Origin of the sequence: Enterobacter sp. R-25 (genome assembly GCF_049913205.1) — a bacterium.
Taxonomy (GTDB): domain Bacteria; phylum Pseudomonadota; class Gammaproteobacteria; order Enterobacterales; family Enterobacteriaceae; genus Enterobacter; species Enterobacter ludwigii.
Genome location: NZ_CP183982.1, coordinates 4299845 through 4755956, shown reverse-complemented (window position 1 = coordinate 4755956; position 456112 = coordinate 4299845). Strand labels below are relative to the sequence as shown.

The window sequence follows — 456112 nt, the reverse complement described above, 5'->3', positions numbered from 1 at the left end:
CTCGCGGGAGAGAGCAGGGTGCAGGTCGTTACTTTTTCTTCACCGGGCGTTTCCAGCCCTGCTTGTGAACCTGCGGCACGCGGCTCAGCACCAGCTCATTGTCGGCGACATCGCGCGTCACGGTCGTCCCGGCGGCAATGGTTACCCCGTTCCCGACCGTCACTGGTGCCACCAGCTGGGTATCAGAACCGACAAAAACATCATCACCGATGATGGTTTTAAACTTGTTGGCACCGTCATAGTTGCAGGTGATTGTTCCTGCACCAATGTTCACGTTATCGCCAATTTCTGCATCACCCAGGTAGGTTAAATGGCCGGCTTTGGAACCTTTGCCCAGACGCGCTTTTTTCATCTCAACGAAGTTGCCAACATGGGCGCCTTCGAGCAATTCAGCGCCAGGGCGCAGGCGTGCGAACGGCCCAATGGTGCATGCCGCGTCCAGATGTGCATCTTCAACCACGCTGTACGGGCTAATGTCGCAGTCGTCACCGATGACGCTGTTTTTGATAACACAACCGGCACCAATTTTGACGCGGTGGCCAAGCGTGACGTTGCCTTCAAAGATAACGTTAGTATCGATTTCAACGTCGCGCCCGTGAGATAAGGTCCCGCGCAGATCGAAACGCGCCGGGTCGCGCAGCATAACGCCTGCCAGGAGCAGTTTTTCAGCCTGTTCGGACTGATAAACGCGTTCCAGGCGGGAAAGCTGAAGGCGGTTATTCACCCCTTCGGTTTCGCTAATCCGTGCCGGATGAACCGCCGCAATCTCACGCCCTTCCTGATAGGCCATCGCGATGATGTCGGTGATGTAGTACTCACCCTGCGCATTATTGTTGTTGAGCTTCGACAGCCAGCGCTTCAGGTCCGCGCCATTGGCAATCAGGATACCGGTGTTGATCTCCTGAATCTGACGCTGTGCGTCGCTGGCATCTTTATGCTCAACGATACCCGTTACGTTACCGTTTTCGCGGGTAATGCGGCCATAGCCGGTCGGATCGTCAAGCACGACGGTTAACAACCCGATGCCACCCTGCGGTTTAGCTTCACGCAGGCGGGCAAGGGTGTCGACAGAGATCAGCGGGACGTCGCCGTAAAGCATCAGAATATCTTCGTCATCCGCAAAGAACGGGGCGGCCTGCTGCATGGCGTGTCCGGTCCCCAACTGTTCTGCCTGAAGCACCCAGTTGAGTTTGTCATCGTTCAGCGTCTTTTTAAGCAGATCGCCGCCGTGACCATAGACCAGATGGACCTGACGGGCACCCAGTTCATTAGCGGCATCAATGACATGCTGCACCATCGGCTTTCCTGCCAGCGTGTGCAGTACCTTTGGAAGATCGGAATACATGCGGGTACCTTTACCGGCGGCAAGGATGACCACGCTCATTGTATTGTTCAACATACGCGTCCTGACTGTAATTTGAGTAAGAAGTTAAACCCGTTGACGTTGAAAATTCTACATATTTTGCGTCATAAAATGGAATGGCGTTAAAACGTTCAACATCAGCCAATAATGGCTATTTGAGGCGATTTTTAGGGGCAGAGTAAACCCCTTTTTCTCTGGAAAATAGCCTTCTCGCGATAAGTCGCTAGCACACACAATAGCTTAGCTATTCTTTTGGATCATGAATAAAGATCGGTGTGATACGAAACCATAAAAAAAGCCAGCCTGGAAACCAGACTGGCTTTGTGCTTTTCAAGCCGGTGTTACATCGCTTTTTTGGTCAACTCGATAACGCGCAGTTTCGCGATCGCTTTGGCCAGCTCCGCAGACGCCTGAGCGTAATCCACGTCACCATGAGAGCTGCTAATGTGCTCTTCAGCCTTACGCTTCGATTCCAGGGCTCGTGCTTCGTCGAGATCCTGGCCACGAATAGCGGTATCGGCCAGAACGGTCACGCTGCCAGGCTGCACTTCAAGAATGCCGCCGGACAGATAGATAAACTCTTCATGACCGAACTGTTTAACGATGCGGATCATACCAGGCTTAATGGCGGTGAGCAGCGGTGCGTGACCCGGGAAAATACCCAGTTCACCTTCACTACCCGTTACCTGGATTTTCTCGACCAGACCAGAGAACATTTGTTGCTCTGCGCTGACGACGTCCAGGTGGTAAGTCATTGCCATATCACCCTCCGATTAAGGCGTTAAAGTTTTTTGGCTTTTTCCACGGCTTCGTCGATGGAACCAACCATGTAGAACGCCTGCTCCGGCAGGTGATCGTATTCGCCTTCCATGATGCCTTTAAAGCCACGGATGGTGTCTTTCAGGGAAACGTATTTACCCGGAGAACCGGTGAATACTTCCGCAACGAAGAACGGCTGGGACAGGAAGCGCTGGATCTTACGCGCACGTGCTACCACCAGTTTGTCTTCTTCAGACAGCTCATCCATACCCAGGATGGCGATGATGTCTTTCAGTTCCTGGTAACGCTGCAGCAGGGACTGTACGCCACGCGCGGTGTCGTAGTGTTCCTGACCCACAACCAGTGGATCCAGCTGACGGCTGGTGGAGTCCAGCGGGTCAACGGCCGGGTAAATACCCAGAGACGCGATCTGACGGCTCAGTACCACGGTTGCGTCAAGGTGCGCAAAGGTGGTGGCTGGGGATGGGTCAGTCAAGTCATCCGCAGGTACGTATACCGCCTGTACGGAGGTGATAGAACCGGTTTTGGTAGAGGTGATACGTTCCTGAAGAACACCCATCTCTTCCGCCAGCGTCGGCTGATAACCTACCGCTGAAGGCATACGACCCAGCAGTGCAGATACTTCAGTACCGGCCAGGGTGTAACGATAGATGTTATCAACGAACAGCAGAACGTCACGGCCTTCGTCACGGAACTTCTCAGCCATAGTCAGGCCAGTCAGCGCAACGCGCAGACGGTTTCCTGGTGGCTCGTTCATCTGGCCGTAAACCAGGGATACTTTGTCCAGAACGTTGGAGTCGGTCATTTCGTGGTAGAAGTCGTTACCCTCACGAGTACGTTCACCTACGCCCGCAAATACGGAGTAACCGGAGTGCTCGATCGCGATGTTACGGATCAGCTCCATCATGTTTACGGTTTTACCTACACCCGCACCACCGAACAGACCAACTTTACCGCCCTTCGCAAACGGACACATCAGGTCGATAACTTTGATGCCGGTTTCCAGCAGTTCCTGAGAGCTGGACAGCTCTTCGTAGGAAGGTGCTGCGCGGTGGATAGCCCAACGCTCTTCTTCACCGATGTCGCCTTTCATGTCGATTGGTTGACCCAATACGTTCATGATACGACCCAGTGTTGCTTTACCTACCGGGACTTCGATCGGGTGCTCAAGGTCTTTAACTTCCAGACCACGACGCAGACCGTCGGAAGAACCCATCGCGATGGTACGCACGATACCGCCGCCGAGCTGCTGCTGAACTTCCAGCACCAGGCTCTCATTACCATTCTGTACCTCAAGCGCGTCGTACACGCGTGGTACGGCGTCCTGAGGGAACTCGACGTCCACCACGGCGCCGATTACCTGGACAATCTTTCCAGTAGCCATCTTGAATCCTCTACGTAATTCGTAAACCTGGTTAAACCGCGGCGGCCCCCGAGACGATCTCGGTGAGTTCCTGAGTAATGCTGGCCTGACGAGCTTTGTTGTAAACCAACTGCAGCTCTTTAATCAGGCTGCCGCCATTATCGGTCGCGGCTTTCATCGCCACCATTCGTGCGGCCTGCTCGCTGGCCAGGTTTTCTACAACGCCCTGATAAACCTGAGATTCAACGTAACGACGCAGCAGGGTATCCAACAGCGGTTTCGGATCGGGTTCATACAGGTAATCCCAGGATTTTTGCTTCAGCTCGTCATCTTCTGATGCCGGTAAAGGCAGCATCTGAGTGAGCGTTGGAACCTGAGACATGGTGTTAATAAATTTGTTGCTGACAACGTACAGTCTGTCCAGACGGCCTTCATCGTAAGCCTGCAACATCACTTTAACCGGGCCGATCAGCTCGGACAGGGAAGGGTTATCACCCATACCCGTCACCTGAGCGACAATGTTGCCACCAACGGAGTTAAAGAAAGAGACGCCTTTAGAGCCGATCATTGCGATATCGCACTGAACGCCTTTTTCAGACCATGCTTTCATATCCGCCAGCAGTTTTTTGAACAGGTTAATGTTCAAGCCGCCACACAGACCACGGTCGGTCGACACCACCAGGTAGCCCACGCGCTTAACGTCGCGTTCTTCCAGGTAAGGGTGCTTATATTCCAGATTACCGTTTGCAAGGTGACCAATCACTTTGCGCATGGTTTCTGCATAAGGACGGCTGGCCGCCATGCGATCCTGCGATTTACGCATTTTGGAAGCGGCGACCATCTCCATCGCTTTAGTGATCTTTTGCGTGTTCTGGACGCTTGCGATCTTACTACGTATCTCTTTTGCGCCGGCCATGAGCTTCTCCTCAATGCCAGGCGGCTTGTCCTGAGACAAGCCGCCGGACGATTACCAGGATTGGGTTGCTTTGAAGGAATCGAGGATAGCTTTCAGCTTGCCTTCGATTTCGTCGTTATAGCCACCGGTCTGGTTGATCTCTTGCATCAGCGGAGCGTGATCACGGTCGACGTAAGCCAGCAGAGCGGCTTCGAAGCTACCGATTTTCGCCAGTTCCACATCTTCGAGGTAACCGCGTTCAGCCGCGAACAGAACCAGGCCCTGCTGAGCAACAGACATTGGTGCGTACTGTTTCTGCTTCAGCAGCTCGGTCACTTTCTGACCGTGGCTCAGCTGTTTACGGGTTGCTTCGTCCAGATCGGATGCGAACTGAGAGAACGCAGCCAGTTCACGATACTGTGCCAGCGCGGTACGAATACCACCGGACAGTTTCTTGATGATCTTGGTCTGAGCAGCACCACCCACACGGGATACGGAGATACCCGGGTTAACTGCCGGACGAATACCGGAGTTAAACAGGTTGGTTTCCAGGAAGATCTGACCATCGGTAATGGAGATTACGTTGGTCGGAACGAACGCAGAAACGTCACCCGCCTGGGTTTCAATGATTGGCAGCGCGGTCAGAGAGCCGGTTTTACCCTTCACTTCACCTTTGGTGAAGTTCTCGACGTATTCCGCGTTAACGCGGGAAGCACGCTCCAGCAGACGAGAGTGGAGGTAGAATACGTCGCCAGGGAACGCTTCACGTCCTGGTGGACGACGGAGCAGCAGGGAAACCTGACGATATGCAACGGCCTGTTTAGACAGGTCATCGTATACGATCAGCGCATCTTCACCGCGGTCACGGAAGTATTCGCCCATTGCGCAACCGGCGTATGGTGCCAGGTATTGCAGTGCAGCAGATTCAGAAGCGGTCGCCACAACAACGATGGTGTTAGACAGCGCGCCGTGCTCTTCCAGTTTACGAACCACGTTAGAAATGGTGGACGCTTTCTGGCCGATAGCCACGTACACACATTTGATGCCGGAGTCACGCTGGTTGATGATGGCGTCGATAGCCATCGCGGTTTTACCGGTCTGACGGTCACCGATGATCAGTTCACGCTGGCCACGACCGATTGGAATCATGGCATCAACGGACTTATAACCAGTCTGCACTGGCTGATCAACGGACTGACGGTCGATAACGCCTGGTGCGATAACTTCGATTGGGGAGAAGCCATCGTGCTCAACCGGACCTTTACCGTCGATTGGTGCACCCAGGGTGTTAACAACGCGACCCAGCAGGCCACGGCCAACCGGCACTTCCAGAATACGGCCAGTACACTTAACCTTCATGCCTTCGGCGAGGTCAGCGTATGGACCCATCACAACTGCACCTACGGAGTCGCGCTCCAGGTTCAGTGCGATAGCGTAACGGTTACCCGGCAGGGAAATCATCTCACCCTGCATACAATCGGCCAGGCCGTGGATGCGGATAACACCGTCACTTACAGAAACAATAGTACCTTCGTTGTGAGCTTCGCTCACAACACTGAACTGAGCAATGCGCTGCTTGATCAGTTCGCTGATTTCGGTGGAATTCAGTTGCATGCTCCAGTCCCCTTAAGACTGCAAGACGTCTGCAAGGCGTTCAAGACGGCCGCGTACGCTGCCATCAATGACCATATCACCCGAACGGATGATTACGCCTGCCATTACAGACTTATCGATTTTGCAATTCAGCTTAACTTTGCGTGACAGACGTTTTTCCATCGCGGCGGTAATTTTCGCAAGCTGTTCATCACTCAGTTCAGTCGCAGAAGTCACTTCGACTTCAGCGGTAGCTTCACTAAGGGCACGTAAGTGCTCAAACTGCTCGAGAACATCCGGGAGCACACGGAGACGACCATTTTCTGCCATTACCTTAATCAGGTTCTGACCATTGGCATCCAGTTGCTCTCCGCACACGGCGATAAACGACGCGGCGAGAGTTTCAGGCGCTAACGCACCAGAAAGCAACTCGGCCATTTGTTCGTTTTTCGTCACCTCAGCGGCAAACGCCAGCATATCCTGCCAGCGATCGACATTTTGGTGTTCGACAGCAAAGTCAAAAGCTGCTTTGGCGTAGGGGCGAGCTACCGTAACAAATTCAGACATCAGCCCCTCCCTCCTTACAGTTCAGCGACAAGTTTGTCCACGATGTCGCTGTTAGCAGCTTCATCCACGGAACGTTCGATGATCTTCTCGGCGCCAGCAACAGCCAGAATCGCAACCTGCTTACGCAGTTCTTCGCGAGCACGTTTACGCTCAGCTTCAATTTCAGCCTGAGCTTGTGTCACGATCTTAGTACGTTCCTGTTCTGCTTCAGCTTTGGCTTCGTCCAGGATCTGCGAACGGCGTTTGTTAGCCTGTTCGATGATAACCTGAGCTTCCGCTTTCGCTTTTTTCAGCTGGTCTGTCGCGTTGGCCTGTGCAAGGTCCAAATCTTTCTTAGCGCGTTCTGCAGAAGCCAGACCGTCAGCAATTTCTTTCTGACGTTTTTCGATGGCAGCCATTAAAGGCGGCCATACATACTTCATGCAGAACCAGACAAAGAGAATAAACGCGATGGCCTGGCCGAGGATTGTTGCGTTCATGTTCACAGCACAATACCTCTTTAATATCTGTGGCTTAGGGTTTTAAAACTACTACTACGCGACAGCAAACATCACGTACAGACCCAGACCTACAGCGATCATTGGGATAGCATCCACCAGACCCATAACGATAAAGAACTGAGTACGCAGCAGAGGAATCAGATCAGGTTGACGCGCTGCGCCTTCCAGGAATTTGCCCCCGAGGATGCCGATACCGATCGCAGCACCGATAGCCGCCAGACCCATCATCACAGCGGCAGCCATGTACAGCAGATCCATATTCAGGTTTTCCATGACAGTCTCCAGTTTGTTTCAATTAAAACGTAGTAGTGTTGGTAAAAAATCAGTGCTCTTCAGACGCCATCGACAGATAGACGATCGTCAGAACCATGAAGATAAAGGCTTGCAGCGTAATGATCAGGATGTGGAAAATGGCCCAAGGCACATTCAGAATCCACTGTGACCACCACGGCAGAAGACCCGCGATCAGAATGAAAATCAGCTCACCCGCATACATGTTGCCGAACAGTCGCAGACCCAGTGAAACAGGTTTGGACAGCAGGCTAACGCCTTCCAGGATCAGGTTGACCGGAATAAACGCCCAGTGGTTGAACGGCTGCAAGGTAAGCTCTTTCACGAAGCCGCTTACGCCTTTCATTTTGATGCTGTAGAAAAGAATCAGGATAAACACGCCCAGCGCCATCGACAGGGTGATGTTCACGTCAGCGGACGGCACCACGCGCAGTGCTGGCAGACCGAGGACATGTTCGCCAATCCACGGCAGGAAATCGATTGGCAGCAGGTCCATCAGGTTCATCAGGAACACCCAAACGAACACGGTCAGGGCCAGCGGAGCAATCAGCTTGCTCTTACCATGGTACATGTCTTTGACGCTGCCATGGACGAAGCCGATGATCATTTCGATGAACGTCTGGAATTTCCCTGGAACACCGCTGGTCGCTCTTTTCGCAACACCGCGGAACATGGCCAGGAACAGAAGACCCAAAACGACCGAGAAGAACATGGAGTCGATGTTGATCGTCCAGAAGGTGGCCGGGGGGTTATGCGGATCCACCAGCGAGAATGTACGCAGGTCCAGCTGAAGGTTATTCAGATGGTGACCTATGTAATCCTGCGGCGTCATATTTTCTGAAGCCATGATGCCTTTTACCCTTTGTTGTTGATTACAGCTGGAGCCAGAACTTGTACCACCAGCACCAAAACCCACGTTGCTATCAGCGGCATGAATACCACTTTCAAAACCGCCAGCGCCATCACCAGTAGAGCAAAGGTCAGCAACACCTTACACACTTCACCGAGAGCGAAGGACCAGGCCACACGGCCTTTGGCGGGTGTATGCGCCTGATGACGCCAGGCAAAAATCATAAACAATACGTTTGGCAGAACAACCGCCAAACCCCCGCACACGGCGGAGATGCCCCAGAAGGGGTCTTTGAGGCTAAACAGCAATCCACTTGCTATCACAGCCAGAAACTGAATGAACAGAAGCTTACGAGCAACGTTTCTACTCAAGAGCGACACAGACATCACGTTTTTACTCCTGCTCCCTTCGAGGTATGCCGCGTGTCGTATAAAACGTCCTTTAAGGCTCAGAGTCAAGCATCAAAAAGCGGTCAAATTATACGGTGCGCACCCGTGATTTCAAACATTAAGTAGCGAAAAGGTGAATAAATGTTTAAATATTTTTCCCCGCCGCTATTTTTTAACTTTTCCTGAAAGCCACGACCTTCGACCAAAACTGCAAACAGCGCGAAAACGTTGGCTACAAAGCGTGCACGAGATCACAAAATACACATTTGCGATAAGGGTGTATTTATCAAAGACGCAAATCGGTTTATTTCATCTTTATGAAATTAAAGACAAATTATCGTAACTATTTTCAAAACAGCCCGGTATACAATAAAAACCTTTTATTGACATTCTTAATAAATATTTAACATTCGATTCTGGTTGCCGTATTCCACTTTTAGCAGGCTGATATTTTCGATGTTGACTATCTTCATGCTGAACAATGGCTGTTACGTTAACCGTTAGAAAAACCTTAGTAACACAGAGGTTAAACTCTCTTCGGTAAAACCCGAGAATTTGTGCTGTTATTTAACATGGTCAGAACAGCACGAATTCCACAATTTTTATTAAATATTTAAAAATTGTTTGGCTTAATTATCACCAGATGGCGTTCACCCTCAAGCTGAGGAATGTTTAATTTCTCAACGGATTCGACAGCAAAACCTTCCGGAAGCTGTTCAATTTCATCGCCCGGCAACTGCCCTTTCAGGGCATAAAAGCGGCCATCTTGTGCAGGCAAGTGCTTACACCAGCTCACCATATCATTGAGCGACGCAAACGCGCGGCTGATAACACCGTCAAACGGCGGCTCCGCGGGGAACGCCTCTACCCTGCTCTGTACAGGGGCGATGTTCTCCAGTTTCAGCTCATGCTGGACCTGACGTAAAAAACGGACGCGTTTGCCAAGGCTGTCTAGCAGCGTGAAATGGCTCTCAGGGCGGACAATCGACAGCGGGATCCCCGGCAGGCCAGGACCTGTGCCCACATCGATAAAGCGCTCCCCTTTAAGATACGGCGCAACCACGATGCTATCGAGGATATGACGAACCAGCATCTCGTTGGGGTCGCGAACAGACGTCAGGTTGTACGCTTTATTCCATTTGTTCAGCATATCGACATAGGCCACCAGCTGAGTTTTCTGGTGATCGGTGAGCGAAATACCTGCCTGTTCCAGCAGACGAGAGAGTTTATTGAGCACAGTGGGTACCTGTTTAGACATAAATTGCCCGGTGGCGCTTACCGGGCCTACGAATTAGCAGGGCGGGTAGCGAAGCGCCACCCGCCAAAAGCACTGGATATTATGCGCTACGGCGCAGCATACCTTGCTTTTTCAGCCACACCAGCAGAATCGAAATCGCGGCAGGTGTGACACCGGAGATACGGGATGCCTGACCGATCGACACAGGCTTGTGATCGTTCAGCTTGGCGATCACTTCATTGGAAAGCCCCGTCACCTGACGGTAGTCCAGCATTTCCGGCAGCAGCGTATTTTCGTTGCGCTGCTGTTTTTCAATCTCATCCTGCTGACGCGCGATGTAACCTTCGTATTTGACCTGGATCTCAACCTGTTCAGCCGCTTCAGCGTCTTCAAGGCCAGGCGCGAACGCGGTCAGTTTCACCAGGTTCTCGTAGGTCACTTCAGGGCGACGCAGCAAGTCTTCGCCGCTGGCTTCGCGCGAAAGCGGCGCAGTTAAGTGAGCATTCACTTCTGCAGCGGTTTCCGCCTGTGGATTCACCCAGGTGGTTTTCAGACGCTGACGTTCCTGCTCAATGCGTTCCAGTTTTTCGTTATAGCGCGCCCAACGTTCGTCATCCACCAGACCCAGTTCACGACCCACTTCGGTCAGACGCAGGTCGGCGTTATCTTCGCGCAGCATCAGGCGATATTCCGCTCGAGAGGTAAACATACGGTACGGTTCTTTGGTACCCAGGGTGCAAAGATCGTCGACCAGCACGCCCAGATAAGCCTGAGAACGCGCAGGTGCCCAGCCCTCTTTCTCCGCAGAGAAGCGTGCTGCGTTCAGACCGGCAAGCAGACCCTGAGCGGCAGCTTCTTCGTAACCGGTCGTGCCGTTAATCTGGCCGGCGAAGAACAGACCGTGGATGAATTTGCTCTCCAGGGTTGGCTTCAGGTCACGCGGATCGAAGAAATCGTACTCAATAGCGTAGCCAGGACGAACGATTTTCGCGTTCTCCATACCCTGCATTGAGCGAACAATTTGCATCTGCACATCGAACGGCAGGCTGGTGGAGATGCCGTTCGGGTAAATTTCATTTGACGTCAGTCCTTCCGGCTCCAGGAAGATCTGGTGCTGGTTACGATCGGCAAAGCGCATCACTTTGTCTTCGATCGACGGACAGTAACGCGGGCCGATCCCTTCGATCACGCCAGCGTACATTGGGCTGCGGTCAAGGTTATTGCGGATCACATCATGGGTTTTTTCGTTGGTATGCGTGATGTAGCACGGTACCTGCTGCGGATGTTGAGCCGCATTGCCCATGAACGAGAACACCGGCATGGGGTTATCGCCGTGCTGTTGTGCCAGCACGCTGAAATCAATGGTGCGCGCATCAATACGCGGTGGCGTGCCTGTTTTCAGGCGACTGACGCGCAGCGGAAGTTCACGCAGACGACGAGACAGCGGAATGGACGGCGGATCGCCAGCACGGCCACCGCTGTAGTTATCCAGACCGATATGGATTTTGCCATCCAGGAAGGTCCCGACAGTCAGTACGACGGCTTTCGCGCGGAACTTGAGGCCCATCTGGGTTACGGCACCCACAACGCGATCGTTTTCAACGATAAGATCTTCTACCGCCTGCTGGAAGATCATCAGGTTTGGCTGATTCTCCAGGGCAGTACGTACCGCCTGACGGTAAAGCACGCGGTCTGCCTGAGCACGGGTGGCGCGCACAGCGGGACCTTTGCTCGCGTTTAGTATCCTAAACTGGATGCCGGCATGATCGATCGCTTTCGCCATCAGGCCGCCAAGTGCATCCACTTCTTTTACCAGGTGTCCTTTCCCAATGCCGCCAATCGCCGGATTACAGGACATTTGTCCCAGCGTGTCGATATTGTGTGTCAAAAGCAGGGTCTGCTGACCCATTCGCGCTGCGGCCATTGCGGCCTCAGTGCCTGCATGACCCCCGCCAATGATGATGACGTCAAAAGGATCCTGATAAAACATGGTGGTCTGCCTCGCGTAAAGCGGTATGAAAATGGATTGAAGCCCGGGCCGTGGATTCTACTCAACTTTAGTCTTTCGAGAAAGCATTGGGATCCTGGGCTATTAAAAAGAAGATCTTTTTATTTAGAGATCTGTTCTATTGTGATCTCTTATTAGGATCGAGTACCTCTGTGGATAAGCCCGATCTCACGATGAAGATCATGCAGTTAGAAAGGATCGTTTGCTGTGAATGATCGGTGATCCTGGCCAGTATAAGCTGGGATCAGATCGCGACTTTATACACAGGGCCAAAACGGCCTCAGAGTTATAACTTGGATAACTACCGCTTAATACGAGCTTTTAACCAGAGTTATCCACATCTGTTCGCGCGATCTTTAATCGTTTTTGAGTAAATTTTTCCATTCACCCAGCCAGATCTCCGCTGGATCTTCCGGAATGTCATGATCGAGGATGTTGATCTTCAGTGTTTCACCCAGCTGTTTTGCCCCACAGGCCGTCACAGCGGCTTCGACTTTCTCTATTGCACCGCAAAAGGTGTCATATTCACGACTGCCGATACCCACCGCGCCAAAACGGACGTTTGACAGGTCAGGCTGCTGTTCCAGCAGTTCGTCATATAAAGGTTGCAGATTATCCGGCAGATCGCCTGCGCCGTGCGTCGAGGTGATCAGTAGCCAGACCCCATCAGTCGGGAGATCGTCAAGCAACGGGCCGTGCAGTGTTTCGGTGGAAAAGCCCGCGTCTTCCAGCTTCTCAGCCAGATGTTCCGCAACGTATTCCGCGCCGCCCAGGGTGCTGCCACTGATAAGGGTAATGTCTGCCATTGATCGCTCGCTCAAATAAAGAGGGGCTCATTGTACGCTGTGAACGAGCTGGGATCTACCTGTGGAAAATGTGGGAATGAATTTGCCCGATCAGGGGCGGATGGTACGCATGATCGGGTTCTGCAGGGAGATCAATGTTTCAGTGGACTGAATTTCATCAATTGTTTGGATCTTGTTGATAAGTACCTGCTGGAGGGCATCAATGGAGCGGCACATCACCTTTATAAAGATACTGTAGTGCCCGGTGGTGTAGTAGGCCTCCGTGACTTCTTCAAGCGCGTTGAGCTTCGCCAGGGCTGACGGATAGTCTTTGGCGCTTTTGAGAATAATGCCAATAAAGCAGCAGACGTCATAACCCAGCTGCTTAGGGCTGACGTCGATACGTGCGCCGGTAATGATCCCCGCCTGTTTCATCTTTTCCACGCGAACGTGGATTGTGCCCGGACTGACGCCAAACTGTTTCGCCAGTTCCGCGTAGGCAGTACGTGCATTGGCCATTAAGGCCTCCAGGACGCCGCGGTCCAGATTATCGATCTGATAATTTTCCATAGCTTTTTCTTATGAACATTAATGAATCTCTCTATTCTAGCGCCTTATTTTAATGAATCAAAAGTGAAGAGGGCTTTTTGTTGATGGGTTATTGAATAACAGGCCATTTCTGTTGCTTAATCTCTATCAACAGGACGCAGGAGTATAAATAATGAAAACCGCTTACATCGCAAAACAACGCCAGATCAGCTTCGTTAAATCCCATTTTTCACGTCAGCTGGAAGACAAGCTTGGTCTGATCGAAGTCCAGGCGCCCATTCTCAGCCGCGTGGGTGACGGGACGCAGGACAACCTTTCTGGATGCGAAAAAGCGGTACAGGTGAAAGTGAAAACACTGCCAGACGCCCAGTTCGAAGTGGTGCATTCCCTTGCGAAGTGGAAACGTCAAACCCTGGGACAACACGACTTCAGCGCGGGCGAAGGGCTTTACACGCACATGAAAGCCCTTCGCCCCGATGAAGACCGTCTTACGCCAATGCACTCCGTCTACGTCGATCAATGGGACTGGGAGCGTGTCATGGGCGATGGCGAGCGTCACGTCGGTACGCTGAAATCCACCGTAGAGGCGATCTACGCCGGGATCAAAGCGACCGAAGCGGCAGTGAGCAAAGAGTTTGGTCTGGCACCGTTCCTGCCGGAATCGATCCACTTTGTCCACAGTCAGGAACTGCTGAGCCGTTATCCCGATCTGGATGCCAAAGGCCGTGAGCGTGCGATCGCCAAAGAATTGGGTGCTGTGTTCCTGATCGGGATTGGCGGCAAATTGTCTGACGGTAAACGCCATGATGTGCGTGCGCCGGATTATGATGACTGGAGCACGACGGGTGAAGGCGAACGCGCCGGTCTGAACGGCGATATTCTGGTCTGGAACCCGGTGCTGGAAGATGCGTTCGAGCTCTCTTCAATGGGGATCCGCGTGGATGCTGACGCCCTGAAACGTCAGCTGGCACTGACCGGGGATGAAGATCGTCTTACGCTGGAGTGGCACCAGGCGCTGCTGCGCGGAGAGATGCCGCAGACCATTGGCGGCGGTATTGGCCAGTCCCGTCTGACCATGCTGCTGTTGCAGCTGCCTCATATTGGTCAGGTGCAGTGCGGTGTCTGGCCACAACAGGTACGCGATCGCGTTGAATCTCTTCTGTAATTAGCGCTGCCAGCGTCTTAGCAGGCGGCTACGTAACCCGGTATCAAAGCGCCAGATATGATCGAAGATGCGCATGATGCCGGGCTTTCCATGGGCAGACATCGCCACAGCATGGAAACGGTGCTGGTGCACTCGCTGTAGCTCCTTCACTTTATTCACCACGTCATCCGGTAGCCGCTGGGCAATAAAATCGGAGATGACCACGGCGTCAGCGTCATACCAGTCTCCGCCCTGCATCCGCTCAACGATGCTTCGAAAACAGCTGGCCAGATCGGTACCGCCACGAAAGCGCTGGCTTAAAAAGCGGATCGCCTGCTCAATACCCTGCTGATGGGTCAGTTCATACCCCACAACTTCGCTGGAAAAGAGCATGATGAAGCAGCGACGTCGATCGGCGAGCGCCACGCGCATCAGAGCCAGGCAGAACGCTTTCGCGCACTGTTCGTTAAACCCTCCCATCGAGCCGGACGTATCCACGCACACAATAAAGGGCCCGCGCGGTTGCTCGTCAAAATCCTGATGGATGACCGGGCGCTGGCTGAGCTTTTCACGCCAGGCTTCGCCATGCAACCGGTAGGTCAGAAGCTGTTTTTCCACCAGCCGGCGATAAAACTCGTACTCAAGCTCGGTCATCCCCAGCGTACTCAACTCCGTGGGCAGCAGGCGCAAAATATCGTCGCTTTGCTGGAGCCCATCCACCTGCTCAGGCACGGTGGCCGGTTCACGGACCAGGGTGCGGAAGGTCTCCATTGGGGCATCTTTCTTTGGGACCGATTTGGCCTCCCGTGAGCGACCCAGCTGTTCGGCAAGCTTCATCAGCTCTGGCTGCTGTGCCAGAAAATCGCCGTACTTGACGATGAGCTGGTAATCTCCGCGCCGCAGCTGACCGGCGCTCATATCCCAAAGACGCCCGGCGGCGTTTTCATTTTCCACCAGCACCTGCTCCAACTGACCGCTTAAGGTCATGCGTTCCTGCACTTCGCTAAGCAGCTGTTCACGCTCCTCATCCAGCAACTGCTGGTTCAACGTTGTGGCCTGCACCACCAGGCTGAGGCGCCAGCGTTGTAAAAAGAGGGTGTGTAGTGAGGGGGTAAACGTGGCGTTATCCGTGACCAGCGCCCGCGCCTGGCTGGCAAACGGAGAGTGTACCGTGTCGAGTAACGTCAGGGTTTGCGGGAGCTGGGCGATAAACTGTGACGTAGAGAGCCGCTGGCACTGCTGATAGCAGGCCACCTCGTCAGTTAATTCAGGGGGGACTTCGGTCTCTTTGAACCGCTGACGCAGGTTTTCGCGCCAGCGCGGGAGATCGTCGGTCATCGCCTTTTTGAGCCGCGGGAATTTTTCAAAAAAAGCCGCCAGCTGCGGGGAGGCCAGAAGGGTGATGACCACCTCTTCGATCAACCCCTCTTCGCTGACGGCCAGCATGACGTTAAGCGTATCCAGCGTTAGCATTGACGAGCCTGTTTGATCTGCGCGCTGACATCCTGCAGGCTGGCTTCGATGCGACCTAACCAGTCGCTATGAATAAAGAGGCATTTTTGCTGCTCGCTGAAGCGCGTATGTTGCTGGTGCCATTCCGTATCCAGCGCTTCAAGCTGGCGTTTAATCTCTTCCGGCACGCTGTCAGAGGCGGTTCCCGGAAGCGCAAGACGCGATCCCTGCAGGCTGACGTCGCGGATCACCAGATGCTGGCTGCTGTCCACTTCCAGCGTCAGCGGCTGAGCAAAACCGATGCCGTTGAGTTTGCCGCGGATCTCCCCGCCCTTATCAAGCCACTGAGCCAATGGCTCTCGCTCCACGGTAATATGGACCACCTGCATGTCATGAAGCTTAAGGGGCTGCTGAAGCAGGAGCGTCAGCGTTGTACTGGTCAGTTCGGACGGCAGCTCATAATGCGCTTTGCGGGCGAACATGCCGCCAAGGCGGTTTACTTTCAGCGCTGTTTTGTCGCTTTGTTGTTGCTGCAGCTGAATACGCCGTTGGGCAATTGCCCCGAGCTGGTTGAGCATCGACTGCTGGCCCCAGGCGTGTCCGGTCATCAATACGTCAAGCTGCTGCTGCATCAGGTTCATGCCTTCCGCATCGTGCCAGAGGCAATCTTTTAAAAGGATCAGATCGATTGGCGCAACGGCATCGCGGCCGCTGAACAGGGCGCTGGCCTGCAGCAGGCGGATCGCTTTTTTCCAGCGACGGTCGGAGACATACGGCGCAGAAGGCAGTAAATCGAGCTGCTGGCGCAGCAGATAGATCAGCTCAAACACCGAATCCGGCAGTGTGATTTTGCCGATATCCTCCTGCCACTGGTAATACTCCTCATCCGTGACCTGCAGCGAAGCGGGGACCGGGTTTTCATTCTCATCCTGCTGGCTGACCAGCATCGAGCGGAAGTTGGATTTATCCTGCACTTTGTCGAGCCACAGGCGGATCAGCATGCGGTCATACAGCGCTTCAAGGCTGCTGTCGGCTTCCGGGAGTTCGTTAGAGGCCGCCACCAGCAGGCGCATCGGGATTTTCTCTTCGCTGGCACCGTTGCGGAATCGGCGTTCGTTTATCGCCGTGAGCAGGGTGTTCAGAATTGCCGGCCCTGCTTTCCAGATCTCATCAAGAAAAACAATTTCCGCTTCCGGAAGATACCCCTCAGTCAGGCGCTGATAGCGCCCCTCATCTTTCAGCGCCTGAATGGAAAGCGGGCCGAAAACTTCTTCTGGGGTGGAAAAGCGGGTCATCAGGTATTCGAAAGCGCGGGCGTTCTGAAAGGCAAATTTCAGCCGGCGGGCAATCAGGCTTTTGGCGATGCCCGGAGGACCAAGCAGAAAGACGCTTTCACCGCTCAACGCCGCCAGTAAACAGAGGCGAATGGCGTGGCTACGCTCGAAAAGGCCTTTTTCCAGCGCGCCGCTGAGGCGGGAAATTCTTTCTGCTATTAAATGTGAGTGAGCCATAATAGTTTTGCATCCTTTCGCCGTCGTGGCGGCCAATTGAAGCGAGTATAGACGTTTCAGTCAGGGCTGGTAATAGACTGAAGTGCGGCGCTATTTTCTTTGCGCTACATTAATGCGGTTGCATTTAGGGGTACGATTTTGCATTGAATCGTGCATACTGTGCGCTTTTTGTGGGCCAAGGGACTAAGCACACATTTGTTATTTAAACGAAAAGACTAGTCTATGAGCACTGATAATAAGCAATCATTACCCGCAATAACGCTTGCGGCGATCGGGGTTGTCTACGGTGATATCGGCACCAGCCCGCTTTATACGCTTCGTGAATGTCTGTCCGGTCAGTTTGGTTTTGGTGTTGAGCGCGATGCCGTCTTTGGCTTCCTGTCCCTCATCTTCTGGCTGCTGATCCTGGTGGTTTCAGTGAAATACCTCTCCTTCGTTATGCGTGCAGATAACGCCGGTGAAGGGGGGATCCTGACTCTGATGTCCCTTGCCGGGCGGAATACCTCCGCCAGAATGACGTCGGTGCTGGTTATTATCGGCCTGATTGGCGGCAGCTTCTTCTATGGGGAAGTCGTCATTACGCCCGCGATTTCGGTTCTCTCGGCGATAGAGGGGCTGGAGATTATCGCGCCACAGCTTGATTCGTGGGTTGTTCCGCTGGCGATCCTTGTCCTGACGCTGCTGTTCATCATCCAGAAGCACGGCACCGGGCTGGTGGGCAAGCTGTTCGCTCCGATTATGCTGGCCTGGTTCCTGGTCCTGGCGGCACTCGGTTTACGCAGCATTATTGCTAACCCGGATGTGCTGCATGCGCTGAACCCTTACTGGGCCGTGCATTTCTTCCTGGAATACAAAGTGGTTTCCTTCGTCGCGCTCGGTGCCGTCGTGCTCTCCATCACCGGTGTTGAGGCGCTGTATGCCGATATGGGGCACTTCGGGAAACTGCCTATCCGCGTGGCGTGGTTTTTAGTGGTCCTGCCGTCGCTAGTGCTGAACTATTTCGGTCAGGGTGCGCTGCTGCTGCAAAACCCGGAGGCGATTAAGAACCCATTCTTCCTGCTGGCTCCGGACTGGGCGCTGGTGCCCATGCTGATTCTGGCGACGCTGGCGACCGTTATTGCCTCGCAGGCGGTAATTTCAGGCGTGTTCTCTCTGACGCGTCAGGCCGTGCGTCTGGGGTATCTCTCGCCTATGCGCATTATCCATACCTCCGAGATGGAGTCGGGCCAGATTTACATTCCGTTCATCAACTGGCTGCTCTATTTCGCCGTGGTGATTGTCATCGTCAGCTTCGAGCACTCCAGCAACCTGGCGGCGGCGTACGGTATTGCGGTAACCGGTACGATGGTACTGACCTCGCTGCTCTCCACCACGGTAGCGTACCGAAACTGGCACTGGAACAAATTCCTCGTGATGATGATTCTGGTCGGCTTCCTGTGCATTGACGTGCCGCTGTTCTCCGCCAACCTCGACAAGATTGTCTCCGGTGGCTGGCTGCCGCTGACGCTCGGTCTGGTGATGTTCATTGTCATGACCACGTGGAAAAGCGAACGTTTCCGCCTTCTGCGCCGTATGCATGAGCACGGTAACTCCCTGGAGGCTATGATTGCCTCGCTGGAGAAATCGCCGCCGGTCCGCGTGCCGGGCACCGCGGTGTATATGTCGCGTGCGCTGAACGTTATCCCGTTTGCGCTGATGCATAACCTCAAGCATAACAAAGTGCTGCACGAGCGCGTGATCCTGCTGACCCTGCGCACCGAAGATGCCCCGTACGTCCACAATGTCCGCCGCGTGCAAATCGAGCAACTGTCGCCGACCTTCTGGCGCGTAGTGGCAAGCTACGGCTGGCGTGAGACACCAAACGTCGAAGAGGTGTTCCATCGCTGCGGTCTGGAAGGTCTGAGCTGTCGCATGATGGAGACCTCGTTCTTTATGTCCCACGAGTCGCTGATTATCGGCAAGCGCCCCTGGTATTTGCGTCTGCGCGGCAAGTTGTACCTTATCCTGCAGCGTAACGCCCTTCGCGCGCCTGACCAGTTTGAGATCCCGCCTAACCGTGTGATTGAGCTGGGAACGCAGGTCGAAATCTAGGTCCTCGAGTGGCCTGAAGCCCTCTCCTGGATGGAGAGGGTGCAACCCTAAAAAAGCGGTAACCAAAGGGTTACCGTTTTTGCATTTATCGCCTTCTCATTTCACCTAGCGAAACGTTTCGACGCCGATCACAAATCTGTTATGTCATGGTGGTTTTCTGAACACCGTTAAGACTAAACTGATTTCAGCGAAACGTTTCGCTAGTGGAGCAAGAAAATGAAGAAAGGCACCGTTCTTAACGCAGAAATCTCATCGGTTATTTCCCGTCTTGGGCATACCGATACGCTGGTGGTTTGCGATGCAGGCTTACCGGTTCCGCGCAGCACAACCCGTATTGATATGGCGTTAACGCAGGGCGTGCCCTCGTTTATGCAGGTACTGGACGTGGTGACGGCGGAGATGCAGGTTGAGGCGGCCATTCTTGCGACGGAAATTAAACACCATAATCCGCAACTCCACGAAACGTTGCTCAGACACATTGAGCAACTGCAACAACACCAGGGAAACACCATAGAAATTCGTTACACAACGCACGAGCAATTCAAACAACAAACCGCAGACAGTCAGGCGGTGATTCGCAGCGGGGAGTGTTCCCCGTATGCGAATATCATTCTCTGTGCTGGCGTCACCTTCTGAGGCCATCATGGACGCATTACTGCAACTGAAAGGGATCGATAAAGCGTTCCCGGGCGTAAAAGCCCTCTCTGGCGCGGCACTGAACGTTTATCCCGGACGCGTAATGGCGCTGGTGGGCGAAAACGGGGCCGGCAAATCCACCATGATGAAAGTGCTGACCGGTATCTATCAACGCGATGCCGGCTCGCTGCTGTGGCTGGGTAAAGAGACCACGTTCAACGGCCCGAAATCTTCCCAGGATGCGGGGATCGGTATTATCCACCAGGAGCTGAACCTGATCCCGCAGCTCAGCATTGCGGAAAACATCTTCCTCGGACGTGAGTTCGTTAACCGGTTTGGCAAAATCGACTGGAAAACGATGTATGCCGAAGCGGATAAACTGCTGGCGAAGCTAAACCTGCGCTTCAAGAGCGACCGTCTGGTGGGCGACCTCTCCATTGGCGATCAGCAAATGGTTGAAATCGCGAAGGTGCTGAGCTTTGAGTCGAAGGTTATCATTATGGATGAGCCGACGGACGCGCTGACCGACACCGAAACCGAATCTTTATTCCGCGTTATCCGCGAGCTGAAATCGCAGGGACGCGGGATTGTCTATATCTCTCACCGTATGAAAGAGATTTTCGAGATCTGCGACGACGTAACGGTCTTCCGCGACGGGCAATTCATTGCCGAGCGCGAAGTCGCCACGCTAACCGAAGATACCCTTATCGAAATGATGGTGGGACGTAAGCTCGAAGACCAGTATCCGCATCTGGACAAAGCACCGGGTGAAATCCGCCTTAAGGTGGATAACCTCTGTGGCCCGGGCGTGAACGATGTCACCTTTACCCTGCGCCAGGGGGAGATCCTTGGCGTGGCGGGGTTAATGGGGGCAGGCCGTACCGAGCTGATGAAAGTGCTCTATGGCGCACTGCCGCGTACCAGCGGTTATGTCACGCTCGACGGTCATGAGGTGGTGACTCGCTCTCCACAGGATGGCCTGGCAAACGGCATCGTCTATATCTCTGAAGACCGCAAGCGTGACGGCTTAGTGCTGGGGATGTCGGTAAAAGAGAACATGTCGCTTACTGCCCTGCGCTATTTCAGCCGCAGCGGTGGCAGCCTGAAGCACAAAGATGAACAGCAGGCGGTCAGCGATTTTATCCGTCTCTTCAACGTTAAAACGCCGTCGATGGAGCAGGCGATTGGCCTGTTGTCCGGTGGTAATCAGCAAAAAGTGGCCATTGCGCGCGGTCTGATGACGCGCCCGAAAGTGCTGATCCTTGATGAGCCAACCCGCGGCGTGGACGTTGGGGCCAAGAAAGAGATCTATCAGCTGATTAACCAGTTCAAGGCCGACGGCCTGAGCATCATTCTGGTCTCTTCCGAGATGCCAGAAGTATTAGGCATGAGCGATCGCATTATCGTCATGCATGAAGGGCATCTCGGTGGTGAATTCACTCGCGAGCAGGCCACCCAGGAAGTTCTGATGGCTGCCGCTGTGGGCAAGCTTAATCGCGTGAATCAGGAGTAAGAAGATGACTACCCAGGCTGTTTCTGGTCGCCGTTATTTCACAAAGGCATGGCTGCTGGAGCAAAAATCGCTGATTGCCCTGCTGGTGTTGATCGCGATTGTTTCGACCATGAGCCCAAACTTTTTTACCGTTAATAACCTGTTCAATATTCTTCAGCAGACGTCGGTTAACGCCATTATGGCGGTAGGGATGACGCTGGTGATTTTGACATCGGGTATCGATCTGTCCGTCGGTTCCCTGCTGGCGCTCACCGGTGCGGTTGCGGCTTCAATTGTAGGGATTGAGGTCAACGCGCTGGTGGCCGTTGCAGCTGCGCTGGCACTTGGGGCGGCAATTGGTGCCGTGACCGGTGTGATTGTGGCGAAAGGTCGCGTTCAGGCGTTCATTGCGACGCTGGTCATGATGCTCCTGCTGCGCGGTGTCACCATGGTTTATACCAACGGCAGTCCGGTAAATACCGGCTTTACGGATAACGCCGATCTGTTTGGCTGGTTCGGTATTGGTCGTCCGCTGGGTATCCCGACGCCGGTCTGGATCATGGCTATCGTTTTCCTCGCGGCGTGGTACATGCTGCATCACACCCGTCTGGGTCGTTATATCTATGCGCTGGGCGGTAACGAAGCGGCAACGCGTCTGTCCGGGATCAGCGTCAATAAAGTCAAAATCATCGTCTATTCGCTGTGTGGTCTGCTGGCCTCTCTGGCAGGCATCATCGAAGTGGCGCGCCTCTCTTCAGCGCAGCCAACGGCGGGGACGGGGTATGAGCTGGATGCCATTGCGGCAGTCGTTCTGGGCGGTACGAGTCTTGCGGGCGGTAAAGGTCGCATTGTTGGGACATTGATCGGCGCACTGATCCTTGGTTTCCTGAATAATGGTTTGAATTTATTAGGTGTTTCCTCCTATTACCAGATGATCGTTAAAGCAGTGGTGATTTTGCTGGCGGTTCTGGTAGACAACAAAAAACAGTAACTGACGACACTACAGGACATCTTAGATATGAACATGAAAAAACTGGCTACCCTGGTTTCTGCTGTCGCGCTGAGCGCAACCGTAAGTGCTAACGCAATGGCGAAAGACACCATCGCGCTGGTTATCTCCACGCTGAACAACCCGTTCTTCGTCTCCCTGAAGGACGGTGCACAGAAAGAAGCTGACAAACTGGGCTACAACCTGGTGGTGCTGGACTCTCAGAACAACCCGGCGAAAGAGCTGGCAAACGTTCAGGACTTAACCGTTCGTGGCACCAAAATCCTGCTGATCAACCCAACGGATTCTGACGCCGTGGGTAACGCCGTGAAGATGGCAAATCAGGCGAAGATCCCGGTCATCACCCTTGACCGTCAGGCGACGAAAGGCGACGTAGTCAGCCACATCGCTTCTGATAACGTACTGGGTGGCAAAATCGCGGGTGACTACATCGCGAAGAAAGCGGGTGAAGGCGCGAAAGTTATCGAACTGCAGGGTATTGCCGGTACGTCAGCGGCGCGTGAGCGTGGTGAAGGCTTCCAGCAGGCTGTTGCAGCGCACAAATTTAACGTACTGGCCAGCCAGCCTGCTGACTTCGACCGCACGAAAGGTCTGAACGTGATGCAGAACCTGCTGACCGCGCACCCTGACGTGCAGGCTGTGTTTGCACAGAACGACGAAATGGCGCTGGGCGCGCTGCGTGCTCTGCAGACCGCAGGTAAATCTGATGTGATGGTTGTCGGATTTGACGGCACACCGGATGGTGAAAAAGCAGTAAAAGATGGCAAACTGGCGGCGACTATCGCTCAGCTGCCTGAGCAGATCGGCGCAACGGGCGTGCAGACTGCTGATAAAGTGCTGAAGGGCGAAAAAGTTCAGGCCAAATATCCTGTTGATCTGAAACTGGTCATCAAGCAGTAAAAGGCGAATCAGGCAGTCGCTGGCTGCCTGAGGGACACCCTATAAAGAAAAGTGTGGCATACGCCACCGGGTCACACCGGTGGCGCTCTCAGATGGACACCTCAACCATGAAAACCGCAGGCAATCTTGTCGTCCTTGGCAGTATCAATGCCGATCACATTCTTAACCTTGAATCGTTCCCGACACCAGGCGAAACCGTCACCGGTAATCAGTATCAGGTGGCATTCGGCGGTAAGGGCGCCAACCAGGCCGTCGCCGCAGGACGCAGTGGGGCGAAGATCGCCTTTATTGCCTGCACGGGTGATGACGATACCGGTGAGCGCGTACGCAAACAGCTGGCCAGCGATAACATTGATATTGCGCCTGTCAGCGTTGTCGAAGGGGAATCAACCGGCGTGGCGCTGATTTTCGTCAACGCGGAAGGTGAGAATGTCATCGGTATTCATGCGGGGGCTAACGCCGCGCTGACCACTGAGCGGGTGAACGCGCAGCGCGAGATCATCGCGAATGCCGAAGCGCTTCTGATGCAGCTGGAATCACCTGTTGAAAGCGTCCTGGCGGCCGCAGCGATAGCGCATCAAAATCATACCACTGTCGTACTCAATCCTGCGCCTGCGCGGGTATTATCAGACGAGCTGCTGGCGCTGGTGGATATCATTACCCCGAACGAAACTGAAGCGGAGAAACTGACAGGCGTTCGCGTTGAAAATGATGACGACGCCGCGCGGGCGGCGAAAGTGCTGCACGATAAAGGCATCGGCACCGTTATTATTACCCTTGGCAGCCGTGGAGTGTGGGCCAGCGTAAACGGGGAAGGCCGTCGCGTGCCGGGCTTTAAGGTTAAGGCGATTGATACCATCGCGGCGGGAGATACCTTTAACGGTGCATTGGTGACTGCGCTGCTGGAAGGCAAGAGAATGGATGATGCTATCCGCTTTGCCCATGCCGCCGCGGCGATTGCCGTAACGCGCAAAGGTGCCCAGCCTTCCGTTCCGTGGCGTAAAGAGATTGATGAATTCTTAAGTCAGCAGGGGTAACGCTTGGCCACAATGAAAGATGTCGCCCGCCAGGCGGGCGTTTCTACGTCGACAGTCTCCCACGTCATTAATAACGATCGCTTCGTTAGCGAGGCGATTCGGGAAAAAGTCGAAGCCGCGGTTAAAGATCTCAACTATGCGCCGTCCGCGCTGGCGCGCAGCCTCAAGCTCAACCAGACGCGCACCATTGGCATGCTGATCACCGCCAGTACCAACCCCTTTTATTCTGAACTTGTTCGCGGTGTCGAACGCAGCTGCTTCGAGCGTGGTTACAGCCTGGTGCTGTGCAATACCGAAGGGGATGAGCAGCGAATGAACCGCAACCTGGAGACGCTGATGCAAAAACGCGTCGACGGGTTACTGCTGCTGTGTACCGAAACACATCAACCCTCGAAAGAGATTATTCAGCGCTACCCTTCTATTCCCACGGTGATGATGGACTGGGCGCCGTTCGACGGCACCAGCGATCTCATTCAGGATAACTCGCTGCTGGGAGGTGACATGGCCACCCAGTATCTGATCGATAAAGGCTATACCCGCATCGCCTGCATTACCGGCCCCCTGGATAAAACCCCGGCGCGTTTGCGTCTTGAGGGGTATCTTTCTGCGATGGCGCGGGCGGGGCTTACTGTTCCGGATGGCTACCGTATTACCGGTGATTTCGAATTTAACGGCGGCTTTGAAGCTATGCAGAAATTGCTGTCGCAAGCGCAGCGTCCGCAGGCTGTGTTTATCGGCAACGATGCGATGGCGTTTGGCGCGTATCAGGCGTTATATCAGGCGGGGCTGCGTGTTCCACACGATATGGCGGTGATTGGTTACGATGACATTGAACTGGCCCGCTACATGACGCCGCCGCTTACCACGATTCATCAGCCAAAAGATGAACTGGGCGAGCTGGCCATCGATGTGCTTATCCACCGAATGGCCGAGCCCGGCCTGCAGCAACAACGTCTGCAGCTTACTCCTGTTCTGATGGAACGGGGTTCGGTTTAGCCTTTGCTTTGTGGCGCTCTTTGATCAGGTTGCGGCCATCTTTGGGTTTTAACAGCATAAAGACCAGCGCCGACACGACGGTGAGTGCGCCCATGGTAATAAAGGTATAGTGGAACTGTTCGACGGTGTTCGCGCTGTCAAAACCTTCATAAAACCGCAGCACCGCCGCACTGATGGCTACCCCCAGACTGATCGACAACTGCTGAGTTACTGCCAGCACGCTGTTGCCGCTACTGGCGTTATCGTCGGTCAGGTCGGCGAGGGTGATGGTGTTCATCGACGTGAACTGTGTCGACATTGCCATTCCCAGCACAAACAGGGGCAGGATCAGCATCCAGACCGGTAAAGAGGCGGATTGCAGGGAGAACTGCGCGATCATCAGCCCGATAAAGACCGTTACACCTACCAGCGTCTTACGATAACCAAACCAACGCAACACCTGCGTGACGGTTGATTTGGCCAGAATAGAGCCCATCGCCGTGGGTGCCATCATGCAACCGGCAATCAGAGCCGGGTAGCCGAAACCCACCTGCAGCATCAGTGGCATCAGGAACGGCACGCAGCCCGTCCCCAGGCGTGAGGCAATGTTGCCCGCAATCCCCACGGAAAACGTTCGGGTGTTAAACAGCGACAGAGAAATTAACGGCGTCGGGTGACGGCGTGCATGACGTATATAAAGAAGGAACAGCAAAATACCGCCGAGGATGACGGAGAGTGCAATCCATGTCGCCACGATCTTCTCACCAAACAGCTCCATCCCACTGGAGAAGAGCACCAGGCTCAGGCCAAACAGGAAAAAACCACGCATATCGAAACGGCGTCTTGGGGTGGTGAAGTTCGGCATATATTTGCGGGCATAAAGCAGCCCCGCGACGCCAATGGGAATATTAATCAGGAAGATCCAGTGCCAGCTTGCCCAGGTGACGAATACCCCGCCGAGAACCGGACCCAGTATGGGGCCGACCAGGCCGGGCATTGTGACAAAGTTGAGCACAGGAAGCAGTTCACTGCGCGGATAGGCGCGCAGTAACGCCAGACGCGCCACGGGCATCATCATCGCCCCGCCAACGCCCTGAAGAACACGGAAGATGACCAGCTCTGTAAGAGACGTTGACAGCGCACAGGCCAAAGAGCCGAGCGTAAAGAGCGTCACAGCCAGCATGAATATTTTGCGGGTGCCGAAGCGGTCAGCCAGCCAGCCGCTCACCGGAATGAGCATCGCGACAGTCAGGGTATAACTGATGATGGCGGACTGCATCGCCAGCGGGGATCGGTTAAGGCTTTGTGCAATCGCGGGTAGCGCTGTGTTGAGGATGGTGGCATCCAGTGCCTGCATAAAGAACGCCATGGCTGCAATCCACGGCAATCCGGCCATGCTGCGCGCTTTTTTCTCTCTCATTTATGTACCTGCTGGTGGGTTGGCGCGGCCAGCAATGCCTGGCATGCATCCTGGGCTCGCTGCCCGTCGCTCTCCTGAATGGCATCAACAATCGCCTGGTGCAAATCCAGCTTTACCACTTCGTCTTGCGTAATAGAGGTAAAGTAGGTGTGGTATACCGAATGGAATAAAGAGGCAAAGGATGTCAGGAACGGATTGGCGCTCATCATATAGATGTGTTCATGCCAGGCCATATCGACCTCAATCCAGCGTTCGCGGTTGAAGTGTTTTTTCAGGAACACCATCTCTTCCATCAGGGCATTGAGCTGCGCTTTCTGTTCTGCCGTCCCGAGCGTGGCGGCAAGGAGGCAGGCCTGAGGTTCAAGACTGCTGCGCATCACCAGGAAGTGATCGACAACCTGATGAAAGTTATCTTCCGTCATCCACCATGAGAGCAGTTCCTGATCGAGGAAGTTCCAGTTGCTCTGTGGCATCACACGCGTACCAATGCGAGGACGCGGAAGCACCATGCCTTTTGCCGTTAAGGTTTTCACCGCTTCGCGAACGGCGGTACGGCTCACCCCAAACTGCTCACCCAACTCCATTTCACCCGGCAGGATGCTCCCCGGGGCATATTTACCCGCTAAAATCAGCTGAGCCAGTTTTTCTGCCAGCACATACGACAGGTTTTTTTGGGCAGCCAGTTGTTGTGCGCTTAATGGCATCGCGTTTATTCCTTAAAGATTCATGCTGATAATTATGCCACCTCGGGTGTTATTGTGGTTGCAGATACATCAAATAGAACAATTTGTAGCTTGATTTCACCCCTGTTGGTGAAAAAAAACACGGACAGAAACTTTTTTTGAATTTCCTCTTGTCACTTCAGAATAACTCCCTATAATGCGCCTCCACTGACACGGAACAACGGCACACACGCCGCCGGGTCAGCAGAGATAAGCGAAAATAAATGCTTGACTCTGAAGCGGGAAAGCGTAATATGCACACCCCGCGCCGCAGCGAAAACGAAGCGGCACTGCTCTTTAACAATTTATCAGACAATCTGTGTGGGCACTCAAAGTGACATGGATTCTTAATGTCTTCGGACACTAAATGAATACCAAAGTCTCTGAGTGAACATACGTAATTCATTACGAAGTTTAATTCACGAGCATCAAACTTAAATTGAAGAGTTTGATCATGGCTCAGATTGAACGCTGGCGGCAGGCCTAACACATGCAAGTCGAACGGTAGCACAGAGAGCTTGCTCTCGGGTGACGAGTGGCGGACGGGTGAGTAATGTCTGGGAAACTGCCTGATGGAGGGGGATAACTACTGGAAACGGTAGCTAATACCGCATAACGTCGCAAGACCAAAGAGGGGGACCTTCGGGCCTCTTGCCATCAGATGTGCCCAGATGGGATTAGCTAGTAGGTGGGGTAACGGCTCACCTAGGCGACGATCCCTAGCTGGTCTGAGAGGATGACCAGCCACACTGGAACTGAGACACGGTCCAGACTCCTACGGGAGGCAGCAGTGGGGAATATTGCACAATGGGCGCAAGCCTGATGCAGCCATGCCGCGTGTATGAAGAAGGCCTTCGGGTTGTAAAGTACTTTCAGCGGGGAGGAAGGTGTTGTGGTTAATAACCGCAGCAATTGACGTTACCCGCAGAAGAAGCACCGGCTAACTCCGTGCCAGCAGCCGCGGTAATACGGAGGGTGCAAGCGTTAATCGGAATTACTGGGCGTAAAGCGCACGCAGGCGGTCTGTCAAGTCGGATGTGAAATCCCCGGGCTCAACCTGGGAACTGCATTCGAAACTGGCAGGCTAGAGTCTTGTAGAGGGGGGTAGAATTCCAGGTGTAGCGGTGAAATGCGTAGAGATCTGGAGGAATACCGGTGGCGAAGGCGGCCCCCTGGACAAAGACTGACGCTCAGGTGCGAAAGCGTGGGGAGCAAACAGGATTAGATACCCTGGTAGTCCACGCCGTAAACGATGTCGACTTGGAGGTTGTGCCCTTGAGGCGTGGCTTCCGGAGCTAACGCGTTAAGTCGACCGCCTGGGGAGTACGGCCGCAAGGTTAAAACTCAAATGAATTGACGGGGGCCCGCACAAGCGGTGGAGCATGTGGTTTAATTCGATGCAACGCGAAGAACCTTACCTACTCTTGACATCCAGAGAACTTAGCAGAGATGCTTTGGTGCCTTCGGGAACTCTGAGACAGGTGCTGCATGGCTGTCGTCAGCTCGTGTTGTGAAATGTTGGGTTAAGTCCCGCAACGAGCGCAACCCTTATCCTTTGTTGCCAGCGGTCCGGCCGGGAACTCAAAGGAGACTGCCAGTGATAAACTGGAGGAAGGTGGGGATGACGTCAAGTCATCATGGCCCTTACGAGTAGGGCTACACACGTGCTACAATGGCGCATACAAAGAGAAGCGAACTCGCGAGAGCAAGCGGACCTCATAAAGTGCGTCGTAGTCCGGATTGGAGTCTGCAACTCGACTCCATGAAGTCGGAATCGCTAGTAATCGTAGATCAGAATGCTACGGTGAATACGTTCCCGGGCCTTGTACACACCGCCCGTCACACCATGGGAGTGGGTTGCAAAAGAAGTAGGTAGCTTAACCTTCGGGAGGGCGCTTACCACTTTGTGATTCATGACTGGGGTGAAGTCGTAACAAGGTAACCGTAGGGGAACCTGCGGTTGGATCACCTCCTTACCTTAAAGAACCTGCCTTTGTAGTGCTCACACAGATTGTCTGATGAAAAGTAAATAGCAAGGCGTCTTGCGATTGAGACTTCAGTGTCCCCTTCGTCTAGAGGCCCAGGACACCGCCCTTTCACGGCGGTAACAGGGGTTCGAATCCCCTAGGGGACGCCACTTGCTGGTTCGTGAGTGAAAGTCACCTGCCGACATATCTCAAAACTCATCTTCGGGTGACGTTTGAGATATTTGCTCTTTAAAAATCTGGATCAAGCTGAAAATTGAAACGACACACATGTTATGTGTGTTCGAGTCTCTCAAATTTTCGCAAACCGGTGATGAATCGAAAGAAACATCTTCGGGTTGTGAGGTTAAGCGACTAAGCGTACACGGTGGATGCCCTGGCAGTCAGAGGCGATGAAGGACGTGCTAATCTGCGAAAAGCGCCGGCGAGGTGATATGAACCTTTGACCCGGCGATGTCCGAATGGGGAAACCCAGTGTGTTCCGACACACTATCGTTAACTGAATACATAGGTTAACGAGGCGAACCGGGGGAACTGAAACATCTAAGTACCCCGAGGAAAAGAAATCAACCGAGATTCCCCCAGTAGCGGCGAGCGAACGGGGAGCAGCCCAGAGTCTGAATCAGCTTGTGTGTTAGTGGAAGCGTCTGGAAAGTCGCACGGTACAGGGTGACAGTCCCGTACACGAAAGCACACAGGCTGTGAACTCGAAGAGTAGGGCGGGACACGTGGTATCCTGTCTGAATATGGGGGGACCATCCTCCAAGGCTAAATACTCCTGACTGACCGATAGTGAACCAGTACCGTGAGGGAAAGGCGAAAAGAACCCCGGCGAGGGGAGTGAAAAAGAACCTGAAACCGTGTACGTACAAGCAGTGGGAGCCTCTTTATGGGGTGACTGCGTACCTTTTGTATAATGGGTCAGCGACTTATATTCTGTAGCAAGGTTAACCGTATAGGGGAGCCGAAGGGAAACCGAGTCTTAACTGGGCGTTAAGTTGCAGGGTATAGACCCGAAACCCGGTGATCTAGCCATGGGCAGGTTGAAGGTTGGGTAACACTAACTGGAGGACCGAACCGACTAATGTTGAAAAATTAGCGGATGACTTGTGGCTGGGGGTGAAAGGCCAATCAAACCGGGAGATAGCTGGTTCTCCCCGAAAGCTATTTAGGTAGCGCCTCGTGAACTCATCTTCGGGGGTAGAGCACTGTTTCGGCTAGGGGGCCATCCCGGCTTACCAACCCGATGCAAACTACGAATACCGAAGAATGTTATCACGGGAGACACACGGCGGGTGCTAACGTCCGTCGTGAAGAGGGAAACAACCCAGACCGCCAGCTAAGGTCCCAAAGTCATGGTTAAGTGGGAAACGATGTGGGAAGGCACAGACAGCCAGGATGTTGGCTTAGAAGCAGCCATCATTTAAAGAAAGCGTAATAGCTCACTGGTCGAGTCGGCCTGCGCGGAAGATGTAACGGGGCTAAACCATGCACCGAAGCTGCGGCAGCGACACTATGTGTTGTTGGGTAGGGGAGCGTTCTGTAAGCCGTTGAAGGTGTCCTGTGAGGGGTGCTGGAGGTATCAGAAGTGCGAATGCTGACATAAGTAACGATAAAGCGGGTGAAAAGCCCGCTCGCCGGAAGACCAAGGGTTCCTGTCCAACGTTAATCGGGGCAGGGTGAGTCGACCCCTAAGGCGAGGCCGAAAGGCGTAGTCGATGGGAAACAGGTTAATATTCCTGTACTTGGTGTTACTGCGAAGGGGGGACGGAGAAGGCTATGTTAGCCGGGCGACGGTTGTCCCGGTTTAAGCATGTAGGCGGAGGTTCCAGGTAAATCCGGTACCTTATTAACGCTGAGGTGTGATGACGAGGCACTACGGTGCTGAAGTAACAAATGCCCTGCTTCCAGGAAAAGCCTCTAAGCATCAGGTAACATCAAATCGTACCCCAAACCGACACAGGTGGTCAGGTAGAGAATACCAAGGCGCTTGAGAGAACTCGGGTGAAGGAACTAGGCAAAATGGTGCCGTAACTTCGGGAGAAGGCACGCTGATATGTAGGTGAAGCCCCTGCGGGTGGAGCTGAAATCAGTCGAAGATACCAGCTGGCTGCAACTGTTTATTAAAAACACAGCACTGTGCAAACACGAAAGTGGACGTATACGGTGTGACGCCTGCCCGGTGCCGGAAGGTTAATTGATGGGGTTAGCGGTAACGCGAAGCTCTTGATCGAAGCCCCGGTAAACGGCGGCCGTAACTATAACGGTCCTAAGGTAGCGAAATTCCTTGTCGGGTAAGTTCCGACCTGCACGAATGGCGTAATGATGGCCAGGCTGTCTCCACCCGAGACTCAGTGAAATTGAACTCGCTGTGAAGATGCAGTGTACCCGCGGCAAGACGGAAAGACCCCGTGAACCTTTACTATAGCTTGACACTGAACACTGGTCCTTGATGTGTAGGATAGGTGGGAGGCTTTGAAGCGTGGACGCCAGTCTGCGTGGAGCCAACCTTGAAATACCACCCTTTAATGGCTGGTGTTCTAACGTAGACCCGTAATCCGGGTTGCGGACAGTGTCTGGTGGGTAGTTTGACTGGGGCGGTCTCCTCCCAAAGAGTAACGGAGGAGCACGAAGGTTAGCTAATCCTGGTCGGACATCAGGAGGTTAGTGCAATGGCATAAGCTAGCTTGACTGCGAGAGTGACGGCTCGAGCAGGTGCGAAAGCAGGTCATAGTGATCCGGTGGTTCTGAATGGAAGGGCCATCGCTCAACGGATAAAAGGTACTCCGGGGATAACAGGCTGATACCGCCCAAGAGTTCATATCGACGGCGGTGTTTGGCACCTCGATGTCGGCTCATCACATCCTGGGGCTGAAGTAGGTCCCAAGGGTATGGCTGTTCGCCATTTAAAGTGGTACGCGAGCTGGGTTTAGAACGTCGTGAGACAGTTCGGTCCCTATCTGCCGTGGGCGCTGGAGAATTGAGGGGGGCTGCTCCTAGTACGAGAGGACCGGAGTGGACGCATCACTGGTGTTCGGGTTGTCATGCCAATGGCACTGCCCGGTAGCTAAATGCGGAAGAGATAAGTGCTGAAAGCATCTAAGCACGAAACTTGCCCCGAGATGAGTTCTCCCTGAGACTTTAAGTCTCCTGAAGGAACGTTGAAGACTACGACGTTGATAGGTCGGGTGTGTAAGCGCAGCGATGCGTTGAGCTAACCGATACTAATGAACCGTGAGGCTTAACCTTACAACGCCGAAGGTGTTTTGGCGATGAGAGACGATTTTCAGCTGATACAGATTACAGAATTTGCCTGGCGGCTTTAGCGCGGTGGTCCCACCTGACCCCATGCCGAACTCAGAAGTGAAACGCCGTAGCGCCGATGGTAGTGTGGGGTCTCCCCATGTGAGAGTAGGGAACTGCCAGGCATCAATTAAAAGAACCCCGTACCGTATGGTGCGGGGTTTTTTGCTTTGGGTTTTTCCCGCTGCCGGAGAGAGCATCAGACAGCACACCAATTCAAAATAAACGCGGCGATCTCCTCAACGTTATTCAAATCCAGTACCGGTATCTCCAGATCCAGGGCTACGTCACTGGCGACTGCAATTACATGCTCATCGAGCGTCAGCTCGTGAACATCATGCCCGGCATGGCTTCTGAACAGCAGGATCTTTGCCACCGCGTCATGCTTAAACCCCTCAACCAGCACCAGATCCAGAGTAGAGTGATCCATCCGACTAACCAGATACATGAGATCCAGCGGCGCTTCATCCGGTGTTTCAGTCATCAATGCCCAGCGCTGATCACTCGCCACCATCGTTTGGGCAGCACCTGCTTTACGCAGCTCATAGCTGTCTTTTCCCGGCTTATCGACATCCATATTGTGATGCGTATGCTTAATTAATCCGGGGCGAACACCTTTAGCGCAAAGCGCAGGGATCAGTTTTTTCAGCAGCGTCGTTTTCCCGGTACCACTCCAGGCTGAAATGGCCAAAACAGGTATCATTTTTTCTCCTGCATCATCTGCAAATCTTCTGTGGTATTGACGTTCATAAACGCCGACTTCAAATCGCTAAAATCGACGGGATGGCCGCCTGACCGGCGCATAAAAGCCATCACCCTGCGCTCTCCTGCCGTCAGGTACTCCTGTAACGCCGGAACTAACGAACGGTGGATCAATGCAACAGCAGGGTGGTCACGCTCACCGTCATGGGCCCAGACAACGGGTGCGCTACCACGAAGCCGTACCATGCGTTCGACAAGACAAGACGGAATAAACGGGGTATCACACGGACAGAAGATAAACCACTCTCCGTGCGACTGCTGCATAACCGAAAGCATACCGGCCAGCGGCCCGGGGTAATTCTCCTGGGTATCCTCGTAAACGGGATACCCGCTACGCTGATAAACATCTCTATGCCTGTTAGCGCTGATGGCCATTGTCATGACCTGGCCCGCAAGCGTATCAGCGACATGCTGCCAGAGTGGCTTACCGTTAAGGAGCTGAAGACCTTTATCTTTCCCCCCCATTCGGGTTGCCTTGCCACCCGCCAGAACAACGCCGATTATTTGCTGGCCATGATTCATGAATATCGCCTCTTTTATTGTGGGATTGACCCTGCTAACGTGTCACTCTCAATGAAAGGAGCACCACCATGAAATGTAAACGTCTGAATGAAGTCATTGAACTCCTCCAGCCGGCCTGGCAAAAAGAGCCAGAGCTTAATCTGATGCAATTTTTACAGAAACTGGCAAAAGAGTCAGGTTTTGACGGCGAACTGACAGACCTTTCTGACGATATCCTGATCTACCATCTCAAAATGCGCGACTCTGCCAAAGACGCTGTTATTCCTGGTATTCAGAAAGATTATGAGGAAGATTTTAAAACCGCGTTGCTGCGCGCACGTGGCGTAATTAAAGAGTAAAAGCTTGTAAGCGGCGGCACCGAAATCGCCACAAGATGATATCCTGAATCATTCGTATAATTTCCGGATGATCGGATGAACGACCAGGCTTTTACTTTCCAGACATTACACCCGGATACCATTATGGATGCGCTGTTTGAACAGGGTATTCGGGTGGATTCCGGGCTAACCCCCTTAAATAGCTACGAAAACCGCGTCTATCAGTTTCAGGACGAGGATCGTCAGCGCTTCGTCGTAAAGTTCTATCGCCCTCAACGTTGGTCCGCAGAACAAATTCAGGAAGAGCACCAGTTTGCTCACGATCTGCTGGATGATGATGTTCCCGTTGCCGCGCCGCTTAAATTTAATAACCAAACGCTGCTCACCCACGAAGGGTTTTACTACGCCGTCTTCCCAAGCCTGGGGGGCCGCCAGTTTGAAGCGGATAATATCGATCAGATGGAGTGGGTTGCCCGATATCTGGGACGCATTCACCAGACGGGACGCAAAGAAGACTTTATTGCCCGTCCGACAATCGGTATTCAGGAATACCTGCTTGAACCTCGTCAGGTATTTGAAACCTCGGCGCTAATCCCCAAAGCGCTTAAGGATAATTTCCTCAACGCGACCGATAAACTTATTGATGCGGTGAAAACCTGCTGGCGCGATGATATTTCCGTTCTGCGTCTGCACGGCGATTGTCACGCTGGTAATATTCTCTGGCGTGATGGCCCGCTGTTCGTCGATCTCGATGATGCACGTATGGGGCCTGCGGTTCAGGACCTGTGGATGCTGCTCAATGGCGATAAAGCTGAGCAACGGATGCAGCTTGAAACGATTATTGAGGCCTATGAAGAGTTTAGCCCTTTTAATTCAGACGAAATTGTCCTGATTGAACCTTTACGCGCGATGCGTTTTGTTTATTATCTCGCATGGTTAATCAGGCGTTGGGACGATCCTGCATTTCCCCGTAATTTCCCGTGGCTTACCGGAGAGGATTACTGGCGCAGCCAGATATCCACATTTACTGAGCAGGTTAAGGTTCTTAAGGAGCCCCCTCTGCAATTAACGCCGATGTATTAATTGGACACACCCAGGAGAGAGTTAATCATGAAAAAAATTTGGCTGGCGCTGGCAGGTATGATTCTGGCATTTAGCGCTTCTGCTGCGCAGTTTACCGACGGCAAACAGTATACGACGCTGGAAAAACCAGTCGCTGGCGAGCCACAGGTTCTGGAGTTCTTCTCGTTCTATTGCCCACATTGCTATCAGTTCGAGCAGGTGCTGCATGTTTCCGATAACGTGAAGAAAAAGCTGCCAGAAGGCACCAAAATGACCAAGTATCACGTTGAGTTCCTGGGCCCATTGGGTAAAGACCTGACTCAGGCATGGGCGGTAGCTATCGCGCTGGGCGTGGAAGATAAGATCACTGCACCAATGTTTGAAGCAGTCCAGAAAACCCAGACAGTTCAGACGACTGCAGATATCCGTAAAGTCTTCGTGGATGCCGGTGTGAAAGGTGAAGAATACGACGCGGCATGGAACAGCTTTGTGGTGAAATCTCTGGTAGCCCAGCAGGAAAAAGCCGCCGCAGACCTTCAGCTGCAGGGCGTTCCGGCGATGTATGTTAACGGCAAATATCAGCTGAACACGCAGGGCATGGACACCAGCAGCATGGATATCTTCGTACAGCAGTACGCGGATACCGTGAAATATCTGGTCGAGAAGAAGTAAGATCAATAAAGAAAAAAACGCCGGTCACTGACCGGCGTTTTTGTATGAAGATTTAATCTTTTCTATCTGTTCATCTTTCTCATTCCAGAGCGTATTCAGCCAACGCTGGAAAAGACGTTTGAATTTCTTATCGTTAACGTAATCCCCGTGCAACCCGTCATCAACCGGCACCAGCTCGATACGTACAACGATCCGCGTCAGCTTGCCGCTGAGCATATCGAAGAACGGTGTCCTGTCGTTTTCCGGATAGCAGAGCGTGACGTTGAGTAATTTATCGAACTGCGCGCCCAACACGTTAAGCGCCATCGCAATGCCCGCAGCCTTGGGCGGCAGCAGGTGCTGATAAGGAGAGCGAGTTTGTTGACGCTTCTCTTCCGTAAAGCGCGAGCCTTCCACGAAGTTCACAATGGTTGTCGGATGCGCGCGAAATTTTTCGCAGGAACGGCGCGTGGTTTCCACATCTTTACCACGACGCTCCGGATGACGAAGCAAATAGCTGCGCGAATAGCGTTTCATAAACGGCATATCGAGCGCCCAGCAGGCCAGACCGATAAAAGGTACCCAGGCGAGCTGCTGTTTCAGGAAGTATTTGTTCATCGGGATATGTTTGCGGAAAAGCACGCATAACACCACGATGTCAGCCCAGCTGTGGTGGTTGCAGATAAGCAGGTACCAGTTCTTTTTGTTGAGGCCTTCAAGCCCTTCCACATCCCACTTCAGGTGTGGGTTCAGGTACAACAGGAACGCCAGTCCTTCACACCAGCAGTACATCATGAAATTACAAAATGCGGATACGGCTCGCCATACCACGGGCACGGGCAGCAGCAACTTAATGATGCCGGCAACAATGATCGGCACAGAACAGGCGACAGTCACCAGAATAGTTAAAATGATGCTTAAAGGTAATGTTATTGCTGCGAGCAATCTCGACATGATGAGCTTTTTCAGATGGTTAGCTGTAAGTGAGCGGCCGGCTATCCGGTGCAGGGCGCTGATTTTATCAGAAATCAGACAAAATAAGGGTGCTTTCATGCCAGGCGTTGCGGGATAACGCCCGGGAGCAGAAGATTTCGCTATAACGGCATGCGGCCCTGGGCTTATATCCACATAGACTAAATTGTCATCAATTGGCCATAAAGATCAAATGAAACATAATAACGCTATGATATATAGCATCTATTTATTATGAGGTATGTACTTTTAGCGTCTGTTATTCCTGTGACGTAAAAGTATGCACAAACTTATCCACAGATTTATTTTTGCGAGCGATCCTCACGATCGCAAAATCTTTTCCTGTATCTGGCGCTAATAACTGATGTTTTCATCCTTCTGTGGCATCCTTTACGCATAAATTGATTAAAGGCACGGACATTATGGTTCAGATCCCAGAAAACCCTCTTATTCTCGTCGACGGCTCTTCTTACCTGTATCGGGCGTACCATGCGTTTCCTCCTCTGACCAATAGCGCAGGGGAACCTACCGGCGCAATGTACGGCGTGCTAAACATGCTGCGCAGCCTGATCCTTCAGTACCAGCCAACCCATGCGGCAGTGGTGTTTGATGCGAAAGGTAAAACCTTCCGCGACGAGCTTTTTGAGCATTACAAATCTCACCGTCCGCCAATGCCTGACGATCTGCGTGCGCAGATTGAACCGCTGCACGCGATGGTAAAAGCGATGGGCTTGCCGCTGCTGGCCGTCTCTGGGGTCGAAGCCGATGACGTAATAGGCACGCTGGCACGTGAAGCAGAAAAAATGGGTCGTCCGGTACTGATCAGTACTGGGGATAAAGATATGGCGCAGCTGGTAACGCCTGGTATCACCCTGATTAACACCATGACCAACACCATCCTGGGGCCTGAAGAGGTGGTTACAAAATATGGCGTGCCGCCAGAGCTGATTATCGACTTCCTCGCGCTGATGGGCGACTCCTCGGATAACATCCCGGGTGTACCTGGCGTGGGTGAAAAGACCGCCCAGGCGCTGCTTCAGGGATTGGGCGGGCTGGATACGCTGTACGCGGAGCCGGACAAAATCGCCGGGCTCTCCTTCCGTGGTGCAAAAACCATGGCCGGAAAGCTGGAAGAGAACAAAGAGGTGGCTTATCTCTCCTATAAGCTGGCAACCATTAAAACCGATGTTGAACTGGAACTGGGTTGTGAGCAGCTGGAAGTGCAGCAGCCTTCCGCAGACGAACTGCTAAGCCTGTTTAAGAAATACGAATTCAAGCGCTGGACCACGGACGTGGAAGCCGGTAAATGGCTGCAGGCAAAAGGGGCCAAACCGGCTGCTAAGCCAAAGGAGACGATTGTCGTTGATGCCGAAGAGCTGGCAGAAGAAGAGGCCATCGCGCTCTCTTTCGACAATTACGAAACCCTCCTTGAAGAGTCACAGCTGGTGGCGTGGATTGAGAAACTCAAAAAAGCGCCGTTCTTTGCCTTCGATACGGAAACCGACAGCCTCGATAACATCTCCGCCAATATGGTCGGCCTGTCATTTGCGACGGAGCCGGGAATGGCGGCCTATGTGCCCGTTGCACATGATTACCTCGATGCACCTGATCAGATCCCGCGTGAGCGTGTGCTGGAGCTGCTGAAGCCGATTCTGGAAGATGACAAGGCGCTTAAGGTTGGGCAAAACCTCAAATATGATCGCGGTATTCTGCAAAACTATGGTATTGAGCTGCGCGGCATTGCGTTCGATACCATGCTGGAATCTTACATTCTCGACAGCGTGGCGGGTCGTCATGATATGGACTCCTTATCCGACCGTTGGCTCAAGCATAAGACCATTACCTTTGAAGAGATTGCCGGAAAAGGTAAAAACCAGCTCACCTTCAATCAGATTGCCCTGGAAGAAGCGGGTCGCTACGCGGCCGAAGACGCCGATGTCACGCTGCAACTGCACCTGAAGATGTGGCCAAAACTGCAGAAGCACGAAGGTCCGCTGAACGTGTTCCAGCACATTGAGATGCCGCTGGTACCTGTGCTCTCGCGCATTGAGCGCAACGGCGTAAAAATTGATCCGACGGTGCTGCATAACCACTCCGGAGAACTGGCGCAGCGGTTGACCGAGCTTGAGCAGAAGGCGCATGAGCTTGCCGGCGAACCGTTTAACCTTTCGTCTCCGAAACAGCTTCAGACCATCCTGTTTGAAAAACAGGGAATTAAGCCGCTGAAGAAAACCCCTGGCGGCGCGCCATCAACGTCTGAAGAAGTGCTTGAGGAACTGGCGCTGGATTACCCGCTGCCAAAAGTGATTCTCCAGTACCGTGGTCTGGCGAAGCTGAAGTCTACCTATACCGATAAACTTCCGCTGATGATCAACCCTAAAACGGGCCGCGTGCATACCTCGTATCATCAGGCTGTGGCGGCGACCGGTCGTCTCTCCTCGACCGATCCAAATCTGCAGAACATTCCGGTACGTAATGAAGAAGGCCGTCGTATCCGTCAGGCGTTTATCGCGCCAGACGACTACCTGATCGTCTCGGCCGACTACTCGCAAATTGAGCTGCGTATTATGGCGCACCTGTCACGCGACAAGGGGCTGCTGACGGCCTTTGCGGAAGGAAAGGATATCCACCGTGCAACGGCGGCTGAAGTCTTTGGGCTGCCGCTGGACAGCGTGACTCACGAGCAACGTCGCAGTGCGAAGGCGATCAACTTCGGTCTGATCTACGGCATGAGCGCCTTTGGCCTTTCGCGCCAGCTCAACATTCCGCGTAAAGAGTCGCAGAAGTATATGGATCTCTACTTCGAGCGTTATCCGGGCGTGCTGGAATATATGGAGCGCACCCGTGCGCAGGCGAAGGAGAAAGGCTACGTCGAAACCCTGGATGGTCGTCGCCTTTATCTGCCGGACATCAAATCAAGCAACGCCGCGCGTCGTGCCGGTGCAGAACGTGCTGCCATCAACGCCCCGATGCAGGGGACGGCGGCAGACATTATTAAGCGCGCGATGATTGCGGTTGATGCCTGGCTGGAAAAAGAGAAGCCACGCGTGAAGATGATCATGCAGGTACACGATGAACTGGTATTCGAAGTCCACAAAGATGATCTGGACACCGTGTCGAAGAAGATCCACGAACTGATGGAAAGCAGCATGACGCTTGACGTGCCGTTGCTGGTGGAAGTGGGCAGCGGTGAAAACTGGGATCAAGCTCACTAAAGGTTCTGCCAATAACGCGCTTTTTATGTAAGTTAGCAACATAACAAAGTGCGTTTTGTGACGATCATTAGAATTCCCTATGTAAAGAATGAAAAAAAACTACAAAAAGTGCTTTTTCTACAGCAAAAAAAGGGGTAGAGTTATTCGCGTAGGGTACAGAGGTAAGATGTTCTATCTTTCAGACCTTTTACTTCACGTAATCGGATTTGGCTGAATATTTTAGCCGCCCCAGTCAGTAATGACTGGGGCGTTTTTTATTGCGGCAAAGAAAAATCCAGGCAAAAAAAAGCGCGGACATCGCCGCGCTCGGTATTACTCTTCTTCCGCTTCCGTCGCGGGTTCCAGCTCGTTGAACCAGCTATCGAGCTTCTGACGCAGCTTGTCGACACCCTGCTTTTTCAGCGAGGAGAACGGCTCTACCTGTACGTCGCCGTTAAAAGCCAGCACCGCTTCGCGAACCATATTCACCTGCGCTTTACGCGCGCCGCTCGCCAGCTTATCCGCTTTAGTCAGCAGTACCAGCACGGCTATCTCACTTGAGACAGCCCAGTCGATCATCTGCTGATCGAGATCTTTCAGGGGATGGCGGATATCCATCAGCACCACCAGACCTTTCAGGCACTGGCGTTTTTCCAGGTATTCACCCAGCGCACGCTGCCATTTGATCTTCATCTCTTCCGGTACTTGCGCGTAACCATATCCCGGTAAGTCGACCAGGCGTTTGCCTTCTGCCACTTCAAACAGGTTAATCAGCTGAGTACGGCCAGGTGTTTTTGAGGTACGCGCCAGGCTCTTCTGATTGGTCAGCGTATTCAGGGCGCTGGATTTCCCCGCGTTAGAGCGGCCAGCAAAAGCCACTTCAATGCCAGTATCAGAAGGAAGGTGGCGGATATCGGGCGCACTGGTGACAAAATGCGTCTGTTGGTAGTTCCAGGTAGTCACGTGGTCGTCTCCAAAATCGTAATCTGAGGGGGATTATACCTGAATGCCGGCAAAAGACTTTTTTGATTGCACAGTGCCTGTAGGTTAAAACCCTGGCGGTTGTGAGAGATCGGCTATGAATACTATGGGAGATTTCAGAGAATTCGCAGGCGTTAAAAAAGCCAAATTGTTTTAAATCATAAGTTTATTCTCGGGTAATTATCTGAAAATCCGTTTTTGTGCCGTTTCGTTGCTTGTCAGTTTAACTGAACAGGGTAAAGTGTGCGTCAGGGCGAGGAAGCCAACAGGAAACAGACTTAAGGATTAGGGTCAGGAGCGCCAGGAGGCGAAGACGCAGGATTGTCAGGATGACCAACGCCTGGAGGCGTTTTAACAGGAAACGGAACCGTATCACGGATGGTATTAGCCAAGGGATAAACAGGGTTTGTTGTTGGCAAACACGGAATGTCTGACCCGTTAAGGGTTGTGAGTCAGGAAAAAAGGCGACAGATTGCTCTGTCGCCTTTTTTCTTTGCTTGCTTTCTGCTAGATTTCGCCGCAATTCTATACTGAAGAAAACGACTTAAAGATAAAACATCATGAAAAAACCGACCTCCGCTGCGGGCGCTAAACGCCCTGCAAAAGCACACCGCAAAACGCGCGAAGAACTGAACCAGGAATCGCGCGATCGCAAACGCGATAAAAAACATCGCGGTCATGCTGCGGGTAGCCGTGCAAACGGTGGTGATGCTTCTGGCGCTTCTGCGAAAAACAAGCAGCAGAAAGACCCACGTATTGGCAGTAAAACACCTGTTCCACTGGGCGTGACAGACACCCCGGTCACTAAGCAGCACAAACCAAAGAGCGAGAAACCTATGCTTTCACCGCAGGCTGAGCTGGATTTGCTGGAGAACGATGAGCGCCTGGACGCGCTGCTGGAACGTCTTGAAGAGGGTGAAACCCTGACCGCCGAAGAGCAGTCATGGGTTGATGCCAAACTGGACCGCATTGATGAGCTGATGCAGAAGCTGGGTCTGTCCTACGACGATGACGAAGACGAAGAAGAAGACGAAAAGCAGGAAGATATGATGCGTCTTCTGAAGGGTGGAAACTAGCATTTGCATCCGGCAGGGACGATAGTCCTGCTAATAACCCTTCCGGTTATATGTTATCTGGTGTGGTTATTCGTTAAACTACGGCGGTTGTCGCGGCGACAGAAGTGGCTGCGCACCCGAGTGATGGCCCGCGATGGGGCCAGAACGGGCCGCCGTATGCGAACGCGACACCAACGGAAGGAGTGAGCATGTCTGTACCAACTATCGACTGGGATTTGGCCCTAATCCAGAAATATAACTATTCCGGGCCGCGTTATACGTCATACCCCACCGCGCTGGAGTTCTCCGATAGTTTCGGCGAAGCGGCGTTTCAGCAGGCTGTCGCGCGCTACCCCGAGCGTCCGCTGTCGCTCTATGTCCATATTCCGTTCTGCCACAAGCTCTGCTACTTCTGCGGCTGCAATAAAATCGTTACCCGTCAGCAACATAAAGCCGATCAGTATCTGGATGCGCTGGAGCAGGAGATTCTGCACCGTGCCCCGCTGTTTGCCGGCCGTCACGTCAGCCAGCTTCACTGGGGTGGGGGGACGCCAACGTATCTGAATAAAGCGCAGATCAGCCGTTTAATGACGCTCCTGCGCAACCACTTCCGTTTTAACGACGATGCTGAAATCTCGATCGAGGTCGATCCGCGCGAAATTGAGCTGGATGTACTGGATCACTTACGCGCTGAAGGTTTCAATCGCCTGAGCATGGGCGTGCAGGACTTCAACAAAGAGGTGCAGCGGCTGGTGAACCGTGAGCAGGATGAAGAGTTTATCTTTGCCTTACTCAACCACGCCCGCGATATCGGCTTTACGTCGACCAATATCGACCTGATTTACGGCCTGCCTAAGCAAACGCCGGAGAGCTTCGCCTTCACGCTGAAACGCGTGGCCGAACTCAACCCGGACCGCCTGAGCGTCTTTAACTATGCGCATCTGCCGACGCTGTTTGCCGCTCAGCGCAAAATCAAAGATGCCGACCTGCCTTCTGCCCAACAGAAGCTGGATATTCTGCAGGAAACCATCGCCTCGCTGACCGAAGCCGGTTATCAGTTCATCGGGATGGATCACTTTGCTCGTCCGGATGACGAGCTGGCTATTGCCCAGCGCGAAGGCGTACTGCACCGAAATTTCCAGGGCTACACCACCCAGGGCGACACCGATTTGCTGGGGATGGGCGTCTCCGCCATCAGCATGATCGGGGACTGCTACGCGCAGAACCAGAAAGAGCTGAAGCTTTACTATCAGCAGGTAGATGACGCGGGCAACGCTCTGTGGCGCGGTATCGCATTAACGCGCGATGACTGCATCCGTCGTGATGTGATTAAGGCGCTCATCTGTAACTTCCGTCTTGATTTCAGCGAGGTGGAAACGCAGTGGGAACTGCATTTCAGCGATTACTTTGCTGATGACCTGAAGCTGTTAGCGCCTCTGGCAAAAGATGGGCTGGTGGATGTTTCAGAACGTGCAATTGACGTGACACCCAAAGGGCGCCTGTTGATTCGTAATATCTGCATGTGCTTCGACGCCTATCTGCGTCAGAAAGCGCGTCTGCAGCAGTTCTCACGCGTCATTTAAGACGTGCCAACATATTTGGCCGGGTAAGGCGAAGCCGCTACCCGGCTTTTTTGTTAGCGACTCTCTAGCTAAACAGCCCAACCAGCGCCGCGCACAGCACAGCAGCAACGGCTGTTTGTGGCGTGTGGCTTTCAGCTGCTCCACTTGAGAGCATATTCACTAATGTTTCCAGCATGATGATCACCCTCACTTTCCGGGCACGATCATACAAAAATCATTGATACAGTAAAGCGCAAAATAGCAGCAATTTGCGCTCAATTAATAACCTTTACACAAGGGTAAAGATCACTCCATGCCAAGCTCTTTCAGCTTACGCGTCAGGGTATTACGTCCCCATCCCAGCAGGCGTGCCGCTTCCTGCTTATGGCCCTGTGTATGGCGGAGTGCGGTGGTCAACAGCGTGCGCTCCATCTCGGGCTGGGCTTCAGACAGCAAGTTTTGATGACCGGAACGCAGCGCGCGATCGGCCCACTGTGCCAGTAGCGTCGCCCAGCTGTCCGGCAATGCATGTCCGGTGCTGCTTTCTGGCGCAGTCGCTTCAAACAGTTCAGCCGGTAAATCCTGAATCAGGACTTCCTGTCCGGCGGCCATTACGGTCAACCAGCGACAGGTGTTTTCCAGCTGACGCACGTTGCCCGGCCACGCCAGGCGGGTGAGGGCGGCATCGGTTTCCGGGTGCAACTGCTTGGCTTCCACGCCCAGCTCACGGGCAGCGACCTGCAGAAAATGACGCGCCAGGCGGGGAATATCTTCACGGCGTTCACGTAGCGGTGGCAAATGAACGCGGATCACGTTCAGGCGATGGAATAAATCCTCACGGAATTTACCTTCCTGGACGCGCTGCTCCAGATTCTGGTGCGTCGCGGCAATAATGCGTACATCGACCTTCACCGGCGCATAGCCACCTACGCGATAAAACTGTCCGTCGGCCAACACGCGCAGCAGACGGGTCTGGACATCCAGCGGCATATCGCCGATTTCATCCAGAAAGAGTGTTCCACCGTCAGCCTGCTCGAAGCGACCCTGGCGAATGGTATTCGCGCCGGTAAAAGCCCCTTTCTCATGGCCAAACAGTTCGGATTCAATTAAATCCTTTGGGATGGCGGCCATATTCAGGGCGATAAACGGTGCTTTTGCCCGCGGGCTGTGGCGATGTAAGGCATGCGCTACCAGCTCTTTACCGGTTCCCGATTCACCGTTAATCAGTACGCTGATGGACGAGCGTGACAGACGGCCAATGATACGAAACACATCCTGCATGGCCGGCGCTTCGCCAATGATGTCCGTCGTGGGCCCGAAGTCAGGCGTGTGACGAGGCTGCTGCTGCTCCTGATAGTGGCTGATCGCGCGCTCAACCAGGGCGACCGCTTCGTCAATATCAAACGGTTTGGGCAGGTAATCGAACGCCCCTTGCTGATAGGCGCTCACCGCGGCGTCCAGGTCGGAATGCGCCGTCATTATGATGACCGGAAGCATAGGATGGCGTTGTTTGATCTGCTTTAAAAGCGCCAGCCCGTCCATTCCCGGCATGCGAATATCCGAAAGCAGCACATCCGGCGTTTTGGTGGTGAGTGCGTCGAGCACTTCGCTGCCGCTCTCAAACGTCGTGCAGCTTAATCCTGCCCCTGTGAGCGCGCGTTCAAGCACCCAACGGATGGAGCTATCGTCATCGACTACCCAGACTATCCCTCGTTGCATAAACGTCACCTTTATTTTTTAATCGGCAGGAAAACCGAAAACTCGGTATGTCCCGGCCAACTGGTAAATTCAATTTTTCCAGAGTGTTGATCGATCAAACTACGGGCAATGGATAACCCCAGGCCGGTACCGCCTTCGCGACCGCTGACCATCGGGTAGAACAGGGTGTCCTGAAGATGCGACGGAATACCCGGCCCGTTGTCCTCAACGTCGATGCGAGCAGCCAGACGATAGCGCACGCCGTGCAGTGTGAGCTGGAACGCGGTGCGGGTGCGCAAAATAATTTCGCCCCCTTCCGGCCCCAGCGCCTGCAGGGCATTACGCACAATATTCAGCAAGACCTGCTCAATCTGATCCGGGTCGTGCGCCAGTTCCGGCAGGCTTGGGTCGTAATCACGGACCAGCGTGACGTTCTCCGGCAGCTCCATTGAGACGAGTTTCACAACCCGCTCAGCCACTTTATGAATACTTTCTGAGACATGCATGCCGGGCTGTTGCGGCCCGAGCAGACGGTCAACCAGGTTACGCAGGCGGTCTGCCTGCTCAATGATGACGTTGGTGTACTCCGCCAGCGCAGGGTCGGGCAGCGCTTTGGTCAGGAGTTGTGCCGCACCGCGTAAGCCACCCAGCGGGTTCTTGATTTCATGCGCCAGGCCTCGCACCAGGTCACGGGCGGCAATTTGCTGGGCATGCTGAAGTTGCTCCTGGCTCAGGCGGCGCTGATTATCCATCGGTGCCATTTCAAGCAGGATCAGCCCTTCAGGAAGCCGTTGTGCGGTAAGCGATAAAATATGTGAGCGCCCGTCGATCACCAGCGTGACTTCGTTATCGGTAAAGCCCTGACCGGCCTGCAGACTTTCCTGCATCAGGCCAATATTCAGCGAGAAATAGCTCAATAATTCCGGAAGCGGGGTGCCAAACAGTTTGCGTGAGCTCTGGGCGAGCAGCTGCTGCGCCGCCGGGTTGGCGTAATGTACGGCCAGCTCGTCGTCGACCAGCAAAATACTGTTAATCAAAGAATTGAGGATCTGCCCAGCATCGGGCAGCGTGCCAGTTGCCATTCAGCAGTCTCCTGGAGTTGGTTGCACTAATTTAGTGCAGTATAGCTTTTTCGTCGTAAAAAGCGCGTGAGATCAGTTTGTTGGTGGAGAAAAAAGCCCATCCGGAGATGGGCTGAAAGTTTCCACGGCAACAAATAAAAGCTTGTGAGATCGCGCGTAAAAGGGCGCGCGAAACTCATTGAAACTTAAACGCTGTAGTACAGTTCGAACTCAACCGGGTGTGGCGTCATACGCACACGGTCGTTCTCTTCAGTACGCAGGGCGATGTAAGCATCGATAGCGTCGTCAGTGAACACGCCACCCGCAGTCAGGAACTCGCGGTCTGCGTCCAGCGCCTGCAGGGCTTCTTCCAGAGAGCCTGCAACCTGTGGGATCTCTTTCGCTTCTTCTGGCGGCAGGTCGTACAGGTTTTTGTCCATAGCTTCGCCTGGGTGGATCTTGTTCTTGATACCGTCCAGACCCGCCATCAGCAGTGCTGCGAAGCACAGGTATGGGTTAGCAGCAGGATCCGGGAAGCGAACTTCGATACGACGCGCTTTAGGAGACGCTACCACAGGGATACGGATAGAAGCAGAACGGTTACGCGCAGAGTACGCCAGCATGACCGGTGCTTCGTAGCCTGGGACCAGACGCTTGTAGGAGTTAGTGGTTGGGTTCGCCAGGGCGTTGATCGCTTTAGCGTGTTTGATTACGCCGCCAATGTAATACAGAGCCTGCTCAGACAGACCGGCATATTTGTCGCCAGAGAACAGGTTGGTTCCGTTCTTGGACAGAGACATGTGGCAGTGCATACCGGAACCGTTATCGCCAAACATTGGTTTTGGCATGAAGGTCGCGGTTTTACCGAAACGGTGCGCAACGTTGTGCACAACGTATTTGTAGATCTGAATTTCGTCTGCTTTTTTGGTCATGGTGTTGAAGCGGGTTGCCACTTCGTTCTGACCCGCAGTCGCCACTTCGTGGTGGTGAGCTTCAACCACCAGGCCCATCTCTTCCATCACCAGACACATGGTGGAACGGATGTCCTGAGCGGAGTCGACCGGAGGAACCGGGAAGTAACCGCCTTTAACGCCAGGACGGTGACCTTTGTTACCACCTTCGTATTTGGTGGAGGAGTTCCATGCACCTTCGATATCGTCGATGGCAACGTGGGAGCCAGAAATAGAGGCACCGAAACGGATGTCATCAAACAGGAAGAATTCTGGCTCTGGCCCGAACAGTACGGTGTCTGCGATACCGGTTGAACGCAGGTACTCTTCAGCGCGTTTCGCGATGGAGCGTGGGTCGCGGTCGTAGCCCTGCAGTGTGCCTGGCTCGAGGATGTCGCAACGGATGATCAGGGTTGGTTCTTCGAAGAACGGATCAATGACCGCAGTGGAAGCGTCAGGCATCAGAACCATGTCAGATTCGTTGATACCTTTCCAGCCGCCAATGGAGGAGCCGTCAAACATTTTGCCTTCTTCAAAGAATTCGGCGTTTACCTGATGAGCAGGAATAGTGACGTGCTGTTCTTTACCTTTGGTATCGGTGAAGCGCAGATCAACAAACTTCACTTCATGTTCGTTCAGCATCGTCAAAACGTGTTCAGCGGACATACTTAACTCTCCAGATTGGTCATTGTCGTCGTGGTAACGAGGTCTTCAATTTCTGTCTTGGGCTGGCTGTGTGCCATTTTTTTGCCGTATTTTTATAAAGCGAAATCTGTGCCAACTTTTAAAACACCCCAAAAAGGCGTTATCATGCGCACCATAGTGCAAAAGTGCTGCACCACAATGGTTATGTTGCACCAGTATAGTGCTTCAGTGTGAACACTGAGCACCATATTGGTGCAATTTTCGTTAAAGTGCCCTTTTTACGCTCCGTGAAAGCGATCACAAAGCATCTCTGCAATACTTGTTTGCGGGGGATGTTTGTGATCCTGTTTTGTAGTGCGATTAATCCGTGTACAATAACGCGCTATTTCTAATGCCTGAGGCAAAGTTGTGATCGAAAATTTGCGTAACATCGCCATCATCGCGCACGTCGACCATGGTAAAACCACCCTGGTTGATAAGCTGCTGCAGCAGTCCGGTACGTTTGATGCTCGTGCCGAAACTCAAGAGCGTGTGATGGACTCCAACGATTTGGAGAAAGAGCGTGGGATTACTATCCTCGCGAAAAACACCGCTATCAAATGGAATGACTACCGTATCAACATCGTTGATACCCCAGGGCACGCCGACTTCGGTGGTGAAGTTGAGCGCGTGATGTCCATGGTGGATTCCGTGCTGCTGGTGGTTGACGCATTTGACGGCCCAATGCCGCAAACGCGCTTCGTGACCAAAAAAGCATTTGCCCATGGCCTGAAACCTATTGTTGTTATCAACAAGGTTGACCGTCCGGGCGCGCGTCCTGACTGGGTTGTTGATCAGGTATTCGACCTGTTCGTTAACCTCGACGCGACCGACGAGCAGCTGGACTTCCCTATCATTTACGCTTCGGCGCTGAATGGTATCGCGGGTCTGGATCACGAAAATATGGCGGAAGACATGACTCCGCTGTATCAGGCGATTGTCGATCACGTACCGGCTCCGGATGTTGATCTTGATGGTCCGCTGCAGATGCAGATCTCCCAGCTGGACTACAACAACTACGTTGGCGTTATCGGTATCGGCCGCATCAAACGCGGTAAAGTGAAGCCGAACCAGCAGGTTACTATCATCGATAGCGAAGGCAAAACCCGTAACGGTAAAGTGGGCAAAGTGCTGACTCACCTGGGTCTGGAGCGTATCGACAGCGAACTGGCTGAAGCGGGCGACATCATCGCGATTACCGGTCTGGGCGAGCTGAACATCTCTGACACCATCTGCGATCCGCAGAATGTGGAAGCGCTGCCAGCCCTGTCTGTTGATGAACCAACGGTAACCATGTTCTTCAACGTCAACACCTCTCCGTTCTGTGGCAAAGAAGGTAAATTCGTTACCTCTCGTCAGATCCTTGACCGCCTGAACAAAGAGCTGGTGCACAACGTTGCGCTGCGCGTTGAAGAAACTCAGGATGCTGACGCATTCCGCGTTTCTGGTCGTGGTGAGCTGCACCTGTCTGTTCTGATCGAAAACATGCGTCGTGAAGGTTTCGAAATGGCGGTTTCCCGTCCGAAAGTTATCTTCCGCGAAATCGACGGCCGTAAACAAGAGCCGTTCGAGAACGTAACGCTGGACGTTGAAGAGCAGCATCAGGGTTCTGTTATGCAGGCTCTGGGTGAGCGTAAAGGCGACCTGAAAAACATGAATCCAGATGGCAAAGGCCGCGTACGTCTCGACTACGTGATCCCAAGCCGTGGTCTGATCGGTTTCCGTTCAGAGTTCATGACCATGACGTCCGGTACCGGTCTGCTGTACTCCACCTTCAGCCACTACGACGACGTGCGTCCGGGTGAAGTTGGTCAGCGTAACAACGGCGTTCTGATCTCCAACGGTCAGGGTAAAGCGGTTGCGTTTGCGCTGTTCGGTCTGCAGGATCGCGGTAAGCTGTTCCTGGGTCACGGTGCTGAAGTTTATGAAGGCCAGATCATCGGTATTCACAGTCGTTCTAACGACCTGACTGTAAACTGCCTGACCGGTAAGAAACTGACCAACATGCGTGCGTCCGGTACTGACGAAGCAACGGTTCTGGTTCCACCGATCAAGATGACCCTGGAGCAAGCTCTGGAGTTCATCGATGACGACGAACTGGTAGAAGTGACCCCACTGTCTATCCGTATCCGTAAACGTCACCTGACCGAGAACGATCGTAAACGTGCAATGCGCGGTGCGAAAGAAGAGTAATACGGTCAATCCGTAGGCCGGGTAAGCGCATGCGCCACCCGGCACGTAAAAAGCCGCTGAGCGATCAGCGGCTTTTTTTATTATCAGAACGAATACCTTAACCCCAGGCGGATACGGTACTGCTCGCGGTTGTAATCATTCCATCTGTCCAGCCACTGAAGCTCAAGATAGGGCAGCCAGTTTTTATCGATTTTATAGCTAAATTTGTGGGTGATTTCCCAGTGATGGTCTTTGCCATTTTTGCTGTGGTAATCGTTCACGCGCTGGAAAAAATGCGGTTCAAAGGTATAGAAAAACGCATCCGTTACCTTGAAATTCAAATAGTTAGCGAATTCGTGGGTGTCGTTTTTATCCATCTGGCCGTTGTAGTCCGGCGTATCGTAATTGTTGTGGTTATAGCGATAGCGGAAGGTCAGGTTAAACCAGTCGAGAAATTTATAATTGGTATCCAGATAGATAGCGCCTCCGGACCCGGCGCTGCTGTCATTCAGTAAACCGCCAGGCTGAAAGGTGAGTTTATCGGTCGGTTTAAAAAGCGGATACCACCCTTCAATTTCGTTATAGCTGTGCTTAAGCTCGTCCCATTTGCCCACGTTATAGGCGTTAGTGAACATCAGCCCCGCGCCCTTATCGAAGTTATAGCCGGCACGCAGGATCACTTCGTGCAGTTCAGAGGCCGTATTATAGGCTTCGCGCGTTTCGACATAGGCGCCGGCAACTGTCGAGCAGGACACAGACGACACAACCAGTGCAGTAACGATTCTTTTCATAATCAGTCCATGTATGAGGTACAGAAAGGCCCCCCTCCTGTTACACAGGAAGGGAATCAGGGCCGGATTTATTGTTATAAAGTGACTGCTGACGCTTTATTGTTGGTGGTTAACTCAGGGGGTTTTGCGGGTTGTTTTTTCCGTTTTCCAATCTCCTCAATAATAAAGGCGAAGCGTGCTTCGTTGAGTTTATAAAAGAGTCCCATGGTTATCGCGGCAACGATCGCCAGGCCGCACGGCCAGAGAAAAATTAGCTGACGGAGCCCCAGTAGCGTGCCCGCACTCTGCACGGCGTGTGGAATGTAGCCAATCTGCGTCAACATAATGCCCGGCAGGAAACCGGCGAGGGCGGCGGAGATTTTGCGTGAGAAGGTATAACCGGTATAAACCGACCCTTCGGCGCGAATGCCTGTTTTCCACTCGCCATAATCCACGGTATCGGGCACCAGCGCCCAGTTGAGGCTGTTTACGAATGCCGTACCGAAAAAGGCCATGCAGGAAAAGAGCACAAAGAGCAGGGAGCTGGTTCCCCAGAGGAAGTTCATTACGTCGCCCACGGCCCACAGCGTCAGCCCGCCAAGGTAGACCGGCTTCTTGCCGAAGCGCTTAACCGCGCCAGGCACCAGAAACACGCCAACCAGAATGCAGCCCATACTGAAAAAACCCATCCACGACAGCAGATGCAGATCGTTTAGCACGTACTGGGTGTAGTAGACCTGAATCGCCAGTTTGATATTAAACGCGGCGAGGGTGCAAAGGTTGGCGATACACAACACCAGCAACGGCGGGTTGCGGAAAATGGCACAGAAGGATTTCAGGATGCCAGGCTTATGATGATCGGGCGTGACCTCCACATAGCGCTCTTTCACACCGCTGTAGCACCACCACATGCAGAACAGACCGCCGGTGACGAACACCAGTGCGGCCACCAGATAGCCGAGAGAGGGCTGGCTGACAAACAGCGCCTGGATTGGCATAAACCCCACGGTGCAGAGCAATAACCCAACCGTTGCGCCACCCTGACGCCAGGCCGCAAGCTGCGCCCGCTCGTTCGGATTTTTAGTGATGGCGGGAACCATCGCGCCATAAGAGCAGTTCATCAGGCTATAACAGAGGCCAAACATCATGAAGAGCAGGGTGGCGATAGCGGTTTTCACCGTCAGGCTAAAATCGGTGGCCACAAACTGCGCCGTGGCCACCAGGGCAACCGGCACCGAGGCATAAAGAATAAACGGCCTGAATTTGCCTCTGGCACCGATGTTACGCCGCGAATCCAGCAACACCCCGGTCAGCATGTCGGTGAATGCGGTAAAGAACTTCGCTACCAGGAAAATAATGCCGCCATAAAAAGCGGGCATGCCCAGTTCATCAGTATAAAACTTCAGCAGATACAGCGTGCCAATACAGAGCATCAGGTTAGAGCCAAAATCGCCCATCCCGTAGGCGCACTTTTCGCGCAGGCTCAGCTTCAGGGTTAACGGATCACTCTTGTGTGTCATGGTCGATCCTCACAGCGCCCCGCAGGGCGCTCTCTCAAGTCAGTTATGCTGTACGTTTGCGCAGTTCAATTTCTTCCACGATGCGCACATACATCTTCTCGTTGAGGTTGTAGAAACAGCCCATCGCCACGATGGTGATGACGGCCAGCAGACTGGGGTAGATAAATATCAGCTGCCGCAGCCCTTCAACCGTTCCGGCGGATTGCACCACGTTTGGCACATAGCCGATTTGCGTGAGCATGATGCCGGGGAAGAAGCCGGCCAGCGCCTGTGAGACCTTCCGGAAGAAGGTAAAGCCGGTATAGACCGTCCCTTCGGATCGCACGCCGGTACGCCACTCGCCGTACTCCACGGTATCGGACACCAGCGCCCAGTTGAGACTGTTCACGAAGGCTGAGCCGAAGAAGGCCAGACAGGAGAACGCCACAAAGCTCACCGAACCACCACCAAAGAAGTAGTTGAGCAGGTCGCCTGCCACCCAAATCAGCAGCCCGCTGATATAGACCTTTTTCTTGCCGAAGCGACGTACCGCGCCGGGCATCATAAAGACGCCGATAAAAATGCAGCCCATGCTGAAAAAGCCCATGTAGGACAACAGAATAGGGTCGTTCAGCACGTACTGCGTGTAATAAACCTGAATGGCGAGCTTAACGTTAAAGGCCCCCAGCGTGCACAGGTTGGCGATGCAGAGAATAAACAGCGGTCGGTTACCGGCGATGGCGCGAAACGACTGCAGCAGGCCGGGCTTCTGGGCTGGATTGGCGGGCTGCATTTCAACGTAACGCTCGGTCACGCCCTTATAGCACCACCACATAAAGAACAGCCCGAACAGCGAGAAGAGGGTCGCGGCAAAGATATACCCAAGCGGGTCATTGCCTTCAATCAGGTTCATTACCGGCACAAACCCGACGGTACAGAGCAGCAGGCCAAGCGTGGCGCCGCCCTGACGCCAGGCGGCCAGCGAAGCGCGCTCGTCCGGGTTTTTGGTAATGGCCGGCACCATCGCACCGTAGGAGCAGTTCATCATGCTGAAGAACAGGCCGTAAAGCATGAACAGCACGGTCGCCATCACTGTTTTGCCGGTGATTTCAAACGGCGTGCCGACAAAGTTTGCGATGGCCAGTAACGTCACCGGGAACGCCGCATACAGCACGAACGGGCGGAATTTGCCCTTAGGGCCGATCTTGCGTCGGGAATCGAGCATGATACCCGTGCCCATATCGGTGAAGGCGGTGAAGAACTTGGCAATCAGGAAGATGATCCCGCCGTAGGTACCAGGCAGGCCAAGAACGTCGGTGTAGAACTTCAGCAGATACAACGTGCCGATATCCAGAAGGATGTTAGAGCCGAGATCGCCCATCCCGTAGGCGAGTTTCTCTTTAAACGGCAGGCGTAGCGTTGCCGGATCGGAAGCGTGTTGACGCATTATTGTTCTCCATCTGCCCGCAGGTTTCCCTGCGGGCGAGCCTTATCAGATATGACGTAAGGTGCTAAACAGGTCTGCCCATTCGCTTTGCTGGCGATAAAACACCGGCGGTTTGCCGAGCGGAGCGTCAACGGTGATGTCACCGCCCTCATGCGTTTCACCCGTCCAGGCATTCACCCAGGTGTCCTCAGGCAAATAGAGCGTCCAGTCACGACGGCCTTCTTCATGGACCGGTGCCACCAGCAGATCGCGGCCAAACAGATACTGGTATTTCAGCGTGTAGCTGCGCGCATCGTTTTCGTAATGCAGGAACAGCGGGCGCATCACCGGCAGGCCGCTTTTCGCATTCTGCGCAACGGCGGCTTTGATGTAGGGCTTCAGGGTAGTGAAGACGGTCGTCATACGCGCAAAGTGGGCGATGGTTTCGCCGTCGCCATCAAACTGCCAGTTATCGCCAGGGCGGTTGCCCTCGTGGGTACGCATCATCGGTGTGAAGGCGCTGAAGTCGCACCAGCGCAGCAGCAGCTCTTTGCTGCGTTTCATCTCAAACAGCGTGGTATAACCGCCGATGTCGCTGTGATGCAGCCCGTGCCCGGTCATTGCCAGTGAGAGTGCCGCAGGAACCACTGATGCCAGACCGTCGTCCAGGCTCCAGTCGACGTTCTGATCGCCGGCCCACATCATCACCGAGTGTTTCTGGCTGCCGGTATAACCCGCGCGCATAAAGAACAGGATCTCGCCGAGCTTGCCGGTCTCTTCCAGCGCCTCGTAGTTACATTTCGCCCATAGCGCAGGCCAGGCGTTGTGCATGATTTCCGCGCTCACGCCGTTGTGCAGGAAGGTATCAGTCGGCAAATATTCACCAAAATCAGCCATCCAGCCGCCACAGCCCAGCGCTATCAGGTTCTTTTTGATGACCTCTTTGTACCAGTCGTAGGCTTCCGGATTCGTCAGGTCGATAACGCCCGCGTAGAACTCGCCGAACTCGACGTGATAGTCCTGCCCGTCGGCGTTTTTGGTCAGATAGCCGCGTTTCGCCGCCTCTTCACAGAGGTCTCTGTCGCTGGCCACGTAAGGGTTGATATAGGAGAGGAACTGCACGCCCTCCTGCTTCCACTGCGGGATACGTGTATCCAGCTGCGGATACAGATCGCTGTTCCACTTCCAGTTCCACATCACGCGTTTGCCAAAGGAGGTCATCCGGATGCCGGACCAGTCCTGCGCCCAGATACCGTTCACCTTCACACCGCCGTTGCGCATGGTGTCGAGCTTTTGCTGGCACACGTCGGTGCCGCCCTGAACGCCCAGCGTTACCCCGTCGTAAACCCAGTCCGGCAGTTCGGGCTGACGGCCCAGTAACCCGGTCAGTTTTTCCAGCAGATCGACATACGTTTGCGCACATTCGAAGCGCAGCGTGGCGTTATCCTCCCAGAAGGCCAGCTCGTGGAACGCCGGCGCGCTGAAGTCGAAATTCATATAACAGCTGTTATCCACGTGGCAGTAGTACTTCTGGGTACTCACAAAGGTGGGTTGCGGGAAGAAGGTCCAGTAGTAATCGCCGCCCGCGTTCTCTTTGCAGTCTGCCTGCCAGGTGACGTAGGTCTGCTTATTACGGCCCACGCCCTGCTCGCTGGTCCACAACGGGAACGGCTTGCCGCGCAGGTCGAAGTAGGAGAACTGCTCTCCGCAACCATAGATATGATCCTCGGGCTGGGCTGCCAGCCGCAGCCAGATGCGGTTATGGCAGGTGGCATCATTTTTGAGTTTCAGCTCCAGGCGTCCTTCGGCATCCACACCCACCAGTAGCGTGGCGCTGACGGCGTCACCCCGGGTAAAGCGAATCGCCCAGCCCGCATTTTGCGGCGCGACGGTGGCCTCGGTCAGGGCAATTTTTTCGTTGAGTTTGTCTTTGATGCTGAAGTTGCCGCGAAACATCTCGATATCGGCTTCACCTGCGCCGATCCACAGGCAAGGGGTGTCGGCGGTGTGGGACAGAATCAGACGATCCTGCCAGCTCAGGGTGAAACCATGTTCACTGCTTTTAAGAATAATATTGTGTAGGGTACGCATAAGATCTCCGTTTTTATTATTTGGCCTGGCTATCCAGTAATCCGGCGGCAACGGCCGGGGCTAACCCTGGCGCCAGCGGTAAGCGAGGGATCACCAGGCAATGCAGCAGATGATAAATATCCTGCTTGCCGTCCCAGACTTTGGTGGTCACTTCGTTATGGATATCCAGCTCCTGCCACCATGAACCGTTCTCGTAGTCGATCAGGTATTTGATGCAGTAATCCCACCATTTCTGATACCAGGCTTCGTACTGCGCCTCGCCGGTGACGGTATAGAGCGCATAGGCCGTTCCCATCGCTTCGACAATCGGCCAGCGCACGCGCTCGCGAACGATGGGCTTACCGTCCCAGCCAACGGAATAGACAAAACCGTCGGCACCATCGGGTGCCCAGGCGTCGCGGATTGTGGCGTGGAACAAGCCTTTTGCATCTTCCAGCAGCCATGCGGGGGGTGTTTCAAAACGCGCTTCCAGCGCAGCGCGCAGGTGCAGCATCAGGCGGCCCCACTCGATCCAGTGGCCTGGCGTACCGCCGTAGGCGCGAAAACGGTGAGCGGGGTTATCAATGTTGTAATCGCGGATGGGGTTCCATTGCGTATCGAAATGCTCATTAACCCGGTACTCGCCCTTGCGTGCCACGTCGTGAATGATCACCGAAGCAATGCGCAGTGCGCGGTCGAGCCATTTACGGTCATGCGTCACGTCATACACAATCAGGAAGGCTTCGACAGCGTGCATATTGGCGTTGCCGCCACGGTACTCTTCGGTTTTGCTGAAGGCCTCATCCCAGGATTCCAGGCACATCTGTTCCTGTTCGCTCCAGAAATAACGCTCAATCACCTCGATGGCATCGTCCAGTAACTTGCGAGCCTGTGGATGGCCGGTGGTGACGGCGCTGGCCGCGCCCAGCAAAACAAAGAAGTGCTGATAGCCCTGCTTGGAGGCATCCATAACACCTTCATCGTTAATACAGGCGTACCAGCCGCCATATTGCGGGTCACGCAGCGGACCATTCAGGGCGTTGATGCCATGCTCCACCAGGGCATATGCGCCGGGACGCCCCATGTTTGCCGCCACGGCATAAACGTGCAGCATACGGGCTGTGATCCACAGATGCGTGCCCATATCGCTGCGCACCTGACCGTTATTGCCCAGCCAGCCAAAACCGGTCGGCACGGCGGCGTTTTTACCGAAATCGAGAATGCGGTCAGTCTCTTCTTCAAGCCAGCGGTTATGGCTCAGGGTGTTAAACCATTTCATGTTCGGGTCCTTTCTTAACGGCGAGCCATCATTTCGTCGACGATCTCACCCAAACGCTGCAGTTTCGGCACAGAAATATCACGGAGCATCAGTTCCGTGTCCGGCAGGCCAATCACTGATGACCAGACGGCGCGGCCGGCTAAAAAGCCGGATGCGCCCGCCTGCATGGCAACGCTCACCGCCCTTGGGAACAACTTATCGTCCACGCCGGATGAGAGGATCACCCACGGCATGGCGATGTTCTCGTTCAGTTTTTGCGAGGCAGTCAGCAATTCCTGCTGAGAGCCTTTGCCGAACAGGGGCATCTCCACTTTGTAGAGATCAGCTCCGCTGTCTCCCAGCTCTTTTGCCGCGTCGATAATGGCCTGTTCACGATTAAACGTCGCGCCGCGACGCGGCGGGCGGACTACCGGCTCAATAATGCTAAGCAGTCCATTGTCATGGCACAGCTGATTGAACGCCTTCACCATCTCCAGACGCTGCTGCGGATCTTCGTCGCTACGCCATAGCACCAGTAGCTTCAGCGCTTTGCCGCCATCGCGCCTGACCGCCTGAGCATCAACGTTTTTATCGATGACGACGCTGTCAACGGGGATCCCGTTCCCCGGAATAAATTCGTCTGCTGCCACAATCATCGCGCAGCTTTTGGCAACGGCCTGTTGCTCAACGATCTGCTGGTAGCAAAACTGCTGATCGACAAGAATGGCGGAGGCATACGGCGACAGAATTTTGGCCGCGTTGACCTTAAAGTCGGTGAGATGCCGATCGGTGACCGGCACCGGAGCGCCCGCCGCAGCAAACATCAGGCGCATCGCTTCGCGCTGGTCAACGGCCAGCATTGCAAAACCGCCGGAAGGTCGGGTGATATCTTTCAGGGTGTACATCGTCATTCCTCAGTCCTTTCGTATCAGTGTGTTTTTTTCAGCCCGGCGGATGCGCGAACCTGTTCAAGAATGGCTGTCCAGTCTTCGCGCCCGCGTCCGGCGGCCCGCGCCTGGTTGTAGACTTCACGGGAGGCGGCGCCCAGCGGCATCGGGACGTGGAGCTGGTTTGCCACGTCCAGCGCGATCCCCAGATCTTTATGCGCGAGGTCGATCATAAAGGCCGGTGTAAGATCGCCTTTGAGCACCTTGTTAGGCCATGAGGTGGTGAAGTGGCCTTTGCCTGCTGGCGTACCGCTCATGACGCTGAGCGCCACATCGAAAGAGAGGCCGAGGGCTTCACACAGCACGGCGGCTTCAGCGGACAGCGCGTTCAGGGCAATGCTCATGTAGTTGTTAATAAGCTTCACGCGGATACCCATGCCTGGCCCACCTGCGTTTATCAGTTCATTGCCCATCGCCATCAACACCGGCGTGGCTCGTTCAACCTGCTGCGCGGTGCCGCCAGCCAGAAGGAGTAATGTTCCGGCGACGGCATGGTCCGATGTGCGTCCGACAGGCACATCCATCATGCTGAAACCACGTTCAGCCATGTCGCGGATCAGGGCATCGGTCTGTAGCGGGTGAATGGTGGACATATCAATGACCAGCGCTTCGCGGGATAACCCTTCGCAGACGCCCTGCTCACCAAACAATACTGTGCGAACCAGGTCTCCGTTTGGCAGCATGGTGATGACAAATTCGGCCTCCTTTACTGCCTGTGCAGGCGTGGCTGCAGCCCGGGCTCCACGCGCCACCAGAGCCTGTATCGCCTGCGGGTTTACATCAAAAACGTGAAGCTGGTGGCCCTGTTTAAGCAGATTCGTTGCCATGGGCGCACCCATCTGTCCTAACCCGATAAAGGCAATTGCTGACATGCTTCTCTCCTGTCACATCGTGTCAATTATTGAGCGTTTGTGTTGTCTGTTTTTGATCGTATTTGTAATTTATAGTCAAAAAATTGACAGGGGTCACTTTTTAAACATTTCGTGAAATTAAAATGAGAGCATCAGAAAACGCAGAAGGAATCACCATGACTCGCATCGTTTGTGTCGGCATTACCGTGCTGGATCGCATCTGGTATCTCGATGATTTACCGAAAGAAGGTGGCAAATATGTCGCAAAAGACTATACGGAGGTGGGCGGCGGTCCTGCGGCGACTGCGGCGGTGGCGGCAGCGAAACTGGGGGCTGAGGTGGATTTTATTGGCCGGGTGGGTGATGACGATACCGGCAGAAGACTGCTCGCGGAGCTGGAGTCCCTGGGGGTAAACACGCGCTATACGCGGATGGTGAAAGGAGCCCGTTCATCGCAATCGGCCGTGCTGGTGGATGGTCACGGGGAGCGTGTCATTGCTAACTACCCCAGCCCCGATCTCCCGGCTACGGCGGCATGGCTGAAGGATATCGATTTTTCGCAATGGGATATCGTATTAGCCGACGTGCGCTGGCACGAAGGGGCTAAACAGGCGTTCACCCTTGCCCGCCAGCAGGGCGTCAGCACGCTGCTTGATGCTGACGTCACCCCGCAGGATATTGCTGAGCTGGTTGCCTTAAGCGATCACGCGGCCTTCTCCGCGCCGGGTTTGCGGCGTTTAAGCCAGCTGGACGACACGGAAAACGCGCTGAGAAAAGCACAAACGCTCACAAATGGACATGTCTACGTCACGCAAGGGCGTGAAGGGTGTTACTGGCTGGAGCAGGGCGCGCTGTGTCATCAGCCGGGATTTGCGGTCGACGTGGTGGATACCACAGGTGCAGGGGATGTCTTTCACGGCGCGCTGGCGGTGAGTCTGGCGCAGCAGGGGGCGTCACCAGACGCGGTACGTTTCGCGAGTGCGGTTGCGGCACTGAAATGTACCCGTCCCGGCGGACGGGCGGGTATACCTGACTGTGATCAAACCCGCTCTTTTTTGTCACTTTTTGTATAAAATGCGGGGCGTGATGGTTTTCAGAGGACAGCCCATGAGCCTTACCGAACTGACCGGCAACCCGCGGCACGATCAACTGCTTACGTTGATTGCTGACCGCGGCTATATGAACATTGATGAACTGGCGCAACTGCTGGACGTCTCAACGCAAACCGTGCGCCGGGATATCCGCAAGCTGAGTGAGCAGGGGCTGATCACGCGCCATCATGGCGGCGCGGGCAGGGCATCCAGCGTGGTGAACACCGCGTTTGAGCAACGTGAAGTCTCCTTGACCGAAGAGAAGCGGGCCATTGCCGAAGCGATTGCCGACTACATTCCCGATGGTTCAACCATCTTCATTACTATCGGGACGACGGTGGAGCACGTTGCCCGGGCGCTGCTCAACCATAATCATCTGCGCATCATCACCAACAGCCTGCGGGTGGCGCATATTCTGTATAAGAACCCGCGCTTTGAAGTGATGGTGCCTGGCGGTACGCTGCGTCCGCATAACGGAGGCATTATCGGGCCTGCGGCGACGGCGTTCGTGTCAGGCTTCCGTGCCGATTACCTGGTGACCAGCGTCGGAGCAATTGAACACGACGGTGCGATGATGGAGTTTGATGTTAATGAAGCCAGCGTGGTGAAAACCATGATGGCCCACGCGCGACATATTTTACTGGCGGCCGATCATACGAAATACCACGCCTCTGCTGCCGTTGAAATTGGTAACGTGTCGCAGGCAACCGCGCTCTTCACCGATGAGCTACCGGGATCTGCGCTGCAAAATCATCTCAAATCCAGCAAGGTAGAAGTCGTTGAGGTGAATTCAGGCGACGAACAGCAGGCAGGCTAACCCTTCTTAATGGCCCGATATTCAGGCTCGGGCCTTTCCTTTCTGTAAGCTGAATCTGGCGCATAGCCAAACCTTATCTTTCCCGCTACAGTTACTTTTCCACGGCGAGCAGGAGATAAAAAATGCTTTATATCTTTGACTTAGGAAATGTAATCGTCGATATCGATTTTAATCGGGTGCTGGGCGCATGGAGCGACTTTAGCCGTGTCCCGCTGGCGACGTTAAAGCAGAGTTTCGCCATGGGCGAGACTTTCCATCAGCACGAGCGCGGCGAAATTAGCGATGAAGAATTTGCTGAACGTCTGTGTCATGAAATGGATGTGCCGTTAAGTTACGAGCAGTTTTCCCATGGCTGGCAGGCAGTGTTCGTCGCGATCCGCCCGGACGTGATCGCCATTATGCATAAACTCCGCGAGCAGGGGCATCGGGTTGTGGTGCTGTCGAATACTAACCGTCTGCATACCACGTTCTGGCCTGACGAGTATCCTGAGGTGCAGGCGGCGGCCGATAAAATCTACCTCTCCCAGGAGATGGGTATGCGTAAACCCGAAGCGCGTATCTATCAGGCGGTTCTGCAGGCGGAAGGATTCACCGCGGCCGATGCGGTCTTTTTCGACGACAATGCCGATAATATAGAGGGAGCTAACCAGTTGGGTATCACGTCAATTCTGGTGACCGGAAAGGAGACGATACCAAACTATTTTGCGAAGCAGTTATGCTAAAAACCGTTCATCAAAAAGCCACGCATCATACTCGTCCGCTCAGGGCGTGGCTGAAACTGCTCTGGCATCGCATTGATGAGGACAACATGACCACGCTGGCGGGTAACCTCGCCTACGTGTCATTGCTCTCGCTTGTGCCGCTGGTGGCCGTCATTTTTGCGCTATTTTCCGCTTTTCCGATGTTTGCAGATGTCAGCCTGCAGCTTCGCCACTTTGTCTTTGCGAATTTTATTCCCGCCACCGGGGATGTCATACAGAACTACATTGAACAGTTTGTCGCTAACTCCAGCAAAATGACGGCGGTCGGGGCGTGTGGCCTGATCGTCACGGCGCTGTTATTGATGTATGCCATAGATAACGCGCTGAATGCCATCTGGCGGAGTAAAAAGGCGCGGCCCAAGGTTTATTCCTTTGCGGTGTACTGGATGATCTTAACGCTGGGGCCCTTGCTGGCCGGTGCGAGTCTGGCTATCAGTTCGTATCTGCTTTCGCTGCGCTGGGCCAGCGATCTCAACGGCGTTATCGATAACCTGTTGCGTATCTTCCCGCTGATTTTATCGTGGCTCTCTTTCTGGCTGCTTTACAGCGTGGTACCGACCACGCGCGTGCCTAACCGCGATGCGGTCGTGGGCGCGCTGGTCGCGGCATTGCTCTTTGAACTGGGCAAAAAAGGGTTTGCCCTTTACATCACCATGTTCCCGTCTTATCAGCTGATTTACGGCGTGCTGGCGGTGATCCCCATTTTATTTGTCTGGGTCTACTGGACCTGGTGTATCGTCTTGCTTGGTGCCGAAATAACTGTCACTCTCGGCGTATACCGCGAACTTAAAAAAGCAGCAGAAGCTGAAAAACAACAAGAAGCAGACCAACCATGATTGCATTGATACAGCGCGTAACCCGTGCCAGCGTCACCGTGGAGGGAGAGGTGACGGGTGAAATTGGCCCAGGACTTTTAGTGTTGTTAGGTGTCGAAAAGGATGATGACGAACAGAAAGCCAACCGCTTGTGCGAGCGCGTGCTGGGCTACCGCATTTTCAGCGATGCGGAAGGTAAGATGAACCTGAACGTTCAGCAGGCGGGTGGCAGCGTGCTGGTGGTCTCCCAGTTTACGCTGGCGGCCGATACCGAGCGCGGCATGCGCCCGGGTTTCTCTAAAGGTGCCGCACCGGATCGTGCAGAAGCCCTTTACGAGTACTTTGTGGCGCGTTGTCGTCAACAGGACATGAATACGCAAACCGGACGATTCGCTGCAGATATGCAGGTATCGCTGGTGAACGATGGCCCCGTCACATTCTGGCTTCAGGTATGAGCCAACTGGCGGCGTGGCCGCGGGTAACAAGAGAGAGTACAGCTATGTATCACCTTCGAGTACCGCAAACGGAAGAAGAGTTAGAAGCCTATTACCAGTTCCGCTGGGAAATGTTACGCAAGCCATTACATCAGCCAAAAGGGTCTGAGCGCGACGCCTGGGATGCGATGGCTCATCACCAGATGGTGATGGACGAAGAGGGTAACCTCGTCGCCGTCGGGCGTTTGTACATCAATGCCGATAACGAAGCTTCAATCCGCTTTATGGCGGTTCATCCTTCCGTGCAGGATAAAGGCCTCGGCACCTTGATGGCGATGACCCTTGAGTCCGTCGCCCGTCAGGAAGGGGTTAAGCGCGTCACCTGTAGCGCCCGCGAAGACGCCGTCGAATTCTTCGCCAAACTCGGTTTTGTTAACCAGGGGGAAATCACCGCCCCGCAAACCACGCCGATTCGTCACTTTTTGATGATCAAACCCATTGCTACGCTGGATGATATTCTCCATCGCGCCGACTGGTGTGGGCAGCTCCAGCAGGCCTGGTATCAGCACATTCCCCTGAGTGAAAAAATGGGCGTGCGTATTCAGCAGTACACCGGGCAAAAATTCATTACCACCATGCCGGAAATCGGCAATCAGAACCCCCATCACACCCTGTTTGCCGGCAGCCTGTTTTCACTCGCCACGCTGACCGGCTGGGGGCTTATCTGGCTGATGCTCCGCGAACGCCATCTTGGCGGCACCATTATTCTGGCCGATGCCCATATTCGTTACAGCGCGCCGATCAGTGGTAAGCCGAGCGCCGTTGCCGATCTTGGCGCACTTGGGGGCGATCTCGACCGCCTGGCGCGCGGGCGTAAAGCGCGCGTACAGATGCGCGTTGAGCTGTTCGGCGATGAAACGCCGGGTGCTGTCTTTGAAGGTACCTACATCGTTCTTCCTGCGAAGCCGTTTGGCGCGTTTGAAGAGGGTGGAAACGAAGAAGAGTAGGTTCCGTCGTCCCGGCATGATTGCCGGGCTAATTCCCCGCGCCGATCCGTCTGGCAATATCCCTCAGAAGATCGCGCGCAGACGGGCTGACCCCGCCAAGCTGGAAAAATCCATGGATAACCCCCAGCCACCGCTGAGCCGTACACGTGACGCCTTGCTCAGTCAGGCGCTGATATAGCGCCTCACCTTCGTCGCAAAGCGGATCAAACTCGGCAGTAATGATGTGCACGGGAGGCAGGCCGCTAAAATCCTTTCGCCAGAGCGGGCTCGCTTCAGGATGCTGGCGTTCCGTGTTGGCCAGATAGAGCTCATATCCGCTCAGCAGCGTATCGCGGGTGATGACGTAATCCGCGCCGTTACGGGTATAACTTTCAAAATAGGCCGTGGCATCCAGCATCGGGTAGATAAGAATGAGCTGCGCAGGCTGCCAGAGTCCGGAAGACGTGAGCCGCAGGGCCGTCACCAGTGCCAGATGGCCTCCTGCGCTGTCCCCGCACAGGGTGATACGGTTTTTATCCACGCCAAACATATCCGCGTATTGCCAGACCAGATGTGCGCCTCTTTCTGCATCATCATGGGCGGCAGGGTAGGTATGTTCAGGAGCAAGTCTGTACTGGATCGCAATGACGCGGCAGTTGCCATAAAACGCTAACTGGCGCAGTTGATTATCGTGAGTATCGAAGCCGCCGCTGATAAAGCATCCCCCGTGGTAGTAGATAACGGTCGGCAGCTTTTCAGCAGCATCTGGCGGAGAGAAGACGCGATATGTGATGCCTTCGAGGTTCAGCATTTCTACGTCAACGCGCGTTTCTGTCTCACCGGCAAGCGCCGTGCTGGCAATATAGCCTGCTCTCCGGTCATCAATACTTTGGCTACGCGCAGAAGGGCGTCCTGCTGCGATGAACGCCTTAACCAGCGTATCAATCCCTTTTTCGAGTGCCATGTGGGTCCCTTTAATCTGTATGAATATACAGTGTTATAACTCAGTTTGTTGTCGAGTGAAACAGGGAAAATGAGGCTGAAAACGATTCTGGAAAGCGGCTCGCAAAAGTAAACATGAATGTTAAATTTGGCTTTAGTCCTGAATAACGCACGTGTAGTTTGCCTGCACAGTGATGCTGGAAGATATGCGAGAGGAAGGCGAGGATGTTTCAGTCAACCAGATACAGGCCGGGCAAACCAACGTTGCCCGGCACTGTGAGTGGGGATTACTCCCCTTCACCCGGGAACAGGAACGGGTTAATAGAGCTGCGGGCAAAGCCCTCTTGCTCCATTTTGGCGTCCAGAATCAGCGAGGCGAGATCGTCGGCGACGGCTTCGACTTTCGGGTCTTTTTCCTGATAAAGGATCTTCAGGTAGGTACCGCAGTCGCCGCAGCTTTCAGCTTTGACCGCCGCGTCTTCATTTTCCAGCGACCAGTAGTTGAGATCGCGCGTCTGCTCGCAGTTGCTGCATTTAATGCGCACCACGTGCCACTCGGTTTCACACAGGTTGCAGTGCAGATAACGCAGCCCCTGAGTGGTACCGATCTGCACCATGCTGGACACCGGCATTGAGCCGCATACCGGGCAGAATTGACGCGCTTCACCGTATTCGGCGCGGGCTTTACCCGGGATCAGGCTGGCCATTTGCGCCCAGTAAAGCGACAACGCCGCCCAGATGAACGGCGCTTTGTCGCTGCTGACCAGGGAGAAATCGGACGCAAACAGCGCGCTCGCCATCTCTTCCAGCTCCTGATCGGAGGCTTTTTCCAGATTCTCAATGACCGCCAGCGCGGTACCGCTCATCTCGGGTTTCAGCTCGGCAATCAGGGAGTGCAGCAGCGTATGCCAGTGCTTATCGCGCGGCAGAACGTGGATATCCAGCGGAGGCTTACCCTGCTCGCTGGCCTCTTTGATGCGCGCGGTCAGGTCAATTTGCAGCGGGTGGTCGTAGAGCACCACTTCCTGCGCATGGGCAACCAGCGCGGCAAAACGCAGAAAATCGCCCAGTGGGTTGTTCTCTGCCAGCTCGCGCAGACGCTCTGCGCGGCGGTTATAGAGGTTCTTGAGTCTGGGGAATAACAACGGCGGAATATAATCCGCCGTGCGTTTCTCGCTCGAACCCAGCTCATCTTGCGGGATTATGCGAATACTCATTCAGATGACTTTTCCTGTTTCTGGCGGACCTCTCGGTACCAGCGCGGGTGATGTTTCTTCGCCCACGTACTGGTTACCCAGCCTTCCACCATCGCGGTAATGGTGCCTTTCACCCAGAGGGCGGCGTAAATATGCACCATGATAACCACAATTAACGCCACTGCGGCAAATGAATGCAGCATCAGCGCGAATCGGATCACCGGGATTGAGAAAGCAGGCGCAAAATACGGACGCCAGATGATCACGCCGCTCACCAGCAACAGGACCAGGAAGATAATCGCCGCCCAGAATACGCACTTCTGGCCGAAGTTATAACGCCCGGTATCACCCACTTCCTCGTTGACGACGATCTTACGAATATTCTTCGCCCAAAAGATATCATCCCGATTGATTAGGTTATGGTGCCAGTATCGGAAAAACATGATGATGAACGACGCGAACATGATGACGCCAACAAACGGGTGCAGTATACGCGCCAGCTGTGGTGTCCCCATGATCTGCATCAGCCAGTTGAAGGAGGGGAAGAAGAACCCCAGCCCGCTTATCGCCGCCAGCATGAAGCAGAAGGCGGTGACCCAGTGGTTGATGCGTTCCGGCGCGGTATAGCGCACGATGGTGTCACGTTTTTTCATTTGCGCACCTCGTCTTTCTCTTCATGCAGGTTGTCGTCTTCCTCTTCCGCGCGGTTCGGACCGACACCGACATAGTGGAAGATGCTCGCTGCGAAGGTGGCAGCAAAACCCACTGCTGCCAGCGGTTTCCAGATGCCTTTCCAGAACTTCACGGTCGCGCTGATTTCCGGGTTCTCCGGCAGGCCGTGATACAGATTCGGCTTGTCTGCGTGGTGCAGCACATACATCACGTGCGTGCCGCCCACGCCGGCCGGATCGTACAGGCCTGCGTTGTCGTAGCCACGGGTTTTCAGTTCGCCCACGCGTTCAGCCGCCAGCGTTTTCATATCCTCTTTGGAACCAAAGTGGATAGCGCCCGTCGGACAGGTTTTCACGCACGCAGGCTCCTGGCCGACGTTTACGCGGTCTACGCACAGCGTGCATTTGTAGACGCGGTTGTCTTCCGGGTTCATGCGAGGGACATCGAACGGGCAGCCCGCTATGCAGTAGCCGCAGCCAATGCACTGCTCGGACTGGAAGTCGACGATACCGTTAGCATACTGAATGATAGCCCCTTCTGACGGACATGCCTTCAGGCAGCCCGGATCCGCACAGTGCATACAGCCGTCTTTGCGGATAAGCCATTCCAGTTTGTCGTTCTGTTCCACTTCCGAGAAACGCATCACCGTCCAGGACTTGGCGGTCAGGTCAGCCGGGTTGTCGTACACCCCGACGTTGTGACCCACTTCATCACGGAGGTCGTTCCACTCAGAACAGGCCACCTGACAGGCTTTACAGCCGATACAGGTGGTCACGTCGATAAGCTTCGCCACTTCCTGCTGGTGGTCCCGCGCCTGAGGCGCGGGCGTGAAACCGTTAGTCGCGGAACGACGGATAATGTCTTGAGATTGATAAGCCATAAGTCGTCTCCGTTACACCTTTTCCACGTTCACGAGGAAGGCCTTAAACTCCGGCGTCTGCGTGTTCGCATCACCGACGAACGGCGTCAGGGTGTTCGCAATGAACCCTTTCTTCGCCACGCCCTCATAACCCCAGTGAATCGGAATACCGATGGTATCCACCTGCTGACCGTGAACATTCAGCGTGCGAATACGCTTGGTCACCACCGCCTTGGCCTTGATGTAGCCGCGGTTAGAAGAGACCTTCACGGTATCGCCATGGGCAATGCCGAGCTTGTTCGCCAGCTTCTCGCCGATCTCCACAAACTGTTCCGGCTGCGCGATAGCGTTAAGCAGCGCGTGCTTGGTCCAGTAGTGGAAGTGTTCGGTCAGACGGTAAGTGGTGCCCACATACGGGAACTTGTCTTTTTTACCCAGCGCGTCGAAATCGCCCTTAAAGATGCGGGCTGCCGGGTTAGAGACCACGTTCGGGTGCAGCGGGTTGGTGCCCAGCGGCGTCTCAAACGGCTCGTAGTGTTCCGGGAATGGCCCTTCCGCCATCTTATCGATAGCAAACAGGCGTCCCATCCCTTCAGGCTGCATGATAAACGGCCCGACATCGCTGCCTGGAGGGGCAGTACTGTAGTCCGGAATATCCACACCGCCCCATTTCGCGCCGTCCCATTTCAGCAACTGACGCTTCGGATCCCACGGATTACCCTGCGGGTCAGCGGAAGCACGGTTGTAGAGAATGCGGCGGTTCAGCGGCCATGCCCAGGCCCAGCCCAGCGTATTGCCGAGACCTGACGGGTCAGCGTTATCGCGGTTGGCCATCTGGTTACCTTTCGGCGTCCAGCTACCGGCAAAGATCCAGCAGCCACTGGCAGTCGTGCCGTCATCACGCAGGTGCGCGAAGGTACTGAGCTGATCGCCTTTCTTCGCCAGCACCGTTCCGGTGGCCGGGTCGATAACATCTGCCAGCGCTTTACCGTTGCTCTCCATCGCCACTTCTTCCGGCGCTGGATTTTCCGGCGTCGAGTAGTTCCAGGTCATGTTCAGCACCGGTTCCGGGTTCGCACCGCCTTCTGCCGCATACATCTTACGCAGGCGTAAGAAAATACCGGCCAGGATCTCGCCGTCGTTCATGGCGATACCCGGGGCGTCCGCACCTTTCCAGTGCCACTGCAGCCAGCGGCCAGAGTTCACGATGGAACCGTTCTCTTCCGCGAAGCAGGTAGAAGGCAGACGGAACACTTCAGTCTGAATCTTCGATGGGTCAACGTCATTCGACTCACCGTGGTTCTGCCAGAAGGTCGACGTCTCGGTGTTGAGTGGGTCAATCGTCACCAGGAATTTCAGTTTCGACAGCGATTCAACCACCTTGTTCTTGTTCGGGAATGAGGCGACCGGGTTAAAGCCCTGGCACAGATAGCCATTCACCTTGCCCTGATGCATCATCTCGAAGTACTGCAGAACGTCGTAACCTTTGTCCCACTTCGGCAGCCAGTCAAAGCCCCAGCTGTTTTCCGCTGTCGCTTTGTCACCGAAGAAGGCTTTCATCATCGAGACGAAGAACTTCGGATAGTTGCCCCAGTAGTTCACCTGACCTTCGAGCAGCGGTTTAGGCGTACTGGCTGTGAGGTAGGTTTGCAGGTCGGTCTGTTTTTCGCTTGGCAGGTTCATGTAACCTGGCAGGCTTTGAGACAGCAGACCAAGGTCGGTCAGACCCTGAATGTTGGAGTGACCACGCAGGGCGTTCACGCCGCCGCCTGCCATCCCCATGTTGCCGAGCAGCAGCTGAACCATCGCCATGGTACGGATGTTCTGCGCGCCGACAGAGTGTTGGGTCCAGCCGAGCGCGTAGAGGAACGACGCCGTTTTGTCTTTCGCGCTGGTTTCGGCGATAAGCTCGCACACCTTCAGGAAGTCTTCCTTCGGCGTACCACAGATGTTTTCGACAACGTCCGGCGTGTAGCGGGAAACGTGCTCTTTCAGCAGGTTCCACACGCAGCGCGGATGCTGCAGCGTCGTATCACGCTTCGCAAAGCCTTTCTCGTCCAGCTCATAGTTCCAGCTGGTCTTGTCGTATTTGCGTTTTTCGGCGTCATAACCGCTGAACAGTCCATCTTCGAAGTGGTAATCCTCACGCACGATCAGGCTGGCGTTGGTATAGGCTTCGGTGTATTCGCGGTTATATTTTTCGTTGGTCATCAGGTACAGCAATACGCCTGACAGGAAAGTGATGTCAGTACCTGAACGAATAGGGGTGTAGAAATCCGCCACTGACGCAGTACGCGTAAAGCGGGGATCGATCACAATCAGTTTCGCACCGTTGTGGATTTTGGCTTCCATCGCCCAGCGGAACCCGACAGGGTGCGCTTCAGCGGCGTTACCGCCCATCACCACAATAAGGTTGGCGTTCTTGATGTCGACCCAGTGGTTGGTCATCGCACCGCGACCAAATGTTGGAGCAAGACTTGCTACCGTTGGTCCGTGTCAGACACGCGCCTGGTTGTCGACCGCGAGCATACCGAGTGCACGCGTAAATTTCTGGGTTAAATAGCCGGTTTCGTTACTGGAAGCAGACGCACACAGCATCCCGGTGGAAAGCCAGCGGTTGACGGTGACGCCTTCAGCGTTCTTCGCAATAAAGTTGGCATCGCGGTCTTCTTTAATCAGTTTAGCGATGCGGTCAAATGCGTCTTCCCAGCTGATTTGCTGCCATTTATCGGAACCTGGCGCACGATATTCAGGGAATTTCAGGCGGCTTTCGGAGTGGATAAAGTCAACCAGGCCGGCACCTTTCGGGCACAGCGCACCGCGGTTGACCGGATGGTCCGGGTCACCTTCGATATGGAAGATAGACGCTTTGGCGTTTTTAGCACCGTCGCCGAGGCTATACATCAACAGCCCGCAACCGACAGAGCAGTACGTACAGGTATTACGGGTTTCACGGGTGCGCAGCAGTTTATATTGCCGCGTCTCCGCCAGCGCTACACCGGGTGCAAAACCCAGTGCCGCCGCCGTGGTGCCTGCCATACCGCCAGCGCAGATCTTAAAGAACTGCCTTCTGCTGACCTGCATGGGTCACTCCTTGTTTCGACATTGCTTACATATGTAGTTTTGACTTCGCGGTTGAACGGTGACCGCAAAGGAGAAAAATTTGCGTTAATCCCTCAGTTCTACGAGGGATATCATCAGAATACCACAATGTCGGTACGCCTGTTCCAATGGCGTTAATACAAAGTGAACGTATTATCACTGTGTTGATTATAAAGTGTGACACTGGTCACATTATTGCCCCGGCATGTTAAAGGGCTGTATCACCGCCTCGGTTGCGCCTCTCCCAAATGAGTAGGTAAACTTGATGAGGATGGGTGCTGAAAAGTTGATCCATACTATGCGTATGGCCTGCGGTTTGTGATGCAATAGCAGGCTCACCTCCGTGGTTGTTCAGGAATACCGCTGTGTCTAAACAAAACCGTGTTACCCACCCGTCGCCACTGCCTGCCGGTATCGTGGAACTCTCGGTACACAGACCGCCCCACATTACCCACACCACGCCTGATTTTCTGGCGGAGGAAGTGCCCGTTGCTCTGGTTTACAACGGTATTTCCCATGTGGTGATGATGGCCTCGCCGAAAGATCTGGCGCTGTTCGCGATTGGCTTTTCCCTCTCGGAAGGCATCATTGAGCACCCGCAAGAGATTTACGGCATGGATGTGGTGAAGGTCTGCAACGGCCTTGAAGTGCAAATCGAACTCTCAAGCCGCCGGTTTATGGGGCTCAAAGAGCGGCGACGCGCGCTGGCCGGGCGTACCGGATGCGGGGTTTGCGGGGTAGAGCAGCTCAATGATATCGGTAAGCCTGTCGCACCTCTGCCGTTTACCCAGACCTTCAATCTGGCCCATCTCGACCATGCCCTTGAACATCTGAATGACGTGCAACCTGCCGGCCAGCTGAGCGGATGCACGCATGCGGCGGCATGGGTTCTGCCATCGGGCGATATTGCCGGGGGGCATGAGGATGTCGGCCGCCATGTGGCGCTGGATAAACTGATGGGCCGCCGGGCGCGTGAAAGCGAACTCTGGCAGCAGGGGGCGGCACTGGTCTCCAGCCGCGCCAGCTACGAGATGGTGCAAAAATCGGCGATGTGCGGCGTTGAAATCCTTTTTGCCGTATCGGCCGCGACCACGCTGGCGGTGGAAGTGGCGGAGCGCTGTAATCTGACGCTGGTGGGGTTCTGTAAGCCGGGAAGGGCGACAATTTATACCCATCCGCAGCGATTAATAGTTAATCAGTAAATTTGAAAAAGAATAGCAAATCCTTCCGCTTTTAGTTGTTCATGATGAGGTCTACTATTTATCTCATCAAGGCACGGTGCCTTAAACAAACAACTAATTGAAAGGGTTTATATCATGAAAAGCATCAAAACTTTTGTCGCAGTAATCGCTCTGGCTACGTCTTTCGGTTCTTTCGCTGCACAGACTGTGACCGCAACCGCCTCTACCATTGATGGCGCAGAAGCGAAAATTGCTGCACAGGCTCAGGAAGCGGGCGCGTCATCTTACAAAATTACGCAGGCGTTTACCGGTAACCGCGTACACATGACCGCTGAACTGAACAAATAAGCTGCCACACCGTCGAAAGAGCGCCCCCGGGGCGCTTTTTTTTATTGGATACCCGCCAGACGCAGCAATGCAGTCACGACCGCTGCCGCCACGATCACCACAATTAACGGCATTTTTCGCCATGCCAGAAACACTGCAAACGCCACGCCCAGTACGCGCGCCATACCGGCAAAATGCTCACCTTCATAGAAGGTGGTCGCCAGCGCGACGGAAAACAGCAAAACCGTTGCCGCATCTGAAAGCAGAGCCTGAGAGCGGTCTGACAGCGCCAGTCGGTTGCCGAGTTTTGCCCCGCCGAGACGCATTAAATAGGTTCCCACAGAAAGAAGGGCGATACCGAGAATAAAGACCGTCATATTCCCCATTATTTTTTCCTCGCAGCAAGACCCAGTAAAGAGAGCAGAACCGGTAAACCCACCGGAGCAAACGGCACGGCGGCCAGTGACAATGCAGCACCGCTGCAGGCGCGGATCAGGGTGGTGCGATTTTTAAAAGCCGGCACCACTAACGCCAGTAAAATCGCCGGGAATACCGCATCCAGCCCGATGGTTTCAAGGTCCGGCAACAGTTTGCCAACCATGGTGCCCAGCAATGTACCCAGCGGCCAGACGATCGCCACGCCTAATCCGCATAACCAGTATGCCGCCTTACGCTGTTCGGGCGTTTTTTGCGACAACCCGAACACCACGCTTTCGTCGTTCATGATGTGGCAACCCAGAAAACTCAGGCCACGTTTACCCACCAGTTCACGCACCGTCACCCCAAACGGTACATGGCGTGCATTAACCAGTAATCCGGCAGCCGCCGCTGCCAGAGGGTTACCGCCGCTTGCCACAATGCCGATGAACATAAATTCAGAGGCACCTGCCAGCACGGTAATAGAGAGTAAAAACGGGACCCAGACCGGGAAACCGTAGGCCATTGCCAGCGAGCCATAGGACATCCCGACGACGCCTACCGCGAGACACACCAGGATGATTGCTTTTATCGTGTCGCCTTTCAGGGTTGAGAGATGATGCTTCATACAATTTTAGCCATATCGAACGTATTTCCATTATAATGAACGCATCAGAACCGTTTTTCAAGGCGAACGATTCGTTCGATTTATAGAACAAAGGGGCCGTTTTTATGACGCAGCCAATCAGCGTGATCGCTAAAAGTCTGGTGCGAGAACGCCTGCGAACCGGACTTTCACTGGCGGAAATCGCGCGCCGTGCCGGGATCGCTAAATCCACGCTGTCGCAGCTGGAGTCCGGCAACGGGAATCCCAGCCTGGAGACGCTCTGGTCACTCTGTGTGGCGCTGGACATTCCTTTTGCCCGTTTGCTTGAACCGCAGCAGCCGACCACTCAGGTGATCCGCCGTGGAGAAGGAACGAAGGTGGTTGCCGGACAGGCTAACTATGAAGCCATTTTGCTGGCGGCGTGCCCGCCGGGCGCGCGTCGTGACATCTACCTGTTACTCACCCAGCCGGGTGCCGACCGCATTTCTCAGCCACATCCGGCAGGCTCAGTGGAGCATATTATTGTGACGCAGGGTAGAGCGCTGGTTGGTCTGATCGACGCGGCGGAAGAGCTTGGCCCGGGGGATTACATTTGCTATCCCGCTGACCAGCCGCATATCTTTAAGGCCCTCGAGCCGGATACGCACGCGCTTCTGGTGGCTGAACAAAATTAACGCAGATACGGAAAATCATGTCGCTTAAAGCCATTGCCAAAGAACTGGGGCTGTCTGTTACCACCGTCAGCCGCGCCCTTAACGGGTATGACGATGTCTCCCGCGAGACGCGCGCCCGCGTCGAAGCGGAGGCTCAGCGCCGTGGCTACCGGCCAAACACCTTCGCGCGTCGCCTGAAGATGGGCAAAATCGACGCCGTGGGTCTGGTTTTTCCGGTGCATCCTGTTCCGCTCAATAACAGCGTCTTTATGGACATGGTCGGCGAAATTAGCCACGAACTGGCGCGACATGAAATCGATCTCCTGCTGATTGCCGATGACGATCTGGCGGATAAGCACAGCTATATGCGTATGGTGCAAAGTCGTCGCGTGGATGCGCTGATTGTGGCGCACACGCTGGATCATGACCCGCGGCTGGAACAGCTTCAGGCCGCCGGTTTTCCCTTTCTCGCGCTCGGGCGCAGCCAGCTACCGCAGCCCTATGCGTGGTTTGATTTTGACAACTATGCCGGCACGTATAATGCCACCCGCTGGCTGATTGAAAAGGGACATCGCCGCATCGCCTTGCTGGGTGAAAGCAACAATCAGGCCTTCATCACCCAGCGCCGCCAGGGTTATCTGGATGCGCTACGCGAAGCCGGGTTATCCAGCGAATGGCTGCGCGCCATGCCGCCTTCGCGCCGCGTGGGTTACGCCACGACGAATGAACTTCTCTCCTTGCCGCAGCCCCCCACGGCCATCATTACCGACTGCAACACTCACGGCGACGGTGCGGCCATGGCGCTGGCGCAGCGGGGTCTTCTCTGCGGTGAAAACGCCGTTTCGCTGGTGGTTTACGACGGCTTACCGCAGGACAGCATTGTCGATGTTGATGTGGCGGCGGTTATTCAGTCCACCCGCCAGGGCGTCGGGAAACAGATCGCTGACATGGTGCGTCAGTTGATTAACGGCGACGATATCGCTCAGCTACAGGTGCTCTGGCAGCCAGAGTTCTTCCCGGGTCAGACGGCCTAAACACAGCAAAATTCCAAAGCCGATCACAGATCCGAAACGTTTTGGTTTGTATCCGAAACGTTTCGGATTAACACTCAGATCATCCCGATGACAGGAGAGGTCTGATGCACGATTCCATTTTTCGACTCGAAAGTAAGGCGGTTGACCTGGTGATCACCACGCACCCGTTCGCCGAAATTCTCTACTGGGGGCCGCACCTTCACCACTTTTCACCGCAAGATGTGGTAAGTCTGGCTCGTCCGGTGGCGAACGGCAGGCTCGACGTTGACGCCCCGGTGACGCTGATGGCGGAGCTGGGACACGGTCTGTTTGGTTCGCCCGGTATCGAAGGGCACCGCCAGGGGCTGGACGGGTCGCCTGTCTTTAAAACCACCCATGTGCAGCACCAGGGGCAAACCCTGACGTTAACGGCGGAAGATGAACATGCCGGGTTGCGTCTGACCAGCGAGCTGGCACTGGATGCAAGCGGGGTTCTGGTGGTGCGTCACGGTTTAACTAACCTGCGGGCGCAGGCGTGGCAGGTTGATCGTTTCGCCGTGACGCTACCGGTCGCCGAACGCGCGCAGGACGTGATGGCGTTCCACGGACGCTGGATCCGTGAGTTCCAGCCGCATCGCGTGAAGCTTGAACACGACAGCGTTGTGATTGAAAACCGCCGCGGCAGGACCTCTCACGAACACTTCCCGGCGCTGATCGCCGGTACGTCCTCATTTAACGAAATGCACGGCGACGTCTGGGGCGTGCATCTGGGCTGGAGCGGCAACCACCGCCTGCGTGCGGAAGTCAAAACCGACGGACGCCGCTATCTGCAGGCCGAAGCCCTCTACCTGCCGGGAGAAATGGCGATTGAAGAGGGGGAAACGCTCTGGACACCACGCCTGTATGCGAGCTACTCCGCACGGGGTCTGAACGGCATGAGCCAGTCGTTCCACCGGTATCTGCGCGAGAACGTTATCCGCTTCCCTGAAAACAAACCGCGCCCGTTACATCTCAATACCTGGGAGGGGATCTACTTCAGCCATGACCCGGCGTACATCATGCGCATGGCCGATGAGGCTGCGGCGCTGGGCGTGGAGCGTTTTATCATCGACGACGGCTGGTTCAAAGGCCGTAACGATGACCACGCGGCGCTGGGTGACTGGTACCTGGACGAGAAAAAATACCCGGACGGGCTGACGCCGGTGATTAACCATGTGAAAAAGCGCGGCATGGAATTTGGTATCTGGATTGAGCCGGAGATGATTAACCCGGACTCGGATCTGTATCGTGCCCATCCCGACTGGGTGCTGGCGCTGCCGGGCTACACCCAGGCAACGGGCCGTCATCAACTGGTGCTCAACCTGAATATTCCGCAGGCTTTTGATTATCTGGTCGAGCGCATGAGCTGGCTGCTGGGCGAACATGCCATCGACTACGTTAAGTGGGATATGAACCGCGAACTGGTACAGCCCGGGCACCACGGCAAAGCCGCCGCGGATGCGCAGACGCGGCAGTTTTATCGTCTGTTAGACGTGCTGGGTGAGCGTTTCCCGCACATCGAATTTGAGTCCTGCTCCTCGGGTGGCGGGCGAATCGATTATGAAGTCCTGACCCGCAGTCACCGCTTCTGGGCCTCTGACAACAACGACGCGCTGGAGCGCAATACCATCCAGCGTGGCATGAGCTACTTCTTCCCGCCGGAAGTGATGGGCGCGCATATCGGTCATCATAAATGTCACGCCACCTTCCGCCAGCACAGCATTGCTTTCCGCGGCCTGACGGCACTGTTTGGCCACATGGGACTGGAGCTTGATCCGCTCACCGTCGATGCTCAGGAGCGTGAAGGCTATCGCCATTACGCCGCGCTGCACAAGCAGTGGCGGGAAGTCATCCATCACGGTACCCAGTGGCGCGTGGATATGCCGGATGCCAGCACGCTGGCGCAGGGTATAGTGAGCGAAGACAAAACGCAGGGGTTGTTTATGGTCAGCCAACTGGCCATGCCGGATTACACGCTCATGATGCCGCTGCGCATGCCGGGGCTCGACGCGCAGGCGCAGTACCGCATCACGCTGCTCGACCACCCCAACATTCGGCTCACCGGTGAGGGCGGGCACACCATGCGCAAGCTACCGGCGTGGATGGAAACGTCCCAGACGGCCAGCGGTGAGTGGCTGATGCAGGCGGGGATCGCACTGCCGATTCTGGACCCGGAAACCGCCATTCTGATTGGCGTTGAACGCGTGTAAGGGTGATGGGCCGGGAGACTGGCCCTCCGTTGAGGATAAAAATAATGAACACAACAACCTGTACCCACAAAGACAACCCTAACTTCTGGATCTTCGGGCTGTTCTTCTTTCTCTACTTCTTCATTATGGCCACCTGCTTTCCGTTTCTGCCGATCTGGCTGTCGGATGTCATTGGCCTGAACAAAACCCATACCGGGATCGTATTCTCCTGTATCTCGCTTTCGGCCATCGCCTTCCAGCCCGTGCTTGGGGTCATTTCGGATAAGCTGGGGCTGAAAAAACACCTGCTGTGGATTATCACGGTGCTGCTGTTTCTGTTCGCGCCGTTCTTCCTGTATGTCTTTGCGCCACTGCTGAAAACCAGTATCTGGCTGGGGGCGCTGAGCGGCGGTCTGTACATCGGTTTTGTCTTCTCCGCAGGTTCAGGCGCGATTGAGGCCTACATCGAACGCGTGAGCCGTAACAGCGTGTTTGAATACGGCAAGGCGCGCATGTTCGGCTGTCTCGGCTGGGGGCTGTGCGCTTCAACGGGCGGTATTCTGTTTGGCATCGACCCGTCGTATGTCTTCTGGATGGGGTCAGCGGCTGCGCTGCTGCTGATGTTGTTGCTGGTGGTTGCGAAACCGAAGCCAAACCAGACTGCGCAGGTGATGAATGCGCTGGGGGCCAACCAGCCGCAGATCACCGCCAGGACGGTCTTTAACCTGTTCCGTCAGCGCAGAATGTGGATGTTCATTCTGTACGTCATCGGTGTGGCCTGCGTGTATGACGTTTTTGACCAGCAGTTTGCCACCTTCTTTAAAACCTTCTTCGCAACGCCGCAGGAGGGAACGCGAGCCTTTGGTTTTGCCACCACGGCGGGGGAAATTTGCAACGCGATCATCATGTTCTGCTCGCCGTGGATCATCAACCGTATCGGCGCGAAGAATACGCTGCTGATTGCCGGGCTGATTATGGCGACGCGCATTATCGGCTCGTCGTTCGCCACCACCGCGGTGGAGGTCATTGCCCTGAAGATGCTGCACGCGCTGGAGGTTCCGTTCCTGCTGGTGGGGGCGTTCAAATACATCACTGGCGTGTTCGATACCCGTCTGTCGGCCACTATCTATCTGATTGGCTTCCAGTTTGCCAAACAGTCGGCGGCGATTTTCCTCTCTGCTTTCGCCGGGAATATGTATGACCGGATCGGTTTCCAGGAGACCTACCTGATGCTGGGGTGTTTTGTACTGGCGATTACGGTGGTCTCGGCCTTTACGCTAAGCAGTAAGCAGGAGATTGCGGCGCGCCGCGCTGCGGTGGAGGCAAACTAACGCAGGACGCTGCCGCGGATGCGGCAGCGTTAACGCTTTAGGGCAGGTAAAACACCGCTTTCAGTTCGGCACTCACCGGGCTGTTGTCGGGGTTCGAGGGCATTACCTCACCCATGTATTTCCACCAGCGCTGACAAACGTCGGTCTTTGCCACCGCGTTCCAGCGCGCTTCCGATTCAATCTCAACGCTCGCAAACAGCAGGTTACGCGTCTCATCGAGATAGATAGCGTAATGGTGCGCACCATGGTCTTTTAATACCGCCTCCAGCTCTGGCCAGATGGGGTTATGGCGACGCGCGTACTCGTCGTGCGCGTCAGGGTTCACCTGCATCACAAATGCTTTGCGGATCATCATGCCTCCAGCCGCTTTCGCGGGCCGCTATGGGTACAAATCCAGTGCCGACTGCATCGGCGTGACGCCAAAGCGTTTACCGAGTGCAATCAGCTCTTCCCGGGTGATGGTCTGCTTCATGCCGCCCATCGACAGGACCTTCACCAGCACCTCGGCGGACTTCTCGGCGGTATCAATCAGACCAAACGTTTCGTCGAGCGTCGGCCCGCTGCCGAATACCCCGTGGAACGGCCACAGCACCAGGGAGTGGGACTGCATTTCGATGGCGGTGGCCTGGCCGATTTCGTCGGTACCCGGCACCATCCACGGCAGAATGCCGACCCCGTCGGGGAAAACCACCAGACATTCGGTGCTGCCTTCCCACAGCTTCCGCGTGAGGTAGTCGCTACTGTTTTCCAGCACGTAGGTCAGGGCGATCAGGTTAGTGGCGTGACAGTGCATGATCACCCTGTCTTTGCCGTGGGTTGCCTTGATACGCTCACAGTGAGAGAGGAAGTGCGCCGGGAGTTCAGACGTGGGTACTGCATCGTCCGTCAGCCCCCAGAGGATGTGATAGCCTGCGCCGTCGCTGTCCACTCTCACCACCCCGAGGTTGGCCTGCGGGTCGAGCTGCACGTTACGGAAGAATTTACCGGAACCGGTGACGATAAACGGCGTACTGGCGAGCTGCGGCATTGGCTGGCTCAGGGCGATATAGCGCGGCTTCTGATGGAACTCGGCGGCGAACGGTTCAATGTCGGCATCATCCAGGCGCAGCGTCAGGTTACCGCCGTTACGCTCGTCCCAGCCTTTCAGCCAGGCGTCGGAGGTGGCTTTAATCATGCCCTGGACGAACCAGGCGTTAGTGATGGTCTGCATAGTGTTTCATTTCCCGTGATCGCGGTGAGCGTTTCCCTCACCCCGGCCCTCTCCCACAGGGAGAGGGGGTAAAAGTGGCCTCTTCCACAGGAAGAGGGTGAGGGCATATTTATCCGCGCTGACTCAGCACGTCTTTCTCATACATCCGCACGTTATCCAGCCACTGACTGCCCGCTGGGGTGTCGTTACGCTGGCAGTACATCTCCCACACCGCCTGCCATGGCAGGGTTTTCTGCTCTTCCAGCAGCACCAGGCGCGCGGTGTAATCGCCGTTCTCTTCCAGCTGTTTCAGGGCGCTGGTGGGCTCCAGCAGCGCACGCAGCAGGGCTTTTTTCATGTTGCGGGTGCCAATCACCCAGGCCGCGATGCGGTTGATGGAGGCATCAAAGAAGTCGAGGCCAATGTGCACGCGGTCAAACAGATCGTGGCGAATGATTTCGCTGGCGATGGCCTGGGTTTCGTCATCCAGCAGCACCACGTGATCGCTGTCCCAGCGTACGGGACGGCTCACGTGCAGCAGCAGGCGGGGTACGTAGAGCATGGCGGCGGAGATTTTGTCGGAGATCACCTCCGTCGGGTGGAAGTGGCCGGCATCCAGGCACAGTGCGGTCTGGCGGCTGGTGGCGTACCCCATGTAAAACTCGTTCGAGCCAACGGTGTAGCTTTCCGCACCAATACCGAACAGCTTGCTCTCTACGGCGTCGATGTGGTGCGCCGGGTTCAGTTTTTCGCTGATGGCTTCATCCAACGCCGCCAGCAGGCGCTGACGCGGGGCCAGACGGTCAACGGTGATGTCTTTCATGCCGTCCGGGATCCAGATGTTCATCACCGACGGCGTGCCGAGCTGCTCGCCAAAGTACGCGGAGACGCGGCGGCTGGCTTTTACGTGGTCAATCCAGAACTGGCGGATGTCGTCGTTCGCGTGGGCAAGGGTAAAACCGTCGGCGCTCAGCGGGTGTGAGAAGCAGGATGGGTTGAAATCCAGGCCCAGCTGGTTGGCTTTCGCCCACGCCACCCAGTTTTTAAAGTGCGTAGGTTTGATCTCGTTACGCGCGACCGGCGTGTCAGATTCCAGATAGATAGCATGCAGGTTCAGCCGCTTAGGCCCCGGGATCAGGCTCAGCGCCAGCTCCAGGTCGGCGCGCAGCTCGGTGGCGTTACGCGCTTTGCCCGGATAGTTGCCGGTGGCCTGAATGCCCCCCGTCAGCGAGCCGCCCGGGTTCTCGAAACCGGCAACGTCGTCGCCCTGCCAGCAGTGCATGGAGACCGGCAGACGATCGAGCTGGCGCAGCGCCTCATCGACATCCACGCCGACGGCGGCGTAACGCTGTTTAGCCAGGTCCCAGGCTTGTTCAAGTTGAGTGGTCATGCGCAAAGCTCCTTAGTCAGTCGGTTTTGCTGAAACTGCGCCCGATAGCGGGCAATTTCATGGCAGGGATTGGGGATGAACGTGGTCAGCGTGGCGTTCGCCGACACCACCGTGCGGAAATCGTCCACGCTGGCGAGTTCGTCCAGGGTCATGAGCTGAATGCCAATATTGCCGAGCGTCGACGCTTCAATCGGGCCCGCCACCACGGTGATCCCGCAGGCATCGGCGCAGAGCTGGTTCAGAAGCTGGTTCTGGCAGCCGCCGCCGACAATATGCAGCTGAGTGAACGGCCGGCCACGAAGGTCGGCCAGCTCGCTCAGGATCTCGGCATACAGCAGGGCGAGGCTGTCGAAAATACAGCGTGCCAGTTCTGCCGGTTTCGATGGCACGGGCTGCCCGGCGTCGACGCAGGCGGCCTGGATTTCGGCGCTCATGTCCGCCGGGTTGATAAAGCGGTCATCATTGGGATTGATCAGGAAACTGCAGGCTTTCAGTCGTTCGGTGTCGGCAATAAGCGCGGGCAGGTCGGTAATGTTCTGCTCTTTTAGTACTCGCTGGAGCAGCCACAGACCCATGATGTTCTTCAGCACGCGGTAGCGCCCTTCGGCACCGCCTTCGTTGGTGATGTTCGCGGCCAGCGCGGCATCGCTGGTGTAGGGAGTTTTGCTCTCAAAGCCCATCAGCGACCAGGTCCCGGAAGAGAGGTAGGCCGCGTCGTTACCGGCAAGCGGTGACGCAATGACGGCGCTGGCGGTATCGTGACTCGCAACCGCCACCACCGGGATCGCATTACCCTGCGGGCACATCCATTGACCGATCACATTGCCAGGATGCGTCGGCGTACCGAACCAGGAGGGGGAAGCCCCGGTCCAGGCCAGCAGGTGTTCATCCCAGTTATCGGAGTTGATGTTCACCAGTTGCGTGGTGGTGGCGTTGGTGTATTCCCAGTTCATGTTGCCGGTCAGGCGGTAGCTGAAGTAGTCCGGGATCAGCAGTGCATGCGCCACGCGGGGAACCAGCGCCGGCTGCTGTTCGACCAGCGCGCGCAGTTGATAGAGCGTATTGAATGGCAGGAACTGAATGCCGCTGCGGCCATAAATATTCTCTTTGCCAAGCCCGGCAATCGCACGCGCCATCAGGCCGTCGGTGCGGCTGTCGCGATAGGCTATCGGCAAACCAACGCGTTCGCCGTTGCTGTCCAGCAGTACGTAATCGACGCCCCAGGTATCGATGCCGATACTGTCGATACGGATCCCCGCATCGCAGACCTTCTGCAGTCCGGTGCGGATCGCTGCCTCAAGGCTGTCGATATCCCACACCTCACAGCCGTCCTGCTTTTGCAGGCAGTTAACAAAGCGGTGCATCTCGCGAAGCGAAAGCGTCTGCCGCTTGCCGTCATAAGTGGCCAGCATTACACGGCCGCTGGATGCGCCTAGATCGACAGCCACGCAATGGCGAAAAGTCATGGTTGTGTCCTTCTTAAAGTCATTAGCAGTGAGTGTAAAAAAAGGAACCCATCACCACCTTCTCGCCAGTGACAGCGGTTTTCCGGGGCTGGCAAGAAAGCAAAGATGAACGTGAGGGAGTTCACAGTTTCCAGGCGTGACGGGGTTTGCAGGCAGTGTGACGCTTACCGCATTTCCTGATCTTTCAGCCTGTTTCTTGAAAAACGGACAGTTTTTGCGAGGTTTACGGTCAAAAATTTAAGGTGAGGGGGCGGGGCCTTAATTACTATTTTGAGAACATTTCTCATTGGTGGGGGCCGTTATGACCGTACTGCACAGCGTGGATTTTTTTCCTTCGGGTGGGTCGTCTGTCGCGATTGAACCGCGACTCCCTCAGGTGGCGTTTCCTGAGCATCATCATGATTTTCACGAAATTGTGATTGTTGAACACGGAACGGGGATCCATGTGTTTAACGGCCAGCCGTATACCATCAGTGGTGGGACGGTCTGCTTTGTGCGCGATCATGACCGGCACTTATATGAACATACCGACAACCTGTGCCTGACTAACGTGCTCTACCGTTCGCCCGATGCGTTCCAGTTCCTGTCCGGGCTGAACCATCTCCTGCCGCAGGAGAAGGACGGCATCTATCCTTCGCACTGGCGGGTGAATCAGTCCACGCTGCAGCAGGTGCGTCAGCTGGTGAGCCAGATGGAACAGCGCGACGAGGGACAGGAGACCCACGTCATCGCCACGCGTGAGCTGTTGTTTATGCAGCTGCTGGTGCTGCTGCGCCGCAGTAGCATGGTGGCCGGGCTGGAGAATAACGATGCGCGTTTGACTCAACTGATGGCCTGGCTGGAGGACCATTTCGCCGAGGATGTCTGCTGGGAAACGCTGGCGGATGATTTTTCGCTGTCGCTTCGGACCTTGCATCGTCAGCTGAAGCAGCAAACCGGGCTGACGCCCCAGCGCTATCTGAACCGTCTGCGCCTGATTAAAGCGCGCCATCTGCTGCGTCATACCGATGAGAGCGTCACGGATATCGCCTATCGTTGCGGTTTCGGCGACAGTAACCACTTTTCGACCCTGTTTCGCCGGGAATTCAGCTGGTCACCGCGCGATATTCGCCAGGGAAAGGACGCGTCACTGCAGTAACGCGAGGGTTGTCACCGTTTCCCGTGGGCAAAAACGCTAATAATGTCAGGTTATTTGCTGTCGAGGTGGTGTCGTGGTTGCTCAGCTAATGCTTCGCAAAGTGGATTTTTTTGCCTCCGCCGGCCAGGCCGTCGCGGTGGCGGATCGCTATCCGCAAAACGTCTTTGCCGAGCACACCCATGAGTTCTGCGAGCTGGTGCTGGTGTGGCGGGGCAATGGCTTGCATATCCTCAACGACCGGCCCTACCGCATTACGCGTGGGGATCTGTTTTACATCCGTGCTGAAGACAAACACGCCTACGCTTCGGTCAACGACCTGGTCCTGCAGAACGTGATTTACTGCCCCGACAGGCTGAAACTCAACGTCGACTGGGCGGCTTACATTCCGGGTTTTAATGATACGAAGTGCGCGGCGCACTGGCGACTGAGCAGTAACGGCATGACGCAGGTGCGACAGGTGATTTCTCAGCTGGAGCAGGAGAGCCAGAAAAGCGATCCTGAGGCTCACCAGATGGCAGAACTGCTTTTCGCCCAGCTGGTCATGACGTTGACGCGCCATCGCTACGCCATTGATAACCCGTCGGCTACCGCGCAGGAAGCCCTGCTCGATAAGCTCATCACCACCCTGGCGGGCAGCCTTAACAAAAGCTTTGTGCTGGAGAAATTCTGCGAGCAGGCGCAGTGCAGCGAGCGCGCGTTGCGCCAGCAATTCCGCACCCAGACCGGGATGACGGTGAACCATTATCTGCGCCAGCTGCGCATCTGCCATGCCCAGTACCTGCTTCAGCATACGGAACTGATGGTCAGCGATGTGGCGATGCGTTGCGGCTTTGAGGACAGTAACTATTTTTCGGTGGTCTTTAACCGCGAGGTGGGGATGACGCCGGTTCAGTGGCGTCATCGCAGTCGTAACGCGGCGTAATCAGTTCGCCATGCCGAGGCCCACAATGTTGGCCGCAATAATGATCACCACGCACCCCAGACTCAGCACGCCCACCGGGCGACGCCCGGCATTGTTCCACTCTTTCAGAAGCAGACCCACCAGCCCACCGCACAGCACGTAGAAGCTCATGTGCAGCATCCAGCTCATATAGTCATACTGCGCCGGAATACTGGCGTGACCCCACGCGTAGAAGAAGAACTGGAGATACCACATCAGCCCGCCGAGCGCCGAGAGCAGCACGTTCCCGATAATCATCTGTTTAGCCAGCGAGAAGTCGGCTTTCAGTGACAAGGTCTTCACGTTTGCCAGACGGAAAAAACAGAAACCGAGGTTAACCACCGCTCCGCCACCCATGATCACCACGTAGCTTGGCAGTGCCACGTACAGCGGGTCGACGCCCAGTGCGGCAGCAGCTTCATGCATCGGTTTGGCGGCGTTCATCGCGAATGACATGCCTGCGGAGAAGATCCCGCACATCACCGCCAGCAGCAGGCCTTTCTTCAGGTTGAACTCTTCGGCTCTGATGCCCATTTTGCGCTCTTTCAGCTGCCCTGCGCGGGTGACAATGCCCACGCCAATGACGGCCACCAGCACGCCCAGCAGCGTCATCTGGCCGCCTTTGGTGTTGATCAGCACGTCGACGTTACCGTTGAGGATCGGCGTCATCAGAGTGCCAACAATCAGCGTAATACCAATCGCGATGCCAATGCCCATCGACATGCCGAGGTAGCGCATGGTGAGGCCATAGTTAATGTTACCGACGCCCCACATGGCGCCAAAGAGAAAGACCGGCAGCAGGGTGGAGGCGTTAAAGGAGGAGAAGTAGCCCCAGAAATCCGGGAGCAGCATGGCGCTGATGGTCCAGGGAAGAATTATCCACGAGACCACACCGCCGACGGACCACATGGTTTCCCATGACCACTGTTTGACCTGTTTAAACGGGGCATAGAAACAGGCTGCACTGGCCGCGCCTATCAGATGCCAGAAAATACCCATCGTAATCGCATGATTCATGTTTACATCCTCATCGTTTTTATATGCCGGTGGCTTCCCACCGACTCGATGAGTGTAAAAATTAAGCAGTCGGGTAACCTTCGGAAGGTTGCCGCACTTTGGTTTTGAATGGCAATCAACGCGTTAACCGGGTGAGCAGACTCACAATTTCAGCAATAACCGAAAACCGAATAACCTTATAAAAACTACGGCATTGATAATCATTTTCAATATCATTTAATTAACTATAATGAACCAACTGCTTACGCGGCATTAACAGCTGTGCCGCCCGACAATAATGGAGAGGATTATGAGTTATACACTGCCATCCCTGCCGTATGCCTACGACGCACTGGAACCGCATTTCGACAAGCAGACGATGGAAATCCATCACACTAAACACCACCAGACCTATGTGAACAACGCGAACGCCGCGCTGGAAAGCCTGCCAGAGTTCGCTAGCCTGCCTGTTGAAGAGCTGATCACCAAACTGGACCAGCTGCCAGCTGACAAGAAAACCGTTCTGCGTAACAACGCAGGTGGTCACGCTAACCACAGCCTGTTCTGGAAAGGCCTGAAAACCGGTACCACCCTGCAGGGCGACCTGAAAGCGGCTATCGAGCGCGATTTCGGTTCTGTAGACAACTTCAAAGCGGAATTCGAAAAAGCCGCTGCGACCCGTTTCGGCTCTGGCTGGGCGTGGCTGGTTCTGAAAGGTGACAAACTGGCGGTTGTTTCAACAGCTAACCAGGACTCCCCGCTGATGGGTGAAGCAATCTCTGGCGCATCCGGTTTCCCTATCCTGGGTCTGGACGTGTGGGAACACGCTTACTACCTGAAATTCCAGAACCGTCGCCCGGACTACATCAAAGCCTTCTGGGACGTGGTGAACTGGGACGAAGCAGCAGCGCGTTTCGCCGCGAAAAAATAAGGTTGCATTGACGCCTGTGAGAAGCGAGTCTGATGACTCGCTTTTTTTGTATCTGCAGAAAGGAGCAGCGATGCATTTTCCGGTGAATGTCTTTACAGGCAAGGTAAGGGAGTACGACGGCAGCCGCCCGAGCGCCATCGCCAAAATTCAGGTCGACGGCGAGTTGACGTTAACCGACCTCGGGCTGGTGGGCGATGAGCAGGCCGAAAAGAAAATCCATGGCGGGCCTGACCGCGCGCTGTGCCACTATCCGCGGGAACACTATCAGCACTGGATAACCGAGTTTCCCGAACAGGCGGATATGTTTGTCGCGCCCGCGTTTGGTGAGAATCTCTCAACGGAAGGGCTGACCGAGAAAAACGTCTTTATCGGCGATATCTACCGCTGGGGCGATGCCCTGATTCAGGTGACGCAGCCGCGCTCGCCGTGCTTCAAACTAAACTATCATTTCGGCATCAGCGACATGTCTGCCCGGCTGCAGAGCGCGGGTAAAACGGGCTGGTTATATCGGGTGGTGTTGGCAGGTCAGGTATCGGCAGATGCGCCGCTGGTGCTGGCATCGCGCCTGAGTGATGTCTCGGTATATGACGCCTGCGCGATTGCCTGGCATATGCCGTTTGATGACGACCAGTACCATCGGCTTTTGTCCGCTGCGGGGCTGTCCACGAGCTGGACCCGAACGATGCAGAAACGCCGTTTAAGTAGCAAGATCGAAGATAATTCGCGGAGATTGTGGGGGAAATAGTTTCCCCGCAGGAGAGGCAAGCCGGGTCAGCGATACCGCCGCCCGGCTAAACGGCTACGAACGTTTATACAACGGCAGCCACAGCGTTAACCGCAACCCACCCAGCGGGCTGTCGTCGGCCTTCACCCAGCCGCGATGCTGCTGCATGGCGGTTTCCACAATCGCCAGACCCAGCCCCGTGCCGCCAGATTCACGGTCACGCGCCTCGTCGGTACGGTAGAACGGACGGAAAATCTGTTCGCGGTCTTCCGGGCTTACCCCAGGACCATCGTCATCAACGATGATGGTGATCCCGTCTTTATCCACCGAGAAGGCTACTTCAATCTTCGTGTGCGAATAGCGCAGGGCGTTACGCACGATGTTCTCCAGCGCGCTTTCCAGCGTGTTGGGGTTACCGTACAGCGGCCATGGCCCCGGCGGGAAGTTGACGGTAAAAGATTTTCCCATCTGCTCCGCTTCGAACGCCGCGTTATCCAGCACTTCATGCCACAGGTGGTTGGCTTTCACCGTTTCGCTCACCAGCGCGTTTTTCTGCTGATTGCGCGACATGACCAGCAGGTCGTTAATCATGCTGTCCAGACGATGCGCTTCCGTTTCAATACGTTCCAGCTCTTTGCTCTCACCGCTGCGGCGACGCAGCAGCGCGGTACCGAGCTGTAAGCGCGTGAGCGGCGTGCGCAGCTCGTGCGAGATATCCGACAGCAGGCGTTGCTGTGCCGTCATCATGCGGTCGAGGGCGCTCACCATCTGGTTAAAACTGGTCCCGGCGGCAAGGAACTCCTGTGGACCGGCTTCCAGTTCAGGGTGTTGTCGCAGGTTACCCTGCGCCACTTCGTCCGCCGCGTTTTTCAGCTTACGCGCCGGTTTCGCCAGACTCCACGCCAGCCACAGCAGCAGCGGTGAGCTAACCAGCATGGTGACAATCAGCAGCAGCAGCGGACGGTCAAACAGCAGGTTGATGAAATCGGACTGGGAGTTGCTCGCCGGGCGGATCAGGTAAAGCTGGTAATTATCCTCGCCATCTCTGACGGAGAAGGGGCCCACCATCTCAACCCGACCGTATTTTTTCTTCTGAGGATGGTCGGCGTTATCCGCCTGACCAATGAAGTTACGGATGATCTGCATTTCATTGCGATCGGCGCCAATCACGCGCCCTTCGCTGGTCACCAGCAACAGGCGCTGGCCTGGCGGTGCCCATTTGTCGATAGCGCGAAACAGCCTGCGCCACCACATTAAATCGTTCGGCGGGTCGTTTGCCAGCTCGGCTTCCACGTGCTGCTCGATCATCACGCCCTGACGTTGCTCGCTGTCGAGAAGCTCCGTCATCTGGCGTGAGTCGAGTTTTGGCAACATCAAAACGAGCATTAAAACCAGTGCCAGCGTCAGCCAGAAAATGGCGAAGATGCGGGCTGTTAAGCTTCCTATCATGAAGCGGAAACCATCAGATAACCGCGACCACGCAGGGTTTTAAACCACGGGTGCCCGTCCTTGCGTTCCGGCAGCTTGCGGCGCAGGTTCGAGATATGCATATCGATGGCGCGATCAAACGGGGTGAGGCGTTTGCCGAGCACTTCCTGGCTCAAATGTTCACGCGATACCACCTGGCCGAGGTGCTGGGCCAGCAGATACAGCAGGGTGAACTCGGTGCCAGTCAGTTCCAGCGTTTCACCGTCAAAACTCGCTTCCTGACGGCCCGGATTCAGGCTCAGGGAGTCGACTTCCAGCGTCGGTGAACTGTTGTCGCTGTTCTGCTGCTGTTCGCTCCAGTGAGAACGACGCAGGATAGCGCGAATACGGGCAACCAGTTCACGGTCGTTAAACGGCTTTGGTAAATAGTCATCCGCGCCCAGCTCAAGGCCAAGTACACGGTCAAGTTCGCTGCCGCGAGCGGTCAGCATAATTACGGGCGTCTGGTGTGTCTGGCGAAGCTCTTTCAACGTATCAATGCCGTTTTTCTTCGGCATCATAACGTCGAGCAAAAGTAAATCGATGCTGTCGTCAAGGAGACTCAGCGCCTGCTCGCCATCATGGGCAACCAAAACGTTGAAACCTTCCATGTCGAGCAACTCCTTTAAAAGGGATGTGAGCTCTCGGTCATCATCAACTAACAGGATTTTATTCATTGTTTAAATACCTCCGAGGCAGAAATTACGACATCAAGGCTATCTAATCCATGACTTTACGTTGTTTTACACCCCCTGACGCATGTTTGCAGCCTGAATCGTAGACTGTCTCTCGTTGAATCGCGACACGAAAGATTTTGGGAGCAAGTGATGCGCAAAGTTACCGCTGCCGTCATGGCCTCAACGCTGGCGTTCAGTACATTAAGCCAGGCCGCTGTAGCTATCCCCGGCGATAACGGGCCCTCAACGGAGGGGGCAACGCAGCACAGCAGCCAAAGCCATATGTTTGATGGCATAAGTTTAACCGAACATCAGCGTCAACAGATGCGAGATCTGATGCAGAGGGCACGACACGACCAGCCCCCTGTTAATGTTAGCGAAATGGAGACAATGCACCGCCTTGTCACCGCAGAAAAATTTGACGAAAGCGCTGTACGCGCTCAGGCCGAAAAAATGGCACAGGAGCAGGTTGCCCGCCAGGTAGAGATGGCGAAGGTCCGCAACCAGATGTTCCACCTGCTAACGCCCGAGCAGCAAGCGGTTTTGAACACAAGACATCAGCAGCGAATGGACCAGTTGCGTGAGGTTGCACGGATGCAGCGAAGCTCAGAAACAACGTTTTTCAGTAGCAATAGCAGTACCCGTAGTAACCAGTAAACCCTGTTTTCCTTGCCATAGACACCATCCCTGTCTTCCCCCACATGATGTGGGGGTTTTTTTTGCCCTTCATTCTGCTTTGTTAACCGTTTATTCATCCTTTGACTCCCCATGCTTCCGTTATACTAGCGGCATGACATGACAGGAGCGTTTATGAATCAATCCTATGGAAGACTGGTAAGTCGGGCAGCGATTGCAGCGACCATCGTGGCTTCAAGCCTGTTAGTGATTAAAATTTTTGCGTGGTGGTATACCGGCTCAGTCAGTATTCTCGCGGCGCTGGTGGACTCGTTGATGGATATTGCCGCCTCGCTGACGAACCTGCTGGTTGTGCGCTACTCGCTGCAACCGGCAGATGAAGAACACACGTTTGGGCACGGGAAAGCCGAATCGCTGGCCGCGCTGGCGCAAAGCATGTTTATTTCCGGCTCCGCGCTGTTTCTGTTTTTAACCGGTATTCAGCATCTCGTCTCGCCGTCACCGATGAACGATCCCGGCGTGGGCGTGGTCGTGACGATTGTGGCACTTATATGCACACTTGTTCTGGTAACGTTCCAGCGCTGGGTTGTTCGCAAAACGCAAAGCCAGGCTGTACGGGCGGATATGCTTCATTATCAATCTGATGTTATGATGAATGGCGCTATTCTTATTGCGCTCGGTCTGGCCTGGTATGGCTGGCATCGGGCCGATGCGTTGTTTGCGTTAGGGATTGGCATCTATATTTTATATAGCGCCTTACGGATGGGGTATGAAGCGGTGCAATCGCTTCTGGACCGCGCCCTCCCGGACTCAGAACGTAATGAAATTTTTTCTATCGTGACCTCCTGGCCTGGTGTCAGAGGTGCACACGATCTTCGAACGCGGCAGTCAGGGCCGACCCGCTTTATTCAGATTCATATTGAAATGGAAGACAACCTGCCACTGGTTCAGGCTCACGTTATTGCTGAGCAGGTCGAGCAGGCGATTTTGCAGCGTTTTCCTGGTTCAGACGTCATTATTCACCAGGATCCCTGCTCGGTTGTACCCGGACATGTTGAGCTTTCGTAATTGGTTGTAAAAAAGTGAGCCAGGCCAGCATTTTGTGTATAAATTACCGCCATTTGGTCTGACCTGAATCAATTCAGCTGGAAGTGATTGATATACTATTTGCAGTATTCGTTGGTCGATAAATTCTTCCGGCAACAGATTTCAATTTTGCATTCCTAAGTTCAGAGGTAGTCATGATTAAGAAAATCGGTGTGTTGACAAGCGGCGGTGATGCGCCGGGCATGAACGCGGCAATTCGTGGGGTTGTCCGTTCAGCGCTGACGGAAGGCCTGGAAGTTTTTGGTATCTATGATGGTTATCTGGGCCTGTATGAAGATCGCATGGTTCAGCTCGACCGTTACAGCGTGTCCGACATGATCAACCGTGGCGGTACCTTCCTCGGTTCTGCGCGCTTCCCGGAATTCCGTGATGAACACGTCCGTGAAGTGGCTATTGAGAACATGAAAAAACGTGGCCTCGACGCACTGGTTGTTATTGGTGGTGACGGCTCGTACATGGGTGCAAAACGTCTGACAGAAATGGGCTTCCCGTGCATCGGGCTGCCGGGTACGATCGACAACGACATCAAAGGCACTGACTACACCATCGGTTATTTCACCGCACTGGGCACCGTTGTTGAAGCGATTGACCGCCTGCGCGACACCTCTTCTTCCCACCAGCGTATCTCCATCGTGGAAGTGATGGGCCGTTACTGTGGTGACCTGACGCTGGCTGCGGCCATCGCCGGCGGTTGTGAGTTCGTAGTGGTTCCGGAAGTGGAATTCAGCCGTGAAGATCTGGTGGCTGAAATCAAAGCGGGTATCGCAAAAGGCAAGAAACACGCCATCGTAGCCATCACCGAGCATATCTGTGACGTTGACGAGCTGGCGAAGTACATCGAAACCGAAACCAAACGTGAAACGCGCGCTACCGTTCTGGGCCACATCCAGCGTGGGGGTTCCCCGGGTCCATACGACCGCATCCTGGCATCACGTATGGGTGCATACGCCATTGAACTGCTGCTGCAGGGTCATGGCGGTCGTTGCGTGGGTATTCAGAACGAAAAACTGGTTCACCATGACATCATCGACGCCATTGAAAACATGAAGCGTCCGTTCAAGGGTGACTGGCTGGACTGCGCAAAAAAACTGTACTGAGCGGTGACTTTCCCCCGGTCGCGCTGAGTTAACCGGGTCCGAAGTCCACGCTCATAAAGACCGGGTAAGGCGATATCGCCGCCCGGTTTTTTTATGCCTGCTCGTTTTTATTCCTCTACGTTATAGCCAATCTTTTTTTATTCTTTAATCATTGGTTAGCTTTCTGGCACGCTGCAAGCATCAAAACACTACACAAGAGATCCGGGCGATGAATAAATGGGGCGTAGGGTTAACATTATTGCTGGCATCGACCAGCGTTCTGGCTAAGGACATCCAGTTACTGAACGTGTCATACGACCCGACGCGTGAGCTGTATGAGCAGTACAACAAAGCCTTCGCGGCACACTGGAAACAGGAAACCGGCGACAACGTGGTGGTGCGTCAGTCTCATGGTGGCTCCGGTAAGCAGGCGACTTCAGTCATCAACGGGATTGAAGCCGACGTGGTTACCCTGGCGCTGGCCTATGACGTCGACGCCATCGCCGAGCGTGGGCGTATCGATAAAAACTGGATCAAACGCCTGCCGGACAACTCAGCGCCTTACACCTCGACCATTGTTTTCCTGGTGCGTAAGGGCAACCCAAAACAAATTCATGACTGGAACGATCTGGTTAAGCCAGGCGTTTCCATTATCACCCCGAACCCGAAAAGCTCGGGTGGCGCACGCTGGAACTACCTGGCGGCCTGGGGCTACGCGCTGCATCACAACAACGGTGACCAGGCGAAAGCCCAGGCGTTCGTGAAAGCGCTGTATAAAAACGTTGAAGTGCTGGACTCGGGCGCACGTGGTGCCACGAACACCTTCGTTGAGCGTGGGATTGGCGACGTGCTGATCGCATGGGAAAACGAAGCCCTGCTCGCCACCCACGAACTGGGTAAAGACAAGTTCGAGATCGTTACGCCAGGCGAATCTATCCTCGCCGAACCTACCGTTTCTGTGGTTGATAAAGTGGTTGAGAAGAAAGAGACCAAAGCGGTGGCGGAAGCGTACCTGAAGTATCTCTACTCGCCAGAAGGCCAGGAAATTGCGGCGAAAAACTACTATCGTCCACGCGATCCGGCGGTGGCGAAGAAATATGAAAGCGTCTTCCCGAAACTGAAGCTTTTCACCATTGATGAAGAGTTCGGCGGCTGGGCGAAAGCGCAGAAAGAGCACTTCTCTAACGGCGGAACTTTCGACCAGATCAGCAAGCGCTAAACGTTAGCAGGACAGACACGGTGACCCGGCGCGAGAAATCCGCCGGGTTTTTTATTTGGTCATCATTTTGCGTTACTCTTTCGCCATTATCGAAAACAGGGAACGCATTGTGAAAAAAATACTATTACTGATTCTGGTTGTCATCATTCTTGCCGCGGGTGGCTGGTACTGGATGAAAGCGGGTAATCCGAATGCGTTGCGTCATATCGTTCTCGACCAGTGTCTGCCGAATCAACTCCAGCACCGTAACCCGGCCCCGTGCGCGCAGGTGAAGCCTGATGCGGGTTATGTGGTGTTTAAAGACCGCAACGGGCCGCTGCAGTATCTCCTGATGCCGACTTACCGTATCAAAGGAACCGAAAGCCCGCTGTTGACCGAACCGAATACGCCCAACTTCTTCTGGCTGGCCTGGCAGTCACGCAACTTTATGAGCATGAAGCGCGGGGCCGAGGTGCCGGACAGCGCAATTTCGCTCGCCATTAACTCCCCGACAGGCCGTACGCAGAACCATTTTCATATCCATATCTCCTGCCTGCGCCCGGACGTGCGCGAGAAGCTTAATGCCGCACAGGGGCAAATCAGTACCCAGTGGTTACCGTTCCCGGGCGGGCTGGAAGGGCATGAGTACCTCGCCCGTCGCGTGACGGAAAATGAGCTGGTACAGCGCAGTCCGTTTATGATGCTTGCTGAAGAGCTGCCGGAAGCGCGTGACCATATGGGGCGCTTCGCGCTGGCCATGGCGCAGCAGTCGGATGGATCGTTTGTCTTACTGGCGACCGAACGTAACTTGCTGACCCTGAATCGCGCGTCGGCTGAGGAATTGCAGGATCATCAATGCGATATCCTGAAGTGACCTCACCATAAATAGCGTTTACTCGTCTTGCCTGTCGCCGTAGACTTGCTGAAAAAAACGACAGGAGACAGGAATGTCGCTCTGGTTAACGCATCCTCTGTTTGTGCCCTCATTGATAGTCGGCGTCACCATCGTGCTGTGGGCGATGTCGCTATTGCCGGAATTTATCACCGCGCTGCTGTTTTTCACGGCGGCGATGGCCGCCAGAATCGCCCCGGCGGAGGTGATTTTTGGTGGTTTTGCCTCGTCTGCATTCTGGTTAGTGTTTAGCGGCTTCGTGCTGGGGGTGGCAATCCGTAAAACCGGTCTGGCGGACAGGGCCGCACGGGCGTTGTCGGCAAAACTCACTGATTCGTGGGTATTGATGGTGGCAAGCGTGGTGGGGCTGAGCTACGCGCTGGCGTTTGTGATGCCGTCGAATATGGGCCGTATCGCGCTGCTGATGCCGATTGTCGCCGCTATGGCCAAAAGGGCCGCCATCCCCGACGGTTCCCGCGCGTGGTATGGCCTGGCGCTGGCCGTCGGGTTCGGAACCTTCCAGCTCTCGGCGACCATCCTGCCTGCCAACGTGCCGAATCTGGTGATGAGCGGCACCGCGGAGGGCTCGTACGGGATCCATCTGAACTATGTCCCGTATCTGCTGCTGCATACACCCGTCCTCGGGATCCTGAAAGGGGGCATTCTGATCGGCCTGATCTGCTGGTTGTTCCCCGGCAGCCCGAAACCGGCCACCGATCTTACGCCGTCTGAACCGATGGGGCGGGATGAAAAACGTCTCGCCTGGCTGCTGGCGGTGGTGCTGGGGATGTGGGTGACAGAGAGCTGGCATGGCATTGGACCGGCGTGGACGGGCCTTGCGGCGTCGGTCATCGTCATGCTGCCACGCGTCGGGTTTATCACCGGTGAAGAGTTTTCTGCGGGAGTGAACATGCGCACCTGCATTTACGTGGCGGGGATTCTCGGGCTGGCGATTGTGGTGACCCAAACGGGTATCGGTTCCGCGGTGGGGGAGGCGTTATTGCGGATTATGCCGCTTGATGCCAGCAGACCGTTCACCAGCTTCCTGGCGCTTACCGGTATTACCACGGCGCTCAACTTCATTATGACCGCGAACGGTGTACCGGCGTTGTACACCACGCTGGCACAGAGTTTTTCGGACGCCACCGGTTTCCCGCTGTTGTCGGTGATCATGATTCAGGTACTGGGGTATTCCACGCCGCTGCTGCCGTATCAGGCGTCGCCGATTGTGGTGGCAATGGGTTTAGGGAAGGTGCCTGCAAAGGCGGGGATGTTGCTCTGTCTGGCGCTGGCGATTGCAACGTATCTGGTGCTGCTGCCGCTGGATTATCTGTGGTTTAGCGTGCTGGGGAAAGTGTAATTTCCCTCCCCGGTGGGGGGAGGGAAGTCGGTTTTTACGCCTGTTTAGCCGCTTCTGCTGCTTTAACGATCACCGCGAAAGCGTCAGCTTTCAGGGATGCACCGCCAACCAGCGCGCCATCGATGTCTGGCTGGGTGAACAGCTCAGCAGCGTTGGATGCGTTAACGGAACCGCCGTACTGAATAATTACCTGCTCAGCCACTTTCGCGTCCGCTTTAGCAATGTGGTCACGGATAAATTTGTGAACCGCCTGTGCCTGCGCAGGGGTCGCTGATTTGCCGGTACCGATCGCCCAGACGGGTTCGTACGCGATAACCGCGCCTTCGAATGCTTCAGCACCCTGCGTTTTCAGCACGGCGTCGATCTGACGAGCACACACTTCTTCCGTTTTGCCTGCTTCGTTTTCGGCTTCGGTTTCACCGATGCACAGAACCGGGATCAGACCCTGCTCTTTCAGCACCGCGAATTTCTTCGCGATAAATTCGTCGGATTCTTTGTGGTAAGTGCGACGCTCAGAGTGGCCGATGATGATGTATTTCGCGCCGATATCTTTCAGCATTTCAGCAGAGGTTTCACCGGTGAATGCGCCTGACAGGTTAACGTCAACGTTCTGTGCGCCCAGAATGATGTGGCTGCCGTCAGCGGCATGTTTAGCCAGATCCAGGTACATATCCGGCGGAGCGATAGCTACCGCGCAGCCCGTCACGCCCGCCAGCTCTTTACGCAGGTTCGCAACCAGTTCGTTTACCATGTGGCGGCTGCCGTTCAGTTTCCAGTTACCCATCACTAAAGGATGTCGCATTTCAATTCTCCACGCTAAATTAGCGAATTAAGGAATATGGCCGCCCTGTCGGGCAGCATGGTCTGTGAATCAGTATAGAGATTTTCCCTCGAAAGGCTTTGCTTTTTGTCATTAATTCGCCCCGCCGAGTGTGTCTGATAGTGCCAGCTTAATCGGTTCAACAGCGAAGGTCAGTCCTTTTTCGCCGTTATCTGCCACCACATAGCGTATGGCCCCTTCGGTATCGGCGTAGTAACGCTTATTTTTACCGGCGGTGAGGAGTTTTTGCAGCTTTTGCTGGCTTTGCTTTTTGGTCAGCGCGGGCGTAAAAGCCTGCAGTATCGCGCTCATGTACTCGAGCGCTTTTGCCTTAGCGGCTTTCTGCTCTGGCCCCTGAATCGGCAGCCAGGTTATTTGCATGCTTTTGATTTTTAGCGTGCCGCGCTCCAGCGCAGTGGAGGCATATAAATTCTCGTTGATCTTGCTCGCAGCCCGGGTCAGGGTTGGCGTATCCCGGGAGCTGTCAATGGCGCGGAATTCATCCAGCGGTAGCGTGGGGTTGGTTTTATTGAAGGTTTCACGAAACTGGCTGATTGACTGATCGAACGAGGGCGCACCTGCCAGCAGATAGGGAGCTGTCGTCGGGGCAGTGGTTTCGGCGGCGTGCAGGGGGACACCCGCGATGAGCATCGCTAAACACAGGAAAAGAGAACGTGCCGAACTTTTCATCAACATTGCCCCTGGCCGTAAGTGTTCATGATTAAATCGATATCTGGTCGGCTTGTCAAAAGGTCACAACTCCAGGGTAAAATGCGCGCTATATGATAATAAGGAACCTTACATGACCATACAGCAGTGGTTGTTTTCATTCAAAGGGCGTATTGGACGCCGTGACTTCTGGATCTGGATGGCGACGTGGATCGTTGCCATGCTGCTTCTGTTTTTCGTGGCCTTCAACGCATGGCTCAGCACACAAACGGCGGCGTTTGCGCTGGTCTGTTTACTGTGGCCAACCGCGGCCGTGGTGGTGAAACGTCTGCACGATCGCGGCCGTTCCGGCGCGTGGGCTTTTCTGATTATTCTGGCGTGGATGCTGGTGGCCGGGAACTGGTCGATACTTCCGTCCATCCTTCCCTGGGTGGTGGGCAGACTGCTACCAACCATTATTTTTGTCATGATGGTGGTCGATCTGGGCGCGTTTATCGGCACCCAGAGCGAAAACAAATACGGCAAAGACACCCTTGAGGTGAAATACCGCTGATCACCAGTAGTGTTCGGCAGTCATATGGCCCGGCCGGCGGCGAAGATGTTTCGTCATCTGCCGGGTATCCTTCAGAAGCTGCTGCGTGTCGCGAACCATCTGCGGGTTGCCACACAGCATGACATGGCTGGTTTCAGCGCTCATCGGCAAGCCAATTGCGTCTTCCAGTGCACCACTCTCAATCAATGCCGGTACGCGGCCCGTCAGTGAGCCTGCTGCGGTTTCGCGGCTGACCACGGTCTGAATTTTCAGTTTCCCGCCGTACTGCTTTTCCAGCGCCTGCATCTGCGGAAGATAGCTCAAGTCTGCGGCATAGCGCGCGGCGTGAACCAGCACGATGTTTTTAAAGCGCTCAAGGTCTTTGCCGTACTGCAAAATAGAGAGATAGGGGCCAATGGCCGTGCCGGTTGCCAGCATCCAGAGGGTGTCGCAGTCCGGGATTTCGTCCAGCACGAAGAAACCGGCCGCTTCACTCACAATTTGCACATCGTCACCGGGCTTAAGCGCGGCAAGGCGTGGGCTGAGTTTGCCGTCCGGGACGGTGACCAGATAGAACTCGAGATCCGGGTTATCGGGGGCATTAACGTAGGAATAGGCGCGCTGCACGCGCTCGCCGTCAACATCCAGCCCCAGCTTCGCAAATTGCCCGGCCGTAAACGGGTGGACGGGAGCATGCAGGGTGAGACTAAATAGCGCATCGGTCCAGAACTGTATCTTTGTGACTTTACCTGTTACCCAGTCCGCCATGATCTTCTCCTGTGCTTTTTCTCTGTTCTATCTTCCGGACTTGTGGTGAAGATTTCCAGCCCATTTGGGCCGGAAAGCTCTATCGATCAAACGGTTTTACAGAATGTGCGCCTGCACGTCAGGGTCTTTACGATCCAGATAGTGAACAGACTGAATGCGGCGAATGGTGCGCGATTTACCGCGGATCAGCAGGGTTTCGGTGGTGGCCATATTGCCCTTACGGGTGATGCCATCCAGCAGGTCACCTTTGGTGATGCCGGTTGCGGAGAAGACAACGTTGTCGCTGCGCGCCATGTCATCCAGCGCAAGCACCTTGTTGGCTTCAATACCCATCGCTTCGCAGCGTGCCAGCTCTTCTTCCCCAATACGGCGATTCTCTTCGCTGTCGCCTTTGACTTCGTGACGGGGCAACAGACGGGCCTGCATGTCGCCATCCAGAGCGCGGATCACCGCGGCGGAGACCACACCTTCCGGCGCGCCGCCGATGCCGTAAAGGACATCCACTTCGCTGTCTGGCATGCAGGTCAGGATAGACGCTGCTACGTCGCCATCCGGGATGGCAAAGACGCGAACGCCGAGCTGTTGCAACTGGGCAATGGTGGCATCGTGGCGCGGTTTCGCCAGAATGGTCACGGTGAGCGCGCTAAGCGGTTTTTCCAGCGCCCTGGCAACGTTACGCAGATTCTCTTCCAGCGGCAGGCTCAGGTCGATAGCCCCTTTGGCACCGGGGCCGACAATCAGCTTTTCCATGTACATATCCGGTGCGTTGAGGAAACAGCCTTTGTCCCCTACCGCCAGCACGGCCAGCGCGTTGGCCTGGCCCATTGCCGTCATGCGGGTACCCTCAATCGGGTCGACGGCGATATCCACGGCATCACCTTTGCCGGTGCCCACTTTCTCACCGATATAGAGCATTGGCGCTTCGTCGATCTCGCCTTCGCCAATGACGATGGTGCCATCGATATTGACCTGGTTAAGCACAATGCGCATGGCATGGACAGCCGCACCGTCTGCGGTATTTTTGTCGCCACGGCCAAGCCATTTATAGCCCGCCAGTGCGGCAGCTTCGGTGACGCGGGAAAACTCGATAGCCAGTTCACGTTTCATGAGGTACTCGTGCAATCAAAAGGAATTGCACGAAGTTTATCACAGAGTGGGGGTGGGTGCGGTCGGTCCCCTCTCCCCGGCGGGGTGAGGGGACGGGTGAGGGGAGAAATTACTGCTCGTGCTCTTCCCACGCCAGGGCGCGTTTCACCGCTTTCTTCCAGCCGCTGTAGCGGTAGTTACGCTCAGTGGTTTCGATGCCAGGGCGGAATTCGCGTTCGATAACCGCTTTTTCCTGCAGTTCATCCAGATTCTGCCAGAAGCCGACAGCCAGACCTGCGAGGTACGCCGCACCCAGCGCGGTGACTTCACGTACTTCCGGGCGCTCTACGCGGGTGCCCAGAATGTCGGACTGGAACTGCATCAGGAAGTTGTTGGCAACGGCGCCGCCGTCCACGCGCAGGGCGTGCAGACGAATGCCGGAGTCAGCCTGCATTGCTTCCAGTACGTCGCGCGTCTGATAAGCGATGGATTCCAGCGTCGCGCGGATAATGTGGTTCGAGTTTACCCCACGGGTCAGGCCGAAAATCGCGCCGCGTGCATACGGGTCCCAGTAGGGGGCACCCAGACCGGTAAAGGCCGGAACCACATACACACCGTTGGTGTCCTTCACTTTGGTTGCGAAATACTCGGAGTCAAACGCATCGCTGATGAGTTTCATCTCGTCACGCAGCCACTGAATAGACGCACCTGCCATGAACACCGCACCTTCCAGCGCATAGTTCACTTCACCGCGTGGGCCGCAGGCGATGGTGGTCAGCAAGCCGTTTTCTGATTTCACCGCTTTCTCACCGGTGTTCATCAGCATAAAGCAGCCGGTACCGTAGGTGTTTTTCGCCATCCCTTCCTTAACGCACAGCTGGCCAAACAGCGCCGCCTGCTGGTCACCGGCAATACCGGCAATTGGAATACGCGTGCCGCCTTTGCCGCCGATATTGGTCTGACCGTAAACTTCAGAAGACTTGCGGACTTCTGGCAACATCGCACGCGGGATATCCAGCGCGTCCAGCATCTTGTCATCCCACTCCAGGGTATTGATGTTGAACAGCATGGTGCGCGAGGCGTTGGTGTAATCAGTGACGTGGACACGCCCCTGGGTCATCTTCCAGATAAGCCAGGTGTCGACGGTACCGAACAGCAGCTCACCGCGTTTTGCACGTTCACGTGAACCCTCAACGTGGTCGAGGATCCATTTCACTTTGGTACCGGAGAAATACGGGTCAACGACCAGACCGGTTGCGCTACGTACATAGTCTTCCATACCGTCGCGCTTCAGCTGTTCGCAGATTTCTGATGTACGGCGGCACTGCCAGACGATGGCATTGTAAATAGGCTTACCGGTTTCGCGCTCCCAGACGATAGTGGTTTCACGCTGGTTGGTAATACCGATAGCGGCAATCTCGTCGGAACTGATATCGGCTTTCGCCAGCACTTCAACCAGCGTGGAGCTTTGTGAAGCCCAGATCTCCATAGGGTCGTGTTCGACCCAGCCTGGACGAGGATAGATTTGCTCAAATTCGCGCTGTGACACGCTGACGATATTCGCGTCATGATCCATTACGACAGCGCGGGAGCTGGTAGTGCCCTGGTCGAGCGCAACGATATATTTTTTTTCGGTCATGGTATGTGTCCCGTAGTCAGATTACAGCGAAGCTTTTTGTTGTGCGGTAGAAGTCGTTTCCTTCTCCTCTTCCACACAGGTGTCGCACGGTAAATGGCGACCAATTAATTTGCGGTAGCTAAATGCACCCAGCGCAGCCCCGACAACCGGTGCAAACAGCGGTACCAGGAAGTAAGGGATATCTTTACCGCCGGTGAAGGCCACGTCGCCCCATCCTGCGATAAAGGCAAAAGCTTTAGGTCCGATATCACGCGCCGGGTTCATCGCAAACCCGGTCAGCGGGCCCATGGATGCACCGATCACCGCAATCAGCAAGCCAATCAGCAGCGGTGCCAGCGGGCCGCGCGGAATGCCGTTTCCGTCGTCGGTCAGCGCCAGGATAACGCCCATCAGAATAGCGGTAATCACCATTTCAACTGCGAACGCCTGCACAAAATTGATATGCGGGTTGGGATAGGTTGAGAAAATGCCTGCCAGATCCAGACTTTCGACACTGCCACGCACCATATGATGTGTCTGTTCGAAGTCGATGAAAAGATTGTAATAAAGCCCGTAAACTAACGCCGCTGCGCAAAACGCGCCGGCAAACTGAGAAAGGATGAAGGGAACAACTTTGCGTCCGTCGAAGCACGCGAACAGCCACAGCGCGATGGTCACCGCCGGGTTAAGATGTGCGCCGGAAACCCCTGCGGTCAGGTAGATGGCCATCGCCACGCCCAGACCCCAGATAATACTGATTTCCCACTGACCGAAACTGGCACCCGCCACTTTCAGTGCAGCAACACAGCCCACTCCGAAGAATATCAACAACCCGGTACCAAGGAACTCGGCAATGCACTGGCCTTTTAAGGTTGATGTCTGACTCATAATCGGAATCCTGAAGAAATTGATGTTTATTGTTAGCATGACCGCCCGTGACAGCCACGATGCCCTGTAGACATAGTGTTAATTTATCGTTAACGAGCAAAAACGAGAAATATCGAAATCAAAATGTGTGGTCTGCGTCAATAAAATGAGCGTTTTCGCGCCATAAAGCGCATTTTTACACCAATAGCAAAATGTGAGCTGAATCATTTCATTAACGAATGAGTTAACAATTTAGGGGTATATGCCGCGAACGCACCAGGACGAGGCCGAAAAGTGTTGCAAACCACGATCTGCGCGGTCTGCCGCTGGACAGGGGCGACGGGGCTTCATACAATCGGCATATCTGTTGTGCGCGTTTACGTTAAAGCGTCGCCTTGCAATTCAGGAGAGGTAGGATCATGTCTTTAGAAGTGTTTGAGAAACTGGAATCGAAAGTACAGCAGGCGATTGACACCATCACGCTGCTGCAGATGGAAATTGAAGAGCTGAAAGAGAAGAACAACAGCCTGGCGCAGGAAGTTCAGAACGCCCAGCACAGCCGTGAAGAACTGGAGCGCGAAAACAACCAGCTGCGTGAACAGCAGAATGGCTGGCAGGATCGTCTGCAGGCGCTGCTGGGGCGTATGGAAGAAGTGTAATTTCTTTCGGGAAATGCAGAACAGGCCGGGTAAGGCGTCGCCGCCACCCGGCTTTTTTTATTACTCGATATCCAGCGGATCTTCGGAAAGGATAATCCCGGTGTTATCGGCATAGAGATGGTCACCGGAGAAGAAGGTCACGCCGCCGAAATTGACGCGCACGTCGCTTTCGCCGATACCTTCACCCGCAGCACCCACCGGAATGGCCGCGATAGCCTGAATGCCAATGTCCAGGTCTTCGAGATCGTCCACCTGGCGCACTGAGCCATACACCACAATGCCTTCCCACTCGTTCTGTACGGCAAGACGGGCGAGCTCAGCATCAATGAGGGCACGACGTACGGAGCCCCCGCCATCAACCAGCAGAACGCGGCCACGGCCGTTCTGTTCGAGCAGATCATAGAGCAACCCGTTATCCTCGAAACATTTCACCGTGACGATTTGTCCGCCAAACGACGACCGCCCACCAAAGTTGGAGAACAGCGGTTCAACGACGTTGACATCTTCCTGGTAGATGTCACAAAGCTCGGAGGTATCGTATTTCATAGGTTTAACGCTCAGTTGCTGCGAATGTGTTCAGTATATCGTGCTAAATGCGTTGTTGGCAAAATCATCAATTGTTAATTGATATTTGTCAGTTAACCCAGCGTCTGACTTAAGACAATCCCGATGACGAACAACAGGTTAGTCAGCAGCGCCCCTTTTACCGTACGCTCCAGCATTGGCGGCATGGCCGCAGGGCTGAGTTCACGCATGACGAATCGCGCCTGCTTAATCAGCAGCGGTGCGGCGAGTACAAACAGCCAGCCCCATATGCTGTGCAGCGAGATAACGTTAAACAGCGCCAGGCACAGCAGAGCGCCCAGCAGCAGACACGCATGATAACGGCGTGCATTAACGGGCCCCAGACGCACGGCCAGCGTGTTTTTGCCGTTCTCACGGTCGCTGTCGATATCGCGCAGGTTGTTGATGTTAAGCACCGCCGTCGCCAGCATGCCGCAGGCGGTTGCCGGCAGGAACAGGGCCGGGATCAGGGTATGTGCCTGTAAGTATCCGCTCCCCATCACGCTCAGCCAGCCGAAGAACACCAGCACGGAGATATCACCCAACCCAATATACCCGTAAGGGCGGGTACCGACGGTATAGGTAATGGCGGCAATAATGGCGAGCAGACCCAGTACCAGGAAACCAATGAAATCGCTGGGGGTTTTAGACGCGACCGTTACCAGCGCCAGGCCGGAAAGACAAATCAGCGCCACGGTGATGATCAGCGCGCGCTTCATCTGCGCCTGGGTAATGACCCCTTTCTGCATACCGCGCAGTGGCCCGATACGGTCGGGTTTGTCGCTGCCTTTAACCGCATCGCCATAGTCGTTGGCGAGATTGGAGAGAATTTGCAGCAGACCGGCGGTAATCAGTGCCAGCCCGGCAACCAGCGGATCGAAATAGCCTTGCCACCAGGCAAGCGCCGTACCGACGATAATGGCGGCAAAGGCCAGAGGAAGAGTTTTAGGGCGCAGACTTTCGAGCCACGCCTGAGTACGGCTGATGTCAGTCATAGTAATTTAGCCAATAAAAATGGGGGCATTAGCCCCCATTAAACGTGATGAGAATGCAGTAACCGCGATTATAGGATAAAACGGCTCAGATCTTCATCTGCCACTAACGCATCCAGGTGTTTACCCACATATTCTGCGTCAATGGTAATGCTTTGACCGTTCAGGTCGCTCGCATCATAAGAGATATCTTCCATCAGGCGCTCCAGCACGGTGTGCAGACGACGGGCACCGATGTTCTCGGTGGTTTCGTTGACCTGCCAGGCGGCCTGGGCGATGCGTTTGATACCGTCTTCTGTGAACTCGATGTTCACACCTTCGGTTGCCATCAGCGCTTTGTACTGTACGGTCACAGAGGCATTTGGCTCGGTCAGGATGCGTTCGAAATCTTCAGTGGTCAGCGCCTGCAGCTCCACGCGAATCGGCAGACGACCCTGCAACTCCGGGATCAGGTCAGACGGTTTCGCCACCTGGAATGCGCCAGAGGCAATAAACAGGATGTGGTCTGTTTTGACCATACCGTGTTTGGTGGAGACGGTGCAGCCTTCAACCAGCGGCAGCAGGTCGCGCTGAACGCCTTCACGGGAGACATCCGGGCCTGAGGATTCGCCACGCTTACAGATTTTGTCGATTTCGTCGATAAACACGATACCGTGCTGCTCAACCGCGTCGATAGCATCCTGCTTCAGCTCTTCCGGGTTCACCAGTTTCGCCGCTTCTTCTTCGATCAGCAGCTTCATGGCGTCTTTGATTTTCAGCTTACGCGCTTTCTGCTTCTGGCCGCCCAGGTTCTGGAACATGGACTGCAGCTGGCTGGTCATCTCTTCCATGCCAGGCGGTGCCATGATTTCCACACCCATAGGGGCAGCAGCAAGATCGATCTCAATCTCTTTGTCGTCCAGCTCGCCTTCACGCAGTTTTTTGCGGAACGCCTGACGCGCCGCTGACGGCTCAGCCTGCTGTTCAGCCTGGCCCCAGTTGTTCTTCGCCGGTGGGATCAGGACGTCAAGAATGCGCTCTTCCGCCATCTCTTCGGCGCGGTAGCGGTTTTTCTCAATCGCCTGGACGCGCACCATTTTGATCGCCGAGTCGGTCAGATCGCGAATGATGGAGTCCACTTCTTTACCCACATAGCCCACTTCGGTGAACTTGGTGGCTTCGACTTTGATGAACGGGGCGTTAGCCAGTTTCGCCAGACGACGGGCGATTTCGGTTTTACCGACACCGGTCGGGCCGATCATCAGAATGTTTTTTGGCGTCACTTCATGGCGCAGCTCTTCTTCGAGCTGCATGCGGCGCCAGCGGTTACGCAGGGCAATAGCCACGGAACGCTTGGCGTTGTCCTGGCCGATAATATGTTTGTCCAGTTCGCTGACAATTTCGCGTGGGGTCATTTCAGACATGGGAGATCCTTACGCTTTAGACGGTAATTCTTCGATGGTGTGGTTGTGGTTGGTATAGATGCAGATATCACCTGCAATATCCAACGCCTTCACCGCGATATCGCGCGCGTTCATGTCGGTATTTTCCAACAGCGCACGGGCTGCAGCCTGGGCGTACGGGCCACCAGAGCCAATAGCAATCAGGTCGTTTTCAGGCTGAATGACGTCACCGTTACCGGTGATGATAAGCGAAGCGGTTTCATCGGCCACCGCCAGCAGCGCTTCAAGTTTGCGCAGCATGCGATCGGTACGCCAGTCTTTCGCCAGCTCAACGGCGGCTTTCACCAGGTGACCCTGGTGCATTTCCAGTTTGCGTTCAAACAGTTCGAACAGCGTGAAGGCGTCAGCCGTGCCGCCTGCAAAACCGGCGATCACTTTGTCGTTGTATAAACGACGAACTTTCTTCACGTTGCCTTTCATTACGGTATTACCCAGCGTGGCCTGGCCATCACCGGCGATTACCACGTGGCCGTTACGGCGTACACTTACTATTGTTGTCACGAGCAGACCCCCTGGTTACAGAATCGGGAAACAGAAGCCCTGAGCCTGTGCTCAGGGCTGAATAGAATGATAGATGGGGGGGAATTTGGGGGTTTCAACCCCCGGTAGCGAGTCGAATGCAGTTTGTGTGTCCCGCCACTTTCAAACGGGAAATGGTTCCGTCGGCATTTTCTTTGCCTTTGACCGGGCCAATCACCACGCGATTCCAGCCGTTATTGGTGGTAATGCGTGAATCAAACCCTTCGAAAGCCAGCTGTGCGCGCACCGTTTCCGCCTGCTCAGCACCTTTGAATGAACCACATTGAACCATCCAGCGGCGTTCGTCTTTTTTCTCAGCAGTCTGTTTCGGCGCATCGGTCTCTTTGGTTACCGGTGCAGCCTGCTGCGTTTTCGGCTGCTGCGCAGTGGTATGCGCCGGCGTCTGCAGCAGATCCTGATACGGCTGAGCCGCCTGTTTCTGCGGCTGGGCCTTCGGCGGTTGCTGCACTGGCTGGGACTGCGCCGTTCGCGTTTGCTGCTGATACGGCTGTTCCGTCACCCGCGGCTGCGTTTTAGGCTGCTGCACTGGCTGGGTTTGCGCCCACTGCTGTTGTTGCTGCTGTTGCTGTTGGAGCTGCTGCTGCGCCTGACGACGCTGCAGCGTTTGCTGACGCTGTTCCGGCGTCTGCTCATTCCACGGCACTTCGTTCAGCTGCGTAGGCTGCTGGCGCATATCGGCCTGCATTTGTGCCAGCAACTGACGCTGTTCATCCGTCAACTGGCTGGCATTTTGCACTTCGCCACCCGCTGAAGGTTCGGTTGGCGCACGTACGCCAGGCTGACGGCTTTCCAGCTCTTTGATATAGCGCCAGCGCTCTTCAGGCTTCGGCGGAAGGCCGTTTCCGGCAACCTTGCTGGCCTGAAGCGCCTCGGACTCTTCTTTTTTATGGTGCGTGATGAAGTACAGACCACCAATAAAGGCCACGACTACAGCCGCAGCAATAGCGACCATCGCTGGCGAGACAGCAGGCAGGTTACGTTGCTTTTTCCTTGAGCTACTCTTTTTGCGTCGCGAAGGTGCCGGCTGGCCGCGACGTACATAATCTCGTTGTGCCACTATCGTTTCGCTGTATTTATTCGTTCGTCAGCCCGCCATGTTACTTAAGCGGCGGGGCTTTGACCAGATAAGGGTGTCTGAAAGACATTTACTTTAAGTCAATGCCTGGGTAGAACCGCGCACAATCAATTCACAGTCCAGCAACCGCGAGCCGCTGTTAACTGTTTGACCATGCAGCTGATCCAGCAGAAGAAGCATCGCTTCACGCCCAATATCATAGCGCGGCTGCGCCACGGTCGAGAGTGGAGGATCGCAAAATTCTGACAGCGAAATATTATCGAATCCGATGATCGACAAATCTTTCGGTATGCGCAGGCCGCGGCGCTTCGCATACGATAATGCCCCCAGTGCCATCACATCGCTGTGACAGAACACCGCAGTCGGCGGCTCGGGCAGATCCAGCAGCTTCTCCAGTGCCTGTCCACCGGCTTCAAAGGTGAAATCCCCGCGAGCAATGTAGTGCGGGTCGACGGTGACGCCGGTACGGCGCAGCGCCTGAACGTAGCCCTGCAGGCGGTAGTGGCACAATGGCATCTCTTCCGGCCCGGCAATGCAGCCAATACGCTTGTGCCCCAGCTCCTGAAGATAGTTGACGGCGTTGAACGCGGCGGTCAGGTTATCAATATGTACCGTCGGCAGCTCCAGCTCGGGTGCAAACTCGTTGGCCATCACCATCGGCGGTAAATTGCGCTGCTCTTCAATGCTGGCATCAAACGGCAGGCGAGACCCAAGCAGCAACATGCCGTCGATCTGCTTGGTGATAATGAGATCGATAAAGGTTTTTTCCTGCTGGTTCTGGTGAGCACAGTCGCCAATCAGCACCAGATAACCTTGCTCTGCCGCCGTCACTTCGATACCGCGAATAATCTCGCTGAAGAAGGGATCGCAGATGTCCGGCACAATCACCAGGATGGTGCGCGACTCATTGCGTTTAACGTTTCGTCCCATCGCCTGCGGGAAATAGCCCACTTCCAGCGCAGCCTGCTCTACCCGGTTACGGGTCGCCTGGGAGACTTTATCCGGGTTCATTAATGCGCGGGACACGGTTGCCGTAGAGACTTGTGCTTTCTGGGCAACGTCTTTCATGGTCGCCGTGGCAACCTCTTTCCTGGACTTCAACGTCTTCTCCTCGCCTGAACACCGAACTTCTGACGCCACCATTTTTACAGATAGTTAATGGAATCGGTTACAGAATTTTCATAAAAAGTGTGAGGAGCGTTAAATTTTTCGATCCGTCTTCAGCCTTCGATAGGATCAACGTCCAGTACCCACTTCACTTTGCGCGCTTCCGGTAGGGTATTGATCAGCACCAGCGCGCCGCTGACGATATGTTGCAGGCGGATGCGCGAAGGGTGCTGGAGCAAAATCTGCCAGCGGAAACGTCCACCACGCTTTGGTGCCAGCGCCGGCACCGGCCCCAGTATCCACAGCGGGTTATCCACCAGCGGACTGGCCTGCAGGAGGTTTCTCAGCTGCTGCAGGAAAAGCGGTGCCTGCTGGTTGTTGTGATCTTCTGCGCGAATGATGACGTGGCTGGTCCACGGCGGAAGCTGCATCGTCTGGCGTTCTGCCAGCGCCTGCTCCGCAAACGCGTCATAGCCTTTATGCAGCAGGGTTTGCAGTAACGGATGTTCAGGATGGTGGGTCTGTAAAACCACCTCACCCTGTTTGCCTGCGCGACCGGCACGTCCGGCAACCTGGGTATAAAGCTGGGCAAAACGTTCTGCAGAGCGGAAATCGGCCGAAAACAGCGCGCCGTCTACGTCCAGCAGGGCGACCAGCGTTACGTCCGGGAAGTGGTGCCCTTTGGCCAGCATCTGCGTGCCAATCAGAATGCGTGCGCCACCGCGATGCACTTCCGCCAGCTGCTGTTCCAGCGCCCCTTTGCGGCTGGTGGTGTCACGGTCGATGCGGGAAAGAGGAACGTCAGGGAAGAAAGGCTTAAGGGCCTCTTCCAGTTGCTCCGTCCCCAGGCCGACCGGCACGATATGCGTTGAGCCACATGACGGACACTGGCGTGGTACCGGCCGCTGGCTGTCGCAGTGGTGGCAGCGCAAATGGCGCTGAGCCTGATGGAACGTGTAGTAGTGGTCGCAGCGCGGGCATTCGGCAATCCAGCCGCAGTCGTGACACAGCAGCGCCGGGGCAAACCCGCGGCGGTTAAGGAACAAAATGACTTGATTACCGGCCTGCAAATGCTGGCGCATCCGGGTGATAAGCGCAGGCGCTAACCCCGCCTGCACCTGCTGGCCTTTTAGATCCAGCACATGCTGAATAGCAGGGCGCGCGTTCCCTGCGCGCCGCGTCAGGCGCAGCATGTGGTATTTACGCTGGCGAACGTTATGCAGCGTTTCGAGGGCGGGCGTCGCGGAGCCAAGAATAATCGGGATTTGCTCGCTATGGGCGCGATAAACGGCCAGATCGCGGGCGTGATAGCGCCAGCCTTCCTGTTGCTTATAGGAGCTGTCATGCTCTTCATCGATGACGATAACGCCGAGGTTTTTAAACGGCGTAAACAGCGAGGAACGGGTGCCAATCACAATCGCCGCTTCGCCGTTTTTGGCTTTCAGCCAGGCGCTGAGGCGCTCGCTGTCGTTCAGGCCCGAATGTAACACTTCAACCGGCGCATTAAACCGCTCGCGAAAACGGGCGATGGTTTGTGGCGTAAGGCCGATTTCCGGAACCATCACCAGTGCCTGTTTACCCTGCGCAAGCACGTTTTCCAGTACGCTGAGATACACTTCTGTTTTGCCGGAGCCGGTGACCCCTGCCAGTAGCCAGGCGGAGAAATGATCGGAGGCGCTGTGAATGGCTCCTACGGCGGTGGCCTGCTCGGTGTTGAGTCGCAGACGATCCCCTGAAACGGAGAAACTGTCCCGCCAGTCATAAAGGGCAGGCGCCTCGCTTGCCAGTTCGCTCAGCCCTTTTTTGCGCAGGGCCTGTAGCGCCGTTTCGCTCACCTCAAGCTCGTCAACCTGATGCCGCCAGATTTTCCCCTGACGCAGGGCCGCCAGCGCCTGCTGCTGTTTCTGCGAGCGTTTCAGGCTATTGATATCGACCGCCTGACCCTCTTCAGTGGCAAACCAGTACCAGAGGGGAGCGTGGCTGGCACTTTTACCCTGACGAAGCATAACAGGCAGGGCGTGGAACAGGACATCGCCGATAGGGTGATGGTAGTAATCTGCCGCCCACAGCAGGAGTCGCCAGGTGCTGGTGGAGAAAACGGGCTCGCTGTCCAGTACCTCTGCGACGGCTTTCAGCTCATTGAGCGGCAATTCGCTCTTATCGCTCACCGACACCACAATCCCAATACGCTGCTGTTTGCCAAATGGCACGGTCACGCGACAGCCCGCTTTGGCGCTCATGCTGTCAGGCAGCAGATAGTCAAAGGTGCGGGGAAGCGGAACGGGCAGGGCAACGTGAGCGACGGGCATCGAATCTTCCTGACTTGAAAAGTGGCGCGTTAGTATACACATTAGTGAAAGCGGCGTGCGGATCAGTTTGCATACGTTGGTCAAATTCTGTATGATTCGCCGCCTTTGGTGTACTTTACGCCAAAGAACTTACATTCAACATCGCGTGGTGTCTGGCGTTAGGGCTGGAAGAGCGACGCGGCCTTAACTGAGGTTCTCCCATGAAAAAAGATATTCACCCGAAATACGAAATGATTACTGCAAACTGTTCTTGCGGTAACTCTATCCAGATCCGCTCTACCGTGGGTCACGATCTGAACCTGGACGTGTGCGGCAAATGCCACCCGTTCTACACTGGTAAGCAGCGTGATGTTGCAACCGGTGGCCGTGTTGACCGCTTCAACAAGCGTTTCAGCATCCCGGGCGCTAAGTAAGTTTCCCGAAAAAAAGGCACCGCAAGGTGCCTTTTTTGTATCCGCTTCTCAGTATTCCCACGTATCCGGGTCGATACCCAGTTCACGCATGATCACCTTCGCCTCTTCCGGAATTTCATCACTACGCTCTTTGCGCAGATCTTCATCGTTTGGCAACGGTTGACCGGTAAACGCATGCAGAAACGCTTCGCACAGCAGTTCGCTGTTGGTCGCGTGGCGCAGGTTGTTCACCTGACGACGCGTACGTTCATCGGTGAGGATCTTCAACACCTTCAGAGGAATGGAAACCGTAATTTTCTTTACTTGCTCACTCTTCTTACCGTGCTCAGCGTATGGGCTGATATATTCGCCGCTCCATTCAGCCATGAGATACCTTTAATCCTCTCAGTCATTAATCTAAAGGTGCAAAACCCGTCATCGCCAGTTTTGACCGTAATCCAGCGTAGTTTACCGTAGAGACGATACCGTGGCACGGATATTGCCGCTGCAGCGTGCACTAAAGCATATAATTTTAACGGCTATTTGCGCATTGCTCAATCTATACGCAAAGAAGTTTAGATGTCCAGATGTATTGACGTCCATACTTTCAGTGTTTACTCTGGTGCCTGACTTTTCACCTCTTTTAGCCAGGAAGCCTTCACCATGACGCGTAAACAGGCCACCATCGCAGTGCGTAGCGGATTAAATGATGACGAGCAGTACGGCTGTGTTGTCCCGCCAATTCATCTTTCCAGTACTTACAATTTTACCGGTTTTAATGAACCCCGTGCGCATGACTACTCCCGTCGCGGCAACCCGACGCGTGACGTAACCCAGCGCACGCTGGCGGAGCTGGAAGGCGGTGCAGGCGCCGTGTTAACCAACACCGGGATGTCTGCGATTCACCTGGTGACGACGGTATTTCTGAAGCCGGGCGACCTGCTGGTGGCACCGCACGACTGTTACGGTGGTAGCTATCGTCTGTTTGACAGCCTCGCAAAACGCGGGTGCTACCGCGTGCTGTTTGTCGATCAAAACGACGAACAGGCGCTGAAACAGGCGCTGGCAGAGAAACCGAAGCTGGTGCTGGTGGAAAGTCCAAGCAATCCATTGTTGCGCGTCGTCGATATTGCGAAAATTTGTCAGCGCGCAAGGGATGCGGGAGCGATAAGTGTAGTGGATAATACCTTCCTCAGTCCGGCCCTTCAGAACCCGCTTGCGCTGGGTGCCGATCTGGTATTGCATTCATGCACAAAATATCTGAACGGTCATTCTGATGTGGTAGCGGGCGTGGTGATTGCAAAAGATCCCGACGTTGTCACCGAACTGGCATGGTGGGCCAATAACATTGGCGTCACTGCGAGCGCTTTCGACAGCTACCTGTTGTTGCGCGGTATCCGCACGCTGTCGCCGCGCATGGAAGTGGCGCAGCGCAATGCTCAGGCGATTGTCGATTTCCTGAAGACCCAGCCGCTGGTGAAAAAGCTCTATCACCCGTCGCTGCCGGAAAACCAGGGGCACGAGATTGCCGCGCGTCAACAAAAGGGATTTGGCGCGATGTTAAGTTTTGAACTGGACGGTGACGAGCAAACGCTGCGTCGCTTCCTGAGCGGGCTGTCATTGTTTACGCTGGCGGAATCATTAGGTGGGGTTGAAAGCTTGATCTCCCACGCCGCGACCATGACGCACGCAGGTATGGCACCAGAAGCACGTGCCGCCGCCGGTATTTCTGAGACGCTGCTGCGTATCTCGACCGGTATTGAAGATTCTGAAGATTTAATTGCCGATCTGGAAAATGGCTTCCGGGTCGCAGCCAAGGGGTAATCATGAGTGTGATAGCGCAGGCAGGGGCGAAGGGTCGTCAACTGCACAAGTTTGGTGGTAGTAGTCTTGCTGATGTGAAGTGTTACCTGCGTGTCGCAGGGATCATGACAGAGTATTCGCAGCCGGGGGACATGATGGTTGTCTCCGCGGCTGGCAGCACCACCAACCAGTTGATTAGCTGGCTCAAACTGAGTCAGACCGATCGCCTCTCTGCGCATCAGGTGCAACAGTCCTTACGTCGTTACCAGAGTGAGCTGATTGCCGGCTTACTGCCTGCGGACGTCGCGGACGGATTGATTAGCGCCTTTACGCATGACCTTGAGCGTCTGGCTGCCCTGCTGGACAGCGGTATTACCGACGCGGTGTATGCCGAGGTGGTCGGCCACGGTGAAGTGTGGTCTGCGCGCCTGATGGCGGCCGTGCTGCAACACCTGGGCGTGGATGCGGCCTGGCTTGACGCGCGTGACTTCCTGCGCGCCGAACGCGCCGCTCAGCCGCAGGTGGATGAAGGTTTGTCATATCCGCTGCTGCAACAGCTGCTGGTTCAGCATCCGGGCAAACGTATTGTGGTGACCGGCTTTATCAGCCGCAGCAGTGCCGGTGAAACCGTGCTGCTGGGACGTAACGGCTCTGACTACTCAGCGACGCAAATTGGTGCGCTGGCAGGCGTTTCCCGCGTCACCATCTGGAGCGACGTGGCCGGTGTCTACAGTGCTGACCCGCGTAAAGTGAAAGATGCCTGCCTGCTGCCGCTGCTGCGTCTGGACGAGGCCAGCGAGCTGGCACGCCTGGCGGCACCGGTTCTGCATGCGCGTACGCTACAGCCGGTTTCCGGGAGCGACATCGACCTGCAGCTGCGCTGTAGTTACACCCCGGATCAAGGCTCTACCCGTATCGAACGCGTCCTGGCGTCCGGTACGGGGGCGCGAATTGTGACCAGCCATGACGACATCTGCCTGATTGAGTTCCAGGTCCCGGCGGGCCAGGATTTCAAACTGGCACACAAAGACATCGACCTGATCCTCAAACGCGCCCAGGTGCGTCCGCTCGCCGTTGGCGTGCATAACGATCGCCAGCTGCTGCAGTTCTGCTACACCGCTGAAGTGGCGGACAGCGCCCTGAAAATTCTTGATGAAGCGGGCCTGCCGGGCGAGCTTCGCCTGCGTCAGGGTCTGGCGCTGGTGGCGATGGTGGGGGCGGGCGTTACCCGCAACCCGCTGCACTGCCACCGTTTCTGGCAGCAGCTGAAAGGCCAGCCGGTTGAATTCACCTGGCAGTCGGAAGAGGGCATCAGCCTGGTGGCCGTACTGCGTAAAGGACCCACCGAGAGTCTGATTCAGGGGCTGCATACCTCTCTGTTCCGTGCGGAGAAACGCATTGGACTGGTGCTGTTTGGCAAAGGAAACATCGGCTCACGCTGGCTGGAGCTGTTCGCTCGCGAGCAGGTGACCCTCTCAGCGCGTACCGGGTTTGAATTTATTCTCGCGGGCGTGGTGGACAGCCGCCGCAGCCTGTTGAACTACGAAGGGCTGGACGCCAGCCGGGCGCTGGCCTTCTTTAACGATGAAGCGGTTGAACAGGACGAAGAGTCGCTGTTCCTCTGGATGCGCGCGCACCCGTATGACGATCTGGTGGTACTGGACGTGACCGCCAGTGAACAGCTTGCCGATCAGTATCTTGATTTCGCCAGCCACGGTTTCCATGTTATTAGCGCCAATAAGCTGGCGGGGGCGAGCAGCACGGACAAGTACCGTCAAATCCACGACGCGTTTGAAAAGACAGGCCGTCACTGGCTGTATAACGCCACGGTGGGCGCTGGCTTGCCGGTTAACCATACCGTGCGTGATTTGATTGAAAGCGGCGACAGCATTCTGGCGCTGAGTGGCATCTTCTCCGGCACGCTCTCCTGGCTGTTCCTGCAGTTTGATGGCACCGTACCGTTCACTGACCTGGTGGATCAGGCATGGCAGCAGGGCTTAACGGAGCCTGACCCACGCGTTGACCTCTCCGGTAAAGACGTTATGCGTAAGCTGGTGATCCTGGCGCGTGAAGCCGGTTATGACATCGAACCTGATGCCGTCCGCGTTGAGTCGCTGGTGCCTGCTGGCTGTGAGGACGACTCTGTCGACCATTTCTTCGAGAACGGCGAAGAGCTGAACGAGCAGATGGTGCAACGTCTGGAAGCGGCAAACGAGATGGGCCTGGTGCTGCGCTACGTGGCGCGTTTCGAAGCGAACGGAAAAGCACGTGTGGGTGTCGAGGCGGTTCGTCCTGAACATCCGCTGGCGGCACTGCTGCCGTGCGATAATGTTTTCGCCATTGAAAGCCGCTGGTACCGTGATAACCCACTGGTGATCCGTGGCCCGGGTGCGGGGCGCGATGTGACCGCCGGGGCCATCCAGTCCGACATCAACCGTCTGGCTAAACTGCTGTAATCTTTCTTGTTCCCTCTCCCGGTGGGAGAGGGACAGAGTGAGGGCATCAGACCGCACTCACCCGCCATCATGAACTCCCTTCATCTTCCCTGAGCATTCCTCACCATTCCTGGCGATTATTTCTGTTGACGTCCCTCCGCTTTTCCGTCATTTTTACATCTGGACGTCTAAACGTATAGAAGTTCGAAACACAACACACAATGACACGCGATTGATGAGGTAAGGTATGAGCTTTTTTCACGCCAACCAGCGGGAAGCCCTGAATCAGAGCCTGGCCGAAGTAAATGGTCAGATTAACGTCTCTTTTGAATTTTTCCCGCCGCGCACCAGTGAAATGGAGCAAACCCTCTGGAGCTCTATCGATCGCCTGAGCAGCCTGAAACCGAAGTTTGTCTCCGTCACCTACGGTGCCAACTCCGGTGAGCGTGACCGTACGCACAGCATCATTAAAGGCATTAAGGACCGTACGGGTCTGGAAGCGGCTCCGCACCTGACCTGTATCGACGCGACGCGCGATGAGCTGCGTGCCATTGCCCAGGACTACTGGAACAACGGTATTCGCCATATCGTCGCCCTGCGCGGTGACCTGCCGCCGGGGAGCGGTAAACCGGACATGTACGCCACCGATCTGGTCGCGCTGCTGAAAGAGGTCGCAGACTTCGACATTTCCGTTGCTGCTTATCCTGAAGTTCACCCGGAAGCGAAAAGCGCCCAGGCGGATCTGCTTAACCTGAAGCGTAAAGTGGACGCCGGTGCGAACCGCGCCATTACCCAGTTCTTCTTTGATGTGGAAAGCTACCTGCGCTTTCGTGACCGCTGTGTGTCCGCGGGCATAGACGTCGAAATTATCCCGGGAATTTTGCCGGTCTCTAACTTCAAACAGGCGAAGAAATTTGCCGATATGACCAATGTGCGCATTCCGCACTGGATGTCTAAAATGTACGAAGGGCTGGACGATGATCCGGAAACACGCAAGCTGGTGGGCGCAAACATCGCGATGGACATGGTGAAGATCTTGAGTCGTGAAGGAGTGAAGGATTTCCACTTCTATACGCTCAACCGCGCGGAAATGAGTTACGCCATTTGCCATACGCTGGGTGTTCGGCCTGGCGCATAATAAATAGAAGCCCTCTTCGGAGGATTTTTTGATTTATAAGGGTTTTATTTCCCCGCCATATCAGCAATGCTGCCTTTGACGTACAGAACGCACATACTTTCAATGGGAAATTAAACGGAATTAACTATCGAATCTGTGGGTTATCTCAACTATACCTTATCAACAAGGGCGTATATCGTAACGGTAACACTGTAAAAGGGAGCATAGCGATGAGCACGTCAGACGACAGCAATAATGCGGCATCAATCGGCAAGTGCCCGTTCCATCAGGGCAGCGTCGATCACAGCGCGGGGGCAGGCACAGGCAGCCGCGACTGGTGGCCAAAACAACTCCGCGTCGATCTTCTTAATCAACATTCCAACCGTTCTAACCCTCTGGGTGAAGACTTTGACTACCGCAAAGAATTCAGCAAACTTGATTACTCAGCGCTCAAGGGCGATCTCAAAGCACTTCTGACCGACTCTCAGCCGTGGTGGCCAGCCGACTGGGGCAGCTATGCCGGCCTGTTTATCCGTATGGCCTGGCACGGCGCAGGTACCTATCGCTCCGTTGACGGTCGCGGTGGTGCAGGGCGCGGTCAACAGCGCTTTGCCCCCCTGAACTCCTGGCCAGATAACGTAAGTCTGGATAAAGCGCGCCGTCTCCTGTGGCCTATCAAGCAAAAATACGGTCAAAAAATTTCCTGGGCTGACCTCTTCATCCTTGCCGGTAACGTGGCGCTGGAGAACTCTGGTTTCCGTACCTTTGGTTTTGGGGCCGGGCGTGAAGATGTCTGGGAACCGGATATGGACGTGAACTGGGGGGATGAAAAAGCCTGGCTCACCCACCGTGACCCGGAAGCACTGGCGAAGCGCCCACTGGCAGCCACCGAAATGGGGCTGATTTACGTTAACCCGGAAGGGCCAAACGCCAGCGGTGAACCACTGTCAGCGGCCGCGGCGATCCGTGCCACCTTTGGCAACATGGGGATGAACGACGAAGAGACCGTTGCGTTGATTGCTGGCGGTCATACCCTCGGTAAAACCCACGGTGCAGGTGAAGCGACCCATGTCGGTGCCGACCCGGAAGCCGCGCCAATTGAAGCGCAGGGTCTGGGCTGGACCAGTACGCACGGTACCGGCGTTGGCGCAGATGCGATCACCTCCGGGCTGGAAGTCATCTGGTCACAAACGCCGACCCAGTGGAGTAACTACTTCTTCGAGAACCTGTTCAAATACGAGTGGGTGCAGACCCGCAGCCCGGCGGGTGCGATTCAGTTCGAAGCCGTGGATGCACCAGACATTATGCCTGATCCGTTCGACCCGTCGAAAAAGCGCAAACCGACGATGCTGGTCACCGATCTGACGCTGCGTTTTGACCCCGAGTTCGAGAAAATCTCCCGCCGCTTCCTGAACGATCCGCAGGCCTTTAACGAAGCCTTTGCCCGCGCGTGGTTCAAGCTGACCCACCGTGATATGGGGCCAAAAGCGCGTTACATTGGTCCGGAAGTGCCGAAAGAAGATCTCATCTGGCAGGATCCACTGCCGCAGGCGGTGTTCAACCCGACTAAAGAGGACATCGAGAGTCTGAAAGCGGAAATCATTGCCTCGGGTCTGTCCGTGAGCGACCTGGTTTCCGTTGCCTGGGCGTCTGCATCGACCTTCCGCGGTGGCGATAAGCGTGGCGGCGCCAACGGTGCGCGTCTGGCACTGGCACCCCAGCGCGACTGGGAAGTTAACGCCGCAGCGGTTCGCGCGTTACCCGCCCTGGAAGCTATTCAGCGTACCACCAACAAAGCGTCACTGGCCGATATCATCGTGCTGGCAGGTGTGGTGGGTGTTGAACAGGCGGCGAAAGAGGCCGGCGTTTACGTCAATGTACCGTTCACGCCGGGCCGCGTTGATGCGCGCCAGGATCAGACGGATATCGAGATGTTTAACCTGCTCGAACCGATTGCCGATGGCTTCCGTAACTACCGTGCACAGGTTGATGCCTCCACTACCGAGTCTCTGTTGATTGATAAGGCCCAGCAGCTGACGCTCACTGCACCAGAACTGACGGTGCTGATTGGCGGTCTGCGCGTACTGGGGGCGAACTTCGATGGCAGTCAGAACGGCGTGTTCACCCATCGTGAAGGCGTGCTGAGCAACGATTTCTTCGTGAACCTGCTGGACATGAATACCCAGTGGAAAGCGACCGATGAATCAAACGAGCTGTTTGCCGGCAGCGATCGCGCCAGCGGTGAAGTGAAATACACCGCCACGCGTGCCGATCTGGTATTCGGTTCGAACGCCGTGCTGCGCGCGCTGGCCGAGGTTTACGCCAGCAGCGACGCCCATGAGAAATTCGTCCGCGACTTTGTTGCCGCTTGGGCGAAGGTGATGGATTTGGATCGGTTTGATCTGCAGTAAATACAATCCCCGCTTCGGCGGGGATTTTTTTACCATCCGGCAATACCGGTTACGCCCACTCCCGCAGGAACCGTTGCCCGTACTGATCGGCCACCAGCAGCGCCGCGTAAACCTGATCCGGTGACACCCCGCCTGGCATGTTGTGAATGGTTTCACCCTCTGCGCAGGCTGCCTCGGCAATCAGCCGCATTTTGACCGGAATATCCTCTTTAATGTTCAGTTGTGCCAGCGTGATGGGCAAACCTACGCTGTGACACAGCGCCGCGACGGTTTCAATTTCCTCTACCGGGGCATTTTCCAGCACCAGTTGCGTCAGCGTCCCAAACGCCACTTTTTCACCGTGATAGAACGAATGTGCCTCCGGCACGGCGGTCATTCCATTGTGAATGGCGTGCGCGGCCGCCAGTCCACCGCTTTCAAATCCAACGCCGCTCAGATAGGTATTGGCTTCAATGATGCGCTCCAGCGCCGGTGTGACCACGTGCTGCCCGGCCGCGAGCATCGCTTTCTCACCCTCTTCAATTAACGTGTTGTAGCACAGCTCGGCGAGGGCTAGCGCAGCCTGGGTACATTTTCCGCCCGCCATGGTGATCGCGCCGCTACGGGAACAGGCGCGCGCTTCAAACCAGGTGGCAAGGGCATCGCCTATCCCGGCGGCCAGCAGACGCGGCGGAGCGCCAGCCACCACCCGGGTGTCGACAATCACCATGTTCGGGTTATGCGGCAGCATCAGGTAGCGATCGAATTCACCGCTGTCGGTATAAATGACAGAAAGGGCGCTGCACGGGGCGTCGGTGGAGGCGATAGTCGGAGCGATGGCAACGGGCACGTCCATAAAATGCGCCAGCGCTTTGGCGGTATCCAGCGTTTTCCCGCCGCCGATACCGAGCACCGCCATACAGTCGGCGCCGTCGGCCCGTTTTTTCAGGCGATCGATTTCGTTTTGCGAACATTCGCCACCGAAGGGCGCGATTTCAGCATGAATTTCCGCTTTTTTGAAACTCTCAAGCAAGGTCTCTTGTGCAAAACCCAGCACAAACTTATCGCCCACAACCAACCAGCGTGTTGCCAGTGGTTTCAGATAGTCGCCGAGACGGGTGAGAACATCAGCGCCCTGGATATATTTCCCCGGCGATTGAATGATACGGTCCATAACAGATCTCCCTTAGAGATTGAGGTTACCAAACGCGTTTTTCCAGTCGTGCTCAAACTTCTCTATGGCTGACTCTACCGCTGGGGTGCCGAGCATTTGTTGCGCTACATCTAAAGGAAGCGTGATTGCTTCACATCCGGCGAGCAGGCAGTCCAGCGCCTGACGTGGTGTTTTGAAGCTGGCGGCCAGCACGTTGCTTTCGGGCGCGTGGCGTTCGAGCAGGGATTGCAGCTCCTGTACCATACGAATGCCGTCCCCGCCCTGAGCGTCGACGCGATTAACATACGGTGCGACATATTTCGCTCCCGCCAGCGCGGCCAGTAAACCCTGGGCGGCGCTGTAAACGGCCGTGCCTAACGTGGTTATGCCCTCTTTTTTCAGCATTTTTATCGCTATAAGGCCCTGTGCGGTCACCGGGATTTTCACCACGATGCCAGGAATGGCGTTACTCAGGCGTTTGGCTTCTGCCACCATCCCTTCGGCTTCACGGCTCATGGTCTGGGCAAACAGCGTACCCTGTGGCCCGATGGCGTTTTGCAGACGCGGCAGTACGTTCCAGAGGGTTTCGCCGCTGGCGGCTACAATGCTCGGGTTGGTGGTGACGCCGGCAATCGGAAAAATGCGCGCCAGGCGCTCAACCTCTGCCACGTTGGCGGTATCCAGATACAGTTCCATTATTTTTCCTTAAGTCAGAAAGGTTAACCTAAGGATAAGGTGGGGCTGCTGGCCGGGGATACAGGTCAATTTTGCCAAATACTGGACAAATGTAATGTGCTTAGTGAAGTGAGAGGGCGATCACAATGCTAGTTTTTGGCAGTCAGCTGGCTGTGATACTGGCGGCGGTACTCGGAAGGGGAGCGTTCGGTATGTTTACGAAAGAGGCGGCAGAAGTAGTTGCTGTCTGTAAAGCCGCAGCGGGCGGCAATGTCTTTGATTTTTAGGTCATAACCCTTGAGCAACTGGCGCGCGTGTTCCAGACGCGTTTGGGTCAGGTATTCATTGAACCCCACGTTCCCGGTCTTCTGAAACAGATGTGAAAGGTAGTTGGGTGAAATATAAAACGCCCGTGCCACGGAATCGCGGGTCAGCGGTGAGGCGTGATGTTCATCGAGATAGCGCCGGATGGCTTCAAACAAAGCACGACTGCGGCTGTCAGTATGAATGTCGCTGCCAAGAAGATCGCGACAGTGGCTGAGCATACTCAGTACCACTAGTCTGGCCGTTTCCTGTTCATCAGGCTGCATCTGCAGTTCGGCCAGCGTTTGCAGGAGAAACGCTCCGGTTCGGGGGCCGCGCCGGGCAACCTGCTGGTGCTGTATAAGCACGTTATCCCGATAAAGACGAAGCGACAGCTGCTGTTTACCGAAGCTGATGCTGAGCGCGTGTCCGGTATGAAGTAACCCCTCTGCAGAGTAAGAAAACCACGCTTCGCAGGCATTATCGAGGTTAATGACCAGGCAAGGCGATGTGCGGGAGTGTGGGTCGGGCGGGGTGAAAAACCGTACGTCACGTAGCGCTACGGTGCCATTAATGAGGTCGGTCAGAAGGGGGCTGATGTCGTGGTGCATGGCGTGAATACCGGATATCGGCCGGCAGCGTTAGCGCTGCCGGGCCTGTATGAAGCCAATGGATTAGCCTGTGTTACGCATACCTGCCGCAACGCCTGCAATCGTCACCATCAACGCCTGTTCGACGCGTGGATCCGGCTCTTTACCTTCTTCTTCCGCCAGACGTGAACGGTGCAGCAGCTCCGCCTGCAGGACGTTCAGGGGGTCGGTGTAGATGTTACGCAGCTGGATGGACTCGGCAATCCACGGCAGATCCGCCATCAGGTGCGAGTCGTTAGCTATGTCCAGCACCACTTTGATGTCGTCTTCCAGCAGTTCGCGCAGCTCTTTACCCAGCGTCCACAGCTCAGGCTTCACCAGACGCTGATCGTAGTATTCCGCCAGCCACAGGTCTGCTTTCGAGAAGACCATCTCCAGCATACCCAGACGGGTGGAGAAGAATGGCCAGTCGCGGCACATGGTTTCCAGTTCGTTCTGTTTGCCATCTTCCACCACTTTCTGCAGCGCCGCACCTGCGCCCAGCCAGGCGGGCAGCATCAGACGGTTCTGGGTCCAGGCGAAGATCCACGGGATGGCACGCAGAGACTCTACGCCACCGGTCGGGCGGCGCTTAGCCGGACGTGAACCCAGCGGCAGTTTACCCAGCTCCTGCTCAGGGGTAGCTGAACGGAAGTAAGGCACAAAATCTTTGTTTTCACGCACGTAGCCGCGGTACAGATCGCAGGAGATATCTGATAGCTCGTCCATGATATGGCACCAGGACTCTTTCGGCTCTGGCGGTGGCAGCAGGTTCGCTTCCAGAATTGCACTGGTGTAGAGCGACAGGCTGCTGATGGTCACTTCCGGCAGGCCGTACTTAAAGCGGATCATTTCACCCTGTTCGGTCACGCGCAGGCCGCCTTTCAGGCTTCCCGGCGGTTGTGACAGCAGTGCCGCATGCGCTGGCGCGCCACCACGGCCAATCGAGCCGCCGCGTCCGTGGAACAGCGTCAGTTCGATGCCCGCTTTTTCACAGGTTTTGATCAACGCATCCTGTGCCTGATACTGCGCCCAGGATGCCGCCATGACGCCCGCGTCTTTTGCGGAGTCGGAATAGCCAATCATCACCATCTGTTTGCCCTGAATAAAGCCGCGGTACCAGTCGATATTCAGCAGCTGCGTCATGACGTCGTTAGCGTTGTTCAGGTCATCAAGGGTTTCAAACAGCGGTGCAACCGGAAGGGCATAGTCGATACCGGCTTCTTTGAGCAGAAGGTGAACGCCCAGCACGTCAGACGGCGTTTTCGCCATGGAGATCACATAGGCAGCCACCGATCCTTTTGGCGCATCAACGATCGCTTTACAGGTGTTGAGCACCTCGCGGGTTTCGTTGCTTGGCTCCCAGTTACGTGGCAGCAGGGGGCGCTTGGAGTTCAGTTCGCGGATCAGGAAGGCTTGTTTGTCCGCTTCAGACCAGCTTTCATAGTCGCCGATGCCGAGATAGCGGGTCAGTTCGCCCAGCGCTTCGGTATGACGGGTGCTTTCCTGACGGACGTCAATACGCACCAGCGGCACGCCGAAACACTTCACGCGGCGCAGGGTGTCGAGCAGTTCGCCATTCGCGATGATGCCCATTCCGCAGGCCTGCAGTGATTTATAGCAGGCATACAGCGGCTCCCAGAGCTGCTCGTTCTGGCTCAGCAGGCCTTCCGGCTTTGGCAGGCGCTGGCCTTTCAGACGCGCTTCCAGCCAGGCCTGCGTCGCCATCAGTTGGCCACGCAGTTTTTTCATCAGGAAACGATACGGCTCGCTGGCACCTTCTTCGCCGGCCAGCGCGCGCAGTTCAGGCGTGGCCTCTACCATCGACAGCTCGGAGATCAATACCTGAATATCTTTCAGGAACAGGTCGGTTGCTTTCCAGCGGCTCAACAGGAGCACGTGGCGGGTAATTTCCGCGGTGACGTTCGGGTTGCCGTCACGGTCGCCGCCCATCCAGGAGGTGAAGCGCACCGGCACAAAATCGACCGGCAGGCGGTAATCCAGATTCGCTTCCAGCTGCTCGTTCAGCTCACGCAGGTAGTTCGGCACCCCTTCCCACAGGCTATTTTCCACCACCGCAAAGCCCCATTTGGCTTCGTCGACCGGGCTTGGACGATGCTTACGAATTTCATCGGTGTGCCAGGACTGGGCAATCAGCTGGCGCAGACGGCGCATCAGCTGGTTGCGCTCGTAGTCAGCAATGTCTTTGTTATCCAGCTGCTTGAGGCAGTTGTTCACTTCCACCATTTTGTGGATCAGGGTGCGGCGAGTGATTTCGGTTGGGTGAGCGGTCAGAACCAGCTCCAGCGAAAGGGACTCCACCGCTTTTTTGATGATGTCTTCGTTGAGGTCTGGCTGGTCTTTCAGTTTACGAAGCGTACGGGCAATGACTTCCGGGTTGCTGGCAGCTTCGCCATTCGGCGAAATGCTGTGGTATTGCTCAGCGGTGTTTGCCAGGTTCAGAAACTGGCTGAAGGCGCGGGCAACGGGCAGCAGCTCATCGTTAGAAAGGTTCTGCAAGGTGGTGAGCAGCTCCTGACGACTGGCCTCGTTACCTGCACGGGAAGATTTTGACAGCTTGCGGATGGTTTCAACGCGGTCGAGGATGTTTTCCCCCAACGCATCTTTGATGGTATCTCCAAGCACTTTGCCGAGCATACTGACATTACTACGCAACGCGGAATATTGTTCGTTCATAAAAACCCAGTCACCCCATCATTTTTGTTTATGCCCAATCGAAAATCTTTTGGACAATATTTTGTCATCTCCCTTTATAAAGCCACGTAAAACCCCCGTCGTCAATTGCTGCGAAAACGGTTCAGCAAACGAATAAATGTGGGTAATTTACGAAATTTAATTCGCTTTGCGTCAGATAAGAGATGCTTATGGGAATGTGACGAAGATCGCGGGATTTGTTGCCCTTACCCTGACCCTCTCCCACCGGGAGAGGGAACCCTCAGGGGCATTTTAATGCCAGCAGAAGTGATGCACGACCTGGGTAATCAGTTCACGGGTCGGTTTGATAAAGCGCGTTTCCAGATATTCATCCGGCTGGTGAGCCTGGTTGATGGAACCCGGGCCAAGCACCAGCGTAGGACACAGGGTCTGAATAAACGGTGCTTCGGTGCAATAGTTCACCACGTCGGTTTTCTCGCCGAGCAGCTTTTCCACGACTTCAACCAGTTGATGATCCGGTGGACATTCGTAGCCAGGGATCGGCGGATGAAGCTCGGAGACCGTCAGGCGGCCCGGCCAGCGCTCGCTGACCGGCGCCAGCGCTTCGGTCAACAGGCCGTCGAGATCGCTCAGCGTCATGCCCGGCAGCGGACGGATATCCATATGCAGTTCGCAGCAGGCGCAGATACGGTTGGATGCATCGCCACCGTGCAGGCTGCCGAGGTTCAGCGTCGGGTAAGGCACGGTGAATGCGTCGTAGTGATAACGCTCTTTCAGCGAGTCGCGCAACTGCATGATGCGGCCGATGGCGTCGTGCATCAGTTCGATGGCGTTGACGCCGCGCGCCGGATCGCTGGAGTGGCCTGACTGGCCCAGCACGCGCACCGCCGTGGAGATATGGCCCTTGTGGGCGCGGATTGGCTGCAGTGACGTTGGTTCACCAATAATGGCGCAATCCGGGCGAATTGAGGTGTTTTCAGAGAAGTAGCGCGCCCCGGCCATGCTGGTCTCTTCATCGGCAGTGGCCAGAATGTAGAGCGGTTTCTTCAGCGTTGTCACGTCCACGTCACGCAGCGCATCGAGGATAAAAGCAAAAAAGCCTTTCATGTCGGCGGTGCCCAGACCGTAAAGCTTGTTGTCATGCTCGGTCAGGGTGAACGGATCGCGCGTCCAGCGACCATCGTCAAAGGGAACGGTATCGGTATGACCGGCCAGCAGCAGGCCGCCGGCACCCTGTCCGGTACTGGCGAGCAGGTTAAATTTATGGCGTGTTCCGGGGACGGGCTGAACCTCAACGTTAAACCCAATATCGCTAAACCAACCTGCCAGCAGATTGATTAAAGACTCATTGCTCTGATCCAGCGCTTCTTCGGTCGCACTGATGGAGGGTGTGGCAATCAGGGCGCGGTAAATCTCGATAAATGGCGGTAAGTTCATTTTCATTGTTGACACACCTTAGGTCGTGATAGTATCAATATTCATGCAATAAATGTGAATAAAAATACATTAACGTTGAGCATAAAGGAACCCGATGTTGAATACGCTGATTGTAGGCGCTAGCGGTTATGCGGGCGCAGAGCTTGTAAGCTACGTGAATCGCCATCCTCATATGACCATAACCGCTTTGACCGTGTCAGCGCAAAGCAATGATGCAGGAAAGTTAATTTCCGATTTGCATCCGCAACTTAAAGGCATTGTTGATCTGCCGCTGCAGCCAATGTCTGACATCCGCGCGTTCACCGACGGCGTCGACGTGGTGTTTTTAGCTACCGCGCACGAAGTCAGCCACGACCTGGTTCCGCACTGTCTGGCGGCCGGCTGTGTGGTGTTCGACCTCTCCGGCGCCTTCCGTGTGAATGACGGCGCGTTCTACGAAAAATATTACGGTTTCACCCATCAACACCCTGAGCTGCTGGAAAAAGCGGTATACGGCCTGGCGGAGTGGAGCACAGATAAACTGAAGGAAGCGGATCTGGTTGCCGTGCCGGGCTGTTATCCGACGGCGGCACAGCTTTCTCTGAAGCCGCTGATCGACGCAGACCTGCTGGATCTGAACCAGTGGCCGGTGATCAACGCCACCAGTGGTGTCAGCGGCGCGGGGCGTAAAGCCGCTATCGCTAACAGCTTCTGCGAAGTGAGCCTTCAGCCGTATGGCGTGTTCAATCACCGCCATCACCCTGAAATCACGACGCATCTGGGTGCGGATGTCATCTTCACGCCGCATCTGGGCAGCTTCCCGCGTGGGATCCTCGAAACCATCACCTGCCGCCTGAAACCCGGCGTGACCCACGAACAGGTGAGCGAAGCCTTTACGCAGGCCTATGCGGACAAACCGCTGGTGCGCCTGTACGACAAAGGCGTGCCGGCGCTGAAAAACGTGGTTGGCCTGCCATTCTGCGACATTGGCTTTGCCGTGCAGGGTGAGCACCTGATTGTGGTGGCTGCGGAAGATAACTTACTTAAAGGCGCTGCCGCGCAGGCAATGCAGTGTGCAAATATTCGTTTCGGTTTCCCGGAAACCCAGGCTCTTATTTAAGGTGTGATGATGAACCCATTAATTATCAAACTCGGTGGTGTACTGCTGGACAGCGAAGAAGCGCTGGAGCGTCTTTTTACCGCGCTGGTGAACTATCGCGAATCACACCAACGTCCGCTGGTGATTGTGCACGGCGGCGGCTGCGTGGTTGATGAGCTGATGAAAGGGCTCAACCTGCCGGTGAAAAAGAAAAATGGCCTGCGCGTCACGCCTGCTGACCAGATTGATATTATTACCGGTGCCCTGGCGGGGACGGCGAACAAAACGCTGCTGGCGTGGGCGAAGAAACACCATATCGCCTCTGTCGGCCTGTGTCTGGGCGATGGTGACAGCGTAAAAGTGACCCAGCTCGACGAAGAGCTCGGACACGTTGGACTGGCACAGCCTGGTTCGCCTAAGCTGATTAACATGCTGCTGGAAGGAGGATTCCTGCCGGTGGTGAGCTCTATCGGGGTGACCGAAGAGGGCGAGCTGATGAACGTCAATGCAGACCAGGCGGCAACGGCTCTGGCGGCTACGCTGGGCGCGGACCTGATTCTGCTCTCTGACGTAAGCGGTATTCTCGACGGCAAAGGCCAGCGTATTGCGGAAATGACCGCAGCGAAAGCCGAACAGCTTATCGAGCAGGGCATTATTACCGACGGCATGATCGTCAAAGTCAATGCGGCGCTGGATGCCGCGCGTACGCTTGGACGTCCGGTGGACATCGCGTCCTGGCGCCATGCGGAGCAACTCCCGGCGTTGTTTAACGGCACGCCGATTGGCACGCGTATTCTGGCGTAAGCAATTTACCGATTCTGCAGGCCCGGTCAGCGCAGCGCAGCCGGGCAATGAAATTCAAAGATATTAAGGAAGCATGTTATGGCACTTTGGGGTGGGCGTTTTACACAGGCAGCGGATCAGCGGTTCAAACAGTTCAACGACTCTTTGCGCTTCGACTACCGCCTGGCCGAGCAGGATATCGTCGGCTCTGTGGCCTGGTCCAAAGCGCTGGTCACCGTGGGCGTCCTGACCGCAGACGAACAGCTGCAGCTGGAAGAGGCGCTGAATAACCTGCTGGAAGAGGTGCGTCTGGACCCGCAGCAGATCCTCGCCAGCGATGCGGAAGATATTCACAGCTGGGTGGAAGGGAAACTCATCGATAAAGTCGGCCAGCTGGGTAAAAAACTGCATACCGGGCGTAGCCGTAACGACCAGGTCGCGACTGATCTGAAATTGTGGTGTAAAGATACCGTTGGTGAACTGCTGGCAGCCAACCGTCAGCTACAGGGCGCGCTGGTGGAAACCGCGCAGAACAACCAGGACGCGGTGATGCCGGGTTATACCCACCTGCAGCGCGCGCAGCCGGTAACCTTTGCGCACTGGTGTCTGGCCTACGTTGAGATGCTGGCGCGTGATGAAAGCCGTCTGCAGGATACCCTGAAGCGTCTGGACGTGAGCCCGCTGGGCAGCGGTGCGCTGGCAGGGACGGCCTATGAAATCGACCGTGACCAGCTGGCAGGCTGGCTGGGCTTTGCTTCAGCCACCCGTAACAGCCTGGACAGCGTCTCTGACCGTGATCACGTGCTGGAGCTGCTTTCCAATGCGTCTATCGGCATGGTGCATCTGTCGCGCTTTGCCGAAGACCTGATTTTCTTCAACTCCGGTGAAGCCGGGTTTGTTGAGCTGTCTGACCGCGTGACGTCAGGCTCCTCCCTGATGCCACAGAAGAAAAACCCGGATGCGCTGGAGCTTATCCGCGGTAAGTGTGGCCGTGTGCAGGGCGCGCTGACCGGCATGATGATGACCCTGAAAGGGCTGCCGCTGGCGTATAACAAAGATATGCAGGAAGACAAAGAAGGGCTGTTCGACGCGCTCGATACCTGGCTGGACTGCCTGCATATGGGCGCGCTGGTGCTGGATGGCATTCAGGTGAAACGCCCGCGTTGTCAGGAAGCGGCGCAGCAGGGCTATGCAAACTCGACCGAGCTTGCCGATTACCTGGTGGCGAAAGGCGTACCGTTCCGTGAAGCGCACCACATTGTCGGTGAAGCGGTGGTTGAAGCCATTCGTCAGGGTAAGGCACTGGAAGCGTTGCCGCTGACCGACCTGCAGAAATTCAGTGCGGTTATCGGTGATGATGTGTATCCGATTCTGGCGTTGCAGTCTTGTCTGGATAAGCGTGCAGCGAAAGGCGGCGTGTCACCGAAGCAAGTCGCGCAGGCGATTGCGGATGCGAAAAACCGGCTGGTTTGATGAGTGCGGGCTGGTGCCCTCACCCCGGCCCTCTCCCACGGGGAGAGGGAGTAAACACTAAAAATGGCAACTTCGGTTGCCATTTTGCTTTTATCCCCGGCCTTTTTTACGCAAAAAAAATGCGGACCACGGGGTCCGCAAAAGTTCACGTTGGCTTTAGTTGTTCGAGTTTTGAGAGAAACTCGCTGACGGTGCGGGGACGTCAAGGGTCAAACACGTGCCGCCTCGTCTATGTGGTGTATTATTCAACAGAATGCTTGATAGGGATAATCGTTCGTTGCTATGCTATCTATCGCCATGAACTATCGTGGCGACGGAGGATGAATAATGAATATTCGTGATCTTGAATACCTGGTAGCGTTAGCCGAGCACCGCCATTTTCGCCGCGCGGCAGATTCCTGCCACGTCAGCCAGCCTACCCTGAGCGGCCAGATCCGCAAGCTGGAAGACGAGCTGGGCGTGATGCTGCTGGAGCGCACCAGTCGTAAGGTACTGTTCACCCAGGCAGGTCTGCTGCTGGTGGATCAGGCGCGCACCGTGCTGCGCGAGGTCAAAGTGCTCAAGGAAATGGCAAGCCAGCAGGGGGAGGCAATGTCCGGCCCGTTGCATATTGGCCTGATCCCAACCGTTGGCCCGTACCTGTTGCCGCACATCATTCCAATGCTGCATCAGACGTTCCCGAAACTCGAAATGTATCTGCATGAAGCGCAAACCCATCAGCTGCTGGCGCAGTTAGACAGCGGCAAGCTCGACTGTGCCATTCTGGCGCTGGTCAAAGAGAGCGAAGCTTTTATCGAAGTGCCGCTGTTTGATGAGCCCATGATGCTGGCGATCTATGAAGATCACCCGTGGGCGAACCGCGATCGCGTGCCGATGGCCGATCTGGCCGGTGAAAAACTGCTGATGCTGGAAGATGGTCACTGCCTGCGCGATCAGGCGATGGGCTTCTGCTTCGAAGCGGGTGCTGACGAGGATACCCATTTCCGCGCAACCAGCCTTGAAACGCTGCGGAATATGGTGGCGGCGGGCAGTGGGATCACATTGCTGCCGGCACTGGCCGTGCCGCGCGAACGTAAACGTGACGGCGTGGTTTATCTGCCATGCATTAAACCAGAGCCACGTCGTACCATTGGTCTGGTTTATCGTCCGGGTTCACCGCTGCGCAGCCGCTATGAGCAGCTGGCAGAGGCCATCCGTGGTTCGATGGATGGCCATTTTGACAATGCGTTAAAACAGGCGGTTTAAACCGTTCAGTGCCGCGACCCGATAGGCTTCCGCCATGGTCGGGTAGTTGAAGGTGGTGTTAACGAAGTACTCGATGGTGTTACCACCACCTTTTTGCTCCATGATCGCCTGGCCGATATGAATAATCTCCGCCGCGCGTTCACCAAAGCAGTGAATACCGAGGATCTCTTTCGTCTCGCGATGGAACAGGATCTTCAGCGTACCCACGCTCATTCCCACGATTTGCGCCCTCGCCAGATGTTTAAACTGTGCGCGACCCACCTCGTAAGGCACCTTCATTGACGTCAGCTGCTGCTCGGTTTTCCCGACGGAGCTGATTTCCGGGATGGTATAAATACCTGTCGGAATATCTTCGATCAGATGTGCCGTCGCTTCGCCTTTCACCAGCGCCTGCGCCGCGATGCGTCCCTGATCGTATGCTGCAGAAGCCAGGCTTGGATAACCGATAACATCACCGACGGCATACACATGCGGCAGGGCTGTCTGGTACATGCTGTTCACCTTCAGCTGACCGCGGCTGTCGGTTTCGAGCCCGATATTTTCCAGAGCCAGAGAATCGGTGTTACCGGTACGGCCGTTGGCGTACAGCAGGCAGTCAGCTTTCAGCTTCTTGCCCGATTTCAGATGCATGATCACACCGTCGTCGCAGCCTTCAATTTTCTCGTACTCTTCGTTGTGGCGAATCACCACGCCGCTGTTCCAGAAGTGGTAAGAGAGCGAGTCTGACATTTCCTGATCGAGGAAGGCCAGCAGGCGGTCGCGGGTGTTGATCAGGTCAACTTTCACGTCCATGCCCCGGAAGATCGACGCATATTCGCAGCCAATCACCCCTGCGCCATAGATAATCACATGACGGGGTTCGTGGTGCAGGCTCAGGATGGAGTCGCTGTCGTAAATGCGCGGGTGGGAGAAGTCCACGTCTGCCGGATGGTACGGGCGTGAACCACAGGCGATAACAAATTTTTCCGCCGTGATGGTTTCGACCGACCCGTCGTGGCATTCGAGCGCCAGGGTGTGTTCATCAACAAAGTGCGCATTGCCCTGCAAAATTTCACAGTGGTTACGCTCATAAAACCCCTGGCGCATCCGTGTCTGCTGGTTAATAACGGTATCCGCATGATTCAGGATGTCAGCAAAGGAGGAACGAAGAAGTCGGGAGTGGTCGCTGTAAAGAGGGTTCTGGTTAAATTCAATAATGCGGCTAACGGCATGGCGGAGGGCTTTGGAAGGGATGGTGCCCCAATGGGTGCAACCGCCGCCAACGTTATGGTAGCGCTCTATCACCGCTACTCTGGCTCCCTGTTTCACCAGTCCCATAGCAGCGCCTTCGCCGCCGGGGCCGGAACCTATCACAATTGCGTCGTAATCGTAGGAATGTGGCATGGTAAGGCTTACCTGTTCTTATACATAAAAGCAACAGAATCATAACATCATTGCCCGAGTAACCCAATTATCGTTGTGCTTTTTTCCGGCAGTGGAGCACAAACCGTACGTAAACAATCATTCACAAAGCCAGGCAAACAGATTAATTTTATTCTCTGGTATAGTGCCATCAGGCCTTTGGAAGGATTCAACTATCGTGATGGGCGTAAGAGCACAACAAAAAGAGAAAACCCGGCGTTCGCTGGTGGAAGCCGCATTCAGTCAACTGAGTGCCGAGCGTAGTTTTGCCAGTTTAAGCCTGCGTGAAGTTGCGCGCGAGGCCGGGATTGCGCCAACGTCCTTCTACCGTCATTTCCGTGATGTGGATGAACTGGGTCTGACCATGGTCGACGAGAGCGGACTGATGCTGCGTCAGCTTATGCGCCAGGCGCGGCAGCGTATCGCTAAAGGGGGGAGCGTGATCCGCACCTCTGTGTCGACCTTTATGGAATTTATTGGCAATAACCCCAACGCGTTTCGCCTGCTGTTGCGGGAACGTTCCGGAACATCAGCCGCGTTCCGTGCCGCTGTGGCGCGTGAAATTCAGCATTTTATCGCGGAACTTGCCGACTATCTTGAACTCGAAAACCATATGCCGCGTGCGTTCACTGAAGCACAGGCTGAGGCGATGGTGACGATTGTTTTCAGCGCGGGTGCCGAAGCGCTGGATGTCAGCATCGAACAACGCAAGCAGCTCGAAGAGCGACTGGTATTACAGCTCAGGATGATCTCCAAAGGCGCGTACTACTGGTATCGCCGTGAACAAGAGAAACTGGCACATCAAACCGAAGAGTGAAGGTGAGTAATGAAACAGTCAGGTCAGGATAAGGGTACGCTGTTGCTGGCATTGATCGCTGGCTTATCAATTAATGGCACGTTTGCGGCTGTGTTCAGCTCGATCGTTCCATTTTCTATTTTCCCGCTTATTGCGCTGGTGCTGACGGTGTACTGTCTGCATCAGCGTTACCTGAACCGCACCATGCCGGTCGGGTTGCCTGGGCTGGCCGCGGCCTGCTTTATTCTTGGCGTGTTGCTGTATAGCACCGTGGTGCGTGCAGAGTATCCGGATATCGGTTCTAACTTCCTGCCGGCGGTACTTTCTGTGGCACTGGTGTTCTGGATTGGCTCGCGCATGCGTAGCCGCAAGCACGAGCTGCCGGAGTAAGAGAGTGTGATGGCAGGCAGGTTGACCTGCCTGCCATCACGTTACTTCGCGGTAAGAAGTACGCCGCACTCCATATGGTGCGTATACGGGAACTGATCGAAGAGAGCCAGACGTTCAACATTGTGCGTCTGGCTTAATGTTTCGAGGTTCTTGCACAGCGTTTCCGGGTTACAGGATATGTACAAAATACGCGGGTACGCCTGCACCATCTTCTCGGTTTCGCTGTCCAGGCCACTGCGCGGCGGATCGACAAAAATCGTCTCACACTGGTAACTCTTCAGATCGATCCCCTCCAGGCGATTAAACTGGCGTACGCCATTCATGGCCTGCGTGAACTCTTCTGCAGACATACGAATGATCTGCACATTGTCGATGTGATTGGCGGCAATGTTGTACTGTGCAGCGGCAACGGACGGCTTGGCAATCTCCGTCGCCAGGACGCGCTCAAAGTTACGCGCCAGCGCCAGGGAGAAGTTGCCGTTCCCGCAGTACAGCTCTAGCAGATCGCCCTTTGACCCTTCGGTCGCCTTCAGCGCCCAGTCCAGCATCTGTACGTTCATTGCTGCGTTTGGCTGGGTAAAGCTGTTCTCAACCTGGCGGTACACCATCTCTTTTCCCGCCACCGACAGACGTTCGTCGATGAAATCCTGATCCAGCATGATTTTGGTTTTTGTTGCACGACCAATCAGGTGAACATTGATGTTCTGCGCGCGCAGGGCATCGCGCAGCGCTTCTGCCTGCTCGCGCCATTCGTCATTCAGCGCTTTGTGATACAGCAGAGAGACGATCGCCTGGTTGCTTTGTGTGGTCAGATAATCAATCTGGAACAGCTTGTGGCGCAGCACAGGGTTGTTGCGTACGCCGTCGATCATCAGCGTCATGAGCTGGTTGATGAGTTCACTCGCCGCCGGGAAACTGTCAACCCGAATGCGGGACTTCGTCTGCTGATCGAAAATGATGTGGTACAGGTCGTCACCGTCGTGCCAGATGCGGAATTCCGCACGCATGCGGTAGTGGCTAACGGGCGAGCGGAACACCTCAGGAACGGGCGCGTTGAAAGGCGTCATCATACTTTGCAGGCGGACAACTTTCTCTGCCAGCTGTGCGTCGTACTGTTCTGTTGGGAGGTGTTCGGGGGTCATGATGCGTCCTGAGTGATAAAGAATTACGCGGGGATTGTAGGGATTGTGCAGTGGATGTCCAGATTTAATGGCCAATAGCTATCTGGACATCTATACGTGTCTAATTGTAGCATTCTGTTTCCGGTCTCCTGAGAGTGAAAAGGGAATCCAGTGAAAATCTGGAGCTGACGCGCAGCGGTAAAGACTGGCGGGATGAGAATTGTAGACACTGTGAAAATGGGAAGTCTTCATCCGCAAAACGCCACCTAGCCCGAAGACCTGCCGGGATCACGTCGCATTTGGTTTCGTCATCGCGTGCTATAGATGAAGCCTGCGGCATCCTTCTTATATTGTGGATGCTTTAACAATGATTAAAAAAGTATCGCTGTTGACGGCGTTGTCCGTCACGGCATTTTCGGGCTGGGCGCAGGATAGCGCCGACTCGTTGGTGGTGACAGCAAACCGTTTTGAGCAACCTGTTAATACCGTTCTTGCACCAACGTCTGTGGTGACGCGCGAGGATATTGATCGCTGGCAGGCAAACACCGTCATTGACGTTATGCGTCGCTTGCCTGGCGTGGATACCGCTCAAAACGGCGGAATGGGGCAACTTTCCTCTCTCTTTATTCGGGGGACTAATTCCAGTCATGTTCTTATTCTTGTCGACGGGATCCGTCTTAACCAGGCTGGGGTAACGGGGTCGTCCGATCTCAGTCAGTTCCCGATCGCCCTGGTGCAGCGCATTGAATATATTCGCGGGCCACGCTCTGCAGTCTATGGTTCTGATGCGATTGGTGGCGTAGTGAACATTATTACTACCCGCGCAAAGGACGGCACGACGTTGAATGCGGGCGTAGGCTCGCATGGCTACCAAAATTACGGCGGCAGCACCCAGCAAACCCTGGGTGACAGCACGCGCGTGACGCTGGCGGGTGATTATACCTATACCAAAGGCTTTGACGTGGTCGCGGATGGCAACAACGGTGGTCTGGCCCAGACCGATCGTGACGGCTTTATGAATAAAACCCTCTACGGTGCGCTGGAGCATGCTTTCTCTGATCAGTGGAGTGGGTTCGTTCGCGGCTATGGCTACAGCAACCGTACCGCCTATGACGGCTATTACAGTTCATTTACGCCTGATGTTTTGGTTGATACCCGTCAGCTCTATAGCCAGACCTGGGACGCTGGACTGCGCTTTAATAATGACATCTTCCATTCACAACTTCTCACCAGCTACAGCCACAGCAAAGATTATAACTACGACCCGCATCTGGGACGTTATGATTCCAATGCCACGCTGGATGAGATCAAACAGTACAACGTGCAGTGGACTAACTCCGTTGAGGTGGGCCATGGCAATATTGGCGCAGGTGTCGACTGGCAGAAGCAGAGCACCGAACCAGGAACAAGCTATGTCACAAACGGCTATGACCTGCGTAACACCGGCGTCTACCTGACTGCACTGCAGCAGTTTGGCGACTTTACCCTGGAAGGGGCAGCGCGTAGCGACGATAACTCTCAGTTTGGTCGCCATGGCACCTGGCAGAGCAGTGCGGGCTGGGAGTTCATTGAAGGTTATCGATTCATTGCCTCGTATGGCACTGCCTATAAAGCACCCAACCTCGGGCAGTTGTATGGTTTCTATGGCAACGACCATCTTGATCCTGAGGAGAGTAAACAGTGGGAAGGCGCGTTCGAAGGCCTGACGGCTGGCGTAAACTGGCGCGTATCGGCCTATCGCAATGACGTTGATAACCTGATCGACTTTAATAACAACCTTCAGGAATACTACAACGTAGGCAAGGCGCGTATTAAAGGGGTTGAAGCCACAGCGTCCTTTGATACAGGTCCACTGACTCATACGGTTGGTTACGATTACGTGGATGCACGCAATGCGGCAACAAACCAGCTATTGGATCGCCGGGCTAAGCAGCAGGTGAAGTATCAGCTTGATACGCAGGTCTATGAATTCGACTGGAGCCTGACTTACCACTACCTGGGAACACGTTACGACACTGACTTTGGTACCTACCCGTCTGAAAAGGTGAAAATGGGCGGCGTAAGCCTGTGGGATGTCGCAGTTTCATATCCTGTCACCTCTCACCTTACAGTTCGTGGTAAAATAGCCAACCTGTTCGATAAAGATTACGAGACAGTTTATGGCTACCAAACTGCAGGACGGGAATACACCTTGTCTGGCAGCTACACCTTCTAATCCGCGTCCCACCGTGCTGGTATTTGATTCCGGCGTCGGTGGGCTTTCGGTCTATGATGAGATCCGACATCTTCTGCCGGATCTCCATTACATTTACGCCTTTGATAACGTCGCGTTCCCGTATGGGGAAAAGAGTGAAGACTTTATTGTTGAGCGTGTGGTTGAAATCGTCACCGCGGTACAAAAGCGTTATCCCCTCTCGCTGGCGGTCATCGCCTGTAACACGGCCAGTACAGTATCGCTTCCTGCATTGCGCGAAAAATTCCAGTTCCCGGTTGTGGGCGTTGTTCCTGCAATAAAGCCTGCCGCACGTCTGACGGCAAATGGCATTGTTGGTTTACTGGCAACGCGAGGCACGGTGAAGCGACCTTATACGCGCGAGTTAATCGACCGCTTTGCCAACGAATGCCAGATTGCGATGCTCGGTTCGGCGGAACTGGTCGAGATCGCCGAAGCGAAGCTGCACGGAAAGGCAGTGCCGCTCGAAGAATTGCGCCGTATTCTCCGCCCGTGGCTGCGGATGCCGGAGCCACCGGACACCGTTGTGCTGGGGTGTACCCATTTCCCTCTATTACAGGAAGAGTTATTAGAAGTTCTGCCTGAGGGCACGCGGCTGGTGGATTCGGGGGCGGCTATAGCCCGACGTACGGCCTGGTTGCTGGAACATGAAGCCCCGGATGCAAAATCTGCCGATGCAAACATCGCTTTTTGTATGGCCATCACCAACGAGACCGAGCAACTTTTGCCCGTTTTACGCCGTTATGGCTTTGAAACGCTCGAAAAACTGGCGCTGTAGCACGATTTTGAGCAAAAAAGAGACGGTTGAACGTTTTTTTTAAAAGAGGGGTTGTCAACGTCTGAGAACTCCCTATAATGCGCCTCCACTGACACGGAACAACGGCTTACAAGCCGCCGGGTTAGCGGGGTTCAGAGATGAACACCAACAGAGAAAAGCAAAAATAAATGCTTGACTCTGAATGAGGAAAACGTAATATACGTGACCTCGCGACGGTGAGCTGTAAGCCGCGTCGCAACTGCTCTTTAACAATTTATCAGACAATCTGTGTGGGCACTCAAAGTGACATGGATTCTTAATGTCTTCGGACACTAAATGAATACCAAGTCTCTGAGTGAACATACGTAATTCATTACGAAGTTTAATTCACGAGCATCAAACTTAAATTGAAGAGTTTGATCATGGCTCAGATTGAACGCTGGCGGCAGGCCTAACACATGCAAGTCGAACGGTAGCACAGAGAGCTTGCTCTCGGGTGACGAGTGGCGGACGGGTGAGTAATGTCTGGGAAACTGCCTGATGGAGGGGGATAACTACTGGAAACGGTAGCTAATACCGCATAACGTCGCAAGACCAAAGAGGGGGACCTTCGGGCCTCTTGCCATCAGATGTGCCCAGATGGGATTAGCTAGTAGGTGGGGTAATGGCTCACCTAGGCGACGATCCCTAGCTGGTCTGAGAGGATGACCAGCCACACTGGAACTGAGACACGGTCCAGACTCCTACGGGAGGCAGCAGTGGGGAATATTGCACAATGGGCGCAAGCCTGATGCAGCCATGCCGCGTGTATGAAGAAGGCCTTCGGGTTGTAAAGTACTTTCAGCGGGGAGGAAGGTGTTGCGGTTAATAACCACAGCAATTGACGTTACCCGCAGAAGAAGCACCGGCTAACTCCGTGCCAGCAGCCGCGGTAATACGGAGGGTGCAAGCGTTAATCGGAATTACTGGGCGTAAAGCGCACGCAGGCGGTCTGTCAAGTCGGATGTGAAATCCCCGGGCTCAACCTGGGAACTGCATTCGAAACTGGCAGGCTAGAGTCTTGTAGAGGGGGGTAGAATTCCAGGTGTAGCGGTGAAATGCGTAGAGATCTGGAGGAATACCGGTGGCGAAGGCGGCCCCCTGGACAAAGACTGACGCTCAGGTGCGAAAGCGTGGGGAGCAAACAGGATTAGATACCCTGGTAGTCCACGCCGTAAACGATGTCGACTTGGAGGTTGTGCCCTTGAGGCGTGGCTTCCGGAGCTAACGCGTTAAGTCGACCGCCTGGGGAGTACGGCCGCAAGGTTAAAACTCAAATGAATTGACGGGGGCCCGCACAAGCGGTGGAGCATGTGGTTTAATTCGATGCAACGCGAAGAACCTTACCTACTCTTGACATCCAGAGAACTTAGCAGAGATGCTTTGGTGCCTTCGGGAACTCTGAGACAGGTGCTGCATGGCTGTCGTCAGCTCGTGTTGTGAAATGTTGGGTTAAGTCCCGCAACGAGCGCAACCCTTATCCTTTGTTGCCAGCGGTCCGGCCGGGAACTCAAAGGAGACTGCCAGTGATAAACTGGAGGAAGGTGGGGATGACGTCAAGTCATCATGGCCCTTACGAGTAGGGCTACACACGTGCTACAATGGCGCATACAAAGAGAAGCGAACTCGCGAGAGCAAGCGGACCTCATAAAGTGCGTCGTAGTCCGGATTGGAGTCTGCAACTCGACTCCATGAAGTCGGAATCGCTAGTAATCGTAGATCAGAATGCTACGGTGAATACGTTCCCGGGCCTTGTACACACCGCCCGTCACACCATGGGAGTGGGTTGCAAAAGAAGTAGGTAGCTTAACCTTCGGGAGGGCGCTTACCACTTTGTGATTCATGACTGGGGTGAAGTCGTAACAAGGTAACCGTAGGGGAACCTGCGGTTGGATCACCTCCTTACCTTAAAGAACCTGCCTTTGTAGTGCTCACACAGATTGTCTGATGAAAAACAGCAGTAAAAAACCTCTACAGGCTTGTAGCTCAGGTGGTTAGAGCGCACCCCTGATAAGGGTGAGGTCGGTGGTTCAAGTCCACTCAGGCCTACCAAATCTGTCATGCAGATTTGAAGAGGTTGGTCATACGATGGGGCTATAGCTCAGCTGGGAGAGCGCCTGCTTTGCACGCAGGAGGTCTGCGGTTCGATCCCGCATAGCTCCACCATCTTTTACTGCGAAAACAAGAAAACTTCAGAGTGAACCTGAAAAGGTGCACTGCGAAGTTTTGCTCTTTAAAAATCTGGATCAAGCTGAAAATTGAAACGACACACATGTTATGTGTGTTCGAGTCTCTCAAATTTTCGCAAGCCGGTGATGAATCGAAAGAAACATCTTCGGGTTGTGAGGTTAAGCGACTAAGCGTACACGGTGGATGCCCTGGCAGTCAGAGGCGATGAAGGACGTGCTAATCTGCGAAAAGCGCCGGCGAGGTGATATGAACCTTTGACCCGGCGATGTCCGAATGGGGAAACCCAGTGTGTTCCGACACACTATCGTTAACTGAATACATAGGTTAACGAGGCGAACCGGGGGAACTGAAACATCTAAGTACCCCGAGGAAAAGAAATCAACCGAGATTCCCCCAGTAGCGGCGAGCGAACGGGGAGCAGCCCAGAGTCTGAATCAGCTTGTGTGTTAGTGGAAGCGTCTGGAAAGTCGCACGGTACAGGGTGACAGTCCCGTACACGAAAGCACACAGGCTGTGAACTCGAAGAGTAGGGCGGGACACGTGGTATCCTGTCTGAATATGGGGGGACCATCCTCCAAGGCTAAATACTCCTGACTGACCGATAGTGAACCAGTACCGTGAGGGAAAGGCGAAAAGAACCCCGGCGAGGGGAGTGAAAAAGAACCTGAAACCGTGTACGTACAAGCAGTGGGAGCCTCTTTATGGGGTGACTGCGTACCTTTTGTATAATGGGTCAGCGACTTATATTCTGTAGCAAGGTTAACCGTATAGGGGAGCCGAAGGGAAACCGAGTCTTAACTGGGCGTTAAGTTGCAGGGTATAGACCCGAAACCCGGTGATCTAGCCATGGGCAGGTTGAAGGTTGGGTAACACTAACTGGAGGACCGAACCGACTAATGTTGAAAAATTAGCGGATGACTTGTGGCTGGGGGTGAAAGGCCAATCAAACCGGGAGATAGCTGGTTCTCCCCGAAAGCTATTTAGGTAGCGCCTCGTGAACTCATCTTCGGGGGTAGAGCACTGTTTCGGCTAGGGGGCCATCCCGGCTTACCAACCCGATGCAAACTACGAATACCGAAGAATGTTATCACGGGAGACACACGGCGGGTGCTAACGTCCGTCGTGAAGAGGGAAACAACCCAGACCGCCAGCTAAGGTCCCAAAGTCATGGTTAAGTGGGAAACGATGTGGGAAGGCACAGACAGCCAGGATGTTGGCTTAGAAGCAGCCATCATTTAAAGAAAGCGTAATAGCTCACTGGTCGAGTCGGCCTGCGCGGAAGATGTAACGGGGCTAAACCATGCACCGAAGCTGCGGCAGCGACACTATGTGTTGTTGGGTAGGGGAGCGTTCTGTAAGCCGTTGAAGGTGTCCTGTGAGGGGTGCTGGAGGTATCAGAAGTGCGAATGCTGACATAAGTAACGATAAAGCGGGTGAAAAGCCCGCTCGCCGGAAGACCAAGGGTTCCTGTCCAACGTTAATCGGGGCAGGGTGAGTCGACCCCTAAGGCGAGGCCGAAAGGCGTAGTCGATGGGAAACAGGTTAATATTCCTGTACTTGGTGTTACTGCGAAGGGGGGACGGAGAAGGCTATGTTAGCCGGGCGACGGTTGTCCCGGTTTAAGCATGTAGGCGGAGGTTCCAGGTAAATCCGGTTCCTTGTTAACGCTGAGGTGTGATGACGAGGCACTACGGTGCTGAAGTAACAAATGCCCTGCTTCCAGGAAAAGCCTCTAAGCATCAGGTAACATCAAATCGTACCCCAAACCGACACAGGTGGTCAGGTAGAGAATACCAAGGCGCTTGAGAGAACTCGGGTGAAGGAACTAGGCAAAATGGTGCCGTAACTTCGGGAGAAGGCACGCTGATATGTAGGTGAAGCCCCTGCGGGTGGAGCTGAAATCAGTCGAAGATACCAGCTGGCTGCAACTGTTTATTAAAAACACAGCACTGTGCAAACACGAAAGTGGACGTATACGGTGTGACGCCTGCCCGGTGCCGGAAGGTTAATTGATGGGGTTAGCGGCAACGCGAAGCTCTTGATCGAAGCCCCGGTAAACGGCGGCCGTAACTATAACGGTCCTAAGGTAGCGAAATTCCTTGTCGGGTAAGTTCCGACCTGCACGAATGGCGTAATGATGGCCAGGCTGTCTCCACCCGAGACTCAGTGAAATTGAACTCGCTGTGAAGATGCAGTGTACCCGCGGCAAGACGGAAAGACCCCGTGAACCTTTACTATAGCTTGACACTGAACACTGGTCCTTGATGTGTAGGATAGGTGGGAGGCTTTGAAGCGTGGACGCCAGTCTGCGTGGAGCCAACCTTGAAATACCACCCTTTAATGGCTGGTGTTCTAACGTGGACCCGTGATCCGGGTTGCGGACAGTGTCTGGTGGGTAGTTTGACTGGGGCGGTCTCCTCCCAAAGAGTAACGGAGGAGCACGAAGGTTAGCTAATCCTGGTCGGACATCAGGAGGTTAGTGCAATGGCATAAGCTAGCTTGACTGCGAGAGTGACGGCTCGAGCAGGTGCGAAAGCAGGTCATAGTGATCCGGTGGTTCTGAATGGAAGGGCCATCGCTCAACGGATAAAAGGTACTCCGGGGATAACAGGCTGATACCGCCCAAGAGTTCATATCGACGGCGGTGTTTGGCACCTCGATGTCGGCTCATCACATCCTGGGGCTGAAGTAGGTCCCAAGGGTATGGCTGTTCGCCATTTAAAGTGGTACGCGAGCTGGGTTTAGAACGTCGTGAGACAGTTCGGTCCCTATCTGCCGTGGGCGCTGGAGAATTGAGGGGGGCTGCTCCTAGTACGAGAGGACCGGAGTGGACGCATCACTGGTGTTCGGGTTGTCATGCCAATGGCACTGCCCGGTAGCTAAATGCGGAAGAGATAAGTGCTGAAAGCATCTAAGCACGAAACTTGCCCCGAGATGAGTTCTCCCTGAGACTTTAAGTCTCCTGAAGGAACGTTGAAGACTACGACGTTGATAGGTCGGGTGTGTAAGCGCAGCGATGCGTTGAGCTAACCGATACTAATGAACCGTGAGGCTTAACCTTACAACGCCGAAGATGTTTTGGCGATGAGAGACGATTTTCAGCTGATACAGATTACAGAATTTGCCTGGCGGCTTTAGCGCGGTGGTCCCACCTGACCCCATGCCGAACTCAGAAGTGAAACGCCGTAGCGCCGATGGTAGTGTGGGGTCTCCCCATGTGAGAGTAGGGAACTGCCAGGCATCAAATTACGTAGTAAGCCGGTGCATAAATCCGGTGGTTACAGCAGTCTTCGGTGGAGCGGTAGTTCAGTCGGTTAGAATACCTGCCTGTCACGCAGGGGGTCGCGGGTTCGAGTCCCGTCCGTTCCGCCACTTATTAAGACATTAAGCCTGCCTACCCGGCAGGCTTAATGGCAAAAGACTTTAGGGGCGTAGCTCAGTTGGTAGAGCACCGGTCTCCAAAACCGGGTGTCGCGAGTTCGAGTCTCTCCGCCCCTGCCATATATAATCCTTTGCTTCGGCAAAGGATTTTTTTTTGCCTGAAAGACGCCGAGTCCCCTTTTCAGACGTTGCAGCCAGCATTTCTGCTGGCGCATGCATCAATCCATAATATTGATTTTTAGAAGATCTTTTATCTGCGATTGCTTATCGCTGTTCTGGAGCCAGATGGCATACAGCGGTCTGGAAAGCGTGGTGGAGTCCACAACGGTATGCAACCCGGGTTTCGTGTCTGCCCAGCGAACAGGTAACCAGGTGCACCCCTTCAGCAAGGAGAGCTGCTGACAGGCGATCTCCGCAGAGCTGGTTGTTAACTGTGGCACATCATCCGGAGCAATCAATCCCGCCTCGTGTTGCTGGAAATCTGGCCCCCACTCCAGACGCAGATAGGTCAGGTCGGCTTTCATCATTGAAGGCTCGGAGGCATAAAGCGCAAGGCCAAACTGGCCAACAATCTGGCTGCTAAATTCGTCCATTTTGGGGGCTTCGGTCGTGATCAGAAGATCCAGCTGGCGCTCGTGCAGTTGCTTAACGAGCGACTGACGTTGCGCAATCCGCGCTTCAAATTGCAAATGGTTGTGGGAAGGGTAGAGCCGGGTAAGCCACTGACTGAGCATACATTCCCACAACGATGCGCTGGCCCCAATGGAGAACTCGTTATGCCTCGAGGTGTGCGCAACCTCTTTACGTGCCGCCTGCCAGGTGTTCATCAGGGTCTCTGCATACGGCAGCAGTTTTTCACCGGCTGGCGTGAGGCGTATGTTGTTGCGATGGCGGGTAAAAAGATTCACACCCAGTTGATTTTCCAGCTGTCGAATACGAAAACTGACTGCTGACTGCGTCAGGTAAAGGGCTTCCGCTGCTCGCCCAAAGTGGCGCGTTCTGCTCACTTCCAGGAAAGTTTTTAGCAATTCCGTATCCACATCTTTCTCCGCAAAATAATTTGTCGTTATGATTTAAATGTTTTGTTTTACACTCTGTCAAGCGTAACTAATACTCCGCGCCATAAATAGCTCGGCCAAAGAATTAGGAGCGTGTAGGATGGCGGAAAGCTTTACGACGACTAATCGTTTTTTCGACAATAAAAATTATCCACGCGGGTTCTCTCGTCACGGCGATTTCACCATCAAAGAGGCGCAGATGCTTGAGCGTCATGGTTATGCCTTTAACGAGCTGGATCTGGGTAAACGTGAGCCTGCAACTGAAGACGAAAAACAGTTTGTCGCAGTCTGCCGTGGCGAGCGTGAGCCACAGTCTGAAGCAGAACGTGTATGGATCAAGTATATGGCACGCATTAAGCGTCCAAAGCGTTTCCATACGCTGTCTGGCGGTAAGCCGCAGATGGAAGGTGCTGAAGACTACACTGAGTCTGACGACTAACAAGAAAAGGGGCTGTGGCCCCTTTTTTTATGCCAGTAACTTTTGCAGGTGCAGGAGCAAGCGATCGATCGCACGATAGCTTAACGCTTCCTGCAGATGCCGCCTCTCAATGTCAGGGCACTTTTCCACATCGGCGATGGTGCGGGCGACTTTTATAAGACGCTGCCATGCGCGAATGGAAAGCCCAAAGCGCGTCAACGTATCCTCCAGCCAGCATGAATCTTCAGTCTTAAGAGGACAAAACTGCCGAATCTCAGCGTTATCCAGACGGGCATTCAGCTTATGTTGACGCATATACTGCCGGGCCTGCGCGGAGATAACCCGCTCGCGAACCTCCACCGTACTCTCTCCTCTGGCGCTGCTCTGGCTGAGCAGGCCGGGAGGAGGCAAGGGGATTTCCAGCGACAAATCGAAACGATCCAGGAAAGGACCAGATAACTTCCCCAGGTAGCGCAGCGTCTGTTCAGGCGTGGAGCGATTGTGGTTTCCCTGATAATGGCCCGATGGGCTGGGGTTCATTGCCGCTACCAGCTGGAACCGCGCGGGATAGCTTATTTTAGCGCGTGCACGGGAGATGTGGATCTCACCCGATTCGATGGGCTCCCTCAGCGCATCCAGAACACGGCGTTCAAATTCAGGCAGTTCATCCAGAAACAGGATGCCGTTATGCGCCAGAGAGATCTCTCCCGGCCCTGGTATGGTGCCACCGCCGACCATGGCCGCCAGTGAGGCACTGTGGTGCGGAGAGCGAAACGGGCGACGTCGCCACTGTTTTTGCAATGACACTGAACTCACCAGACTAAATATCGCCGCGCTTTCCAGCGCTTCATGGTTATTAAGTGGAGGCAGTAAACCATTCAACCTGCTCGCCAGCATCGTTTTTCCTGTACCCGGTGGGCCAATCAACAACAGGTTATGTCCGCCGGCAGCGGTGATTTCCAGCGCCCGCTTCCCCTGCTCCTGGCCGTAAATATCGCTCAGATCGTCCGGGCTTTCTGCCAGGGGATCGCCTGATTCTTCCGGCTCTGACAGCACATGTTGCCCCTCAAGATACGCGCATACTTCCTGTAAATGCCCGGCTAGCAGACATCCTCTCTCGGCTATCAGGCTCACTTCTGCACCATTTTCATTGGCAACAATGATTTGTCGACCTGCGCGAATGGCCTCCAGCGCACCCGAGATGGCACCAGGAACGCCCCTCAGCGCGCCTGTGAGCGCCAGTTCACCGATGAACTCATATGCGCCTAGTCTGCTGCTGTTAAGCTGCTCAGAGGCGGCGAGGAGCGCTATAGCGATAGGTAAATCATATCGCCCTCCCTCTTTAGGCAAGTCTGCAGGCGCAAGGTTGATGGTGATTTTCTTTGCCGGAAAGGTATAACCGCTATTAATAATCGCACTGCGCACCCGATCTCTGGCTTCCTTTACCGTGGTCTCCGGCAATCCAACCAGCGTCAGCCCGGGCAGCCCGTTGCTGAGATGAACTTCTACCGAAATAAGCGGTGCTTTTACTCCAATGGCCGCTCGGGTATAAACAACTGACAGTGACATAAGCACCTCCTCAGGAGATGACTATGCCCGTGACCGATATGCATGTTTAGCCACATTTAGCGGATTTACGCATCCTCTTCCGAGGTTTTAACGTCAAGATGTAACCTTTTCTTTTCTGTGGAACCCTGCTCGCAAAAAAATGAACAGGCGACATGCCGCTCTGTCCGTGCTGAAAAAATGAAAAATATTCACTATCTAATTTCTTCATATAAAACAATACGTTCAGAAAATATGATTCGCAGACTAACGAAACAAGCCATAAATAAATCTTGTGTTTGATTTAAAAACTGTGATACCTCTTTAGGTATTCCTTCGAACAAGATGCAAAAAGAACTGAAAATGACAGCCCTTCTACGAGTGATTAGCCTGGTCGTGATTAGCGTGGTGGTGATTATTATCCCACCGTGCGGGGCTGCACTTGGACGAGGAAAGGCTTAGAAATCAAGCCTTAACGAACTAAGACCCCCGCACCGAAAGGTCCGGGGGTTTTTTTATGACTAAAAAACTTACACGAGGAGCAGAGAATGACTAATAGCACAAAATTCTGTTTCTCCCGATTTATGACGGGGAACTAACTATGAATGGTGCACAGTGGGTAGTACATGCGTTGCGCGCACAGGGAGTCGACACTGTCTTCGGTTATCCGGGGGGCGCAATAATGCCGATTTACGATGCATTGTATGACGGCGGCGTGGAACACCTCTTGTGCCGACACGAGCAGGGCGCAGCGATGGCCGCCATTGGCTATGCACGTGCCACCGGTAAAACCGGTGTCTGCATGGCAACCTCAGGGCCGGGTGCCACAAACCTGATCACCGGCCTGGCGGATGCACTGCTTGATTCCGTTCCCGTTGTCGCCATCACCGGTCAGGTGGCCTCGCCCCACATTGGTACTGATGCCTTCCAGGAAGTGGACGTGCTCGGCTTGTCACTGGCCTGCACCAAACACAGCTTCCTCGTTCAGTCTCTGGAAGAGCTGCCGCGTGTGATGGCAGAGGCGTTTGAGGTGGCAAACTCTGGTCGCCCTGGACCGGTTCTGGTTGATATCCCGAAAGATATCCAGGTTGCTCTGGGCGATCTGGAACCGCACTTCTCCACCGTTGAAAGCGACGATGCATTCCCGCACGCCGCGGTGGAAGAGGCGCGGCAGATGATTGCCCACGCTAAACAACCGATGTTGTACGTAGGGGGTGGGGTTGGTATGGCACAGGCCGTTCCCGCCCTGCGCGAATTCATCGCGGTTACGCAAATGCCCGCCACCTGTACGTTGAAAGGTCTTGGCGCGGTAGATGCTGACTATCCTTACTATCTGGGCATGCTGGGGATGCACGGTACCAAAGCGGCGAACCTGGCCGTGCAGGCGTGTGACTTGCTGATCGCCGTAGGTGCCCGTTTTGATGATCGTGTCACCGGCAAGCTGAATACCTTCGCGCCGAATGCCAACGTGATCCACATGGATATCGACCCGGCGGAGATGAACAAACTGCGTCAGGCGCATGTGGCCCTGCAGGGCAATCTCAACGCGTTATTACCGGCTTTACAGCAGCCTCTGAAAATCGACGCATGGCGTCAGCACACCGCTGATATGCGCGTTGAACATACCTGGCGTTACGACCATCCTGGTGACGCCATCTATGCGCCACTGCTGTTAAAGCAATTGTCCGACCGTAAACCGGCAGACTGTGTGGTCACGACGGATGTAGGCCAACACCAGATGTGGTCAGCGCAGCACATGACTTACACGCGCCCGGAAAACTTCATTACCTCCAGCGGCTTAGGGACGATGGGCTTCGGTCTCCCTGCCGCGGTAGGGGCGCAGGTTGCCCGCCCGAACGATACGGTTATCTGTATCTCCGGTGACGGCTCTTTCATGATGAACGTTCAGGAGCTGGGCACCGTTAAGCGCAAGCAGTTACCGTTGAAAATCGTCTTGCTCGATAACCAGCGTTTAGGAATGGTTCGTCAGTGGCAACAGCTGTTTTTCCAGGAACGCTATAGTGAGACTACCCTGACGGATAACCCCGATTTCCTCATTCTGGCCAGCGCCTTTGGTATCCCTGGCCAGCACATCACCCGTAAAGACCAGGTTGAAGCGGCACTCGACACCATGCTGTCAAGCGAAGGGCCGTACCTGCTTCATGTCTCAATCGACGAGCTTGAGAATGTCTGGCCGTTGGTACCGCCAGGTGCCAGTAACTCACAAATGCTGGAGAAATTATCATGATGCAACATCAGGTCGCCGTGCAGGCTCGCTTCAATCCAGAGACATTAGAACGCGTTTTGCGTGTGGTGCGTCACCGTGGCTTTCAGATTTGCTCTATGAATATGGAGACGGCCACTGATGCTCAAAATATCAGTATCGAATTAACCGTTGCCAGCCCGCGGTCGGTCGACTTACTGTTTAGTCAGTTAACAAAACTGGTAGACGTTGCACATGTTGCCATCTGCCAGAGCACAACCACATCACAACAGATCCGTGCTTAAGCGCGACAGGAAGAGAAAATGACGACAAAAAAAGCTGATTACATTTGGTTCAATGGTGAGATGGTTCGCTGGGAGGACGCGAAAGTCCACGTTATGTCCCACGCGCTGCATTACGGTACCTCTGTCTTCGAAGGCATCCGTTGCTACGACTCACACAAAGGGCCAGTGGTGTTCCGTCATCGCGAACACATGCAGCGTCTGCATGACTCAGCCAAAATTTATCGTTTCCCGGTTTCTCAGAGCGTGGATGAGCTGATGGAAGCCTGCCGCGACGTGATTCGTAAGAACAACCTCACCAGTGCCTATATTCGTCCGCTGGTGTTTGTAGGTGATGTGGGCATGGGCGTGAACCCGCCAGCCGGTTATACCACCGATGTGATCATTGCTGCGTTCCCTTGGGGTGCTTATCTGGGGGCTGAAGCTCTGGAGCAGGGGATCGACGCAATGGTTTCTTCCTGGAACCGCGTGGCACCAAACACGATCCCGACGGCGGCAAAAGCGGGCGGTAACTACCTCTCCTCACTGCTGGTCGGTAGCGAAGCGCGCCGTCACGGTTATCAGGAAGGTATCGCGCTGGACGTGAATGGCTATATCTCTGAAGGTGCAGGTGAAAACCTGTTCGAAGTGAAAGACGGCATTCTGTTTACGCCGCCATTTACCTCTTCCGCTCTGCCGGGCATTACCCGTGACGCCATCATCAAGCTGGCAAAAGATTTGGGTATCGAAGTCCGTGAGCAGGTCCTGTCCCGCGAATCCCTGTACCTGGCCGATGAAGTGTTCATGTCCGGTACCGCGGCGGAAATTACGCCGGTTCGTAGCGTAGACGGTATTCAGGTTGGTGCTGGCCGCTGTGGTCCGGTCACCAAACGTATTCAGCAAGCCTTCTTTGGCCTCTTCACCGGTGAAACGGAAGATAAATACGGCTGGCTGGATCAGGTTAATCAATAAGCATAAATATGGGACGGCACGCACCGTCCCATTCAATAGTCAGACGGGAGTAAATAAAGCATGCCTAAGTATCGTTCCGCCACCACCACTCATGGCCGTAACATGGCAGGTGCCCGCGCACTGTGGCGCGCCACCGGGATGACCGACGCCGATTTCGGTAAGCCTATTATCGCCGTGGTGAACTCCTTCACCCAGTTTGTGCCGGGCCACGTGCACCTGCGCGATCTCGGCAAACTCGTTGCCGAGCAAATCGAAGCCTCCGGCGGTGTGGCGAAAGAGTTCAACACCATTGCGGTGGATGACGGTATCGCGATGGGTCACGGGGGTATGCTCTATTCACTGCCGTCGCGTGAGCTGATCGCCGACTCGGTGGAGTATATGGTGAACGCCCATTGCGCGGATGCCATGGTTTGTATCTCCAACTGCGACAAAATTACCCCAGGGATGCTGATGGCTTCCCTGCGTCTGAACATTCCGGTGATCTTCGTCTCCGGCGGTCCAATGGAAGCGGGTAAAACCAAGCTTTCCGATAAAATCATCAAGCTCGACCTGGTCGATGCGATGATTCAGGGCGCGGATCCAAAAGTTTCTGATGAGCAAAGCGATCAGGTTGAACGTTCTGCGTGCCCAACCTGTGGCTCCTGCTCAGGTATGTTCACCGCGAACTCCATGAACTGTCTGACCGAAGCGCTGGGTCTGTCTCAGCCGGGCAACGGCTCGCTGCTGGCGACCCACGCCGACCGTAAACAGCTGTTCCTCAATGCCGGTAAACGCATCGTTGAGCTGACCAAACGCTACTACGAGCAAGATGATGAAAGCGCGCTGCCGCGTAATATCGCCAGCAAAGCCGCGTTTGAAAATGCCATGACGCTGGATATCGCCATGGGCGGTTCCACCAACACCGTTCTCCACCTGCTGGCCGCTGCGCAGGAAGCTGAAATCGACTTCACCATGAGCGATATCGACAAGCTGTCCCGCAAAGTACCGCAGCTCTGTAAAGTTGCGCCGAGTACTCAGAAATACCACATGGAAGATGTCCACCGTGCGGGTGGCGTACTGGGTATTCTCGGTGAACTGGATCGCGCCGGGCTGCTGAACCGCAACGTCAAAAACGTGCTCGGCCTGACGCTGCCGGAGTCGCTGGACAAATACGACGTCATGCTCACGAAAGACGATGCGGTGAAAAAGATGTTCCGCGCCGGCCCGGCAGGTATTCGTACCACCCAGGCCTTCTCACAGGATTGCCGCTGGGACACGCTGGATGACGATCGCGCAGAAGGCTGCATTCGCTCACTGGAACATGCCTACAGTAAGGACGGCGGTCTGGCCGTGCTCTACGGTAACTTTGCAGAAAACGGCTGTATTGTAAAAACCGCAGGCGTGGATGACAGCATTCTCAAATTCACCGGCCCGGCAAAAGTGTACGAAAGCCAGGACGACGCGGTAGAGGCTATTCTCGGTGGCAAAGTGGTGGAAGGCGACGTGGTTGTCATTCGCTACGAAGGGCCGAAAGGCGGGCCGGGTATGCAGGAGATGCTCTATCCCACCACCTTCCTGAAATCCATGGGCCTCGGTAAAGCCTGTGCGCTGATCACCGACGGACGTTTTTCTGGCGGTACGTCTGGTCTCTCCATTGGCCACGTGTCACCGGAAGCGGCAAGCGGCGGCAACATCGCGATTATTGAAGATGGCGATCTGATCGAAATTGATATCCCGAATCGCGGTATTCAGTTGAAACTGAGCGACCAGGACATTGCGGCGCGTCGTGAAGCCCAGGAAGCTCGCGGTGACAAAGCCTGGACGCCAAAAGATCGCCAGCGCGACGTCTCCTTCGCCCTGCGTGCCTATGCGAGCCTTGCCACCAGTGCAGATAAAGGCGCGGTGCGCGACAAATCGAAACTTGGGGGCTAATGATGGCCGAGTCGCAACCGTTATCCGCCGCCCCTGAGGGGGCGGAATACCTCAGGGCGGTGCTACGTGCACCGGTCTATGAAGCCGTACAGGTCACGCCGCTGCAGAAGATGGAAAAACTCTCCTCGCGCCTCGACAACGTGATTCTGGTGAAACGCGAAGACCGCCAGCCGGTACACAGCTTCAAGCTGCGTGGCGCCTACGCAATGATGGCCGGGTTGACCGACGAGCAAAAAGCGCGGGGGGTGATTACCGCCTCTGCGGGCAACCACGCGCAGGGCGTCGCGTTCTCCTCAGCGCGCCTGGGGCTGAAAGCGCTGATTGTTATGCCGGTTGCTACTGCTGATATCAAAGTGGATGCCGTACGCGGTTTCGGCGGTGAAGTGTTGCTCCACGGCGCAAACTTTGACGAAGCCAAAGCCAAAGCGATAGAGCTGGCGCAGCAACAGGGGTTTACCTGGGTGCCGCCGTTCGATCATCCGATGGTCATTGCCGGACAGGGGACGCTGGCGCTTGAGCTGCTGCAGCAGGATGCGCATCTCGACCGCGTCTTCGTGCCGGTTGGCGGTGGCGGCCTCGCGGCGGGCGTAGCGGTGCTGATCAAACAGCTGATGCCGCAAATCAAAGTGATTGCCGTTGAGGCGGAAGACTCGGCCTGTCTGAAAGCGGCGCTGGATGCCGGTCATCCGGTGGACTTACCACGCGTCGGGCTGTTTGCTGAAGGCGTGGCGGTTAAACGCATTGGCGATGAAACCTTCCGTCTTTGCCAGGAGTATCTCGACGATATTATCACCGTCGACAGCGACGCCATTTGCGCCGCAATGAAAGATCTGTTCGAAGATGTGCGTGCGGTAGCGGAACCTTCCGGCGCGCTGGCGCTGGCGGGGATGAAGAAATACATCGCGCAGCACAACATCCGCGGCGAGCGTCTGGCGCATGTCCTTTCTGGTGCCAACGTGAACTTCCACGGTCTGCGCTATGTTTCCGAACGCTGCGAGCTGGGTGAGCAACGCGAAGCGCTGCTGGCGGTTACCATTCCGGAAGAGAAGGGCAGCTTCCTGAAGTTTTGTCAGCTGCTGGGCGGCCGTTCAGTCACGGAGTTTAACTACCGTTTTGCCGACGCCCGAGATGCCTGCATTTTTGTCGGCGTACGGTTAAGCCGTGGTCTGGAAGAGCGTAAAGAGATCCTCCACCTGCTCCACGAAGGTGGCTACAGCGTCGTGGATCTCTCCGACGATGAGATGGCGAAACTGCACGTGCGTTACATGGTGGGCGGGCGTCCATCGAAGCCGCTGCAGGAACGTCTCTACAGCTTCGAGTTCCCGGAGTCACCGGGCGCGTTGCTCAAATTCCTGCATACGCTGGGCACGCACTGGAACATCTCTCTGTTCCACTACCGCAGCCATGGTACCGATTATGGACGCGTGCTGGCCGCCTTCGAACTGGGCGAGCACGAGCCTGATTTCGAAACGCGGCTGAACGAGCTGGGCTATGAGTGTCACGATGAAACCCATAACCCGGCGTTCAGGTTCTTCCTGGCGGGCTAGTGGTTAGGCAGTATCTGCCAGAAGGCATCAATAAGCGGCTCCTGCAGCCGCTTTTTTTGTGCGCACACGCCAAGCTCAAACGGCGTTTTTTCGTCGCTGCGCTCCAGAATCATCACGCGATTACGCACCGGTTCCGGGCTGTTCTCCAGGACCACCTCCGGCAGCAGTGCCACGCCGCAGCCCAGCGCCACCATTGACACCATCGCCTCATGGCCGCCAACCGTCGCGTAAATCGACGGGTTGCTGATCTTCTGGCGACGAAACCAGAGCTCAATACGACGGCGCACCGGCCCCTGATCGGCCATGATAAAAGGCACCGTTGACCAGTCTGGCTTTTCCACCGACACCTGATTACGCACCGGGCAGGGTAACGCGGGGGCAATCAACACGACCGCCAGGTTCTCCAGCATTGAGAACGCGACAGCGCCTGGCAGGGTTTCGGGTTTCCCGGCAATGGCGAGATCCGCCTCGCCTGTCACCACTTTTTCCATTGCGTCGGCGGCATCACCGGTGGTGAGTTTAATTTCCACCGACGGTTGTTCTGCGCGAAAACGGTCAAGAATCGGCGGCAGATGGCTATAGGCCGCGGTCACGGAGCAGAAAATATGCAGCTCGCCGGACAGCGATGGCCCTTTCTGGTCAATGGTGTGTCGCAGCTGCTGATACTGCAGCAGCGTTTGTTGGGCAAAGACCCGTAACTCCTCACCGGCCTCCGTCAGGGTGACGGTACGGTTGTCGCGTACAAACAGAGGCTGGCCGAGGTCTTCCTCAAGGCGCTGGATCTGGCGCGAAAGCGTGGAGGGACTGACGTGCATCGCCCGGGCGCTGCGCCCAAAGTGACGGCTTTCCGCCAGATGCAGGAACATTTTCAGATCGCGTAAATCCACTGATTTCACTCCCCCTTTTTACATTGCAAATATTGCAACGTGACGTTGTGAATATATCAATTTCCGCAATAAATTTCCTGTCATATAGTAAGTTCATTCTCGCAAAAGCGAACCGAACAATAAGCACAACAACACAACATCACGGAGTCCATTATGGCTAACTACTTTAATACACTGAATTTGCGCCAGCAGCTGGCGCAGCTGGGCAAATGCCGCTTTATGGCGCGCGACGAATTTGCCGATGGCGCGAGCTACCTTCAGGGTAAAAAAGTGGTCATCGTCGGCTGCGGCGCCCAGGGTCTCAACCAGGGCCTGAACATGCGTGACTCCGGTCTGGATATCTCCTACGCCCTGCGTAAAGAAGCGATTGCTGAGAAGCGTGCGTCCTGGCGCAAAGCGACCGAAAACGGTTTTAAAGTTGGTACCTACGAAGAACTTATCCCTCAGGCAGACCTGGTGGTTAACCTGACGCCAGACAAACAGCACTCTGACGTTGTGCGTTCCGTGCAGCCGCTGATGAAAGACGGGGCGGCGTTGGGTTACTCCCACGGCTTTAACATCGTTGAAGTGGGCGAGCAGATCCGTAAAGACATCACCGTTGTGATGGTGGCACCGAAGTGCCCGGGTACAGAAGTACGTGAAGAGTACAAACGTGGCTTCGGCGTGCCAACGCTTATCGCCGTTCACCCGGAAAACGATCCGAAAGGTGAAGGTATGGCGATCGCCAAAGCATGGGCTGCAGCAACGGGTGGCCACCGTGCGGGCGTTCTGGAATCGTCTTTCGTCGCGGAAGTTAAATCTGACCTGATGGGTGAGCAAACCATCCTGTGCGGTATGCTGCAGGCGGGCTCTCTGCTGTGCTTCGACAAGCTGGTGGAGGAGGGTACAGACCCGGCATACGCAGAAAAACTGATTCAGTTCGGCTGGGAAACGATCACCGAAGCGCTGAAGCAGGGCGGTATCACGCTGATGATGGACCGTCTGTCCAACCCGGCGAAACTGCGTGCTTACGCGCTGTCTGAACAGCTGAAAACGATCATGGCACCGCTGTTCCAGAAACATATGGACGACATTATCTCCGGCGAGTTCTCTTCCGGCATGATGGCGGACTGGGCTAACGACGATAAGAAACTGCTGACCTGGCGTGAAGAGACCGGTAAAACCGCTTTTGAAACCGCCCCACAGTTTGAAGGTAAAATCGGCGAGCAGGAGTACTTCGATAAAGGCGTTCTGATGATTGCGATGGTGAAAGCTGGCGTTGAGCTGGCGTTCGAAACCATGGTGGATTCCGGCATCATCGAAGAGTCTGCCTACTATGAATCACTGCACGAGCTGCCGCTGATTGCGAACACCATCGCCCGTAAGCGTCTGTACGAAATGAACGTGGTTATCTCTGATACCGCCGAGTACGGTAACTACCTGTTCTCTTACGCTTGCGTACCGCTGCTGAAAGAGTTCATGACAACCCTGCAGCCGGGCGATCTGGGCAAAGCGATTGCGGAAGGTGCTGTGGATAACGCGCAGCTGCGCGATGTAAACGAAGCCATTCGCGGCCATGAAATCGAGAAAGTGGGTCAGAAACTGCGTGGCTACATGACCGATATGAAACGTATCGCGGTAGCAGGTTAATAACCGGGCGGGCTGATGCCCTGACCTGACTAAACGTACAAGGCCTTCTCTCAGAGAAGGCCTTGCTGTTATTTGCGGTACAGAACCTTAATAACATGATAGCCAAACTGCGTGTGCAGTGGGCCTGTGGGTTCCAGCACCGGGCAGGAAAAGACCACTTTATCGAACGCCGGAACCATTTGACCCTGACGGAATTCACCTAAATCACCGCCGCGTTTACCTGACGGACAAATAGAGTGTTTCTTCGCCAGCTTGCCGAAGTCGGCGCCGTTTTTGATCTGCTCGAGAAGATCCAGAGCCAGTTTTTCTTCTTTTACAAGGATATGCAGTGCTGCCGCGGTTTTTGCCATGATCGTGCCTTGAGTGGTATGGATTAGGCTCGCTATACTACCACGCTGTTATTCTCCCCTCCTGACTTTCATTGAGTGATCATTTATGCGTTTAAACCCCGGACAACAACAAGCCGTCGAATTTGTCACTGGACCCTGTCTGGTGCTGGCGGGCGCGGGATCCGGCAAAACGCGCGTCATCACCAATAAGATTGCCCACCTGATCCGCGGCTGCGGGTATCAGGCTCGCCACATCGCGGCGGTGACGTTCACCAACAAAGCAGCGCGCGAGATGAAAGAGCGTGTCGGCCAGACGCTGGGGCGTAAAGAGGCGCGCGGTCTGATGATTTCCACCTTCCATACGCTGGGGCTGGATATCATCAAACGTGAATACGCCGCGCTGGGGATGAAATCCAACTTCTCACTGTTTGACGATACCGACCAGGTGGCCCTGCTCAAGGAGCTCACCGAGGGGCTGATCGAAGATGATAAGGTTCTGCTGCAACAGCTGATCTCGACGATCTCCAACTGGAAAAACGATCTGATGACCCCGGCCCAGGCCGCGGCGATCGCCAAAGGCGAGCGGGATCGGATCTTCGCCCACTGCTACGGTCTGTACGATGCGCATATGAAAGCCTGTAACGTACTGGATTTCGACGACCTGATCCTGCTTCCCACGCTACTGCTGCAGCGTAATGAAGAGGTGCGTGAGCGCTGGCAGAATAAAATCCGCTACCTGCTGGTGGATGAGTATCAGGACACCAATACCAGCCAGTATGAACTGGTGAAACTGCTGGTGGGACAGCGCGCGCGTTTCACGGTGGTCGGTGATGACGATCAGTCCATTTACTCCTGGCGCGGTGCGCGTCCGCAAAACCTGGTCCTGCTGAGTAAAGATTTCCCGGCGCTGCAGGTGATCAAACTGGAGCAGAACTACCGTTCCTCCGGACGTATCCTTAAAGCCGCGAATATCCTGATCGCCAACAACCCGCACGTGTTCGAAAAACGCCTGTTCTCCGAACTGGGTTACGGTACAGAGCTAAAAGTGCTCAGCGCCAACAATGAAGAGCACGAAGCGGAGCGGGTCACAGGCGAACTCATCGCCCACCACTTCGTCAATAAAACCGAATACAAAGACTACGCGATCCTCTATCGCGGCAACCACCAGTCACGCGTCTTTGAAAAGATGCTGATGCAAAACCGCATCCCGTACAAAATTTCGGGCGGGACCTCCTTCTTCTCGCGGCCCGAAATCAAAGATCTTCTGGCCTACCTGCGTGTGCTCACTAACCCGGATGATGACAGCGCGTTTCTGCGTATCGTGAATACCCCGAAACGGGAAATTGGCCCGGCGACGCTACAAAAGCTTGGCGAGTGGGCGATGACGCGTAATAAGAGTCTGTTTACCGCCAGCTTCGATATGGGGCTGAGCCAGACGCTCACCGGACGCGGCTACGATTCATTAACCCGCTTTACCCACTGGCTTGGTGAAGTGCAGCGGCTGGCAGAGCGCGAACCTATCGCCGCCGTGCGCGACCTTATCCACGGTATCGACTACGAGTCCTGGCTGTATGAAACCTCCGCCAGTCCGAAAGCGGCCGAGATGCGCATGAAAAACGTTAACCAGCTGTTCAGCTGGATGACTGAAATGCTGGAAGGATCGGAGATTGATGAACCGATGACCCTGACGCAGGTGGTTACCCGCTTTACCCTGCGCGATATGATGGAGCGCGGCGAGAGCGAAGAAGAGGCCGATCAGGTTCAGCTGATGACGCTGCATGCGTCAAAAGGTCTGGAATTCCCGTATGTCTATCTGGTTGGCATGGAAGAGGGGTTACTGCCGCACCAGAGCAGCATTGATGAAGATAACGTCGATGAGGAGCGCCGTCTGGCCTATGTAGGCATCACGCGCGCTCAGAAAGAGCTGACCTTCACGCTGTGCAAAGAGCGTAGACAGTATGGCGAACTGGTGCGCCCGGAGCCGAGCCGTTTCCTGCTGGAGCTTCCGCAGGACGACCTCATCTGGGAGCAGGAGCGTAAAGTGATTACGGCTGAAGAGCGGATGCATAAGGGGCAGGCGAACGTCGCTAACATCCGCGCCATGCTGGCGAAAGCCAAAGAGAAAGGGTAGGTTGTTACACGCCCGGCAAGCGTAGCGCTACCGGGCGTGTCCGTCCTGTTATTTCACCTCAAGCACCCAGTGTACGTAGCTCTGCCACTGACACTCCTGCTCGACCATCTCCGCCCCAAGCGGATGATTATCCAGCCAGTTTTCCGGCAACGTCAGCGAAAGTTTTTCGTCATCCGCCACCAGATTGAGTGCCGGCAGCAAATCATCGCGGCGGCGGCTGGCAAACAGAATAGCCAGACGCAGCAGGCGGCACATATGCTCGGCTACGCGCGGCGGTACGGCGTTTTGCTGATGCAAAGAGGAGAGGTCAACGGCATTGGTCTGGTTCAGCAGCAGCGTTGCCAGCAACTTTTTCTGCGCAGGGGTATAGCCGGGTAAATCGAGGTTACGCACCAGATAAGCGGCATGAGCCGGAGCCTGTTTAAAATCAATGCTCAGCCCGATTTCATGCAGTGCACAGGCACTTAGCAGCAGATCGCGACTCAAAGGGTCCAGATCCCAGGCATTAGCCACATGATCGGCGAAGCGTGACGCCAGCTGTGCCACGCGGCCTGCCTGATCGATATCAACCAGGAAACGACGCTGCACGTTTCGCAGGGTACGGCTGCGAATGTCCTGATCGACCGACAGGTGCAACATCCCGTAGACCAGACCTTCACGCAGCGCGCCGCCCGCCAGCGTCATACATGTGATGTTCAGCTCGGTGAAAATGGCGATCAGGATCGCGAGCCCGCTCGGGAATACCAGCGCGCGTTCAAGCGTCAGGCCTTCAATTTCCAGCTCTTCCAGACGTCCGCACTGAATGGCACGCTGTTTAAGCTGCTGAAGCTTGGCAAGCGTGATCCGCTCATCCATGCCCTGCGCCATCATAATTTCCTGCAATGCCTGCACGGTACCGGAGGCCCCCACGCAGACTTTCCAGCCGTGGTAGCGCAGTTCGTCCATCACCGGGCGTAACACCTCGCGTGCGGCAGTTTCCGCCTCGTCGAAGTTTTCCTGACCCAGATTGCGGTCAGTAAAGTAGCGCTCAAGCCAGGTTACGCAACCCATCGACAGGCTGAATAGCGACGTTGCCTGCGCACCGGTGCCGGTCACGAGTTCGGTACTGGCGCCCCCGATATCCACAACCAGACGACGATCGTCGCCTCCCGTGGTGTGCGCAACGCCCTGATAAATCAGGCGCGCTTCTTCTTCACCGCTGATAACCTGCACCGGACAACCGAGAATTTCCTGCGCTTTGGCAATAAAATCCACGGCGTTAACCGCCAGGCGGAGTGTTGCAGTGGCGACGACGGTGATTTGGGAATGCGGGATATCCTGCAGACGCTCTGCAAAGAGTCGCAGGCACTGCCAGCCACGTTCCATGGCTTCAGGAGAGAGGTGATTATCGCTGCTCAGGCCCGCCGCGAGGCGGACCTTGCGCTTAATGCGCGTCAGCGTTTGTATGCTTCCCGCCACCTCGCGCACAACCAGCATATGAAAACTATTCGAACCGAGATCAATTGCCGCATAAAGCGAGGTGGAGCTGAGCATAATTGTTTAACCTGAGCGACGACGATTACGCGGCGCGCCAGATCGACGCGGGCCATTGCCGGAGCGGGCGCGGGTAAGGCGCTTAGCCGGCGGCAGTTCGCTTAATAGCGCATCCGGGTTGTACTTACTCACCGGAATAGAATGGCCGATGTACGTCTCAATCGCCGGCAGGTTCAGCGCATACTCTTCACACGCGAGGCTGATAGAGTGGCCGCTTGCACCCGCACGACCGGTACGACCGATACGGTGTACATAGTCTTCGCAGTCATCCGGCAGGTCATAGTTAAAGACGTGCGTAACGGCTGGAATGTGCAGGCCGCGCGCTGCGACGTCGGTGGCGACCAGAATATCGAGATCGCCACGGGTGAATTCTTCAAGAATACGCAGGCGTTTTTTCTGCGCAACATCGCCCGTCAGCAGGCCAACGCGGTGACCGTCTGCAGCCAGATGGCCCCAGATATCTTCACAGCGGTGCTTGGTGTTCGCGAAGATAATGGCGCGGTCTGGCCACTCTTCTTCGATCAGCGTTTGCAGCAGACGCATTTTCTCTTCATTGGAAGGATAGAAGAGTTCTTCTTTGATACGGTGGCCGGTTTTCTGCTCGGGTTCCACTTCCACATATTCGGCGTTGTTCATCTGCTCGAATGCCAGTTCGCGTACGCGATACGACAGGGTCGCAGAGAACAGCATGTTGAGGCGCTGATTCGCGGGTGGCATGCGGCGGAACAGCCAGCGGATATCTTTAATGAAGCCCAGATCGTACATACGATCAGCTTCATCCAGCACCACAACCTGGATGGCACCAAGGTTAATGTGGTTCTGTTTTGCGTAGTCGATAAGACGGCCGGTGGTACCGATCAGGATATCCACACCGCTTTCCAGCACTTTCAGCTGCTTATCGTAACCATCGCCGCCATAAGCCAGGCCGATTTTCAGGCCCGTAGCCTGCATCAGGGGTTCAGCGTCTGCGTGGATCTGTACCGCCAGTTCTCGCGTCGGGGCCATAATTAGCGCGCGCGGCTGGTTAACTTTGCGGTCTGCAATCGCTGGATGAGAAAGTAAATAATGAAACGTTGACGTTAAAAACGCCATCGTTTTGCCAGTACCGGTTTGCGCCTGCCCTGCTACGTCACGTCCCGCCAGCGTCAGCGGCAGGGCGAGAGCCTGAATGGGCGTGCAGTTATGAAACCCTTTATTTTCAAGGGCTTCGATCACTTTTGGGTGCAGGGCGAAGTCGGAAAACTTCTGTTCTGTTAAATGTGTTTTGCTCATAGTGTGGTAGAATATCAGCTTACTATTGCTTTACGAAAGCGTATCCGGTGAAATAAAGTCAACCTTTAGTTGGTTAATGCGACATCAACACGTCGTTGATGAGGGCGAAACCAACGCACCAGGCTTATTCCTGTGGAGTTATATATGAGCGATAAAATTATTCACCTGACTGACGACAGTTTTGACACGGACGTACTTAAGGCTGACGGGCTGACACTCGTCGATTTCTGGGCTGAATGGTGTGGTCCTTGCAAAATGATCGCCCCGATTCTGGATGAGATCGCTGACGAATATCAGGGCAAACTGACCGTTGCCAAGCTGAACATCGACCAGAACCCGGGCACCGCACCAAAATACGGTATCCGTGGCATTCCGACCCTGCTGCTGTTCAAAAACGGCGAAGTGGCAGCGACCAAAGTGGGCGCACTGTCCAAAGGTCAACTGAAAGAGTTCCTCGACGCTAACCTGGCGTAAGGTTTCTTTGCTGCGCGTCCAGAGCGCCTAAATTATGTGGAACTCTGGACGCCCGGCTGAAGTCGTGCTAAGTTAGCTATGACTTCGTTTTAAACATATCTTGTTGTTTGAATCTTGTTTTACCCGATACTTCCCGTTGTTGACACAAACAGTGCGTGAAGTTGCTAAATTCCGGGCTTGTCACTCAATCCGTCTTGTCGTTTCAGTTCTGCGTTTTTTCCCTGTGACCAGACAGCGAACAGACATGAGTTGATGGCCGCTAAACAGGCATGGATGACCCTGCCATACCATTCACAACATTAAGTTCGAGTATCACCCCGAGTTTAAGAACCCACACCATTATGAATCTTACCGAATTAAAGAATACGCCGGTTTCTGAGCTGATCACTCTCGGCGAAAATATGGGGCTGGAAAACCAGGCTCGTATGCGCAAGCAGGACATCATTTTCGCCATCCTGAAGCAGCACGCTAAGAGTGGCGAAGATATCTTTGGCGACGGTGTGCTGGAGATATTGCAAGACGGATTTGGTTTCCTCCGCTCTGCAGACAGCTCCTACCTCGCCGGCCCTGACGACATCTACGTATCCCCTAGCCAAATCCGCCGTTTCAACCTCCGCACTGGTGACACCATTTCAGGTAAGATTCGTCCTCCAAAAGAGGGTGAACGCTACTTTGCGCTGTTGAAAGTGAATGAAGTTAACTTCGACAAACCGGAAAACTCCCGTAATAAGATCCTGTTTGAGAACTTAACGCCGCTGCACGCGAACTCTCGCCTGCGCATGGAGCGTGGTAACGGCTCAACTGAAGATTTAACCGCTCGCGTCCTGGATCTGGCATCGCCAATCGGTCGTGGACAGCGTGGTCTGATCGTCGCACCGCCAAAAGCGGGTAAAACCATGCTGCTGCAGAATATCGCGCAGAGCATCGCTTATAACCATCCAGACTGCGTACTGATGGTACTGCTGATTGACGAACGTCCGGAAGAAGTGACCGAGATGCAGCGTCTGGTTAAAGGTGAAGTGGTTGCTTCTACCTTTGACGAACCCGCATCTCGCCACGTTCAGGTTGCGGAAATGGTTATCGAGAAGGCGAAACGCCTGGTTGAACACAAGAAAGACGTTATCATCCTGCTCGACTCCATCACCCGTCTGGCGCGTGCCTACAACACCGTCGTTCCAGCTTCCGGTAAAGTGCTGACGGGGGGTGTGGACGCTAACGCCCTGCATCGTCCAAAACGCTTCTTCGGTGCGGCACGTAACGTGGAAGAGGGCGGCAGCCTGACCATCATCGCTACGGCGCTGATCGATACGGGTTCCAAAATGGACGAAGTTATTTACGAAGAGTTTAAAGGTACAGGTAACATGGAACTGCACCTCTCTCGTAAAATTGCTGAGAAACGCGTCTTCCCGGCTATCGACTACAACCGTTCCGGTACCCGTAAAGAAGAGCTGCTCACCACCCAGGAAGAGCTGCAGAAAATGTGGATCCTGCGCAAAATCATCCATCCAATGGGTGAAATCGACGCAATGGAGTTCCTCATTAACAAACTGGCGATGACCAAAACTAACGACGATTTCTTCGATATGATGAAACGCTCGTAACGCAAATAAAGCCAGCAAGCGCCACGTTTTTACGTGGCGTTTTTCTTTTATGGCTTATACGCTATTAATGCAGACTCCCATTTCAGACCAGTCAGTGCGACAATAAGACTGTTTGTGCAGTTAACGAAATAATTGATTGAAAAATATACAAAGGGAGTTGTAAGAAGCCTTCTTTATTACTTCTGAGGCAGGGGCTTCATGGTTATACTTCCGGGACTAACTTTTGTTGAGAGCAATCCATTGTGAATCTACTCACCGCCGTTACTGAGCTAATCAGTATTTTTTTATTCACAACCTGTTTTTTGTTCATCGCGCGTAAGGTGGCCAAAAGAATAGGGTTGGTGGATAAGCCTAATTTTCGTAAACGTCATCAGGGACTTATTCCTCTGGTTGGAGGGATTTCTGTTTACGCTGGTATCTGTTTCACGTTTGGTATTGCGGATTATTATATTCCACACGCCGCCCTCTACCTTGCCTGCGCCGGTGTCCTGGTGTTAGTCGGGGCGCTGGATGATCGGTTCGATATCGCGGTAAAAATTCGCGCCACCGTCCAGGCCGCCATTGGCGTTATCATGATGGTCGTTGGTGGGCTATATCTGAGAAGCCTCGGTTATGTGTTCGGACCCTGGGAGTTAGTACTGGGGCCCTTTGGCTTCTTCCTGACACTGTTTGCCGTCTGGGCGGCGATAAATGCTTTCAACATGGTGGATGGTATTGACGGCCTGCTCGGTGGATTGTCGTCGGTTTCGTTTGCCGCAATCGGCATCATTTTATGGTTCGATGGTCAGTACAGCCTGTCGATGTGGTGTTTTGCCATGATTGCCGCCATTCTGCCTTATATCCTCTTAAATCTCGGTGCGCTCGGTCGTCGCTATAAAGTGTTTATGGGTGATGCGGGCAGTACGCTGATCGGCTTTACCGTTATCTGGATTTTGCTGGAGACCACTCAGGGTAAAACTCACCCGATTAGCCCGGTAACAGCGCTGTGGATTATTGCCATTCCGCTAATGGATATGGTGGCGATTATGTATCGTCGTCTGCGTAAAGGAATGAGTCCTTTCTCTCCCGATCGCCAGCATATTCACCATCTCATCATGCGTGCCGGTTTTACTTCACGTCAGGCGTTTGTGCTGATTACTCTGGCTGCCGCTATTCTGGCGGCAATTGGGGTGGCTGCGGAATATGCTCATTTCATCCCTGAATGGGTCATGTTGGTATTATTCTTGCTAGCGTTTTTCCTGTACGGCTACTGCATTAAGCGCGCATGGAAAGTGGCGCGGTTTATTAAACGTCTTAAACGCAGGATGCGTCGCAACAGTGGCAACAATACAACATTAACTAAGTAAAACCGGGACTATGATGACTCAACCGTTGGCGGGAGCGAAATCAGTGGTAACTGAGAATGAGCTGGATATTCGGGGTTTGTTTCGCGTGTTGTGGGCAGGCAAACTTTGGATTGCGGGGATCGCGCTGGGGTTTGCATTGTTAGCGCTGGCCTACACCTTCTTTGCAAAACAAGAGTGGAGCGCTACGGCAATCACTGATAAACCAACGGTTAATATGCTCGGGGGGTTCTATTCCCAGCAGCAGTTCCTGCGTAACCTGGATATCAAAGCCAATCTGGCCACCCCAGATCAGGCTTCCGTCATGGATGAGGCCTATAAAGAGTTTGTGATGCAGCTGGCTTCCTGGGATACGCGCCGTGATTTCTGGAGCCAGACGGATTATTACAAGCAACGGATGGTGGGCAACAGTAAAGCCGATGCCGCGCTGCTGGATGACATGATTAACAACATTCAGTTTATGCCGGGAGATGCGCTGCGTAACGTCAACGACAGCGTCAAGCTGATTGCCGAAACCGCGCCGGATGCCAATAACCTGTTGCGCCAGTACGTTGCCTTTGCCAGCCAGCGTGCGGCAAGCCACCTTAATGAAGAGCTGAAAGGTGCCTGGGCTGCCCGTACTATCCAGATGAAAGCGCAGGTTAAACGTCAGGAAGAGGTGGCTAAAGCCATCTTCGCCCGCCGTGTACACAATATTGAGCAGGCGCTGAAAATTGCCGAACAGCACAATATTTCCCGCACCGAGACGGACGTGCCGGCAGATGAACTGCCTGATTCAGAAATGTTCCTTCTCGGGCGCCCAATGCTGCAGGCTCGACTGGAAAACCTCCAGGCCGTTGGCCCTGATTTTGACCTCGACTACGATCAAAACCGCGCGATGCTGAACACCCTGAATGTCGGTCCAACAATGGACCCGCGTTTTCAGACCTATCGTTATTTGCGAACGCCTGAAGAACCTGTAAAACGCGATAGTCCGCGCCGCGCATTCCTGATGATCATGTGGGGGATTGTGGGTGCACTGACTGGCGCAGGCGTGGCGTTAACGCGTCGTCGCACTAACTAAGAACGCCGTCTACGATGAAGGCTGCGGCCTTCATCGTTTAATCGAAGAGAATCGATGTGAAAGTACTTACCGTATTTGGCACCAGGCCGGAGGCCATTAAGATGGCACCTCTGGTTCATGCGCTGGCCAGTGATCCTGATATTGAAGCGAAAGTGTGCGTCACTGCCCAACACCGTGAGATGCTCGATCAGGTCTTAACTCTCTTTTCTATCGTCCCGGATTACGATCTCAATATTATGAAACCGGGGCAGGGGTTAACAGAGATAACCTGCCGTATTCTGCAAGAGCTCAAGCCGATTCTGGAGTCCTTCAAACCTGACGTGGTTCTGGTGCATGGCGATACCACCACCACGGTGGCAACCAGCCTGGCTGCGTTTTACCAGCGAATTCCTGTCGGCCATGTTGAGGCGGGTCTGCGTACCGGCAACCTTTATTCGCCGTGGCCCGAAGAGGCCAACCGCACACTCACCGGCCATCTGGCGATGTACCATTTTGCGCCCACCGAAAATTCACGACAGAACCTGCTGCGTGAAAATATTGCCGACAACAAAATCTTTGTCACCGGGAATACGGTGATTGATGCCCTGATTTGGGTTCGTGACCGCGTGCTGTCAAACAACGATCTTCAGAAAGAACTCGCCGCACGCTACCCCTTCCTGAACAATGGCAAAAAAACCATTCTGGTCACCGGCCACCGTCGCGAGAGCTTTGGACGCGGCTTTGAGCAAATCTGTCATGCCCTGGCGGAAATCGCCGCGCAGAATCAGGATGTGCAGATTGTCTACCCGGTGCACCTTAATCCTAACGTCAGCGAGCCGGTCAACCGTATCCTTGGGCATATAGAAAACGTCCTGCTGATTGAACCGCAGGACTATTTGCCGTTTGTCTGGCTGATGAACCACGCCTGGCTGATCCTGACCGATTCCGGTGGTATTCAGGAAGAGGCGCCGTCTCTCGGCAAGCCTGTGCTGGTCATGCGTGAAACGACTGAACGCCCGGAAGCGGTGAAAGCGGGCACGGTACGTCTGGTCGGCACCAATACACAGCTGATCGTCGAAGAGGTGACGCGCCTGCTGCACGACGACGAAGAGTATCAGGCGATGAGCCGGGCCCATAACCCGTATGGTGATGGGCAGGCTTGTGGCCGTATTTTGCATGCACTTAAACACAATCGGGTATCGCTATGAGTTTTACTACCATCTCTGTCATTGGTCTTGGCTACATTGGCTTGCCCACAGCGGCAGCGTTTGCCTCCCGTCAAAAACAGGTTGTGGGCGTGGATATCAACGCGCGTGCGGTGGAAACCATTAACCGTGGCGAAATTCATATCGTGGAGCCCGATCTCGACCGCGTGGTGAAAGAGGCGGTTGATGGCGGATTCCTGCGTGCCAGCACGACGCCGGTCGAGGCGGATGCATATCTTATTGCGGTGCCAACCCCCTTTAAAGGCGACCATGAGCCCGACATGGCTTACGTCGAAGCGGCGGCAAAATCGATTGCACCGGTCCTGAAAAAAGGGGCTCTGGTGATCCTGGAGTCCACTTCGCCCGTCGGTGCTACCGAACAGATGGCGCAGTGGCTGGCGCAAGCCCGACCTGACTTACGCTTCCCGCAGCAGGCGGGCGAGCAAGCTGATATCAATATTGCTTACTGTCCTGAGCGCGTACTGCCAGGTCAGGTGATGGTAGAGCTGATTAAAAACGATCGCGTGATCGGCGGCATGACGCCAGCCTGTTCTGCACGCGCCAGCGCGCTTTACAAGATTTTCCTTGAAGGCGAATGTGTGGTGACCAACTCCCGCACCGCCGAAATGTGCAAGCTCACGGAAAACAGTTTCCGGGACGTGAATATCGCCTTCGCGAATGAACTGTCGCTGATTTGCGCCGATCAGGGGATTAACGTCTGGGAGTTGATTAGCCTGGCGAATCGCCATCCGCGCGTGAATATCCTCCAGCCTGGCCCGGGCGTGGGCGGTCACTGTATCGCTGTCGACCCGTGGTTTATTGTGGCGCAAAACCCGGCGCAGGCCCGCCTGATCCGCACCGCGCGTGAAGTGAATGACAGCAAGCCACACTGGGTGCTCAGTCAGGTGAAAGCCACCGTAGCGGACTGTCTGGCTGAGAGCGGAAAACGCGCCAGTGAGTTGAAAATTGCCTGCTTTGGTCTGGCATTCAAACCGAATATTGACGACTTACGCGAAAGCCCGGCGATGGAGATTGCAGAGATGATCGCTGGCTGGCACACCGGCGAAACGCTGGTGGTTGAACCCAATATTCATGAACTGCCGGCAAAACTGGCGGGCCACTGTACGTTGACCGCGCTGGATGAGGCGCTGGCGACGGCGGATGTGCTGGTGCTGCTGGTGGATCATAAAGAATTTAAAGCGACGTCCGGTGATGCCGTACGCCAACAGTACGTGGTTGATACGAAAGGTGTCTGGCGTTGAGCCACCTGAAGGGGGTTCTCGAGTCCCTTGAGTGGGAGAGTGCCTTTTTTGGTCTGCCATCAGCCATCGTGCGCCTGCGCGACGATGCGCCGGTTCTGACTGACGCCGACTTCACCGCCTGGCCGCGGGTGCAGGCCAGGATCCCCGCAGACCGTGCCGACCTGCTCGATGCGCTCCAGCAACAAGGTTTTCAGCTGGTCGAAGGCGAGGTTGATCTGTCCATTACGCTCGTCTGCCATGATTCGCCCGGTGCGGAAGTGGCAACGGAGCAGGATATCCCCGCGCTGCGTCAGATGGCGGCGCAGGCGTTTGCCCGGAGCCGTTTTCGCGCACCGTGGTATGCACCGGACGACAGTGGGCGTTTCTACGCCCAGTGGGTAGAGAACGCGGTAAAAGGCACCTTTGACCATGTGTGCCTGGTGTTTCGCACTGCAGACGGCCAGATTGAGGGATTTGTCTCGCTTCGTAAGCTCAACGCGAACGAGGGGCGTATTGGTTTATTAGCCGGGCGCGGCATGGGCGAAAAACTCATGCAGGCGGCGCTTCACTGGGCGCAGCAGCAACAGCTTTTGACTCTGCGGGTGGCAACCCAGATGGGCAACACCGCCGCGCTTAAACGTTATATCGCGAGTGGTGCCAACATCGACGCCACCGCTTACTGGTTATACAGGTGACAAGATGATTCCATTTAACGCACCACCCGTCGTGGGCACTGAACTCGACTATATGCAGTCTGCTATGGGCAGCGGCAAACTCTGTGGTGACGGTGGTTTTACCCGTCGCTGCCAGCAGTGGATGGAGCAGCGGTTTCACAGCGCTAAAGTCCTGCTGACCCCGTCCTGTACCGCATCGCTGGAAATGGCGGCGTTGCTGCTGGATATCCAGCCGGGCGATGAAGTGATCATGCCGAGCTATACCTTCGTTTCTACGGCGAATGCCTTTGTCCTGCGTGGTGCGAAAATCGTCTTTGTGGATATTCGCCCGGATACCATGAACATTGATGAGACGCTGATTGAAGCGGCAATCACGGACAAAACGCGCGCGATTGTGCCGGTTCACTACGCGGGTGTGGCGTGTGAGATGGACACCATCATGGCGATCGCCAAAAAACATGACCTGTTCGTGGTTGAAGATGCCGCTCAGGGCGTGATGTCGACCTATAAAGGGCGAGCGCTGGGAACGATCGGCCATATCGGCTGCTTTAGCTTCCACGAAACCAAAAACTATACCGCCGGTGGCGAAGGTGGTGCGACGCTGATTAACGACCGTGCGCTGGTCGAGCGCGCGGAAGTGATCCGTGAAAAAGGCACCAACCGCAGCCAGTTCTTCCGGGGGCAGGTAGACAAATATACCTGGCGCGATATTGGCTCAAGCTATCTGATGGCCGATCTGCAGGCGGCATACCTGTGGGCGCAACTGGAGGCAGCGGACCGCATTAATCTTCAGCGCCTGTCCCTGTGGCAAACTTATTACGACGCGCTGCAACCGCTGGCACAAGCCGGGCGAATTGAGCTGCCGACCCTTCCGGCTGATTGCGTCCATAATGCCCATATGTTCTATATCAAACTGCGCGATAACGACGATCGCAGCAAGTTGATTGCCTGGCTAAAAGAAGCCGAAATTCTGGCGGTGTTCCACTATATCCCGCTGCATTCCAGCCCGGCAGGAGAGGCATTTGGGGTATTCGCGGGTGAAGATCGCTACACCACGAAAGAAAGTGAGCGTTTGCTTCGTTTGCCACTGTTCTACAACCTCGCGCATGTTAACCAGCGTACGGTGATTAACACCCTTCTGAGTTATTTCGGCTGATATGTCTCTGGCAAAAGCATCGGTGTGGACCGCCGCGTCCACACTTGTCAAAATTGGCGCCGGGCTACTGGTCGTCAAGCTGCTGGCCGTCTCATTCGGCCCTTCAGGCGTCGGGCTGGCAGGCAATTTCCGTCAGCTTGTGACCGTCCTTGGGGTACTGGCCGGCGCAGGGATTTTCAACGGCGTCACGAAATACGTTGCGCAGTACCATGATGATGCGGCCCAGCTTCGCCGTGTTGTCGGTACATCCTCGGCGATGGTCACCGGCTTTTCGACCCTGATGGCGGTTATTTTCCTGCTGGCAGCGGCACCCATAAGCCAGGGGTTATTTGGTCACACCCATTATCAGGGGCTGGTTCGTCTGGTCGCGCTGGTTCAGCTGGGCATTGCCTGGGCTAACCTGCTGCTGGCGCTGATGAAAGGCTTTCGTGATGCGGCCGGGAACGCACTGGCGTTAATCCTCGGCAGCGTCATCGGCGTGATTGCCTACTATTTTTGTTATCGGCTGGGCGGCTATGAAGGCGCGTTGCTGGGGCTGGCGCTGGTACCGGCATTAGTGGTCGTTCCGGCGGCGTTCATGCTAATGCGTCGGGGCACCATTCCGTTGAGTTACCTGAAACCTCAATGGGATAAGGTGCTGGCAAGCCAGCTGGGAAAATTTACCCTGATGGCGCTCATCACCTCCGTCACGCTCCCCGTCGCCTATGTGATGATGCGAAACCTGCTGGCGGCGCATTACAGCTGGGACGAAGTTGGGATTTGGCAAGGGGTGAGCAGTATTTCCGATGCCTACCTCCAATTTATAACGGCTTCCTTTAGCGTCTATTTGCTGCCAACCTTATCGCGCCTGACCTCCAGGCAGGATATCACGCGCGAAATTTCCCGCTCACTGCGGTTTGTCCTTCCCGCCGTTGCGGCAGCCAGTTTAACCGTATGGCTATTGCGCGATGTCGCCATCTGGCTGCTCTTCTCCGCGAAGTTTACCGCCATGCGCGATCTGTTTGCCTGGCAACTGGTGGGCGACGTACTGAAAGTGGGGGCTTACGTTTTTGGTTATCTGGTGATTGCGAAAGCCTCGCTACGGTTGTATATCCTGGCGGAAATCAGCCAGTTTGCATTACTGACCGCATTCTCACACTGGTTGATCCCGTCACACGGTGCGCTGGGGGCGGCTCAGGCCTATATGGCAACCTATATCGTTTATTTCGCTGCCTGTTGCGGCGTATTTTTACTTTGGCGTAAACGCGCATGACTGCACTGATTCACATACTGGGATCGGATATCCCACACCATAACCAGACCGTGTTACGGTTCTTCAATGATGAACTGGCATCGGGGGATCCCGACGCTCGTGAGTTTATGGTTGCCGGTCAGGATAATGGCCTGAGCGTGGCGTGTCCGGCGCTGACTCTCTCTTTCTGGCCGGACAAGGCTGCGCTGGCGAAGGCGGTTGTTGCCAAAGCCAAAGCGGATCGTGAGCAACGTTTCTTTTTCCATGGGCAGTTTAATACCGGCCTGTGGCTGGCGCTCCTGAGCGGGGGGATCAAACCTTCGCAGTGCAGCTGGCATATCTGGGGAGCCGATCTCTACGAAGTCTCCAGCGGCTGGAAATTCCGTCTTTTCTACCCGTTGCGGCGCATGGCGCAGGGGCGTGTGGGATGCGTTTTCGCGACCCGTGGCGATCTCAATTATTTTGCTAAACGCCACCCTGACGTACGCGGTGAGCTACTCTATTTCCCGACCCGAATGAACCCGGCGCTGAACAACATGGCGAATGATACGCTGCGCGAGGGTAAACTGACGATTCTGGTGGGTAACTCAGGCGATCGCAGCAATGAACATCTTGCCGCGCTAAGGGCGGTACATCAGCAGTTTGGCGACACCGTCAATGTGATTGTGCCGATGGGGTATCCGGCCAATAACGATGCCTATATCAATGAGGTCCGCCAGCAGGCACTCGCGTTATTTAGCGCCGCGAATGTGCACATTCTCCACGATAAGCTGGAATTTGATGAGTATCTTGCGCTGCTGCGTCGGTGCGATCTGGGCTATTTCATCTTTGCGCGTCAGCAAGGAATTGGCACGCTGTGTCTGCTGATTCAGGCGGGTGTGCCCTGCGTACTCAATCGCGAAAACCCATTCTGGCAGGACATGGCGGAGCAGCATCTGCCGGTGCTGTTTACTTCCGATGTGCTTAACGAAGAGGTGGTCCGCGAAGCGCAGAGACAACTGGCGCTGGTGGACAAAAGTGCCATCGACTTCTTTAGCCCGAACTACCTCACGCCGTGGCACCGCGCGCTGCGTATCGCTGCAGGAGACAAAGCATGAGCCAGTTGCAATTCAGCGGCTTACTGATCGTTTGGCTTCTGAGCACTTTATTCATCGCCACGCTCACCTGGTTCGAGTTTCGTCGGGTGCGTTTCAACTTTAACGTCTTCTTCTCGTTACTGTTTCTTCTGACCTTCTTTTTCGGATTCCCGCTGACCAGCATTCTGGTCTTCCGGTTTGACGTGAGCGTTGCCCCGCCCGAGATCCTGCTTCAGGCGATCCTGGCAGCGACCTGCTTCTACGCCGTCTATTACGCCACCTATAAAACGCGCCTGCGTTCAGCGCAATCCACCGCGCCGCGCCGGGCGCTCTTCACCATGAACCGGGTGGAGACGCACCTGACGTGGGTGATGCTGATGACGATCGCGCTGGTAAGCGTGGGTATCTTCTTCATGCACAATGGTTTTCTGCTGTTCAAGCTCCAGTCCTACAGCCAGATTTTTTCTGCCGAAGTGTCGGGCGTGGCGCTTAAGCGCTTCTTCTACTTCTTCATTCCGGCGATGCTGGTGATCTTTTTCCTGCGTCAGGACAGCAAAGCCTGGCTGTTTTTCCTGGTGAGTACCGTCGCCTTCGGTTTCCTGACCTACATGATTGTGGGAGGGACGCGTGCAAATATCATCATCGCTTTCGCAATCTTCCTGTTTATCGGCATCATCCGCGGGTGGATCTCTTTATGGATGCTGGTGGCTGCTGGGGTGTTTGGCATTGTTGGTATGTTCTGGCTTGCCCTGAAGCGCTACGGGCTCAACGTAGCCGGTGACGAGGCGTTTTACACGTTCCTCTATCTCACGCGCGACACCTTCTCGCCGTGGGAAAACCTGGCGTTGTTGCTGCAAAACTACGACAAAATCGATTTCCAGGGCCTTGCGCCTATTGTGCGCGACTTTTATGTCTTTATCCCAACCTGGCTGTGGCCAGACCGCCCCGGCGTCGTACTCAACACGGCAAACTATTTTACCTGGGAAGTGCTGAACAACCACTCAGGCCTTGCGATCTCACCTACGTTGATTGGCTCGCTGGTGGTGATGGGGGGAAGCTGGTTTATCCTGCCGGGGGCGGTGGTGGTGGGGCTGATCATCAAGTGGTTTGACTGGCTCTACGTGCGCGGCAACGAAGAAACAAACCGCTATAAGGCGGCTATTTTGCACAGTTTCTGCTTTGGTGCCATTTTCAATATGATCGTTCTGGCGCGTGAAGGGCTGGATTCATTCGTGTCGCGCGTGGTTTTCTTCATGGTCGTTTTTGGCATCTGCCTGTTACTGGCCAAACTGTTGTACTGGCTGTTTGACAGTGCAGGGCTTGTGCATAAGCGCGAGCCGCAGGGCAGCACAACGCTGTCGCAAGTGTGAGTAGGGAAAGTCATGACGGATAAAACTTCTGCACCGCGCTATACGCTGCGCGGTCTGCAGCTTATTGGCTGGCGCGATATGCAACACGCGCTGGATTTTCTGTTCGCTGGTGGTCAGATGAAATCCGGTACGCTGGTCGCCATCAATGCGGAAAAGATGCTGGCGGTGGAAGACAACGCCGAAGTGAGAAGCCTGATAGAAGCGGCTGAATTTAAATATGCCGACGGTATCAGCGTGGTGCGTTCAATCCGCAAAAAGTATCCTGGCGCTAATGTATCTCGCGTGGCAGGGGCCGATCTCTGGGAGCAACTGATGGCACGCGCAGGGGCGGAAGGCACGCCGGTATTCCTGATTGGCGGTAAGCCGGAGGTGCTGGCGCAGACCGAAGCGAAATTGCGCAGTCAATGGAATGTTAACATCGTGGGCAGCCAGGATGGCTACTTCAAACCAGAGGCCCGGCAGGCGCTGTTTGAACGCGTTCGCGACAGTGGCGCGAAAATCATCACCGTGGCGATGGGCTCCCCACGCCAGGAGATCCTGATGCGTGACTGCCGTCAGGTGTGTCCGGATGCCCTTTATATGGGCGTCGGCGGAACGTATGACGTCTTTACCGGCCACGTTAAGCGCGCGCCCAAAGTCTGGCAAAACCTGGGGCTGGAGTGGCTGTATCGCCTGCTATCTCAGCCGACGCGGATTACACGACAGATCCGTCTGCTTCGCTACCTTACCTGGCACTACACCGGGAAAATGTAATCAAAATGTAGCGCGATATGCTGTTCGCGCTGCAACTCCCCTGCAAAACTGCTGCGAATCTGTGCAATGCATTCATTTTTTTTATGCATCGTTTGCCATTTGCCGCATTTTAAGAAACCATTCGCCCCGTATTTTAGTACCCCTAAAAAACAATACCCGGCCTTAAGTCGGGAAACAGCAAACACAATCGAGGATCTATGGCAGAGAAAAAACCGGAGCTACAGCGTGGGCTGGAGGCTCGTCATATTGAACTGATAGCGCTGGGCGGCACTATCGGCGTGGGCCTGTTTATGGGCTCCGCAAGCACGCTCAAATGGGCAGGACCTTCGGTCTTGCTGGCTTATATCATTGCGGGATTGTTCGTTTTCTTCATCATGCGTTCGATGGGCGAAATGCTCTTCATGGAGCCCGTCACGGGTTCCTTCGCCGTTTACGCGCACCGATATATGAGCCCGTTCTTTGGCTACCTGACGGCCTGGTCATACTGGTTTATGTGGATGGCGGTCGGCATCTCTGAAATCACGGCGATAGGGGTCTACGTGCAGTTCTGGTTCCCGGACATGGTCCAGTGGATACCGGCGCTGATTGCCGTGGGGCTGGTGGCACTGGCAAACCTTGCTGCCGTTCGTCTTTATGGTGAAATCGAATTCTGGTTTGCGATGATCAAAGTCACCACCATCATCGTGATGATTGTGGTCGGGCTGGGCGTTATCTTCTTCGGCTTTGGTAACGGCGGGCACGCCATTGGCTTTGGTAACCTGACCGAAAATGGCGGCTTCTTTGCGGGCGGCTGGAAGGGCTTCCTGACGGCACTGTGTATCGTTGTGGCCTCTTATCAGGGGGTCGAGCTTATCGGTATTACCGCGGGTGAAGCGAAAAACCCGCAGGTTACGCTGCGAAGCGCCGTAGGCAAGGTGCTGTGGCGTATCCTGATTTTCTATGTGGGGGCGATCTTCGTTATCGTAACCATCTTCCCGTGGAATGAAATTGGCACGACCGGTAGCCCGTTTGTCTTGACCTTCGCGAAGATTGGCATCACGGCAGCAGCAGGCATCATTAACTTTGTGGTTCTGACGGCGGCGTTGTCAGGCTGCAACAGCGGGATGTACAGCTGCGGACGTATGCTCTACGCGCTGTCCAGAAACAATCAGCTGCCAGCGGCAATGGCGAAAGTTTCGCGTGCGGGCGTACCGGTTGCGGGTGTGGCGGTGTCGATTGTGATCCTGCTGATTGGCTCCTGCCTGAACTACATCATCCCGAATCCGCAGCGCGTGTTCGTGTATGTCTACAGCGCCAGCGTGCTGCCAGGCATGGTGCCCTGGTTTGTTATCCTGATTAGCCAGCTGCGTTTCCGTCAGGCACATAAAAAGGCCATCGCCAGCCATCCGTTCCGTTCTATTATGTTCCCGTATGCCAACTATTTGACGATGGCGTTCCTGGTTTGCGTATTAATCGGAATGTACTTTAATGAAGATACGCGCATGTCGCTGTTTGTCGGGATGATCTTCCTGGCGGCGGTGACCGCGGCGTATAAGCTTTTTGGTCTGGGCCGCCGCGCTACCTCGCAGAAAGTGGAGGAATAAGCGGCAAAATGTGCAAACCATAACCAAACGCGCATTTTTTTCAAAAAAGCACTAGACAGCGGGGTCGGAGGTACGTAATATCCAGCCCCGCAACGGCGCTAAGCGCCCGTAGCTCAGCTGGATAGAGCGCTGCCCTCCGGAGGCAGAGGTCTCAGGTTCGAATCCTGTCGGGCGCGCCATTTTAGTCCCGGCGCTAGAGCTGCGGTGGTCTGAGAAGTAGTCAGTACCGCGTGAAAGAATACAGTGGTGGCTATAGCTCAGTTGGTAGAGCCCTGGATTGTGATTCCAGTTGTCGTGGGTTCGAATCCCATTAGCCACCCCATTATTGAAAGAGTTGTGAATTGCGAAGGTGGCGGAATTGGTAGACGCGCTAGCTTCAGGTGTTAGTGTTCTTACGGACGTGGGGGTTCAAGTCCCCCCCCTCGCACCACGACTTTTTAATGAATTGAACTAAAAATTCAAAAAGCAGTACATCGGCGAGTAGCGCAGCTTGGTAGCGCAACTGGTTTGGGACCAGTGGGTCGGAGGTTCGAATCCTCTCTCGCCGACCAATTTTGAACCCCGCTTCGGCGGGGTTTTTTGTTTTCTGCGCCTTTCTTTCCTCTGTAGTGATTCCACGACAACAGCCGGCTTCCTTGTCGCGATTCAGCGACACATAACACATTGAAAGTAAAAGATATAATAATTTGGCGGCTTTCGTGTCTCCTCCAGACGACATTTCGTCGTGTTTATCAGCAGGTTGTAGGGTCTAAGATACCGCTCAACAACATAATTTCCTTTTATCTTAAAATGTTGCGCGATGTAAAAGTTCTGCGTGTCAAGTTGGCACGTTACGTGCAATAATATACGTGTAGATGCTCATTCCATCTCTTATGTTCGCCTTAGTGCCTCATAAACTCAGGAATGACGCAGAGCCATTTACGGTGCTTATCGTCCACTGACAGATGTCGCTTCGGCCTCATCAGACACCATGGGCATAACGTTGAGTGAAGCACCAAATATGTTGTCTTACAGACCTGTTTTAACGCCTGCTTTTATAGCAGGCGTTTTTTTATGCCTTATTCCCGGTAAACGTACATGATCAGGGCGACCAGAATCAGAGCGGCTGACGAAACGCTGTAAAGCGCCTGTATGGAGCCAAACCCTGCCGCCGCCATCGCGGCAATACCGGTGAAAAGCGAGGCACTGAGCGTTTGCCAGCGCCAGGCTTTACTGCTGGCCGAAGCCATGTGTGTGGTTTGAAAACTGCTGAGTACGGCAAACGTGCCGGCCGCAAAGAGAACATTTGAGGCCAGGTGTGCGACAAATATCATCCCCAGCGCGCATGCCATCCACCCGGACAACAGCGGGAGCATCCCATACGCGGCAAGGAAGATGCCAAGACACAGTAAAATCCGTGGCGTGCGTGCTGCAAAACGCGTCAGGCTGTCTCTTTTTAGCAGGAGGGGACCGCAAAGTTGCCCCATGTTTCTTGCAAAAAGCAGTGGCAAAGCAATGCTGGCCGCATCCTGAGGATGGATCTGCTGTGCCATTGCCGGAAGAAGCGCCATGGCCGGTGAACCGACGGCGGCCAGCGCAGGCAAAATCAGCAAACTGCGTTTCTGCCGGATGGTCAACATCTGCCAGCGTAAAGCCGCAGGCGCTTTCTCTTCAGCGGGGACTGCCAGTGTGGGCGCTAAATATACACGACCCGCCAGCCAGAGCATGAACAGCGATCCGAGAAAGCTGGTGGCATCAATGGCCAGCAAGGCGAGGATGGCGATCTTCTGGAAAAGTACCATCCCCAGCCCGGTGCCTAACAAAACCTGAGCGGCAAAAATCACATTCTCGAGGCAGGTTGCGGCAGGGAGTTCTGCTTCTCTGAGTCCGCGTTTAAAGAGCAGCGTCAGCGCAGGCCAGCTCATCCCGTTGAGCAGTGCTTCGGTGGACTGCACGGCCAGTAACGCAGGGATACTGTGATAGTGCACGCCGAGCAGGGGAAAGAGCAGGGCCAGTAAGCCAAGCCCCTCGGTGAGTATCAACAGGGATATCGGAGAATAGTGCGCGCACAGCTTTTCACTGATGAGGCTGCCGATAAAGCCAGGTAGCGTGGCGAAAAGAAAGGCGAGGGTAAGCAGCGCGGGCGGGGCGGACCATGCTAACAGTAAGCCGAAGACCACCACCTGGGTGACGCCATTTCCCAGTGATGTAAAGATAAAGGCACAGGCCAGCAGGCGCAGCCAGCGGTGGCAGCGCAGCGCTTCAATAAGCGCGTACAAAAGGGAGTTCATGACGATTTCCTTTCAAAAACGATTCAGTCCACGCGGCACTCGTCGCGTGTAGGGAAAAAAGTTAATGAAAAGACGTCGTTACATTGGCGGGTTCGTTTTAGATGATGTGGTAAAGAATGTAGCAGGCGAAGGGGAATAAAAAAAGGAGGCCGTCTGGCCTCCTTGTTATTTATTGCTGGCTGCCATTATTTTGCAGCGTTAATAACAGCCCATCGCGGCGCATGGCAGCAGCCTCTTCCGGCTTGTGCTGCTTGTCCAGCGAATCGGCGAGCCACGCGTAGTCAAACGCGTCCGGGCGCTGTTTCAGCGCTGCACGGAAGGCGAGACTCGCTTCCTGCCATTCACCGTGCTTCATCAGCGACTGGCCCAGCGTACTCCACAGCAGTGGACGGTCGCCGACGGCTTTAATCTGCTGACGCAGCATTTTTTCAATTTGCTCAGGGTTATTGGTTTTCAGACGCGGGATCACCATAACCAGGCGATCGTCATACTGTCGCTTCAGTCCGTCGAGGAGGATCTCCTGCGCCGTGTCATGATCGTCACATTCAATCAGATGTTCTGCCATCGCAACCTGCAACGGAACCTGCTGACGCGTTTTCCGGCTCTGATTCTTCCACCAGGTTTTCAGGCCATCGCTGCCGAGATCGGCACGTGCCTGATCCATCAGGCCAATCCATGCCAGACGCTGAAGTTCATCACGATGCTCATCATCACCGACGTCGGCTTTGGCCATCGACGGAATGATATCCAGCAGTGAACCCCAGGCACCGGTGCGAATATAGGCCTGCTCGGCAAGACGCAGCACTTCCGGGTGGCGTGGCGAGACTTCCAGCAGACGGTCGATACCGTGACGCGCGGCGTGGTTTTCGTTGCGGGCCAGCTGCAGGCGAACGCGGGTGATCTCAACGGGAATCGGGTCTTTCGGAGAAAGTTCTGACGCGCGTTCCAGGTGCTGGTTGGCGCGGGCTTCGTCACCCCGCTGTTGCGCTGCCTCGGCGGCCAGCAGATAGTTCACCACCGGCTGTTCGGCATGGTCAGCATTTTTCGACATCAGCTTTTCAACCTGCTGATAGTCACCCTCGGCCAGCTTAAGCAGTGCCTGCTCAGTCTGCTTACGGGCGCGGCGGCGTTTACGGCCAACGAACCAGCCACGCGTATGCGCACCGGTACGGAAAATTCGGCGCAGGATCCACTCCACCGCAAGGAGCACCACCACACCGAGGATCAGGATGATAACCAGACCCGTTACGCTGGTTTCGATGTTGTAGTTATCGGTCTGGATCAGGACGTAACCCTGATGACCGGCAAGCATCGGCCCCAGCACGATCCCGGCGATCAGCAGGATGAAGAGTAAGAGTACTTTAAGCATCATTACTCTCCTTGTGGCGCGCTTTCAGGCGCTGGCGCGGCGGCAGGGGCCTGGGCGTGAGGTTCTGCCGGAACGCCCGGCTGCGCCAGCAGGTTGCGCACGCGCGTCTGCATCAGTTTCTCCAGAATCGGCTGGCTTTCCAGCTTGTCCGGCACGTTCATGGTGATGTTCTGCTGGCTCAGTTTATCAATGTCATCGAGGAAAGCCGTGGTCGTGGCATCATCGGTATTGTAGTAAGCACGTACCCATGTCGAGACGTTATCAAGCGCCTGTTTGTAGGTTTCTTCCTGATGACGCGGCACGGCCTGAGCCGCCACCAGCAGGCGGGAGCGAATGTTTTCGCGCAGATAAATGTCCTGATTCGGCGCTAACAGCGGAACGGCGGTTTCGTCGCGGCGGCGGATAGTAATGAAGCTATCCATAAAGTTCTGCCAGCTTTTTTGCAGGTTCACGCGCCATTCGCTCAGGGAGCTGGAAAGCTCGGTGCCGTCAGAATCCATCGGGGAGTCATCGTCGTTGTTATCCGCCAGCTGCAGGTTATCAATCTGGTTTGAAAGCTGATTGACCTTCAGGATGATGCCATCGTAGTCCACCTGCGAAACGGCAGAGAGGCTGGCGATATCTTCGGTAATGGCACGACGCGCGGTAATGAGGCTCGGATCGTTCATGTCTGCCAGGCTCGCATCAGCGCTTTTCAGCAGCGCGGCGGCGGTGGTGACGTCCTGATCGCTCCAGAGCTTACGTCCGGCCAGCTTCACCAGGAAATCGGCCTGCGAGAGCAGCCAGGTTTTGGCATCGGTACCGGAAATCGTGGCGACTTTCTGCTGCACGTCGTCCAGCTGTTTGGTCAGCTCTTCCTGTTTGCTGTTCGCCTCAGCGAGCGCCGCGGACTGCTGTTTAATCACCGTTTCCAGTTCAGTTTTCTGCGTCTCCTGCGCTTTTTGCAGGGCGGTAAGCTGATTGACCAGCGTGTCGTTGGTCGCCGTCTGGCTGGAACCTTGCTGTTTCACCAGGCCATAGAGGCCAACGCCTGCGGCCAGCGCAATGGCGATGGCTATCGCGCTCAGCGCGAGGCTGGTTTTATTGCTGCCGTTCTTCTTCTCAACGGTTTTCTCAGTCGTTTCTGACTGCGGCGTGATGTCCACAGTCTCCCTGGTCTCTTCAACCACGGCGGAGGATTTATCGTGTTCCGTCATTATGGCTTCCCATTATGAGAGTTATTGTAATGCGCGCAGCAGCGCATCGTTGTCAGCGTTATCAGCGATCCGAATATCTTGCCAGCCCAGTTCCCGGGCCTGGTTCGCCAGACGCTCACTGACGACCAGAAGCCGGCAGTGGAGTAACCAGTTTTCACGATACCAAAGGGGCACCAGAGACCAGAGCTGCTGCAGCATTTCACCGCTGGTCACCACCAGGGTCGTAATGCCGCGCATATGCCAGCGCATCGCCTCTTCCGCACCATCGTAATGTTTTGCACAACGCTGATAGCATTCGCAGAACGTGACCTCAGCCCCGCGTTCCCGCAGCGTTTCACCCAACAGTTCGCGCCCGCCGTTACCGCGTAAAATGAGTGCACGCTTTCCGGCAATAGTTTGTAATTCAGGTAATTGTAGCAAGACTTCGCTGATTTCCCGATCTAACGGGTAACGAACGTCTGTTCCGCTTACGGTATGCAACGCCAGTGCCGTTGTACGACCAATCGCAAAATAGTGAGGAGCGGTTGGCCAGTTAAGACCCTGCTGTTGCAGCTGTGCCTGGGCAAATTCCACCGCATGTTGCGACAGCGCAAACAGCAAGTCGCCCTGCTGGAGGGTATTCATATGGTCGGCAAGCGCGGACAGCTCCCGACCGGGGGAGAATTCAATGAGCGGAAAACTCCAGGCCACCTGCCCCAGTGCGCGCAGACGGCTCACTAATTGCTCTCCTGCGGGAGAAGGGCGGGTGACAAGAATACTCATGCAGGGGGCTCTCCATTATAAACCTCAGCCAGGATCTCGCGGGCGCCGTTATCCAGCAGCTCTTCTGCCAGCGACACGCCAAGCTGTTCGGCATCTTGCGCTTTACCACGACGTTCGCCGCGGACCATCTGTGAACCGTCCGGTGCGCCAACCAGCGCTCGCAGCCACAGTTCACCGTTAATTAATTCAGCATAGCTGCCAATCGGCACCTGACACCCTCCTTCGAGGCGGGTGTTCATGGCGCGCTCGGCGTTAACGCGGATAGCGGTCTCATCATGGTTCAGCGGGGCAAGCAGCGTGCGGGTACGCTCATCATCCAGACGGCATTCAATGCCGACGGCCCCCTGACCCACAGCCGGCAGCGACAGCTCAGGCGGCAACGCGACGCGAATGCGCGACGTCAGCCCCAGGCGCTTCAGACCCGCAACCGCGAGGATAATGGCATCGTAATCGCCGTTATCCAGCTTGCTCAGACGCGTACCAACGTTACCGCGCAGCGAACGAATGATCAGGTCCGGACGACGTTCTGCAAGCTGGCACTGACGACGTAAACTGGACGTGCCAACCACGCTGCCTTCTGGCAACGCATCGAGCGAATCATAGTGATTGGAGACAAACGCATCGCGCGGATCTTCACGCTCGCAAATGGTCACCAGCCCCAGCCCTTCCGGGAACTCGACGGGCACATCTTTCATCGAATGTACGGCGATATCGGCGCGGTTCTCAAGCAATGCCAGTTCCAGTTCTTTGACAAACAGGCCCTTGCCGCCCACTTTAGCCAGTGGCGTATCAAGGATCACGTCACCGCGCGTGACCATCGGCACCAGCTCGACGCACAATCCACTGTGGCAGGCTTCAAGGCGCTGCTTAACATAATGTGCCTGCCAGAGCGCAAGAGGGCTTTGGCGTGTGGCAATTCTCAAAACATTGTCTAACATGCTTGTTACCGTCATTATCAATCGCTAACCATCCTAACATTGTTGACTCTGGGATGGCAGTTTTACGGTGATGAAGAAGAGAGGGACAGGGCGGGGTTCTCGTCAGCCACAGCCGTATTAAGGAATTTACACGTACAGAACGGTGCTACACTGTATGTAGCGCATCTTTCTTTACGGTCAACCGGCAAGGTGTTAAATTGATCACGTTTTAGACCATTTTTTCGTCGGTACCACCATAATGATAAGGGCGAAAAAAGGTAACGGTTCTCTTTTTGTAATACTGCGGGTCCGCTGTTATTTCTGTTTTGAATAGCGTGCGACACCCGGAAACATCAGGCGATACGTCTTGTACCTCTATATTGAGACTCTGAAACAGAGACTGGATGCCATAAACCAACTGCGTGTCGATCGCGCGCTTGCTGCTATGGGCCCTGCTTTCCAGCAGGTATACAGTCTTCTGCCGACATTATTGCACTATCACCATCCGCTGATGCCTGGCTACCTTGACGGTAACGTTCCCAGAGGCATCTGTCTTTTCACGCCTGATGAAACCCAACAACACTACCTGACCGAACTTGAACTCTACCGTGGCATGCCGCCGCAGGAATCACCGAAAGGTGAACTGCCGATTACTGGCGTTTACACCATGGGCAGTACCTCCTCGGTTGGGCAAAGCTGTTCTTCGGACCTGGACATCTGGGTCTGTCATCAGTCCTGGCTCGATAACGACGAGCGTCAGCTGCTGCAGCGAAAGTGCAGCCTGCTGGAAAGCTGGGCCGCGTCGCTTGGCGTAGAAGTCAGTTTCTTCCTGATTGATGAAAACCGTTTCCGTCATAACGAAAGTGGCAGTCTGGGTGGTGAAGACTGCGGCTCAACCCAGCACATCTTACTGCTGGACGAGTTTTACCGTACTGCCGTACGCCTGGCCGGTAAGCGTATTCTGTGGAATATGGTGCCGTGCGACGAAGAAGAGCATTACGACGATTACGTAATGTCGTTGTACTCCCAGGGTGTGCTGACACCAAATGAATGGCTGGATCTGGGTGGCCTCAGTTCGCTTTCCGCCGAAGAGTACTTTGGCGCGAGCCTCTGGCAGCTCTATAAAAGCATTGATTCGCCGTATAAGGCCGTGCTGAAAACCCTGCTGCTGGAAGCCTATTCCTGGGAATACCCCACGCCGCGTTTGCTGGCGAAAGATATCAAACAGCGTCTGCACGACGGAGAAATTGTCTCCTACGGGCTGGATGCTTACTGCATGATGCTTGAACGCGTCACCGAATACCTGAAAGCCATTGATGACACCACGCGTCTCGATCTGGTGCGTCGATGTTTCTATCTCAAAGTCTGTGAAAAACTCAGCCGCGAACGCGCATGCGTGGGCTGGCGTCGTGAAGTGGTCAGTCAGTTGGTTAAAGAGTGGGGATGGGACGAAGAACGTCTGTCGATGCTTGATAACCGCGCCAACTGGAAAATCGATCAGGTACGTGAAGCGCACAACGAACTGCTCGATGCCATGATGCAAAGCTACCGCAACCTTATCCGCTTTGCGCGTCGTAACAATCTCAGCGTTTCCGCCAGCCCGCAGGATATCGGGGTGTTGACGCGTAAACTGTACGCGGCGTTTGAAGCATTGCCGGGTAAAGTCACGCTGGTTAACCCGCAGATTTCACCGGACCTGTCAGAACCGAACCTGACCTTTATCTATGTGCCGCCGGGCCGCGCAAACCGCACCGGGTGGTACCTGTACAACCGTGCGCCAAGCATGGACTCGATCATCAGCCATCAGCCGCTGGAATATAACCGCTACCTGAACAAGCTGGTGGCCTGGGCCTGGTTCAACGGCCTGCTGACCTCGCGTACCCGGCTGTTTATCAAAGGCAACGAGGTTGTCGATTTAGCCAAACTGCAGGAGATGGTGGCGGATGTCTCCCACCACTTCCCGCTGCGTCTGCCGGCGCCGACGCCAAAAGCGCTTTACAGCCCGTGTGAAATTCGCCATCTGGCGATTATCGTCAACCTGGAATATGACCCGACAGCGGCCTTCCGCAATCAGGTGGTCCATTTTGATTTCCGCAAGCTGGATGTCTTTAGCTTTGGCGAGCAGCAAAACTGCCTGGTGGGCAGCGTAGACCTGCTGTACCGCAACTCGTGGAACGAAGTGCGTACTCTGCACTTCAACGGCGAGCAGGCGATGATCGAAGCGCTGAAAACGATTCTTGGCAAGATGCATCAGGACGCTGCACCGCCGGACAGCGTTGAGGTGTTCTGCTATAGCCAGCATCTGCGCGGTCTGATCCGTACCCGCGTGCAGCAGCTGGTTTCAGAGTGCATCGAACTGCGCCTCTCCAGTACCCGTCAGGAAACCGGTCGCTTTAAAGCGCTGCGCGTCTCCGGACAGACCTGGGGCCTGTTCTTCGAGCGCCTGAATGTTTCAGTACAGAAGCTGGAAAACGCCATCGAGTTCTACGGCGCCATTTCGCACAACAAGCTGCATGGCCTGTCAGTGCAGGTGGAAACCAACCACGTGAAACTGCCACAGGTCGTGGATGGCTTTGCGAGCGAAGGGATTATTCAGTTCTTCTTTGAAGAGTCGGGTGACGACGCCGGTTTCAACATCTACATCCTGGATGAGACGAACCGCGCTGAGGTTTATCACCACTGTGAAGGCAGTAAAGAGGAACTGGTGCGCGACGTCAGCCGCTTCTATTCGTCCTCACATGACCGCTTTACCTACGGCTCCAGCTTCATCAACTTTAACCTGCCACAGTTCTACCAGATTGTGAATGTAGACGGACGTTCGCAGGTGATTCCGTTCCGTACGCAGGCCGTTACGCCAGCGGTTCCCGCCAGCCAGGACACTACCCCGCTGTTGCAGCAGTATTTCTCCTGACAGTTTTTGCCCGGTATGCAGCGCACCACCGGGCAAAACAGACTCAACGAAAACGCACGTCTTCGCCTGCCTGCGCGGTCGCCGCCTGTTCCAGCAGATCCCAGAACGTTTCGCCGCTACGGTCACACACCCATTCGCCCTCTTTCAGATCGAAATGGTAGCCACCCTGTTTGGCGGCCAGCCAGACCTGGTGAAGCGGCTCCTGGCGGTTAATAATAATTTTGCTGCCGTTTTCGAAGCTCAGGGTCAGAATGCCGCCGTTGATCTCACAATCGATATCGCTGTCGCCGTCCCAGTCGTCAAGCCGCTCTTCGATGGTCATCCATAAGGTGTCTGCAAGGCGATGGAATTCACTGTCGTTCATGGTTTTGTTCCTGTTTTTCGTGATGCCGGCAGTATAACGCTAAATAATTCCCGTTGCAGGAAAGCGGCAAACTCTTGCTTTTGTGTCTTCTCCTGCGATGATAGAAACAGATTTGAACTTACGGGCAACTTTATAATGAAAAACGTTTTCCGAACGCTTGCCGTTCTCATCACGCTGTTTAGTCTGACGGGCTGTGGACTGAAGGGACCGCTTTACTTCCCGCCAGCGGATAAAACGGCGCCGCCGCCGACGAAACCTGTGCAAAGCGGTATTGAGTCTTCCACGCCAGACACGAACGATCGTGGCAATAATGGTGGTCCGACTCAGGTTAATCTCTGACGATTACGTTCTGTACCCGCGCAATGGAGCGAATGATGCAGTTCTCTAAGATGCATGGCCTTGGCAACGATTTTATGGTCGTCGACGCGGTAACGCAGAATGTCTTTTTCTCCCCGGAACTGATCCGCCGCCTGGCGGATCGGCATCTGGGCGTGGGGTTCGATCAGCTGCTGGTGGTTGAGCCGCCGTACGATCCTGACCTCGATTTCCACTACCGTATTTTTAACGCTGACGGCAGTGAAGTCTCCCAGTGCGGCAACGGTGCGCGCTGTTTTGCCCGCTTTGTCCGCCTGAAAGGGCTGACGAACAAGCGCGATATCCGCGTCAGTACCGCGAATGGTCGCATGGTGCTCAGCGTCACCGATGACGATCTGGTTCGCGTGAATATGGGCGAGCCGAACTTTGAACCTTCCGCCGTGCCGTTTCGCGCAAACAAAGCGGAAAAGACCTATATTATGCGTGCGGCCGAGCAGACAGTATTGTGTGGCGTCGTCTCGATGGGAAACCCGCACTGCGTGATTCAGGTTGATGATGTGGAGACCGCCGCCGTTGAAACCCTCGGCCCGGTGCTGGAAAGCCATGAACGCTTCCCGGAACGCGCGAACATTGGTTTTATGCAGGTGGTGAAGCGTGAACACATCCGTCTGCGGGTGTATGAACGCGGCGCGGGCGAAACCCAGGCCTGCGGAAGCGGTGCCTGCGCGGCAGTGGCCGTCGGCATCGCTCAGGGGTTACTGGCAGAAGAGGTTCGCGTGGAGTTACCAGGCGGTCGTCTTGATATCGCCTGGAAAGGACCGGGTCATCCGCTGTTTATGACTGGCCCGGCGGTACATGTCTATGACGGGTTTATCCATCTATGAAGCAACCAGGGGAAGAACTGCAGGAAACGGTGACGGAACTGGACGACAGTGCTGTTGTTGATTATCTGCTGAACAATCCCGCGTTTTTTATTCGCAATGCACGACTTGTCGAACAGATGCGCGTGCCGCATCCGGTGCGCGGGACCGTGTCGCTGGTCGAATGGCATATGGCTCGCGCGCGCAACCACATCAATCAGCTTGAAGAGAACATGACGCTGCTCATGGAACAGGCGAACAATAACGAAAGCCTGTTCTATCGACTGCTGCATCTGCAGGCGCGTCTGGCCTCGGCCCACAGCCTTGACGAGTTTCTCAGCCGTTTCCACCGCTGGGCGCGAGAACTGGGGCTTGCAGGCGCAACCCTTCGTCTCTTCCCCGACCGCTGGCGCATTGGTGCACCGTCTGGTTTCACCCATCTGGCACTGAGCCGTCAGGCGTTTGAGCCGCTACGTATTCAGCGCCTGGGTCATCAACATCACTATCTGGGGCCGCTGAACGGACCAGAATTGCTGGTGGTATTGCCAGAAGCCAAAGCGATTGGCTCGGTGGCCATGTCATTGATGGGGCGCGATGGCGACTTAGGCGTGATGTTATTTACCAGTCGCGACGCGCATCACTATGAGCAGGGGCAAGGTACGCACCTGTTGCAGGAGATCGCCCTGATGCTGCCTGAGCTGCTGGAGCGCTGGATTGAGCGCGTATGACGGACGGACTTCTTGCCACTGACGTCGCGCGCTTTCTGCGCTACCTGGGGGTTGAACGTCAGCTTAGCCCCATTACCCTGCTGAACTATCAGCGTCAGCTTGATGCCATCATGCAGATTGCCGATGAAATCGGCCTGAAAAGCTGGCAACAATGTGACGCTGCGACGGTTCGTGGCGTCGTCGTGCGTAGCCGCAGGAAAGGGTTAGGCCCGGCGAGTCTGGCGCTCAGGCTCTCTGCCCTGCGCAGTTTCTTCGACTGGCTGGTGAGCCAGGGCAGCCTTAAAGCCAACCCGGCGAAAGGCATTGCCACGCCAAAAGCACCGCGTCATCTGCCTAAAAATATCGACGTCGATGATGTCAATCGCCTGCTGGATATCGATCTTAACGATCCGCTGGCGGTGCGTGACCGCGCGATGCTGGAGGTGATGTACGGTGCCGGACTGCGTCTGTCTGAACTGGTCAATCTCGATATAAAACATCTCGATCTGGACACCGGCGAAGTGTGGGTGATGGGCAAGGGCAGCAAAGAGCGCCGCTTGCCGATTGGTCGCAACGCTGTCGCCTGGATTGAGCACTGGCTTGACCTGCGCGGGCTGTTTGGCGCGGAAGAAGATGCGCTGTTCCTGTCGAAACTCGGCAAGCGGATCTCGGCGCGTAATGTGCAGAAGCGTTTTGCGGAGTGGGGCATTAAGCAGGGGCTGAACAGCCATGTTCACCCGCACAAGCTTCGCCACTCTTTTGCGACCCACATGCTTGAATCAAGCGGCGATCTGCGCGGCGTGCAGGAACTGCTCGGCCACGCGAATTTGTCCACCACCCAGATTTATACCCACTTAGACTTCCAGCACCTTGCCTCGGTGTATGACGCGGCGCATCCACGCGCCAAACGGGGGAAATAATGCGTTTTTACCGCCCACTGGGTCAGATATCAGCCCTTACCTTTGACCTTGATGACACCCTTTATGATAACCGCCAGGTGATCCTGCGTACCGAGCAGGAGTCGCTGGCGTTTGTGCAGAACTATCACCCGGCGCTGAAGACGATGCAGAACAAGGACTTCCAGAAGCTGCGTCAGTCCCTGCGGGAGACCGAGCCGGACATTTACCATGACGTGACCGAATGGCGTCGACGTGCGGTTGAACAGGCGATGCTGAATGTTGGCATGAGCGCGCGTGATGCGGCGATAGGGGCTGAAGCGTCCATGGAAAACTTCGCCAAATGGCGGAGCCGTATTGATGTGCCACAGGAGACCCACGATACGCTGGCCGTGCTGGCAGAGAAGTGGCCGCTGGTGGCGATTACCAATGGCAATGCCCAGCCTGAGCTGTTTGGTCTTGGCGATTATTTTGAGTTTGTGCTGCGCGCGGGCCCGCACGGGCGCTCGAAACCGTTTAACGATATGTATCACCTGGCGGCGGAAAAACTGAACCTGCCGCTCGGCGAAATGTTGCATGTGGGTGATGACCTGACCACGGACGTGGCCGGGGCGATCCGCTGCGGCATGCAGGCCTGCTGGATCAAGCCGGAAAACGCTGACCTGATGACAACGCCGGACAGCCGTCTTCTGCCGCACGTGGAAATTTCACGGTTGGCATCCCTCACGACGCTGATATAATCATCAATTGTTCTGTATAAATTAACAGGGTTTTGGCGAAGGAATCACATTCGCCTGCCTGACATTACGTGACGGTGCCAATGGACGTTTCTTACCTGCTCGACAGCCTTAATGACAAACAGCGTGACGCGGTTGCCGCTTCGCGCACCAACATGCTGGTGCTGGCTGGGGCGGGCAGTGGTAAGACGCGCGTGCTGGTACACCGTATTGCGTGGCTGCAGAGCGTGGAAAACTGCTCGCCGTACTCCATTATGGCGGTGACGTTTACCAACAAGGCGGCGGCAGAGATGCGCCACCGTATCGCACAGCTGATGGGCACCAGCCAGGGCGGCATGTGGGTGGGTACTTTCCACGGTCTGGCGCATCGCCTGCTGCGGGCGCACCATATGGACGCTAACCTGCCGCAGGATTTCCAGATCCTCGACAGCGAAGATCAGCTGCGTCTGCTGAAGCGTCTTATCAAGGCGATGAATCTCGACGAGAAGCAATGGCCGCCGCGTCAGGCAATGTGGTACATCAACGGCCAGAAAGACGAAGGGCTGCGTCCGCACCATATTCAGAGCTTCGGCAACCCGGTCGAGCAAACCTGGCAGAACGTTTATAAAGCCTACCAGGAGGCGTGCGATCGCGCAGGTCTGGTGGACTTTGCTGAGCTGCTGCTGCGTGCGCACGAGCTGTGGCTCAACAAACCGCATATCCTGCAGCACTATCGTGAACGCTTCACCAATATTCTGGTGGACGAATTCCAGGATACCAACAACATCCAGTATGCATGGATCCGCCTGCTGGCCGGTGATACCGGCAAGGTGATGATCGTTGGTGATGACGATCAGTCCATCTATGGCTGGCGTGGGGCGCAGGTGGAAAACATTCAGCGCTTCCTCAATGATTTCCCCGGTGCTCAGACCATCCGTCTGGAGCAGAACTACCGTTCGACCAGCAACATTCTGAGCGCCGCCAACGCCCTGATTGAGAACAACAACGGGCGTCTCGGTAAAAAGCTGTGGACCGATGGCGTTGACGGTGAACCGATCTCTATCTACTGCGCATTCAACGAACTTGATGAAGCGCGCTTTGTGGTGAACCGTATTAAAACCTGGCAGGACAACGGCGGCGCGCTGGAGCAGTGTGCCATTCTCTATCGCAGCAACGCCCAGTCGCGTGTGCTGGAAGAGGCGTTGCTGCAGGTGAGTATGCCGTACCGTATTTACGGCGGCATGCGCTTCTTCGAACGTCAGGAGATCAAAGACGCGCTCTCGTATCTGCGTCTGATCGCAAACCGTAATGACGATGCGGCGTTTGAGCGCGTGGTGAACACCCCAACCCGCGGCATCGGTGACCGTACGTTGGACGTGGTGCGTCAGGCCTCCCGCGATCGCCAACTGACACTCTGGCAGGCGTGCCGCGAGCTGTTGCAGGAGAAAGCGCTCGCCGGACGTGCAGCCAGCGCCTTACAGCGCTTCCTGGAGCTGATTGATGCCCTGGCACAGGAAACGGCCGATATGCCTCTGCACGTACAGACCGACCGGGTGATTAAAGACTCCGGCCTGCGCACCATGTATGAGCAGGAGAAAGGCGAAAAGGGCCAGACCCGTATTGAGAACTTAGAGGAACTGGTGACGGCAACGCGCCAGTTCAGCTACAACGAAGAAGACGAAGATTTGATGCCGCTGCAGGCGTTCCTCTCCCACGCGGCACTGGAAGCGGGCGAAGGGCAGGCAGACACCTGGCAGGATGCGGTTCAACTTATGACCCTGCACTCCGCCAAAGGTCTGGAGTTCCCGCAGGTGTTTATCGTCGGGATGGAAGAGGGGATGTTCCCGAGCCAGATGTCGCTGGATGAAGGTGGACGTCTGGAGGAGGAGCGTCGTCTGGCCTATGTTGGCGTGACGCGCGCGATGCAAAAGCTGACGCTGACCTATGCCGAAACCCGACGCCTGTACGGTAAAGAGGTGTATCACCGTCCGTCGCGTTTTATCGGCGAACTGCCGGAAGAGTGCGTGGAAGAGGTACGCCTGCGCGCCAGTATCAGCCGCCCGGTCAGCCATCAGCGTATGGGCTCGCCGATTGCTGAAACGGACACCGGCTACAAGCTGGGTCAGCGCGTGCGTCATGCTAAGTTTGGTGAAGGCACCATCGTCAATCTGGAAGGTAGCGGCGAGCACAGCCGCCTGCAGGTGGCGTTCCAGGGGCAAGGTATCAAATGGCTGGTGGCAGCCTACGCCAGGCTGGAAACTGTGTAACTTTCAGAAAAATATCATTATTTTGTAATAATCTGCTAGCCTTATACGTTGAAGGTCAATTAATGCCCTTCAGCGTTCCGTTGCGTGTTGACGCCACTATTACTGCTGGCGTAACATGCGCGCACGATTACGCTAAGAGGACATTCGCCTTGGACACACCCAGTAGATACTGGCTCAATTCCCTGTCATCCAGGAACAACTCCTAAGGCTATCTCCTCTTGCTGATGGCCTTAGTGGTTGTCAGCGACCTGCATTATTCCCGTCGCGCTGAGTCAGGCTGTTTAATGGTCTGAAACCCAATTTGTTTCTGTGTGCCCACCGAACTGTCCGATATTTTTTGCATTGGGAGTCCCGGTCATGTTGAGCGCATTTCAACTCGAAAATAACCGACTGACTCGGCTTGAAGCCGAAGAGTCACAGCCCCTCATTGATGCCGTATGGGTGGATCTGGTCGAGCCGGACGACGATGAGCGCCTTCGCGTACAATCTGAGCTGGGGCAAAGCCTGGCAACCCGCCCGGAACTGGAAGACATCGAAGCATCTGCTCGTTTTTTTGAAGATGAAGACGGTCTGCATATTCACTCCTTCTTCTTCTTTGAAGACGCCGACGATCACGCGGGTAACTCCACCGTGGCGTTTACCATTCGTGACGGTCGCCTGTTTACCCTGCGCGAGCGTGAGCTGCCCGCGTTTCGTCTCTACCGCATGCGCGCCCGTAGCCAGGCGATGGTCGACGGCAATGCCTACGAACTGCTGCTGGACCTGTTTGAAACCAAAATCGAACAGCTGGCGGATGAAATTGAAAACATCTACAGCGACCTGGAAAAGCTGAGCCGCGTCATTATGGAAGGGCATCAGGGCGATGAATACGACGAAGCGCTCTCGACGCTGGCAGAGCTGGAAGATATCGGCTGGAAGGTGCGTTTGTGTCTGATGGATACCCAGCGCGCGCTGAACTTCCTGGTGCGTAAGGCGCGTCTGCCGGGCGGTCAGCTGGAGCAGGCGCGTGAGATCCTGCGCGATATCGAATCCCTGCTGCCGCACAATGAATCGTTGTTCCAGAAGGTCAACTTCCTGATGCAGGCGGCGATGGGCTTTATCAATATCGAGCAGAACCGCATCATCAAGATCTTCTCGGTGGTCTCGGTGGTCTTCCTGCCACCAACGCTGGTGGCCTCGAGCTACGGGATGAACTTTGAGTTTATGCCGGAGCTTAAGTGGAGCTTTGGCTACCCTGGCGCGATTATCTTTATGATCCTCGCCGGGCTGGCGCCGTACCTCTACTTCAAGCGCCGTAACTGGCTGTAAACATCAGGCGGGTGGCATTGTGCCTGCCCGCCTCATTACCGCTTACAATCCTTTGCGCGTTCTGCGCTGGGTATAAAGGGCGTCTGCAACAAAAATCGCCAGCGCCACCCAGATAAAGGCAAACGTCACCATCTTATCTGCACCCGGTACTTCGCCGTAAAACACCACTGCCAGCAGGAACATCAGCGTCGGACCGATGTACTGAAAGAAGCCCAGCGTGGAGAGACGCAGGCGCGTTGCGGCACCGGTGAAGCACAGCAGAGGAATGGTGGTTACCACACCGGCCGCCATCAGCATCAGATTCAACGACAACGGGTTACTGCCCATATGGCTGGTTGCGCTGTCGGCAATACCAAACAGGTATATCGCCGCGACCGGCAATAGCCACAGGGTTTCAAACAGCATCCCGGTCTGCGCTTCAACGGCTATTTTCTTCCGGACCAGCCCGTAAAACGCAAAGCTGAACGCCAGGCCCAGAGCGATCACGGGCAGCGAACCGAAGGTCCACAGTTGAACCAGCACGCCGCAAAAAGCGAGGATGACCGCCAGCCACTGCATGCGACGGAAACGCTCGCCCAGGAAAATCATGCCCAGAACAATGTTGACCAGGGGATTAATAAAATAGCCCAGGCTTGCTTCGAGCATGTGATGGTTATTGACTGCCCAGATAAAGAGCAGCCAGTTGCCGCCTATCAGCACGGCTGAGAGGGCCAGCAGGAACACCTTTTTCGGCGTTTTCAGCAGCGTTTTGACGCCAGACCACTGACGGCTAACGCTCATCAGCGCGATCATAAAGAAAAACGACCAAATCACACGGTGTGTGAGGATCTCGTCAGCGGGTACGTAAGCGATAAACTTGAAGTACGCCGGTGCGATACCCCAAATAAAATAAGCGGCAAGGGCGAGTAGTACGCCCTGCCGCGTTTGTTTAGCATCCATCGGGATAATCCGTTACAAAAAAGTGAATTAATTTTACCCGATTTTAGGGTTTCAACCCACCATATAAGTGGCAGTTGCGCTGGCGATATAGACCTGCTCTTCGTTATGCAATTCAACGCGTGCGACGGCGACCTTATTCCCGGCGCGCAGCAGGCTGCTGGTGGCGGTAAAACGGTTTCCGCGCCCGGGACGCAGGTAATCGACGCGTAAATCGATGGTGCCCATACGCGACAAACGCTGGCGCAACTCGTCTTCATTGATGGTGTCATGGCGCGTCAGCGTACTGCCCACACAGACCAGGCCCGCCGCCACATCCAGCGCTGAGGCAATCACCCCGCCGTGCAAAATACTCTGCGCCCAGTTGCCTACCATCATCGGCTGGTTGTTGAAGCTGAGCTGGGCAAACGCTTTTTCGTAGCGCTCGAGTTCCAGACCCAGTGCACGGTTAAACGGCATATGGTAAACAAAAATCTCGCCCACGAGTTTTAACGCTTCTTCGGCGGTAAGCATGGCTGACATGAGGCATCACATCCTTATTGTTAATAAAATGTTGATTTTATGCTTCAGCAATAAGGAATTCCACTTTCAGAAACGAGGATGCAGCAGTTGTCGCAGAAGTATGTAGAATATCCGCCACATAACAATTCAACTAATTAACTCTTTGCAGGAGAACACCACCGATGCGGACGTATCTGGCCTGGTTACTGGCGGCGGTTGCGCTGCCCCTCACAGCATATGCCCAGGAAGCGACGATTAAAGAAGTTCACGATCAACCTGCCGTGCAGGGCAGCATTATCGCGAACCTTCTTCAGGAACATGATAATCCGTTCACGCTGTATCCGTATGACACCAACTACGTGATATACACGCAGACCAGCGATCTCAACAAAGAGGCGATAAGCTCCTATAACTGGTCCGATAATGCGCGTAAAGACGAAGTGAAGTTCCAGTTAAGTCTCGCGTTCCCGTTCTGGCGCGGCATTCTGGGACCGAATTCGGTGCTCGGCGCCTCTTACACGCAGAAATCCTGGTGGCAGCTTTCCAACAGTGGCGAATCTTCACCGTTCCGTGAAACCAACTATGAGCCGCAGCTGTTCCTCGGTTTTGCGACCGATTATGAATTCGCGGGCTGGACGCTGCGTGACATTGAGGTGGGCTTTAACCACGATTCAAACGGACGCTCCGACCCTACCTCGCGCAGCTGGAACCGTGCCTATACGCGACTGATGGCGCAAAACGGCAACTGGATGGCGGAAGTGAAGCCGTGGTTTGTGGTGGGCGATACCGACGACAATCCGGATATCACCAAATATATGGGTTACTATCAGCTCAAAATCGGCTATCAGTTGGGTGACGCGGTGCTGAGCGCCAAAGGCCAGTACAACTGGAACACCGGTTACGGTGGCGCGGAACTGGGCCTCAGTTATCCGGTGAGCAAGCACGTTCGCCTCTATACTCAGGTTTACAGCGGTTACGGCGAGTCGCTTATCGATTACAACTTCAACCAGACCCGTGTAGGTGTGGGCGTGATGCTGAACGATATTTTCTAGGCAGCTCGAATGTTTTTTCGTTAAACGTTGAAGTTTCTCTCTCAGGCGCTGAAAATAGCGCCTGTTTTATTTCTGGCAAATGGGGTTAACGTGGCGCAGGCGGAAGTATTGAATCAGGAATCGCTGGCTAAACAGGTTTTGCATGAAACCTTTGGCTACCAGCAGTTCCGCCCTGGCCAGGAAACCATCATTGAAACCGTGCTGGAAGGCCGCGATTGTCTGGTGGTCATGCCTACCGGCGGCGGTAAATCCCTCTGCTATCAGGTGCCCGCGCTGGTGCTCAACGGCCTGACGGTCGTGGTATCGCCTCTTATTTCCCTGATGAAAGATCAGGTCGATCAGCTCCTTGCCAACGGCGTGGCGGCGGCCTGTCTTAACTCCAGTCAGACCCGCGAGCAGCAGCAAGAGGTCATGGCCGGTTGCCGTACCGGGCAGGTTCGCCTGCTGTATATCGCGCCGGAACGTCTGATGCTGGATAACTTCCTCGATCATCTGTCGCACTGGAATCCGGTCCTGCTGGCGGTGGATGAAGCCCACTGTATCTCCCAGTGGGGACATGATTTCCGCCCGGAATATGCGGCGCTCGGCCAGCTCCGTCAGCGTTTTCCCGAACTGCCGTTTATGGCGCTCACCGCGACGGCAGATGACACCACGCGTCAGGATATCGTCCGGCTGCTGGGGCTGAACGATCCGCTGATTCAGGTCAGCAGCTTCGACCGCCCGAACATCCGCTACATGCTGATGGAAAAATTCAAGCCGCTGGATCAGCTTCTGCGCTACGTGCAGGAGCAGCGCGGGAAGTCTGGCATCATCTACTGCAACAGCCGCGCGAAGGTGGAAGACACGGCCGCGCGCCTGCAGAACCGTGGTTTTAGCGCCGCCGCCTACCATGCCGGGCTGGAAAACGCGGTTCGCGCCGATGTGCAGGAGAAATTCCAGCGCGATGACCTGCAGATTGTGGTGGCGACGGTGGCGTTCGGAATGGGGATCAACAAGCCGAACGTGCGCTTCGTCGTACACTTCGACATTCCGCGCAATATCGAATCGTACTACCAGGAAACTGGCCGCGCCGGGCGTGATGGGCTGCCTGCAGAAGCCATGCTGTTTTACGATCCGGCCGACATGGCGTGGCTGCGCCGTTGTCTGGAAGAGAAACCGCAGGGCCAACTGCAGGATATCGAACGCCACAAGCTCAACGCGATGGGCGCGTTTGCCGAAGCGCAAACCTGCCGCCGTCTGGTGCTGCTCAACTACTTTGGCGAGGGGCGTCAGGAGCCGTGCGGCAACTGCGATATCTGTCTTGACCCACCAAAGCAATACGATGGCCTGATGGATGCGCGCAAAGCGCTCTCGACCATCTATCGTGTGAACCAGCGCTTCGGCATGGGCTACGTGGTGGAAGTGTTGCGTGGGGCGAATAACCAGCGTATCCGCGACATGGGACACGATAAGCTGCCCGTCTACGGTATCGGCAAAGACCAGAGCCACGAGCACTGGGTGAGCATCATCCGTCAGTTGATTCACCTGGGCTTTGCCACGCAAAACATTGCCCAACATTCCGCGCTTCAGCTTACCGAAGCGGCACGTCCGGTGCTGCGCGGGGATATCGAACTGAAGCTCGCGGTTCCGCGCGTTGTCGCCCTGAAGCCGCGGGTGATGCAAAAATCGTACGGCGGCAATTACGACCGCAAGCTGTTTGCCAAACTGCGCAAGCTGCGTAAAGCCATTGCTGATGAAGAGAACATTCCGCCCTACGTGGTCTTCAACGATGCGACGCTTATCGAGATGGCAGAGCAGACGCCGCTCAGCGCCAGCGAAATGCTCAGCGTCAACGGTGTTGGTACGCGCAAGCTGGAGCGCTTTGGCAAAGAGTTTATGGCGCTTATCCGCGCTCATGTCGACGGTGACGATGAGGAGTAGTCAGCCAGCCTAAAAAATGTCAGGATGGTGACTCACTTAATTATTTCCCTGCGAGTTAATTATGTTAATGCTATTTCTTACCGTGGCGTTAGTGCACATCGTTGCGCTCATGAGCCCGGGCCCTGACTTTTTCTTCGTGTCACAAACCGCCGTCAGCCGCTCCCGCAAAGAAGCGATGATGGGGGTGCTGGGTATCACCATGGGCGTTATGGTCTGGGCGGCCGTGGCGCTGCTTGGTCTGAACCTGATTCTGGCGAAGATGGCCTGGTTGCACAACATCATCATGGTTGGCGGGGGGCTTTACCTTTGCTGGATGGGCTACCAGATGCTGCGCGGGGCGTTGAAGAAAGAAGAGAAAAAGCCGGAAGAGCCGAAAGTTGAGCTGGCAACGGGCGGCCGGAGTTTTATTAAAGGGCTGCTCACCAACCTGGCGAACCCAAAAGCGATTATCTATTTCGGCTCCGTGTTCTCCCTGTTTGTGGGTGACAACGTGGGTGCGGGTGCGCGTTGGGGCATCTTCCTGCTGATCGTGGTGGAAACTTTTGCGTGGTTTACCGTGGTTGCCAGCCTGTTTGCCTTACCGGCGATGCGCCGCGGTTACCAGCGTATTGCGAAGTGGATTGATGGCTTCGCCGGCGCGTTGTTCGCCGGCTTTGGCATTCATCTCATTATTTCTCGCTAAGCATGACGCGCTGACGCAAGCAGCGCGCCTACCAGCATAAACAGCGAACCAAAGATTTTGTTCAGGGCCTTCATCTGCTTAGGCCCTTTAATCCACACCGCAATCCGCTGCGCCAGCGTCGCGTAACCAATCATCACGATGATATCGACAACAATGGTGGTCGCACCCAGCACCACGTACTGCATAACCTGTGGCTGATGCGGGACGATAAACTGCGGGAACAGCGCGGCGAGGAAAACAATACTTTTCGGGTTGGTCAGGTTCACAAACACCGCGCGTTTAAACAGGCGTCCGCGTGTTTGCGTCTGGGCGAGCGTATTAAGATCAATTGAGCCTGCCGCACGCCACTGCTGAATACCGAGCCAAATCAGGTACGCGGCACCGGCCCATTTCAGCACGTCAAAGGCCAGTACCGAGCGGGAGAACAGCGTACCCAGACCAATGCCCACCAGCACGATATGAATGCCCAGACCGGTCTGCAAACCGGCAATGGACGCCGCGGCACCGCGATAGCCGTGGTTGATGGAGGTGGTCATGGTGTTAATGGCGCCTGAACCTGGGGAAAGGCTAAGGATGATGGATGTCAGCAGATAAGCGAACCACCACTCGAAGGTCATTTGAAACTCCCGAATTGTCTGTTTTTATGCCACAATACGCTATTGTTACGTCATTTTGTGACCGGTGACGAAAAAACGATATTCCTTGGCTTACGGGGGTGGAAACCCGATGTTTCAGCAGAAAAAGGACTGGGAAACACGAGAAAACGCATTTGCTGCTTTCTCTATGGGGCCGCTGACCGATTTCTGGCGTCAGCGTGAGGAAGATGAGTTTACGGGTGTTGGCGATGTTCCGGTACGCTTTGTGCGTTTCCATGATGAGAAAAACGATCGGGTGATCGTGGTCTGTCCGGGACGTATCGAGAGCTACATCAAATACGCTGAACTGGCCTATGACCTGTTCCATCTGGGCTTCGATGTGTTGATTATCGACCATCGCGGGCAGGGGCTTTCTGGCCGCTTATTGTCGGACACGCATCGCGGTCATGTGGATAACTTCAGCGATTATGTCGACGATCTTGCCGCCTTCTGGCAGCAGGAAGTTCAGCCGGGCCCATGGCGTAAGCGCTATATTCTGGCGCACTCCATGGGTGGGGCGATTTCGACGCTGTTTTTACAGCGCTATGACCACCAGTGTGATGCCATTGCGCTTACCGCGCCGATGTATGGCATCGTCATGCGTTTTCCGGACTGGATGGTGCGCCATATTCTCGACTGGGCTGAGGGCCATCAGCGCATTCGTGAAGGGTATGCCATCGGGACAGGGCGCTGGCGCGCGCTGCCGTTTGCCCTCAACGTATTGACCCATAGCCGGCAGCGTTATCGCCGTAACCTGCGTTTTTATGCCGATGAACCGCGCCTGCGCGTCGGTGGCCCGACATATCACTGGGTGCGGGAAGGGATCCTTGCCGGTGAACAGGTGCTTGCTGGTGTTGGTAAAGATGATACGCCGACACTTCTGATTCAGGCTGAAGAAGAGCGTGTGGTGGATAACCGCATGCATGACCGCTTTTGTGAACTCCGCGCTGCGGCCGGTCACCCTTGCGAAGGGGGTAAACCGCTGGTCATCAACGGCGCGTACCATGAGATCCTTTTTGAAAAGGACGCTATGCGCTCAGTCGCGCTAAACGCCATTGTTGAATTTTTCGACAGGCATAATTGATTGTTGTTTTACCACCAGAGGTTGAAATCCCTATGTACCAGGTTGTTGCATCTGATTTAGATGGCACGCTGCTTTCGCCCGACCATACCCTATCGCCTTACGCGAAAGAGACCTTAAAGCTTCTGACCGCCCGCGGAGTGAACTTCGTGTTTGCCACCGGCCGCCACCACGTGGACGTGGGGCAGATCCGCGATAATCTTGAGATCAAATCGTACATGATCACCTCCAACGGTGCGCGCGTGCACGATACCGATGGCAACCTGATCTTTACGCATAACCTGGATCGCGACATTGCCGCCGATCTGTTCGGCGTAGTGCATAACAACCCGGACATTATCACTAACGTTTATCGCGATGACGACTGGTTCATGAATCGCCATCGCCCGGATGAAATGCGTTTCTTCAAGGAAGCGGTATTTAACTATTCCCTGTACGAGCCAGGCCTGCTGGAGCCGGAAGGGATCAGCAAGGTGTTCTTTACCTGCGAAAGCCACGAAGCGTTGCTGCCGCTGGAACAGGCGATTAATGCGCGTTGGGGTGACCGCGTCAACGTGAGTTTCTCGACCCTGACCTGTCTGGAAGTTATGGCCGGGGGAGTTTCCAAAGGGCACGCGCTGGAAGCCGTGGCGAAACGTCTTGGCTTCGAACTGAAAGACTGTATCGCCTTCGGTGATGGCATGAACGACGCCGAGATGCTCTCTATGGCGGGCAAAGGCTGCATTATGCAGAATGCACACCAGCGTCTGAAAGACCTGCACCCGGAACTGGAAGTGATTGGGTCTAACGCTGACAACGCGGTACCAAAATATCTGCGCAAACTGTTCCTTGAATAATCTTCATTTGATTGTTTATTGCTCAGTTGTCAACTAAAGAGTTCGCTACAATGCCTGTCCTTCTTTCTGAGAGACAAGCATTGTGGCGCTACTCATTATTACCACTATCCTGTGGGCCTTCTCTTTTAGCCTGATTGGCGAGTACCTCGCCGGGCACGTCGACAGCTACTTCTCGGTGCTGATGCGCGTGGGGCTGGCGGCGCTGGTATTCCTGCCCTTCCTGCGTACACGCGGGCAATCGCTGAAGACCATTTTGCTGTACATGCTGGTGGGGGCGATGCAGCTCGGCATCATGTACCTGTTCAGCTTCCGGGCTTACGTCTACCTTTCTGTCTCTGAATTTCTGCTTTTCACCGTGCTTACGCCGCTCTATATCACGCTGATTTACGATTTGCTCAGCAAACGTCGTTTGCGCTGGGGATATCTGTTGAGCGCGGCGCTGGCGGTGATCGGGGCGGCGATTATTCGCTACGACAAAGTGAGCGACCACTTCTGGACCGGGCTGATGTTCGTGCAGCTGGCGAACCTCAGCTTTGCCATCGGTATGGTCGGGTACAAGCGCCTGATGGAAACCCGCCCGATGCCACAGCATAACGCGTTCGCCTGGTTCTATATGGGGGCAGCTATCGTCGCGGTGGCGGCATGGTTTATGCTCGGCAACCCGCAAAAGCTCCCGACGACAACCCTGCAGTGGGGCGTTCTGGTCTGGCTGGGCGTGGTGGCATCGGGGCTGGGGTACTTCATGTGGAACTACGGCGCTACGCAGGTAGACGCCGGTACGCTGGGGATCATGAACAACGTGCATGTGCCTGCAGGGCTGCTGGTGAACCTTGCCATCTGGCAGCAGCAGCCTCACTGGCCGAGCTTCCTTATTGGGGGAGCAGTGATTCTGGCTTCGCTGTGGGTCCATCGCCGTTGGGTCGCTCCGCGCTCCGCACAAACGGAAGATGGTCGCACGCGTGGTTCCGCGCAGAGCGAATAAACGCTTCCGTAATCGGCTGACGCTGCTCGCCATCGCGCACGGCGGCGTACAGCCGGCTCCATAGTCCCTCACCCAGGGTTTTAGTGACAACCAGACCCTGGCGTTCAAAACTCTCCACAACCCAGTGTGGCAGCGCCGCGATGCCCATTCTGGCGGCAACCATCTGAATCAACAGCAGGGTGTTATCCACGCTTTTGAGCTGCGGGCTAATGCCGGCCGGCTGCAGGAAATGACGCCAGATATCCAGCCGACTGCGCTGTACCGGGTAAATCAGCAGCGTTTCACTGGCTAAATCTTCCGGGGTGATACGCGTTTTACTGGCCAGCGGATGATCCGGAGCCAGCACCAGACGTACCTCATAATCAAACATTGGCGAATAGTGCAGGCCGCTGCGGGGCAGAATGTCTGAGGTCATCACCAGATCCAGTTCGCCCTGCTGGAGCGACGGCTGCGGGTCGAACGTCACGCCGGATTTGAAATCCATCTCCACCTGCGGCCACCTCTGGCGGAAGTTCTCAAGCGCGGGTGTCAGCCATTGAATACAGCTGTGACACTCAATGGCGATACGCAGTCTGGTTTGCTGCGGCTCGTTACAGGACTGCAGCGCGCTGGCTATTTGCGGCAGCACCTGATTAGCCAGCTGCAGCAGGATCTCGCCCTGAGGCGTAAAGCGTAGCGGCTGGCTCTTACGCACAAAAAGACGAAAGCCGAGGCGTTGTTCCAGATCGCTGAACTGGTGAGAAAGGGCGGACTGGGTCTGGTGCAGCGTGGCTGCCGCCGCCGCGAGAGAACCGCAATTTCGCAACGCTTGTAGCGTTTTCAGGTGTTTAATCTCGATCATGAAAGTCCTTCACTTCGCCATGAACATTTTGCGCTTGAGGAATATACAGTAACTGCCAATTATGGATGTGTAAACATCTGGATGGCTAAATACGAAAAATTCACAGGGGACACACCATGACAATTCGCAATCACACTCTCGGTTTCCCTCGCGTTGGCCTTCGCCGCGAGCTGAAAAAAGCGCAGGAAAGTTACTGGGCAGGTACCTCTGGCCGTGAAGAATTGCTGGCAGTGGGCCGCGAACTGCGTGCGCGCCACTGGGAACAGCAAAAGCAGGCGGGCATTGACCTGCTGCCCGTGGGCGATTTCGCCTGGTACGACCATGTTCTGACCACCAGCCTGCTGCTTGGCAACGTGCCGGCTCGTCATCAGAACAAAGATGGATCGGTAGATATCGACACCCTGTTCCGCATTGGCCGTGGTCGTGCGCCAACGGGAGAGCCTGCGGCAGCGGCGGAAATGACCAAGTGGTTCAACACCAACTATCACTATATGGTGCCGGAATTTGTGAAAGGCCAGCAGTTCAAACTGAGCTGGACCCAGTTGCTCGACGAAGTCGATGAAGCGCTGGCGCTGGGCCACCAGGTGAAACCGGTACTGCTGGGGCCGGTAACGTATTTGTGGCTGGGTAAAGTGAAAGGCGAGCAGTTTGACCGTCTCAGCCTGCTGAACGATATTCTGCCGGTCTACAAACAGGTGCTGATTGAACTGGGTAAACGCGGAATTCAGTGGGTGCAAATCGATGAGCCTGCGCTGGTGTTGGAGCTGCCGCAGGCGTGGCTGAAAGCGTTTAAACCCGCTTACGATGCCCTTACTGGTCAGGTGAAGCTATTGCTGACCACCTATTTTGAAGGCGTGACGCCGAACCTGAGTACCATTACTGCGCTGCCGGTGCAGGGTCTTCATGTTGACCTGGTCCACGGCAAAGATGACGTGGCCGAACTGCACAAACGTCTGCCTGAAGAGTGGTTGCTTTCGGCCGGACTGGTGAATGGCCGTAACGTCTGGCGCGCCGATCTGAGCGAGAAATATGCACAGATTAAAGATATCGTCGGCAAACGTGAGCTGTGGGTGGCCTCCTCCTGCTCTCTGCTGCACAGCCCAATCGATCTGAGTGTGGAAACCCGCCTTGATCCCGAGGTGAAGAGCTGGTTTGCCTTTGCGCTGCAAAAATGTGAAGAGCTGGCGCTGCTGCGTGATGCGTTAAATAGCGGTGACACCACGGCCATTACCGACTGGAGCGCCCCCATTCAGGCGCGTCGTCATTCGGCACGCGTCCACAACCCGGCGGTCGAAAAACGTCTGGCGGCCATTACCGCGCAGGACAGCCAGCGTCAGAGCCCCTATGAGGTGCGTGCCGAAGCCCAGCGTGCCCGCTTCAACCTGCCAGCGTGGCCAACCACCACCATCGGCTCCTTCCCGCAGACGACGGAGATCCGCGGCCTGCGTCTGGATTTCAAAAAAGGCAACCTCGATGCGAATCACTACCGCACCGGTATCGCTGAGCACATCAGACAGGCGATTGTTGAGCAGGAACGTTTAGGTCTGGACGTGCTGGTACACGGTGAAGCCGAGCGTAACGACATGGTGGAATACTTCGGCGAACATCTGGACGGTTTCGTCTTTACGCAGAACGGTTGGGTGCAGAGCTATGGTTCCCGCTGTGTGAAGCCACCGGTGGTGATTGGTGACGTCAGCCGCCCGCAAGCGATCACCGTAGAGTGGGCAAAATTCGCCCAGTCCCTGACCGACAAACCGGTGAAAGGGATGCTGACCGGCCCGGTGACGATCCTCTGCTGGTCCTTCCCGCGTGAAGATGTGACCCGTGAAACCATCGCCAAACAGATTGCGCTCGCGCTGCGTGATGAAGTGGCCGATCTGGAAGCGGCGGGTATCGGCATCATCCAGATTGATGAACCGGCGCTACGCGAAGGTTTGCCGCTGCGTCGCAGTGACTGGGATGCTTATCTGAAGTGGGGTGTGGAGGCTTTCCGCCTCAACGCCGCGGTCGCGAAAGACGACACGCAGATCCACACCCACATGTGTTACTGCGAATTTAACGACATTATGGATTCGATTGCCGCGCTGGATGCCGACGTGATCACCATCGAAACGTCGCGTTCAGACATGGAACTGCTGGAGTCCTTCGAAGCGTTCGAGTATCCAAACGAAATTGGGCCGGGTGTCTACGACATCCACTCCCCGAACGTACCGAGCGTGGAGTGGATTGAGAACCTGCTGAAAAAAGCCGCCCAGCGGATCCCGGCTGAGCGCCTGTGGGTCAACCCGGACTGCGGACTGAAAACCCGCGGCTGGCCGGAGACCCGCGCGGCACTCGCGAATATGGTCAGGGCGGCGCAGAATTTGCGTCAGGCCTGATAAATCCGAAGCCCGGCAAGGCGTAGCCGCAACCGGGCTTTTGTTTTACGCTTTTTTCCCGCCGTACTGGCTGAACCATGCCAGCATCCGCTGCCAGCCATCTTTAGCCGATTCTGCGTGATAGCTCGGACGATAGTCGGCATTAAAGGCGTGGCCGGCATCCGGATAAACAATGATTTCAGCTTTTGCATTGGCTGCGCGGAGCGCATGGCGCATGGTCTCTACCGTATCAAGCGGGATCCCGGTGTCCTGGCCGCCATAAAGCCCTAAAACTGGGGCATTTAACTCGGTGGCGATATCAACGGGATGCTTCGGCGAGTTCAGCGTTTTCTCCCCCACCAGTTTGCCGTACCAGGCAACGGCGGCTTTAAGCTGCGGATTATGTGCGGCATACAGCCAGCTGATACGTCCTCCCCAGCAGAAACCCGTCACCATCAGACGATGTGCGTCGCCGCCATTGCGCGCAGCCCAACTGGCCACGTGGTCCAGATCGGCCAGTACCTGTGCATCCGGCACTTTGCTGACCAGGTTGCTGAACAGCGTCGGTATATCGCTGTAGTCGTTCGGATCGCCCTGACGGAAATAGAGCTCTGGCGCAACGGCCAGATAACCTTCCAGCGCCAGACGGCGGCAAAGGTCGCGAATATGTTCGTGAACGCCGAAAATTTCCTGAACCACAATCACGATGGGCAGCGGGCCGTCGGCCGATTTTGGCCGCGCGTGGTAAGCAGGCATATTCTCCCCCTGTGAGGGGATGGAGGTCTCACCTGCCGTAATGGCCTCTTCAGGTGTTGAGACGATGGTTGATGCATGAGGGGCCGCTGCAGGTGCAAAACCGGTTTTTTCAGTCATGGCATTCTCCGTACCAATGAGTTAGCGCAAAGGTAAATATAGTCACCAGGTTAACAATTCACAGTGCCTGAAACGGTCTATCTTTTGTGCAGCACCTGACGATATAACTTGTTAATGTGATGTGAATCACTATTTCATGGAAATTTACTGCAATCATTTTCATTCATGGTGAGATGTGTCACGTAATTCTGCTTACTGCTTCTGTAAAGTACCTTTTTACTTCTTCTGACTAACCGACCCACAGAGGAGTCACCTATGTCTAAGTCTGATGTTTTTCATCTCGGCCTCACTAAAAACGATTTACAAGGGGCTACGCTGGCTATCGTCCCGGGCGATCCTGAGCGTGTGGAAAAGATCGCCGCGCTGATGGATAAGCCGGTTAAGCTTGCTGCCCATCGTGAATTCACCACCTGGCGCGCTGAGCTGGATGGCAAAGCGGTGATCGTCTGTTCTACCGGTATCGGTGGCCCGTCCACCTCAATTGCTGTTGAAGAGCTGGCGCAGCTGGGCATTCGTACTTTCCTGCGTATCGGGACTACCGGTGCCATTCAGCCGCATATCAACGTTGGCGACGTGCTGGTGACAACCGCTTCCGTGCGTCTGGACGGCGCGAGTCTGCACTTTGCCCCTATGGAATTCCCGGCGGTGGCGGATTTCGAATGCACCACCGCACTGGTTGAAGCCGCGAAATCCGTTGGCGCAACCACCCACGTAGGCGTGACCGCCTCATCTGATACCTTCTACCCAGGCCAGGAGCGTTATGACACCTTCTCCGGCCGCGTGGTAAGCCGTTTCAAAGGTTCTATGGAAGAGTGGCAGTCTATGGGCGTAATGAACTACGAAATGGAATCTGCAACCTTGCTGACCATGTGCGCAAGCCAGGGTCTGCGTGCCGGTATGGTGGCGGGCGTTATCGTCAACCGTACCCAGCAGGAGATCCCGAACGCGGAAACCATGAAGCAGACCGAAAGTCATGCTGTGAAAATCGTGGTTGAAGCAGCGCGTCGCCTGATCTAATCCCTTGTTATACGAAAAAAGGCCGACCCGTTCGGCCTTTTTTTTGCGTAGCGCCTCGCAGGAAAACCCTTTCAAACTGGACGTTTATACAGCACAATTCTATTTTGTGCAGGTAATACGTTGATGCAGGGGGCATTGTGGATATCTCAATCCTGATTTATGCAGTGATTGCGCTGGTGGGCGTGGGGGCAGGCTGGCTGATTTCCAGCTACCAGCACGCGCAACAAAAGGCCGATCAGCTGGCCGAGCGCGAAGAGATAGTCGCCGATTTAAGCGCGGCAAAACAGCAGGTTGCGCTGAGCGAACACTGGCGTGACGAATGCGAACTGCTCAACAACGAGCTGCGCAATCTTCGCGATATCAACACCTCGCTGGAGGCCGATCTCCGCGAAGTGACTACCCGCCTCGAATCCACCCAGCTGCATGCGGAAGATAAAATCCGCCAGATGATGAACAGCGAGCAACGCCTCAGCGAGCAGTTCGAGAACCTCGCGAACCGCATTTTTGAACACAGCAACCGCCGCGTAGACGAACAAAACCGCCAAAGCCTGAATAGCCTGCTAACGCCCCTGCGTGAACAGCTGGACGGCTTTCGTCGTCAGGTACAGGACAGCTTTGGCCAGGAGGCTCGCGAGCGGCACACGCTGGCGCATGAAATTCGCAATCTTCAGCAGCTGAATGCGCAAATGGCGCAGGAAGCGGTCAACCTGACCCGTGCGCTGAAGGGCGATAACAAAACCCAGGGCAACTGGGGAGAAGTGGTGCTGACCCGCGTGCTGGAGGCCTCTGGCCTGCGGGAAGGGTATGAATACGAAACGCAGGTGAGTATCGAGAACGATGCCCGCTCGCGTATGCAGCCTGATGTGATTGTGCGGCTGCCGCAGGGCAAAGATGTGGTGATAGACGCCAAAATGACGCTGGTGGCTTATGAGCGCTATTTCAATGCGGAAGATGACTACACCCGCGAGTCGGCGTTGCAGGAGCACATCGCCTCCGTGCGTAACCACATTCGTCTGCTGGGCAGAAAAGACTACCAGCAGTTACCCGGCCTGCGCTCGCTGGATTACGTCCTGATGTTTATTCCGGTTGAACCCGCGTTCTTGCTGGCGCTCGACAGACAGCCTGAACTGATTACCGAAGCCCTAAAAAATAACATTATGCTGGTGAGCCCCACCACGCTGCTGGTGGCATTGCGCACCATTGCCAACCTGTGGCGCTATGAACATCAGAGCCGCAATGCGCAGCAGATTGCCGATCGTGCCAGCAAGCTTTACGACAAAATGCGCCTTTTTGTGGATGATATGTCCTCGGTTGGGCAAAGCCTTGACCGCGCCCAGGATAACTATCGCCAGGCGATGAAAAAACTCTCTTCCGGGCGTGGCAACTTACTGGCGCAGGCCGAAGCGTTTCGTTCCCTGGGTGTGGAGGTGAAGCGCGAGATTAATCCGGAATTAGTTGAGCAGGCCACCGCCCAGGATGAAGAGTTTCGCCTGCGCGAAGGCGCTGGCGAACAAAAGACAAACAGTGAAGACAATACGTTAGCGACAGATTTAACGTCAGACGAGCGTCCGGCACGTTTCTTTCGCGAAGGTTGAAACGTAGGGCAAACGCGCCCAATCTGTTACACTTCACGAACATTTTACTGATAAGCAGGCTCTGAGATGGTTGACGATTCACAAGACACGACGCACTTTGGCTTTCAGACTGTCGCCAAAGCGCAGAAAGCTGATATGGTGGCCCACGTATTTCATTCCGTGGCGGCGAAGTACGATGTGATGAATGACTTGATGTCGTTCGGCATTCATCGCTTGTGGAAGCGCTTCACCATCGACTGTAGCGGTGTGCGTCGTGGACAAACGGTACTGGATTTAGCCGGCGGTACAGGCGATTTGACAGCAAAATTCTCCCGTCTGGTGGGCGAAACCGGTCGCGTTGTTCTGGCAGATATTAACGACTCAATGCTCAAAATGGGACGTGAGAAGCTGCGTAACATCGGCGTGGTAGGTAATGTCGAGTATGTGCAGGCGAACGCCGAAGCGCTGCCTTTCCCGGATAATACCTTTGACTGCATCACTATCTCCTTCGGCCTGCGTAACGTCACCGATAAAGAAAAAGCGCTGCGCTCCATGTACCGCGTGTTAAAGCCGGGTGGACGCCTGCTGGTGCTCGAATTCTCCAAACCGATTCTTGAGCCGTTAAGCAAAGCTTACGACGCATACTCATTCCATGTGCTGCCGCGCATTGGTGAGCTGGTGGCAAACGACGCGGAAAGCTATCGGTACCTGGCGGAATCTATCCGTATGCACCCGGATCAGGACACCTTAAAGGCCATGATGCAGGATGCGGAATTCGAGAACGTTGAGTATTTCAACATGACGGCAGGTGTCGTCGCGCTGCATCGTGGTTATAAGTTCTGAGTGGAGGTTTCCCGTGCCCTTTAAACCCTTAGTCACCGCAGGCATCGAGAATGTCCTGAATGCCTTTCTTTACCGCGCACCGGCGCTAAAAGTCGCACGTCAGCGGCTTAACGGCAAGGTGCTGCGTGTTGTTCTGAAAGAGTTCTCGACACCGCTTGTGCTGGTTTTCAGTGAACGCCAGCTTGACGTTCTGGGTGAGTGGGAAGGTGAAGCCGACTGCTCCGTGATTACGCACATGAGCGTGCTGCCAAAATTACGTGACCGTCAGCAGCTTACGGCGCTTATCCGCAGTGGTGAGCTGGAAGTGGAAGGCGACATTCAGGTCGTACAGAATTTCGTTGCGCTCAGCGATCTGGCCGAGTTTGACCCGGCAGAGCTGCTTGCGCCTTTCATTGGCGACATTGCTGCCGAAGGGATCGGTAAAGCCATTCATGGCGGTACGGCTTTCCTTCGCAAGAGTCTGCAACGGCAGCAACGCTATGCGGCGGAAGTGCTGACTGAAGAGTGGCGTATGGCCCCTGGCGCGCTTGAAGTTGCATGGTTTGCGGAAGAGACCGCAGCGGTTGAACGCGCGGTGGATGCCTTAACCAAACGGCTGGAAAAACTGGAGGGCAAATGACGCCTGGTGAAATTCGGCGCCTCTATTTTATCATCCACACCTTTTTGAGTTACGGGCTCGACGAGCTTATCCCCAAAATGCGTATCACGCTGCTGCTTCGCATCTGGCGGCGGATGTTGTTCTGGATGCCTAATCGTCATAAAGATCAGCCGCTGGGTGAACGTCTTCGCCTGGCGCTCCAGGAACTGGGCCCGGTATGGATTAAGTTCGGGCAAATGCTCTCGACTCGCCGCGATCTTTTCCCGCCTCAGATTGCCGATGAACTGGCACTGCTGCAGGACCGCGTTGCACCGTTTGACGGTGTGAGAGCGAAAAAACAGATCGAAGAGGCGATGGGCAATATTCCTGTCGAGACCTGGTTTGACGATTTCGAAATAGAACCTCTTGCTTCAGCCTCTATCGCCCAGGTGCATACAGCACGTCTGAAAGAGAACGGCAAAGAGGTGGTTATCAAAGTGATCCGCCCGGACATCCTGCCGGTAATCCGAGCGGACATGAAGCTTATCTATCGGCTTGCACGCTGGGTTCCGCGCCTGCTCCCCGACGGACGCCGTCTGCGCCCAATGGAAGTTGTGCGGGAGTATGAAAAAACGCTGATTGATGAATTAAACCTGCTGCGTGAATCGGCAAATGCCATCCAGCTGCGCCGGAACTTTGAAAACAGCCCGATGCTCTATGTGCCGGAAGTGTATTCGGACTACTGCAGCCAGAACATGATGGTAATGGAGCGGATTTACGGTATTCCGGTCTCGGATGTGGCAGCCCTGGAAAAGCAGGGAACCAACATGAAGCTGCTGGCCGAGCGTGGTGTACAGGTCTTCTTTACCCAGGTATTCCGCGACAGCTTTTTCCACGCGGACATGCACCCGGGGAATATCTTCGTCAGTTATGAGCACCCGGAAGACCCGAAATATATCGGTATTGACTGCGGTATTGTGGGCTCGCTGAACAAAGAAGATAAGCGCTATCTCGCTGAGAACTTTATTGCCTTCTTTAACCGTGATTACCGCAAGGTGGCCGAGCTGCACGTTGATTCTGGCTGGGTTCCGCCGGACACCAACGTCGAAGAATTTGAGTTTGCTATCCGTACCGTCTGCGAGCCGATTTTTGAAAAGCCGCTGGCAGAAATTTCCTTCGGACACGTATTGCTGAACCTGTTTAACACGGCACGCCGCTTCAACATGGAAGTGCAGCCACAGTTAGTTTTACTTCAGAAAACATTACTTTACGTTGAAGGTGTAGGTCGACAGCTCTATCCTCAGTTAGACTTATGGAAGACTGCGAAACCTTTCCTTGAATCCTGGATTAAGGATCAGGTGGGCATTCCGGCGCTGGTGCGCTCTATTAAAGAGAAAGGCCCGTTCTGGATAGAAAAAATGCCTGATATTCCTGAACTGATTTACGACAGTTTGCGTCAGAGCAAGAACCTTCAGCACAGCATGGATAAAATCGCCCGCGAGCTTCAGTCCAGCCGTGTTCGACAGGGGCAGTCGCGCTATCTCTTTGGCATTGGAGCAACGCTGCTGCTGAGTGGTACGCTGTTGCTGATTACTCGCCCTGACTGGCAGATGATGCCCGCCTGGCTGATGGCTGGCGGTGTTGTGGTCTGGCTCGCCGGCTGGAGAAAAACGCGCTGATTTTGCGTCGCTATCGACGGGTCGCCTACGTATAATGCGACCTGACTCATTAATCATCTATCCCTGAGGTACATGTATGGGTGGTATCAGTATCTGGCAATTGTTGATCATTGCCGTCATCGTCGTGCTGCTGTTTGGCACGAAAAAGCTCGGTTCTATCGGCTCCGATCTGGGCGCGTCTATCAAAGGCTTCAAGAAAGCGATGAGCGATGATGAGAGCAAGCAGGATAAAACCAGCCAGGATGCTGACTTTACTGCTAAATCCATCTCCGACAAGCAGGAAGAGGCGAAAAAAGAAGACGCTAAACGCCACGATAAAGAGCAGGTGTAATTCGTGTTCGACATTGGTTTTAGTGAGCTGCTGCTGGTCTTTGTGATTGGCCTGATAGTGTTAGGACCCCAGCGTCTGCCGGTGGCGGTGAAAACCGTTGTGGGCTGGGTACGCGCGCTGAGATCGCTGGCTTCGACCGTACAAAATGAGCTGGCGCAGGAACTTAAGCTGCAGGAGTTTCAGGAAAGCCTGAAAAAGGTGGAAAAGGCGAGCATGGATAACCTGACGCCTGAACTGAAAGCCTCAATGGATGAACTGCGTGAAGCGGCAGAATCCATGAAGCGCTCCTACAGCGTCAACGATCCTGAAAAGGCGAGCGATGAAGCCAACACCATCCACAACCCGGTGGTGAAGGACAGCGAAGCGCAGCGCGAGGGCGTTACGCCTGCCAGCGCGGAGCATCAGGCTACCGCGCCTGAACAAACGCCGCAGGAATCTGAACCGAAAAAACAGGCGCAGCCGGAAGAACCGGTAGTAAAAGCGGCTGACGTTAAGCCTGCCGAGCCTGTTTCCGAATCATCCCCCTCGTCGAGTGATAAAGCGTAAACATGGCAGTAGATGATACCCAACCGCTGATTACGCACCTCATAGAGCTGCGTAAGCGCCTGTTAAACTGCATTATCGCGGTTTTCCTCATTTTCTTATGCCTGGTCTATTTCGCCAATGATATCTACCAGGTTGTCTCTGCGCCGCTGATCAAGCAGATGCCGCTGGGGGCAACGATGATCGCAACCGACGTTGCATCACCGTTCTTTACCCCTATTAAGCTCACCTTCTGGGTATCGCTGATTGCCTCTGCGCCGGTCATTCTTTATCAGGTGTGGGCGTTTGTGGCGCCAGCGCTGTACAAGCATGAACGCAAGCTGGTGATCCCGCTGCTGGTATCCAGCTCGCTGCTGTTCTATATCGGCATGGCGTTCGCCTACTTTGTTGTCTTCCCGCTGGCCTTTGGCTTCCTGACGCATACCGCGCCGGAAGGGGTTCAGGTGTCGACGGATATCGCCAGCTACCTCAGCTTTGTGATGGCGCTGTTTATGGCGTTCGGCGTGGCATTCGAAGTGCCGGTAGCCATTGTGCTGCTTTGCTGGGTAGGAGTGACGACCCCTGATGACCTGCGTAAGAAGCGCCCGTATATCCTGGTCGGCGCGTTTGTGGTTGGCATGCTGCTCACACCACCTGACGTCTTCTCACAAACACTGCTGGCAATACCGATGTATTGTCTGTTTGAAGTCGGCGTATTCTTCTCGCGTTTCTACGTGGGAAAAGGGCGTCGGTCGGATGACGAAGACGATACGTCGGAAAAGACCACTGAAGAGTAAAACCAGCCGCCCGTCAGGGCGGTTGTGCTATGGGGAATCGCATGTTTGATATCGGACTCAACCTGACCAGCTCGCAGTTTGCGAAAGACTGCGATGAAGTCGTCGCGCGTGCTTTTGCCGCCGGGGTGAAAGGGCTGCTCCTGACGGGAACCAACCTGCAAGAAAGCGAGCAGGCGCAGCAGCTTGCTCAGCGCTATGATCGCTGCTGGTCAACCGCTGGCGTGCATCCTCATGACAGCAGCCAGTGGACGCCGCAGAGCGCTGAAATCATACACAGGCTGGCGAAAACCCCTGAAGTCGTGGCCATTGGCGAATGTGGTCTCGATTTCAACCGTAACTTTTCCACACCAGCCGAACAGGAAAACGCCTTCACCGCCCAGCTCGCCCTGGCGGCGGAGCTTGGAATGCCTGTGTTTATGCACTGCCGTGACGCGCATGAGCGCTTCCTCGCCTTACTGGAACCCTGGCTCGATAAACTGCCCGGTGCGGTACTGCACTGCTTTACCGGTTCACGGCAGGAAGCGCTGGATTGTCTGGAACGCGGGTTATATCTGGGCATTACCGGCTGGGTTTGCGATGAACGTCGCGGGCTTGAGCTTCGCGAGCTGTTGCCGGTGATCCCGGCGGACCGCTTGCTTGTTGAAACCGACGCACCTTATCTGCTGCCGCGAGATATGCAACCCAAACCGGCTTCTCGACGTAACGAACCGGCCTATCTGGGGCATATTCTTGAGAGCGTAGCGCGCTGGCGCGGAGAAGACCCGCACTGGCTTTGCGCACAGACGGATGACAACGTGCGTCGCCTGTTCGGGATAGACGTTTAAACTTTGCGGAAGTCGGTGTTTTTCACGCTCTGCAATACTTGCTTATTCAGCAGGTTGAGCAACAGCATGGAGCGTGCTTCACCGTCAGGCTCGGCGAAAATCGCCTGTAAGCCCTCGAAAGCCCCTTCAGTGATGACGACGCTGTCGCCTGCGTAGGGGGTTTCCGGATCGGTGATGCCTTCAGGTTGCTGGTACACCGAAAGCTGATGAATCACCGTTGACGGGACCGTGGCCGGGTGAGCGCCAAAACGCACAAAGTGGCTGACACCGCGTGTGGCGCTGATGGTCGTGGTGTGAATCACTTCCGGGTCGAACTCAACGAACAGATAGTTCGGGAATAATGGCTCACTGACGGTCGTGCGCTTCCCGCGCTGCATTTTTTCAAGCGTGATCACGGGTGTCAGGCAATTTACAGACTGACGTTCAAGATGTTCCTGCGCGCGCTGAAGTTGCCCGCGTTTGCAATACAGTAAATACCAGGCCTGCATAATCACTCTTTCCCTTAGTTCGGGGCGCAAGCATATCAAAACCCTGGCGGGATCGCTAAGTTGATTATAATGGGGGAAAAGGGAACAGAATGCATAAGTTCACGCTAATTTAACAAAATTACAGCATCAAGCAGGCTTACGCCGTATAATGAAGCGCTTACAGAGAGGCCATGACTAACTGCATGAAATACCACGATCTCCGCGACTTCCTGACGCTGCTGGAAAAGCAGGGCGAACTCAAACGCATTACACTTCCTGTTGATCCTTATCTGGAAATGACAGAAATTGCTGACCGCACCCTGCGTGCCGGTGGCCCCGCTTTACTGTTTGAAAACCCAAAAGGGTATTCGATGCCGGTGCTATGCAACCTGTTTGGTACACCGCGCCGTGTGGCGTTGGGGATGGGACAGGAGGACGTCACGGCGCTGCGCGAAGTGGGTAAACTGCTGGCGTTTCTGAAAGAGCCAGAGCCACCGAAAGGTTTCCGCGATCTGTTCGATAAACTGCCGCAGTTTAAGCAGGTGCTAAACATGCCAACCAAACGTCTGCGCGGCGCACCGTGTCAGCAGAAAGTGCTGGAAGGCGATGCGGTGGATCTGACAAAAATTCCTGTCATGCAATGCTGGCCTGAAGATGCTGCGCCGCTTATCACCTGGGGGCTCACCGTCACGCGTGGTCCGCACAAAGAGCGACAAAATCTGGGTATTTACCGCCAGCAGCTGATTGGCAAGAATAAGCTCATCATGCGCTGGTTGTCACATCGTGGCGGCGCCCTGGATTTCCAGGAGTGGTGTGCTGAACACCCGGGCGAGCGTTTCCCGGTTTCCGTTGCGTTAGGCGCCGATCCGGCCACGATTCTGGGGGCGGTAACGCCAGTGCCGGATACGCTGTCCGAATATGCCTTTGCAGGCCTGCTGCGCGGAACCAAAACCGAAGTCGTGAAGTGTATTTCTAATGACCTTGAAGTTCCTGCCAGCGCGGAGATCGTTCTGGAAGGTTACCTTGAGCAGGGCGAAATGGCACCGGAAGGGCCATACGGTGACCACACTGGCTATTACAACGAAGTTGATAACTTCCCGGTGTTTACCGTCACGCACATCACCCAGCGTGAAGATGCGATTTACCACTCCACCTATACCGGACGTCCACCGGATGAACCGGCGGTACTGGGAGTGGCGCTGAACGAAGTGTTTGTGCCGATCCTGCAAAAGCAGTTCCCGGAAATTGTTGATTTTTACCTGCCGCCGGAAGGGTGTTCGTATCGCCTGGCGGTGGTGACGATGAAGAAGCAATATCCTGGTCACGCTAAACGCGTGATGATGGGCGTATGGTCTTTCCTGCGCCAGTTTATGTATACCAAATTTGTTATTGTCTGCGATGATGATGTTAACGCCCGCGACTGGAATGACGTTATCTGGGCCATTACTACGCGAATGGATCCGGCGCGCGATACGGTGTTAGTCGAAAACACGCCGATAGATTATCTGGATTTTGCCTCGCCGGTCTCCGGCCTTGGCTCAAAAATGGGACTGGATGCCACAAACAAATGGCCCGGCGAAACCGAGCGTGAATGGGGTCGACCGATCAAAAAAGATCCTGCCGTGACCGCGCGTATTGACGCGATCTGGGATGAACTGGCCATAATGAATAACGGTAAACCTGAAACAGGCCGTTAAGCCCTATAGACTTCACGACAGAGAGAGCGAATGACAACCTTAAGCTGTAAAGTGACCTCGGTAGATGCTATCACCGACACCGTATATCGCGTCCGTTTAGTACCTGAAGCGGCATTCTCTTTCCGCGCCGGTCAGTACTTGATGGTCGTGATGGATGAGCGTGATAAGCGTCCCTTCTCTATGGCTTCTACGCCAGCAGAGCAGGAATTTATTGAGCTTCATATTGGTGCGTCTGAGCTTAACCTGTATGCGATGGCCGTCATGGACCGCATTCTGAAAGAACGTGAAATCGTGGTGGATATTCCTCACGGTGATGCCTGGCTGCGTGAAGATGAAGACCGTCCGCTGATCCTGATTGCGGGGGGAACGGGTTTCTCTTATGTGCGCTCTATCCTGCTGACGGCCCTGGCGCGTAACCCGGATCGCGATATCACCATCTACTGGGGCGGCCGCGAAGAGAAACATCTCTACGACCTCTCTGAACTGGAAGCATTAAGCGTCAATCATCCACACCTGCGCATTGAGCCGGTGGTGGAGCAGCCTGAAGAGGGCTGGCGTGGGCGCAGCGGTACGGTACTGACGGCGGTGCTGCAGGATCACGGCACGCTGGCGGGACATGATATCTATATTGCTGGCCGTTTTGAGATGGCGAAAATTGCCCGTGACCTGTTCTGCAACGAACGTGACGCGCGTGAAGACCGTCTCTTCGGCGATGCGTTCGCGTTCATTTAAATAAAAAACCCGCCCCTGACAGGCGGGAAGAACGGCAACTAAACTTTATCTCTTCGCCACTGGCGCCATAACTGCGATGGCTGCGCGTGCTCACCCGAATCCCTTACTTCCGTAAGCGCATCGGGCGCCGCTCGCGTGCCGCCGTGTTCTGGCGACACTGGCTGTAAGAACCCCTCGAAGATTTACACTCGCTCAAATACCGTCGCGATACCCTGACCCAGCCCGATACACATCGTCGCCAGACCAAACTGAGCGTCTTTGCGTTCCATCAGGTTAATCAGCGTGGTGCTGATGCGTGCCCCGGAACAACCCAGCGGGTGACCGAGGGCGATCGCGCCGCCATTGAGGTTAATCTTGTCGTCTATCTGATCCATCAGGCCCAGATCTTTGATGCACGGCAGGATCTGCGCGGCAAAGGCTTCGTTCATCTCAAACAGATCGATATCACTGGTTGTTAAGCCTGCTTTTTTCAGCGCCAGCTTCGAGGCCGGCACCGGACCGTAACCCATAATGGACGGATCGCAACCCACCACCGCCATCGAACGTACCCGGGCGCGAGGCGTCAGGCCTAACTCGCGGGCACGGCTTTCACTCATCACCAGCATCGCGGCGGCCCCGTCAGATAGGGCAGACGAGGTGCCTGCCGTTACCGTACCGGTGACCGGGTCAAACGCCGGGCGCAGCGTAGAAAGGGTTTCTACAGTGGTTTCCGGGCGAATCACTTCATCGTAGTTGAACTGCTTCAAAACGCCGTCAGCATCGTGACCACCGGTTGGGATGATCTCATGCTTAAATGCGCCGGACTGCGTTGCGGCCCAGGCGCGTGCGTGGGAGCGCGCAGCAAAGGTATCCTGCATTTCGCGGCTGATGCCGTGGAGGCGGGAAAGCATCTCAGCGGTCAGGCCCATCATTCCCGCCGCTTTCGCCACGTTACGGCTCATACCCGGGTGGAAATCAACCCCGTGGCTCATCGGCACGTGGCCCATGTGCTCCACGCCGCCGACCAGACAGGCCTGCGCATCACCGGTCATGATCATGCGTGCCGCGTCGTGCAGTGCCTGCATTGACGAACCACACAGACGGTTAACGGTCACCGCCGGAACTGAATGCGGGATCTCCGCCAGCAGCGAAGCGTTACGGGCGATGTTAAAGCCCTGTTCGAGGGTTTGCTGTACACAGCCCCAGTAAATATCGTCGAGCGCAGCGGGATCCAGTGCCGGGTTACGCGCCAGCAGGCTACGCATCAGGTGTGCGGAGAGGTCTTCCGCGCGCACATTACGGAATGCACCGCCTTTTGAACGGCCCATCGGGGTGCGAATCGCATCAACAATGACAACCTTTTCCATTGTGACTCCTTAAGCCGTTTTCAGCTCGCCAACCGGACGGGCTGGCTCAACTGCAGGGTAATAGGGTTCGTTATGGCGCGCTTTGTTACGCAGACCTTCCGGCACGTCATACAGCGGGCCGAGGTGCTGGTACTGCTGAGCCATATCGAGATAACGGGCGCTGCCGAGCGTATCCAGCCAGCGGAACGCGCCGCCGTGGAACGGAGGGAAGCCGAGGCCGTACACCAGTGCCATATCCGCTTCTGCCGGGCTGGCGATAATGCCTTCTTCCAGGCAACGCACCACTTCGTTGATCATTGGAATCATCATTCGGGCGATGATTTCATCGTCGGTGAAGTCACGTTTCGGCTGGCTGACGTCGGCCAGCAGGCCATCCACCGCCGCGTCTTCTTCTTTCTTCGGTTTGCCTTTGCTGTCTTCTTTATAACGCCAGAAGCCCAGGCCGTTTTTCTGACCAAAGCGGCTGGCGTCAAACAGGGCGTCAATCGCGTCGCGGTAATCTTTCTGCATGCGCTGCGGGAAGCCTGCCGCCATCACCGCCTGGGCGTGGTGTGCGGTATCAATGCCGACCACATCCAGCAGATACGCTGGACCCATCGGCCAGCCGAACTGTTTTTCCATCACTTTGTCGACTTTACGGAAATCCGCACCGTCGCGCAGGAGCTGGCTGAAACCGGCGAAGTACGGGAACAGCACGCGGTTGACGAAGAAGCCCGGACAATCGTTGACCACGATCGGGGTTTTGCCCATTTTGCTGGCCCATGCCACGACTTTGGCGATCGTTTCGTCAGAGGTTTTTTCCCCACGGATCACTTCGACAAGTGGCATACGGTGCACCGGGTTAAAGAAGTGCATACCGCAGAAGTTTTCCGGGCGCTTCAGAACGCCTGCCAGTTCGCTAATCGGGATGGTGGAGGTGTTTGAGGCCAGTACGGTATCAGGACGAACCTTCTCTTCGGTTTCCGCCAGCACCGCTTTTTTGACTTTCGGGTTCTCAACGACCGCTTCAACGACCACATCCACACGGTCGAAACCGCTATAGTCCAGGGTCGGGTGGATTGTCGAGATCACCCCTGAGAGTTTCAGACCGTCAATTTTGCCGCGTTCCAGCTGTTTATTCAGCAGCTTGGCCGCTTCGGTCATGCCCAGCGTCAGGGATTTCTCGCTGATGTCTTTCATCACCACAGGCACGCCTTTCCAGGCCGACTGATAAGCGATGCCGCCGCCCATAATGCCTGCACCGAGTACCGCCGCCTGTTTTGGCGTCTCAACATTTTTGGTCAGCTGTTTCGCCTTACCTTTCACGAATTGATCGTTCAGGAAGATGCCCACCAGTGCGCGAGCTTCATTAGTGTGCGCCAGCGGAACAAAGCTTTGGTTTTCCAGTTTCAGCGCTTCATCACGGCCAAAGCGGGCCGCGGCTTCAATCGTTTTAACGGCGGTAATGGGCGCGGGGTAGTGTTTGCCTGCCGTCTGCATCACCATCCCTTTGGCGATGGTGAAGCTCATGGCGGCTTCAATTTTGCTGAGTTTCAACGGTTCCAGCTTCGGCTGACGTTTGGCTTTCCAGTCGAGGTCGCCATTAATGGCCTGATGGAGAATGGCGAGGGAGCCTTCAATCAGTTTTTCTGGTTTAACCACACCGTCCACCAGGCCTATTTTCTGCGCCTGTTCCGCCCCGACATCTTTACCGGCGGCGATGATCTCCAGGGCGCTATCGGCACCCAACATGCGTGGCATACGTACGGAACCGCCAAAGCCTGGCATGATGCCCAGTTTTGTTTCCGGCAGGCCGATGCGCAGGTCTGGCGTGGCCAGACGATAGTCGGTTGCCAGCACGCACTCGCAGCCGCCGCCCAGCGCGTAGCCGTTAACGGCGGAGACTGTCGGAACAGGCAGATCTTCCAGACGATTAAAGACGCTGTTGGCAAAGTGCAGCCACTGGCTCAGCTGTTCTTCCGGGACCTGGAACAGTGAAAGGAATTCGGTGATATCTGCACCGACAATAAAAGCCGCTTTGTTTGAGCGCAGCAGCAGTCCTTTTAATTCAGATTGTTTTTCAAGCACATCCAGCGCCTGGCCAAGACTGGCCACCGTCGCGGTATCAAGCTTGTTGACTGAGCCGGGGGCATCGAACACCAGTTCGGCAATGCCATCTTCCAGCCAGTTGAGGTACAGGGTGTCGCCTTTGTAGAGCATGTCAGTCTCCTGAATCCAGCAAGTGGATCTGGTCATACCAGATGAGACGGAGTGTGGGATTTATGTTAATAAAATGCAAATTTCTCATTAAGAAATTGCTGCATTGATCACGGTCGGTGGAAATCACGCAGTCGGAGTCAGGTGTGCTAAGATGCGATGACTTGAGCTCAGAAAAATGAAAGGAAGAAAGATGGACTCACTGGCTTCGCTTTATAAAAATCATATCGTTACCCTACAGGAACGTACCCGTGATGTACTGGCGCGCTTTAAGCTGGATGCGTTGTTAATCCACTCCGGAGAGCTGATTAACACCTTCCTGGATGACCATGCGTATCCGTTTAAGGTCAACCCGCAGTTCAAAGCCTGGGTGCCGGTCACGCAGGTCCCAAATTGCTGGTTGCTGGTGGACGGGGTGAACAAGCCGAAACTGTGGTTCTATCTGCCTGTCGATTACTGGCACAACGTTGAGCCGCTGCCGACCAGCTTCTGGACGGAAGAAGTGGACGTTATCGCTTTACCAAAAGCCGATGGCATTGGCAGCCTCCTGCCAGCCGGGCGCGGCAACATTGCTTATATTGGCCCGGTTCCCGAGCGTGCGCTCGGTCTGGATATTCCGGCGGATAAACTCAATCCGAAAGGGGTTCTGGATTATCTGCACTACTATCGCGCTTATAAGACCGACTACGAACTTTACTGCATGCGTGAAGCGCAAAAAACGGCGGTAAATGGTCACCGTGCTGCGCATGAAGCGTTCCAGTCTGGCATGAGCGAGTTCGATATTAACCAGGCGTATCTGACCGCCACCGGCCACCGTGACACTGATGTCCCTTACAGCAACATCGTCGCGCTGAATGAGCATGCGTCCGTTCTGCACTACACCAGGCTCGATCACCAGGTGCCATCCGAGATGCGCAGCTTCCTGTTGGACGCCGGGGCAGAGTACAACGGCTATGCGGCCGACCTGACCCGCACCTGGGCGGCAAATGCGGATACCGATTTTGCACAGTTGATTAAAGACGTTAACGATGAGCAACTGGCACTTATTGGCACCATGAAAGCGGGAACCAGCTATGTGGATTACCACATCCAGTTCCATCAGCGCATCGCTAAACTGCTGCGTAAGCACCAGATCGTGAAAGACATGAGCGAAGAGGCGATGGTGGAAAACGATCTGACCGGGCCGTTCATGCCGCACGGTATTGGTCACCCGCTGGGTCTGCAGGTTCATGATGTTGCCGGTTTTATGCAGGATGATACCGGTACGCACCTGGCCGCGCCGTCTAAATATCCTTACCTGCGCTGCACGCGTATTCTTGAGCCGCGTATGGTGCTGACCATCGAGCCGGGTATCTACTTTATCGAATCGCTGTTAGCGCCATGGCGTGAAGGCCCGTTCAGCAAGCACTTCAACTGGGACAAAATTGAAGCGCTGAAACCGTTTGGCGGTATTCGTATCGAAGATAACGTGGTGATCCACGAAAACGGTATTGAGAATATGACGCGAGACCTGAAGCTGGCCTGATGGATAGCTGGCTGATACCGGCTGAACCGGTCACCTTTGTTGAGGAAATTAAGAAGAGTCGATTCATTACGCTGCTGGCACATACCGACGGCGTTGAGGCGGCAAAAGCGTTTGTTGAGTCCGTTCGCGCGCAGCACCCTGACGCACGTCACCATTGCGTGGCGTGGGTGGCAGGGCCGCCGAACGATTCACAACAGCTGGGGTTTTCCGATGACGGTGAACCGGCAGGCACAGCCGGTAAACCCATGCTCTCCCAGTTGATGGGCAGCGGCGTGGGTGAAATCACCGCCGTGGTCGTTCGCTACTACGGCGGTATTTTATTAGGCACGGGTGGACTGGTTAAAGCGTATGGCGGTGGGGTTCAGCAGGCACTGAATATGCTGATTACCACCCGCAAAACGCCGCTCACCGAATATACTTTACTGTGCGATTACGGTCAGTTATCCGGCATTGAGGCATTGCTAAAGCAGTTTAACGGCGTCATCGCGCACAGTGACTATCAGGCAATGGTGCAACTGCGCGTGGCGCTTCCGCAGGCGGAACTGGCTGCTTTTTCAGCAAAGCTGGCGGATTTTAGTCGCGGTTCGTTGCAATTGCTGCCGATTGAAGAATAATCCCCACCTCACTTTTTTGAATACCAAAGGAAGCGGCAGAGATGCATTTTCGTGCCATTACCCGAATCGTTGGACTGCTGGTCATACTTTTTTCCGGGACGATGATTCTCCCAGGACTGGTAGCGCTTATCTACCGGGACGGCGCGGGGCGGGCATTTACCCAGACCTTCTTTGTCGCGCTGGCGATTGGCTCACTGCTCTGGTGGCCAAACCGTCGTCAAAAGGGTGAGCTGAAATCTCGCGAAGGCTTTCTGATTGTTGTTCTGTTCTGGACAGTGCTGGGAAGTGTGGGTGCGCTACCCTTTATCTTCTCTGAGCAGCCTAATCTGACCGTCACGGATGCGTTTTTTGAATCGTTCTCGGGTTTAACGACGACCGGGGCGACCACGCTGGTCGGGCTGGATTCCTTACCGCATGCCATTCTTTTTTATCGCCAGATGCTGCAATGGTTCGGGGGGATGGGGATCATCGTCCTGGCCGTGGCCATCCTGCCTATTCTTGGCGTCGGGGGGATGCAGCTTTACCGTGCGGAAATGCCGGGCCCATTGAAAGATAACAAGATGCGCCCGCGCATAGCCGAGACGGCGAAAACCCTGTGGCTTATCTATGTCTTGCTGACGATTGCCTGTGCGTTAGCGTTATGGTTTGCCGGGATGCCTGCATTCGACGCTATCGGGCACAGCTTTGCGACGATCGCCATCGGCGGGTTCTCGACCCACGATGCCAGTGTGGGTTACTTCGACAGCCCCACCATTAACACGATCATTGCCATCTTCCTGCTGATTTCCGGCTGTAACTACGGTCTGCACTTCTCCTTACTCAGCGGGCGTAGCCTGAAGGTGTACTGGCGTGACCCGGAGTTTCGCATGTTCATTGGTGTCCAGCTTACGCTGGTCATCATCTGTACCGTGGTGTTGTGGTTCCACGATGTCTATAACTCCGCGTTGACTACGTTAAATCAGGCGTTCTTCCAGGTGGTGTCGATGGCAACCACCGCCGGTTTTACAACGGACAGTATTGCGCGCTGGCCGCTGTTCCTGCCGGTACTGCTGCTGTGTTCTGCGTTCATCGGGGGTTGTGCGGGGTCGACGGGCGGTGGCCTGAAGGTGATCCGTATTCTGCTGTTGTTTAAGCAGGGGAACCGTGAACTTAAACGTCTGGTCCACCCGAACGCGGTTTACAGCATCAAACTGGGTAACCGTGCCCTGCCGGAACGTATTCTTGAAGCGGTGTGGGGGTTCTTCTCGGCCTATGCGCTGGTCTTCATCGTCAGTATGCTGGCGATTATCGCGACGGGGGTGGATGATTTCTCTGCCTTTGCTTCCGTCGTAGCAACGTTGAATAACCTCGGGCCTGGCCTGGGGGTTGTGGCGGATAACTTTGCCAGTATGAACCCGGTCGCGAAATGGATCCTCATCGCCAACATGCTGTTTGGTCGTCTGGAGGTCTTTACGCTGCTGGTGCTGTTCACCCCAACATTCTGGCGCGAGTAAGGAGTCGTCGGTGAAAACACTTATTCTTTTCTCTACGCGGGATGGGCAAACGCGTGAGATTGCCTCATATCTGGCTTCAGAATTAAAAGAGCGGGGGATTTACTCTGATGTGGTGAACCTGAACCGCACGGAGCAGATAGCCTGGCAGGATTACGACCGTGTGGTTATTGGCGCGTCTATTCGTTACGGGCATTTCCATCCGGCGCTGGATCGTTTTGTGAAAAAGCATACGGCAGTGCTCAATAAACTGCCCGGGGCTTTTTACTCGGTCAATCTGGTGGCGCGTAAACCTGAGAAACGTACGCCGCAGACCAACAGCTATACGCGCAAGTTTCTGTTGAGCTCTCCGTGGCAGCCGGACATCAGCGCCGTCTTTGCCGGCGCGCTGCGTTATCCGCGCTATCGCTGGTATGACCGCTTTATGATTCGCCTCATTATGAAGATGACCGGCGGCGAAACCGATACGCGTAAAGAGGTGGTGTATACCGACTGGTCGCAGGTCGCCAGTTTTGCGCGGGAGATCGCACATTTATCAGGCGATTCGCGGCTTAAATAGGCGTGACGTTTGAAAAGTGAGCGAACGAAAAGTTTTTTGTATTTTGTGCTTGTCACTTCAGAATAACTCCCTATAATGCGCCTCCACTGACACGGAACAACGGCACACACGCCGCCGGGTCAGCAGAGATAAGCGAAAATAAATGCTTGACTCTGAAGCGGGAAAGCGTAATATGCACACCCCGCGCCGCAGCGAAAGCGAAGCGGCACTGCTCTTTAACAATTTATCAGACAATCTGTGTGGGCACTCAAAGTGACATGGATTCTTAATGTCTTCGGACACTAAATGAATACCAAGTCTCTGAGTGAACATACGTAATTCATTACGAAGTTTAATTCACGAGCATCAAACTTAAATTGAAGAGTTTGATCATGGCTCAGATTGAACGCTGGCGGCAGGCCTAACACATGCAAGTCGAACGGTAGCACAGAGAGCTTGCTCTCGGGTGACGAGTGGCGGACGGGTGAGTAATGTCTGGGAAACTGCCTGATGGAGGGGGATAACTACTGGAAACGGTAGCTAATACCGCATAACGTCGCAAGACCAAAGAGGGGGACCTTCGGGCCTCTTGCCATCAGATGTGCCCAGATGGGATTAGCTAGTAGGTGGGGTAACGGCTCACCTAGGCGACGATCCCTAGCTGGTCTGAGAGGATGACCAGCCACACTGGAACTGAGACACGGTCCAGACTCCTACGGGAGGCAGCAGTGGGGAATATTGCACAATGGGCGCAAGCCTGATGCAGCCATGCCGCGTGTATGAAGAAGGCCTTCGGGTTGTAAAGTACTTTCAGCGGGGAGGAAGGTGTTGTGGTTAATAACCGCAGCAATTGACGTTACCCGCAGAAGAAGCACCGGCTAACTCCGTGCCAGCAGCCGCGGTAATACGGAGGGTGCAAGCGTTAATCGGAATTACTGGGCGTAAAGCGCACGCAGGCGGTCTGTCAAGTCGGATGTGAAATCCCCGGGCTCAACCTGGGAACTGCATTCGAAACTGGCAGGCTAGAGTCTTGTAGAGGGGGGTAGAATTCCAGGTGTAGCGGTGAAATGCGTAGAGATCTGGAGGAATACCGGTGGCGAAGGCGGCCCCCTGGACAAAGACTGACGCTCAGGTGCGAAAGCGTGGGGAGCAAACAGGATTAGATACCCTGGTAGTCCACGCCGTAAACGATGTCGACTTGGAGGTTGTGCCCTTGAGGCGTGGCTTCCGGAGCTAACGCGTTAAGTCGACCGCCTGGGGAGTACGGCCGCAAGGTTAAAACTCAAATGAATTGACGGGGGCCCGCACAAGCGGTGGAGCATGTGGTTTAATTCGATGCAACGCGAAGAACCTTACCTACTCTTGACATCCAGAGAACTTAGCAGAGATGCTTTGGTGCCTTCGGGAACTCTGAGACAGGTGCTGCATGGCTGTCGTCAGCTCGTGTTGTGAAATGTTGGGTTAAGTCCCGCAACGAGCGCAACCCTTATCCTTTGTTGCCAGCGGTCCGGCCGGGAACTCAAAGGAGACTGCCAGTGATAAACTGGAGGAAGGTGGGGATGACGTCAAGTCATCATGGCCCTTACGAGTAGGGCTACACACGTGCTACAATGGCGCATACAAAGAGAAGCGAACTCGCGAGAGCAAGCGGACCTCATAAAGTGCGTCGTAGTCCGGATTGGAGTCTGCAACTCGACTCCATGAAGTCGGAATCGCTAGTAATCGTAGATCAGAATGCTACGGTGAATACGTTCCCGGGCCTTGTACACACCGCCCGTCACACCATGGGAGTGGGTTGCAAAAGAAGTAGGTAGCTTAACCTTCGGGAGGGCGCTTACCACTTTGTGATTCATGACTGGGGTGAAGTCGTAACAAGGTAACCGTAGGGGAACCTGCGGTTGGATCACCTCCTTACCTTAAAGAACCTGCCTTTGTAGTGTCCACACAGATTGTCTGATGAAAAACAGCAGTAAAAAACCTCTACAGGCTTGTAGCTCAGGTGGTTAGAGCGCACCCCTGATAAGGGTGAGGTCGGTGGTTCAAGTCCACTCAGGCCTACCAAATCTGTCATGCAGATTTGAAGAGGTTGGTCATACGATGGGGCTATAGCTCAGCTGGGAGAGCGCCTGCTTTGCACGCAGGAGGTCTGCGGTTCGATCCCGCATAGCTCCACCATCTTTTACTGCGAAAACAAGAAAACTTCAGAGTGAACCTGAAAAGGTGCACTGCGAAGTTTTGCTCTTTAAAAATCTGGATCAAGCTGAAAATTGAAACGACACACAGTTAATGTGTGTTCGAGTCTCTCAAATTTTCGCAAACCGGTGATGAATCGAAAGAAACATCTTCGGGTTGTGAGGTTAAGCGACTAAGCGTACACGGTGGATGCCCTGGCAGTCAGAGGCGATGAAGGACGTGCTAATCTGCGAAAAGCGCCGGCGAGGTGATATGAACCTTTGACCCGGCGATGTCCGAATGGGGAAACCCAGTGTGTTCCGACACACTATCGTTAACTGAATACATAGGTTAACGAGGCGAACCGGGGGAACTGAAACATCTAAGTACCCCGAGGAAAAGAAATCAACCGAGATTCCCCCAGTAGCGGCGAGCGAACGGGGAGCAGCCCAGAGTCTGAATCAGCTTGTGTGTTAGTGGAAGCGTCTGGAAAGTCGCACGGTACAGGGTGACAGTCCCGTACACGAAAGCACACAGGCTGTGAACTCGAAGAGTAGGGCGGGACACGTGGTATCCTGTCTGAATATGGGGGGACCATCCTCCAAGGCTAAATACTCCTGACTGACCGATAGTGAACCAGTACCGTGAGGGAAAGGCGAAAAGAACCCCGGCGAGGGGAGTGAAAAAGAACCTGAAACCGTGTACGTACAAGCAGTGGGAGCCTCTTTTATGGGGTGACTGCGTACCTTTTGTATAATGGGTCAGCGACTTATATTCTGTAGCAAGGTTAACCGTATAGGGGAGCCGAAGGGAAACCGAGTCTTAACTGGGCGTTAAGTTGCAGGGTATAGACCCGAAACCCGGTGATCTAGCCATGGGCAGGTTGAAGGTTGGGTAACACTAACTGGAGGACCGAACCGACTAATGTTGAAAAATTAGCGGATGACTTGTGGCTGGGGGTGAAAGGCCAATCAAACCGGGAGATAGCTGGTTCTCCCCGAAAGCTATTTAGGTAGCGCCTCGTGAACTCATCTTCGGGGGTAGAGCACTGTTTCGGCTAGGGGGCCATCCCGGCTTACCAACCCGATGCAAACTACGAATACCGAAGAATGTTATCACGGGAGACACACGGCGGGTGCTAACGTCCGTCGTGAAGAGGGAAACAACCCAGACCGCCAGCTAAGGTCCCAAAGTCATGGTTAAGTGGGAAACGATGTGGGAAGGCACAGACAGCCAGGATGTTGGCTTAGAAGCAGCCATCATTTAAAGAAAGCGTAATAGCTCACTGGTCGAGTCGGCCTGCGCGGAAGATGTAACGGGGCTAAACCATGCACCGAAGCTGCGGCAGCGACACTATGTGTTGTTGGGTAGGGGAGCGTTCTGTAAGCCGTTGAAGGTGTCCTGTGAGGGGTGCTGGAGGTATCAGAAGTGCGAATGCTGACATAAGTAACGATAAAGCGGGTGAAAAGCCCGCTCGCCGGAAGACCAAGGGTTCCTGTCCAACGTTAATCGGGGCAGGGTGAGTCGACCCCTAAGGCGAGGCCGAAAGGCGTAGTCGATGGGAAACAGGTTAATATTCCTGTACTTGGTGTTACTGCGAAGGGGGGACGGAGAAGGCTATGTTAGCCGGGCGACGGTTGTCCCGGTTTAAGCATGTAGGCGGAGGTTCCAGGTAAATCCGGTTCCTTATTAACGCTGAGGTGTGATGACGAGGCACTACGGTGCTGAAGTAACAAATGCCCTGCTTCCAGGAAAAGCCTCTAAGCATCAGGTAACATCAAATCGTACCCCAAACCGACACAGGTGGTCAGGTAGAGAATACCAAGGCGCTTGAGAGAACTCGGGTGAAGGAACTAGGCAAAATGGTGCCGTAACTTCGGGAGAAGGCACGCTGATATGTAGGTGAAGCCCCTGCGGGTGGAGCTGAAATCAGTCGAAGATACCAGCTGGCTGCAACTGTTTATTAAAAACACAGCACTGTGCAAACACGAAAGTGGACGTATACGGTGTGACGCCTGCCCGGTGCCGGAAGGTTAATTGATGGGGTTAGCGGTAACGCGAAGCTCTTGATCGAAGCCCCGGTAAACGGCGGCCGTAACTATAACGGTCCTAAGGTAGCGAAATTCCTTGTCGGGTAAGTTCCGACCTGCACGAATGGCGTAATGATGGCCAGGCTGTCTCCACCCGAGACTCAGTGAAATTGAACTCGCTGTGAAGATGCAGTGTACCCGCGGCAAGACGGAAAGACCCCGTGAACCTTTACTATAGCTTGACACTGAACACTGGTCCTTGATGTGTAGGATAGGTGGGAGGCTTTGAAGCGTGGACGCCAGTCTGCGTGGAGCCAACCTTGAAATACCACCCTTTAATGGCTGGTGTTCTAACGTAGACCCGTGATCCGGGTTGCGGACAGTGTCTGGTGGGTAGTTTGACTGGGGCGGTCTCCTCCCAAAGAGTAACGGAGGAGCACGAAGGTTAGCTAATCCTGGTCGGACATCAGGAGGTTAGTGCAATGGCATAAGCTAGCTTGACTGCGAGAGTGACGGCTCGAGCAGGTGCGAAAGCAGGTCATAGTGATCCGGTGGTTCTGAATGGAAGGGCCATCGCTCAACGGATAAAAGGTACTCCGGGGATAACAGGCTGATACCGCCCAAGAGTTCATATCGACGGCGGTGTTTGGCACCTCGATGTCGGCTCATCACATCCTGGGGCTGAAGTAGGTCCCAAGGGTATGGCTGTTCGCCATTTAAAGTGGTACGCGAGCTGGGTTTAGAACGTCGTGAGACAGTTCGGTCCCTATCTGCCGTGGGCGCTGGAGAATTGAGGGGGGCTGCTCCTAGTACGAGAGGACCGGAGTGGACGCATCACTGGTGTTCGGGTTGTCATGCCAATGGCACTGCCCGGTAGCTAAATGCGGAAGAGATAAGTGCTGAAAGCATCTAAGCACGAAACTTGCCCCGAGATGAGTTCTCCCTGAGACTTTAAGTCTCCTGAAGGAACGTTGAAGACTACGACGTTGATAGGTCGGGTGTGTAAGCGCAGCGATGCGTTGAGCTAACCGATACTAATGAACCGTGAGGCTTAACCTTACAACGCCGAAGATGTTTTGGCGTGAGAGAGACGATTTTCAGCTGATACAGATTACAGAATTTGCCTGGCGGCTTTAGCGCGGTGGTCCCACCTGACCCCATGCCGAACTCAGAAGTGAAACGCCGTAGCGCCGATGGTAGTGTGGGGTCTCCCCATGTGAGAGTAGGGAACTGCCAGGCATCAAATAAGTGAAGAGGCCATCCGAAAGGATGGCCTTTTTGCGTTTTTATCCCTTCCTCGTTGCTCTAAACTAATCACCTATCCCCCCGTATATACGGTAAACTATCCCGGTTTTTGTCTCAGGATAGCGTCTATGAATCACTCCCTTAAGCCCTGGAATACCTTTGGCATTCAACGTAATGCTAATAAAATTGTACGTGCCGATACTGCACAGCAGCTGCTGGATGCCTGGCAAAGCGCAACAGAACAAGACGAACCTGTACTGATTCTGGGCGAAGGAAGTAATGTCCTGTTTCTCGATGATTTTGCGGGAACGGTGATCGTTAACCGCATCATGGGAATTGATGTGGAAGAGCGCGCCGATAGCTGGCATCTGCACGTTGGCGCCGGTGAAAACTGGCATCATCTGGTGCAATACACCCTGGACAAAGGGATGCCAGGACTGGAAAACCTTGCCCTTATCCCTGGCTGCGCCGGATCATCCCCCATTCAAAATATCGGTGCCTATGGCATCGAACTGAAACACGTTTGTGAATACGTCGATTGTATTGAGCTGGCGACCGGCGCGGCTCAGCGTTTAACCGCTGAACAGTGCCGTTTTGGCTACCGTGACAGTATTTTCAAGCATGAATATCAGGATCGCTACGTGATTGTCGCCGTAGGCCTGCGTCTGTCAAAAAACTGGCAGCCGGTGCTGACCTACGGTGATTTAACGCGTCTCGATCCCGAAACGGCGACTGCCCGTGATGTTTTTGACTCGGTGTGCCATATGCGCACGACCAAACTTCCTGATCCTAAAGTGAATGGAAATGCGGGAAGTTTCTTCAAAAACCCGGTTATCAGCAGCGAAAACGCACAAGCGTTTCTTGCAGGTTGGCCTGCCGCGCCCCATTACCCACAGGCGGATGGTAGCGTGAAGCTGGCCGCGGGCTGGCTTATCGATCAATGCCAGTTAAAAGGCGCCTCCGTGGGCGGTGCGGCCGTTCATCGCCAGCAGGCTCTGGTGCTGATTAATCAAAACGATGCGACCAGCGAGGATGTTGTCCAGTTGGCCCATCACGTCCGTCAGCAAGTGGGCGAAAAATTTAACGTCTGGCTGGAGCCAGAGGTCCGCTTCATTGGCCGTACGGGTGAAGTGAATGCCGTGGAGGTTATCGCGTGAAGGACAATACTATCCCTTTAACCCTGATAAGCATTCTTGCCGACGGTGAATTCCATTCCGGCGAGCAACTGGGTGAACACCTGGGCATGAGCCGTGCCGCCATTAACAAGCATATCCAGACCCTCCGCGACTGGGGTGTCGATGTCTTTACGGTACCCGGAAAAGGCTACAGCTTGCCGGAGCCGATTCAGCTGCTGAATGAAGAGCTGATCCGCAGCCAGGTAGAGCATGGCAATGTTGCGGTCTTGCCGGTGATCGATTCGACCAACCAGTACCTTATGGATCGACTCAGCGAATTATCCTCCGGGGATGCCTGTGTAGCCGAGTACCAGCAGGCCGGGCGTGGCCGTCGAGGCCGCAAGTGGTTTTCGCCATTTGGTGCCAACCTCTATCTCTCCATGTACTGGCGTCTGGAGCAGGGTCCCGCTGCTGCTGTTGGCCTGAGCCTGGTCATCGGGATTGTGATGGCGGAAGTGCTGCACGATCTGGGCGCTGATAAGGTGCGGGTGAAATGGCCAAACGACCTTTATCTGAACGATCGTAAACTTGCCGGTATTCTCGTTGAATTAACGGGTAAAACAGGCGACGCGGCGCAAATTGTCATTGGTGCAGGCCTCAATATGGTGATGCGCAATGTACAAAATGACGTGGTGAATCAGGCGTGGACCAACCTGCAGGAAGCGGGGATCACCATCGATCGCAACACCCTTGCCGTGCGTATGATAAAAGAATTACGCAGTTCGCTTTCGCTCTTTGAACAAGAGGGGCTGGCATCCTTCCTGTCCCGTTGGGAAAAGCTGGATAACTTTATTAACCGTCCGGTGAAATTGCTGATTGGTGATAAAGAGATCTACGGTATTTCCCGCGGCATCGACGCACAGGGCGCGTTGCTCCTGGAGCAGGATGGCGTGATCAAACCCTGGGTGGGCGGTGAGATTTCACTGCGCAGCGCGGAATAACCCATTATGCGAAAACCCGCATGCGCCGCTCTGGCCGTCATGATGAGTTTACTGTTCTCCCCCCTCTCTCAGGCGGGCCAGGCCTGGGAGAGTTACAAAGCACGCTTCTTTACGCCTGAAGGGCGGATTGTCGATACCGGCAACGGTAATGTTTCGCATACTGAAGGCCAGGGCTTCGCCATGCTGATGGCGGTGGCTAACGACGATAAAGCCACGTTCGATAAGCTCTGGAAATGGACTGACGGTACGTTAAAGAACAAAGAAAATGGTCTGTTTTACTGGCGTTATAACCCTGCCGAGTCCAACCCGATTGCTGATAAAAATAACGCCGCCGATGGCGATGTCCTGATTGCCTGGGCGCTGTTGAAAGCGGATACGCGCTGGCATGACAAACAGTACAGCGCCGCATCGGATGCGATAACGAAAGCACTCATTAGCCACACCGTGACCCGTTATGCGGGTTACCGCGTGATGCTGCCCGGTGTCCAGGGGTTTACCCTCGACGGTGAGATCGTGCTTAACCCCTCTTATTTCGTCTTCCCGGCCTGGCAGGCCTTTGCCAGCCGCAGCCATTCGCCGGTCTGGGGCAAGTTGATTCAGGATGGCCATCGCTTGCTGGCAAAAATGGGATCGGGTAAAGCCAGACTTCCCACGGACTGGGTCTCACTGGGCTCTACGGGCACGCTGTCCCCGGCCAAAGCCTGGCCGCCACGGATGAGCTACGACGCGATCCGCATTCCACTTTACCTGGCCTGGTCTGATAAGAAGAGCCCGCTGTTAACGCCGTGGCGAGCCTGGTTCGGTCAGTTCCCCCGCGAACAAACTCCCGCATGGGTAAACGTGACGACCAATGAATATGCGCCTTACATGATGGAAGGGGGGCTGCTGGCGGTACGTGATTTAACGATGGGACAGCCATCCGGAGAACCCGAGATCACTGCAAAGGATGATTACTACTCCGCAAGCCTGAAAATGCTTGTATGGCTTGCTGAGCAGCCATAACGGAACGGGTGAGCCCTCTCCCCTGGGGGGAGAGGGAAGTGCGGTTTACTGCGGATAAGGTACCCAGTCTCCACCGTTCAGGCGAACGTATGGTTTGTTCTGATACTGAATCACGACCGCGTTCGCGTTCTCAGAGACTTCGGCAGTTTGCGGCAGGTTACTGGTGAGCTGATCCCAGTTCACGCTGTCTTCCACAAACAGTTTGCCGTCAACCGCGCGGGCAACCAGTTCTGAAATGGCCAGATAGCTGGTTGGCTGAGCGATCTCAATCGGTGCGCCCTGATGAGGTGCCTTCATACCAAAGAATTTAATGCCTGCCGGTACGTTGGTAATAGACGGGCTAGGGATATCACGCAGACCTGACACCTGCATTCTGTCGCCTTTCAGCGCGGCGCCGTGTTCAGGTACCACAACCACCATCACTTTACGGCCCGATTTATCCAGCTCCGTAAAGAACGCGTCCAGTTCATCGAAGAATTTCTGCGCACGAACTTTATAATCGGCCGTTTTGCTCACGCCAGGGAAGTGGTTACCATCGTGAAGCGGCAGCGTGTTGTAGAACGTTGCACTGCGCGGATTACTGTCTTTTTCGATGGTCTTCAGCCAGCGTTGCAGCACGGCGGTATCGTCATAAACAGGTGAACCGTCAAAGCCCAGCAGAGTGACCGGCAGTCCGGTTTGATCCATCAGCTGTGCCTGCATACCACCCTGTTCGCGTACCTCTTTCAGGAAGTTACCGAACTGGCCGTTATGTCCCAGCATCAGATGCTGCGTGAAGCCCAGTTTTGAGAGGTTATCGAACAGATAACACTGGTTGCCGGCGGGTTGATACAGGTTCTTATGCGATGTCTGACCGCAGCTTGCACGAAGCAGGCGAATTGCCGCCGGGCCGCTGTACGAGGTGGCAGAGTTAAAGTCTTTAAACTGGATATCGAAATGGGACCACAGCGGGTGAGACATCAAACCCGCGGCATCGACGTCAGCCCAGGAGAGTGAACAGATGTTGATCACCAGCAGCTCAAACGGCTGAGCATCCGCCGGCAGGGCTTCCGGGAATTTGGTCTGACGTTTATCTTCCGCGGTATAGAAGCTGGAGAGCCAGGCGTTCAGGTTAGTGGACGTCGGCGGTGCGGTCTGCGTCGGGATATCGCCGACCACAGGCGTATCACCTGCCGTCGTGACGGTTGCCGCTGCACTTCCCCCGGTAGTGGTCACCGTGGTCGTGGGTTGACCCGCGGGCCACAGGGAGAAGTCTGGACCTGCAAGCGTCAGCACGTTCAGCCAGATCATAATGGCGACGACAAATACCGTGACGCGGATCCATTGTGACAGGAACAGCCAGGCTACCAGCAGCACAAAGACGGCACCTATCATTTGCCAGTTAATAAAGCGCTCGGTCAGGTCAAGGACATAGCTGGCGCTAAACCCTGCCACCTGCGAACCCTGACTCATAATGCTGTCCGGTCCCGGCAGCCAGGTGTCATGCCAGAACAGAGCAAAGCCGACAGGGATAGCAATCCAGTGACGCAAGCGATGCAGCCTGATATTGGGCAAAGGCATCAGCAGGAAAGCCATAAACACCAGGTTGAGCAGGGGATGGAAATTCAGATAGCCTGCCCACAGCAGACCAAACTTCACCAGAAAGTAGAAGTTCCAGCCGGAAAGGCCGCGCCAGTATTGCCAGAGCGGCGATGGTGACGAAGCGGTATAGGTAGAATTAGTCATGTTTTCGGTCTGCCTTGACGTGTGATGCCCGTGTCAGTGTTCCGGCTGGTTTTACATAGCGAGGTTTTACAAACAGCACTCTGGCCGTATCGCGGATACGGCGTATGGAATGGCGTGCATAGTAGCCAAGCGGGAAAAAGATCAGCGCACAGAATACGACCAGTTGAATGATATCGCTGATATTCATGATGGTGCGTTCTCCCCATTCTCAGTTAACAGGCGAAGGGGTTCCGGTATTCGCCGCCAGACGTGTCCGTCATGTCGGGCGTTGAGAATCGGTTTGGCATCGCTCTTCACGGTGAGCGGTTTCGCCCATTGTTCAGGCTCGAGGGCGCGCATCTGCACCAGCTCTGCACTGATAGAATTATCTTCGAACCAAATCATACGGTTCGAGAAAATATCCCCGGTTGGCAGCGGGAAGATATGGTTAAGGGCGGTATCAAGATCGTTTATCCGGCAGAAGGACAAGAACAGCACCAGGCGGTTGTCGCCGATGGTCATAATGTCTCCTGTGCGGTTCGGACGGCACAAGGTGAGCGCCTGTTCAACGCGGATACCCGGTACCGGGCGCAGGGCAACCATCACCCCTTTCCCGTCTGCAGGAAGCAGCGTGTTGCTCATCATGTTGCCGACGGCGTCGCAGAAGGTATCCCATTTCTGGTATCCGCGCAGCTTCATCGGCTGCGTCATGGAGAGCAGGGTGGAGATATCTTCCGGTACGTGACGGTTGAACTGCTGACCCTGAACACTTTCGAGAAGCGTCAGGCAGCGTGATAACGGCGCATTCCACGGAATGACCATATTGGCACCGCAGCCCAGAAGCAGGCGCTCATCCGTGGCGCGAAGGCTGGTGTTATTTTCGCGCACCACTATTTTTAAGGCGCTTCCGCGCTGGCGACGTAAGGTATGGATCTGTCGCGCCAGCGTTTCAATCTGGTTATTTTGCATGAGCGAAAAAACAATGGTTGCCGCCTGGGTTGTGCGAGCTTCATTAAAAAGCGCTTCGTTAGAATCAAACAACGACCAATTTTCCGAGAGCGCAGGCGCCCCCTCTAAAACGGCAATATGGCTCAGGATTCGTTTTTCATCGCTGCGCGGTTGCACCACGGTTTCTTCCTGCTGCGCCAGGTGCCATTCGCCCTCAATATGTTTAAGGGTGAGCTGTTGTCTGGCGCTTACGCCTTTTTCATTACACCAGAACGCAATATCGTAGAGATAGCTGTCTGCCTGGTTCCGAAGACTCGCCAGACCAAACAGGGAGCGATATTCGCCCATTAAAAGGGAAAACAGTTTGTCGTTATTACTGCCAGGATTGACTATCAATAGCGTGCAATTTTGAAATTTTGCCCATTTATTGATTTTTTCCAGCCAGGGCAGTAGTTTTTCAGCAGGGATATTTTGCAGGGCGTTATTTGAGCATTTCAGAATCACCAGATAGTGATCCGGATCAATAGAGCACTGAATGTCGCGGGACAAAAAGTATAGACTATCGGCCTCCGCAGGCATGGAAAATAATCGCACCGTCTGCGGACCGCGATCGTTTTCAAGGGTGATAATTTTCTTTGGCTCTTCGCCCATGCTCACGACGGCCACGCGGGAATCCTTGCCCTGAGCGGCAATTGTCTTGTTTACCAGACTGATAGCATCTTCATTACGATCCGTATTAATCCACCAGACTCCTCCGACTGGCATGTGGCTCAATTCGTCCCATAATGACTGGATGCCAATAGAAAATATGGAGTCCACGGTGTCCCTCTTTTCGTTTAATTTCTCTGTATCTCAGTTTACTAGCGAAAGCGTAGAAATAAACCTAACATTGAAATTAAAGAACATCAGATTTAGCATGTAAATGAAATTTGATAGGGCAGGAAGCCTCGCTACTTCTGATTGTGCGATTTTACTCAAAGGGATGGAATAGAATGGATAATAACGAACCCGGCACCCCAGTCGACTCAACCCTGGGTTACACATTCCAGAACGACTTTCTGGCGCTGACGCAGGCGTTTTCATTACCTGAAATAGATTACACCGACATTTCCCAGCGGGAACAGTTGGCCGCGGCTATTAAACGTTGGCCGCTATTAGCTGAATTTGCCCAACAACAATAAGGGAGCCATTGATGGCCATACTAGGATTACAGGGCGTCCGTGGTGGAGTAGGTACAACATCCGTTACCGCGGCGCTGGCGTGGTCATTACAGCTTTTAGGTGAATCGGTATTGGTGATTGACGCCTGTGCCGATAATTTGCTGCGCATGTCGTTTAATGTCGACTTTACGCGTACAGAGGGTTGGGCTCGCGCGCTGCTTGATGATAAAGACTGGCGCGATGCGGGTATGCGTTATACCTCGCAGCTTGATGTACTGCCCTTTGGCCAATTGACCACTACCGAGCGTGAAAATGAAGCTGCCTATCAGCGTCTGTTTTCCCAGTTCACCGTCGCACTGCAGGAGCTGAAAGAAAAAGGCCATTATAAGTGGATCCTTCTGGATCTGCCGCACGGCGCCGGCACGCTGACCCGACAGTTTATGGCGCAGTGCGATCGCGTGCTGTCGATTGTGAACGTCGACGCGAATTGCCATATCCGTCTGCATCAGCAAGGGTTGCCTGAAAATGGTCATATCCTGATTAACGATTTACGCATTGGCAGCCAGATCCAGGACGATCTGTATCAGGTTTGGCTGCAAAGCCAGCGCCGTCTGCTGCCGATTGTTATCCATCGTGATGAGGGCATGGCGGAATGCCTTGCCTCCAAACAGCCACTCGGTGAATACCGCAGCGATTCCCTGGCGGCAGAAGAGATCCTGACGCTGGCGAACTGGTGTCTGCTGCACTTTGCCAAAGGGGCAGAGCCTGCAGGGAGTTCTGTATGAGCCGTCTCGCCAGCTGGTTACTCATCCCGCCGGTCAGTTCGCGTCTGAGCGAACATTACCGGCATTTTCGCCGACACGGTGCTTCGGCATTCAGCGCCGCGCTCGGCTGCTTCTGGATGATTCTGGCCTGGACGTTCATTCCCCTCGAACACCCGCGCTGGCAGCGCATTCGTGCGCAGCACAGTGAGTTATATCCGCATATTCATCCCGACCGCCCGCGACCGTTGGATCCGGCGCGTTATATCATTCAGGCTGTCTGGCTGGTGGCCACGTCGTCCCGCTCAGAAAACAAAGCGCCGCGCTGGCGCAGCTTCTCCCGCGTGCAACATTTACGTGAGCGCTATCACCAGTGGCTGGACAGTTTGCCTGACCGCGTGGGTGATAAGACCAGCCATCTGGATAACCATAAAGAGCTCGGGCATCTGCACCCGGGCTTGCGGCGTTTTATACTCGGCGTAATCGTCGTTTTCTCGCTCATACTGGCCCTGGTCTGTATTACGCAGCCCTTTAACCCTCTGGCGCAGTTCACCTTCCTGATCCTGCTTTGGGGCGTGGCATTGCTGGTGCGCCGTATCCCGGGACGCTTCTCCGCCCTGATGCTGATAGTGCTGTCGCTGACCGTCTCCTGTCGCTACATCTGGTGGCGTTACACCTCAACGCTCAACTGGGATGACCCTGTCAGCCTGGTGTGCGGTCTGGTTCTGCTGTTTGCGGAAACGTACGCCTGGGTTGTACTGGTGCTGGGGTATTTCCAGGTCATCTGGCCGCTCAACCGTCAGCCGGTTCCGCTGCCAAAAGACACGTCACAATGGCCGTCTGTCGATCTCTTCGTGCCGACCTACAACGAAGACCTGAGCGTGGTAAAAAACACGATTTACGCCGCGCTGGGCATCGACTGGCCGAAAGATAAACTCAAAATCTGGGTCCTGGATGACGGCGGCCGCCCGGCGTTCCGTCAGTTCGCGGAAGAGGTGGGTGTCGAGTACATCGCCCGTACCACGCATGAACACGCCAAGGCCGGGAACATCAACAACGCCCTCAAATATGCCAAAGGTGAGTTTGTCTCAATCTTTGACTGCGACCACGTGCCGACGCGCTCGTTCCTGCAGATGACGATGGGCTGGTTCCTGAAGGAGAAAGAGCTGGCGATGATGCAGACGCCGCACCACTTCTTCTCGCCAGATCCGTTTGAACGTAACCTTGGCCGTTTCCGTAAAACCCCTAACGAAGGCACGCTGTTCTATGGCCTGGTGCAGGACGGGAACGACATGTGGGATGCGACCTTCTTCTGCGGTTCCTGTGCGGTTATTCGCCGTAAACCGCTGGATGAGATCGGTGGCATTGCCGTCGAAACGGTCACCGAAGATGCGCATACCTCGCTGCGCCTGCACCGTCGGGGCTACACCTCCGCGTATATGCGTATTCCGCAGGCCGCGGGTCTGGCAACGGAATCTCTCTCGGCGCACATCGGCCAGCGTATTCGCTGGGCGCGCGGCATGGTGCAGATTTTCCGTCTCGATAACCCCCTGATTGGGAAAGGGCTGAAACTCGCGCAGCGTCTGTGCTACGTCAACGCCATGTTCCACTTCCTGTCCGGTATCCCTCGCCTCATCTTCCTGACCGCGCCGCTGGCGTTCCTGCTTCTTCACGCCTATATCATCTACGCGCCTGCGCTGATGATTGCGCTGTTTGTTCTGCCGCACATGATCCACGCGAGCCTGACGAACTCGAAGATTCAGGGTAAATACCGCCATTCGTTCTGGAGTGAAATCTACGAAACGGTGCTAGCCTGGTACATCGCGCCGCCGACGATGGTGGCGCTGATCAACCCGCACAAAGGTAAATTCAACGTCACCGCGAAAGGCGGTCTGGTGGAAGAGGAGTATGTCGACTGGGTCATCTCCCGGCCGTACATCTTCCTGGTGTTGCTGAATATCGTGGGCGTGATTGCCGGTATCTGGCGCTACTTCTACGGCCCGGAAAACGAGATCCTGACCGTGTTCGTGAGTATGGCATGGGTGTTCTACAACCTGATTATCCTCGGCGGCGCGGTTGCGGTGTCGGTGGAGAGCAAACAGGTCCGCCGTGCGCATCGCGTGGAAATCTGCATGCCTGCGGCAATCGCCCGTGAAGATGGTCACCTCTTCTCCTGTACCGTGCACGACTTCTCAGACGGTGGTCTGGGGATAAAAATCAACGGTCAGGCGAAGGTGCTGGAAGGGCAGAAGGTTAACCTGCTGCTGAAGCGCGGCCAGCAGGAGTACGTCTTCCCGACGCAGGTGGTGCGTGTAGCCGGTAATGAAGTCGGTCTGCAGCTGATGCCGCTGACGAAAAAGCAACATATTGATTTTGTGCAGTGTACGTTTGCCCGCGCGGACACGTGGGCTCTCTGGCAGGACAGCTTCCCGGAAGATAAACCTCTGGAAAGCCTGCTGGATATTCTGAAGCTGGGGTTCCGTGGCTATCGTCACCTTGCAGAATTTGCCCCGTCGTCGGTGAAATTAATTTTCCGGTCCCTTACTTCGCTGGTTTCCTGGATCGTATCGTTCGTTCCTCGTCGTCCCGAGCGGGATGAGGCGAAGCAGGCGGACCCGGTTATGGCTCAACAATGATGATAACGCGATGAAAACTAAACTTTCCTGGTTATGTGCAGTGGCAATGGGGGTAAGTGCGCTCCCCACAACGATGGCTAACGCAGCACCCGATAACGCAGCGGCAACGCCTGCTCCGACGGTACCTGTGGTCGCCCAGGCGACCGATCCGGTTATCACCGCGGCACCCGGTCAAACGGAAAACGTCATTCCGAACCAGCCTACGGACGGCAACACCCTGCCGGCAGACAGCAATGTCGTCGGTCAGGTGATGCCGGGCGTACAGGGAGCAAACGCGCCTATTGTCGCGGAAGATGCCCCATCACGGGACGTGAAGCTGAGCTTTGCGCAGATTGCGCCGCCGCCGGGCAGCATGGTGTTGCGCGGTATTAACCCTAACGGCGGCATTGAGTTCGGTATGCGCAGCGATGAGGTGGTCTCTCACGCCATGCTGAACCTTGAATACACGCCATCGCCGTCGCTGTTGCCGGTACAGTCTCAGCTGAAGGTTTACCTGAATGATGAGCTGATGGACGTCCTGCCCGTCACAAAAGAGCAACTGGGTAAGAAAACACAGGCCCAGGTGCCAATTAACCCCCTTTTCATCACCGACTTTAACCGCATACGTCTGGAGTTTGTCGGTCACTACCGTGACGTCTGTGAGAACCCTGCCAGCAATACCTTGTGGGTAGATGTAGGACGCAACTCTTCGCTGCAGATGACCTACCAGTCGCTGGCGCTGAAAAACGACCTTTCGTCGTTCCCGGTTCCGTTCTTTGATCCGCGTGATAATCGTCAGTTAGTGCTGCCAATGGTGTTTGCGGCGTCTCCGGACGTCACCGAGCAGCTGGCGGCCACCATTGTGGCATCGTGGTTTGGTTCACGTTCCGGCTGGCGCGGGCAGAACTTCCCGGTGATGTACGACAAAATGCCGGACAGAAACGCGATCGTGTTTGCGACCAACGCGAAACGTCCTGCCTTCCTGCGCGATCACCCGGACGTAAAAGCGCCGACCATTGAGATGATGAGCCACCCGGATAACCCGTACGTGAAGCTGCTGGTGGTCTTCGGGCGTGATGATAAAGACTTGGTGCAGGCGGCCAAGGGCATTGCCCAGGGTAACGTTCTGTTCCGTGGAAACAGCGTGGTGGTGGATGAGGTTAAACCGCTGCTGCCGCGTAAACCTTATGATGCACCAAACTGGGTGCGTACTGACCGTGCCGTCACGTTTGGCGAACTGAAAACGTATGAAGAACAGCTGCAGGCAACGGGGCTTGAGCCAGCCCCGATTAGTCTGTCACTGAATCTGCCGCCAGACCTGTACCTGCTGCGCACCAACGGTATTGATATCAATCTGAGCTACCGTTACACCGCGCCGGCAACCAAAGACAGCTCGCGCATGGATATCAGCCTGAACAACCAGTTCCTGCAATCTTTCAGTCTGACAAGCACGCAGGATACTAACCGACTGATGCTCCGTCTGCCGGTGTTGCAGGGGCTGCTGGACGGGAAAACGGACGTCTCTATTCCGGCGCTGAAGCTTGGGGCGATCAACCAGCTGCGCTTTGATTTCCAGTACATGAACCCGATGCCTGGCGGCTCGGTGGATAACTGCATCACCTTCCAGCAAGTACAGAACCACGTTGTGATTGGTGATGAGTCAACCATCGACTTCTCGAAGTATTATCACTTCCTTGCCATGCCGGACCTGCGTGCATTTGCCAATGCCAGCTTCCCGTTCAGCCGTATGGCCGATCTCTCTGAATCCATTGTCGTCATGCCAAAAGCGCCAAATGAGGGCCAGGTGACGACCCTGCTGGACACCATGGCGTCCGTAGGTGCGCAGACCGGATTACCGGCAATTAACGTCACATTGACTGACGATGGTAGCCAGATCCAAAACAAAGACGCGGACATCATGGTGATCGGTAACATCCCGGATAAGCTGAAGGATGACAAGCGTATCGATCTGCTGGTCAAAGCGGCGCAGTCCTGGGTTAACACGCCACTGCGTCAGACCGAGTTCCCGAGCATTATGCCGGATATCAACGATCGTCAGGCCAGCGTGCAGACAACCGTTACGTCTCAGGGACCAATGGCCGCGGTGGTTGGCTTCCAGTCACCTTACAACGAGCAGCGTAGCGTAGTGGCGCTCCTGGCGGACAGCCCGCGTGGGTATGCGTTACTCAACAGCGCGATGAACGACAGCGGCAAACGTGCCGCGATGTTTGGTTCGGTGGCGGTGATCCGCGAGTCTGGGGTCAATAGCCTGCGCGTGGGCGATGTGTACTACGTGGGCCATCTGCCGTGGTTCGAGCGTCTGTGGTATGCGCTGGCTAACCATCCGGTTCTGCTGGCTATCCTGGCCGCCGTCAGCGTGGTGTTGCTGGCGTGGGTGCTGTGGCGTCTGCTGCGTATCATCAGCCGTCGTCGCCTTAACCCGGATGAGTAACAGGTGATGAAAGCGTTTCGCTGGTGTGTGTTAGCAGCGTTGATGCTGGCGGCGATCCCTCTTCGCGCCGCCTGCACCTGGCCTGCCTGGGAGCAGTTTAAAAAGGATTACATCAGTGAGAGCGGGCGTGTCATTGATCCCAGCGACACGCGCAAAATCACCACGTCGGAAGGGCAAAGCTATGCGTTGTTCTTTGCCCTGGCCGCGAACGATCGCAAAGCCTTTGATCAATTGCTGACGTGGACGCGCGACAACCTGGCCGGGGGCAATCTGAACGATAATTTGCCCGCCTGGCTATGGGGTCAGAAAGACCACGACAACTGGGCGATAATCGATACCAACTCCGCCTCGGATGCCGATGTCTGGATTGCCTGGTCACTGCTTGAGGCGGGCCGGCTGTGGAAACATCCGGACTATACCCGCACGGGTAAGGCGCTCCTTAAACGCATTGCCCATGAGGAAGTGGTGAAAGTACCGGGACTCGGCTCCATGCTGCTGCCCGGGAAGGTCGGTTTTGCCGAGGAGAAAGCCTGGCGCTTTAACCCCAGCTATCTTCCTCCGCAGATAGCGAGCTATTTCACGCGCTTTGGTGCCCCGTGGACGACCCTTCGTGAAACAAATCTGCGCTTGTTGCTGGAAACGGCGCCAAAGGGGTTTTCGCCGGACTGGGTGCAGTATCAGAAAAACAGAGGCTGGCATTTGCAGCAGGATAAATTGCTGGTGGGCGGCTACGACGCCATCCGCGTCTACCTCTGGGTCGGAATGATGAGTGACAAAGACGCCCAGAAAGCCCGGTTGCTTACGCGCTTCCGGCCGATGGCGACAATGACAACGAAACACGGTGTACCGCCGGAAAAAGTGGATGTGGCGAGCGGGAAGCCTGCGGGCAAGGGGCCGGTCGGCTTTTCCGCTGCGATGCTGCCTTTTTTACAGCAGCGTGATGCGCAGGCGGTACAGCGCCAGCGCGTTGCAGATAATTTTCCCGATAATAATGCCTATTACAGCTACGTACTGACTCTCTTCGGGCAAGGATGGGATCAGCATCGTTTTCGCTTCACCGCTCAAGGTGAATTAATACCGGACTGGGGCCAGGAATGCGCAACTTCACAGTAAATCTACTCAGTTTATCGCTTGGCCTGGCGCTGATGCCGCTGGCTCAGGCCGCTAACTCCCCGCAGCAGCAACAGCTGCTGCAACAGGTGCGGCTGGGTGAATCGACGCAGCGTGAGGATTTGGTTCGTCAGTCGCTCTACCGCCTTGAGCTGATTGACCCGAACAACCCCGACGTCATTGCGGCGCGCTTTCGTTACCTGCTTCGTCAGGGTGATAACGCCGGTGCGCAAAAAGAGCTGGATCGTCTGAAAGGGATCGCGCCGGGCTCCAGTGCGTATCAGTCCTCGCGCAATACGATGCTGCTTTCTACGCCTGAAGGCCGTCAGCAGTTACAGCAGGCCCGGTTACTGGCTACAACGGGTCATACTCAGGAGGCCATTGCGGCCTATGACAAGCTTTTTGACGGTAATCCGCCGGGCGGTGACGTGGCGACGGAATACTGGAATGTTGTGGCGAAAGATCCTGCCCGCCGTGGTGTCGCCATTAACCAACTGAAGAAAATTAACGCCAGCAGTCCGGGCAATACGCAACTGCAGGGCACGCTGGCCCAGTTGCTGTTCCAGACCGGACGCCGCGATGAAGGCTTTGCGGTGTTGCAGGAGATGGCCAAATCCAGCAATGGCCGCAGCCAGGCATCTGATATGTGGTATGAGCAGATCAAAGATCAGCCTGTCAGCAACGCCAGCGTCAGCGCGCTGCAAAAATACCTGAGCGTCTTCAGCGACGGCGACAGCGTAGCGGCGGCACGTACCCAACTTGATACGCAGCAAAAACAGCTCGCCGACCCAACGTTCCGTGCAAAAGCACAAGGGCTGGCGGCGGTGGATGCCGGGCAGGGCGATAAGGCGGTGGCGGATCTGCAAAAAGCGGTCAGCGCAAATCATGCCGACAGCGAAGCCGTGGGCGCGCTTGGACAGGCGTACTCTCAGAAAGGCGATCGCGCCCGTGCGGTGGCGCAGTTTGAAAAGGCGATCGCCCTCGATCCGCAGAGCGATAACCGTGGCAAATGGGACAGTTTGCTGAAAGTTAACCGCTACTGGCTGCTGATCCAGCAGGGTGATACCGCCCTGAAAGCGAACAATACGGCGCAGGCGGAACGTTATTACCAGCAGGCGCGTACCCTCGACAATACCGACAGTTATGCGGTGCTGGGGCTGGGAGATGCCGCGGCGGCGCGTAAAGACACGGCTGCGGCGGAACGTTATTACCGTCAGGCGCTGCGTATGGACAGCGGTAACAGCAATGCCGTTCGTGGCCTTGCCAATGTTTATCGTGCGCAGTCCCCGGAAAAGGCCGCGCAGTTTATCCAGTCGCTCTCTGCCAGCCAGCGCCGAAGCATTGATGACATTGAACGTAGCCTGACCAACGAGCAGCTGTCAGCCCAGGCGGAACAGCTGGAAAACCAGGGCCAATACGCTCAGGCGGCGGAAATTCAGCGTCGTCGTCTGGCACTCTCTCCGGGCGACGTCTGGATAACCTACCGTCTGTCGCGCGATCTCTATAGCGCGGGCCAGCGCAGCCAGGCGGATAACCTGATGCGCCAGCTTGCCAGCCAGAAACCGTCCGATCCGGAACAGGTGTATGCCAGTGGGCTGTATCTCTCCGGAAACGATCAGGACCGGGCCGCGCTCACGCATCTGGAGACGCTTCCGCGTAGCCAGTGGAACGCCAATATTAAGGAGCTTGCCGACCGCCTGCAGAGTAACCAGACGCTGGAAACGGCAAACCGACTGCGCGACAGCGGCAAAGAGCAGGAGGCGGAAAACCTCCTTCGCCAGCAGCCGTCCTCTACCCGTATCGACTTAACCCTTGCGGACTGGGCGCAGCAGCGTGGCGATCTGGAGGCCGCGAAAACGGCTTACAACACCGTGCTGGAGCGTGAACCGCAGAACGAAGATGCGATCCTCGGTCTGACCGAAGTGTATAGCGCCCAGGGCAACAAAGAGGCAGCCCGTGCCGCGCTGGCAAAACTGCCTGCTGCGCAAAACGGAGAGCCGCTGTCGCTCAATATGCAGCGCCGGATCGCGATGGCGCAGGCAGGCCTTGGGGATTCCGCCGCCGCAGAGCAGACGTTCAGCAAGATTATTCCTCAGGCGAAATCACAGCCTGCATCTATGGAAAACGCGCTGGTATTACGTGATGCCGCACGTTTCCAGACGCAAAATGGTCAGCCTCAGCAGGCACTGGAAACGTATAAAGATGCGATGGTGTCGTCAGGCGTCACGACGACACGTCCGGCTGACAATGACAGCTTTACCCGCCTGACGCGTAACGACGAAAAAGACGACTGGCTGAAACGCGGCGTGCGTAGCGACGCCGGTGATTTGTACCGTCAGCAGGATGTTAACGTCACGCTGCAGCATGATTACTGGGGCTCCAGCGGCACCGGCGGCTATTCCGATCTTAAAGCGCATACCACCATGTTACAGGCGGATGCACCACTGGCGGATGGCCGTATGTTCCTGCGTAGCGATTTGGTCAATATGGATGCCGGGTCCTTTTCCACCGATAACGGTACCTACGATCCGAAATGGGGCACTTGTGCCGAAACGCCGTGTAGTGGCAACACGCATCAGTCAGCAAATGGCGCGAGTATTGCCGTGGGCTGGCAGAACAAAACCTGGGCGTGGGATATTGGTACCACGCCGATGGGCTTTGACGTTGTCGACGTGGTCGGTGGTGTAAGCTACAGCAGCGACCTGGGGCCAATCGGTTATACCGTTAACGCCCATCGTCGCCCGATCTCCAGCTCTCTGCTCGCCTTTGCCGGGCAAAAAGATACCAACACCGGCACCACCTGGGGCGGCGTGCGCGCAACCGGCGGTGGCGCGAGTATCAGTTATGACAAAGGTGAGGCGCACGGCGTCTGGTCGAGCCTGAATGCGGAAACGCTGACGGGTAAAAATGTGGAAGATAACTGGCGCGTCCGCTGGATGACCGGTTACTACTACAAGCTCATCAATAAAAACAATGAGCGTCTGACCGTCGGCGTGAGCAACATGCTCTGGCACTACGATAAAGATCTGAGCGGTTATACCCTGGGTCAGGGCGGTTATTACAGCCCGCAGGAGTATGTCTCCTTCGCGTTGCCTGTCACCTGGCGTAAACGTACCGAGAACTGGTCCTGGGAGCTGGGCGGATCGGTGTCATGGTCTCATTCTAAAACTAACGACGTGATGCGCTATCCCATTCAGGGACTGATTCCGACCGATGAGCCCGGTCGCTACACCGACAGAGGCGAAATGGAAACCGGCAGCAGCTCCTCAGGCACGGGTTATACCGCACGGGCCATTATCGAGCGCCGGGTCACGTCCAACTGGTTTGTGGGCCTCGGTGTGGATATTCAGGAAGCAAAAGATTATACCCCAAGCCACGCACTGCTTTATGTACGCTACTCTGCTGCAGGCTGGCAGGGCGATATGGACTTACCGCCGCAGCCGCTGATCCCTTACGCGGACTGGTAATCGGATTTAACTTAATCCATTTGTAAGTCTCTCTTAAAAGTACAGCAATCGGGTATACTCAGGCGCACCAGGTTTACACCCTGGTGCGCCCTGTGCTTCGAGTTTTGTGGAGAGTCATTTTGCGTGTCAGCCGTTCCTTAACTATCAAACAGATGGCGATGGTTTCTGCCGTCACAATGCTGTTTGTACTCCTTTTTTGCGTAATTTTGCTGTTTCATTCCGTACAGCAGAATCGCTATAACACGGCTTCGCAATTAGAAAGTATTGCCCGCTCGGTGCGTGGCCCGCTCTCTGCCTCTATTTTGAAAGGGGATATTCCCGAAGCGGAAACCATTTTAAAACGCATTCAGCCTGCCGGTGTCGTGAGCCGCGCAGACGTGGTGTTACCCAATCAGTTTCAGGCGCTGCGGATGAGTTTTATCCCCGAGCGACCGGTCCCCATGATGGTGATGCGACTGTTTGAACTGCCGGTGCAGATTTCGCTGCCGGTCTATTCGCTTGAGCGTCCCGCGAATCCACAGCCGTTGGCCTACCTTGTTCTGCAGGCGGACTCGTACCGCATGTACAAGTTCGTCATGAGCTGGGTTGTCACGTTAGTGACCACTTGCTTACTTATGACGCTTATTCTGAGCGTGGCGCTGACCTGGTGTATTAACCGTCTGATTGTGCATCCGCTACGCCGGATTGCCCGGGAGTTGAACACGCTTTCACCGCAGGACCAGGTGGGGCATCAGCTTCCGCTGCCGCGTCTTCATCATGATGACGAGATTGGTATGCTGGTACGCAGCTATAACCTCAACCAGCAGCGGATGCAGCGCCAGCAGGATGAGCTGAACAGCAGCGCGACGCGCTTCCCGGTCTCGGAGCTGCCCAATAAAGCCTTCCTGATGGCGATGCTGGAACAGACTGTTGCCCGCCAGCAAACCACCGCGCTGATGGTGATCGCCTGTGAAACCCTGCAGGACACCGCCGGCGTGCTCAAAGAGAACCAGCGTGAAATGCTGCTCCTGACGCTGGTGGAGAAAGTGAAGTCCGTGCTGGCCCCGCGCATGGTGCTGACCCAGGTCAGCGGGTATGACCTGGTGGTGATTGCCAACGGCGTGAAAGAGCCGTGGCATGCGATCACGTTAGGTCAGCAAGTACTCACTGTCATTAATGAGCGGCTGCCCATTCAGGGCATCCAGCTTCGTCCAAGCGCCAGTATCGGTATTGCGATGTACTACGGTGACTTAACGGCGGAACAGCTTTACCGTCGTGCTTTCTCGGCGGCGTTTACCGCCCGGCGCAAAGGGAAAAATCAGATCCAGTTCTTCGACCCGGAACAGATGGAAAGGGCGCAGCAGCGCCTGACGGAAGAGAGCGACATTTTGACCGCGCTGGATAACCGTCAGTTTGCCCTCTGGCTCCAGCCGCAGGTGAATTTGCTGACGGGCGAGGTGATCAGCGCGGAAGCGCTGCTGCGCGTGCAGCAGCCGGATGGTTCATGGGAATTGCCGGAAGGGCTCATTGAGCGCATCGAATCCTGTGGCCTGATGGTCACCGTCGGTTACTGGGTGCTGGAGGAGTCGTGCCGACAGCTTGCTGCCTGGCAGGAACGAGGCGTGACGCTCCCGCTGTCGGTCAACTTGTCCGCCCTGCAGCTGATGCATCCGACCATGGTGTCTGAGATGCTGGAGCTGATCCATCGTTACCGGATCAAGCCTGATACGCTGACGCTGGAAGTCACGGAAAGCCGGCGTATTGACGATCCTAATGAGGCGGTCGCGATTCTGAAACCGCTGCGTAATGCCGGTATACGCATCGCGCTGGACGATTTCGGTATGGGTTATGCCGGGCTGCGTCAGCTCCAGCATATGAAAACCCTGCCGGTGGATGTGCTGAAAATCGACAAAGCCTTTGTTGAAGGGTTGCCGGAAGACAGCAGCATGGTCCAGGCCATTATCCAGCTGGCCCGCAGCCTGAAACTGCAGCTGATTGCCGAAGGGATTGAGACAGACGCGCAGCGCACCTGGCTGGCTGAAGCGGGCGTGGAGGGCGGACAGGGCTTCCTGTTTGCACCGGCTGTTCCGTCGGATGTCTTTGAACAACGCTACCTTTCCGGTGGGGACAATAGCGCAAACGTGTAATTTTGTTGCTGGCTTGTGCGAGCCAGCTCAAAGTTCTTAACATTTGTGTTTCAAATTTGAACTGGGTTTATTTCTGTCCTGTTATACGGGTGTTATTTTAGAGCCGCAGGTTAACCATAACCTTACAAAGCCTGTGGTTTTTCTTCCCAAGGACACCCTATGAAAACCTCACTCTTCAAAAGTCTCTATTTTCAGGTCCTGACAGCCATCGCAATCGGTATTTTGCTTGGTCACTATTACCCTGAACTTGGCGCACAAATGAAACCGCTTGGCGACGCATTCGTTAAGCTCATCAAAATGGTCATCGCCCCGGTGATCTTCTGTACCGTCGTGACGGGCATCGCTGGCATGGAAAGCATGAAGGCGGTAGGCCGTACCGGTGCAGTGGCGCTTCTCTATTTCGAAGTGGTCAGTACCCTTGCGCTGATTATTGGTCTTATCATCGTGAACGTGGTGCAGCCCGGCGCGGGGATGAACGTTGACCCGTCGACGCTGGATGCCAAAGCGGTCGCGGTGTATGCCGATCAGGCGAAAGACCAGGGGGTAGTGGCCTTCCTGCTGGACGTTATCCCAGGCAGCGTCATTGGTGCATTTGCCAGCGGCAACATTCTGCAGGTGCTGCTGTTTGCCGTCATGTTTGGCTTTGCCCTGCACCGTCTGGGCAACAAAGGCCAGCTGATCTTTAACGTCATCGAAAGCTTCTCGCAGGTCATCTTCGGCATCATCAATATGATCATGCGCCTGGCGCCTATTGGGGCCTTCGGTGCGATGGCATTCACCATCGGTAAGTACGGCGTGGGTACCCTGGTGCAGCTGGGCCAGCTCATCATCTGCTTCTATATCACCTGTATTCTGTTCGTGGTGGTGGTGCTGGGCTCAATCGCCCGCGCGGCAGGGTTCAGCATTTTCAAATTTATCCGTTATATCCGCGAAGAGCTGCTGATTGTTCTGGGGACCTCTTCATCCGAATCGGCCCTGCCGCGCATGCTCGATAAGATGGAAAAGCTGGGCTGCCGTAAATCGGTGGTGGGGCTGGTCATCCCGACGGGCTACTCCTTCAACCTTGATGGCACCTCGATATACCTGACAATGGCGGCCGTGTTTATCGCTCAGGCGACCAATAGCCATATGGACATTTTCCATCAGGTTACCCTGCTGGTGGTGCTCCTGCTCTCGTCTAAAGGGGCCGCAGGTGTTACTGGCAGTGGCTTTATCGTGCTGGCGGCCACCATTTCCGCGGTCGGACACCTGCCGGTGGCGGGGCTGGCGCTGATTCTCGGTATTGACCGCTTTATGTCTGAAGCCCGTGCCTTAACCAACCTCGTAGGTAACGGTGTGGCAACGGTAGTCGTGGCAAAATGGGTGAAAGAGCTGGATCACAAAAAGCTCGACGATACGTTAAATAATCGCCAGTCAGACAGCAAAACTCCTGGTTTATCCTCTTAATATTGTCACAAATGCCCGCATTCCCTTGTCGGGATGCGGGCTCCTGCGCATAATAACTGTTCGTACCTGTCATAATTCGACAAGATTTTTTTTGGGTATATTTCACTTCTGACCGTGACGTTTTGTAGAACACGCGGTCTAATCGACGTGTTTTCATCGTCATCTTTTAGAGTGAAACGCGTCGCGAGACACTCTCTTTAACCAGGAATGTTGATCAGGGGTTCACATGCAGGGCACAAAAATTCGACTCTTAACCGGCGGTTTGCTGATGATGGCAGCAGCCAGTTATGTGCAGGCAGATGCGCTCCAGCCAGACCCGGCCTGGCAACAAGGGACACTAGCGAACGGTTTTCAGTGGCAGGTTTTAGCCACCCCACAACGTCCAAGTGACCGTGTTGAAATCCGTCTGTCTGTTAATACCGGCTCCCTCACGGAAAGCACTCAGCAAACCGGTTTTAGCCATTTTATTCCCCGACTGGCGCTCACGCAGAGCGGCAGTTTACAAGCAGTTCAGGTGCGTTCGCTCTGGCAACAGGCCATTGATCCGAAACGCCCGCTTCCGCCGGCCGTGGTCTCGTATGACTACACCATGTTCAACCTGAGCCTGCCAAATAACCGTAACGACCTGCTCAAAGAAGCCCTTACGTATCTCGCCGATGCGTCGGGCAATCTGGCGATTACGCCGGAAACCGTTAACTATGCGCTGAGCAACAGTGACATGGTTGCCACCTGGCCTGTGGACACCAAAGAGGGCTGGTGGCGTTACCGCCTGAAGGGTTCAACGCTGCTTGGGCATGACCCGGCCGAGCCGCTGAAACAGCCGGTGGACGCTGAGCAGGTAAAATCGTTCTACCAGAAATGGTACACCCCGGACGCGATGACGCTTATCGTGGTGGGGAATGTGGACAGCCGTGCGGTGGTGGAGCAGATCAACAAAGCGTTTGGCGAACTGAAAGGCAAACGCGAAACACCGGCCCCTGTCCCAACGCTCTCTCCGCTGCGCGCAGAGCCTGTCAGCATTATGACGGATACCGTTCGTCAGGACCGCCTCTCCGTCATGTGGGATAACGCCTGGCAGCCAATCCGTGAGTCAGCGGCGCTGCTGCGCTACTGGCGTGCCGATCTGGCGCGTGAAGCGCTGTTCTGGCACGTTCAGCAGACGCTCAGCAAGAATAACGTGAAGAATATCGGTCTCGGCTTTGACTGCCGCGTGTTGTTCCAGCGTGCACAGTGTGCCATTAACGTTGAATCGCCGGGCGATAAGCTGAATGCGAATCTGGGCGTGGTGGCAAAAGAGCTGGCAAAAGTGCGCAAAGAGGGTCTGTCGGAAGAAGAGTTCAATGCGCTGGTCGCGCAGAAAAAACTTGAGCTGCAGAAGCTGTTTGCAACGTATGCCCGCGCCGATACCGACATTCTGATCAGCCAGCGTATTCGCTCACTGCAGAATCAGGTGGTGGATATCGCGCCGGAGCAGTACCAGAAGCTTCGTCAGGACTTCCTGGAGGGGTTGACCGTCGATATGTTGAATCAGGACTTACGTCAGCAGCTGTCGCAGGAAATGGCGTTGATTCTTCTGCAGCCGAAAGGCGAGCCGGAATATGACATGAAGGAACTTCAGTCGACCTGGAATACCATTATGGCCTCCACGCCGCAGCCATCGCAGGCTGCTACGGCAGATGATTTGCATCAGGACGCAACGGATATCCCGCAGGGGCAGTAATGCCCCTCATCCAGAACCCTCTCCCTGTCGGAGAGGGTTTTGTTTTTACTGTGGCATTGCCTCACGCGGAATAATTGCCCCGCGATACTGGATCACGGTGCTCGCCGTCAGGTGTCCACGCTGGGCCGCCGCTTCTGGCGTCCCGCCCGTCAAACGCACCGCCAGATAGCCCGCACTGAATGAATCACCCGCCGCCGTCGTATCAATCACTTTCTCTTTCGGCAACGTCACCGCAGGGACGTCGATGACGGCTTCACCTTCGATGGCGACCAGACACGAATCAGCCCCGCGCTTAATCACCACTTCACTTACGCCGGCGGCCTGCGTACGCGCAATCACCTCATCAACGGGTTTCTCACCCCACAGCGCATCTTCATCATCGAGCGTCAGGAAGGCGATATCGGTGCATTGCAGTATCTGCTGATAAACCTGCTGCGTCTCTTCACGGCTGGCCCACAGGCGCGGACGGTAGTTATTATCGAAAATAACCTTGCCGCCATTGGCGCGGCATTCACGCAGTAACGACAGCAGCTTTTCACGGCTGGCTGAGCTTAAAATAGCCAGGCTAATCCCGCTCAGATAAAGATAATCAAAGGTGGCTAACGCTTCGCAGATGGCAGCCGCATCGTCGCTCTCCAGCCAGAATTTGGCCGCGGCTTCGTTACGCCAGTAGTAGAAGGTCCGCTCGCCGGTATCGTCGGTTTCAATGTAGTAAAGCCCCGGCAGGCGGTTTTCCATACGCTGTATCAGCGAGGTGTCCACCTGCTCACTCTGCCAGGCTTCCAGCATTTGCTGGCTGAAACTGTCCGTCCCCAGGGCGGTGACGTAGTTCACGGTAAGGGCCTCAGGGGCAACCTGACGGGCAATATAAACGGAGGTGTTTAACGTATCGCCACCAAAACCGCGGCTGACTTCCGCGCCTTTTTGTGACAGCTCAATCATGCATTCGCCAATCACGGCAATTTTCTTGGTCATAGTCGTGAACCTGAACAGAGTAATTTTCGGTAGTGTGCGCTGAGTGAATTATGCGGTCAACTATATTAAAACGACGTTCCATTATTTTATTTGAGCCAGCGCGTGTTCCTGTTAATTTCTGCCCGCTTAATTTCATTTTCCCGGTGAATTGAACATAAAGTTCTCAATTGCCGGGCCGATAACCCTTTGACGAGTCCAGAAAGGCCATCCAACAACAGGACATCTGAAATGAAGTCAGAGCAGGTTATCCAGCGGCTGAGCACTACGCCTGAGGCAAGTATTGAGAACTTGCAGGAGCATCGCTACTGGCTGCAATGTGAGCGTGCGTACACTTATCAGCCGATCTACCGAACGGACGGTCGACTGATGGCTATTGAAATTTTGACCGTCGTGACGCACCCGTCAAACCCCTCACAGCGTATCGCACCGGACCGCTATTTTGCCGAAGTTGCCGTGCGCCAGCGCCTGGATGTGCTGGAAGAACAGCTCCGTATGCTGGCAACCAAACAGGCCTTTTTCGAACAGCACGCCATCCTCGCCTCGGTCAACGTCGATGGACCCACCTTGCTGGCGCTGCGCCAGAACGCGAAATTACAGGAGCTGATCGCCTCCTTACCGTGGATGCGCTTTGAGCTGGTGGAGCATGTTCGTCTGCCACAGGACTCATCATTTGCCTCGATGTGCGAATTCGGCCCGCTGTGGCTGGATGACTTTGGCACCGGGATGGCGAACTTCTCTGCCCTCAGCGAAGTGCGTTACGACTACATTAAAGTGGCCCGCGACCTGTTCATTATGCTGCGCCAGACCCCGGAAGGGCGGAACCTGTTTACGCTGTTATTACAGCTGATGAACCGCTACTGCCAGGGCGTGATAGTGGAAGGCGTGGAAACGCTGGAAGAGTGGCGTGATGTGCAAAATTCTCCCGCGGCGGCGGCACAAGGCTATTTCCTCTCTCGTCCGGTCCCAATGGATACCCTCGATTCCGTGATAACGATCCTCTGATCTGCCCGCTTCCCTTTGTCTGAACTATAGTTTTACAGGTAAGGTCATCAGGAAAGGGGATAACAATGACAAAAACAACCAGGGTAATCTCCTGGACAGCAGGGATTTTATTGTTGTTGATCGTGGTCGCCGTCGTCATTATCGCGACGTTTGACTGGAACCGCCTTAAGCCGACCATCAACCAGAAAGTCTCCACCGAACTCAATCGCCCCTTCGCCATACGCGGCGATCTCGGGGTGGTGTGGGAACGCCAGAAAGAGGAGACCGGCTGGCGAAGCTGGATCCCCTGGCCGCATGTCCACGCCGACGACATCATTCTCGGCAACCCGCCGGATATTCCTGACGTGACAATGGTGCATTTGCCCCGCGTAGAAGCCACGCTGGCCCCGTTAGCGCTACTGACCAAAACGGTTTACCTGCCGTGGATCAAGGTTCAGCAGCCCGATGCGCGTCTGATCCGCCTTTCCGAAAAGAACAACAACTGGACGTTTGATCTCGCCAGCAGCGACGAAAAAGATCCCAATGCGCAGCCCTCATCATGGTCATTCCGTCTCGACAATATTCTCTTCGATCGCGGGCGGATCGCCATCGACGACAAGGTCAGCAAAGCTGATATCGAGATCCTGGTCGATCCGTTGGGCAAACCGCTGCCGTTTAGCGAAGTGACCGGCGCAAAAGCGAAGGGCGATAATGCCAAAGCCGGGGATTATGTTTTCGGCCTGAAGGCCGAAGGGCGCTACAAAGGGCAGCCCCTGACCGGCACCGGTAAAATTGGCGGCATGCTGGCGCTCCGAAGCGACTCGACGCCGTTTCCTGTGCAGGCGGATTTCCGCTCCGGGAACACGCGGGTGGCCTTCACCGGGACCGTCAACGACCCTATGAACATGGGCGGCGTTGATCTGCGGCTGAAATTTGCCGGTGATTCGCTGGGTGAACTGTATGAACTCACTGGCGTCCTGCTGCCAGATACGCCACCGTTTGAGACGGACGGGCATCTGGTGGCAAAAATCGACACGGAAAAATCGTCAGTATTTGATTATCGCGATTTCAATGGCCGTATTGGCGACAGCGATATCCATGGCTCGTTGACCTACACCACCGGAAAACCGCGTCCGAAACTGGAAGGCGATGTGGAGTCTCGCCAGCTGCGGCTGGCCGATTTGGGGCCGCTAATCGGGATTGATTCCGGTAAAGGCACGAAATCAAAAGAGGTGAAGAAAGATCGCCAGCCGGCGGGGAAAGTCCTGCCTTACGATCGCTTTGAGACCGATAAGTGGGACGTAATGGATGCGGATGTTCGCTTTAAAGGGGGCAAAATCGAACATGGCAGTACGCTGCCGATCAGCAATCTTTCGACCCATATCCTGCTTAAAAATGCCGATTTACGCCTGCAGCCGCTGAAGTTTGGTATGGCGGGTGGGACCCTCTCATCGAACATTCACCTCGAAGGCGATAAAAAGCCGATGCAGGGGCGTGCCGATATCAAGGCCCGCCGGCTCAAACTGAAAGAGCTGATGCCGAACGTGGAATTGATGCAGAAAACCCTGGGTGAAATGAACGGCGATGCCGATATCCGCGGCGTGGGGAATTCCGTGGCTGCACTGCTCGGGAGCAGTAACGGTAACCTGAAGCTTCTGATGAATGACGGGCTGGTGAGCCGTAACCTGATGGAGATCCTGGGGCTGAACGTCGGGAACTACGTCATCGGGCAAATCTTCGGTGATGATGAGGTGCGGGTGAACTGTGCGGCGGCCAACCTGGATCTGGTCAACGGCGTGGCGCGCCCGCAGATTTTTGCCTTCGATACGGAGAACGCGGTCATCAACGTGACCGGCACCGCCAGTATGGCCTCCGAGCAGCTTGATTTAACCATCGATCCGGAAAGTAAGGGGATTCGTATCATCACCCTGCGTTCGCCGCTCTACGTGCGTGGGACCTTTAAAAATCCGCAGGCGGGTGTAAAACCCGGTCCGCTGATTGCGCGCGGCGCGGTGGCGGCAGCACTCGCGACGCTGGTTACGCCAGCGGCGGCGCTGTTGGCGTTAATTTCGCCGTCAGAAGGGGATGCGAATCAGTGCCGGAACATTTTGTCGCAGATGAAAAAATAACGTACGGCTTTCGGGACCTTTACCCTCTCCCTGGGGGAGAGGGTATCAGGCCGCGGTGAATTACAGAGACTGGTGCTTTGTCTCGTGGGTCAGCAGCAGGGCAATCAGCGTCAACGCTGCCATGGCGGCCAGGTAAACGCCCACGTAGAACAGGCCATAATTTGCCTGCAGCCAGGTGGCGATATAAGGCGCAACGGACGCACCCAGAATAGAGGCAACGTTATAGGAGAACGACGCACCGGTATAACGCACTTCCGTCGGGAACAGCTCTGGCAGCAGCGCGCCCATCGGGCCGAAGGTCAGGCCCATCAGGCTAAGACCAATGAGCAGGTACGCCATCACCAGCGCAGGGCTACCTGAACCCAGCAGCGGCGGGAAGACGAACAGGGCAAACAGAATGATCAGCGTGGTAATAACAATCATGCTTGAGCGACGACCAAACTTATCCGCCAGCAGGCCGGCAATCGGCACCATGACGCCAAACCCAATGACCGCCATCATCAACATCCACAGCACTTCGTTACGCGGCAGGCCGAGCCCAACCGGCGCGGCGGCGGTGCTGAACGTCATTGAATAGACCGTCATGATATAGAACAGCGTGTAGGTCGCGAGCATGATAAACGTGCCCAGTACCGTCACGCGGACGTGTTTAGTCAGCAGCGTACCCAGCGGCACTTTTACCTGTTTTTTCGCGGCGGCAACTTTAGCGAAAACCGGCGTTTCGTGAAGTGACACGCGGACATACAGGCCAATCAGCACCAGCACGGCGGAGAAGACGAACGGAATACGCCAGCCCCAGCTCATGAACTGTTCGTCCGTCAGCAGCCAGGAGAGCAGCAGGAAAGTCCCGTTCGCAAAGAAGAAGCCAATCGGTGCGCCAAGCTGCGGGAATGAACCGTACAGCGCGCGTTTGCGTGCCGGTGCGTTCTCCGTGGCCAGCAGCGCCGCACCCCCCCATTCACCGCCCAGCCCCAGACCCTGACCAAAACGCGCCAGCGCCAGCAGCATCGGGGCCAGAATACCAATGGTTTCGTAGGTAGGCAGCAAGCCGATAGCGACGGTGGAGATCCCCATCGTCAGCAGCGAGGCCACCAGCGTGACCTTACGGCCGATGCGATCGCCGAAGTGTCCAAACAGGGCAGAGCCAATCGGACGCGCAACAAACGCGATCGCAAAGGTAGCCAGAGACTGCAGCGTAGCTGCCGTCGGGTCACCCTGCGGGAAGAAAATATGCGGGAAGACAATGACCGCTGCGGTGGCATAAATGTAAAAGTCGAAGAACTCAATGGCGGTGCCAATCAGCGAGGCGACGACAACTTTGTTTCGCGAGTTAACCGGCGCGGTTTCCGCACCGGAGTCGAGTGTTGTGGCTGTTGCTTGCATAATATTTTCTTATTTTTAGTCGGACGAAAGGCCATATTACGCACAGCAAAAGCGACATTTCAATCTGTAACAAAGCCGCGCGCTGGTGATAAAAGCAACAAAAAGCGGATAATGTTCAGGCCAGACAAAACACTTCCATGAAATGCTTCACAGTTTTCAGATATCAGCTGATAAAACTGGTTTTTGGTTAAATAAAAGTTACGGACTGGATTTATATGCTGAAATGATGAATCGGGCTGAAGTTTCAGCCCGGGAGAGACGTTATCGGTGTGTTTTACCCGGCATTCGCGGGTCGTCTTTGTACTCGGCGGTGGCAATCCATGCCGCGCAGAACAAGGTCAGGCGGGCGAAGAAGTAGAAGAACGCCATCAGCCCCAGCACCGAGCCAAACGCCGCGCCAGAAGGGGATTTCACCAGCGATGGCAGAGTGTAAGTCATCACAATTTTGATCACTTCAAAGCCTATCGCCGCAATCAATGTGCCGCGGATCAGCGCCTTCTTACGCGGACGATGGCGGGGCAAGCGCCAGAAGATCCAGAAGAACAGCAGATAGTTGGCGAAGATGGAAATAGCCAGTCCAATGCCGCGCCACGCGGGCTTCAGCCATTCGATGTAATCCAGATAGAGCGCAGAGATAATCATCTGCTGCGCCGAACCGGCGACAGAGGTGATGGAGAGCGTCACAATCAGCGCGACGAGCAGGCCAATCAGCGAAACAAAGTCGCGAAGATACTTAACCCAGATTTTCTCCTGGTCCTGAGGCTTACGCTCCCACACCTCACGCGACTGGGCACGAATGGCCTCGCGGAGGTTGCCCATCCAGTTAATCCCGGAGTAAAGGGCAATCAACAGACCGACGATACCGACCGTCGTACGTTGCTGTACGGCGGTATTAATGGTGTTTTTGAGCGTGGTGGCGAGGGTCGGATCACTGACGTTATTCAGGATTTTATTGAAGATATCCTGCAGCAGCGTTGGGTGTGACGCGAGCACAAAACCGGCTGCGGCAAAAGACACCATCAGGATCGGGATCATCGATAAAAAAGAGAAATAGGTGATGGCAGCCCCAAACTGGTTACCCATGCGGTCATTAAACCGCTCTGTCGCGCGTATCAGGTGCGCAATCATGGGGAACTGCTGTATCCGCTCTGCCAGGCTGGTGACAGTCCCCAGCGCTTTGCTGGCGGTGCCTGGCATTTTTACTTCTTCGGGCCCGGTTTCCATCTTCTGGATGGGTTCGTAATCTAAATGTTGGGTAGGTCGTTGCGGGTTGTTTTCCGGCGTCACGCGACTTTTCCTTTTCGTTTGGCTGGATGTTATTGAATTATAGCTTGCGACTAATCCACGTAAGCTTTTGTGAGTGCAGTCAGCCACTCCATAAACAGATGTACCCGACGGGAGAGGTTGCGCCGGTGGGGATAAATCAGCGATACCGGCATCGGTTCCGCCCGGTACTGCGGGAGAACTTCAATCAACTTCCTGGTGCGCAGAGCGTCACGCACGCCAACGCGCGGCACCTGGATAATACCCAGTCCGGCGATGCACGCCGCCTGATACGTTTCTGTGCTGTTGACGGTTAAGACCCCGCCCGTCTTCACCCACTGCGTCGACGTGCCGTTATAAAATTCAAAGCCCTGGGGACGTGTTCCCAGCGTGGCGGCATAGTGAATGACGGCGTGTGAACCCAAATCTTCCAGCGTTTCCGGATAGCCAAAACGCGTGACATAATCCGGGCTGGCGCAGTTAATCACCGACAGCTTACCCAGCGGGCGGGCGATAAGTCCCGAGTCTTTGAGCGCGCCGACGCGTACCACACAATCAAACCCTTCACGAATAACATCCACCAGGCGATCGCTGCTGCTAAGTTCCAGCTCGATGCCCGGATATTGCTGCAGAAAAGCAGGCAGTTTGGGGATGACTAAATTTCGAGCAACGCTGACGGGCATATCCACGCGTAACCGACCGCTGATGGTGGAGGGGTCATGCTGGAACATACCGTCCAGTTCATCCAGGTTTGTCAGAAGATCTTTTGCCCGCTCGTAATACACCATGCCGTCCTGCGTCAGGCTTACGCGACGCGTGGTTCGGTGCAATAGCTGGGTTCCCAGTCGGTTTTCCAGCGCCTGAATTTGCCGCGAAACACTGCCTTTCGGCAGCGTCAGTGACTCCGCCGCCCGGGAAAAACTCTCCAGTTCCGCGACACGAACAAACAGCTGCATTGCGTGAATTTTATCCATAGACGAAGCTCATTGTTGTTGCAATTGAAACAGTGAAGCGCTCTGCGACATCTTTATTGATCTTCTATCACCTAATAAGCTCTTTCTCAATCTCCACAACAGTCAAAACGAGGTTTCTTATGTCTGAACGTATTGCATTAGTCACAGGTGGTAGCCGTGGTCTGGGTAAAAACGCGGCCTTAAAGCTGGCAGCAGACGGAACGGGAATTATCCTGACCTATAACCGAAGCCAACAGGACGCGCTGGATGTTGTGTGCGAAATTCAGCAAAAAGGCGTTAACGCGGCGGCTTTGCAGCTCAACGTCGGAGATGTTGCCAGTTTCGACCTTTTTGCCGCTCAGCTTCAGGAAATCCTTAAGACCGTATGGCAGCGTGAAACCTTTGATTATTTATTAAACAATGCCGGGACGGGCTTGTACGCGCCCTATGCCGAGACAACGGAAGCCCAGTTTGATGAGGCGCTGAATATCCATTTCAAAGGGCCTTTTTTCCTGACGCAGCGTTTGCTTCCCTTGCTGAACGACGGTGGGCGGATCCTGAACGTCTCCAGCGGGCTGGCCCGTTTTACGCAATCCGGTTCCGGCACCTATGCGGCAATGAAAGGGGCGATGGAAGTGCTGACCCGCTACCAGGCGAAAGAGCTGGGCGCGCGCGGTATCTCCGTCAATATCATTGCTCCCGGTGCGATAGAAACCGACTTTGGCGGCGGACGCGTGCGTGACAACGCGCAGCTTAACCAGATGCTGGCATCACAGACGGCGCTCGGGCGCGTAGGGCTGCCGGATGATATCGGTGATGCCATTGCGGCGCTGCTCAGCGATAAACTGGGCTGGATGAATGCGCAACGTATTGAAGTATCAGGCGGTATGTTCCTGTGATGCCTTCGCTTAAGGGGATGGAACCTCTTAAGGAAATCCTCAAATTGAATGTGTCCAGATACTGGGAGATATAAATAACACTGGTGGATTTGTAACGTCTCCGTTCATTGAGTTTTTTCTTAAATAATGCCTCTGTAGAATCTCCCTTCGCGACTCTCAGAGGGAGAAAAACGATGCGGGTAATTATGTTTGACAGGCAGTCCCTGTTTATTCACGGAGCGATACACAGTCTTCAGAAATTAATTCCGGAAATAAATATTACGGGAAGCTGTCAGGCAGAAGATTTACGGGCGCAAATTTCAGCGTCACCCTCGGCTATCGTCATGATTGACGGGAATTTAATTGAGGATGAGGGGATCGGCTGGCTGGAAGCGATCATGCAGCGTTTCCCGACGATACGCGTGGTAATGGTTCTGGCTAAAAAAGAGGCCCGATGGGTTGAGCAATTGCTGCAGCGAAACGTGATGGCCATTGTTCCCCGCAATGCGCACCCGGAGCGCTTTTCCGCGGTGCTGGATTCGGTCTCCCGAGGAATGGTGTGCTTCCCCGGTGAGTGGGTGAGGCAACCGTCGGCGCCGCAGGCGTTATTATCCTTAAGCGAACGCCAGCGCGAAGTCCTGAAGTTACTGGCGGCGGGGGAGTCCAATAAAGAGATCGGGCGCAATCTCAACATCAGCGCCGCCACGGTGAAAGCGCACCTGGAAGCGCTTTTCCGCCGCCTGGAGGTGAAAAACAGAACCCAGGCCGCGATGTACTATACCCGGGCGACGGCCTGAAGAATTGCGGTCGGGAGTGAGGTCGTCTCACCGAAACTGAGCATCATTAACACCAGCGCGTCGTGCTGCTGTTGGGTTAACGGGCGTTTAAATTTTTCCCGCAGCAGCGTTTCGCACAGCTGAATATCATCGTGAAGTAAATATTCAGCCTGTAGCGGCGTGATAAGACGCTGAAAACATTCGCCCTGGCGAATAACATGGCCATAGCCAATAACCCATAAACCGTTTTCATCACGATATTTCTCCAGAGAAAGCCCCTGGTGTTTTTTTATTAACGCAATGGCGGCAGAAGATGTCTTCAGCGCATGACCTTTCATATTCGTTTCCTCTTAATGGCAATATTGTAGAGGAAACGACGCACGCGAAATATCCGCCAAATGGCTATAGATCAGGAATGATTGCTGAGATATTCCTGCTGCAATAAACCGAACAGCCAGTCATTATGCCATTGTCCGCCAAGGTAATAACTCTCGCGTAGCTCGCCCTCCAGACGAAAGCCCGTTTTTTCCAGCAGGCGTCTGGAGGCGATATTCCCCGCCGTGACGGTGGCGGTGAGGCGGCGTATGCCGCCCTGATGAAAGGCGTAACCGCACAGCGCCTGCAGCGATTCGAAGCCGTAGCCTTTCCCCTGGGCCGCAGGTGCAAAAAGAAAACCCACTTCCGCGCAATCGTCATCGCGATGAATATAACCGGTGACGCCGAGCGGTACGCCGGAGGTGGCGTCACGCACAACGAGGCAAAGCCAGTGCGCGCTGCCCGGCGTCCAGGGCGTCAGACGAGATTCGAACGCCTCGCGGATCGCCTCCACGGGGCGATCTTCCGCGACAAAACGCATCACCTCGGGGTCGTGCTGCAACGCCAGGAAAAAGGGCCAGTCATGGTCTTGCAGCGGTGAACAGATAAGACGCGATGTCGTTAAGACAGGCATTCAGATTCTCCTGAAACATTTAAAATGATTTTCGTGGTGTCACTTTATTTCAACAGAAAGTCAGGTATGGTTAACCTCGTATAAATAAAAAGAAAAACGGCCATTACGGGCCCATTCTGGTTGTCTTCGTTGTCGCTTAAGGAAAACAATGACTCTCAGCACAGCACACCCTATCCGCGAACAGTTCGAACACTGTCTGGCGGTTATTCGCCAGGCCTCGGTTGAAATTTTACTTCTCCTGAATGTACATGTTTCTGAGGGAAAAGATCCACGCTGGTTTCTGGAACAACTGGACAGCGCGCGTTTAGGCCTGGGGGGCTGGAATGCGGTTGCGAAGACGCTCAATTTGAATGACGCGGAGATGTCCGAATTCACGCTGCAATTGCGTCTGCTTCAGCAGCGTGTTCCTCAGTACGAAAGCGGTCAGGATGTCAGTGAAAATCAGCTGATTGCCGCGATGCGGTTTGTGACCACCCTGGAGCACCTTCGTTTGCAGCAGCCTCTTCTGACCTACAGCACCGAAGTGGCGCCTGGCAGTGAACTCCAGCAACAACAGGCGCACAAGCAGGTGCGTACGATTGAGTTGATGATAAAAGGGCTGATCCAGCAGGCCTGGCCCGATCAGGTGCGGCTGAATAACCATCTTAAAACCCTGTTTAACGCGGACCGCGTGCGGCGCTGGCTGAAGCTTGGTGACATCAATGATGTGCTGAGCGGCATGATGTTCAGTGAGCTGGCACAGATGCTGGTGGATAAAAAAGAGTTCAGCCGCTACTACGCCTCGCTGTTTAGCGATCCGTCAATGCTCACGCTGATGGTGGAACCGCGGAAAACCCTGCAAACCTTCCTCGATGATATTCGGCAAATCCGCAACAATATTACCGTGCAGAAAGCGTTAAGTTCGGCGCAAATCCAGCTGCTGGATAACTACTACACGCAGATCACCCGACCGGTTCAACGTGCTTTTGAAGAGGGGAGAACCCGCGTCAACCCGGCCGGACTGATGGCGGTGGATGCCAGCGAGCTGCATGCTTTCTGGGAAAAGGCGCAGAAAATGGATCGTGTGACCGGCGGGGATCTCTTTGAGGTTCGTGACACGATTGAAAAACCGACCCAGCGCGCACCGCGCACGCCAGAACAGCGTGAGCAGCTTATTTCCGGCGCGTTATGGGGGGCGGTTGGCGTGATGGTGATTGCCATTGTGGCGGGCGGCTTCTGGCTGGTAACCAGCAGTAAACCCCAGCCTGCAGCCGGGAACGTTGCAGAAACGGCCCAGCCTCAGGAGATGCGCGAAACCCCCTCCTCGCGCGAGACGCTGTCGCGCATGGGCGTGACCTGGGACGAGAATAATTTCCGCTCGGCGATTAACCGCAATGATACCCGGGTGGCGCTGCTGTTTTTGCAGGGAGGGATGGACTGGAAGCTCTCCTGGACGGAAGAGGCGATGTCGGCTGACTATGACGACGTTCTGGAGCTGATGTTGCGCTACCGACAGAACATGGTGGAACAGAAGCCGTGCCGGCGCTTTATCAACACGCTCAGCCATGCCATGTCGAATGGCGAGTCCATGACGTCAATGCGTAAACAGTATCTGAAGGCGTTTTGCACCGTGCCTGCCGTGGTGAAGCGCCAGCAGCATGATCTGGATATGGCGACGCGTCGGGCACAGTCACAGCCGGATGCCACCACAAAAAAATGGCAGTCCATCCAGACCGCCATTTATGAAGTGATTCGTTAATCCTGTCTTCTCCCTCTCCCGGGAGGAGAGGGATGGAATACGGGCATCAGACCGCAGAAGGTCACGGCTCTCCATACAACCCAATCAACCGCCGTACCACGCCGTTAGTCCAGCCGAAGCCATCCTGCAGCGGGTACTCACCCCCGCCCCCTTCGCGCGGCGTACTGCTGGCGATGTGATATTTCTCAATCAGCTTATGGTGGGCTTTATAGAAATGATTCACCGTCTGCAGCCAGCTCCAGGCAATCTCATCGCCCAGCGAGTCATTGCCGTACTGTTTGAAGCCCTGAATCGCCATCCACTGCAGCGGCGCCCAGCCGTTGGGTTTATCCCACTGCTCGCCGGTTTCGTACTCGGTGGCCAGAATCCCGCCCGGCGTCAGCAGACGTGCTTTTACCGCATCCGACAAGCGTTCAGCCTGCTCGTGAGTCGCCATGCCAACGTACAGCGGCACAATGCTCGCCGCTGAGAACAGCGCCATGACCTCGCGGCGCCAGTCGTAGTCACGGTAACAGCCATTCTCGTCATCCCACAGATACCGGTTCACCGCGGCGCGGCGATCGCTGGCTTTCTGGCGGAACAGTTCCGCGGTCTCTTTATCCCCTTTCGATGCCGAAATATTGGCGATAGCGCTTTCCAGCTTGAACAGGAACGCGTTCAAATCGATAGGGATAAACTGCGTGGTGCGGATGCTGGCAAGTCGGCCAGGCTCCCGCAGCCAGCGCGAGGAGTAATCCCAGCCGGAGGCCGCACCTGCGCGCAAATCGCGATAAACCTCATTCGGCGGACGGCCAGAGTGACGGGCGGTTTCCACATCCTCAATCCATGATTCATCACGCGGCGTGTCACGATCGTCCCAGTAGCGGTTTAACAGCGAGCCATCCGGCATACGCACCGCGCTGCGATAGGCCTGATTAAGCAGCAGCGATTCCGCCCCGTCCATCCAGAAGGCGTGCTCCATTTTGAGGTGTTCAAGGTAGCGCTTTGCACCGCGCACACCATCCTCTTCAAACAGCTCTACCATCAGGGCAAATACCGGCGGCTGGGAGCGGCTGAGATAATAGGTACGGTTACCGTTCGGGATATGGCCGTAGCGTTCAATCAACCACGCGAAGTTATCCGCCATACATTTCAGCAGATCGTTACGTCCGCTCTCTGCCAGACCCAGCATGGAGAAGTAGGAATCCCAGTAATAGGTCTCACTAAAACGCCCGCCGGGCACGATATAGGCCTGCGGCAGCGCCAGCAGAGAAGACCAGGGGATGTGGTCCTGCGGCTCGCGCGTCAGCACGGGCCACAGGCTGTCAATGTGCTCTTTTAGCGACAGGCCGGGGTCGGAGACATATTCCGTGGTATAGGTCTCTGGCAGCCAGAAGTGGTTCTCCACGAACCGGCGCAGGTCGAAATCCCGGTGGCGCCTGACCTTGCGATAGCGGATCAGAATATCCAGAGGATCCATCTTCGGGGCACAGTCGGGGAAGGTTTTGCTGTCCGCAAACAGCCGTGTCGACTGCACGTGCTCGAACAGTTCCAGATAGCGATCGGCGGGCGTCAGAGCATCAGAGGCGGGTAGCCCCTCAATCATTTCGGGTTCCGGCTCCGCCTCAATCATTTCATCCAGTTTTAACTCGCAGGGATCGGTCTCGTAGCGCAGCTCTTCTGCAATCTCGAACTCGATGTTCTCGGCAGCCTGTAGTTTCTGGTTGAACATGGCGATAAGGACCTCCGGTTGTGTGTTCAAAATAACAGTTTTTTCCGGGCGTCTTATAAGCGTAGACATTCGCTTCGGTGTTGGCTGAGGGAAATGTGCGGTTGATCACGTTTTTAAGCGCGGGGTATTTGCTGAGTTAAAACATCAAGTGCCTGAAAAATAAAGACTAAAATGGATTTTTAGAAAGATTTATGGGGCAAATAATTCAGAGCATTCGTTGTGCAACGATTTATGTCTGAAACAAACGCCCCTCCGCAGAGGGGCATTTTGCTTAACGCATGGTGACAAATTCTTCGGCCGCTGTCGGGTGGATCGCAACGGTGTTATCGAAGTCTTTCTTGGTGGCACCCATTTTGAGCGCCACGGCGAAGCCCTGCAGGATCTCGTCCATGCCAAAGCCAATGCCGTGGATACCGACAATCTTCTCTTCCGGACCCACGCAGACCAGCTTCATGCGGCATGGCTGACGGTGAGAGGTGACGGCGGTATACATCGCGGTGAACGCGGATTTATACACTTTCACCTGGTCGTCGCCATACTGCTCGCGCGCCTGAGGTTCTGTTAAGCCCACTGTGCCGATTGGCGGGTGGCTGAAGACCACGGTCGGAATGTTACTGTAGTCCAGATGCTCTTCCGGTTTGTTGTTAAACAGACGCTCAGAGAGGCGACGGCCCGCGGCAACCGCAACCGGCGTCAGTTCGACCGCACCGGTGTTATCGCCCACCGCGTAAATGCCCGGAACGCTGGTGTTCTGGAATTTATCGACAACGATATACCCTTTCTCATCGGTTTTAACGCCCGTCGCCGCCAGGTTGAAGTTGTCGTTAGCCGGTTCACGACCAATCGCCCAGATCAGGCAATCCACGGTCTGGCTACGGCCATCTTCCAGCTCAAGCGTCAGGCTACCGTCTGCATTTTTCACGACCGCTTTTGGCACGGCGTGGGTGTGCAGCGTTGGGCCTTCGGTATTCATCACTTCGACCAGCGTATCGACGATCAGCGGGTCAAAGTTGCGCAGCGGCGCGTGTTTACGCACGAACAGGTGCGTTTCTGCGCCCAGGCCATTAATCACACCGGCCAGTTCTACGGCGATGTATCCCGCGCCCACCACGGCAACACGTTCTGGCAGAGCAGGCAGCTCGAAGAAACCGTCGGAGTCGATACCGTATTCCACACCGGGAATATCCGGGTGGCTCGGACGCCCGCCGGTCGCGATCAGGATGTGATCGGCAGTGATCGTCTCACCGTTAACGTCGATCGTCTTCGCATCAATAAAGCGCGCAAAACCATGAATAACATCGACGTTGTTCTTGCCCAGCACATTGTCGTACGAGGTATGAATACGGTCGATATAGGCTGTACGGCTGGCGATCAGCTTGTTCCAGTCAAAGTTATTGAGGGTGGTGTCAAAGCCGTAATCCGGGCCATACATATGGATTGCTTCACGGATTTGGGCCGCATGCCACATCACTTTCTTCGGTACACAACCCACGTTGACGCAGGTGCCGCCCAGCGCTTTGGCTTCGATCAGCGCACATTTCTGGCCATACATGGCCGCGCGGTTGATGGAGGCGATGCCGCCGCTGCCGCCGCCGATTGCGATGTAGTCATAATGCTTAGTCATAGCTTTTATCCTTAATCGTGAATTGCCGCGATTGTATACCTGAAATCAATAGTTTCCACCGATGACTGCGATTACTCCGGCACGATCCAACTGACGGTGGCATGGCCCGTTCCGGCCGGCACCAGCGTCTTGTGCAGCCATGGCAGCACGTTGTTCATCTGCGCTTCGAGCTTCCATGGCGGGTTGATCACAATCATGCCGGAAGCGGTCATGCCGCGCTGGTCGCTGTCCGGGCGCACGGCCAGTTCAATTTGCAGAATTTTGCGGATACCGGTCGCTTCCAGGTCTTTGATCATGCGTTTAATTTGCGCACGCAGCACCACCGGATACCACAGGGCATAGGTGCCCGTTGCAAAGCGTTTGTAGCCGTCGTTAATACCGCTCACTACCGCCTGATAGTCGGTTTTGATCTCATAAGGCGGGTCGATCAGCACCAGACCGCGACGGGATACCGGCGGCAGTTTGGCCTTCAGCTGCTGGTAGCCATCCGCCTTTTCCACACGGGCGCGGCTGTCTTTCTGGAATTCAGAACGCAGTAGCGGGAAGTCGCTTGGGTGCAGCTCGGTCAGCTGAAGGCTGTCCTGCTCGCGCAGCAGCTGGCGGGCAATCAACGGCGAGCCAGGGTAGTAGCGCAGCTGGCCGTTGCGGTTAAAATGATTCACCACACCAATGTAGGGCTCCAGCTCTGCCGGCAGGTCGTCCTGCTGCCAGATGCGGGCGATCCCTTCCAGGTATTCCCCGGTGCGTTCGGCATGTTCGCCGCTCAGCTGATAACGTCCCGCGCCCGCGTGGGTGTCCAGATAGAGAAACGGTTTATCTTTCTCTTTAAGTGATTCAATGATCAGGCTCTGAACGGTGTGTTTAAGGACGTCGGCGTGGTTGCCTGCGTGAAAGCTGTGGCGATAACTGAGCATGAATGATTGTGTTCCAGGTAGTAAACGTAGGCCTGATAAGCGTAGCGCCATCGGGCAAAAATAGAGCGTATCGCCACAGTATACAGAAAAGTTTATCCTGCCGCGAAAGCGCAACGTCTGGCATTGAAATCCTCTACACTTATCCCCATTCTAGATCGCATATGCACAGCGCCGGATGCGCGCTTCATTCATCTTATTCAACAGGACAGCGTTTATGACCAATCCATTACTGACGCCTTTTTCGTTGCCACCGTTTTCTAAAATCCTCCCTGAGCATGTGGTTCCAGCCGTAACGCAGGCGCTGGACAACTGCCGAGCGGCGGTAGAAAGCGTGGTGGCGCAGGGCGCGCCGTACACCTGGGAAAATCTGTGTCAGCCGCTGGCCGAAGTGGATGACGTGCTGGGACGCCTCTTCTCCCCGGTAAGCCATCTGAATTCAGTGAAAAACAGCCCGGAACTCCGTGACGCGTATGAACAAACCCTGCCGTTGCTCTCTGAGTACAGCACCTGGGTTGGTCAACACGAGGGGCTGTACAAAGCCTATCGCGACCTGCGCGATGGCGACCACTATGCCGAACTTAACACCGCGCAGAAAAAATCGGTCGATAACGCTCTGCGTGATTTCGAACTCTCCGGCATTGGTTTGCCGAAAGAGAAACAGACCCGTTACGGTGAAATTGCGGCCCGTCTGTCTGAGCTGGGCAACCAGTACAGCAACAACGTGCTGGACGCGACCATGGGCTGGACGAAGCTGATTACCGACGAAGCCGAGCTGGCCGGTATGCCGGAAAGCGCGCTGGCGGCGGCGAAAGCGCAGGCCGAAGCGAAAGAGCAGGAAGGCTTCCTCTTAACCCTGGATATCCCAAGCTACCTGCCGGTCATGACCTACTGCGACAATCAGGCGCTGCGCGAAGAGATGTACCGTGCGTACAGCACCCGCGCTTCCGATCAGGGCCCGAATGCCGGTAAGTGGGATAACAGCCCGGTGATGGCTGAAATCCTCGCGCTGCGTCACGAGCTGGCACAGTTGCTGGGCTTTGAGAGCTACGCCTCCAAATCCCTCGCCACCAAAATGGCGGAAAATCCACAGCAGGTCCTCGATTTCCTGACTGACCTGGCGAAACGTGCGCGTCCGCAGGGCGAGAAAGAGCTGGCACAGCTGCGCGCCTTCGCGAAAGCGGAATACGGTGTCGACGAGCTGCAGCCGTGGGATATCGCCTGGTACAGTGAAAAACAGAAACAGCACCTTTACAGCATCAGCGATGAGCAGCTGCGTCCTTACTTCCCGGAAAACAAAGCCGTTAACGGTCTGTTTGAAGTGGTTAAACGCATTTACGGGATCACCGCCAAAGAACGTACCGACATCGACGTCTGGCATCCGGACGTGCGCTTCTTCGAACTGTATGACGAGAAGAACGAGCTGCGCGGGAGCTTCTACCTGGATCTGTACGCTCGCGAGAACAAACGCGGCGGTGCATGGATGGATGATTGCGTCGGGCAGATGCGTAAAGCGGACGGCTCCCTGCAGAAGCCGGTGGCGTACCTGACCTGTAACTTCAACCGTCCGGTGAATGGCAAGCCTGCGCTGTTTACCCATGACGAAGTGATCACCCTGTTCCACGAGTTCGGTCACGGCCTGCACCATATGCTGACCCGTATCGAAACCGCAGGCGTTGCCGGTATCAGCGGTGTGCCATGGGATGCGGTCGAACTGCCAAGCCAGTTTATGGAAAACTGGTGCTGGGAGCCGGACGCGCTGGCGTTCATCTCCGGCCATTACGAAACTGGCGAGCCGCTGCCGAAAGAACTGCTGGATAAAATGCTGGCGGCGAAAAACTACCAGGCGGCGATGTTTATCCTGCGCCAGCTGGAGTTCGGCCTGTTCGACTTCCGTCTGCACGCCGAGTTTAGTCCGGAGCAGGGGGCGAAAATCCTCGAGACGCTGGCCGAGATTAAAAAGCAGGTCGCCGTTATTCCTGGCCCAACCTGGGGCCGCTTCCCGCACGCGTTCAGCCATATCTTCGCGGGCGGCTATGCGGCAGGCTATTACAGCTACCTGTGGGCCGACGTGCTGGCGGCGGATGCGTTCTCTCGCTTTGAAGAAGAGGGCATTTTCAACCGTGAAACCGGCCAGTCGTTCCTTGATAACATCCTGACGCGCGGCGGTTCTGAAGAGCCAATGGTGCTGTTCAAACGCTTCCGTGGCCGCGAGCCGCAGCTGGATGCGATGCTTGAGCACTACGGAATTAAAGGCTAACCGTTACGTGAAGATCTGTTTAGTCGATGAAACAGGCGCCGGAGACGGCGCCTTATCTGTTCTGGCCGCCCGCTGGGGGCTGGAGCATGATGATGAAAACCTGATGGCGCTGGTGATGACGCCGGCGCATCTGGAATTACGTAAGCGTGACGAACCCAGGCTCGGCGGGATATTTGTCGATTTTGTGGGGGGCGCCATGGCGCACCGGCGCAAGTTCGGCGGCGGTCGCGGTGAAGCGGTTGCCAAAGCGGTTGGCGTCAAAGGAAGCTATCTTCCGGACGTGGTGGATGCCACGGCGGGTTTAGGGCGCGATGCGTTTGTCCTGGCCTCGGTAGGGTGTCACGTGCGGATGCTGGAGCGCAATCCGGTCGTGGCCGCGCTGCTCGACGACGGGCTGACGCGCGGCTATGCCGACCCGGAGATTGGACTGTGGCTGCAGGCGCGCTTGCAGTTGATTCACGCCTCCAGCCTGACGGCGCTGACCGATATCACTCCGCGTCCGCAGGTGGTCTATCTCGACCCGATGTTCCCGCATAAGCAGAAAAGCGCGCTGGTGAAGAAAGAGATGCGGGTGTTCCAGTCGCTGGTCGGGCCGGATTTAGACGCGGATGGTTTGCTGGTGCCTGCTCGTCAGTTAGCCACGAAGCGCGTGGTGGTGAAACGCCCGGACTATGCGCCGCCGCTGGCGGACGTGGCCACGGCCAATGCGGTGGTTACCAAAGGGCACCGGTTTGATATTTATTCGGGGACGCCGGAACAGGAAGGTTAGGGTGTGCAGTTTGATGCTGTCACCCCAACCCGCGCTGGAAAGAGGCTCGAACGGTTCCCTCTCCCTTTGGGAGAGGGAAAGCAGACTTACTCGTCTTCTTCGTCACGCAGTGGAACAATCAGCATATCCACATGAACGGTGTTAATCAGCTGACGCGCGGAAGACATCAGCTTGCTCCAGAAGTCCTGGTGGTGACCACAAACGACCAGGTCCATATCGTATTTCTTAATCGCATCAACCAGCACCTGACCCAGATCGCCGCTGCCGCTTAAGGTTTCGGTGATAGGGTAGCCCGCGTTGGTGGACAGTTCGCTCAGGGCGTGGTGTGTCTCTTCAGAGATGCGTTTCTGCATATCACCGAGATTGACGTCAATCAGACCGGTATAGAGGTCGGAGTAATTCACATCAACGTGGATAAGAGAAACTTTCGCGTTGTAAGGGCGTGCCATGGATACCGCTTTATCAACCAGCACTTTACTCTCCGGAGAGAGGTCTACCGCGATGAGAATGTGTTTGTAAGCCATAGTGTTACTCCTTCCTTAAGTTATCGATGACTAAATGGAAAAGCCGTCGTCTGATGCTTTCATTACGGCCCAGTAAAACATATTTTTCAAGCTTTGGTGTTGATAACGATTAACCTTGTGGCAAAAAAATTAACGGATCTCCTACACTATTTAATGAGCCGTTCGGATATTAAAACGCGAACCGGATCGACTTTTGTTCATTCTTTCACTGAACTGTCTGTCAGGGCACTGGAGTGCGGTAGCTCAGAGGCCTTGCTTCGTGGGCGTACGCCGGGGAGGATGTATGATTAGCACCGTCGCATTGTTTTGGGCGTTATGCGTGGTTTGCATAGTGAATATGGCGCGCTACTTCTCATCGTTACGTGCGCTGTTAGTGGTACTTCGTGGTTGCGATCCGTTGCTTTATCAGTATGTGGACGGTGGAGGGTTCTTCACCTCGCACGGACAGCCCAGCAAGCAGATGCGTCTGGTAGGGTATATCTATTACCAGCGCTATCGCGATCACCACGATGAAGAGTTTATTCGCCGTTGCGAGCGTCTTCGCCGTCAGTTCATTTTAACCAGCGCCCTGTGTGGTCTGGTTGTGGTCAGCATGATTGCCTTGATGATTTGGCACTGAGCATAAAAAAAGCGGGTCAGTTTCCTGACCCGCTTTTTTATCGCGTTCTGCCGATTAGATAAGCTTCAGCGAAATCCAGTACAACCCACCCGACAGCAGGATAGAGGCCGGAAGGGTAAATACCCAGGCCATCAGAATGTTGGTCACGGTTTTGCGTTGCAGACCGCCGCCGTCAACAATCATGGTCCCTGCCACGGAAGAGGAGAGTACGTGGGTGGTCGAAACTGGCATACCGGTATAGCTCGCCAGACCGATTGAAACCGCCGCCGTCATCTGCGCGGACATACCCTGCGCATACGTCATGCCTTTCTTACCGATCTTCTCGCCGATGGTGGTCGCCACACGACGCCAGCCAATCATCGTACCGATACCGAGAGCCAGTGCGACAGCCATGATGATCCAGATTGGCGCGTACTCAATAGTATTGAGCATATCGCCTTTCAGTTTCTTCAGCAGACGCTGGTCGTCAGCATTCACTTCTGGCAGCTTCGCCACTTTATCCGTGACATCAGAGATGCACAGCATAATGCGACGCAGTTGACCACGTTGCTCAACGGACAGTTTGTCGTAGCTTTCGATATTACCCAGCATGCCTTTGGCACGTTCCAGCGCGTTAATCGCGTTTGCCGGATGGCAGTGGAATTCGCCCGGCGCAGTGGTAGCGCCTGCTTCAGGAGAAGGGATCAACTGGTCAACGCCGGTTGCCTTCTTCAGCAGCTCAGGGTGTTGCTGGAAGTAGATTTCAACGTTGTTCACCGCATCACGGGTACGGGTGATTTCGTAACCGGAGGCGTTCATGTTAACCACGAATCCCGCCGGTGCGACGCCAATCAGTACCAGCATTACCAGACCAATGCCTTTCTGACCGTCGTTCGCACCGTGAGAGAAGGCAACGCCGATAGCGGAAAGGATCAGGGCAATCCGCGTCCAGAATGGCGGCTTTTTCTTGCCGTCTTTCTTCTCACGCTCTGCCGGCGTCAGGTGAATACGGGAGCGTTTTTTCGTATTGCTCCAGTAACGACGCAGGATGAAAATCAATCCGCCTGCGACCACCAGACCCACGATAGGGGAGACAATCAGTGAGGCGAAAATTCCCAGCACTTTCGGGATGTTTAACGCATCAACAACCGAGGTACCGGTCATGAGGGCATTTGTTAACCCAATACCGATAATCGCGCCGATGAGGGTGTGAGAACTGGATGCAGGCAGGCCGAAATACCAGGTACCGAGGTTCCAGATAATTGCAGCAAGCAGCATTGAGAACACCATAGCGAGGCCATGGCCAGAACTAACGTTGAGAAGCAGATCCGTTGGCAACATATGCACGATCGCATATGCAACGCTCAGTCCACCCAGAAGAACACCAAAAAAGTTAAATACCGCCGCCATAACAACCGCGAGCTGCGATCGCATTGCGCGAGTGTAGATAACCGTTGCTACTGCGTTTGCAGTGTCGTGGAAGCCGTTGATCGCTTCGTAAAACAGTACAAAAACCAGAGCAAGCAATAATAAAAGCCCGGTATGTAAATCCAGGCCAGCAAACAAATGTAGCATAGGACGTTACGCCATTTTGAGGACATGAACGCGGCGCATTATCCAGGACAAATGCGCGGCGGGCAAAGTGAAATATAGCTTTTTTTTGATATAACTTCGGCTTTGTTGGCGTTAGGTAAAGAAATATATTTTATATTTCAAGTATATGACTGATATCTCGGTTAATTACGCTGGTGTGACCACAGAGGAAACTTTACAATCCGCGGCAGTTAACGAAGAGGATTTTGACGTGGAAAGGTTTGATGCCGTGGTAATTGGCGCCGGTGCGGCGGGTATGTTTTGTGCGGCGATGGCCGGACAGGCGGGTCGTCGCGTGCTGTTGCTGGATAACGGTAAAAAGCCAGGACGTAAAATTCTGATGTCCGGTGGCGGGCGCTGCAACTTTACAAATCTCTACGTCGAACCTGCAGCTTATCTGAGCCAGAACCGTCATTTTTGCAAATCGGCCCTGGCGCGTTACACCCAGTGGGACTTTATCGACCTGGTGGGTAAGCACGGTATCGCATGGCATGAGAAGACGCTGGGCCAGCTGTTCTGTGATGACTCCGCCCAGCAGATTGTCGATATGCTGGTGGCCGAGTGCGAGAAGGGCCGCGTGGTGATGCGCCTGCGCACGGAAGTGCTGGAGGTGTCCCGTGATGAGCAGGGCTACACGCTGCAGTTAAACGGGGAAAGCGTCAGCGCCGATAACCTGGTGATTGCCAGCGGTGGCCTCTCCATGCCGGGGCTCGGTGCTTCACCATTCGGCTACAAGATTGCCGAACAGTTTGGCCTGAACGTGCTGCCCACCCGTGCGGGGCTGGTACCGTTCACCCTGCATAAGCCCCTGCTGGAACAGCTCCAGACGCTTTCTGGCGTCTCGGTTCCGTCGGTCATTACGGCTGAAGACGGTACGGTTTTCCGTGAAAACCTGCTGTTTACCCACCGTGGTCTTTCCGGCCCGGCGGTACTGCAAATCTCCAGCTACTGGCAGCCGGGGGAGTTTGTCACGGTTAACCTGCTACCCGATTGCGACCTGGAGGCTTTCCTCAACGAGCAACGCGCGGCGCACCCGAATCAAAGCCTGAAAAACACGCTGGCCATGCAGTTGCCAAAACGTCTGGTGGAATGTTTGCAGGTGCTGGGTCAGATCCCCGATGTGTCGCTCAAGCAGCTTAACAGCCGCGAACAGGAGGTGCTGGTTGAGACGCTGACAGCCTGGCGGGTGCAGCCCAACGGTACCGAAGGCTACCGTACGGCGGAAGTGACGCTTGGCGGGGTCGACACCCATGAACTCTCCTCACGCACCATGGAAGCGCGCAACGTGCCGGGGCTCTATTTTATTGGTGAGGTGATGGATGTAACCGGCTGGCTCGGCGGATACAATTTCCAGTGGGCATGGGCAAGTGCCTGGGCGTGTGCTCAGGCGCTGGCAGAGAAATAATAACGCATCGCAATTATTGCACCAACTTTTTTCCTCCGATCCATTAAGCTTCGACCAGGCCAGACAGCTCCAGGTGCCCCGCTGCGTTCGCGGGGTCATTTTTCTTCCCGGTCAGAGCACCTTTCATGCAGCTACTCAGCATCATTATTTTGCTTACCCTTACGGTGGTCATCCATTCGCTGTGGATGTTTTGCGTTTTAAAATTCATTAATTTAGAGGTCGACTCTGCGGTGCGCGTGGTTTTGCGTAACGTCGGGATCGTTATCTCCATGATCTTCGCCCATCTTCTTGAAGCCGGTCTCTTCGCCGGGTTTTATTTTGTTATTGATGCATTTAACGACTGGAACACCAGCTTCTACTTTTCACTGGTCAGTTACGCCACGGTGGGATACGGCGATGTCACGTTGCCTCAGCACTGGCGGCTGATTGGGGGTGTGGAAGGCCTGGTCGGCGCCTTGATGGTGGGCTGGTCAGTGGCGGTTCTGGTGGCCGTACTGCAGCGTTTGCGCGGCATGAGCGCCTAAACGGCAGATGCGCGACCCCATGGAGTGCGGTAAAGTACCTCTCTTTGCCGGGCCTGGAAGGCCGCGGCTTTAAGGGTTAAAGGCTGGTAAACAGCCTGCCCCTTTCCGTTCCTGGTTTACGCCAGTTTGCATGGTGCTGTGTTTTGTCTGCCAAAAGGGTTGTGTATGTCTGCTGCTCATCTCGGTTTCCCGACTGAAACCGTTGTTGTCTTTGTAGTGATGGCCGTCGGGGCGATGTTTATCGACCTCTTTATGCACCGTCACGATAAACCGATCTCGCTGAAAAGCGCTGCCATGTGGTCCCTCTTCTGGGTCATGATGGCCATGGCTTTCGCCGGGTTCCTGTATGTTCACCACGGCGCAGAGATGGCGAGCCTGTTCCTCACCGGTTACGCGCTGGAAGAGGTGCTCTCCGTTGATAACCTGTTTGTGATGATGGCGATTTTTGCCTGGTTCGGCGTGCCGGATAAATATCGTCACCGCGTCCTCTACTGGGGCGTGCTGGGGGCGATTGTTTTCCGCGGTATCTTTGTGGCCATTGGGACCAGCCTGTTAAGTCTGGGGCCTTACGTGGAGGTTATCTTCGCGCTGGTCGTCGGCTGGACGGCGGTGATGATGCTCAGACGTAATGAAGAGAGTGACGAGGTTGAAGATTACTCCGGCCATCTGGCTTACCGTCTGGTGAAACGCTTCTATCCTGTCTGGCCTAAAATCAGCAGCAATGCCTTTATTCTGACCCAGAAAGAGGTGGACGGGGAGCTGGAGAAACCTGAAAACCAGGACGTAACGGTTGGACGCGTGAAGAAGGCGAAACGCTACGCAACGCCGCTGTTGCTTTGCGTGGCGGTCGTGGAACTCTCTGATGTGATGTTCGCGTTTGACTCCGTGCCGGCCATTATTGCCGTCAGCCGTGAGCCGCTTATTATTTACAGCGCAATGATGTTTGCCATCCTCGGCTTGCGTACGCTCTACTTCGTGCTGGAAGCGCTGAAGCAGTATCTGGTGCATCTGGAGAAAGCGGTCGTGCTGCTGCTGTTCTTCGTGGCGTTCAAGCTCGGATTAAATGCCACCGATCACTTCTGGCACCACGGTTACAGCATTGGTGCCACGGCAAGCCTGTTTGTGGTGCTTGGCGTGCTGGCGCTGGGGATTATCACCAGCGTGATGTTCCCGGGTAAGAAAGAAGCCCATTAAAAGCAAAACGGCAACCTTTGGTTGCCGTTTTCGGGTAGACAGTGTCTAACACTTAATCGGTGAATGTCGACGCTTGCGCGGTGGATGGAAGTGCCGCCAGTGTGCATCCTGCGCCGCCGCCAGCAGTTCATGGTCACCGCGGGTATCGCCCCACGCGCGCAGGTGGTAGCTATTCAGATCGCCATACACTTTTTCCAGCCTCGCCACCTTCTGGGCACAGCGGCAGTTGTTGCCGGTGATACGTCCGGTCAGCTTGCCGTCTTTCACTTCCAGCTGTGTGCCAATCAGCTTAATCCCTAGCTTGTCAGCCCATGGCTGGAGCACCAGCGCCGGAGAGGCGGAGCAGATGGTCACTTCCGCACCGGAATTCACCTCTGCGGCGACGGCCAGTACGCCGGCAGGGCGCATCAGCTTGTCCCAGTATTTTTCGCAAAACGCTTCCGCCTGCTGGCGTAGCCAGTGTTCATCCACGCCCGTCAGGAACGTTTTAATCAACACTTCCTTCAGCTCATCGCGCGTCAGCTTACGACGCACGCAGTGGAGCGTGGGCAAGGCCATACGCACCAGGCGGCCCGCGAAGTAACGTTTACCAAAGGCAAAACGCAGGAAAGGGATAAAGCTGTCGTGGTGCGTCAGTGTTCCATCAAAGTCGAAGACGGAGAGCACGTTGGATTTGGCCACGGCCTCGTCGGCAATCATATTGGTCATAAATACGTCTTAGCTAAAATACACATTCTGTTGATTAGTTTACCTGCTTTACCCTGTCTGTCCTTCTGTCTTGAGCATTTTTTTCGCGATCTTGCGATCGGAAAGTGAGTCCATTTTTGGTCTCAATAATAATTGGTTGAAAAGCGAGCTGTCTATATTATCGCCACATTGAGCGCTATTTCGGGGGAACGTTGGCCCCCACCGGTAAGGAAAATATTCACTCACTGAATCTATTTTGATATGACGTTTAGATCGCTTATTTCAATCCTCTCGTTAAGTCTGGCTTCGTTTTCGGCATTGAGTTTTCAACTGCCGGCGTCGATGCTGTCAATGAACCGCGAGCTTGCCCTTTCTCCGGCAAAATCCGCGCTGCTGCACCAGGAAACAGGACCACTGCGTACCCGGATCCTTGATCAATACCAGAAGTGGAAAGGCACCCACTATCAGTGGGGCGGGACCACACATCGGGGCGTGGACTGCTCCGCGCTGATGCAGCATCTGTTCAGCGATGCGGCGAACCTTAATCTGCCGCGCACGACGGGCGAACAGATCCATCGCGGCGTGAAGGTGGCGCAATACCGTCTGAAGGCGGGGGATTTGGTCTTCTTTCAGACCGGTCCAGACCGAAGGCACGTGGGCGTGTACATCGGCAATAGCCAGTTTATTCATGCCTCACGCAGCCAGGGCGTAACCGTCTCAACCCTGACTGATGACTACTGGCAGGCGCACTATATTACTGCCCGACGGGTCACAGACCGTTCTGTCTGAGGGATCAGATGATGTCATCCACCACGCCACCATCGACGCGCAGTGCCGCGCCCGAGGTGGCGGAGGCCTGGGGCGAGCAGACATACACCACCATATTGGCGACTTCTTCCACCGTCGCGGCACGCTGGATAACCGAGCTCGGGCGGTGAGTCATCACAAACTCTTTCGCCAGTTCCTCCAGCGATTTGCCGGTTCTCTCGATCTCGTCTTTCATCATGCCGGCAAAACCGTCTGAAAGGGTGGGACCGGGCAATACGCTGTTCACCGTGACACCGCTTCCCGCCACGAACTTCGCCAGCCCGCGAGCGAGCGACAGCTGCGCCGTTTTGGTCACGCCATAGTGGATCATGTCCGCCGGAATATTGCAGGCCGACTCGGACGAAATAAACACCACGCGTCCCCAGCCTTTCTGCACCATACCCGGCAGCAGCGCACGGGAGATACGCACGCCGGACATCACGTTTGTCTGCCAGTAACGCTCCCAGGTGTCATCGTCGGTGCCATAAAAATCCTGCTGGCCGTAAATGCCGGCGTTGTTGACCAGGATGTCGACGTGGGTCGCCACGTTCAGCAGCGATTCCACCCCTTCAGCCGTGCTGAGGTCGGCAATCGCAGCGCGTACCTGCACCCCAGGCACAACCTGTTGTAGCTGCTGGATACCTTTATTCACAGACTCCGTGCTACGGCCATTGATGATCACTTCCGCACCGCTTTCAGCCAGCCCTCGGGCTATGGCGAACCCGATCCCGCCGGTAGAGGCGGTCACCAGCGCGACTTTCCCCGTAAAATCGATCTTCATCATCTGCTCCTTATCGTGTTTAACGTTCGGACCTTAAAGCGTAGCAGGTGAGGATGGCGGCTCCTGGCTAAAAAGGCGCAGCAGGGTCTCAACCTGTTCATCCAGCGGGCCGAGGGAGCGTTTCACAATCAGGTGCAGCGGCGTAGCCCGGCGTGCGCCATGGCTAAGCGGCAGGCGTTTAAGCACCCCCAGATCAAGCTGGGTCTGAATACGCTCCTCTGGCAGCCAGCCATAGCCGACCTGAGACATCACCGCCTCTATGGCTGCATCAATGGTGGAAAAGGTCCACGACTCGCCGGCCGCACGCGCGGCGGTCTGGCTGTCGGCTATCTGAATGAGCGGCCACGGGCGCAGCATATCGTCGTTAAGCGGCGCGTCGAGGCTAAAGAGGGGATGTTGATGATGCGCCACGGCAACAAAGTCGATATTCATCAGCCATTCGCCAAGACCGGTTATGTCCTGGCGGCGGGTTAACACCATCACGTCGGCTTCATCATTAATGACATCGGTGCGGCTATTTTCCAGCACTTCGGTGAGGCGGACCTGCGTTTGCGGATACAGCTGCTGGAACTGACGCAAAATAGCGAACAGGCGTCGGCGCGGGAAAATGCTGTCCACCACCAGATCTAACCGCGTGCGCATTCCATTACGCAGGCTTGCCGCACGGGTCTCAACATAGGCGAAGGCTTTCAGCAACGGTTTAACCTGGTTGAGCAGGAGTTCGCCGGCCGGGGTTAAGACAGCCCGCCGCCCCTCGGGCACCAGCAGCGCCACGCCCAGCCGCTCCTGCAGCAGCGACAGGTTATAGCTGACCGAGGACTGGCTGCGGTTGGTCTCTTCCGCTGCTTTGGCAAAGCTGCCTGCCTCGACCACTCTTTCCAGTAATGACCATTGTTCAAGCGTCGTCTTATGCATGATTAATCTAAAATTTGGATGAATTTGATTCAAACATAGCGTTATTCATTCATTTTTTGAAGGGGTACGATCGTCTCATCAAAACAAAGGAGACACATTATGAACACCTTCGACAAACATGACTTAAGCGGCTTCGTCGGCAAACACCTTGTATATACCTACGATAATGGCTGGAATTACGAGATTTATGTCAAAAATGAAACCACCCTTGATTACCGTATTCACAGCGGGATTGTGGCGAATCGTTGGGTGAAAGATCAGCAGGCTTATATTGTTCGCGTAGGTGAGAGCATCTATAAAATTTCCTGGACAGAACCAACCGGTACCGACGTGAGCCTGATTGCAAACCTGGGTGACAAACTGTTCCACGGCACCATCTTCTTCCCACGTTGGGTGATCAACAATCCAGAAAAAACCGTCTGCTTCCAGAACGATCATATTCCATTGATGAATGCGTATCGTGATGCGGGTCCGGCATACCCCACTGAAGTCATTGATGAATTTGCGACGATCACCTTTGTTCGCGACTGTGGGGCGAATAATGAAAGCGTTATTGCCTGCGCGGCCAGTGAATTGCCGAGTGATTTTCCTGCTAATCTTAAGTAAACGCGACAATTCACATTAAAAGAAAGTTCCCGGCGGTTGACGAAACCGCCGGGGTTTTTATTTTGGTTGAGCGTTCATTTACTTTTCTTATCGTTTTAATGTAAAAGAAATGAAATATTTAAATGCCCGTCGTGAGTCTACTCACAAAAAATAAAAAAAGAGAATTAAATCCCATCTTACTGTTGTAAAAGGATTTCTCTTGCACTCTGTTGCTCTTTACCCATTCCGCTTTCCTCATCTCTTAATTTTTTCCTAAGAAAACGACGATACTTTTACTTTAGTTGATGGTTTGTTGACATAAATGGAGTGCAGTCTAAATTTTATTTGGACTTTATTTATAAACCATCTTGCATGATTCCATTGAGCTGCCCATAACGACAGCGCAGTAAAAAAGATGACGCCTTTAATACAGCAAGGAAATTAATGATGAGTGATTTTTTGCCTTTTTCCCGGCCGTCCATGGGTAGCGAGGAATTAGCGGCGTTGCAGGAGGTATTAATCTCCGGCTGGATCACCACAGGACCGAAAAATCAGGCGCTTGAAGAGGCATTCTGTCAGCTAACCGGGAATCAACATGCGATTGCCGTCAGCTCAGCGACCGCGGGAATGCATGTCACGCTGATGGCGCTGGGTATTGGTCCAGGCGATGAAGTGATTACCCCCTCCCTGACCTGGGTATCCACACTGAATATGATTGTGCTGCTGGGCGCAACCCCGGTGATGATTGATGTGGACCGGGATACGTTGATGGTCACGCCGGATGCGGTCGACGCCGCCATTACGCCACGTACAAAAGCGATTGTTCCGGTTCATTATGCTGGCGCGCCGTGTGACATCGACGCCATTCGCGCCATTGGGGAGCGTCACGGTATTCCGGTCATTGAAGATGCGGCGCATGCAGCCGGCACGTACTACCACTCGCGTCACGTGGGCTGGCAGGGCACCGCGATTTTCTCATTCCACGCCATTAAAAACATGACCTGCGCCGAAGGCGGGTTAGTGGTCACGGACGATGCGCAACTGGCGCAGCGGATCCGTAGCCTGAAATTCCACGGCCTGGGTGTGGACGCTTACGACCGCCAGACGCACGGTCGTGCGCCGCAGGCAGAAGTTATCACGCCCGGCTTCAAATACAACCTGGCGGATATCAACGCCGCGCTGGCGCTGGTGCAGTTGGGCAAACTGAAAGAGGCCAACGCACGACGTCATGACATTGCTGAACGCTATCTTCGCGAGCTTGCCGATACGCCGTTCCAGCCGCTGCGTATTCCTTCATGGTCGCACGTCCACGCCTGGCATCTGTTCATCATTCGCGTGGATGAAGCCCGTTGCGGGATTTCTCGCGACAACCTGATGGCAGCCCTGAAGGAAAAAGGCATTGGCACCGGCCTGCATTTCCGCGCGGCGCACACGCAAAAATACTACCGCGAGCGTTTTCCTGATGTATCGCTCCCGAATTCTGAATGGAATAGCGCGCGTATTTGTTCTCTCCCCCTTTTCCCGGACATGACTCATGACGACACAACCCGCGTCATTACCGCGCTCCATCAGCTTGCAGGAAATTGATATGTTCAGCGCACCGCCTGTACAAAAAGTTTCTGTGGTTATCCCCGTTTACAACGAACAGGAGAGCCTGCCCGAACTGATCAGCCGCACGACGGCCGCCTGCGACACGCTCGGCAAAGCCTATGAAATACTGCTGGTGGATGATGGCAGTAGCGATAATTCCGCGCTGATGCTGACCGAAGCCGCGCAGGTCGAGGGCAGCCATATTGTTGCCGTGCTGCTTAACCGTAACTACGGCCAGCACTCCGCCATTATGGCCGGGTTCAGCCACGTGACGGGCGATCTGATTATTACGCTTGATGCCGATCTGCAAAACCCGCCGGAAGAGATCCCGCGTCTGGTTGCAAAGGCCGATGAAGGGTACGACGTGGTCGGCACGGTGCGGCAAAACCGTCAGGACAGCCTGTTCCGTAAGCTGGCTTCCCGCACAATCAACCGTCTGATCCAGCGAACCACCGGCAAAGCGATGGGCGATTATGGCTGCATGCTGCGCGCCTACCGCCGCCATATTGTCGACGCCATGCTGCACTGCCATGAACGCAGCACGTTTATTCCCATTCTCGCGAACACTTTTGCCCGTAAGGCGACGGAAATCCCGGTACTGCACGCCGAGCGCGAGCACGGCGAGTCGAAGTACAGCTTTATGCGTCTCATCAACCTGATGTACGACCTTATCACCTGCCTGACCACCACGCCGCTGCGCCTGTTGAGCGTTTTCGGCAGCATCATTGCCGTGTTCGGCTTCGCGCTCTCCGTGCTGCTGGTGTTACTCCGCCTGATCTACGGTCCCCAGTGGGCGGCGGAAGGGGTCTTCATGCTCTTTGCCGTGCTGTTTATGTTCATCGGCGCCCAGTTTGTCGGGATGGGCCTGCTCGGGGAATACATTGGCCGTATTTATAACGATGTTCGCGCACGTCCGCGCTACTTTATTCAACGTGTTGTCCGCCAGGAACACAAAGCATCTCAAGAGGAAATTCACCCATGAAAGCTGTTGTCTTTGCCTATCACGATATGGGGTGTGCGGGCACGCTGGCCCTGCTGGAAGCGGGCTATGAAATCGCTGCAATCTTCACGCATCCGGACACGGCCGGAGAGAATAACTTCTTTGGCTCGGTGGCGCGTATCGCCGCAGAGCGCGGTATTCCGGTTTACGCCCCGGACGATGTCAACCATCCGCTGTGGGTGGATCGCATCCGGGCGCTCGCGCCTGATGCCATCTTCTCGTTCTATTATCGCAACCTGATTTGCGATGAGATTTTAAGTCTGGCCGCAAAAGGGGCATTTAATCTTCACGGCTCTTTGCTGCCCGCCTACCGTGGCCGCGCACCGCTGAACTGGGTGCTGGTGAACGGTGAAACGGAAACCGGCGTCACTCTGCACCGTATGGTGCACCGCGCAGATGCCGGTGCCATCATCGCGCAGCAGCGCGTGGCTATCGACGCGGATGAAACTGCGCTGCAGCTTCATCAGAAGCTCTGCACCGTAGCGCAAAGCCTGTTACGTGATGTGTTGCCAGCGATCCTTAACGGCACCTTCAGCGAGACCGCGCAGGATGAGAGCAAGGCGAGCTGTTTTGGCCGTCGCCGGCCAGAAGATGGCCGTCTGGACTGGAACAAGCCGGCTCGTCAGTTGCACAACCTGGTGCGTGCCGTTACCGACCCCTGGCCGGGGGCGTACAGCTTTGCAGGCGTGAGTAAATTTATCGTCTGGAAATCCCGCGTACGCGACGACATTCCTGCCGCCAAACCGGGCACCGTTGTCTCAGCTTCCCCGCTGATTGTCAGCTGCGGCGAGCAGGCGCTGGAGATCGTGACCGGGCAAACCGATAACGGCGTTTACGTTCAGGGCGCGCAGCTGGCTCAGTCTCTGGGGCTGGTCACTGGCGCACTGATCACCAGCGCACCGGTTGTGGCCATCAAACGCCGCACCCGCGTGCTGATCCTTGGCGTCAACGGCTTTATCGGCAACCACCTGACCGAGCGTCTGCTGAAAGACGATAACTACGAAATTTATGGTCTGGATATCGGTGCTGATGCCATCAGTCGTTTCCTCGACAACCCGCGTTTCCACTTTGTGGAAGGGGATATCAGCATTCACTCCGAGTGGATTGAATATCACATTAAAAAATGTGACGTGGTGCTGCCGCTGGTGGCGATTGCCACGCCGATTGAGTACACCCGTAACCCGCTGCGCGTGTTCGAGCTGGACTTCGAAGAGAACCTGAAGATCATCCGCGACTGTGTGAAATACGACAAGCGCATCATCTTCCCGTCCACTTCTGAAGTGTACGGCATGTGTACTGACAAAAACTTCGACGAAGATACCTCTAACCTGGTCGTCGGGCCGATCAACAAACAGCGCTGGATTTATTCCGTCTCCAAGCAGCTGCTCGACCGCGTGATCTGGGCCTACGGCGAGAAAGCGGGTCTGCGCTTTACGCTGTTCCGTCCGTTTAACTGGATGGGGCCACGTCTGGATAACCTTAACGCGGCGCGTATCGGCAGCTCACGTGCCATCACCCAACTGATCCTGAACCTGGTGGAAGGCTCGCCCATCAAGCTTATCGAAGGCGGTAAACAAAAACGCTGCTTTACGGATATCAGCGACGGTATTGAGGCGCTGTTCCGCATCATCGAAAACAAAGAGGGTCGCTGCAACGGAGAGATCATCAACATCGGTAACCCGGATAACGAAGCGAGCATTCGCGAGCTGGCTGAGATGCTGCTGGCAAGCTTTGAACGTCATCCGCTGCGCGATCGCTTCCCGCCGTTTGCCGGTTTCCGTGAAGTGGAAAGCAGCAGCTACTACGGTAAAGGTTATCAGGACGTTGAGCACCGTAAACCGAGCATTCGTAATGCGAAACGCTGCCTGAACTGGACACCGACGGTGAAGATGGATCAGACCATTGATGAAACGCTCGATTTCTTCCTGCGCACCGTGGAGCTGTCGGAACAGGTCTCATGAGAAAAGTCGGTTTACGCATTGATGTCGACACCTTCAGGGGGACGCGTGACGGCGTACCCAAACTGCTGGAACTGCTGAGCAAGCACAACGTGCGCTCATCCATTTTCTTCAGCGTGGGGCCTGACAATATGGGACGTCATTTATGGCGTCTGGTTAAACCGGCATTTCTGTTCAAAATGCTGCGCTCACGCGCAGCCTCTCTCTACGGCTGGGATATTTTGCTGGCCGGAACCGCATGGCCCGGCAGGCGCATTGGCGCGGGTAATGAAGCCGTTATCCGCGACGCGGCGCAGCACCATGAGGTTGGACTGCATGCCTGGGATCACCATGCCTGGCAGGCCTGGGCTGGCGTCTGGGATATTCCACGCCTGTCGCGTGAAGTTGAACGCGGCATGCTGGAGCTGGAGGCCATTACCGGCCAGACGATTCGCTGCTCCGCCGTGGCGGGATGGCGTGCCGACCAACGCGTGGTGAAGGCCAAAGAACCCTTCGCGTTTCGCTACAACAGTGATTGCCGCGGCACCGGGCCTTTTTTGCCGCTCATCGGGGAGAATCGCCTGGGGACGGTGCAAATCCCGGTCACGCTTCCCACCTGGGATGAAGTGGTTGGGCGCGAGGTCAGTGCAGGAGGGTTCAATCGCTATATTCTGGACTGCATTCATCGCGACACCGGTACGCCCGTCTACACCATCCACGCGGAAGTGGAAGGGATTGCGTATCAGCATGATTTCGATGCACTGTTGACGATGGCCGCTCAGGAGGGCATTCAGTTTTGTCCATTGAGCGAATTGCTGCCAGAGGATCTTAGCGTCCTGCCCGTGGGCAAAATTGTGCGTAATGAACTGGCTGGCCGGGAAGGCTGGCTTGGCTATCAACAAACCGTGAGTCCGGTATCATGAAAGCAGCCCGTTATGGCTTAGCGCTTCTCGCACTGTTTATCGTTTACTACCTCATTCCGATCGATATCCGCCTGCTGTGGCAGCCTGATGAAACGCGCTATGCGGAAATCAGCCGCGAAATGCTGGCGTCTGGAGACTGGATTGTCCCGCATTTTCTGGGGCTGCGTTACTTTGAAAAGCCGATTGCGGGCTACTGGATCAACAGTATCGGGCAACTGCTGTTTGGGCATACTAACTTTGCCGTGCGCGCCGGCGCCATATTCTCAACCGGGTTGACGGCTCTGCTGGTGATCTGGATGGCGTGGCGCCTGTGGCGGGATAAGCGCGTTGCCATTTTCTCAGGCCTTATCTTCCTGACCCTGTTCCTGGTGTATGGCATTGGTACGTACGCCGTGCTGGATCCCATCATTACCCTGTGGCTGGTGGCCGCTATGTGCAGCTTCTGGCTGGCCTCGCAGGCTGAAACCGTGGCCGGAAAAGCGGGTGGCTACGTGCTGCTCGGGCTTGCCTGCGGCATGGGGGTGATGACCAAAGGATTCCTGGCGCTGGCGGTGCCGGTGATAGGCGTGCTGCCGTGGGTGATTGCGCAGAAGCGCTGGAAAGAGGTGCTGATCTTTGGCTGGCTGGCCATCGTGAGCTGTGTGCTGATCGTCCTGCCCTGGGCGCTGGCCATTGCGCACCGAGAGCCTGATTTCTGGCGCTACTTCTTCTGGGTTGAGCATATTCAGCGCTTTGCCCAGAGCGATGCTCAGCACAAAGCGCCGTTCTGGTACTACCTGCCGTTCCTGCTGGCCGGCAGTCTGCCGTGGCTGGCGCTGTTGCCCGGCGCGTTTCGGCTGGGCTGGCGCGAAAGAGACAACACGGGCGGTGGCTTTTATCTGCTTGGATGGGTCGTGATGCCGCTGCTGTTCTTCAGCATTGCCAAAGGCAAACTGCCAACCTACATCCTGCCGTGTTTTGCTCCGCTGGCTATCCTGATGGCGCGCTATGCCTGCATCGCGGCGGACAAAGGGGCCAGAGCGTTACGCATTAACGGCGGGATTAACCTGGCGTTTGGTGTGATTGGCGTGGTGGTGGCGCTGGTGGTCTCGCCGTGGGGGGTTGCTAAGCATCCGGTCTGGACATCCGTTGAGCTGTATAAAGTCTTCTGCGCGGTGCTGGCGTTTCTCGTCTGGGCGGCTGTCGGCTGGTTTACCGTGCGGCAAAGCGCGCAGCGCTGGTGGCTGGCGGCGTTGTGTCCTGCTGGCGTGGCGCTGCTGATTGGGTTTGCCATTCCTAACCTGGTGGTAGATTCCAAACAGCCGCAGTCGCTGGTGGATACCATCCGTGACCCGCTTCAGAGCAGCCGGTTTGTGCTGGCGAACAATGTTGGCGTGGCCTCCGGGCTGGCGTGGGAGCTTAAGCGTAATGACATCATTCTGTTTGGTCAGAGCGGCGAGCTGAGCTACGGGCTAGCGTACCCGGATGTGAAAGACCGGTTTGTCGAGAAAGATAATTTTGCGCAGTGGCTGGCAACGCATCGCCAGCAGGGGGGCGTGTCACTGGTGATCCTGCTGTCAAAACACGACGATATTAAGCGGGCTCATCTGCCAGAACCGGACAGCCTGTATATTCAGGGCCGTCTGGCCTGGCTGCAGTATTTACCGCAATGACGACCTGGCTCTGGTTGATACTGGCAAGCCTGCTGACCTGCGCAGGGCAGCTGTGTCAGAAGCAGGCCACCCGTCCGGCGAAAGCCGGGCGGCGTGGCGCGCATATTATGCTGTGGCTGGGCCTGGCATTGCTGGCGCTGGGCAGCGGCATGCTGGTCTGGCTGGTGGTCCTGCAGCGCCTGCCTGTCGGCGTTGCCTACCCTATGCTGAGCCTCAATTTTGTCTGGGTGACCCTGGCGGCGAAAGCATTCTGGCATGAAAAAGTCGCGTTGCATCACTGGCTGGGCGTCGGGTTCATCATCATCGGCATTGTTATCCTCGGAGGAAGCCTGTGAGAGGAACGTTCTGGGCGTTATGCAGCGTAATGCTGGTCAGCGCGGCGCAGCTGCTGCTGCGCTATGCCATGCAGGCCCTGCCGCCAGTCAGCGAGCTTGATGCGTTTGTCTCCGCGCTCTGGCACGTCTCGTCCGGTACTGGCGCGCTGCTGCTGGGACTCATGGGGTATGTGGCCTCGATGGGCTGCTGGTATCTGGCGTTGCATCGCATGGCACTCAGCAAAGCGTATGCCTTGCTGAGCCTCAGTTACATTCTGGTGTGGGCCGCGGCCATTTTGTTGCCCGGCTGGAACGAACACTTTTCCTGGCACGGGCTGGCGGGGGTCGGGATGATTATTCTCGGCGTGCTGGTGATTTTTATGCCACGGACATCCCGTGGTGAGCAATCGTCCCGGCGGTAAGGGTATAAGGCGTTGAGGTGCAGACGGCAAGACTGAGCGAGCCGAACTGGAGCTGGCTTACCGAATGCGTCTGCGACGTGCTGTCGATGCTGACAATCTGCCAGGCGCTGCCGCCTCGCTGCTTCACGATGGCCTCTTTACGCGTCCAGATCCCCCAGAAAGCAGAAAGCTTTGTCTCCGGGTCTTCGCGCTCCAGCTCCGCATGTTCCGCCACGCTGAAGACGGCGTTAGCCAGCGCCTGCCAGTTTTCACGTGGGCGGATAACTTCGATATCACACCCCACTTCGCCTTCGTCGCTCAGCAGCAGCGCGATATTATCGCCGCTGTGACTCAGGTTAAACCAGAAGGGCTGCGCATCCACGAAGGTCGGCTTCCCTTGCTCACCATAGACGATCTCGGGTAACGGAGAAGGAGAAAGCGTTTTGGCGAGCAAGGTTCTCCCCGCCAGCCAGGATGCATTTCGTGCACCCGCAGGTGCCATATGTGCAAGCGTCGACGCCAGCGGGTCTGCGCTCAGGGTGGAGATCTTTCCCAGTATAAACTGGTACATAGTTACGCCCAGCGTTTGATGATTATCGACGTGTTGATGCCGCCAAATGCGAAGTTATTGCTTTGCAGATACTCGCAGTCAATCTGACGGGCTTCACCCATAATATAATCTAAAGCACCACATTGCTCATCCGGTTGTCTTAAATTGAGCGTCGGGGCAAACCAGCCCTCACGCATCATCTGCAGACTCATCCAGGCTTCCAGCGCCCCACAGGCGCCTAACGTGTGGCCAAAATAGCTCTTCAGCGACGAAATTGGCACGTTGTCGCCAAAGATGGCGGCGGTGGCCTGGCTTTCAGCGATATCACCGCGATCGGTGGCGGTACCGTGCGCGGAGATGTACCCCATGTCCCGCGCGCTTAACCCTGCTAATGCCAGCGACTGCTCCATACAAATTTGCATGGTTTCTCGCTGTGGCTGGGTGATATGAGCTGCATCACAGTTGGTGGCGAAGCCAACGATCTCGCCATAGATAGTTGCACCGCGTGCTCTGGCATGCTCAAGCTCTTCCAGAATCAGGGTGCCTGCGCCTTCCCCAATGACCAGACCATCACGCTGCGTATCAAATGGCGAAGGGGTGGTTTTCGGCGCATCGTTGCGCTGGCTGGTCGCGAATAAGGTGTCAAACACCGCCGCCTCTGACGGACAAAGCTCCTCTGCTCCGCCTGCGACCATCACGGTCTGGTAACCGTGACGAATGGCTTCCCAGGCGTAGCCAATGGCCTGACTGCCTGACGTACAGGCACTCGACGTCGGGATAACGCGACCCCGAAGGCCAAAGAACAGGCCGGTATTCACCGCGGTCGTGTGCGGCATCATCTGCACATAGGTCGTACCGGTGATGTTGTGGGTGTGTTTTTCGGTGAGCATGGTGGCGAATTCGCTGACTGGCCCGGTACTGCCTGTGGAGGAACCATAGGCGATACCGGTTTGGCCATTTGTGAGCACCGCCTCGCCAATCAGCCCCGCCTGCTCCAGCGCCAGCTCGGTGGCGCGGGTCGACATCAACGACACGCGGCCCATGGCGCGAATACGCTTGCGGGTATAGTGTTCCGGCAGGGTGAAATCATCAATCGGCGCGCCCAGCAGAGTGTGGAGGCCATCGTAAACCTGCCACTCCGGCATTTTGCGTACCGCGTTGTCATACGCCAGCAGCCTGCGGGAAACGGATTGCCAGTCCTCACCGAAGGCGGTAACGCCGCCCATACCGGTAATCACCACGCGACGCGTCATAGCATTCCTCCGTTAATGGAAATGACCTGGCGGGTAACGTAGCCTGCAATATCTGACATCAGATAGCTGGCAAGTCCTGCAACCTCTTCGGCCTGGCCCATCCGTTTCATGGGAATGATGGACATTGCCTCTTTCAGCGCAGCCTCTTCCATTTCAATCATGCCGGTATCAATCAGCCCCGGCGCAATGCAGTTCACGGTGATGTTGCGTTTTGCCAGCTCAATCGCCAGTGCTTTGGTCGCGCCAATAATGCCCGCTTTTGCCGCGCTGTAGTTCACCTGACCGCGGTTGCCCATCATGCCGGACACGGAGGATAAGGTGATAATGCGCCCCCCTTTTCGGGTGGCGATCATCGGCATAATGCAGGGTTGAATAACGTTATAAAAACTGTCGAGGTTGGTATGAATGACGCTGTCCCAGTCGTCTTCGCTGAGGGCCGGAAACGCACCGTCGCGGGTGATACCGGCATTACTGACCACGCCATACCATGCGCCGTGGGCCTCGATATTCTGCTCCAGCACGTCACGGCACTGTTCGCGGTTACCTGCATCGAAAGAGAGCAGGCGACCCTGACCGCCCGCCTGTGTGATGGTATCCAGCGTCGCCTGCGCGCCTGCGGCGTCACGGTGGTAATGTACGCCTACGGTAAACCCGTCAGCGGCAAGCTGGCAGGCGATGGCACGACCAATGCCTTTGCTGGCCCCGGTGACCAGTACGGAACGACTCATGCGTGGGATCCCTGATTAAAAAGCGATGTTAATTCTTCTGCGCTCGGCTGGAAGGTATTGACCCGGCCCGTGGCCAGCGTCTCCTCACCGGAGGAGATCGTACATTCAAAACTGCCGAAGCGTTCATCCTGCATCAGCAGTCTGACGGTGATGTCCAGCGTCGCGTCTTTTGCGAAACGTCCACTGGCGCAGACCAACTCGCGCGCACCCAGCACCATGCCCAGCGCAATATGATCTTGCCCTTTCTGCTGGCGATGCCAGCCTGACCAGACGCCAACGGTCTGCGCCATCAGTTCGAGCGCGTACCAGCCTGGCAAATCGCCCTCGGCATTCAAAAAGGGCGCCAGTACGCTTTGGCCGTTGACCGCGACACGGCATACGGCGGAATCGTCTGTGACGCGTTCAACGGATCCCAGCAGCATCATTGGCGCATCGTGCGGCAGATAGTCGACGGGTGATAAGTAGCTCATGACACTCTCCCCAGCAGGATGCTGGCGTTGTTGCCACCAAACGCGAACGAGTTAGATAAAATGACCGGTTTTTTCAGCGCGGTGCTCTGGTGCAGCACGCCGCACGGCGACAGCGTCTCGTCCGGCGCGTAGCGGGCGAAATCCTGTGGGGGTAACGGCAGGTCACGCGTCAGAATAAGCCAGCTCAACGCCGCTTCGGTGATACCGGCAGCGCCCAGCGTATGGCCGGTAAGGTGTTTGGTAGAACTGCAGGGCACGTTTTCTCCAAAGAGGTCGTGTACCACGTGTGATTCAATCTGGTCATTGAGCGGTGTGGCGGTGCCGTGCAGGTTGATATAGCCAATATCCTCCGGCTGCAGACCCGCGTCATTGAGCGCCTGGGTAATGGCGCGAATGGCACCTTCACCCTGCGGATGCGGCGCCGAAATATGGTAAGCATCGCTGGACTCGCCTGTTCCCAGCAGCGCGACCCCGGCGGGTTCACGGCTCAACACCATCAGCGCAGCGGCTTCACCAATGGTGATACCCCGACGGTCGCGGCCAAACGGCTCGCAGAGCGTTGGAGAAAGCGATTCCAGACTGTGAAAGCCATTGACGGGCATCCGGCTCAGGGTATCTGCGCCGCCAACAATGGCAATATCCACCAGCCCGGCGTCAATCAGACGCCGGCCGCTGATAATTGCCCGCGCGCTGGAGGAGCAGGCGGTCGAGAGGGTATATGCCGGGCCCTCGAGCTGTAACCAGTTAGCAAGAAAGCGGGACGGATCGCCCAGCTCCTGTTGTGGATACTGCCACCGGGTGCTGGCTTCGCCGTTGAGCGTTAATCGTACGTGCTCATCCCCTTCATCGAGGCCGGAGGTGCTGGTACCCAAAACCACGGCCACGCGGTCGCGGCCGACCCGGGCAATCGCGTCGTCAACGGTGGACTGAATCTGTGCCAGCGCGGCCAGCAGCAGCTGGTTATTGCGGGTGCGGTGCGCGGACAGGGTATCCGGAATGGACGGCAATTCACCTTCCACGCCACCCAGCACGGCGTCGGGTGCATCCTGCAACCAGCCGGACCGACAGTGCATGCCAGGGGCTACGCCCGCCGTCAGGTTAGCGGCAATCTCATCCAGCGAGTTACCCAGCGCGTTGACCATGCCAACAGCAGAAATGTAAATCATCTCAGTCACCCAGATATTGAATGGTGATGTGGTAGTTAAAGACGTGTTGCTCGATGCTGATTGGCACGCGCTTGCCTTTGCGTTGCAGGTAGACAATGTCAGTCACCAGCTTGCCGCTGGCATTGCGTAGCTCGCGCCGATCGCCCTTGTCTTTAAGCGTCCAGCCCTTTGGCAGTTGTGGCTGCCAGGCACTGAGTGGCCAGTGGCTGAGCATCACATCGGCCAGTACCTGGCTGGCGGGAGGCAACTGCGGTACAACGATCGACTGTTCGGTGTGGATCCCGGTGTCGTCGTAAGTCGCCAGGAACAGACGGATACCGACGGAAGAGAGCCCGGCAAGCGTCACTTTGTGATCATCCGCGTTGAGCATGACCAGCAGGGACTGCGTTTGTCCGTTGAAGGTTCCGGTCAGCAGCTGCTGCGAACTGACCGCCGGGGTAATACCGGGCGGCGGCAGCGTCACTCGGGTTCCCGGCTGAAGCCAGGCCTGCGGACGTGTCCCTTCAGTATCGGTCGAATGGCTACAGCCTGCCAGCAGCAGCGTCGCGACCAGCGCGGCTGCGCGGTAAAAAGCATTCATTTTCGTTTTCTCTCTTTCTTAACAGGCATCGCCAGCGGCGCCAGCAGGAAGGCGGTAAAAATGCCGCTCACCAGCACAATACCGAAGCTGCTGATGGCCTGCGTGGCGCTGAACACGAGCATGCCTAACGTCAGCAGCGTGGTCATCATCGCCAGTGTGATGGCCAGCATCGACGTCAGCGGCGTACCGCGCGGGTTGCCGAAAAACAGCGTGTAGTTAATGCCAATGCCGAGCACCAGGACCAGCGCCAGCAGTGAAAACAGATTTACCGGATGCCCCGTGACGGCCAGCGCGGCCAGCCCGCAGCTGAGCGACAGCACGGACGGGACCAGACTGATAAGTCCTTTTCGCCAGCCGAGGCGTACCATCGCCCCGCAGGCAATCACCGCCAGCGCGACAAACAAGAGTCCCGTTAACAGCGTGCGGTAGAGCGCAAACAGGCTGTCAAAACTGGCCTTGCGATCGACCCAGACAACGCCCGCATGACGGGCGGCTACTTCGCTGAGTGCGGCGCTGTTCCGGGCGTTGTCCACCGGCACTAACACACCGCTTTCGCCGTCAGGCAGGGTCAGCCACAGCAGACGCCAGCCTTCGCTGGCCGGGCTGGCGAGCCACGCCTCCACGCTCACGGGCATGGCGTTCAGATTCGGTGTGACGGTGTTCAGCCCCGCGTTTCGCAGCGCGTTCGTTATGGCCGGCGCGGCCTGCTGCAACAGCAGCAGATCGCTTTTCTGGCGCGCCAGCGAATTTAAGGGCAGGGTCCGCCAGCGGGTAATATCCCCCGCTTTTTGGGCCTGGGCTAACGCCGGGGTAAAGGCTTCCAGCCGTTCCAGCGTTTGCTGCGGCGATGCGCCATACACCACAAACCATTTCTGATCGACACCTTGCCCGGTCAGGGCGGTAATGGTTTTCTCCTGCGCCAGAATGTCTTTGGGCAGCGCCTGTAGCTGGGCGATATCGTCGTTGACCTTCAGGGTGGCAAGCCCGGCAGCCGAGACCAGCGCCAGTACCACAGGCAGGCCCACAGAGAGTTTTTTATTGCGTCGCCAGGCGGCCAGCCAGCGCAACATCAGGACCATAAACGGAACCGGCCGCACCGGCAAACCACGACACAGCCAGGGATGCCAGAAAATCACCGTCAGACAGGAGGCGCTCAGCCCCACCGCGGCAAACACTGCCATCTGGCGGATCCCGGGGAAGGGGGCCAGCATCATAATCAGGTAGGCGGCAACGGTCGTCAGCAGCGCCAGCAGCAGCGCATTACGTACTTTGGCCAGGCTTTGCCACGGGGAATGTTCTGCGCCGTGCACCATGCGTTCGGTGAGGTAATAGAGCGTGTAATCCGCTGAAATTCCGATGATGCTCATGCTCATCACCAGCGTCATCAGATGCAGTTCGCCAAACAGCAGCAGCGTCACCACCGTGCCCGCCAGCGCACCTGTGGCAATGGAAATCAGACACAGCAGCAGGGGTTTCAGGGAACGAAACACTGCCAGGATGAGCAGGATAACCCCAAGGATCGTGACGATGCCCAGCGTGGAGATGTCCCGTTTTGCCTGCTGGCTGGCGTAATCACTGTAAAACACGGTACCGCGTGAGAGCAGCTGCGCCTGCGGAAAGCGCGTTTTCAGCGTCTCCTGCAGCGCCGTAAGGGTGGTTACCAGCTGATGGGTTTGCTGCATATCAAACGATGATCCCGTCAGCTCACCGTGCAGCATATACCAGTAATTTCCACTGGCATCCTGGGTGACCAGCCAGCCGTCCATCAGCCGTAGCTTCTGGCTGTTTTGCGCCAGCGCCAGCTGCGAGCCGCGCATCAGCATCAGAGGATCGTTTTGCAACTCTTTGCCACTCACGCCGGAAAAGGCCGAGTAGAGCTGGGATAAAATCCACTGCGCCTGCGCCTCACCGCCGTTTTGCAGGCGGGCCCGGGTGGCCGAATCAATCATGCCGTTGCGATGCTGCCAGAAGAACTCGCCCCAGGCTTTTTGCCCGGCGGCGTCCATCGGGCCTTTAACCTCCCTGAGCGAATGGCTGTTTTTCAACAGATCCAGCCACTGCTGTGCCACCCGCGGATCGGGTTCTTTACCGGGACTGACCAGCCAGACAAGCTGGCGGTCAAGACGCTGCATAAACGCGTCGTTGAGTGCCGGCGGGATTGCCCCGAGCGTCTGCTTCGGCAGCATAGCCAGTACGCTGCTGTTCAGGCGCGCGCCGGGCAGCAGCGACAGCAACACACCCAACAGAATCAGGCATGCCGTCGCCCACAGCAGCGCCGGGCGCAGGGATTTACGGTGCGGCAAAGCGTTGGCGTTCGTCATCGGTCAGGCTGGCGGGCGTCAGTGTGTGGCGGGAAAGGACGATATCGGTACGATCGCCCTGCTTATCGTTGAGGCGAATCGTCTCAAGGTAGGTCGCGCCGCCCAGATCGAGGGTGGCGAAAATTTTGTCCAGCGGTGTCGTTGTGGGGGTCAGCACCAGCGACCAGCGGCCTTCGCCGAGATCGCGAAAATCGATGCGGAAGTTCTCTTCCAGCACCTTGCGGTCGGCCTGGAACAGCGCCCGCAGCAGGTGGTTGAACTGGAACATCTGCGGGTTATTGTCGGCGGTAATGGTCTGCGGAGGCTGGCCGTTGATCGTCTGGATCATCCGTTTATCATCCAGCAACAACGTCATGGGGAAAGGCGCTTTTTGATCCCACAGCAGGCCGCTGTCGCGTGCGATCAACATTTCGCCCTGCGAGCGCAGCGGCTGTGGCAGATCCTTAATCGTCCGGACCTGTTCGAAATGCGCGCGCACGACAGGTTGCCCGGTAAACCGCTGCTGCAGCTCATCCAGCGTCACGGCGCTCACCAGCGGGCTGATCATCAGTGCCAGCACAGGCAACCATTTCATGGCGTAACTCCCATTCGTTCAAACAATATAGCCGGGCTGACAAAGCACATTTCACGGCTGGCTTCTTCGACGGCCACCTGGATGGTATAGCCGGTGGTGGTGCGTTTACCGGTTTGCGCGTCGAAAATTTGATAGGCGATGCGCAGACGGTTTTCATACTCTTCGATGTGCGCGCGTACACGGATGCGCTGCTCAAAGGTCACCGCATCGCGGTATTTCACCCGGGTATCGACTACCGGCCAGACATAGCCTGACGCCTTCATCTGGCGATAGCCGTAGTTAAACTGGTTGAGCAGCGCCTCGCGGGCAATCTCAAAGTAGCGGAAATAGTTGCCGTGCCAGACCACGCCCATCATATCGACATCGTGGAACGGAACGGTGATTTCTACTTCGGTCGTAAAGCGGGGATCGGTCAGCACCCTTTACTCCTTCTCTTTGGCATCCGGCAGGTGCCAGAAATCGAAAAAATTAAACCAGTCGAGCGGTGACATTAAGGCGTAATGCTCAAGCCGCTGTGCATAGCGATCGACGGCCTGTTGCAGCGCCTGCTGGCGCTCCCCGCGTGGCAGAAGCAGCGGGTCGGCAAACGGTTCGCAGTGTATCGTGAGCGCACCCTGCTGACGCAGGGCGTAAATCAGCACCACCGGGCAGCGCAGAATGGAGGCGAGAATAAACGGCCCTTGCGGGAACGGGGCGGGCTGTCCCATAAATGAACTCCAGATCACCCGCCAGTCGCCGCCGCGCTGTGGCGTGACCGCTATGCGATCGCCCACAATGGCGACCCATTCACCGCGCTCAAGCTTCTCTTTGATGGCGATAGCAGTATCCGGGCCAATGTCCGTCACGGGCATCAGGTTAACCCCCGCCTGGGGGGCCATCTCGGTCATGATCTGTTTAAAGCGCTGCGCGTTATCGCTAAAGACCAGCGCGTTGATGACTTTGCTGCCTTCCAGCTGAGCCAGTGCCCGGCAGGCTTCCACATCGCCAAGATGCGACGCGAGCAGCAGTTTGCCTTGCGATGCGTCAGCATCCAGCACGTCATACGCACCGGGAGCAAAGACCACGTCACGATGAAACTTCAGTTCGCCGCGCCAGCTGGCGACTTTATCCAGCATGGCGTTACCGAAGCGCATAAAATGGAAAAAGCTGTTAAGGCGTGGCGGAACAGGCATGTTCCGCTGCGTCAGCACCTGCTTCACTCGTGCTGTCCACTGCTGTGAAGCCTGTCGCGCCGGTCGGGCCGTAAGCCAGTACACCCCGATAACCGGCCACAGCAGCACGGTAAAGGCCCGGCGGCCAAACAGCTGCCAGACGCGCAGCATCAGGCGCATACCCCACAGGCCTTTCACCTCGTCCTGCTGCGCCCAGTGCTGGCGGCGACGACGAAACAGCAGGGCGGGAATGCGGGGCAGCATGCCGAAGAACAGCCGGGTGTGCATCAGCGAGATCCGCACGTTGTCTTTGAGCGCGTCGAAATGGGATAACCCGTCCGGCGGATAGGTAACGCGGGTCGGCAGAAAATAGCTGGTATTGCCCTGCCAGTAGAGACGGACCATCACTTCGGTGTCAAAGTCCATACGTTTGCCAAGCGGCACGCGTGTGGCCAGCTGCAGCGTGGGCGAGACCGGGTAGACCCGAAAACCGCACATGCTGTCTTTAAGTTGCAGGGACAGGGTTTCAATCCATACCCAGACGTGCGTTATCCAGCGACCGTAGAGGCGGGAGCGCGGAATGGAATCATCGTAAATGGGCTGGCCAGATATCAGCGCCTCCGGGTGACGCTCAGCCAGAGCCAGCATTTTGGGGATATCCTCAATAGCATGCTGGCCGTCGGCATCCACCTGTACGGCGTGGGTATAGCCCGCGCGGGCAGACTCTTCCAGCCCCTTAATGACCGCGGCACCTTTACCTGCGTTTTGCGCCAGACGTACCAGCGTAACCTGGGGCTGCCCGGCGGCCAGACGCTCCAGAATGCGGCGCGTCTGCTCGTCACTTCCGTCATCGACCACCAGGCAGGGCAAGCCGAACGGCGCCAGCCGCGACAGTACCTTTGCCATCATCGCGCCATGGTTGTAGCACGGGATCAGCACGCAGGGGCGGAAAGTTACTGACACAGGCGAATCTTCCCGCTGCTGGCAGTATGGCGATCGTCACCGGCATGGCGCTGGTAGCTGAAGGTCAGTATCTGACGTTCGGCATGCCAGTTAAGGACCAGCGTGACCGTGGTATCTGGCAGCAGAGGGGCATGGAATTTCACATTTTGGATGCTGTGAAAACGGTAACCCGGTGCCAGCAGCGTGGTGGCGTAGTGCATGACCCAGTCAATCTGTGCCACACCTGGCAGCAACGGCTGTACGGCAAAATGCCCCTGGAACCAGAACAGGGAGGGGTCAAGATGCAAAACGATTTCCAGGTGCTGCGGCTGTGCCTGGTGGCGTTCGATTTCATGAATTTTCATGAAACAACTCCTGTAACTGCGCATAGACACGCTTATTCATACTGTTTACCGGCATCGCATCGATAATGCGCCAGTAGCGGGGGACAGCGACCGGCTCAAGCCAGGGCCGCAGGGCGCGGCGCCAGGCCAGTTCCTGCGTTTTTTTGCCCTGCTGATGCCAGCGCTGACGGGTCTTCTCATCCAGAACCAGCAGGACACCTATACCCTGACGACCTCCGCGGGTGACCGGTAATGCTGCGGCTTCACATATGCCCTCAAGCTCCAGCAGGCGACGTTCAATCTCGTTCAGTGAGATACGCTTTTCTTCGATTTTGACCACCCGACCACGACGTCCGGCAATGCTAAAAAAACCGTTACTGTCGAAGTGCAGGATATCGTCCAGCTCTAACCCTGCGGCTTCGTGAATGAGCGGGGAGGTCACGCGGCAGATTTCCCCTTCACTCTGGAACACCACGCCGGGGAAGGCGAACCAGGGTACGCTGTCCGCCTGACGGTGCCGCCAGGCGAGGATCCCGGTTTCGGTGCTGCCGTAGATTTCATCCGGCCAGACGTTAAGCCAGCCATGGGTCTCCGTGACATCGCACCAGGGCAGCATTCCCCCGGCGGAGATCAGCATCACGACGGGAGGGGCAGTCAGCTCGGTATCCAGCCGTTTCAGGAACGCCGGACTGCTGATAAAAAGGTACTGCCTGTCGTGAGGGAGTGCCGCCAGCTGCTCAGCGTAATAAAGCATGGAGGCGTGCAGCGGAAGCCCCATCGCCATTGGCAACATGATGCGGAACGTCAGGCCATAGAGATGTTGTGGTACGACCGAGGCCACAATGCTGCAGCCCGCCAGGCGTTCGCCAAAACGGTTCGCCAGCAGGCATGCTTCACGGTCCAGGCTGGTGATGTGCTTAATGACCCGGCGTGGGGTGCCCGTGGAGCCCGAGGTAAAAAGCTCAACAAAGCGCGCGTCGTCAATGACGGGCAACGGTGCCCATTGGCGCGCGGTCTGGGGGGAGGAGGTCACCACAATGACCTTTCCCTGAATATCCAGCGTCTGATCGCTCAGGACACCGCTAAACAGCGACTGCTGTTCGTCGAGCAGAGAGACCCGGCTATGGCCTGGAATGACCGGGGTTTTACCGGCATGCAGTGAGGCCAGCAGCGCAACAATAAACAGGTAGCTGTTTTCAAAGCACAGCGCCCAGCGTTCACCCTCCTGCTGTCGCAATGCTTCTACCAGCAAGGTGACATCGTGGCGCAACTCGCCCAGCGTCCAGGTGCGATCGTCAAGCCAGGCGATCGGCATGTCGTCAGGGCGTGGAGCATTTAACCACTGGCCAAGCGGGAGGGGTTTATTCATCGAGCTTCTCTTTTTTCATCACCCGTTGACGCACCAGCCATTCTGTCGCCATCAGCGTGCCCATCAGAAAATAAGCCACCATACCGTTCCACACTGTCCAGACATGCATATCGCCGTGTAGCACGGTAAACAGGGCTATCGCACCGTTACCGAGGAAAAACCCGCACCACACCAGCGTCACCTTACGGGTATATCGCACACCCGCCGGAGGCAAATTCGGTTCACGCAGACGTGCCAGCCGTTCAACCAGCGGCATGGTTGTCCACAGTGAGCCGCCAAACACGGCCAGCATCACGAGATTAACCACCACCGGATAGAGCAGCAGCCACTGGTGCGCTTTCAGCAGATAGCTTGCCGCGCAGAGCGCCAGGCCTGCCAGCGCAATGCACTGCACCGCATACCGCATCGGGCCTGCGTTTCGCCGCGCCTGATGCAGACGCAGCACCAGCACCAGGGCCATCAGCGGCAACAGCCAGTGCAGACCGTTGTGCGTCAGCCCCAATCCAATCAGGAATGGCCACGCCAGCAACACGACTCCCGTCAGGAGTGGGATCGCCGGAAACGCTCGTCCTCCAGGCACGGTGGTTTACTCGTCGCGCAAAAGCTGAGCGACAGCGTCAACCACATCCTGCACGGTACGGACAGATTTGAAGGTTTCCGGTTTGATTTTCGTCCCCGTTTTCTTCTGCAGGTGAACAATCATGTCCACTGCATCGATACTGTCCAGATCCAGATCTTCGTACAGGCGAGCCTCAGGCGTGATTTCCTGTGGGTCGAGTTCAAACAGCGTAGCCAGGAGTTCGCAGACTTCCTGATAAATGGTTTCTTGTTCAGTCATAACGGATCACATCTCAGGCGCGTTGAGCGTTGATAAAAGAAGCCAGCGTGGCGACGGAAAAGAAGTGCTGACGCATCTCTTCGCTTTCGGCAGACAGCACTACGCCATACTGGTTTTTCACGGCCAGGCCAAGTTCGAGGGCGTCGATAGAGTCGAGGCCCAGTCCATCACCAAACAGCGCAGCATCGGTATCGATATCCTCGGCGGTAAGCTCGTCCAGATTCAGCGTGGTGATGATGAGATTTTTAATTTCAAGATGAAGCGCTTGCATCATTAATTCCTGACAAAGATTGAAGGCCTGATGTTAATCGATGCTGCAGATGCCGGTTTAACTGCCTTGCCGCCAGTGCCGGTTCTTGTGTCTTTGCATCGTAAAAAGCGTCGATATTCACGCGATCGCGAACATCTACGGTGAAAACAGGCTTTACGGGTGGTACGTCGTACCATTGACTTTTTTTATCCAGCAGAGGTTCGCTGCAGTGGATCACCACGATGCGCAGGTCGCTGTGGCAGCGCACGGCAATATTTGCCGCGCCGCGCTGGAGGGAGATTGCCTCTCCCGACCGGGTTCGTGTGCCCTCCGGAAAGATTAACAGCGTGTCGCCCTGGGCCAGACGCTGCTGGCTTGCACTGAGGAGCGTTTCCGCTTCGCTGTTAATCAGGTAATCCGCTGCGCGAATGACGCCGCTGACAAAGGGGTTGCGGAGCAACGCACCTTTCACCAGACAGTCGGTTTCGGGCATGACGGACGCCAGGATCACGTAATCAATCAGCGTCGGGTGATTGGCCACCACCAGACAACCGCGGTCCCCGCGAAGGGCGTCAAGATTGCGAATGCGATAGTCCAGTACCCCGGTGCCACGGGCGACATGTAAGAAAAAGCGGAAGCTGGCCGCGATACTGCGACGCGCCAGGCGACGGCGTCTGGCGCGGTCGCGCTGAACCAGCAACAGCAGGTTGAACCACACCAGCGACAGCAGCAGCCCGCCCGTGCCAAACAGCACGAAGCAGAAGCCGGTCATCATCAGACGCCATAACCAGTTGATACGGGCAGTCAGGCGGCTCATTCGCGTGTCCATTGCCACAGCAGACGTTCGCCTGAAACCACAAACTGTCGTTCATCGCGGAGGTACCGTTGCAGGAACATCAGGCTCTGCGGCAGGGGAGGTTCTTCACCCGTGCTGCCGCTGCGGGTTTCGCACTGCAGTGTGCTCCCGGCTTCAATCACCAGGGCCAGCGCGTAGGGCCAGGTGGGCATCTGCGGCGGTAAACCCGGATGATAAAAATCGGGCAGAGCGCCGTCAAAATCGACCAGCAAGACGCGGGAATAGCCCGCCTGAAGCAGGCTCAACACTTCACATAATGCCTGCTGGAAGGTGTCCAGCCCGGCAGAAACAGAAGACGAGACGATGGGGTGTCGCGCAGTGATCGTCAGGTTGCCCACCGCCGAATTGTGCACGGACATGGCAAAGTCTGTCGGCGAGACGGCCTGACCGGTCGCCAGGGAGTGCAGGATGCGGAAATTACGCTCCAGTTCGCCATGACGGCTGGAATAGACAACGGCATCAATCGCGTGGCGGCGAAGCAGGGTGAGTCCGAGGTCTACCGCCAGCTTACTGCCCGAGTTGAGGCGGCGCGCGGTCATCATTGGCAGTTCGGTAAGCTTAGGCAGCGGCGCAGCCGGGTCGAGGGTAAGGTGCTGGCGTGACCACGCCTGCCACTCTGCGGCATCGCTCAGGCCTGGCGCTCTTGCCTGCCAGTCAATTATGTTCAGTGAAAATTTCATCTACGCGCGTCCGCGGAAAACCATCATTAAAAGACAGGCAAGCCTGCCGGGCAGTTCAACTGCTCTATTGTTCAATTTTTTGACAAATCAATAGGGTATGACCTACCCCAAGGTTGTCCAGCCGCTGTTCTACGTGGAAACCGGCCCGCTCCAGGTAGTGATAAAATTTCTCTACACTGTAAAACCGGCTGTTGCCGTTCGCCATACAGGTGAAATAAAGCGAGGTAGCATTCAGGCTGAATGAGGCGGCTTCAAATTTTTGGGCATCCCAGAACAGTTCCATGATGCACAGTCGCGCGCCGGGCTTCATAGCCTGTGCAACGCGAGTCAACATGGCGACAATCTGGTCCGGAGAGAAACAATCCAGGAACTGGCTCATCCACCAGATATCGGCTTCACCCGGCAATGTCGCATGACTAAGCATATCGACAGCATGGAAGCCAATGCGATGAGATAAACCTGCTTTTTCGATGTTTTCCTGCGCCAGCGTTATCTGCTGTGGCAGGTCAAGGATCGTCACGGCAACATTGTCGTCATAGCGGCAGCAGCGTAACGCCCATTTACCCGTATTTCCGCCCACATCGTACAATTTTGTCGGCGAGCTTGCGAATATATATGGCAGCGCCGCGTCGAAAGCGGCATCAGAATAGTAATGATCAAAAGCGAACCAGCTCTCTTTTGCCTGCGCGGGTAATTGTGATAATGCCGGATAGATGGTTGGCCAGTTGCCAAACACGGATAATCCCGCCGGTTTTTCTTCCTGCAGGGCATCGGCCAGATGGAATAACCCCTGGTAACAAACATCCTGCGTGAAATCCATATTCACGCGGGTCATGGTGTCATGCAATAAGAAATGGCCCACCTTTGCCAGGAAATAGCGCCCTTCTTTACAGGTAACGATCCGCCCGCTTAATCCCATATCCAGCAATACGCTTACGCTATAACTGCTCAGGGTACTGTTTTCGGTTATTTCCTCGAGACTTGCCCCTGTTTTCCCTTTTTTATCCAGCCAGGAAAGCACGCCCGAATTACGCAGACAACGCGCGGTCTGAAACAGCATCGGCGCAAAAGCGATGCGTTGCGCTTCGGTAATGGCGTCCAGCGCGTTGAGGGTGTCCTTTTCGTACATGCGTGCGTAACCTTATGAGGCCGAGAAAAACGTTATCGGGCCATGTCGGCCCGACATGAGGAAAATATTACAGCGCGGCACCTGCAGAGAGGTTCATCTGAATATCGTGGTCGAGGTTATGCACCCAGCGGTTATAGTTCTTGTGGATTTTACCGTCGGCGGCTTTCAGGTTCATACTGCTTTCGTAATTAATTGAATAGCTTGTCGCAGAATAAGGAATACGGATTTCGACCGAGTGGTCGCGTGCCTGCAGACGGCCTTTAATTACGCCCGGGCCCGCTTCGCTCATGATCCAGTCGCGCTTCTGGCCTGCTTTCAGAATGGCGGATTTCACCTGCTCAGCAGTGTGGCCTGTACTGACAGTAGCGTGAACCTGATCGATTGGGGCGGTACGCGCGCAACCGGCCAGTGCGCTGACGACAGCAACAGCAGCAAACCATTTAATGATCTTTTTCATCAACAACTCCGTATCAATAATAACAATTTAAATCAGTAATTTTAAAAAATTATATTTTGGCGGAGTATTATCGCTAATGAGGATAATTTCTGTCGATATAAAAGTGGGTATTTATTTTACGCGAGGGGAGGTGTAATGCATTGAAACGAAAGGGTGAGAATTATATGCCATGTAATTTGCGTTAAATAAATATTTGCATGACGATTCATTTATTATGGCAAGATAAATAACGCGAAATCCTCCTTAGCGAAAATGAAAATTACCGCGCGGTGAGCGTCGCGGTAATTTTCGGTGTGTTGCACAGTTACGCGCTGTGGGACCCGTTATCCCGGCAGTCGGCTTTTCGGTCGCCCGGGACCCAACAGGATCGCCAGTTTACTGCCACCTTTGGTGGTTTCCATCCAGATCTTACACACGCTGGTCAGCGGTACTGACAGTAACATCCCGACCGGCCCCAGCAGCCATCCCCAGATCAGCAACGACAAGAACACCACCAGCGTCGACATTCCGAGACGGTGGCCCATCATGCGCGGCTCAAGGATATTGCCAAGCACCATATGCACGACCAGGAACAGCGCCCCCACCAGCATGCATTCGTAAAAGCCATTGAACAGAAACGCCTGAATCATCGGCGGCACGGCGGAAAGCACCGCGCCGATGTTGGGTACGTAGTTCAGCAGAAACGCCAGTACGCCCCACATCAGCGCGAACTGCACGCCCATCAGCATCAGTCCCAGCCAGACAATCACCCCGGTCCAGACGCTTAACAGCGTTTTCAGGGCCAGATATTTGGACACGCCCTTCAGGGCCCGGTGTAAACCCGCAATATGAATTTGCGGGTTATTCAGCGCAAAGCGCAGCTTATAAGGAACATGGCGGACCTCGAACAGCATAAACACCACCGTCATCACCAGCAGCAGGATGCTGGCCATCGCGCCGGAAAGGCCGGTCATCAGGGTGGTGGCGTAGGTCATGACCTTCTCTGAATCCATGCGGCGTAACATCCGCTCGGGTGAGATATGCAGGTTAAGAAAAGGCATCATCTCCTGAAGCGAAACGATCTTACGCGTCAGCTCTTTGTTGTACTGCGGGAGCATGGTGGAGAATTCACTGAGCGACGCCGCCAGCACGCCGAAAAGCGCCGTCAGGGCAATCATCATCACGATGACCACGATGGTAATGGCCACCGGACGGCTGATGCCCCGGCGCAAAAACCAGGTCACCAGCGGATTAAGCACAATGGCAAAAAAGAGCGCCAGCAGGAGCTGGACAATGATGTCAGCGGCAGCATGGATACCTGCGAGGATAACCACCAGGCAGGCGAGTTTTAATAAGATGTGAAGTCCTGCTTTGTCGGACTGGTTCGGTATCATGCGGGTTCCTTAATGTGATAGCCCGTTAAGTGTAGTGCCCGGTGGCCGCTTCGTCTGGAGCCGATAATCTGAAAGTCAGTGCTGATTTTCTTATCCTGCCGTGGTAATAGTGAAACACTGTTGTAAAAATTCAGGTTAAACCCCATGCCAGAGCATGCCGCCGAACCGGCGCTGAGCGGATTGCGCCTCAATCTGCGCATTGTTTCCGTTGTGATTTTTAACTTCGCCAGTTATCTGACGATTGGCCTGCCGCTGGCGGTGTTGCCGGGCTATGTCCATGACGTCATGGGTTTTAGCGCATTCTGGGCGGGGCTGGTCATCAGCCTGCAGTATTTCGCCACGCTCCTGAGCCGCCCGCATGCCGGGCGCTATGCGGATCTGTTTGGGCCAAAGCGCATCGTCATAGTGGGGCTCTGCGGCTGTTTTCTGAGTGGTCTGGGCTACCTGCTGGCCGCCACCACCAGCCACTGGCCGCTGGTCAGCCTGGCGCTGCTCTGTCTGGGGCGAGTGATTCTGGGTATCGGACAAAGTCTGGCGGGTACCGGTTCGACGCTGTGGGGCGTGGGTGTGGTGGGCGCGTCCCATATTGGCCGGGTGATCTCGTGGAACGGTATCGTCACCTACGGCGCGATGGCACTGGGCGCACCGCTGGGGGTGATCTGTTATGCCTATGGCGGGCTATCCGGGCTGGCTATCACCATTATGGTCGTCGCGCTGCTCGCGATTCTGTTTGCCCTGCCGCGCCCGAAGGTGAAGGCCAGCAAAGGCAAGCCGCTGCCGTTCAGGGCGGTGCTGGGGCGCGTCTGGCCTTATGGTATGGCGCTGGCGCTGGCAACCACCGGCTTCGGCGTGATCGCCACGTTCATTACTCTCTTCTATGACGCCAAAGGCTGGGACGGCGCAGCCTTTGCCCTGACGCTGTTTAGCTGTGCGTTTGTCGGCGCGCGTTTGCTCTTCCCGAACGGTATCAACCGTCTGGGGGGACTGAATGTGGCGTTGATCTGCTTTGCGGTAGAGATTGTCGGGCTGGTGTTGACCGGGATTGCCACCGCACCGTGGATGGCGAAAATGGGCGTTTTCCTCGCCGGCGCTGGCTTTTCGCTGGTCTTCCCGGCACTCGGCGTGGTCGCGGTAAAAGCCGTGCCGCAGCAGAACCAGGGGTCGGCGCTGGCGACCTACACGGTGTTTATGGACATGTCGCTGGGCATTACCGGGCCGCTGGCGGGGCTGGTGATGGCGTGGGCAGGGGTACCGGTAATCTATCTTGCCGCGGCGGGTCTGGTGGTTATCGCATTGATGCTGACATGGCGGCTAAAAAAATGGCCCCCGGTGCAGGCACCGGAGGCCACGTCATCATCGTGAAGAATTACTGGATCACGATGGTGTTAATGATGTTTTCAGCAGCCGTCTGCGCTTTCTGCTGATTTTCCGCCGGCAGAGTGATCTGCAGGGTCAGCAGTTTATTATCGACCTTGCCAAGCACCACGGAAGAGTAAGCGGTCTGGCCTTTTGCTGAAATGATGCTGTCCAGCTGTTGCAGCGTGTGGCCTTTCAGTTCGATAGATTTATTGGTCACGACCTGCAGCTGCGGATCGCGGCTGCGCTGCTGATCTTCCAGACGTTTGGTCATGACGGCCAGGTCTTCGCTGGTGTCGTCGCCCACAATCACAATGACGGCTTTCTGCCCGGTTGCATCGGAGTAAACGTGCATATTGTTCGCCTGGGTACCCAGCTTGCCGCTCTGGTCAGTCATATCTGCCGGCAGAGAGAAACTGAGTTTACCGTCCAGCAGACTCACCGGCTGACCGGTGGCGTTGCTCTCTGCAGACGCGCCCTGAGCAGGCGTTTTCGTGTCGCTGTTATCACAGGCTGCAAGGCCCACAACCAGCAGGCCAATCCCGACATATTTAACCAGATTGCGCATTAACTTCTTCCTTTCGATAAACGGCCATAACGGCTGATTGGCTCATCTTATCACAACTGATAAAGCGAACCCTTAACCAGCCTGCAATGCTGTGATTTCAGATTTATCTGCGAGTCTTTTCAGCAGCATATTCAGCAGGACGCCGTACATCGGCAGGAAGAACACAATGCTGATAAGCACCTTGAAGCAGTAGTCCACAAGGGCGATTTCCATCCAGTGCTGGGCCATAAATGCATCCGGGCTACGCCAGAATGCGATAAAGAAGAAGGCCAGCGTGTCGCTGACGTTGCCGAACAGCGTGGACGCCGTGGGTGCCATCCACCAGCGATGATTTTGACGCAGGCGGTTAAACACGTGAACGTCGAGGATCTGCCCCAGCGCGTAGGCCATAAAGCTGGCGGAGGCGATACGGGCGACAAACAGGTTGAAGTGCGTTAACGCCTCGAACCCCTGCCAGCTTCCCATATAAAACAGGGAAGAGATCACGTACGAAATGAACAGCGCCGGCAGCATGACCGCAAAAATAATGCGGCGAGCCAGTGGTGCGCCGAAAATACGTACGGTCAAATCAGTGGCGAGAAAAATAAACGGGAAACTGAACGCGCCCCACGTGGTATGAAAACCAAAGATGGAGATCGGGAGTTGCACCAGATAGTTGCTGGAGGTAATCACCAGCAAATGAAAAAGCGAAAGCCAGAACAACGCTTTAACGCGCTGCGAATCAGAAAACTGCATCATGTTGTAACCTTTTTATACGTTGGGGTGAGGGAACCCAATAAAAACCGCAGCATGATACTGCTTTGACCGGACATTGCAAAGGTTAGTTTTTACGCAATCGTTAACCTGGTTGCATTGCCGACGATGGGGCGTAAACTACAGCCGTTTTTACCTGACCGAGAAGAACATGACCGATCTGTTTTCCAGCCCAGACCACACCCTTGATGCTCAGGGCCTTCGCTGCCCGGAGCCGGTAATGATGGTACGTAAAACCGTGCGCAACATGCAGACCGGTGAGACGCTGCTGATCATCGCCGACGACCCCGCCACCACCCGCGACATTCCCGGTTTTTGTACCTTTATGGAACATGAGTTGGTGGCACAGCAGACCGAAACGCTGCCGTACCGGTATGTGATCCGCAAGGGGTAAATGCGGCCTGATGGCCTCACCCCGACCCTCTCCCACCGGGAGAGGGAGAAAACCTTTCTAAACCATCGTTTCAAAATTTCACGCTTTTGTGAGGCGCTTCACCCCCGCTTTTCCGGCCGTAGTCTAGTTTTTAAGCGTACAAAAATAAAACACTGTTTTAACGCTTATCTCACTACCCTGGAGTTGACCCGATGAAAACGACCCTCAAGCCGTTACTGGCCGCCCTGTGCCTCTCCGCTTTTGCCTGCTCTGTCGCTGCGCAAACCATCAAAGCCGCCGATGTGCACCCTGAAGGCTACCCGAACGTGGTGGCGGTTCAGCAAATGGGTGAAAAACTCAAACAACAAACCGACGGCAAGCTGGAGATCAAGGTTTTCCCCGGCGGCGTGCTGGGGGATGAAAAACAGATGATTGAGCAGGCGCAGATGGGGGCGATCGATATGATCCGCGTCTCGATGGCGCCGGTGGCGGCCATCCTGCCCGATATCGAAGTCTTCACGCTGCCCTACGTTTTCCGCGATGAAGACCACATGCACAAAGTGATCGACGGGGATATCGGCAAGCAAATTGGCGATAAGCTAACTGCCAACCCGAAATCACGACTGGTGTTCCTCGGCTGGATGGACTCCGGCACCCGCAACCTGATCACCAAAGATCCGATTGTTAAACCCGACGATCTGAAAGGGAAGAAAATCCGCGTACAGGGCAGTCCGGTGGCGCTGGCGACGCTGAAAGATATGGGCGCTAACGCGGTGGCAATGGGGGTAAGCGAAGTTTACAGCGGAATGCAAACCGGCGTGATTGACGGCGCGGAGAATAATCCACCGACCTATGTCGCGCATAACTATATGCCGGTCGCCAAAAACTACACCCTCAGCGGCCACTTTATCACCCCGGAAATGCTGCTCTACTCAAAAGTGAAGTGGGACAAACTCAGCGCCGACGAGCAGAAAAAGATCCTGACCCTGGCCCGTGAAGCCCAGTTTGAACAACGTAAGTTGTGGGAAGCCTATAACGCCCAGGCGCTGGAAAAAATGAAGGCTGGCGGGGTGCAGTTCCACGAGATCGACAAAACGGTATTTATCAAAGCCACAGAGCCGGTGCGCGCCCAGTATGGCGAAAAGCATCAGGGTCTGATGAAAGCCATCGCTGACGTCAAGTAACCGGAGTACGTATGTCCGAACTCTATCTGAAGTGGATGGACCGTCTCTACCTGCTGGCGATGGCCGTGGCGGGCATTTCGCTGCTGGTGATGACGATTGTGATCCCCATCGGCATTTTTTCGCGCTATGTGCTTAACCGCGGTGAATCCTGGCCGGAGCCGGTTGCCATCATCTGCATGGTGACCTTCACCTTTATCGGCGCGGCGGTCAGCTACCGTGCCGGTTCGCACATTGCGGTGAATATGCTCACCGACCGGCTGCCCGGGCCGTTAAAAACCGTCTGCGCACGGGCCGTTGATCTGCTGATGCTGCTGATCGCTGGCCTGATGTTCTGGTACAGCTACTGGCTGTGCGTCGAACTCTGGGAGCAACCGGTCGCCGAATTTCCGGTCCTGACCTCCGGCGAGAGCTATCTGCCGCTGCCGGTGGGCTCTGCCGCTCTGATCCTGTTTGTGATTGAGCGCCTGCTGTTTGGCTCGCAGGAAAACCGTCCCGTCGTGCTGATCGGCAACCACAGTTAAGGGGTGAACAATGGATGCATTCGTTTTGTTATTCACCCTCGCCATTTTGCTGGCGCTGGGGATGCCGGTGGCTTTTGCCGTCGGGCTAAGCGCCGTCGCGGGCGCATTGTGGATAGATTTACCCCTCGAGGCGCTGATGATTCAGATAACCAGCGGGGTGAATAAATTCACGCTGCTGGCGATCCCCTTCTTTATTCTCGCGGGTGCGATTATGGCGGAAGGGGGGATTGCCCGACGGCTGGTCAATTTCGCCTACGTGTTTGTTGGCTTTATTCGCGGTGGGCTGTCGCTGGTGAATATTGTGGCCTCCACGTTCTTCGGCGCGATTTCCGGCTCGTCGGTGGCGGATACGGCCTCCATTGGCAGCGTAATGATCCCGGAGATGGAGAAGAAGGGCTATCCGCGCGATTATGCGGCGGCGGTGACCGCCAGCGGGTCGGTACAGGCGATTTTGATCCCGCCCAGCCACAACTCGGTAATTTATTCCCTCGCGGCAGGCGGGACGGTCTCTATCGCGACGCTGTTTATCGCGGGGGTGCTGCCAGGGCTGCTGCTCGGCGTAAGCCTGATGGCAATGTGTCTGGGCTTTGCCCGCAAACGTGGCTACCCGAAAGGGGAAAAAATTCCCTTTAAGCAGGCGCTGAAAATCACGCTGGACGCGCTGTGGGGGCTGATGACCGTGGTGATTATTCTCGGCGGGATACTGTCCGGGATATTTACCGCAACGGAATCCGCTGCCGTGGCCTGTCTGTGGGCGTTCTTTGTCACCATGTTTATCTACCGGGACTACAAATGGAACGAACTGCCGAAGCTGATGTGCAGGACGGTGAAAACCGTCACCATCGTGATGATACTGATTGGCTTTGCGGCGGCGTTTGGCGCGGTGATGACCTACATGCAGCTCCCGAGCCGTATCACCGAGTTCTTCACCTCACTCTCCGATAACAAGTACGTGATCCTGATGTATCTCAACATCATGCTGCTGCTGATCGGCACGTTAATGGACATGGCACCGATCATCCTGATCCTGACGCCAGTGCTGTTGCCGGTGACCAATTCGCTGGGCATCGATCCGGTGCATTTTGGGATGATCATGATGGTGAACCTGGGGATCGGGCTGATTACGCCGCCGGTCGGTTCGGTGCTGTTTGTGGCGAGCGCGGTAAGTAAACAGAAAATCGAGCATGTGGTTCGCGCCATGCTGCCGTTTTACGGCATGCTGCTGGTGGTGCTGGCGATGGTGACGTACATCCCGGCCATCTCGCTGTGGCTGCCGCGCGTGTTAGGGATGCAGTGACGCCGTTTTCCGCCCTCTCCCGGTGGGAGAGGGCATCTTGTGTTATTGTCGACGTAATAAGCGGAGCGCGTTCGCCGTCACCAGTACCGTCGCGCCGGTATCCGCCAGCACCGCCAGCCACAGGCCGGTTATACCGAGCAGCGTGGTGACCAGGAAAATCCCCTTCAGGCCCAGCGCAATCCCGATGTTCTGACGGATATTGGCCCGCGTGGCGCGCGCCAGAGCAATCATCTGCGCCAGCCCGGTCAGGCGGTTATGGGTGAGTGCCGCGTCGGCGGTTTCCAGCGCCACGTCGGTGCCGCTGCCCATTGCAATGCCAATGGTGGCGGCTTTCATCGCCGGGGCATCGTTGATGCCGTCACCCACCATTGCCAGCGGTGCATGGTTGTTCAGTTCCGTTACGGCGCGCACTTTATCCGCAGGCAATAACCCGGCTTTAAACGCCAGCCCCAGCTCACCGGCAATCGCTGCCGCGGCTCGCGGGTTATCCCCGGTGAGGATCACCCCCTGCACGCCCAGTTGATGCAGCGCGGCGACGGCGTCTTTTGCATCGTCACGCAGGGTGTCACGCAGTGCCAGCATCCCTATCGCCACGCCGTTTTGCACCACCATCACCACGGTTTGCCCGGCCTGTTCCAGCGCCTGGACTGGCTGGCTCAGCCCGGCCGCCGGAAACGTATTCGCGGCAACGATCAGGACGTTATTCCCTTCAACGTCGGCTTCAATCCCGGACCCGACCAGCGCCCGCTGTGCGGTGGCGGCAGGGATGTCCAGCCCACGCGACTGCGCCTCGCGGACTATTGCCTGTGCCAGCGGGTGGGTGGAGCCTTGTTCGACGGCAGCGGCCAGGGTGAGCAGCGTATTTTCACTGCCCTCCTGAGGATAAATGCCCGTGACCTGCGGTTTACCCACCGTCAGCGTACCGGTTTTATCGAAGGCGATATGTTGTACCTGGCTCAGTTGCTCCAGCGCCGCACCGCCTTTAATCAGCGCTCCACGACGCGCCGCGGCCGCCAGACCGGAGGTAATGGCCGCCGGCGTGGAGATCACCAGCGCGCACGGGCAACCAATCAGCAGCAACGTCAGACCTTTATAAACCCAGCCTTCCCAGGCTGCGCCCAGGAATAACGGTGGAATAATTGTCACCAGCAGAGCGACCAGCATGATGGCGGGGGTGTAGATCCGGCTGAAGCGATCGATAAAGCGCTCAACGGGTGCGCGACGCTCCTCAGCCTCTTCAATCAGCTTCAGGATGCGGTCGATGGCGCTCTCACCCGGTCCGGAGAGGACCGTGAGTTGCACCAGACGATCGACGCTGGTGGCGCCTGCAGGCACTTTCTCGCCCGCTGAGCGTTCAACCGGAATCGACTCGCCGGTGAGGGCACTTTCATCGAAACTCGCCGTGGCGGTAAGCAGTTCACCGTCCGCAGGCAGACGCCCGCCGGCGGCGACCTCAATCACATCACCCGGGCGCAGCGTGTTAATTGCCACCGTCTGGCGTTCGCTGTCCGTCACCCGCGTTGCGGTTTCCGGTTTCAGCGCCATCAGCGCGCTGACCCCTTTCCGTGCCCGACTCGCCGCCCAGCCCTCAAGGCGCTCGCCAATTAAGAACAGCAACAGCACCATGGCCGCTTCCGCCGTCGCGCCAATAAACAACGCGCCGATCGCCGCCACGCTCATCAGCGTTTCGATGGCGAACCAGCTTCCGCTTTTCATCAGCCGCACGGCCTGACGGGCAATCGGGAACAGTCCGACAAGCGTTGTGGCGATGAACGCCAGGTTACCGAACGGGTGGTTAAATTGCTCCAGACCCCAGCTCAGGGCCATCATGATGATAAGGGTGATAATGGGCAGGTTTTCTCGCAGGGCTGACGTCTTTTCGACAGGTGCGGTTTCGCTGCGCAGGCTGTAACCGGCCTTACTGACGGCGGCTTCAACCAGCGTGCTGATGTCATTATCGGCGCTGACCAGCAGCTTCTCGGTGGCGAAGAGCACCTGGACGTGGCTGACGCCGGGGACCTGTTTTACCGCGTTTTCGACTTTACGGGCGCAGGCCGCGCAGTCCATACCGTTGACCACCCAGCTGTAGCGGTTTGCGCTTTCCGGGAGCGGCAGCGTGTTTTGCGTTTCGCATGCGCCGTCGCAGCAGCAGTCGTCCTTCGCGGGAACGGGGCTGAGCTTAAGTGCCGAGAATTGTGGAACTTTTTTAGGTGTTTCTGGAGTCGACATGGCAGTCTCCGGTAATGATAATTTTCTCATTAACCGCAGCATACACTCTGGAGTCGACTCCAGAGTCAAGGCTTATTTAGATATACAGCGAACGCACAATCAGGAAGTGCCCGGCAAAGTAGCAGGCGGCGGCAATCGCGTTATCCGCACGGAAGCGGCGACGATAGTGGCTGCCCAGCCAGACGATATTCCCGAGTAACAGCAGCGTGGCACCAAAGAACGCGGACATTGCCGGTGCCGTCGGACGGAAGAACCACAGTTCACCCGCCAGCCATACCATCACCAGCGTCATGGCGATAAACGTGCAGACAGGCAAGCGCATCTCTTCCAGACGCGTCCAGATCACCGCGATCAACAGCGCGCCAATGACCAGCAGCACCAGCGGCAGCGGCCAGAAGAAGGAGAGCGTCATCTGGCTGGCGAAGTAAATGGTATAAAGCAGATGCGACAGGAAAAATGCCCCAACGGCATACAGCAGGCGCTGTCGCGGCAGCAGGGTTAAGGCATCACCAATCAGGGACGCACACAGACCGGCAAGAACCAGATAGCTGACGGCGTTAAACATGGGCGCTTGCCAGGCAAGCAGCAGGAGTAACAACAGCGTGACGGGTTTAAACAACCATCGCTGCCAGGCAGGGCCGCGATAGGATGCATCGACGTAAAGCCATGCGGAAAAACAGACAGCGATAAATGACCAAAGCATATTAACTCCCTGTAACTGTTGAGTCTGAATAATCAGTTTCTTCTTCAGTGTAGTGATGGGGGCAGGCGTTTGGCAATGCCGGGGAAGGCAAGGTATCCTGAATTCCGTATAATCTGATGGGATTTTTGAATGAGCAAGATGCCGCTTTTTTTCGTTATCGTGGTGGCGATTATCGTCATTGCCGCCTCCTTTCGTTTCGTGCAGCAGCGCCGTGAGAAGGCGGACAACGATGCCGCGCCGTTGATGCAAAAACGCGTGGTGGTAAGCAATAAACGCGAGAAAGCCCTCAATGACCGACGCTCGCGCCAGCAGCAGGTTACGCCGGCGGGAGCCACCATGCGCTATGAAGCGAGCTTTAAGCCGGAAACCGGCGGGCTGGAGATGACCTACCGTCTGGAGGCGCAGCAGTACCATCAACTGACGGTGGGAGAAAAAGGGATGCTGAGTTACAAAGGGTCGCGGTTTGAAGGGTTTACGCCAGATCGGTAATGTTCCCTCTCCCGCAGGGAGAGGGGTAGGCTGAGGCTTGAGGCGCCTTACTTCTTCGCCTGGGCCTTAAATTTCTTCATCCACACCAGCAGTTCAAATACGCCAAAAATAAACACGCGCAACTGCTGCCAGCCGGTCATCTGCGGACCGTCTTTTGGCAGGCCGTTTTTCAGCATCACCATCTGCAGAGCATGCATGAAGGTGGTAAAAATAAAGGCCACGTTCACAAAGATGTTCATCGGGCGCGGGAACGGGTGCACCAGATTGAGGAGCAGAAATGCCCAGACGCCCAGCATCAACAAACGTCCCACATTAATCAGTACTGGCATTGGATTCTCCTTGTGCCTGACGGTGATACAGACGATAAGCGACCTGACCTGCCACTTTTTCTCGGTGCAGATCCCAGTGTACCGGGACCGGCGGTAAACCATTTTCGACTTCGCTTTCGACGTAGATTAACGCGTCATCCGCCAGCCAGCCGTTGTTTTCCAGCAGGGATAACGTCTCCTCCAGCAGCCCCTTGCGGAACGGCGGGTCGACAAACACCACGTTGTGCGGCGTGCCCTTTTGCGCGAGGAAGCTCAGTGTGTTGGTATTCACTACTTTGGCGTTGGTCGCTTTCAGCGTTGCCAGATTTTGCTGCAACGTCTGCGCAACGCCGCGCTCCATTTCCAGCAGCGTGGCGCTGGCGGCATAGCGCGACAGCGCCTCCAGACCCAGCGCGCCGCTGCCCGCGAAGCAGTCCAGGCAGTGGGCATCCACCATTGAGGGAGCCAGCCAGTTAAACAGCGTTTCGCGTACGCGGTCCGTGGTTGGGCGTAGTCCGGGGCTATCCGGCACCGGTAATTTCCGGCCTCGCCACTGGCCGCCGATAATACGAATTTGACCGGCTGGGGCGCGGTTGGGTTTCTTCATCTCTGGAAAGCTCTGTTAACAATTGGCCTGCGATTGCGGGCGGTGATGTCAATTAAGTAAAGTGTTAGACTATTTCATCATTTTTTTAGCTTCCATGTATATAGCGCCGCGAGGAGTGTAGTCGCAGATGGCAAAACAAAAAAAACGTGGCTTCTTTTCCTGGCTGGGCTTCGGTGAAAAAGAGCAAGAAACAGAGCAGAAAACCGAAGAACAACAAGCCGTTGAAGAGCAGTCTCAGCCTGAAACGCCGGTAGAAACTGCCGCCGTTGTCGACGCGGAAGAGCACGCGCACAGCAAAGAAGAGACCGAAGCCTTTGCTGAAGAGGTGGTGGAAGTTACCGAACAGGTTCAGGAAAGCGAGAAGCCAGAACCCGTTGTGGTAGAAGACGTTATCGATACGCCGCAGGCGATTATCGAGCATGAAACGTTGCCGCTGCCGGAAGAGGTGAAAGCCGAAGAGGTTTCAGCGCAGGAGTGGCAGGCCGAGGCAGAAACCGTCGAAATTGTTGAGGCGGTGGAAGAAGAAGCACAAGACGAGCCAGCGCTTACCGACGAAGAGCTGGAAGCCCAGGCGCTGGCGGCAGACGCGGCGGAAGAAGCGGTTATCGTCGTGCCGGTGGAAGCGCAACCAGAGCAGGGTGAAGAGGTTGCTCAGGAGCAGGAAAAACCCACCAAAGAAGGTTTCTTCGCCCGCCTGAAGCGTAGCCTGCTCAAAACCAAAGAAAACTTAGGTTCCGGATTTATCAGTCTGTTCCGCGGCAAGAAGATCGACGACGATCTCTTTGAAGAGCTGGAAGAGCAACTGCTGATCGCCGACGTTGGGGTGGAAACAACCCGTAAGATCATCGCCAGTCTGACCGAAGGGGCGAGCCGCAAGGCGCTGCGTGACGCCGAAGCGCTGTACGGTCTGCTGAAAGACGAGATGGGCGAAATCCTCGCAAAAGTTGACGAACCGCTTAATATTGAAGGCAAAACGCCATTTGTTATTCTGATGGTTGGCGTGAACGGTGTGGGGAAAACCACCACCATCGGCAAGCTGGCGCGACAGTTTGAGCAGCAGGGCAAATCGGTAATGCTGGCGGCAGGTGATACCTTCCGTGCGGCGGCGGTTGAGCAGCTGCAGGTCTGGGGCCAGCGTAACAACATTCCGGTGATTGCGCAGCATACCGGTGCGGATTCCGCCTCCGTTATCTTTGACGCCATCCAGGCGGCGAAGTCGCGTAATGTGGATGTGCTGATTGCCGACACCGCAGGGCGTTTGCAGAACAAAGCGCACCTGATGGAAGAGTTGAAGAAAATCGTCCGCGTCATGAAGAAGCTGGACGAAGAGGCACCGCATGAAATTATGCTGACCATTGATGCCAGCACCGGGCAGAACGCCATCAGCCAGGCGAAGCTGTTCCATGAAGCGGTAGGGCTGACCGGGATCACGCTGACCAAACTGGACGGCACCGCGAAAGGCGGGGTGATCTTCTCCGTGGCCGATCAGTTCAATATTCCTATCCGTTACATCGGTGTGGGCGAGCGTATTGAGGATTTACGTCCGTTTAAAGCGGACGACTTTATTGAGGCACTATTTGCCCGAGAGGACTAACAATGATTCGCTTTGAACACGTCAGCAAGGCCTATCTCGGTGGGAGACAAGCGCTGCAGGGGGTGACATTCCACCTGCAGCCAGGCGAGATGGCATTCCTGACCGGCCATTCCGGCGCGGGGAAAAGTACCCTGCTCAAGCTTATCTGTGGGATCGAGCGGCCGAGCGCCGGGAAAATCTGGTTCAGCGGCCATGATATTAGCCGTCTGAAAAACCGTGAGGTGCCGTTCCTGCGTCGTCAGATTGGCATGATTTTCCAGGACCACCACCTGCTGATGGATCGCACCGTTTTCGATAACGTGGCCATTCCGCTGATTATTGCCGGTGCCAGCTATGATGATATCCGTCGTCGCGTCTCTGCGGCGCTGGATAAAGTCGGGCTGCTGGACAAAGCGAAGAACTTCCCGATCCAGCTGTCTGGCGGTGAACAGCAGCGTGTGGGGATTGCCCGTGCGGTGGTGAATAAACCTGCGGTACTGCTGGCGGATGAACCGACCGGTAACCTGGACGACGCCCTGTCAGAAGGGATTTTGCGTCTGTTTGAGGAATTTAACCGCGTTGGGGTGACGGTATTGATGGCGACGCACGACATCGGGCTGATTTCCCGTCGTTCGTACCGCATGCTGACCCTGAGCGACGGTCATTTGCACGGAGGCCTCGGTGAATAAGCGTGATGCAATAAACCAGATTCGGCAGTTCGGAAACCGGTTTGACCGCTTCCGTAAGCCGCAGGGCGGCGGTGACGGCAATCGTAATGCGCCAAAGCGTGCGAAAGCGGCGCCTAAGCCGAACTCCCGCAAAACCAACGTGTTCAACGAGCAGGTGCGTTATGCGTTCCACGGTGCGTTGCAGGACCTGAAAAGCAAACCGCTGGCGACGTTCCTGACGGTGATGGTGATTGCCATCTCCCTGACGCTGCCAAGCGTCTGCTACATGGTCTATAAAAACGTTAACCAGGCGGCGTCGCAGTACTATCCTTCTCCGCAGATCACGGTCTATCTGGATAAGGCGCTCGACGATAACGCGGCGGCGCAGGTTGTGGGGCAAATCCAGGCCGAACAGGGCGTAGAGAAAGTGAATTATCTCTCTCGTGAAGAAGCCCTGGGTGAGTTCCGTAACTGGTCAGGCTTTGGCGGTGCGCTGGACATGCTTGAAGAGAACCCCCTCCCGGCCGTGGCGGTGGTGATCCCGAAACTCGATTTCCAGGGGACCGACTCGCTCAACACCCTGCGTGACCGCATCACCCGTATCAACGGGATTGATGAAGTGCGCATGGATGACAGCTGGTTTGCGCGTCTTGCTGCGCTGACCGGGCTGGTAGGGCGCGTGGCGGCGATGATTGGTGTGCTGATGGTGGCGGCGGTCTTCCTCGTCATCGGTAACAGCGTACGCCTGAGCATTTTCGCGCGTCGCGACACCATCAACGTGCAGAAACTGATTGGTGCGACGGATGGCTTCATCCTGCGTCCGTTCCTGTACGGTGGCGCATTGCTCGGTTTTTCCGGCGCATTTCTTTCACTGATATTGTCAGAAATTTTGGTGATGCGGCTGTCCTCTGCCGTAACCGAGGTGGCGCAGGTTTTCGGAACGAAGTTTGATATCAGCGGCTTAGGGTTCGATGAGTGCCTGTTACTGCTGCTGGTGTGCTCGATGATCGGCTGGGTGGCAGCATGGCTGGCAACCGTGCAACATTTACGTCACTTTACTCCCGACTAATAAAAGCGTGATATAATCTTTCCCTGCACCGAGATGTTCGCTCTGCAGGGAAAGCGTCCCTGTTGTCTCTTCCCCTGTTATCATCTCCATGTCACAATTTGTGCGTAATTTATTCACCGTTGCACCTGGAACTTGTGGATAAAATCACTGTCTGATAAAAGAGTGAATGCTAATCTCGTGGCTCAAACGCTTTGGCATGGTTGTTGCCTGATGGGGACAGCCTGGACCAGAAGAAACATTGAGAGGAATGAATGACCAAAGAAATGCAAACTTTAGCTTTAGCCCCTGTTGGTAACCTGGAATCTTATATCCGGGCTGCGAACACCTGGCCGATGTTAACGGCCGAGGAAGAAAAGGAGCTTGCTGAAAAGCTGCATTACCAGGGCGATCTGGAAGCAGCGAAAAAGCTGATCCTGTCTCACCTGCGCTTTGTTGTTCACATTGCTCGTAATTATGCGGGCTATGGCCTGCCGCAGGCGGACTTGATTCAGGAAGGTAACATCGGTCTGATGAAGGCTGTACGTCGCTTCAACCCGGAAGTGGGTGTGCGACTGGTCTCCTTCGCCGTGCACTGGATCAAAGCAGAAATTCATGAATACGTGCTGCGCAACTGGCGTATCGTGAAAGTCGCCACGACAAAAGCGCAACGTAAACTGTTCTTCAACCTGCGTAAAACCAAGCAGCGTCTGGGCTGGTTCAATCAGGATGAAGTTGAAATGGTGGCGCGCGAGCTGGGCGTATCCAGCAAAGACGTGCGTGAGATGGAATCCCGTATGGCCGCGCAGGACATGACCTTCGATATGTCCTCCGACGACGACGGCTCTGACAGCCAGCCAATGGCACCGGTTCTGTATCTGCAGGATAAAACCTCTAACTTTGCTGACGGCATTGAAGAGGATAACTGGGAAGATCAGGCCGCGAACAAGCTGACTTCAGCAATGGAAGGCCTCGACGAACGTAGCCAGGATATTATCCGCGCCCGCTGGCTGGACGAAGACAACAAGTCCACGCTGCAGGAGCTGGCCGATCGCTACGGCGTCTCCGCTGAACGTGTGCGTCAGCTTGAAAAGAACGCCATGAAAAAACTTCGCGCCGCTATCGAAGCGTAATTTCCGCGATGTCCCCGATAACCCTCGAATGCAAATTCGGGGGTTTTGTTTTTTTATCTCCCGCTCTGGCGAATTCCCTCCCCCTGGCAAACACTTACAGATGCGCTAAGCAGGTGAATTTCTCAGGGGGGACAGGGTGAAAAACAGTGAACTGAATGACCGGCGTTTGCAGGCGACGCCGCGCGGTATCGGCGTGATGTGTAACTTCTACGCCGATAAAGCCGAAAATGCCACGGTGTGGGACGTCGAGGGTAACGAGTATATCGACTTCGCCGCCGGGATTGCGGTGCTGAATACCGGCCATCGGCATCCAAAAGTCATTGCCGCCATCGAAAAACAACTCCACGCATTTACCCATACGGCATATCAGATTGTCCCGTACGAAGGCTATGTGGCGCTTGCCGAGCGTATCAACCAACGTGTACCCGTTGATGGGCCTGCCAAAACGGCTTTCTTCTCTACGGGAGCAGAGGCGGTCGAAAACGCGGTAAAAATTGCCCGCGCGTATACCCGTCGTCCTGGCCTGATCGCCTTTGGCGGTGCCTTCCACGGCCGTACCTTTATGACGATGGCGTTGACGGGGAAAGTGGCGCCGTACAAACTCGGTTTCGGTCCGTTTCCCGGATCGGTTTATCACGCACACTATCCAAATGATCTGTACGGCGTCAGCACGGCAGAAGCGTTAAAAAGCCTCGAACGCATCTTCAAAGCCGACATTGCGCCGGACCAGGTGGCGGCCATTATCCTGGAACCGGTTCAGGGGGAGGGGGGATTCAACATTGCCCCCGCCGATTTTATGCAGGCCCTGCGCGAACTGTGCGATACGCACGGAATTTTGCTGATTGCCGACGAAGTGCAAAGTGGCTTTGCGCGAACCGGCAAGCTGTTCTCGATGGAACACCATTGCGTGAAGCCGGATCTGATCACCATGGCGAAAAGCCTGGCCGGCGGGATGCCGCTCTCGGCGGTCTCTGGCCGGGCGGAGGTGATGGATGCCCCCGCACCTGGCGGGCTGGGCGGGACTTACGCCGGCAACCCGCTGGCGATTGCCGCAGCCCATGCCGTGCTGGATGTGATTGATGAAGAGGATCTCTGCACGCGCGCGGCGCATCTTGGCCATCATCTGGTGGAAGTGCTGAACAAAGCGAAGGGCGACTGTCCGTTTATTGCTGATATTCGTGCCCAGGGCTCAATGGTGGCGGTGGAGTTTAACGACCCGCAAACCGGACTGCCGTCGCCGGAATTCACGCGTCAGGTCCAGGAGCGTGCGTTGCAGAAAGGTCTATTGCTACTGAGCTGCGGCGTGTACGGCAACGTTATCCGTTTCCTCTATCCGCTTACCATCCCCGAAGTTCAGTTCCGTAAAGCGCTGGATATTATCTCCGCGTCGCTGACACGTTAAAGCCCTGGCCCGGCGGTGATCCCTGCCGGGCTTATCATATATTCATTTCAAATTAGCTATTCCAAAATCATAAAAATGGGGTATGTTTTAGCAGAGTATGCTGAAAAAGCGCGACTGTCATACCTATAACTGAAATAAAGCGCTACATAACAACATCACGACAATCGTAATAACCATAATAATGGGGAATCTCAGGATGAATATGAAGGGTAAAGCGTTACTGGCAGGATGTATTGCGTTGGCATTCAGCACGATGGCACAGGCCGATATTAAAGTGGCTGTCGTGGGCGCGATGTCCGGTCCGGTAGCACAGTACGGCGACCAGGAATTTACCGGCGCAGAACAGGCGGTTGCAGACATTAATGCTAAGGGCGGCATCAAGGGCGAAAAACTGCAGATCGTAAAATATGATGATGCCTGTGACCCGAAACAAGCGGTTGCCGTGGCGAACAAAGTGGTGAACGACGGAATCAAATACGTTATCGGTCACCTGTGCTCCTCTTCCACGCAGCCCGCGTCTGATATCTACGAAGACGAAGGCATTCTGATGATCACCCCGGCTGCAACGGCGCCGGAACTGACCGCACGTGGCTATAAGCTGACCCTGCGTACCACCGGTCTGGATTCAGACCAGGGCCCAACCGCGGCAAAATACATTCTGGACAACGTGAAGCCGAAGCGTATCGCGATTGTTCACGACAAACAGCAGTACGGTGAAGGTCTGGCGCGTGCCGTGCAGGATGGTCTGAAGAAAGGCAATGCCAATGTGGTCTTCTTCGATGGTATCACCGCCGGTGAGAAAGACTTCTCCACTCTGGTGGCACGTCTGAAGAAAGAGAATATTGATTTCGTTTACTACGGTGGCTATCACCCTGAAATGGGCCAGATCCTGCGTCAGGCACGTGCGGCCGGTCTGAAAACCCAGTTTATGGGTCCGGAAGGGGTGGCGAACGTTTCCCTGTCTAACATCGCCGGTGAGTCTGCTGAAGGCCTGCTGGTGACCAAACCTAAGAACTACGACCAGGTGCCTGCGAACAAACCGATCGTAGATGCCATCAAGGCGAAGAAACAGGATCCAAGCGGCGCGTTTGTCTGGACCACCTACGCTGCGCTGCAGTCTCTGCAGGCGGGTCTGAACCAGTCAGCCGATCCGGCTGAGATTGCCACCTGGCTGAAAGCCAACTCTGTCGATACCGTGATGGGTCCGCTTTCCTGGGATGCGAAGGGCGATCTGAAAGGCTTCGAGTTCGGCGTGTTTGACTGGCATGCTAACGGAACGGCGACCGACGCCAAATAAAAGCAAACGGCAACCTTTCGGTTGCCGTTTTAGTATTTGCGCCCTCTCCTGTGGGAGAGGGGCGGGGTGAGGGCATCAGGCGGCATTCAGCAAACCTGACGTTTCTCCCACCCGTTCTCCTGCGCCGTAAACCCTAACGCCTGCATAAACGCCGCCATCACGCCGCGGTCTTCCACGCCCACGTCGGCCATCCACCAGGAGGTAACGTTCGGGTTTTCACGGATTATCTCTTCAATTAAATACTGCCCCACACCACGACGACGGGTCACGTCACGTACGCGCAGTGAGTCCAGCGCCCCTTCGGTGCCGCTCAGGGTCACGCGAACCGCGGCGAGCAGACGCTCGTTAAAGTGTGCGGCGTAGATGCGGTGTGTCTCATCGACGCGGAGTGAAGAAGGGGAATATTCCGGCCAGATCTTGCCCAGGTCGATATGATCCTGGTCGCTAAAGGTCACCAGACGCACGATAGTCAGTTTCATTAGCTGCTTGTCCAAATCAAATTGAGTAGGGGCAGTGTACTCAATTTATTCCCTCAGCGGCTTCCTCTTTTTATCCCGGTTCACCAGGTGATTAGTTTTTTGGCAGCGCAAAGGGCAGTTTGAAAACACATGGATCGAAAAATAAGCAGAATTTTAACCTGAATGGCAGTGAATTATTCGGCGCTTTGTACCGTTATTTTATGCTGCAAACTGCAATTTTATTTGTTTATCTCTGCCTTGTTTCAGAATATTATCTTTGCTTAATCGCCTGAAAAATAGAGATTTTAGTCTGGTTTTTATGAAAAAACTGCGCTAAACCATTAAAGGCGCTGGTAAAAATAGCGTTGTGCATTAAAAGTACAGAATGCTTTTTAACCATAATAAAACAAAATATATACACGACATCACGAATGGGGATTCAGAGATGAAAAGGAACGCGAAGACGTTACTCGCGGGGATGGTTGCATTGGCGATTTCGCATGCAGCCATGGCGGAAGATATTAAGGTTGCTGTAGTGGGTGCGATGTCCGGTCCTGTTGCCCAGTGGGGGGACATGGAGTTCAACGGTGCTCGCCAGGCAATCAAAGACATCAACGCCAAAGGCGGCATCAAAGGCGACAAGCTGGTTGGCGTGGAATATGACGACGCCTGCGATCCCAAACAGGCCGTCGCGGTTGCTAACAAAATCGTGAACGATGGTATTCAGTACGTGATTGGCCACCTGTGCTCGTCGTCCACCCAGCCTGCGTCTGATATCTACGAAGACGAAGGCATTCTGATGATAACCCCGGGCGCAACCAACCCTGAACTGACTCAGCGCGGTTATCAGCACATCATGCGTACTGCCGGTCTGGACTCGTCTCAGGGACCAACCGCCGCCCGATACATCCTCGACACCGTCAAGCCGACGCGCATCGCCATTATTCATGACAAACAGCAGTACGGCGAAGGCCTGGCGCGCTCCGTTCAGGACGGGCTGAAAAAAGGCGGCGCGAATATCGTCTTCTTTGATGGCATCACCGCTGGCGAGAAAGATTTCTCCGCGCTGATCGCCCGTCTGCAAAAAGAGAATATCGATTTTGTTTACTACGGCGGCTACTACCCGGAAATGGGTCAGATGCTGCGTCAGGCGCGTTCGGTCGGGCTGAAAACCCAGTTTATGGGGCCAGAAGGCGTCGGTAACGCCTCCCTGTCGAACATCGCCGGGGACGCAGGCGAAGGCATGCTGGTGACGATGCCAAAACGCTATGACCAGGATCCTGCGAACAAGGCTATCGTAGACGCGCTCAAGGCGCAGAAGAAAGATCCAAGTGGTCCGTACGTCTGGATCACCTACGCGGCGGTGCAGTCTCTGGCAACCGCGCTGGATCGCACCGGCAGCAAAGAACCGCTGGATCTGGTGAAAGATTTAAAAGCACACGGGGCGAACACCGTGATTGGGCCGCTGAACTGGGATGAGAAAGGCGATCTGAAGGGATTTGAGTTTGGTGTCTTTAAGTGGCACGCCGACGGTTCGTCCTCGGTCGCCAAATAATTATCCCACCGCCCGGACCGCCGGGCGGGTATAAAAAGGTTTGCATATGTCCGAGCAGTTTCTCTATTTCCTGCAGCAGATGTTTAACGGCGTCACGCTGGGAAGCACCTACGCGCTGATCGCCATCGGCTACACGATGGTTTACGGCATTATCGGCATGATTAACTTCGCCCACGGCGAGGTCTACATGATCGGTAGCTATGTCTCCTTTATGATTATCGCCGCCCTGATGATGATGGGTATCGACAGCAGCTGGCTGCTGGTCGCCGCCGGATTTGTCGGCGCGATTGTGATTGCCAGCGCCTATGGCTGGAGCATTGAACGCGTGGCGTACCGGCCGGTGCGTAGCTCCAAACGCCTGATTGCGCTGATCTCCGCCATCGGGATGTCGATCTTCCTGCAAAACTACGTCAGCCTGACGGAAGGCTCGCGCGACGTGGCGCTGCCAAGCCTGTTCAACGGTCAGTGGGTGGTCGGTGCCAGCGAGAACTTCTCTGCCTCTATCACCACCATGCAGCTGGTGATTTGGGTGGTGACCTTCGTTGCGATGCTCGCCCTGACGGTCTTTATCCGCTACTCGCGTATGGGACGCGCCTGCCGTGCCTGCGCAGAAGATCTGAAGATGGCGAGCCTGCTTGGCATCAACACCGACCGCGTTATCGCCCTGACCTTTGTGATTGGGGCAGCGATGGCGGCGGTCGCGGGTGTCCTGCTGGGGCAGTTCTACGGCGTTATCAACCCGTACATCGGCTTTATGGCCGGGATGAAAGCCTTCACCGCGGCGGTCCTGGGCGGTATCGGCAGTATTCCTGGTGCGATGATTGGCGGCCTGATCCTGGGCGTGGCCGAAGCGCTCTCCTCCGCGTATCTGAGTACGGAATATAAAGATGTGGTGTCGTTTGCCCTGCTGATTCTGGTTCTGCTGGTAATGCCTACCGGTATTCTGGGTCGTCCGGAGGTAGAGAAAGTATGAAACCGATGCATTTCGCAATGGCGCTCCTCTCAGCCGCCATGTTCTTCGTGCTGGCAGGCGTCTTTATGGGCGTCCAGTTAGAGCTGGACGGCACAAAACTGGTGGTGGATACCGCCGCCGACATTCGCTGGCAGTGGATATTCATTGGCACCGCGGTTGTGTTTCTGTTCCAGATGCTGCGTCCTGTGTTCCAGAAGACGCTGAAAAGTGTCTCCGGTCCGAAATTCGTTCTGCCGGCTCTCGACGGCTCAACCGTTAAGCAGAAGCTGTTCTTCGTGGCGTTGCTGGCGGCTGCGGTGGCGTGGCCGTTTGTGGTCTCTCGCGGTACGGTCGATATCGCGACCCTGACCATGATCTACGTGATCCTCGGTCTGGGCCTGAACGTGGTGGTGGGGCTGTCTGGCCTGCTGGTGCTGGGCTACGGTGGTTTCTACGCCATCGGGGCCTATACCTTCGCGCTGCTGAACCACTATTACGGTCTCGGCTTCTGGACCTGTCTGCCGCTGGCGGGCCTGGTCTCCGCCGCGGCGGGCTTCCTGCTGGGCTTCCCGGTCTTACGCCTGCGCGGTGACTATCTGGCGATTGTGACTTTAGGCTTCGGCGAAATCGTGCGTATCCTGCTGCTCAACAACACCGAAGTGACCGGCGGCCCGAACGGGATCAGCCAGATCCCGAAACCGACCTTCTTTGGTCTGGAGTTCAGCCGTACGGCTCGCGAAGGGGGCTGGGATACCTTCAGCAACTTCTTTGGCGTGAAGTACGATCCGTCCGACCGGGTGATTTGGCTCTACCTGGTGGCGCTGCTGCTGGTGGTGCTTACCCTGTTCGTGATTAACCGTCTGCTGCGTATGCCGCTGGGCCGTGCGTGGGAAGCGCTGCGTGAAGATGAAATCGCCTGCCGTTCACTGGGCCTCAACCCGACCCGCATCAAGTTGACCGCGTTTACCATCAGCGCCGCGTTTGCCGGTTTTGCCGGTACGCTGTTTGCCGCGCGTCAGGGCTTTGTCAGCCCCGAATCGTTCACCTTTGCTGAATCTGCCTTTGTGCTGGCGATTGTGGTGCTCGGCGGTATGGGCTCGCAGTTTGCCGTTATCCTGGCGGCCATTCTGCTGGTGGTCTCCCGTGAGCTGATGCGCGACTTTAACGAATACAGCATGCTGATGCTGGGTGGTTTGATGGTGCTGATGATGATCTGGCGTCCCCAGGGCTTGCTGCCGATGACCCGTCCACAGCTGAAGCTGAAAAACGGGCAAGCGAAAGGAGAGCAGGCATGAGCCAGCCATTATTATCCGTTAACGGCCTGATGATGCGTTTTGGCGGCCTGCTGGCCGTCAACAACGTGAATCTGGATCTGCACAAGAAAGAGATTGTCTCCCTGATTGGCCCTAACGGCGCGGGAAAAACCACGGTCTTTAACTGCCTGACCGGTTTCTACAAGCCGACGGGTGGCACCATCAAGCTGCGCGATCAGCATCTGGAAGGGCTTCCGGGCCAGCAGATTGCCCGCATGGGGGTGGTGCGTACCTTCCAGCACGTGCGTCTGTTCCGCGAGATGACGGTGATAGAGAACCTGCTGGTGGCGCAACACCTGCAGCTCAAAACCGGCCTTTTCTCTGGCCTGCTGAAAACCCCGGCCTTCCGCCGTGCTCAGGATGAAGCGCTCGACCGCGCCGCCACCTGGCTTGACCGTATCGGCCTGCTGCAGCATGCGAACCGTCAGGCCAGCAACCTGGCCTACGGTGACCAGCGTCGTCTGGAGATCGTGCGCTGCATGGTGACGCAGCCAGAAATCCTGATGCTCGATGAACCGGCGGCAGGGCTTAACCCGAAAGAGACCAAAGAGCTGGACGAGTTGATTGCCGAACTGCGCGATCATCACGACACCACCATCCTGCTGATTGAGCATGATATGAAGCTGGTGATGGGCATTTCTGACCGTATCTACGTGGTAAACCAGGGCACGCCGCTGGCAAACGGGACGCCGGAAGAGATCCGCAACAACCCGGACGTGATCCGTGCATACCTGGGTGAGGCATAAGATGGAAAAAGCGATGTTAACGTTCGACAAGGTTAATGCTCACTACGGCAAGATACAGGCGCTGCACGATGTCAGCCTGCATATCAATCAGGGCGAAATCGTCACCCTGATTGGCGCGAACGGTGCGGGTAAAACCACGCTGCTCGGCACCCTGTGCGGCGACCCGCGCGCCACCAGCGGGCGGATTGTCTTTGATGGCAAAGATATTACCGACTGGCAAACCGCCAGAATCATGCGTGAAGCGGTGGCGATTGTCCCGGAAGGGCGTCGCGTCTTCTCACGAATGACGGTGGAAGAGAACCTTGCGATGGGCGGCTTCTTTGCTGACCGCGACCAGTACCAGTCCCGCATCAAATGGGTCTATGAGCTGTTTCCGCGTTTGTGGGAGCGCCGTATTCAGCGGGCCGGCACGATGTCCGGTGGTGAACAGCAGATGCTGGCGATTGGCCGCGCGCTGATGAGCCAGCCGCGTTTGCTGCTGCTGGATGAACCGTCGCTCGGTCTTGCGCCGATCATCATTCAGCAGATCTTCGACACCATCGAACAGCTGCGTAAAGAGGGGATGACCATTTTCCTCGTCGAGCAGAACGCCAACCAGGCGCTGAAGCTCGCCGACCGCGGCTACGTGCTGGAAAACGGCCACGTGGTGCTCTCCGATACCGGCGACGCGCTGCTGGCAAACGAAGCGGTGCGAAGCGCCTATCTCGGCGGCTAGATAAAAGCAAAAGAAAAAAGGCAACGTCAGTTGCCTTTTTTCATGCAGGGCACCAGACCGCACCGAACTTACCCCAACCGCCTTCACACAACCATCATCCGACTGACGTCTTGTTGTCATCTCACTGTAAAGAAACAGTTATTTTTCTGTCATTCGAGCATGTCATGTTACCTCGCGAGCATAAAAACGCGTGATATCGCGCATCCGGCACAATAAGAGAGATGACAATGACATCGTTACGACACACAGCTTTGGGTCTGGCAATGGGGCTGGCTTTTGCGGCGAACGCAATGGCTGTCACCACCATTCCGTTCTGGCATTCCATGGAAGGGGAGTTGGGTAAAGAAGTTGACTCCCTGGCGCAGCGTTTCAACGACACCCATCCGGATTACAAAATTGTGCCGGTGTACAAAGGTAACTACGAGCAGAGCCTGAGCGCGGGCATTGCCGCTTTCCGTACCGGTAATGCACCTGCGCTGCTTCAGGTTTACGAAGTCGGTACTGCGACCATGATGGCCTCTAAAGCCATTAAACCGGTCTACGAAGTGTTTAAAGACGCAGGTATCAACTTCGACGAATCGCAGTTCGTGCCGACCGTGGCGGGTTACTACACCGATTCCAAAACCGGTCATCTGCTGTCTCAGCCGTTTAACAGCTCCACGCCGGTGCTGTACTACAACAAAGACGCCTTCAAGAAAGCCGGTTTAGATCCGGAACAACCGCCAAAAACCTGGCAGGATCTGGCGGCGTACACCGCTAAGCTGAAAGCGGCAGGGATGAAGTGCGGCTACGCCAGCGGCTGGCAGGGCTGGATCCAGATTGAAAACTTCAGCGCCTGGCACGGCCTGCCGGTGGCCACTAAAAACAACGGCTTCGACGGCACCGACGCGGTACTGGAGTTCAACAAGCCAGAGCAGGTGAAGCACATCGCTCTGCTTGCCGATCTCAACAAGAAGGGCGATTTCAGCTACTTCGGGCGTAAAGACGAATCCACCGAGAAGTTCTACAACGGTGACTGTGCGATTACGACCGCCTCTTCCGGCTCTCTGGCGGATATCCGTCATTACGCAAAATTCAACTACGGCGTAGGCATGATGCCTTACGACGCTGACGTGAAAGGCGCACCGCAGAACGCCATCATCGGTGGGGCGAGCCTGTGGGTCATGCAGGGCAAAGACAAGGGCACCTACAAGGGCGTGGCCGAGTTCCTCGACTTCCTGGCGAAGCCAGAGAATGCCGCCGAATGGCATCAGAAAACCGGCTACCTGCCTATCACCACGGCCGCGTATGACCTGACCCGTGAGCAGGGCTTCTACAGCAAAAACCCGGGCGCGGATATCGCGACGCGTCAGATGCTCAACAAGCCGCCATTGCCGTTCACCAAAGGCCTGCGTCTGGGGAACATGCCGCAGATCCGTACCATCGTAGATGAAGAGCTGGAAAGCGTGTGGACCGGGAAGAAAACCCCACAGCAGGCCCTGGATTCTGCGGTAGAGCGCGGTAATCAGCTGCTGCGCCGCTTTGAGCAATCAACAAAGTCTTAATCATTTTACCCTCATCCTGTCCCTCTCCCTGCGGGAAGGGCTGGGGTGAGGGCTACCTACGCTGAGCTAAACTATGTCCTCATCCCGTCCGGTGTTCCGTTCGCGCTGGCTGCCGTATTTGCTGGTCGCGCCGCAGCTGGTCATCACCGTTATCTTCTTTATCTGGCCTGCGGGCGAGGCGCTCTGGTACTCGGTACAAAGCGTCGATCCGTTTGGGCTTTCCAGCCAGTTTGTCGGGCTGGATAACTTTACCGCACTGTTCCATGACAGCTATTACCTCGACGCCTTCTGGACGACCATGAAGTTCAGCGCGCTGGTAACTGTCAGCGGTCTTGTCGCATCGCTCTTTTTCGCGGCGCTGGTGGATTACGTGGTGCGCGGCAGCCGTCTGTATCAGACGCTGATGCTGCTACCTTACGCCGTGGCGCCTGCCGTCGCCGCCGTGCTGTGGATCTTCCTGTTTAATCCAGGGCGCGGGCTGATTACCCATTTCCTGGCGGAGTTCGGCTACGACTGGAACCACGCCCAGAACAGCGGTCAGGCGATGTTCCTGGTGGTCTTTGCATCGGTGTGGAAACAGATCAGCTACAACTTCCTGTTCTTCTTTGCTGCGCTGCAGTCTATTCCGCGCTCGCTGGTTGAAGCTGCGGCGATTGATGGTGCAGGGCCGGTCCGTCGTTTCTTTAGGCTGTCGCTGCCGCTGATTGCCCCGGTGAGTTTCTTCCTGCTGGTGGTCAACCTGGTTTACGCCTTCTTCGACACCTTCCCGGTGATCGACGCCGCCACGGCCGGTGGCCCGGTGCAGGCCACGACGACGCTTATCTATAAGATCTATCGCGAAGGCTTTGCCGGTCTGGATCTCTCGGCATCCGCCGCCCAGTCGGTCGTGTTGATGTTCCTCGTCATCCTTCTCACGGTAGTGCAGTTCCGTTATGTCGAAAGTAAGGTGCGCTACCAATGATCGAGAACCGTCGCGGGCTGACGATGTTCAGCCACACCATGCTGATTTTGGGCATCATCGTCATTCTGTTCCCGCTATATGTGGCCTTCGTTGCCGCCACGCTGGACACCAAAGCGGTGTTTGATACGCCGATGACGCTGATCCCAGGCGGGCATCTTTTCGAAAACATGAAAACCATCTGGACCCAGGGCGTGGGCGCTAACAGCGCGCCATTCTGGCTGATGATGCTGAACAGCTTCATCATGGCGTTCGGTATTACGGTGGGCAAAATCACGGTGTCGATGCTCTCGGCCTTCGCCATCGTCTGGTTCCGCTTTCCCCTGCGTAACCTGTTCTTCTGGATGATCTTCATCACCCTGATGCTGCCGGTAGAAGTGCGTATCTTCCCGACGGTGGAAGTGATCGCCAACCTGAAGATGCTGGACAGCTACGCAGGTTTAACCCTGCCGCTGATGGCCTCGGCCACCGCCACCTTCCTGTTCCGCCAGTTCTTTATGACCCTGCCGGACGAGCTGATTGAGGCCGCGCGTATTGACGGAGCCTCGCCGATGCGCTTCTTCCGTGACATCGTGCTGCCGCTGTCGAAAACCAACCTTGCGGCGCTGTTTGTCATCACCTTTATCTACGGCTGGAACCAGTATCTGTGGCCGCTGCTGATTATTCAGGACGTCAATCTTGGCACCGCCGTGGCGGGCATCAAAGGCATGATCGCCACCGGTGAAGGCACCACGCTCTGGAATCAGGTGATGGCGGCGATGCTGCTCACCCTTATCCCCCCGGTCGTTATCGTTTTAGCCATGCAGCGTGCGTTCGTGCGTGGTTTAGTGGACAGTGAGAAATAAGATGGCAGGTTTAAAATTACAGGCAGTGACCAAAAGCTGGGACAACAAAACCCAGGTCATTCAGCCGTTAACGCTCGACGTGGCGGACGGGGAGTTTATCGTGATGGTTGGCCCGTCAGGCTGCGGCAAATCGACGCTGCTGCGTATGGTTGCCGGGCTTGAACGTGTGACCAGCGGCGATATCTGGATCGATCGCCAGCGCGTGACCGAGATGGAGCCGAAGGACCGGGGCATCGCGATGGTGTTTCAGAACTACGCCCTTTACCCGCACATGAGCGTGGAAGAGAACATGGCCTGGGGGCTGAAAATCCGCGGGATGGGCAAAAGCCATATCGATGAGCGCGTGAAAGAGGCGGCGCGTATTCTGGAACTGGATGGCCTGCTCAAGCGTCGTCCGCGTGAACTGTCCGGCGGACAGCGCCAACGCGTGGCGATGGGGCGCGCCATTGTGCGTGACCCTGCGGTGTTCCTGTTCGACGAGCCGCTCTCAAACCTTGATGCCAAGCTGCGCGTGCAGATGCGCCTTGAGCTGCAGCAGCTGCACCGTCGTCTGAAAACCACCTCCCTGTATGTGACGCACGATCAGGTGGAAGCGATGACCCTCGCCCAGCGCGTGATGGTGATGAACAAAGGCGTCGCCGAACAGATTGGCACCCCGGTGGAGGTATACGAGAAACCGGCCTCCCGCTTTGTGGCGAGCTTTATTGGCAGTCCGGCGATGAACCTGCTGGAAGGGCGGATCAGCAGCGCCGGTACGCACTTTGAGCTGGAAAGTGGGATGGCGCTGCCCGTAAACGGGTACTATCGTGGCTATGCCGGGCGTAAGATGACGCTCGGTATCCGCCCGGAACATATTGGGTTAACCTCACAGGCGGAAGGCGGCGTGCCGCTGGTCATGGACACGCTGGAGATGCTGGGGGCTGACAACCTGGCGCACGGACGTTGGGGTGAACAAAAAATGGTGGTGCGTCTGGCCCATCAGGAGCGCCCTAAAGCAGGCAGCACGCTGTGGCTGCATCTGCCGGAAAATCACCTGCACGTATTCGACGGTGAAACAGGACAACGTATATGAGTAACTGGCCTTATCCCCACATCGTCGCCCACCGGGGCGGCGGTAAACTGGCGCCGGAAAACACGCTGGCGGCTATCGATATGGGCGCGCATTACGGTCACACGATGATCGAGTTCGACGCCAAACTATCGAAAGACGGCGAGATTTTCCTTCTGCATGATGACAACCTCGAACGCACCAGCAATGGCTGGGGCGTGGCGGGAGACCTGCCGTGGCGCGATCTGCTGAACGTCGACGCCGGAAGCTGGTACAGCAGCGAGTTCAAAGGCGAGCCGCTGCCGCTGCTGGCGGAAGTGGCCGACCGCTGTCGCCTGCACGGCATGATGGCCAATATCGAAATCAAACCAACCACCGGCACCGGGCCGCTCACAGGTAAAGTCATTGCGCTGGCCGCGCGTGAGCTGTGGGAGGGCATGACGCCACCCCTGCTGTCGTCGTTTGACATTGATGCCCTGGAGGCGGCGCAGGCGTCCGTTCCGGCGTTGCCGCGCGGACTGCTGCTCGACACGTGGCGTGATGACTGGCGTGAACTGACCAGCCGTTTAGGGTGTGTGTCGATTCACCTGAACCACGCGCTGCTGGATGAGGCACGGGTGAACATGTTGAAAGAAGCGGGGCTGCATATCCTGGTCTATACCGTCAACAAACCCCAGCGCGCGGCGGAGCTGCTGCGCTGGGGGGTGGACAGCATCTGCACCGATGCGATTGACGCGATCGGCCCGAACTTTAGTTCTGCGAAGAATTAAGCATCCCGCCATTCGACGGTGACTGGGACGGCAGCATATGCTGCTGTCCGCTGCCCGACGAGGTCATCCCGCCCAGCATCCCGCCGTTCGGGTTAGGCAGCGGCTGCTCACGCACCTGACCCTGCTGTATGCGCTGGGTGTTGGTGTTCATCTGGTTTTGCAGGCTTTGCTGCTGCATCTGGGTCTGCGTTTTCAACTGCTGGTTCAGCATCCCTTTCTGCTGTTGCTGCTGGCTCATCATCTCCGTTTGCATACGCTGCTGGCTTGGAATGACGTAGCCCTGCTGGTTCGGGTTGTTCATCGTATTGAGTGGCTGTGCGAGCGCGGCAAACGGAAGCAGCGCCGTAAGAATCAGTAAGCGTTTCATTGTCATCTCCTTCTTTTGAGGCTTCTCTTAAGTTTACCCTGATTTCACCATGACGATGATTTTTTAGGAGTTGTGAACCAGGCTTAAGCGGGGAATATGGCCCTCTTCACCTGGAGAACAATAATGATGAAACCAACGTTTTTGCGCTGGATAGCGATCGCCGCGCTGATGGCAGGCGGCACATTTAGCGTGGCGGCCAACCCGCCAGCGGCTCCGCCAGTCTCGTACGGCGTGGAGGAAGATGTTTTTCATCCCGTGCGGGCAACGCAGGGTATGGTGGCGTCGGTGGATGCGCTGGCAACGAAAGTGGGCGTCGATATTCTCCGGCAGGGCGGTAATGCGGTGGATGCGGCAGTCGCGGTGGGCTATGCGCTGGCGGTGACGCATCCGCAGGCGGGGAACCTGGGCGGCGGCGGCTTTATGATGCTGCGGACCAAAGACGGCAAAACCACCGCCATCGACTTCCGTGAGATGGCCCCAGGACAGGCTTCCCGCGATATGTTCCTTGACGATCAAGGCAACCCGGACAGCAAAAAATCCCTGACCTCGCACCTCGCCTCCGGTACGCCGGGCACCGTCGCAGGCTTCTCCCTGGCGCTGGAAAAATATGGCACCCTGCCGCTCAACAAAGTGGTACAGCCTGCGATTAAGCTCGCCCGCGAAGGTTTTGTGGTGAATGACGCCCTGGCTGACGATCTTAAAACCTATGGCAGCGAAGTGATTCCGAATCACGAAAACAGCAAGGCTATCTTCTGGAAAGACGGTGAACCGCTGAAGAAGGGCGATAAGCTGGTGCAAAAGAACCTGGCGAAAAGTCTGGAGCTGATTGCGGAGCACGGCCCGGATGCGTTCTACAAAGGGGCGATTGCCGACCAGATTGCCGAAGAGATGCAAAAGAACGGTGGGCTTATCACCAAAGCGGATCTCGCGGAGTACAAGGCCGTCGAGCGTGAGCCGATTCACGGAAGCTATCGCGGCTATGACGTTTTCTCGATGCCACCTCCGTCTTCCGGTGGCATTCACATCGTGCAGATCCTTAACATTCTTGAAAACTTCGATATGCACAAGTTCGGCTTCGGCAGTGCGGATGCCATGCAGGTGATGGCAGAGGCGGAAAAACGCGCCTACGCCGACCGTTCAGAATACCTGGGCGACCCGGACTTCGTGAAGGTGCCGTGGCAGGCGCTGACCAATAAAGCTTATGCTAAATCGATTGCTGATGAGATTGACATCAACAAGGCCAAACCGTCGAGCGAGATCCGCCCGGGCAAGCTGGCACCGTATGAGAGCAACCAGACCACCCACTTCTCGGTGGTGGATAAAGACGGTAACGCGGTGGCGGTGACCTATACCCTCAACACCACCTTTGGTACAGGCATCGTGGCAGGCAACAGCGGGATTCTGCTCAATAACGAGATGGATGACTTCTCGGCCAAACCGGGCGTGCCGAACGTCTACGGACTGGTAGGCGGGGATGCGAATGCGGTCGGGCCGAAGAAGCGTCCGCTGTCGTCCATGTCGCCTACCATCGTGGTCAAAGACGGTAAAACCTGGCTGGTGACAGGCAGCCCTGGCGGCAGCCGTATTATCACCACGGTGCTGCAGATGGTGGTGAACAGCATCGACTTTGGAATGAATGTCGCCGAAGCGACGAACGCACCACGTTTCCATCATCAGTGGCTGCCGGACGAGCTGCGTGTTGAGAAGGGCTTTAGCCCGGACACCTTAAAACTGCTGGAGCAGCGCGGACAGAAGGTGGCGCTGAAAGAGGCAATGGGCAGCACCCAGAGCATTATGGTCGGCCCGGACGGCACGCTGTTTGGGGCCTCGGATCCGCGTTCGGTGGATGATTTGACGGCGGGGTTCTGATTTTGTTGCCCGGTAAGCGTCGCGCTACCGGGCAATTTATCACTTCAGCCGCGCCATGTAATACGCGTCCACATAGTCGCCGTTACGCAGGGCGAAGTTCCTGCCGGTCCCTTCGATTTCAAACCCAAACTTCTTATACAGCGCCAGTGCCGCAGGGTTATCCGCAAAAACCGTGAGCTCAATGCGTTCAATGCGCAACCAGTTGTCGCAGAGATTGACCATTTCGCGCATGAGCGCACGACCCACACCGCGTCCCTGTACATCAGCGGCCACGCTAATGCCGAACGTTGCAACGTGGCTGCGGCGGGGATTTTCCATCACATCAAGTGCCATATGGCCAACCACTCGCTGGTCCAGACAGGCGACGAGATGCCGTCTTCCCGGTTTCGTCGCGACCCGGTCATGCCACATATCCATTGAGGGATGGGGAAGTTGTAGCGTGTCGTGATACACCCCAGGATGCGACATAATGTCACGTAACGCTTCTGCATCGCGGGCTTCGATATGGCGTATCACAATCTCACTCATTCCTTCATCCTCAGTCAGTTAAACGTCCATTCCAACATCAGTGAGATTAAAATTTGAGTCAACTGCTAATTTTTGCAAAAAAGATTGGACAAGTGCGAATGAGAATGATTATTATTGCTCTGCGTTCAGGAAGACCCCTACGGGAACCTGAAAGCACGACATTGCTCACATTGCTTCCAGTATTACTTTAGCCAGCTTTTCGCTGGCTTTTTTTTGTCTTTTTTCGCCCGCTCCCCGTGCAAGAGGGCTGGGGTGAGGGCAAAACTTGCGCTATGGTTGCACTCAGTAACCTTAAAAAGGACTGAGCCATGACATTACATTGCGCATTTATTGGATTTGGCAAAAGCACCACGCGTTACCACCTTCCGTATGTTCTCAACCGCAAAGACAGCTGGCACGTTGCCCATATCTACCGGCGTCGCGCGAAGCCGGAAGAGCAGTCTCCCCAGTACTCCCATATTCATTTCACCTGCGATCTTGATGAGGTCCTCAACGATCCGCAGGTCAAACTGGTGATTGTCTGTACCCACGCTGACAGCCATTTCGAGTACGCAAAACGCGCGCTTGAGGCGGGAAAAAACGTGCTGGTGGAAAAGCCGTTTACCCCGACAATGGCAGAGGCGAAAACGTTGTTTGACCTGGCGAAGCGCAAAGGGCTGACCGTCACGCCGTACCAAAACCGCCGCTTTGACAGCTGCTTCCTGACGGCAAAAAAAGTGATTGAGAGCGGTAAACTGGGTGACATCGTCGAGATTGAAAGCCACTTTGATTACTACCGCCCGGTGGCCGAAACGCATCCCGGCCTGCCGCAGGATGGCTCATTCTATGGTCTGGGCGTGCATACGCTCGATCAAATCATCTCTCTGTTTGGCCGACCGGACCACATGGCGTACGACATCCGCAGCCTGCGCAACAAAGCCAATCCGGATGACACCTTCGAAGCCCAGCTGTTTTACGGCGACCTGAAAGCCATCGTCAAAACCAGCCATCTGGTGAAAATTGACTACCCGAAATTTATTGTGCATGGCACCAGAGGCTCGTTTATCAAGTACGGTATCGACCAGCAGGAGACCAGCCTGAAGGCGAACATTATGCCCGGCGACCCGGGGTTTGCGGCGGATGACTCCGTGGGCGTGCTGGAGTACGTCAACGCAGAGGGCATCACCGTTAAAGAGGACGTGAAACCCGAAGCGGGTGACTATGGCCGCGTTTACGATGCGCTGTATGAGACCCTGACTATCGGTGCGCCCAATTACGTCAAGGAATCTGAAGTTATGACCAATCTCGAACTCCTTGAACGGGCCTTCGAACAGGCCTCTCCTGCCACGATAACCCTCGCCAGATAAGAAATTATGACTCCTCTTTGCTTGTTCTAAATTTTTGAACAGAGGAGTCAATTTTCACCCTCTATGATCCCAGGCCGTTTGCGTCCACACTTACTCCATCGAAACGAACTGAGGGTGAAACAATGATCTACTTACGCAAAGCAAACGAACGTGGTCACGCGAATCATGGCTGGCTGGACTCATGGCATTCATTCTCGTTTGCTGACTACTACGACCCGAACTTTATGGGCTTCTCCGCACTGCGCGTCATTAACGATGACGTGATTGATGCAGGCCAGGGCTTCGGTACTCACCCGCACAAAGACATGGAAATCCTGACGTATGTGCTGGAAGGGGCGGTTGAGCATCAGGACAGCATGGGCAACAAAGAGCAGGTTCCGGCGGGCGAGTTCCAGATTATGAGTGCGGGTACCGGGGTGCGTCACTCTGAATACAACCCAAGCAAAACGGAAAAACTGCACCTGTATCAAATCTGGATCATTCCGGAAGAAACCGGCATCACCCCGCGCTACGAACAGCGCCGCTTTGATGCTAAACAGGGCAAACAGCTGGTGCTCTCTCCGGATGCGCGTGACGGTTCGCTGAAAGTGCACCAGGATATGGAACTGTACCGCTGGGCGCTGGCAAAAGACGAACAGTCTGTCCATCAGATTTCCGCTAACCGCCGCGTCTGGATCCAGGTGGTGAAAGGCGAGGTGTCTATTAACGGCACGAAAGCTACCACGGCGGATGGTCTGGCAATCTGGGATGAGCAGGCACTGTCCGTGCATGCCGACAGTGAAAGCGAAATTCTGCTGTTTGATCTGCCACCGGTGTAATAAATCATAAATAAATGCCCATCCTTCCCTTTGACAGGGGAAGGATGGGCTTTGTCCGTGATAAACTGAGCAAATCTATCACTTACGATTTCTCAGGACGATGAAAAAGAAACGCCCCGTACTTCAGGATGTAGCCGATCGCGTCGGTGTGACCAAAATGACGGTCAGCCGGTTTTTACGTAACCCGGAACAGGTTTCCGTGGCGTTGCGTGGCAAGATTGCCGCTGCCCTCGATGAACTGGGGTATATCCCTAACCGCGCCCCCGATATTCTTTCGAATGCGACCAGCCGCGCGGTTGGCGTCCTCCTGCCTTCCTTAACCAACCAGGTTTTTGCCGAAGTGTTGCGCGGCATTGAAAGCGTGACCGATGCCTTTGGCTATCAGACCATGCTCGCCCACTATGGGTACAAGCCGGAACTGGAAGAAGAACGTCTTGAGTCCATGCTCTCCTGGAACATCGACGGTCTGATTTTAACCGAACGTACTCACACCCCCCGTACGCTAAAAATGATTGAAGTGGCAGGCATTCCGGTGGTGGAGCTGATGGACAGCCAGTCGCCGTGTCTCGATATTGCGGTGGGCTTTGATAACTTCGAAGCGGCGCGCCAGATGACGGCGGCTATCATCGCCCGCGGCCATCGGCATATTGCCTACCTGGGTGCACGTCTGGATGAACGTACTATCATCAAACAGAAGGGATACGAGCAGGCAATGCTCGACGCCGGTTTAACACCGTACAGCGTGATGGTTGAGCAGTCGTCATCCTATACGTCGGGTATTGAGCTGATGCGTCAGGCACGACGCGAGTATCCGCAACTGGATGGTATTTTCTGTACCAACGATGACCTTGCGGTCGGTGCAGCGTTCGAATGCCAGCGTCTGGGGCTGAAGATCCCCGAAGATATGGCGATTGCCGGTTTCCACGGCCACGATATCGGCCAGGTGATGGAACCCCGTCTGGCGAGCGTCCTGACACCGCGTGAACGTATGGGCCGTATTGGCGCAGAACGCCTGCTGGCGCGCATACGTGGCGAGACGGTGACGCCGAAAATGTTAGATTTAGGTTTCACCTTGTCACCGGGTGGATCTATTTAAGCTGACAAATTTGAAGTGGGTCACACTTATTCACTTCGCGCACGTTTGGATATTGCTTCTCTTTTGCCCCGGCAGGACAATGTTACCGATAACTGTTACCCGTAACAATTGACTGAGGGACACCCTTTGAGTACGACTAATCATGATCACCACGTTTACGTCCTGATGGGCGTTTCCGGTAGCGGTAAATCTGCCGTGGCCAGCGAAGTGGCGCATCAACTTCATGCGGCGTTTCTTGATGGCGACTTCCTCCATCCGCGCAGCAATATCATGAAAATGGCCTCCGGCGAGCCGCTGAACGATGACGACCGCAAACCGTGGTTGCAGGCGCTGAATGACGCCGCGTTCGCGATGCAGCGTACCAACAAGGTCTCCCTGATCGTCTGCTCCGCGCTGAAAAAAACCTACCGCGACCTGCTGCGTGACGGCAACCCGAACCTCTCTTTCATCTACCTGAAAGGCGATTTCGAGGTGATTGAGAGCCGTCTGAAGGCGCGTAAAGGCCACTTCTTCAAAACCCAGATGCTGGTGACGCAGTTCGAAGCGTTGCAGGAGCCGGGTGACGATGAGAAAGACGTCTTAGTGGTTGATATCGATCAGTCACTGGAGGGTGTTGTTGCCAGCACCATCGAGGTCATTAATAAAAGGCAGTAAGTTTTGAGTACATTAACGCTAGTTTTAACAGCAGTTGGTTCCGTATTGCTGCTGCTGTTTTTAGTGATGAAAGCGCGTATGCATGCTTTCGTTGCCTTAATGGTGGTGTCTATTGGTGCAGGTCTCTTTTCCGGTATGCCGCTCGATAAGATCGCAGCGACGATGGAAAAAGGGATGGGAGGCACGCTGGGTTTCCTGGCCATTGTGGTCGCGCTGGGCGCGATGTTTGGCAAGATCCTGCATGAGACGGGCGCAGTCGACCAGATTGCCGTCAAAATGCTCAAATCCTTCGGACACAGCCGTGCGCACTACGCGATTGGCCTCGCCGGTCTGATTTGCGCGCTGCCGCTGTTCTTCGAAGTGGCCGTGGTGCTGCTGATTAGCGTGGCGTTCTCGATGGCGCGCCATACCGGCACTAACCTCGTGAAGCTGGTGATTCCGCTGTTTGCGGGCGTGGCGGCTGCGGCGGCGTTCCTGCTGCCTGGGCCTGCGCCGATGCTGCTGGCTTCTCAGATGCACGCCGATTTTGGCTGGATGATACTGATCGGCCTGTGTGCAGCGATCCCGGGAATGATTATTGCCGGCCCGCTGTGGGGCAACTTCATCAGCCGTTACGTTGAGCTTCATATTCCGGATGACGTCACCGAGCCACACCTTGGCGAAGGCAAAATGCCGTCCTTCGGCTTCAGCCTGGCGCTGATCCTGCTGCCGCTGGTGCTGGTGGGGCTGAAAACCATCGCCGCGCGTTTCGTGCCGGTGGGGTCTACCGCGTACGAATGGTTTGAGTTTATCGGCCACCCGTTCACCGCGATCCTGGTGGCGTGTCTGGTGGCGATGTACGGCCTGGCGATGCGTCAGGGCATGCCGAAAGACAAAGTGATGGAAATCTGCGGCCATGCGCTGCAGCCGGCGGGTATCATTCTGCTGGTGATCGGTGCCGGTGGCGTGTTCAAACAGGTGCTGGTGGATTCCGGCGTGGGTCCGGCGCTGGGCGAAGCCCTGACCGGCATGGGGCTGCCCATTGCGGTGACCTGTTTCGTACTGGCTGCGGCGGTGCGTATCATCCAGGGCTCTGCGACGGTGGCATGTTTAACCGCCGTGGGTCTGGTGATGCCGGTGATTGAACAGCTTAACTACTCCGGTGCCCAGATGGCCGCGCTCTCAATCTGTATTGCGGGCGGTTCGATTGTGGTGTCACACGTCAACGACGCCGGCTTCTGGCTGTTTGGTAAATTTACCGGTGCGACCGAAGCGCAAACCCTGAAAACCTGGACGCTGATGGAAACCATCCTCGGCACGACGGGTGCCATTGTCGGGATGATTGCGTTTACGCTGCTGAGTTAAACCCGGCTAAAAGCAAAAGGACAACGTGAGTTGTCCTTTTTTGTTTTTACCTAGCCCTTCATCCACGCGCGGATCCCGTCCAGGAACATCTGCGTTGCCATCATCACCAGAATCAACCCCATCAGGCGCTCCAGCGCGTTTACGCCTTTCTCACCCAGCAGGCGCAGGAACAACGACGACTGCAGCAGAATGATAAACGTCCCGCCCCAGGCAATCAGCAAGGCAATCACCAGATGGCTCATCTGATTAGGGTACTGATGCGACAGCAGCATCAGCGTTGCCAGAATCGTCGGTCCGGCGACGAGGGGAATCGCCAGCGGCACAATAAACGGCTCTTCCCCCGCGGGCAGGCCGCTGCTGCTGCCTTCGGCGCTCGGGAAAATCATCTTAATCGCTATCAGGAACAGGATAATCCCACCGGAAATCGAAACCGTTTCGGCACGCAGATTCAGGAAGGCGAGGATTTTCTCCCCGGCAAACAGGAAGATGAACATCACCAGCAGCGCGATAAGCAGCTCGCGGATCATGATCGCCCGACGGCGTTTGGGTTCGGTGTGCTTCAGCACCGACATGAAGATAGGCAGGTTGCCCAGAGGATCCATTATCAGGATCAATAAAACCGCCGCGGATATGATTTCACTCATTAAAATTATCCCTGAAACTCTCTATGGTTATTATGATGATTAGCGCTATTTCTGATTGGCGGGCCATCATCGATTAATTTCGCTTGCGACTTTGGCAGCATTTTGTAATGTGAAGCATATCCCAGTTGAATACTGGTTTGCACAATCAGCACACACCCTCTGCAGGAAAAAAATGCTATGAAAAACGTTGGTTTTATCGGCTGGCGCGGTATGGTCGGCTCTGTTCTCATGCAACGCATGGTTGAAGAGCGCGATTTTGACGCCATCCGCCCGGTCTTCTTCTCCACTTCCCAGCTCGGCCAGGCTGCACCTTCTTTTGGCGGCAGCACCGGTACGTTGCAGGATGCTTTCGATCTGGAAGCGCTGAAGGCACTCGACATTATTGTCACTTGCCAGGGCGGCGATTATACCAACGAAATTTATCCAAAGCTGCGTGAAAGCGGCTGGCAGGGCTACTGGATTGATGCGGCGTCTTCACTGCGCATGAAAGACGATGCCATCATCATTCTCGACCCGGTCAACCAGGACGTCATCACCGACGGCCTGAACAACGGCGTAAAAACCTTTGTCGGCGGTAACTGCACCGTCAGCCTGATGCTGATGTCCCTCGGCGGCCTGTTCGCACAGGACCTGGTGGAGTGGGTCTCCGTGGCGACTTACCAGGCCGCATCCGGCGGCGGTGCGCGTCATATGCGCGAACTGCTGACGCAGATGGGCCAGTTGCACCACAGCGTTGCGACCGAGCTGGCAAACCCGGCCTCCGCTATTCTCGATATCGAGCGTAAAGTCACCGAGCTGACCCGCAGCGGCGAGCTGCCGGTGGATAACTTTGGTGTACCGCTGGCCGGTGGTTTGATCCCTTGGATCGATAAACAGCTGGATAACGGCCAGACCCGCGAAGAGTGGAAAGGTCAGGCTGAGACCAACAAAATACTCAATACCGCGAACACCATTCCAGTTGACGGTCTGTGCGTACGTATCGGCGCGCTGCGCTGCCACAGCCAGGCCTTCACGATTAAACTGAAAAAAGATGTGTCGATTCCGACCGTGGAAGAGCTGCTGGCTGCACACAACCCGTGGGCGAAAGTGGTTCCAAACGATCGCGACATCACCATGCGTGAATTGACCCCGGCTGCCGTCACCGGCACGCTGACCACCCCGGTGGGTCGTCTGCGTAAGCTGAACATGGGGCCGGAGTTCCTTTCTGCATTCACCGTCGGCGACCAGCTTCTGTGGGGCGCAGCCGAGCCGCTGCGTCGCATGCTGCGCCAGCTGGCGTAATAATTTGTTAAACCCCGGGGGTGATTTTCACCCCCTTTTCCGCGTACTACATGGAGTAAAACGCATATGTCTTATTTTTTATCAGGAGTCATTTAGAGCGTTGGCTATGCTTTAAGGAAGAGTTATTTCTTACCTGAGGTTAGGACGGGGCTGAGAGGATGCCCGTTCAGGTCACATTAAAGTCGTCCCAGGCGCTAAAAAAGGACGACATAAAAAACAGGATGAATACCATGTCCGATCGTGTGGATAGAGACGTGATTAATGCGCTTATTGCGGGTCATTTTGCCGACCCCTTTTCCGTACTGGGGATGCACCGTACCGAGGCCGGGCTGGAAGTCCGGGCACTGTTACCGGATGCCACAGAAGTGTGGGTTATCGAACCCAAAACCGGCCGCAAGGTCGGCAATCTGGAATGCCTCGATTCTCGTGGCTTCTTTTCGGGCGTAATGCCCCGTCGTAAAAACCCTTTTCGTTATCAGCTTGCCGTTATCTGGCATGGTCAGCAAAATCTCATCGATGATCCCTACAGTTTTGGGCCTCTTTTACAGGAGATGGACGCGTGGCTGCTGTCTGAAGGTACCCACCTGCGACCTTATGAAACGCTGGGTGCCCATGCCGATACGATGGATGGCATCACCGGCACGCGGTTTGCCGTGTGGGCGCCTAACGCCCAGCGAGTCTCCGTTGTCGGCCAGTTCAACTACTGGGATGGCCGTCGTCACCCGATGCGTCTGCGCCGTGAAAGCGGTATCTGGGAGCTGTTTATCCCCGGCGCGCACAACGGCCAGCTGTATAAATTCGAGATGATCGATGCGCACGGCAAGCTGCGTATTAAGTCCGACCCGTACGCCTTCGAAGCGCAAATGCGTCCGGAAACCGCGTCAATGATTTGCGGCCTGCCGGAAAAAGTTGTCCAGAGTGAAGAACGCAAGCAGGCCAACCGCTTTGATGCGCCAATTTCCGTCTACGAAGTGCATCTCGGTTCCTGGCGTCGCCATACCGATAACAACTTCTGGCTCAGCTACCGGGAGCTTGCTGACCAGCTGGTTCCGTACGCGAAATGGATGGGTTTTACCCACCTTGAGCTGCTGCCAATTAATGAACACCCGTTCGACGGAAGCTGGGGTTATCAGCCGACCGGGATGTATGCCCCGACGCGTCGCTTCGGCACGCGCGATGACTTCCGCTATTTTATCAATGCCGCGCACGCCGCCGGGTTAAACGTGATCCTCGACTGGGTGCCGGGCCATTTCCCGTCCGATGATTTTAGTCTTTCAGAGTTTGACGGCACTAAGCTGTACGAGCACAGCGACCCGCGCGAAGGCTATCACCAGGACTGGAACACGCTGATCTACAACTACGGTCGTCGTGAAGTGGCAAACTACCTCGTGGGCAATGCGCTGTACTGGATTGAGCGCTTTGGCATTGATGCCCTGCGCGTTGATGCTGTGGCGTCGATGATCTACCGCGACTACAGCCGCAAAGAAGGCGAGTGGATCCCGAACGAGTATGGCGGCCGTGAAAACCTGGAAGCGATTGAGTTTCTGCGCAACACCAACCGTATTATCGGCGAGCAGGTAGAAGGTGCGGTGACGATGGCGGAAGAGTCCACCGACTTCCCTGGCGTCTCCCGTCCACCGTCAACCGGCGGACTGGGGTTCTGGTACAAATGGAACCTGGGGTGGATGCACGACACGCTCGACTACATGAAGCTGGATCCCGTCTACCGCCAGTATCACCATGACAAGCTCACCTTCGGGCTGCTCTACAACTACACCGAGAACTTCATGCTGCCGCTGTCGCATGACGAAGTGGTGCATGGCAAAAAATCCATTCTCGACCGCATGCCGGGCGATGCATGGCAGAAGTTCGCCAACCTGCGCGCCTACTACGGCTGGATGTTCGCCTTCCCGGGTAAAAAACTGCTGTTTATGGGCAATGAGTTCGCCCAGGGGCGCGAGTGGAACCACGACACCAGCCTCGACTGGCATCTGCTGGAAGGGGGCGACAACTGGCACCACGGCGTACAGCGTCTGGTGCGGGACCTTAACCTGACCTACCGTCACCACAAAGCCCTGCATGAGCTTGATTTTGGCCCGTACGGTTTCGAGTGGCTGGTGGTGGATGACCATGAGCGCTCGGTGTTTGTCTTTGTGCGGCGGGATAAAGCCGGCAACGAAATTATCGTCGCCAGCAACTTTACCCCTGTACCGCGCCATCATTATCGCTTCGGGATTAACCAGGCCGGCAAGTGGCGTGAAATCCTGAATACCGATTCCACGCACTACCACGGCAGCAATGCCGGTAACGGTGGTCTGGTGCAAAGCGATGCCATTGAAAGCCACGGGCGACCGAATTCCCTGAGCCTTACGCTACCGCCGCTCAGTACCATCTGGCTGATCCGGGAGGGGGAATGACCCAGCTTACGGCAGGTAAACCCGAACCGCTCGGGGCACGTTTTGATGGAAAGGGGGTGAATTTCACGCTCTTTTCTGCCCATGCGGAGCGGGTTGAACTGTGCGTATTTGACGGCGAGGGTAATGAACATCGTTACGACCTGCCGTCTCGCACAGGAGATACCTGGCACGGCTACCTGGCCGGGGGACGGCCAGGAATGCACTACGGCTATCGCGTACACGGCCCGTGGGCACCTGCGCAGGGGCACTGGTTTAACCCGGCGAAGCTGCTGATCGATCCGTGTGCGCACCGCGTGGATGGCGAGTTTAAAGACGACCCTATTTTCCATGTCGGCTACGGTGAACCCGACCACCGCGACAGCGCCCCCGTGGCGCCTAAAAGCGTGGTGGTGAACGATCTCTACGACTGGGAAGACGATGCCCCACCGCGCACGCCGTGGGGCAACACCGTTATCTACGAGGCGCATGTTAAAGGGCTGACGTATCTGCATCCGTCAATCCCGAAAGAGATGCGCGGCACCTACAAGGCGCTCGGTCATCCGACCATGATTGCCTACCTCAAGCACCTCGGGATCACGGCCCTGGAGCTGTTGCCCGTCGCGCATTTTGCCAGTGAACCTCGTCTGCAGCGGCTGGGGCTCAGTAACTACTGGGGCTACAACCCGCTGGCGATGTTTGCGCTCGAACCCCGCTATGCCACTCATCCGGACAAGGCGCGGGACGAGTTTCGTGATGCGGTAAAGGCGCTTCATGCGGCAGGCATTGAGGTCATTCTGGACGTGGTACTGAACCACAGTGCGGAAAGCGATCTCGATGGACCGACGCTCTCCATGCGCGGAATTGATAACCGTAGCTATTATTGGATCAGGGACGATGGCGATTACTTCAACTGGACCGGTTGCGGTAACACGCTCAATCTCAGCCACCCGGCGGTCATGCATTTCGCGTATGAATGCCTGAAGTACTGGGTGGACACGTTCCACGTCGACGGTTTTCGTTTTGATCTGGCACCCGTTATGGGGCGTACGCCGGCCTTCAGCCAGCAGGCGCCGCTGTTTGAAGCGATCAAAAACTGTCCGGTGCTGTCACAGGTGAAGCTCATTGCCGAGCCGTGGGACATCGGTGAAGGGGGTTATCAGGTCGGGAATTTCCCGCCCCTGTTTGCCGAGTGGAACGATCACTATCGCGATGCCGCGCGCCGCTTCTGGCTGGAACGGAATCTGTCGCTGGGGGAGTTCGCCGGACGCTTTGCCGGGTCCAGCGATCTTTTTAAGCGCGATGGCAAACGACCGTCTGCGACGATCAACCTGCTGACGGCGCACGACGGTTTTACGCTCCGGGACTGCGTTTGTTTCAATCAGAAACACAATGAAGCGAACGGCGAGGAGAATCGCGATGGCACTAACAATAACCATAGCTTCAATCATGGTATAGAAGGGTTAGGCGGAAGCCTTGATGTTATCGAGCGGCGACGCGCCAGCGTGCATGCGCTGCTGACAACGCTGTTATTGTCGCAGGGCACGCCGATGCTGCTGGCAGGCGATGAACATGGTCACAGTCAGCATGGTAACAACAATGCGTATTGCCAGGACAACACGTTGACCTGGCTCGACTGGGGTGAAGCGAACAGCGGGTTGATTCACTTTACCGCTGCGCTGATCCATCTTCGCCAGCAAATTCCCGCGCTCACCGCCGATCGCTGGTGGGAAGAGGGCGACGGTAATGTCCGCTGGCTGAATCAAGACGCGCAACCCTTAAGCGCGCAAGAGTGGCAACACGGCGTACCACGCCTGCAAATCCTGCTTTCGGAGAGGTGGCTGGTCACGCTGAACGCGACGGATGACGTCGCTGAGATTGTTTTACCTGACGGGGAATGGCGCGCTGTTCCCCCATTTGCCGGAGCGGATAATCCGGTAGTAATGGCTGTCTGGCACGGGCCTGCGCACGGAGTGTGCGTATTCCAAAGATGATAAAAAAGGAGTTAGTCATGGTTAGATTAGAGAAGAACGATCCCTTAATGTTGGCACGCCAGCTACCATTAAAAACTGTTGCCCTGATACTCGCAGGCGGGCGTGGTACTCGTCTGAAAGATTTGACCATCAAACGCGCCAAACCTGCCGTCCACTTTGGTGGTAAGTTCCGTATTATCGACTTTGCGCTCTCCAACTGCCTGAACTCAGGCATTCGCCGCATTGGCGTCATTACGCAGTATCAGTCGCATACTCTGGTGCAGCACATCCAGCGCGGCTGGTCATTCTTCAGTGAAGAGATGAATGAGTTTGTTGATCTTCTGCCTGCCCAGCAGCGCGTTCACGGTGAGAACTGGTATCGCGGGACGGCGGATGCGGTGACGCAAAACCTCGACATTATTCGCCGTTATAACGCGGAATACATCGTGATCCTCGCGGGCGATCATATCTACAAGCAAGACTACTCCCACATGCTGATCGACCACGTCGAAAAAGGGGCGCGTTGCACCGTGGCATGCCTGCCCGTGCCTGTTGCTGAGGCGACGGCATTTGGGGTGATGCACGTCGACGTCGACGACAAGATTATCGATTTTGTCGAAAAACCGGCGAACCCACCGACAATGCCGGGGGACGATACCAAATCGCTCGCCAGCATGGGGATCTATGTCTTTGATGCCGATTATCTTTACGCGCTGCTGGAAGAAGACGACAAAGACGAAAACTCCAGCCACGACTTCGGTAAAGATATCATTCCGAAAATTACCAAAGCTGGCATGGCGTATGCACATCCCTTCCCGTTGTCCTGCGTGCAGTCTGATCCGAATGCTGAACCTTACTGGCGCGACGTCGGAACGCTGGAGGCCTACTGGAAGGCAAACCTCGATCTCGCGTCGGTGACGCCTGAACTGGATATGTACGACCAGAACTGGCCAATCCGTACCCACATGGAATCGCTGCCGCCGGCGAAATTCGTTCAGGACCGCTCCGGCAGTCACGGCATGACGCTGAACTCGCTGGTGTCCGGCGGATGCATTATCTCGGGGTCGGTGGTGGTGCAGTCGGTGCTGTTCCCCCGCGTGCGCGTGAACTCATTCTGTAATATCGATTCGGCGGTGCTGCTGCCGGATGTCTGGGTCGGACGCTCATGCCGTCTGCGCCGTTGCGTTATCGACCGTGCCTGCGTCATACCTGAAGGCATGGTGATTGGTGAAAATGCGGAAGAAGACGCGCGTCGTTTCTACCGTTCGGAAGAGGGGATCGTGTTAGTAACACGGGAAATGTTGCGGAAGCTGCAGGTCAAACAGGAGCGATAATGCAGGTTTTACATGTATGTTCTGAGATGTTCCCGTTGTTAAAAACGGGCGGTCTGGCGGATGTTCTTGGCGCATTGCCTGCGGCGCAAATCGCCGGGGGTGTAGATACCCGAGTTCTGTTGCCCGCTTTTCCGGATATCCGGCGTGGTATTCCAGATGCAAAGGTGGTCACTCGTCGTGAAACCTTCGCCGGACGCATCACCCTGCTGTTTGGACATTACAATGGCGTAGGCATTTACCTGATTGATGCGCCGCATTTATACGATCGACCGGGTAGCCCGTATCACGATACGAACCTGTTCGCCTATACCGACAACGTGCTGCGTTTCGCACTGCTCGGCTGGGTCGGTGCTGAAATGGCAACCGGGCTGGATCCGTTCTGGCGCCCGAATGTGGTACACGCTCACGACTGGCACGCCGGGCTTGCACCGGCGTATCTGGCGGCGCGCGGTCACCCGGCGAAATCGGTCTTTACCGTTCACAACCTGGCGTATCAGGGCATGTACTATGCCCATCACATGAATGACATCGATCTGCCATGGTCGTTCTATAACATGCACGGGCTGGAGTTTAACGGGCAGATTTCGTTCCTGAAAGCCGGCATTTACTACGCCGATCACATTACGGCCGTGAGCCCGACCTACGCCCGGGAAATTACCCAGCCGGAGTTTGGTAACGGTCTGGAAGGGTTGCTGCGACAGCGCCATCGTGAGGGCCGCCTGTCGGGGATCCTCAACGGCGTTGATGAGCAGATCTGGAATCCGGAGACCGATCTTCTGCTGGCGGCACGCTATGGCCGCGATTCCGTGGAAGACAAAGCGGAAAACAAACGCCAGCTGCAGATTGCGATGGGGCTGAAGGTGAACGATAAAGTGCCGCTGTTCGCCGTCGTCAGCCGTCTGACCAGCCAGAAAGGGCTGGATTTAGTGCTGGAGGCGCTGCCGGGCTTACTGGAGCAGGGGGGACAACTGGCGCTGCTCGGTGCCGGCGACCCGGTGCTGCAGGAAGGTTTCCTTGCGGCAGCGGCGGAACACCCCGGGCAGGTAGGGGTGCAGATTGGCTATCACGAAGCGTTTTCGCACCGGATTATGGGCGGTGCTGACGTCATTCTGGTGCCGAGCCGTTTCGAACCGTGTGGCCTGACGCAGCTCTATGGCCTGAAATACGGCACGCTGCCGCTGGTACGTCGTACCGGCGGGCTGGCGGATACCGTATCGGACAGCTCTCTGGAAAACCTTGCGGACGGTATCGCCAGCGGGTTTGTCTTTGAGGACAGTAATGCCTGGTCGCTGCTGCGGGCGATTCGGCGTGCTTTCGTCTTGTGGTCCCGTCCATCTCTGTGGCGTTACGTTCAGCGTCAGGCGATGTCTCTGGACTTTGGCTGGCACGTTGCGGCGCAGTCATACCGCGACCTTTATCAACGCTTGATGTAACGAGGCGAAGTTACTGATATGAATGCTCCTTTTAGCTATTCTTCACCCACGCTCAGCGTTGAGGCGTTAAAGCACTCTATCGCCTATAAGCTGATGTTCACCATCGGGAAAGACCCGGTCATCGCCAACAAACACGAGTGGCTGAACGCCACGCTGTTTGCCGTGCGTGACCGCTTAGTGGAACGCTGGCTGCGCTCTAACCGCGCCCAGCTCTCGCAGGAAACGCGGCAGGTTTATTACCTGTCGATGGAATTTTTGATTGGCCGCACGCTGTCCAATGCGCTGTTGTCGCTCGGTATCTATGACGACGTCAAAACCGCACTGGAAGAGATGGGGTTAGATTTAGAAGAGCTCATTGACGAAGAGAACGACCCGGGCCTCGGTAACGGCGGCCTGGGGCGTCTGGCCGCCTGTTTCCTGGACTCGCTGGCGACGCTGGCCCTGCCGGGCCGCGGCTACGGGATTCGCTACGACTACGGCATGTTCAAGCAGAACATCGTGGAAGGCCGACAGAAAGAGTCTCCGGACTACTGGCTTGAGTACGGCAACCCGTGGGAATTCAAACGACACAACACGCGCTACAAAGTGCGCTTTGGTGGCCGTATTCAGCAGGAGGGAAAAAAATCCCGCTGGGTTGAGACGGAAGAGATCCTGGCCGTGGCCTATGACCAGATTATCCCCGGCTACGACACCGATGCCACCAACACCCTGCGCCTGTGGAGCGCCCAGGCCAGTAGCGAAATCAACCTCGGTAAATTCAACCAGGGCGACTATTTTGCGGCGGTGGAAGATAAAAACCACTCTGAAAACGTTTCCCGCGTACTTTATCCGGACGACTCGACCTATTCCGGACGCGAACTGCGTCTGCGTCAGGAGTATTTCCTTGTGTCCGCGACGATTCAGGACATCCTGAGCCGTCATTATCAGCTGCACAAAACCTACAGTAACCTGGCGGAAAAAACCGCGATTCACCTCAACGACACCCACCCGGTGCTTTCGATCCCCGAGCTTATGCGTCTGCTGATCGACGAGCACAAGTTCAGCTGGGATGATGCGTTTGAAGTGACCTGCCAGGTCTTCTCGTACACCAACCACACCCTGATGAGCGAAGCGCTGGAAACCTGGCCGGTCGACATGCTCGGTAAAATTTTGCCGCGCCATCTGCAGATTATCTTTGAGATTAACGACTACTTCCTGAAGACGCTGCAGGAGCAGTATCCGAACGATACTGGCCTGCTGAGCCGGGCTTCAATCATTGATGAATCCAACGGTCGCCGCGTGCGTATGGCCTGGCTGGCGGTGGTGATCAGCCACAAGGTGAACGGGGTTTCCGGACTGCACTCGAACCTGATGGTGCAGTCGCTGTTTGCTGATTTCGCGAAGATCTTCCCGACGCGTTTTTGCAACGTGACGAACGGTGTTACCCCGCGTCGCTGGCTGGCGCTGGCTAACCAGCCGCTCTCCGACGTCCTGGACGAACATATTGGCCGCACCTGGCGTACCGATTTGAGTCAGCTGGGCGAGCTTGAACAGCACCTGGATTTCCCGGCGGTGAACAAAGCCGTGCGTGAAGCCAAGCTTCTGAACAAGAAGCGGCTGTCGGTGTATCTTGCGCTGCACCTGAACGTGGTGGCCAACCCGAAAGCGTTGTTTGATGTGCAAATCAAGCGTATCCATGAGTACAAGCGACAGCTCATGAACGTGCTGCACGTCATCACGCACTACAATCGCATCAAAGCCGACCCAACGGCCGACTGGGTGCCTCGGGTGAAAATATTTGCCGGTAAGGCGGCGTCGGCATACTACATGGCGAAGCACATTATTCATCTCATCAATGATGTGGCGAAGGTGGTCAACAACGATCCGGATATCGGTGACAAGCTGAAGGTGGTCTTTGTCCCGAACTACAGTGTGAGTCTGGCGCAGCTGATCATTCCGGCGGCGGACCTGTCTGAGCAGATTTCCACGGCCGGTACGGAAGCCTCCGGCACCAGTAATATGAAGTTTGCCCTGAATGGCGCACTGACCATCGGTACGCTGGATGGCGCGAACGTTGAGATGCTTGAGCATGTCGGGGCAGAGAATATCTTTATCTTCGGTAACACGACGGAGGAGGTGGAGGCGCTTCGCAGGAAGGGCTACTCGCCGCGCGAGTACTACGAAGAAGATGAAGAGCTGCGTCAGGTGTTGACGCAAATCGCCACCGGCGTGTTTAACCCTGAAGAGCCGAGCCGCTATCGCGATCTGGTCGATTCACTGATTAACTTTGGTGACCACTATCAGGTGCTGGCGGATTACCGCAGCTATGTCGACTGCCAGGACAACGTGGACGAGTTGTACCGTCAGCAGGAGAAGTGGACCAGCGCCGCGATGCATAACATCGCCAATATGGGGTATTTCTCATCAGACCGTACTATCAAAGAATATGCTGAAACTATCTGGCATATCGATCCCGTGCGATTATAAAAAAACAGAGCCGGGTGGCGGCTTCGCCTGACCCGGCTTATGCGATCTGCAGGCCCGGGAAGCGTAACGCCACCGGGCTTTTTTACATCACGATGCTAATGACAGCTCACGCTTTCCCGCGTTCTGCGCCAGCCACTGCGCCACGCGCGACTGCTGCTCGGCATCCAGCCACATCCCTTCTTTGGTACGACGCCAGATGGCATCATCCAGGCGGCGCACCCACTCGTTCTCCACCAGATAGCGCAGTTCGGCTTCGTAGAGTTCGTGACCGAAATGTTCACCCAGGTCGGCAAGCGTTTTGGCTTCACCCAGGATCCATTCCGTATTACTGCCGTAGGTACGGGCGTAGTGACGCGCCATCCCTTCGGTGATGAACGGGTAACGACGGCGCAGTTTCGCGGCATAATCATCGCGGTTATCCCCGATATCGCCGCCAGGCAATACGGCACCTTTAGTCCAGGCCGGGCCAATGCCTTTGTAGTACGGCACCAGTTTTTCCAGTGCGTGTTCGGCCAGCTTACGATAGGTAGTGAGCTTGCCGCCAAAGACCGACAGCAGCGGTGCCTGGCCGTCCACGTCATGAATATCCAGCGTATAGTCGCGGGTGATGGCCTGCGGTGAGTCCGATTCGTCATCACACAGCGGACGCACGCCGGAGTAAGTCCAGACCACGTCATCGCGTGCCAGCTGTTTTTTGAAGTGCGCGTTATACACTTTCAGCAGGTAGCTGACTTCACTTTCGTCGATCTCGACATTTTTCGGATCGCCTTTGTACTCCACGTCGGTGGTGCCGATGATGGAGAACTCGTCCATCCACGGGATCACAAACACGATACGTTTATCTTCGTTTTGCAGGATATAGGCCTGCTTCTGGGTATGCACGCGTGGCACGACAATGTGGCTGCCTTTGATCAGGCGGATGCCGTACGGCGAAGGCAGGTGCATTCCCTCATCAAAGAACTGTTTCACCCACGGACCGGTGGCGTTCACCAGGCCGCGCGCTTTCCAGCTGAACTTCTCGCCGGTATCCACGTCTTCCGCTTCAACAACCCACAGGCCGTTTTCACGACGGGCAGCCGTGGCGCGGGTGCGGGTTTTCACCTCGCCGCCTTTTTTCACCACCATCTGCGCATTGGCAAGAACCAGACGCGCATCGTCTACCCAGCAGTCGGAATATTCGAATCCGCGCACGATTTCAGGTTTAAGGACCGATTCTGAGCCAAAACGCAAACCGGTCGATCCTGGCAGGCTGGTACGTTTGCCCAGATGATCGTACATAAACAGACCGATTCGAATCATCCACGCCGGACGCAGATGCGGGCGGTGGGGCAGGCGAAAGCGCATCGGAATCGCCAGATGCGGGGCCATTTTCAGCAGCACTTCACGTTCGGCCAGGGCTTCGCTGACCAGGCGGAATTCGTAGTGCTCCAGGTAGCGCAGGCCACCGTGGATCAGTTTGGAGCTGGCGGACGAGGTCGCGCAGGCGAGATCGTTAGCTTCCAGCATCAGCACGGATAAACCGCGTCCTGCAGCATCGGCCGCAATCCCGGCACCGTTGATGCCACCGCCTATCACAATCAGATCTTTGGTTTCCATAACACCCTCACGCACTTTCGTTAAAGCTCAGAAATGTTCGATATCGCTCATAATAGCAAAGGAACGCGCTTTTGGTAACATCAAAAAAACAATTTAGAGTGATATGGATAACATAATGGCGTTTACCCGCCGCCAGGACGTACACTACGGGGTAAAATAGTGCCGCTTGATGCCCTCGCCCAACCTTCTCACTTCAGGAGAGAGTGGGGTGAGAGGAAGCGCACCACACCTGAATATAAGATGAGAGCACCATGGATCAGTTTGAATGTATTAACGTAGAAGAAGCCCATCAGAAAATGCACCAGGGAACGGCTGTGCTGGTGGACATCCGCGATCCACAGAGCTTTGCGATGGGCCACACGCCAGGCGCATTCCACCTGACCAACGACTCCCTGGGCGCGTTTATGCGCGATAACGACTTCGACACGCCGGTGATGGTCATGTGCTACCACGGCAACAGCAGTAAAGGTGCAGCGCAGTACCTGCTTCAGCAGGGTTACGATGCGGTTTACAGTGTCGATGGCGGCTTCGATGCCTGGCATCGTCATTTCCCGGCAGAAGTTGAATACGCGTTTGAGCGCTGATACCGCTATACTGTCCCCTTTTGTGTGGAAATAAGCGACGGCTGCCCATGTTGATGATCACCTCTTTTACCAACCCGCGCGTCGCCCAGGCGTTTGTCGACTATATGGCGACGCAGGGCGTTATTCTGACCATCCAGCAACATCATCAGACCGATGTGTGGCTGGCCGACGAGAGCCAGGCCGCGAGGGTAAATGAGGAGCTGGCGCGATTCCTTGAGAACCCCGGCGACCCGCGCTATCTGGCCGCAAGCTGGCAATCAGGCCAGACGGGCAGCGGGCTGCACTATCGCCGTTTTCCCTTCTTTGCCACCGTGCGCGAACGCGCGGGTCCGTTTACGCTGCTGCTGATGGCGGCCTGCATTATCGTGTTCATTATGATGAACGTGGTCGGCGACCAGAGCGTCATGATCGCCCTGGCATGGCCCTATGACCCTTCACTGGACGTTGACGTCTGGCGCTATTTTACCCACGCGCTGATGCACTTCTCGGTGATGCATATTCTCTTTAACCTGCTGTGGTGGTGGTACCTTGGCGGAGCCGTCGAGAAGCGTCTTGGCAGCGGGAAGCTGATTGTGATCACCGTCATCAGTGCCCTGTTGAGTGGCTATGTGCAGCACAAATTCAGCGGCCCGTGGTTTGGCGGATTATCAGTTGTTGTGTATGCCCTGATGGGCTATGTCTGGCTCAGAGGTGAGCGCGATCCTGAAAGTGGCATCTATCTGCAACGCGGGTTAATAACCTTTGCGTTAATATGGCTAATTGCCGGATGGTTTGATCTGTTTGGTATGTCTATCGCCAATGGTGCACACGTCACCGGGCTGGCCGTTGGGCTGGCGATGGCGTTTGCCGACACGCTCCATGCGCGAAAACGAACATAATTCTCAGGGATAATTGATGAAACAAACACAACGTCATGACGCCATTATCGAACTGGTTAAAAAACAGGGATATGTCAGCACCGAAGAGCTGGTCGAGCAGTTTGCCGTCAGCCCGCAGACCATTCGTCGTGACCTGAACGACCTTGCCGATCAAAACCGTATTCTGCGCCACCACGGCGGGGCGGCGCTGCCGTCCAGCTCGGTCAACACCTCATGGCATGACCGTAAAGCCACGCAAACGGCGGAAAAAGAGCGCATTGCGCGGAAAGTCGCCAGCCAGATCCCTAACGGGGCGACGCTGTTTATTGATATCGGCACCACGCCGGAAGCGGTCGCCCATGCGCTGCTGGATCATGAAAACCTGCGCGTCGTGACCAATAACCTGAATGTCGCGAATACCCTGATGCAGAAAGACGATTTCCGCATCATTCTTGCGGGCGGCGAGTTGCGCAGCCGCGACGGCGGCATCATCGGTGAAGCGACGCTCGACTTTATCTCTCAGTTCCGTCTCGATTTCGGCATTCTCGGGATCAGCGGTATCGACAGCGATGGCTCCCTGCTGGAGTTTGATTATCATGAAGTCCGCACCAAGCGCGCGATTATTGAGAATTCACGCCACGTTATGCTCGTGGTGGACCACTCCAAGTTTGGCCGTAACGCGATGGTGAATATGGGCAGCATCAGCATGGTTGATGCGGTTTATACCGACGTGATGCCGCCGGCAGGCGTGATGCAGGTGATTAAGGATAATAATCTGCAGCTGGAACTGTGCTGACGTAAAAGCAAAACGGCAACCGAAGGTTGCCGTTTTTAGTTTCTGCAAAACAGGCCGGGTGAGGGCACCCACGCGCACCGGAATTACACGCCGTACCCCATCATCTTCAGCAGCTGCTGTGCATGCTGCACCGCATCCTGACGATGGGCGACGCCCAGCTTCTGATAGAGATTGCGGATATGGGTTTTGATGGTGGTCGCCGCCACCGCCAGTTCACCGGCGATCTGCTCGTTGCTGTAGCCTGAGTAGATCAGCCCCAGCACCTGCCATTCGCGCTGAGTGAGCGGACTGGTGCGGATCAGTTCCGGTACTTCCGGATGGTTCAGCAGACGTTCAACGAAGTTCTCATCAAAGTGCGCAAACTTATGGCGATGGTGCTGATTAATCTCGCGCAGAATACGCTGAGCACGATGCTGATCCAGCTCTGGCAGCGTATTGAGTTGAATCAACTGTCGCAGCTGCTGGGCCATCACTTCACCTTCAATGACAAAGTGGCTGATAAACCCGGTGCGGTTCGCCAGCTGCAGCGCTTCCAGCAGGACGCGCTGGGCATCGTTTTTGCGGCCCGCCTGCCAGTAAAGCTGGTTCAGCAGAAGCAGGTTGCGGTTGAGATCGCTCATCAGCCGCAGGCTGCGGGCGTTTTCATTAAGCTCTTCCAGCACGATTTCGGCAGGTTCTAATTCACCGAGCAGGATCTGGACGCGGGCAATGTTGCGCCACTGGCTCTGCAGGAAGTGGTTGTTGGCAAATTCCGGTTTAGGGGTCTGACGTAACCAGTTGGCGGCGGATTTTTTGTCGCCGGTCATCTGCCAGTAAATCACCCGCACCTTATCGGCGTTGGACACCCAGTCGCTGTGGTACTGACCGTTACCGAGCAGGTTTTCCAGACGGTTAAGGTGGTTGCGGGCGTTATCGAGATCGCCACGCGCCAGCGAGCACTGGACCAGCAGTGCCAGACATTGCAATTGCTGCTGTGGCTGGAAGCTGGAGAGAACGTCCACACCCTGACGGGCGCAGCTTTCCGCTTCATCCAGACGCGACCATGCCCAAAGGAGCTGTGCACGAATGCGCAGCAGGAACTCGTGCATCGGCAGCTGTTCCAGATGCTGCTCACGAATCAGCTGGAAGGCCTTTTCCTGATTTTCCCAGGCGGCCTGCAGGAACCCCTGCGCAAACAAAATTTCACTTTGCTGGATCAGGCTCCACAGCGCGTAATGCCAGACATCGTGGCGGCGGGCCATTTGTTCAGTTTGTTGCATGAGCGAAAGGGAGCGCGTCAGCTCGCCTTTGCAGTGCAGAACTTCACCGTGTACCGAGGTGGCCACAATACGGCTGTAGAAATTGGCCAGCGGCAGTTCATCCAGCGCAACCATCGCCAGGCGCTCCGCCTCTTCCGGGTCACCGTCGTTAATCGCCACCTGCGCCCGCAGGGCGTTGAATTCGCCGTGCAGGGTGGCATCCATATCGCTTTCCATCTCCTGCTCGGCACGTGCCAGCAGGGTATTTACTTCACTGTAGCGATGCTGGCTCTGCATCAGCCAGGCCTGCAGCAGCACCAGGCGCGGATTCTCCAGCAGGCTCTCCCACGGCAGGGCTTTCAGTGACTCTTCAAGCAGCGTCAGCTCGCTGTGGTTAAACAAGCCCCATGCGTGGTTAAGGAGGATATCGCGCAGCATGCCGGCATCACCGGCGGCAAGCGCGTGGTGAATCGCCTCGCTCGGAAAACCTTGTGCCATCCAGCTTTCGGCGGCGGCGCGATGGATTTCCGGCAGTTCCGTCGCAAGCTCCCACTGACAGCGCTGGCGCAGGAAGCTGCCGAACAGTGGGTGATAGCTGAACCACTCGCCGGGATCGTCCATTCGGGTCAGGAACAGGCCCTGGCGCTCAATCTCTTCCAGCTGCAGCTGACCGTTTTCACAGCCGGTCACGCGCACGATCAGCGCGTCGTTCATGGAACGCAGCAGAGAACTTTTGAGCAGGAAATTTCGGGTCGACGGATCAACGCTGTTCAGCACTTCGTCGACGAGATAATCAGAAAGATGGCTCGCGTTAATCCCCGCCAGGCGACGCGCAGACTGGTGCGTCGGGCTGTTATTTTGCCGGGCAGAGAGGGCAATCAGCTGCAGCGCCGTCGCCCAGCCGGCGACATCATCACACAGGCGGCTGCTTTCGGAGGCCTCAATTGGCGAGTTCAGTCGACAGTCAAAGAACTGTTTGGCTTCCTGATGGGTAAAGGCCAGCTGCTGGCTGCCGACTTCCAGCAGCTGATCGCGCACGCGCAGGTTGGCGATGCCCAGTTGCGGCAGGTTACGCGACAGCACGACCAGGGTCAGGTTTTCCGGCTGATGACGCAGGAAGAAACGCATCGATTCATGGATAACCGGGTTAGTGATGAGATGATAATCATCAATCACCACGTACAGCGGGCGATGCCATTCGGCCAGTTCGATAAACAGCTGTGAGAAAAGGGAAGACAGGCTGGCGTACTGGCGCTTTTGCACCATGACCTCACTGGCGACGCAGTGTCCGTTGGTTGCCTGCTGAATAGCGGCAATCAGATAGCTGGCAAAACGCTCTTGCTGGTTATCGCCCTCATCAAGGGAGTACCAGCCAAGGTCGCTCTTACCTGCGGCCCATTGCGAAATGAGCGTTGTTTTTCCATAACCTGCAGGGCTCGTAACCAGCGCCAGTCGGAAATTATGCGCGCCGGAAAGTTTAGCCAGCAGACGCTCGCGGACCACTGTATGGTCAAGACGAACCGGGCGACTTAATTTAGACGGAATCAACATAGTTTTCACTTCACTGTGGGGAACGAGAGAATTTATTTTTTTTGCGCTTCGTAATTAATAGCTATAAGGTCGGCCAGAAAGAGAACTATTGCAAGTTATGTCTGGGTTTTGTGGCTCTGAATTTGCACTCTGTCACAAAACATTCAGGCGAGTACCGGAACTTTTCCAGAATGGCTTTAACACCGCGTCAGCGCTGGCTTGTCCCAGTGTCACACGGTTACGCTGAAACTGGTTTCAGAAAGGTATAGTGACGTCAAATTTAATAAAGTTCGGGTAAAGTTGAGTGAGATTAATAATCCCCTTAGGCAAGGCCCCATTGCAGAAATATTATTCTGCGTAAGTAATCATTTCGGCGCGGATTAATTTCATCCGAAACTGTATTTCATTTTTTTGACATTCTCCCCGGTTATCTTTTTTTCTTCCTGGCACACTCACACTATGCTCTCAGAGTGGCCTTGATCACACTTTTATGCTCATCCCCGCTACTCCTCCCTGCCTAATCCCCTGCGGGATGAGGAAGAGGCGAAATGAGCCTGGCACACTAGCGCCAACATGTGTTTTCTCTCTACAGGATGCCAATTCCCTATGTCACAGCCTACCTTTAACAAAGCTCAATTCCAGGCTGCCCTGAAGCGTCAGTGGCAGCGTTTTGGCCTTCACGCTGCAAACGAGATGACGCCTCACCAGTGGTGGCAGGCAGTGAGCGGTGCGCTCGCGGAGCAGCTGGATGCTCAACCGTTGGCAAAACCGGCGAAAGACCAGCGCCACGTTAACTACATCTCAATGGAGTTCCTGATTGGCCGTCTGACAGGTAACAACCTGCTGAACCTCGGCTGGTATCAGGAGGTGGGTGATGTGCTGAAAGAGCATGACATTAACCTGACCGACCTGCTGGAAGAAGAGATTGACCCGGCGCTGGGTAACGGTGGTCTGGGACGTCTGGCGGCCTGTTTCCTTGACTCGATGGCCACCGTCGGTCAATCGGCCATTGGCTACGGTCTGAACTACCAGTACGGCCTGTTCCGTCAGTCGTTTGCTGATGGTCATCAGATGGAAGCGCCGGATGACTGGCACCGCAATACTTACCCCTGGTTCCGCCACAATGCACAGCTTGATGTGCAGGTAGGCATTGGTGGTAAAGTCACGAAGCAGGGGTTGTGGGAGCCTGCGTTTACCCTGACCGGCGAAGCCTGGGATCTGCCGGTGCTGGGCTACCGTAACGGCGTGGCGCAACCGCTGCGTCTGTGGCAGGCAAAGCACGCTCATCCCTTCAACCTGACCAAATTCAACGACGGCGATTTCCTGCGTGCCGAGCAGCAGGGGATCGACGCTGAGAAACTGACCAAAGTCCTTTACCCGAACGACAACCATCTGGCGGGCAAGAAACTGCGTCTGATGCAGCAGTACTTCCAGTGTGCCTGTTCCATTGCGGATATTCTGCGTCGTCATCACCTGGCGGGCCGCAAGCTGGCGCAGCTGCCGGACTTCGAAGTGATCCAGCTTAACGATACGCACCCGACGATTGCGATTCCTGAACTGCTGCGCGTGCTGATTGACGAGCACCAGCTGAGCTGGGATGACGCGTGGGCGATTACCAGCCGTACGTTTGCCTATACCAACCACACCCTGATGCCTGAAGCGCTGGAGTGCTGGGATGAGAAGCTGGTGAAAGCCCTGCTGCCGCGTCATATGCAGATCATCAACAAGATTAACGACGCGTTTAAAAAGCAAGTGGATAAAACCTGGCCGGGCGACAAAGCGGTGTGGGCGAAGCTGGCTGTGGTACATGACAAACAGGTGCGCATGGCGAACATGTGCGTGGTGAGCGGTTTTGCGGTGAACGGTGTGGCGGCGCTGCACTCGGATCTGGTGGTGAAAGACCTGTTCCCGGAATACCACCAGCTGTGGCCGACCAAATTCCATAACGTGACCAATGGCATCACGCCGCGTCGCTGGATTAAGCAGTGCAACCCGCTGCTGGCCGGCCTGCTGGACAAAACCCTGAAGAAAGAGTGGGCCAACGATCTGGACCAGCTTATCAATCTGGAAAAGTATGCCGACGACGCGGCATTCCGCGAGCAGTACCGCGCCATTAAGCTCGAAAACAAAGTGCGTCTGGCGCATTTTGTCAAAGCGCGTACCGGGATTGAGATCAACCCGAACGCCATTTTCGATATTCAGATCAAACGTCTGCATGAGTACAAACGCCAGCACCTGAACCTGCTGCACATTCTGGCGCTGTATAAAGAGATCCGCGAGAACCCGCAGGCTGACCGCGTACCGCGCGTGTTCCTGTTTGGGGCGAAAGCCGCACCGGGCTACTACCTGGCGAAAAACATTATCCTCGCCATTAATAAAGTGGCCGCGGCCATCAATAACGATCCGAAAGTGGGTGACAAGCTGAAGGTGGTGTTCCTGCCGGACTACTGCGTCTCTGCAGCTGAGATGCTGATCCCGGCGGCGGATATCTCCGAGCAGATCTCCACGGCAGGGAAAGAAGCTTCCGGTACCGGCAACATGAAGCTGGCGCTGAACGGTGCGCTGACCGTCGGTACGCTCGACGGCGCGAACGTCGAGATCGCCGAAAAAGTGGGGGAAGAGAACATCTTTATCTTCGGCCATACCGTCGAAGAAGTGAAAGCCCTCAAGGCCAAAGGTTACGACCCGGTGAAATGGCGTAAGAAAGACAAAGTTCTTGATGCGGTTCTGAAAGAGCTGGAAAGCGGTAAGTACAGCGATGGCGATAAACATGCCTTTGACCAGATGCTGCACAGCATGGACAAACACGGCGGTGACCCGTATCTGGTCATGGCGGACTTTACGGCCTATGTGGACGCGCAAAAACAGGTCGACGTGCTGTATCGCGACCAGGAAGCGTGGACCCGGGCGTGCATTCTGAACACCGCCCGCTGCGGGATGTTCAGTTCTGACCGCTCAATCCGTGATTATCAGGCTCGTATCTGGCAGGCAAAACGCTAAGGAAGCGCGATGGAGAGTAAACGTCTGGACAGTGCCGCGCAGGCGGCGGGGATCAGCCTCAGTTACATTAATGCTCACGGCAAACCACAGTCTATTGGCGCCGACACCAAAAGACGTTTGCTGGATGCCATGCACAAGACCGACGCGAAAGCGTCGGTTGCTCCGGTGCCGAACGTGAAGGTGTTTACCGCCGGTAAGAAGATGCCGCTTACGGTAAACGGGCGCGGCGAATTTAGCTGGCTGCTCACGACCGAAGAGGGGCAACAGCACAAAGGCCACGCCACCGGTGGCAAAGCGCTTAACCTTCCGGCAAAACTGCCGGAGGGCTATCACACGTTAACCCTCACGCAGGACGACCAGCGTTTTCATTGTCGGGTGATTGTTGCGCCAAAACGCTGCTATGAGCGGCAGGCGTTGCTCGAGGGTAAAAAGCTGTGGGGGGCCTGCGTGCAGCTCTACACGCTGCGCTCTGACAGCAACTGGGGTATCGGCGATTTTGGCGACCTGAAAAAGATGCTGGCGGATGTGGGCGAGCGCGGCGGTGCGTTTATCGGCCTCAACCCCATTCATGCGCTCTATCCGGCGAACCCGGAAAGTGCCAGTCCGTACAGCCCGTCATCCCGTCGCTGGCTGAACGTGATTTACATTGACGTGAATGCCTTAGACGATTTCAAAAGCAGCAAAGAGGCGCAGGCGTGGTGGAACCTTACGACCACTCAGCAGGCGCTGAAGCAGGCGCGCGAGACGGACTGGGTAGACTATGCCACCGTCACCGCACTGAAAATGGCCGCGTTACGTCTGGCGTGGAAAGGTTTTTCGCAGCGTGATGACGAGCAGATGTCGGCTTTCCGCCAGTTTGTAGCTCAGGAAGGCGAGAGCCTTTACTGGCAGGCGGCGTTCGATGCATTGCATGCTTATCAGGTAAAAGAGGACGAAATGCGCTGGGGCTGGCCGGTATGGCCGGAAGCGTATCAATCTGTCGATACGCCCGAAGTGCAGGCGTTCTGCAAAAAATATGCTGACGAGGTGGACTTCTTCCTCTGGCTGCAGTGGCTGGCTTACAGCCAGTTTGCCGCCTGCTGGCAGGTGAGCCAGGGCTATAAAATGCCGATCGGCCTGTACCGCGATCTGGCCGTTGGCGTGGCGGAAGGCGGGGCGGAAACCTGGTGTGACCGCGAGCTTTATTGCCTGAAGGCCTCCGTGGGCGCACCGCCGGATATTCTTGGCCCGCTCGGCCAGAACTGGGGTTTGCCGCCGATGGATCCGCACGTCATGGCTGCGCGGGCTTACGAGCCGTTTATCGACCTGCTGCGCGCCAACATGCAAAACTGCGGCGCGCTGCGAATTGACCACGTGATGTCCGTCCTGCGTCTGTGGTGGATCCCTTATGGTGAAACGGCTGACCACGGCGCGTATGTACAGTATCCGGTTGACGATCTGCTCTCGATCCTGGCGCTGGAGAGTAAACGTCATCAGTGCATGGTGATCGGCGAAGATCTCGGTACCGTGCCGGTTGAGATTGTCAGTAAGCTCCGCGACAGCGGCGTTTACTCCTATAAAGTGCTCTATTTTGAAAACGACCATGAGAAAACCTTCCGCGCGCCGAAAGCGTACCCTGAACAGTCAATGGCAGTCGCGACGACGCATGACCTTCCTACGCTTCGTGGCTATTGGGAAAGCGGCGATCTGACGCTCGGTAAAACGCTGGGTCTGTATCCGGATGAAGAGGTCTTACGTGGGCTGTATCAGGATCGCGAGCTGGCGAAGCAAGGGTTGCTTGATGCGTTACACAAGCATGGCTGCCTGCCGAAACGCGCCGGGCATAAGGCATCACTGATGTCGATGACGCCTACGCTCAACCGCGGATTGCAGCGCTATATCGCCGACAGCAACAGTGCCCTGCTGGGTCTGCAGCCGGAAGACTGGATTGATATGGCGGAGCCGGTGAACATTCCGGGTACCAGCTATCAGTACAAGAACTGGCGTCGCAAATTGTCCATCACGCTTGAGAAGATGTTTGCCGATGACGGGGTGAACAAGTTGATTAAGGATTTGGATAAGCGCAGAAAAGCGGTGGGTAAAACGCGGTAGTCTCGCAGAGAGAAGAAAGCCGGGTAAGCGCAAGCTACCCGGCTTTTTGATATCAGATAACCATGTTCAACAGCAGAACCCCGACCAGACCACACACCGAAATAATGGTTTCCAGTGCAGACCAGGACTTGATAGTTTCACCGATAGTCAGGTTGAAATATTCCTTGAACAGCCAGAAGCCCGGATCGTTCACGTGAGAGAAAATCACGCTACCGGAACCTACCGCGATAACCATCAGCTCAGGGCTCACGCCCGTCGTCGCAATCAGCGGCGCAACGATACCACCGGCGGTGATTGCTGCAACGGTTGCAGAGCCGAGCGCGATACGCAGCACCGCAGCGATAGACCACGCCATCAGCAGCGGTGACACATTGGTTTCATGCATCATGGCCGCGATGTATTTATCCACGCCGCTGTCGACCAGCACCTGCTTGAACGCACCGCCACCACCGATAATCAGCAGCATCATGGCAATGATTTTGATGGAAGAGGTCAGCGTGTCGTTAATCTGATCCATTGAACGACCACGGTTCAGGCCGAAGGTGAACATCGCAATCAGCACCGCAATCAGCGTCGCCATCACCGGGTCGCCCAGGAATTCGGCAACGGACAGGAACGGGTGGCCTTTTGGCAGGATCATTTCCGCCACGGCACGCATCGCCATCAGGATGACAGGTACCAGAGAGGTCCAGACGCTGACGCCAAAACCAGGCATCTCTTCTTCCGTGAAGGTTTTCGCGCTGTACAGACCTTCCGGGATAGGCTTATCAATCCCTTTCAGGAAGCGGGCATAAACCGGGCCGGCCAGGATCACCGTCGGGATTGCCAGAATCGTACCGAACAGCAGGGTTTTACCCATATCGGCATGGAAGATGGTGGCGATCGCGGTTGGACCCGGGTGTGGTGGCAGGAAACCGTGCGTAACGGACAGCGCGGCGGCCATCGGTACACCGACATACAGCAGTGGAATGTTCGCTGCCGCTGCGATGGTGAACACCAGTGGCAGCATCAGCACGAAGCCCACTTCATAGAACAGTGCGAAACCGACGGTAAACCCGGTTAACACGACCGCCCACTGGATATTCTTCTTACCAAATTTGGCAATCAGCGTGGTGGCAATACGCTGAGCGCCGCCGCAGTCCGCCAGCATTTTGCCGAGCATAGCGCCAAAGCCCATGATCAGTGCCAGGCTACCGAGCGTGCCGCCGACACCGGCTTTAATGGAGCTGATGACTTTCACCAGCGGCATCCCTTGCATCAGACCGACTGCAAGTGCCACCAGAACCAGAGCGATAAACCCGTTCATTTTGAAACGGATCATCAAGAGCAGTAATAACACAACACCGATAGCAACGATGACTAATGGCATGATTTACCTGGCCTTTGAATTGTTATGGGTAACGTCATTGTTTCAACGACAAATTCCGATTGTCCCAACTGGGAACAGAGTGTTAACGGCACTAATACTGTTGCCTTGGAAACTATTAAGTTTAGTCGGCTGTTATGAAGGTGCTTAGTGCCCACGAGAATGATACGGGTAACATGTCGTGGTTGAGAATCACCCTGGGGGGCTAAATTTGAATTATGAGACGCAGGTCAACATATGGGGAGGCAAGGCAGGGAGGGGAAAACAGGCCCGGTAAGCATAGCGCCACCGGGCAAAAGCAGGCGGGCGCTTAGTAGTAAGAGTGCTCGCCGCGCTGGTGTTCGGTCAGATCGCGCACACCTTTCAGTTCCGGGAATTCGTTCAGCAGCTGCTTCTCGATCCCTTCTTTCAGCGTGACATCAACCATTGAACAACCGTTACAGCCGCCGCCGAACTGCAGGATCGCCAGGCCGTCTTCAGTAATTTCCATCAGGGAAACACGACCGCCGTGGCCCGCCAGCTGTGGGTTGATCTGAGACTGCAGCAGGTACTCGACGCGCTCCATCAGGGGGGCATCGTCAGACACTTTACGCATTTTGGCGTTTGGCGCTTTCAGGGTCAGCTGAGAACCCAGCTGATCGGTGACGAAGTCGATCTCCGCATCTTCAAGATACGGTGCGCTCAGCTCATCAACGTAAGCCGTGAGCTGTTCAAATTTAAGGGCAGTGTCAGTCGCTTCCACTGCGTCCGGAGGACAATAAGAGACACCACATTCTGCATTCGGAGTGCCTGGATTGATCACAAACACGCGGATCTGCGTCCCTTCTTCCTGATTTGCCAGCAGTTTGGCAAAGTGCGCTTGTGCAGAATCGGAAATACGGATCATAGCTTTGGCCTAATAGTTGACTAAATTACCTGGGTATAATCATACGCCCATTGAAGAAGGGCTACAAGGTACGGCACAGACACCATACCTGAACCGACGCGGCGCCGCTTTGCAAAAGCAGTCGGGAAAGTTCAGCAACGGTACTGCCTGTGGTGACGACATCATCCACAATCGCGATATGGAGGCCTTTGACCGGGAATTCAAGACGAAAGGCATTTTTGAGGTTCCTTTTGCGAAGCCGGGCCGTGAGCTGATGCTGGATAGCCGTATTATGGACGCGTTTGAGCGCACGGGCGTCGTACCGGCAACCGAGCCATCGCGCGAGCGGGCGGCAAAGCAGGTCACTTTGGTTGTAGCCGCGTCGCCAGTGTCGGCGACGGTATAAAGGCACGTTGACCACCATGTCGATGTTCGGCAGGCTGCGGGTGCGTCGCGCCTGTAAAACGGCCAGCAGTAACAGGCGGGCGAGGGGACGCGCCAGCACACTCTGGCTGGCAAACTTCAGCGCATGAATAAGGCCGCTTAACGGCGCAACATAATCATCCACAGCCACCAGGGCACACCACGGCGGCGCTTTTTTCAGGCAGCGGCCGCAGGGAACGTCTCGCCCGGTGGCATTTAGCCCACACTGCGGACACGTCATCGCCTGCCTTTTCAGCGAGCGGGTGCAAACGGAGCAGACGCCCCATGCGCTGAGGGCAAGCGGCATCCGGCATAGCCAGCACAAGCCAGGCACTGTTAACATGTGCAACCTCCATGTGAAAAAAGAGAACAGTAACTGATGAAGACGCTGTGGTGGCAGACCGTAGGGACGGGAAATTGCCATCTTGTGCTGCTGCACGGATGGGGCCTGAATGCCGAAGTATGGAATTGCATAACCGGGGAACTCGCCTCGCAATTTACCCTGCATCTGGTGGATTTACCGGGCTTTGGCCGCAGTCGCGGCTTTGGGGCAATGTCGGTTGAGGAGATGGCGCAGCAGGTGCTGGACGCTGCGCCGCAACACGCCATCTGGCTGGGCTGGAGCCTGGGCGGGCTGGTGGCGAGCCAGATTGCCTTGACCCATCCCGAGCGCGTGCGTGCGCTGGTCACGGTAGCCTCGTCACCGTGCTTCAGTGCGCAGGACGACTGGCCGGGCATAAAACCGGATGTGCTGGCCGGGTTCCAGAAACAGTTGAGCGAAGACTTCCAGCGGACCGTTGAGCGTTTCCTGGCCCTGCAGACAATGGGAACCGACACCGCGCGTCAGGATGCCAGAGCGCTGAAGCAGACCGTGCTTTCCCTGCCGATGCCGGACGTTGAGGTGCTTAACGGGGGGCTTGAGATCCTCAAAACCGTCGATTTGCGTGAGCCGCTGGCCGCGCTGGCGATGGCGCACCTGCGTATCTACGGCTACCTCGACGGGCTGGTGCCGCGTAAAGTGGTTCCAGTGCTGGATTCACTCTGGCCACAAAGTGAGTCTCTGGTGATAAACAAAGCTGCGCATGCGCCGTTTATCTCTCATCCGGCGGAGTTTTGTTCAGCGCTGATTGCGTTAAGTCAACGTTTAGACTGATTATTTTCTATCCAGCCTGGAAAAAGTTTCACACCGCAACCATACTCCAGATGTCGTTGCGGTTGTTCTGCCTACGATAATCAAAACAACAATCCTATGGAGAGTCAGGCTATGAAACTTGTTACAGGTATCGTCACTTCTCTGGTTATTGGGTCACTTTCATTTGGCGCCTTTGCGGCACAAGAGCTGGAAAAAGATAAAGTTGCCGGGATGAATCTGACCAAAGTTGGTGAGATTTCTACGTCTGACACGACCGCGCCGATGGACGCTAAAAGAGAGCTGTCTAAGAAAGCGGATGAGCTGGGTGGGAAGTACTACGTCGTCACCAGTGCAGAAAAACAGACCAAAAACGTGCGCGCAACGGCGGACGTCTATAAGTAATACGATAATGCCGGGCAGCGATGCCCGGCTTTATGCGCGCAGTGCCCACCACTCTCTGAGGCAGGCTTTTCCTTCCGGGCAGCTTTTACAACTGCCGGACAGGCAGCCCTCCGCCTCTTCCTGAATACGCACCGCTTTTCCCATGGCTTCCAGTCTTTCCAGCATGGCATCGATCATCGGCTGCGGGGTATGCAGGGTGAGGCTCAGCTGTTTCGCCTCCATTCGCCCTTGTAACGCCAGCAGATCACGTACCTGAATCAACGATGCCATGGCTTACCCCTTAGTGACAGTCGCCCGCCGGGCTGTTGCAGCAGGTGGCAGCCGTTTTGCGGTTTGCCAGCAGGTTGATATCAACCCGGCTGCGTGCCCGGCGTAGCAGGCCGAGAACGAGCACGTTAAACAGCACAACCGCCAGGATGCACACCAGGCTATAACGTGGGTGCTGGCTAAAGTTAACGGTCTGATAAAAGAGCGTCGCCAGCGAGTACGCGATGTTGAGCCCCCACAGAATGGAGAAGCCCATCCAGCCACGGCTGGACTCGCGGGCAATCGCGCCCATGACGGAGATGCACGGAATATAGAGCAGAACAAAGATGAGGTAGCTGTAGGCCGCAGAGGCGCTGCCAAATTTCTCGCTCATCACGCCCATGGCACCCGTTGCCATTTCGCCGTCACCTTTACTGGCCTCAATAGGGTTCGCCAGCACACTCAGGCTAAAGGTGTCTTTCAGGCTCTGCCATGTCTCTTCGACGGCGCCCAGCAGTTCGTTACCGAGATGAAACTCTGCCGGATTGAACGCTTGCTCCTGGATGTTCTCCGCGGTGTAGAGCGTATTCAGGGTCCCGACGACCACCTCTTTCGCCATCGCACCGGTGAACAGACCGACGGTCGCCTGCCAGTTATCGTCATGGACGCCAATCGGTTTGAAGACCGGGGTTATGACGCGGCTGACGGAGGCGAGGGCGGAGTCGTTGATGTTATCCGCAGCCTGTCCGCTCAGGGTGAAGCTGTTCAGCGCGCTCAGGAAAATACTCACGATAACAATCACTTTACCGGCACGCAGGACGAAGCCTTTCAGGCGCTGCCAGGTCTGGATCACCAGGCTTTTAAGATGGGGGACGTGGTAGACCGGCAGTTCCATGACGAACGGCGACGCTTCGCCGCGCATGATGGTGTGTTTCAGCATCAGCCCCGTGAGAATGGCCATGACGATACCCAGCACGTACAGCGAGAAGACCGCCAGCGCCCCCTGCTGCCCAAAGAAGGCCGCGGCAAAGACCGCGAAGATAGCCAGTCGCGCACCGCAGGACATAAACGGTGCCATCATAATGGTCATCAGACGTTCACGCGGTGCATCCAGCGTACGGGCACCCATAACCGAGGGCACGTTACAGCCGAAGCCCACGATCAGCGGCACGAAGGATTTGCCTGGCAGACCGAGCGCCTGCATCAGGCGATCCATGACGAAGGCGGCGCGCGCCATGTAACCGGAATCCTCAAGGAAGGAGAGGAACAGATACATCATGCCGATTTGCGGCACCAGAGGCAGTACGGTGTTGATACCACCGCCAATCCCCTGGGCAAGGAAGATGGTCAGCCATTCCGGGAAATGCAGGGTGTAACCCACCCACTGAATGCCATGAACAAAGATAGCAACGGAACCGGCATCGAAAATCGGCTGGAGTGCGCCACCAATGTTAATGGCGAGCAAGAACATCAGGTACATCACCAGCAAGAAGACCGGCAAACCGAGGAAACGGTTAAGCACAACCTTATCTACGGCAGCGGTGAAGCGGCTCGGTTCCGCCGTCAGGGCGTTACTGACCACGTCGCAAATCGCGGCGATGGCCTGATAGCGAGCATCAGCGATATGCAGGGCCGGGTCATCCAGCTCGTCGCTCAGACGGGCGAGGACCACGTCCAGTTTATCTGCCGCATGACCAGCATAGGCGCGGCTGTAGATATCCCCTTCCAGCATTTGCAGGCCGAGCCACAGGCGCTGTTTCGCGGGCATGCTTTTGTCCATCTCTTGCGCCAGCAGATCCGCTTCGCGCAGGAGCGGCTGGGCGTAGTGCACCAGCTCAACGTTACGATTTCCCGCGTGGCGATCGATAGCCAGTTTCAGGGCATCAATACCGCGGGCGCGCGTCGACACCAGCGGAACGACCGGGCACCCCAGCCGTGCGGAGAGGGCATCGACGTCGATGCGCAGTTTCTGTTTCTCTGCAATGTCGAGCATGTTGAGCGCCACGATGCAGGGAATGCCCAGCTCCAGCAGCTGCAGCGTCAGGTAGAGGTTACGCTCAAGGTTTGAGGCATCAACCACGTTGATGAGCAGATCCGCGTCGCCGCTAAGAATATAGTGGCAGGCAATCTGCTCATCGAGCGAAGTTTGCGAGGAGATCGTGGTTAAGGAGTACGTGCCGGGCAGGTCAACCAGCGTGACCTGGTGATCTGTTGTTGAGAACAGGCCTTCTTTACGTTCAACCGTTACGCCAGCCCAGTTACCGACGCGCTGGCGCGCACCCGTGAGCTGGTTAAATAGCGTTGTCTTGCCGGAATTAGGATTGCCAATTAAGCCAATAGTTAATTTTTTCATTTTTCTGGACTCACTGAAACCGCTGGCTTGTTATCGGGATAAGGCTTCGACTTCTATTAATGCGAGATCTTTTTTACGCAATACCAGATTTACGCGTCGGGTTTCGATATGCACCGGATCACCTAACGGGGCGACGCGCACGACCTGAAATGACGAGCCGGGCAGCATGCCCAGCGACAGCAGCTTTTGTCGATAGGCCGGGCTAATTTCGTGGGTAAAACCGGTAATTTTCCATGCACTGTCTGGAGTGAATTGCATAATGCCTGATTCCACGAGAGGTTAAAATATCTACTATGGGATGATAATGAGAATAGTTTTTATCAGCAATAATAAAACTGTGACGGAATGTTGTTTGCGGTATTAATTTACGGCCTGTTTGACCTTGCTCAATATTTACTGATTCTGCGGCAGGGAGAGGAAAGGCTTATTTGTTAATAGTGTGATCACTGGTGGTTGAAATATAGATATACAACCGGTTTCATATTTTACAATTAATTTCGGCGGGATAACGGCCCGGTGAGTGACGCATCACCGGGCCTTTTTTATGCGGTTAGCGTTTCTTACCCATTGCTGCCGCCAGCGCATCCATCATGGCGCTGTTGCCCGCAGGCTGGGCGTCACGTCCGCGTGGCTTCGCCGCTTTTGCGGCCGGGCGCTGCTGCTCGCGTCCGCCGCCGTTACTGCCGCGGCGCGCGTTGGTTTCACCTGGCTGCTCGTCCAGACGCATCGTCAGGGCGATACGCTTACGCTGCAGATCCACTTCCATCACCTTCACCTTCACAATGTCGCCCGCTTTGACCACGGTATGCGGATCTTCAACGAATTTATTGGCAAGGGAAGATATGTGGACCAGACCGTCCTGGTGCACGCCGATATCGACAAACGCGCCAAAGTTGGTGACGTTAGTGACCGCCCCTTCGAGTACCATGCCTGGAAGCAGGTCATTCATGGTTTCAACGCCGTCGGCGAAGGTCGCGGTTTTAAACTCAGGACGCGGATCGCGGCCCGGTTTTTCCAGTTCTTTGATGATGTCCGTGACCGTCGGCACCCCGAACTGTTCGTCGGTAAAATCGACCGCCTTCAGGTTACGCAGCGCGCTGCTGTCGCCCATCAGGTCTTTCAGCGCCTGCTGGGTTGCGGCCAGAATGCGTTCCACTACCGGGTACGCTTCCGGGTGAACGGTTGAGGCATCCAGCGGGTTATCGCCGTGGTTGATGCGCAGGAAGCCCGCGCACTGCTCAAACGCTTTTGGCCCCAGACGGCTCACCTTCAGCAACTGCTGGCGGTTCTGGAACTGGCCGTTTTCATCACGCCAGGCAACGATGTTTTGCGCCATCATGCGGGTTAAGCCCGCCACGCGGGTCAGCAGGGGAACAGAGGCCGTGTTCAGGTCAACGCCGACGGCGTTTACGCAGTCTTCCACGACCGCATCCAGCTTACGGGCCAGCTGAGTCTGGCTCACGTCATGCTGATACTGGCCGACGCCGATGGATTTCGGGTCGATCTTAACCAGCTCCGCCAGCGGATCCTGCAGACGACGGGCGATAGAAACCGCACCGCGCAGGGAAACGTCCAGGTCCGGGAACTCCAGGGCGGCCAGTTCAGACGCCGAATAGACGGAAGCGCCCGCCTCGCTGACAATCACTTTCTGTGCGGTGACTTTCGGGAACTGTTTCTGCACATCGAGGTAGAAACGCTCGGTTTCACGGGAGGCCGTACCGTTGCCGATGGCCACCAGCTCCACGTTGTATTTCTCGCACAGCGCCGCAACCACGACGGCAGCCTTCGCCGCCTGGCCGGTATGCGGATAAATGGTATCGGTAGCCACCAGCTTGCCGGTACCGTCAACCACGGCCACCTTTACGCCGGTACGCAGACCCGGATCGAGACCCATGGTGGCGCGCAGGCCGGCAGGTGCGGCCATCAGCAGGTCGTGCAGGTTACGGGCGAAGACGTTGATTGCTTCGTCTTCGGCGCGTTCACGCACGGTGCCCATCAGTTCGGTTTCGAGGTGCATCAGCACCTTGATGCGCCACGTCCAGCTCACCACGCCTTTGCGCCAGCTGTCTGCCGGCGCGTTGTTAAGGCGCAGGCCGAGGTGGTCGATAATGATCTGCTCGCAGTGGCTCTCTTTTGGTGGCTCGTCAAACTGTGGATCGGCATTCAGGGAGAGCTGGAGCACGCCTTCGTTGCGGCCGCGGAACATCGCCAGCGCGCGGTGTGAAGGGGTGGTAGAGATGGGTTCGTGATGATCGAAATAATCGCGGAACTTGGCGCCTTCTTCCTCTTTCCCGCTGACCACGGTAGAGACGATGTGGGCGTTTTTCCACAGATAGTCACGCACTTTCGCGAGCAGGGCGGCATCTTCGGAGAAGCGCTCCATCAGAATGTAGCGCGCGCCGTCGAGTGCGGCTTTGGTGTCTGCGACCCCTTTATCGGCATCGATAAACTTCGCGGCTTCGGTTTCCGGGTCGTGGGACGGTTCGTTCCACAGCAGTTCGGCCAGCGGCTCCAGGCCTGCCTCAATGGCAATCTGTCCACGGGTACGGCGCTTCGGTTTGTACGGCAGATACAGGTCTTCGAGTTCGGTTTTGCTCAGGGTGCCGTTGATTGCGGTTTCCAGCTCGCTGGTCAGTTTTCCCTGTTCGCCGATGGATTTGAGGATCGCCTGACGACGGTCTTCCAGTTCGCGCAGGTAACCGAGACGGGTCTCCAGGTTACGCAGCTGCGTGTCATCCAGACCGCCGGTGACTTCCTTACGATAACGTGCAATAAACGGCACGGTGTTCCCTTCATCAAGCAGGCGAACGGCAGCTTCTACCTGTTCGGCTCTGGCCTGAAGTTCACCCGCAATAATGCGGCAGAGCGAATCTTTCATCATGGCTTTATCATCTGTTGAGTCGAAAAAATCAGGGGATAGTTATACGGGCTGACACGGCAAAATGCCAGCCGCGGAGGGCGCTCTCGGACTATTTAACGTACGTAATTTCGTTGACGTACCAGCTGGCTTCGCCGCCAGGGGTCTGCACGACGGCCAAATCGCCCACTTCCTTTTTCAGCAGCGCACGGGCCATTGGTGAGTCGATAGAGATGTAATCCTTACGACCAAAAATTTCGTCATAGCCGACGATACGAAAACGCAGGGTGTCGCCATCGTCGTTCTCAATCTCGACCCACGCGCCGAAAAACACTTTGCCTTCCTGCTGTGGGGAGTAATCCACTATTTTGAGGTTCTCAAGGCATTTGGTCAGATAGCGGACCCGGCGGTCGATTTCACGTAACCGTTTTTTGTTGTACTGGTAATCAGCATTTTCACTGCGATCGCCCAGGCTTGCGGCCCAGGTCACTTTCTTGGTCACTTCAGGACGCTCTTCGCGCCACAGGTAATCCATCTCTTTTTTGAGTTTCTCATACCCTTCGCGGGTGATCAGGGGCGTTTTCATGGGGTGACCTTAAGACTCGACATCATTGCATTCTTTGCGCACATTACGTATCACGTAGTCTAACAGACAACGTTAATAATGATTTATGTGATGAAATGTGCAGATAAGCTGCTGTTAAATATGCTTTGTAACAATTTCGACTAGAATTTATACCAGAATTAGCTGGTCGAACACGTGCACTTTTTTAGAATACGCTGTTATTAGACTATCCGAACCTTTGGGAGTACACACAATGCAAGAGAACTACAAAATTCTGGTCGTGGATGACGACATGCGCCTGCGTGCGCTGCTTGAGCGTTATCTGACCGAGCAGGGCTTCCAGGTTCGTAGCGTGGCCAACGCTGAGCAGATGGACCGTCTGCTGACCCGCGAATCTTTCCATCTTATGGTACTCGACCTGATGCTGCCTGGTGAAGACGGGCTTTCCATCTGCCGCCGTCTGCGTAGCCAGAGCAACCCTATGCCGATCATCATGGTGACGGCGAAAGGGGAAGAGGTTGACCGCATCGTTGGTCTGGAAATCGGCGCTGACGACTACATTCCAAAACCATTCAACCCGCGTGAACTGCTGGCCCGTATTCGCGCCGTGCTGCGCCGTCAGGCGAACGAACTGCCTGGCGCACCGTCGCAGGAAGAAGCGGTGATTGCGTTTGGTAAGTTCAAGCTGAATCTCGGTACCCGTGAGATGTTCCGTGAAGATGAACCTATGCCGCTCACCAGCGGTGAGTTCGCGGTGCTGAAAGCGCTGGTCAGCCACCCGCGTGAGCCGCTTTCACGTGACAAGCTGATGAACCTGGCGCGCGGCCGTGAATACTCCGCAATGGAACGTTCCATTGACGTGCAGATCTCCCGTCTGCGCCGCATGGTGGAAGAAGATCCGGCGCATCCTCGTTATATTCAGACCGTATGGGGTCTGGGCTACGTGTTTGTCCCGGACGGCGCTAAAGCATGAGGCGAATGCGCTTCTCTCCGCGAAGCTCATTTGCCCGTACGCTGTTACTGATTGTCACCCTGCTGTTCGTCAGCCTGGTGACAACCTATCTGGTGGTGCTGAACTTTGCGATCCTGCCGAGCCTCCAGCAGTTCAATAAGGTTCTGGCATACGAAGTGCGTATGCTGATGACCGATAAACTGCAACTGGAGGACGGCACGCAGTTAGTTGTTCCCCCGGCGTTTCGCCGTGAAATCTACCGTGAGCTGGGTATTTCGCTTTACTCCAACGAAGCGGCAGAAGACGCTGGCCTGCGCTGGGCGCAGCATTATGAGTTCCTCAGCCAGCAGATGGCGCAGCAGTTAGGTGGCCCGACGGAAGTGCGCGTTGAGGTCAACAAAAGCTCGCCGGTCGTCTGGCTGAAAACCTGGCTGTCACCCAATATCTGGGTGCGCGTCCCGCTGACCGAAATTCACCAGGGTGACTTCTCACCGCTGTTCCGCTACACCCTTGCCATTATGCTGCTGGCGATAGGCGGCGCGTGGCTGTTTATTCGTATACAGAACCGACCGCTGGTCGACCTGGAGCACGCTGCGCTGCAGGTCGGTAAAGGGATTATTCCCCCGCCACTGCGTGAGTACGGCGCCTCAGAAGTGCGTTCCGTGACGCGGGCCTTTAACCATATGGCGGCCGGCGTGAAGCAGCTGGCAGACGACCGTACGCTGCTGATGGCGGGCGTGAGTCATGACCTGCGCACGCCGCTCACACGTATCCGTCTGGCGACGGAGATGATGGGCGAAGAGGATGGTTATCTTGCGGAGTCCATTAATAAGGACATCGAAGAGTGTAACGCCATCATTGAGCAGTTCATTGACTATCTGCGTACCGGGCAGGAGATGCCGATGGAGATGGCCGATCTGAATGCGGTACTCGGTGAAGTGGTCGCGGCGGAAAGCGGCTACGAGCGGGAAATCGATACCGACCTGCAGGCCGGTGAAATTCAGGTGCGGATGCACCCGCTTTCCATTAAACGTGCTGTGGCCAATATGGTGGTTAACGCGGCCCGTTATGGCAATGGCTGGATTAAAGTCAGCAGCGGGTCTGAGCTCAACCGCGCCTGGTTCCAGGTCGAAGATGACGGTCCGGGCATTAAGCCAGAGCAGCGTAAGCATCTGTTCCAGCCGTTTGTGCGGGGCGATAGCGCGCGCAGTACCAGCGGAACCGGCTTAGGCCTGGCGATTGTGCAGCGTATTGTGGATAACCATAACGGCTTGCTGGAGATTGGGACCAGTGAGCGGGGCGGTTTAAGCATTCGCGCATGGTTACCGGTGCCGGTGACGCGCGGGCAGGTGAGAGAGAGTTAAAAAAGGGTGGCAAAAGCCACCCTTTTTTTTTGCAGGTCGGGTCAGCTGTTACAGCTTCGGACCCGCACTCACCAGCGCTTCACCTGCCGGGGTATCGGTATACTTCTCGAAGTTCTCAATAAACAGTTTCGCCAGCGATTCTGCTTTCTCACGCCACTGCTCCGGTGAACCGTAGGTATTGCGTGGGTCGAGAATACGGGTCTCTACGCCCGGCAGCGCCGTCGGGATTGCCAGATCAAACATCGGCAGCGTGAAGGTTTCGGCGTTATCGAGTGAACCATCCAGAATGGCGTCGATAATGGCGCGGGTATCTTTGATGGAGATACGTTTGCCGGTGCCGTTCCAGCCGGTATTCACCAGGTACGCCTGTGCACCGGACGCCTGCATGCGTTTGACCAGCACTTCCGCGTACTGCGTCGGGTGCAGCGACAGGAACGCTGCGCCGAAGCAGGCGGAGAAGGTTGGCGTTGGCTCCGTCACGCCGCGCTCGGTACCGGCCAGTTTGGCGGTAAAACCAGACAGGAAGTGGTACTGCGTCTGGCTGGCGGTCAGGCGGGACACCGGAGGCAACACGCCGAACGCATCTGCCGTCAGGAAAATCACCTTCGTCGCGTGGCCCGCTTTTGACACCGGCTTCACGATGTTGTCGATGTGGTAGATAGGGTAAGACACGCGGGTGTTTTCGGTTTTCGAAGCATCGTCGAAGTCGATCGTTCCATCGGCACGCACGGTGACGTTTTCCAGCAGCGCATCGCGGCGGATGGCATGGAAGATATCTGGCTCCGCTTCTTCAGACAGGCGAATGGTCTTCGCGTAGCAGCCCCCTTCGAAGTTAAACACGCCGTCATCATCCCAGCCGTGCTCGTCATCGCCAATCAGACGACGTTTCGGATCGGTAGAAAGGGTGGTTTTACCGGTGCCGGACAGGCCGAAGAACACCGCCACATCCCCTTTTTCACCGACGTTTGCCGAACAGTGCATGGAGGCGATACCGCGCAGCGGCAGCAGGTAGTTCATCACCGAGAACATCCCTTTCTTCATTTCGCCGCCGTACCAGGTACCGCCGATCAGCTGAATACGCTCGGTCAGGTTGAAGGCGATGAAGTTCTCGGAGTTAAGACCCTGCTCTTTCCACTGTGGGTTCGTGCATTTCGCCCCGTTCATCACGATGAAGTCAGGGGTGAAATCCTGCAGCTCTTTGTCGTCAGGACGAATAAACATGTTTTTCACGAAATGCGCCTGCCAGGCCACTTCAGTGATAAACCGCACGGAAAGGCGGGTGTCGGCGTTAGCGCCGCAGAAAGCATCAACGATAAACAGACGCTTGCCGGAAAGTTGATGGGTAACGAGCCCTTTCAGATGCTGCCAGGTTTCCGGAGAGAGCGGTTTGTTATCGTTCTTCCCTTTGCCTTTATCAGCCCACCACAGTGTGTCGCGGGTGGTCTCGTCTCGGACGATGTATTTATCTTTCGGCGAACGACCGGTAAAGATACCGGTATCGACGGCGATAGCACCAAGGTTAGTCAACACACCTCGCTCGTATCCTTCCAGTGCTGGATTGAGCTCTTCCTGATACAGCGTATCGTAATCGGGGTTGTAGACGATTTCCTGGACGTCGTGAATACCATAAGCCTTGAGATCTTGCGGGGTTAAACCAGTAACACGCATATCACTGCTCCTTAGCCAATATGTACTGTCTGAAATTGTAGGGTTTTTGTGAGGTTGTTAACCGCGACGGGGCTCATAGATTTACGCATCTGGACAAAACCCTTACTAACGGAAAACGCTGCGACTCCAGTCACAGGGCAGGCGGATTATCGCAGGAATCGCTTTTTGGTTGGGGAAAATGTTCCGAAAAGGTTAATGGCTGGTGATTTTATCGGAAGGAATGTGAATGTAATCGCATACACGTAAGAAAATTACGTAAGAGTTACAGTGTTAAAAACGATTCAGCCAGAGAGGGCTTTTTTGCACCTTGCCCTCTCGCAAAAGGGAGAGGGCAAGGTGAGGGCAGGCTTTGCTTAGTGGACCTGAGGATCCGCCGGGGAGGCGTTGTTGCGGATCTCAGCAATATCCATCGAATTGAACACGTAGTGCGTACCGCAGTAGTCACAGTGCATATCGATTTCGCCGTCTTCCGCCATGATGCTGTCGATCTCTTCATCCGGCAGGGTCTTCAGCGCGCCAGCGCAGCGTTCACGTGAACAGGTGCACTTAAATTCCACCGACTGTGGGTCGTAAACCGTCACTTCTTCTTCGTGATAAAGACGCCACAGGACATCGGTCGCCGACAGGGTGAACAGCTCTTCTGCTTTGACGGTTTCCGTCAGGGTCGCGAGGTGCTCGAAGTCGTTGGTCTGCGCGTCCTGCGCAGGCAGAACCTGCAGCAGCATACCGCCAGCAGCAGGCTGACCGTCTACTTCACCGGTGCGGATGAACAGACGCGTCGGCAGCTGTTCTGAACGCATGAAGTAATCTTCCAGGCAGGCTGCCAGCGTATCGCCTTCGAGGCCAACCACGCCCTGATAGCGCTCACCTTCCTCCGGGGAGATGGTGATGACCAGATAGCCATTACCCACCAGCGTTTTCAGGTCCGCGTTTTCAGGAACATCGCCCTGTACGCGCGCCACGCCGCGCATCTGCTGCTGGTTATTACCGTTGATGACCGCCAGGGTCATAGGGCCATCACCCTGCAACTGCACGGTGATATCCCCGGCAAATTTCAGGGTGGCAGTCAGCAGGCTGGTGGCAACCAGCAGTTCGCCCAACAGGGTTTTCACCGGCAGCGGGTAGTTGTGGTTTTCCAGAATCTGTTTCCAGGTTTCGGATACGGTGACCAGCTCGCCGCGCACGGCGAATTGTTCAAACAGATAGCGGTGTAATTGGTCGTGTTGGGCCATAATAGTCTCTCGTGCAGGTGAGGGTTACTCGGTCTCACCGTGTTTAAATTTCATCAGATCGCGGCGCTCTTTTTTATCCGGACGCCGGTCCGGGTGGGGCATTGTCAGCGCATTCATTTTGCGCGCCAGCGCGGTCTTCTCGCGTTTTTCAATGCTCTCAGCCGTCTCTTCATACAGCATTACGGCTTCGGTTGCGGGCCGTCGTTGTTCAGTAATGGCTTTAATCACCACGGTACGTTCATCGTTGCCCTGACGCAGCGTTAAGGTGGCATTCAGTTCGACCAGCTTGCTCGGTTTGCTGCGCTGGCCGTTGTAATGCACTTTACCGCCGTCGATCATGTCGCGGGCAAGGGCGCGCGTTTTATAAAAACGGGCCGCCCACAGCCATTTATCCAGTCTTACCCCTTCAGAGGGTTTTTCTTTCATGGCCTCTCCTTCACGGTCAGTGAGGGGATCATCTGGCGATAGTCGTTCAGCCCCGGATGGCGCAGATAGCTTTTTTCAGCCAGGCCAGAGTCAGGATTGGTAACGCCCAGACAATAGCGAATGCCAAACCTGGCCGCGGAATCCAGAATAGGCTCGCTGTCATCAATAAACAGCGTACGTTCCGGCTGCAAACCGGTCTCTTCTGCCACCGCATGCCACAACCGCTGATCCTCTTTCGGATAACCAAATGTGTGGGTGGAAAGTAATAAATCAAGGTGCGAAGCAAGACCCGTATGCTCCAGCTTCACGGCCAGATTGTGAGGATGGGCGTTGGTCAGCAAGATACGGCGCTTGCCGCTCGCTTTCAGCGCATCCAGAAAAGGCACGGTATCCTCACGCAGTACGGCGCGCGGGCCCTGGGCGGTGGTCATGGCACAAATATCCAAACCGAGGCGCTCGCTCCAGTAGTCAAGACAGTACCAGTTTAGCGTATGCTGCACCGCGCTATATTGCGAACGAATGAATTCCTGCGCTTCTGCCGGGGAGATCCCCTGCTGTTCACCATAGGTTTCCGGAACCAGCTTTTGCCAGAAATAGTTATCAAAGGCGAGATCGAGCAGCGTGCCGTCCATATCCAGCAGAACGGTATCAACCTCCTGCCAGGCGATATCAAGATGCATAAGGGGGAACTCCAGCCTGAAGAAACGTGCGCGACAGGGTAGCACATCTTGTCGCGCATCGACGTTATCAGATCAGGCTCTCAGAGGAGGGGATCAGCTTAGGGTTAAGGCAATTTTCGTAATACTGCTGGATGTCGGCAAGCCTGGTGCGTGAGCGCTGATAGCGACGCAGCGCCATAAAACCGTTCCAGCAAATGCATACCAGCATCGCAATCATCAGCAGCGAGGTGCCAATGTAGCGCCACAGGCCAGCGCTGTCTGGCATGCGGTGCAGGCCGATGTGGCGCGTGCCGTTGGCATCGGTAAAGATACTCGTCACAATCCCTTCAGCGCTAAACGGCGTCTGCATCAGCATCTGCGCCAGGCGCTGGAACTGGCCCCACTGTTCCTGAGCCGGGTAGTCATAAAGTGCGACCTGCGGGTATGGCTGATCGACCAGGTCGCTCCCTTCATCACTGACAATCACAAAGCCGCCCGGTGCCGGGCTATTCAGCGCCTGCGCCGCGCGGGTAGTTTCGCGCATCACGAAGGGTGCGGTTGACGTAGCGACCAGATTATCCAGCGACTCGGCGCTGACCGGACGCAGCAGCACGTTAACGCCATCCAGCCGGCCCGCTTCCGCGCGTTTCACCAGCGAATCCCAGTCTTTACTGTTACCCAGGTTCACAAGGGCGTTTTTGAGACGTACGCATTCGTCCTGAGCGGAACACAAATCCTGCGTTTTCAGAACGATGTCACCAAAGTCGTCCAGAAGCACCATCCCCGATTTCTGAATGGCCGAGCGCAGGGCAGGGCTCACGCGTGAGTCGTCATCGGGTTTCGGGTGCAGCTGGCGGTTGACCGTCTGGGTAAGCGACGTGGCTTTATTGACAACCTCAGATTCAGGCAGCGGCAGCGGCGGCGCATCATTCCAGATAATTTGTGAGCAATCGAACGGCATGAACGGCGAGCTCTGACGCGTATTCCATGCGCCAGGCGTATGAATGTTACACATGCCGGTGCCCTTCAGGCGCAGCGTATCACCGACCCGCACGCCAGCCTCGTCCAGTTGGTTGACGCTGGTTGCCTCAATGGTTTGCGCCCCTTTTATCCATGACAGGGTAAATTTAATGGGCATATCCAGCGGGACAAACAGCAGAAGCATGATAAAGACCAGCGCTGCCCCCCCGGCAATGACCGCACTGCGTAACCAGTGCTGAAGCGGGAAATTTTTTACTTCATCATGCAGGGATAAAAAGCGCCCCTGGCGCACCACATGGCGGTCAAGGTAGATATCGATATCGGTTTTCTGCCCTAAATCCTGGGCAATCCACGGCTGCCAGTGGCGCGGGTAGATAAGATCGATAATACCGAGCGAGATATTATTGAGGTGCTCCTGGTCACTCTCACCGAACAGACCCCAGCGCTTAGGAGTACCGCGCAGGCAGTGGATCTCACGTAGCGAGGTTTTTGCCGGCGGGGCAAAGAGCCCCCACAACCCGGCTGCCAGCAACAGCACCGCACCGCCAGCCAGCCAGGGGACAAACACATCCGGCGTCAGCAGGCAGATGAAAAAGAGCAGGAACGCGGCCACGATCAGAATCGCTTCGCGAATGCCGTCAGGGCGGCTCAGGGCGTACTCTTCATGCGTCTCCTGGCGAATGTTCAGCAGCTCGATCTGCTCTGTCTCTTCGCCACGAATGGAGGCCTGCGTTGAACTTGCGCGTTCCAGCGCAAAACGCGGGGCTTCCTGAAGATATTCATTCAACGTATGGCCGTTGAGCGAGATAACCAGCGGCAACGAATCGGTATGGATCAGCTCTACGCTGTTTTCGTCATTAATGTACTGCTCCCAGGACGGGGGCAGATGCACTTCAACCGAATCCAGGTAATAGCGCCATTTATTGGGATCGTCTGTGGTGATGCCATAGCGGGTGATGGAGCGCGTCACACTGAGCACTGTGTCACTTTGCGCATTTAATTTGAGCGCCACCGGCGCAGCAGTTGCCCCCGTCGGCCCAGGTGTTAACTGAGAACGGTTCAGTGTTTCGAGATAGTTTTCTACTGCATCGCGCTCTTCTTGCGTCAGTTTACGCGTCGTCGCACCGGCAAAGGCGTTTAAAAAGGGCAGCCGGTAACGACGCCTTACGCGACGCCTGTATACCCACCCTGCAACCAATGCGCCGGCCAGCATAGCAGCGAGAACAATCAAAATGGTGCTCATGCTTTCCCCATCTTACTTATCTTCTTACAGGTGTAGTCAGTAGCACCTTTAACATTGAATGAGAGTCTGTGGTTGGCTATCGGCAAGTATGGAGTCGAACTTGAGCATTCTGAAGCGCATCCCAGTGACCGATGATGATAGCAAAGCCTGTTATGGCGCGATATCAGCAAATTCCTGGAAACATTTCAACCTCTTGACATTTGTTTTGAATTGAGGATTGATTCCTGTTACGTTGCATAAATGTAAATACAGAACAATTGACATTGCCGAAACCGTGCGGCGTATCGCACAATAAAGCCAGTTCCCACTGCTAAGACCCCATCACGATGAGCAAACCACTACAAAAACCCACCATTCTGAATGTTGAAACAGTCGCAAAATCGCGCCTGTTTAATGTCGAAAGTGTGGATCTGGAGTTCAGCAACGGTGTGCGTCGCGTTTACGAACGTATGCGCCCTTCTTCGCGCGAAGCGGTGATGATTGTTCCTGTCGTCGACGACCATCTGATCTTAATCCGCGAGTATGCCGTGGGAACCGAATCTTACGAACTTGGGTTCTCGAAAGGGCTCATCGATCCGGGTGAAACGGTCTTTGAGGCGGCCAATCGCGAGCTCAAAGAAGAGGTCGGTTTTGGCGCGAACGAACTGACGTTCCTGAAAAAACTGAGCATGGCACCCTCCTATTTTTCCAGCAAAATGAACATTGTGGTTGCTGAGGATCTCTATCCAGAATCGCTGGAAGGGGACGAGCCGGAGCCACTGCCACAGGTTCGCTGGCCGCTGGCCCATATGATGGACCTGCTCGAAGACCCTGACTTTAACGAGGCCCGCAACGTGAGCGCGCTGTTCCTGGTACGCGAATGGCTGAAGGGGCAGGGGCGGTTATAACAGCCTGATGTCCGCAACGTATGACAGAACAAAAAAAACGGCAACCTGAGGTTGCCGTTTTTACGTTGCCCGTTAGAACAACTCGTGCGTTTCGCCGTTATCAATGATTTCTGTACCCACCTCATGCACCGCCTGTGTGGTTGGCTGCGTGCCCTCGATGAAATACTCTGCACGGCTATTGCCGCCATTGGCGAGCTGCCCGGTGCTGCGGTCGATATTGACGGTAACCACGCCCGGTGGTGGCGTCAGCGGTTGCTCCGGAACGCCTTCCAGCACGGATTTCATATAGGCATCCCAGGCCGGTTGCGCACTCTTCGCGCCGCCTTCGTAGCCAGAAATCTGATCTTTAATCGCGCCTGAAGCCGTGGTGCGGCCTAAATCACGGCGATGATCGTCAAAACCGATCCAGACTGACGTCACCACGCCCGGACCGTAACCGGAGAACCACGCATCTTTCGAGCTGTTTGTTGTCCCCGTTTTACCGCCGATATCATGGCGCTGTAAATCACGTCCTGCCCGCCAGCCGGTCCCTTGCCAGCCAGGTTCGCCGAAGATGTTGGTGTTCAGCGCGCTCTTTATCAGGAACGACAGCGGCGTGTTAATGACATGCGGTGCATACTCCTGCGCCCCGCTCTGCGCCACCAGCGACTGGTTAGCCTGTTCCAGCTGCGGCTGCGGCAACACAGGGTTCGTCTGCTCCTGAGACACGGCAACGTCTTCCATGTCCTTGTTTTCAATCACTTCAGATTTTGGCGTATTGCCGTAAATGACCGGAATATCGCAGTCAGGGCAGGCAATTTTCGGCTTCGCTTCAAACAGCACGCCACCCTGGTCGTTCTCGATTTTACTGATGAAGTACGGGTCAATCAGGAAGCCGCCGTTAGCCATCACCGAGTACCCCCGCGCCACCTGAAGCGGCGTAAAGGACGCAGAGCCTAACGCCAGCGATTCGGTGCGCACGATGTTCTGAGCCGGGAAACCGAAGCGTTGCAGATATTCCGCGGCATAGTCGACACCCATCGCACGCATTGCGCGCACCATCACCACGTTTTTCGACTGCCCAAGACCCTGACGAAGACGAATAGGGCCTGAATATTCCGCCGGTGAGTTCTTCGGCTGCCAGTCAGAACCGGCACCGGCATCCCAGCGGGAGATAGGCACGTCGTTCAGGATACTGGCGAGAGTCAGTCCCTTATCCATGGCTGCGGTGTAGAGGAACGGCTTGATGTTGGAGCCAACCTGACGCAACGCCTGGGTGGCGCGGTTAAATTTGCTCTGGTTGAAATCGAACCCACCGACCAGGGCCAGCACGGCACCGTTCTGCGGATTGATAGACACCAGGGCCGAGTTAACGTCTGGCACCTGCGCCAGCCACCAGCTGTCGCCCACCTTGCGTACCCAGATTTGCTGTCCGGTCTGGACGACATCCGTCACTTTACGCGGCGTCGGGCCTTGCAGGGTGTCTGAGCGGTACGGGCGAGCCCAACGGATCCCGTCCATACGCAGGGAGACAGATGTCCCATCCGCCAGCGTTGCCACCGCTTCCTGCGGATCGGCCTGAGTCACCACGGCGGGAAGGAGCGGGCCATAGGTGGGCAGCGCTTTCAGCGTACTGGTGATTTTTTTGCTGTCCCAGGCGCTTTCGCCGACTTTCCACAGCACATTCGACGGGCCGCGATAACCGTGGCGCATGTCGTAATCCATCACGTTGTTACGCACCGCTTCCTGAGCCGCCTGCTGAACGTTGCGGGTCACGGTGGTGTAAACGCGGTAGCCATCTTCGTAGGCTTTATCGCCGTAGCGGCTCACCATCTCCTGACGCACCATTTCGGTGAGATAAGGGGCAGAGAAGGCAATTTCCGGCGCATGGTAGTTGGCATCGATGACATCGTTGCGCGCCTGTTCGTACTCGCTCTGGCTGATATAGCCTTCGCTCAGCATACGTGACAGGACGACGTTACGACGCGCCGTAGCGCGTTCAAGCGAGTAGAGCGGGTTGAAGGTCGATGGTGCTTTAGGCAGACCGGCAATGGTCGCCATTTCGCTTAACGTCAGCTGCTCGACAGGTTTACCAAAGTACACCTGCGCGGCCGCACCAACACCGTAGGCGCGGTAGCCGAGGTAGATTTTATTGAGGTACAGCTCAAGGATCTCGTCTTTGCTCAACAACTGCTCAATACGGATCGCAAGGAACACCTCTTTGATCTTACGGGTCAGGGTCTTTTCTGGGCTAAGGAAGAAGTTACGCGCCAGCTGCTGTGTAATGGTGCTTGCCCCCTGAGAGGCATGACCGGAGAACAGCGCAATACTTGCAGCACGGAAAATCCCCACCGGATCGACACCGTGGTGCTCGTAAAAACGGCTGTCCTCGGTAGCGATAAAGGCTTTGACCATCACGGGCGGAATTTGATTTAAGGTCAGCGGGATACGACGCTTTTCGCCGTACTGCGCCATTAACTCGCCATCGGCGCTGTAGACCTGCATCGGGATCTGGAGTCGCACATCGCGAAGCGTAGCGACATCAGGCAGCTGCGGCTCAATATATTTGTACAAACCATAAATCGAGCCTGCTCCCAGCAGAATGCAACAGACTGCAAGGATTAATAAATACTTTACGAACTTCACCGGAGATTTCCCATTTGGTTTCACTTGGGCAGTTTCTAAACAATCGCGCGGTAGTATAAAGGCAAGCCTGATTCATTGATATAGCCGTCACCTGACGGGCGATAAGGAGATCGTGAAGCATGGCTTTTAAAACATGGCAAACAGGCGTTCATATTCAACAGGATAGGGTGCAGATAGTGGCGCTGGCCCGGGAGCGGTCAGGCTGGCGTTTGTGCCGCTGGTGGGCTATCACTCTGGCCGACGGGATTATCCGGGATGGCAAAATTTGCCAGCCTGAACAACTGGTTGACGCCCTGCGCGACTGGCGGAAAACGTTGCCACACTCCCACCGGGTGTTTCTCTCATTTCCGGCGGCCCGCACGCTGCAACGATCGCTTCCTCGTCCGGGCGTGGCGCTGCGCGACAGCGAACAGCTCTCCTGGCTGGGGGCGACGCTCGCGCGTGAACTGGAGATGGCTGCTGACACGCTCTGTTTTGATTATGCGCAGGATACGTTCAGCAATACATTCCATGTCACCGCGGCACAAAACAACGAGATTCACCCCCTGCTGACGCTGGCAAAGATGTTGCGTTTACGGCTCGTGACGATCACCCCGGATGCCAGTGCGCTGGCGAATCTTCTCCCTGCGGTAGCGCCGGCGCAGTGTGTCGCCTGGCGGGATGGGCATCAGTGGCTGTGGGCGATGCGCCATCAGTGGGGACGGCGTTTTACCACGGAAGCGGAAAACGTGGCCGATCTCGCGGCACTGCTGGCCCTCACGCCGCAGGACATTGCCCTCTTTGATAGTCAGCGAGACCCCTGGGACGCGCTGGTTCGTTGCCATGCTCCTCTGCCGGCGTGCGGCGCTGATTATACCGTCGCGCTGGCGCTGGCCATGAGTGAGGTACCGGAATGAGCATGACGAACTTTCTGCCGTGGCGGCGGCAGCGACGTGTGCGCTGCCTGCGATTCTGGGGCGTACTGTTTGTCGCTACGTGGCTGCTGATACTGATGGGGGTTTTCAGCCTGCGGATGAATCCTCTCGTGATGACGCGTGCGTTGCATATTCAACTGGCGGGCATGCAGTCCGTGCAGCAGGCGCTGGTGTCTCGTACAAGGTCAGGCACGGAGACGCCGACGCCCGCGCCTCAACGACGCGCCTGGCAGCCGGTGCTGGAGTCCTTTGCCGGGGTGATGCCATCCCAGGTCTGGCTGACCGAACTGCGCTATCAGCCCCCTTCACTGATGTTAACCGGATATGCCGCAACACTCCCCGCGCTCTCTGCTCTGCGGGATGGGCTCGGAAAGATGGCGGGGTTTACCCCCGGGCCGACGGGGGAATTACAGCAGGATGACCTGGGGCGCTGGATGTTCACCTTTCATCTGCGAAGCGAGGGCTAATGCGTGGAAACCTTGTTCGAACGCTGGTGCGAAAGCAGCCCCCGATGGCGGGTGCTGTGCTGGTGTCTGAGCGTTCTCTTTCTGGGGAGTACGACATGGGGCATGGTGCTTCGACCGGTTGCAAAGCAGGTGGCTGAACTTCAGCGGCAGGTCAGCGAGGCCGCACAGGCTAATGTCTCGCTATGGCCCGCCGCCAGTCAGGTGTCGCGGCGTCACGCACCCCGTGAAGCCACGGTAATGACGCCTTTTTCGCCACTCGAGTTTCAGGGGGCGGGTACAAGACTGGTTCACTGGAAGCCGTCGCAAAACGGAGGGGAACTGACGCTGGATGCTGAATGGCAGGCCATCCCGACTGTTTTCACCCGGCTGGCGCAGCGGGATGTTCAGGTTGCCGCCTTTGCTCTCTCTGCACAGGGTTCGGCATTACGCCTGCGGGTGGAGCTGGAGGAGCAGCATGCGAACTAGCGCGCGTTGCCTGCTGGTGTGTTTTGCCCTGTTAGTGACCGGGATGCGGGATCCTTTTCGCCCGCCGGATGACCCTTGTGCGGTAGGGCAACTGGCGCAGTGGCATTACCACGGGATGGTGGGCGGCACTCAGGACACCGGCATTTTACAGGACGGGCAAAAGCGCTGGCATCGCCTGACACCGCAACAGCGCCTCCCGGTGGGCTGGCGGGTAACGGCCCTCAATGAAAGGGAACTGGTCGTCGATGTGGGGGATGCATGTGAACCCAGACAATGGACGTGGCAACGAGAAGGAACGAAAAAGAATGAACATAAGGAAAACGCTGTGGCTGCTGGCGTTCAGTCATCCGCTGTGGGCCGCCGCGCCAAAGCCGGTCACGCTGGTGGTGGATGAGGTACCGGTGGTGCAGGTGCTACAGGCGCTGGTCGCACAGGAGAACCGTAATCTGGTGGTATCGCCAGATGTCAGCGGCACGCTGTCGCTCAATCTGACACGCGTCCCCTGGCGACAGGCGCTACAGACGGTCGTCACCAGCGCCGGGCTTGTTCTGCATGAAGAAGGGGGCATTTTTTATGTTCACACCGCAGCCTGGCAGCGTGAACAGCTGGAACGCAAAGAGCAGGAGCGGACACGCCGACAGCTTGATGCGCCGTTGGTCTCGCACAGCATACCTTTTTCTTACGCTGACGCCGGGGAGCTGCAAAAAGCGGCGGAAAAACTGCTCAGCCCAAAGGGGAGTTTATCTGTCGACAAGCGCACGAACCGTCTGCTGATACGGGATAACCAGGCGGTGCTTGATACGCTGCAGCACTGGGCGACACAGATGGATATCCCTGTCGAGCAGGTGGAACTGGCGGCGCATATCGTGACCATCAATGAAAAAAGCCTGCGTGAGCTGGGGGTGAAGTGGAATCTCGCCGACGCAACGGAGGCGGGCAAGGTCGGGCAACTCACAACGCTTGGCAGCGATCTGTCCGTGGCAAATGCCACCACCCATGTGGGTTTTAATATCGGGCGGATTAACGGCAGGCTGCTGGATCTGGAGTTGTCGGCGCTGGAGCAAAAGCAGCAGGTCGATATCATCGCCAGCCCACGACTGCTGGCCTCGCATATGCAACCGGCCAGTATTAAGCAGGGCAGTGAGATCCCATATCAGGTCTCCAGCGGTGACAGCGGGGCGACCTCCGTGGAATTTAAAGAGGCGGTGTTAGGCATGGAGGTGACGCCCGTGGTGCTGCCCGGCGGTCGCGTACGCCTGAAGCTGCACATCAGTGAAAATATGCCAGGACAGGTGCTGCAGCAGGCCGATGGTGAAACGCTCGCCATCGATAAACAAGAAATTGAAACCCAGGTGGAAGTAAAAAGTGGAGAAACGCTGGCGCTGGGCGGAATTTTTTCGCAAAAGAATAAAACCGGAAGCGATCGCGTGCCTGGGCTGGGCAACATCCCGTGGCTTGGACAGCTTTTTCGCCATGACGGAAAGGACAATGAACGACGGGAGTTAGTGGTGTTTATTACACCACGACTGGTCGGTATTCGCTGAAGAGTCACGATCCTCCCAATGATTTTGCATTCAGATTGTTGCAGATGTTTGACGTGGGGCATGAATTAGCATACAAGGAGTACCGATTTGAGTTGGACTTACGTCTTATTGCCTTATGCGTCTGGTGCGGTGATTTAATCAGTTGCCAAACAAGCCGGAGTATTGAGATAATTTTTAGTCTGACTCTCGCTCTATTGCATATGAGGTTTCAGTTCATGTCCTGCTACGCCGGGTGTCTGCGAAGCGGGGATTACCATTAACGAATAGTCTTAGTAGTACCGATAAAATGGCAGAGAAACGCAATATCTTTCTGGTTGGGCCTATGGGTGCCGGCAAAAGCACTATTGGGCGTCAGTTAGCTCAACAACTCAATATGGAATTTTACGATTCTGATCAAGAGATTGAGAAACGAACCGGAGCTGATGTGGGCTGGGTTTTCGACGTAGAAGGCGAAGAAGGTTTCCGTGACCGAGAAGAAAAAGTGATCAACGAACTCACGGAAAAGCAGGGCATTGTTCTGGCAACAGGCGGTGGCTCTGTCAAATCTCGCGAAACCCGCAACCGTCTCTCCGCCCGTGGCGTAGTGGTCTATCTCGAGACGACCATCGAAAAACAGCTGGCACGTACGCAGCGCGATAAAAAGCGCCCGCTGCTGCAGGTTGAAACGCCACCACGCGAAGTTCTGGAAGCGTTGGCCGATGAACGCAATCCGCTGTACGAAGAGATTGCTGATGTGACCATTCGTACTGACGATCAGAGCGCTAAAGTGGTTGCAAACCAGATTATTCATATGCTGGAAAGCAACTGATTCTGGCTTTATATACAATCGCCTGCGGGTAAAAGCATTAAAGGTGGATGTCGCGTCATGGAGAGGATTACAGTTACTCTCGGGGAACGTAGTTACCCAATCACCATCGCGGCTGGTTTGTTTAACGACCCAGCTTCCTTTTTACCACTGAAAGCGGGTGATCAGGCGATGCTGGTCACCAATGAGACGCTGGCTCCGCTTTATCTCGACCGCGTTCGCCACCTGCTTGAACAGGCGGGCGTTAAAGTCGACAGTGTGATTCTGCCCGATGGCGAGCAGTATAAAAGCCTGGCGGTACTGGATACCGTCTTTACCGCATTGCTGCAAAAACCGCATGGTCGCGATACAACACTGCTTGCCCTGGGCGGCGGTGTTGTGGGCGATCTGACGGGCTTTGCGGCTGCAAGTTATCAACGTGGTGTGCGTTTTATTCAAATCCCTACCACGTTACTGTCTCAGGTCGACTCTTCTGTCGGCGGCAAAACGGCCGTTAACCATCCGCTCGGTAAAAATATGATTGGCGCGTTCTACCAGCCGGCATCGGTGGTGGTGGATCTCGACTGTCTGAAAACCCTACCGAAACGCGAGCTGGCTTCTGGCCTGGCTGAAGTGATCAAATACGGCATTATTCTGGATGGCGAGTTCTTTGACTGGCTGGAAGAGAATATGGATGCGTTGCTGCGCCTGGATGAGGCGAAACTGGCTTACTGCATTCGTCGTTGTTGTGAGCTGAAAGCGGAAGTTGTCGCTGCAGACGAGCGTGAAACGGGCTTACGTGCTTTACTGAATCTTGGGCATACGTTTGGTCACGCGATTGAAGCCGAAATGGGTTACGGTAACTGGCTTCACGGTGAAGCAGTCGCTGCCGGAATGGTAATGGCTGCTCGCACTGCTGAACGTCTGGGGCAGTTTAAACCTGAAGAGACGGCACGCATCATCACGCTGCTTGGGCGTGCGGGCTTGCCGGTAACCGGGCCGAAAGAGATGTCGGCACAAGCGTATTTACCCCACATGATGCGCGATAAAAAAGTATTGGCAGGTGAGATGCGTCTTGTACTCCCGCTTGCAATAGGGAAGAGTGAAGTACGCGGCGGAGTGCCGCATGATGTGGTTCTTGGCGCTATTGCTGACTGTCAGCAGGCGTAACAACTAGAAAGGTCAGGCCACTGTTACAGGTGGTCGTTTAGCTTCAGGCGAAATGCAAAGTCGTTGGCATAAGCCTTTGAGTGGGGTGTTAAATGGATGAATTCAAACCAGAAGACGAGCTGAAACCCGATCCCAGCGATCGTCGTACTGGTCGTTCTCGTCAATCTTCAGAACGTGATAACGAGCCGCAGATCAACTTTGACGATGTTGATCTGGATGCAGACGATCGTCGCCCTTCGCGTAGCCGCAACGCGCGTGATGAGCGAGAAGAAGAGGGTTATGAGTCCGAAGAAGATTCAATGGACGAAGAGCCTGTAGAGCGTCGCCCACGTAAACGTAAAAAAGCCGCTGCGCAGAAACCCGCCTCCCGCCAGTACATCATGATGGGACTCGGCGTTCTGGTGCTCGTGCTGCTGATTGTCGGTATTGGTTCTGCGCTAAAAGCGCCTTCGACCCCTTCCGGTGAGCAAGCGGCATCCACTGAGAAGAGCATCAGCCTCTCTGGTAACGATGCGACCGATCAGGCGAATGGTGCACAGCCAGCGCCGGGTACCACCTCCGCCGAGCAGACTGCCGGAAATACAACACAGCCGCAGGATGTTTCTCTGCCGCCAGTTTCTTCTACCCCCGCACAGGGTCAGGCACCTGCCACGCCGGAAGGCCAGCAGCGTGTAGAAGTTCAGGGCGACCTGAACAATGCCCTGACGCAGCCGCAAAATCAGGCGCAGGTGGACAATGCCGTGGTTAACTCTACGCTGCCAACTGAACCTGCGACCGTTGCACCGATCCGCGGTGGTAACGCTCAGCCGCAAACGGCTGCAACCGAAACCAAACCGCGCCAGACGCAACCTGCGACCCGTCCTGAACGTAAGCAGGCTGTGATTGAACCTAAGCGTGAAACCAAACCTCAGGCAGTCGTCAAAGCGCCTGAAGTGAAAGCGCCAGCTCAGACAAAACGTACTGAAACGGCCACGGTGAGCGAACCGGCAAAAGCACCGGTTACGCAGACTGCACCGAAAGCAACGGCGACCACCACGGCACCAGCTGCAACTGCACCTACTGCAACTGCACCTGCAGCGACGGCAACAACCAGCGCCGCAGCAGGCAAGACTGCAGGTAACGTCGGTTCGCTGAAGTCAGCCCCGTCCAGCAATTACACGCTGCAGCTGAGCAGTTCGTCTAACTATGACAACCTCAACGGTTGGGCGAAGAAAACAAATCTGAAAAACTATGTGGTTTATCAGACGACCCGTAATGGTCAGCCGTGGTACGTGCTGGTAAGTGGCGTTTATGCTTCAAAAGATGAAGCAAAACGTGCTGTCGCAACGCTGCCCGCCGACGTTCAGGCGAAAAACCCATGGGCTAAGCCAATTCATCAGGTTCAGGCTGATCTGAAGTAATGTTTAAAGCGCAGGATGCTGTCGGAGCTTTCTCCACAGCCGGAGAAGGTGTAATCAGTTAGTCAGCATGAAAAAAAATCGCGCTTTTCTGAAATGGGCAGGGGGGAAATACCCCCTGCTCGATGATATTAAAAAGCACCTGCCGAAAGGCGAGTGTCTTATCGAGCCCTTTGTGGGCGCTGGATCGGTATTCCTGAATACCGATTTTTCTCGTTATATCCTGGCGGATATCAACAGCGACCTCATTAGCCTCTACAACATCGTCAAACTGCGGACCGACGAGTACGTGGAAGAGGCTCGGAAGCTGTTTACACCCGAGCACAATAATCCGGACGTTTACTACCAGTTCCGCACTGAGTTTAATCAGAGTCAGGATCCGTTCCGCCGGGCGCTGTTGTTCCTCTATCTCAATCGACACGGCTACAACGGCCTGTGTCGGTATAATCTTCGTGGTGAGTTTAACGTGCCGTTTGGCCGTTATAAGCGTCCGTATTTCCCACAGGATGAGTTGTATCACTTTGCTAAAAAAGCGCAGAATGCCGAATTCCACTGCCTCTCCTATGAAGAGTGCATGGAGCTGGCAGGCGTAAACTCGGTGGTCTATTGCGACCCGCCTTACGCACCGCTGTCTGCGACGGCAAATTTCACCGCTTATCACACCAACAGCTTCAGTCCGGCCGAGCAGGCCCGTCTGGCGGAGATGGCGGAAAAGCTGGTCAGCAAAAGAATTCCGGTGTTAATTTCGAATCACGATACCCCTGATACGCGCGAATGGTACAAAGCCGCGAAGCATTTTCAGGTCAAAGTGCGGCGTAGCATAAGCAGCAACGGCGGCACACGTAAAAAGGTGGACGAACTCCTGGCTCTTTATCGCCCCTGAGCCGTTTTGCCCGCCGGTAAACACATTTCAAGGAGATGCGGATGAAACAGTTTTTGATTGCTCCCTCAATTCTGTCGGCCGATTTTGCCCGCCTGGGTGAAGACACTGCAAAAGCACTCGCGGCGGGCGCGGATGTCGTCCATTTCGACGTTATGGATAACCACTACGTTCCTAATCTGACCATTGGCCCGATGGTGCTTAAAGCGCTGCGTAACTATGGCATTACCGCGCCGATTGACGTTCATCTGATGGTGAAGCCTGTTGACCGTATCGTGCCTGATTTTGCCGCTGCGGGAGCCAGTATCATCACCTTCCACCCTGAAGCGTCTGAACATGTGGATCGCACGCTGCAGCTCATCAAAGAGAATGGCTGTAAAGCGGGTCTGGTTTTCAACCCGGCTACGCCGCTGAGCTATCTCGACCATGTAATGGATAAGCTGGATGTCATTTTGCTGATGTCCGTTAACCCGGGCTTTGGCGGTCAGTCGTTTATCCCTCATACGCTGGATAAACTGCGTGAAGTGCGCCGTCGTATTGATGAGTCAGGTTACGACATTCGTCTGGAAGTCGACGGTGGCGTAAAAGTGAATAACATTGGTGAAATTGCGGCAGCGGGCGCGGATATGTTCGTTGCAGGTTCAGCGATTTTCGACCAACCGGATTACAAAAAAGTCATTGATGAAATGCGCCGTGAACTGGCGAAGGTAAGTCATGGATAAATTGCAGGCAACCCGGGGTATCGCATTTGACCTCGACGGCACGCTGGTTGACAGCGCGCCGGGCTTAACCAGCGCCGTAGACCAGGCGCTGTATGCTCTTGAACTGCCCGTTGCGGGGGAAGAGCGTGTCATCACGTGGATTGGCAATGGCGCCGATGTCCTGATGGAGCGCGCGTTGACATGGGCCCGCCAGGAGCGTGTGTCCCAGCGTTCCGCACAGGGTAAACCGAGCGTGGATCATGCGGATATCCCGCAGGAAGAACAGCTGCGTATCCTGCGTAAATTGTTCAATCGTTTCTATGAAGAGACGGTCGAAGAGGGCAGTTTCCTGTTCCCGGATGTCGCAGAAACGCTGAGTGCGCTTCATGCCAACGGCATTCCGCTGGGGCTGGTGACAAACAAACCGACACCTTTTGTCGCCCCTCTGCTGGAAGCGCTGGATATCGCGAAGTATTTTTCCGTCATTGTTGGCGGTGATGATGTGCAGAACAAAAAGCCGCATCCGGAACCGTTACTGCTGGTGGCAGGAAAATTATCCTTAACGCCCGCGGAGCTGCTCTTTGTCGGTGATTCCCGCAATGATATTCTGGCTGCCAGAGCGGCGGGTTGTCCTTCAGTGGGATTAACCTATGGCTACAACTACGGTGAGGCCATCACGCTGAGTGAGCCGGACGTCGTGTTCGACCACTTCAAAGATTTGTTGCCCGCACTCGGGCTTTCGCACAGTGATAATCAGGAATTGAATAATGACTAAGCCCATCGTTTTTAGTGGCGCACAGCCGTCAGGTGAATTGACCATTGGTAACTACATGGGTGCGTTACGTCAGTGGGTCAGCATGCAGGATGATTACCATTGCATTTACTGCATCGTAGATCTGCATGCTATCACTGCACGTCAGGATCCTGAGAAGCTGCGTAAAGCCACCCTGGACACCCTGGCGCTGTATCTGGCCTGCGGAATTGATCCTGAGAAGAGCACCATTTTCGTTCAGTCTCACGTTCCAGAGCATGCGCAGCTGGGCTGGGCGCTAAACTGCTATACCTACTTCGGCGAACTGAGCCGCATGACGCAGTTCAAGGATAAATCCGCGCGCTACTCAGAAAACATCAACGCCGGTCTGTTTGATTACCCGGTACTGATGGCAGCAGACATTCTGCTGTACCAGACCAACCAGGTGCCGGTTGGCGAAGATCAGAAACAGCATCTGGAACTGAGCCGCGATATCGCCCAGCGCTTTAACGCGCTGTATGGCGACGTGTTCAAAGTGCCTGAGCCGTTCATTCCGAAATCCGGCGCACGCGTGATGTCGCTGCTGGAGCCAACCAAGAAGATGTCCAAGTCTGACGATAACCGCAACAACGTTATCGGCCTGCTGGAAGACCCGAAATCGGTGGTTAAAAAGCTCAAGCGTGCGGTGACCGACTCCGATGAGCCACCTGTTGTGCGTTACGACGTGCAGAACAAAGCGGGCGTCTCCAACCTGCTGGATATCCTCTCCGGTGTGACGGGTCAGAGCATTCCTGAGCTGGAACAACACTTCGAAGGCAAGATGTATGGTCACCTGAAAGGGGAAGTGGCGGATGCCGTTTCCGGCATGCTGACCGAGCTGCAGGAGCGTTATCACCGCTACCGTAACGACGAAGCTTTCCTGCAGAAAGTGATGAAAGAGGGCGCGGAAAAAGCCAGTGCCCGCGCGTCTGAAACCCTTAAAGCGGTGTACCAGGCGATTGGGTTTGTGGGTAAACCATAACCCTGTTTTGTCGGGTAAGCATGAGCGCTTCCCGACAAAAAACGCGCTGAGCCAGACAAAAAACCGGGACATTCCCGGTTTTTTTTACGCCTGAAAAACGCTTACTGCTGTGCGGCCGGGCCGCAGCCACCGATGATCTTCGAAATGGAAATTGCCGGGTGCAGCAGGTAATCATAGCTGCAATTATTTTTGGTATTTTGAACGTGACCGGTGCAGGCGGTCAGAGTCGATAACATGCCTACCAGAACGGCGGCTTTTGCCAGTTTAAACATACGCATTCCTTGTCTGAAAAAACGAAAATTGGATCTAACGTGAGGGAATAAATGGAAAAATTCCATTTCGCGGGCGGTATGTTATCGGGAGCGGTAAGAGGGGAGTAGTCCGCATAAGGACTACTCCGGGAAGGGGGAATATGCGTTAGTGATTCGAGAACCAGTTCAGTTTATCGCGCAGCTCCACCACGCGTCCGACAATAATCAGCGCCGGGCTTTCAACCTGCTGTGCCAGCTCACCTAACTGGGTCAGCACGCCGTTCACCACGCGCTGCTTAATGGACGTGCCGTTTTCCACCAGCGCGACGGACATATCCTCTTCCATGCCGTGCTCAAGCAGTTTGGCCTGAATGGTCGCGGCCTGGTTTAACCCCATATAGAACACCAGCGTCTGTTTTTCGGCGGCCAGGTTATGCCAGTCCAGCTCACTGCCGGTTTTCAGGTGCCCCGTCACCAGGCGTACGCTCTGTGCATAGTCACGGTGGGTCAGCGGAATGCCCGAGTAAGCTGAGCAGCCGGAGGCTGCCGTGATGCCCGGTACCACGGAAAACGGAATGCCCGCGTTGCACAACGTTTCCAGCTCTTCACCGCCGCGACCAAAGATAAACGGATCGCCACCCTTGAGGCGCACCACGCGTTTTCCTTTTTGCGCTTCGCGCAGCAGGATCTGGTTAATCTCCTCCTGCGGCACACAGTGGTACCCGGCTCGTTTACCGACAAATACGCGGTCAGCATCGCGGCGGACCAGGTTCATTATTTCATCGGAGACCAGACGGTCATAAACCACAATATCCGCCTGCTGGATCTGCTGCAGCCCTTTCAGCGTCAGCAAACCGGCATCGCCCGGGCCGGCACCCACCAGCACCACTTCACCACGATGATCCAGCGGCTCGCAGAGCAACTGCGCCGTCGTCTCTTCCACCGCTTTATGATCCTGATTCGCCAGCGACTGGGCCAGCCTGTCATTCACAAAGAATTTTTCCCAGAAGCGACGGCGTTCGCCCACGGTCGCGAAGGTTTGCTTAACCCGTGAACGCAGCTGCCCGGCATAGTGGGCAATCTGGCCAAGATGCTGCGGCAGAATGGCTTCCAGTTTTTCCCGCAGCAGGCGGGCCAGAACGGGAGAGCGGCCGCCGGACGATACCGCAATCATCAGCGGCGAACGGTCAATGATCGACGGCATGATAAAGCTGGCTTCCTTCGGGGCATCCACCACGTTACAGAAGATGCGGCGCGCTTCACAGGCGTCGCTGACGCGCTGATTCACTTCATCGTCATCCGTGGCGGCAATGGTCAGCCAGCAGGTATCAAGCAGGGATTCATTAAACCCCCCCTGCACCAGCGTGAGCATCCCTTCTTTTTCCCAGGCCTCAAACTGCGGGGCAAAAGCCAGGGCGTTAACGGTGAGTCGGGCTCCTGCTTCTAACAGCAAGCGCGCTTTGCGTTCAGCCACATCGCCGCCGCCTACAAGCAGACAGTCGCGATGGCGTAATTGACAGAAAATCGGCAGGTGGTCCACGACATTACCTCACAGCATTCAAGGAGGGGGTAAGAAATTGAGGTCAGGATAACAGCAGGAATCGTACAGAACATACGGTTTTTCCTGCCGTTACCCATAAGGGGTCATAAGCTTTTCATATTGAAAAGGCGAGAGATTAGCCTTTCAGCTGCACCTTACCGTCCTTCACGCGGACATCGTAGGGCTTCACGGAATAATGCTCATCTTCCATGCAATACCCGTCGCGTAAACGAAAACGCTGTTTCTTCAACGGGCTGGCGACCCAGAGTTCACCCTGATGCTCTGCGATTAATCCCCGGGACAGGACGCTGGCCTCAAAGAACGGGTCGATATTGCTGATGGCAAAAACCTGTTCATCATGGCGAGGGCGAAATATCGCGACCTGCTCGTTACCCAGCAGGGCACAGACCCCGGTGGCAGGCAGAATGTCGTTAATGTTGCAGATGTTTACCCACTGGCTCATGCGTTTTCCTCCACCAGAGTCACCGGAATACGTTCATAAGGTGTCGCCGGACGATGTTGCTCGCGTTCTGCCACAACCTGCACATTCGGGTCGCGCTGGGTGCTGTTGATAAAGTGTCTGAAGCGAGTCTGCGCCGCCGGAGTGTTGACGGTTTCAGTCCACTCGCAGATCACCGCCTCGCGCAGGCGCGCCATTTCCGCTTCCAGATGGTCGTTCAGGCCCAGTTTGTCGTCAATGATGACCGATTTCAGGTACTCGATGCCGCCTTCCAGGTTATCGAGCCAGGACGCGGTACGGGTCAGCTTATCGGCGGTACGGATGTAGAACATCATAAAGCGGTCGAGATACTGAATCAGCGTATCGCGGTCGAGGTCTGCAGCCAGCAGGTCTGCATGGCGTGGTTTCATGCCGCCGTTACCACAGACGTACAGGTTCCAGCCTTTCTCGGTGGCAATGATACCCACATCTTTACCCTGCGCTTCCGCACATTCGCGGGTACAGCCGGAAACGCCAAACTTCATTTTATGCGGTGTACGGATGCCTTTGTAGCGGTTCTCCAGCTCCACACCGAAGCCGACGCTGTCGCCTACGCCGTAACGGCACCAGGTGCTGCCCACACAGGTTTTCGCCATACGCAGCGCTTTCGCGTAGGCGTGGCCGGTTTCGAATCCCGCGTCAATCAGCTGACGCCAGATTTCAGGCAGGTCATCTTTCTGCGCACCAAACAGGCCGATACGCTGAGAGCCGGTGATTTTGGTATACAGGTTAAATTCGCGCGCGATACGGCCAACGGCGACCAGCCCTTCCGGGGTGATTTCGCCACCGGCGGAGCGTGGGATGACGGAGTAAGTCCCGTCTTTCTGAATGTTCGCCAGGAAGTTATCGTTGGTATCCTGCAGCGGCGTATGTTCTGGTTTGAGAACGTACTCGTTCCAGCAGGAGGCCAGCAGGGAACCCACGGTAGGTTTACACACTTCACAGCCATAACCCTGACCGTGTTTCGCCAGCAGTTCGTCGAAGGATTTGATGCCTTCCACGCGGATCAGGTGGTACAGCTCCTGGCGAGAGTAAGCGAAATGCTCGCACAGGTTATTGTTGACTTCGATACCCTGTTTCGCCAGTTCTGCGTTCAGAACCTGTGTGACCAGCGGGATACACCCACCGCAGCCGGTACCGGCTTTGGTTTCCGCCTTCAGGGCCGCGACGGTATGGCAGCCTTTATTGATGGCCGAAATCAGCATGCCTTTGGTCACATCGAAGCAGGAGCAAATCTGCGCGCTGTCGGGCAGTTTATCCACGCCGATGGACGGCTTACCGCTGGACGCATGCGCCGGAAGGATCAGCGCGTCCGGGTTTTCCGGCAGTTCGATGGCGTTCAAGACCAGCTGAAGCAGGTTACCGTAGTCGCTGGTATCGCCCACCAGCACCGCGCCGAGCAGGGTTTTGTTGTCCTGACTGACGATAAGACGTTTGTACACCTCTTTGCTTTCATCGAGGTAAACATAGCTGCGTGCGCCCGGCGTGCGGCCATGCGCATCGCCAATACCGCCTACGTCTACGCCCAGTAGTTTAAGTTTGGCGCTCAGGTCAGCCCCTTCGAAGGCGTTCTGGTTGCCGAGAATATGGTCAACGGCCACCTGCGCCATTTTGTAGCCAGGCGCGACCAGACCGTACACGCGGTTGTTCCAGCTGGCGCATTCGCCGATGGCGTAGATATCCGGGTCGGAGGTCTGGCAGGTATCGTTAATCATGATCCCGCCGCGCTGAGCGACGGCCAGACCGCACTGGGTGGCCAGCTTGTCGCGTGGGCGAATACCGGTAGAGAAGACGATAAAGTCCACTTCCAGTTCGCTGCCATCGGCAAAGCGCATGGTTTTCCGCGCTTCGGTGCCTTCCTGCACAATCTCTTTGGTATTTTTGCTGGTGTGAACCTTCACGCCCATGCTTTCGATTTTACGGCGCAGCTGGTCACCACCCATGTGGTCAAGCTGCTCTGCCATCAGCATCGGGGCAAATTCGATGACGTGGGTTTCAACACCGAGGTTTTTCAGCGCACCGGCGGCTTCCAGACCCAGCAGCCCCCCCCCGACCACGGCGCCACGTTTACTGCGGCGGGCACATGATTCGATCGCATTGAGATCTTCGATGGTACGATAAACGAAGCAATCCTGCGTTTCCGAGCCTTTGATCGGCGGGATCCACGGGTACGAGCCAGTCGCCATGATCAGCTTGTCGTAAAAAACCGTACGTCCGGCGCTGGAGTGGATCACTTTTTCCTGACGGTTGATGGTGATAGCGCGTTCGCCCACCAGCACTTTCACGCCATGCTTCTCGTAGAAACCATCGCGCACCAGAGAGAGCTCTTCAGCGGTATGATGGGAGAAGTAGGAAGACAAGTGCACACGGTCGTACGCCTTGCGGGGTTCTTCACAGAACACGGTAATATCGAACTGGTTAGCATCGGCTTTATCGAGAAGATCCTCAATAAAGCGGTGGCCGACCATGCCGTTACCGATGATAGCGAGTCTGACTTTGCTCATTTTTGCCTCGATTTCTTTTCTATTACTGCCTACCTTAACGATTCAGCAGTGGCACTTATTGATGCAAATCAAATACGCCTTCGCCTACTCCTTAGGTGGTATATGACTGATTTGTCAGGATTTTTATAAGTTGTGGAAATCGCTGGCTTTTCGAGGTCGCCGATTTTGTGTACAAATTAAGGGGCGCATTGTCAAAAATGCGTACTCCCAAATATCAGCCGCGTTTTTCAGGGGAAAGGCATGTCTACAACACCGCTTGGGCTTATTCAGAATGTTCGCTTACCGGGTCGCGAAGGGCTGTGGCAAATCGCCATTGAGCAGGGCCGTTTTGGTGGCATAACGCCGATGGGCGATACCGAAGACGAAAACGTAAGAATCTTAAACGCGCGTGGCGGCCTTGCCATCCCCCCGTTTATAGAACCGCATATCCACCTTGATACCACCCAGACGGCAGGCGAGCCGAGCTGGAACCAGTCCGGTACGCTGTTTGAAGGCATTGAGCGCTGGGCGGAGCGTAAGGCACTGCTTAGCCATGAAGATGTAAAAGCGCGCGCCTGGAAGACGCTGAAAGGGCAAATTGCCAACGGTATTCAGTTTGTGCGCACCCACGTGGACGTCTCTGACCCGACGCTCACCGCCCTGAAGGCCATGCTGGAGGTGAAGCAGGAGGTTGCGCCGTGGATCACGCTGCAAATCGTGGCGTTCCCGCAGGAAGGCATCCTTTCTTACCCGGACGGCGCGGCGCTGCTTGAGGAGGCGTTGAAGCTGGGCGCCGATGTGGTCGGGGCAATCCCGCATTTTGAATTCACCCGCGAGTATGGCGTGCAATCGCTGCACATTGCCTTTGAACTGGCGAAGAAATATGACCGTCCGCTGGATATCCACTGCGATGAAATTGACGATGAGCAGTCCCGATTTCTGGAAACGGTGGCCACCCTGGCTTATGAATCAGGGATAGGCCCGCGGGTCACGGCCAGCCATACCACGGCGATGCACTCCTATAACGGGGCATACACCTCGCGGCTTTTCCGCCTGCTGAAGATGTCAGGCATCAACTTTGTCGCCAATCCACTGGTGAATATCCATTTACAGGGACGCTTTGATGATTATCCCAAACGACGCGGGATTACCCGAGTGAAGGAGCTGCTGGAGGCGGGGATCAACGTCTGTTTCGGGCATGATGATGTCTTCGACCCGTGGTACCCGCTTGGCACCGGCAATATGCTGCAGGTACTGCATATGGGGCTGCATGTGTGTCAGATGATGGGGTATTCGCAAATCGACAACGGTTTGAACCTGATAACCCACAACAGCGCCCGAACCTTCGGCCTGACGGATTACGGTATCGAAACGGGAAATCTGGCTAACCTGATCGTGCTGCCTGCGGAGAGCGGGTTTGAAGCGGTGCGCTGCCAGGTGCCGGCGCGCTGGTCGATTCGTGAGGGGCGAGTGATTGCCACGACGCAGCTTGCGCAGACGTGGATCAAAATGGACGACGTTGCGGAAGAGCACATCTTCACGAAAAACAGCCCCTTCGCTGAGCGCAAAGGGGCGTAGGGGATCAGTGGGACGCCGCTGCCGTATTATGCTGGCGGTGGCGGGTCACAAAGCCCAGAACCAGGCACATCACAAACACCACCGCGTACAAACCGTTAGCGGTATGCAGCGCGGCCAGCGGGCCGCTGTGGGCGACGATCGGGCCGGTGACCACGAAGGTCAACATGGTGCCGATGGTGCCGCAGGTCAGCACGAAGTTCACCAGTTTCGGTGACGCCACTTTGGTCTGCAGAGAGCCCAGCGTAATGATAGAGGTGTAAATCGCACTGGAGAAGAAGCCCAGGGTCAGGATGAACCACGGCATATGCTCCGGTGAACCGTTAATGAACAGGTACATCAGCACGGTTGCCATGCCTGCCAGCACGGTCAGAATGCGCTGCAGGTCGAAGAAGCGCAGGATGAAGCTAAACGCCCACATGCCGAACATGTAAGACATCCAGAAATCGCTCACCAGTTTACCCGCGTCGTTCAGACTCATGCCCAGGCCTTTGGCGTATTCCGGTACCCAGGAGATAAAGCCCAGCTGACCGAGGATGTAGCACAGTGCGGCAACGGAGAGGAACAGTACGCCGATACCCCATTTCTCTTTCGCGACCGGCTCGTCCGTGGATTGCGCTTTTTTGCCCAGAACCGGGAATTCACAGCCGAAGGTCAGAATAAAGATTGCCACGTAGACCAGACCGATACAGGCATAAACCCAGTACCACTCAATGCTGCGTGCCAGCAGAACGGCCGCTACCATCGGGAAAATCATCCCCGCCATGCTGAAGAAGGAGTCGGTAAACAGCAGACGTGCGCCACGCTGACGACCTTCATACATGTGGGTAATCAGGAACGTACCGATGGACATCGTAATACCGCTCACCAGACCCAGCACAAACATGGCGGCAGAGAACAGGGCGATGCTGTGGCTCACCATTAAACCCGCGACCGCGGCGACCATCAGCACGAAACCAAAACGCAGCTGCGTTTTCAGTGGAACAATTTCCATCAGCCAGGCATTCAGGAAAATGGAGATCAGGATCCCGGCGTTGAGGAAGGTAAAGGTGTTACTCATGCTGGAAACGGGCAGCTGGAAGTAATCTGCGATATTACCCATCACCATCCCGGTGACGATCACCAACGCGCCGGTCAGGGCGTAGGAGAAGAAGCTGATCCATGTGAGCTTGATACGATTGCTGTTAGTCATGTCTGGCCTGTTCAGGAAAAGAAAAGCGCCCGAGGGGCGCTGAGAGCGGGCAGATTTTAGACATTAAAGTGATCCATTCATATCTTTTAAGAGAAATTCGATCGCTATTGCAGGTTTTTATGTGATTCAGATCACATTAATAGGCGTCATAACCAATCGTTTGCGTGGTTACAACTGTTTCAATTTCGTAAAATTAGGTAAAAGGCTGGTCTCCGTTCATACTGCTCTTTAGAATCAAGCCATTCGCTTTTTATACTGCGCTTTGTTAAGGAATTCTCATGCTCAAATCAACGCTGGCGGCTGTCGCAGCTGTGTTTGCTCTTTCTGCCGTTTCCCCTGCTGCGCTGGCAGCCAAAGGAGACCCTCACGTTCTGCTGACCACCTCCGCCGGGAATATTGAGCTGGAACTGAATAGCCAGAAAGCTCCGGTTTCTGTGAAAAACTTCCTCGACTACGTGAATAACGGTTTCTATAACGGCACCACATTCCACCGTGTGATCCCGGGCTTTATGGTGCAGGGCGGTGGTTTTAACGAGCAAATGCAGCAAAAGCAGCCTAACGCACCGATTAAAAACGAAGCGGATAACGGCCTGCGCAACACCCGCGGTACCATCTCAATGGCGCGTACTGCAGATAAAGACAGCGCCACCAGCCAGTTCTTTATCAACGTGGCGGATAACGCCTTCCTCGATCACGGCCAGCGCGACTTCGGCTACGCGGTCTTCGGTAAAGTGGTGAAAGGGATGGATGTGGCTGACAAGATTTCTCAGGTGCAGTCCCATGACGTTGGCCCATACCAGAATGTGCCGACGAAACCGGTTGTGATCCTCTCTGCAAAAGTTCTGCCGTAACCTTCTTTGACACGGGCGCTTCTCGCCCGTGTTTCGCTCACCTCCCTGCGAAAGCGCGTTTTGCTGCTTATACTTGTGGCACACGGACATCTTCAGGGAGGCGTTAAGTGAAAAAACTCACCGATAAGCAAAAATCCCGTCTCTGGGAGCAGCAGCGAAACAGTAATTTCCAGGCCAGCCGCCGCCTTGAGGGGGTTGATAGCCCGCTCGTTACGCTAAACGCCCAGGATGCGCAAAGCCGTCTTGAAGAACTCAGGAGGCACTATGAGCGATAAAATCGGTGACGATCGTGACCCGTATCTCTACCCGGGTCTGAATGTGATGCGTAACCGTCTGAATATCCGCCAGGCTGACCGTCTTGCAAAGGCATCCTATGAGATCACCGCGCTGCGGGTGGCGACGCTCGGCTTAGGCCCGTCGGCGCCGGGGTTGCCGCATCTCTGTGCAATCCACCGCCACCTTTATCAGGATATTTTTGACTGGGCGGGCGATATCCGCGAAATCGATATTTATCAGGGCGACACCCGCTTCTGCCACTTCGCCTACATCGAGAAAGAGGGCAATGTCCTGATGCAGGATCTCGAGGAAGAGGGGTATCTCAACGGTCTGCAGAAAGAGGAGTTTGTGGCCCGCCTGAGTCACTACTACTGTGAGATCAACGTGCTCCATCCCTTCCGGATTGGCAACGGTATCGCTCAGCGGATCTTCTTCGAACAACTTGCCATCCATGCAGGCTATCAGCTGAGCTGGAAAGATATCGACCCGGGCAAATGGGCGGCGGCCAACCAGAGCGGCGCAATGGGCGATTTAACGGCCCTGAACGCCATCTTTGCCAAAGTAGTGAGCGAAGCGCGGGAAACTGAGTAGAATAGGGCGGCACGTTTTTCTGGAGCCGCCATGATTCTGCTGATTGATAACTACGATTCCTTCACCTGGAACCTTTACCAGTATTTTTGTGAACTGGGTGCAGAGGTGGTGGTCCGCCGCAACGACGACATCAGCCTGGCCGAAATCGACGCGCTTGCCCCGCAGAAAATCGTTATCTCTCCGGGGCCCTGCACGCCGTCGGAATCGGGCATTTCGCTGGATGTCATTCATCACTACGCCGGTAAGTTGCCCATTCTTGGCGTCTGCCTGGGCCACCAGGCCATTGGGCAGGTGTTTGGTGCCACCATTGTGCGCGCCGCCAAAGTGATGCATGGCAAAACCGCGCCGGTGACCCATACCGGCACGGGCGTGTTTACGGGGCTTAATAATCCGCTTACCGTGACGCGCTACCATTCGCTGGTCATTGACCCGTCAACGCTGCCGGAATGCTTTGAGGTTACCGCCTGGAGCGATACCCGGGAGATCATGGGGATCCGACATCGTGAATGGGACCTCGAAGGGGTGCAATTCCACCCGGAGAGTATCCTCAGCGAGCAGGGACACCAGCTGCTGGCAAATTTCCTCAATCGTTGAATAGTGGTTGCCTTACTGTGATTTTTTATGCATATTTTGTGATTATATTTTCACAATCACTGTGACATAAAATGGATGGTCATGACATGGCAACTGAACAATCTGCAATTACCCGCGCGACATTCGATGAAGTCATTCTGCCGATTTATGCACCGGCTGAGTTTATCCCGGTAAAAGGGAAAGGCAGCCGAGTCTGGGATCAGCAGGGGAAAGAGTATGTTGATTTCGCCGGTGGGATTGCGGTGACGGCGCTGGGTCATTGCCATCCTGCGCTGGTGGAGGCGCTGAAAACCCAGGGGGAAACCCTGTGGCATACCAGCAACGTCTTTACCAACGAACCGGCGCTGCGTCTGGGCCGCAAGTTAATCAGCGCGACTTTCGCTGAACGCGTGCTGTTTATGAACTCCGGTACCGAAGCGAACGAAACCGCCTTCAAACTGGCGCGCTACTATGCTTCCACGCGCCACAGCCCGTACAAAACCAAAATCATTGCTTTCCACAACGCCTTCCACGGTCGCTCGCTGTTTACCGTTTCCGTCGGTGGACAGCCAAAGTATTCCGACGGTTTTGGACCAAAACCGGCCGATATTATTCATGTGCCGTTTAACGATCTCCATGCGGTAAAAGCGGTAATGGATGATCACACCTGTGCGGTGGTGGTGGAGCCGATCCAGGGAGAGGGCGGCGTAACGGCTGCCACGCCTGAGTTCCTGAAAGGGCTGCGCGACCTGTGCGATGAGCATCAGGCGCTGCTGGTATTTGATGAAGTGCAGTGCGGGATGGGCCGTACCGGCTCCCTGTTTGCCTACATGCATTACGGCGTGACGCCGGATATTCTGACCAGCGCCAAAGCGCTCGGCGGCGGCTTCCCGGTCAGTGCGGTATTAACGACGCAGGAGATTGCCTCCGCGTTCCACGTGGGTTCCCACGGTTCCACATACGGCGGTAACCCGCTGGCGAGTGCCGTCGCGGGTGCCGCGTTCGACATTATCAATACCCCTGAGGTTCTGAGCGGCGTCAACGCGAAGCGTGAGCTTTTCGTGACGCATTTGCAGCAGATTGATGACCAGTATGACGTCTTCAGCGAGATCCGCGGGATGGGGTTATTGATCGGCGCGGAGCTGAAGCCACAGTACAAAGGCCGCGCGCGCGATTTCCTGCACGCCGCCGCCCATGAAGGGGTGATGGTGCTCAATGCCGGGCCGGACGTGATGCGCTTTGCGCCGTCGCTGGTGGTCGAAAATCAGGACATTGAAGACGGGTTAAACCGTTTTGCCGCGGCGGTCGCGAAGATCGTAAACACTTAAGACTCCGTTCGCGTTAAGCGACGGGTTAACCATATCCCGTGGTGAGGGCGCTGACGCCATGCTACCGACGAAATGGTGTGCATGGTGTTCAGATGCCCGAGAACGCGCTGCAGATGCTGCTCCAGGGTGCTCATTGGCCCGTGGGTGAGCGTCTCTGGCGCCTCCAGAATGTTCGAATCCCCTGACTCGCCAGGCGCGTCATACTCGAGTCGCTGCTGACACCGCTGCAGGGCAATCTCACACGACTGCAGGTAGCGCTGCGCCAGATCGGGCGTCAGCATCGTATGTTCCCGCGCCAGCGTGGTCATGGCGTTGATATGCTCAACGATAAACTGGCTGTGCGTCACCCAGAGCTTCATGTCCGCCAGATAGTGCGAGTTAAAGCCGGGCTCCTGCATTGCCTGATTCAGCGAGTTAAACAGGGCGTTATGCGCCTGGTTGACCTTCATCCGCTGATACGCCAGCGGGGAGGGCTGCGGGTCGTCACTCAGGATCAGGCGAATGGCCTGCTGGTCAGCCTCCAGCGCATCGTGGGCGTTCTGTCTGAGCAGCCCGCTTTGCCACTGAGGCCACAGCCAGACCATGCCGCCAAAGGCAATCAGGCAGCCGATCAGGGTATCGACCAGCCTGGCGATAATAAACTGCTCGCCGTTGAGCGTGAGCAACTGCAGGGTATACACCGCCGTTACCGTAAAGCCCACCATCGCCCAGCCGTAGTTTTTGCGGATGATCAGGTAGCTCACCATCGTGATCACCAGCATCCCTGCCAGCGTATAGCCTTCCGGCACGTGAAAGTGCAGCGTAACGCCCGCAATGATCAGCCCCGCCATCGTTCCGCCTGCCCGGTGCAGAATGCGCACCCGCGTCGCGCCATAGCCGTTCTGGGTGACAAACAGGATGGTCATTAAAATCCAGTACGGTTTGGGCAGATGCAGCGCCATGCCCATCAGGCTGGCAATGCTCAGCATCACGCTAATTCGCGCGGCGTTGCGCAGGGCAGATGATTTAAGGGAGAGGTAGCTTCTGAGCGCCGGCAGCAGCGGCAGGCGTTTTTGTTTGTCGGCCATCAGGTCGCGCGGATAAAGCGGACGCTGGGTTCGTAACACGCGGGCGATACGGCTGAAGTGCCAGGCGGCAAACTGACCCACTGGGTTGTCTTCATGCTGACGGGCAATCTTCTCCAGCGCGCCGAGCTGTTTGTCCATGTTAAAGCGCGTGGGGTAGCGGTGATACAGAATATCGTCAGCCAGCACCCGAAGGCGCGCGGAGACGGTTTGCGCGTTCCAGCGGATCACCGCTTCGGCATGGCTGCGCTCGACCAGTTTTTGCACCTCCTGCGGCTGGTGCAGGCTCACGGAGATATGCTCCTGTAAGTCCAGCCCCACCTGGAAGACGCGCAGCAGCCGCTTATATTCGTGGTTCTTATTGGCGGCGAGCATATGCAGCTGTTGATAACACTGGCTTATCAGGTCCACCACCTTTTGCTGACGCGTCAGCAGCGGCGGCAGTGATTTTTCTGGATCGGTATGCTGGGTGAGCAAGGTGTATTTGGCTTCACAGTAATCCGCCAGCTGCACGTAGAGCAGGCTCAGGGATTCCCGCAGCGGCTGTTCCCGCCACAGCCAGAACCAAAACCAGTTAAACAGCCCGTACCACAGCGTACCGAGGGCGTAGATCAGCAGCGGCTCCCACACCGGCATGTTGCCCGCAAGGCTCAGCGTGAAGATGGCGGCAATCAGCGACGCGGGAAGCAAACGCGCGTGCAGTGAGCTGATTTCAGCGGTTACGCCCAGGGTCATCGCCAGGACGGTGAGGATCAGCGGCAGCGGGATATCGCGGGCCAGCAAAAGCTGCACGGCGAGGCTACAACCCGCAAACAGCGAGCCGCCCACGATCAGCCGTTTGAAAAAGCGCTTATGCGGTGTATCCAGACCGGCAATGTTGCAGCAGGCGGGAACGAGAGAGAAGAGCAGACCTTGCTGAAGATGGCCCAGAATCAGGCCCACGGCCACAGGAAGGCACAACACCAGCGTTTGTCGCAGTGCGTAGTTAACTTCCGGGTGATAAATCAGCCTGCGCCACATGGGGAATAGAGACAAAAACGGCGTGACACCTTGCGATGGCACGCCGTTTTAGCGGAATTAACGCGTTCCGTAAACCACGATGGTTTTACCGTGTGCGGAGATCAGGTTCTGATCTTCCAGCATTTTCAGAATACGGCCCACTGTTTCACGGGAGCAACCGACAATCTGACCGATTTCCTGACGGGTAATTTTAATTTGCATGCCATCAGGGTGAGTCATCGCATCGGGTTGTTTCGCCAGATTCAGCAGGGTCTGAGCGATACGGCCGGTCACGTCCAGGAAGGCGAGGTTACCCACTTTCTCAGATGTCACCTGCAGACGGCGCGCCATCTGCGAAGAAAGACGCATCAGGATGTCAGGGTTAACCTGAATCAACTGACGGAATTTCTTGTAGGAAATTTCAGCCACTTCACATGCTGTCTTTGCACGAACCCAGGCGCTACGTTCCTGGCCTTCTTCAAACAGGCCCAGTTCACCGATGAAATCGCCCTGGTTCAGATAAGAAAGGATCATCTCTTTCCCTTCTTCATCTTTGATCAGCACTGCCACCGAGCCTTTGACGATGTAATACAACGTTTCCGCTTTTTCACCCTGGTGAATCAGCGTGCTCTTCGATGGGTACTTATGAATGTGGCAATGAGACAAGAACCATTCGAGAGTCGGGTCTGTTTGCGGTTTGCCAAGCACCATGCGCTGTTATCCTCTGTTATAAGCTGTCACCAGAGTCATAAGATGCATCCGGACTCTGGGGTTGCAATCGAATTCTTACCCATACCCTGGGAAGTCGGCTATCGTAACGTTTCGCAGCCAGTAAAGTTTGATGTCCTCTGCATACATGTGTAACGTCAATGTATTACTGTAGCATCCTGAGTGTTTTAGCATAGCTTTCGCCGCGTGTCTCCTGGTGTCTCGCTTCAGCATGACGCAGGTCGCCTTCCATTGCGAGAAATGTAACGCACGCGTAATCTGTCACCAAAAATGCAACGTTGGAGTGAGTGAATATGCAAGCGCGTGTGAAATGGGTTGAAGGTTTAACGTTCCTGGGCGAGTCCGCTTCAGGACACCAGATTTTGATGGATGGTAACTCCGGCGATAAAGCACCAAGCCCAATGGAAATGGTGCTGATGGCCGCAGGTGGATGCAGCGCAATTGATGTGGTGTCGATCCTGCAAAAAGGCCGGCACGATGTGACCGACTGCGAAGTAAAACTCACCTCAGAACGCCGCGAAGAGGCACCACGCCTGTTCACCCACATTAACCTGCATTTCATCGTCAGCGGGAAAGAACTGAAAGACGCGGCGGTCTCACGCGCGGTCGATCTTTCAGCGGAGAAATACTGCTCGGTCGCCTTAATGCTCGAGAAAGCGGTAAAAATTACGCATTCGTATGAAGTGATCGACGCCTGATATTGGGGGCATCGTTCACCCTGATGCCCTCACCGAAACCCTCTCCCACGCGGAGAGGGAAATCATCAGGCGATTTTCTTCCCTTCTATCAACCGCTGTACCAGCGGCATCATAATTAATTCCATTGCCAGCCCCATTTTTCCGCCCGGAACCACTAACGTATTCATGTGCGAAATAAACGAGCCCTGCAGCATCGCCAGCAGCCAGGGGTAATCAATGCCGTCGAGATTGCGGAAATGGATAACCACAAAGCTCTCATCCAGCGACGGGATACTTTTGGCCGCGAACGGGTTAGAGGTGTCCACTGTCGGTACGCGCTGGAAGTTGATATGCGTGCGGGAGAACTGCGGCGTCAGATAAGTTATGTAGTCTTCCATGGAGCGCACGACGGAATCCATCACCGCCTCGCGTGAATGGCCGCGCTCGCTGATGTCACGCGTCAGCTTCTGGATCCACTCAAGGTTCACGATGGGCACCACGCCAACCAGCAGATCCACGTGACGCGCCACGTCATGCTGCGGCGTCACCACGCCACCGTGCAACCCTTCGTAAAACAGGACGTCGGTCGGTTCCGGCAGCGGTTGCCAGGGGGTAAAGGTGCCGGGCACCTGGTTCCAGGGAACGGCTTCATCGTAGGTGTGCAGATATTTGCGTGACTGCCCCTTGCCGCTCTGGCCGTACTCCTGAAAGGTTTGCTCCAGCAGGCCGAAGTCATTGGCCTCCGGGCCGAAGTAGCTAATGTGTTTACCCAGATCGCGCGCCTTGCGGATAGCCATATCCATCTCCGGGCGCGTGTAGCGGTGAAAACTATCGCCTTCGACCTCCGCCGCACGGAGATTCAGTTGGGCGAAAATCTTACGAAAAGCGAGGCTGGTCGTGGTGGTTCCCGCACCACTCGAACCCGTAACGGCAATAACCGGATGTCTGGCAGACATAGCAACTCCCTGACTGGAAAGGTTTAAAGATCAGCCATGAAACGCGTTGCGGGGCATGATATTGACCGTCTCATGCAGTTCAGACCATACCAGCACCACGTCGCCGCTTTTGAGCTGGCGCTTCACATCGTTGACCTTTTGCTCAAGCGAACGTTCATGTTCACCATAATCGGTACCTTCGCGCAAGACAAAGCTTTCAATCAGATTATCGAGCGTTTCGGGGGAGAGGTCCTGCCACGGAATAATCATTTTGCACCGTCCAGATAAGGGGTAAGCCAGTCAGGAATACGCGACTCCAGCCACATTTTCGGGCGGCGCAACGTTCCACCGATGAACCCCACGTGACCACCATGCTCTGTCAGCTGGTAGTGAACGTTGGCAGGCAAAAATTCCTGCGCGGGGATAGAGTGATGATCCATAAACGGGTCATCTTTGGCATGAATGATAAGCGTCGGTTGCGTGATCTTGCTGAGCAGCGGCATGGCGCTGCACTGACGATAGTAATCAATCGCATCGGCAAAGCCGTGAATTTTGGCGGTGATCAGATCGTCGAATTCACGGATGCGACGGACCTTTTTCAACTGACGCAGGCTCACCGGCAGCGTATCCGGATAGGCCTTCAGCTTGCGCGCCGCGTTGGCTTTCAACAGGTTGAGCAGGTAACGCTGATAGACCCGGGAAAAGCCTTTCTCCATATGGTAGCTGCACTGCTCCAGCATAAAGGGCGCGGAGACAATGACGGCCGCATCCAGCGGCACGGTGTCGCCCTCTTTTGCCAGCAGGCACGCCAGCATATTGCCGCCCAGCGAGTAGCCCACGGCCGCTGTCGGGACGGTACCAAAGTTTTCCCGTAACCAGTGTAAAAACCAGGTGCCGTCTTCGGTTTCACCCGAGTGATAGATGCGCTTCTGGCGATTCGGTTCGCCGCTACAGCCGCGAAAGTGCATCACCACGCCGAGCCATCCCCGCGCTTTGGCTGCCTGGATGAGCCCGTGTGCATAGGGGCTGTGCAGACTGCCTTCCAGACCGTGAAAGACCACCAGACGCGGCTTGTGGCGCGCCTGTTCTGGCTCTTCGCTCCATGCCAGGTCCAGAAAGTCACCGTCCGGTAAGTCCAGCCGTTGCCAGTGCGGCGTGAACTGAACCTTACGGCGGATGAGTCGCGGCAGCATGGTCTGCAGATGGCAATTGGCCACGCCGCGCATAGGCACGAACTCGGTGCTGTCTTCGGCGATGATGTCGAAGTCTGATGGAATGATTTGGCTCATAACGGCGATGCTAATTCTTGTCAGTTATTTTCTGTTCTTTCCGAATTGTACCCCGTTTAGCCTGGTTTTCCGAAACATGAACTGATCTCGATCACAAATATTTACCTTGATTATTACTCTCAGGCTAATGATTCCGCCCTGCGCTTAATTGATGACTTCCTCGCCACAGCGCACACTTTACTCAACGTTAAGCAAATCAGAATGATGTGCTGAATCAGGAGGTTAATAATGTTATCTGGGCAAACACCCACCCGGCAATGGAACACACGACGCACCGAGAAAGCGCGTCGTCTGGCATCCGTACCGGTGCAGGGCAAGGTACTGCCAACCGGCGATCTTGTCGCCATGCTGGAAAAACTGATCGCGCCTGGCGACAAAGTCGTTCTGGAAGGTAATAACCAGAAGCAGGCCGATTTCCTTTCACGCTCGCTGGCTGAAGTGAACCCGCAAATCGTGCATGACCTGCACATGATTATGCCAAGCGTGGGCCGTAGCGAGCATCTGGATATCTTTGAGAAAGGTATCGCCCGCAAGCTGGACTTCTCCTTCTCCGGTACCCAGAGCCTGCGCATCTCGCAGCTGCTGGAAGATGGTCAGCTCGAAATTGGTGCTATCCATACCTACATAGAGCTCTATTCACGTCTGTACGTGGACCTCTCGCCAAACGTGGCGCTGATTGCCGGCTTTAAAGCAGACCGAAAAGGTAATCTTTATACCGGCGCAAGCACCGAAGATACCCCCGCGCTGGTGGAAGCGGCCGCGTTCCATGACGGCATTGTCATCGCACAGGTGAATGAGCTGGTGGACGACGAATGCGACCTTCCGCGCGTTGATATTCCCGGCTCCTGGATTGACTTCGTGGTGGTGGCCGACAAACCGTTCTTTATCGAACCGCTGTTTACCCGCGACCCGCGTCTCATCAAACAGGAACATATCCTGATGGCGATGATGGCCATTAAAGGCATTTATGCGGAACATCAGGTGCAATCCCTGAACCACGGGATTGGTTTTAATACCGCGGCGATTGAACTGCTGCTGCCGACCTACGGTGAACAGCTCGGCCTGAAAGGCAAAATCTGTAAACACTGGACCCTTAACCCGCACCCAACCCTGATCCCGGCGATTGAAAGCGGCTGGGTGGAAAGCGTGCACTGCTTCGGCGGCGAACTGGGGATGGAAGAGTACATTCGTGCACGTCCGGATATCTTCTTTACCGGTGCCGACGGCTCTATGCGTTCCAACCGCGCCTTCTGTCAGCTGGCAGGCCAGTACGCCGTTGATATGTTCATCGGGTCAACCCTGCAGGTCGACGGGTATGCCAACTCCTCAACCGTGACCCGTGGTCGTCTCTCTGGTTTCGGCGGTGCGCCAAACATGGGCCATGACCCGCATGGTCGTCGTCATGCCACCCCGGCCTGGCTGAACATGATCACCGAACCTGATCCGATGCAGCGCGGTAAAAAACTCGTCGTCCAGATGGTGGAAACCTTCCAGGCAGGCGTGAAACCGACCTTTGTGGAAAAACTCGATGCTGTTGACGTTGCGAAAGCGTCCGGGATGCCTCTGGCTCCGGTCATGATCTACGGCGACGACGTGACACATGTGCTGACGGAAGAGGGGATTGCTTACCTCTATCGCGCAGAAAGTCTGGAAGAGCGCCGGGCGATGGTTGCGGCCGTCGCGGGGATCACCGATATCGGTCTGGGCGTTGATGCCAAACGTGTGGCGCAGTTGCGCCAGAGCGGCAAAGTAGTTTACCCGGAAGATATGGGGATTCGCCGCACCGATGCCACCCGTTCTCTGCTGGCAGCAGGCAGCGTGTCAGACCTGGTTGAATGGTCTGGCGGTCTTTACAACCCACCTGCGAAATTCCGGAGCTGGTAATGAAACTTCTGCCCCAGATTCAGGTTGAAGGCGGTGCCGAATGGCTGGCGCGAACCGCCACGCAGTGTCTGATTGACGAAGCACAGTTAAGCCCGAAACCCGGTCTGGTGGACAGTCGGGGGAACGGCGCGCACCACGATCTGTCGCTCGCGTTGATGGAGCGTTCCGCGCGCAGCCTGACCCCCACGTTTCAGGCGCTGGCGCAACACAGCTGGCAGCGTCCGGCGGATATTGCGCTCAGGCAAACCATAGGGCGGCTCGGCCGTGAAGGTGAGCAGCAGATGATGGCGGCTACCGACGGTGTAAATACCCACCGCGGCGCGATTTGGGCGCTGGGGCTGCTGGTCAGTGCCGTGGCGATGCTCGGTGGCGATGCCAGCGCGCAGGCGGTAGCGAATACCGCGGCACAGCTGGCGAAACTGCCCGATGACGCGGCGCCGAAAGTGTTCAGCAAAGGGCTACGCGCCACGCGCCGCTACCGGGTTCCGGGCGCACGTGAAGAGGCTCAGCAGGCATTTCCACACGTGATGCAGCGTGCTCTGCCGCGGCTTCGTCTGAGCCGTCTTAACGGCAGCAGCGAAACGTACGCAAGGCTCGATGCGCTGATGGCCATCATGACGTCGCTTACCGATACCTGCGTGCTGTCGCGCGCCGGGATGGCGGGGCTGGAGGCCATGCAGAACGGTGCGCGTGCGGTGCTGAGCGCCGGAGGATGCGCGACATCCGCTGGCCAGATGGCGCTGGCGAGATTAGACCGCCACATGCTGGCACTCAATGCCTCACCGGGCGGAGCAGCCGACCTGCTTGCCGCCACGCTGTTTCTCGATCGCATCGAAACGCCTTATTCAAAGCATTAAGAGGATGTTATGGAAAAAATCACATTAACCATGCCAGCGAGCCGCGCGTTAAGCGGCAAAGCGCTCGCAGGGGTTGTTGGTTCCGGGGATATGGAGGTGCTGTTTGCCGCCGAACCGGGCCAGACGTTAACCATTGATATCACCACGTCCGTCGACAACAGCCGCGGTCGCTGGGAGGCGTTGTTCAACCGCCTGCACACCGTCAGCAGCCTGCCTGCAGGAAAACTGACGATCCACGACTTTGGCGCGACGCCGGGGGTGGCACGCATTCGTATCGAACAGGTTTTTGAAGGGGTGAGCCATGCGTGATGATCGGAGTTTTATTGAATTAAAAGCTCGCCAGCGTGCGCAGGCATTGCTGGACGACGGGAGCTATCGCGAACTGCTGGATCCTTTTGAAGGCATTATCTCCCCGTGGCTGGGGCCGCAGGGCATCGTTCCTCAGGCCGATGACGGCATGGTGGTCGCCAAAGGCACCCTCAACGGCCAGCCTGCGGTAGTGGTGGCGATCGAAGGTGCGTTCCAGGGCGGCAGCATGGGCGAAGTGTCCGGCGCCAAAATGGCGGCCGCGCTGGAGCTGGCGGCAGAAGATAACCGCAACGGGATCCCGACGCAGGCGGTACTGTGTCTCGAAACCGGCGGCGTGCGTCTGCAGGAAGCCAACCTTGGCCTGGCGGCCATTGCCGATATTCATGCAGCAATTGTTGACCTGCGGCGTTACACCCCGGTGGTCGGGATTGTGGCCGGGACCGTGGGCTGCTTCGGTGGGATGTCTATCGCTGCTGCACTGTGCAGCTACCTGATTGTCACCCGCGAAGCGCGTCTCGGTCTGAATGGTCCTCAGGTTATCGAGCAGGAAGCGGGAATTGAAGAGTATGACTCCCGCGACCGTCCGTTTATCTGGAGCATGACCGGTGGCGAAGTCCGCTATGAAAGCGGCCTGGTGGATGCGCTGGTTGGCGATGGCGTGAACGCGGTGAAAGCGGCGATGAACGACGCGATTGCCAAAGGCGTGCCTGCGAAACATCGCACCGATAACTATGACGATTACCTGAACCGTCTGACGAATTTCGACACCCGCAAACAGGCCGATGCCGAACAGATTAAAGCGCTCTTTGCCCGGGAGGTGAAATGATGACTAACTCAGTAAGCCGTGGCGAACTCTGGCTGCAAACGCTCGCGCCGAACGCCAGACGCCTGGATGGGTTATGCCCGTCCGTACAGGCGGCCGATGGTGAACTTAACGGTGAAACGGTACGTTTTGTTGCCGTGGTACCGGATGCCAACAACCACTTCCCGCGCGCGGCGAAAGGGGAAGTCGGTCTGCTGGAAGGCTGGACGCTGGCGAAAGTGGTGAGCGAAACCGTTGCCGCCGATGCCAACAGCGCCGTGAAGCGCCCGATCGTGGCGGTGATTGATGTGCCAAGCCAGGCCTATGGCCGTCGTGAAGAGGCATTTGGTATTCACCAGGCGTTGGCCGGCGCGGCGGCGGCCTATGCTAACGCGCGTCTGGCCGGCCATCCGGTGATTGGACTTATCGTTGGTAAAGCGATGTCCGGCGCGTTTCTGGCGCACGGGTACCAGGCAAACCGCCTGATTGCCTTTAACGATAAAGGCGTGCTGATCCATGCCATGGGTAAAGAGTCTGCGGCGCGTATTACGCTACGTACCGTGGATGCGCTGGAAAAACTGGCGGCAACGATCCCGCCAATGGCCTATGACATCAGCAACTACGCCACTCTGGGGCTGCTTTCCAACCTGCTGGACATCAGCAACCCGGATGCCCCTTCTGAAAACGATCTGACGCAGGTGAAAACCACGCTGCAACAGGCCATCCATGACGCTCGTCAGGACAACACCCTGAAAAACCGTCTCGGTGCTGACAATCGCCGCAGCTCTGCCCTCGTACGCGAACGCATGCGGGCAAGCTGGTAAGTAAAAAGAGACCTGCCAGATGCACTCCCCGCGGACGTAACCGTTACGTCCGCGCGGGAACCTGCATCCTGAAAATAATAATCATCGCGCCAGTGCTTAAACTTTTTTACTACAGGTGAATTATGACTTACGTAATTGTTCATGCTCTTGCACCGATTTTCGTCATCATGCTGCTGGGATTCTGGGCCGGTAAGGCAAAGATGGTCGATAACAAAAATGTCTCCCTGCTCAATATCTTCGTCATGGATTTTGCTTTGCCTGCCGCGCTGTTCAGCGCCACGGTGCAAACCCCGTGGACCGGCATCGTAGCCCAGTCATCGCTGATTCTGGTGCTGACCCTGGCGATGTGGATAACCTACGCGGCCATTTACTTCCTCGCGACCAGCGTCTTTAAAAAATCCCCACAGGATGCCGCCGTGCTTACGCTGACGGTTGCGCTGCCAAACTATGCCGCGCTTGGCTTGCCGATTCTGGGCAGCGTGCTGGGGGAAAGCTCTTCAACCTCACTGTCCGTGGCGGTCTCTATTGCCTGTGGTTCGGTACTGATGACGCCGTTCTGCCTGCTGATTCTGGAACGTGAAAAAGCGCGTGCCGAAGGCAATAACTCCGGTTCAACGCTCTCGATGCTGCCGGTGCTGATGTGGCGCTCGATTAAAAAACCGATTGTGATGGGACCCCTGCTGGGTGTGATTTTGTCTGCTATCGGCATCAAAATGCCTGAACTTGTTCTGGCCGCCATTAAGCCACTGGGGCTTTCTGCAACGGCTGCCGCGCTGTTCCTGACTGGGGTGATCCTCTCTGCGCGTAAGCTGCAGATCAACACCATGGTGATTACCTCAACCGTTGCCAAGCTGCTTATCCAGCCTGCGATTGCCTGGGGGATCGTTCTGATCTTCGGTCTGCACGGCTCCGTGGCGATCACCGCTATCCTGATGATTGCGCTCTCAGCCGGTTTCTTCGGCGTGGTGTTCGGTAACCGCTTTGGCGTGCAGTCTCCGGATGCGGAAGCGGTGCTGCTGTTAAGCTCGGTACTGTGTATCCTGTCGCTGCCGCTGTTTATCTCGCTGACTTCAGGAATGTAATCATGACCACAACATTACGCCCTCACGACCTCATCTGGCTTAACGCGCGTGACGCGCTGGAAGGCATCACTGACGACTGGGTGGATGCGGTATGGCATACCGGTTTGCCGGTGGTCGTGCGGCGTGATGTTGATAACGCTGGCCGTATTCCCGTTGGCGTACGCGGTTTACGCCGCGACCAGCGGGCGGCCGGTTGGGTGAAGCCAGAAAAAGTCGTGCGGGTGGTCTCACCCGAGGCGTTGAGCGTGACCGCCGATCTTCTGCGTTCACCGTTTGTGACTCAGCCACCGGTGCAGGTGGCGTTGCAACTTTCTCAGCAGGCATGGCCGTGGACGTGGGGAATTACGGGCAGCACGGGCTACGCCCTGGCGACCGGTATTCCGGTCATTCATGCCGACAGCGATCTCGATTTGCTGGTGCGAGCCCCTCAGCCTCTGTCGGCTGACGCTTTTCGTGTCTGGGCGTCACAGCTCAGCCGCGCGTTATGTCGGGCAGACACCCAGGTCGACACCCCTGAAGGCGGCTTTGCGCTGACGGAGTGGCTGCGCGACGGCAAAACGTTGCTGAAGACCCGCCGTGGGCCACGTCTGGTGGCGGACCCGTGGCACAGGGAGGAGTGATGAAAATACTGTTTACCTTTCCAGGGCAGGGCACCCAGCATGTCGGTATGCTGCAAAACCTGCCTGGCACGACGCTGGAGCAGGCCCGCGAGGTATTGGGTGGCGAAGTCGATACGCTGGATACCGCGGCAGCGTTAACCCACACGCGAGCCGTTCAGCTTTCGTTGTTAATTGCCGGTGTTGCCTGGGCGCGTGAGCTTGAACAACGCGGCGTGGCACCGGATATCGTCAGCGGTCTGTCTATTGGCGCGTATCCGGCCGCGGTCATTGCCGGTGCGCTGGAATTTGCCGACGCGCTGAAGCTGGTCGCGCTGCGTGGCGATCTCATGGAGCAAGCCTATCCGCACGGTTATGGCCTGACCGCGATAATGGGGCTGACCCTGCCTCAGGTTGAAGCGTTGCTGGAAGGCACCGGAACGTATATCGCCAATCTGAACGCGGAAACGCAGATTGTGATCGCCGGCACCGATGAGGGGATGGCGCAGGTGGCGAAACGCGCGCTGGCAAAAGGGGCTAATAAGGCGCATCGGCTGACCGTCAGCGTGCCTTCCCATTGCGAACTGCTGGCGGAGCCGGCGCACAAGCTGGTGGAGGCGTTCACATCCGTCACGCTCACACGCCCGCGCTGTGTTTACCTGAGCGGCAGCACAGGACGCGTGCTCTGGACGCCTGAGAAAATCGCGGACGATCTGGCGATGAATATGGCGCGCACGGTGCGCTGGCAGGAAGCGGTGATTTCTGCCAACGAGCGTGAAGCTCGGCTGGCGATTGAAATGCCACCTGGCGGTGTACTGACCTGCCTGACGCGTCAGGCGGCCTGGGAAGGGGAGTCGGTTTCACTGGAGCGCAGTGGTGTAGACGTGGCGGTACACCTGGCTAAGCGGCTACAGCGGTAGGGTCTGCGCAGGGTCGGGGGCGATACTGCGGGCATACATTCGCCCTTCGGCTGCCAGTGCCCGCAGGCTGGGGTCTTGCTCGCGGTTGCGGGCAAACACAATGGCAATCAACTGCTGCATTTGATACGGCTGGGCCAGCTTCAGTAGCTGTACTGAGTTCTCATACACTTTCTTCATTCTGCCTGGCATGAGCGTAAAGCCCACGCCCGCCTGCACCAGACTCAGCATCGAGAAAATGTCATTTACGCGGGTGACGATTTCCGGTTCGAAACCGGCAATATGAAACGCCTCCTGAAACCCGGCGTAGGTGGCAAACCCTTCCGACAGCGCGACAAACTTCTGGTCTTTGTAATCACGTAAGTCGGCAGGCCCGCTGGTGTTCAGCGTGGCAGAGGCAGGCGCGGCAAGAAAAATGTCGTCATGGAACAGGGGGAGCACTTCCAGACTGTTGCGGTCGATATCGCTTTCGGAAATAGAGATGAGGATGGCGTCGAGCAAACCGTCGTCCAGCATACGCAACAGAGTCTCGTTAGAGCCCATCGTCAGGTCCATCTCCAGGTCCGGACGGCGCAGTTTCATCCCCATAATCAGGCGTGGCACGGTTTCCAGCGTCAGCGAGTAGAGCGTGCCGACGCGCAGTCGTCCCTGGCCAACGCCGGCCGTTTTGCGCGCTTCTTCCAGCCCGCGCGCCATTACCTGCATCACTTCCTGACAATATTCCAGCAGCGTCCAGGCCGAAGGCAGCGCAATGAGATTGCGACCTTTGTGCGTAAAGAGCGGGCAACGCACATTTTCTTCGAGAGTATGCAGCGCGCGGTGCACGCTAACGCCGCTCAGGCCAAGCGCTTCGGCGGTACGGGCGATATTGCCCTTCTCCATAAAGGTCATGAAGATGCTGAGTTTACGAAATGTAATGTCGCTCGTGATATCGAAACTCATAACCCTCCCGGGGATTTAGTCGGCCTGCAGCATGGATTCCAGCTGTTCCTGGGCGTCCAGCCACGCCATCTCGCACGCTTCGAGGCTGGATTTCGTCTTCGCCTGTGTCTGCAGGCAGTCGGTCAGTTCCGCCTTACGGCTCTGGTCATACAGACCGCTGTCGCCCAGCTTCTCTTCAACGGTAGCCAGCAGAGCGTTAAGTTTCTCCATCTCCTTTTCGAGACGGGCAATCTCTTTACGCAGCGGCTGGGTCTGAGTACGCAGTTCCGCTTCACGGCGCTTCTGGTCTTTACGCGCCTGGGCGCTGTTGGCGTTATCTTTCGACGAGTCGTCCGGCTGGTTTTCCTGCTTCTGCACGTCCGTTAGCCACTGCTGATAGTCTTCCAGATCGCCATCGAACGGCTCGACTTTGCCATCGTGCACTAAATAGAGATCGTCCGTTGTGGAGCGGATCAGGTGACGATCGTGCGAGACGACAACCAGCGCGCCTTCAAACTCAATTAACGCTTCGGTCAGCGCCTGACGCATGTCGAGATCGAGGTGGTTTGTAGGTTCATCGAGCAGCAACAGGTTCGGACGCTGCCAGACGATAAGCGCCAGCACCAGACGCGCTTTCTCGCCGCCGGAGAAACGTTCGGTGTTTTCGGTGACTTTATCGCCCTGGAAGCCAAAGCCGCCAAGGTAATCGCGCAGCTTCTGCTCCATCTCCTGCGGCGCCAGTCGCGCGAGGTGCTGGATGGGCGATTCATCTGCGCGTAAGAATTCCAGCTGATGCTGGGCGAAGTAGCCAAGCTTAATGCCTTTTGCCAGGCCGATCTCGCCGCTGACCGGGTTAAGCTCGCCCGCGAGTAGTTTAATCAGCGTCGATTTACCGGCGCCGTTACGCCCCAGCAGACCAATACGTGAACCCGGCACCAGGTTGAGCTTGATGGAGTCGAGAATAATGCGATCGCCGTAGCCAGCGCTCACCTTTTCCATCTTCAGCAGTGGGTTCGGCAGGCTCTCGGGCTCGCGAAAACTGAAGTGGAACGGGTTATCGACGTGCGCCGGGGCGATCATCTCCATGCGTTCCAGCATCTTGATGCGGCTCTGGGCCTGCTTGGCTTTAGACGCTTTTGCCTTGAAGCGGTCAACAAAGCTTTGCAGATGCGCCACGCGCTGCTGCTGGCTTTCGTACATCGCCTGCTGTTGAGCAAGGCGCGTCGCGCGCTGGCGCTCGAATGAGCTGTAGTTGCCGGTGTATTCAAACAGGCTTTGCTGTTCGATATGAATGATTTTATCCACCACCGGGTCGAGGAAGTCGCGGTCGTGGGAGATCAGAATCAGAGTGCCCTGATAGCTCTTGAGCCACTTCTCCAGCCAAATAACCGCATCGAGATCGAGGTGGTTAGTGGGTTCATCAAGCAGCAGCAGGTCGGAACGGCAAATCAATGCCTGCGCCAGGTTAAGGCGCATACGCCAGCCGCCGGAGAAGTCGCTAACGGGGCGTTCAAGCTGTTCGTTGCTGAAACCCAGACCGTGCAGCAGGCTGGAGGCGCGGGAGCGAATGGTCCATGCGTCGATGGCGTCCAGCTTACCGTGGACGGTGGCGATAGCATGACCGTCATTACGCTCGTTGGCGGCGTTCAGTTCAGCTTCCAGCTTACGGTATTCACGATCGCCGTCGATAACATAGTCGAGAGCGGGTTCGCTCAGGGCAGGCGTCTCCTGATTTACCCAGGCAAGCTGCCAGTTGCCCGGATAGGTAAAGTTACCGCCGTCAGCGCTAATCTCGTTTTTCAGCAGCGCAAGCAGGGTCGATTTTCCGCAGCCGTTTTTGCCGACCAGACCCACTTTTTGACCGGGATTGATGGTGGCGGAGGCGTTATCCAGCAGGACGCGCACGCCGCGGCGAATTTGTAACGAGGAGAAAACAATCATAGAAGCGCCGTATGTTCCGACTATGTTAATTTGTCATTATGATAATGTAAGGTGTGGGCCATTTTCCGCACCGGGCCGCCATGGTAGCCCAAAACAACGACGATACACAAAAACAGAAACAGAACCGGGAGGGGAGTGATGTCTCAGACAGCGAAAGTGCTGCTGCTGTATGCCCATCCGGAATCTCAGGACTCGGTGGCAAACCGGGTTCTGCTTAAGCCGGCTACTCAGCTCAGCAATGTGACGGTGCACGATCTCTACGCGCACTATCCTGATTTCTTTATTGATATTCCTTACGAGCAGGAACTGCTGCGTCAGCATGACGTGATTGTGTTCCAGCATCCGCTTTATACCTATAGCTGTCCGGCACTGCTGAAAGAGTGGCTGGACCGTGTGCTGAGCCGGGGGTTCTCCAGCGGGGTGGGGGGCAACCAGCTGGCGGGAAAGTACTGGCGCAGTGTCATTACGACCGGTGAGCCAGAGAGCGCTTACCGCCATGACGGTCTTAACCGTTATCCCATGAGCGATATCCTGCGACCGTTTGAGCTGACGGCCGCGATGTGCCGCATGCACTGGATGAGCCCGATTATTGTCTACTGGGCGCGTCGCCAGAAGCCTGAAGCGCTGGCGAGCCACGCCAGAGCGTATGGCGATTGGCTGGCATCACCGATTTCGGCGGGAGGTCGCTAATGGAAGGATCGAATTTACTCCTGGCCGGCGTGCTGTTTTTATTTGCCGCAGTGGTGGCGGTTCCGCTGGCCGCCCGGCTGGGCATTGGCGCGGTGCTGGGCTACCTGCTGGCCGGGATCGCCATTGGCCCCTGGGGGCTGGGGTTCATCAGCGATGTGGATGAAATTCTCCACTTCTCTGAACTGGGCGTGGTGTTCCTGATGTTCATCATTGGCCTCGAACTGAACCCGTCAAAACTGTGGCAGCTCCGGCGATCGATATTTGGCGTGGGGGCGGCGCAGGTCTTGTTCAGTGCCGCGATCCTGGCCGGGCTGTTAATGCTGACCAACTTCTCGTGGCAGGCGGCAGTGATCGGCGGAATAGGTCTTGCGATGTCGTCGACAGCGATGGCGCTGCAGCTAATGCGTGACAAAGGGATGAACCGCAACGAGGCAGGACAGCTGGGCTTTTCGGTACTGCTGTTTCAGGACCTGGCCGTGATCCCGGCGCTGGCACTGGTGCCGTTACTGGCAGGCTCTGGTGACGATCATTTTGACTGGGTCAAAATCTCCATGAAGGTGCTGGCCTTCGCCGGCATGCTGATTGGCGGACGTTTCCTGCTGCGGCCGGTGTTTCGTTTTATTGCCGCCTCTGGCGTGCGCGAGGTGTTTACTGCCGCGACGCTGCTGCTGGTGCTGGGCTCGGCATTGTTTATGGACGCGCTGGGGCTGTCGATGGCGCTCGGTACGTTTATCGCCGGGGTGCTCCTTGCCGAAAGCGAATATCGTCACGAACTGGAAACGGCTATCGATCCGTTTAAAGGGCTGCTGTTAGGGTTGTTCTTTATTTCGGTGGGAATGGCGCTCAACCTGGGCGTGCTCTATACCCATTTGCTGTGGGTGGTGATGAGCGTTGTTGTGCTGGTGGCGGTAAAAACGCTGGTGCTGTACGTCATGGCACGGATATACGGGCTGCGCAGTTCTGAGCGCATGCAGTTTGCCAGCGTCTTAAGTCAGGGCGGAGAGTTCGCGTTCGTGCTGTTCTCCACCGCCTCCTCCCAGAAGCTGTTTAAAGACGATCAGATGGCGCTGCTGCTGGTGACGGTCACGCTGTCGATGATGACCACCCCGCTGCTCATCAGGCTGGTGGATAAGCTGCTCTCGCGGCGCTTAAATCCGACAGAGGATGAAGATGAGATGCCGTGGGTGGAGGATGATAAGCCGCAGGTGATTGTGGTGGGCTTTGGCCGCTTTGGGCAGGTGATTGGACGTCTGCTGATGGCGAACAAAATGCGCATCACGGTGCTGGAGCGCGATATCAGCGCGGTGAACCTGATGCGTAAATACGGCTACAAGGTTTACTACGGCGACGCGACCCAGCTCGAACTGTTGCGTTCAGCGGGGGCAGAAGCAGCAGAATCCATCGTGATTACCTGCAACGATCCGGAAGATACGATGAAGCTGGTGGAACTGTGTCAGCAGCATTTCCCGCATCTGCATATTCTGGCGCGTGCGCGTGGACGTGTTGAAGCGCACGAACTGCTGCAGGCAGGTGTGAAACACTTCTCCCGTGAGACATTTTCCAGTGCGCTGGAGTTGGGGCGTAAAGCGCTGATTTCGCTGGGCATGCATCCCCATCAGGCTCAGCGGGCCCAGATGCATTTTCGCCGGCTGGACATGCGAATGCTGCGCGAATTAATGCCGGTACACTCTGATACGGCGCAGATCTCCCGCGTGCGGGAAGCGCGTCGCGAGCTGGAAGAGATTTTCCAGCGAGAGATGCAACAGGAACGACGCCAGCTCGATGGCTGGGATGAATTTGAATAAAGGGTAACGAAAGATGGCTGTACGTAAACGCTTTATTGCGGGCGCAAAATGCCCGAGCTGCCAGGCGCAAGATACGCTGGCGATGTGGCGGGAAAATAATATTGATGTCGTAGAGTGTGTTAAGTGCGGCCATCAGATGCGCGAGGCGGATAAAGAAGCCCGCGATCATGTTCGCAAAGAAGAGCAAGTTATCGGGATTTTTCATCCGGACTAGCGATATGCCCTGAGTTTTTTTAAGCTAAAGGGTACACGGGTGCAGATTTCCGCTACAATCTGCGCCAGCAATTTTCCCTTGCTCAGGAGATATCATGAAAGTAGCAAAAGACCTGGTGGTCAGCCTGGCCTATCAGGTACGTACAGAAGACGGTGTGTTGGTTGATGAGTCTCCGGTGAGTGCGCCGCTTGACTACCTGCATGGTCACGGTTCCCTGATTTCCGGCCTGGAAAACGCGCTGGAAGGTCACGACGTTGGCGACAAATTCGACGTTGCTGTTGGCGCGAACGACGCTTACGGTCAGTACGACGACAACCTGGTGCAGCGCGTTCCTAAAGACGTGTTCATGGGCGTTGACGAACTGCAGGTTGGCATGCGCTTCCTGGCGGAAACTGACCAGGGTCCGGTTCCTGTTGAAATCACTGAAGTGGAAGACGACCACGTTGTGGTTGACGGCAACCACATGCTGGCTGGCCAGAACCTGAAATTCAACGTAGAAGTTGTTGCGATCCGTGAAGCGACCGAAGAAGAGCTGGCTCATGGCCACGTTCACGGTGCGCACGGTCACGACCATGACCACGATCACGGCCACGACGGCTGCTGTGGTGGTCACGGCCACGATCACGACCATGGTCACGACCACGGTAAAGGTGGTTGCGGTAACGGCGGCTGCGGTTGCCACTAATTCCGTTATGCGGAAAATAAAAAAGCGGGATAATAATCCCGCTTTTTTTACGCCTCAATAATGAGGTGGTGGCGTCTCTTCTGACTGAGAGGCAATATGTGACGGCTGTGTGGCCTTCAGTTTGTCCGTCAGCAGGCGCATGAGATCCCGCAGTTTCGCCATTTCCAGTTCATGTGCGGTCACGGTCTGGTTTAGCTCTTCGATGGTGATGTCCTGAAAAGCCAGGCGGCTTTCCAGCTCAGCCATTCTCGCTTCTAACATTGTGTCCTTCATCATTCACCTCGTTGTATCTCATTAACCACAATCGGCCAGCGGCGGCGAAGTTTAACTGAGTTTATCCTTAAGTTCAGTATCTATCCCCTTGGCAAGAAACTTATTTAAACAAAAATAGTCTGAAAAGTGGCGAGAATCGGGAGAGTCTGTCTGTAGATTTCTTCCGCAACGTTTTATAGTACGTAACTCATTTACGTTTAACGCTGGGGTGAGAGTCCCCAGGCCCTGGAGATATGGATGAAATCACTGTTTAAAGTAACGCTGCTGGCGACGACGATGGCTGTTGCGCTGAACGCGCCGCTGTCCTTCGCTGCTGATACTGCTGCGAAGCCTGCTGCAACTGCAGACAGCAAAGCGGCGTTCAAAAATGACGACCAGAAATCCGCCTACGCACTTGGCGCATCTCTGGGTCGTTACATGGAAAACTCTCTGAAAGAACAAGAGAAACTGGGCATTAAACTGGACAAAGCTCAGCTGATCGCGGGCGTTCAGGACGCATTTGCAGATAAGAGCAAACTGTCTGACCAGGAAATTGAACAGACTCTGCAGGCGTTCGAAGCACGTGTGAAAGGTGCCGCTCAGACTAAGATGGAAGCGGATGCAAAAGACAACGAAGCGAAAGGCAAAGCCTACCGCGATACCTTTGCTAAAGAGAAGGGCGTGAAAACCTCCTCTACGGGTCTGGTGTACAAAGTTGAGAAAGAAGGTACCGGTGATGCGCCTAAAGACAGCGATACTGTCGTGGTTAACTACAAAGGTACGCTGATCGACGGTAAAGAGTTCGATAACTCTTACACCCGTGGTGAGCCTCTCTCCTTCCGTCTGGATGGTGTGATCCCAGGCTGGACTGAAGGTCTGAAAAACATCAAGAAAGGTGGCAAGATCAAACTGGTTATTCCACCGGATCTGGCATATGGCAAAACCGGCGTTCCAGGTATCCCTGCTAACTCTACCCTGGTCTTTGACGTAGAGCTGCTGGATATCAAGCCAGCGCCGAAAGCTGATGCGAAACCAGAAGCGCAGGCAGAACAGAAAGCTGCGACAGACGCGAAGAAGTAATGGAATGAAAACCGCCGCCTTTAAGGCGGCGGTTTTTTTTATTGTGGGGCAGATATAATTAACACTGGAAAGCGTTATGCACGCTGTATTAATTTAGTTGTCCGTGTAGATAATGAGCCTGCCCTGAAAACCTAACGACAGGCTCCTGAAAAGGAGTGTTTTTTTCATGTCCAGGTCGCTTTTAACCAACGAAACCAGTGAACTTGATTTACTGGATCAACGTCCTTTCGACCAGACCGACTTCGATATTCTGAAATCCTACGAGGCGGTAGTGGACGGGTTAGCGATGCTCATTGGGTCCCACTGCGAAATCGTATTGCACTCCCTGCAAGATCTTAAGTGTTCCGCCATCCGCATTGCTAATGGTGAGCATACTGGCCGTAAAATTGGTTCGCCAATCACCGACCTTGCATTGCGTATGCTGCATGACATGACCGGCGCGGACAGCAGCGTCTCCAAATGTTATTTCACCCGCGCCAAAAGCGGCGTACTGATGAAATCAGAAACCATCGCGATTCGAAATCGCGAGCATCGCGTGATCGGTCTGTTGTGCATCAACATGAACCTTGATGTGCCGTTCTCGCAAATCATGAGCACTTTCATACCGCCTGAAACGCCGGACGTTGGCTCCTCAGTTAACTTTGCCTCCTCGGTTGAAGATCTGGTGACGCAGACGCTTGAGTTCACTATCGAAGAGGTGAATGCCGATCGCAACGTATCGAACAACGCCAAGAATCGTCAGATCGTGCTGAATCTCTATGAGAAAGGGATTTTTGACATCAAAGACGCCATTAACCAGGTGGCCGATCGCCTGAACATTTCCAAGCATACGGTCTACCTCTACATCCGCCAGTTCAAAAGCGGTGATTTCCAGGGGCAAGACAAGTAATGCGTTTTTCGCTGATGGTGACAGGCCCGGCGTATGGTACTCAGCAGGCCAGCAGCGCGCTGCAGTTTGCGCATGCGTTACTGGCTGCCGGACATGAGCTGGTGAGCGTCTTCTTTTATCGGGAAGGGGTGTATAACGCCAACCAGTTTACCTCACCGGCCAGCGATGAATTTGATCTGGTGCGCGCCTGGCAGACGTTGAACGAGACAAGGGGGGTTGCCCTGCATATCTGCGTGGCGGCAGCCCTGCGTCGCGGCGTGACCGATGCCACCGAAGCTGAACGTCTTGGCTTGCCAGGGGCCAACCTGCAGCCGGGGTTTTCGTTGAGCGGTCTGGGCGCACTGGCACAGGCTGCGTTAACCTGCGACAGAGTGGTGCAATTCTGATGAAACGCGTGGCGTTTGTTTTTTCATCTGCTCCGCACGGTAGTGCGTCCGGCAGAGAAGGGCTGGATGCGTTGCTCGCAACATCAGCGCTGACCGAAGACATCGGTGTCTTCTTTTTAGGGGATGGCGTGTTTCAGCTTCTGGCGGGCCAGCAGCCGCAGGCTATTCTGGCGCGGGATTACATCGCGACCTTTAAAGTGCTGCCGCTTTACGACATTGAAACCTTTTTTGTCTGCGCTGATTCTCTTGCTGCGCGCGGTCTGAGCGATAAGACGTCTTTCGTGCTGGATGTAACACTCCTCCCGGCCGACGCGCTGCGCGACCAACTTTCCCATTACGACACTGTTCTGAATTTCTGAGGCTGACATGCTCCATACCCTGAGCCGTTCACCGTGGCATTGTGATATCGACGCATTACTGAGTATGCTGCGCGAAGGTGATGACCTGCTGCTGATTCAGGATGGCGTACTGGCTGCGCTTGAAGGGAGTCGTTTCGTTGAAATTCTCAGCAATGCCCCCATATCCGTCTCTGCGCTGAAAGACGATCTTGAGGCGCGAGGTCTTTCTGGTCAAATTTCAGCCAAAATTGACGTGGTTGGCTATACTGATTTCGTCAATCTTACTGTGACGCACGCCAGTCAAATGAACTGGTGATCCGAGATCGCTGTATATTTCTTGACACCTTTTCGACGTAGCCCTAAAATTTCGCGTCCTCATATTGTATGAGGTCGTTTTATTACGTGTTTACGAAGCAAAAGCTAAAACCAGGAGCTATTTAATGGCAACAGTTAACCAGCTGGTACGCAAACCACGTGCGCGCAAAGTTGCAAAAAGCAACGTGCCTGCACTGGAAGCCTGCCCGCAGAAACGTGGCGTATGTACTCGTGTATATACCACCACTCCTAAAAAACCAAACTCCGCACTGCGTAAAGTATGCCGTGTGCGTTTGACTAACGGTTTCGAAGTGACTTCCTACATCGGTGGTGAAGGTCACAACCTGCAGGAGCACTCCGTGATCCTGATCCGTGGCGGTCGTGTTAAAGACCTTCCGGGTGTTCGTTACCACACCGTTCGTGGTGCGCTGGACTGCTCAGGTGTTAAAGACCGTAAGCAGGCTCGCTCCAAGTACGGCGTGAAGCGTCCTAAGGCTTAATGGTTCTCCGTTAAGTAAGGCCAAACTGATTTATCTTAATGTCAAACTAAACTCGTAGAGTTTTGGACAATCCTGAATTAACAACGGAGTATTCCCATGCCACGTCGTCGCGTCATTGGTCAGCGTAAAATTCTTCCAGATCCGAAATTCGGATCAGAACTGCTGGCAAAATTTGTAAATATCCTGATGGTAGATGGTAAAAAATCTACTGCAGAAGCAATCGTATACAGCGCGCTGGAGACCCTGGCTCAGCGCTCTGGTAAAAATGAACTGGAAGCTTTCGAAGTCGCTCTCGACAACGTGCGCCCGACTGTAGAAGTTAAGTCTCGCCGCGTTGGTGGTTCTACTTATCAGGTTCCAGTTGAAGTTCGTCCGGTTCGTCGTAATGCTCTGGCAATGCGTTGGATCGTTGAAGCTGCTCGTAAACGCGGTGATAAATCCATGGCTCTGCGTCTGGCGAACGAACTTTCTGATGCTGCAGAAAACAAAGGTACTGCAGTTAAGAAACGTGAAGACGTTCACCGTATGGCAGAAGCCAACAAGGCGTTCGCACACTACCGTTGGTAATCCCTCCGGAGTATTAGTCACCAGGCGGGCGCTTCAGCGAAGCTGCCCGTCCTGGGTTACTTAACTGAACGCCTAAAGAAACAAACGAGGAATCAAATGGCTCGTACAACACCCATCGCACGTTACCGTAACATTGGTATCAGTGCGCACATCGACGCCGGTAAGACCACTACTACCGAACGTATTCTGTTCTACACCGGTGTAAACCATAAAATCGGTGAAGTTCATGACGGCGCAGCCACCATGGACTGGATGGAACAGGAGCAGGAGCGTGGTATTACTATCACCTCCGCAGCGACTACTGCATTCTGGTCAGGTATGGCTAAGCAGTACGAACCGCATCGCGTTAACATCATCGACACCCCAGGGCACGTTGACTTCACCATCGAAGTAGAACGTTCCATGCGTGTTCTTGACGGCGCGGTAATGGTTTATTGCGCAGTTGGTGGTGTTCAGCCACAGTCTGAGACCGTATGGCGTCAGGCGAACAAATATAAAGTTCCACGCATCGCGTTCGTTAACAAAATGGACCGTATGGGTGCTAACTTCCTGAAAGTTGTTGGTCAGATCAAATCCCGTCTTGGCGCGAACCCTGTTCCGCTGCAGCTGGCAATTGGTGCTGAAGAAGGCTTCACCGGCGTTATCGACCTGGTGAAAATGAAAGCCATCAACTGGAACGATGCAGACCAGGGCGTTACCTTCGAATACGAAGATATCCCAGCTGAGATGCAGGACCTGGCTGACGAATGGCACCAGAACCTGATCGAATCCGCTGCTGAAGCTTCTGAAGAGCTGATGGAGAAATACCTGGGTGGTGAAGAACTGACTGAAGAAGAGATCAAAAAAGCTCTGCGTCAGCGTGTTCTGAACAACGAAATCATCCTGGTAACCTGTGGTTCTGCATTCAAGAACAAAGGTGTTCAGGCGATGCTGGATGCGGTAATTGATTACCTGCCATCCCCGGTTGACGTTCCTGCGATCAACGGCATCCTGGACGACGGTAAAGATACTCCGGCTGAACGTCACGCAAGCGACGAAGAGCCGTTCTCTGCACTGGCGTTCAAAATTGCTACCGACCCATTCGTGGGTAACCTGACCTTCTTCCGCGTTTACTCTGGTGTGGTTAACTCCGGTGACACCATCCTGAACTCCGTGAAAACGGCGCGTGAACGTTTTGGCCGTATCGTACAGATGCACGCTAACAAACGTGAAGAGATCAAAGAAGTTCGTGCGGGCGACATCGCTGCAGCAATCGGTCTGAAAGACGTGACTACTGGTGACACCCTGTGTGACCCGGATCACCCGATCATTCTGGAGCGTATGGAATTCCCTGAGCCGGTAATCTCCATCGCGGTTGAACCAAAAACCAAAGCTGACCAGGAAAAAATGGGTCTGGCTCTGGGCCGTCTGGCGAAAGAAGACCCATCATTCCGCGTATGGACTGATGAAGAATCTAACCAGACCATCATCGCTGGTATGGGTGAACTGCACCTGGACATCATCGTTGACCGTATGAAGCGTGAATTCAACGTTGAAGCGAACGTGGGTAAACCTCAGGTTGCTTACCGCGAAGCGATTCGTGCGAAAGTTACCGATGTTGAAGGTAAACACGCTAAGCAGTCTGGTGGTCGCGGTCAGTACGGTCACGTTGTGATCGACATGTACCCACTGGAGCCGGGCTCTAACCCTAAAGGTTACGAGTTCATCAACGACATCAAAGGTGGTGTAATTCCTGGCGAATACATCCCAGCCGTTGATAAAGGTATCCAGGAACAGCTGAAAGCGGGCCCTCTGGCTGGCTATCCGGTTGTTGACATGGGTGTCCGTCTGCACTTCGGTTCTTACCACGACGTTGACTCCTCTGAACTGGCGTTTAAACTGGCTGCGTCTATTGCCTTTAAAGAAGGCTTTAAGAAAGCAAAACCAGTTCTGCTTGAGCCAATCATGAAGGTTGAAGTAGAGACTCCTGAAGAGAACACCGGTGACGTTATCGGTGACTTGAGCCGTCGTCGCGGTATGCTGCGCGGTCAGGAATCCGAAGTAACTGGCGTTAAGATCCATGCTGAAGTTCCGCTGTCTGAAATGTTCGGATATGCAACTCAGCTGCGTTCTCTGACCAAAGGTCGTGCATCATACACCATGGAATTCCTGAAGTATGATGATGCGCCTAACAACGTTGCTCAGGCCGTTATCGAAGCCCGTGGTAAGTAATCCACAGGATTAAAACCTAAGTCCCGTGCTCTCTCCGAAGGGGAGAGCACTATAGTAAGGAATATAGCCGTGTCTAAAGAAAAATTTGAACGTACAAAACCGCACGTCAACGTTGGTACTATCGGCCACGTTGACCATGGTAAAACTACCCTGACCGCTGCAATCACTACCGTACTGGCTAAAACCTACGGCGGTGCTGCTCGTGCATTCGACCAGATCGATAACGCACCAGAAGAAAAAGCGCGTGGTATCACCATCAACACTTCTCACGTTGAATATGACACCCCGACTCGCCACTACGCACACGTAGACTGCCCAGGCCACGCCGACTATGTTAAAAACATGATCACCGGTGCTGCGCAGATGGACGGCGCGATCCTGGTTGTTGCTGCGACTGACGGCCCAATGCCTCAGACCCGTGAGCACATCCTGCTGGGTCGTCAGGTAGGCGTTCCTTACATCATCGTGTTCCTGAACAAATGTGACATGGTTGATGACGAAGAGCTGCTGGAACTGGTAGAGATGGAAGTTCGTGAACTGCTGTCTCAGTACGATTTCCCAGGCGACGACACCCCAATCGTTCGTGGTTCCGCGCTGAAAGCGCTGGAAGGCGAAGCAGAGTGGGAAGAGAAAATCATCGAACTGGCTGGCTTCCTGGATTCTTACATCCCAGAACCAGAGCGTGCGATTGATAAGCCGTTCCTGCTGCCAATCGAAGACGTATTCTCCATCTCCGGTCGTGGTACCGTTGTTACCGGTCGTGTTGAGCGCGGTATCATCAAAGTTGGCGAAGAAGTTGAAATCGTTGGTATCAAAGAGACTGCTAAGTCTACCTGTACTGGCGTTGAAATGTTCCGCAAACTGCTGGACGAAGGCCGTGCTGGTGAGAACGTAGGTGTTCTGCTGCGTGGTATCAAACGTGAAGAAATCGAACGTGGTCAGGTACTGGCTAAGCCAGGCTCAATCAAGCCACACACCAAGTTCGAATCTGAAGTGTACATCCTGTCCAAAGACGAAGGCGGCCGTCATACTCCGTTCTTCAAAGGCTACCGTCCACAGTTCTACTTCCGTACAACTGACGTGACCGGTACCATCGAACTGCCAGAAGGCGTTGAGATGGTAATGCCAGGCGACAACATCAAGATGGTTGTGACGCTGATCCACCCAATCGCGATGGACGACGGTCTGCGTTTCGCAATCCGTGAAGGCGGCCGTACCGTTGGCGCGGGCGTTGTTGCTAAAGTTCTGGGCTAATTACTTATCCCTGAATTAAAAAAGGACGCTTCGGCGTCCTTTTTTGTTTTCTGCCGTTATGTGTCTGTCACAAATTTTCGCATTTTTCGTCCTCTCCCGCCCCGTATACGGGTGTTTGTGCTATTGTAATCATAACCATTCTCACTTACACTTTGCGCATATTTTGAACGGGAGTCTTTATGTACGTTTGTTTATGTAATGGTGTAAGTGACAAAAAAATACGTCAGGCCGTTCGCCAGTTTCAGCCACAGTCCTTCCAGCAGCTTCGCAAATTTGTTCCAGTGGGAAATCAATGCGGTAAATGTGTACGTGCTGCACGTGAGATCATGCAGGACGAATTGATGCAGATCCCGGAATACAAAGAGATTGCGTAAGCGCCCATCTTTTTTTTGACATCCCTGTAGCCCGATCTACGCTTCAATGAGTGGAAGCGGAGGGACTATATAATGAAAGGTGATGTTAAAATCATAAGTTATCTCAATAAATTATTGGGAAATGAGCTTGTCGCGATCAATCAGTATTTTCTCCATGCGAGAATGTTCAAAAACTGGGGCCTGATGCGCCTCAACGATGTTGAATACCACGAATCCATCGATGAGATGAAACATGCCGATAAATACATCGAGCGTATTTTATTCCTTGAAGGCATTCCTAACCTGCAGGATCTCGGCAAACTCGGCATCGGTGAAGATGTTGAAGAGATGCTACGATCCGACCTCAGGCTCGAGCTTGAAGGCGCAAAAGATCTCCGCGAAGCCATTGCCTATGCGGACAGTGTTCATGACTACGTCAGCCGCGATATGATGATCCAGATTCTGGCCGATGAAGAAGGGCACATTGACTGGCTTGAAACTGAGCTGGATCTCATCAGTAAAATTGGTCTGCAGAATTATCTTCAATCCCAGATTAAAGTGGCTGACTAAACAGTGTCTGCCAGCCAACGCTTAAACCCGCTGCCGCCAGAAATGGCCCAAAAGGCAGTGGGTTTTTTAATGCCTGTTTATCAGGAGCCGGTAAAGAGAGAATGAGCTGGTAAAGAAGCGCCACCAATGCGGCGGTTAACACCAGTGCGGGCAATATGTGCCAACCGTGCCACGCCCCCAGTGCCGAAAGATATTTCACGTCGCCATAGCCCATCCCTTCACGTCCAGTCAGAAGCCGGTAGCCCCAGTAGATAATCGCAAAGCTCACATACCCTGCCATCGCGCCAGTCACTGCGTTCGAAAGAAAGTCAGGATGAAGGCAACGCTGGAAGAGCAGGCCGGTCCATAAGAGGGGACAGAGGTATTTATCCGGGAGAAGGCCTGCACGAATATCTTCACGTACCAGTAAACCGGAGAGTGCGAAGTAAACGAGCAGAAAGGGGAGGGGAATCAGCATACGCAAAGCCTCAAAGATGTTTGGTGCATACTCTTCTCATGATGCAAGGCCAGCAATGTCCGTACACAGGAATTGCGTGAGGGGTTCATAAGAAGAGATGAAAGCAGACAGGTTGCTGCAAATAATGGAATGCCCTACGCATCGCATGTCTTTGGCGCTTAATTTCTAAACGGCACTTGCGTCTTGCTCAGATTTACGTATAATGCGCGGGCTTGTCGTAGTTGACGGCGGGTTCAATCTGAACCGGAGTAGCTAATTTTGTTACTCAACAATGCTCCCAATCGGGGAGCTACGTAAGAACGGTTACACTCTCCCATCAATCGTAATGGGTTTGAGGAGTAATCATTTTCGTTTATAAAATAATTGGAGCTCTGGTCTCATGCAGAACCAAAGAATCCGTATCCGCCTTAAAGCGTTTGATCATCGTCTGATCGATCAATCAACCGCGGAAATCGTCGAGACTGCTAAGCGCACTGGTGCGCAAGTCCGTGGTCCGATCCCGCTGCCGACCCGCAAAGAGCGCTTTACCGTTCTGATCTCTCCGCACGTTAACAAAGATGCGCGTGATCAGTACGAAATCCGCACTCACAAGCGTCTGGTTGACATCGTTGAGCCAACTGAGAAAACCGTTGATGCTCTGATGCGTCTGGATCTGGCTGCCGGTGTAGACGTGCAGATCAGCCTGGGTTAATCAGGTCATCGAGCGATTGAGAGGTTGAAACAATGATTGGTTTAGTCGGTAAAAAAGTGGGAATGACCCGCATCTTCACTGAAGATGGCGTTTCTATCCCAGTAACCGTAATCGAAGTTGAAGCAAACCGCGTTACTCAGGTTAAAGATCTGGCTAACGATGGCTACCGCGCTGTTCAGGTTACCACCGGTGCTAAAAAAGCTAACCGTGTAACCAAACCAGAAGCGGGTCACTTCGCTAAAGCTGGCGTTGAAGCTGGCCGTGGTCTGTGGGAATTCCGTCTTGCTGAAGGCGAAGAGTTCACCGTAGGTCAAGACATTAGCGTTGAGCTGTTTGCTGACGTTAAAAAAGTTGACGTAACCGGTACCTCTAAAGGTAAAGGTTTTGCTGGTACCGTTAAGCGCTGGAACTTCCGTACCCAGGACGCTACTCACGGTAACTCCTTGTCTCACCGCGTTCCGGGTTCTATCGGTCAGAACCAGACTCCGGGCAAAGTGTTCAAAGGCAAGAAAATGGCAGGTCAGCTGGGTAACGAACGTGTAACCGTTCAGAGCCTGGACGTAGTACGTGTTGACGCTGAGCGCAACCTGCTGCTGGTTAAGGGTGCTGTTCCGGGTGCTACCGGTAGCGACCTGATCGTTAAACCAGCTGTGAAGGCGTAAGGGGATAGCAATGGAATTAGTATTGAAAGACGCGCAGAGCGCGCTGACTGTTTCCGAAACTACCTTCGGTCGTGATTTCAACGAAGCGCTGGTTCACCAGGTTGTTGTTGCTTATGCAGCTGGTGCTCGTCAGGGTACTCGTGCTCAGAAGACTCGTGCTGAAGTAACTGGTTCTGGCAAAAAGCCATGGCGCCAGAAAGGTACCGGCCGTGCGCGTTCAGGTTCTATCAAGAGCCCGATCTGGCGTTCAGGTGGCGTGACCTTCGCTGCGCGTCCACAGGACCACAGTCAAAAAGTTAACAAAAAGATGTACCGCGGCGCGCTGAAAAGCATTCTGTCCGAACTGGTACGTCAGGATCGTCTGATCGTTGTCGAGAAGTTCTCTGTAGAAGCGCCTAAAACTAAGCTGCTGGCACAGAAACTGAAAGACATGGCTCTGGAAGATGTGCTGATCATCACCGGTGAGCTGGACGAGAACCTGTTCCTGGCCGCACGTAACCTGCACAAGGTTGACGTACGCGATGCGACTGGTATCGACCCGGTTAGCCTGATCGCCTTCGACAAAGTCGTAATGACTGCTGATGCTGTTAAGCAAGTTGAGGAGATGCTGGCATGATTCGTGAAGAACGTCTGCTGAAGGTGCTTCGCGCACCGCACGTTTCTGAAAAAGCGTCTACTGCGATGGAAAAAACAAACACCATCGTTCTCAAAGTTGCTAAAGACGCGACCAAAGCAGAGATCAAAGCTGCTGTGCAGAAACTGTTTGAAGTCGAAGTCGAAGTCGTTAACACCCTGGTTGTTAAAGGGAAAGTTAAACGTCACGGACAGCGTATCGGTCGTCGTAGCGACTGGAAAAAAGCTTACGTCACCCTTAAAGAAGGCCAGAACCTGGACTTCGTTGGCGGCGCTGAGTAAGTCGGAGGAGTAATACAATGGCAGTTGTTAAATGTAAACCGACATCTCCGGGTCGTCGCCACGTAGTTAAAGTGGTTAACCCTGAGCTGCACAAGGGCAAACCTTTTGCTCCGTTGCTGGAAAAAAACAGCAAATCCGGTGGTCGTAACAACAATGGCCGTATCACCACTCGTCACATCGGTGGTGGCCACAAGCAGGCTTATCGTATTGTTGACTTCAAACGCAACAAAGACGGTATCCCAGCAGTTGTTGAACGTCTTGAGTACGATCCGAACCGTTCCGCGAACATCGCGCTGGTTCTGTACAAAGACGGTGAACGCCGTTACATCCTGGCCCCTAAAGGCCTGAAAGCTGGCGACCAGATTCAGTCTGGCGTTGATGCTGCAATCAAAGCAGGCAACACCCTGCCGATGCGCAATATCCCGGTTGGTTCTACCGTTCATAACGTAGAAATGAAACCAGGTAAAGGCGGTCAGCTGGCGCGTTCCGCGGGTACTTACGTTCAGATCGTTGCTCGTGACGGTGCTTATGTCACCCTGCGTCTGCGTTCTGGTGAAATGCGTAAAGTCGAAGCAGATTGCCGCGCTACTCTGGGCGAAGTTGGCAATGCTGAGCATATGCTGCGCGTTCTGGGTAAAGCTGGTGCTGCACGCTGGCGTGGTGTTCGTCCTACCGTTCGCGGTACTGCGATGAACCCAGTAGACCACCCACATGGTGGTGGTGAAGGTCGTAACTTTGGTAAGCACCCGGTAACTCCGTGGGGCGTTCAGACCAAAGGTAAGAAGACCCGCAGCAACAAGCGTACTGATAAATTTATCGTACGTCGCCGTAGCAAATAATTTTAGAGGATAAGCCATGCCACGTTCTCTCAAGAAAGGTCCTTTTATTGACCTGCACTTGCTGAAGAAGGTAGAGAAAGCGGTGGAAAGCGGAGACAAGAAGCCCCTGCGCACTTGGTCCCGTCGTTCAACGATCTTTCCTAACATGATCGGTTTGACCATCGCTGTCCATAATGGTCGTCAGCACGTTCCAGTCTTTGTTACCGACGAAATGGTTGGTCACAAACTGGGTGAATTCGCACCGACTCGTACTTATCGCGGCCACGCTGCTGATAAAAAAGCGAAGAAGAAATAAGGTAGGAGGAAGAGATGGAAACTTTAGCTCAACATCGCCATGCTCGTTCTTCTGCTCAGAAGGTTCGCCTTGTTGCTGACCTGATTCGCGGTAAGAAAGTGTCGCAGGCCCTGGACATCCTGACCTATACCAACAAGAAAGCTGCGGTATTGGTCAAGAAAGTACTGGAATCTGCCATTGCTAACGCTGAACACAACGATGGCGCTGACATCGACGATCTGAAAGTCGCGAAAATTTTCGTAGATGAAGGCCCAAGCATGAAGCGCATTATGCCGCGTGCGAAAGGTCGTGCAGATCGCATCCTGAAGCGCACCAGCCACATTACTGTGGTTGTGTCCGATCGCTGAGACTCTGGAGACTAGCAATGGGTCAGAAAGTACATCCTAATGGTATTCGCCTGGGTATTGTAAAACCATGGAACTCTACCTGGTTTGCGAACACCAAAGAATTCGCTGACAACCTGGACAGCGATTTTAAAGTACGTCAGTACCTGACTAAGGAACTGGCTAAAGCGTCTGTATCTCGTATCGTTATCGAGCGTCCAGCTAAGAGCATTCGTGTAACCATTCACACTGCTCGTCCTGGCATCGTTATCGGTAAGAAAGGCGAAGACGTAGAAAAACTGCGCAAGGTCGTAGCGGATATCGCTGGCGTTCCTGCACAGATCAATATCGCTGAAGTTCGTAAGCCTGAACTGGACGCTAAATTGGTTGCTGACAGCATCACTTCACAGCTGGAACGTCGTGTTATGTTCCGTCGTGCTATGAAGCGTGCTGTACAGAACGCAATGCGTCTGGGCGCTAAGGGTATCAAAGTTGAAGTTAGCGGCCGTCTGGGCGGCGCGGAAATCGCACGTACCGAATGGTACCGCGAAGGTCGCGTACCGCTGCACACTCTGCGTGCTGACATCGACTACAACACCTCTGAAGCGCACACCACTTACGGTGTAATCGGCGTTAAGGTATGGATCTTCAAAGGTGAGATCCTGGGTGGTATGGCTGCTGTTGAACAACCGGAAAAACCGGCTGCTCAACCTAAAAAGCAGCAGCGTAAAGGCCGTAAATAAGGAGCGTCGCTGATGTTACAACCAAAGCGTACAAAATTCCGTAAAGTGCACAAAGGCCGCAACCGTGGTCTGGCGCAGGGTACGGATGTTAGCTTCGGCACTTTCGGTCTGAAAGCTGTTGGCCGTGGTCGTCTGACTGCACGTCAGATCGAAGCAGCACGTCGTGCAATGACCCGTGCAGTTAAGCGTCAAGGTAAGATCTGGATCCGTGTATTCCCGGACAAACCGATCACCGAGAAGCCGCTGGAAGTTCGTATGGGTAAAGGTAAAGGTAACGTGGAGTACTGGGTTGCCTTGATCCAACCGGGCAAAGTCCTTTATGAAATGGACGGCGTTCCGGAAGAGCTGGCCCGTGAAGCCTTCGGCCTGGCAGCAGCGAAACTGCCTATCAAAACCACCTTTGTAACTAAGACGGTGATGTAATGAAAGCAAAAGAGCTGCGTGAAAAAAGCGTTGAAGAGCTGAACGCTGAGCTGCTGAACCTGCTGCGTGAGCAGTTCAACCTGCGTATGCAGGCTGCAAGTGGCCAGCTGCAACAGACTCACCTGCTGAAGCAAGTGCGTCGCAATGTTGCGCGCGTTAAGACTTTACTGACTCAGAAGGCGGGTGCGTAATGACCGATAAAATCCGTACTCTGCAAGGTCGTGTTGTTAGCGACAAAATGGAGAAATCCATCGTTGTAGCTATCGAACGTATTGTGAAACACCCGATCTACGGTAAATTCATCAAACGTACGACCAAACTGCACGTACATGACGAGAACAACGAATGTGGTATCGGCGACAAGGTGGAAATCCGTGAATGCCGTCCACTGTCCAAGACTAAGTCCTGGACGCTGGTTCGCGTTGTAGAGAAAGCGGTTCTGTAATAGAGTACGCATTCTCAATACGAATAAACGGCTCAGCGATGAGCCGTTTATTTTTTCTACCCATATTGTAGAAGCGGTGTTATAATGCCGCGCCCTCGATATGGGGCTTTTTAACGGCTCTGATTTTAGAGTCTCAGGTAGTAGTTGACATTAGCGGAGCACTAAAATGATCCAAGAACAGACTATGCTGAACGTCGCCGACAACTCCGGTGCACGTCGCGTAATGTGTATCAAGGTTCTGGGTGGCTCGCACCGTCGCTACGCAGGCGTAGGCGACATCATCAAGATCACCATCAAAGAAGCAATTCCACGTGGTAAGGTCAAAAAAGGTGATGTGCTGAAAGCGGTAGTGGTGCGCACCAAGAAGGGTGTTCGTCGCCCTGACGGTTCTGTCATTCGCTTCGATGGTAATGCATGCGTTATTTTGAACAATAACAGTGAGCAGCCAATCGGCACGCGTATCTTTGGGCCGGTAACTCGTGAACTTCGTACTGAAAAGTTCATGAAAATTATCTCTCTGGCACCAGAAGTACTCTAAGGAGCGAATCATGGCAGCGAAAATCCGTCGTGATGACGAAGTTATCGTGTTAACCGGTAAAGATAAAGGTAAACGCGGTAAAGTAAAAAATGTCCTGTCTTCCGGCAAGGTCATTGTTGAAGGTATCAACCTGGTTAAGAAACATCAGAAGCCGGTTCCGGCCCTGAACCAACCAGGCGGCATCGTTGAAAAAGAAGCTGCTATTCAGGTTTCTAACGTTGCAATCTTCAATGCGGCAACCGGCAAGGCTGACCGTGTAGGCTTTAGATTCGAAGACGGGAAAAAAGTCCGTTTCTTCAAGTCTAACAGCGAAACTATCAAGTAATTTGGAGTAGTACGATGGCGAAACTGCATGATTACTACAAAGACGAAGTAGTTAACAAACTCATGACTGAGTTTAACTACAATTCTGTCATGCAAGTCCCTCGGGTCGAGAAGATCACCCTGAACATGGGTGTTGGTGAAGCGATCGCTGACAAGAAACTGCTGGATAACGCAGCAGCTGACCTGACAGCAATCTCCGGTCAAAAACCGCTGATCACCAAAGCACGCAAATCTGTTGCAGGCTTCAAAATCCGTCAGGGCTATCCGATCGGCTGTAAAGTAACTCTGCGTGGCGAACGCATGTGGGAGTTCTTTGAGCGCCTGATCACTATTGCTGTACCACGTATCCGTGACTTCCGTGGCTTGTCCGCTAAGTCTTTCGACGGTCGTGGTAACTACAGCATGGGTGTCCGTGAGCAGATCATCTTCCCAGAGATCGACTACGATAAAGTCGACCGCGTGCGTGGTTTGGATATTACCATTACCACTACTGCGAAATCTGATGAAGAAGGCCGTGCTCTGCTGGCTGCCTTTGACTTCCCGTTCCGCAAGTAAGGTAGGGTTACTGAATGGCTAAGCAATCAATGAAAGCACGCGAAGTAAAACGCGTAGCTTTAGCTGATAAATTCTTCGCTAAACGCGCTGAACTGAAAGCGATCATTTCTGATGTGAACGCTTCCGACGAAGATCGTTGGAATGCGGTTCTCAAGCTGCAGTCTCTGCCGCGTGATTCCAGCCCGTCTCGTCAGCGTAACCGCTGTCGTCAAACAGGTCGTCCACATGGTTATGTGGGCAAGTTTGGGTTGAGCCGTATCAAACTGCGTGAAGCCGCCATGCGCGGTGAAGTACCAGGCTTGAAAAAGGCTAGCTGGTAATTACCAATTGAATCACGGGAGTAAAGACAGATGAGCATGCAAGATCCGATCGCGGATATGCTGACCCGTATCCGTAACGGTCAGGCCGCGAACAAAGTTGCGGTCACCATGCCTTCCGCCAAGCTGAAAGTGGCAATTGCCAACGTGCTGAAGGAAGAAGGTTTTATCGAAGATTTTAAAGTTGAAGGCGACACCAAGCCGGAACTGGAACTTACTCTCAAGTATTTCCAGGGTAAAGCTGTTGTAGAAAGCATTCAGCGTGTCAGCCGCCCAGGTCTGCGCATCTATAAGAAAAAAGATGAGCTGCCTAAAGTTATGGCTGGTCTTGGTATCGCAGTTGTTTCTACCTCTAAAGGTGTTATGACTGATCGTGCAGCGCGCCAGGCTGGTCTTGGTGGCGAAATTATCTGCTACGTAGCCTAATCGGAGGAAAGAATGTCTCGTGTTGCTAAAGCACCGGTCGTTATTCCTGCCGGCGTTGATGTAAAAATCGACGGTCAGGTTATTACGATCAAAGGTAAAAACGGCGAGCTGACTCGTACCCTCAACAAAGCTGTTGAAGTTAAACATGCAGATAACGCTCTGACCTTCGGTCCACGTGATGGTTTCGTGGATGGATGGGCTCAGGCTGGTACCGCGCGTGCCCTGCTGAACTCAATGGTTGTTGGTGTTACCGAAGGCTTCACTAAAAAGCTTCAACTGGTTGGTGTAGGTTATCGTGCAGCTATCAAAGGGAATGCAGTAGGCCTGTCTCTGGGCTTCTCACACCCTGTTGAGCATCCGCTGCCGGCCGGTATCACTGCAGAATGTCCGACCCAGACTGAAATCGTGCTGAAAGGCGCTGATAAACAGCTGATCGGTCAGGTTGCAGCAGATCTGCGCGCCTACCGTCGTCCTGAGCCTTATAAAGGCAAGGGTGTTCGTTACGCCGACGAAGTCGTGCGTACCAAAGAGGCTAAGAAGAAGTAAGGTAACACTATGGATAAGAAATCTGCTCGTATCCGTCGTGCGACCCGCGCACGCCGCAAGCTCAAAGAGCTGGGTGCAACTCGCCTGGTGGTACATCGTACCCCGCGTCATATTTACGCACAGGTCATTGCACCAAACGGTTCTGAAGTTCTGGTAGCTGCTTCTACTGTAGAAAAAGCTATTGCAGAGCAATTGAAGTACACCGGTAACAAAGACGCCGCTGCAGCTGTAGGTAAAGCTGTTGCAGAACGCGCTCTGGAAAAAGGCATCAGCAATGTTTCCTTTGACCGTTCCGGGTTCCAATATCATGGTCGTGTCCAGGCACTGGCAGATGCTGCCCGTGAAGCTGGCCTTCAGTTCTAAGGTAGAGGTGTAAGATGGCTCACATCGAAAAACAGGCTGGCGAACTGCAGGAAAAGCTGATCGCGGTTAACCGCGTATCTAAAACCGTTAAAGGTGGTCGTATTTTCTCCTTCACAGCTCTGACTGTAGTTGGTGATGGTAACGGTCGCGTTGGTTTTGGTTACGGTAAAGCGCGTGAAGTTCCAGCAGCGATCCAGAAAGCGATGGAAAAAGCCCGTCGCAATATGATTAACGTCGCGCTGAACAACGGTACCCTGCAGCACCCAGTTAAAGGTGTTCACACGGGTTCTCGTGTATTCATGCAGCCAGCTTCAGAAGGTACCGGTATCATCGCCGGTGGTGCAATGCGCGCCGTTCTGGAAGTTGCTGGGGTTCATAACGTTCTGGCTAAAGCATACGGTTCCACCAACCCGATTAACGTGGTTCGTGCAACTATTGATGGCCTGGAAAATATGAATTCTCCAGAAATGGTCGCTGCCAAGCGTGGTAAATCCGTTGAAGAAATTCTGGGGTAATTGACCATGGCAAAGACTATTAAAATCACTCAAACCCGCAGTGCAATCGGTCGTCTGCCGAAACACAAGGCAACGCTGCTTGGCCTGGGTCTGCGTCGTATTGGTCATACCGTTGAGCGTGAGGATACTCCCGCTGTTCGTGGTATGGTCAACGCGGTTTACTTCATGGTTAAAGTTGAGGAGTAAGAGATGCGTTTAAATACTCTGTCTCCGGCCGAAGGCTCTAAAAAGGCGGGTAAACGCCTGGGTCGTGGTATCGGTTCTGGCCTCGGCAAAACCGGTGGTCGTGGTCACAAAGGTCAGAACTCTCGTTCTGGCGGTGGCGTACGTCGCGGTTTCGAGGGTGGCCAGATGCCACTGTACCGTCGTCTGCCGAAGTTCGGCTTCACTTCTCGCAAAGCAGCGATTACAGCGGAAATCCGTCTGTCTGACCTGGCGAAAGTTGAAGGCGGCGTTGTAGACCTGAACACGCTGAAAGCGGCAAACATTATCGGTATCCAGATCGAGTTCGCGAAAGTGATCCTGGCTGGTGAAGTTTCTACTCCGGTAACTGTTCGTGGCCTGCGTGTTACTAAAGGTGCTCGTGCTGCTATCGAAGCCGCTGGCGGTAAAATTGAGGAATAAGTAGCAGATGGCTAAGCAACCGGGATTAGATTTTCAAAGTGCCAAAGGTGGATTTGGCGAGCTGAAACGCAGACTGCTGTTTGTTATCGGCGCGCTGATTGTGTTCCGTGTTGGCTCTTTTATTCCGATCCCTGGTATCGATGCCGCTGTACTTGCCAAACTGCTTGAGCAACAGCGAGGCACCATCATTGAAATGTTTAACATGTTCTCTGGTGGTGCTCTCAGCCGTGCTTCTATCTTCGCTCTGGGTATCATGCCGTATATTTCGGCATCGATTATTATCCAGCTGCTGACGGTCGTTCATCCGGCCCTGGCAGAACTGAAGAAAGAAGGGGAGTCTGGACGTCGTAAGATAAGCCAGTACACCCGTTACGGCACTCTGGTGCTGGCAATATTCCAGTCGATCGGTATTGCTACCGGTCTGCCGAATATGCCTGGTATGCAGGGCCTGGTATTAAACCCAGGCTTTGCATTCTATTTCACCGCTGTTGTAAGTCTGGTCACAGGAACAATGTTCCTGATGTGGCTCGGCGAACAGATTACTGAGCGTGGTATCGGTAACGGTATCTCAATCATTATCTTCGCTGGTATTGTTGCGGGTCTCCCGCCAGCCATTGCCCACACTATCGAGCAAGCGCGTCAAGGCGACCTGCACTTCCTCCTGTTGCTGTTGGTTGCAGTATTAGTATTTGCAGTGACGTTCTTTGTTGTCTTCGTTGAACGTGGTCAACGCCGCATTGTGGTGAACTACGCTAAGCGTCAACAAGGTCGTCGTGTCTATGCTGCACAGAGCACACATTTACCGCTGAAAGTGAACATGGCGGGGGTTATCCCGGCTATCTTCGCTTCCAGTATTATTCTGTTCCCGGCAACCATCGCGTCATGGTTCGGGGGCGGTACTGGTTGGAACTGGCTGACAACAATTTCGCTGTATTTGCAGCCTGGGCAACCACTTTATGTGTTACTCTATGCGTCTGCGATCATCTTCTTCTGTTTCTTCTACACGGCGTTGGTTTTCAACCCGCGTGAAACAGCAGATAACCTGAAGAAGTCCGGTGCATTTGTACCAGGAATTCGTCCGGGAGAGCAAACGGCGAAGTATATCGATAAAGTAATGACTCGCCTGACTTTGGTTGGTGCGCTTTATATTACTTTTATCTGCCTGATCCCGGAGTTCATGCGTGATGCAATGAAGGTACCGTTCTACTTCGGTGGGACCTCACTGCTTATCGTTGTTGTCGTGATTATGGACTTTATGGCTCAAGTGCAAACTCTGATGATGTCCAGTCAGTATGAGTCTGCATTGAAGAAGGCGAACCTGAAAGGCTACGGCCGCTAAATGGTCGCCTGAGAAGTTACGGAGAGTAAAAATGAAAGTTCGTGCTTCCGTCAAGAAATTATGCCGTAACTGCAAAATCGTTAAGCGTGATGGTGTCATCCGTGTGATTTGCAGTGCCGAGCCGAAGCATAAACAGCGCCAAGGCTGATTATTTCGCATATTTTTCTTGCAAAGTTGGGTTGAGCTGGCTAGATTAGCCAGCCAATCTTTTGTATGTCTGTACGTTTCCATTTGAGTATCCTGAAAACGGGCTTTTCAGCATGGTGCGTACATATTAAATAGTAGGAGTGCATAGTGGCCCGTATAGCAGGCATTAACATTCCTGATCAGAAACATGCTGTGATCGCATTAACTTCGATCTATGGCGTCGGCAAGACCCGTTCCAAAGCCATTCTGGCTGCAGCGGGTATCGCTGAAGATGTTAAGATCAGTGAGCTGTCTGAAGAACAAATCGACACGCTGCGTGACGAAGTTGCCAAATTTGTCGTTGAAGGTGATCTGCGCCGTGAAATCAGCATGAGCATCAAGCGCCTGATGGATCTTGGTTGCTATCGCGGTTTGCGTCATCGTCGTGGTCTGCCAGTGCGCGGTCAGCGTACTAAGACCAACGCACGTACCCGTAAGGGTCCGCGCAAACCGATCAAGAAATAATCGGGGTGATTGAATAATGGCAAAGGCACCAGTTCGTGCACGTAAACGTGTAAGAAAACAAGTCTCTGACGGCGTGGCTCATATCCATGCTTCTTTCAACAACACCATCGTTACTATTACTGATCGTCAGGGTAACGCTTTGGGTTGGGCAACAGCCGGTGGTTCCGGTTTCCGTGGTTCTCGCAAATCCACTCCGTTTGCAGCTCAGGTTGCAGCAGAGCGTTGCGCAGAAGCCGTAAAAGAATACGGCATCAAGAATCTGGAAGTTATGGTTAAAGGTCCGGGTCCGGGTCGTGAATCTACTGTTCGCGCTCTGAACGCCGCTGGTTTCCGCATCACGAATATTACTGATGTGACTCCGATCCCTCATAACGGTTGTCGTCCGCCGAAAAAACGTCGCGTATAACGCTCGTTTTTTAGGTTAGTTGGAGATAGAAAATGGCAAGATATTTGGGTCCTAAGCTCAAGCTGAGCCGTCGTGAGGGCACCGACTTATTCCTTAAGTCTGGCGTTCGCGCGATCGATACCAAGTGTAAAATTGAACAAGCTCCTGGCCAGCACGGTGCGCGTAAACCGCGTCTGTCTGACTATGGTGTGCAGTTGCGTGAAAAGCAAAAAGTTCGCCGTATGTACGGTGTGCTGGAGCGTCAGTTCCGTAACTACTATAAAGAAGCAGCACGTCTGAAAGGCAACACAGGTGAAAACCTGCTGGCTCTGCTGGAAGGTCGTCTGGACAACGTTGTTTACCGTATGGGCTTCGGCGCGACTCGTGCTGAATCACGCCAGTTGGTTAGCCATAAAGCAATCATGGTAAACGGTCGTGTTGTTAACATCGCTTCTTATCAGGTTAAAGCGAATGACGTTGTTAGCATTCGTGAGAAAGCGAAAAAGCAATCTCGCGTGAAAGCCGCTCTGGAGCTGGCTGAGCAGCGTGAAAAGCCAACCTGGCTGGAAGTTGATGCTGGCAAGATGGAAGGTACGTTCAAGCGTCAGCCAGAACGTTCTGATCTGTCTGCGGACATTAACGAACACCTGATCGTCGAGCTTTACTCCAAGTAAAGCTTAGTACCAAAGAGAGGACACAATGCAGGGTTCTGTGACAGAGTTTCTAAAACCGCGCCTGGTAGATATCGAGCAAGTGAGTTCGACGCACGCCAAGGTGACCCTTGAGCCTTTAGAGCGTGGCTTTGGCCATACTCTGGGTAACGCACTGCGCCGTATTCTGCTCTCATCGATGCCGGGTTGCGCGGTGACCGAGGTTGAGATTGATGGTGTACTTCATGAGTACAGCACCAAAGAAGGCGTTCAGGAAGATATCCTTGAAATCCTGCTCAACCTGAAAGGGCTGGCGGTGAGAGTTCAGGGTAAAGATGAAGTTATTCTTACTCTGAATAAATCTGGCATTGGCCCTGTGACTGCAGCCGACATCACCCACGACGGTGATGTTGAAATCGTCAAGCCGCAGCACGTGATCTGCCACCTGACCGATGAGAACGCAGCGATTAGCATGCGTATCAAAGTTCAGCGCGGTCGTGGTTATGTGCCGGCTTCTGCCCGAATTCATTCGGAAGAAGATGAGCGCCCAATCGGCCGTCTGCTGGTCGACGCATGCTACAGCCCTGTAGAGCGTATTGCCTACAATGTTGAAGCAGCGCGTGTAGAACAGCGTACCGACCTGGACAAGCTGGTCATCGAAATGGAAACCAACGGCACAATCGATCCTGAAGAGGCGATTCGTCGTGCGGCAACCATCCTGGCAGAACAACTGGAAGCTTTCGTTGACTTACGTGATGTTCGTCAGCCGGAAGTGAAAGAAGAGAAACCAGAATTCGATCCGATCCTGCTGCGCCCTGTTGACGATCTCGAATTGACTGTCCGCTCTGCTAACTGCCTCAAGGCAGAAGCTATCCACTATATCGGTGATCTGGTACAGCGTACCGAGGTTGAGTTGCTGAAAACGCCGAACCTGGGTAAAAAATCTCTTACCGAGATTAAAGACGTGCTGGCTTCACGTGGTCTGTCTCTGGGCATGCGCCTGGAAAACTGGCCACCAGCAAGCATTGCTGACGAGTAACCGGATCACAGGTTAAGGTTTTACTGAGAAGGATAAGGTCATGCGCCATCGTAAGAGTGGTCGTCAACTGAACCGCAACAGCAGCCATCGCCAGGCTATGTTCCGCAACATGGCAGGTTCACTGGTTCGTCATGAAATCATCAAGACGACCCTGCCTAAAGCGAAAGAGCTGCGTCGCGTAGTTGAGCCGCTGATTACTCTTGCCAAGACTGACAGCGTTGCAAATCGTCGTCTGGCATTCGCCCGTACTCGTGATAACGAGATCGTGGCAAAACTGTTTAACGAACTGGGTCCGCGTTTCGCGAGCCGTGCCGGTGGTTACACTCGTATTCTGAAGTGTGGCTTCCGTGCAGGCGACAACGCTCCGATGGCTTACATCGAGCTGGTTGATCGTTCAGAATCTAAAGCAGAAGCTGCTGCAGAGTAATCTGTAGTAACGTAAAAAAACCCGCTTCGGCGGGTTTTTTTATATCCGCTGAATCCCCACTTCTCTACAATATCTGTATCTTTTCTGTTCATCTTCTGGAGTTATTCATGTGGTTGCTCGACCAGTGGGCAGAACGCCATATCAGCGATGCTCAGCGAAAAGGCGAATTTGATAACCTTGCGGGACGCGGTGAGCCGTTAGTGCTTGATGATGATTCGCATGTTGCCCCTGAATTACGGGCTGGATATCGCTTACTCAAAAATGCCGGTTGTTTACCACCGGAACTGGAGCAGCGTAAAGAGGCCATGCGACTGGCTGACCTGCTGAAAGGGATTCGCAAGGATGATCCCAGCCACCGTGAAATTAGCCGTCGACTGGCTCTCATCGAACTCAAAATGCGTCAGGCCGGAATGAGCACAGACTTTTTGCACGGTGAGTACAGTGACAGGCTAATGCAGAAAATAAATGAGGAATAACCATGTACCGTATCGGTGAACTTGCCAGGCTTGCTAACGTAACGCCGGACACTATCCGCTATTACGAAAAGCAGCAGATGATTGATCACGAGGTTCGTACTGAAGGTGGATTTCGACTCTATACCGATCATGACCTGCAGCGCTTACGGTTTATCCGCTACGCTCGCCAGCTTGGTTTCACGCTGGACTCGATCCGCGAGTTACTTTCGATCCGCATCGATCCTGAACACCATACTTGCCAGGAGTCGAAGAGCATCGTACAGGCAAGGCTTGATGAAGTTGAAGCGCGTATACAGGAACTGCAGACCATGCAGCGTTCTCTGCAACGGTTGAATGACGCCTGCTGCGGTACAGCCCATAGCAGTATTTATTGTTCAATTCTTGAAGCCCTTGAACAGGGGGCCAGTGGAACCCAGGGCTGTTGATTTTTACTTCATCCGGGACTAGACTCCCGTCGACATACACCATGCTCAGGAGAATTTATGAGCCGCTATCAGCATACGAAAGGGCAAATTCAGGACAATGCCATTGAGGCACTGCTCCACGACCCGCTTTTCAGGCAGCGTATTGAGAAGAATAAAAAAGGAAAAGGGAGTTATTTACGAAAAGGGAAACATGCAAAACGGAGTAACCGGGAGGCCAGTGGCAAGCAAGCGAATCGCTTTTTTACCACTGGCCTTCCTTTTTTCAACGTCTGATTAAGAGCGGTTATTTTGCTCTTTCAAAAGATCGCGAATTTCAGTCAATAACACTTCTTCTTTTGTCGGGGCAGGCGGCGCAGCCGGTTCTTCAGCCTTTTTACGGTTAAGCTTATTGATAAGCTTGATAGCCATAAAAATGGCGAACGCCACGATCACGAAATCAAATATGTTCTGAATGAAAACGCCATAATGCATAACAACGGCAGGGACATCCCCCTGTGCATCCCGAAGCGTCACGGCAAACTGTTTAAAATCAATGCCCCCGATTAACAGCCCGAGGGGAGGCATAATAATGTCGGCTACCAGTGATGAAACGATCTTACCGAACGCTGCACCGATAATGACACCCACTGCTAGATCCACCACATTCCCGCGCATCGCAAATTCGCGAAATTCTTTAACTAAACTCATTTTCTTCTCCTTGAGCCAACTGACGATTATAAGTTTAACAAATGATTAGTTAATTTCCATTGGGGATAATTAATCGTTATGAAAAATAAAAGGCATGGGAATAAGAGGGTTAATAATCAGGTGCTCTTTTATAAGCACCTGATTGATTACAGGAAGAATGGACTTGGCTGGAATAAACGTTCGACGTCGGTAATAAACTTTTTATCGGTAAGGAACATAATGACGTGGTCGCCTTGCTCGATACGTAAATTATCATTCGCAATCATCACGTCGTTTCCACGCACCACGGCACCAATAATTGTTCCCGGTGGCAGTTTAATTTCATCGATAGCGCGGCCCACAACGCGTGATGTGGTTTCATCACCATGAGCAACGGCCTCAATGGCTTCAGCCACACCGCGGCGAAGGGAGGATACGCCAACAATATCCGCCTTACGAACATGGCTCAGCAGGGCAGAAATGGTTGCTTGCTGTGGTGATATCGCGATATCAATAACGCTTCCCTGCACGAGGTCAACGTAGGCGCGGCGTTGAATAAGCACCATGACCTTTTTTGCCCCCATACGCTTGGCGAGCATGGCGGACATAATGTTCGCCTCGTCGTCGTTAGTGACGGCAATAAACAGATCAACTTGATCAATATGCTCTTCTGCCAGCAGCTCTTGATCTGAGGCATCGCCATAAAACACGATGGTGTTTTGCAGCTTTTCAGCCAGCTCAGCCGCGCGCTGTTGATCGCGCTCGATCAGCTTCACGCTGTAGTCTTTTTCCAGCCGGTGCGCGAGACCCGCGCCGATATTACCACCGCCAACGAGCATAATGCGTTTATACGGTTTTTCGAGACGCTGCAGTTCGCTCATTACCGCGCGAATATGCTGAGATGCCGCGATGAAGAAGACTTCATCACCTGCCTCGACTATGGTTGAACCCTGTGGGCGAATTGGCCTGTCATGGCGGAAAATGGCTGCAACGCGGGTATCAATATGCGGCATATGTTCACGCATGGTGGAGAGCGCATTACCGATCAATGGGCCGCCGTAATAGGCCTTAACGACCGCCAGGCTCACTTTACCTTCGGCGAAGTTCACCACCTGCAGCGCACCAGGATATTCGATCAGGCGGTAGATATTGTCGATAACCAGCTGTTCTGGGGCGATAAGATGGTCGATAGGGACCGCTTCGGAATTAAACAGCTTCTCTGCATCCCGGACATAGTCCGGGGAACGGATGCGCGCGATCCGGTTCGGCGTGTTGAACAGCGAATAGGCCACCTGACATGCCACCATGTTGGTTTCGTCAGAACTGGTCACCGCAACCAGCATGTCAGCATCGTCGGCGCCCGCTTCACGCAGGACACGCGGATGCGAGCCATGACCTTGCACGACGCGAAGGTCAAATTTGTCCTGTAAAACACGCAGCCGATCGCCATTGGTATCGACAATCGTGATGTCATTATTTTCGCCAACAAGGTTTTCAGCCAGCGTCCCACCAACCTGTCCGGCACCCAGAATGATTATCTTCATATCTCGTGACCTGTTCTCAACATCACTCTTTGATTAGCTTAGCGTAAAAGAAGCCATCACCTTCTTCAGCGGCCGGCAGATTCTGCAGGCCTGGGCGTTCAGGCGTGCCCGTGTCGTGTAGCACTGCATCCGGGGTACGTTTAAGGAAGGCTGCAATCTGCTGACTGTTTTCTTCCGGAAGGACCGAGCAGGTCGCATAGACCAGTGTGCCTCCTGGCTTCAGGTGTGGCCAAATGGCATCAAGAATGTCGGATTGCAGTTGAGTCAGTTCCTTGATATCGCGATCGCGACGCAACCACTTGATATCCGGGTGACGACGAATAACGCCGGTTGCCGAGCAGGGAGCATCCAACAAGATGCGATCGAATTGCGTTTCACCACACCATTCTGCGGGTTTGCGGCCATCGCCTTGCTTAACCTGCGCTTTCATTCCCAGGCGCTTAAGGTTGTCATAGACGCGTGAAAGACGCTGCTCATCGACATCCACGGCCATGACGTTTGCCTGAGGGGCCACTTCCAGAATATGCGTCGTCTTACCGCCTGGCGCGGCGCAGAGATCGAGGATGTGCTCGCCATTTTTAGGTTCCAGCCAGGCCATGCAGCCCTGCGCGGAAGCATCTTGTACGGTCACCCAGCCTTCATCAAAACCAGGTAAAGCATGTACCGGAGCAGGAGAGGCTAAACGCACAGCGTCAGGATATGCTTCATGTCTGAAGCCGCTCATTCCAGCCTCTTCCAGTAAAGCCAGCCAGGCGTCGCGCGTATGGTGATTACGGTTGACGCGTAACCACATCGGCGGACGCTGATTATTCGCGTCGGCAATTGCCTGCCACTGCTCTGGCCAGGCTTTTTTAAGGCGATTCAGGAGCCAGTCAGGATGCAGATAACGTGCTTCACTTTGCCCGAACTCAGCCAGAAGCTCTTCCTGCTGTCGCTGGAACTGGCGCAGAACGCCATTAATCAACCCTTTCAGCATAGGACGTTTAATCACAACGGCACCTTCCACTGTCTCAGCCAGTGCGGCATGAGGCGGGATACGCGTGTGAAGAAGCTGATAGAAGCCAACCATAATCAAATAATGCACGGTGCGCTGCTTGCCGGTCATTGGACGTGACATCAGCTTATTAACCAGCCACTCGAGCTGAGAAAGCGTGCGCAGGACGCCAAAACAGAGCTCCTGAAGCAGGGCTTTGTCTTTGTCGGACACTTTTTGCTGCAAAGCTGGCAGGATATTGCTCAATGACTGGCCCTGCTCGACAACCTGCTCAACGGCCTGAGCCGCCATACTGCGTAAATTTTGTTTTTTCATAACCGTAAAAATAAAAATGCCCGGAAACACCGGGCGCTAAAATTAAATGAGGTCAGGCAAGGCGATTGCCCGGGATAAACCATTCGCGACGAGAATTTAACAAATCCTGTGCGCTCATCGCCTTCTTACCCGCAGGTTGTAGCGATTCCAGATTCAGGATCCCTTGTGCGGTAGCTACCTGAATACCGTTCTTGCTGGCGTCGATAATCGTACCGGGCTCAGCCGTTGTGTGACCGTCAATAAGGGAGGCTTTCCAGACTTTCACCGGCTGCTCGTCGATAACCATCCAGCTCATCGGCCATGGATTAAAGGCGCGAATGCAGCGTTCAAGTTGAGCCGCTGACAGAGACCAGTCAATCCGGGCTTCTTCTTTACTCAGTTTTTCAGCGTAAGTGACCAGCGCTTCATCCTGAACTTCAGGTTTCGCCGTATTATTCGCAATCTGCTGGAGGGTTTCAATCAGCCCTTGCGGGCCAAGCTCTGCCAGCTTGTCATACAAGGTGGCACTGGTATCCTCGGCCGTGATGGGGCAGGCCAGTTTATAAAGCATGTCACCGGTGTCTAAACCTACATCCATCTTCATGATTGTGACGCCCGTTTCAGCATCACCCGCCCATAAA

Annotated in this window: 424 protein-coding genes, 11 tRNA genes, 9 rRNA genes, 1 pseudogene and 1 riboswitch (1 of these 446 only partly in view); of the genes and pseudogenes, 276 read left to right on the top strand and 169 right to left on the bottom strand. The window is 55.3% G+C overall.

What is annotated here, in order from left to right; all coding sequences use genetic code 11:
• Positions 1–28: 28 nt before the first annotated feature.
• The 14 genes from glmU to asnC all read right to left on the bottom strand — a co-directional run bounded on the left by glmU (position 29) and on the right by asnC (position 13191).
• Entirely contained in the window at positions 29–1399 is a 1371-nt protein-coding gene (gene glmU / locus ACN9MQ_RS22720) for a bifunctional UDP-N-acetylglucosamine diphosphorylase/glucosamine-1-phosphate N-acetyltransferase GlmU (RefSeq protein WP_049021947.1), read from the bottom strand.
• Between the two features lie 305 nt (positions 1400–1704).
• On the bottom strand, positions 1705–2124 hold the full coding sequence (locus ACN9MQ_RS22715) for a F0F1 ATP synthase subunit epsilon (RefSeq protein WP_006177560.1): 420 nt from the start codon (positions 2122–2124) through the stop codon (positions 1705–1707).
• A gap of 20 nt (positions 2125–2144) precedes the next feature.
• A complete protein-coding gene (atpD, locus tag ACN9MQ_RS22710) occupies positions 2145–3527 on the bottom strand; it encodes a F0F1 ATP synthase subunit beta (RefSeq protein WP_006177559.1) in 1383 nt (460 codons plus the stop codon).
• 31 nt (positions 3528–3558) lie between these two features.
• Positions 3559–4422 carry a F0F1 ATP synthase subunit gamma gene (gene atpG, locus ACN9MQ_RS22705; RefSeq protein ID WP_020882764.1) on the bottom strand — a complete coding sequence of 288 codons (864 nt, stop codon included), beginning with the start codon at positions 4420–4422 and terminating at the stop codon, positions 3559–3561.
• Positions 4423–4473: 51 nt separating this feature from the next.
• Entirely contained in the window at positions 4474–6015 is a 1542-nt protein-coding gene (atpA, locus tag ACN9MQ_RS22700; RefSeq protein WP_006808751.1) for a F0F1 ATP synthase subunit alpha, read from the bottom strand.
• 12 nt (positions 6016–6027) lie between these two features.
• A complete protein-coding gene (gene atpH / locus ACN9MQ_RS22695) occupies positions 6028–6561 on the bottom strand; it encodes a F0F1 ATP synthase subunit delta (protein ID WP_014172281.1) in 534 nt (177 codons plus the stop codon).
• A 14-nt stretch (positions 6562–6575) separates the two neighbouring features.
• Positions 6576–7046: a F0F1 ATP synthase subunit B gene (atpF, locus tag ACN9MQ_RS22690; protein ID WP_003862370.1), complete on the bottom strand. Its 471-nt coding sequence runs from the start codon at positions 7044–7046 to the stop codon at positions 6576–6578.
• 48 nt (positions 7047–7094) lie between these two features.
• Positions 7095–7334: a F0F1 ATP synthase subunit C gene (atpE, locus tag ACN9MQ_RS22685; protein WP_000429386.1), complete on the bottom strand. Its 240-nt coding sequence runs from the start codon at positions 7332–7334 to the stop codon at positions 7095–7097.
• A 49-nt stretch (positions 7335–7383) separates the two neighbouring features.
• Entirely contained in the window at positions 7384–8199 is an 816-nt protein-coding gene (atpB, locus tag ACN9MQ_RS22680) for a F0F1 ATP synthase subunit A (RefSeq protein ID WP_014172280.1), read from the bottom strand.
• An 8-nt stretch (positions 8200–8207) separates the two neighbouring features.
• Positions 8208–8588 (bottom strand): F0F1 ATP synthase subunit I, encoded by a 381-nt coding sequence (gene atpI / locus ACN9MQ_RS22675; protein WP_008500194.1) that lies wholly within the window; start codon positions 8586–8588, stop codon positions 8208–8210.
• A 616-nt stretch (positions 8589–9204) separates the two neighbouring features.
• The gene (gene rsmG / locus ACN9MQ_RS22670) at positions 9205–9828 is read right to left on the bottom strand and encodes a 16S rRNA (guanine(527)-N(7))-methyltransferase RsmG (protein WP_032679279.1); all 624 of its coding nucleotides are present in this window, start codon (positions 9826–9828) and stop codon (positions 9205–9207) included.
• Between the two features lie 100 nt (positions 9829–9928).
• Positions 9929–11818: a tRNA uridine-5-carboxymethylaminomethyl(34) synthesis enzyme MnmG gene (mnmG, locus tag ACN9MQ_RS22665; RefSeq protein WP_032679278.1), complete on the bottom strand. Its 1890-nt coding sequence runs from the start codon at positions 11816–11818 to the stop codon at positions 9929–9931.
• Positions 11819–12192: 374 nt separating this feature from the next.
• Positions 12193–12642 carry an FMN-binding protein MioC gene (gene mioC / locus ACN9MQ_RS22660; RefSeq protein ID WP_020882767.1) on the bottom strand — a complete coding sequence of 150 codons (450 nt, stop codon included), beginning with the start codon at positions 12640–12642 and terminating at the stop codon, positions 12193–12195.
• A gap of 90 nt (positions 12643–12732) precedes the next feature.
• Positions 12733–13191 carry a transcriptional regulator AsnC gene (asnC, locus tag ACN9MQ_RS22655; protein WP_106503583.1) on the bottom strand — a complete coding sequence of 153 codons (459 nt, stop codon included), beginning with the start codon at positions 13189–13191 and terminating at the stop codon, positions 12733–12735.
• Between the two features lie 151 nt (positions 13192–13342).
• Between asnC and asnA the strand changes: the two genes are divergently transcribed.
• Positions 13343–14335: an aspartate--ammonia ligase gene (asnA, locus tag ACN9MQ_RS22650; protein ID WP_020882768.1), complete on the top strand. Its 993-nt coding sequence runs from the start codon at positions 13343–13345 to the stop codon at positions 14333–14335.
• Here the strand turns inward: asnA and viaA are convergent, their stop codons facing one another.
• On the bottom strand, positions 14336–15787 hold the full coding sequence (viaA, locus tag ACN9MQ_RS22645; protein WP_163306202.1) for an ATPase RavA stimulator ViaA: 1452 nt from the start codon (positions 15785–15787) through the stop codon (positions 14336–14338).
• Positions 15781–17277: an ATPase RavA gene (ravA, locus tag ACN9MQ_RS22640; RefSeq protein WP_025202724.1), complete on the bottom strand. Its 1497-nt coding sequence runs from the start codon at positions 17275–17277 to the stop codon at positions 15781–15783. The genes viaA and ravA overlap by 7 nt, the downstream gene beginning before the upstream one ends.
• 222 nt (positions 17278–17499) lie before the next feature.
• Here ravA and kup point away from each other — a divergent pair, with 222 nt between their 5' ends.
• The 7 genes from kup (at position 17500) to rbsR (ending at position 25438) form a co-directional block, all read left to right on the top strand.
• Positions 17500–19368, top strand: coding sequence for a low affinity potassium transporter Kup (gene kup / locus ACN9MQ_RS22635; RefSeq protein WP_014172271.1), 1869 nt, complete (start codon positions 17500–17502; stop codon positions 19366–19368).
• 216 nt (positions 19369–19584) lie between these two features.
• Positions 19585–20004, top strand: coding sequence for a D-ribose pyranase (rbsD, locus tag ACN9MQ_RS22630; protein ID WP_014172270.1), 420 nt, complete (start codon positions 19585–19587; stop codon positions 20002–20004).
• A 7-nt stretch (positions 20005–20011) separates the two neighbouring features.
• Positions 20012–21517, top strand: coding sequence for a ribose ABC transporter ATP-binding protein RbsA (gene rbsA / locus ACN9MQ_RS22625; protein ID WP_020882771.1), 1506 nt, complete (start codon positions 20012–20014; stop codon positions 21515–21517).
• Between the two features lie 4 nt (positions 21518–21521).
• A complete protein-coding gene (gene rbsC, locus ACN9MQ_RS22620) occupies positions 21522–22487 on the top strand; it encodes a ribose ABC transporter permease (RefSeq protein WP_020882772.1) in 966 nt (321 codons plus the stop codon).
• Between the two features lie 27 nt (positions 22488–22514).
• A complete protein-coding gene (rbsB, locus tag ACN9MQ_RS22615; protein WP_014172267.1) occupies positions 22515–23405 on the top strand; it encodes a ribose ABC transporter substrate-binding protein RbsB in 891 nt (296 codons plus the stop codon).
• Between the two features lie 107 nt (positions 23406–23512).
• Complete coding sequence (rbsK, locus tag ACN9MQ_RS22610; RefSeq protein ID WP_025202725.1) at positions 23513–24442, top strand: ribokinase; 930 nt, start codon at positions 23513–23515, stop codon at positions 24440–24442.
• A gap of 3 nt (positions 24443–24445) precedes the next feature.
• A complete protein-coding gene (rbsR, locus tag ACN9MQ_RS22605) occupies positions 24446–25438 on the top strand; it encodes a ribose operon transcriptional repressor RbsR (RefSeq protein WP_072255737.1) in 993 nt (330 codons plus the stop codon).
• Here rbsR and mdtD read toward each other — a convergent pair.
• A complete protein-coding gene (gene mdtD / locus ACN9MQ_RS22600) occupies positions 25404–26837 on the bottom strand; it encodes a multidrug transporter subunit MdtD (protein WP_426021509.1) in 1434 nt (477 codons plus the stop codon). The two genes, rbsR and mdtD, sit on opposite strands and share 35 nt — an antisense overlap.
• Positions 26834–27541: a FadR/GntR family transcriptional regulator gene (locus ACN9MQ_RS22595; protein ID WP_020882776.1), complete on the bottom strand. Its 708-nt coding sequence runs from the start codon at positions 27539–27541 to the stop codon at positions 26834–26836. Before ACN9MQ_RS22595 ends, mdtD begins: the two co-directional genes overlap by 4 nt.
• Positions 27542–27995: 454 nt before the next feature.
• Here ACN9MQ_RS22595 and ACN9MQ_RS22590 point away from each other — a divergent pair.
• From ACN9MQ_RS22590 to rrf (ACN9MQ_RS22575), 4 genes are all read left to right on the top strand, one after another.
• Positions 27996–29535 (top strand): 16S ribosomal RNA (locus tag ACN9MQ_RS22590).
• 85 nt (positions 29536–29620) lie between these two features.
• Positions 29621–29696: transfer RNA gene (locus ACN9MQ_RS22585), tRNA-Glu, on the top strand.
• A 192-nt stretch (positions 29697–29888) separates the two neighbouring features.
• Positions 29889–32793 (top strand): 23S ribosomal RNA (locus ACN9MQ_RS22580).
• Positions 32794–32856: 63 nt separating this feature from the next.
• Positions 32857–32972 (top strand): 5S ribosomal RNA (rrf, locus tag ACN9MQ_RS22575).
• Together the 16S, 23S and 5S rRNA genes with 1 tRNA gene alongside form the textbook arrangement of a ribosomal RNA operon.
• Positions 32973–33046: 74 nt before the next feature.
• On the opposite strand, the gene mobB is transcribed toward rrf (ACN9MQ_RS22575), so the two are convergent.
• Together mobB and mobA are read right to left on the bottom strand one after the other, a co-directional pair.
• On the bottom strand, positions 33047–33550 hold the full coding sequence (gene mobB / locus ACN9MQ_RS22570; protein ID WP_032680055.1) for a molybdopterin-guanine dinucleotide biosynthesis protein MobB: 504 nt from the start codon (positions 33548–33550) through the stop codon (positions 33047–33049).
• Positions 33547–34131 carry a molybdenum cofactor guanylyltransferase MobA gene (gene mobA, locus ACN9MQ_RS22565; protein WP_348574042.1) on the bottom strand — a complete coding sequence of 195 codons (585 nt, stop codon included), beginning with the start codon at positions 34129–34131 and terminating at the stop codon, positions 33547–33549. The genes mobB and mobA overlap by 4 nt, the downstream gene beginning before the upstream one ends.
• Positions 34132–34199: 68 nt before the next feature.
• On the opposite strand from mobA, the gene ACN9MQ_RS22560 reads away from it, so the two are divergent.
• From ACN9MQ_RS22560 to dsbA, 3 genes are all read left to right on the top strand, one after another.
• Positions 34200–34469, top strand: a complete 270-nt coding sequence (locus ACN9MQ_RS22560; RefSeq protein ID WP_010436801.1) for a YihD family protein — start codon at positions 34200–34202, stop codon at positions 34467–34469.
• Between the two features lie 75 nt (positions 34470–34544).
• Positions 34545–35531 carry a serine/threonine protein kinase gene (locus ACN9MQ_RS22555; protein WP_020883991.1) on the top strand — a complete coding sequence of 329 codons (987 nt, stop codon included), beginning with the start codon at positions 34545–34547 and terminating at the stop codon, positions 35529–35531.
• A 27-nt stretch (positions 35532–35558) separates the two neighbouring features.
• Positions 35559–36182 (top strand): thiol:disulfide interchange protein DsbA, encoded by a 624-nt coding sequence (dsbA, locus tag ACN9MQ_RS22550; protein ID WP_020883990.1) that lies wholly within the window; start codon positions 35559–35561, stop codon positions 36180–36182.
• 24 nt (positions 36183–36206) lie between these two features.
• Here the strand turns inward: dsbA and ACN9MQ_RS22545 are convergent, their stop codons facing one another.
• On the bottom strand, positions 36207–37058 hold the full coding sequence (locus tag ACN9MQ_RS22545) for an acyltransferase (protein WP_426021626.1): 852 nt from the start codon (positions 37056–37058) through the stop codon (positions 36207–36209).
• Here ACN9MQ_RS22545 and ACN9MQ_RS22540 point away from each other — a divergent pair.
• A complete protein-coding gene (locus ACN9MQ_RS22540; protein ID WP_226864116.1) occupies positions 36955–37233 on the top strand; it encodes a hypothetical protein in 279 nt (92 codons plus the stop codon). The two genes, ACN9MQ_RS22545 and ACN9MQ_RS22540, sit on opposite strands and share 104 nt — an antisense overlap.
• Before the next feature lie 322 nt (positions 37234–37555).
• The gene (polA, locus tag ACN9MQ_RS22535) at positions 37556–40348 is read left to right on the top strand and encodes a DNA polymerase I (protein WP_032679270.1); all 2793 of its coding nucleotides are present in this window, start codon (positions 37556–37558) and stop codon (positions 40346–40348) included.
• A 312-nt stretch (positions 40349–40660) separates the two neighbouring features.
• Here the strand turns inward: polA and yihA are convergent, their stop codons facing one another.
• Entirely contained in the window at positions 40661–41290 is a 630-nt protein-coding gene (yihA, locus tag ACN9MQ_RS22530; protein WP_014172255.1) for a ribosome biogenesis GTP-binding protein YihA/YsxC, read from the bottom strand.
• A 578-nt stretch (positions 41291–41868) separates the two neighbouring features.
• Here yihA and yihI point away from each other — a divergent pair.
• Together yihI and hemN are read left to right on the top strand one after the other, a co-directional pair.
• Positions 41869–42384 (top strand): Der GTPase-activating protein YihI, encoded by a 516-nt coding sequence (gene yihI, locus ACN9MQ_RS22525; RefSeq protein WP_014172254.1) that lies wholly within the window; start codon positions 41869–41871, stop codon positions 42382–42384.
• Between the two features lie 188 nt (positions 42385–42572).
• Entirely contained in the window at positions 42573–43946 is a 1374-nt protein-coding gene (gene hemN / locus ACN9MQ_RS22520) for an oxygen-independent coproporphyrinogen III oxidase (protein WP_426021614.1), read from the top strand.
• A 64-nt stretch (positions 43947–44010) separates the two neighbouring features.
• On the opposite strand, the gene ACN9MQ_RS22515 is transcribed toward hemN, so the two are convergent.
• The 4 genes from ACN9MQ_RS22515 to glnA all read right to left on the bottom strand — a co-directional run bounded on the left by ACN9MQ_RS22515 (position 44011) and on the right by glnA (position 48300).
• The gene (locus ACN9MQ_RS22515) at positions 44011–44121 is read right to left on the bottom strand and encodes a YshB family small membrane protein (protein WP_032670298.1); all 111 of its coding nucleotides are present in this window, start codon (positions 44119–44121) and stop codon (positions 44011–44013) included.
• 110 nt (positions 44122–44231) lie between these two features.
• Positions 44232–45644, bottom strand: coding sequence for a nitrogen regulation protein NR(I) (gene glnG / locus ACN9MQ_RS22510; protein WP_020883985.1), 1413 nt, complete (start codon positions 45642–45644; stop codon positions 44232–44234).
• A gap of 11 nt (positions 45645–45655) precedes the next feature.
• Positions 45656–46705, bottom strand: a complete 1050-nt coding sequence (gene glnL, locus ACN9MQ_RS22505; protein WP_014172250.1) for a nitrogen regulation protein NR(II) — start codon at positions 46703–46705, stop codon at positions 45656–45658.
• Between the two features lie 185 nt (positions 46706–46890).
• On the bottom strand, positions 46891–48300 hold the full coding sequence (gene glnA, locus ACN9MQ_RS22500; protein WP_014172249.1) for a glutamate--ammonia ligase: 1410 nt from the start codon (positions 48298–48300) through the stop codon (positions 46891–46893).
• A 387-nt stretch (positions 48301–48687) separates the two neighbouring features.
• Between glnA and typA the strand changes: the two genes are divergently transcribed.
• Complete coding sequence (gene typA, locus ACN9MQ_RS22495) at positions 48688–50511, top strand: ribosome-dependent GTPase TypA (protein ID WP_014172248.1); 1824 nt, start codon at positions 48688–48690, stop codon at positions 50509–50511.
• Between the two features lie 83 nt (positions 50512–50594).
• Here the strand turns inward: typA and ompL are convergent, their stop codons facing one another.
• From ompL to yihU, 7 genes are all read right to left on the bottom strand, one after another.
• On the bottom strand, positions 50595–51281 hold the full coding sequence (ompL, locus tag ACN9MQ_RS22490; RefSeq protein WP_426021615.1) for a porin OmpL: 687 nt from the start codon (positions 51279–51281) through the stop codon (positions 50595–50597).
• Between the two features lie 74 nt (positions 51282–51355).
• Positions 51356–52780, bottom strand: a complete 1425-nt coding sequence (locus ACN9MQ_RS22485; RefSeq protein WP_020883983.1) for an MFS transporter — start codon at positions 52778–52780, stop codon at positions 51356–51358.
• Positions 52781–52823: 43 nt separating this feature from the next.
• Complete coding sequence (locus ACN9MQ_RS22480) at positions 52824–54206, bottom strand: MFS transporter (protein WP_426021616.1); 1383 nt, start codon at positions 54204–54206, stop codon at positions 52824–52826.
• 45 nt (positions 54207–54251) lie between these two features.
• On the bottom strand, positions 54252–56276 hold the full coding sequence (locus tag ACN9MQ_RS22475; protein ID WP_270293110.1) for an alpha-glucosidase: 2025 nt from the start codon (positions 56274–56276) through the stop codon (positions 54252–54254).
• Between the two features lie 16 nt (positions 56277–56292).
• Entirely contained in the window at positions 56293–57534 is a 1242-nt protein-coding gene (gene yihS, locus ACN9MQ_RS22470) for a sulfoquinovose isomerase (protein WP_410381611.1), read from the bottom strand.
• A gap of 14 nt (positions 57535–57548) precedes the next feature.
• Complete coding sequence (yihT, locus tag ACN9MQ_RS22465; protein ID WP_025202734.1) at positions 57549–58424, bottom strand: sulfofructosephosphate aldolase; 876 nt, start codon at positions 58422–58424, stop codon at positions 57549–57551.
• A 17-nt stretch (positions 58425–58441) separates the two neighbouring features.
• Positions 58442–59332, bottom strand: coding sequence for a sulfolactaldehyde 3-reductase (gene yihU / locus ACN9MQ_RS22460; protein WP_078774737.1), 891 nt, complete (start codon positions 59330–59332; stop codon positions 58442–58444).
• A 155-nt stretch (positions 59333–59487) separates the two neighbouring features.
• Here yihU and ACN9MQ_RS22455 point away from each other — a divergent pair, with 155 nt between their 5' ends.
• The 6 genes from ACN9MQ_RS22455 to fabY all read left to right on the top strand — a co-directional run bounded on the left by ACN9MQ_RS22455 (position 59488) and on the right by fabY (position 64236).
• Complete coding sequence (locus ACN9MQ_RS22455) at positions 59488–60384, top strand: sugar kinase (RefSeq protein ID WP_426021617.1); 897 nt, start codon at positions 59488–59490, stop codon at positions 60382–60384.
• A gap of 34 nt (positions 60385–60418) precedes the next feature.
• Positions 60419–61219, top strand: coding sequence for a DeoR/GlpR family DNA-binding transcription regulator (locus ACN9MQ_RS22450; RefSeq protein ID WP_020883978.1), 801 nt, complete (start codon positions 60419–60421; stop codon positions 61217–61219).
• Between the two features lie 122 nt (positions 61220–61341).
• Positions 61342–61941, top strand: a complete 600-nt coding sequence (gene yihX, locus ACN9MQ_RS22445) for a glucose-1-phosphatase (RefSeq protein WP_014172238.1) — start codon at positions 61342–61344, stop codon at positions 61939–61941.
• Positions 61935–62816 (top strand): virulence factor BrkB family protein, encoded by an 882-nt coding sequence (locus ACN9MQ_RS22440; RefSeq protein WP_014172237.1) that lies wholly within the window; start codon positions 61935–61937, stop codon positions 62814–62816. Before yihX ends, ACN9MQ_RS22440 begins: the two co-directional genes overlap by 7 nt.
• Positions 62813–63250: a D-aminoacyl-tRNA deacylase gene (gene dtd, locus ACN9MQ_RS22435; protein ID WP_020883977.1), complete on the top strand. Its 438-nt coding sequence runs from the start codon at positions 62813–62815 to the stop codon at positions 63248–63250. The genes ACN9MQ_RS22440 and dtd overlap by 4 nt, the downstream gene beginning before the upstream one ends.
• Positions 63251–63294: 44 nt before the next feature.
• The gene (gene fabY, locus ACN9MQ_RS22430; RefSeq protein WP_020883976.1) at positions 63295–64236 is read left to right on the top strand and encodes a fatty acid biosynthesis protein FabY; all 942 of its coding nucleotides are present in this window, start codon (positions 63295–63297) and stop codon (positions 64234–64236) included.
• 28 nt (positions 64237–64264) lie between these two features.
• Here fabY and ACN9MQ_RS22425 read toward each other — a convergent pair whose 3' ends face one another.
• The 5 genes from ACN9MQ_RS22425 to fdnG form a co-directional block, all read right to left on the bottom strand.
• Entirely contained in the window at positions 64265–65179 is a 915-nt protein-coding gene (locus ACN9MQ_RS22425; protein ID WP_342865079.1) for an alpha/beta hydrolase, read from the bottom strand.
• Positions 65180–65444: 265 nt separating this feature from the next.
• The gene (fdhE, locus tag ACN9MQ_RS22420) at positions 65445–66374 is read right to left on the bottom strand and encodes a formate dehydrogenase accessory protein FdhE (RefSeq protein WP_014172233.1); all 930 of its coding nucleotides are present in this window, start codon (positions 66372–66374) and stop codon (positions 65445–65447) included.
• On the bottom strand, positions 66371–67006 hold the full coding sequence (fdoI, locus tag ACN9MQ_RS22415; protein WP_014172232.1) for a formate dehydrogenase cytochrome b556 subunit: 636 nt from the start codon (positions 67004–67006) through the stop codon (positions 66371–66373). Before fdoI ends, fdhE begins: the two co-directional genes overlap by 4 nt.
• The gene (gene fdxH, locus ACN9MQ_RS22410) at positions 67003–67905 is read right to left on the bottom strand and encodes a formate dehydrogenase subunit beta (protein WP_014172231.1); all 903 of its coding nucleotides are present in this window, start codon (positions 67903–67905) and stop codon (positions 67003–67005) included. The genes fdoI and fdxH overlap by 4 nt, the downstream gene beginning before the upstream one ends.
• A 12-nt stretch (positions 67906–67917) precedes the next feature.
• Entirely contained in the window at positions 67918–70968 is a 3051-nt protein-coding gene (fdnG, locus tag ACN9MQ_RS22405) for a formate dehydrogenase-N subunit alpha (RefSeq protein WP_088202997.1), read from the bottom strand.
• A 383-nt stretch (positions 70969–71351) separates the two neighbouring features.
• Between fdnG and fdhD the strand changes: the two genes are divergently transcribed.
• Both fdhD and ACN9MQ_RS22395 read left to right on the top strand, forming a co-directional pair.
• Positions 71352–72188 carry a formate dehydrogenase accessory sulfurtransferase FdhD gene (fdhD, locus tag ACN9MQ_RS22400; protein WP_426021618.1) on the top strand — a complete coding sequence of 279 codons (837 nt, stop codon included), beginning with the start codon at positions 71352–71354 and terminating at the stop codon, positions 72186–72188.
• Between the two features lie 114 nt (positions 72189–72302).
• Positions 72303–72515 (top strand): DUF1471 domain-containing protein, encoded by a 213-nt coding sequence (locus ACN9MQ_RS22395; RefSeq protein ID WP_008501827.1) that lies wholly within the window; start codon positions 72303–72305, stop codon positions 72513–72515.
• A gap of 41 nt (positions 72516–72556) precedes the next feature.
• Here ACN9MQ_RS22395 and ACN9MQ_RS22390 read toward each other — a convergent pair whose 3' ends face one another.
• Together ACN9MQ_RS22390 and ACN9MQ_RS22385 are read right to left on the bottom strand one after the other, a co-directional pair.
• The gene (locus ACN9MQ_RS22390) at positions 72557–72880 is read right to left on the bottom strand and encodes an AzlD domain-containing protein (protein ID WP_020883971.1); all 324 of its coding nucleotides are present in this window, start codon (positions 72878–72880) and stop codon (positions 72557–72559) included.
• Complete coding sequence (locus ACN9MQ_RS22385; protein WP_014172226.1) at positions 72880–73539, bottom strand: AzlC family ABC transporter permease; 660 nt, start codon at positions 73537–73539, stop codon at positions 72880–72882. Before ACN9MQ_RS22385 ends, ACN9MQ_RS22390 begins: the two co-directional genes overlap by 1 nt.
• A gap of 104 nt (positions 73540–73643) precedes the next feature.
• Here ACN9MQ_RS22385 and ACN9MQ_RS22380 point away from each other — a divergent pair, with 104 nt between their 5' ends.
• From ACN9MQ_RS22380 to ACN9MQ_RS22365, 4 genes are all read left to right on the top strand, one after another.
• Complete coding sequence (locus ACN9MQ_RS22380; protein ID WP_014172225.1) at positions 73644–74192, top strand: helix-turn-helix domain-containing protein; 549 nt, start codon at positions 73644–73646, stop codon at positions 74190–74192.
• 17 nt (positions 74193–74209) lie between these two features.
• Entirely contained in the window at positions 74210–75205 is a 996-nt protein-coding gene (locus ACN9MQ_RS22375; protein ID WP_014172224.1) for a substrate-binding domain-containing protein, read from the top strand.
• A gap of 104 nt (positions 75206–75309) precedes the next feature.
• Positions 75310–77433, top strand: coding sequence for an alpha-galactosidase (locus ACN9MQ_RS22370; RefSeq protein WP_426021619.1), 2124 nt, complete (start codon positions 75310–75312; stop codon positions 77431–77433).
• A gap of 44 nt (positions 77434–77477) precedes the next feature.
• A complete protein-coding gene (locus ACN9MQ_RS22365; protein ID WP_044857714.1) occupies positions 77478–78743 on the top strand; it encodes an MFS transporter in 1266 nt (421 codons plus the stop codon).
• A 37-nt stretch (positions 78744–78780) separates the two neighbouring features.
• Here the strand turns inward: ACN9MQ_RS22365 and rhaM are convergent, their stop codons facing one another.
• The 4 genes from rhaM to rhaB all read right to left on the bottom strand — a co-directional run bounded on the left by rhaM (position 78781) and on the right by rhaB (position 82788).
• Positions 78781–79095: an L-rhamnose mutarotase gene (gene rhaM, locus ACN9MQ_RS22360; protein WP_025202745.1), complete on the bottom strand. Its 315-nt coding sequence runs from the start codon at positions 79093–79095 to the stop codon at positions 78781–78783.
• A gap of 27 nt (positions 79096–79122) precedes the next feature.
• Positions 79123–79953, bottom strand: coding sequence for a rhamnulose-1-phosphate aldolase (gene rhaD, locus ACN9MQ_RS22355; RefSeq protein ID WP_014172220.1), 831 nt, complete (start codon positions 79951–79953; stop codon positions 79123–79125).
• A 109-nt stretch (positions 79954–80062) separates the two neighbouring features.
• Positions 80063–81322, bottom strand: a complete 1260-nt coding sequence (rhaA, locus tag ACN9MQ_RS22350) for an L-rhamnose isomerase (protein WP_151712639.1) — start codon at positions 81320–81322, stop codon at positions 80063–80065.
• Positions 81319–82788, bottom strand: coding sequence for a rhamnulokinase (gene rhaB / locus ACN9MQ_RS22345; protein ID WP_020883964.1), 1470 nt, complete (start codon positions 82786–82788; stop codon positions 81319–81321). Before rhaB ends, rhaA begins: the two co-directional genes overlap by 4 nt.
• A 301-nt stretch (positions 82789–83089) precedes the next feature.
• Here rhaB and rhaS point away from each other — a divergent pair, with 301 nt between their 5' ends.
• Positions 83090–83926 (top strand): HTH-type transcriptional activator RhaS, encoded by an 837-nt coding sequence (gene rhaS / locus ACN9MQ_RS22340; RefSeq protein WP_041162912.1) that lies wholly within the window; start codon positions 83090–83092, stop codon positions 83924–83926.
• A 73-nt stretch (positions 83927–83999) separates the two neighbouring features.
• Positions 84000–84848 carry an HTH-type transcriptional activator RhaR gene (gene rhaR / locus ACN9MQ_RS22335; RefSeq protein ID WP_014172216.1) on the top strand — a complete coding sequence of 283 codons (849 nt, stop codon included), beginning with the start codon at positions 84000–84002 and terminating at the stop codon, positions 84846–84848.
• Here the strand turns inward: rhaR and rhaT are convergent, their stop codons facing one another.
• Complete coding sequence (gene rhaT, locus ACN9MQ_RS22330) at positions 84849–85883, bottom strand: L-rhamnose/proton symporter RhaT (protein ID WP_020883962.1); 1035 nt, start codon at positions 85881–85883, stop codon at positions 84849–84851.
• A 289-nt stretch (positions 85884–86172) separates the two neighbouring features.
• On the opposite strand from rhaT, the gene sodA reads away from it, so the two are divergent.
• Both sodA and yiiM read left to right on the top strand, forming a co-directional pair.
• Complete coding sequence (sodA, locus tag ACN9MQ_RS22325) at positions 86173–86793, top strand: superoxide dismutase [Mn] (RefSeq protein WP_014833772.1); 621 nt, start codon at positions 86173–86175, stop codon at positions 86791–86793.
• Between the two features lie 70 nt (positions 86794–86863).
• Complete coding sequence (gene yiiM, locus ACN9MQ_RS22320; RefSeq protein ID WP_032679245.1) at positions 86864–87538, top strand: 6-hydroxyaminopurine reductase; 675 nt, start codon at positions 86864–86866, stop codon at positions 87536–87538.
• A gap of 54 nt (positions 87539–87592) precedes the next feature.
• On the opposite strand, the gene cpxA is transcribed toward yiiM, so the two are convergent.
• Positions 87593–88966, bottom strand: coding sequence for an envelope stress sensor histidine kinase CpxA (cpxA, locus tag ACN9MQ_RS22315; RefSeq protein ID WP_010436910.1), 1374 nt, complete (start codon positions 88964–88966; stop codon positions 87593–87595).
• Entirely contained in the window at positions 88963–89661 is a 699-nt protein-coding gene (gene cpxR, locus ACN9MQ_RS22310) for an envelope stress response regulator transcription factor CpxR (RefSeq protein ID WP_014172213.1), read from the bottom strand. The genes cpxA and cpxR overlap by 4 nt, the downstream gene beginning before the upstream one ends.
• A 150-nt stretch (positions 89662–89811) precedes the next feature.
• Here cpxR and cpxP point away from each other — a divergent pair, with 150 nt between their 5' ends.
• From cpxP to ACN9MQ_RS22280, 6 genes are all read left to right on the top strand, one after another.
• Positions 89812–90318 carry a cell-envelope stress modulator CpxP gene (gene cpxP / locus ACN9MQ_RS22305; protein ID WP_020883960.1) on the top strand — a complete coding sequence of 169 codons (507 nt, stop codon included), beginning with the start codon at positions 89812–89814 and terminating at the stop codon, positions 90316–90318.
• Between the two features lie 153 nt (positions 90319–90471).
• On the top strand, positions 90472–91365 hold the full coding sequence (fieF, locus tag ACN9MQ_RS22300) for a CDF family cation-efflux transporter FieF (RefSeq protein WP_020883958.1): 894 nt from the start codon (positions 90472–90474) through the stop codon (positions 91363–91365).
• Positions 91366–91538: 173 nt separating this feature from the next.
• Positions 91539–92501, top strand: a complete 963-nt coding sequence (gene pfkA, locus ACN9MQ_RS22295; protein WP_014172210.1) for a 6-phosphofructokinase — start codon at positions 91539–91541, stop codon at positions 92499–92501.
• A 208-nt stretch (positions 92502–92709) separates the two neighbouring features.
• Complete coding sequence (locus tag ACN9MQ_RS22290; RefSeq protein WP_032680073.1) at positions 92710–93699, top strand: sulfate ABC transporter substrate-binding protein; 990 nt, start codon at positions 92710–92712, stop codon at positions 93697–93699.
• 109 nt (positions 93700–93808) lie between these two features.
• On the top strand, positions 93809–94552 hold the full coding sequence (locus ACN9MQ_RS22285) for a CDP-diacylglycerol diphosphatase (RefSeq protein WP_108647676.1): 744 nt from the start codon (positions 93809–93811) through the stop codon (positions 94550–94552).
• A 73-nt stretch (positions 94553–94625) separates the two neighbouring features.
• Positions 94626–95930 carry an SLC13 family permease gene (locus ACN9MQ_RS22280; protein WP_426021622.1) on the top strand — a complete coding sequence of 435 codons (1305 nt, stop codon included), beginning with the start codon at positions 94626–94628 and terminating at the stop codon, positions 95928–95930.
• Between the two features lie 34 nt (positions 95931–95964).
• Here the strand turns inward: ACN9MQ_RS22280 and tpiA are convergent, their stop codons facing one another.
• A complete protein-coding gene (gene tpiA / locus ACN9MQ_RS22275) occupies positions 95965–96732 on the bottom strand; it encodes a triose-phosphate isomerase (protein WP_426021623.1) in 768 nt (255 codons plus the stop codon).
• A gap of 111 nt (positions 96733–96843) precedes the next feature.
• Entirely contained in the window at positions 96844–97440 is a 597-nt protein-coding gene (locus ACN9MQ_RS22270; protein WP_020883954.1) for a DUF1454 family protein, read from the bottom strand.
• A gap of 112 nt (positions 97441–97552) precedes the next feature.
• Here ACN9MQ_RS22270 and ACN9MQ_RS22265 point away from each other — a divergent pair, with 112 nt between their 5' ends.
• Positions 97553–97972, top strand: a complete 420-nt coding sequence (locus ACN9MQ_RS22265) for a DUF805 domain-containing protein (RefSeq protein ID WP_025202755.1) — start codon at positions 97553–97555, stop codon at positions 97970–97972.
• Here ACN9MQ_RS22265 and fpr read toward each other — a convergent pair whose 3' ends face one another.
• The 4 genes from fpr to ACN9MQ_RS22245 form a co-directional block, all read right to left on the bottom strand.
• A complete protein-coding gene (fpr, locus tag ACN9MQ_RS22260) occupies positions 97973–98719 on the bottom strand; it encodes a ferredoxin--NADP(+) reductase (protein WP_014172203.1) in 747 nt (248 codons plus the stop codon).
• Positions 98720–98815: 96 nt separating this feature from the next.
• Positions 98816–99826 carry a class II fructose-bisphosphatase gene (gene glpX / locus ACN9MQ_RS22255; protein ID WP_044858132.1) on the bottom strand — a complete coding sequence of 337 codons (1011 nt, stop codon included), beginning with the start codon at positions 99824–99826 and terminating at the stop codon, positions 98816–98818.
• A gap of 109 nt (positions 99827–99935) precedes the next feature.
• Positions 99936–101444, bottom strand: coding sequence for a glycerol kinase GlpK (glpK, locus tag ACN9MQ_RS22250; protein ID WP_014172201.1), 1509 nt, complete (start codon positions 101442–101444; stop codon positions 99936–99938).
• 21 nt (positions 101445–101465) lie between these two features.
• Positions 101466–102311 (bottom strand): MIP/aquaporin family protein, encoded by an 846-nt coding sequence (locus tag ACN9MQ_RS22245; protein ID WP_014885705.1) that lies wholly within the window; start codon positions 102309–102311, stop codon positions 101466–101468.
• Between the two features lie 398 nt (positions 102312–102709).
• Here ACN9MQ_RS22245 and zapB point away from each other — a divergent pair, with 398 nt between their 5' ends.
• Positions 102710–102949 carry a septal ring assembly protein ZapB gene (gene zapB / locus ACN9MQ_RS22240; RefSeq protein WP_008501806.1) on the top strand — a complete coding sequence of 80 codons (240 nt, stop codon included), beginning with the start codon at positions 102710–102712 and terminating at the stop codon, positions 102947–102949.
• 60 nt (positions 102950–103009) lie between these two features.
• On the opposite strand, the gene rraA is transcribed toward zapB, so the two are convergent.
• The 7 genes from rraA to priA all read right to left on the bottom strand — a co-directional run bounded on the left by rraA (position 103010) and on the right by priA (position 110978).
• Positions 103010–103495, bottom strand: a complete 486-nt coding sequence (gene rraA / locus ACN9MQ_RS22235) for a ribonuclease E activity regulator RraA (RefSeq protein ID WP_014172197.1) — start codon at positions 103493–103495, stop codon at positions 103010–103012.
• A gap of 92 nt (positions 103496–103587) precedes the next feature.
• Positions 103588–104508 (bottom strand): 1,4-dihydroxy-2-naphthoate polyprenyltransferase, encoded by a 921-nt coding sequence (menA, locus tag ACN9MQ_RS22230; RefSeq protein ID WP_014172196.1) that lies wholly within the window; start codon positions 104506–104508, stop codon positions 103588–103590.
• A gap of 68 nt (positions 104509–104576) precedes the next feature.
• Entirely contained in the window at positions 104577–105908 is a 1332-nt protein-coding gene (hslU, locus tag ACN9MQ_RS22225; protein ID WP_014172195.1) for an HslU--HslV peptidase ATPase subunit, read from the bottom strand.
• A gap of 9 nt (positions 105909–105917) precedes the next feature.
• Entirely contained in the window at positions 105918–106448 is a 531-nt protein-coding gene (gene hslV / locus ACN9MQ_RS22220; protein ID WP_014172194.1) for an ATP-dependent protease subunit HslV, read from the bottom strand.
• A 94-nt stretch (positions 106449–106542) separates the two neighbouring features.
• Complete coding sequence (gene ftsN, locus ACN9MQ_RS22215) at positions 106543–107544, bottom strand: cell division protein FtsN (protein ID WP_014172193.1); 1002 nt, start codon at positions 107542–107544, stop codon at positions 106543–106545.
• A 93-nt stretch (positions 107545–107637) separates the two neighbouring features.
• Positions 107638–108663 carry a DNA-binding transcriptional regulator CytR gene (cytR, locus tag ACN9MQ_RS22210; RefSeq protein WP_020883949.1) on the bottom strand — a complete coding sequence of 342 codons (1026 nt, stop codon included), beginning with the start codon at positions 108661–108663 and terminating at the stop codon, positions 107638–107640.
• A gap of 119 nt (positions 108664–108782) precedes the next feature.
• Positions 108783–110978 carry a primosomal protein N' gene (gene priA / locus ACN9MQ_RS22205; protein ID WP_032679240.1) on the bottom strand — a complete coding sequence of 732 codons (2196 nt, stop codon included), beginning with the start codon at positions 110976–110978 and terminating at the stop codon, positions 108783–108785.
• A 200-nt stretch (positions 110979–111178) separates the two neighbouring features.
• On the opposite strand from priA, the gene rpmE reads away from it, so the two are divergent.
• A complete protein-coding gene (rpmE, locus tag ACN9MQ_RS22200; RefSeq protein WP_003862040.1) occupies positions 111179–111391 on the top strand; it encodes a 50S ribosomal protein L31 in 213 nt (70 codons plus the stop codon).
• 48 nt (positions 111392–111439) lie between these two features.
• Here rpmE and metJ read toward each other — a convergent pair whose 3' ends face one another.
• A complete protein-coding gene (gene metJ / locus ACN9MQ_RS22195; protein ID WP_007369220.1) occupies positions 111440–111757 on the bottom strand; it encodes a met regulon transcriptional regulator MetJ in 318 nt (105 codons plus the stop codon).
• A gap of 276 nt (positions 111758–112033) precedes the next feature.
• Here metJ and metB point away from each other — a divergent pair, with 276 nt between their 5' ends.
• From metB to katG, 4 genes are all read left to right on the top strand, one after another.
• Positions 112034–113194, top strand: coding sequence for a cystathionine gamma-synthase (gene metB, locus ACN9MQ_RS22190; protein WP_014172189.1), 1161 nt, complete (start codon positions 112034–112036; stop codon positions 113192–113194).
• A 2-nt stretch (positions 113195–113196) separates the two neighbouring features.
• Positions 113197–115629, top strand: a complete 2433-nt coding sequence (locus ACN9MQ_RS22185) for a bifunctional aspartate kinase/homoserine dehydrogenase II (protein WP_020883947.1) — start codon at positions 113197–113199, stop codon at positions 115627–115629.
• A gap of 226 nt (positions 115630–115855) precedes the next feature.
• Positions 115856–116746, top strand: coding sequence for a methylenetetrahydrofolate reductase (gene metF, locus ACN9MQ_RS22180; RefSeq protein ID WP_014172187.1), 891 nt, complete (start codon positions 115856–115858; stop codon positions 116744–116746).
• Positions 116747–116955: 209 nt separating this feature from the next.
• Positions 116956–119136, top strand: coding sequence for a catalase/peroxidase HPI (gene katG / locus ACN9MQ_RS22175; RefSeq protein ID WP_025202761.1), 2181 nt, complete (start codon positions 116956–116958; stop codon positions 119134–119136).
• Between the two features lie 49 nt (positions 119137–119185).
• Here the strand turns inward: katG and gldA are convergent, their stop codons facing one another.
• The 5 genes from gldA to argE all read right to left on the bottom strand — a co-directional run bounded on the left by gldA (position 119186) and on the right by argE (position 125994).
• Positions 119186–120289 (bottom strand): bifunctional L-1,2-propanediol dehydrogenase/glycerol dehydrogenase, encoded by a 1104-nt coding sequence (gldA, locus tag ACN9MQ_RS22170; protein WP_163304487.1) that lies wholly within the window; start codon positions 120287–120289, stop codon positions 119186–119188.
• 12 nt (positions 120290–120301) lie between these two features.
• A complete protein-coding gene (gene fsa, locus ACN9MQ_RS22165) occupies positions 120302–120964 on the bottom strand; it encodes a fructose-6-phosphate aldolase (protein WP_086533020.1) in 663 nt (220 codons plus the stop codon).
• A 128-nt stretch (positions 120965–121092) separates the two neighbouring features.
• Entirely contained in the window at positions 121093–121857 is a 765-nt protein-coding gene (locus tag ACN9MQ_RS22160) for a helix-turn-helix transcriptional regulator (protein WP_032679235.1), read from the bottom strand.
• Between the two features lie 63 nt (positions 121858–121920).
• A complete protein-coding gene (gene ppc, locus ACN9MQ_RS22155) occupies positions 121921–124572 on the bottom strand; it encodes a phosphoenolpyruvate carboxylase (RefSeq protein ID WP_014172182.1) in 2652 nt (883 codons plus the stop codon).
• A 270-nt stretch (positions 124573–124842) separates the two neighbouring features.
• The gene (argE, locus tag ACN9MQ_RS22150) at positions 124843–125994 is read right to left on the bottom strand and encodes an acetylornithine deacetylase (protein WP_020883942.1); all 1152 of its coding nucleotides are present in this window, start codon (positions 125992–125994) and stop codon (positions 124843–124845) included.
• An 88-nt stretch (positions 125995–126082) separates the two neighbouring features.
• On the opposite strand from argE, the gene argC reads away from it, so the two are divergent.
• The 4 genes from argC (at position 126083) to oxyR (ending at position 130567) form a co-directional block, all read left to right on the top strand.
• Positions 126083–127087, top strand: coding sequence for an N-acetyl-gamma-glutamyl-phosphate reductase (gene argC / locus ACN9MQ_RS22145; RefSeq protein WP_032679234.1), 1005 nt, complete (start codon positions 126083–126085; stop codon positions 127085–127087).
• Between the two features lie 6 nt (positions 127088–127093).
• A complete protein-coding gene (gene argB / locus ACN9MQ_RS22140; RefSeq protein WP_086462987.1) occupies positions 127094–127870 on the top strand; it encodes an acetylglutamate kinase in 777 nt (258 codons plus the stop codon).
• Between the two features lie 78 nt (positions 127871–127948).
• Entirely contained in the window at positions 127949–129322 is a 1374-nt protein-coding gene (argH, locus tag ACN9MQ_RS22135; RefSeq protein ID WP_014172177.1) for an argininosuccinate lyase, read from the top strand.
• 327 nt (positions 129323–129649) lie between these two features.
• Positions 129650–130567 (top strand): DNA-binding transcriptional regulator OxyR, encoded by a 918-nt coding sequence (gene oxyR / locus ACN9MQ_RS22130; RefSeq protein ID WP_014172176.1) that lies wholly within the window; start codon positions 129650–129652, stop codon positions 130565–130567.
• On the opposite strand, the gene sthA is transcribed toward oxyR, so the two are convergent.
• On the bottom strand, positions 130550–131950 hold the full coding sequence (sthA, locus tag ACN9MQ_RS22125; RefSeq protein ID WP_014172175.1) for a Si-specific NAD(P)(+) transhydrogenase: 1401 nt from the start codon (positions 131948–131950) through the stop codon (positions 130550–130552). The two genes, oxyR and sthA, sit on opposite strands and share 18 nt — an antisense overlap.
• 196 nt (positions 131951–132146) lie before the next feature.
• On the opposite strand from sthA, the gene fabR reads away from it, so the two are divergent.
• Positions 132147–132785 carry an HTH-type transcriptional repressor FabR gene (gene fabR, locus ACN9MQ_RS22120; protein ID WP_008501784.1) on the top strand — a complete coding sequence of 213 codons (639 nt, stop codon included), beginning with the start codon at positions 132147–132149 and terminating at the stop codon, positions 132783–132785.
• A 9-nt stretch (positions 132786–132794) separates the two neighbouring features.
• The gene (locus tag ACN9MQ_RS22115; protein WP_020883939.1) at positions 132795–133154 is read left to right on the top strand and encodes a YijD family membrane protein; all 360 of its coding nucleotides are present in this window, start codon (positions 132795–132797) and stop codon (positions 133152–133154) included.
• A 41-nt stretch (positions 133155–133195) separates the two neighbouring features.
• On the opposite strand, the gene trmA is transcribed toward ACN9MQ_RS22115, so the two are convergent.
• Positions 133196–134296: a tRNA (uridine(54)-C5)-methyltransferase TrmA gene (gene trmA / locus ACN9MQ_RS22110; protein ID WP_032679233.1), complete on the bottom strand. Its 1101-nt coding sequence runs from the start codon at positions 134294–134296 to the stop codon at positions 133196–133198.
• Positions 134297–134400: 104 nt separating this feature from the next.
• A riboswitch (cobalamin riboswitch) is annotated at positions 134401–134576 on the top strand.
• A gap of 66 nt (positions 134577–134642) precedes the next feature.
• Here trmA and btuB point away from each other — a divergent pair.
• The 9 genes from btuB to ACN9MQ_RS22065 all read left to right on the top strand — a co-directional run bounded on the left by btuB (position 134643) and on the right by ACN9MQ_RS22065 (position 142995).
• Positions 134643–136490, top strand: a complete 1848-nt coding sequence (gene btuB / locus ACN9MQ_RS22105) for a TonB-dependent vitamin B12 receptor BtuB (protein ID WP_032679232.1) — start codon at positions 134643–134645, stop codon at positions 136488–136490.
• Positions 136435–137286: a glutamate racemase gene (gene murI / locus ACN9MQ_RS22100; RefSeq protein ID WP_020883936.1), complete on the top strand. Its 852-nt coding sequence runs from the start codon at positions 136435–136437 to the stop codon at positions 137284–137286. The genes btuB and murI overlap by 56 nt, the downstream gene beginning before the upstream one ends.
• Positions 137287–137669: 383 nt before the next feature.
• A 16S ribosomal RNA gene (locus ACN9MQ_RS22095) occupies positions 137670–139209 on the top strand.
• A 70-nt stretch (positions 139210–139279) separates the two neighbouring features.
• Positions 139280–139356: transfer RNA gene (locus tag ACN9MQ_RS22090), tRNA-Ile, on the top strand.
• 38 nt (positions 139357–139394) lie between these two features.
• Positions 139395–139470 (top strand) — tRNA-Ala (locus tag ACN9MQ_RS22085).
• A gap of 180 nt (positions 139471–139650) precedes the next feature.
• A 23S ribosomal RNA gene (locus tag ACN9MQ_RS22080) occupies positions 139651–142555 on the top strand.
• Between the two features lie 63 nt (positions 142556–142618).
• A 5S ribosomal RNA gene (gene rrf, locus ACN9MQ_RS22075) occupies positions 142619–142734 on the top strand.
• A gap of 55 nt (positions 142735–142789) precedes the next feature.
• Positions 142790–142866: transfer RNA gene (locus tag ACN9MQ_RS22070), tRNA-Asp, on the top strand.
• Between the two features lie 53 nt (positions 142867–142919).
• A tRNA-Trp gene (locus ACN9MQ_RS22065) sits at positions 142920–142995 on the top strand.
• A gap of 98 nt (positions 142996–143093) precedes the next feature.
• Here ACN9MQ_RS22065 and hdfR read toward each other — a convergent pair.
• Positions 143094–143915 carry an HTH-type transcriptional regulator HdfR gene (gene hdfR / locus ACN9MQ_RS22060; protein ID WP_014172169.1) on the bottom strand — a complete coding sequence of 274 codons (822 nt, stop codon included), beginning with the start codon at positions 143913–143915 and terminating at the stop codon, positions 143094–143096.
• Between the two features lie 118 nt (positions 143916–144033).
• Between hdfR and ACN9MQ_RS22055 the strand changes: the two genes are divergently transcribed.
• The gene (locus tag ACN9MQ_RS22055) at positions 144034–144372 is read left to right on the top strand and encodes a DUF413 domain-containing protein (RefSeq protein ID WP_014172168.1); all 339 of its coding nucleotides are present in this window, start codon (positions 144034–144036) and stop codon (positions 144370–144372) included.
• Between the two features lie 27 nt (positions 144373–144399).
• On the opposite strand, the gene ACN9MQ_RS22050 is transcribed toward ACN9MQ_RS22055, so the two are convergent.
• Entirely contained in the window at positions 144400–145920 is a 1521-nt protein-coding gene (locus ACN9MQ_RS22050; protein ID WP_032680082.1) for a YifB family Mg chelatase-like AAA ATPase, read from the bottom strand.
• 339 nt (positions 145921–146259) lie between these two features.
• On the opposite strand from ACN9MQ_RS22050, the gene ilvL reads away from it, so the two are divergent.
• From ilvL to ilvA, 7 genes are all read left to right on the top strand, one after another.
• Positions 146260–146358, top strand: coding sequence for an ilv operon leader peptide (gene ilvL, locus ACN9MQ_RS22045; RefSeq protein WP_001311244.1), 99 nt, complete (start codon positions 146260–146262; stop codon positions 146356–146358).
• An 86-nt stretch (positions 146359–146444) separates the two neighbouring features.
• Positions 146445–146495: a peptide IlvX gene (ilvX, locus tag ACN9MQ_RS22040; protein ID WP_102046757.1), complete on the top strand. Its 51-nt coding sequence runs from the start codon at positions 146445–146447 to the stop codon at positions 146493–146495.
• Positions 146496–146497: 2 nt separating this feature from the next.
• A complete protein-coding gene (gene ilvG / locus ACN9MQ_RS22035; RefSeq protein WP_251885117.1) occupies positions 146498–148144 on the top strand; it encodes an acetolactate synthase 2 catalytic subunit in 1647 nt (548 codons plus the stop codon).
• A complete protein-coding gene (gene ilvM / locus ACN9MQ_RS22030) occupies positions 148141–148404 on the top strand; it encodes an acetolactate synthase 2 small subunit (RefSeq protein WP_014172166.1) in 264 nt (87 codons plus the stop codon). The genes ilvG and ilvM overlap by 4 nt, the downstream gene beginning before the upstream one ends.
• An 18-nt stretch (positions 148405–148422) precedes the next feature.
• Positions 148423–149352: a branched-chain-amino-acid transaminase gene (gene ilvE / locus ACN9MQ_RS22025; protein ID WP_025202772.1), complete on the top strand. Its 930-nt coding sequence runs from the start codon at positions 148423–148425 to the stop codon at positions 149350–149352.
• A 60-nt stretch (positions 149353–149412) separates the two neighbouring features.
• Positions 149413–151263 (top strand): dihydroxy-acid dehydratase, encoded by a 1851-nt coding sequence (gene ilvD / locus ACN9MQ_RS22020; RefSeq protein ID WP_014172164.1) that lies wholly within the window; start codon positions 149413–149415, stop codon positions 151261–151263.
• Positions 151264–151265: 2 nt separating this feature from the next.
• A complete protein-coding gene (ilvA, locus tag ACN9MQ_RS22015; protein WP_025202773.1) occupies positions 151266–152810 on the top strand; it encodes a threonine ammonia-lyase, biosynthetic in 1545 nt (514 codons plus the stop codon).
• Here the strand turns inward: ilvA and ilvY are convergent.
• Positions 152807–153697, bottom strand: coding sequence for an HTH-type transcriptional activator IlvY (gene ilvY / locus ACN9MQ_RS22010; protein WP_020882896.1), 891 nt, complete (start codon positions 153695–153697; stop codon positions 152807–152809). The two genes, ilvA and ilvY, sit on opposite strands and share 4 nt — an antisense overlap.
• 153 nt (positions 153698–153850) lie before the next feature.
• Between ilvY and ilvC the strand changes: the two genes are divergently transcribed.
• The gene (gene ilvC / locus ACN9MQ_RS22005) at positions 153851–155326 is read left to right on the top strand and encodes a ketol-acid reductoisomerase (RefSeq protein WP_014172161.1); all 1476 of its coding nucleotides are present in this window, start codon (positions 153851–153853) and stop codon (positions 155324–155326) included.
• Between the two features lie 68 nt (positions 155327–155394).
• Here ilvC and ppiC read toward each other — a convergent pair whose 3' ends face one another.
• Positions 155395–155676, bottom strand: coding sequence for a peptidylprolyl isomerase PpiC (ppiC, locus tag ACN9MQ_RS22000; RefSeq protein WP_008501570.1), 282 nt, complete (start codon positions 155674–155676; stop codon positions 155395–155397).
• 85 nt (positions 155677–155761) lie between these two features.
• Between ppiC and rep the strand changes: the two genes are divergently transcribed.
• The gene (gene rep / locus ACN9MQ_RS21995; protein ID WP_014172160.1) at positions 155762–157786 is read left to right on the top strand and encodes a DNA helicase Rep; all 2025 of its coding nucleotides are present in this window, start codon (positions 155762–155764) and stop codon (positions 157784–157786) included.
• A gap of 48 nt (positions 157787–157834) precedes the next feature.
• On the opposite strand, the gene gppA is transcribed toward rep, so the two are convergent.
• Positions 157835–159319 (bottom strand): guanosine-5'-triphosphate,3'-diphosphate diphosphatase, encoded by a 1485-nt coding sequence (gene gppA, locus ACN9MQ_RS21990; protein WP_073397810.1) that lies wholly within the window; start codon positions 159317–159319, stop codon positions 157835–157837.
• Between the two features lie 6 nt (positions 159320–159325).
• Positions 159326–160591: an ATP-dependent RNA helicase RhlB gene (gene rhlB / locus ACN9MQ_RS21985; RefSeq protein WP_014172158.1), complete on the bottom strand. Its 1266-nt coding sequence runs from the start codon at positions 160589–160591 to the stop codon at positions 159326–159328.
• Positions 160592–160735: 144 nt separating this feature from the next.
• Here rhlB and trxA point away from each other — a divergent pair, with 144 nt between their 5' ends.
• The 17 genes from trxA (at position 160736) to ACN9MQ_RS21900 (ending at position 175891) form a co-directional block, all read left to right on the top strand.
• Positions 160736–161065, top strand: coding sequence for a thioredoxin TrxA (gene trxA / locus ACN9MQ_RS21980; RefSeq protein WP_004386384.1), 330 nt, complete (start codon positions 160736–160738; stop codon positions 161063–161065).
• Positions 161066–161406: 341 nt separating this feature from the next.
• On the top strand, positions 161407–162666 hold the full coding sequence (gene rho, locus ACN9MQ_RS21975; RefSeq protein ID WP_008501566.1) for a transcription termination factor Rho: 1260 nt from the start codon (positions 161407–161409) through the stop codon (positions 162664–162666).
• Positions 162667–162908: 242 nt separating this feature from the next.
• Positions 162909–164012 carry a UDP-N-acetylglucosamine--undecaprenyl-phosphate N-acetylglucosaminephosphotransferase gene (gene wecA, locus ACN9MQ_RS21970; RefSeq protein ID WP_014172155.1) on the top strand — a complete coding sequence of 368 codons (1104 nt, stop codon included), beginning with the start codon at positions 162909–162911 and terminating at the stop codon, positions 164010–164012.
• A gap of 13 nt (positions 164013–164025) precedes the next feature.
• Entirely contained in the window at positions 164026–165072 is a 1047-nt protein-coding gene (gene wzzE / locus ACN9MQ_RS21965; protein ID WP_020882894.1) for an ECA polysaccharide chain length modulation protein, read from the top strand.
• A gap of 56 nt (positions 165073–165128) precedes the next feature.
• Positions 165129–166259, top strand: coding sequence for a non-hydrolyzing UDP-N-acetylglucosamine 2-epimerase (gene wecB / locus ACN9MQ_RS21960; RefSeq protein ID WP_032679224.1), 1131 nt, complete (start codon positions 165129–165131; stop codon positions 166257–166259).
• Entirely contained in the window at positions 166256–167518 is a 1263-nt protein-coding gene (wecC, locus tag ACN9MQ_RS21955; protein WP_153853098.1) for a UDP-N-acetyl-D-mannosamine dehydrogenase, read from the top strand. Before wecB ends, wecC begins: the two co-directional genes overlap by 4 nt.
• Positions 167515–168192 carry a dTDP-4-amino-4,6-dideoxy-D-galactose acyltransferase gene (gene rffC / locus ACN9MQ_RS21950; RefSeq protein WP_040019197.1) on the top strand — a complete coding sequence of 226 codons (678 nt, stop codon included), beginning with the start codon at positions 167515–167517 and terminating at the stop codon, positions 168190–168192. The genes wecC and rffC overlap by 4 nt, the downstream gene beginning before the upstream one ends.
• A 4-nt stretch (positions 168193–168196) precedes the next feature.
• Complete coding sequence (rffA, locus tag ACN9MQ_RS21945; protein ID WP_426021631.1) at positions 168197–169327, top strand: dTDP-4-amino-4,6-dideoxygalactose transaminase; 1131 nt, start codon at positions 168197–168199, stop codon at positions 169325–169327.
• Between the two features lies 1 nt (position 169328).
• Complete coding sequence (wzxE, locus tag ACN9MQ_RS21940) at positions 169329–170579, top strand: lipid III flippase WzxE (RefSeq protein ID WP_078775115.1); 1251 nt, start codon at positions 169329–169331, stop codon at positions 170577–170579.
• A complete protein-coding gene (locus tag ACN9MQ_RS21935) occupies positions 170576–171655 on the top strand; it encodes a TDP-N-acetylfucosamine:lipid II N-acetylfucosaminyltransferase (protein WP_063215706.1) in 1080 nt (359 codons plus the stop codon). Before wzxE ends, ACN9MQ_RS21935 begins: the two co-directional genes overlap by 4 nt.
• The gene (gene wzyE, locus ACN9MQ_RS21930) at positions 171652–173004 is read left to right on the top strand and encodes an ECA oligosaccharide polymerase (RefSeq protein ID WP_020882888.1); all 1353 of its coding nucleotides are present in this window, start codon (positions 171652–171654) and stop codon (positions 173002–173004) included. Before ACN9MQ_RS21935 ends, wzyE begins: the two co-directional genes overlap by 4 nt.
• A gap of 12 nt (positions 173005–173016) precedes the next feature.
• Positions 173017–173757 (top strand): lipopolysaccharide N-acetylmannosaminouronosyltransferase, encoded by a 741-nt coding sequence (gene wecG / locus ACN9MQ_RS21925; protein WP_020882887.1) that lies wholly within the window; start codon positions 173017–173019, stop codon positions 173755–173757.
• Positions 173758–173954: 197 nt separating this feature from the next.
• Entirely contained in the window at positions 173955–175340 is a 1386-nt protein-coding gene (thrP, locus tag ACN9MQ_RS21920) for a bifunctional threonine/serine APC transporter ThrP (protein WP_047954813.1), read from the top strand.
• Between the two features lie 102 nt (positions 175341–175442).
• Positions 175443–175519 (top strand) — tRNA-Arg (locus ACN9MQ_RS21915).
• A 67-nt stretch (positions 175520–175586) separates the two neighbouring features.
• Positions 175587–175662, top strand: a tRNA-His gene (locus tag ACN9MQ_RS21910).
• A 21-nt stretch (positions 175663–175683) separates the two neighbouring features.
• Positions 175684–175770 (top strand) — tRNA-Leu (locus ACN9MQ_RS21905).
• A 44-nt stretch (positions 175771–175814) separates the two neighbouring features.
• A tRNA-Pro gene (locus ACN9MQ_RS21900) sits at positions 175815–175891 on the top strand.
• A gap of 507 nt (positions 175892–176398) precedes the next feature.
• Here the strand turns inward: ACN9MQ_RS21900 and ACN9MQ_RS21895 are convergent.
• The 5 genes from ACN9MQ_RS21895 to hemC all read right to left on the bottom strand — a co-directional run bounded on the left by ACN9MQ_RS21895 (position 176399) and on the right by hemC (position 181875).
• Positions 176399–177610: an MFS transporter gene (locus ACN9MQ_RS21895; protein WP_079231580.1), complete on the bottom strand. Its 1212-nt coding sequence runs from the start codon at positions 177608–177610 to the stop codon at positions 176399–176401.
• Between the two features lie 169 nt (positions 177611–177779).
• A complete protein-coding gene (hemY, locus tag ACN9MQ_RS21890; RefSeq protein ID WP_032680089.1) occupies positions 177780–178979 on the bottom strand; it encodes a protoheme IX biogenesis protein HemY in 1200 nt (399 codons plus the stop codon).
• Positions 178980–178981: 2 nt separating this feature from the next.
• Positions 178982–180175 (bottom strand): uroporphyrinogen-III C-methyltransferase, encoded by a 1194-nt coding sequence (gene hemX, locus ACN9MQ_RS21885; RefSeq protein WP_014172141.1) that lies wholly within the window; start codon positions 180173–180175, stop codon positions 178982–178984.
• 21 nt (positions 180176–180196) lie between these two features.
• Positions 180197–180937: a uroporphyrinogen-III synthase gene (gene hemD / locus ACN9MQ_RS21880; RefSeq protein WP_014172140.1), complete on the bottom strand. Its 741-nt coding sequence runs from the start codon at positions 180935–180937 to the stop codon at positions 180197–180199.
• Positions 180934–181875, bottom strand: a complete 942-nt coding sequence (gene hemC, locus ACN9MQ_RS21875; protein ID WP_032680091.1) for a hydroxymethylbilane synthase — start codon at positions 181873–181875, stop codon at positions 180934–180936. The genes hemD and hemC overlap by 4 nt, the downstream gene beginning before the upstream one ends.
• 346 nt (positions 181876–182221) lie before the next feature.
• Here hemC and cyaA point away from each other — a divergent pair, with 346 nt between their 5' ends.
• Entirely contained in the window at positions 182222–184765 is a 2544-nt protein-coding gene (gene cyaA, locus ACN9MQ_RS21870) for a class I adenylate cyclase (RefSeq protein WP_014172138.1), read from the top strand.
• Positions 184766–184808: 43 nt separating this feature from the next.
• Here the strand turns inward: cyaA and cyaY are convergent, their stop codons facing one another.
• Entirely contained in the window at positions 184809–185129 is a 321-nt protein-coding gene (gene cyaY / locus ACN9MQ_RS21865; RefSeq protein ID WP_014172137.1) for an iron donor protein CyaY, read from the bottom strand.
• A 135-nt stretch (positions 185130–185264) separates the two neighbouring features.
• On the opposite strand from cyaY, the gene lptM reads away from it, so the two are divergent.
• The 8 genes from lptM to corA all read left to right on the top strand — a co-directional run bounded on the left by lptM (position 185265) and on the right by corA (position 192198).
• A complete protein-coding gene (lptM, locus tag ACN9MQ_RS21860) occupies positions 185265–185468 on the top strand; it encodes an LPS translocon maturation chaperone LptM (protein WP_025202779.1) in 204 nt (67 codons plus the stop codon).
• A 35-nt stretch (positions 185469–185503) separates the two neighbouring features.
• On the top strand, positions 185504–186328 hold the full coding sequence (dapF, locus tag ACN9MQ_RS21855) for a diaminopimelate epimerase (protein WP_020882883.1): 825 nt from the start codon (positions 185504–185506) through the stop codon (positions 186326–186328).
• Positions 186325–187032, top strand: coding sequence for a DUF484 domain-containing protein (locus tag ACN9MQ_RS21850; RefSeq protein WP_014172135.1), 708 nt, complete (start codon positions 186325–186327; stop codon positions 187030–187032). The genes dapF and ACN9MQ_RS21850 overlap by 4 nt, the downstream gene beginning before the upstream one ends.
• Entirely contained in the window at positions 187029–187931 is a 903-nt protein-coding gene (gene xerC, locus ACN9MQ_RS21845) for a tyrosine recombinase XerC (RefSeq protein WP_014172134.1), read from the top strand. Before ACN9MQ_RS21850 ends, xerC begins: the two co-directional genes overlap by 4 nt.
• Positions 187931–188647 carry a 5-amino-6-(5-phospho-D-ribitylamino)uracil phosphatase YigB gene (yigB, locus tag ACN9MQ_RS21840; protein WP_426021629.1) on the top strand — a complete coding sequence of 239 codons (717 nt, stop codon included), beginning with the start codon at positions 187931–187933 and terminating at the stop codon, positions 188645–188647. The genes xerC and yigB overlap by 1 nt, the downstream gene beginning before the upstream one ends.
• 80 nt (positions 188648–188727) lie before the next feature.
• Positions 188728–190890, top strand: coding sequence for a DNA helicase II (gene uvrD, locus ACN9MQ_RS21835; RefSeq protein WP_020882882.1), 2163 nt, complete (start codon positions 188728–188730; stop codon positions 190888–190890).
• 149 nt (positions 190891–191039) lie between these two features.
• Positions 191040–191096: a YsgD/CorL family protein gene (gene ysgD, locus ACN9MQ_RS21830; RefSeq protein ID WP_212743980.1), complete on the top strand. Its 57-nt coding sequence runs from the start codon at positions 191040–191042 to the stop codon at positions 191094–191096.
• 151 nt (positions 191097–191247) lie between these two features.
• On the top strand, positions 191248–192198 hold the full coding sequence (corA, locus tag ACN9MQ_RS21825; RefSeq protein ID WP_020882881.1) for a magnesium/cobalt transporter CorA: 951 nt from the start codon (positions 191248–191250) through the stop codon (positions 192196–192198).
• Between the two features lie 42 nt (positions 192199–192240).
• Here the strand turns inward: corA and rarD are convergent, their stop codons facing one another.
• Together rarD and yigI are read right to left on the bottom strand one after the other, a co-directional pair.
• On the bottom strand, positions 192241–193137 hold the full coding sequence (gene rarD / locus ACN9MQ_RS21820) for an EamA family transporter RarD (RefSeq protein ID WP_014172130.1): 897 nt from the start codon (positions 193135–193137) through the stop codon (positions 192241–192243).
• Between the two features lie 51 nt (positions 193138–193188).
• Positions 193189–193656, bottom strand: coding sequence for an acyl-CoA thioesterase YigI (gene yigI / locus ACN9MQ_RS21815; protein WP_014172129.1), 468 nt, complete (start codon positions 193654–193656; stop codon positions 193189–193191).
• Between the two features lie 161 nt (positions 193657–193817).
• Here yigI and pldA point away from each other — a divergent pair, with 161 nt between their 5' ends.
• The 3 genes from pldA (at position 193818) to rhtC (ending at position 197289) form a co-directional block, all read left to right on the top strand.
• Positions 193818–194687 carry a phospholipase A gene (pldA, locus tag ACN9MQ_RS21810; RefSeq protein ID WP_020882880.1) on the top strand — a complete coding sequence of 290 codons (870 nt, stop codon included), beginning with the start codon at positions 193818–193820 and terminating at the stop codon, positions 194685–194687.
• Between the two features lie 90 nt (positions 194688–194777).
• A complete protein-coding gene (recQ, locus tag ACN9MQ_RS21805) occupies positions 194778–196607 on the top strand; it encodes an ATP-dependent DNA helicase RecQ (protein ID WP_025202782.1) in 1830 nt (609 codons plus the stop codon).
• A gap of 61 nt (positions 196608–196668) precedes the next feature.
• Positions 196669–197289 carry a threonine export protein RhtC gene (gene rhtC / locus ACN9MQ_RS21800; RefSeq protein ID WP_014172126.1) on the top strand — a complete coding sequence of 207 codons (621 nt, stop codon included), beginning with the start codon at positions 196669–196671 and terminating at the stop codon, positions 197287–197289.
• On the opposite strand, the gene rhtB is transcribed toward rhtC, so the two are convergent.
• Positions 197286–197906 (bottom strand): homoserine/homoserine lactone efflux protein, encoded by a 621-nt coding sequence (rhtB, locus tag ACN9MQ_RS21795; protein ID WP_014172125.1) that lies wholly within the window; start codon positions 197904–197906, stop codon positions 197286–197288. The two genes, rhtC and rhtB, sit on opposite strands and share 4 nt — an antisense overlap.
• A 109-nt stretch (positions 197907–198015) precedes the next feature.
• Between rhtB and pldB the strand changes: the two genes are divergently transcribed.
• The 3 genes from pldB to ACN9MQ_RS21780 all read left to right on the top strand — a co-directional run bounded on the left by pldB (position 198016) and on the right by ACN9MQ_RS21780 (position 200823).
• The gene (gene pldB, locus ACN9MQ_RS21790) at positions 198016–199008 is read left to right on the top strand and encodes a lysophospholipase L2 (protein WP_020882879.1); all 993 of its coding nucleotides are present in this window, start codon (positions 198016–198018) and stop codon (positions 199006–199008) included.
• A gap of 32 nt (positions 199009–199040) precedes the next feature.
• Positions 199041–199841, top strand: a complete 801-nt coding sequence (gene yigL, locus ACN9MQ_RS21785; RefSeq protein ID WP_020882878.1) for a sugar/pyridoxal phosphate phosphatase YigL — start codon at positions 199041–199043, stop codon at positions 199839–199841.
• 82 nt (positions 199842–199923) lie between these two features.
• The gene (locus ACN9MQ_RS21780; RefSeq protein WP_014172122.1) at positions 199924–200823 is read left to right on the top strand and encodes a carboxylate/amino acid/amine transporter; all 900 of its coding nucleotides are present in this window, start codon (positions 199924–199926) and stop codon (positions 200821–200823) included.
• Here the strand turns inward: ACN9MQ_RS21780 and metR are convergent.
• Positions 200711–201664 carry an HTH-type transcriptional regulator MetR gene (gene metR, locus ACN9MQ_RS21775; protein ID WP_014172120.1) on the bottom strand — a complete coding sequence of 318 codons (954 nt, stop codon included), beginning with the start codon at positions 201662–201664 and terminating at the stop codon, positions 200711–200713. The two genes, ACN9MQ_RS21780 and metR, sit on opposite strands and share 113 nt — an antisense overlap.
• Positions 201665–201780: 116 nt before the next feature.
• On the opposite strand from metR, the gene metE reads away from it, so the two are divergent.
• The gene (gene metE / locus ACN9MQ_RS21770) at positions 201781–204042 is read left to right on the top strand and encodes a 5-methyltetrahydropteroyltriglutamate--homocysteine S-methyltransferase (RefSeq protein WP_426021628.1); all 2262 of its coding nucleotides are present in this window, start codon (positions 201781–201783) and stop codon (positions 204040–204042) included.
• A 45-nt stretch (positions 204043–204087) separates the two neighbouring features.
• On the opposite strand, the gene ACN9MQ_RS21765 is transcribed toward metE, so the two are convergent.
• On the bottom strand, positions 204088–204894 hold the full coding sequence (locus tag ACN9MQ_RS21765; RefSeq protein ID WP_014172118.1) for a dienelactone hydrolase family protein: 807 nt from the start codon (positions 204892–204894) through the stop codon (positions 204088–204090).
• A 255-nt stretch (positions 204895–205149) separates the two neighbouring features.
• Here ACN9MQ_RS21765 and udp point away from each other — a divergent pair, with 255 nt between their 5' ends.
• The 9 genes from udp (at position 205150) to tatD (ending at position 213058) form a co-directional block, all read left to right on the top strand.
• Positions 205150–205911: a uridine phosphorylase gene (udp, locus tag ACN9MQ_RS21760; protein ID WP_003860792.1), complete on the top strand. Its 762-nt coding sequence runs from the start codon at positions 205150–205152 to the stop codon at positions 205909–205911.
• A gap of 137 nt (positions 205912–206048) precedes the next feature.
• The gene (rmuC, locus tag ACN9MQ_RS21755) at positions 206049–207506 is read left to right on the top strand and encodes a DNA recombination protein RmuC (protein ID WP_014172116.1); all 1458 of its coding nucleotides are present in this window, start codon (positions 206049–206051) and stop codon (positions 207504–207506) included.
• A gap of 66 nt (positions 207507–207572) precedes the next feature.
• Positions 207573–208328, top strand: coding sequence for a bifunctional demethylmenaquinone methyltransferase/2-methoxy-6-polyprenyl-1,4-benzoquinol methylase UbiE (ubiE, locus tag ACN9MQ_RS21750; RefSeq protein WP_014172115.1), 756 nt, complete (start codon positions 207573–207575; stop codon positions 208326–208328).
• A 13-nt stretch (positions 208329–208341) separates the two neighbouring features.
• The gene (gene ubiJ / locus ACN9MQ_RS21745; RefSeq protein WP_073397798.1) at positions 208342–208947 is read left to right on the top strand and encodes a ubiquinone biosynthesis protein UbiJ; all 606 of its coding nucleotides are present in this window, start codon (positions 208342–208344) and stop codon (positions 208945–208947) included.
• Entirely contained in the window at positions 208944–210584 is a 1641-nt protein-coding gene (gene ubiB, locus ACN9MQ_RS21740; protein WP_073397796.1) for a ubiquinone biosynthesis regulatory protein kinase UbiB, read from the top strand. Before ubiJ ends, ubiB begins: the two co-directional genes overlap by 4 nt.
• Before the next feature lie 76 nt (positions 210585–210660).
• Positions 210661–210915: a Sec-independent protein translocase subunit TatA gene (gene tatA, locus ACN9MQ_RS21735; protein ID WP_020882874.1), complete on the top strand. Its 255-nt coding sequence runs from the start codon at positions 210661–210663 to the stop codon at positions 210913–210915.
• Positions 210916–210918: 3 nt separating this feature from the next.
• Positions 210919–211461, top strand: coding sequence for a Sec-independent protein translocase protein TatB (tatB, locus tag ACN9MQ_RS21730; RefSeq protein WP_073397794.1), 543 nt, complete (start codon positions 210919–210921; stop codon positions 211459–211461).
• A 2-nt stretch (positions 211462–211463) separates the two neighbouring features.
• Positions 211464–212234, top strand: a complete 771-nt coding sequence (gene tatC, locus ACN9MQ_RS21725; protein WP_014172110.1) for a Sec-independent protein translocase subunit TatC — start codon at positions 211464–211466, stop codon at positions 212232–212234.
• 41 nt (positions 212235–212275) lie between these two features.
• Complete coding sequence (tatD, locus tag ACN9MQ_RS21720; protein WP_047742250.1) at positions 212276–213058, top strand: 3'-5' ssDNA/RNA exonuclease TatD; 783 nt, start codon at positions 212276–212278, stop codon at positions 213056–213058.
• Here the strand turns inward: tatD and rfaH are convergent.
• On the bottom strand, positions 213055–213546 hold the full coding sequence (gene rfaH / locus ACN9MQ_RS21715) for a transcription/translation regulatory transformer protein RfaH (RefSeq protein ID WP_020882871.1): 492 nt from the start codon (positions 213544–213546) through the stop codon (positions 213055–213057). The two genes, tatD and rfaH, sit on opposite strands and share 4 nt — an antisense overlap.
• A gap of 170 nt (positions 213547–213716) precedes the next feature.
• Here rfaH and ubiD point away from each other — a divergent pair, with 170 nt between their 5' ends.
• Positions 213717–215222, top strand: a complete 1506-nt coding sequence (gene ubiD, locus ACN9MQ_RS21710; RefSeq protein WP_014172107.1) for a 4-hydroxy-3-polyprenylbenzoate decarboxylase — start codon at positions 213717–213719, stop codon at positions 215220–215222.
• A 30-nt stretch (positions 215223–215252) separates the two neighbouring features.
• Positions 215253–215954 (top strand): NAD(P)H-flavin reductase, encoded by a 702-nt coding sequence (gene fre / locus ACN9MQ_RS21705; RefSeq protein ID WP_014172106.1) that lies wholly within the window; start codon positions 215253–215255, stop codon positions 215952–215954.
• 182 nt (positions 215955–216136) lie between these two features.
• Here the strand turns inward: fre and fadA are convergent, their stop codons facing one another.
• The gene (gene fadA / locus ACN9MQ_RS21700; RefSeq protein ID WP_044866329.1) at positions 216137–217300 is read right to left on the bottom strand and encodes an acetyl-CoA C-acyltransferase FadA; all 1164 of its coding nucleotides are present in this window, start codon (positions 217298–217300) and stop codon (positions 216137–216139) included.
• 9 nt (positions 217301–217309) lie between these two features.
• Positions 217310–219499 carry a fatty acid oxidation complex subunit alpha FadB gene (gene fadB, locus ACN9MQ_RS21695; RefSeq protein ID WP_032680099.1) on the bottom strand — a complete coding sequence of 730 codons (2190 nt, stop codon included), beginning with the start codon at positions 219497–219499 and terminating at the stop codon, positions 217310–217312.
• A gap of 190 nt (positions 219500–219689) precedes the next feature.
• On the opposite strand from fadB, the gene pepQ reads away from it, so the two are divergent.
• The 12 genes from pepQ (at position 219690) to ACN9MQ_RS21635 (ending at position 232228) form a co-directional block, all read left to right on the top strand.
• The gene (gene pepQ / locus ACN9MQ_RS21690) at positions 219690–221021 is read left to right on the top strand and encodes a Xaa-Pro dipeptidase (RefSeq protein ID WP_020882869.1); all 1332 of its coding nucleotides are present in this window, start codon (positions 219690–219692) and stop codon (positions 221019–221021) included.
• On the top strand, positions 221021–221635 hold the full coding sequence (locus ACN9MQ_RS21685; protein ID WP_020882868.1) for an IMPACT family protein: 615 nt from the start codon (positions 221021–221023) through the stop codon (positions 221633–221635). The genes pepQ and ACN9MQ_RS21685 overlap by 1 nt, the downstream gene beginning before the upstream one ends.
• Before the next feature lie 41 nt (positions 221636–221676).
• Complete coding sequence (trkH, locus tag ACN9MQ_RS21680) at positions 221677–223128, top strand: Trk system potassium transporter TrkH (protein WP_014172101.1); 1452 nt, start codon at positions 221677–221679, stop codon at positions 223126–223128.
• Between the two features lie 10 nt (positions 223129–223138).
• Entirely contained in the window at positions 223139–223684 is a 546-nt protein-coding gene (hemG, locus tag ACN9MQ_RS21675) for a menaquinone-dependent protoporphyrinogen IX dehydrogenase (protein ID WP_426021627.1), read from the top strand.
• A gap of 353 nt (positions 223685–224037) precedes the next feature.
• Positions 224038–225577, top strand: a 16S ribosomal RNA gene (locus ACN9MQ_RS21670).
• Between the two features lie 70 nt (positions 225578–225647).
• Positions 225648–225724 (top strand) — tRNA-Ile (locus ACN9MQ_RS21665).
• Between the two features lie 38 nt (positions 225725–225762).
• Positions 225763–225838 (top strand) — tRNA-Ala (locus tag ACN9MQ_RS21660).
• Between the two features lie 180 nt (positions 225839–226018).
• Positions 226019–228924 (top strand): 23S ribosomal RNA (locus ACN9MQ_RS21655).
• A gap of 64 nt (positions 228925–228988) precedes the next feature.
• Positions 228989–229104 (top strand): 5S ribosomal RNA (gene rrf, locus ACN9MQ_RS21650).
• A gap of 134 nt (positions 229105–229238) precedes the next feature.
• Positions 229239–230267: a UDP-N-acetylmuramate dehydrogenase gene (gene murB / locus ACN9MQ_RS21645; RefSeq protein ID WP_044868115.1), complete on the top strand. Its 1029-nt coding sequence runs from the start codon at positions 229239–229241 to the stop codon at positions 230265–230267.
• A complete protein-coding gene (gene birA / locus ACN9MQ_RS21640) occupies positions 230264–231226 on the top strand; it encodes a bifunctional biotin--[acetyl-CoA-carboxylase] ligase/biotin operon repressor BirA (protein WP_032680102.1) in 963 nt (320 codons plus the stop codon). Before murB ends, birA begins: the two co-directional genes overlap by 4 nt.
• A gap of 6 nt (positions 231227–231232) precedes the next feature.
• Positions 231233–232228, top strand: coding sequence for a glycosyl hydrolase family 8 (locus ACN9MQ_RS21635; protein ID WP_020884478.1), 996 nt, complete (start codon positions 231233–231235; stop codon positions 232226–232228).
• 45 nt (positions 232229–232273) lie between these two features.
• Here the strand turns inward: ACN9MQ_RS21635 and bcsG are convergent, their stop codons facing one another.
• From bcsG to bcsE, 3 genes are read right to left on the bottom strand one after another with little or no spacing between them, the layout of a single operon-like run.
• Entirely contained in the window at positions 232274–233953 is a 1680-nt protein-coding gene (gene bcsG / locus ACN9MQ_RS21630) for a cellulose biosynthesis protein BcsG (RefSeq protein WP_020884479.1), read from the bottom strand.
• Positions 233946–234143, bottom strand: a complete 198-nt coding sequence (gene bcsF, locus ACN9MQ_RS21625; RefSeq protein WP_025202797.1) for a cellulose biosynthesis protein BcsF — start codon at positions 234141–234143, stop codon at positions 233946–233948. Before bcsF ends, bcsG begins: the two co-directional genes overlap by 8 nt.
• Positions 234137–235699 carry a cellulose biosynthesis c-di-GMP-binding protein BcsE gene (bcsE, locus tag ACN9MQ_RS21620; protein ID WP_020884480.1) on the bottom strand — a complete coding sequence of 521 codons (1563 nt, stop codon included), beginning with the start codon at positions 235697–235699 and terminating at the stop codon, positions 234137–234139. Before bcsE ends, bcsF begins: the two co-directional genes overlap by 7 nt.
• Positions 235700–235872: 173 nt before the next feature.
• On the opposite strand from bcsE, the gene bcsR reads away from it, so the two are divergent.
• From bcsR to ACN9MQ_RS21575, 9 genes are all read left to right on the top strand, one after another.
• Positions 235873–236061, top strand: a complete 189-nt coding sequence (gene bcsR, locus ACN9MQ_RS21615) for a cellulose biosynthesis protein BcsR (protein ID WP_020884481.1) — start codon at positions 235873–235875, stop codon at positions 236059–236061.
• An 11-nt stretch (positions 236062–236072) separates the two neighbouring features.
• Entirely contained in the window at positions 236073–236825 is a 753-nt protein-coding gene (gene bcsQ, locus ACN9MQ_RS21610) for a cellulose biosynthesis protein BcsQ (protein ID WP_049021713.1), read from the top strand.
• Positions 236822–239437 (top strand): UDP-forming cellulose synthase catalytic subunit, encoded by a 2616-nt coding sequence (gene bcsA, locus ACN9MQ_RS21605; protein WP_025202799.1) that lies wholly within the window; start codon positions 236822–236824, stop codon positions 239435–239437. Before bcsQ ends, bcsA begins: the two co-directional genes overlap by 4 nt.
• Before the next feature lie 10 nt (positions 239438–239447).
• Positions 239448–241868: a cellulose biosynthesis cyclic di-GMP-binding regulatory protein BcsB gene (gene bcsB, locus ACN9MQ_RS21600; protein ID WP_041162902.1), complete on the top strand. Its 2421-nt coding sequence runs from the start codon at positions 239448–239450 to the stop codon at positions 241866–241868.
• Positions 241869–241874: 6 nt separating this feature from the next.
• Positions 241875–242981 carry a cellulose synthase complex periplasmic endoglucanase BcsZ gene (gene bcsZ / locus ACN9MQ_RS21595; protein ID WP_426021578.1) on the top strand — a complete coding sequence of 369 codons (1107 nt, stop codon included), beginning with the start codon at positions 241875–241877 and terminating at the stop codon, positions 242979–242981.
• Positions 242963–246445: a cellulose synthase complex outer membrane protein BcsC gene (gene bcsC, locus ACN9MQ_RS21590; RefSeq protein WP_426021576.1), complete on the top strand. Its 3483-nt coding sequence runs from the start codon at positions 242963–242965 to the stop codon at positions 246443–246445. Before bcsZ ends, bcsC begins: the two co-directional genes overlap by 19 nt.
• 119 nt (positions 246446–246564) lie before the next feature.
• Positions 246565–248571: a biofilm formation regulator HmsP gene (gene hmsP, locus ACN9MQ_RS21585; RefSeq protein WP_025202803.1), complete on the top strand. Its 2007-nt coding sequence runs from the start codon at positions 246565–246567 to the stop codon at positions 248569–248571.
• 159 nt (positions 248572–248730) lie between these two features.
• Positions 248731–250017 carry a dicarboxylate/amino acid:cation symporter gene (locus tag ACN9MQ_RS21580; RefSeq protein WP_014172087.1) on the top strand — a complete coding sequence of 429 codons (1287 nt, stop codon included), beginning with the start codon at positions 248731–248733 and terminating at the stop codon, positions 250015–250017.
• Positions 250018–250243: 226 nt separating this feature from the next.
• Positions 250244–251737 (top strand): M16 family metallopeptidase, encoded by a 1494-nt coding sequence (locus ACN9MQ_RS21575; protein ID WP_025202804.1) that lies wholly within the window; start codon positions 250244–250246, stop codon positions 251735–251737.
• 45 nt (positions 251738–251782) lie between these two features.
• On the opposite strand, the gene ACN9MQ_RS21570 is transcribed toward ACN9MQ_RS21575, so the two are convergent.
• Complete coding sequence (locus ACN9MQ_RS21570; RefSeq protein ID WP_020884489.1) at positions 251783–252712, bottom strand: sugar kinase; 930 nt, start codon at positions 252710–252712, stop codon at positions 251783–251785.
• A gap of 228 nt (positions 252713–252940) precedes the next feature.
• On the opposite strand from ACN9MQ_RS21570, the gene pdeH reads away from it, so the two are divergent.
• Entirely contained in the window at positions 252941–253714 is a 774-nt protein-coding gene (gene pdeH / locus ACN9MQ_RS21565; RefSeq protein ID WP_020884490.1) for a cyclic-guanylate-specific phosphodiesterase, read from the top strand.
• Positions 253715–253779: 65 nt separating this feature from the next.
• Positions 253780–255822 (top strand): AsmA family protein, encoded by a 2043-nt coding sequence (locus ACN9MQ_RS21560; protein WP_426021574.1) that lies wholly within the window; start codon positions 253780–253782, stop codon positions 255820–255822.
• Between the two features lie 60 nt (positions 255823–255882).
• Here the strand turns inward: ACN9MQ_RS21560 and ACN9MQ_RS21555 are convergent, their stop codons facing one another.
• The 3 genes from ACN9MQ_RS21555 to ACN9MQ_RS21545 all read right to left on the bottom strand — a co-directional run bounded on the left by ACN9MQ_RS21555 (position 255883) and on the right by ACN9MQ_RS21545 (position 259442).
• On the bottom strand, positions 255883–257205 hold the full coding sequence (locus ACN9MQ_RS21555; protein ID WP_014172082.1) for an MFS transporter: 1323 nt from the start codon (positions 257203–257205) through the stop codon (positions 255883–255885).
• 261 nt (positions 257206–257466) lie between these two features.
• A complete protein-coding gene (gene yhjD, locus ACN9MQ_RS21550; protein ID WP_020884492.1) occupies positions 257467–258492 on the bottom strand; it encodes an inner membrane protein YhjD in 1026 nt (341 codons plus the stop codon).
• A 50-nt stretch (positions 258493–258542) separates the two neighbouring features.
• Positions 258543–259442, bottom strand: coding sequence for a LysR family transcriptional regulator (locus ACN9MQ_RS21545; RefSeq protein WP_014172080.1), 900 nt, complete (start codon positions 259440–259442; stop codon positions 258543–258545).
• A 119-nt stretch (positions 259443–259561) separates the two neighbouring features.
• Between ACN9MQ_RS21545 and ACN9MQ_RS21540 the strand changes: the two genes are divergently transcribed.
• Positions 259562–260320: an SDR family NAD(P)-dependent oxidoreductase gene (locus ACN9MQ_RS21540; protein WP_252070182.1), complete on the top strand. Its 759-nt coding sequence runs from the start codon at positions 259562–259564 to the stop codon at positions 260318–260320.
• Positions 260321–260493: 173 nt separating this feature from the next.
• A complete protein-coding gene (locus ACN9MQ_RS21535) occupies positions 260494–261096 on the top strand; it encodes a response regulator transcription factor (RefSeq protein ID WP_150344207.1) in 603 nt (200 codons plus the stop codon).
• Here ACN9MQ_RS21535 and ACN9MQ_RS21530 read toward each other — a convergent pair.
• Together ACN9MQ_RS21530 and ACN9MQ_RS21525 are read right to left on the bottom strand one after the other, a co-directional pair.
• Positions 261075–261413: a lysozyme gene (locus ACN9MQ_RS21530; RefSeq protein WP_426021573.1), complete on the bottom strand. Its 339-nt coding sequence runs from the start codon at positions 261411–261413 to the stop codon at positions 261075–261077. The two genes, ACN9MQ_RS21535 and ACN9MQ_RS21530, sit on opposite strands and share 22 nt — an antisense overlap.
• 71 nt (positions 261414–261484) lie before the next feature.
• Positions 261485–262024 carry a GNAT family N-acetyltransferase gene (locus ACN9MQ_RS21525; protein ID WP_148576910.1) on the bottom strand — a complete coding sequence of 180 codons (540 nt, stop codon included), beginning with the start codon at positions 262022–262024 and terminating at the stop codon, positions 261485–261487.
• Positions 262025–262172: 148 nt separating this feature from the next.
• Here ACN9MQ_RS21525 and ACN9MQ_RS21520 point away from each other — a divergent pair, with 148 nt between their 5' ends.
• The gene (locus ACN9MQ_RS21520) at positions 262173–263762 is read left to right on the top strand and encodes an STY4199 family HEPN domain-containing protein (protein ID WP_422714506.1); all 1590 of its coding nucleotides are present in this window, start codon (positions 262173–262175) and stop codon (positions 263760–263762) included.
• Positions 263763–263823: 61 nt separating this feature from the next.
• Here the strand turns inward: ACN9MQ_RS21520 and ACN9MQ_RS21515 are convergent, their stop codons facing one another.
• The 3 genes from ACN9MQ_RS21515 to ACN9MQ_RS21505 all read right to left on the bottom strand — a co-directional run bounded on the left by ACN9MQ_RS21515 (position 263824) and on the right by ACN9MQ_RS21505 (position 268011).
• Positions 263824–265473, bottom strand: coding sequence for an alpha,alpha-trehalase (locus tag ACN9MQ_RS21515; RefSeq protein ID WP_020884498.1), 1650 nt, complete (start codon positions 265471–265473; stop codon positions 263824–263826).
• Between the two features lie 271 nt (positions 265474–265744).
• Positions 265745–267097, bottom strand: coding sequence for a glutathione-disulfide reductase (gene gorA / locus ACN9MQ_RS21510; protein WP_426021572.1), 1353 nt, complete (start codon positions 267095–267097; stop codon positions 265745–265747).
• A 71-nt stretch (positions 267098–267168) separates the two neighbouring features.
• Entirely contained in the window at positions 267169–268011 is an 843-nt protein-coding gene (locus tag ACN9MQ_RS21505; protein ID WP_020884500.1) for a 23S rRNA (adenine(2030)-N(6))-methyltransferase RlmJ, read from the bottom strand.
• A gap of 214 nt (positions 268012–268225) precedes the next feature.
• Between ACN9MQ_RS21505 and prlC the strand changes: the two genes are divergently transcribed.
• Together prlC and rsmJ are read left to right on the top strand one after the other, a co-directional pair.
• On the top strand, positions 268226–270268 hold the full coding sequence (prlC, locus tag ACN9MQ_RS21500; RefSeq protein WP_196087532.1) for an oligopeptidase A: 2043 nt from the start codon (positions 268226–268228) through the stop codon (positions 270266–270268).
• Positions 270269–270275: 7 nt separating this feature from the next.
• On the top strand, positions 270276–271037 hold the full coding sequence (rsmJ, locus tag ACN9MQ_RS21495) for a 16S rRNA (guanine(1516)-N(2))-methyltransferase RsmJ (RefSeq protein ID WP_044857865.1): 762 nt from the start codon (positions 270276–270278) through the stop codon (positions 271035–271037).
• 86 nt (positions 271038–271123) lie between these two features.
• Here rsmJ and uspA read toward each other — a convergent pair whose 3' ends face one another.
• Positions 271124–271561 carry a universal stress protein UspA gene (gene uspA / locus ACN9MQ_RS21490; protein WP_003861223.1) on the bottom strand — a complete coding sequence of 146 codons (438 nt, stop codon included), beginning with the start codon at positions 271559–271561 and terminating at the stop codon, positions 271124–271126.
• 283 nt (positions 271562–271844) lie between these two features.
• Between uspA and uspB the strand changes: the two genes are divergently transcribed.
• Complete coding sequence (gene uspB / locus ACN9MQ_RS21485; RefSeq protein WP_003861224.1) at positions 271845–272180, top strand: universal stress protein UspB; 336 nt, start codon at positions 271845–271847, stop codon at positions 272178–272180.
• A gap of 54 nt (positions 272181–272234) precedes the next feature.
• Here uspB and pitA read toward each other — a convergent pair whose 3' ends face one another.
• Entirely contained in the window at positions 272235–273734 is a 1500-nt protein-coding gene (pitA, locus tag ACN9MQ_RS21480; protein ID WP_014172068.1) for an inorganic phosphate transporter PitA, read from the bottom strand.
• Positions 273735–273963: 229 nt separating this feature from the next.
• Between pitA and ACN9MQ_RS21475 the strand changes: the two genes are divergently transcribed.
• From ACN9MQ_RS21475 to ACN9MQ_RS21465, 3 genes are all read left to right on the top strand, one after another.
• Positions 273964–275157: an NAD(P)/FAD-dependent oxidoreductase gene (locus tag ACN9MQ_RS21475; protein WP_426021571.1), complete on the top strand. Its 1194-nt coding sequence runs from the start codon at positions 273964–273966 to the stop codon at positions 275155–275157.
• A gap of 125 nt (positions 275158–275282) precedes the next feature.
• A complete protein-coding gene (locus ACN9MQ_RS21470; protein WP_020884509.1) occupies positions 275283–275681 on the top strand; it encodes a potassium channel family protein in 399 nt (132 codons plus the stop codon).
• Positions 275682–275846: 165 nt separating this feature from the next.
• The gene (locus ACN9MQ_RS21465; protein ID WP_342864992.1) at positions 275847–276875 is read left to right on the top strand and encodes a TerC/Alx family metal homeostasis membrane protein; all 1029 of its coding nucleotides are present in this window, start codon (positions 275847–275849) and stop codon (positions 276873–276875) included.
• A gap of 45 nt (positions 276876–276920) precedes the next feature.
• On the opposite strand, the gene ACN9MQ_RS21460 is transcribed toward ACN9MQ_RS21465, so the two are convergent.
• Positions 276921–277583, bottom strand: a complete 663-nt coding sequence (locus tag ACN9MQ_RS21460; protein WP_014172059.1) for an HAD family hydrolase — start codon at positions 277581–277583, stop codon at positions 276921–276923.
• 240 nt (positions 277584–277823) lie between these two features.
• Here ACN9MQ_RS21460 and ACN9MQ_RS21455 point away from each other — a divergent pair, with 240 nt between their 5' ends.
• A complete protein-coding gene (locus ACN9MQ_RS21455) occupies positions 277824–278351 on the top strand; it encodes an NlpC/P60 family protein (protein ID WP_014172058.1) in 528 nt (175 codons plus the stop codon).
• 4 nt (positions 278352–278355) lie between these two features.
• On the opposite strand, the gene ACN9MQ_RS21450 is transcribed toward ACN9MQ_RS21455, so the two are convergent.
• Complete coding sequence (locus ACN9MQ_RS21450; protein WP_025202822.1) at positions 278356–279150, bottom strand: SDR family NAD(P)-dependent oxidoreductase; 795 nt, start codon at positions 279148–279150, stop codon at positions 278356–278358.
• Between the two features lie 33 nt (positions 279151–279183).
• A complete protein-coding gene (locus tag ACN9MQ_RS21445; protein ID WP_020884513.1) occupies positions 279184–280065 on the bottom strand; it encodes a LysR family transcriptional regulator in 882 nt (293 codons plus the stop codon).
• A 99-nt stretch (positions 280066–280164) separates the two neighbouring features.
• Between ACN9MQ_RS21445 and ACN9MQ_RS21440 the strand changes: the two genes are divergently transcribed.
• The 8 genes from ACN9MQ_RS21440 (at position 280165) to arnF (ending at position 288488) form a co-directional block, all read left to right on the top strand.
• Complete coding sequence (locus ACN9MQ_RS21440) at positions 280165–280671, top strand: phenolic acid decarboxylase (protein WP_049021789.1); 507 nt, start codon at positions 280165–280167, stop codon at positions 280669–280671.
• 426 nt (positions 280672–281097) lie between these two features.
• The gene (arnB, locus tag ACN9MQ_RS21435; RefSeq protein ID WP_426021577.1) at positions 281098–282237 is read left to right on the top strand and encodes a UDP-4-amino-4-deoxy-L-arabinose aminotransferase; all 1140 of its coding nucleotides are present in this window, start codon (positions 281098–281100) and stop codon (positions 282235–282237) included.
• Position 282238: 1 nt separating this feature from the next.
• Positions 282239–283222, top strand: coding sequence for an undecaprenyl-phosphate 4-deoxy-4-formamido-L-arabinose transferase (gene arnC, locus ACN9MQ_RS21430; RefSeq protein ID WP_044858896.1), 984 nt, complete (start codon positions 282239–282241; stop codon positions 283220–283222).
• Positions 283219–285201, top strand: coding sequence for a bifunctional UDP-4-amino-4-deoxy-L-arabinose formyltransferase/UDP-glucuronic acid oxidase ArnA (gene arnA / locus ACN9MQ_RS21425; RefSeq protein ID WP_014172052.1), 1983 nt, complete (start codon positions 283219–283221; stop codon positions 285199–285201). Before arnC ends, arnA begins: the two co-directional genes overlap by 4 nt.
• Positions 285198–286100 (top strand): 4-deoxy-4-formamido-L-arabinose-phosphoundecaprenol deformylase, encoded by a 903-nt coding sequence (gene arnD / locus ACN9MQ_RS21420; RefSeq protein WP_020884517.1) that lies wholly within the window; start codon positions 285198–285200, stop codon positions 286098–286100. Before arnA ends, arnD begins: the two co-directional genes overlap by 4 nt.
• Positions 286097–287752, top strand: coding sequence for a lipid IV(A) 4-amino-4-deoxy-L-arabinosyltransferase (gene arnT, locus ACN9MQ_RS21415; RefSeq protein WP_426021570.1), 1656 nt, complete (start codon positions 286097–286099; stop codon positions 287750–287752). The genes arnD and arnT overlap by 4 nt, the downstream gene beginning before the upstream one ends.
• Complete coding sequence (arnE, locus tag ACN9MQ_RS21410; protein ID WP_014172049.1) at positions 287749–288087, top strand: 4-amino-4-deoxy-L-arabinose-phosphoundecaprenol flippase subunit ArnE; 339 nt, start codon at positions 287749–287751, stop codon at positions 288085–288087. Before arnT ends, arnE begins: the two co-directional genes overlap by 4 nt.
• Positions 288084–288488: a 4-amino-4-deoxy-L-arabinose-phosphoundecaprenol flippase subunit ArnF gene (gene arnF, locus ACN9MQ_RS21405; RefSeq protein WP_073397691.1), complete on the top strand. Its 405-nt coding sequence runs from the start codon at positions 288084–288086 to the stop codon at positions 288486–288488. Before arnE ends, arnF begins: the two co-directional genes overlap by 4 nt.
• Here the strand turns inward: arnF and acpT are convergent.
• From acpT to ACN9MQ_RS21305, 20 genes are all read right to left on the bottom strand, one after another.
• Positions 288445–289038 carry a 4'-phosphopantetheinyl transferase AcpT gene (acpT, locus tag ACN9MQ_RS21400; RefSeq protein ID WP_014172047.1) on the bottom strand — a complete coding sequence of 198 codons (594 nt, stop codon included), beginning with the start codon at positions 289036–289038 and terminating at the stop codon, positions 288445–288447. The genes arnF and acpT overlap by 44 nt on opposite strands.
• 2 nt (positions 289039–289040) lie before the next feature.
• Entirely contained in the window at positions 289041–290270 is a 1230-nt protein-coding gene (locus tag ACN9MQ_RS21395) for a beta-ketoacyl-ACP synthase (protein WP_014172046.1), read from the bottom strand.
• The gene (locus ACN9MQ_RS21390) at positions 290267–290998 is read right to left on the bottom strand and encodes a 3-ketoacyl-ACP reductase FabG2 (protein ID WP_020884521.1); all 732 of its coding nucleotides are present in this window, start codon (positions 290996–290998) and stop codon (positions 290267–290269) included. Before ACN9MQ_RS21390 ends, ACN9MQ_RS21395 begins: the two co-directional genes overlap by 4 nt.
• The gene (locus ACN9MQ_RS21385; protein WP_025202828.1) at positions 290995–291468 is read right to left on the bottom strand and encodes a 3-hydroxy-fatty acyl-ACP dehydratase; all 474 of its coding nucleotides are present in this window, start codon (positions 291466–291468) and stop codon (positions 290995–290997) included. Before ACN9MQ_RS21385 ends, ACN9MQ_RS21390 begins: the two co-directional genes overlap by 4 nt.
• A complete protein-coding gene (locus ACN9MQ_RS21380) occupies positions 291465–292634 on the bottom strand; it encodes a beta-ketoacyl-[acyl-carrier-protein] synthase family protein (RefSeq protein ID WP_040018248.1) in 1170 nt (389 codons plus the stop codon). The genes ACN9MQ_RS21385 and ACN9MQ_RS21380 overlap by 4 nt, the downstream gene beginning before the upstream one ends.
• A gap of 1 nt (position 292635) precedes the next feature.
• Positions 292636–293214 carry a DUF3261 domain-containing protein gene (locus ACN9MQ_RS21375; RefSeq protein ID WP_014172042.1) on the bottom strand — a complete coding sequence of 193 codons (579 nt, stop codon included), beginning with the start codon at positions 293212–293214 and terminating at the stop codon, positions 292636–292638.
• Positions 293211–295535, bottom strand: coding sequence for an MMPL family transporter (locus tag ACN9MQ_RS21370; RefSeq protein ID WP_426021569.1), 2325 nt, complete (start codon positions 295533–295535; stop codon positions 293211–293213). The genes ACN9MQ_RS21375 and ACN9MQ_RS21370 overlap by 4 nt, the downstream gene beginning before the upstream one ends.
• Positions 295504–296109, bottom strand: a complete 606-nt coding sequence (locus ACN9MQ_RS21365; RefSeq protein ID WP_032679154.1) for an outer membrane lipoprotein carrier protein LolA — start codon at positions 296107–296109, stop codon at positions 295504–295506. The genes ACN9MQ_RS21370 and ACN9MQ_RS21365 overlap by 32 nt, the downstream gene beginning before the upstream one ends.
• A complete protein-coding gene (locus tag ACN9MQ_RS21360) occupies positions 296106–296528 on the bottom strand; it encodes an acyl-CoA thioesterase (protein WP_014172038.1) in 423 nt (140 codons plus the stop codon). The genes ACN9MQ_RS21365 and ACN9MQ_RS21360 overlap by 4 nt, the downstream gene beginning before the upstream one ends.
• 3 nt (positions 296529–296531) lie before the next feature.
• The gene (locus ACN9MQ_RS21355; protein ID WP_426021568.1) at positions 296532–298223 is read right to left on the bottom strand and encodes a glycosyltransferase family 2 protein; all 1692 of its coding nucleotides are present in this window, start codon (positions 298221–298223) and stop codon (positions 296532–296534) included.
• Positions 298214–298567, bottom strand: coding sequence for a hydroxymyristoyl-ACP dehydratase (locus ACN9MQ_RS21350; RefSeq protein WP_426021567.1), 354 nt, complete (start codon positions 298565–298567; stop codon positions 298214–298216). Before ACN9MQ_RS21350 ends, ACN9MQ_RS21355 begins: the two co-directional genes overlap by 10 nt.
• Positions 298554–299915, bottom strand: a complete 1362-nt coding sequence (locus tag ACN9MQ_RS21345; protein WP_426021566.1) for an AMP-dependent synthetase — start codon at positions 299913–299915, stop codon at positions 298554–298556. Before ACN9MQ_RS21345 ends, ACN9MQ_RS21350 begins: the two co-directional genes overlap by 14 nt.
• Complete coding sequence (locus ACN9MQ_RS21340; protein ID WP_086532984.1) at positions 299908–300495, bottom strand: hypothetical protein; 588 nt, start codon at positions 300493–300495, stop codon at positions 299908–299910. The genes ACN9MQ_RS21345 and ACN9MQ_RS21340 overlap by 8 nt, the downstream gene beginning before the upstream one ends.
• Before the next feature lie 6 nt (positions 300496–300501).
• Positions 300502–300753 (bottom strand): acyl carrier protein, encoded by a 252-nt coding sequence (locus ACN9MQ_RS21335; RefSeq protein ID WP_014172033.1) that lies wholly within the window; start codon positions 300751–300753, stop codon positions 300502–300504.
• Between the two features lie 13 nt (positions 300754–300766).
• Positions 300767–301024, bottom strand: a complete 258-nt coding sequence (locus tag ACN9MQ_RS21330) for a phosphopantetheine-binding protein (protein WP_020884530.1) — start codon at positions 301022–301024, stop codon at positions 300767–300769.
• Positions 301005–301820, bottom strand: a complete 816-nt coding sequence (locus ACN9MQ_RS21325) for a lysophospholipid acyltransferase family protein (protein WP_251884955.1) — start codon at positions 301818–301820, stop codon at positions 301005–301007. Before ACN9MQ_RS21325 ends, ACN9MQ_RS21330 begins: the two co-directional genes overlap by 20 nt.
• A complete protein-coding gene (locus ACN9MQ_RS21320; protein ID WP_040018231.1) occupies positions 301817–302539 on the bottom strand; it encodes a beta-ketoacyl synthase chain length factor in 723 nt (240 codons plus the stop codon). The genes ACN9MQ_RS21325 and ACN9MQ_RS21320 overlap by 4 nt, the downstream gene beginning before the upstream one ends.
• A gap of 64 nt (positions 302540–302603) precedes the next feature.
• Positions 302604–303668 carry a methyltransferase gene (locus ACN9MQ_RS21315; RefSeq protein ID WP_044858008.1) on the bottom strand — a complete coding sequence of 355 codons (1065 nt, stop codon included), beginning with the start codon at positions 303666–303668 and terminating at the stop codon, positions 302604–302606.
• Positions 303669–303735: 67 nt separating this feature from the next.
• Positions 303736–304125, bottom strand: coding sequence for a hypothetical protein (locus ACN9MQ_RS21310; RefSeq protein WP_333193494.1), 390 nt, complete (start codon positions 304123–304125; stop codon positions 303736–303738).
• Positions 304126–304448: 323 nt separating this feature from the next.
• Entirely contained in the window at positions 304449–305498 is a 1050-nt protein-coding gene (locus ACN9MQ_RS21305) for an AI-2E family transporter (RefSeq protein WP_014172027.1), read from the bottom strand.
• A gap of 144 nt (positions 305499–305642) precedes the next feature.
• On the opposite strand from ACN9MQ_RS21305, the gene ACN9MQ_RS21300 reads away from it, so the two are divergent.
• A complete protein-coding gene (locus ACN9MQ_RS21300) occupies positions 305643–306860 on the top strand; it encodes an MFS transporter (protein ID WP_020884535.1) in 1218 nt (405 codons plus the stop codon).
• A 4-nt stretch (positions 306861–306864) separates the two neighbouring features.
• On the opposite strand, the gene ACN9MQ_RS21295 is transcribed toward ACN9MQ_RS21300, so the two are convergent.
• The gene (locus ACN9MQ_RS21295; RefSeq protein ID WP_014172025.1) at positions 306865–307422 is read right to left on the bottom strand and encodes a DcrB family lipoprotein; all 558 of its coding nucleotides are present in this window, start codon (positions 307420–307422) and stop codon (positions 306865–306867) included.
• A 72-nt stretch (positions 307423–307494) separates the two neighbouring features.
• Positions 307495–308160 carry a 7-cyano-7-deazaguanine/7-aminomethyl-7-deazaguanine transporter gene (locus tag ACN9MQ_RS21290; RefSeq protein ID WP_020884536.1) on the bottom strand — a complete coding sequence of 222 codons (666 nt, stop codon included), beginning with the start codon at positions 308158–308160 and terminating at the stop codon, positions 307495–307497.
• A 166-nt stretch (positions 308161–308326) separates the two neighbouring features.
• On the opposite strand from ACN9MQ_RS21290, the gene tusA reads away from it, so the two are divergent.
• The 4 genes from tusA to ACN9MQ_RS21270 all read left to right on the top strand — a co-directional run bounded on the left by tusA (position 308327) and on the right by ACN9MQ_RS21270 (position 311550).
• Positions 308327–308569, top strand: coding sequence for a sulfurtransferase TusA (gene tusA, locus ACN9MQ_RS21285; protein ID WP_020884537.1), 243 nt, complete (start codon positions 308327–308329; stop codon positions 308567–308569).
• A gap of 191 nt (positions 308570–308760) precedes the next feature.
• A complete protein-coding gene (locus ACN9MQ_RS21280; protein WP_346590180.1) occupies positions 308761–309732 on the top strand; it encodes a TRAP transporter substrate-binding protein in 972 nt (323 codons plus the stop codon).
• Between the two features lie 11 nt (positions 309733–309743).
• Positions 309744–310253 (top strand): TRAP transporter small permease, encoded by a 510-nt coding sequence (locus ACN9MQ_RS21275; RefSeq protein WP_426021565.1) that lies wholly within the window; start codon positions 309744–309746, stop codon positions 310251–310253.
• Positions 310254–310263: 10 nt separating this feature from the next.
• Positions 310264–311550, top strand: a complete 1287-nt coding sequence (locus tag ACN9MQ_RS21270) for a TRAP transporter large permease (protein WP_014172020.1) — start codon at positions 310264–310266, stop codon at positions 311548–311550.
• Between the two features lie 42 nt (positions 311551–311592).
• Here ACN9MQ_RS21270 and zntA read toward each other — a convergent pair whose 3' ends face one another.
• Together zntA and ACN9MQ_RS21260 are read right to left on the bottom strand one after the other, a co-directional pair.
• Entirely contained in the window at positions 311593–313779 is a 2187-nt protein-coding gene (gene zntA, locus ACN9MQ_RS21265) for a Zn(II)/Cd(II)/Pb(II) translocating P-type ATPase ZntA (protein WP_426021564.1), read from the bottom strand.
• Between the two features lie 76 nt (positions 313780–313855).
• The gene (locus ACN9MQ_RS21260) at positions 313856–314482 is read right to left on the bottom strand and encodes a lysoplasmalogenase (RefSeq protein WP_014172018.1); all 627 of its coding nucleotides are present in this window, start codon (positions 314480–314482) and stop codon (positions 313856–313858) included.
• 129 nt (positions 314483–314611) lie between these two features.
• Here ACN9MQ_RS21260 and ACN9MQ_RS21255 point away from each other — a divergent pair, with 129 nt between their 5' ends.
• Complete coding sequence (locus tag ACN9MQ_RS21255; protein WP_014172017.1) at positions 314612–314971, top strand: DUF2500 domain-containing protein; 360 nt, start codon at positions 314612–314614, stop codon at positions 314969–314971.
• A 47-nt stretch (positions 314972–315018) separates the two neighbouring features.
• Here the strand turns inward: ACN9MQ_RS21255 and ACN9MQ_RS21250 are convergent, their stop codons facing one another.
• Together ACN9MQ_RS21250 and rsmD are read right to left on the bottom strand one after the other, a co-directional pair.
• A complete protein-coding gene (locus tag ACN9MQ_RS21250) occupies positions 315019–315300 on the bottom strand; it encodes a DUF1145 family protein (protein WP_014172016.1) in 282 nt (93 codons plus the stop codon).
• On the bottom strand, positions 315284–315886 hold the full coding sequence (gene rsmD / locus ACN9MQ_RS21245; protein WP_020884541.1) for a 16S rRNA (guanine(966)-N(2))-methyltransferase: 603 nt from the start codon (positions 315884–315886) through the stop codon (positions 315284–315286). Before rsmD ends, ACN9MQ_RS21250 begins: the two co-directional genes overlap by 17 nt.
• Before the next feature lie 127 nt (positions 315887–316013).
• On the opposite strand from rsmD, the gene ftsY reads away from it, so the two are divergent.
• The 6 genes from ftsY to livJ all read left to right on the top strand — a co-directional run bounded on the left by ftsY (position 316014) and on the right by livJ (position 323004).
• Positions 316014–317480 (top strand): signal recognition particle-docking protein FtsY, encoded by a 1467-nt coding sequence (gene ftsY / locus ACN9MQ_RS21240; protein WP_044857784.1) that lies wholly within the window; start codon positions 316014–316016, stop codon positions 317478–317480.
• 2 nt (positions 317481–317482) lie between these two features.
• Positions 317483–318148, top strand: a complete 666-nt coding sequence (ftsE, locus tag ACN9MQ_RS21235; RefSeq protein ID WP_014172013.1) for a cell division ATP-binding protein FtsE — start codon at positions 317483–317485, stop codon at positions 318146–318148.
• On the top strand, positions 318141–319196 hold the full coding sequence (gene ftsX / locus ACN9MQ_RS21230; protein ID WP_014172012.1) for a permease-like cell division protein FtsX: 1056 nt from the start codon (positions 318141–318143) through the stop codon (positions 319194–319196). Before ftsE ends, ftsX begins: the two co-directional genes overlap by 8 nt.
• Before the next feature lie 251 nt (positions 319197–319447).
• Positions 319448–320305 (top strand): RNA polymerase sigma factor RpoH, encoded by an 858-nt coding sequence (rpoH, locus tag ACN9MQ_RS21225; protein ID WP_014172011.1) that lies wholly within the window; start codon positions 319448–319450, stop codon positions 320303–320305.
• A gap of 136 nt (positions 320306–320441) precedes the next feature.
• Positions 320442–321707 carry a 4-aminobutyrate--2-oxoglutarate transaminase gene (locus tag ACN9MQ_RS21220; protein WP_426021563.1) on the top strand — a complete coding sequence of 422 codons (1266 nt, stop codon included), beginning with the start codon at positions 320442–320444 and terminating at the stop codon, positions 321705–321707.
• Positions 321708–321903: 196 nt separating this feature from the next.
• The gene (gene livJ / locus ACN9MQ_RS21215) at positions 321904–323004 is read left to right on the top strand and encodes a branched chain amino acid ABC transporter substrate-binding protein LivJ (protein WP_072126534.1); all 1101 of its coding nucleotides are present in this window, start codon (positions 321904–321906) and stop codon (positions 323002–323004) included.
• A gap of 86 nt (positions 323005–323090) precedes the next feature.
• Here livJ and panM read toward each other — a convergent pair whose 3' ends face one another.
• Complete coding sequence (panM, locus tag ACN9MQ_RS21210) at positions 323091–323483, bottom strand: aspartate 1-decarboxylase autocleavage activator PanM (protein WP_426021562.1); 393 nt, start codon at positions 323481–323483, stop codon at positions 323091–323093.
• A 424-nt stretch (positions 323484–323907) separates the two neighbouring features.
• Here panM and livK point away from each other — a divergent pair, with 424 nt between their 5' ends.
• The 10 genes from livK to ugpQ all read left to right on the top strand — a co-directional run bounded on the left by livK (position 323908) and on the right by ugpQ (position 333908).
• Entirely contained in the window at positions 323908–325017 is a 1110-nt protein-coding gene (gene livK, locus ACN9MQ_RS21205; RefSeq protein ID WP_049022901.1) for a high-affinity branched-chain amino acid ABC transporter substrate-binding protein LivK, read from the top strand.
• Positions 325018–325063: 46 nt separating this feature from the next.
• Positions 325064–325990: a high-affinity branched-chain amino acid ABC transporter permease LivH gene (livH, locus tag ACN9MQ_RS21200; RefSeq protein WP_020884547.1), complete on the top strand. Its 927-nt coding sequence runs from the start codon at positions 325064–325066 to the stop codon at positions 325988–325990.
• Positions 325987–327264 carry a high-affinity branched-chain amino acid ABC transporter permease LivM gene (locus tag ACN9MQ_RS21195; RefSeq protein ID WP_059305698.1) on the top strand — a complete coding sequence of 426 codons (1278 nt, stop codon included), beginning with the start codon at positions 325987–325989 and terminating at the stop codon, positions 327262–327264. The genes livH and ACN9MQ_RS21195 overlap by 4 nt, the downstream gene beginning before the upstream one ends.
• Positions 327261–328028 carry a high-affinity branched-chain amino acid ABC transporter ATP-binding protein LivG gene (gene livG / locus ACN9MQ_RS21190; protein ID WP_014172002.1) on the top strand — a complete coding sequence of 256 codons (768 nt, stop codon included), beginning with the start codon at positions 327261–327263 and terminating at the stop codon, positions 328026–328028. Before ACN9MQ_RS21195 ends, livG begins: the two co-directional genes overlap by 4 nt.
• Position 328029: 1 nt before the next feature.
• Positions 328030–328743 (top strand): high-affinity branched-chain amino acid ABC transporter ATP-binding protein LivF, encoded by a 714-nt coding sequence (gene livF, locus ACN9MQ_RS21185; RefSeq protein WP_020884549.1) that lies wholly within the window; start codon positions 328030–328032, stop codon positions 328741–328743.
• Positions 328744–328970: 227 nt separating this feature from the next.
• On the top strand, positions 328971–330287 hold the full coding sequence (gene ugpB, locus ACN9MQ_RS21180; protein ID WP_426021561.1) for a sn-glycerol-3-phosphate ABC transporter substrate-binding protein UgpB: 1317 nt from the start codon (positions 328971–328973) through the stop codon (positions 330285–330287).
• Between the two features lie 73 nt (positions 330288–330360).
• Complete coding sequence (gene ugpA / locus ACN9MQ_RS21175) at positions 330361–331248, top strand: sn-glycerol-3-phosphate ABC transporter permease UgpA (RefSeq protein WP_014171998.1); 888 nt, start codon at positions 330361–330363, stop codon at positions 331246–331248.
• Positions 331245–332090: a sn-glycerol-3-phosphate ABC transporter permease UgpE gene (ugpE, locus tag ACN9MQ_RS21170; protein WP_014171997.1), complete on the top strand. Its 846-nt coding sequence runs from the start codon at positions 331245–331247 to the stop codon at positions 332088–332090. The genes ugpA and ugpE overlap by 4 nt, the downstream gene beginning before the upstream one ends.
• A 1-nt stretch (position 332091) precedes the next feature.
• Positions 332092–333162, top strand: a complete 1071-nt coding sequence (locus ACN9MQ_RS21165; RefSeq protein WP_020884551.1) for a sn-glycerol-3-phosphate import ATP-binding protein UgpC — start codon at positions 332092–332094, stop codon at positions 333160–333162.
• Entirely contained in the window at positions 333159–333908 is a 750-nt protein-coding gene (ugpQ, locus tag ACN9MQ_RS21160; protein WP_257807131.1) for a glycerophosphodiester phosphodiesterase, read from the top strand. Before ACN9MQ_RS21165 ends, ugpQ begins: the two co-directional genes overlap by 4 nt.
• Here the strand turns inward: ugpQ and ACN9MQ_RS21155 are convergent.
• Positions 333889–334275: a DUF2756 family protein gene (locus ACN9MQ_RS21155; RefSeq protein WP_020884553.1), complete on the bottom strand. Its 387-nt coding sequence runs from the start codon at positions 334273–334275 to the stop codon at positions 333889–333891. The genes ugpQ and ACN9MQ_RS21155 overlap by 20 nt on opposite strands.
• A 126-nt stretch (positions 334276–334401) precedes the next feature.
• Between ACN9MQ_RS21155 and ggt the strand changes: the two genes are divergently transcribed.
• On the top strand, positions 334402–336144 hold the full coding sequence (gene ggt / locus ACN9MQ_RS21150) for a gamma-glutamyltransferase (protein WP_025202845.1): 1743 nt from the start codon (positions 334402–334404) through the stop codon (positions 336142–336144).
• Between the two features lie 39 nt (positions 336145–336183).
• Here the strand turns inward: ggt and yhhY are convergent, their stop codons facing one another.
• Complete coding sequence (gene yhhY, locus ACN9MQ_RS21145; protein WP_014171992.1) at positions 336184–336672, bottom strand: N-acetyltransferase; 489 nt, start codon at positions 336670–336672, stop codon at positions 336184–336186.
• A 308-nt stretch (positions 336673–336980) separates the two neighbouring features.
• Between yhhY and ACN9MQ_RS21140 the strand changes: the two genes are divergently transcribed.
• From ACN9MQ_RS21140 to gntU, 5 genes are all read left to right on the top strand, one after another.
• Positions 336981–338018, top strand: a complete 1038-nt coding sequence (locus ACN9MQ_RS21140; RefSeq protein ID WP_279259958.1) for an oxidoreductase — start codon at positions 336981–336983, stop codon at positions 338016–338018.
• A gap of 122 nt (positions 338019–338140) precedes the next feature.
• Entirely contained in the window at positions 338141–338836 is a 696-nt protein-coding gene (locus ACN9MQ_RS21135; protein WP_426021559.1) for a pirin family protein, read from the top strand.
• A 100-nt stretch (positions 338837–338936) separates the two neighbouring features.
• A complete protein-coding gene (gene gntR, locus ACN9MQ_RS21130; protein WP_014171989.1) occupies positions 338937–339932 on the top strand; it encodes a gluconate operon transcriptional repressor GntR in 996 nt (331 codons plus the stop codon).
• A gap of 126 nt (positions 339933–340058) precedes the next feature.
• On the top strand, positions 340059–340586 hold the full coding sequence (gene gntK / locus ACN9MQ_RS21125) for a gluconokinase (RefSeq protein ID WP_020884556.1): 528 nt from the start codon (positions 340059–340061) through the stop codon (positions 340584–340586).
• Positions 340587–340589: 3 nt separating this feature from the next.
• Complete coding sequence (gene gntU / locus ACN9MQ_RS21120) at positions 340590–341930, top strand: gluconate transporter (protein WP_014171987.1); 1341 nt, start codon at positions 340590–340592, stop codon at positions 341928–341930.
• Between the two features lie 50 nt (positions 341931–341980).
• On the opposite strand, the gene yhgN is transcribed toward gntU, so the two are convergent.
• On the bottom strand, positions 341981–342574 hold the full coding sequence (yhgN, locus tag ACN9MQ_RS21115) for an NAAT family transporter YhgN (RefSeq protein ID WP_003861574.1): 594 nt from the start codon (positions 342572–342574) through the stop codon (positions 341981–341983).
• 177 nt (positions 342575–342751) lie between these two features.
• Between yhgN and asd the strand changes: the two genes are divergently transcribed.
• The 6 genes from asd (at position 342752) to glgP (ending at position 353454) form a co-directional block, all read left to right on the top strand.
• Positions 342752–343855 (top strand): aspartate-semialdehyde dehydrogenase, encoded by a 1104-nt coding sequence (gene asd / locus ACN9MQ_RS21110; protein WP_014171986.1) that lies wholly within the window; start codon positions 342752–342754, stop codon positions 343853–343855.
• Positions 343856–344085: 230 nt separating this feature from the next.
• A complete protein-coding gene (gene glgB, locus ACN9MQ_RS21105; RefSeq protein WP_426021558.1) occupies positions 344086–346272 on the top strand; it encodes a 1,4-alpha-glucan branching enzyme in 2187 nt (728 codons plus the stop codon).
• Positions 346269–348242, top strand: a complete 1974-nt coding sequence (gene glgX / locus ACN9MQ_RS21100) for a glycogen debranching protein GlgX (protein ID WP_138614712.1) — start codon at positions 346269–346271, stop codon at positions 348240–348242. Before glgB ends, glgX begins: the two co-directional genes overlap by 4 nt.
• Before the next feature lie 17 nt (positions 348243–348259).
• Complete coding sequence (glgC, locus tag ACN9MQ_RS21095) at positions 348260–349555, top strand: glucose-1-phosphate adenylyltransferase (protein WP_426021557.1); 1296 nt, start codon at positions 348260–348262, stop codon at positions 349553–349555.
• A complete protein-coding gene (glgA, locus tag ACN9MQ_RS21090) occupies positions 349555–350988 on the top strand; it encodes a glycogen synthase GlgA (protein ID WP_014171982.1) in 1434 nt (477 codons plus the stop codon). The genes glgC and glgA overlap by 1 nt, the downstream gene beginning before the upstream one ends.
• 18 nt (positions 350989–351006) lie before the next feature.
• On the top strand, positions 351007–353454 hold the full coding sequence (glgP, locus tag ACN9MQ_RS21085; protein ID WP_014171981.1) for a glycogen phosphorylase: 2448 nt from the start codon (positions 351007–351009) through the stop codon (positions 353452–353454).
• Between the two features lie 87 nt (positions 353455–353541).
• Here glgP and glpD read toward each other — a convergent pair whose 3' ends face one another.
• Positions 353542–355050, bottom strand: a complete 1509-nt coding sequence (gene glpD, locus ACN9MQ_RS21080; protein WP_020884561.1) for a glycerol-3-phosphate dehydrogenase — start codon at positions 355048–355050, stop codon at positions 353542–353544.
• Positions 355051–355301: 251 nt separating this feature from the next.
• Here glpD and glpE point away from each other — a divergent pair, with 251 nt between their 5' ends.
• The 3 genes from glpE to ACN9MQ_RS21065 are packed head-to-tail and all read left to right on the top strand — an operon-like array spanning position 355302 to position 357287.
• Positions 355302–355634 (top strand): thiosulfate sulfurtransferase GlpE, encoded by a 333-nt coding sequence (gene glpE / locus ACN9MQ_RS21075; protein ID WP_020884562.1) that lies wholly within the window; start codon positions 355302–355304, stop codon positions 355632–355634.
• A gap of 47 nt (positions 355635–355681) precedes the next feature.
• Positions 355682–356512: a rhomboid family intramembrane serine protease GlpG gene (glpG, locus tag ACN9MQ_RS21070; RefSeq protein ID WP_426262670.1), complete on the top strand. Its 831-nt coding sequence runs from the start codon at positions 355682–355684 to the stop codon at positions 356510–356512.
• A gap of 16 nt (positions 356513–356528) precedes the next feature.
• On the top strand, positions 356529–357287 hold the full coding sequence (locus ACN9MQ_RS21065; protein WP_008503060.1) for a DeoR/GlpR family transcriptional regulator: 759 nt from the start codon (positions 356529–356531) through the stop codon (positions 357285–357287).
• 83 nt (positions 357288–357370) lie between these two features.
• Here the strand turns inward: ACN9MQ_RS21065 and malT are convergent, their stop codons facing one another.
• Positions 357371–360076 (bottom strand): HTH-type transcriptional regulator MalT, encoded by a 2706-nt coding sequence (gene malT / locus ACN9MQ_RS21060; protein WP_020884564.1) that lies wholly within the window; start codon positions 360074–360076, stop codon positions 357371–357373.
• A gap of 585 nt (positions 360077–360661) precedes the next feature.
• On the opposite strand from malT, the gene malP reads away from it, so the two are divergent.
• Both malP and malQ read left to right on the top strand, forming a co-directional pair.
• On the top strand, positions 360662–363055 hold the full coding sequence (malP, locus tag ACN9MQ_RS21055; RefSeq protein WP_426021556.1) for a maltodextrin phosphorylase: 2394 nt from the start codon (positions 360662–360664) through the stop codon (positions 363053–363055).
• A 9-nt stretch (positions 363056–363064) separates the two neighbouring features.
• Positions 363065–365146: a 4-alpha-glucanotransferase gene (malQ, locus tag ACN9MQ_RS21050; protein WP_426021555.1), complete on the top strand. Its 2082-nt coding sequence runs from the start codon at positions 363065–363067 to the stop codon at positions 365144–365146.
• Between the two features lie 52 nt (positions 365147–365198).
• Here malQ and gntT read toward each other — a convergent pair whose 3' ends face one another.
• The 3 genes from gntT to gntX form a co-directional block, all read right to left on the bottom strand.
• Positions 365199–366515, bottom strand: a complete 1317-nt coding sequence (gntT, locus tag ACN9MQ_RS21045) for a gluconate transporter (protein WP_014171973.1) — start codon at positions 366513–366515, stop codon at positions 365199–365201.
• A gap of 307 nt (positions 366516–366822) precedes the next feature.
• Complete coding sequence (gene nfuA / locus ACN9MQ_RS21040; protein WP_003861601.1) at positions 366823–367398, bottom strand: Fe-S biogenesis protein NfuA; 576 nt, start codon at positions 367396–367398, stop codon at positions 366823–366825.
• A gap of 61 nt (positions 367399–367459) precedes the next feature.
• On the bottom strand, positions 367460–368143 hold the full coding sequence (gntX, locus tag ACN9MQ_RS21035; protein ID WP_426262669.1) for a DNA utilization protein GntX: 684 nt from the start codon (positions 368141–368143) through the stop codon (positions 367460–367462).
• Positions 368144–368179: 36 nt separating this feature from the next.
• Here gntX and bioH point away from each other — a divergent pair, with 36 nt between their 5' ends.
• Both bioH and ACN9MQ_RS21025 read left to right on the top strand, forming a co-directional pair.
• Positions 368180–368953: a pimeloyl-ACP methyl ester esterase BioH gene (bioH, locus tag ACN9MQ_RS21030; RefSeq protein ID WP_151712562.1), complete on the top strand. Its 774-nt coding sequence runs from the start codon at positions 368180–368182 to the stop codon at positions 368951–368953.
• Positions 368954–369064: 111 nt separating this feature from the next.
• Entirely contained in the window at positions 369065–369334 is a 270-nt protein-coding gene (locus ACN9MQ_RS21025) for a YdgH/BhsA/McbA-like domain containing protein (protein WP_020884569.1), read from the top strand.
• Positions 369335–369364: 30 nt separating this feature from the next.
• Here the strand turns inward: ACN9MQ_RS21025 and feoC are convergent, their stop codons facing one another.
• From feoC to greB, 5 genes are all read right to left on the bottom strand, one after another.
• Positions 369365–369604 carry a [Fe-S]-dependent transcriptional repressor FeoC gene (feoC, locus tag ACN9MQ_RS21020; RefSeq protein ID WP_014171968.1) on the bottom strand — a complete coding sequence of 80 codons (240 nt, stop codon included), beginning with the start codon at positions 369602–369604 and terminating at the stop codon, positions 369365–369367.
• A gap of 10 nt (positions 369605–369614) precedes the next feature.
• A complete protein-coding gene (feoB, locus tag ACN9MQ_RS21015) occupies positions 369615–371933 on the bottom strand; it encodes a Fe(2+) transporter permease subunit FeoB (RefSeq protein ID WP_014171967.1) in 2319 nt (772 codons plus the stop codon).
• A gap of 30 nt (positions 371934–371963) precedes the next feature.
• Positions 371964–372191, bottom strand: coding sequence for a ferrous iron transporter A (gene feoA / locus ACN9MQ_RS21010; RefSeq protein WP_020884570.1), 228 nt, complete (start codon positions 372189–372191; stop codon positions 371964–371966).
• Positions 372192–372483: 292 nt separating this feature from the next.
• The gene (locus ACN9MQ_RS21005) at positions 372484–374814 is read right to left on the bottom strand and encodes a Tex family protein (RefSeq protein WP_426021553.1); all 2331 of its coding nucleotides are present in this window, start codon (positions 374812–374814) and stop codon (positions 372484–372486) included.
• An 88-nt stretch (positions 374815–374902) separates the two neighbouring features.
• Positions 374903–375376 carry a transcription elongation factor GreB gene (gene greB / locus ACN9MQ_RS21000; protein WP_014171964.1) on the bottom strand — a complete coding sequence of 158 codons (474 nt, stop codon included), beginning with the start codon at positions 375374–375376 and terminating at the stop codon, positions 374903–374905.
• Between the two features lie 232 nt (positions 375377–375608).
• Between greB and ompR the strand changes: the two genes are divergently transcribed.
• Positions 375609–376328 carry a two-component system response regulator OmpR gene (ompR, locus tag ACN9MQ_RS20995; RefSeq protein ID WP_006177890.1) on the top strand — a complete coding sequence of 240 codons (720 nt, stop codon included), beginning with the start codon at positions 375609–375611 and terminating at the stop codon, positions 376326–376328.
• Positions 376325–377671, top strand: a complete 1347-nt coding sequence (gene envZ / locus ACN9MQ_RS20990; RefSeq protein ID WP_014171962.1) for a two-component system sensor histidine kinase EnvZ — start codon at positions 376325–376327, stop codon at positions 377669–377671. Before ompR ends, envZ begins: the two co-directional genes overlap by 4 nt.
• Positions 377672–377719: 48 nt before the next feature.
• On the opposite strand, the gene pckA is transcribed toward envZ, so the two are convergent.
• The 5 genes from pckA to ACN9MQ_RS20965 form a co-directional block, all read right to left on the bottom strand.
• Positions 377720–379339: a phosphoenolpyruvate carboxykinase (ATP) gene (pckA, locus tag ACN9MQ_RS20985; RefSeq protein ID WP_014171961.1), complete on the bottom strand. Its 1620-nt coding sequence runs from the start codon at positions 379337–379339 to the stop codon at positions 377720–377722.
• A gap of 353 nt (positions 379340–379692) precedes the next feature.
• Entirely contained in the window at positions 379693–380571 is an 879-nt protein-coding gene (hslO, locus tag ACN9MQ_RS20980; protein WP_014171960.1) for an Hsp33 family molecular chaperone HslO, read from the bottom strand.
• A gap of 24 nt (positions 380572–380595) precedes the next feature.
• Complete coding sequence (gene hslR, locus ACN9MQ_RS20975) at positions 380596–380997, bottom strand: ribosome-associated heat shock protein Hsp15 (RefSeq protein WP_426021552.1); 402 nt, start codon at positions 380995–380997, stop codon at positions 380596–380598.
• Positions 380994–381677, bottom strand: coding sequence for a GMP/IMP nucleotidase (gene yrfG / locus ACN9MQ_RS20970; RefSeq protein ID WP_025202858.1), 684 nt, complete (start codon positions 381675–381677; stop codon positions 380994–380996). Before yrfG ends, hslR begins: the two co-directional genes overlap by 4 nt.
• Positions 381678–381744: 67 nt before the next feature.
• Positions 381745–383880, bottom strand: a complete 2136-nt coding sequence (locus tag ACN9MQ_RS20965) for an intracellular growth attenuator family protein (RefSeq protein WP_032679110.1) — start codon at positions 383878–383880, stop codon at positions 381745–381747.
• Between the two features lie 326 nt (positions 383881–384206).
• Between ACN9MQ_RS20965 and nudE the strand changes: the two genes are divergently transcribed.
• The gene (gene nudE / locus ACN9MQ_RS20960; protein WP_014171956.1) at positions 384207–384767 is read left to right on the top strand and encodes an ADP compounds hydrolase NudE; all 561 of its coding nucleotides are present in this window, start codon (positions 384207–384209) and stop codon (positions 384765–384767) included.
• A gap of 72 nt (positions 384768–384839) precedes the next feature.
• Here nudE and mrcA read toward each other — a convergent pair whose 3' ends face one another.
• Positions 384840–387392 carry a peptidoglycan glycosyltransferase/peptidoglycan DD-transpeptidase MrcA gene (mrcA, locus tag ACN9MQ_RS20955; RefSeq protein WP_020884575.1) on the bottom strand — a complete coding sequence of 851 codons (2553 nt, stop codon included), beginning with the start codon at positions 387390–387392 and terminating at the stop codon, positions 384840–384842.
• 119 nt (positions 387393–387511) lie between these two features.
• On the opposite strand from mrcA, the gene ACN9MQ_RS20950 reads away from it, so the two are divergent.
• The 12 genes from ACN9MQ_RS20950 to trpS all read left to right on the top strand — a co-directional run bounded on the left by ACN9MQ_RS20950 (position 387512) and on the right by trpS (position 397486).
• Complete coding sequence (locus ACN9MQ_RS20950; RefSeq protein ID WP_032679109.1) at positions 387512–388288, top strand: hypothetical protein; 777 nt, start codon at positions 387512–387514, stop codon at positions 388286–388288.
• Positions 388285–388773 (top strand): PilN domain-containing protein, encoded by a 489-nt coding sequence (locus ACN9MQ_RS20945; protein WP_426021551.1) that lies wholly within the window; start codon positions 388285–388287, stop codon positions 388771–388773. The genes ACN9MQ_RS20950 and ACN9MQ_RS20945 overlap by 4 nt, the downstream gene beginning before the upstream one ends.
• 3 nt (positions 388774–388776) lie before the next feature.
• Positions 388777–389238 (top strand): HofO, encoded by a 462-nt coding sequence (locus ACN9MQ_RS20940; RefSeq protein ID WP_426021550.1) that lies wholly within the window; start codon positions 388777–388779, stop codon positions 389236–389238.
• Complete coding sequence (locus tag ACN9MQ_RS20935) at positions 389228–389632, top strand: HofP DNA utilization family protein (protein WP_063157143.1); 405 nt, start codon at positions 389228–389230, stop codon at positions 389630–389632. Before ACN9MQ_RS20940 ends, ACN9MQ_RS20935 begins: the two co-directional genes overlap by 11 nt.
• On the top strand, positions 389544–390782 hold the full coding sequence (hofQ, locus tag ACN9MQ_RS20930; protein ID WP_426021549.1) for a DNA uptake porin HofQ: 1239 nt from the start codon (positions 389544–389546) through the stop codon (positions 390780–390782). Before ACN9MQ_RS20935 ends, hofQ begins: the two co-directional genes overlap by 89 nt.
• A 286-nt stretch (positions 390783–391068) precedes the next feature.
• The gene (gene aroK, locus ACN9MQ_RS20925) at positions 391069–391590 is read left to right on the top strand and encodes a shikimate kinase AroK (RefSeq protein ID WP_003861630.1); all 522 of its coding nucleotides are present in this window, start codon (positions 391069–391071) and stop codon (positions 391588–391590) included.
• Between the two features lie 57 nt (positions 391591–391647).
• On the top strand, positions 391648–392736 hold the full coding sequence (aroB, locus tag ACN9MQ_RS20920) for a 3-dehydroquinate synthase (protein ID WP_426021548.1): 1089 nt from the start codon (positions 391648–391650) through the stop codon (positions 392734–392736).
• Positions 392737–392828: 92 nt separating this feature from the next.
• A complete protein-coding gene (gene damX / locus ACN9MQ_RS20915) occupies positions 392829–394136 on the top strand; it encodes a cell division protein DamX (RefSeq protein ID WP_410398483.1) in 1308 nt (435 codons plus the stop codon).
• A gap of 67 nt (positions 394137–394203) precedes the next feature.
• Positions 394204–395016 (top strand): adenine-specific DNA-methyltransferase, encoded by an 813-nt coding sequence (gene dam, locus ACN9MQ_RS20910; protein ID WP_014171946.1) that lies wholly within the window; start codon positions 394204–394206, stop codon positions 395014–395016.
• 41 nt (positions 395017–395057) lie between these two features.
• Positions 395058–395735 carry a ribulose-phosphate 3-epimerase gene (gene rpe, locus ACN9MQ_RS20905; RefSeq protein ID WP_014885523.1) on the top strand — a complete coding sequence of 226 codons (678 nt, stop codon included), beginning with the start codon at positions 395058–395060 and terminating at the stop codon, positions 395733–395735.
• Positions 395728–396489 (top strand): phosphoglycolate phosphatase, encoded by a 762-nt coding sequence (gene gph / locus ACN9MQ_RS20900; RefSeq protein ID WP_020884582.1) that lies wholly within the window; start codon positions 395728–395730, stop codon positions 396487–396489. Before rpe ends, gph begins: the two co-directional genes overlap by 8 nt.
• Positions 396482–397486, top strand: a complete 1005-nt coding sequence (trpS, locus tag ACN9MQ_RS20895; RefSeq protein ID WP_014171943.1) for a tryptophan--tRNA ligase — start codon at positions 396482–396484, stop codon at positions 397484–397486. Before gph ends, trpS begins: the two co-directional genes overlap by 8 nt.
• A 101-nt stretch (positions 397487–397587) precedes the next feature.
• Here trpS and ACN9MQ_RS20890 read toward each other — a convergent pair whose 3' ends face one another.
• From ACN9MQ_RS20890 to nirB, 4 genes are all read right to left on the bottom strand, one after another.
• Positions 397588–397758: a YhfL family protein gene (locus ACN9MQ_RS20890; RefSeq protein ID WP_020884583.1), complete on the bottom strand. Its 171-nt coding sequence runs from the start codon at positions 397756–397758 to the stop codon at positions 397588–397590.
• Positions 397759–397903: 145 nt separating this feature from the next.
• Positions 397904–399277 (bottom strand): siroheme synthase CysG, encoded by a 1374-nt coding sequence (gene cysG, locus ACN9MQ_RS20885; protein ID WP_020884584.1) that lies wholly within the window; start codon positions 399275–399277, stop codon positions 397904–397906.
• 136 nt (positions 399278–399413) lie between these two features.
• Positions 399414–399740, bottom strand: coding sequence for a nitrite reductase small subunit NirD (gene nirD / locus ACN9MQ_RS20880; protein WP_020884585.1), 327 nt, complete (start codon positions 399738–399740; stop codon positions 399414–399416).
• Entirely contained in the window at positions 399737–402280 is a 2544-nt protein-coding gene (nirB, locus tag ACN9MQ_RS20875) for a nitrite reductase large subunit NirB (RefSeq protein WP_014171939.1), read from the bottom strand. Before nirB ends, nirD begins: the two co-directional genes overlap by 4 nt.
• Before the next feature lie 240 nt (positions 402281–402520).
• On the opposite strand from nirB, the gene ACN9MQ_RS20870 reads away from it, so the two are divergent.
• Positions 402521–403837 carry a cytosine deaminase gene (locus tag ACN9MQ_RS20870; RefSeq protein ID WP_078774742.1) on the top strand — a complete coding sequence of 439 codons (1317 nt, stop codon included), beginning with the start codon at positions 402521–402523 and terminating at the stop codon, positions 403835–403837.
• Positions 403838–403841: 4 nt separating this feature from the next.
• Here the strand turns inward: ACN9MQ_RS20870 and tsgA are convergent, their stop codons facing one another.
• Complete coding sequence (gene tsgA, locus ACN9MQ_RS20865; RefSeq protein WP_020884588.1) at positions 403842–405026, bottom strand: MFS transporter TsgA; 1185 nt, start codon at positions 405024–405026, stop codon at positions 403842–403844.
• A 278-nt stretch (positions 405027–405304) separates the two neighbouring features.
• Between tsgA and ppiA the strand changes: the two genes are divergently transcribed.
• From ppiA to argD, 5 genes are all read left to right on the top strand, one after another.
• Positions 405305–405877 (top strand): peptidylprolyl isomerase A, encoded by a 573-nt coding sequence (ppiA, locus tag ACN9MQ_RS20860; RefSeq protein ID WP_014171936.1) that lies wholly within the window; start codon positions 405305–405307, stop codon positions 405875–405877.
• Positions 405878–405984: 107 nt separating this feature from the next.
• A complete protein-coding gene (locus ACN9MQ_RS20855) occupies positions 405985–406152 on the top strand; it encodes a YhfG family protein (RefSeq protein ID WP_014171935.1) in 168 nt (55 codons plus the stop codon).
• A complete protein-coding gene (locus ACN9MQ_RS20850) occupies positions 406142–406744 on the top strand; it encodes a putative adenosine monophosphate-protein transferase Fic (protein ID WP_025202869.1) in 603 nt (200 codons plus the stop codon). Before ACN9MQ_RS20855 ends, ACN9MQ_RS20850 begins: the two co-directional genes overlap by 11 nt.
• A 30-nt stretch (positions 406745–406774) precedes the next feature.
• Positions 406775–407338 (top strand): aminodeoxychorismate synthase component 2, encoded by a 564-nt coding sequence (pabA, locus tag ACN9MQ_RS20845; RefSeq protein WP_014171933.1) that lies wholly within the window; start codon positions 406775–406777, stop codon positions 407336–407338.
• A gap of 86 nt (positions 407339–407424) precedes the next feature.
• Entirely contained in the window at positions 407425–408645 is a 1221-nt protein-coding gene (gene argD, locus ACN9MQ_RS20840) for a bifunctional acetylornithine/succinyldiaminopimelate transaminase (RefSeq protein ID WP_410377751.1), read from the top strand.
• Here argD and ACN9MQ_RS20835 read toward each other — a convergent pair.
• Entirely contained in the window at positions 408642–410729 is a 2088-nt protein-coding gene (locus ACN9MQ_RS20835; protein WP_020884592.1) for a YccS/YhfK family putative transporter, read from the bottom strand. The genes argD and ACN9MQ_RS20835 overlap by 4 nt on opposite strands.
• 57 nt (positions 410730–410786) lie before the next feature.
• Complete coding sequence (gene crp, locus ACN9MQ_RS20830; RefSeq protein WP_000242758.1) at positions 410787–411419, bottom strand: cAMP-activated global transcriptional regulator CRP; 633 nt, start codon at positions 411417–411419, stop codon at positions 410787–410789.
• Positions 411420–411730: 311 nt separating this feature from the next.
• On the opposite strand from crp, the gene ACN9MQ_RS20825 reads away from it, so the two are divergent.
• Positions 411731–412135, top strand: a complete 405-nt coding sequence (locus ACN9MQ_RS20825) for an OsmC family protein (RefSeq protein ID WP_025202873.1) — start codon at positions 411731–411733, stop codon at positions 412133–412135.
• 65 nt (positions 412136–412200) lie between these two features.
• Here the strand turns inward: ACN9MQ_RS20825 and ACN9MQ_RS20820 are convergent, their stop codons facing one another.
• Genes ACN9MQ_RS20820 through ACN9MQ_RS20810 form a run of 3 tightly spaced genes read right to left on the bottom strand, consistent with a single transcriptional unit; the run spans position 412201 to position 414338 of the window.
• On the bottom strand, positions 412201–413070 hold the full coding sequence (locus tag ACN9MQ_RS20820) for a phosphoribulokinase (protein WP_014171927.1): 870 nt from the start codon (positions 413068–413070) through the stop codon (positions 412201–412203).
• A 30-nt stretch (positions 413071–413100) separates the two neighbouring features.
• On the bottom strand, positions 413101–413319 hold the full coding sequence (locus ACN9MQ_RS20815) for a YheU family protein (protein WP_003861664.1): 219 nt from the start codon (positions 413317–413319) through the stop codon (positions 413101–413103).
• Positions 413316–414338 carry a hydrolase gene (locus ACN9MQ_RS20810; protein ID WP_014171925.1) on the bottom strand — a complete coding sequence of 341 codons (1023 nt, stop codon included), beginning with the start codon at positions 414336–414338 and terminating at the stop codon, positions 413316–413318. Before ACN9MQ_RS20810 ends, ACN9MQ_RS20815 begins: the two co-directional genes overlap by 4 nt.
• A gap of 228 nt (positions 414339–414566) precedes the next feature.
• Here ACN9MQ_RS20810 and mdcA point away from each other — a divergent pair, with 228 nt between their 5' ends.
• The 8 genes from mdcA to mdcH all read left to right on the top strand — a co-directional run bounded on the left by mdcA (position 414567) and on the right by mdcH (position 421612).
• Positions 414567–416222, top strand: coding sequence for a malonate decarboxylase subunit alpha (mdcA, locus tag ACN9MQ_RS20805; protein ID WP_014171924.1), 1656 nt, complete (start codon positions 414567–414569; stop codon positions 416220–416222).
• Entirely contained in the window at positions 416222–417079 is an 858-nt protein-coding gene (locus ACN9MQ_RS20800; protein WP_041162887.1) for a triphosphoribosyl-dephospho-CoA synthase, read from the top strand. Before mdcA ends, ACN9MQ_RS20800 begins: the two co-directional genes overlap by 1 nt.
• A 9-nt stretch (positions 417080–417088) precedes the next feature.
• Complete coding sequence (mdcC, locus tag ACN9MQ_RS20795; RefSeq protein ID WP_020884595.1) at positions 417089–417388, top strand: malonate decarboxylase acyl carrier protein; 300 nt, start codon at positions 417089–417091, stop codon at positions 417386–417388.
• The gene (locus ACN9MQ_RS20790; protein WP_014171921.1) at positions 417381–418214 is read left to right on the top strand and encodes a biotin-independent malonate decarboxylase subunit beta; all 834 of its coding nucleotides are present in this window, start codon (positions 417381–417383) and stop codon (positions 418212–418214) included. Before mdcC ends, ACN9MQ_RS20790 begins: the two co-directional genes overlap by 8 nt.
• Positions 418214–419014, top strand: a complete 801-nt coding sequence (mdcE, locus tag ACN9MQ_RS20785; RefSeq protein ID WP_410377756.1) for a biotin-independent malonate decarboxylase subunit gamma — start codon at positions 418214–418216, stop codon at positions 419012–419014. The genes ACN9MQ_RS20790 and mdcE overlap by 1 nt, the downstream gene beginning before the upstream one ends.
• A gap of 122 nt (positions 419015–419136) precedes the next feature.
• The gene (locus ACN9MQ_RS20780; protein WP_410377752.1) at positions 419137–420096 is read left to right on the top strand and encodes an AEC family transporter; all 960 of its coding nucleotides are present in this window, start codon (positions 419137–419139) and stop codon (positions 420094–420096) included.
• 2 nt (positions 420097–420098) lie between these two features.
• On the top strand, positions 420099–420716 hold the full coding sequence (locus ACN9MQ_RS20775; RefSeq protein ID WP_059306250.1) for a malonate decarboxylase holo-ACP synthase: 618 nt from the start codon (positions 420099–420101) through the stop codon (positions 420714–420716).
• A complete protein-coding gene (gene mdcH, locus ACN9MQ_RS20770) occupies positions 420716–421612 on the top strand; it encodes a malonate decarboxylase subunit epsilon (RefSeq protein WP_410377753.1) in 897 nt (298 codons plus the stop codon). The genes ACN9MQ_RS20775 and mdcH overlap by 1 nt, the downstream gene beginning before the upstream one ends.
• On the opposite strand, the gene ACN9MQ_RS20765 is transcribed toward mdcH, so the two are convergent.
• Together ACN9MQ_RS20765 and ACN9MQ_RS20760 are read right to left on the bottom strand one after the other, a co-directional pair.
• A complete protein-coding gene (locus tag ACN9MQ_RS20765) occupies positions 421601–422551 on the bottom strand; it encodes a LysR family transcriptional regulator (protein ID WP_047355660.1) in 951 nt (316 codons plus the stop codon). The two genes, mdcH and ACN9MQ_RS20765, sit on opposite strands and share 12 nt — an antisense overlap.
• 15 nt (positions 422552–422566) lie before the next feature.
• Positions 422567–424471 carry an ABC transporter ATP-binding protein gene (locus ACN9MQ_RS20760; RefSeq protein WP_410377754.1) on the bottom strand — a complete coding sequence of 635 codons (1905 nt, stop codon included), beginning with the start codon at positions 424469–424471 and terminating at the stop codon, positions 422567–422569.
• A 138-nt stretch (positions 424472–424609) separates the two neighbouring features.
• Here ACN9MQ_RS20760 and kefG point away from each other — a divergent pair, with 138 nt between their 5' ends.
• The 4 genes from kefG to slyD all read left to right on the top strand — a co-directional run bounded on the left by kefG (position 424610) and on the right by slyD (position 427865).
• Positions 424610–425161, top strand: a complete 552-nt coding sequence (gene kefG / locus ACN9MQ_RS20755; protein WP_020884601.1) for a glutathione-regulated potassium-efflux system ancillary protein KefG — start codon at positions 424610–424612, stop codon at positions 425159–425161.
• Positions 425161–426966, top strand: a complete 1806-nt coding sequence (gene kefB / locus ACN9MQ_RS20750; protein ID WP_020884602.1) for a glutathione-regulated potassium-efflux system protein KefB — start codon at positions 425161–425163, stop codon at positions 426964–426966. The genes kefG and kefB overlap by 1 nt, the downstream gene beginning before the upstream one ends.
• Before the next feature lie 13 nt (positions 426967–426979).
• On the top strand, positions 426980–427180 hold the full coding sequence (locus tag ACN9MQ_RS20745; protein ID WP_013099038.1) for a YheV family putative zinc ribbon protein: 201 nt from the start codon (positions 426980–426982) through the stop codon (positions 427178–427180).
• A gap of 94 nt (positions 427181–427274) precedes the next feature.
• Positions 427275–427865, top strand: a complete 591-nt coding sequence (gene slyD / locus ACN9MQ_RS20740; RefSeq protein WP_014171912.1) for a peptidylprolyl isomerase — start codon at positions 427275–427277, stop codon at positions 427863–427865.
• A 54-nt stretch (positions 427866–427919) separates the two neighbouring features.
• Here slyD and ACN9MQ_RS20735 read toward each other — a convergent pair whose 3' ends face one another.
• A complete protein-coding gene (locus tag ACN9MQ_RS20735; RefSeq protein WP_020884603.1) occupies positions 427920–428138 on the bottom strand; it encodes a protein SlyX in 219 nt (72 codons plus the stop codon).
• Positions 428139–428375: 237 nt separating this feature from the next.
• Here ACN9MQ_RS20735 and fkpA point away from each other — a divergent pair, with 237 nt between their 5' ends.
• From fkpA to bfr, 11 genes are all read left to right on the top strand, one after another.
• Complete coding sequence (gene fkpA / locus ACN9MQ_RS20730; protein ID WP_014171910.1) at positions 428376–429197, top strand: FKBP-type peptidyl-prolyl cis-trans isomerase; 822 nt, start codon at positions 428376–428378, stop codon at positions 429195–429197.
• Positions 429198–429363: 166 nt separating this feature from the next.
• A complete protein-coding gene (locus ACN9MQ_RS20725; protein WP_014171909.1) occupies positions 429364–430086 on the top strand; it encodes a helix-turn-helix transcriptional regulator in 723 nt (240 codons plus the stop codon).
• On the top strand, positions 430086–430472 hold the full coding sequence (tusD, locus tag ACN9MQ_RS20720) for a sulfurtransferase complex subunit TusD (RefSeq protein WP_014171908.1): 387 nt from the start codon (positions 430086–430088) through the stop codon (positions 430470–430472). Before ACN9MQ_RS20725 ends, tusD begins: the two co-directional genes overlap by 1 nt.
• Positions 430472–430831: a sulfurtransferase complex subunit TusC gene (gene tusC, locus ACN9MQ_RS20715; RefSeq protein WP_014171907.1), complete on the top strand. Its 360-nt coding sequence runs from the start codon at positions 430472–430474 to the stop codon at positions 430829–430831. The genes tusD and tusC overlap by 1 nt, the downstream gene beginning before the upstream one ends.
• Before the next feature lie 7 nt (positions 430832–430838).
• Positions 430839–431126: a sulfurtransferase complex subunit TusB gene (tusB, locus tag ACN9MQ_RS20710; protein WP_014171906.1), complete on the top strand. Its 288-nt coding sequence runs from the start codon at positions 430839–430841 to the stop codon at positions 431124–431126.
• A 124-nt stretch (positions 431127–431250) separates the two neighbouring features.
• The gene (gene rpsL / locus ACN9MQ_RS20705) at positions 431251–431625 is read left to right on the top strand and encodes a 30S ribosomal protein S12 (RefSeq protein WP_000246815.1); all 375 of its coding nucleotides are present in this window, start codon (positions 431251–431253) and stop codon (positions 431623–431625) included.
• 96 nt (positions 431626–431721) lie between these two features.
• Complete coding sequence (gene rpsG, locus ACN9MQ_RS20700) at positions 431722–432192, top strand: 30S ribosomal protein S7 (RefSeq protein ID WP_003861706.1); 471 nt, start codon at positions 431722–431724, stop codon at positions 432190–432192.
• Between the two features lie 96 nt (positions 432193–432288).
• Entirely contained in the window at positions 432289–434403 is a 2115-nt protein-coding gene (gene fusA, locus ACN9MQ_RS20695) for an elongation factor G (protein ID WP_014171904.1), read from the top strand.
• Between the two features lie 69 nt (positions 434404–434472).
• Positions 434473–435657, top strand: coding sequence for an elongation factor Tu (tuf, locus tag ACN9MQ_RS20690; RefSeq protein WP_014171903.1), 1185 nt, complete (start codon positions 434473–434475; stop codon positions 435655–435657).
• 179 nt (positions 435658–435836) lie between these two features.
• A complete protein-coding gene (bfd, locus tag ACN9MQ_RS20685; RefSeq protein WP_008503493.1) occupies positions 435837–436031 on the top strand; it encodes a bacterioferritin-associated ferredoxin in 195 nt (64 codons plus the stop codon).
• A gap of 72 nt (positions 436032–436103) precedes the next feature.
• A complete protein-coding gene (gene bfr, locus ACN9MQ_RS20680; RefSeq protein ID WP_014171902.1) occupies positions 436104–436580 on the top strand; it encodes a bacterioferritin in 477 nt (158 codons plus the stop codon).
• Here bfr and ACN9MQ_RS20675 read toward each other — a convergent pair.
• Positions 436564–437037 (bottom strand): prepilin peptidase, encoded by a 474-nt coding sequence (locus ACN9MQ_RS20675; RefSeq protein ID WP_410377826.1) that lies wholly within the window; start codon positions 437035–437037, stop codon positions 436564–436566. The two genes, bfr and ACN9MQ_RS20675, sit on opposite strands and share 17 nt — an antisense overlap.
• A 379-nt stretch (positions 437038–437416) precedes the next feature.
• Between ACN9MQ_RS20675 and rpsJ the strand changes: the two genes are divergently transcribed.
• From rpsJ to ACN9MQ_RS20520, 31 genes and pseudogenes are all read left to right on the top strand, one after another.
• Positions 437417–437728 carry a 30S ribosomal protein S10 gene (rpsJ, locus tag ACN9MQ_RS20670; protein ID WP_001181005.1) on the top strand — a complete coding sequence of 104 codons (312 nt, stop codon included), beginning with the start codon at positions 437417–437419 and terminating at the stop codon, positions 437726–437728.
• Between the two features lie 32 nt (positions 437729–437760).
• Positions 437761–438390, top strand: coding sequence for a 50S ribosomal protein L3 (rplC, locus tag ACN9MQ_RS20665; RefSeq protein WP_006178923.1), 630 nt, complete (start codon positions 437761–437763; stop codon positions 438388–438390).
• 10 nt (positions 438391–438400) lie between these two features.
• Positions 438401–439006 (top strand): 50S ribosomal protein L4, encoded by a 606-nt coding sequence (gene rplD, locus ACN9MQ_RS20660; RefSeq protein WP_000424395.1) that lies wholly within the window; start codon positions 438401–438403, stop codon positions 439004–439006.
• On the top strand, positions 439003–439305 hold the full coding sequence (gene rplW / locus ACN9MQ_RS20655; protein ID WP_000617546.1) for a 50S ribosomal protein L23: 303 nt from the start codon (positions 439003–439005) through the stop codon (positions 439303–439305). Before rplD ends, rplW begins: the two co-directional genes overlap by 4 nt.
• 17 nt (positions 439306–439322) lie before the next feature.
• Positions 439323–440144 (top strand): 50S ribosomal protein L2, encoded by an 822-nt coding sequence (rplB, locus tag ACN9MQ_RS20650; protein WP_000301859.1) that lies wholly within the window; start codon positions 439323–439325, stop codon positions 440142–440144.
• Positions 440145–440160: 16 nt separating this feature from the next.
• A complete protein-coding gene (gene rpsS / locus ACN9MQ_RS20645) occupies positions 440161–440439 on the top strand; it encodes a 30S ribosomal protein S19 (RefSeq protein WP_001138117.1) in 279 nt (92 codons plus the stop codon).
• 14 nt (positions 440440–440453) lie between these two features.
• Positions 440454–440786: a 50S ribosomal protein L22 gene (gene rplV / locus ACN9MQ_RS20640; RefSeq protein WP_002919773.1), complete on the top strand. Its 333-nt coding sequence runs from the start codon at positions 440454–440456 to the stop codon at positions 440784–440786.
• Between the two features lie 17 nt (positions 440787–440803).
• On the top strand, positions 440804–441505 hold the full coding sequence (gene rpsC / locus ACN9MQ_RS20635) for a 30S ribosomal protein S3 (protein ID WP_000529945.1): 702 nt from the start codon (positions 440804–440806) through the stop codon (positions 441503–441505).
• A 12-nt stretch (positions 441506–441517) separates the two neighbouring features.
• Entirely contained in the window at positions 441518–441928 is a 411-nt protein-coding gene (rplP, locus tag ACN9MQ_RS20630) for a 50S ribosomal protein L16 (protein ID WP_002919759.1), read from the top strand.
• Positions 441928–442119 (top strand): 50S ribosomal protein L29, encoded by a 192-nt coding sequence (rpmC, locus tag ACN9MQ_RS20625; RefSeq protein ID WP_003863282.1) that lies wholly within the window; start codon positions 441928–441930, stop codon positions 442117–442119. Before rplP ends, rpmC begins: the two co-directional genes overlap by 1 nt.
• A complete protein-coding gene (rpsQ, locus tag ACN9MQ_RS20620) occupies positions 442119–442373 on the top strand; it encodes a 30S ribosomal protein S17 (RefSeq protein WP_008503489.1) in 255 nt (84 codons plus the stop codon). Before rpmC ends, rpsQ begins: the two co-directional genes overlap by 1 nt.
• 166 nt (positions 442374–442539) lie before the next feature.
• Positions 442540–442911 carry a 50S ribosomal protein L14 gene (rplN, locus tag ACN9MQ_RS20615; RefSeq protein WP_002919748.1) on the top strand — a complete coding sequence of 124 codons (372 nt, stop codon included), beginning with the start codon at positions 442540–442542 and terminating at the stop codon, positions 442909–442911.
• Between the two features lie 10 nt (positions 442912–442921).
• The gene (gene rplX / locus ACN9MQ_RS20610; RefSeq protein ID WP_000729185.1) at positions 442922–443236 is read left to right on the top strand and encodes a 50S ribosomal protein L24; all 315 of its coding nucleotides are present in this window, start codon (positions 442922–442924) and stop codon (positions 443234–443236) included.
• Positions 443237–443250: 14 nt separating this feature from the next.
• The gene (gene rplE, locus ACN9MQ_RS20605; RefSeq protein ID WP_001096206.1) at positions 443251–443790 is read left to right on the top strand and encodes a 50S ribosomal protein L5; all 540 of its coding nucleotides are present in this window, start codon (positions 443251–443253) and stop codon (positions 443788–443790) included.
• Positions 443791–443804: 14 nt separating this feature from the next.
• Positions 443805–444110, top strand: a complete 306-nt coding sequence (gene rpsN, locus ACN9MQ_RS20600; protein ID WP_003863291.1) for a 30S ribosomal protein S14 — start codon at positions 443805–443807, stop codon at positions 444108–444110.
• A gap of 30 nt (positions 444111–444140) precedes the next feature.
• Positions 444141–444533 (top strand): 30S ribosomal protein S8, encoded by a 393-nt coding sequence (rpsH, locus tag ACN9MQ_RS20595; RefSeq protein WP_006178918.1) that lies wholly within the window; start codon positions 444141–444143, stop codon positions 444531–444533.
• A 12-nt stretch (positions 444534–444545) separates the two neighbouring features.
• Positions 444546–445079 carry a 50S ribosomal protein L6 gene (gene rplF / locus ACN9MQ_RS20590; protein ID WP_003863296.1) on the top strand — a complete coding sequence of 178 codons (534 nt, stop codon included), beginning with the start codon at positions 444546–444548 and terminating at the stop codon, positions 445077–445079.
• 9 nt (positions 445080–445088) lie between these two features.
• The gene (gene rplR / locus ACN9MQ_RS20585) at positions 445089–445442 is read left to right on the top strand and encodes a 50S ribosomal protein L18 (protein WP_013099023.1); all 354 of its coding nucleotides are present in this window, start codon (positions 445089–445091) and stop codon (positions 445440–445442) included.
• Positions 445443–445456: 14 nt separating this feature from the next.
• Positions 445457–445957: a 30S ribosomal protein S5 gene (gene rpsE, locus ACN9MQ_RS20580; protein ID WP_003863299.1), complete on the top strand. Its 501-nt coding sequence runs from the start codon at positions 445457–445459 to the stop codon at positions 445955–445957.
• 6 nt (positions 445958–445963) lie between these two features.
• Positions 445964–446143 (top strand): 50S ribosomal protein L30, encoded by a 180-nt coding sequence (rpmD, locus tag ACN9MQ_RS20575; RefSeq protein ID WP_003863301.1) that lies wholly within the window; start codon positions 445964–445966, stop codon positions 446141–446143.
• A 3-nt stretch (positions 446144–446146) separates the two neighbouring features.
• Complete coding sequence (rplO, locus tag ACN9MQ_RS20570) at positions 446147–446581, top strand: 50S ribosomal protein L15 (protein WP_003863304.1); 435 nt, start codon at positions 446147–446149, stop codon at positions 446579–446581.
• 7 nt (positions 446582–446588) lie between these two features.
• Positions 446589–447920 (top strand): preprotein translocase subunit SecY, encoded by a 1332-nt coding sequence (secY, locus tag ACN9MQ_RS20565; RefSeq protein ID WP_014171896.1) that lies wholly within the window; start codon positions 446589–446591, stop codon positions 447918–447920.
• A 31-nt stretch (positions 447921–447951) separates the two neighbouring features.
• The gene (rpmJ, locus tag ACN9MQ_RS20560; RefSeq protein ID WP_000868187.1) at positions 447952–448068 is read left to right on the top strand and encodes a 50S ribosomal protein L36; all 117 of its coding nucleotides are present in this window, start codon (positions 447952–447954) and stop codon (positions 448066–448068) included.
• A 146-nt stretch (positions 448069–448214) separates the two neighbouring features.
• Complete coding sequence (rpsM, locus tag ACN9MQ_RS20555) at positions 448215–448571, top strand: 30S ribosomal protein S13 (protein ID WP_003863308.1); 357 nt, start codon at positions 448215–448217, stop codon at positions 448569–448571.
• Positions 448572–448587: 16 nt separating this feature from the next.
• On the top strand, positions 448588–448977 hold the full coding sequence (gene rpsK, locus ACN9MQ_RS20550) for a 30S ribosomal protein S11 (protein WP_003863312.1): 390 nt from the start codon (positions 448588–448590) through the stop codon (positions 448975–448977).
• 32 nt (positions 448978–449009) lie between these two features.
• Positions 449010–449630: a 30S ribosomal protein S4 gene (gene rpsD / locus ACN9MQ_RS20545; RefSeq protein ID WP_004868345.1), complete on the top strand. Its 621-nt coding sequence runs from the start codon at positions 449010–449012 to the stop codon at positions 449628–449630.
• A 25-nt stretch (positions 449631–449655) separates the two neighbouring features.
• Complete coding sequence (locus tag ACN9MQ_RS20540) at positions 449656–450645, top strand: DNA-directed RNA polymerase subunit alpha (RefSeq protein ID WP_002919219.1); 990 nt, start codon at positions 449656–449658, stop codon at positions 450643–450645.
• 40 nt (positions 450646–450685) lie between these two features.
• Positions 450686–451072: a 50S ribosomal protein L17 gene (gene rplQ, locus ACN9MQ_RS20535; protein WP_001216372.1), complete on the top strand. Its 387-nt coding sequence runs from the start codon at positions 450686–450688 to the stop codon at positions 451070–451072.
• Between the two features lie 107 nt (positions 451073–451179).
• The gene (locus ACN9MQ_RS20530; protein WP_426021635.1) at positions 451180–451548 is read left to right on the top strand and encodes a DUF1992 domain-containing protein; all 369 of its coding nucleotides are present in this window, start codon (positions 451180–451182) and stop codon (positions 451546–451548) included.
• A gap of 2 nt (positions 451549–451550) precedes the next feature.
• Positions 451551–451973: a Zn(2+)-responsive transcriptional regulator gene (gene zntR, locus ACN9MQ_RS20525; RefSeq protein WP_014171894.1), complete on the top strand. Its 423-nt coding sequence runs from the start codon at positions 451551–451553 to the stop codon at positions 451971–451973.
• Between the two features lie 57 nt (positions 451974–452030).
• A pseudogene (locus ACN9MQ_RS20520) lies at positions 452031–452356 on the top strand (alternative ribosome-rescue factor A).
• On the opposite strand, the gene mscL reads toward ACN9MQ_RS20520, so the two are convergent.
• The 4 genes from mscL to fmt form a co-directional block, all read right to left on the bottom strand.
• The gene (gene mscL / locus ACN9MQ_RS20515; protein WP_014171892.1) at positions 452247–452660 is read right to left on the bottom strand and encodes a large-conductance mechanosensitive channel protein MscL; all 414 of its coding nucleotides are present in this window, start codon (positions 452658–452660) and stop codon (positions 452247–452249) included. The pseudogene ACN9MQ_RS20520 and the gene mscL sit on opposite strands and share 110 nt — an antisense overlap.
• A gap of 146 nt (positions 452661–452806) precedes the next feature.
• The gene (gene trkA / locus ACN9MQ_RS20510; protein WP_014171891.1) at positions 452807–454183 is read right to left on the bottom strand and encodes a Trk system potassium transporter TrkA; all 1377 of its coding nucleotides are present in this window, start codon (positions 454181–454183) and stop codon (positions 452807–452809) included.
• A gap of 22 nt (positions 454184–454205) precedes the next feature.
• Entirely contained in the window at positions 454206–455492 is a 1287-nt protein-coding gene (gene rsmB / locus ACN9MQ_RS20505; RefSeq protein WP_410377827.1) for a 16S rRNA (cytosine(967)-C(5))-methyltransferase RsmB, read from the bottom strand.
• A 52-nt stretch (positions 455493–455544) separates the two neighbouring features.
• On the bottom strand, positions 455545–456112 hold the 3' portion of the coding sequence (gene fmt / locus ACN9MQ_RS20500; protein WP_410377828.1) for a methionyl-tRNA formyltransferase. 380 nt of this gene lie beyond the right edge of the window; 568 of the gene's 948 nt are visible here — the last part of the coding sequence; its start codon lies beyond the right edge, outside the window; the stop codon is at positions 455545–455547.

Excerpts from the sequence above, each read along its gene's own strand:
- ggt (WP_025202845.1), top strand. The coding sequence starts at position 334,402 with ATGAAACCAACGTTTTTGCGCTGGATAGCGATCGCCGCGCTGATGGCA.
- wzzE (WP_020882894.1), top strand. The coding sequence starts at position 164,026 with ATGACTCAACCGTTGGCGGGAGCGAAATCAGTGGTAACTGAGAATGAG.
- ACN9MQ_RS22245 (WP_014885705.1), bottom strand. The coding sequence starts at position 102,311 with ATGAGTCAGACATCAACCTTAAAAGGCCAGTGCATTGCCGAGTTCCTT.
- gntR (WP_014171989.1), top strand. The coding sequence starts at position 338,937 with ATGAAAAAGAAACGCCCCGTACTTCAGGATGTAGCCGATCGCGTCGGT.
- glgA (WP_014171982.1), top strand. The coding sequence starts at position 349,555 with ATGCAGGTTTTACATGTATGTTCTGAGATGTTCCCGTTGTTAAAAACG.
- crp (WP_000242758.1), bottom strand. The coding sequence starts at position 411,419 with ATGGTGCTTGGCAAACCGCAAACAGACCCGACTCTCGAATGGTTCTTG.
- tusA (WP_020884537.1), top strand. The coding sequence starts at position 308,327 with ATGACCGATCTGTTTTCCAGCCCAGACCACACCCTTGATGCTCAGGGC.
- ACN9MQ_RS22540 (WP_226864116.1), top strand. The coding sequence starts at position 36,955 with ATGAAATTACAAAATGCGGATACGGCTCGCCATACCACGGGCACGGGC.
- rplR (WP_013099023.1), top strand. The coding sequence starts at position 445,089 with ATGGATAAGAAATCTGCTCGTATCCGTCGTGCGACCCGCGCACGCCGC.
- gppA (WP_073397810.1), bottom strand. The coding sequence starts at position 159,319 with ATGCTCAGCTCCACCTCGCTTTATGCGGCAATTGATCTCGGTTCGAAT.
- rsmB (WP_410377827.1), bottom strand. The coding sequence starts at position 455,492 with ATGAAAAAACAAAATTTACGCAGTATGGCGGCTCAGGCCGTTGAGCAG.
- ACN9MQ_RS21255 (WP_014172017.1), top strand. The coding sequence starts at position 314,612 with ATGAGCAAGATGCCGCTTTTTTTCGTTATCGTGGTGGCGATTATCGTC.
- gntT (WP_014171973.1), bottom strand. The coding sequence starts at position 366,515 with ATGCCATTAGTCATCGTTGCTATCGGTGTTGTGTTATTACTGCTCTTG.
- ACN9MQ_RS21280 (WP_346590180.1), top strand. The coding sequence starts at position 308,761 with ATGAAAACGACCCTCAAGCCGTTACTGGCCGCCCTGTGCCTCTCCGCT.
- pabA (WP_014171933.1), top strand. The coding sequence starts at position 406,775 with ATGATTCTGCTGATTGATAACTACGATTCCTTCACCTGGAACCTTTAC.
- wecC (WP_153853098.1), top strand. The coding sequence starts at position 166,256 with ATGAGTTTTACTACCATCTCTGTCATTGGTCTTGGCTACATTGGCTTG.
- mscL (WP_014171892.1), bottom strand. The coding sequence starts at position 452,660 with ATGAGTTTAGTTAAAGAATTTCGCGAATTTGCGATGCGCGGGAATGTG.
- ACN9MQ_RS22595 (WP_020882776.1), bottom strand. The coding sequence starts at position 27,541 with ATGCCATTAAGCGCACAACAACTGGCTGCCCAAAAAAACCTGTCGTAT.
- asnA (WP_020882768.1), top strand. The coding sequence starts at position 13,343 with ATGAAAACCGCTTACATCGCAAAACAACGCCAGATCAGCTTCGTTAAA.
- glgX (WP_138614712.1), top strand. The coding sequence starts at position 346,269 with ATGACCCAGCTTACGGCAGGTAAACCCGAACCGCTCGGGGCACGTTTT.
- trpS (WP_014171943.1), top strand. The coding sequence starts at position 396,482 with ATGACTAAGCCCATCGTTTTTAGTGGCGCACAGCCGTCAGGTGAATTG.
- ACN9MQ_RS21325 (WP_251884955.1), bottom strand. The coding sequence starts at position 301,820 with ATGAGCCGCCTGACTGCCCGTATCAACTGGTTATGGCGTCTGATGATG.
- ACN9MQ_RS22265 (WP_025202755.1), top strand. The coding sequence starts at position 97,553 with ATGACCATACAGCAGTGGTTGTTTTCATTCAAAGGGCGTATTGGACGC.
- ompR (WP_006177890.1), top strand. The coding sequence starts at position 375,609 with ATGCAAGAGAACTACAAAATTCTGGTCGTGGATGACGACATGCGCCTG.
- ACN9MQ_RS21540 (WP_252070182.1), top strand. The coding sequence starts at position 259,562 with ATGTCTGAACGTATTGCATTAGTCACAGGTGGTAGCCGTGGTCTGGGT.
- ACN9MQ_RS20950 (WP_032679109.1), top strand. The coding sequence starts at position 387,512 with ATGGCTTTTAAAACATGGCAAACAGGCGTTCATATTCAACAGGATAGG.
- zntA (WP_426021564.1), bottom strand. The coding sequence starts at position 313,779 with ATGTCGACTCCAGAAACACCTAAAAAAGTTCCACAATTCTCGGCACTT.
- xerC (WP_014172134.1), top strand. The coding sequence starts at position 187,029 with ATGACGGACGGACTTCTTGCCACTGACGTCGCGCGCTTTCTGCGCTAC.
- ACN9MQ_RS20800 (WP_041162887.1), top strand. The coding sequence starts at position 416,222 with ATGAAACTTCTGCCCCAGATTCAGGTTGAAGGCGGTGCCGAATGGCTG.
- feoB (WP_014171967.1), bottom strand. The coding sequence starts at position 371,933 with ATGAAAAAATTAACTATTGGCTTAATTGGCAATCCTAATTCCGGCAAG.
- rbsC (WP_020882772.1), top strand. The coding sequence starts at position 21,522 with ATGACTACCCAGGCTGTTTCTGGTCGCCGTTATTTCACAAAGGCATGG.
- tusD (WP_014171908.1), top strand. The coding sequence starts at position 430,086 with ATGCGTTTTTCGCTGATGGTGACAGGCCCGGCGTATGGTACTCAGCAG.
- ACN9MQ_RS22560 (WP_010436801.1), top strand. The coding sequence starts at position 34,200 with ATGAAATGTAAACGTCTGAATGAAGTCATTGAACTCCTCCAGCCGGCC.
- rpsK (WP_003863312.1), top strand. The coding sequence starts at position 448,588 with ATGGCAAAGGCACCAGTTCGTGCACGTAAACGTGTAAGAAAACAAGTC.
- rplX (WP_000729185.1), top strand. The coding sequence starts at position 442,922 with ATGGCAGCGAAAATCCGTCGTGATGACGAAGTTATCGTGTTAACCGGT.
- atpG (WP_020882764.1), bottom strand. The coding sequence starts at position 4,422 with ATGGCCGGCGCAAAAGAGATACGTAGTAAGATCGCAAGCGTCCAGAAC.
- atpE (WP_000429386.1), bottom strand. The coding sequence starts at position 7,334 with ATGGAAAACCTGAATATGGATCTGCTGTACATGGCTGCCGCTGTGATG.
- metR (WP_014172120.1), bottom strand. The coding sequence starts at position 201,664 with ATGATCGAGATTAAACACCTGAAAACGCTACAAGCGTTGCGAAATTGC.
- rplQ (WP_001216372.1), top strand. The coding sequence starts at position 450,686 with ATGCGCCATCGTAAGAGTGGTCGTCAACTGAACCGCAACAGCAGCCAT.
- lptM (WP_025202779.1), top strand. The coding sequence starts at position 185,265 with ATGAAAAACGTTTTCCGAACGCTTGCCGTTCTCATCACGCTGTTTAGT.
- corA (WP_020882881.1), top strand. The coding sequence starts at position 191,248 with ATGTTGAGCGCATTTCAACTCGAAAATAACCGACTGACTCGGCTTGAA.
- livF (WP_020884549.1), top strand. The coding sequence starts at position 328,030 with ATGGAAAAAGCGATGTTAACGTTCGACAAGGTTAATGCTCACTACGGC.
- ACN9MQ_RS20540 (WP_002919219.1), top strand. The coding sequence starts at position 449,656 with ATGCAGGGTTCTGTGACAGAGTTTCTAAAACCGCGCCTGGTAGATATC.
- bcsQ (WP_049021713.1), top strand. The coding sequence starts at position 236,073 with ATGGCCATACTAGGATTACAGGGCGTCCGTGGTGGAGTAGGTACAACA.
- ubiE (WP_014172115.1), top strand. The coding sequence starts at position 207,573 with ATGGTTGACGATTCACAAGACACGACGCACTTTGGCTTTCAGACTGTC.
- hemX (WP_014172141.1), bottom strand. The coding sequence starts at position 180,175 with ATGACGGAACACGATAAATCCTCCGCCGTGGTTGAAGAGACCAGGGAG.
- ACN9MQ_RS22395 (WP_008501827.1), top strand. The coding sequence starts at position 72,303 with ATGAAAAGCATCAAAACTTTTGTCGCAGTAATCGCTCTGGCTACGTCT.
- fadB (WP_032680099.1), bottom strand. The coding sequence starts at position 219,499 with ATGCTCTACAAAGGCGACACCCTGTACCTCAACTGGCTGGAAGATGGC.
- ACN9MQ_RS20530 (WP_426021635.1), top strand. The coding sequence starts at position 451,180 with ATGTGGTTGCTCGACCAGTGGGCAGAACGCCATATCAGCGATGCTCAG.
- rep (WP_014172160.1), top strand. The coding sequence starts at position 155,762 with ATGCGTTTAAACCCCGGACAACAACAAGCCGTCGAATTTGTCACTGGA.
- ACN9MQ_RS21505 (WP_020884500.1), bottom strand. The coding sequence starts at position 268,011 with ATGCTCAGTTATCGCCACAGCTTTCACGCAGGCAACCACGCCGACGTC.
- pckA (WP_014171961.1), bottom strand. The coding sequence starts at position 379,339 with ATGCGTGTTACTGGTTTAACCCCGCAAGATCTCAAGGCTTATGGTATT.
- mobB (WP_032680055.1), bottom strand. The coding sequence starts at position 33,550 with ATGATACCTGTTTTGGCCATTTCAGCCTGGAGTGGTACCGGGAAAACG.
- ACN9MQ_RS20790 (WP_014171921.1), top strand. The coding sequence starts at position 417,381 with ATGCGTGATGATCGGAGTTTTATTGAATTAAAAGCTCGCCAGCGTGCG.
- yigI (WP_014172129.1), bottom strand. The coding sequence starts at position 193,656 with ATGTCAGCCATGCTTACCGCCGAAGAAGCGTTAAAACTCGTGGGCGAG.
- ACN9MQ_RS21935 (WP_063215706.1), top strand. The coding sequence starts at position 170,576 with ATGACTGCACTGATTCACATACTGGGATCGGATATCCCACACCATAAC.
- rbsB (WP_014172267.1), top strand. The coding sequence starts at position 22,515 with ATGAACATGAAAAAACTGGCTACCCTGGTTTCTGCTGTCGCGCTGAGC.
- atpD (WP_006177559.1), bottom strand. The coding sequence starts at position 3,527 with ATGGCTACTGGAAAGATTGTCCAGGTAATCGGCGCCGTGGTGGACGTC.
- ACN9MQ_RS20815 (WP_003861664.1), bottom strand. The coding sequence starts at position 413,319 with ATGATTATTCCGTGGCAGGACCTCTCCCCCGAAACGCTCGATAATCTG.
- rplD (WP_000424395.1), top strand. The coding sequence starts at position 438,401 with ATGGAATTAGTATTGAAAGACGCGCAGAGCGCGCTGACTGTTTCCGAA.
- fsa (WP_086533020.1), bottom strand. The coding sequence starts at position 120,964 with ATGGAACTGTATCTGGATACCGCCAACGTGGCAGAGGTTGAGCGCCTG.
- murB (WP_044868115.1), top strand. The coding sequence starts at position 229,239 with ATGAATCACTCCCTTAAGCCCTGGAATACCTTTGGCATTCAACGTAAT.
- mdcA (WP_014171924.1), top strand. The coding sequence starts at position 414,567 with ATGTTATCTGGGCAAACACCCACCCGGCAATGGAACACACGACGCACC.
- trxA (WP_004386384.1), top strand. The coding sequence starts at position 160,736 with ATGAGCGATAAAATTATTCACCTGACTGACGACAGTTTTGACACGGAC.
- nfuA (WP_003861601.1), bottom strand. The coding sequence starts at position 367,398 with ATGATCCGTATTTCCGATTCTGCACAAGCGCACTTTGCCAAACTGCTG.
- ACN9MQ_RS21545 (WP_014172080.1), bottom strand. The coding sequence starts at position 259,442 with ATGGATAAAATTCACGCAATGCAGCTGTTTGTTCGTGTCGCGGAACTG.
- ACN9MQ_RS20780 (WP_410377752.1), top strand. The coding sequence starts at position 419,137 with ATGACTTACGTAATTGTTCATGCTCTTGCACCGATTTTCGTCATCATG.
- mdcE (WP_410377756.1), top strand. The coding sequence starts at position 418,214 with ATGACTAACTCAGTAAGCCGTGGCGAACTCTGGCTGCAAACGCTCGCG.
- nudE (WP_014171956.1), top strand. The coding sequence starts at position 384,207 with ATGAGCAAACCACTACAAAAACCCACCATTCTGAATGTTGAAACAGTC.
- ACN9MQ_RS21305 (WP_014172027.1), bottom strand. The coding sequence starts at position 305,498 with ATGATACCGAACCAGTCCGACAAAGCAGGACTTCACATCTTATTAAAA.
- rplW (WP_000617546.1), top strand. The coding sequence starts at position 439,003 with ATGATTCGTGAAGAACGTCTGCTGAAGGTGCTTCGCGCACCGCACGTT.
- atpI (WP_008500194.1), bottom strand. The coding sequence starts at position 8,588 with ATGTCTGTGTCGCTCTTGAGTAGAAACGTTGCTCGTAAGCTTCTGTTC.
- argH (WP_014172177.1), top strand. The coding sequence starts at position 127,949 with ATGGCACTTTGGGGTGGGCGTTTTACACAGGCAGCGGATCAGCGGTTC.
- glpX (WP_044858132.1), bottom strand. The coding sequence starts at position 99,826 with ATGAAACGTGAACTGGCTATCGAGTTTTCCCGCGTCACCGAAGCTGCC.
- fdoI (WP_014172232.1), bottom strand. The coding sequence starts at position 67,006 with ATGAAAAAACGTGACACCATCGTGCGCTATACCGCGCCGGAACGCATC.
- ACN9MQ_RS21895 (WP_079231580.1), bottom strand. The coding sequence starts at position 177,610 with ATGAACTCCCTTTTGTACGCGCTTATTGAAGCGCTGCGCTGCCACCGC.
- fieF (WP_020883958.1), top strand. The coding sequence starts at position 90,472 with ATGAATCAATCCTATGGAAGACTGGTAAGTCGGGCAGCGATTGCAGCG.
- asd (WP_014171986.1), top strand. The coding sequence starts at position 342,752 with ATGAAAAACGTTGGTTTTATCGGCTGGCGCGGTATGGTCGGCTCTGTT.
- ACN9MQ_RS21370 (WP_426021569.1), bottom strand. The coding sequence starts at position 295,535 with ATGACGAACGCCAACGCTTTGCCGCACCGTAAATCCCTGCGCCCGGCG.
- tpiA (WP_426021623.1), bottom strand. The coding sequence starts at position 96,732 with ATGCGACATCCTTTAGTGATGGGTAACTGGAAACTGAACGGCAGCCGC.
- rhlB (WP_014172158.1), bottom strand. The coding sequence starts at position 160,591 with ATGAGCAAAACACATTTAACAGAACAGAAGTTTTCCGACTTCGCCCTG.
- rpmD (WP_003863301.1), top strand. The coding sequence starts at position 445,964 with ATGGCAAAGACTATTAAAATCACTCAAACCCGCAGTGCAATCGGTCGT.
- rplC (WP_006178923.1), top strand. The coding sequence starts at position 437,761 with ATGATTGGTTTAGTCGGTAAAAAAGTGGGAATGACCCGCATCTTCACT.
- rplN (WP_002919748.1), top strand. The coding sequence starts at position 442,540 with ATGATCCAAGAACAGACTATGCTGAACGTCGCCGACAACTCCGGTGCA.
- rplB (WP_000301859.1), top strand. The coding sequence starts at position 439,323 with ATGGCAGTTGTTAAATGTAAACCGACATCTCCGGGTCGTCGCCACGTA.
- pdeH (WP_020884490.1), top strand. The coding sequence starts at position 252,941 with ATGAAGTCAGAGCAGGTTATCCAGCGGCTGAGCACTACGCCTGAGGCA.
- ACN9MQ_RS22055 (WP_014172168.1), top strand. The coding sequence starts at position 144,034 with ATGGCGGAAAGCTTTACGACGACTAATCGTTTTTTCGACAATAAAAAT.
- viaA (WP_163306202.1), bottom strand. The coding sequence starts at position 15,787 with ATGCTAACGCTGGATACGCTTAACGTCATGCTGGCCGTCAGCGAAGAG.
- ACN9MQ_RS21300 (WP_020884535.1), top strand. The coding sequence starts at position 305,643 with ATGCCAGAGCATGCCGCCGAACCGGCGCTGAGCGGATTGCGCCTCAAT.
- rplE (WP_001096206.1), top strand. The coding sequence starts at position 443,251 with ATGGCGAAACTGCATGATTACTACAAAGACGAAGTAGTTAACAAACTC.
- envZ (WP_014171962.1), top strand. The coding sequence starts at position 376,325 with ATGAGGCGAATGCGCTTCTCTCCGCGAAGCTCATTTGCCCGTACGCTG.
- mioC (WP_020882767.1), bottom strand. The coding sequence starts at position 12,642 with ATGGCAGACATTACCCTTATCAGTGGCAGCACCCTGGGCGGCGCGGAA.
- metJ (WP_007369220.1), bottom strand. The coding sequence starts at position 111,757 with ATGGCTGAATGGAGCGGCGAATATATCAGCCCATACGCTGAGCACGGT.
- ACN9MQ_RS21455 (WP_014172058.1), top strand. The coding sequence starts at position 277,824 with ATGACGTTTAGATCGCTTATTTCAATCCTCTCGTTAAGTCTGGCTTCG.
- ACN9MQ_RS20825 (WP_025202873.1), top strand. The coding sequence starts at position 411,731 with ATGCAAGCGCGTGTGAAATGGGTTGAAGGTTTAACGTTCCTGGGCGAG.
- ACN9MQ_RS21375 (WP_014172042.1), bottom strand. The coding sequence starts at position 293,214 with ATGAATGCTTTTTACCGCGCAGCCGCGCTGGTCGCGACGCTGCTGCTG.
- ACN9MQ_RS21195 (WP_059305698.1), top strand. The coding sequence starts at position 325,987 with ATGAAACCGATGCATTTCGCAATGGCGCTCCTCTCAGCCGCCATGTTC.
- glpD (WP_020884561.1), bottom strand. The coding sequence starts at position 355,050 with ATGGAAACCAAAGATCTGATTGTGATAGGCGGTGGCATCAACGGTGCC.
- glpG (WP_426262670.1), top strand. The coding sequence starts at position 355,682 with ATGTTGATGATCACCTCTTTTACCAACCCGCGCGTCGCCCAGGCGTTT.
- bcsA (WP_025202799.1), top strand. The coding sequence starts at position 236,822 with ATGAGCCGTCTCGCCAGCTGGTTACTCATCCCGCCGGTCAGTTCGCGT.
- rhaB (WP_020883964.1), bottom strand. The coding sequence starts at position 82,788 with ATGACTTTTCGCCATTGCGTGGCTGTCGATCTAGGCGCATCCAGCGGC.
- pldB (WP_020882879.1), top strand. The coding sequence starts at position 198,016 with ATGTTTCAGCAGAAAAAGGACTGGGAAACACGAGAAAACGCATTTGCT.
- uspA (WP_003861223.1), bottom strand. The coding sequence starts at position 271,561 with ATGGCTTACAAACACATTCTCATCGCGGTAGACCTCTCTCCGGAGAGT.
- ACN9MQ_RS22160 (WP_032679235.1), bottom strand. The coding sequence starts at position 121,857 with ATGCACCACGACATCAGCCCCCTTCTGACCGACCTCATTAATGGCACC.
- kefG (WP_020884601.1), top strand. The coding sequence starts at position 424,610 with ATGTCTCAGACAGCGAAAGTGCTGCTGCTGTATGCCCATCCGGAATCT.
- bcsB (WP_041162902.1), top strand. The coding sequence starts at position 239,448 with ATGAAAACTAAACTTTCCTGGTTATGTGCAGTGGCAATGGGGGTAAGT.
- slyD (WP_014171912.1), top strand. The coding sequence starts at position 427,275 with ATGAAAGTAGCAAAAGACCTGGTGGTCAGCCTGGCCTATCAGGTACGT.
- cpxP (WP_020883960.1), top strand. The coding sequence starts at position 89,812 with ATGCGCAAAGTTACCGCTGCCGTCATGGCCTCAACGCTGGCGTTCAGT.
- ACN9MQ_RS20760 (WP_410377754.1), bottom strand. The coding sequence starts at position 424,471 with ATGATTGTTTTCTCCTCGTTACAAATTCGCCGCGGCGTGCGCGTCCTG.
- ACN9MQ_RS22115 (WP_020883939.1), top strand. The coding sequence starts at position 132,795 with ATGAAACAGTCAGGTCAGGATAAGGGTACGCTGTTGCTGGCATTGATC.
- yrfG (WP_025202858.1), bottom strand. The coding sequence starts at position 381,677 with ATGCATCTTGATATCGCCTGGCAGGAGGTTGATACCGTTCTGCTGGAT.
- rpmE (WP_003862040.1), top strand. The coding sequence starts at position 111,179 with ATGAAAAAAGATATTCACCCGAAATACGAAATGATTACTGCAAACTGT.
- ACN9MQ_RS21575 (WP_025202804.1), top strand. The coding sequence starts at position 250,244 with ATGCAGGGCACAAAAATTCGACTCTTAACCGGCGGTTTGCTGATGATG.
- mdcC (WP_020884595.1), top strand. The coding sequence starts at position 417,089 with ATGGAAAAAATCACATTAACCATGCCAGCGAGCCGCGCGTTAAGCGGC.
- ACN9MQ_RS20745 (WP_013099038.1), top strand. The coding sequence starts at position 426,980 with ATGGCTGTACGTAAACGCTTTATTGCGGGCGCAAAATGCCCGAGCTGC.
- feoC (WP_014171968.1), bottom strand. The coding sequence starts at position 369,604 with ATGGCATCGTTGATTCAGGTACGTGATCTGCTGGCGTTACAAGGGCGA.
- mdcH (WP_410377753.1), top strand. The coding sequence starts at position 420,716 with ATGAAAATACTGTTTACCTTTCCAGGGCAGGGCACCCAGCATGTCGGT.
- tatD (WP_047742250.1), top strand. The coding sequence starts at position 212,276 with ATGTTTGATATCGGACTCAACCTGACCAGCTCGCAGTTTGCGAAAGAC.
- livH (WP_020884547.1), top strand. The coding sequence starts at position 325,064 with ATGTCCGAGCAGTTTCTCTATTTCCTGCAGCAGATGTTTAACGGCGTC.
- zntR (WP_014171894.1), top strand. The coding sequence starts at position 451,551 with ATGTACCGTATCGGTGAACTTGCCAGGCTTGCTAACGTAACGCCGGAC.
- ACN9MQ_RS22425 (WP_342865079.1), bottom strand. The coding sequence starts at position 65,179 with ATGGCACTCGAAAAAGGGATTGATACGCTGGTTAAGGCGTTCATCGCA.
- rplO (WP_003863304.1), top strand. The coding sequence starts at position 446,147 with ATGCGTTTAAATACTCTGTCTCCGGCCGAAGGCTCTAAAAAGGCGGGT.
- pldA (WP_020882880.1), top strand. The coding sequence starts at position 193,818 with ATGCGGACGTATCTGGCCTGGTTACTGGCGGCGGTTGCGCTGCCCCTC.
- atpA (WP_006808751.1), bottom strand. The coding sequence starts at position 6,015 with ATGCAACTGAATTCCACCGAAATCAGCGAACTGATCAAGCAGCGCATT.
- yihS (WP_410381611.1), bottom strand. The coding sequence starts at position 57,534 with ATGAAATGGTTTAACACCCTGAGCCATAACCGCTGGCTTGAAGAAGAG.
- ACN9MQ_RS21260 (WP_014172018.1), bottom strand. The coding sequence starts at position 314,482 with ATGCTTTGGTCATTTATCGCTGTCTGTTTTTCCGCATGGCTTTACGTC.
- ppiA (WP_014171936.1), top strand. The coding sequence starts at position 405,305 with ATGCTCAAATCAACGCTGGCGGCTGTCGCAGCTGTGTTTGCTCTTTCT.
- rhtB (WP_014172125.1), bottom strand. The coding sequence starts at position 197,906 with ATGACCTTCGAGTGGTGGTTCGCTTATCTGCTGACATCCATCATCCTT.
- glnL (WP_014172250.1), bottom strand. The coding sequence starts at position 46,705 with ATGGCAACTGGCACGCTGCCCGATGCTGGGCAGATCCTCAATTCTTTG.
- priA (WP_032679240.1), bottom strand. The coding sequence starts at position 110,978 with ATGCCCGTCGCTCACGTTGCCCTGCCCGTTCCGCTTCCCCGCACCTTT.
- damX (WP_410398483.1), top strand. The coding sequence starts at position 392,829 with ATGGATGAATTCAAACCAGAAGACGAGCTGAAACCCGATCCCAGCGAT.
- mdtD (WP_426021509.1), bottom strand. The coding sequence starts at position 26,837 with ATGAGAGAGAAAAAAGCGCGCAGCATGGCCGGATTGCCGTGGATTGCA.
- ACN9MQ_RS22380 (WP_014172225.1), top strand. The coding sequence starts at position 73,644 with ATGACGCAGCCAATCAGCGTGATCGCTAAAAGTCTGGTGCGAGAACGC.
- rarD (WP_014172130.1), bottom strand. The coding sequence starts at position 193,137 with ATGGATGCTAAACAAACGCGGCAGGGCGTACTACTCGCCCTTGCCGCT.
- rpe (WP_014885523.1), top strand. The coding sequence starts at position 395,058 with ATGAAACAGTTTTTGATTGCTCCCTCAATTCTGTCGGCCGATTTTGCC.
- zapB (WP_008501806.1), top strand. The coding sequence starts at position 102,710 with ATGTCTTTAGAAGTGTTTGAGAAACTGGAATCGAAAGTACAGCAGGCG.
- livG (WP_014172002.1), top strand. The coding sequence starts at position 327,261 with ATGAGCCAGCCATTATTATCCGTTAACGGCCTGATGATGCGTTTTGGC.
- fadA (WP_044866329.1), bottom strand. The coding sequence starts at position 217,300 with ATGGAAAAGGTTGTCATTGTTGATGCGATTCGCACCCCGATGGGCCGT.
- ACN9MQ_RS21295 (WP_014172025.1), bottom strand. The coding sequence starts at position 307,422 with ATGCGCAATCTGGTTAAATATGTCGGGATTGGCCTGCTGGTTGTGGGC.
- ACN9MQ_RS21275 (WP_426021565.1), top strand. The coding sequence starts at position 309,744 with ATGTCCGAACTCTATCTGAAGTGGATGGACCGTCTCTACCTGCTGGCG.
- ACN9MQ_RS22515 (WP_032670298.1), bottom strand. The coding sequence starts at position 44,121 with ATGCTGGAAACATTAGTGAATATGCTCTCAAGTGGAGCAGCTGAAAGC.
- feoA (WP_020884570.1), bottom strand. The coding sequence starts at position 372,191 with ATGCAATTCACTCCAGACAGTGCATGGAAAATTACCGGTTTTACCCAC.
- tusB (WP_014171906.1), top strand. The coding sequence starts at position 430,839 with ATGCTCCATACCCTGAGCCGTTCACCGTGGCATTGTGATATCGACGCA.
- ACN9MQ_RS21385 (WP_025202828.1), bottom strand. The coding sequence starts at position 291,468 with ATGAGCTACTTATCACCCGTCGACTATCTGCCGCACGATGCGCCAATG.
- ACN9MQ_RS21570 (WP_020884489.1), bottom strand. The coding sequence starts at position 252,712 with ATGACCAAGAAAATTGCCGTGATTGGCGAATGCATGATTGAGCTGTCA.
- rpsH (WP_006178918.1), top strand. The coding sequence starts at position 444,141 with ATGAGCATGCAAGATCCGATCGCGGATATGCTGACCCGTATCCGTAAC.
- yihT (WP_025202734.1), bottom strand. The coding sequence starts at position 58,424 with ATGACGATGTACACCCTGAAAGATATCACCCGACCTTCCGGCGGTTTT.
- ugpA (WP_014171998.1), top strand. The coding sequence starts at position 330,361 with ATGTCCTCATCCCGTCCGGTGTTCCGTTCGCGCTGGCTGCCGTATTTG.
- glnA (WP_014172249.1), bottom strand. The coding sequence starts at position 48,300 with ATGTCCGCTGAACACGTTTTGACGATGCTGAACGAACATGAAGTGAAG.
- ACN9MQ_RS20935 (WP_063157143.1), top strand. The coding sequence starts at position 389,228 with ATGCGAACTAGCGCGCGTTGCCTGCTGGTGTGTTTTGCCCTGTTAGTG.
- ppiC (WP_008501570.1), bottom strand. The coding sequence starts at position 155,676 with ATGGCAAAAACCGCGGCAGCACTGCATATCCTTGTAAAAGAAGAAAAA.
- ACN9MQ_RS22450 (WP_020883978.1), top strand. The coding sequence starts at position 60,419 with ATGAGCCTTACCGAACTGACCGGCAACCCGCGGCACGATCAACTGCTT.
- bcsR (WP_020884481.1), top strand. The coding sequence starts at position 235,873 with ATGGATAATAACGAACCCGGCACCCCAGTCGACTCAACCCTGGGTTAC.
- livK (WP_049022901.1), top strand. The coding sequence starts at position 323,908 with ATGAAAAGGAACGCGAAGACGTTACTCGCGGGGATGGTTGCATTGGCG.
- rpsG (WP_003861706.1), top strand. The coding sequence starts at position 431,722 with ATGCCACGTCGTCGCGTCATTGGTCAGCGTAAAATTCTTCCAGATCCG.
- fkpA (WP_014171910.1), top strand. The coding sequence starts at position 428,376 with ATGAAATCACTGTTTAAAGTAACGCTGCTGGCGACGACGATGGCTGTT.
- ACN9MQ_RS22485 (WP_020883983.1), bottom strand. The coding sequence starts at position 52,780 with ATGACACACAAGAGTGATCCGTTAACCCTGAAGCTGAGCCTGCGCGAA.
- ACN9MQ_RS21850 (WP_014172135.1), top strand. The coding sequence starts at position 186,325 with ATGAAGCAACCAGGGGAAGAACTGCAGGAAACGGTGACGGAACTGGAC.
- argB (WP_086462987.1), top strand. The coding sequence starts at position 127,094 with ATGATGAACCCATTAATTATCAAACTCGGTGGTGTACTGCTGGACAGC.
- btuB (WP_032679232.1), top strand. The coding sequence starts at position 134,643 with ATGATTAAAAAAGTATCGCTGTTGACGGCGTTGTCCGTCACGGCATTT.
- ilvG (WP_251885117.1), top strand. The coding sequence starts at position 146,498 with ATGAATGGTGCACAGTGGGTAGTACATGCGTTGCGCGCACAGGGAGTC.
- ACN9MQ_RS21290 (WP_020884536.1), bottom strand. The coding sequence starts at position 308,160 with ATGATGCAGTTTTCTGATTCGCAGCGCGTTAAAGCGTTGTTCTGGCTT.
- fpr (WP_014172203.1), bottom strand. The coding sequence starts at position 98,719 with ATGGCGGACTGGGTAACAGGTAAAGTCACAAAGATACAGTTCTGGACC.
- menA (WP_014172196.1), bottom strand. The coding sequence starts at position 104,508 with ATGACTGACATCAGCCGTACTCAGGCGTGGCTCGAAAGTCTGCGCCCT.
- fusA (WP_014171904.1), top strand. The coding sequence starts at position 432,289 with ATGGCTCGTACAACACCCATCGCACGTTACCGTAACATTGGTATCAGT.
- rbsD (WP_014172270.1), top strand. The coding sequence starts at position 19,585 with ATGAAGAAAGGCACCGTTCTTAACGCAGAAATCTCATCGGTTATTTCC.
- bioH (WP_151712562.1), top strand. The coding sequence starts at position 368,180 with ATGAAGACGCTGTGGTGGCAGACCGTAGGGACGGGAAATTGCCATCTT.
- ACN9MQ_RS21465 (WP_342864992.1), top strand. The coding sequence starts at position 275,847 with ATGTCTGCTGCTCATCTCGGTTTCCCGACTGAAACCGTTGTTGTCTTT.
- ACN9MQ_RS21310 (WP_333193494.1), bottom strand. The coding sequence starts at position 304,125 with ATGAAAAAGATCATTAAATGGTTTGCTGCTGTTGCTGTCGTCAGCGCA.
- secY (WP_014171896.1), top strand. The coding sequence starts at position 446,589 with ATGGCTAAGCAACCGGGATTAGATTTTCAAAGTGCCAAAGGTGGATTT.
- arnA (WP_014172052.1), top strand. The coding sequence starts at position 283,219 with ATGAAAGCTGTTGTCTTTGCCTATCACGATATGGGGTGTGCGGGCACG.
- yihI (WP_014172254.1), top strand. The coding sequence starts at position 41,869 with ATGAAAAAACCGACCTCCGCTGCGGGCGCTAAACGCCCTGCAAAAGCA.
- rhtC (WP_014172126.1), top strand. The coding sequence starts at position 196,669 with ATGTTAATGCTATTTCTTACCGTGGCGTTAGTGCACATCGTTGCGCTC.
- kup (WP_014172271.1), top strand. The coding sequence starts at position 17,500 with ATGAGCACTGATAATAAGCAATCATTACCCGCAATAACGCTTGCGGCG.
- fre (WP_014172106.1), top strand. The coding sequence starts at position 215,253 with ATGACAACCTTAAGCTGTAAAGTGACCTCGGTAGATGCTATCACCGAC.
- ACN9MQ_RS22555 (WP_020883991.1), top strand. The coding sequence starts at position 34,545 with ATGAACGACCAGGCTTTTACTTTCCAGACATTACACCCGGATACCATT.
- nirB (WP_014171939.1), bottom strand. The coding sequence starts at position 402,280 with ATGAGCAAAGTCAGACTCGCTATCATCGGTAACGGCATGGTCGGCCAC.
- trkA (WP_014171891.1), bottom strand. The coding sequence starts at position 454,183 with ATGAAGATAATCATTCTGGGTGCCGGACAGGTTGGTGGGACGCTGGCT.
- ACN9MQ_RS20675 (WP_410377826.1), bottom strand. The coding sequence starts at position 437,037 with ATGCTGATTCCCCTCCCCTTTCTGCTCGTTTACTTCGCACTCTCCGGT.
- gorA (WP_426021572.1), bottom strand. The coding sequence starts at position 267,097 with ATGACTAAGCATTATGACTACATCGCAATCGGCGGCGGCAGCGGCGGC.
- sodA (WP_014833772.1), top strand. The coding sequence starts at position 86,173 with ATGAGTTATACACTGCCATCCCTGCCGTATGCCTACGACGCACTGGAA.
- rsmD (WP_020884541.1), bottom strand. The coding sequence starts at position 315,886 with ATGAAGAAACCCAACCGCGCCCCAGCCGGTCAAATTCGTATTATCGGC.
- gph (WP_020884582.1), top strand. The coding sequence starts at position 395,728 with ATGGATAAATTGCAGGCAACCCGGGGTATCGCATTTGACCTCGACGGC.
- ACN9MQ_RS21315 (WP_044858008.1), bottom strand. The coding sequence starts at position 303,668 with ATGTACGAAAAGGACACCCTCAACGCGCTGGACGCCATTACCGAAGCG.
- tusC (WP_014171907.1), top strand. The coding sequence starts at position 430,472 with ATGAAACGCGTGGCGTTTGTTTTTTCATCTGCTCCGCACGGTAGTGCG.
- tsgA (WP_020884588.1), bottom strand. The coding sequence starts at position 405,026 with ATGACTAACAGCAATCGTATCAAGCTCACATGGATCAGCTTCTTCTCC.
- hslU (WP_014172195.1), bottom strand. The coding sequence starts at position 105,908 with ATGTCTGAAATGACCCCACGCGAAATTGTCAGCGAACTGGACAAACAT.
- prlC (WP_196087532.1), top strand. The coding sequence starts at position 268,226 with ATGACCAATCCATTACTGACGCCTTTTTCGTTGCCACCGTTTTCTAAA.
- yihX (WP_014172238.1), top strand. The coding sequence starts at position 61,342 with ATGCTTTATATCTTTGACTTAGGAAATGTAATCGTCGATATCGATTTT.
- mnmG (WP_032679278.1), bottom strand. The coding sequence starts at position 11,818 with ATGTTTTATCAGGATCCTTTTGACGTCATCATCATTGGCGGGGGTCAT.
- rbsK (WP_025202725.1), top strand. The coding sequence starts at position 23,513 with ATGAAAACCGCAGGCAATCTTGTCGTCCTTGGCAGTATCAATGCCGAT.
- rhaM (WP_025202745.1), bottom strand. The coding sequence starts at position 79,095 with ATGATCCGCAAAGCATTTGTGATGCAGGTGAACCCTGACGCGCACGAC.
- ACN9MQ_RS21380 (WP_040018248.1), bottom strand. The coding sequence starts at position 292,634 with ATGATTTACATTTCTGCTGTTGGCATGGTCAACGCGCTGGGTAACTCG.
- ACN9MQ_RS22290 (WP_032680073.1), top strand. The coding sequence starts at position 92,710 with ATGAATAAATGGGGCGTAGGGTTAACATTATTGCTGGCATCGACCAGC.
- katG (WP_025202761.1), top strand. The coding sequence starts at position 116,956 with ATGAGCACGTCAGACGACAGCAATAATGCGGCATCAATCGGCAAGTGC.
- ACN9MQ_RS21470 (WP_020884509.1), top strand. The coding sequence starts at position 275,283 with ATGCAGCTACTCAGCATCATTATTTTGCTTACCCTTACGGTGGTCATC.
- polA (WP_032679270.1), top strand. The coding sequence starts at position 37,556 with ATGGTTCAGATCCCAGAAAACCCTCTTATTCTCGTCGACGGCTCTTCT.
- mobA (WP_348574042.1), bottom strand. The coding sequence starts at position 34,131 with ATGAATCATGGCCAGCAAATAATCGGCGTTGTTCTGGCGGGTGGCAAG.
- ACN9MQ_RS21025 (WP_020884569.1), top strand. The coding sequence starts at position 369,065 with ATGAAACTTGTTACAGGTATCGTCACTTCTCTGGTTATTGGGTCACTT.
- metF (WP_014172187.1), top strand. The coding sequence starts at position 115,856 with ATGAGCTTTTTTCACGCCAACCAGCGGGAAGCCCTGAATCAGAGCCTG.
- ACN9MQ_RS21445 (WP_020884513.1), bottom strand. The coding sequence starts at position 280,065 with ATGCATAAGACGACGCTTGAACAATGGTCATTACTGGAAAGAGTGGTC.
- glgC (WP_426021557.1), top strand. The coding sequence starts at position 348,260 with ATGGTTAGATTAGAGAAGAACGATCCCTTAATGTTGGCACGCCAGCTA.
- rhaD (WP_014172220.1), bottom strand. The coding sequence starts at position 79,953 with ATGCAGACCATCACTAACGCCTGGTTCGTCCAGGGCATGATTAAAGCC.
- trkH (WP_014172101.1), top strand. The coding sequence starts at position 221,677 with ATGCATTTTCGTGCCATTACCCGAATCGTTGGACTGCTGGTCATACTT.
- ACN9MQ_RS21250 (WP_014172016.1), bottom strand. The coding sequence starts at position 315,300 with ATGCCAGTACTGATTAATGTGGGACGTTTGTTGATGCTGGGCGTCTGG.
- ACN9MQ_RS21520 (WP_422714506.1), top strand. The coding sequence starts at position 262,173 with ATGACTCTCAGCACAGCACACCCTATCCGCGAACAGTTCGAACACTGT.
- rhaS (WP_041162912.1), top strand. The coding sequence starts at position 83,090 with ATGACCGTACTGCACAGCGTGGATTTTTTTCCTTCGGGTGGGTCGTCT.
- trmA (WP_032679233.1), bottom strand. The coding sequence starts at position 134,296 with ATGACCCCCGAACACCTCCCAACAGAACAGTACGACGCACAGCTGGCA.
- aroB (WP_426021548.1), top strand. The coding sequence starts at position 391,648 with ATGGAGAGGATTACAGTTACTCTCGGGGAACGTAGTTACCCAATCACC.
- ACN9MQ_RS22375 (WP_014172224.1), top strand. The coding sequence starts at position 74,210 with ATGTCGCTTAAAGCCATTGCCAAAGAACTGGGGCTGTCTGTTACCACC.
- ACN9MQ_RS20820 (WP_014171927.1), bottom strand. The coding sequence starts at position 413,070 with ATGTCTGCCAGACATCCGGTTATTGCCGTTACGGGTTCGAGTGGTGCG.
- hemY (WP_032680089.1), bottom strand. The coding sequence starts at position 178,979 with ATGCTTAAAGTACTCTTACTCTTCATCCTGCTGATCGCCGGGATCGTG.
- ACN9MQ_RS22370 (WP_426021619.1), top strand. The coding sequence starts at position 75,310 with ATGCACGATTCCATTTTTCGACTCGAAAGTAAGGCGGTTGACCTGGTG.
- rhaT (WP_020883962.1), bottom strand. The coding sequence starts at position 85,883 with ATGAATCATGCGATTACGATGGGTATTTTCTGGCATCTGATAGGCGCG.
- rplF (WP_003863296.1), top strand. The coding sequence starts at position 444,546 with ATGTCTCGTGTTGCTAAAGCACCGGTCGTTATTCCTGCCGGCGTTGAT.
- tatC (WP_014172110.1), top strand. The coding sequence starts at position 211,464 with ATGGCAGTAGATGATACCCAACCGCTGATTACGCACCTCATAGAGCTG.
- arnC (WP_044858896.1), top strand. The coding sequence starts at position 282,239 with ATGTTCAGCGCACCGCCTGTACAAAAAGTTTCTGTGGTTATCCCCGTT.
- ftsY (WP_044857784.1), top strand. The coding sequence starts at position 316,014 with ATGGCAAAACAAAAAAAACGTGGCTTCTTTTCCTGGCTGGGCTTCGGT.
- ACN9MQ_RS21330 (WP_020884530.1), bottom strand. The coding sequence starts at position 301,024 with ATGCAAGCGCTTCATCTTGAAATTAAAAATCTCATCATCACCACGCTG.
- bcsZ (WP_426021578.1), top strand. The coding sequence starts at position 241,875 with ATGAAAGCGTTTCGCTGGTGTGTGTTAGCAGCGTTGATGCTGGCGGCG.
- ACN9MQ_RS21555 (WP_014172082.1), bottom strand. The coding sequence starts at position 257,205 with ATGCAAGCAACAGCCACAACACTCGACTCCGGTGCGGAAACCGCGCCG.
- ACN9MQ_RS21155 (WP_020884553.1), bottom strand. The coding sequence starts at position 334,275 with ATGAAACGCTTACTGATTCTTACGGCGCTGCTTCCGTTTGCCGCGCTC.
- kefB (WP_020884602.1), top strand. The coding sequence starts at position 425,161 with ATGGAAGGATCGAATTTACTCCTGGCCGGCGTGCTGTTTTTATTTGCC.
- ACN9MQ_RS22475 (WP_270293110.1), bottom strand. The coding sequence starts at position 56,276 with ATGCGTACCCTACACAATATTATTCTTAAAAGCAGTGAACATGGTTTC.
- ACN9MQ_RS21635 (WP_020884478.1), top strand. The coding sequence starts at position 231,233 with ATGCGAAAACCCGCATGCGCCGCTCTGGCCGTCATGATGAGTTTACTG.
- ACN9MQ_RS21515 (WP_020884498.1), bottom strand. The coding sequence starts at position 265,473 with ATGTTCAACCAGAAACTACAGGCTGCCGAGAACATCGAGTTCGAGATT.
- ppc (WP_014172182.1), bottom strand. The coding sequence starts at position 124,572 with ATGAACGAACAATATTCCGCGTTGCGTAGTAATGTCAGTATGCTCGGC.
- uspB (WP_003861224.1), top strand. The coding sequence starts at position 271,845 with ATGATTAGCACCGTCGCATTGTTTTGGGCGTTATGCGTGGTTTGCATA.
- ugpB (WP_426021561.1), top strand. The coding sequence starts at position 328,971 with ATGACATCGTTACGACACACAGCTTTGGGTCTGGCAATGGGGCTGGCT.
- ACN9MQ_RS21580 (WP_014172087.1), top strand. The coding sequence starts at position 248,731 with ATGAAAACCTCACTCTTCAAAAGTCTCTATTTTCAGGTCCTGACAGCC.
- dtd (WP_020883977.1), top strand. The coding sequence starts at position 62,813 with ATGATTGCATTGATACAGCGCGTAACCCGTGCCAGCGTCACCGTGGAG.
- rpsC (WP_000529945.1), top strand. The coding sequence starts at position 440,804 with ATGGGTCAGAAAGTACATCCTAATGGTATTCGCCTGGGTATTGTAAAA.
- ACN9MQ_RS21335 (WP_014172033.1), bottom strand. The coding sequence starts at position 300,753 with ATGACTGAACAAGAAACCATTTATCAGGAAGTCTGCGAACTCCTGGCT.
- wecG (WP_020882887.1), top strand. The coding sequence starts at position 173,017 with ATGACGGATAAAACTTCTGCACCGCGCTATACGCTGCGCGGTCTGCAG.
- ACN9MQ_RS21530 (WP_426021573.1), bottom strand. The coding sequence starts at position 261,413 with ATGAAAGGTCATGCGCTGAAGACATCTTCTGCCGCCATTGCGTTAATA.
- arnD (WP_020884517.1), top strand. The coding sequence starts at position 285,198 with ATGAGAAAAGTCGGTTTACGCATTGATGTCGACACCTTCAGGGGGACG.
- rffA (WP_426021631.1), top strand. The coding sequence starts at position 168,197 with ATGATTCCATTTAACGCACCACCCGTCGTGGGCACTGAACTCGACTAT.
- ugpQ (WP_257807131.1), top strand. The coding sequence starts at position 333,159 with ATGAGTAACTGGCCTTATCCCCACATCGTCGCCCACCGGGGCGGCGGT.
- bcsG (WP_020884479.1), bottom strand. The coding sequence starts at position 233,953 with ATGACTAATTCTACCTATACCGCTTCGTCACCATCGCCGCTCTGGCAA.
- ACN9MQ_RS21065 (WP_008503060.1), top strand. The coding sequence starts at position 356,529 with ATGAAACAAACACAACGTCATGACGCCATTATCGAACTGGTTAAAAAA.
- malP (WP_426021556.1), top strand. The coding sequence starts at position 360,662 with ATGTCACAGCCTACCTTTAACAAAGCTCAATTCCAGGCTGCCCTGAAG.
- ilvL (WP_001311244.1), top strand. The coding sequence starts at position 146,260 with ATGACAGCCCTTCTACGAGTGATTAGCCTGGTCGTGATTAGCGTGGTG.
- ACN9MQ_RS22390 (WP_020883971.1), bottom strand. The coding sequence starts at position 72,880 with ATGGGGAATATGACGGTCTTTATTCTCGGTATCGCCCTTCTTTCTGTG.
- yhhY (WP_014171992.1), bottom strand. The coding sequence starts at position 336,672 with ATGAGTGAGATTGTGATACGCCATATCGAAGCCCGCGATGCAGAAGCG.
- rpsL (WP_000246815.1), top strand. The coding sequence starts at position 431,251 with ATGGCAACAGTTAACCAGCTGGTACGCAAACCACGTGCGCGCAAAGTT.
- ACN9MQ_RS22280 (WP_426021622.1), top strand. The coding sequence starts at position 94,626 with ATGTCGCTCTGGTTAACGCATCCTCTGTTTGTGCCCTCATTGATAGTC.
- rpoH (WP_014172011.1), top strand. The coding sequence starts at position 319,448 with ATGACCAAAGAAATGCAAACTTTAGCTTTAGCCCCTGTTGGTAACCTG.
- asnC (WP_106503583.1), bottom strand. The coding sequence starts at position 13,191 with ATGGAAAATTATCAGATCGATAATCTGGACCGCGGCGTCCTGGAGGCC.
- rpsD (WP_004868345.1), top strand. The coding sequence starts at position 449,010 with ATGGCAAGATATTTGGGTCCTAAGCTCAAGCTGAGCCGTCGTGAGGGC.
- nirD (WP_020884585.1), bottom strand. The coding sequence starts at position 399,740 with ATGAGCCAGTGGGTAAACATCTGCAACATTAACGACATTCTGCCTGCC.
- ACN9MQ_RS21005 (WP_426021553.1), bottom strand. The coding sequence starts at position 374,814 with ATGATGAAAGATTCGCTCTGCCGCATTATTGCGGGTGAACTTCAGGCC.
- ACN9MQ_RS22455 (WP_426021617.1), top strand. The coding sequence starts at position 59,488 with ATGACTCGCATCGTTTGTGTCGGCATTACCGTGCTGGATCGCATCTGG.
- ACN9MQ_RS21450 (WP_025202822.1), bottom strand. The coding sequence starts at position 279,150 with ATGAAGATCGATTTTACGGGGAAAGTCGCGCTGGTGACCGCCTCTACC.
- rpsE (WP_003863299.1), top strand. The coding sequence starts at position 445,457 with ATGGCTCACATCGAAAAACAGGCTGGCGAACTGCAGGAAAAGCTGATC.
- rho (WP_008501566.1), top strand. The coding sequence starts at position 161,407 with ATGAATCTTACCGAATTAAAGAATACGCCGGTTTCTGAGCTGATCACT.
- ACN9MQ_RS20735 (WP_020884603.1), bottom strand. The coding sequence starts at position 428,138 with ATGAAGGACACAATGTTAGAAGCGAGAATGGCTGAGCTGGAAAGCCGC.
- ravA (WP_025202724.1), bottom strand. The coding sequence starts at position 17,277 with ATGGCTCACTCACATTTAATAGCAGAAAGAATTTCCCGCCTCAGCGGC.
- hemN (WP_426021614.1), top strand. The coding sequence starts at position 42,573 with ATGTCTGTACCAACTATCGACTGGGATTTGGCCCTAATCCAGAAATAT.
- ACN9MQ_RS20965 (WP_032679110.1), bottom strand. The coding sequence starts at position 383,880 with ATGAGCACCATTTTGATTGTTCTCGCTGCTATGCTGGCCGGCGCATTG.
- glgP (WP_014171981.1), top strand. The coding sequence starts at position 351,007 with ATGAATGCTCCTTTTAGCTATTCTTCACCCACGCTCAGCGTTGAGGCG.
- cpxA (WP_010436910.1), bottom strand. The coding sequence starts at position 88,966 with ATGATAGGAAGCTTAACAGCCCGCATCTTCGCCATTTTCTGGCTGACG.
- ACN9MQ_RS21525 (WP_148576910.1), bottom strand. The coding sequence starts at position 262,024 with ATGCCTGTCTTAACGACATCGCGTCTTATCTGTTCACCGCTGCAAGAC.
- arnB (WP_426021577.1), top strand. The coding sequence starts at position 281,098 with ATGAGTGATTTTTTGCCTTTTTCCCGGCCGTCCATGGGTAGCGAGGAA.
- fdxH (WP_014172231.1), bottom strand. The coding sequence starts at position 67,905 with ATGGCTTATCAATCTCAAGACATTATCCGTCGTTCCGCGACTAACGGT.
- rfaH (WP_020882871.1), bottom strand. The coding sequence starts at position 213,546 with ATGCAGGCCTGGTATTTACTGTATTGCAAACGCGGGCAACTTCAGCGC.
- rpsQ (WP_008503489.1), top strand. The coding sequence starts at position 442,119 with ATGACCGATAAAATCCGTACTCTGCAAGGTCGTGTTGTTAGCGACAAA.
- ACN9MQ_RS21270 (WP_014172020.1), top strand. The coding sequence starts at position 310,264 with ATGGATGCATTCGTTTTGTTATTCACCCTCGCCATTTTGCTGGCGCTG.
- hemD (WP_014172140.1), bottom strand. The coding sequence starts at position 180,937 with ATGAGTATTCTTGTCACCCGCCCTTCTCCCGCAGGAGAGCAATTAGTG.
- pfkA (WP_014172210.1), top strand. The coding sequence starts at position 91,539 with ATGATTAAGAAAATCGGTGTGTTGACAAGCGGCGGTGATGCGCCGGGC.
- cpxR (WP_014172213.1), bottom strand. The coding sequence starts at position 89,661 with ATGAATAAAATCCTGTTAGTTGATGATGACCGAGAGCTCACATCCCTT.
- ACN9MQ_RS21135 (WP_426021559.1), top strand. The coding sequence starts at position 338,141 with ATGATCTACTTACGCAAAGCAAACGAACGTGGTCACGCGAATCATGGC.
- metB (WP_014172189.1), top strand. The coding sequence starts at position 112,034 with ATGACGCGTAAACAGGCCACCATCGCAGTGCGTAGCGGATTAAATGAT.
- ACN9MQ_RS21320 (WP_040018231.1), bottom strand. The coding sequence starts at position 302,539 with ATGAAATTTTCACTGAACATAATTGACTGGCAGGCAAGAGCGCCAGGC.
- rpsS (WP_001138117.1), top strand. The coding sequence starts at position 440,161 with ATGCCACGTTCTCTCAAGAAAGGTCCTTTTATTGACCTGCACTTGCTG.
- thrP (WP_047954813.1), top strand. The coding sequence starts at position 173,955 with ATGGCAGAGAAAAAACCGGAGCTACAGCGTGGGCTGGAGGCTCGTCAT.
- yigB (WP_426021629.1), top strand. The coding sequence starts at position 187,931 with ATGCGTTTTTACCGCCCACTGGGTCAGATATCAGCCCTTACCTTTGAC.
- ACN9MQ_RS20765 (WP_047355660.1), bottom strand. The coding sequence starts at position 422,551 with ATGAGTTTCGATATCACGAGCGACATTACATTTCGTAAACTCAGCATC.
- rpmJ (WP_000868187.1), top strand. The coding sequence starts at position 447,952 with ATGAAAGTTCGTGCTTCCGTCAAGAAATTATGCCGTAACTGCAAAATC.
- ilvM (WP_014172166.1), top strand. The coding sequence starts at position 148,141 with ATGATGCAACATCAGGTCGCCGTGCAGGCTCGCTTCAATCCAGAGACA.
- ACN9MQ_RS22365 (WP_044857714.1), top strand. The coding sequence starts at position 77,478 with ATGAACACAACAACCTGTACCCACAAAGACAACCCTAACTTCTGGATC.
- yhgN (WP_003861574.1), bottom strand. The coding sequence starts at position 342,574 with ATGAGTGAAATCATATCCGCGGCGGTTTTATTGATCCTGATAATGGAT.
- ACN9MQ_RS21560 (WP_426021574.1), top strand. The coding sequence starts at position 253,780 with ATGACAAAAACAACCAGGGTAATCTCCTGGACAGCAGGGATTTTATTG.
- ACN9MQ_RS21365 (WP_032679154.1), bottom strand. The coding sequence starts at position 296,109 with ATGAAATGGTTGCCTGTGCTGGCACTGATGATCAGCCCGCTGGTGAGC.
- ACN9MQ_RS21165 (WP_020884551.1), top strand. The coding sequence starts at position 332,092 with ATGGCAGGTTTAAAATTACAGGCAGTGACCAAAAGCTGGGACAACAAA.
- ilvA (WP_025202773.1), top strand. The coding sequence starts at position 151,266 with ATGGCCGAGTCGCAACCGTTATCCGCCGCCCCTGAGGGGGCGGAATAC.
- ACN9MQ_RS22270 (WP_020883954.1), bottom strand. The coding sequence starts at position 97,440 with ATGAAAAGTTCGGCACGTTCTCTTTTCCTGTGTTTAGCGATGCTCATC.
- rbsA (WP_020882771.1), top strand. The coding sequence starts at position 20,012 with ATGGACGCATTACTGCAACTGAAAGGGATCGATAAAGCGTTCCCGGGC.
- ACN9MQ_RS21440 (WP_049021789.1), top strand. The coding sequence starts at position 280,165 with ATGAACACCTTCGACAAACATGACTTAAGCGGCTTCGTCGGCAAACAC.
- argE (WP_020883942.1), bottom strand. The coding sequence starts at position 125,994 with ATGAAAATGAACTTACCGCCATTTATCGAGATTTACCGCGCCCTGATT.
- uvrD (WP_020882882.1), top strand. The coding sequence starts at position 188,728 with ATGGACGTTTCTTACCTGCTCGACAGCCTTAATGACAAACAGCGTGAC.
- aroK (WP_003861630.1), top strand. The coding sequence starts at position 391,069 with ATGGCAGAGAAACGCAATATCTTTCTGGTTGGGCCTATGGGTGCCGGC.
- hslR (WP_426021552.1), bottom strand. The coding sequence starts at position 380,997 with ATGAAAGAAAAACCCTCTGAAGGGGTAAGACTGGATAAATGGCTGTGG.
- yiiM (WP_032679245.1), top strand. The coding sequence starts at position 86,864 with ATGCATTTTCCGGTGAATGTCTTTACAGGCAAGGTAAGGGAGTACGAC.
- gldA (WP_163304487.1), bottom strand. The coding sequence starts at position 120,289 with ATGGACCGTATCATTCAATCGCCGGGGAAATATATCCAGGGCGCTGAT.
- rraA (WP_014172197.1), bottom strand. The coding sequence starts at position 103,495 with ATGAAATACGATACCTCCGAGCTTTGTGACATCTACCAGGAAGATGTC.
- livJ (WP_072126534.1), top strand. The coding sequence starts at position 321,904 with ATGAATATGAAGGGTAAAGCGTTACTGGCAGGATGTATTGCGTTGGCA.
- ACN9MQ_RS21390 (WP_020884521.1), bottom strand. The coding sequence starts at position 290,998 with ATGAGTCGTTCCGTACTGGTCACCGGGGCCAGCAAAGGCATTGGTCGT.
- rhaA (WP_151712639.1), bottom strand. The coding sequence starts at position 81,322 with ATGACCACTCAACTTGAACAAGCCTGGGACCTGGCTAAACAGCGTTAC.
- dapF (WP_020882883.1), top strand. The coding sequence starts at position 185,504 with ATGCAGTTCTCTAAGATGCATGGCCTTGGCAACGATTTTATGGTCGTC.
- wzyE (WP_020882888.1), top strand. The coding sequence starts at position 171,652 with ATGAGCCAGTTGCAATTCAGCGGCTTACTGATCGTTTGGCTTCTGAGC.
- fabY (WP_020883976.1), top strand. The coding sequence starts at position 63,295 with ATGTATCACCTTCGAGTACCGCAAACGGAAGAAGAGTTAGAAGCCTAT.
- hofQ (WP_426021549.1), top strand. The coding sequence starts at position 389,544 with ATGAACATAAGGAAAACGCTGTGGCTGCTGGCGTTCAGTCATCCGCTG.
- wzxE (WP_078775115.1), top strand. The coding sequence starts at position 169,329 with ATGTCTCTGGCAAAAGCATCGGTGTGGACCGCCGCGTCCACACTTGTC.
- metE (WP_426021628.1), top strand. The coding sequence starts at position 201,781 with ATGACAATTCGCAATCACACTCTCGGTTTCCCTCGCGTTGGCCTTCGC.
- bfd (WP_008503493.1), top strand. The coding sequence starts at position 435,837 with ATGTACGTTTGTTTATGTAATGGTGTAAGTGACAAAAAAATACGTCAG.
- bcsC (WP_426021576.1), top strand. The coding sequence starts at position 242,963 with ATGCGCAACTTCACAGTAAATCTACTCAGTTTATCGCTTGGCCTGGCG.
- ubiB (WP_073397796.1), top strand. The coding sequence starts at position 208,944 with ATGACGCCTGGTGAAATTCGGCGCCTCTATTTTATCATCCACACCTTT.
- dam (WP_014171946.1), top strand. The coding sequence starts at position 394,204 with ATGAAAAAAAATCGCGCTTTTCTGAAATGGGCAGGGGGGAAATACCCC.
- yigL (WP_020882878.1), top strand. The coding sequence starts at position 199,041 with ATGTACCAGGTTGTTGCATCTGATTTAGATGGCACGCTGCTTTCGCCC.
- ACN9MQ_RS20835 (WP_020884592.1), bottom strand. The coding sequence starts at position 410,729 with ATGTGGCGCAGGCTGATTTATCACCCGGAAGTTAACTACGCACTGCGA.
- ACN9MQ_RS21140 (WP_279259958.1), top strand. The coding sequence starts at position 336,981 with ATGACATTACATTGCGCATTTATTGGATTTGGCAAAAGCACCACGCGT.
- glgB (WP_426021558.1), top strand. The coding sequence starts at position 344,086 with ATGTCCGATCGTGTGGATAGAGACGTGATTAATGCGCTTATTGCGGGT.
- arnE (WP_014172049.1), top strand. The coding sequence starts at position 287,749 with ATGACGACCTGGCTCTGGTTGATACTGGCAAGCCTGCTGACCTGCGCA.
- pepQ (WP_020882869.1), top strand. The coding sequence starts at position 219,690 with ATGGACTCACTGGCTTCGCTTTATAAAAATCATATCGTTACCCTACAG.
- atpB (WP_014172280.1), bottom strand. The coding sequence starts at position 8,199 with ATGGCTTCAGAAAATATGACGCCGCAGGATTACATAGGTCACCATCTG.
- fdhE (WP_014172233.1), bottom strand. The coding sequence starts at position 66,374 with ATGAGTATTCGCATAATCCCGCAAGATGAGCTGGGTTCGAGCGAGAAA.
- ACN9MQ_RS21765 (WP_014172118.1), bottom strand. The coding sequence starts at position 204,894 with ATGACTGAAAAAACCGGTTTTGCACCTGCAGCGGCCCCTCATGCATCA.
- udp (WP_003860792.1), top strand. The coding sequence starts at position 205,150 with ATGTCTAAGTCTGATGTTTTTCATCTCGGCCTCACTAAAAACGATTTA.
- ACN9MQ_RS20725 (WP_014171909.1), top strand. The coding sequence starts at position 429,364 with ATGTCCAGGTCGCTTTTAACCAACGAAACCAGTGAACTTGATTTACTG.
- ACN9MQ_RS21685 (WP_020882868.1), top strand. The coding sequence starts at position 221,021 with ATGGATAGCTGGCTGATACCGGCTGAACCGGTCACCTTTGTTGAGGAA.
- ftsE (WP_014172013.1), top strand. The coding sequence starts at position 317,483 with ATGATTCGCTTTGAACACGTCAGCAAGGCCTATCTCGGTGGGAGACAA.
- ACN9MQ_RS22185 (WP_020883947.1), top strand. The coding sequence starts at position 113,197 with ATGAGTGTGATAGCGCAGGCAGGGGCGAAGGGTCGTCAACTGCACAAG.
- ACN9MQ_RS22385 (WP_014172226.1), bottom strand. The coding sequence starts at position 73,539 with ATGAAGCATCATCTCTCAACCCTGAAAGGCGACACGATAAAAGCAATC.
- cyaY (WP_014172137.1), bottom strand. The coding sequence starts at position 185,129 with ATGAACGACAGTGAATTCCATCGCCTTGCAGACACCTTATGGATGACC.
- ugpE (WP_014171997.1), top strand. The coding sequence starts at position 331,245 with ATGATCGAGAACCGTCGCGGGCTGACGATGTTCAGCCACACCATGCTG.
- ACN9MQ_RS21345 (WP_426021566.1), bottom strand. The coding sequence starts at position 299,915 with ATGAATAAACCCCTCCCGCTTGGCCAGTGGTTAAATGCTCCACGCCCT.
- argC (WP_032679234.1), top strand. The coding sequence starts at position 126,083 with ATGTTGAATACGCTGATTGTAGGCGCTAGCGGTTATGCGGGCGCAGAG.
- sthA (WP_014172175.1), bottom strand. The coding sequence starts at position 131,950 with ATGCCACATTCCTACGATTACGACGCAATTGTGATAGGTTCCGGCCCC.
- ACN9MQ_RS22715 (WP_006177560.1), bottom strand. The coding sequence starts at position 2,124 with ATGGCAATGACTTACCACCTGGACGTCGTCAGCGCAGAGCAACAAATG.
- glpK (WP_014172201.1), bottom strand. The coding sequence starts at position 101,444 with ATGACCGAAAAAAAATATATCGTTGCGCTCGACCAGGGCACTACCAGC.
- ompL (WP_426021615.1), bottom strand. The coding sequence starts at position 51,281 with ATGAAAAGAATCGTTACTGCACTGGTTGTGTCGTCTGTGTCCTGCTCG.
- ACN9MQ_RS20775 (WP_059306250.1), top strand. The coding sequence starts at position 420,099 with ATGACCACAACATTACGCCCTCACGACCTCATCTGGCTTAACGCGCGT.
- hemC (WP_032680091.1), bottom strand. The coding sequence starts at position 181,875 with ATGTTAGACAATGTTTTGAGAATTGCCACACGCCAAAGCCCTCTTGCG.
- gntX (WP_426262669.1), bottom strand. The coding sequence starts at position 368,143 with ATGTTAACAGTGCCTGGCTTGTGCTGGCTATGCCGGATGCCGCTTGCC.
- glmU (WP_049021947.1), bottom strand. The coding sequence starts at position 1,399 with ATGTTGAACAATACAATGAGCGTGGTCATCCTTGCCGCCGGTAAAGGT.
- ilvD (WP_014172164.1), top strand. The coding sequence starts at position 149,413 with ATGCCTAAGTATCGTTCCGCCACCACCACTCATGGCCGTAACATGGCA.
- ACN9MQ_RS22440 (WP_014172237.1), top strand. The coding sequence starts at position 61,935 with ATGCTAAAAACCGTTCATCAAAAAGCCACGCATCATACTCGTCCGCTC.
- ACN9MQ_RS20870 (WP_078774742.1), top strand. The coding sequence starts at position 402,521 with ATGTCTACAACACCGCTTGGGCTTATTCAGAATGTTCGCTTACCGGGT.
- glnG (WP_020883985.1), bottom strand. The coding sequence starts at position 45,644 with ATGCAACGAGGGATAGTCTGGGTAGTCGATGACGATAGCTCCATCCGT.
- acpT (WP_014172047.1), bottom strand. The coding sequence starts at position 289,038 with ATGTACCAGTTTATACTGGGAAAGATCTCCACCCTGAGCGCAGACCCG.
- rpsN (WP_003863291.1), top strand. The coding sequence starts at position 443,805 with ATGGCTAAGCAATCAATGAAAGCACGCGAAGTAAAACGCGTAGCTTTA.
- ACN9MQ_RS21395 (WP_014172046.1), bottom strand. The coding sequence starts at position 290,270 with ATGACGCGTCGCGTGGTGATTACCGGTATGGGCGGCGTTACCGCCTTC.
- malT (WP_020884564.1), bottom strand. The coding sequence starts at position 360,076 with ATGTTGATTCCGTCTAAATTAAGTCGCCCGGTTCGTCTTGACCATACA.
- ACN9MQ_RS20850 (WP_025202869.1), top strand. The coding sequence starts at position 406,142 with ATGAGCGATAAAATCGGTGACGATCGTGACCCGTATCTCTACCCGGGT.
- argD (WP_410377751.1), top strand. The coding sequence starts at position 407,425 with ATGGCAACTGAACAATCTGCAATTACCCGCGCGACATTCGATGAAGTC.
- malQ (WP_426021555.1), top strand. The coding sequence starts at position 363,065 with ATGGAGAGTAAACGTCTGGACAGTGCCGCGCAGGCGGCGGGGATCAGC.
- pitA (WP_014172068.1), bottom strand. The coding sequence starts at position 273,734 with ATGCTACATTTGTTTGCTGGCCTGGATTTACATACCGGGCTTTTATTA.
- tatA (WP_020882874.1), top strand. The coding sequence starts at position 210,661 with ATGGGTGGTATCAGTATCTGGCAATTGTTGATCATTGCCGTCATCGTC.
- rplP (WP_002919759.1), top strand. The coding sequence starts at position 441,518 with ATGTTACAACCAAAGCGTACAAAATTCCGTAAAGTGCACAAAGGCCGC.
- ACN9MQ_RS22480 (WP_426021616.1), bottom strand. The coding sequence starts at position 54,206 with ATGCGTCAACACGCTTCCGATCCGGCAACGCTACGCCTGCCGTTTAAA.
- ACN9MQ_RS21350 (WP_426021567.1), bottom strand. The coding sequence starts at position 298,567 with ATGAAAATTCATGAAATCGAACGCCACCAGGCACAGCCGCAGCACCTG.
- rplV (WP_002919773.1), top strand. The coding sequence starts at position 440,454 with ATGGAAACTTTAGCTCAACATCGCCATGCTCGTTCTTCTGCTCAGAAG.
- ACN9MQ_RS20945 (WP_426021551.1), top strand. The coding sequence starts at position 388,285 with ATGAGCATGACGAACTTTCTGCCGTGGCGGCGGCAGCGACGTGTGCGC.
- ilvC (WP_014172161.1), top strand. The coding sequence starts at position 153,851 with ATGGCTAACTACTTTAATACACTGAATTTGCGCCAGCAGCTGGCGCAG.
- ubiD (WP_014172107.1), top strand. The coding sequence starts at position 213,717 with ATGACTAACTGCATGAAATACCACGATCTCCGCGACTTCCTGACGCTG.
- dsbA (WP_020883990.1), top strand. The coding sequence starts at position 35,559 with ATGAAAAAAATTTGGCTGGCGCTGGCAGGTATGATTCTGGCATTTAGC.
- murI (WP_020883936.1), top strand. The coding sequence starts at position 136,435 with ATGGCTACCAAACTGCAGGACGGGAATACACCTTGTCTGGCAGCTACA.
- ACN9MQ_RS22050 (WP_032680082.1), bottom strand. The coding sequence starts at position 145,920 with ATGTCACTGTCAGTTGTTTATACCCGAGCGGCCATTGGAGTAAAAGCA.
- ACN9MQ_RS21535 (WP_150344207.1), top strand. The coding sequence starts at position 260,494 with ATGCGGGTAATTATGTTTGACAGGCAGTCCCTGTTTATTCACGGAGCG.
- arnT (WP_426021570.1), top strand. The coding sequence starts at position 286,097 with ATGAAAGCAGCCCGTTATGGCTTAGCGCTTCTCGCACTGTTTATCGTT.
- hslO (WP_014171960.1), bottom strand. The coding sequence starts at position 380,571 with ATGGCCCAACACGACCAATTACACCGCTATCTGTTTGAACAATTCGCC.
- glpE (WP_020884562.1), top strand. The coding sequence starts at position 355,302 with ATGGATCAGTTTGAATGTATTAACGTAGAAGAAGCCCATCAGAAAATG.
- panM (WP_426021562.1), bottom strand. The coding sequence starts at position 323,483 with ATGAAACTGACTATCGTGCGTCTGGTGACCTTTAGCGACCAGGATCAT.
- rpsJ (WP_001181005.1), top strand. The coding sequence starts at position 437,417 with ATGCAGAACCAAAGAATCCGTATCCGCCTTAAAGCGTTTGATCATCGT.
- oxyR (WP_014172176.1), top strand. The coding sequence starts at position 129,650 with ATGAATATTCGTGATCTTGAATACCTGGTAGCGTTAGCCGAGCACCGC.
- ilvE (WP_025202772.1), top strand. The coding sequence starts at position 148,423 with ATGACGACAAAAAAAGCTGATTACATTTGGTTCAATGGTGAGATGGTT.
- ACN9MQ_RS20890 (WP_020884583.1), bottom strand. The coding sequence starts at position 397,758 with ATGTTTAAACTGGCAAAAGCCGCCGTTCTGGTAGGCATGTTATCGACT.
- ACN9MQ_RS20810 (WP_014171925.1), bottom strand. The coding sequence starts at position 414,338 with ATGAGCCAAATCATTCCATCAGACTTCGACATCATCGCCGAAGACAGC.
- bfr (WP_014171902.1), top strand. The coding sequence starts at position 436,104 with ATGAAAGGTGATGTTAAAATCATAAGTTATCTCAATAAATTATTGGGA.
- greB (WP_014171964.1), bottom strand. The coding sequence starts at position 375,376 with ATGAAAACGCCCCTGATCACCCGCGAAGGGTATGAGAAACTCAAAAAA.
- rpmC (WP_003863282.1), top strand. The coding sequence starts at position 441,928 with ATGAAAGCAAAAGAGCTGCGTGAAAAAAGCGTTGAAGAGCTGAACGCT.
- atpH (WP_014172281.1), bottom strand. The coding sequence starts at position 6,561 with ATGTCTGAATTTGTTACGGTAGCTCGCCCCTACGCCAAAGCAGCTTTT.
- ACN9MQ_RS21460 (WP_014172059.1), bottom strand. The coding sequence starts at position 277,583 with ATGACCAATATGATTGCCGACGAGGCCGTGGCCAAATCCAACGTGCTC.
- yihU (WP_078774737.1), bottom strand. The coding sequence starts at position 59,332 with ATGTCAGCAATTGCCTTTATCGGGTTAGGACAGATGGGTGCGCCCATG.